The organism is Pseudomonas sp. B21-032, assembly GCF_024748965.1.
In the GTDB taxonomy this organism is placed as follows: Bacteria; Pseudomonadota; Gammaproteobacteria; order Pseudomonadales; family Pseudomonadaceae; genus Aquipseudomonas.
In genome coordinates this window covers 1-461373 of sequence record NZ_CP087180.1, presented here as the reverse complement: position 1 = coordinate 461373, position 461373 = coordinate 1, and the positions used below count along the sequence as shown (strand labels likewise).

Annotated in this window: 400 protein-coding genes, 3 tRNA genes, 4 rRNA genes and 3 pseudogenes; 208 read left to right on the top strand and 202 right to left on the bottom strand. The window is 62.8% G+C overall.

Annotation, left to right across the window (positions count from 1 at the left end; all coding sequences use genetic code 11):
- Positions 1 to 7 precede the first annotated feature (7 nt).
- The 5 genes from ahcY (at position 8) to LOY54_RS02020 (ending at position 6504) form a co-directional block, all read left to right on the top strand.
- Positions 8 to 1417 carry an adenosylhomocysteinase gene (ahcY, locus tag LOY54_RS02040; RefSeq protein WP_045193826.1) on the top strand — a complete coding sequence of 470 codons (1410 nt, stop codon included), beginning with the start codon at positions 8 to 10 and terminating at the stop codon, positions 1415 to 1417.
- Positions 1418 to 1510: 93 nt separating this feature from the next.
- Positions 1511 to 2356 carry a methylenetetrahydrofolate reductase [NAD(P)H] gene (metF, locus tag LOY54_RS02035; RefSeq protein WP_045193827.1) on the top strand — a complete coding sequence of 282 codons (846 nt, stop codon included), beginning with the start codon at positions 1511 to 1513 and terminating at the stop codon, positions 2354 to 2356.
- Between the two features lie 109 nt (positions 2357 to 2465).
- Positions 2466 to 3548 carry a hypothetical protein gene (locus LOY54_RS02030; RefSeq protein ID WP_258609025.1) on the top strand — a complete coding sequence of 361 codons (1083 nt, stop codon included), beginning with the start codon at positions 2466 to 2468 and terminating at the stop codon, positions 3546 to 3548.
- Between the two features lie 65 nt (positions 3549 to 3613).
- On the top strand, positions 3614 to 4399 hold the full coding sequence (locus tag LOY54_RS02025; protein ID WP_093376907.1) for an ABC transporter substrate-binding protein: 786 nt from the start codon (positions 3614 to 3616) through the stop codon (positions 4397 to 4399).
- Positions 4400 to 4620: 221 nt separating this feature from the next.
- Positions 4621 to 6504, top strand: coding sequence for a DEAD/DEAH box helicase (locus LOY54_RS02020; protein WP_045193831.1), 1884 nt, complete (start codon positions 4621 to 4623; stop codon positions 6502 to 6504).
- A gap of 64 nt (positions 6505 to 6568) precedes the next feature.
- Here LOY54_RS02020 and LOY54_RS02015 read toward each other — a convergent pair whose 3' ends face one another.
- From LOY54_RS02015 to LOY54_RS02005, 3 genes are all read right to left on the bottom strand, one after another.
- Complete coding sequence (locus LOY54_RS02015) at positions 6569 to 7147, bottom strand: YceI family protein (protein ID WP_093376912.1); 579 nt, start codon at positions 7145 to 7147, stop codon at positions 6569 to 6571.
- A 34-nt stretch (positions 7148 to 7181) separates the two neighbouring features.
- On the bottom strand, positions 7182 to 7733 hold the full coding sequence (locus tag LOY54_RS02010) for a cytochrome b (RefSeq protein ID WP_258609018.1): 552 nt from the start codon (positions 7731 to 7733) through the stop codon (positions 7182 to 7184).
- Between the two features lie 262 nt (positions 7734 to 7995).
- Positions 7996 to 9852, bottom strand: coding sequence for a flavin monoamine oxidase family protein (locus tag LOY54_RS02005; protein WP_258609015.1), 1857 nt, complete (start codon positions 9850 to 9852; stop codon positions 7996 to 7998).
- Positions 9853 to 10042: 190 nt separating this feature from the next.
- Between LOY54_RS02005 and LOY54_RS02000 the strand changes: the two genes are divergently transcribed.
- Both LOY54_RS02000 and LOY54_RS01995 read left to right on the top strand, forming a co-directional pair.
- Entirely contained in the window at positions 10043 to 11449 is a 1407-nt protein-coding gene (locus LOY54_RS02000; protein WP_258609014.1) for an adenosylmethionine--8-amino-7-oxononanoate transaminase, read from the top strand.
- Between the two features lie 99 nt (positions 11450 to 11548).
- Positions 11549 to 12268, top strand: a complete 720-nt coding sequence (locus tag LOY54_RS01995; RefSeq protein WP_045193840.1) for a 16S rRNA (uracil(1498)-N(3))-methyltransferase — start codon at positions 11549 to 11551, stop codon at positions 12266 to 12268.
- On the opposite strand, the gene LOY54_RS01990 is transcribed toward LOY54_RS01995, so the two are convergent.
- Genes LOY54_RS01990 through LOY54_RS01955 form a run of 8 tightly spaced genes read right to left on the bottom strand, consistent with a single transcriptional unit; the run spans position 12265 to position 22480 of the window.
- Positions 12265 to 12882, bottom strand: a complete 618-nt coding sequence (locus LOY54_RS01990; RefSeq protein WP_045193841.1) for a PAQR family membrane homeostasis protein TrhA — start codon at positions 12880 to 12882, stop codon at positions 12265 to 12267. The genes LOY54_RS01995 and LOY54_RS01990 overlap by 4 nt on opposite strands.
- Before the next feature lie 55 nt (positions 12883 to 12937).
- Entirely contained in the window at positions 12938 to 13405 is a 468-nt protein-coding gene (locus LOY54_RS01985; protein WP_093376918.1) for a chemotaxis protein CheW, read from the bottom strand.
- Positions 13398 to 18707, bottom strand: coding sequence for an Hpt domain-containing protein (locus LOY54_RS01980; RefSeq protein WP_258609013.1), 5310 nt, complete (start codon positions 18705 to 18707; stop codon positions 13398 to 13400). The genes LOY54_RS01985 and LOY54_RS01980 overlap by 8 nt, the downstream gene beginning before the upstream one ends.
- Before the next feature lie 25 nt (positions 18708 to 18732).
- Entirely contained in the window at positions 18733 to 20778 is a 2046-nt protein-coding gene (locus LOY54_RS01975) for a methyl-accepting chemotaxis protein (RefSeq protein WP_045193845.1), read from the bottom strand.
- A gap of 15 nt (positions 20779 to 20793) precedes the next feature.
- Positions 20794 to 21348 carry a chemotaxis protein CheW gene (locus tag LOY54_RS01970; RefSeq protein ID WP_082075373.1) on the bottom strand — a complete coding sequence of 185 codons (555 nt, stop codon included), beginning with the start codon at positions 21346 to 21348 and terminating at the stop codon, positions 20794 to 20796.
- Entirely contained in the window at positions 21345 to 21710 is a 366-nt protein-coding gene (gene pilH / locus LOY54_RS01965) for a twitching motility response regulator PilH (protein ID WP_045193983.1), read from the bottom strand. The genes LOY54_RS01970 and pilH overlap by 4 nt, the downstream gene beginning before the upstream one ends.
- A gap of 43 nt (positions 21711 to 21753) precedes the next feature.
- Positions 21754 to 22164 carry a twitching motility response regulator PilG gene (pilG, locus tag LOY54_RS01960; RefSeq protein ID WP_258609012.1) on the bottom strand — a complete coding sequence of 137 codons (411 nt, stop codon included), beginning with the start codon at positions 22162 to 22164 and terminating at the stop codon, positions 21754 to 21756.
- Between the two features lie 37 nt (positions 22165 to 22201).
- Positions 22202 to 22480: a hypothetical protein gene (locus tag LOY54_RS01955; RefSeq protein WP_258609010.1), complete on the bottom strand. Its 279-nt coding sequence runs from the start codon at positions 22478 to 22480 to the stop codon at positions 22202 to 22204.
- On the opposite strand from LOY54_RS01955, the gene gshB reads away from it, so the two are divergent.
- From gshB to LOY54_RS01880, 15 genes are all read left to right on the top strand, one after another.
- Positions 22479 to 23432, top strand: a complete 954-nt coding sequence (gene gshB, locus LOY54_RS01950; protein ID WP_258609009.1) for a glutathione synthase — start codon at positions 22479 to 22481, stop codon at positions 23430 to 23432. The genes LOY54_RS01955 and gshB overlap by 2 nt on opposite strands.
- 109 nt (positions 23433 to 23541) lie before the next feature.
- Entirely contained in the window at positions 23542 to 24447 is a 906-nt protein-coding gene (locus tag LOY54_RS01945) for an energy transducer TonB (RefSeq protein WP_038997538.1), read from the top strand.
- Between the two features lie 84 nt (positions 24448 to 24531).
- The gene (locus LOY54_RS01940; protein WP_093376935.1) at positions 24532 to 25515 is read left to right on the top strand and encodes an ankyrin repeat domain-containing protein; all 984 of its coding nucleotides are present in this window, start codon (positions 24532 to 24534) and stop codon (positions 25513 to 25515) included.
- Positions 25516 to 25586: 71 nt separating this feature from the next.
- Positions 25587 to 26156 carry a YqgE/AlgH family protein gene (locus tag LOY54_RS01935; protein ID WP_258610680.1) on the top strand — a complete coding sequence of 190 codons (570 nt, stop codon included), beginning with the start codon at positions 25587 to 25589 and terminating at the stop codon, positions 26154 to 26156.
- A complete protein-coding gene (ruvX, locus tag LOY54_RS01930) occupies positions 26156 to 26587 on the top strand; it encodes a Holliday junction resolvase RuvX (RefSeq protein WP_093376944.1) in 432 nt (143 codons plus the stop codon). The genes LOY54_RS01935 and ruvX overlap by 1 nt, the downstream gene beginning before the upstream one ends.
- 62 nt (positions 26588 to 26649) lie before the next feature.
- Positions 26650 to 27168, top strand: coding sequence for a bifunctional pyr operon transcriptional regulator/uracil phosphoribosyltransferase PyrR (pyrR, locus tag LOY54_RS01925; protein ID WP_010221492.1), 519 nt, complete (start codon positions 26650 to 26652; stop codon positions 27166 to 27168).
- Positions 27169 to 27180: 12 nt separating this feature from the next.
- Positions 27181 to 28185 (top strand): aspartate carbamoyltransferase catalytic subunit, encoded by a 1005-nt coding sequence (locus LOY54_RS01920; RefSeq protein WP_010221491.1) that lies wholly within the window; start codon positions 27181 to 27183, stop codon positions 28183 to 28185.
- Positions 28182 to 29453, top strand: a complete 1272-nt coding sequence (locus LOY54_RS01915) for a dihydroorotase (protein WP_093376951.1) — start codon at positions 28182 to 28184, stop codon at positions 29451 to 29453. The genes LOY54_RS01920 and LOY54_RS01915 overlap by 4 nt, the downstream gene beginning before the upstream one ends.
- 184 nt (positions 29454 to 29637) lie before the next feature.
- Positions 29638 to 30168 carry an ATP-dependent protease subunit HslV gene (gene hslV, locus LOY54_RS01910; RefSeq protein WP_028945572.1) on the top strand — a complete coding sequence of 177 codons (531 nt, stop codon included), beginning with the start codon at positions 29638 to 29640 and terminating at the stop codon, positions 30166 to 30168.
- A gap of 77 nt (positions 30169 to 30245) precedes the next feature.
- Positions 30246 to 31583 (top strand): ATP-dependent protease ATPase subunit HslU, encoded by a 1338-nt coding sequence (gene hslU, locus LOY54_RS01905; protein ID WP_045193855.1) that lies wholly within the window; start codon positions 30246 to 30248, stop codon positions 31581 to 31583.
- 97 nt (positions 31584 to 31680) lie between these two features.
- Complete coding sequence (locus tag LOY54_RS01900; protein ID WP_258609007.1) at positions 31681 to 32058, top strand: DUF971 domain-containing protein; 378 nt, start codon at positions 31681 to 31683, stop codon at positions 32056 to 32058.
- Between the two features lie 350 nt (positions 32059 to 32408).
- Positions 32409 to 34088, top strand: coding sequence for a class II poly(R)-hydroxyalkanoic acid synthase (phaC, locus tag LOY54_RS01895; RefSeq protein ID WP_195885504.1), 1680 nt, complete (start codon positions 32409 to 32411; stop codon positions 34086 to 34088).
- A 60-nt stretch (positions 34089 to 34148) separates the two neighbouring features.
- Positions 34149 to 35000, top strand: coding sequence for a poly(3-hydroxyalkanoate) depolymerase (phaZ, locus tag LOY54_RS01890; protein WP_045193860.1), 852 nt, complete (start codon positions 34149 to 34151; stop codon positions 34998 to 35000).
- A gap of 119 nt (positions 35001 to 35119) precedes the next feature.
- The gene (phaC, locus tag LOY54_RS01885) at positions 35120 to 36802 is read left to right on the top strand and encodes a class II poly(R)-hydroxyalkanoic acid synthase (protein WP_093376960.1); all 1683 of its coding nucleotides are present in this window, start codon (positions 35120 to 35122) and stop codon (positions 36800 to 36802) included.
- 13 nt (positions 36803 to 36815) lie between these two features.
- Entirely contained in the window at positions 36816 to 37430 is a 615-nt protein-coding gene (locus tag LOY54_RS01880) for a TetR/AcrR family transcriptional regulator (protein ID WP_045193863.1), read from the top strand.
- Between the two features lie 117 nt (positions 37431 to 37547).
- Here the strand turns inward: LOY54_RS01880 and LOY54_RS01875 are convergent, their stop codons facing one another.
- The 3 genes from LOY54_RS01875 to LOY54_RS01865 form a co-directional block, all read right to left on the bottom strand.
- The gene (locus tag LOY54_RS01875; protein ID WP_258609003.1) at positions 37548 to 38348 is read right to left on the bottom strand and encodes a phasin family protein; all 801 of its coding nucleotides are present in this window, start codon (positions 38346 to 38348) and stop codon (positions 37548 to 37550) included.
- 10 nt (positions 38349 to 38358) lie between these two features.
- On the bottom strand, positions 38359 to 38778 hold the full coding sequence (locus LOY54_RS01870; protein WP_045193865.1) for a phasin family protein: 420 nt from the start codon (positions 38776 to 38778) through the stop codon (positions 38359 to 38361).
- 227 nt (positions 38779 to 39005) lie between these two features.
- Entirely contained in the window at positions 39006 to 39281 is a 276-nt protein-coding gene (locus LOY54_RS01865) for a polyhydroxyalkanoic acid system family protein (RefSeq protein ID WP_045193867.1), read from the bottom strand.
- Positions 39282 to 39405: 124 nt separating this feature from the next.
- Between LOY54_RS01865 and ubiE the strand changes: the two genes are divergently transcribed.
- The 11 genes and pseudogenes from ubiE to LOY54_RS27495 all read left to right on the top strand — a co-directional run bounded on the left by ubiE (position 39406) and on the right by LOY54_RS27495 (position 47374).
- Complete coding sequence (gene ubiE, locus LOY54_RS01860; RefSeq protein ID WP_045193869.1) at positions 39406 to 40176, top strand: bifunctional demethylmenaquinone methyltransferase/2-methoxy-6-polyprenyl-1,4-benzoquinol methylase UbiE; 771 nt, start codon at positions 39406 to 39408, stop codon at positions 40174 to 40176.
- Positions 40176 to 40799: an SCP2 domain-containing protein gene (locus tag LOY54_RS01855; protein WP_123564872.1), complete on the top strand. Its 624-nt coding sequence runs from the start codon at positions 40176 to 40178 to the stop codon at positions 40797 to 40799. The genes ubiE and LOY54_RS01855 overlap by 1 nt, the downstream gene beginning before the upstream one ends.
- Positions 40796 to 42403, top strand: coding sequence for a ubiquinone biosynthesis regulatory protein kinase UbiB (ubiB, locus tag LOY54_RS01850; protein WP_045193871.1), 1608 nt, complete (start codon positions 40796 to 40798; stop codon positions 42401 to 42403). Before LOY54_RS01855 ends, ubiB begins: the two co-directional genes overlap by 4 nt.
- Positions 42404 to 42475: 72 nt before the next feature.
- Complete coding sequence (hisI, locus tag LOY54_RS01845) at positions 42476 to 42868, top strand: phosphoribosyl-AMP cyclohydrolase (protein WP_258609001.1); 393 nt, start codon at positions 42476 to 42478, stop codon at positions 42866 to 42868.
- 1 nt (position 42869) lies between these two features.
- Positions 42870 to 43205, top strand: a complete 336-nt coding sequence (locus tag LOY54_RS01840) for a phosphoribosyl-ATP diphosphatase (protein WP_010222337.1) — start codon at positions 42870 to 42872, stop codon at positions 43203 to 43205.
- 25 nt (positions 43206 to 43230) lie between these two features.
- Positions 43231 to 43500 carry a twin-arginine translocase TatA/TatE family subunit gene (locus tag LOY54_RS01835; RefSeq protein ID WP_045193875.1) on the top strand — a complete coding sequence of 90 codons (270 nt, stop codon included), beginning with the start codon at positions 43231 to 43233 and terminating at the stop codon, positions 43498 to 43500.
- 3 nt (positions 43501 to 43503) lie between these two features.
- On the top strand, positions 43504 to 43887 hold the full coding sequence (gene tatB, locus LOY54_RS01830) for a Sec-independent protein translocase protein TatB (RefSeq protein ID WP_258608999.1): 384 nt from the start codon (positions 43504 to 43506) through the stop codon (positions 43885 to 43887).
- Complete coding sequence (gene tatC / locus LOY54_RS01825) at positions 43884 to 44675, top strand: twin-arginine translocase subunit TatC (RefSeq protein WP_045193879.1); 792 nt, start codon at positions 43884 to 43886, stop codon at positions 44673 to 44675. The genes tatB and tatC overlap by 4 nt, the downstream gene beginning before the upstream one ends.
- Entirely contained in the window at positions 44672 to 45379 is a 708-nt protein-coding gene (locus tag LOY54_RS01820) for a 16S rRNA (uracil(1498)-N(3))-methyltransferase (RefSeq protein WP_258608997.1), read from the top strand. Before tatC ends, LOY54_RS01820 begins: the two co-directional genes overlap by 4 nt.
- A gap of 24 nt (positions 45380 to 45403) precedes the next feature.
- Positions 45404 to 46519, top strand: a pseudogene (locus tag LOY54_RS27500) (methyl-accepting chemotaxis protein); the annotation flags it as partial.
- The gene (locus tag LOY54_RS27495) at positions 46502 to 47374 is read left to right on the top strand and encodes a methyl-accepting chemotaxis protein (RefSeq protein WP_374045263.1); all 873 of its coding nucleotides are present in this window, start codon (positions 46502 to 46504) and stop codon (positions 47372 to 47374) included. The pseudogene LOY54_RS27500 and the gene LOY54_RS27495, both read left to right, overlap by 18 nt.
- A gap of 78 nt (positions 47375 to 47452) precedes the next feature.
- On the opposite strand, the gene LOY54_RS01810 is transcribed toward LOY54_RS27495, so the two are convergent.
- The 14 genes from LOY54_RS01810 to hutC all read right to left on the bottom strand — a co-directional run bounded on the left by LOY54_RS01810 (position 47453) and on the right by hutC (position 64785).
- Positions 47453 to 48187, bottom strand: coding sequence for an amino acid ABC transporter ATP-binding protein (locus LOY54_RS01810; RefSeq protein WP_258610679.1), 735 nt, complete (start codon positions 48185 to 48187; stop codon positions 47453 to 47455).
- Positions 48180 to 49142, bottom strand: coding sequence for an amino acid ABC transporter permease (locus tag LOY54_RS01805; RefSeq protein WP_045193883.1), 963 nt, complete (start codon positions 49140 to 49142; stop codon positions 48180 to 48182). Before LOY54_RS01805 ends, LOY54_RS01810 begins: the two co-directional genes overlap by 8 nt.
- 76 nt (positions 49143 to 49218) lie before the next feature.
- Positions 49219 to 50019, bottom strand: a complete 801-nt coding sequence (locus LOY54_RS01800; protein ID WP_176794300.1) for a transporter substrate-binding domain-containing protein — start codon at positions 50017 to 50019, stop codon at positions 49219 to 49221.
- Between the two features lie 251 nt (positions 50020 to 50270).
- A complete protein-coding gene (gene mdoH, locus LOY54_RS01795) occupies positions 50271 to 52844 on the bottom strand; it encodes a glucans biosynthesis glucosyltransferase MdoH (protein WP_045193885.1) in 2574 nt (857 codons plus the stop codon).
- Positions 52837 to 54552, bottom strand: a complete 1716-nt coding sequence (locus tag LOY54_RS01790; RefSeq protein ID WP_258608995.1) for a glucan biosynthesis protein G — start codon at positions 54550 to 54552, stop codon at positions 52837 to 52839. Before LOY54_RS01790 ends, mdoH begins: the two co-directional genes overlap by 8 nt.
- 261 nt (positions 54553 to 54813) lie before the next feature.
- Positions 54814 to 55251: a D-aminoacyl-tRNA deacylase gene (gene dtd, locus LOY54_RS01785; protein ID WP_045193886.1), complete on the bottom strand. Its 438-nt coding sequence runs from the start codon at positions 55249 to 55251 to the stop codon at positions 54814 to 54816.
- On the bottom strand, positions 55248 to 56219 hold the full coding sequence (gene pip / locus LOY54_RS01780) for a prolyl aminopeptidase (protein WP_045193887.1): 972 nt from the start codon (positions 56217 to 56219) through the stop codon (positions 55248 to 55250). The genes dtd and pip overlap by 4 nt, the downstream gene beginning before the upstream one ends.
- A gap of 160 nt (positions 56220 to 56379) precedes the next feature.
- Positions 56380 to 57183 (bottom strand): N-formylglutamate deformylase, encoded by an 804-nt coding sequence (gene hutG / locus LOY54_RS01775; RefSeq protein ID WP_258608993.1) that lies wholly within the window; start codon positions 57181 to 57183, stop codon positions 56380 to 56382.
- A 10-nt stretch (positions 57184 to 57193) separates the two neighbouring features.
- A complete protein-coding gene (gene hutI, locus LOY54_RS01770) occupies positions 57194 to 58399 on the bottom strand; it encodes an imidazolonepropionase (protein WP_258608991.1) in 1206 nt (401 codons plus the stop codon).
- Positions 58400 to 58414: 15 nt separating this feature from the next.
- Complete coding sequence (locus LOY54_RS01765) at positions 58415 to 59818, bottom strand: amino acid permease (protein ID WP_093377005.1); 1404 nt, start codon at positions 59816 to 59818, stop codon at positions 58415 to 58417.
- Between the two features lie 112 nt (positions 59819 to 59930).
- The gene (gene hutH / locus LOY54_RS01760; RefSeq protein ID WP_123564860.1) at positions 59931 to 61463 is read right to left on the bottom strand and encodes a histidine ammonia-lyase; all 1533 of its coding nucleotides are present in this window, start codon (positions 61461 to 61463) and stop codon (positions 59931 to 59933) included.
- 67 nt (positions 61464 to 61530) lie between these two features.
- Positions 61531 to 63210, bottom strand: a complete 1680-nt coding sequence (gene hutU / locus LOY54_RS01755; RefSeq protein ID WP_045193892.1) for a urocanate hydratase — start codon at positions 63208 to 63210, stop codon at positions 61531 to 61533.
- A gap of 298 nt (positions 63211 to 63508) precedes the next feature.
- Positions 63509 to 64078, bottom strand: a complete 570-nt coding sequence (locus LOY54_RS01750) for a HutD family protein (protein ID WP_258608980.1) — start codon at positions 64076 to 64078, stop codon at positions 63509 to 63511.
- Positions 64075 to 64785: a histidine utilization repressor gene (gene hutC / locus LOY54_RS01745; protein ID WP_176794301.1), complete on the bottom strand. Its 711-nt coding sequence runs from the start codon at positions 64783 to 64785 to the stop codon at positions 64075 to 64077. Before hutC ends, LOY54_RS01750 begins: the two co-directional genes overlap by 4 nt.
- A 143-nt stretch (positions 64786 to 64928) precedes the next feature.
- Between hutC and LOY54_RS01740 the strand changes: the two genes are divergently transcribed.
- On the top strand, positions 64929 to 66293 hold the full coding sequence (locus LOY54_RS01740; protein WP_258608979.1) for a formimidoylglutamate deiminase: 1365 nt from the start codon (positions 64929 to 64931) through the stop codon (positions 66291 to 66293).
- Between the two features lie 64 nt (positions 66294 to 66357).
- Here LOY54_RS01740 and LOY54_RS01735 read toward each other — a convergent pair whose 3' ends face one another.
- Positions 66358 to 66933 (bottom strand): lipocalin family protein, encoded by a 576-nt coding sequence (locus LOY54_RS01735; protein ID WP_258608977.1) that lies wholly within the window; start codon positions 66931 to 66933, stop codon positions 66358 to 66360.
- Complete coding sequence (locus LOY54_RS01730; RefSeq protein ID WP_010222308.1) at positions 66930 to 67184, bottom strand: outer membrane protein assembly factor BamE; 255 nt, start codon at positions 67182 to 67184, stop codon at positions 66930 to 66932. The genes LOY54_RS01735 and LOY54_RS01730 overlap by 4 nt, the downstream gene beginning before the upstream one ends.
- A gap of 234 nt (positions 67185 to 67418) precedes the next feature.
- On the opposite strand from LOY54_RS01730, the pseudogene LOY54_RS27490 reads away from it, so the two are divergent.
- Positions 67419 to 68456, top strand: a pseudogene (locus LOY54_RS27490) (cache domain-containing protein); the annotation flags it as partial.
- Positions 68457 to 68480: 24 nt separating this feature from the next.
- Positions 68481 to 69311, top strand: coding sequence for a methyl-accepting chemotaxis protein (locus LOY54_RS27485; RefSeq protein WP_404944412.1), 831 nt, complete (start codon positions 68481 to 68483; stop codon positions 69309 to 69311).
- Between the two features lie 53 nt (positions 69312 to 69364).
- On the opposite strand, the gene LOY54_RS01720 is transcribed toward LOY54_RS27485, so the two are convergent.
- From LOY54_RS01720 to LOY54_RS01710, 3 genes are all read right to left on the bottom strand, one after another.
- The gene (locus tag LOY54_RS01720) at positions 69365 to 69961 is read right to left on the bottom strand and encodes a DUF924 family protein (RefSeq protein ID WP_045193897.1); all 597 of its coding nucleotides are present in this window, start codon (positions 69959 to 69961) and stop codon (positions 69365 to 69367) included.
- A 3-nt stretch (positions 69962 to 69964) separates the two neighbouring features.
- Positions 69965 to 70975, bottom strand: a complete 1011-nt coding sequence (locus LOY54_RS01715) for a class 1 fructose-bisphosphatase (RefSeq protein ID WP_045193898.1) — start codon at positions 70973 to 70975, stop codon at positions 69965 to 69967.
- Positions 70976 to 71117: 142 nt separating this feature from the next.
- Positions 71118 to 73568, bottom strand: a complete 2451-nt coding sequence (locus tag LOY54_RS01710) for a glycogen/starch/alpha-glucan phosphorylase (protein ID WP_045193899.1) — start codon at positions 73566 to 73568, stop codon at positions 71118 to 71120.
- 199 nt (positions 73569 to 73767) lie between these two features.
- Between LOY54_RS01710 and LOY54_RS01705 the strand changes: the two genes are divergently transcribed.
- The 3 genes from LOY54_RS01705 (at position 73768) to LOY54_RS01695 (ending at position 75742) form a co-directional block, all read left to right on the top strand.
- Positions 73768 to 74178 (top strand): YkgJ family cysteine cluster protein, encoded by a 411-nt coding sequence (locus LOY54_RS01705; protein ID WP_230090916.1) that lies wholly within the window; start codon positions 73768 to 73770, stop codon positions 74176 to 74178.
- A gap of 107 nt (positions 74179 to 74285) precedes the next feature.
- Positions 74286 to 74537 carry a helix-turn-helix transcriptional regulator gene (locus tag LOY54_RS01700; protein ID WP_123564854.1) on the top strand — a complete coding sequence of 84 codons (252 nt, stop codon included), beginning with the start codon at positions 74286 to 74288 and terminating at the stop codon, positions 74535 to 74537.
- Positions 74534 to 75742 (top strand): type II toxin-antitoxin system HipA family toxin, encoded by a 1209-nt coding sequence (locus LOY54_RS01695; RefSeq protein WP_258608974.1) that lies wholly within the window; start codon positions 74534 to 74536, stop codon positions 75740 to 75742. Before LOY54_RS01700 ends, LOY54_RS01695 begins: the two co-directional genes overlap by 4 nt.
- Positions 75743 to 75817: 75 nt before the next feature.
- On the opposite strand, the gene typA is transcribed toward LOY54_RS01695, so the two are convergent.
- Together typA and thiI are read right to left on the bottom strand one after the other, a co-directional pair.
- Positions 75818 to 77638, bottom strand: coding sequence for a translational GTPase TypA (gene typA / locus LOY54_RS01690; protein ID WP_045193901.1), 1821 nt, complete (start codon positions 77636 to 77638; stop codon positions 75818 to 75820).
- Between the two features lie 128 nt (positions 77639 to 77766).
- Positions 77767 to 79221 carry a tRNA uracil 4-sulfurtransferase ThiI gene (thiI, locus tag LOY54_RS01685; protein ID WP_093377039.1) on the bottom strand — a complete coding sequence of 485 codons (1455 nt, stop codon included), beginning with the start codon at positions 79219 to 79221 and terminating at the stop codon, positions 77767 to 77769.
- Positions 79222 to 79551: 330 nt separating this feature from the next.
- Between thiI and glnA the strand changes: the two genes are divergently transcribed.
- The 4 genes from glnA to ntrC all read left to right on the top strand — a co-directional run bounded on the left by glnA (position 79552) and on the right by ntrC (position 84765).
- Positions 79552 to 80958, top strand: a complete 1407-nt coding sequence (gene glnA / locus LOY54_RS01680; RefSeq protein WP_038997584.1) for a glutamate--ammonia ligase — start codon at positions 79552 to 79554, stop codon at positions 80956 to 80958.
- A gap of 144 nt (positions 80959 to 81102) precedes the next feature.
- Positions 81103 to 81990, top strand: a complete 888-nt coding sequence (locus tag LOY54_RS01675; RefSeq protein ID WP_258608972.1) for a chorismate mutase — start codon at positions 81103 to 81105, stop codon at positions 81988 to 81990.
- A 256-nt stretch (positions 81991 to 82246) separates the two neighbouring features.
- Complete coding sequence (gene glnL / locus LOY54_RS01670) at positions 82247 to 83332, top strand: nitrogen regulation protein NR(II) (protein ID WP_045193903.1); 1086 nt, start codon at positions 82247 to 82249, stop codon at positions 83330 to 83332.
- A complete protein-coding gene (gene ntrC, locus LOY54_RS01665; RefSeq protein ID WP_093377053.1) occupies positions 83329 to 84765 on the top strand; it encodes a nitrogen regulation protein NR(I) in 1437 nt (478 codons plus the stop codon). The genes glnL and ntrC overlap by 4 nt, the downstream gene beginning before the upstream one ends.
- Before the next feature lie 265 nt (positions 84766 to 85030).
- Here ntrC and LOY54_RS01660 read toward each other — a convergent pair whose 3' ends face one another.
- The gene (locus LOY54_RS01660; RefSeq protein WP_045193905.1) at positions 85031 to 85468 is read right to left on the bottom strand and encodes a hypothetical protein; all 438 of its coding nucleotides are present in this window, start codon (positions 85466 to 85468) and stop codon (positions 85031 to 85033) included.
- Between LOY54_RS01660 and LOY54_RS01655 the strand changes: the two genes are divergently transcribed.
- The gene (locus LOY54_RS01655; protein WP_195885493.1) at positions 85467 to 85922 is read left to right on the top strand and encodes a tRNA (cytidine(34)-2'-O)-methyltransferase; all 456 of its coding nucleotides are present in this window, start codon (positions 85467 to 85469) and stop codon (positions 85920 to 85922) included. The two genes, LOY54_RS01660 and LOY54_RS01655, sit on opposite strands and share 2 nt — an antisense overlap.
- Positions 85923 to 86124: 202 nt before the next feature.
- Here the strand turns inward: LOY54_RS01655 and secB are convergent, their stop codons facing one another.
- From secB to LOY54_RS01640, 3 genes are read right to left on the bottom strand one after another with little or no spacing between them, the layout of a single operon-like run.
- Positions 86125 to 86616 carry a protein-export chaperone SecB gene (gene secB, locus LOY54_RS01650; RefSeq protein ID WP_045193907.1) on the bottom strand — a complete coding sequence of 164 codons (492 nt, stop codon included), beginning with the start codon at positions 86614 to 86616 and terminating at the stop codon, positions 86125 to 86127.
- Positions 86617 to 86656: 40 nt separating this feature from the next.
- On the bottom strand, positions 86657 to 86911 hold the full coding sequence (grxC, locus tag LOY54_RS01645; RefSeq protein ID WP_258608970.1) for a glutaredoxin 3: 255 nt from the start codon (positions 86909 to 86911) through the stop codon (positions 86657 to 86659).
- A 1-nt stretch (position 86912) separates the two neighbouring features.
- Entirely contained in the window at positions 86913 to 87329 is a 417-nt protein-coding gene (locus LOY54_RS01640; protein ID WP_010222286.1) for a rhodanese-like domain-containing protein, read from the bottom strand.
- Between the two features lie 217 nt (positions 87330 to 87546).
- Between LOY54_RS01640 and gpmI the strand changes: the two genes are divergently transcribed.
- From gpmI to LOY54_RS01620, 4 genes are all read left to right on the top strand, one after another.
- Complete coding sequence (gene gpmI, locus LOY54_RS01635) at positions 87547 to 89082, top strand: 2,3-bisphosphoglycerate-independent phosphoglycerate mutase (protein ID WP_093377059.1); 1536 nt, start codon at positions 87547 to 87549, stop codon at positions 89080 to 89082.
- Between the two features lie 152 nt (positions 89083 to 89234).
- The gene (locus LOY54_RS01630) at positions 89235 to 90521 is read left to right on the top strand and encodes a murein hydrolase activator EnvC (RefSeq protein ID WP_258608968.1); all 1287 of its coding nucleotides are present in this window, start codon (positions 89235 to 89237) and stop codon (positions 90519 to 90521) included.
- Between the two features lie 87 nt (positions 90522 to 90608).
- A complete protein-coding gene (locus LOY54_RS01625; protein ID WP_045193911.1) occupies positions 90609 to 91937 on the top strand; it encodes a S41 family peptidase in 1329 nt (442 codons plus the stop codon).
- Positions 91938 to 91946: 9 nt separating this feature from the next.
- Positions 91947 to 92732 carry a divergent polysaccharide deacetylase family protein gene (locus tag LOY54_RS01620; RefSeq protein WP_258608966.1) on the top strand — a complete coding sequence of 262 codons (786 nt, stop codon included), beginning with the start codon at positions 91947 to 91949 and terminating at the stop codon, positions 92730 to 92732.
- A 7-nt stretch (positions 92733 to 92739) separates the two neighbouring features.
- Here the strand turns inward: LOY54_RS01620 and LOY54_RS01615 are convergent, their stop codons facing one another.
- From LOY54_RS01615 to betT, 3 genes are all read right to left on the bottom strand, one after another.
- Positions 92740 to 97479 (bottom strand): dermonecrotic toxin domain-containing protein, encoded by a 4740-nt coding sequence (locus tag LOY54_RS01615; protein WP_258608963.1) that lies wholly within the window; start codon positions 97477 to 97479, stop codon positions 92740 to 92742.
- 79 nt (positions 97480 to 97558) lie between these two features.
- Positions 97559 to 98299, bottom strand: a complete 741-nt coding sequence (locus tag LOY54_RS01610) for an ABC transporter substrate-binding protein (RefSeq protein WP_258608961.1) — start codon at positions 98297 to 98299, stop codon at positions 97559 to 97561.
- 128 nt (positions 98300 to 98427) lie between these two features.
- Positions 98428 to 100431 (bottom strand): choline BCCT transporter BetT, encoded by a 2004-nt coding sequence (betT, locus tag LOY54_RS01605; RefSeq protein WP_045193915.1) that lies wholly within the window; start codon positions 100429 to 100431, stop codon positions 98428 to 98430.
- A 422-nt stretch (positions 100432 to 100853) separates the two neighbouring features.
- On the opposite strand from betT, the gene betI reads away from it, so the two are divergent.
- The 6 genes from betI to selO all read left to right on the top strand — a co-directional run bounded on the left by betI (position 100854) and on the right by selO (position 111769).
- On the top strand, positions 100854 to 101519 hold the full coding sequence (gene betI / locus LOY54_RS01600) for a transcriptional regulator BetI (RefSeq protein WP_093377074.1): 666 nt from the start codon (positions 100854 to 100856) through the stop codon (positions 101517 to 101519).
- 31 nt (positions 101520 to 101550) lie between these two features.
- Positions 101551 to 103023, top strand: a complete 1473-nt coding sequence (betB, locus tag LOY54_RS01595) for a betaine-aldehyde dehydrogenase (RefSeq protein ID WP_045193917.1) — start codon at positions 101551 to 101553, stop codon at positions 103021 to 103023.
- Between the two features lie 176 nt (positions 103024 to 103199).
- Positions 103200 to 104891 carry a choline dehydrogenase gene (gene betA / locus LOY54_RS01590; RefSeq protein WP_258608960.1) on the top strand — a complete coding sequence of 564 codons (1692 nt, stop codon included), beginning with the start codon at positions 103200 to 103202 and terminating at the stop codon, positions 104889 to 104891.
- A gap of 226 nt (positions 104892 to 105117) precedes the next feature.
- The gene (locus tag LOY54_RS01585; protein WP_258608958.1) at positions 105118 to 106860 is read left to right on the top strand and encodes a potassium/proton antiporter; all 1743 of its coding nucleotides are present in this window, start codon (positions 105118 to 105120) and stop codon (positions 106858 to 106860) included.
- 39 nt (positions 106861 to 106899) lie between these two features.
- The gene (gene mscK / locus LOY54_RS01580; RefSeq protein WP_258608956.1) at positions 106900 to 110250 is read left to right on the top strand and encodes a mechanosensitive channel MscK; all 3351 of its coding nucleotides are present in this window, start codon (positions 106900 to 106902) and stop codon (positions 110248 to 110250) included.
- Positions 110251 to 110308: 58 nt separating this feature from the next.
- Complete coding sequence (gene selO, locus LOY54_RS01575; RefSeq protein ID WP_093377083.1) at positions 110309 to 111769, top strand: protein adenylyltransferase SelO; 1461 nt, start codon at positions 110309 to 110311, stop codon at positions 111767 to 111769.
- Positions 111770 to 111779: 10 nt separating this feature from the next.
- Here selO and LOY54_RS01570 read toward each other — a convergent pair whose 3' ends face one another.
- Positions 111780 to 112265 carry a DUF4265 domain-containing protein gene (locus tag LOY54_RS01570; protein ID WP_258608952.1) on the bottom strand — a complete coding sequence of 162 codons (486 nt, stop codon included), beginning with the start codon at positions 112263 to 112265 and terminating at the stop codon, positions 111780 to 111782.
- A 109-nt stretch (positions 112266 to 112374) separates the two neighbouring features.
- Between LOY54_RS01570 and trxC the strand changes: the two genes are divergently transcribed.
- The gene (gene trxC, locus LOY54_RS01565; RefSeq protein WP_258608951.1) at positions 112375 to 112809 is read left to right on the top strand and encodes a thioredoxin TrxC; all 435 of its coding nucleotides are present in this window, start codon (positions 112375 to 112377) and stop codon (positions 112807 to 112809) included.
- Here trxC and LOY54_RS01560 read toward each other — a convergent pair.
- The gene (locus LOY54_RS01560; RefSeq protein WP_258608949.1) at positions 112806 to 113579 is read right to left on the bottom strand and encodes a ParA family protein; all 774 of its coding nucleotides are present in this window, start codon (positions 113577 to 113579) and stop codon (positions 112806 to 112808) included. The genes trxC and LOY54_RS01560 overlap by 4 nt on opposite strands.
- 317 nt (positions 113580 to 113896) lie before the next feature.
- Here LOY54_RS01560 and LOY54_RS01555 point away from each other — a divergent pair, with 317 nt between their 5' ends.
- The 22 genes from LOY54_RS01555 to LOY54_RS01450 are packed head-to-tail and all read left to right on the top strand — an operon-like array spanning position 113897 to position 132787.
- Entirely contained in the window at positions 113897 to 114613 is a 717-nt protein-coding gene (locus LOY54_RS01555) for a beta-ketoacyl synthase chain length factor (RefSeq protein ID WP_045193924.1), read from the top strand.
- Complete coding sequence (locus LOY54_RS01550) at positions 114589 to 115401, top strand: 1-acyl-sn-glycerol-3-phosphate acyltransferase (protein ID WP_045193925.1); 813 nt, start codon at positions 114589 to 114591, stop codon at positions 115399 to 115401. Before LOY54_RS01555 ends, LOY54_RS01550 begins: the two co-directional genes overlap by 25 nt.
- Entirely contained in the window at positions 115376 to 115648 is a 273-nt protein-coding gene (locus LOY54_RS01545; RefSeq protein WP_258608947.1) for a phosphopantetheine-binding protein, read from the top strand. The genes LOY54_RS01550 and LOY54_RS01545 overlap by 26 nt, the downstream gene beginning before the upstream one ends.
- A gap of 9 nt (positions 115649 to 115657) precedes the next feature.
- Complete coding sequence (locus LOY54_RS01540) at positions 115658 to 115912, top strand: acyl carrier protein (RefSeq protein ID WP_258608945.1); 255 nt, start codon at positions 115658 to 115660, stop codon at positions 115910 to 115912.
- Complete coding sequence (locus LOY54_RS01535) at positions 115909 to 116454, top strand: hypothetical protein (protein ID WP_195885482.1); 546 nt, start codon at positions 115909 to 115911, stop codon at positions 116452 to 116454. Before LOY54_RS01540 ends, LOY54_RS01535 begins: the two co-directional genes overlap by 4 nt.
- Positions 116451 to 118130: an acyl-CoA synthetase family protein gene (locus tag LOY54_RS01530; RefSeq protein WP_258608943.1), complete on the top strand. Its 1680-nt coding sequence runs from the start codon at positions 116451 to 116453 to the stop codon at positions 118128 to 118130. The genes LOY54_RS01535 and LOY54_RS01530 overlap by 4 nt, the downstream gene beginning before the upstream one ends.
- Positions 118123 to 118857 carry a glycosyltransferase family 2 protein gene (locus tag LOY54_RS01525; RefSeq protein WP_045193929.1) on the top strand — a complete coding sequence of 245 codons (735 nt, stop codon included), beginning with the start codon at positions 118123 to 118125 and terminating at the stop codon, positions 118855 to 118857. The genes LOY54_RS01530 and LOY54_RS01525 overlap by 8 nt, the downstream gene beginning before the upstream one ends.
- Positions 118854 to 119792: a glycosyl transferase gene (locus tag LOY54_RS01520; protein ID WP_195885480.1), complete on the top strand. Its 939-nt coding sequence runs from the start codon at positions 118854 to 118856 to the stop codon at positions 119790 to 119792. The genes LOY54_RS01525 and LOY54_RS01520 overlap by 4 nt, the downstream gene beginning before the upstream one ends.
- Positions 119773 to 121317, top strand: a complete 1545-nt coding sequence (gene hutH, locus LOY54_RS01515; RefSeq protein ID WP_258608934.1) for a histidine ammonia-lyase — start codon at positions 119773 to 119775, stop codon at positions 121315 to 121317. Before LOY54_RS01520 ends, hutH (LOY54_RS01515) begins: the two co-directional genes overlap by 20 nt.
- Positions 121310 to 121735 (top strand): thioesterase family protein, encoded by a 426-nt coding sequence (locus LOY54_RS01510; RefSeq protein WP_045193932.1) that lies wholly within the window; start codon positions 121310 to 121312, stop codon positions 121733 to 121735. The genes hutH (LOY54_RS01515) and LOY54_RS01510 overlap by 8 nt, the downstream gene beginning before the upstream one ends.
- Positions 121732 to 122331 carry an outer membrane lipoprotein carrier protein LolA gene (locus tag LOY54_RS01505; protein ID WP_258608932.1) on the top strand — a complete coding sequence of 200 codons (600 nt, stop codon included), beginning with the start codon at positions 121732 to 121734 and terminating at the stop codon, positions 122329 to 122331. The genes LOY54_RS01510 and LOY54_RS01505 overlap by 4 nt, the downstream gene beginning before the upstream one ends.
- Positions 122321 to 124633, top strand: a complete 2313-nt coding sequence (locus LOY54_RS01500; protein ID WP_258608930.1) for an MMPL family transporter — start codon at positions 122321 to 122323, stop codon at positions 124631 to 124633. Before LOY54_RS01505 ends, LOY54_RS01500 begins: the two co-directional genes overlap by 11 nt.
- A complete protein-coding gene (locus LOY54_RS01495; protein WP_258608928.1) occupies positions 124630 to 125790 on the top strand; it encodes a sodium:proton antiporter in 1161 nt (386 codons plus the stop codon). The genes LOY54_RS01500 and LOY54_RS01495 overlap by 4 nt, the downstream gene beginning before the upstream one ends.
- Positions 125777 to 127024: an NAD(P)/FAD-dependent oxidoreductase gene (locus LOY54_RS01490; RefSeq protein WP_045193936.1), complete on the top strand. Its 1248-nt coding sequence runs from the start codon at positions 125777 to 125779 to the stop codon at positions 127022 to 127024. Before LOY54_RS01495 ends, LOY54_RS01490 begins: the two co-directional genes overlap by 14 nt.
- Positions 127021 to 127764 carry a class I SAM-dependent methyltransferase gene (locus LOY54_RS01485; RefSeq protein ID WP_258608927.1) on the top strand — a complete coding sequence of 248 codons (744 nt, stop codon included), beginning with the start codon at positions 127021 to 127023 and terminating at the stop codon, positions 127762 to 127764. Before LOY54_RS01490 ends, LOY54_RS01485 begins: the two co-directional genes overlap by 4 nt.
- Entirely contained in the window at positions 127761 to 128246 is a 486-nt protein-coding gene (locus tag LOY54_RS01480; protein ID WP_258608926.1) for a hypothetical protein, read from the top strand. The genes LOY54_RS01485 and LOY54_RS01480 overlap by 4 nt, the downstream gene beginning before the upstream one ends.
- A complete protein-coding gene (locus tag LOY54_RS01475; protein WP_258608924.1) occupies positions 128243 to 129442 on the top strand; it encodes a beta-ketoacyl-[acyl-carrier-protein] synthase family protein in 1200 nt (399 codons plus the stop codon). The genes LOY54_RS01480 and LOY54_RS01475 overlap by 4 nt, the downstream gene beginning before the upstream one ends.
- The gene (locus tag LOY54_RS01470) at positions 129439 to 129909 is read left to right on the top strand and encodes a hotdog family protein (RefSeq protein WP_093377133.1); all 471 of its coding nucleotides are present in this window, start codon (positions 129439 to 129441) and stop codon (positions 129907 to 129909) included. The genes LOY54_RS01475 and LOY54_RS01470 overlap by 4 nt, the downstream gene beginning before the upstream one ends.
- Positions 129902 to 130630, top strand: coding sequence for a 3-oxoacyl-ACP reductase FabG (fabG, locus tag LOY54_RS01465; RefSeq protein WP_045193941.1), 729 nt, complete (start codon positions 129902 to 129904; stop codon positions 130628 to 130630). The genes LOY54_RS01470 and fabG overlap by 8 nt, the downstream gene beginning before the upstream one ends.
- The gene (locus LOY54_RS01460; RefSeq protein ID WP_093377139.1) at positions 130630 to 131856 is read left to right on the top strand and encodes a beta-ketoacyl-ACP synthase; all 1227 of its coding nucleotides are present in this window, start codon (positions 130630 to 130632) and stop codon (positions 131854 to 131856) included. Before fabG ends, LOY54_RS01460 begins: the two co-directional genes overlap by 1 nt.
- A gap of 25 nt (positions 131857 to 131881) precedes the next feature.
- Complete coding sequence (locus LOY54_RS01455; protein WP_045193943.1) at positions 131882 to 132325, top strand: hypothetical protein; 444 nt, start codon at positions 131882 to 131884, stop codon at positions 132323 to 132325.
- A 15-nt stretch (positions 132326 to 132340) separates the two neighbouring features.
- On the top strand, positions 132341 to 132787 hold the full coding sequence (locus tag LOY54_RS01450; RefSeq protein WP_045193944.1) for a hypothetical protein: 447 nt from the start codon (positions 132341 to 132343) through the stop codon (positions 132785 to 132787).
- Between the two features lie 10 nt (positions 132788 to 132797).
- Here LOY54_RS01450 and LOY54_RS01445 read toward each other — a convergent pair whose 3' ends face one another.
- A complete protein-coding gene (locus LOY54_RS01445; RefSeq protein WP_045193945.1) occupies positions 132798 to 133688 on the bottom strand; it encodes a LysR family transcriptional regulator in 891 nt (296 codons plus the stop codon).
- A 152-nt stretch (positions 133689 to 133840) separates the two neighbouring features.
- On the opposite strand from LOY54_RS01445, the gene LOY54_RS01440 reads away from it, so the two are divergent.
- Positions 133841 to 135070, top strand: coding sequence for an MFS transporter (locus LOY54_RS01440; RefSeq protein ID WP_371128663.1), 1230 nt, complete (start codon positions 133841 to 133843; stop codon positions 135068 to 135070).
- Positions 135071 to 135133: 63 nt separating this feature from the next.
- Here the strand turns inward: LOY54_RS01440 and LOY54_RS01435 are convergent, their stop codons facing one another.
- From LOY54_RS01435 to pilM, 10 genes are all read right to left on the bottom strand, one after another.
- The gene (locus tag LOY54_RS01435; protein WP_258608922.1) at positions 135134 to 135481 is read right to left on the bottom strand and encodes a YgiW/YdeI family stress tolerance OB fold protein; all 348 of its coding nucleotides are present in this window, start codon (positions 135479 to 135481) and stop codon (positions 135134 to 135136) included.
- 112 nt (positions 135482 to 135593) lie between these two features.
- Positions 135594 to 136658 (bottom strand): uroporphyrinogen decarboxylase, encoded by a 1065-nt coding sequence (hemE, locus tag LOY54_RS01430; protein ID WP_093377152.1) that lies wholly within the window; start codon positions 136656 to 136658, stop codon positions 135594 to 135596.
- 179 nt (positions 136659 to 136837) lie between these two features.
- Positions 136838 to 138256 (bottom strand): FAD-dependent oxidoreductase, encoded by a 1419-nt coding sequence (locus LOY54_RS01425; RefSeq protein WP_045193948.1) that lies wholly within the window; start codon positions 138254 to 138256, stop codon positions 136838 to 136840.
- A gap of 116 nt (positions 138257 to 138372) precedes the next feature.
- Positions 138373 to 142818, bottom strand: coding sequence for a glutamate synthase large subunit (gene gltB / locus LOY54_RS01420; RefSeq protein WP_258608920.1), 4446 nt, complete (start codon positions 142816 to 142818; stop codon positions 138373 to 138375).
- 363 nt (positions 142819 to 143181) lie between these two features.
- On the bottom strand, positions 143182 to 144777 hold the full coding sequence (locus tag LOY54_RS01415) for an SPOR domain-containing protein (RefSeq protein ID WP_123564817.1): 1596 nt from the start codon (positions 144775 to 144777) through the stop codon (positions 143182 to 143184).
- A gap of 16 nt (positions 144778 to 144793) precedes the next feature.
- A complete protein-coding gene (gene aroB / locus LOY54_RS01410; RefSeq protein ID WP_010222232.1) occupies positions 144794 to 145891 on the bottom strand; it encodes a 3-dehydroquinate synthase in 1098 nt (365 codons plus the stop codon).
- Positions 145892 to 145990: 99 nt separating this feature from the next.
- Positions 145991 to 146509, bottom strand: a complete 519-nt coding sequence (gene aroK, locus LOY54_RS01405; RefSeq protein WP_010222231.1) for a shikimate kinase AroK — start codon at positions 146507 to 146509, stop codon at positions 145991 to 145993.
- A gap of 4 nt (positions 146510 to 146513) precedes the next feature.
- Positions 146514 to 147755: a type IV pilus secretin PilQ gene (locus tag LOY54_RS01400; protein ID WP_258608917.1), complete on the bottom strand. Its 1242-nt coding sequence runs from the start codon at positions 147753 to 147755 to the stop codon at positions 146514 to 146516.
- A 24-nt stretch (positions 147756 to 147779) separates the two neighbouring features.
- Positions 147780 to 148634: a pilus assembly protein PilP gene (locus LOY54_RS01395; protein WP_258608915.1), complete on the bottom strand. Its 855-nt coding sequence runs from the start codon at positions 148632 to 148634 to the stop codon at positions 147780 to 147782.
- The gene (gene pilM / locus LOY54_RS01390; RefSeq protein ID WP_258608913.1) at positions 148631 to 149716 is read right to left on the bottom strand and encodes a pilus assembly protein PilM; all 1086 of its coding nucleotides are present in this window, start codon (positions 149714 to 149716) and stop codon (positions 148631 to 148633) included. The genes LOY54_RS01395 and pilM overlap by 4 nt, the downstream gene beginning before the upstream one ends.
- 136 nt (positions 149717 to 149852) lie before the next feature.
- Here pilM and LOY54_RS01385 point away from each other — a divergent pair, with 136 nt between their 5' ends.
- The gene (locus LOY54_RS01385; protein WP_258610678.1) at positions 149853 to 152306 is read left to right on the top strand and encodes a penicillin-binding protein 1A; all 2454 of its coding nucleotides are present in this window, start codon (positions 149853 to 149855) and stop codon (positions 152304 to 152306) included.
- Between the two features lie 151 nt (positions 152307 to 152457).
- Here the strand turns inward: LOY54_RS01385 and LOY54_RS01380 are convergent, their stop codons facing one another.
- The 3 genes from LOY54_RS01380 to rpmE form a co-directional block, all read right to left on the bottom strand.
- The gene (locus LOY54_RS01380; protein WP_045193954.1) at positions 152458 to 153726 is read right to left on the bottom strand and encodes a malic enzyme-like NAD(P)-binding protein; all 1269 of its coding nucleotides are present in this window, start codon (positions 153724 to 153726) and stop codon (positions 152458 to 152460) included.
- A 178-nt stretch (positions 153727 to 153904) separates the two neighbouring features.
- Positions 153905 to 154726: a thermonuclease family protein gene (locus tag LOY54_RS01375; protein ID WP_258608911.1), complete on the bottom strand. Its 822-nt coding sequence runs from the start codon at positions 154724 to 154726 to the stop codon at positions 153905 to 153907.
- A 2-nt stretch (positions 154727 to 154728) separates the two neighbouring features.
- Positions 154729 to 154944, bottom strand: a complete 216-nt coding sequence (rpmE, locus tag LOY54_RS01370; RefSeq protein WP_010222223.1) for a 50S ribosomal protein L31 — start codon at positions 154942 to 154944, stop codon at positions 154729 to 154731.
- 172 nt (positions 154945 to 155116) lie between these two features.
- Between rpmE and LOY54_RS01365 the strand changes: the two genes are divergently transcribed.
- The 3 genes from LOY54_RS01365 to LOY54_RS01355 all read left to right on the top strand — a co-directional run bounded on the left by LOY54_RS01365 (position 155117) and on the right by LOY54_RS01355 (position 159912).
- Positions 155117 to 157336 carry a primosomal protein N' gene (locus LOY54_RS01365; RefSeq protein ID WP_045193956.1) on the top strand — a complete coding sequence of 740 codons (2220 nt, stop codon included), beginning with the start codon at positions 155117 to 155119 and terminating at the stop codon, positions 157334 to 157336.
- A gap of 148 nt (positions 157337 to 157484) precedes the next feature.
- On the top strand, positions 157485 to 159221 hold the full coding sequence (gene argS, locus LOY54_RS01360; RefSeq protein ID WP_258608909.1) for an arginine--tRNA ligase: 1737 nt from the start codon (positions 157485 to 157487) through the stop codon (positions 159219 to 159221).
- 1 nt (position 159222) lies between these two features.
- On the top strand, positions 159223 to 159912 hold the full coding sequence (locus LOY54_RS01355) for an SPOR domain-containing protein (protein ID WP_038997644.1): 690 nt from the start codon (positions 159223 to 159225) through the stop codon (positions 159910 to 159912).
- Positions 159913 to 159960: 48 nt separating this feature from the next.
- Here LOY54_RS01355 and LOY54_RS01350 read toward each other — a convergent pair whose 3' ends face one another.
- Positions 159961 to 160380 (bottom strand): TM2 domain-containing protein, encoded by a 420-nt coding sequence (locus LOY54_RS01350; protein ID WP_045193957.1) that lies wholly within the window; start codon positions 160378 to 160380, stop codon positions 159961 to 159963.
- A gap of 246 nt (positions 160381 to 160626) precedes the next feature.
- Between LOY54_RS01350 and LOY54_RS01345 the strand changes: the two genes are divergently transcribed.
- Positions 160627 to 161262, top strand: a complete 636-nt coding sequence (locus tag LOY54_RS01345) for a C40 family peptidase (protein ID WP_045193958.1) — start codon at positions 160627 to 160629, stop codon at positions 161260 to 161262.
- Here the strand turns inward: LOY54_RS01345 and LOY54_RS01340 are convergent.
- Positions 161259 to 162287, bottom strand: a complete 1029-nt coding sequence (locus LOY54_RS01340) for a type IV pilus twitching motility protein PilT (RefSeq protein WP_258608908.1) — start codon at positions 162285 to 162287, stop codon at positions 161259 to 161261. The genes LOY54_RS01345 and LOY54_RS01340 overlap by 4 nt on opposite strands.
- A 66-nt stretch (positions 162288 to 162353) precedes the next feature.
- Here LOY54_RS01340 and LOY54_RS01335 point away from each other — a divergent pair, with 66 nt between their 5' ends.
- The 11 genes from LOY54_RS01335 (at position 162354) to LOY54_RS01285 (ending at position 171046) form a co-directional block, all read left to right on the top strand.
- Positions 162354 to 163040 carry a YggS family pyridoxal phosphate-dependent enzyme gene (locus LOY54_RS01335; RefSeq protein ID WP_093377203.1) on the top strand — a complete coding sequence of 229 codons (687 nt, stop codon included), beginning with the start codon at positions 162354 to 162356 and terminating at the stop codon, positions 163038 to 163040.
- A 38-nt stretch (positions 163041 to 163078) separates the two neighbouring features.
- Entirely contained in the window at positions 163079 to 163897 is an 819-nt protein-coding gene (gene proC, locus LOY54_RS01330) for a pyrroline-5-carboxylate reductase (protein WP_195885462.1), read from the top strand.
- A gap of 10 nt (positions 163898 to 163907) precedes the next feature.
- Positions 163908 to 164498, top strand: a complete 591-nt coding sequence (locus tag LOY54_RS01325) for a YggT family protein (RefSeq protein WP_045193962.1) — start codon at positions 163908 to 163910, stop codon at positions 164496 to 164498.
- A 125-nt stretch (positions 164499 to 164623) separates the two neighbouring features.
- Positions 164624 to 165763, top strand: a complete 1140-nt coding sequence (locus LOY54_RS01320; protein WP_045193963.1) for a homoserine O-acetyltransferase — start codon at positions 164624 to 164626, stop codon at positions 165761 to 165763.
- Between the two features lie 7 nt (positions 165764 to 165770).
- Entirely contained in the window at positions 165771 to 166391 is a 621-nt protein-coding gene (gene metW, locus LOY54_RS01315; RefSeq protein ID WP_038997652.1) for a methionine biosynthesis protein MetW, read from the top strand.
- 24 nt (positions 166392 to 166415) lie between these two features.
- Positions 166416 to 166850: a DUF4426 domain-containing protein gene (locus LOY54_RS01310; RefSeq protein WP_195885461.1), complete on the top strand. Its 435-nt coding sequence runs from the start codon at positions 166416 to 166418 to the stop codon at positions 166848 to 166850.
- Positions 166847 to 167443, top strand: a complete 597-nt coding sequence (gene rdgB, locus LOY54_RS01305) for an RdgB/HAM1 family non-canonical purine NTP pyrophosphatase (RefSeq protein WP_045193965.1) — start codon at positions 166847 to 166849, stop codon at positions 167441 to 167443. Before LOY54_RS01310 ends, rdgB begins: the two co-directional genes overlap by 4 nt.
- The gene (gene hemW, locus LOY54_RS01300) at positions 167440 to 168654 is read left to right on the top strand and encodes a radical SAM family heme chaperone HemW (protein ID WP_258608903.1); all 1215 of its coding nucleotides are present in this window, start codon (positions 167440 to 167442) and stop codon (positions 168652 to 168654) included. The genes rdgB and hemW overlap by 4 nt, the downstream gene beginning before the upstream one ends.
- 9 nt (positions 168655 to 168663) lie before the next feature.
- Positions 168664 to 168987 (top strand): DUF3392 domain-containing protein, encoded by a 324-nt coding sequence (locus LOY54_RS01295; RefSeq protein WP_010222202.1) that lies wholly within the window; start codon positions 168664 to 168666, stop codon positions 168985 to 168987.
- Between the two features lie 176 nt (positions 168988 to 169163).
- On the top strand, positions 169164 to 170114 hold the full coding sequence (locus tag LOY54_RS01290) for a hypothetical protein (RefSeq protein ID WP_258608902.1): 951 nt from the start codon (positions 169164 to 169166) through the stop codon (positions 170112 to 170114).
- 35 nt (positions 170115 to 170149) lie between these two features.
- Positions 170150 to 171046 (top strand): hypothetical protein, encoded by an 897-nt coding sequence (locus tag LOY54_RS01285; protein WP_258608899.1) that lies wholly within the window; start codon positions 170150 to 170152, stop codon positions 171044 to 171046.
- Between the two features lie 33 nt (positions 171047 to 171079).
- Here LOY54_RS01285 and trmB read toward each other — a convergent pair whose 3' ends face one another.
- From trmB to LOY54_RS01265, 4 genes are all read right to left on the bottom strand, one after another.
- Positions 171080 to 171802 (bottom strand): tRNA (guanosine(46)-N7)-methyltransferase TrmB, encoded by a 723-nt coding sequence (gene trmB, locus LOY54_RS01280; protein ID WP_195885458.1) that lies wholly within the window; start codon positions 171800 to 171802, stop codon positions 171080 to 171082.
- Positions 171803 to 171811: 9 nt separating this feature from the next.
- Complete coding sequence (locus LOY54_RS01275; protein WP_258608897.1) at positions 171812 to 172606, bottom strand: thiazole synthase; 795 nt, start codon at positions 172604 to 172606, stop codon at positions 171812 to 171814.
- A 48-nt stretch (positions 172607 to 172654) separates the two neighbouring features.
- Positions 172655 to 172855, bottom strand: a complete 201-nt coding sequence (thiS, locus tag LOY54_RS01270) for a sulfur carrier protein ThiS (protein ID WP_038999655.1) — start codon at positions 172853 to 172855, stop codon at positions 172655 to 172657.
- A gap of 101 nt (positions 172856 to 172956) precedes the next feature.
- Positions 172957 to 173328, bottom strand: coding sequence for a DUF423 domain-containing protein (locus tag LOY54_RS01265; RefSeq protein ID WP_045193969.1), 372 nt, complete (start codon positions 173326 to 173328; stop codon positions 172957 to 172959).
- Between the two features lie 34 nt (positions 173329 to 173362).
- Between LOY54_RS01265 and mtgA the strand changes: the two genes are divergently transcribed.
- Positions 173363 to 174121: a monofunctional biosynthetic peptidoglycan transglycosylase gene (gene mtgA, locus LOY54_RS01260; protein WP_408980546.1), complete on the top strand. Its 759-nt coding sequence runs from the start codon at positions 173363 to 173365 to the stop codon at positions 174119 to 174121.
- A 61-nt stretch (positions 174122 to 174182) separates the two neighbouring features.
- Here the strand turns inward: mtgA and LOY54_RS01255 are convergent, their stop codons facing one another.
- From LOY54_RS01255 to ftsY, 5 genes are all read right to left on the bottom strand, one after another.
- Entirely contained in the window at positions 174183 to 174692 is a 510-nt protein-coding gene (locus tag LOY54_RS01255) for a DUF1993 family protein (RefSeq protein ID WP_028943901.1), read from the bottom strand.
- 80 nt (positions 174693 to 174772) lie between these two features.
- Positions 174773 to 175627: an RNA polymerase sigma factor RpoH gene (rpoH, locus tag LOY54_RS01250; protein ID WP_010222193.1), complete on the bottom strand. Its 855-nt coding sequence runs from the start codon at positions 175625 to 175627 to the stop codon at positions 174773 to 174775.
- Between the two features lie 112 nt (positions 175628 to 175739).
- On the bottom strand, positions 175740 to 176771 hold the full coding sequence (gene ftsX, locus LOY54_RS01245) for a permease-like cell division protein FtsX (RefSeq protein ID WP_093377228.1): 1032 nt from the start codon (positions 176769 to 176771) through the stop codon (positions 175740 to 175742).
- Positions 176768 to 177439, bottom strand: coding sequence for a cell division ATP-binding protein FtsE (ftsE, locus tag LOY54_RS01240; RefSeq protein WP_010222191.1), 672 nt, complete (start codon positions 177437 to 177439; stop codon positions 176768 to 176770). The genes ftsX and ftsE overlap by 4 nt, the downstream gene beginning before the upstream one ends.
- Complete coding sequence (ftsY, locus tag LOY54_RS01235) at positions 177436 to 178950, bottom strand: signal recognition particle-docking protein FtsY (protein WP_258608894.1); 1515 nt, start codon at positions 178948 to 178950, stop codon at positions 177436 to 177438. Before ftsY ends, ftsE begins: the two co-directional genes overlap by 4 nt.
- Before the next feature lie 230 nt (positions 178951 to 179180).
- Here ftsY and LOY54_RS01230 point away from each other — a divergent pair, with 230 nt between their 5' ends.
- The 6 genes from LOY54_RS01230 to LOY54_RS01205 all read left to right on the top strand — a co-directional run bounded on the left by LOY54_RS01230 (position 179181) and on the right by LOY54_RS01205 (position 186538).
- On the top strand, positions 179181 to 180536 hold the full coding sequence (locus tag LOY54_RS01230) for a pitrilysin family protein (protein WP_045193974.1): 1356 nt from the start codon (positions 179181 to 179183) through the stop codon (positions 180534 to 180536).
- Positions 180529 to 182028 (top strand): pitrilysin family protein, encoded by a 1500-nt coding sequence (locus LOY54_RS01225; protein WP_258608884.1) that lies wholly within the window; start codon positions 180529 to 180531, stop codon positions 182026 to 182028. The genes LOY54_RS01230 and LOY54_RS01225 overlap by 8 nt, the downstream gene beginning before the upstream one ends.
- Complete coding sequence (rsmD, locus tag LOY54_RS01220) at positions 182028 to 182621, top strand: 16S rRNA (guanine(966)-N(2))-methyltransferase RsmD (protein ID WP_045193976.1); 594 nt, start codon at positions 182028 to 182030, stop codon at positions 182619 to 182621. Before LOY54_RS01225 ends, rsmD begins: the two co-directional genes overlap by 1 nt.
- Before the next feature lie 112 nt (positions 182622 to 182733).
- Entirely contained in the window at positions 182734 to 184083 is a 1350-nt protein-coding gene (locus LOY54_RS01215) for a pitrilysin family protein (protein WP_258608882.1), read from the top strand.
- A 121-nt stretch (positions 184084 to 184204) separates the two neighbouring features.
- Positions 184205 to 185479 carry a pitrilysin family protein gene (locus LOY54_RS01210; RefSeq protein ID WP_258608880.1) on the top strand — a complete coding sequence of 425 codons (1275 nt, stop codon included), beginning with the start codon at positions 184205 to 184207 and terminating at the stop codon, positions 185477 to 185479.
- 66 nt (positions 185480 to 185545) lie between these two features.
- Entirely contained in the window at positions 185546 to 186538 is a 993-nt protein-coding gene (locus tag LOY54_RS01205) for a hydrolase (RefSeq protein WP_093377251.1), read from the top strand.
- A gap of 13 nt (positions 186539 to 186551) precedes the next feature.
- On the opposite strand, the gene LOY54_RS01200 is transcribed toward LOY54_RS01205, so the two are convergent.
- Together LOY54_RS01200 and LOY54_RS01195 are read right to left on the bottom strand one after the other, a co-directional pair.
- Complete coding sequence (locus tag LOY54_RS01200) at positions 186552 to 187406, bottom strand: sulfurtransferase (RefSeq protein WP_258608878.1); 855 nt, start codon at positions 187404 to 187406, stop codon at positions 186552 to 186554.
- 39 nt (positions 187407 to 187445) lie between these two features.
- Complete coding sequence (locus LOY54_RS01195; protein ID WP_258608877.1) at positions 187446 to 188111, bottom strand: TetR/AcrR family transcriptional regulator; 666 nt, start codon at positions 188109 to 188111, stop codon at positions 187446 to 187448.
- A 150-nt stretch (positions 188112 to 188261) separates the two neighbouring features.
- On the opposite strand from LOY54_RS01195, the gene LOY54_RS01190 reads away from it, so the two are divergent.
- The 6 genes from LOY54_RS01190 (at position 188262) to ggt (ending at position 194520) form a co-directional block, all read left to right on the top strand.
- The gene (locus tag LOY54_RS01190; RefSeq protein ID WP_258608875.1) at positions 188262 to 189695 is read left to right on the top strand and encodes a coniferyl aldehyde dehydrogenase; all 1434 of its coding nucleotides are present in this window, start codon (positions 188262 to 188264) and stop codon (positions 189693 to 189695) included.
- A gap of 25 nt (positions 189696 to 189720) precedes the next feature.
- Positions 189721 to 190254, top strand: a complete 534-nt coding sequence (locus LOY54_RS01185) for a twin-arginine translocation pathway signal protein (protein ID WP_258608873.1) — start codon at positions 189721 to 189723, stop codon at positions 190252 to 190254.
- Between the two features lie 27 nt (positions 190255 to 190281).
- On the top strand, positions 190282 to 191880 hold the full coding sequence (locus tag LOY54_RS01180; RefSeq protein ID WP_258608871.1) for a GMC family oxidoreductase: 1599 nt from the start codon (positions 190282 to 190284) through the stop codon (positions 191878 to 191880).
- Between the two features lie 112 nt (positions 191881 to 191992).
- A complete protein-coding gene (gene coaD / locus LOY54_RS01175) occupies positions 191993 to 192472 on the top strand; it encodes a pantetheine-phosphate adenylyltransferase (RefSeq protein WP_038997673.1) in 480 nt (159 codons plus the stop codon).
- 108 nt (positions 192473 to 192580) lie between these two features.
- Positions 192581 to 192832 (top strand): YfhL family 4Fe-4S dicluster ferredoxin, encoded by a 252-nt coding sequence (locus tag LOY54_RS01170; RefSeq protein ID WP_045201878.1) that lies wholly within the window; start codon positions 192581 to 192583, stop codon positions 192830 to 192832.
- Positions 192832 to 194520 (top strand): gamma-glutamyltransferase, encoded by a 1689-nt coding sequence (gene ggt / locus LOY54_RS01165; protein WP_258608869.1) that lies wholly within the window; start codon positions 192832 to 192834, stop codon positions 194518 to 194520. Before LOY54_RS01170 ends, ggt begins: the two co-directional genes overlap by 1 nt.
- A 6-nt stretch (positions 194521 to 194526) precedes the next feature.
- Here the strand turns inward: ggt and mutM are convergent, their stop codons facing one another.
- Positions 194527 to 195339, bottom strand: a complete 813-nt coding sequence (gene mutM, locus LOY54_RS01160; RefSeq protein ID WP_045201873.1) for a bifunctional DNA-formamidopyrimidine glycosylase/DNA-(apurinic or apyrimidinic site) lyase — start codon at positions 195337 to 195339, stop codon at positions 194527 to 194529.
- Positions 195340 to 195342: 3 nt separating this feature from the next.
- Positions 195343 to 196209: an HDOD domain-containing protein gene (locus LOY54_RS01155; RefSeq protein ID WP_045201871.1), complete on the bottom strand. Its 867-nt coding sequence runs from the start codon at positions 196207 to 196209 to the stop codon at positions 195343 to 195345.
- Positions 196210 to 196363: 154 nt separating this feature from the next.
- On the opposite strand from LOY54_RS01155, the gene LOY54_RS01150 reads away from it, so the two are divergent.
- Entirely contained in the window at positions 196364 to 197560 is a 1197-nt protein-coding gene (locus LOY54_RS01150; RefSeq protein WP_010222172.1) for a class I SAM-dependent rRNA methyltransferase, read from the top strand.
- Positions 197561 to 197617: 57 nt separating this feature from the next.
- Here LOY54_RS01150 and LOY54_RS01145 read toward each other — a convergent pair whose 3' ends face one another.
- Positions 197618 to 199291 carry a DUF4153 domain-containing protein gene (locus LOY54_RS01145; protein WP_045201869.1) on the bottom strand — a complete coding sequence of 558 codons (1674 nt, stop codon included), beginning with the start codon at positions 199289 to 199291 and terminating at the stop codon, positions 197618 to 197620.
- Between the two features lie 315 nt (positions 199292 to 199606).
- On the opposite strand from LOY54_RS01145, the gene ilvD reads away from it, so the two are divergent.
- The gene (ilvD, locus tag LOY54_RS01140; protein ID WP_093377274.1) at positions 199607 to 201448 is read left to right on the top strand and encodes a dihydroxy-acid dehydratase; all 1842 of its coding nucleotides are present in this window, start codon (positions 199607 to 199609) and stop codon (positions 201446 to 201448) included.
- Positions 201449 to 201519: 71 nt separating this feature from the next.
- Here the strand turns inward: ilvD and LOY54_RS01135 are convergent, their stop codons facing one another.
- From LOY54_RS01135 to LOY54_RS01120, 4 genes are all read right to left on the bottom strand, one after another.
- On the bottom strand, positions 201520 to 203925 hold the full coding sequence (locus LOY54_RS01135) for a TonB-dependent receptor (RefSeq protein WP_195885447.1): 2406 nt from the start codon (positions 203923 to 203925) through the stop codon (positions 201520 to 201522).
- Between the two features lie 130 nt (positions 203926 to 204055).
- Positions 204056 to 205000 (bottom strand): FecR family protein, encoded by a 945-nt coding sequence (locus LOY54_RS01130; protein ID WP_258608866.1) that lies wholly within the window; start codon positions 204998 to 205000, stop codon positions 204056 to 204058.
- Positions 205001 to 205029: 29 nt separating this feature from the next.
- Positions 205030 to 205563, bottom strand: a complete 534-nt coding sequence (locus LOY54_RS01125) for an RNA polymerase sigma factor (protein ID WP_093377285.1) — start codon at positions 205561 to 205563, stop codon at positions 205030 to 205032.
- Between the two features lie 80 nt (positions 205564 to 205643).
- Positions 205644 to 206699, bottom strand: coding sequence for a phosphorylcholine phosphatase (locus tag LOY54_RS01120; protein ID WP_093377290.1), 1056 nt, complete (start codon positions 206697 to 206699; stop codon positions 205644 to 205646).
- A 240-nt stretch (positions 206700 to 206939) separates the two neighbouring features.
- On the opposite strand from LOY54_RS01120, the gene LOY54_RS01115 reads away from it, so the two are divergent.
- The gene (locus LOY54_RS01115) at positions 206940 to 208331 is read left to right on the top strand and encodes an L-cystine transporter (protein ID WP_258608864.1); all 1392 of its coding nucleotides are present in this window, start codon (positions 206940 to 206942) and stop codon (positions 208329 to 208331) included.
- A gap of 40 nt (positions 208332 to 208371) precedes the next feature.
- Here the strand turns inward: LOY54_RS01115 and LOY54_RS01110 are convergent, their stop codons facing one another.
- Positions 208372 to 208890 (bottom strand): dihydrofolate reductase, encoded by a 519-nt coding sequence (locus tag LOY54_RS01110; protein WP_093377294.1) that lies wholly within the window; start codon positions 208888 to 208890, stop codon positions 208372 to 208374.
- Between the two features lie 63 nt (positions 208891 to 208953).
- Here LOY54_RS01110 and LOY54_RS01105 point away from each other — a divergent pair, with 63 nt between their 5' ends.
- Entirely contained in the window at positions 208954 to 210345 is a 1392-nt protein-coding gene (locus LOY54_RS01105; RefSeq protein ID WP_258608862.1) for a DUF2868 domain-containing protein, read from the top strand.
- Positions 210338 to 211702, top strand: coding sequence for a GTPase/DUF3482 domain-containing protein (locus tag LOY54_RS01100; protein ID WP_258608861.1), 1365 nt, complete (start codon positions 210338 to 210340; stop codon positions 211700 to 211702). Before LOY54_RS01105 ends, LOY54_RS01100 begins: the two co-directional genes overlap by 8 nt.
- Here LOY54_RS01100 and LOY54_RS01095 read toward each other — a convergent pair.
- The 7 genes from LOY54_RS01095 to LOY54_RS01065 all read right to left on the bottom strand — a co-directional run bounded on the left by LOY54_RS01095 (position 211685) and on the right by LOY54_RS01065 (position 220561).
- Positions 211685 to 212239: a phosphonate degradation HD-domain oxygenase gene (locus LOY54_RS01095; RefSeq protein ID WP_258608859.1), complete on the bottom strand. Its 555-nt coding sequence runs from the start codon at positions 212237 to 212239 to the stop codon at positions 211685 to 211687. The genes LOY54_RS01100 and LOY54_RS01095 overlap by 18 nt on opposite strands.
- A gap of 2 nt (positions 212240 to 212241) precedes the next feature.
- On the bottom strand, positions 212242 to 213369 hold the full coding sequence (locus LOY54_RS01090; RefSeq protein WP_258608858.1) for a TIGR03364 family FAD-dependent oxidoreductase: 1128 nt from the start codon (positions 213367 to 213369) through the stop codon (positions 212242 to 212244).
- A gap of 75 nt (positions 213370 to 213444) precedes the next feature.
- On the bottom strand, positions 213445 to 214470 hold the full coding sequence (locus tag LOY54_RS01085; protein ID WP_258608856.1) for a putative 2-aminoethylphosphonate ABC transporter substrate-binding protein: 1026 nt from the start codon (positions 214468 to 214470) through the stop codon (positions 213445 to 213447).
- Positions 214471 to 214509: 39 nt separating this feature from the next.
- The gene (locus LOY54_RS01080; protein ID WP_258608854.1) at positions 214510 to 216234 is read right to left on the bottom strand and encodes a putative 2-aminoethylphosphonate ABC transporter permease subunit; all 1725 of its coding nucleotides are present in this window, start codon (positions 216232 to 216234) and stop codon (positions 214510 to 214512) included.
- Between the two features lies 1 nt (position 216235).
- Positions 216236 to 217300: a putative 2-aminoethylphosphonate ABC transporter ATP-binding protein gene (locus LOY54_RS01075; protein WP_258608852.1), complete on the bottom strand. Its 1065-nt coding sequence runs from the start codon at positions 217298 to 217300 to the stop codon at positions 216236 to 216238.
- A gap of 122 nt (positions 217301 to 217422) precedes the next feature.
- A complete protein-coding gene (locus LOY54_RS01070) occupies positions 217423 to 218292 on the bottom strand; it encodes a LysR family transcriptional regulator (RefSeq protein WP_093377326.1) in 870 nt (289 codons plus the stop codon).
- A gap of 7 nt (positions 218293 to 218299) precedes the next feature.
- Entirely contained in the window at positions 218300 to 220561 is a 2262-nt protein-coding gene (locus tag LOY54_RS01065) for a heavy metal translocating P-type ATPase (RefSeq protein ID WP_258608850.1), read from the bottom strand.
- Between the two features lie 82 nt (positions 220562 to 220643).
- Here LOY54_RS01065 and cadR point away from each other — a divergent pair, with 82 nt between their 5' ends.
- On the top strand, positions 220644 to 221087 hold the full coding sequence (cadR, locus tag LOY54_RS01060) for a Cd(II)/Pb(II)-responsive transcriptional regulator (RefSeq protein ID WP_045201835.1): 444 nt from the start codon (positions 220644 to 220646) through the stop codon (positions 221085 to 221087).
- A 99-nt stretch (positions 221088 to 221186) separates the two neighbouring features.
- Here cadR and LOY54_RS01055 read toward each other — a convergent pair whose 3' ends face one another.
- Genes LOY54_RS01055 through LOY54_RS01045 form a run of 3 tightly spaced genes read right to left on the bottom strand, consistent with a single transcriptional unit; the run spans position 221187 to position 223812 of the window.
- Positions 221187 to 222158: a thymidylate synthase gene (locus LOY54_RS01055; RefSeq protein WP_045201834.1), complete on the bottom strand. Its 972-nt coding sequence runs from the start codon at positions 222156 to 222158 to the stop codon at positions 221187 to 221189.
- A gap of 47 nt (positions 222159 to 222205) precedes the next feature.
- On the bottom strand, positions 222206 to 223015 hold the full coding sequence (gene lgt, locus LOY54_RS01050; RefSeq protein ID WP_045201832.1) for a prolipoprotein diacylglyceryl transferase: 810 nt from the start codon (positions 223013 to 223015) through the stop codon (positions 222206 to 222208).
- A gap of 14 nt (positions 223016 to 223029) precedes the next feature.
- The gene (locus LOY54_RS01045; protein WP_045201826.1) at positions 223030 to 223812 is read right to left on the bottom strand and encodes a sulfite exporter TauE/SafE family protein; all 783 of its coding nucleotides are present in this window, start codon (positions 223810 to 223812) and stop codon (positions 223030 to 223032) included.
- 129 nt (positions 223813 to 223941) lie between these two features.
- Here LOY54_RS01045 and LOY54_RS01040 point away from each other — a divergent pair, with 129 nt between their 5' ends.
- Complete coding sequence (locus LOY54_RS01040; RefSeq protein ID WP_258608848.1) at positions 223942 to 224688, top strand: NRDE family protein; 747 nt, start codon at positions 223942 to 223944, stop codon at positions 224686 to 224688.
- A 48-nt stretch (positions 224689 to 224736) separates the two neighbouring features.
- Here the strand turns inward: LOY54_RS01040 and ptsP are convergent, their stop codons facing one another.
- Positions 224737 to 227016 carry a phosphoenolpyruvate--protein phosphotransferase gene (gene ptsP, locus LOY54_RS01035; protein WP_045201822.1) on the bottom strand — a complete coding sequence of 760 codons (2280 nt, stop codon included), beginning with the start codon at positions 227014 to 227016 and terminating at the stop codon, positions 224737 to 224739.
- 22 nt (positions 227017 to 227038) lie between these two features.
- Positions 227039 to 227518 carry an RNA pyrophosphohydrolase gene (locus LOY54_RS01030; protein WP_010222140.1) on the bottom strand — a complete coding sequence of 160 codons (480 nt, stop codon included), beginning with the start codon at positions 227516 to 227518 and terminating at the stop codon, positions 227039 to 227041.
- 140 nt (positions 227519 to 227658) lie between these two features.
- Here LOY54_RS01030 and LOY54_RS01025 point away from each other — a divergent pair, with 140 nt between their 5' ends.
- Complete coding sequence (locus tag LOY54_RS01025; RefSeq protein WP_258608847.1) at positions 227659 to 228315, top strand: HAD family phosphatase; 657 nt, start codon at positions 227659 to 227661, stop codon at positions 228313 to 228315.
- A 66-nt stretch (positions 228316 to 228381) separates the two neighbouring features.
- On the opposite strand, the gene LOY54_RS01020 is transcribed toward LOY54_RS01025, so the two are convergent.
- The gene (locus LOY54_RS01020) at positions 228382 to 228810 is read right to left on the bottom strand and encodes a DUF2269 domain-containing protein (protein WP_258608845.1); all 429 of its coding nucleotides are present in this window, start codon (positions 228808 to 228810) and stop codon (positions 228382 to 228384) included.
- Between the two features lie 41 nt (positions 228811 to 228851).
- Positions 228852 to 230366: a threonine ammonia-lyase, biosynthetic gene (gene ilvA / locus LOY54_RS01015; protein WP_258608843.1), complete on the bottom strand. Its 1515-nt coding sequence runs from the start codon at positions 230364 to 230366 to the stop codon at positions 228852 to 228854.
- Positions 230367 to 230502: 136 nt separating this feature from the next.
- Here ilvA and rpiA point away from each other — a divergent pair, with 136 nt between their 5' ends.
- The gene (rpiA, locus tag LOY54_RS01010; RefSeq protein WP_010222132.1) at positions 230503 to 231174 is read left to right on the top strand and encodes a ribose-5-phosphate isomerase RpiA; all 672 of its coding nucleotides are present in this window, start codon (positions 230503 to 230505) and stop codon (positions 231172 to 231174) included.
- A gap of 60 nt (positions 231175 to 231234) precedes the next feature.
- On the opposite strand, the gene LOY54_RS01005 is transcribed toward rpiA, so the two are convergent.
- The 4 genes from LOY54_RS01005 to LOY54_RS00990 form a co-directional block, all read right to left on the bottom strand.
- The gene (locus tag LOY54_RS01005) at positions 231235 to 232146 is read right to left on the bottom strand and encodes an SdiA-regulated domain-containing protein (protein ID WP_258608841.1); all 912 of its coding nucleotides are present in this window, start codon (positions 232144 to 232146) and stop codon (positions 231235 to 231237) included.
- Positions 232147 to 232232: 86 nt separating this feature from the next.
- Entirely contained in the window at positions 232233 to 233165 is a 933-nt protein-coding gene (locus LOY54_RS01000; RefSeq protein WP_258608839.1) for an SdiA-regulated domain-containing protein, read from the bottom strand.
- Between the two features lie 151 nt (positions 233166 to 233316).
- On the bottom strand, positions 233317 to 233982 hold the full coding sequence (locus LOY54_RS00995; RefSeq protein WP_045201812.1) for a fumarylacetoacetate hydrolase family protein: 666 nt from the start codon (positions 233980 to 233982) through the stop codon (positions 233317 to 233319).
- Between the two features lie 41 nt (positions 233983 to 234023).
- Positions 234024 to 235421: an FAD-binding oxidoreductase gene (locus LOY54_RS00990; protein ID WP_045201810.1), complete on the bottom strand. Its 1398-nt coding sequence runs from the start codon at positions 235419 to 235421 to the stop codon at positions 234024 to 234026.
- Between the two features lie 171 nt (positions 235422 to 235592).
- On the opposite strand from LOY54_RS00990, the gene serA reads away from it, so the two are divergent.
- The gene (gene serA / locus LOY54_RS00985) at positions 235593 to 236822 is read left to right on the top strand and encodes a phosphoglycerate dehydrogenase (RefSeq protein WP_045201808.1); all 1230 of its coding nucleotides are present in this window, start codon (positions 235593 to 235595) and stop codon (positions 236820 to 236822) included.
- Between the two features lie 85 nt (positions 236823 to 236907).
- Here the strand turns inward: serA and LOY54_RS00980 are convergent, their stop codons facing one another.
- Positions 236908 to 237384 carry a DUF4399 domain-containing protein gene (locus LOY54_RS00980; protein ID WP_258608837.1) on the bottom strand — a complete coding sequence of 159 codons (477 nt, stop codon included), beginning with the start codon at positions 237382 to 237384 and terminating at the stop codon, positions 236908 to 236910.
- A 225-nt stretch (positions 237385 to 237609) separates the two neighbouring features.
- Between LOY54_RS00980 and LOY54_RS00975 the strand changes: the two genes are divergently transcribed.
- The gene (locus LOY54_RS00975; protein WP_258608835.1) at positions 237610 to 238377 is read left to right on the top strand and encodes a transporter substrate-binding domain-containing protein; all 768 of its coding nucleotides are present in this window, start codon (positions 237610 to 237612) and stop codon (positions 238375 to 238377) included.
- A 55-nt stretch (positions 238378 to 238432) separates the two neighbouring features.
- On the opposite strand, the gene LOY54_RS00970 is transcribed toward LOY54_RS00975, so the two are convergent.
- Both LOY54_RS00970 and LOY54_RS00965 read right to left on the bottom strand, forming a co-directional pair.
- Positions 238433 to 238915: a DUF523 domain-containing protein gene (locus tag LOY54_RS00970; protein ID WP_195885429.1), complete on the bottom strand. Its 483-nt coding sequence runs from the start codon at positions 238913 to 238915 to the stop codon at positions 238433 to 238435.
- A gap of 1 nt (position 238916) precedes the next feature.
- On the bottom strand, positions 238917 to 239549 hold the full coding sequence (locus LOY54_RS00965; protein ID WP_258608833.1) for a 2OG-Fe(II) oxygenase: 633 nt from the start codon (positions 239547 to 239549) through the stop codon (positions 238917 to 238919).
- Positions 239550 to 239663: 114 nt separating this feature from the next.
- Between LOY54_RS00965 and LOY54_RS00960 the strand changes: the two genes are divergently transcribed.
- Positions 239664 to 240413: a DUF2059 domain-containing protein gene (locus LOY54_RS00960; RefSeq protein ID WP_045201792.1), complete on the top strand. Its 750-nt coding sequence runs from the start codon at positions 239664 to 239666 to the stop codon at positions 240411 to 240413.
- On the opposite strand, the gene LOY54_RS00955 is transcribed toward LOY54_RS00960, so the two are convergent.
- A complete protein-coding gene (locus LOY54_RS00955) occupies positions 240414 to 241355 on the bottom strand; it encodes an alpha/beta hydrolase (RefSeq protein ID WP_195885428.1) in 942 nt (313 codons plus the stop codon).
- Positions 241356 to 241453: 98 nt separating this feature from the next.
- On the opposite strand from LOY54_RS00955, the gene LOY54_RS00950 reads away from it, so the two are divergent.
- Positions 241454 to 242023, top strand: coding sequence for a DUF6436 domain-containing protein (locus tag LOY54_RS00950; RefSeq protein ID WP_258608831.1), 570 nt, complete (start codon positions 241454 to 241456; stop codon positions 242021 to 242023).
- Here the strand turns inward: LOY54_RS00950 and LOY54_RS00945 are convergent.
- On the bottom strand, positions 242020 to 242568 hold the full coding sequence (locus LOY54_RS00945; RefSeq protein ID WP_045201787.1) for a sugar O-acetyltransferase: 549 nt from the start codon (positions 242566 to 242568) through the stop codon (positions 242020 to 242022). The genes LOY54_RS00950 and LOY54_RS00945 overlap by 4 nt on opposite strands.
- An 84-nt stretch (positions 242569 to 242652) precedes the next feature.
- Between LOY54_RS00945 and LOY54_RS00940 the strand changes: the two genes are divergently transcribed.
- Positions 242653 to 245016 (top strand): penicillin acylase family protein, encoded by a 2364-nt coding sequence (locus tag LOY54_RS00940; RefSeq protein WP_258608828.1) that lies wholly within the window; start codon positions 242653 to 242655, stop codon positions 245014 to 245016.
- 93 nt (positions 245017 to 245109) lie between these two features.
- Here the strand turns inward: LOY54_RS00940 and LOY54_RS00935 are convergent, their stop codons facing one another.
- From LOY54_RS00935 to LOY54_RS00885, 11 genes are all read right to left on the bottom strand, one after another.
- Positions 245110 to 245988 (bottom strand): transporter substrate-binding domain-containing protein, encoded by an 879-nt coding sequence (locus tag LOY54_RS00935; RefSeq protein WP_045201781.1) that lies wholly within the window; start codon positions 245986 to 245988, stop codon positions 245110 to 245112.
- Complete coding sequence (locus LOY54_RS00930) at positions 245985 to 246758, bottom strand: amino acid ABC transporter ATP-binding protein (RefSeq protein WP_045201779.1); 774 nt, start codon at positions 246756 to 246758, stop codon at positions 245985 to 245987. The genes LOY54_RS00935 and LOY54_RS00930 overlap by 4 nt, the downstream gene beginning before the upstream one ends.
- Complete coding sequence (locus tag LOY54_RS00925; protein ID WP_258608815.1) at positions 246755 to 247414, bottom strand: amino acid ABC transporter permease; 660 nt, start codon at positions 247412 to 247414, stop codon at positions 246755 to 246757. The genes LOY54_RS00930 and LOY54_RS00925 overlap by 4 nt, the downstream gene beginning before the upstream one ends.
- Positions 247395 to 248060 (bottom strand): amino acid ABC transporter permease, encoded by a 666-nt coding sequence (locus LOY54_RS00920; RefSeq protein WP_038997719.1) that lies wholly within the window; start codon positions 248058 to 248060, stop codon positions 247395 to 247397. The genes LOY54_RS00925 and LOY54_RS00920 overlap by 20 nt, the downstream gene beginning before the upstream one ends.
- 459 nt (positions 248061 to 248519) lie before the next feature.
- A complete protein-coding gene (locus LOY54_RS00915) occupies positions 248520 to 249305 on the bottom strand; it encodes a MetQ/NlpA family ABC transporter substrate-binding protein (RefSeq protein ID WP_045201774.1) in 786 nt (261 codons plus the stop codon).
- Positions 249306 to 249481: 176 nt separating this feature from the next.
- A complete protein-coding gene (locus tag LOY54_RS00910; protein WP_213602761.1) occupies positions 249482 to 250423 on the bottom strand; it encodes a sigma 54-interacting transcriptional regulator in 942 nt (313 codons plus the stop codon).
- Between the two features lie 69 nt (positions 250424 to 250492).
- On the bottom strand, positions 250493 to 251074 hold the full coding sequence (locus tag LOY54_RS00905) for an alpha/beta hydrolase (RefSeq protein ID WP_045201770.1): 582 nt from the start codon (positions 251072 to 251074) through the stop codon (positions 250493 to 250495).
- 171 nt (positions 251075 to 251245) lie between these two features.
- Positions 251246 to 251647, bottom strand: coding sequence for a biopolymer transporter ExbD (locus LOY54_RS00900; protein ID WP_045201768.1), 402 nt, complete (start codon positions 251645 to 251647; stop codon positions 251246 to 251248).
- Between the two features lies 1 nt (position 251648).
- On the bottom strand, positions 251649 to 252377 hold the full coding sequence (locus LOY54_RS00895; RefSeq protein WP_038997727.1) for a MotA/TolQ/ExbB proton channel family protein: 729 nt from the start codon (positions 252375 to 252377) through the stop codon (positions 251649 to 251651).
- A 28-nt stretch (positions 252378 to 252405) separates the two neighbouring features.
- Positions 252406 to 253206 (bottom strand): energy transducer TonB, encoded by an 801-nt coding sequence (locus tag LOY54_RS00890; protein WP_258608812.1) that lies wholly within the window; start codon positions 253204 to 253206, stop codon positions 252406 to 252408.
- A 247-nt stretch (positions 253207 to 253453) separates the two neighbouring features.
- A complete protein-coding gene (locus LOY54_RS00885; protein WP_258608810.1) occupies positions 253454 to 255796 on the bottom strand; it encodes a TonB-dependent receptor in 2343 nt (780 codons plus the stop codon).
- 144 nt (positions 255797 to 255940) lie between these two features.
- Here LOY54_RS00885 and LOY54_RS00880 point away from each other — a divergent pair, with 144 nt between their 5' ends.
- Positions 255941 to 256891 carry a LysR family transcriptional regulator gene (locus LOY54_RS00880; RefSeq protein WP_258608808.1) on the top strand — a complete coding sequence of 317 codons (951 nt, stop codon included), beginning with the start codon at positions 255941 to 255943 and terminating at the stop codon, positions 256889 to 256891.
- Between the two features lie 100 nt (positions 256892 to 256991).
- Entirely contained in the window at positions 256992 to 258593 is a 1602-nt protein-coding gene (locus LOY54_RS00875) for an alkaline phosphatase family protein (RefSeq protein WP_258608806.1), read from the top strand.
- Between the two features lie 94 nt (positions 258594 to 258687).
- Here LOY54_RS00875 and LOY54_RS00870 read toward each other — a convergent pair whose 3' ends face one another.
- From LOY54_RS00870 to dibA, 6 genes are all read right to left on the bottom strand, one after another.
- Complete coding sequence (locus LOY54_RS00870) at positions 258688 to 259677, bottom strand: sulfate/molybdate ABC transporter ATP-binding protein (RefSeq protein WP_045201760.1); 990 nt, start codon at positions 259675 to 259677, stop codon at positions 258688 to 258690.
- A 3-nt stretch (positions 259678 to 259680) separates the two neighbouring features.
- Positions 259681 to 260553 (bottom strand): sulfate ABC transporter permease subunit CysW, encoded by an 873-nt coding sequence (gene cysW / locus LOY54_RS00865; protein ID WP_045201758.1) that lies wholly within the window; start codon positions 260551 to 260553, stop codon positions 259681 to 259683.
- 14 nt (positions 260554 to 260567) lie between these two features.
- Positions 260568 to 261386, bottom strand: coding sequence for a sulfate ABC transporter permease subunit CysT (gene cysT, locus LOY54_RS00860; RefSeq protein ID WP_010222098.1), 819 nt, complete (start codon positions 261384 to 261386; stop codon positions 260568 to 260570).
- 83 nt (positions 261387 to 261469) lie between these two features.
- Positions 261470 to 262477 (bottom strand): sulfate ABC transporter substrate-binding protein, encoded by a 1008-nt coding sequence (locus tag LOY54_RS00855; protein WP_258608805.1) that lies wholly within the window; start codon positions 262475 to 262477, stop codon positions 261470 to 261472.
- A gap of 47 nt (positions 262478 to 262524) precedes the next feature.
- Positions 262525 to 262707, bottom strand: coding sequence for a sulfur starvation response protein OscA (oscA, locus tag LOY54_RS00850; protein WP_007941032.1), 183 nt, complete (start codon positions 262705 to 262707; stop codon positions 262525 to 262527).
- Positions 262708 to 262916: 209 nt separating this feature from the next.
- Positions 262917 to 264812, bottom strand: a complete 1896-nt coding sequence (gene dibA, locus LOY54_RS00845) for a phosphodiesterase DibA (RefSeq protein ID WP_258608804.1) — start codon at positions 264810 to 264812, stop codon at positions 262917 to 262919.
- A gap of 150 nt (positions 264813 to 264962) precedes the next feature.
- Here dibA and desA point away from each other — a divergent pair, with 150 nt between their 5' ends.
- Together desA and LOY54_RS00835 are read left to right on the top strand one after the other, a co-directional pair.
- A complete protein-coding gene (desA, locus tag LOY54_RS00840; RefSeq protein WP_195885418.1) occupies positions 264963 to 266147 on the top strand; it encodes a delta-9 fatty acid desaturase DesA in 1185 nt (394 codons plus the stop codon).
- Positions 266148 to 266282: 135 nt separating this feature from the next.
- Positions 266283 to 267272, top strand: a complete 990-nt coding sequence (locus tag LOY54_RS00835; RefSeq protein WP_123564741.1) for a sensor domain-containing diguanylate cyclase — start codon at positions 266283 to 266285, stop codon at positions 267270 to 267272.
- 51 nt (positions 267273 to 267323) lie between these two features.
- On the opposite strand, the gene LOY54_RS00830 is transcribed toward LOY54_RS00835, so the two are convergent.
- The 3 genes from LOY54_RS00830 to gabD all read right to left on the bottom strand — a co-directional run bounded on the left by LOY54_RS00830 (position 267324) and on the right by gabD (position 271581).
- A complete protein-coding gene (locus LOY54_RS00830) occupies positions 267324 to 268532 on the bottom strand; it encodes a response regulator (protein ID WP_258608803.1) in 1209 nt (402 codons plus the stop codon).
- A 141-nt stretch (positions 268533 to 268673) separates the two neighbouring features.
- Entirely contained in the window at positions 268674 to 269954 is a 1281-nt protein-coding gene (gene gabT, locus LOY54_RS00825; protein ID WP_038997739.1) for a 4-aminobutyrate--2-oxoglutarate transaminase, read from the bottom strand.
- Between the two features lie 184 nt (positions 269955 to 270138).
- On the bottom strand, positions 270139 to 271581 hold the full coding sequence (gene gabD, locus LOY54_RS00820) for an NADP-dependent succinate-semialdehyde dehydrogenase (RefSeq protein WP_045201748.1): 1443 nt from the start codon (positions 271579 to 271581) through the stop codon (positions 270139 to 270141).
- Positions 271582 to 271842: 261 nt separating this feature from the next.
- On the opposite strand from gabD, the gene LOY54_RS00815 reads away from it, so the two are divergent.
- Positions 271843 to 271919: transfer RNA gene (locus LOY54_RS00815), tRNA-Arg, on the top strand.
- Positions 271920 to 272386: 467 nt separating this feature from the next.
- Positions 272387 to 272689 carry a DUF3077 domain-containing protein gene (locus LOY54_RS00810; protein WP_258608802.1) on the top strand — a complete coding sequence of 101 codons (303 nt, stop codon included), beginning with the start codon at positions 272387 to 272389 and terminating at the stop codon, positions 272687 to 272689.
- Positions 272690 to 272863: 174 nt separating this feature from the next.
- Here LOY54_RS00810 and LOY54_RS00805 read toward each other — a convergent pair whose 3' ends face one another.
- Positions 272864 to 274837, bottom strand: coding sequence for a TonB-dependent receptor (locus tag LOY54_RS00805; protein ID WP_258608801.1), 1974 nt, complete (start codon positions 274835 to 274837; stop codon positions 272864 to 272866).
- A gap of 179 nt (positions 274838 to 275016) precedes the next feature.
- On the opposite strand from LOY54_RS00805, the gene LOY54_RS00800 reads away from it, so the two are divergent.
- The 4 genes from LOY54_RS00800 (at position 275017) to LOY54_RS00785 (ending at position 278426) form a co-directional block, all read left to right on the top strand.
- A complete protein-coding gene (locus LOY54_RS00800) occupies positions 275017 to 276873 on the top strand; it encodes a DUF3857 and transglutaminase domain-containing protein (protein ID WP_258608800.1) in 1857 nt (618 codons plus the stop codon).
- Between the two features lie 163 nt (positions 276874 to 277036).
- Positions 277037 to 277357: a DUF4190 domain-containing protein gene (locus LOY54_RS00795; RefSeq protein WP_258595779.1), complete on the top strand. Its 321-nt coding sequence runs from the start codon at positions 277037 to 277039 to the stop codon at positions 277355 to 277357.
- A 10-nt stretch (positions 277358 to 277367) separates the two neighbouring features.
- Positions 277368 to 277811, top strand: a complete 444-nt coding sequence (locus tag LOY54_RS00790; protein WP_258608799.1) for a DUF805 domain-containing protein — start codon at positions 277368 to 277370, stop codon at positions 277809 to 277811.
- A gap of 174 nt (positions 277812 to 277985) precedes the next feature.
- Positions 277986 to 278426 carry a CBS domain-containing protein gene (locus LOY54_RS00785; RefSeq protein ID WP_010222085.1) on the top strand — a complete coding sequence of 147 codons (441 nt, stop codon included), beginning with the start codon at positions 277986 to 277988 and terminating at the stop codon, positions 278424 to 278426.
- A 12-nt stretch (positions 278427 to 278438) separates the two neighbouring features.
- On the opposite strand, the gene LOY54_RS00780 is transcribed toward LOY54_RS00785, so the two are convergent.
- From LOY54_RS00780 to LOY54_RS00770, 3 genes are all read right to left on the bottom strand, one after another.
- Positions 278439 to 279077, bottom strand: coding sequence for a hypothetical protein (locus LOY54_RS00780; protein ID WP_045201740.1), 639 nt, complete (start codon positions 279075 to 279077; stop codon positions 278439 to 278441).
- 70 nt (positions 279078 to 279147) lie between these two features.
- A complete protein-coding gene (locus tag LOY54_RS00775) occupies positions 279148 to 279390 on the bottom strand; it encodes a DUF2789 domain-containing protein (RefSeq protein WP_093377442.1) in 243 nt (80 codons plus the stop codon).
- A gap of 60 nt (positions 279391 to 279450) precedes the next feature.
- Entirely contained in the window at positions 279451 to 279909 is a 459-nt protein-coding gene (locus tag LOY54_RS00770) for an aminoacyl-tRNA deacylase (protein WP_195885412.1), read from the bottom strand.
- A gap of 102 nt (positions 279910 to 280011) precedes the next feature.
- On the opposite strand from LOY54_RS00770, the gene LOY54_RS00765 reads away from it, so the two are divergent.
- Positions 280012 to 281385: a nodulation protein NfeD gene (locus tag LOY54_RS00765; protein WP_258608794.1), complete on the top strand. Its 1374-nt coding sequence runs from the start codon at positions 280012 to 280014 to the stop codon at positions 281383 to 281385.
- 1 nt (position 281386) lies between these two features.
- A complete protein-coding gene (locus tag LOY54_RS00760; RefSeq protein WP_038997749.1) occupies positions 281387 to 282133 on the top strand; it encodes a slipin family protein in 747 nt (248 codons plus the stop codon).
- A 13-nt stretch (positions 282134 to 282146) separates the two neighbouring features.
- On the opposite strand, the gene LOY54_RS00755 is transcribed toward LOY54_RS00760, so the two are convergent.
- From LOY54_RS00755 to LOY54_RS00730, 6 genes are all read right to left on the bottom strand, one after another.
- Positions 282147 to 283547: an efflux transporter outer membrane subunit gene (locus tag LOY54_RS00755; RefSeq protein ID WP_258608792.1), complete on the bottom strand. Its 1401-nt coding sequence runs from the start codon at positions 283545 to 283547 to the stop codon at positions 282147 to 282149.
- Complete coding sequence (locus LOY54_RS00750; RefSeq protein ID WP_093377456.1) at positions 283544 to 284419, bottom strand: HlyD family secretion protein; 876 nt, start codon at positions 284417 to 284419, stop codon at positions 283544 to 283546. Before LOY54_RS00750 ends, LOY54_RS00755 begins: the two co-directional genes overlap by 4 nt.
- Positions 284416 to 284628 carry a DUF1656 domain-containing protein gene (locus LOY54_RS00745; protein WP_045201729.1) on the bottom strand — a complete coding sequence of 71 codons (213 nt, stop codon included), beginning with the start codon at positions 284626 to 284628 and terminating at the stop codon, positions 284416 to 284418. The genes LOY54_RS00750 and LOY54_RS00745 overlap by 4 nt, the downstream gene beginning before the upstream one ends.
- A complete protein-coding gene (locus LOY54_RS00740) occupies positions 284625 to 286715 on the bottom strand; it encodes an FUSC family protein (RefSeq protein WP_258608791.1) in 2091 nt (696 codons plus the stop codon). The genes LOY54_RS00745 and LOY54_RS00740 overlap by 4 nt, the downstream gene beginning before the upstream one ends.
- The gene (locus LOY54_RS00735; protein ID WP_045201724.1) at positions 286712 to 287164 is read right to left on the bottom strand and encodes a MarR family winged helix-turn-helix transcriptional regulator; all 453 of its coding nucleotides are present in this window, start codon (positions 287162 to 287164) and stop codon (positions 286712 to 286714) included. The genes LOY54_RS00740 and LOY54_RS00735 overlap by 4 nt, the downstream gene beginning before the upstream one ends.
- A 94-nt stretch (positions 287165 to 287258) precedes the next feature.
- On the bottom strand, positions 287259 to 288077 hold the full coding sequence (locus tag LOY54_RS00730) for a tetratricopeptide repeat protein (protein ID WP_045201722.1): 819 nt from the start codon (positions 288075 to 288077) through the stop codon (positions 287259 to 287261).
- Positions 288078 to 288283: 206 nt separating this feature from the next.
- On the opposite strand from LOY54_RS00730, the gene LOY54_RS00725 reads away from it, so the two are divergent.
- Positions 288284 to 289294, top strand: coding sequence for a YafY family protein (locus LOY54_RS00725; RefSeq protein WP_258608789.1), 1011 nt, complete (start codon positions 288284 to 288286; stop codon positions 289292 to 289294).
- Between the two features lie 5 nt (positions 289295 to 289299).
- On the opposite strand, the gene LOY54_RS00720 is transcribed toward LOY54_RS00725, so the two are convergent.
- The 7 genes and pseudogenes from LOY54_RS00720 to LOY54_RS00690 all read right to left on the bottom strand — a co-directional run bounded on the left by LOY54_RS00720 (position 289300) and on the right by LOY54_RS00690 (position 298132).
- Positions 289300 to 290166 (bottom strand): ABC transporter permease, encoded by an 867-nt coding sequence (locus tag LOY54_RS00720; RefSeq protein WP_258608788.1) that lies wholly within the window; start codon positions 290164 to 290166, stop codon positions 289300 to 289302.
- Positions 290167 to 290180: 14 nt separating this feature from the next.
- Positions 290181 to 291044, bottom strand: a complete 864-nt coding sequence (locus LOY54_RS00715) for an ABC transporter ATP-binding protein (RefSeq protein WP_258595770.1) — start codon at positions 291042 to 291044, stop codon at positions 290181 to 290183.
- A 4-nt stretch (positions 291045 to 291048) separates the two neighbouring features.
- Positions 291049 to 292068 (bottom strand): ABC transporter substrate-binding protein, encoded by a 1020-nt coding sequence (locus LOY54_RS00710; protein WP_093377476.1) that lies wholly within the window; start codon positions 292066 to 292068, stop codon positions 291049 to 291051.
- Between the two features lie 18 nt (positions 292069 to 292086).
- Entirely contained in the window at positions 292087 to 292986 is a 900-nt protein-coding gene (locus tag LOY54_RS00705; RefSeq protein ID WP_258608786.1) for a TauD/TfdA family dioxygenase, read from the bottom strand.
- A gap of 247 nt (positions 292987 to 293233) precedes the next feature.
- Positions 293234 to 294594: pseudogene (locus tag LOY54_RS00700) on the bottom strand (HlyD family type I secretion periplasmic adaptor subunit).
- A 1-nt stretch (position 294595) separates the two neighbouring features.
- Positions 294596 to 296752, bottom strand: a complete 2157-nt coding sequence (locus tag LOY54_RS00695) for a type I secretion system permease/ATPase (protein WP_258608784.1) — start codon at positions 296750 to 296752, stop codon at positions 294596 to 294598.
- 42 nt (positions 296753 to 296794) lie between these two features.
- Positions 296795 to 298132 (bottom strand): TolC family outer membrane protein, encoded by a 1338-nt coding sequence (locus LOY54_RS00690; protein WP_258608782.1) that lies wholly within the window; start codon positions 298130 to 298132, stop codon positions 296795 to 296797.
- A gap of 347 nt (positions 298133 to 298479) precedes the next feature.
- Here LOY54_RS00690 and LOY54_RS00685 point away from each other — a divergent pair, with 347 nt between their 5' ends.
- On the top strand, positions 298480 to 315642 hold the full coding sequence (locus LOY54_RS00685; RefSeq protein WP_258608780.1) for an immunoglobulin-like domain-containing protein: 17163 nt from the start codon (positions 298480 to 298482) through the stop codon (positions 315640 to 315642).
- A gap of 158 nt (positions 315643 to 315800) precedes the next feature.
- Complete coding sequence (locus LOY54_RS00680; protein ID WP_045197926.1) at positions 315801 to 316145, top strand: hypothetical protein; 345 nt, start codon at positions 315801 to 315803, stop codon at positions 316143 to 316145.
- 36 nt (positions 316146 to 316181) lie between these two features.
- Here the strand turns inward: LOY54_RS00680 and lapD are convergent, their stop codons facing one another.
- Both lapD and lapG read right to left on the bottom strand, forming a co-directional pair.
- Positions 316182 to 318128: a cyclic di-GMP receptor LapD gene (gene lapD / locus LOY54_RS00675; protein WP_258608778.1), complete on the bottom strand. Its 1947-nt coding sequence runs from the start codon at positions 318126 to 318128 to the stop codon at positions 316182 to 316184.
- Between the two features lie 10 nt (positions 318129 to 318138).
- Positions 318139 to 318831: a cysteine protease LapG gene (gene lapG, locus LOY54_RS00670; RefSeq protein ID WP_045197930.1), complete on the bottom strand. Its 693-nt coding sequence runs from the start codon at positions 318829 to 318831 to the stop codon at positions 318139 to 318141.
- A gap of 311 nt (positions 318832 to 319142) precedes the next feature.
- On the opposite strand from lapG, the gene LOY54_RS00665 reads away from it, so the two are divergent.
- From LOY54_RS00665 to LOY54_RS00620, 10 genes are all read left to right on the top strand, one after another.
- Positions 319143 to 319835: a GntR family transcriptional regulator gene (locus tag LOY54_RS00665; RefSeq protein ID WP_213602778.1), complete on the top strand. Its 693-nt coding sequence runs from the start codon at positions 319143 to 319145 to the stop codon at positions 319833 to 319835.
- A gap of 77 nt (positions 319836 to 319912) precedes the next feature.
- The gene (locus LOY54_RS00660) at positions 319913 to 320500 is read left to right on the top strand and encodes a thioesterase domain-containing protein (protein WP_258608775.1); all 588 of its coding nucleotides are present in this window, start codon (positions 319913 to 319915) and stop codon (positions 320498 to 320500) included.
- A gap of 627 nt (positions 320501 to 321127) precedes the next feature.
- The gene (locus tag LOY54_RS00655; RefSeq protein WP_258608773.1) at positions 321128 to 321904 is read left to right on the top strand and encodes a DUF3050 domain-containing protein; all 777 of its coding nucleotides are present in this window, start codon (positions 321128 to 321130) and stop codon (positions 321902 to 321904) included.
- Entirely contained in the window at positions 321901 to 322848 is a 948-nt protein-coding gene (locus LOY54_RS00650; RefSeq protein WP_258608772.1) for a diiron oxygenase, read from the top strand. Before LOY54_RS00655 ends, LOY54_RS00650 begins: the two co-directional genes overlap by 4 nt.
- Complete coding sequence (locus tag LOY54_RS00645) at positions 322845 to 326291, top strand: non-ribosomal peptide synthetase (protein WP_258608771.1); 3447 nt, start codon at positions 322845 to 322847, stop codon at positions 326289 to 326291. Before LOY54_RS00650 ends, LOY54_RS00645 begins: the two co-directional genes overlap by 4 nt.
- Positions 326292 to 326320: 29 nt before the next feature.
- Positions 326321 to 326788, top strand: coding sequence for an SRPBCC family protein (locus tag LOY54_RS00640; protein WP_258608770.1), 468 nt, complete (start codon positions 326321 to 326323; stop codon positions 326786 to 326788).
- A 126-nt stretch (positions 326789 to 326914) separates the two neighbouring features.
- Positions 326915 to 327418 carry a sigma-70 family RNA polymerase sigma factor gene (locus LOY54_RS00635; RefSeq protein WP_258595755.1) on the top strand — a complete coding sequence of 168 codons (504 nt, stop codon included), beginning with the start codon at positions 326915 to 326917 and terminating at the stop codon, positions 327416 to 327418.
- A 6-nt stretch (positions 327419 to 327424) separates the two neighbouring features.
- Positions 327425 to 328390 (top strand): FecR domain-containing protein, encoded by a 966-nt coding sequence (locus LOY54_RS00630; protein WP_258608769.1) that lies wholly within the window; start codon positions 327425 to 327427, stop codon positions 328388 to 328390.
- Positions 328391 to 328479: 89 nt separating this feature from the next.
- Positions 328480 to 330996 (top strand): TonB-dependent siderophore receptor, encoded by a 2517-nt coding sequence (locus tag LOY54_RS00625; RefSeq protein WP_258608768.1) that lies wholly within the window; start codon positions 328480 to 328482, stop codon positions 330994 to 330996.
- Between the two features lie 85 nt (positions 330997 to 331081).
- Positions 331082 to 332260 (top strand): PepSY domain-containing protein, encoded by a 1179-nt coding sequence (locus LOY54_RS00620; protein WP_093377521.1) that lies wholly within the window; start codon positions 331082 to 331084, stop codon positions 332258 to 332260.
- Between the two features lie 123 nt (positions 332261 to 332383).
- On the opposite strand, the gene rrf (LOY54_RS00615) is transcribed toward LOY54_RS00620, so the two are convergent.
- From rrf (LOY54_RS00615) to LOY54_RS00580, 8 genes are all read right to left on the bottom strand, one after another.
- Positions 332384 to 332499, bottom strand: a 5S ribosomal RNA gene (gene rrf / locus LOY54_RS00615).
- Between the two features lie 110 nt (positions 332500 to 332609).
- Positions 332610 to 332725 (bottom strand): 5S ribosomal RNA (rrf, locus tag LOY54_RS00610).
- A gap of 136 nt (positions 332726 to 332861) precedes the next feature.
- Positions 332862 to 335752, bottom strand: a 23S ribosomal RNA gene (locus LOY54_RS00605).
- Positions 335753 to 335966: 214 nt separating this feature from the next.
- A tRNA-Ala gene (locus LOY54_RS00600) sits at positions 335967 to 336042 on the bottom strand.
- Positions 336043 to 336052: 10 nt separating this feature from the next.
- Positions 336053 to 336129, bottom strand: a tRNA-Ile gene (locus tag LOY54_RS00595).
- Positions 336130 to 336214: 85 nt separating this feature from the next.
- Positions 336215 to 337751 (bottom strand): 16S ribosomal RNA (locus LOY54_RS00590).
- Together the 16S, 23S and 5S rRNA genes with 2 tRNA genes alongside form the textbook arrangement of a ribosomal RNA operon.
- A 610-nt stretch (positions 337752 to 338361) precedes the next feature.
- Positions 338362 to 339582, bottom strand: a complete 1221-nt coding sequence (locus LOY54_RS00585) for a CaiB/BaiF CoA-transferase family protein (RefSeq protein ID WP_045200590.1) — start codon at positions 339580 to 339582, stop codon at positions 338362 to 338364.
- A 13-nt stretch (positions 339583 to 339595) separates the two neighbouring features.
- Positions 339596 to 340777, bottom strand: a complete 1182-nt coding sequence (locus LOY54_RS00580) for an acyl-CoA dehydrogenase (protein ID WP_045200593.1) — start codon at positions 340775 to 340777, stop codon at positions 339596 to 339598.
- Between the two features lie 160 nt (positions 340778 to 340937).
- Here LOY54_RS00580 and LOY54_RS00575 point away from each other — a divergent pair, with 160 nt between their 5' ends.
- The 15 genes from LOY54_RS00575 to LOY54_RS00505 all read left to right on the top strand — a co-directional run bounded on the left by LOY54_RS00575 (position 340938) and on the right by LOY54_RS00505 (position 359077).
- Positions 340938 to 341864, top strand: a complete 927-nt coding sequence (locus LOY54_RS00575) for a LysR family transcriptional regulator (protein WP_045200768.1) — start codon at positions 340938 to 340940, stop codon at positions 341862 to 341864.
- 406 nt (positions 341865 to 342270) lie between these two features.
- The gene (locus tag LOY54_RS00570) at positions 342271 to 343392 is read left to right on the top strand and encodes a Re/Si-specific NAD(P)(+) transhydrogenase subunit alpha (protein ID WP_010222584.1); all 1122 of its coding nucleotides are present in this window, start codon (positions 342271 to 342273) and stop codon (positions 343390 to 343392) included.
- An 11-nt stretch (positions 343393 to 343403) separates the two neighbouring features.
- Positions 343404 to 343736 carry an NAD(P) transhydrogenase subunit alpha gene (locus LOY54_RS00565; protein ID WP_038997786.1) on the top strand — a complete coding sequence of 111 codons (333 nt, stop codon included), beginning with the start codon at positions 343404 to 343406 and terminating at the stop codon, positions 343734 to 343736.
- A gap of 2 nt (positions 343737 to 343738) precedes the next feature.
- Positions 343739 to 345175, top strand: a complete 1437-nt coding sequence (locus tag LOY54_RS00560) for an NAD(P)(+) transhydrogenase (Re/Si-specific) subunit beta (RefSeq protein ID WP_258608767.1) — start codon at positions 343739 to 343741, stop codon at positions 345173 to 345175.
- A gap of 178 nt (positions 345176 to 345353) precedes the next feature.
- Complete coding sequence (locus LOY54_RS00555; RefSeq protein WP_045200596.1) at positions 345354 to 346847, top strand: acetyl-CoA hydrolase/transferase family protein; 1494 nt, start codon at positions 345354 to 345356, stop codon at positions 346845 to 346847.
- 318 nt (positions 346848 to 347165) lie between these two features.
- Positions 347166 to 347381: a DUF1127 domain-containing protein gene (locus LOY54_RS00550; protein ID WP_010222590.1), complete on the top strand. Its 216-nt coding sequence runs from the start codon at positions 347166 to 347168 to the stop codon at positions 347379 to 347381.
- Between the two features lie 297 nt (positions 347382 to 347678).
- Complete coding sequence (locus LOY54_RS00545) at positions 347679 to 347996, top strand: DUF2388 domain-containing protein (protein WP_045200598.1); 318 nt, start codon at positions 347679 to 347681, stop codon at positions 347994 to 347996.
- A 119-nt stretch (positions 347997 to 348115) separates the two neighbouring features.
- Positions 348116 to 348409 carry a DUF2388 domain-containing protein gene (locus LOY54_RS00540; RefSeq protein ID WP_195885395.1) on the top strand — a complete coding sequence of 98 codons (294 nt, stop codon included), beginning with the start codon at positions 348116 to 348118 and terminating at the stop codon, positions 348407 to 348409.
- Positions 348410 to 348436: 27 nt separating this feature from the next.
- Positions 348437 to 348757, top strand: coding sequence for a DUF2388 domain-containing protein (locus tag LOY54_RS00535; protein WP_010222593.1), 321 nt, complete (start codon positions 348437 to 348439; stop codon positions 348755 to 348757).
- On the top strand, positions 348754 to 350712 hold the full coding sequence (locus LOY54_RS00530) for a DUF4105 domain-containing protein (RefSeq protein ID WP_258608765.1): 1959 nt from the start codon (positions 348754 to 348756) through the stop codon (positions 350710 to 350712). The genes LOY54_RS00535 and LOY54_RS00530 overlap by 4 nt, the downstream gene beginning before the upstream one ends.
- Positions 350713 to 350898: 186 nt before the next feature.
- Entirely contained in the window at positions 350899 to 352350 is a 1452-nt protein-coding gene (locus tag LOY54_RS00525) for a hypothetical protein (protein ID WP_258608763.1), read from the top strand.
- Positions 352338 to 353813, top strand: a complete 1476-nt coding sequence (locus LOY54_RS00520) for a hypothetical protein (protein WP_258608761.1) — start codon at positions 352338 to 352340, stop codon at positions 353811 to 353813. Before LOY54_RS00525 ends, LOY54_RS00520 begins: the two co-directional genes overlap by 13 nt.
- A 15-nt stretch (positions 353814 to 353828) precedes the next feature.
- Positions 353829 to 354233 (top strand): hypothetical protein, encoded by a 405-nt coding sequence (locus tag LOY54_RS00515; RefSeq protein WP_045200613.1) that lies wholly within the window; start codon positions 353829 to 353831, stop codon positions 354231 to 354233.
- Between the two features lie 109 nt (positions 354234 to 354342).
- The gene (locus LOY54_RS00510) at positions 354343 to 358026 is read left to right on the top strand and encodes a tubulin-like doman-containing protein (protein WP_258608759.1); all 3684 of its coding nucleotides are present in this window, start codon (positions 354343 to 354345) and stop codon (positions 358024 to 358026) included.
- A 16-nt stretch (positions 358027 to 358042) separates the two neighbouring features.
- Positions 358043 to 359077, top strand: coding sequence for a hypothetical protein (locus tag LOY54_RS00505; protein ID WP_045200615.1), 1035 nt, complete (start codon positions 358043 to 358045; stop codon positions 359075 to 359077).
- Between the two features lie 12 nt (positions 359078 to 359089).
- Here LOY54_RS00505 and LOY54_RS00500 read toward each other — a convergent pair whose 3' ends face one another.
- The gene (locus tag LOY54_RS00500) at positions 359090 to 359491 is read right to left on the bottom strand and encodes a GFA family protein (protein ID WP_093377550.1); all 402 of its coding nucleotides are present in this window, start codon (positions 359489 to 359491) and stop codon (positions 359090 to 359092) included.
- A 304-nt stretch (positions 359492 to 359795) separates the two neighbouring features.
- On the opposite strand from LOY54_RS00500, the gene LOY54_RS00495 reads away from it, so the two are divergent.
- From LOY54_RS00495 to LOY54_RS00455, 9 genes are all read left to right on the top strand, one after another.
- Positions 359796 to 361103 (top strand): CitMHS family transporter, encoded by a 1308-nt coding sequence (locus LOY54_RS00495; protein WP_045200619.1) that lies wholly within the window; start codon positions 359796 to 359798, stop codon positions 361101 to 361103.
- A gap of 75 nt (positions 361104 to 361178) precedes the next feature.
- Positions 361179 to 361946 (top strand): TerC family protein, encoded by a 768-nt coding sequence (locus LOY54_RS00490; protein WP_045200621.1) that lies wholly within the window; start codon positions 361179 to 361181, stop codon positions 361944 to 361946.
- A 216-nt stretch (positions 361947 to 362162) separates the two neighbouring features.
- Positions 362163 to 363821 carry a Na/Pi cotransporter family protein gene (locus LOY54_RS00485; protein WP_195885389.1) on the top strand — a complete coding sequence of 553 codons (1659 nt, stop codon included), beginning with the start codon at positions 362163 to 362165 and terminating at the stop codon, positions 363819 to 363821.
- Positions 363822 to 363858: 37 nt separating this feature from the next.
- Positions 363859 to 365235, top strand: coding sequence for a pitrilysin family protein (locus tag LOY54_RS00480; protein WP_258608758.1), 1377 nt, complete (start codon positions 363859 to 363861; stop codon positions 365233 to 365235).
- 72 nt (positions 365236 to 365307) lie between these two features.
- A complete protein-coding gene (locus LOY54_RS00475; RefSeq protein ID WP_045200627.1) occupies positions 365308 to 366327 on the top strand; it encodes a DUF5924 family protein in 1020 nt (339 codons plus the stop codon).
- A gap of 38 nt (positions 366328 to 366365) precedes the next feature.
- Entirely contained in the window at positions 366366 to 367511 is a 1146-nt protein-coding gene (locus LOY54_RS00470; RefSeq protein WP_045200628.1) for an ABC transporter permease, read from the top strand.
- Positions 367512 to 367516: 5 nt separating this feature from the next.
- Complete coding sequence (locus LOY54_RS00465; protein ID WP_258610753.1) at positions 367517 to 368311, top strand: ABC transporter ATP-binding protein; 795 nt, start codon at positions 367517 to 367519, stop codon at positions 368309 to 368311.
- 1 nt (position 368312) lies between these two features.
- Positions 368313 to 369251, top strand: a complete 939-nt coding sequence (locus LOY54_RS00460) for an MlaD family protein (RefSeq protein ID WP_258608756.1) — start codon at positions 368313 to 368315, stop codon at positions 369249 to 369251.
- Positions 369248 to 369871 (top strand): ABC-type transport auxiliary lipoprotein family protein, encoded by a 624-nt coding sequence (locus tag LOY54_RS00455; RefSeq protein ID WP_093377568.1) that lies wholly within the window; start codon positions 369248 to 369250, stop codon positions 369869 to 369871. Before LOY54_RS00460 ends, LOY54_RS00455 begins: the two co-directional genes overlap by 4 nt.
- On the opposite strand, the gene LOY54_RS00450 is transcribed toward LOY54_RS00455, so the two are convergent.
- The 6 genes from LOY54_RS00450 to LOY54_RS00425 all read right to left on the bottom strand — a co-directional run bounded on the left by LOY54_RS00450 (position 369853) and on the right by LOY54_RS00425 (position 375275).
- Positions 369853 to 371082, bottom strand: a complete 1230-nt coding sequence (locus LOY54_RS00450) for a nucleoside recognition domain-containing protein (RefSeq protein WP_093377573.1) — start codon at positions 371080 to 371082, stop codon at positions 369853 to 369855. The two genes, LOY54_RS00455 and LOY54_RS00450, sit on opposite strands and share 19 nt — an antisense overlap.
- 135 nt (positions 371083 to 371217) lie before the next feature.
- The gene (gene gltP / locus LOY54_RS00445; RefSeq protein ID WP_195885386.1) at positions 371218 to 372549 is read right to left on the bottom strand and encodes a glutamate/aspartate:proton symporter GltP; all 1332 of its coding nucleotides are present in this window, start codon (positions 372547 to 372549) and stop codon (positions 371218 to 371220) included.
- Between the two features lie 748 nt (positions 372550 to 373297).
- A complete protein-coding gene (locus tag LOY54_RS00440) occupies positions 373298 to 373768 on the bottom strand; it encodes an inhibitor of vertebrate lysozyme family protein (RefSeq protein WP_258608754.1) in 471 nt (156 codons plus the stop codon).
- Between the two features lie 2 nt (positions 373769 to 373770).
- Positions 373771 to 373935 (bottom strand): DUF1328 domain-containing protein, encoded by a 165-nt coding sequence (locus LOY54_RS00435; RefSeq protein WP_010222609.1) that lies wholly within the window; start codon positions 373933 to 373935, stop codon positions 373771 to 373773.
- Positions 373936 to 373980: 45 nt separating this feature from the next.
- Positions 373981 to 374265 (bottom strand): hypothetical protein, encoded by a 285-nt coding sequence (locus tag LOY54_RS00430; protein ID WP_258608752.1) that lies wholly within the window; start codon positions 374263 to 374265, stop codon positions 373981 to 373983.
- A gap of 173 nt (positions 374266 to 374438) precedes the next feature.
- Positions 374439 to 375275, bottom strand: coding sequence for a BON domain-containing protein (locus LOY54_RS00425; RefSeq protein WP_045200645.1), 837 nt, complete (start codon positions 375273 to 375275; stop codon positions 374439 to 374441).
- 207 nt (positions 375276 to 375482) lie between these two features.
- Between LOY54_RS00425 and algB the strand changes: the two genes are divergently transcribed.
- Positions 375483 to 376829, top strand: coding sequence for a sigma-54-dependent response regulator transcription factor AlgB (gene algB / locus LOY54_RS00420; protein WP_038997810.1), 1347 nt, complete (start codon positions 375483 to 375485; stop codon positions 376827 to 376829).
- On the top strand, positions 376826 to 378613 hold the full coding sequence (locus LOY54_RS00415) for a KinB sensor domain-containing domain (RefSeq protein ID WP_230090913.1): 1788 nt from the start codon (positions 376826 to 376828) through the stop codon (positions 378611 to 378613). The genes algB and LOY54_RS00415 overlap by 4 nt, the downstream gene beginning before the upstream one ends.
- 12 nt (positions 378614 to 378625) lie before the next feature.
- On the opposite strand, the gene LOY54_RS00410 is transcribed toward LOY54_RS00415, so the two are convergent.
- From LOY54_RS00410 to LOY54_RS00380, 7 genes are all read right to left on the bottom strand, one after another.
- Positions 378626 to 380245 (bottom strand): EAL domain-containing protein, encoded by a 1620-nt coding sequence (locus tag LOY54_RS00410; RefSeq protein WP_045200651.1) that lies wholly within the window; start codon positions 380243 to 380245, stop codon positions 378626 to 378628.
- A 76-nt stretch (positions 380246 to 380321) separates the two neighbouring features.
- Complete coding sequence (locus LOY54_RS00405; RefSeq protein ID WP_045200653.1) at positions 380322 to 381098, bottom strand: N-acetylmuramoyl-L-alanine amidase; 777 nt, start codon at positions 381096 to 381098, stop codon at positions 380322 to 380324.
- 62 nt (positions 381099 to 381160) lie between these two features.
- Positions 381161 to 383158, bottom strand: coding sequence for a diguanylate cyclase (locus LOY54_RS00400; protein WP_258608749.1), 1998 nt, complete (start codon positions 383156 to 383158; stop codon positions 381161 to 381163).
- Between the two features lie 27 nt (positions 383159 to 383185).
- A complete protein-coding gene (locus tag LOY54_RS00395; protein ID WP_045200657.1) occupies positions 383186 to 384040 on the bottom strand; it encodes an endonuclease/exonuclease/phosphatase family protein in 855 nt (284 codons plus the stop codon).
- A gap of 12 nt (positions 384041 to 384052) precedes the next feature.
- Positions 384053 to 384682, bottom strand: a complete 630-nt coding sequence (gene dsbA, locus LOY54_RS00390; RefSeq protein ID WP_258608747.1) for a thiol:disulfide interchange protein DsbA — start codon at positions 384680 to 384682, stop codon at positions 384053 to 384055.
- 167 nt (positions 384683 to 384849) lie between these two features.
- Complete coding sequence (locus tag LOY54_RS00385; protein WP_045200661.1) at positions 384850 to 385467, bottom strand: cytochrome c; 618 nt, start codon at positions 385465 to 385467, stop codon at positions 384850 to 384852.
- A gap of 33 nt (positions 385468 to 385500) precedes the next feature.
- Positions 385501 to 385803: a cytochrome c5 family protein gene (locus tag LOY54_RS00380; protein WP_045200664.1), complete on the bottom strand. Its 303-nt coding sequence runs from the start codon at positions 385801 to 385803 to the stop codon at positions 385501 to 385503.
- 193 nt (positions 385804 to 385996) lie between these two features.
- On the opposite strand from LOY54_RS00380, the gene yihA reads away from it, so the two are divergent.
- The gene (yihA, locus tag LOY54_RS00375; RefSeq protein WP_045200667.1) at positions 385997 to 386629 is read left to right on the top strand and encodes a ribosome biogenesis GTP-binding protein YihA/YsxC; all 633 of its coding nucleotides are present in this window, start codon (positions 385997 to 385999) and stop codon (positions 386627 to 386629) included.
- 302 nt (positions 386630 to 386931) lie between these two features.
- Here the strand turns inward: yihA and polA are convergent, their stop codons facing one another.
- Positions 386932 to 389694 carry a DNA polymerase I gene (polA, locus tag LOY54_RS00370; RefSeq protein ID WP_258608745.1) on the bottom strand — a complete coding sequence of 921 codons (2763 nt, stop codon included), beginning with the start codon at positions 389692 to 389694 and terminating at the stop codon, positions 386932 to 386934.
- 74 nt (positions 389695 to 389768) lie between these two features.
- Between polA and LOY54_RS00365 the strand changes: the two genes are divergently transcribed.
- A complete protein-coding gene (locus LOY54_RS00365) occupies positions 389769 to 390059 on the top strand; it encodes a DUF2782 domain-containing protein (RefSeq protein WP_045200671.1) in 291 nt (96 codons plus the stop codon).
- A 64-nt stretch (positions 390060 to 390123) separates the two neighbouring features.
- Positions 390124 to 391074, top strand: coding sequence for a homoserine kinase (locus LOY54_RS00360; RefSeq protein WP_045200673.1), 951 nt, complete (start codon positions 390124 to 390126; stop codon positions 391072 to 391074).
- Positions 391075 to 391138: 64 nt separating this feature from the next.
- On the opposite strand, the gene LOY54_RS00355 is transcribed toward LOY54_RS00360, so the two are convergent.
- Positions 391139 to 392056 (bottom strand): zinc ABC transporter substrate-binding protein, encoded by a 918-nt coding sequence (locus LOY54_RS00355; protein WP_045200771.1) that lies wholly within the window; start codon positions 392054 to 392056, stop codon positions 391139 to 391141.
- Between the two features lie 66 nt (positions 392057 to 392122).
- Here LOY54_RS00355 and zur point away from each other — a divergent pair, with 66 nt between their 5' ends.
- The 4 genes from zur (at position 392123) to LOY54_RS00335 (ending at position 395005) form a co-directional block, all read left to right on the top strand.
- The gene (gene zur / locus LOY54_RS00350; RefSeq protein WP_045200675.1) at positions 392123 to 392605 is read left to right on the top strand and encodes a zinc uptake transcriptional repressor Zur; all 483 of its coding nucleotides are present in this window, start codon (positions 392123 to 392125) and stop codon (positions 392603 to 392605) included.
- Positions 392605 to 393384, top strand: a complete 780-nt coding sequence (gene znuC, locus LOY54_RS00345) for a zinc ABC transporter ATP-binding protein ZnuC (RefSeq protein ID WP_045200677.1) — start codon at positions 392605 to 392607, stop codon at positions 393382 to 393384. Before zur ends, znuC begins: the two co-directional genes overlap by 1 nt.
- Positions 393377 to 394159 carry a zinc ABC transporter permease subunit ZnuB gene (znuB, locus tag LOY54_RS00340; protein WP_038997827.1) on the top strand — a complete coding sequence of 261 codons (783 nt, stop codon included), beginning with the start codon at positions 393377 to 393379 and terminating at the stop codon, positions 394157 to 394159. Before znuC ends, znuB begins: the two co-directional genes overlap by 8 nt.
- 132 nt (positions 394160 to 394291) lie before the next feature.
- A complete protein-coding gene (locus LOY54_RS00335) occupies positions 394292 to 395005 on the top strand; it encodes a PA5502 family lipoprotein (protein WP_045200680.1) in 714 nt (237 codons plus the stop codon).
- 37 nt (positions 395006 to 395042) lie between these two features.
- Here LOY54_RS00335 and katE read toward each other — a convergent pair whose 3' ends face one another.
- Complete coding sequence (katE, locus tag LOY54_RS00330) at positions 395043 to 397181, bottom strand: catalase HPII (RefSeq protein WP_258608742.1); 2139 nt, start codon at positions 397179 to 397181, stop codon at positions 395043 to 395045.
- A 231-nt stretch (positions 397182 to 397412) separates the two neighbouring features.
- Here katE and LOY54_RS00325 point away from each other — a divergent pair, with 231 nt between their 5' ends.
- The 3 genes from LOY54_RS00325 to LOY54_RS00315 all read left to right on the top strand — a co-directional run bounded on the left by LOY54_RS00325 (position 397413) and on the right by LOY54_RS00315 (position 399924).
- Complete coding sequence (locus LOY54_RS00325) at positions 397413 to 398420, top strand: methionine ABC transporter ATP-binding protein (RefSeq protein WP_045200684.1); 1008 nt, start codon at positions 397413 to 397415, stop codon at positions 398418 to 398420.
- On the top strand, positions 398420 to 399091 hold the full coding sequence (locus LOY54_RS00320) for a methionine ABC transporter permease (RefSeq protein WP_258608740.1): 672 nt from the start codon (positions 398420 to 398422) through the stop codon (positions 399089 to 399091). Before LOY54_RS00325 ends, LOY54_RS00320 begins: the two co-directional genes overlap by 1 nt.
- A 62-nt stretch (positions 399092 to 399153) precedes the next feature.
- Positions 399154 to 399924, top strand: a complete 771-nt coding sequence (locus LOY54_RS00315; protein WP_045200689.1) for a MetQ/NlpA family ABC transporter substrate-binding protein — start codon at positions 399154 to 399156, stop codon at positions 399922 to 399924.
- A gap of 60 nt (positions 399925 to 399984) precedes the next feature.
- On the opposite strand, the gene LOY54_RS00310 is transcribed toward LOY54_RS00315, so the two are convergent.
- Genes LOY54_RS00310 through LOY54_RS00290 form a run of 5 tightly spaced genes read right to left on the bottom strand, consistent with a single transcriptional unit; the run spans position 399985 to position 403889 of the window.
- On the bottom strand, positions 399985 to 400617 hold the full coding sequence (locus LOY54_RS00310) for an SCO family protein (protein WP_258608737.1): 633 nt from the start codon (positions 400615 to 400617) through the stop codon (positions 399985 to 399987).
- On the bottom strand, positions 400614 to 401513 hold the full coding sequence (cyoE, locus tag LOY54_RS00305) for a heme o synthase (protein WP_195885379.1): 900 nt from the start codon (positions 401511 to 401513) through the stop codon (positions 400614 to 400616). The genes LOY54_RS00310 and cyoE overlap by 4 nt, the downstream gene beginning before the upstream one ends.
- The gene (locus LOY54_RS00300; protein WP_045200695.1) at positions 401498 to 402580 is read right to left on the bottom strand and encodes a heme A synthase; all 1083 of its coding nucleotides are present in this window, start codon (positions 402578 to 402580) and stop codon (positions 401498 to 401500) included. The genes cyoE and LOY54_RS00300 overlap by 16 nt, the downstream gene beginning before the upstream one ends.
- 9 nt (positions 402581 to 402589) lie before the next feature.
- A complete protein-coding gene (locus tag LOY54_RS00295; protein WP_093377627.1) occupies positions 402590 to 403183 on the bottom strand; it encodes a hypothetical protein in 594 nt (197 codons plus the stop codon).
- Positions 403149 to 403889, bottom strand: coding sequence for an SURF1 family protein (locus LOY54_RS00290; protein WP_195885378.1), 741 nt, complete (start codon positions 403887 to 403889; stop codon positions 403149 to 403151). The genes LOY54_RS00295 and LOY54_RS00290 overlap by 35 nt, the downstream gene beginning before the upstream one ends.
- 63 nt (positions 403890 to 403952) lie before the next feature.
- Between LOY54_RS00290 and LOY54_RS00285 the strand changes: the two genes are divergently transcribed.
- Positions 403953 to 404156 carry a twin transmembrane helix small protein gene (locus tag LOY54_RS00285; protein WP_045200700.1) on the top strand — a complete coding sequence of 68 codons (204 nt, stop codon included), beginning with the start codon at positions 403953 to 403955 and terminating at the stop codon, positions 404154 to 404156.
- A 6-nt stretch (positions 404157 to 404162) separates the two neighbouring features.
- On the opposite strand, the gene LOY54_RS00280 is transcribed toward LOY54_RS00285, so the two are convergent.
- The 4 genes from LOY54_RS00280 to coxB are packed head-to-tail and all read right to left on the bottom strand — an operon-like array spanning position 404163 to position 408428.
- On the bottom strand, positions 404163 to 405050 hold the full coding sequence (locus LOY54_RS00280; RefSeq protein WP_195885376.1) for a cytochrome c oxidase subunit 3: 888 nt from the start codon (positions 405048 to 405050) through the stop codon (positions 404163 to 404165).
- 13 nt (positions 405051 to 405063) lie between these two features.
- On the bottom strand, positions 405064 to 405633 hold the full coding sequence (locus LOY54_RS00275; protein ID WP_038997842.1) for a cytochrome c oxidase assembly protein: 570 nt from the start codon (positions 405631 to 405633) through the stop codon (positions 405064 to 405066).
- Positions 405634 to 405658: 25 nt separating this feature from the next.
- Complete coding sequence (gene ctaD, locus LOY54_RS00270; protein ID WP_045200704.1) at positions 405659 to 407248, bottom strand: cytochrome c oxidase subunit I; 1590 nt, start codon at positions 407246 to 407248, stop codon at positions 405659 to 405661.
- Between the two features lie 52 nt (positions 407249 to 407300).
- Positions 407301 to 408428, bottom strand: a complete 1128-nt coding sequence (coxB, locus tag LOY54_RS00265) for a cytochrome c oxidase subunit II (RefSeq protein ID WP_045200706.1) — start codon at positions 408426 to 408428, stop codon at positions 407301 to 407303.
- 368 nt (positions 408429 to 408796) lie between these two features.
- Between coxB and LOY54_RS00260 the strand changes: the two genes are divergently transcribed.
- On the top strand, positions 408797 to 409444 hold the full coding sequence (locus tag LOY54_RS00260; RefSeq protein ID WP_258608734.1) for a hypothetical protein: 648 nt from the start codon (positions 408797 to 408799) through the stop codon (positions 409442 to 409444).
- 12 nt (positions 409445 to 409456) lie between these two features.
- Here LOY54_RS00260 and LOY54_RS00255 read toward each other — a convergent pair whose 3' ends face one another.
- The 5 genes from LOY54_RS00255 to prlC all read right to left on the bottom strand — a co-directional run bounded on the left by LOY54_RS00255 (position 409457) and on the right by prlC (position 415629).
- Positions 409457 to 411016, bottom strand: a complete 1560-nt coding sequence (locus tag LOY54_RS00255; protein ID WP_258608732.1) for a SulP family inorganic anion transporter — start codon at positions 411014 to 411016, stop codon at positions 409457 to 409459.
- Between the two features lie 162 nt (positions 411017 to 411178).
- Entirely contained in the window at positions 411179 to 411898 is a 720-nt protein-coding gene (locus LOY54_RS00250; protein ID WP_045200712.1) for a carbonic anhydrase, read from the bottom strand.
- 245 nt (positions 411899 to 412143) lie between these two features.
- Entirely contained in the window at positions 412144 to 413205 is a 1062-nt protein-coding gene (locus LOY54_RS00245) for a PA0069 family radical SAM protein (protein WP_258608730.1), read from the bottom strand.
- 97 nt (positions 413206 to 413302) lie between these two features.
- Positions 413303 to 413581, bottom strand: a complete 279-nt coding sequence (locus LOY54_RS00240; RefSeq protein WP_045200716.1) for a YheV family putative zinc ribbon protein — start codon at positions 413579 to 413581, stop codon at positions 413303 to 413305.
- Positions 413578 to 415629 carry an oligopeptidase A gene (prlC, locus tag LOY54_RS00235; protein WP_045200718.1) on the bottom strand — a complete coding sequence of 684 codons (2052 nt, stop codon included), beginning with the start codon at positions 415627 to 415629 and terminating at the stop codon, positions 413578 to 413580. Before prlC ends, LOY54_RS00240 begins: the two co-directional genes overlap by 4 nt.
- A 91-nt stretch (positions 415630 to 415720) precedes the next feature.
- On the opposite strand from prlC, the gene LOY54_RS00230 reads away from it, so the two are divergent.
- Together LOY54_RS00230 and LOY54_RS00225 are read left to right on the top strand one after the other, a co-directional pair.
- Entirely contained in the window at positions 415721 to 416269 is a 549-nt protein-coding gene (locus tag LOY54_RS00230; RefSeq protein WP_045200720.1) for a gamma carbonic anhydrase family protein, read from the top strand.
- A gap of 29 nt (positions 416270 to 416298) precedes the next feature.
- Positions 416299 to 416949 carry an HAD family hydrolase gene (locus tag LOY54_RS00225; RefSeq protein WP_093387231.1) on the top strand — a complete coding sequence of 217 codons (651 nt, stop codon included), beginning with the start codon at positions 416299 to 416301 and terminating at the stop codon, positions 416947 to 416949.
- A gap of 4 nt (positions 416950 to 416953) precedes the next feature.
- Here LOY54_RS00225 and LOY54_RS00220 read toward each other — a convergent pair whose 3' ends face one another.
- Positions 416954 to 418108, bottom strand: a complete 1155-nt coding sequence (locus LOY54_RS00220; protein WP_195885373.1) for an aminopeptidase — start codon at positions 418106 to 418108, stop codon at positions 416954 to 416956.
- A 66-nt stretch (positions 418109 to 418174) separates the two neighbouring features.
- On the opposite strand from LOY54_RS00220, the gene LOY54_RS00215 reads away from it, so the two are divergent.
- Entirely contained in the window at positions 418175 to 418588 is a 414-nt protein-coding gene (locus LOY54_RS00215; protein ID WP_258608728.1) for a hypothetical protein, read from the top strand.
- Between the two features lie 53 nt (positions 418589 to 418641).
- Positions 418642 to 419055, top strand: a complete 414-nt coding sequence (locus LOY54_RS00210; RefSeq protein WP_258608726.1) for a hypothetical protein — start codon at positions 418642 to 418644, stop codon at positions 419053 to 419055.
- A gap of 3 nt (positions 419056 to 419058) precedes the next feature.
- On the opposite strand, the gene LOY54_RS00205 is transcribed toward LOY54_RS00210, so the two are convergent.
- Both LOY54_RS00205 and LOY54_RS00200 read right to left on the bottom strand, forming a co-directional pair.
- Entirely contained in the window at positions 419059 to 419292 is a 234-nt protein-coding gene (locus tag LOY54_RS00205; protein WP_045200726.1) for a DUF1161 domain-containing protein, read from the bottom strand.
- Between the two features lie 73 nt (positions 419293 to 419365).
- A complete protein-coding gene (locus LOY54_RS00200; RefSeq protein WP_093377662.1) occupies positions 419366 to 419791 on the bottom strand; it encodes an OsmC family protein in 426 nt (141 codons plus the stop codon).
- A 186-nt stretch (positions 419792 to 419977) separates the two neighbouring features.
- Here LOY54_RS00200 and LOY54_RS00195 point away from each other — a divergent pair, with 186 nt between their 5' ends.
- On the top strand, positions 419978 to 420982 hold the full coding sequence (locus tag LOY54_RS00195; protein ID WP_093377667.1) for an LLM class flavin-dependent oxidoreductase: 1005 nt from the start codon (positions 419978 to 419980) through the stop codon (positions 420980 to 420982).
- A gap of 101 nt (positions 420983 to 421083) precedes the next feature.
- Here the strand turns inward: LOY54_RS00195 and LOY54_RS00190 are convergent, their stop codons facing one another.
- Together LOY54_RS00190 and LOY54_RS00185 are read right to left on the bottom strand one after the other, a co-directional pair.
- Positions 421084 to 421308 (bottom strand): DUF1161 domain-containing protein, encoded by a 225-nt coding sequence (locus tag LOY54_RS00190; RefSeq protein ID WP_093377672.1) that lies wholly within the window; start codon positions 421306 to 421308, stop codon positions 421084 to 421086.
- 104 nt (positions 421309 to 421412) lie between these two features.
- On the bottom strand, positions 421413 to 421628 hold the full coding sequence (locus LOY54_RS00185) for a dodecin (protein ID WP_010222667.1): 216 nt from the start codon (positions 421626 to 421628) through the stop codon (positions 421413 to 421415).
- 153 nt (positions 421629 to 421781) lie between these two features.
- Here LOY54_RS00185 and LOY54_RS00180 point away from each other — a divergent pair, with 153 nt between their 5' ends.
- Positions 421782 to 422108, top strand: a complete 327-nt coding sequence (locus tag LOY54_RS00180; RefSeq protein WP_045200734.1) for a YqjD family protein — start codon at positions 421782 to 421784, stop codon at positions 422106 to 422108.
- Here LOY54_RS00180 and LOY54_RS00175 read toward each other — a convergent pair.
- A complete protein-coding gene (locus tag LOY54_RS00175) occupies positions 422105 to 423001 on the bottom strand; it encodes a LysR family transcriptional regulator (protein ID WP_176794201.1) in 897 nt (298 codons plus the stop codon). The genes LOY54_RS00180 and LOY54_RS00175 overlap by 4 nt on opposite strands.
- A 109-nt stretch (positions 423002 to 423110) precedes the next feature.
- On the opposite strand from LOY54_RS00175, the gene trpB reads away from it, so the two are divergent.
- Positions 423111 to 424328 carry a tryptophan synthase subunit beta gene (trpB, locus tag LOY54_RS00170; protein ID WP_038997863.1) on the top strand — a complete coding sequence of 406 codons (1218 nt, stop codon included), beginning with the start codon at positions 423111 to 423113 and terminating at the stop codon, positions 424326 to 424328.
- Positions 424325 to 425137 (top strand): tryptophan synthase subunit alpha, encoded by an 813-nt coding sequence (gene trpA, locus LOY54_RS00165; protein ID WP_258608724.1) that lies wholly within the window; start codon positions 424325 to 424327, stop codon positions 425135 to 425137. The genes trpB and trpA overlap by 4 nt, the downstream gene beginning before the upstream one ends.
- A gap of 106 nt (positions 425138 to 425243) precedes the next feature.
- Here the strand turns inward: trpA and LOY54_RS00160 are convergent, their stop codons facing one another.
- The gene (locus LOY54_RS00160; RefSeq protein ID WP_258608722.1) at positions 425244 to 425573 is read right to left on the bottom strand and encodes a DOPA 4,5-dioxygenase family protein; all 330 of its coding nucleotides are present in this window, start codon (positions 425571 to 425573) and stop codon (positions 425244 to 425246) included.
- 77 nt (positions 425574 to 425650) lie between these two features.
- Here LOY54_RS00160 and LOY54_RS00155 point away from each other — a divergent pair, with 77 nt between their 5' ends.
- Both LOY54_RS00155 and LOY54_RS00150 read left to right on the top strand, forming a co-directional pair.
- Positions 425651 to 426268 carry an NAD(P)H-binding protein gene (locus LOY54_RS00155; protein ID WP_258608721.1) on the top strand — a complete coding sequence of 206 codons (618 nt, stop codon included), beginning with the start codon at positions 425651 to 425653 and terminating at the stop codon, positions 426266 to 426268.
- A 66-nt stretch (positions 426269 to 426334) separates the two neighbouring features.
- Positions 426335 to 427906, top strand: a complete 1572-nt coding sequence (locus tag LOY54_RS00150) for a SulP family inorganic anion transporter (RefSeq protein ID WP_258608719.1) — start codon at positions 426335 to 426337, stop codon at positions 427904 to 427906.
- Here LOY54_RS00150 and aroE read toward each other — a convergent pair.
- Together aroE and hemF are read right to left on the bottom strand one after the other, a co-directional pair.
- Positions 427903 to 428727: a shikimate dehydrogenase gene (gene aroE, locus LOY54_RS00145; RefSeq protein ID WP_258608717.1), complete on the bottom strand. Its 825-nt coding sequence runs from the start codon at positions 428725 to 428727 to the stop codon at positions 427903 to 427905. The two genes, LOY54_RS00150 and aroE, sit on opposite strands and share 4 nt — an antisense overlap.
- Before the next feature lie 54 nt (positions 428728 to 428781).
- Positions 428782 to 429708: an oxygen-dependent coproporphyrinogen oxidase gene (hemF, locus tag LOY54_RS00140; protein ID WP_045200751.1), complete on the bottom strand. Its 927-nt coding sequence runs from the start codon at positions 429706 to 429708 to the stop codon at positions 428782 to 428784.
- Positions 429709 to 429839: 131 nt separating this feature from the next.
- Between hemF and LOY54_RS00135 the strand changes: the two genes are divergently transcribed.
- Positions 429840 to 430817 (top strand): NADPH:quinone reductase, encoded by a 978-nt coding sequence (locus LOY54_RS00135; RefSeq protein WP_045200753.1) that lies wholly within the window; start codon positions 429840 to 429842, stop codon positions 430815 to 430817.
- 90 nt (positions 430818 to 430907) lie between these two features.
- On the opposite strand, the gene LOY54_RS00130 is transcribed toward LOY54_RS00135, so the two are convergent.
- Both LOY54_RS00130 and dprA read right to left on the bottom strand, forming a co-directional pair.
- Positions 430908 to 431465, bottom strand: a complete 558-nt coding sequence (locus LOY54_RS00130) for an L-threonylcarbamoyladenylate synthase (RefSeq protein WP_258608714.1) — start codon at positions 431463 to 431465, stop codon at positions 430908 to 430910.
- Between the two features lie 37 nt (positions 431466 to 431502).
- On the bottom strand, positions 431503 to 432603 hold the full coding sequence (gene dprA, locus LOY54_RS00125; protein WP_258608712.1) for a DNA-processing protein DprA: 1101 nt from the start codon (positions 432601 to 432603) through the stop codon (positions 431503 to 431505).
- Between the two features lie 241 nt (positions 432604 to 432844).
- On the opposite strand from dprA, the gene def reads away from it, so the two are divergent.
- The 5 genes from def to LOY54_RS00100 are packed head-to-tail and all read left to right on the top strand — an operon-like array spanning position 432845 to position 437366.
- Positions 432845 to 433351 (top strand): peptide deformylase, encoded by a 507-nt coding sequence (gene def / locus LOY54_RS00120; RefSeq protein ID WP_038605133.1) that lies wholly within the window; start codon positions 432845 to 432847, stop codon positions 433349 to 433351.
- 57 nt (positions 433352 to 433408) lie between these two features.
- A complete protein-coding gene (gene fmt / locus LOY54_RS00115) occupies positions 433409 to 434341 on the top strand; it encodes a methionyl-tRNA formyltransferase (RefSeq protein WP_258608710.1) in 933 nt (310 codons plus the stop codon).
- Positions 434338 to 435648: a 16S rRNA (cytosine(967)-C(5))-methyltransferase RsmB gene (rsmB, locus tag LOY54_RS00110; protein ID WP_093377709.1), complete on the top strand. Its 1311-nt coding sequence runs from the start codon at positions 434338 to 434340 to the stop codon at positions 435646 to 435648. The genes fmt and rsmB overlap by 4 nt, the downstream gene beginning before the upstream one ends.
- A gap of 19 nt (positions 435649 to 435667) precedes the next feature.
- Positions 435668 to 437041: a Trk system potassium transporter TrkA gene (gene trkA, locus LOY54_RS00105; protein ID WP_010222685.1), complete on the top strand. Its 1374-nt coding sequence runs from the start codon at positions 435668 to 435670 to the stop codon at positions 437039 to 437041.
- 13 nt (positions 437042 to 437054) lie between these two features.
- Positions 437055 to 437366 (top strand): tetratricopeptide repeat protein, encoded by a 312-nt coding sequence (locus LOY54_RS00100; protein ID WP_258608708.1) that lies wholly within the window; start codon positions 437055 to 437057, stop codon positions 437364 to 437366.
- A 75-nt stretch (positions 437367 to 437441) separates the two neighbouring features.
- Here the strand turns inward: LOY54_RS00100 and LOY54_RS00095 are convergent, their stop codons facing one another.
- Positions 437442 to 438329, bottom strand: a complete 888-nt coding sequence (locus tag LOY54_RS00095; RefSeq protein WP_093377718.1) for a lysophospholipid acyltransferase — start codon at positions 438327 to 438329, stop codon at positions 437442 to 437444.
- A gap of 39 nt (positions 438330 to 438368) precedes the next feature.
- Complete coding sequence (locus LOY54_RS00090) at positions 438369 to 438920, bottom strand: DNA-3-methyladenine glycosylase I (RefSeq protein ID WP_258608706.1); 552 nt, start codon at positions 438918 to 438920, stop codon at positions 438369 to 438371.
- A gap of 82 nt (positions 438921 to 439002) precedes the next feature.
- Between LOY54_RS00090 and glyQ the strand changes: the two genes are divergently transcribed.
- From glyQ to LOY54_RS00070, 4 genes are all read left to right on the top strand, one after another.
- Positions 439003 to 439950, top strand: coding sequence for a glycine--tRNA ligase subunit alpha (glyQ, locus tag LOY54_RS00085; protein WP_045199646.1), 948 nt, complete (start codon positions 439003 to 439005; stop codon positions 439948 to 439950).
- Positions 439947 to 442001, top strand: coding sequence for a glycine--tRNA ligase subunit beta (gene glyS, locus LOY54_RS00080; protein ID WP_045199365.1), 2055 nt, complete (start codon positions 439947 to 439949; stop codon positions 441999 to 442001). The genes glyQ and glyS overlap by 4 nt, the downstream gene beginning before the upstream one ends.
- 3 nt (positions 442002 to 442004) lie before the next feature.
- The gene (gene gmhB, locus LOY54_RS00075; protein WP_213602830.1) at positions 442005 to 442538 is read left to right on the top strand and encodes a D-glycero-beta-D-manno-heptose 1,7-bisphosphate 7-phosphatase; all 534 of its coding nucleotides are present in this window, start codon (positions 442005 to 442007) and stop codon (positions 442536 to 442538) included.
- Between the two features lie 61 nt (positions 442539 to 442599).
- Positions 442600 to 443370 (top strand): 1-acyl-sn-glycerol-3-phosphate acyltransferase, encoded by a 771-nt coding sequence (locus LOY54_RS00070; RefSeq protein WP_045199369.1) that lies wholly within the window; start codon positions 442600 to 442602, stop codon positions 443368 to 443370.
- Positions 443371 to 443544: 174 nt separating this feature from the next.
- Here LOY54_RS00070 and LOY54_RS00065 read toward each other — a convergent pair whose 3' ends face one another.
- Complete coding sequence (locus LOY54_RS00065) at positions 443545 to 445167, bottom strand: MFS transporter (protein WP_258608702.1); 1623 nt, start codon at positions 445165 to 445167, stop codon at positions 443545 to 443547.
- Positions 445168 to 445267: 100 nt separating this feature from the next.
- On the bottom strand, positions 445268 to 446917 hold the full coding sequence (locus LOY54_RS00060; RefSeq protein ID WP_258608701.1) for a GMC family oxidoreductase: 1650 nt from the start codon (positions 446915 to 446917) through the stop codon (positions 445268 to 445270).
- A gap of 137 nt (positions 446918 to 447054) precedes the next feature.
- Between LOY54_RS00060 and LOY54_RS00055 the strand changes: the two genes are divergently transcribed.
- Positions 447055 to 447942: a LysR family transcriptional regulator gene (locus tag LOY54_RS00055; protein WP_045199374.1), complete on the top strand. Its 888-nt coding sequence runs from the start codon at positions 447055 to 447057 to the stop codon at positions 447940 to 447942.
- A gap of 4 nt (positions 447943 to 447946) precedes the next feature.
- Here the strand turns inward: LOY54_RS00055 and LOY54_RS00050 are convergent, their stop codons facing one another.
- Genes LOY54_RS00050 through LOY54_RS00040 form a run of 3 tightly spaced genes read right to left on the bottom strand, consistent with a single transcriptional unit; the run spans position 447947 to position 450960 of the window.
- On the bottom strand, positions 447947 to 448765 hold the full coding sequence (locus LOY54_RS00050) for a sulfite exporter TauE/SafE family protein (protein WP_093377741.1): 819 nt from the start codon (positions 448763 to 448765) through the stop codon (positions 447947 to 447949).
- Positions 448762 to 450039 carry an FAD/NAD(P)-binding oxidoreductase gene (locus LOY54_RS00045; protein ID WP_195885357.1) on the bottom strand — a complete coding sequence of 426 codons (1278 nt, stop codon included), beginning with the start codon at positions 450037 to 450039 and terminating at the stop codon, positions 448762 to 448764. Before LOY54_RS00045 ends, LOY54_RS00050 begins: the two co-directional genes overlap by 4 nt.
- Positions 450040 to 450075: 36 nt before the next feature.
- Positions 450076 to 450960, bottom strand: coding sequence for an MBL fold metallo-hydrolase (locus LOY54_RS00040; protein ID WP_045199380.1), 885 nt, complete (start codon positions 450958 to 450960; stop codon positions 450076 to 450078).
- A gap of 239 nt (positions 450961 to 451199) precedes the next feature.
- On the opposite strand from LOY54_RS00040, the gene LOY54_RS00035 reads away from it, so the two are divergent.
- The 3 genes from LOY54_RS00035 to LOY54_RS00025 all read left to right on the top strand — a co-directional run bounded on the left by LOY54_RS00035 (position 451200) and on the right by LOY54_RS00025 (position 455076).
- Positions 451200 to 452513, top strand: a complete 1314-nt coding sequence (locus LOY54_RS00035; protein ID WP_258608699.1) for a sigma-54-dependent Fis family transcriptional regulator — start codon at positions 451200 to 451202, stop codon at positions 452511 to 452513.
- Positions 452514 to 452665: 152 nt separating this feature from the next.
- Positions 452666 to 454171, top strand: a complete 1506-nt coding sequence (locus tag LOY54_RS00030) for a DUF3300 domain-containing protein (RefSeq protein ID WP_258595636.1) — start codon at positions 452666 to 452668, stop codon at positions 454169 to 454171.
- A 14-nt stretch (positions 454172 to 454185) separates the two neighbouring features.
- On the top strand, positions 454186 to 455076 hold the full coding sequence (locus LOY54_RS00025) for a DUF2950 domain-containing protein (RefSeq protein WP_258608698.1): 891 nt from the start codon (positions 454186 to 454188) through the stop codon (positions 455074 to 455076).
- Positions 455077 to 455166: 90 nt separating this feature from the next.
- Here the strand turns inward: LOY54_RS00025 and gyrB are convergent, their stop codons facing one another.
- The 4 genes from gyrB to dnaA are packed head-to-tail and all read right to left on the bottom strand — an operon-like array spanning position 455167 to position 461373.
- On the bottom strand, positions 455167 to 457584 hold the full coding sequence (gyrB, locus tag LOY54_RS00020; RefSeq protein ID WP_045199388.1) for a DNA topoisomerase (ATP-hydrolyzing) subunit B: 2418 nt from the start codon (positions 457582 to 457584) through the stop codon (positions 455167 to 455169).
- Between the two features lie 4 nt (positions 457585 to 457588).
- Positions 457589 to 458692 (bottom strand): DNA replication/repair protein RecF, encoded by a 1104-nt coding sequence (recF, locus tag LOY54_RS00015; RefSeq protein ID WP_010222707.1) that lies wholly within the window; start codon positions 458690 to 458692, stop codon positions 457589 to 457591.
- A gap of 19 nt (positions 458693 to 458711) precedes the next feature.
- Positions 458712 to 459815 carry a DNA polymerase III subunit beta gene (dnaN, locus tag LOY54_RS00010; RefSeq protein WP_038997897.1) on the bottom strand — a complete coding sequence of 368 codons (1104 nt, stop codon included), beginning with the start codon at positions 459813 to 459815 and terminating at the stop codon, positions 458712 to 458714.
- 40 nt (positions 459816 to 459855) lie between these two features.
- Positions 459856 to 461373, bottom strand: a complete 1518-nt coding sequence (gene dnaA, locus LOY54_RS00005) for a chromosomal replication initiator protein DnaA (RefSeq protein ID WP_093377769.1) — start codon at positions 461371 to 461373, stop codon at positions 459856 to 459858.

The window sequence follows — 461373 nt, the reverse complement described above, 5'->3', positions numbered from 1 at the left end:
GCTCTCAATGAGCGCTGTAAACACGCCTGCTGGTTTTACCGATTACAAAGTCGCCGACATCTCCCTGGCTGCCTGGGGCCGTCGCGAGACCATCATTGCCGAATCGGAAATGCCAGCGCTGATGGGCCTGCGCCGCAAGTACCTTGAAGAGCAACCGCTCAAGGGTGCGAAAATCCTCGGCTGCATCCACATGACCATTCAGACCGCCGTGCTGATCGAAACCCTGGTCGCCCTGGGTGCCGAAGTGCGCTGGTCGTCCTGCAACATCTTCTCGACCCAGGACCAGGCCGCTGCCTCCATTGCCGCTGCCGGCATCCCTGTGTTCGCCTGGAAAGGCGAGACCGAGCAAGAGTACGAGTGGTGCCTGGAGCAGACCATCCTCAAGGATGGCCAGCCATGGGACGCCAACATGATCCTCGACGATGGCGGCGACCTCACCGAGCTGCTGCACAAGAAATACCCGGCGGTACTGGAGCGCGTCCACGGCGTCACCGAAGAGACCACCACCGGTGTGCACCGCCTGCTCGACATGCTGGCCAAGGGCGAGCTGAAAGTCCCGGCGATCAACGTCAACGACTCGGTCACCAAGAGCAAGAACGACAACAAGTACGGCTGCCGTCACAGCCTCAACGATGCCATCAAGCGCGGCACCGACCACCTGCTGTCGGGCAAGCAGGCGCTGGTCATCGGTTACGGTGACGTGGGCAAGGGCTCGGCCCAGTCGCTGCGTCAGGAAGGCATGATCGTCAAGGTTTCCGAAGTTGACCCGATCTGCGCCATGCAGGCCTGCATGGACGGCTTCGAGCTGGTCTCGCCGTTCATCGACGGTATCAACAACGGCACCGAAGCGAGCATCGACAAGGCCCTGCTGGGCAAGATCGACCTGATCGTGACCACCACCGGTAACGTCAACGTTTGCGATGCCAACATGCTCAAGGCCCTGAAAAAGCGCGCCGTGGTCTGCAACATCGGCCACTTCGACAATGAAATCGACACCGCTTTCATGCGCAAGAACTGGGCCTGGGAAGAAGTCAAACCACAGGTACACAAGATCCACCGTACCGGCCACGGCGACTTCGACCCACAGAACGACGACTACCTGATCTTGCTGGCCGAAGGCCGCCTGGTGAACCTGGGTAACGCTACCGGCCACCCAAGCCGGATCATGGACGGCTCGTTCGCCAACCAGGTCCTGGCACAGATCTTCCTGTTCGAACAGAAGTACGCCGACCTGCCAGCCGCTCAGAAAGCCGAGCGCCTGACCGTTGAAGTCCTGCCGAAGAAACTCGACGAAGAAGTGGCCCTGGAAATGGTCCGCGGCTTCGGTGGTGTAGTGACCCAACTGACCCCGCAACAGGCCGAATACATCGGCGTGACTGTTGAAGGGCCATTCAAGCCACACGCCTACCGTTACTGAAAGTTGGTAGCTGCAAGCTGCAAGCTGCAAGCGGTTCGCGCCGCTTCTGCTTGTCGCTTGCGGCTTGTAGCTTGCCGCTGAAGAGAACCTTCTATGTCTCAGGAACGTCGTTACAGCTTCGAGTTCTTCCCGACCAAGACCGATGCTGGACATGAAAAACTGCTCGCCACTGCCCGCCAGCTGGCCAGCTACAACCCGGATTTCTTCTCCTGCACCTACGGTGCCGGTGGCTCGACCCGCGACCGCACGCTGAACACCGTGCTGCAGCTGGAAAGCGAAGTGAAAGTCCCTGCCGCCCCGCACCTGTCGTGCGTCGGCGACAGCAAGGACGACCTGCGCTCGCTGCTGACCCAGTACAAGGCAGCCGGCATCCAGCGCATCGTCGCCTTGCGCGGCGACCTGCCGTCGGGCATGGGCATGGCCAGCGGTGAGCTGCGCTACGCCAACGAACTGGTGGAGTTCATCCGCCAGGAAAGCGGCGATCACTTCCATATCGAAATCGCCGCCTACCCGGAGATGCATCCCCAGGCGCGCAACTTCGAGGACGACCTGAAGAACTTCGTGCGCAAGGCCAACGCCGGCGCCGACAGCGCCATCACCCAGTACTTCTTCAACGCCGACAGCTACTTCTATTTCGTCGAGCGCGTGCAGCAGCTGGGTGTGGATATTCCGGTAGTACCGGGGATCATGCCGATCACCAACTACAGCAAGCTGGCGCGTTTCTCCGACGCTTGCGGCGCCGAGATCCCACGCTGGATCCGCAAGCAGCTGGAAGCCTACGGCGACGATGTGAAGAGCATCCAGGCCTTCGGTGAAGACGTCATCACCCGCATGTGCGAGCAACTGCTGCAAGGCGGCGCTCCAGGGTTGCACTTCTACACCTTGAACCAGGCCGACCCGAGCCTGGCGATCTGGAACAACCTCAAGTTGCCCCGCTGATCGAACCGCTACACCGCAGGTAACAATTGCGTCAGAATACTGAAAAGGCCTTTAGCTTACGCTAAGGGCCTTTCTGCATTCCTGCCCCCAGACGGATTTTCGTGCCTTCATGCGCCAAGGACTTACCCCTGCTCGACCGCAACTCGTTTACCTGGTCTTCGGGCCGCCCACCTACCACCAGGAAGCCCAGTTCAGCATCGTCAGCGCCCTGGCCAACCTGCGCAAGACACCCGGGGAAGCACTTGATATCCAGGTCTACAGCGACAATCCCGAACCCTACCGGCACCTGCCGGTAACTGTTCATCCACTCGACGCCGCCACCCGTGAAGCCTGGAACCAGCCCTACGGCTACCACTTTCGCAGCAAGCACGTGGTGCTGCGTCAGGTGCTTGCCAGCGCGCCCATGGCCGTGCTGATCGATACCGACACGTTCTTCCATCAGTCGCCCATCGAGCTGTTCCGCCGGGTCAAGCCAGGCACCCTGCTGTGCAATGCCATCGGCAGTACCTATGGCAATGATCTGCAGTGCCCGCTGTTCCAGAGCCTGGCAGCAATGCTCGAAGAACGCGGGCTGGCCGACCGGCACATGGCGCTGCTGAACTCCGGGGTGATTGGCCTGATGCAGGAAGATGCGCCATTGCTGGAGCGCTCCATCGCCTTGATGGACGAGTACTACCCCCACGCCAACGGCGCCTACACCCTGGAGGAGTTCTGCCTGGGCGTGGCCGCCTACCGGCAGATGCAGGTCAACCAGTGCACCGACCTGATCCATCACTACTGGAGCCGCAAGCAGTTGTTCCGGGCCAAGGTCCAGGCCTGGCTGGCCAAGCACCAGCACGCGCCCCTGAGCGAAGAGGCGTTGGCGGATGTCACCCGCGTCAACGCCCAGTTGCCCAAACCGCCGACCTTGCAACGCCTGGGCTACAAGGCGCTGAGCCTGGCCCTGCCGAGCGAACAGCGCCAGTTCATGCGCGAGTTGCTCAATGGCTGCTATGACTACCCCAACGAGTTCGACCGCGCCTGCGCTACGGCCTGGTGGGACAAGGCCCTGGACAACGCCAGGGCTCGCCATCCGCGACCGATCTGCGCCGATACCCTGCACCGCTGGTTCGAGCACCCAGGCATGCGCCTGTCGCTGGGCCGCAAGCACCGCACGGTGCGTGATTCACTGTTAAAGCGATCACAGCGCTGACACCCAGGCTGGCTCGACACGCACGGCTACTAGCCATAGCCGTGCACACGTCGTAATCTCCAGCCATGCCCGATTTCACCCGCCTGTTGACCGCGCTGATCCTCACTTGCCTGAGTGCCTTTGCCCACGGCGAGAAGCTGCGTATCGTCACCGAACCCTGGGCCCCCTACGTCTATCTCGAAGACGGCCAGGCCAAAGGCATCGACTATGAAGTCACCGCCGAGGTATTCAAGCGCCTGGGGGTCGAGGTGGAATGGCAGTTCCTGCCCTGGAAGCGCTGCCTGGCGATGATCGAGCAGGGCCTGGCCGATGGCGTGCTGGACATCTTCCAGACCGAACAGCGCGACAGCCAGTTGTTCTACCCCAGCGAGCCGCTGTCCGACGTCGAATTTACCCTGTTCTATGCCAACGCTCGCCCGCACAAGGTCAAGCGCCTGGAAGACCTGCGCGGCCTTACCGTCGGCACTTCGCCCGGTTACAGCTATGGTGGCGCGTTTATCGACTCACCGCTGTTCACCCGCGAGCCGGCCCCCACTCACGAGGCCAACTTCGGCAAGCTCCAGCGCGGACGTATCGACCTGTTGATTACCGACCGCCGTGTGGGCCGCTATATGATCAAGACATTGGGCCTGGAACAGCAGATCAGCGAACTGCCTCTGGTGATCAGCCGCCACAGCCAGTATCTGGCGGTGCGCCGCAATGTCGGCATGGACCTGCTGGCCCAGCGCTTTGCCGCCGAGCTGCGGCGCTTCAAGCGCGAGCCGGCCTATGCCGCGCTGCATGCACGCTACGCCGGCACTGCGGAAAACTTTCCAACCGCCGTTGAGCAGCAGGAAAGCAGCATGCGCTGAATGCTCTGTTATACTCGGGCCTTCCCGCCAGGCTTACGCCCGGACGCTCGGCCTTGCAAAAGGCATCCCGACCGGCAGGACAGCGCGGCCCAGAGCCCGCCCGCCGCCCCGGATGCGCATTGAAGACCCTGCTGGACCGGACGCGATAGCATCAGCTGATGCCCGTCGCGCCAGGCAAGATTATCCCATCGGGCTCAGCCCCCATTAAAACAGGATTACTCATGTCCTTTGCTTCCCTCGGTCTCTCCGAGGCTCTAGTTCGCGCCATCGAGGCTGCGGGCTACACCCAGCCCACTCCGGTGCAACAGCGGGCCATTCCCGCCGTGTTGCAAGGCCGCGACCTGATGGTTGCCGCCCAGACAGGTACTGGTAAAACCGGCGGTTTCGCCCTGCCGATCCTTGAACGCCTGTTCCCCGGTGGTCACCCGGACAAATCCCAGCGCCATGGCCCACGCCAGCCGCGGGTACTGGTGCTGACCCCGACGCGCGAACTGGCCGCCCAGGTTCACGACAGCTTCAAGGTTTACGCCCGCGACCTCAAATTCGTCAGCGCCTGCATCTTTGGTGGCGTCGGCATGAACCCACAGGTTCAGGCCATGGCCAAGGGTGTCGACGTGCTGGTGGCCTGCCCCGGCCGTCTGCTGGATCTCGCCGGCCAGGGCAGCGTTGACCTGTCCCACGTCGAGACCCTGGTGCTCGACGAAGCCGACCGCATGCTCGACATGGGCTTCATCCATGATGTGAAGAAGGTCCTTGCCCGCCTGCCGGCCAAGCGTCAGAACCTGCTGTTCTCGGCGACCTTCTCCAAAGACATTACTGACCTTGCCGACAAGCTGCTGCACAACCCCGAGCGCATCGAGGTCACGCCGCCGAACACCACGGTCGAGCGTATCGAGCAGCGCGTCTACCGCCTGCCGGCCAGCCACAAGCGCGCCTTGCTGGCACACCTGATCACCACCGGTGCGTGGGAACAGGTGCTGGTGTTCACCCGTACCAAGCATGGCGCCAACCGCCTGGCCGAGTACCTGGAAAAACACGGCCTGACCGCCGCCGCGATCCACGGCAACAAGAGCCAGAACGCGCGCACCAAGGCCCTGGCCGACTTCAAGGCCGGCAGCGTGCGCATCATGGTTGCCACCGATATCGCCGCCCGTGGCCTGGACATCGACCAGTTGCCGCACGTGGTCAACTTCGAACTGCCCAACGTTGAAGAAGACTACGTTCACCGTATCGGCCGTACCGGTCGTGCCGGTCGTTCGGGCGAGGCCATCTCGCTGGTCGCTCCGGATGAAGAAAAACTGCTCAAGAGCATCGAGCGCGTTACCCGCCAGAAGATCCCGGATGGCGACCTGATGGGCTTTGATGCCTCCAAGGTCGAAGCCGAGAAACCCGAGACCCGTGAGCGTCCGCAAAACAATCCGCGTGGTGGCCGTGGCCAGCGCGCCGATGGCAGCAATGCCGGTAGCGGCGGTCGCAAGGACAAGGGTAAGGACCAGGGCAAAGACAAAGGCCGCGACAAGGACAAGGAAAAAACCGCGGAGAAATCCGCCGGTGGTCGCCAGGAGCGCAAGCCCCGCGACAACAAACCGCGTCAGGCCCAGTCGGGCCAGCCAGGTGTTCCGCAAGTTCCGGCCAATCGTGATCCGGAAGAGTTCCTGGATGACGAAGTCGACAACTTCGGCAACCGCGCCGACTACGTCAGCCCTTACCAGAACAAGGGCAACCAGGGCCGTAACCGTCGTCCGGGCGCACCTGCCCAGACCGGCACCGGCGCCAGCACCGGTGGCCAGCCACGTGGCGGCCAGCCGCGCAGCAACAACGGTCCGCGCAGCGGTGGTGGTGCTTCGGCCAATGGCGAGAAGCGCGGCGGCGGTGCCCGTAATGGTGGCGGCAGCCGCGACGGTGGCGGTCGCAATCGCCGCCCGGCGCGCGACGATCAAGCGAGCAAAGAGCCGGCCGTGCGCAATCCGCGTGAGGGCCAGCCGCAGCCGAAGATCGTCCACAAGGAGTCGAAGGTCGACCGCTTCCCGACTGCCGAACAGCTCGAGCAGCTGCCAAGCCGTCCACGTGGCGAGAAGCCTGCGCTGCTGACGCGAAACCGCTGATTCAGCGACCGCGCCAACAAAAACGCCGCCCCTAGGGGCGGCGTTTTCGTTTATGCAGCAAGCATTACTTCTGCTTGATACCTTCGATCGAGATGTCCAGATCCAGGGTCTGCGAAGACGGGCCTGGGCCTTTGATGCCGAAGTCGTTCAGGTTCAGCGTGGTCTTGGCGTTGAAACCGGCGCGCTCGCCACCCCATGGATCCTTGCCTTCACCGTTGAAGGTGGCCTTGAAGATGACTGGCTTGGTGACGCCGTGCAGGGTCAGGTCGCCAGTCACGTCAGCAGTTTTCTCGCCGGTCGATTTGACAGCGGTGGAGACGAACTTAGCCTCTGGGAACTTGCTCACATCGAGGAAATCTTTGCTGGCGATGTGCTTGTCACGCTCGGCGTGGTTGGACCACAGGCTGGCGGTTTTCAGGTCGACGGCGATCTTGCTGGCTTCAGGCTTGGCGGCGTCCCAGCTGAAGGAGCCATCGAAGTCCTTGAAGGTGCCGTGGATGAAGCTGTAGCCCAGGTGGCTGATCTTCCAGTCAACGAAGGCGTGCTGGCCTTCCTTGTCGATCTTGTAGTCTGCTGCCATTGCCTGACCGGCCGAGAACAGTGCGGTACCGAGCGCCAGAGCGGCAAAAGTCTTTTTCAACATGCGTCTATATCCCTTTTGGAGTTGAGGTTGAACATCAAGCTTTGCGGCCCAGCATGCGGATCAGGGTCGCGTCACGGTCGATAAAGTGGTGTTTCAGGGCTGCCAGGCCGTGCAGCCCGGCAAAGATCACCAGGCCCCAGGCCAGGTAGAAATGGATCTCGCCGGCGACATCGGCCTGATCGGGCAGGTTGCTGACCAGCGCCGGCACTTCAAACAGGCCGAACACCGGGATGCCAACGCCGTCGGCGGTAGAAATCATGTAGCCAGCAACCATCACCGCGAACAGCCCCAGGTACAGCAGGCCATGGCCGGCCTTGGAGGCGAGGCGGGTGAGTTTGCCGTGGTTGGGCAGCGCTGGCGGCGGTGGGCTGAGAAAGCGCCAGAGCACGCGCAGGAGCATCACACCAAGCAGCACCAGGCCGATACTTTTGTGCAGGTCGGGGGCGTCTTTGCGCCATGGGCTGTAGTAGTCCAGGCCCATCATCCACAGGCCCAGGCCGAACAGGCCGAATACAGCCAGTGCAACACCCCAGTGCAGGACGATGCTGACAAAGCCATAACGAGAAGGTGAGTTGCGCAGTTGCATTGCCGTGTTTCCCTGTAAGAACTGTGCTCAGACTAACGATTTATTAATCGAATAAAAGCAGAAAAACTTGCTCTGAAATATCGAGAAATATGATCTTTAGTATGAAACGAAGCTATTAAGGAAACATTAACTACGTGGGAAGGGAAGACCCTGCGGGCCTTGGGGCCGCTGCACGGCCCATCGCCGGCAAGGCTGGCTCCCACAGGTTCGGTGTGTACTTGCCCCTGTAGGAGCCGGCGTTGCCGGCGATGAAGTCAGCGCATTACTGCGCCTTGGCCTGGGTATTGGCTACCGGCTTTTTCACTGGTTCCGCCTTGGCGGCGGCTTTTTTCGCAGGCGCAGCCTTGGCTGCGGTTTTCTTCGGCTGTTGCGCCTTGGCTGCCGGCTTTTTCGCCGGTGCCTGCTTGGCCGCTGGTTTGGCCGCAGCGGCTTTCACTGGCGCCTTGGCTGGCTCTTCCTTGGCAACCGGGGCGACCGCAGGTGCTGGCGCAGCCGCCGGCGCAGGGGCCGGAGCCACCTCGGCCTGCTTGGCCGCTGGCTGCTCGGCAGGCTTGTCATCGCTACCGAACATGCGCTTGAAGAAGCCTGGCTTGCCCTCTTCCTTCTTCACCGGCTCTTCGGCCTTGGCCGGTTTGTCGGGCGAGCCGCCAAACAGGTTGCTGAAGAAATTACCTTTGCTCGCCGCGGCAGCCGCGGTGCCGGCAGCGGCCGTGGCGGCAACCGCCTTGACCGGCTCGAACGACTTGCCGGCGGCCAGGTCCTGGACCTGGCTGGCAGCGCGCTGGCCGCTGCGCAGGGCGCCTTCGAGGGTGCCTGGGTACATCGCATCGGTGTGCTCGCCAGCAAAGGCAACCCGCTGAACCGGACGCTCCCACAGGCGCCAGTACTTGCTGATCTGCCCAGGGCCATAGGCCAGGTAGGCGCCACCGGTACCGACGTCGGTGCTGTAACGGCGCACTTCGTAGCCGGTGAAGGCGCCACGGGCCTGTGGGTAGAAGGCGTGCAGGCGGATCAACACCTGGTCGACCATCTGCTTGTCGCCAAAGGCCTGCAGCAGGCGCGCGTTGTCACCGGAGAGGTTGATAACCACATTAGCGCCGCCCTTGAGCGCAGGCTCGATCCAGAGCATGCCCAGGCCGGTGTTGCTGTAGATCTCGCCAGACATCCGCGCGCGGCTTTCCCACACCGGGGTCTTGAACTTGAGCATCAGCTGGTCGCGCCAGCCGTAGTTGGTGCCCTTGAGGGCGGCCAGGTGCTTGGTGTCCAGGCCCGGAGTCATCTGGATCTTCGACAGCGCGCGCAGCGGTACGGCCAGCACGACGTAGTCGGCCTGGTAACCGACGCTGCCAACCTTGACGGTGACGCCGTCCTTGTCCTGGATGATGGCACTGACCGGCGACTGGGTCTTGATGGTTTTCAATTGCTTGACGAAGGCCTGGGCCAGCACCGGGCTACCGCCTGGCAGGCGTGCGGCGCGCAGGTCACGGTCGCTGACGCCGCGGTAGACGCGGGTCTGCTGGGCGAAATAGAGCAGCGACAGGCGCGACGGCTCGTCATAGCGGGTACGGATCTGCTGGTTGACCAGCTGGCGCGCGGTGGCCGGCAGTTGCAGCTTGTCGAGCCAGCCGGAAACGTTGAGCTGGTCGAGGGCGAACAGGGTGCTGTTGGCCGCCGGGTTCAGCGGATCGTCGATCGAGCGTGCGAGGTCGTCGAGGGTCTTCTCGTAACGCTTGAGCGCTTCGGCGGTGGCCGGTTGCTTGGTGCTGAGGTCGGCGGCGCTGAAATACTCGCCATCGATCAGGTAACCCGGGGTACGCACGAACTCAGGTGCCGGCAAGGTGCTGAGCTTGAAGGCATCCAGATACTGGTTGAGCACCGGCTGGGCCTTGCTGTTGCCGATCCATTCACTGGTGGCCAGGCCCGAGCGCCCGCCCATGCCGGTCTTGGCTTCCAGCAGGGTCACCTGCCAGCCCTTGTTCTGCAACTCATAGGCGGCTGTCAGGCCGGCCAGACCGCCACCGACGACGATTGCCGTCGGGGCCTTGTCCTTGGCCAGCGCAGTGCCGCTGAACAGTCCTATCATTACCAGCGCACAGGCGCGCAGCCAACCAGCAGACATTCGGCGAACTCCGGATCAAAGCAGAAGTGTTTGGGGGGATCCCCCAGAAAGAGTAGCCGAAGGATACGCCACGCCAAGCGCCCCCGCCAGCAACGCCAGCACCCTGATTGCAGCGCACGGGTTGTTCTCGACCGGCGCATTGCATAGGCTTGCGCGGCATGTCCGAGCCGCCGTCGCCAGGAGAATCGAAATGGGCCTCAACCAACAGTGGATGCAACGTGACCTCAAGGTCTTGTGGCACCCCTGCACCCAGATGAAAGATCACGAACAACTGCCGCTGATTCCGATCAAGCGCGGCGAAGGCGTGTGGCTGGAAGACTTCGAAGGCAAGCGCTACCTCGACGCCGTCAGCTCCTGGTGGGTCAACGCCTTCGGCCATGCCAACCCGCGCATCAACCAGCGCATCAAGGACCAGGTCGACCAGCTTGAGCACGTGATTCTCGCAGGCTTCAGCCACCAGCCGGTGATCGAGCTGTCCGAGCGCCTGGTGCAGATCACCCCCGAAGGCCTGGACCGGGTGTTCTACGCCGATAATGGTTCGTCCTGCATCGAAGTGGCGCTGAAAATGAGCTTTCACTACTGGCTGAACAAAGGCCAGCCAGAGAAGAAGCGCTTCGTCACCCTGAGCAACAGCTATCACGGCGAGACCATCGCGGCGATGTCGGTCGGCGACGTGCCGTTGTTCACCGAGACCTACAAGGCGCTGCTGCTCGACACCATCAAGGTGCCAAGCCCCGATTGCTACCTGCGCCCCGAGGGCATGGGCTGGGAAGAGCACTCGCGCAACATGTTTGCGGCCATGGAGCAGACCCTGGCTGAACACCACACCACGGTCGCCGCGGTGATCGTCGAACCGCTGATCCAGGGCGCCGGTGGCATGCGCATGTACCACCCGGTATACCTCAAGCTGCTGCGCGAGGCCTGTGACCGCTATGGCGTGCACCTGATCCACGACGAGATCGCCGTGGGCTTTGGCCGCACCGGGACGATGTTCGCCTGCGAACAGGCCGGCATCCGCCCGGATTTCCTGTGCCTGTCCAAGGCCCTGACCGGCGGCTACCTGCCGCTGGCCGCGTGCCTGACCACCAACGAGGTGTACAGCGCCTTCTACGACGATTACCCGACCCTGCGCGCCTTCCTCCACTCGCACAGCTACACCGGCAACCCACTGGCCTGTGCCGCGGCGCTGGCGACCCTGGATATCTTCGCGCAGGACAACGTCATCGAGGCCAACAAGGCCCTGGCCCAGCGCATGGCCAGCGCCACCGAGCACCTGGTCGACCACCCGCATGTTGGCGAAGTGCGCCAGACCGGCATGGCCCTGGCCATCGAGATGGTCCAGGACAAGGCCAGCAAGACCGCCTACCCGTGGCAGGAACGCCGTGGCCTGAAGGTCTTCGAACATGCCCTGAGCCGTGGCGCCCTGCTGCGCCCGCTGGGCAGCGTGGTGTACTTCCTGCCGCCATACGTGATCACCCCGGAGCAGATCGACTTCCTCGCCGAGGTGGCCACCGAGGGTATCGACATCGCCACCAGCAGCCGCGTCAGCGTGGCAGTGCCGGCTGATTTTCACCCTGATTTCCGCGATCCGGGCTAACAGCATCGCGGGGCAAGCCCGCTCCTGCAAAGATCCCTGTAGGAGCGGGCTTGCCCCGCGATGAAGCCCGCACTGCCAACACATTTTTAGAGTTAGTACATGAGACTGTCCCGCTTTTTCATCGACGCCCCCCTGAGCCTCGGCGCCCACGACCTGCCCGAAGCCCAGGCCCACTACATCGGCCGCGTGCTGCGCATGGCGGTTGGCGATGCCGTGCAACTGTTCGACGGCAGCGGCCAGGAGTTTCGCGGCCAATTGCTGGAAGTCGGCAAGAAAACCGTCCGCGTGCAGCTCGACGAAGCCTTCGCCGGGCAAGCCGACTCCAGCCTGCAGGTTCACCTCGGCCAGGGCCTGTCGCGCGGCGAGCGCATGGACTGGGCAATCCAGAAGGCCACCGAACTGGGCGTCAGCGCTATCACCCCGATCGTCAGCGAGCGCTGCGAAGTACGCCTCAAGGATGAACGCGCCGACAAGCGCATGGCTCATTGGCGCCAGGTGGCGATCAGCGCCTGCGAGCAATGCGGGCGCTCCAGCGTACCGGTCATCCACCCACCACAGCCGCTGGCAGACTGGCTCAAGGCCTGCGACCAGGACCTCAAGCTGGTCCTGCACCCGGTCGCCGAACCCATGGTCAGCCATCAGCAGCCCGCCAGCCTGGCGTTTTTGATCGGCCCAGAAGGCGGCCTCAGCGAGGCCGAAGTCGAGCAGGCCAAGGCCACCGGCTTCCATGCCGCACGCCTGGGCCCGCGCGTATTGCGCACCGAAACCGCGCCAGTCGTGGCCCTGGCCGTCGCCCAGCAGCTGTGGGGCGACTTCTAGAGCACGTAGAAGAACACCGCGATGAAGTGCAGCAGGCTGCCGGCGATCACGAACAGGTGCCAGATACCATGCCAATGGCGAAAGCGGCTGTCGTAGGCAAAGAAGATGATGCCGATGGTGTAGAACGCGCCACCGGCCGCTAGCCAGGCAAAACCTGCGGCGCCGAGGCTGGCGAGCAGCGGCTTGACCGCCACCAGCACGATCCAGCCCATCAGCGCATAGATGATGATCGACATGACCCGCGCTTCGGAGCGCGGCTTGATCTCTTGCAGCATACCAATCACCGCCAGCCCCCAGACCACCCCGAACAGGCTCCAGCCCCAGGGCCCGCGCAGGCTGACCAGGCAGAACGGCGTATAGCTGCCGGCGATCAACAGGTAGATCGACAGGTGATCGAGCTTGCGCATGATCACTTTGGCTTTGCCGCGCACGCTGTGATAAAGGGTCGAGATGCTGTAGAGCAACAGCAGGGTAAAGCCATAGATCGCCAGGCTGACGATCTTCCAGGGGTCGCCTTGCAGGCTCGCCACCACCAGCAGCCAGATGGCGCCGATGCAGGCCAGAACGGCGCCGACCAGATGGGTCCAGGCGTTGAAACGTTCACCGTGATACATGCAACAGGATCCTCCTGACTTAAAACAGGTCTCCCATCCTACACAGGCAAATGCTTCAAACCACCCCTGCGTCTACCAACAGTTGCTCCAGCGCGGGCAGGTCCGGCACCCGTGCCACCTGTTCGCCCACCTGTACCGCCGCCAGCTCCAGGCCGGCCAGCGGCACATCGACGTAGTTGAGCTGGCTGTCGAGCTTGCACGAGCGCGGAATACCCTGCACCAGCAAGGCGACAAAGCGCAGCGGGCTGTCGCCCAGGGCATTGAGCACAACGATCCGCGCCCGCTCGCCAACCTGCAACTGGCCATCGCAGGCCGACTCGAAACTCAGCAGCGGCAGGCGCTGGCCGCGCCAGTCAATCCAGCCAAGCATCCACTCGGGCGCGTCCAGCGCCGGGCTGCCGGCCTGAAAACCGATCAGTTCGGCCACAGCCACGTTGGGCAGTACCAGGCAGCGATCGCTCAAAGGCAGCAGCAGGCCAGTGAGGCTGCTGCGCCGGTTTTGCCGGGCCGGTTGTTCAAGCATCGCGGCGACTCCATTGGGCGATGCTCTGCAGCAGCACCGATTCCTGATAGGGCTTGCCCAGGTAGTCATTGACGCCGATGGCCATGGCCCGGTCGCGGTGTTTCTGGCCGGTACGCGAAGTGATCATGATGATCGGCAGGTCCTTGAGCTTGGGGTCGTGGCGGATCTGCGTGGCGACTTCAAAGCCGTCCATGCGCGGCATCTCGATATCCAGCAGGAGAATGTCCGGGCGATGCTCCTGCAGCAGGGCCATGGCATCGACCCCGTCCTTGGCGGTCAGTACGTTCATGCCGTGGCGTTCGAGCAGGCGGCCGGTAACCTTGCGCACCGTCACCGAGTCATCCACCACCATTACCAGCAGCGGCCGTTGCGGCAAGCTGCCATGGCTGTCCCGGCGCAGGCCTTCGCTGCTGTGCTGGTGCAGCGCCAACTGCTGCTGCAAACCGCGCAACTGGCCAAGCAGATCGAGAATCAGCACCACCCGGCCATCGCCCAGCAAGGTCGCCCCGGACAAGCCCTGGACCGCGGCAAACTGCGGCCCCAGGCTTTTGACCACGATCTCGCGGCTGGCCGCCAGGCCATCGACCTGCACAGCGTATTGCTGGTCGTGGGAGTGCACCAGCAGCACCGGCAGCGGCAGGCTCTGGCCCAACAGTTTCGGCTGCGCCGCCCCCTGCAGCAGCTCGCCCACGTAGCGCAGCTCGTAGCGATGCCCGGCGTACTGGTAATGCGGCGGATCAAGCTGATAGCACGCCTCGAGTTCGGCCGGCGGCACGCGGACGATGCCTTCGATGGTATTGAGCGGAATCGCGTACTGCTCTTCGCCGTAGTGCACCATCAAGCCGCGGTTGATCGACACCGTGAATGGCAGGCGAATCAAAAAGCGCGCGCCCTTGCCCGGCTTCGACTCGATCACCATCGAACCTCCGAGCTGTTTGACCTCTTCATGGACCACGTCCATGCCCAGGCCGCGGCCGGAAATCTGGGTGATCTTCTCGGCGGTGGAAAACCCTGGCTGGAGGATGAACTGCATGATCTCGTGGTCACTGAGCACCGCTGCAGGGTCGAGCAAACCGCGCTTGATCGCCTTGCGCCGCACGGCTTCCAGCGGCACCCCGGCACCGTCGTCGGTCATTTCAATGACGATGTCGGCGCCTTCATGCAGCAGGTTCAGCGAGATCAGCCCGTGCGCAGGCTTGCCCGCTGCCAGGCGCGCCTCGCGCGACTCCAGGCCATGGTCGACGGCGTTGCGCAGCATGTGCTCCAGCGGCGCCATCATGCGCTCCAGAACGCTGCGGTCCATCTCGCCCTCGGCATTGCCGACCACCAGTTCGACCTGCTTGCCCAGCTCACTGGAGACCTGCCGCACCACCCGCTGCAAGCGCGGCACCAGGCGCTCGAACGGCACCATGCGGGTGCGCATCAGGCCTTCCTGCAGGTCGCTGTTGACCCGCGCCTGTTGCTGCAACAGGCTGTGCGCGTCATGGGCGCGCACGCTCAGGGTTTCCTTGAGGTCGAGCAGGTCGGAGGCCGATTCGAACAACGCCCGCGACAGTTGCTGCAGCTGCGAATGGCGGTCCATTTCCAGCGGGTCGAAATCGTCGTAGGCCTGGCCGTCGCCATCGGCCTGGCGGCTGAGGATGCGCCCCTGGGTTTCGGTATCCAGGCGGCGCAACTGGTCGCGCATGCGCTCCAGGGTGGTTTCCATCTCGTTCAGGGCCACTTGGGCGTCGTTGACCTGCTGCTCAATGCGGCCACGGATGATCGAATTCTCTCCGGCCAGGTTGCCCAGGTCATCAAGCAGCTCCGAGGCCACCTTGACCATATCCCCGGCGCCACGCTCAGGGGCGGTCACCGGCAGCTCTGGCGGCGCCATATCCGCGTGCGCCTGACCGGCAGCGGTATCGGCCAATGCGGCGCTGCTGAAGTTGCGGATGTAGTCGATCAGCGCCGTGGCCGCGTGCAACGGTTGCTGCAGGCGCACCGCATCGAGCATGTGCGCCAGGCGGTCGTGGCAATTCTGCAGCAGGCTGAACAGCGCCGGGCTCGGTTGCAACTGGCCGGCGGCGAGCAGTTCGTAGAGAAACTCCAGTTCATGGGCCAGGTCGCCGATCGGCCCGATCTCGACCATCCGCGCACCGCCCTTGAGGGTGTGCAGGTCGCGCAGCAGGTTCTCCACCTCAACGCCATTACGCGGCTCGGCCTGCCAGCGCAGCAAGGCCGCGCTGGAGCTTTCGACCAGGTCCAGGCTTTCTTCGAGGAAGATCTCCAGCAGCTCTTTGTCGCCGGCATCCTGCTGCGCTTCGACGGGTTTATCCACAGGCACCGGCGGCGGCGCCTCATGACGAAACTCGCGCAGCGCCGCCAGCAGCTCTACCTGGGCAGCCGGCACCTGGCCTTGCTGCAGTTGTTCGAGCATCTGCGCCAGTTGCTGGTGGCTGCGCTTGAGCAGGGCAAACAGCTCGGCGCCAGGGCTGAAGCGCCGGTCCACCAAACCTTCGTAAAGCAGCTCAAGCTCTTGTGCCAGCACCTCGAACGCGCCCATGGCGGCCATCTGCGCGCCACCCTTGAGGGTTTGCAGGTCGCGGGCCAGCGACGACAGCGCCGAGGCGTTGTCGGTATCCAGCAGCCAGCGCGCCAGGGCCTGGTCGGCGCTGTCGAGAATGTCGCTGGCTTCATCGAGAAACAGTTCGAGCATGGCCGGGTCCGGCGCTTGGGCCGCAAGTTCGGCGGTGGCACTGGCAAGCTCGGTGATTGTCCCGCCCTGGCTATTGACCAGGCCCATGGCCGATGGGTCGAGGCCTTCGTCAAGCAGCTCGCGCAAGGCCTGCAGGCGTTCCGGACGCGGGTCGACTTCCTGGCCGGCGGCGATCTGGTCGAGCATGTCAATCAGCGCTTCATGGGCGCTTTGCGCCTCGCTGAAGAACCGCGGGCTGACCGCCAGGCTGCTCTCCTCCACGGCGCCATAGAGGTCGAGCAAGGCTTCACACAGCTCATCCACCTGCCACAGGTCGGCCAGGTGTGCGCTTTGGCCGAGGGTGGTCAGTTCATCAAGCAGGGCATTGAGTTCCTGGCGCTCGCCCGGGTGCTCCTGCCAGCGCAAAAGCAACGATTCGGCGTCGAGCAGGATGTCCATGCCCTGGGCCAGGAAGCTGGCAATCAGTTGCGGGTCGCGCTTGACCCGCAGGCCCTGGCTTGGCGCCTCGAGCAAAGCTTGCAGGCGCGCATCGACCACCTGGTGAATATCGGCGATCAGCGTCGCGGCCCCGGCAATCGGCGCCAGAGGCGCGCTGGAGAGCTGCTGCACGCCACGGCGCAGCAGCGGCTCGGCAGTTTCCAGCAGGTAGATTTCTTCCAGGTCGAAGGCCAGCTGATGGGCCTTGAACTCCCGCGCCAGCAAGTCCAGGGCGCCGGCCAGCTCGGCAATCGGTACTACCCCGGCCATCGCCGCACTGCCCTTGAGGGTGTGCAGGGCGCGCTGCAGGTTATCGCTGACCGCCAGCGGCAACTGCTTGTCGGCCTCGTGCAGGAAGGCTTCGAGACTGTCCAGGTGACCCAGGGCTTCGTTGCGAAAGATCTCCAGCAATTGCGGGTCGATGGCTTCGCTGGCCTCGCTTTCGCTGCGCGGGTCGTTCATGGCCAGGGCGTGCAAGTGTGCGGCCAGCTGTTCAACCTGCGGATGCGCTGGCGCCAGTGCCTGGGCAAACTCGCCGAGCAGCGCAGGCAATGTGTCCAGCGCCTGCTGCAAGGCAGCCAGCGGCGCCGCACCGATTTCCACCCGCCCTTCGAGCACCCGGTTGAGCAGGTGCTCCGCCGCCCAGGCCAGTTCCGCCAGCACCTGGACGCGGACCATGCGTCCGCTGCCCTTGAGGGTGTGCAGGCCACGGCGCAGTTCGATCAAGGCGTCGCGATCGCTGCCGTCGGCTTGCCAGCGCGTCCACATCTGATTGAGCAAGGGCAGCAGTTCATGCGCCTCTTCGAGGAATATCTCTCGCAGTTCATCGTCGATCGGCGCTTCTTCGGCGGCAGTTACCACTGGCGCCTCTGCCACGGGCTCCGGCTCAAGGCGGTAACCCAAGGCTGCCAGGCTGTGCTGAGCCGCCTCGAGGAACCGCGAAGGATTGGCCTGAGGGTCGGCAATCAGCCATTGCAGATAACATTCACAGGCACTCAAGGCTTCGGCCAGGTGGCTCAGGGCTGCAGCATCCGCCAGGGTTTCACTGCCCAGCAGTTGTTCATGCACGTAGTCGCCGCACTGCCCGATCAGCGCCGCTGCGCGCGGCAGCATCAGCATCGCCAGCGCGCCACGTACCTGTTGCAGCAGGCCCGGCACTGGCTGCAGACGCTGCGGCTGCCAGCCGGCGTCGAGGCAATCGCCGATCAGGTCCTTGACCTGCTGCTGCACGGCGAAGGCTTCTTCCAGCACCAACTGGCGAATCTCGGCCAGGTCGGTGCCCGGCAGCGGGCTCTGGCTGTTCTGTTCCAGCGGCCCGATCATGCCGGCCAGGGTGGCCTCGACATACAGCAGCGCGCCGGCGATATCCATCAGCAGCGCATCGGCAGGCTCGCGCTGGCCCTGGGCCAGGCTTTGCAGCACCAGCACCTGGTCGATGATCACCCGCCGCGGCTGGCCAAAGCCGAGGACCGCCAGGGTGTCGGCGATCTGGCGCAGCGGCGCCAGCAACGGCTCCAGTTCCTCAAGATGCTGGCGGTCGCCGCGCACGAACTGGTCGAGGCGCTCCTTGACCCGCTTGAGGTCTTCGCACAGGGCGGCGACCACCGAACGCAAGGCATCGCGATCCGGCCCGGCCTGCAGGCGATCGCGCCAGGTGCCCAGGTACAGATCGAGGTTGGCCAGCTCTTCGGCGTCGGCCGGGCTGCTGCTCAGCAGGCTGTCCTGGGCCAGGGCCTGGGCGCCGCGCTCGGCACGCAATTGGTTGAGCACTGGCAGCACCACCAGCGGCAGGTCGCGGCGGGCGCTGCGCAGGCGCTCCAGGTACAGCGGCAATTGCTCAAGGCCGCGAAACAACGCACCCAGCGCTTCACCGCGCTGGCTGGCGCGGCCCTGGCGCAAGGCCAGGCCCAGTTGTTCCATTTCTTCGGCGAGCAGCGCCGCGCCGTGCAGTTCGAGCATCAGCAGGCAGCCGCGCACCTGGTGCAGCTGTTCGACGAATCCGTCGAGCACCGCTTCATCGCCGGGCTCGGCGGCAAAGTGTTCAAGGGTCAGGCGCGCCTGGCCCAGGCAGTCGGCGATCGCCCCTCTGACCCAGGCCAGCGCCACCGTATCGTGCCGATCCGCCATAACTGCTCCCATCACCATGATGCCCTCAACGCGGTGGCGTCGGCGGCAGGGTAAAACCGGACACCGAGCGGCGCATTTCACTGGCCATGCGCGCCAGGTTACCGATGCTCTCGGCGGTGGCGGTGGAGCCGGCCGAAGTTTGCGAGGTGATCTGCTGGATCACCGACATGGTATGCGAGATCTGCCCGGCCGAAGAGGTCTGCAGCTGGGCGGCGTCGGAGATGCTGTGAATCAGGTCGGCGAGGGTCTGCGACACGCCTTCGATTTCGGCCAGGGCGACCCCGGCATCCTGGGCCAGGCGCGCACCGCGCACCACTTCGGCGGTGGTCTGCTCCATGGAGATCACCGCTTCGTTGGTGTCGGCCTGAATGGTACGCACCAGCGCTTCGATCTGCCGCGTGGCCGACGATGAGCGTTCGGCCAGGCGCTGTACTTCGTCGGCAACCACGGCAAAACCGCGCCCGGCTTCACCGGCCAGCGAAGCCTGGATTGCCGCGTTGAGGGCGAGGATGTTGGTCTGGTCGGCAATGTCGTCGATCAGGCTGACGATATCGCCGATCTCCTGGGACGACTCGCCCAGGCGCTTGATCCGCTTGGCGGTGTCCTGGATCTGCTCGCGGATGTTGTCCATGCCGTTGATGGTGTTGTGCACCACCTCGTTGCCCTTGTTGGCGATAGCCACCGAACGCTCGGCCACCTTGGCCGATTCGTAGGCGTGGGTGGAAACGCGGTCGATGGATTCAGCCATGTCGCCCACCGCCACCGAGGCATCGCTGATCTGCTGGGCCTGGTGCTCGGAGGCCTTGGCCAGTTGGCGCGCGGTGTTCTGGGTGTCTTGCACGGCGGCGGCAACTTCCTCAGCGCTGAGGTTGATGGTCGCCACCAGGTCGCGCAGCTGGTCGATGGAGTAATTGATCGAATCGGCAATGGCGCCGGTGAAGTCTTCGGTCACCGACACGGTTACGGTCAGGTCGCCGTCAGCAAGGTCTTCAATTTCGTCGAGCAGGCGCATGATCGCCTGCTGGTTGCGCTCGTTCTTCTCGGCAGTTTCGTGCAACTGGCGGTGGGTGGTGCGAACCATCACCAGGCCGATGAGAATGATCGACGCCAGCGCCAGCAAACCCAGTACATAGCCGCCGACGGTATCCAGGGTTCGGCCGCCTGCCAGGTTTTCAAACCCGGTGGCCAGGCGCGAGGCTTCATCGAGCAGGGTTTGCGACAGGCCGAAGATGCTCCCGGCGGCTTCGCGCACACGGAACAGCTCGGGCGAGGTTTCGAGAATTTCGTCGACGGAGCCTGCGACAAACTGGAACAGCTCGGCGATCTCGCCCAGGCGCGCGCGGGCGTCCGGATCCTGCACGCGGGTAACCTGGATCGCTTCGTTACCGCCGAGCATGGCCTCGAGCACCTGGCCGAAACGGCTGGCGTCGCGGCCGAAGGCATCGGCGGCCTGCACAGCGGTGTCGTCGCCGGCCAGTACGGTATTCACCGAGCCAAGAATACGCTCGGCCAGCAACGACTGGCGCTGGGCCACGGCCACCTGGCTGGCCGGCGCACCGCTTTGCAGGAGGATCTCGACGACCTTCTCGTACTCCACCTGCAACTGCGGCACGGTTTCGGCCAGGGTCGCGGCGACCTGGTGCAACGACAGCACGGTCTGCTCGCTGGCCAGGATGGTGTCGGTGTTCTTGCGCAGGTTTTCCCAGTCACGCAGCACTGCGTCCATTTCCTTGCGCACCGCCGGCGGCGCAGCGGGCAGGCCGGTGCTGGCATCGCCCTTTTTCAGGTAGCCCCAGCGCTGTTCGAAGTCGTTGCGCGCCTCGCTCAACAGGCGGAAGGCCACGGCCTTGCCGGCCGCCGCTTCAGTGGCGTTCTTGGCGATGCGCTGGGACAGCACCCGCAGTTCGCCGGCATGGCCGATGTACTGCTTGTCGTAGTTGGCCTGGGTGTTGAGGTAGGCGAAGTTGGCGAACAGCAGGATGATCGACAGGATCAGCACCACGAACAGCGCCGCGATCTGCGCGCTGCTGCGGGAACCCTGGGGCGATGGAGCCGTCTTGGTCGTGGTCACGGAGGTGGCGTTCCTTTACAGCGCGACATCAAGGAAACCCGGCGCCTGGGCCAGGGCGAAGGGGCTGAAGATCGCCCAGCTGCGCTCACGCTGGAAATGCCCCTGGACGAAGGGTGCGGCCGCACTGAGCAACGGCGTTGGCGGCGACAGGTCGAGGCTGTGCAGCGGGAAATGCTGCAAACCCAGCACTTCATCGACCAGCAAGCCGGCAAACAACTCGTCATGGTCGAGCACCAGCACTCGTCGCTGCTTGCGCGGTGCCGACAGGCCCAGGGCGAAGAAACCGCAGAGGTCCATCACCGGCAGCAGCCGGCCACGCAGGTTGGCGACGCCGCTGACCCAGGGCTTGACCCCGGGGATGCGGCTCAGGCGCGGCTCGTGCAGCACTTCGGCGACTTCGCCCATGGGCGCGACGAACCACTGTTCGGCAATGCGAAAGCCGATGCCGCTCCAGCTCTGCAGGCGGGTTTCCTGCAACGGCAGGTCGGCGGCCAGCAGCCGGCAGCGCCGGTCGATGTCCAGCAGCAGCTCGAAGGCCGTCAGCGACTCGCCCATGGGCTGGGTGGTCAACCTTTGAGCACGTCGTTGAGCTTTTTGATCAGGGTGTCTTCGTCCACCGGCTTGGTCAGGTAGTCCTTGGCGCCCTGGCGCTGGCCCCAGACCTTGTCGGTCTCCTGGTCCTTGGTGGTGACGATGATCACCGGGATATGCGCGGTTTCCGGGTCTTTGCTCAACTGGCGGGTGGCCTGGAAGCCGTTGACCCCGGGCATGACGATGTCCATCAGTACCGCATCGGGCTTTTCGTGGCGGGCCAGGGCTACGCCATCGGCGCCGTTTTCGGCCTTGAGCACTTCATGCCCGTGCTTTTCGAGCATACCGGTCAGTTTGTACATTTCGGTCGGCGAATCGTCGACGATCAGAACTCGGGCCATGCTGTTCCCCATAAGGAATAGACGCCTGCGCGGCGGCGCAACGTCAGGGTGCGTGTTGTTCTTCTGCGGCGAATCCGGGCACATGGGCCTTGATTGCGTCCAGCAGCTCTTCCTTGCTGAAAGGTTTGGTCAAAAATTGATCAGAGCCGACGACACGGCCACGGGCCTTGTCGAACAGGCCATCGCGGGACGACAGGAGAATCACCGGCGTGTCCTTGAAAATGCTGTTCTGCTTGATCAGGGCGCAGGTCTGGTAGCCGTCCAGACGCGGCATCAGCACGTCGACGAAAATGATCTGCGGCTGGTGGTCGATGATCTTGGTCAGGGCATCGAAACCGTCGATGGCCGTGATGACCTCACATCCTGCTTCACCGAGCAATATCTGGGCGGTGCGGCGAATCGTCTTGGAATCGTCGATCACCATCACCTTCAATGCCGCGCCGGGCTGTTCCATAATTGCTCTACCATCGCTGCTCGCTATGAGCGGCAAGCTACAAGTTTCTGGCGGCAAGAAAAAGCAGGGTGAACGCGGCGTGCTTTTTCTTGTGGCTTATGGCTTGTGGCTTGCAGCTGGAGACGGCCGTGCAGGCCACGTGCCAGGCCTTTTTAGCACACTCTGTGGGGTGCATTCCATCGGCCCGCGCCGACGCCCGGCGCAGCGCCGCCCAGGATGCGTTTTTCCCTTGACCGCCAGCGCTGCGAGCGCCACCCTGACGCCACTTTTCATTCGAGCCAATGCGGCCCATAGCCGCTGAGAGGATTTTGCCCATGAGCGTTCGCCTCGGGATTGTCATGGACCCCATTGCGCGCATTTCCTATAAAAAGGACAGCTCGCTGGCCATGTTGCTGGCCGCCCAGGAGCGCGGCTGGTCGCTGTTCTACATGGAGCAGCAGGACCTCTACCAGGGCGCCGGCCAGGCCCGCGCACGCATGCGTCCGCTGAAAGTGTTCGCCGACCCGGAGCACTGGTTCGAGCTGGACGCCGAGCAAGACAGCGCCCTGAGCGAGCTGGACGTGATCCTGATGCGCAAGGATCCACCGTTCGACATGGAGTTCGTCTACAGCACCTACCTGCTGGAACAGGCCGAAGCCGCCGGCGTGCTGGTGGTCAACCGCCCGCAGAGCCTGCGCGACTGCAACGAAAAGCTGTTCGCCACGCTGTTCCCGCAGTGCACGCCACCGACCCTGGTCAGCCGCCGCGCCGATATCCTGCGCGAGTTCGTCAACCAGCAGGGCGACACCATCCTCAAGCCGCTGGACGGCATGGGCGGCACCTCGATCTTCCGCCATCGCCCGGGCGACCCGAACCTCTCGGTAATCCTCGAGACCCTGACCGGCAACGGCACCCAGCAAATCATGGCGCAAGGCTACCTGCCGGCCATCAAGGACGGCGACAAGCGCATCCTGATGATCGACGGCGAGCCGGTGCCCTATTGCCTGGCGCGCATTCCGGCCTCGGGCGAAACCCGTGGCAACCTCGCTGCAGGTGGTCGTGGCGAAGCCCGCCCGCTGACCGACCGCGACCGCTGGATCGCTGAACAGGTCGGCCCGACCCTGCGCGAGAAGGGCCTGCTGTTCGTCGGCCTGGACGTGATCGGCGAGCACCTGACCGAAATCAACGTCACCAGCCCGACCTGCATCCGTGAGATCGACAACGCCTTCGGCACCCAGATCGGCGTGCAGTTGATGGATGCCATTGATCGCAAGCTCAAGGCGCGCTGACAGCCGACGCGGAGCAACCGCGCAGAGTGGGGTATCATGCCGGTCGTTTTTATGACCTGGGCACCTGCTCTGCCGGTTTCCCCCGGTCTTTGCAGCTGCTGGATACCTGATGACGCTTCCTGCTGACATCCCTGCCGACTTCTCTCCACCCCGCGTACGCCCGGTGGATCGCCTGGGTTTTACCCTGTTCCTGGCGGCGCTGCTGCACCTGGCGCTGATTCTCGGTGTCGGCTTCACCTTCGCCAAGCCCGAAGAAATCCGCCGGACCATGGAAATCACCCTGGCCACCTTCAAAAGCGAGAAAGCGCCGCAGAAGGCCGATTACCTGGCCCAGGACAATCAGCAAGGCAGCGGCACCCTGGACAAGAAGGCGGTGCCGAAAACCACCGAAGTAGCGCCCTTCCAGGACAGCAAGATCAACAAGGTCACCCCGCCGCCGGCCGCCAAGCCCGAAGTACAACCGCAACCGACGCCGCCCAAGGCAGTAGTGGCGACCAAGGCGCCGAAGCCGGAAAAGGTCGAAACCCGACCCAAGGAAGCCAAGCCGCAGCCCAAACCCAAGGCCGCGACCCCGGACTTCGACAGCTCGCAGCTGTCCAGCCAGATCGCCAGCCTCGAAGCCGAACTGTCCAACGAGCAGCAGCTGTACGCCAAGCGCCCGCGCATCCACAGGCTTAATGCCGCCTCGACCATGCGCGACAAGGGTGCCTGGTACAAGGACGAGTGGCGCAAGAAGGTCGAGCGTATCGGCAACCTCAACTACCCCGACGAAGCCCGGCGCCAGCAGATCTACGGCAGCCTGCGGCTGATGGTGTCGATCAACCGCGACGGTTCGCTGTATGAAGTGCTGGTGCTGGAGTCCTCCGGCCAGCCGCTGCTCGACCAGGCCGCCCAGCGCATCGTGCGCCTGGCCGCACCGTTCGCGCCGTTCACCGGCGACCTGGCCGATATCGACCGGCTGGAGATCATCCGTACCTGGCGTTTCGCCCGCGGCGACCGGCTGCAGAGTAATTGATCTAAGGCTCCGCCTGATGGCAAAACAATAGCCATTTTGCGATGATGCGCGCCCGTATATCCCCCTCAAGAAAGGATTCTGTTGATGTCGCGCATCAATTTCGCCCGCAAAACAGCCGCCCTCGGCCTGGCCCTGGCGGCCTGCGTCCTGCCTGCTACTGCCTTCGCCGACGCCGCCGAGCTGTCGCAGAAGCTGTACAACGAAGTTGGCGAGTACAAGTACGACGAAACCCCGGCGCGCCTGGCCAAGATCCAGGCCCTGCTCGACCAGGGTGCCGATCCGAAAGGCCAGCCGATGTTCCTGGCCGCCTCCTACAAGATCGTCGCGCCGTTCGAGCTGTTCCTGCCAAAGATCGGTGACGTCAACACACCTATCCAGGAAAACGGCGAAACCCTGCTGCTGTTCGTCCTCAACCAGGCCGAGCAATCGAAGGCCTCCGAGGCCGACCTGCGCATGGTCAAGGGCCTGATCAAGGCCGGCGCCGACGTCAACGTGCTGGCCCAGGGCGACTCCGCTACGCCGCTGAACACCGCAGCAGGCAAGGGCTCAGCCGAACTGATCAAGCTGCTGCTGGCTTCTGGCGCCGATGCCAAGGCCGTCCGGCCGAACGGCTTTACCCCATTGACCGGACCGGGTGCCTCGAACCTGGAGGTGATCAAGCTGCTGGTCGCTGCCGGCGCCAATCCCTACCAGGTAACCCTGACCGGCACGACGCCGCTGCACCATGTTTGCGAACGCGCCTTTGAGATGAACGGCCAGCCTGACCCACAAGCGGCCGAGCGCATTGCCCTGCTGCTGAAAAAAGGCAGCTCGATCGATGCCTACCACGAGCAGCACGGCACCTTCCCGGTCGGTACGCCGCTGGAAGAAGCCGCTCGCACGGACAACCCGGACTGCGTCGCCGCGCTGATCAAGGCCGGCTCCAGCCTCAAGGCCCCGGCGTTCCCGGAGAGCTACCTGGCCAAGTACCCGCAGGCCAAGCAGCAAACCGTCCAGGAGTACGTGCTGTCGGCCGCTGAAGAGTCGCCAACCCTGTACACCGAAGAAGTGGTCAAGCTGTTCAAGTAACCCCGCAGTAAAGCTGACAAGGTGACGCCAGCACCTTGTCAGCGTGGCCACTCACCGCCACACTATCAGGCATGAAGAACCTCAGCCCGGATTACCTCAAGCATCAGTTCCTGATTGCCATGCCACACATGGCCGACCCGAACTTCGCGCAGACCTTGACCTACATCGTCGAGCACAACGCCAATGGGGCGATGGGGCTGGTGGTCAATCGGCCGCAGGACCTCAACCTGGCCGATATCCTCGAACAGCTGTGCCCGGACGTCGAACCGCCGGCCAGTTGCATTCATGTACCAATCTATATGGGCGGCCCGGTGCAAACCGACCGCGGCTTCGTCCTGCACACCAGCGAGCGCAGCTTCCAGGCCACCGTCGAACTCGACGGCCTGTCGCTGACCACCTCCCAGGACGTGCTGTTCGCCATCGCCGACGGCCTGGGCCCGAAACAGAGCCTGATTACCCTCGGCTATGCCGGCTGGGAAGCCGGGCAGCTGGAAGCGGAGCTGGCCGACAACGCCTGGCTGAACTGCCCGTTCGACCCCGAGATCATCTTCGGCATGGCCTGTGAACAGCGCCTTGCCGCCGCGGCGGCAAGCCTGGGGATCAACCTCAGCCTGCTGACCAGCCAGGCGGGGCACGCCTGATGGCCGAAGTACGTCTACTGCTGGGCTTTGACTACGGCAGCCGCCAGATCGGCGTCGCCGTCGGCCAGGTGATCACCGGCCAGGCCCGCGAGCTGTGCACCCTCAAGGCGCAGAACGGCACGCCGGACTGGGCCCAGGTGGAAAAACTGATCAAAGAGTGGAAACCCGACGCCCTGGTGGTCGGCCTGCCCTTGAACATGGATGGCAGCCCCAGCGAGATGAGCGAGCGCGCAGAAAAATTCGCCCGCCGCCTTAATGGTCGATACAACCTGCCGGTCCACACCCACGACGAACGCCTGACCACTTTCGAAGCCAAGGGCGAGCGCATGGCCCGTGGCGGCCAGCGCGGCAGTTACCGCGACAATCCGGTGGATGCCATTGCCGCCGCCTTGCTGCTGCAGGGCTGGCTGGAGGCCAATACCGGGGCCTGAGACCCGATCATCGCATTCAAGCCGGGCCAGCGCACCGCTCCCCGGCCTCTTGAGGAGCAAGCATGAGCCTACCCAATCCCGCCGAACTGATCCGGCAGATGGCCGTCGACCTTCGCGCCCATCTGGCCCGCCGCGCCATTGCCGAGCCGCGTTTCATCGGCATCCGCACCGGGGGTGTCTGGGTCGCCCAGGCCCTGCTCGAAGAGCTGGGCAGCGACGCCGCCCTGGGCACGCTCGACGTTTCCTTCTACCGCGACGACTTCAGCCAGAACGGCCTGCACCCGCAGGTGCGCCCGTCCGACCTGCCGTTCGAGATCGAAGGCCAGCACCTGGTGCTGATCGACGACGTACTGATGAGCGGGCGTACCATCCGCGCCGCCCTCAACGAGCTGTTCGACTATGGCCGCCCGGCCAGCGTGACCCTGGTCTGCCTGCTCGACCTGGATGCCGGCGAATTGCCGATCCGGCCGAATGTGGTCGGCGCCACCCTGTCGCTGGCTGCCCATGAACGGGTAAAATTGACCGGCCCCGCACCGCTCGCCCTCGAGCGCCAGGACCTCGCCTCCGCTTCCGCCCTTTAAGAGTCCCCCGCGATGACGCCAATCGACGCCAAGCGCCCGCTGCAGCTCAATGATCAGGGCCAGCTGCGCCACTTTCTCTCGCTCGACGGTTTGCCCCGCGAACTGCTGACCGAAATCCTCGACACCGCCGACTCGTTCCTCGAAGTCGGCGCCCGGGCCGTGAAGAAGGTCCCGTTGCTGCGCGGCAAGACCGTCTGCAACGTGTTCTTCGAGAACTCCACGCGCACCCGCACCACCTTCGAACTGGCCGCCCAGCGGCTGTCGGCCGACGTCATCACCCTGAACGTGTCGACCTCTTCGACCAGCAAGGGTGAAACCCTGTTCGACACCCTGCGCAACCTCGAAGCCATGGCCGCCGACATGTTCGTCGTGCGTCATGCCGACTCGGGCGCCGCGCACTTCATCGCCGAGCACGTGTGCCCGGAGGTGGCGATCATCAACGGCGGCGACGGCCGCCACGCCCACCCGACCCAGGGCATGCTCGACATGCTCACCATTCGTCGGCACAAGGGCGGCTTCGAGAACCTCTCGGTGGCCATCGTCGGCGACATCCTGCACTCGCGGGTGGCGCGCTCGAACATGCTCGCGCTGAAAACCCTGGGCTGCCCGGACATCCGCGTGATCGGCCCGAAAACCCTGCTGCCGATCGGTATCGAGCAGTATGGGGTGAAGGTCTACACCGACCTCGAGCAAGGCCTCAAGGACGTCGACGTGGTGATCATGCTGCGCCTGCAGCGTGAGCGCATGGCCGGCGGCCTGCTGCCCAGCGAAGGCGAGTTCTACCGCCTGTTCGGCCTGACCACCGCGCGCCTGGCCGGGGCCAAGCCGGATGCCATCGTCATGCACCCGGGCCCGATCAACCGCGGCGTCGAGATTGAATCAGCGGTGGCCGACGGAGCCCACTCGGTGATCCTCAACCAGGTCACCTACGGCATCGCCGTGCGCATGGCGGTGCTGTCCATGGCCATGAGCGGGCAGACCGCGCAACGTCAATTCGAGCAGGAGAACGCCCAGTGACCCTCAGTATTCTCGGCGCCCGGGTCATCGACCCGCTGAGCGGCCTGGACCAGACCACTGACCTGCACATCGATGCCGGCAAGATCATCGCCATCGGCGCCGCCCCGGCAGGCTTCAAGCCGGCGCGCAGCATCGACGCCCAAGGCCTGGTAGCCGCCCCCGGCCTGGTCGACCTCAACGTCGCTCTGCGCGAACCCGGCTACAGCCGCAAGGGTAGCATCGCCAGCGAAACCCGCGCTGCCGCTGCCGGTGGCGTCACCAGCCTGTGCTGCCCGCCGCAGACCAAGCCGGTACTGGACACCTCGGCAGTGGCCGAGCTGATTCTCGACCGCGCCCGCGAAGCCGGGCACAGCAAGGTCTACCCGATCGGCGCCCTGAGCAAAGGCCTTGAAGGCGAGCAGCTTGCCGAGCTGATTGCCCTGCGCGACGCCGGCTGCGTGGCCTTTGGCAACGGCCTCAATGCCTTTGCCAACAACCGCACCCTGGCCCGCGCCCTGGAATACGCCGCGACCTTCGACCTGACGGTGATCTTCCACTCCCAGGACCGCGACCTGGCCCAGGGTGGCCTGGCCCACGAAGGCGCCATGGCCAGCTTCCTCGGCCTTCCGGGCATCCCGGAAACCGCCGAGACCGTAGCCCTGGCGCGCAACCTGCTGCTGGTCGAACAGACCGGCGTGCGTGCGCACTTCAGCCAGCTGACCAGCGCCCGCGGCGCGCGGCTGATCGCCCAGGCCCAGGAACTGGGCCTGCCGGTGACCGCCGACGTGGCCCTGTACCAGCTGATCCTCACCGATGAAGCGCTGCGCGACTTCTCCAGCCTCTACCACGTGCAACCGCCGCTGCGCACCCGCGCCGACCGCGACGGCCTGCGCGAGGCGGTGAAGTCCGGGGTGATCCAGGCGATTTCCAGCCATCACCAGCCCCACGAGCGGGATGCCAAACTGGCACCGTTCGGCGCCACCGAGCCGGGCATCAGCAGTGTCGAACTGTTGCTGCCGCTGGCCATGACCCTGGTGGAAGACGGCCTGCTCGATTTGCCGACTTTGTTGCAACGTTTGTCTGCAGGCCCTGCAGCAGCGCTGCGCCTGCCAGCGGGCGAGCTGAAGGTAGGCAGTGCCGCAGACCTGGTGCTGTTCGACGCCAAGGCCTCGACCCTGGCCGGCGAGCAATGGCGCTCGAAGGGCGACAACTGCCCGTTCATCGGCCACTGCCTGCCGAGTGCGGTGCGTTATACCTTGGTCGATGGGCATATCAGTCACGAGACCTGAAGGTCAGCCACAAGCTACAAGCCTTGAGCTACAAGCGGGCCAGGCCGGTCGCCGGTCCGCTTTTTCTTGCCGCTTCAAGCTTGCAGCTTATCGCTCACACACATGTGTGTAGTTGAAATCCTTCCCACCACCCCCATATGAGTCTGCATCAGGCATTTTCGCCCCGCTGCGTGGAGACTCTCCCTTGACCACCATCGTTTCAGTTCGCCGCCACGGCAAAGTCGTCATGGGCGGCGACGGCCAGGTTTCTCTCGGCAACACCGTGATGAAAGGCAACGCCAAGAAAGTCCGCCGCCTGTACCACGGCCAGGTCATCGCCGGTTTCGCCGGTGCCACCGCCGACGCCTTCACCCTGTTCGAACGCTTCGAAGGGCAACTGGAAAAACACCAGGGCCATCTGATCCGCGCCGCCGTGGAGCTGGCCAAGGAGTGGCGTACCGACCGTTCCCTGAGCCGCCTGGAAGCCATGCTGGCGGTAGCCAACAAGGACGCATCGCTGATCATCACCGGCAACGGTGACGTGGTCGAGCCCGAAGACGGCCTGATCGCCATGGGCTCCGGTGGCGCCTACGCCCAGGCCGCCGCCCGCGCGCTGCTGCAAAAGACCGACCTCTCGGCCCGCGAAATCGCCGAGACCGCGCTGAACATCGCCGGTGACATCTGTGTGTTCACCAACCACAACCTGACCATCGAGGAGCAGGACCTGGCCGAGTAATTCAGCTGTTCTGGCGCCCGGCCCCGGTGGCCGGGCTTTTCCACGCTGACTTATCGAGCCCAAGGACCATCACTATCATGTCCATGACCCCCCGCGAGATCGTCCACGAACTCAACCGCCATATCATCGGCCAGGACGACGCCAAGCGCGCCGTCGCCATCGCCCTGCGCAACCGCTGGCGGCGCATGCAACTGCCGGCCGAGCTGCGCGTTGAAGTGACGCCGAAGAACATCCTGATGATCGGCCCGACCGGCGTCGGCAAGACCGAAATCGCCCGGCGCCTGGCAAAGCTTGCCAACGCCCCGTTCATCAAGGTCGAAGCGACCAAGTTCACCGAGGTCGGCTATGTCGGCCGTGACGTCGAGTCGATCATCCGCGACCTCGCCGATGCGGCGATCAAGATGCTCCGCGAGCAGGAAATCATCCGCGTCGGCCACCGCGCCGAAGATGCTGCCGAAGAGCGCATCCTCGACGCCCTGCTGCCACCGGCGCGCACCGGCTTCAACGAAGACCAGGTCGCCAGCCAGGACTCCAACACCCGCCAGCTGTTCCGCAAGCGTCTGCGCGAAGGCCAGCTGGACGACAAGGAAATCGAGATCGAAGTGGCCGAGGCCGTGGGTGTCGATATTTCCGCGCCGCCGGGCATGGAGGAGATGACCAACCAGTTGCAGAACCTGTTCGCCAATATGGGCAAGGGCAAGCGCAAGAGCCGCAAGCTCAAGGTCAAGGAAGCGCTCAAGCTGGTGCGCGACGAAGAAGCCGGGCGCCTGGTCAACGAAGACGAGCTCAAGGCCAAGGCCCTGGAAGCGGTCGAGCAGCACGGCATCGTGTTCATCGACGAAATCGACAAGGTTGCCAAGCGCGGTAACGTTGGCGGCGCCGATGTTTCTCGTGAAGGCGTGCAGCGCGACCTGCTGCCACTGATCGAAGGCTGCACGGTGAACACCAAGCTGGGCATGGTCAAGACCGACCACATCCTGTTCATCGCCTCCGGTGCCTTCCACCTGAGCAAGCCGAGCGACCTGGTGCCCGAGCTGCAAGGTCGCCTGCCGATTCGCGTCGAACTCAAGGCCCTGAGCCCCGAAGACTTCGAGCGCATCCTCAGCGAACCGCACGCCTCGCTCACCGAGCAATACCGTGAGCTGCTGAAAACCGAAGGCCTGAACATCGAGTTCGCCGCCGACGGCATCAAGCGCCTGGCCGAGATCGCCTGGCAGGTCAACGAGAAAACCGAAAACATCGGTGCCCGTCGCCTGCACACCTTGCTCGAGCGCCTGCTCGAAGAGGTGTCGTTCAGCGCCGGCGACCTGGCCAGCGCCCACAGCGAAGCGCCGATCCGCATCGACGCCGACTACGTCAACAGCCACCTGGGCGAATTGGCGCAGAACGAAGACCTGTCTCGCTACATTCTCTAAAGCGGCAAGCTTCAAGCGGCAAGCTGCAAGTCAAGTGCGCTGGACGCCTTCTCTTGTAGCTTGTAGCTTGCAGCTTGTAGCCCAAGAGCCCTTATCCATGACCAGAATCCCCACCGGCATCAACCTGCACAAAGCCTCCAAGACCCTTACCCTGACCTACGGGCCAGGCGAGGTGTACAACCTGCCCGCCGAATTCCTGCGCGTGCACTCCCCCTCCGCCGAGGTCCAGGGCCACGGCAATCCGATCCTTCAGTACGGCAAGCTTGGCGTTGGCTTGAGCGGGCTGGAACCTGCCGGCCAGTACGCCCTGAAACTGACCTTCGACGACGGCCACGACAGCGGCCTGTTCACCTGGGAATACCTTGAGCAGTTGTGCCTGCGCCAGCAGGAACTCTGGGATGACTACCTTGGCGAGCTGGAAAAAGCCGGAAAATCCCGCGACCCCAACGAGTCGATCGTCAAGCTGATGCTCTAGCCCGGGCCCCTCAGGGTTTAGAGCGCATTTTCTAATTCTATTTGCTTGAATGCCTGCACCACGGCCAATGAGTGGCCGTCTTGCGCTATACCAAAAAGTCGGGTAACCAATGGATCTGGCAAGTTCCCTGCATCGGATTTAATGCAGGGTCGGGCTGGTATGTAGAGGTCGCGAGCGAAAGCAGGCAGTCTTCTCACGCAGAAAAAACCCGCATGGCTCATCGTCGTTTGCATCCGGCCGCAGGACCGCAGTTCGTTATCACTGGTCACCCGAGCAGCAGTACCGGGCGTTCGTCTGTGTAACGCGCACAGTCAAACCGGTACTCGTCTCAGGACAACGGAGCGTCGTAGATGAGTAACAAGAATAACGATGACCTGCAGCGCCAAGCCTCGGAAAACACCCTGGGTCTGAACCCGGTGATCGGCTTGCGCCGCAAGGATTTGCTGACATCTGCTCGAATGGTCCTGCGTCAGGCCATTCGTCAACCGCTGCACAGTGCCAAGCATGTCGCCCATTTCGGCATGGAGCTGAAAGATGTGATCTTCGGCAAGTCGAGCTTGCAGCCCGAGGGCGACGACCGCCGTTTTCACGACCCGGCCTGGAGCCAGAACCCGCTGTATCGCCGCTACCTGCAGACCTACCTGGCCTGGCGCAAGGAACTGCACGACTGGATCGATACCAGCAACCTGTCTGACCAGGACATCAGCCGCGGCCACTTCGTCATCAACCTGATGACCGAGGCCATGGCGCCGACCAACACCGCAGCCAACCCGGCGGCGGTCAAGCGCTTCTTCGAAACCGGTGGCAAGAGCCTGCTCGACGGCCTGTCGAACCTGGCCAAGGACATGGTCAACAATGGCGGCATGCCCAGCCAGGTGAACATGGACGCCTTCGAAGTCGGCAAGAACCTCGGCACCAGCGAAGGCGCGGTGGTGTTTCGCAATGACGTGCTGGAACTGATCCAGTACCGGCCGATCACCGAGCAGGTGCTGGAAAAGCCGCTGCTGGTGGTGCCGCCGCAGATCAACAAGTTCTACGTCTTCGACCTCAGCCCGGAAAAGAGCCTGGCGCGTTTCTGCCTGCGCTCCAACGTGCAGACCTTCATCGTCAGCTGGCGCAACCCGACCAAGTCCCAGCGCGAATGGGGCCTGTCGACCTACATCGACGCGCTCAAGGAAGCGGTCGACGTGATCCTGGCGATCACCGGCAGCAAGGACCTGAACATGCTCGGCGCCTGCTCCGGCGGCATCACCTGCACTGCGCTGGTGGGCCATTACGCGGCGCTGGGCGAAAAGAAGGTCAACGCCCTGACCCTGCTGGTCAGCGTGCTTGATACCACCCTTGATACCCAGGTGGCGCTGTTCGTCGACGAGCAGACCCTCGAGGCCGCCAAGCGTCATTCCTATCAGGCCGGTGTGCTCGAAGGCCGCGACATGGCCAAGGTATTCGCCTGGATGCGCCCCAACGACCTGATCTGGAACTACTGGGTCAACAACTACCTGCTGGGCAACGAGCCGCCGGTGTTCGACATCCTGTTCTGGAACAACGACACCACGCGCCTGCCGGCCGCCTTCCACGGCGACCTGATCGAAATGTTCAAAAACAATCCACTGCTGCGCCCCGATGCACTGGAAGTGTGCGGTACGCCGATCGACCTCAAGCAGGTGACCACCGACATCTTCAGCGTCGCCGGTACCGCCGATCACATCACGCCGTGGCAGTCATGCTACAAGTCGGCGCAGCTGTTCGGTGGCAAGGTCGAGTTCCTGCTGTCCAACAGCGGCCATATCCAGAGCATCCTCAACCCGCCGGGCAACCCCAAGGCGCGCTACATGACCAACAGTGAAATGCCCGCCAGCGCCCTCGACTGGCAAGAGAACTCGACCAAGCACACCGATTCCTGGTGGCTGTACTGGCACACCTGGCTGGCCGAGCGTTCCGGCAAGCTGAAAAAAGCCCCGGTCAACCTTGGCAACAAGGCCCATGTGGCCGGTGCCGCAGCGCCAGGGACCTACGTTCACGAGCGTTGATAGCGAACACCGCCGCAGCTCGCGAGGGCTGCGGCGTTTATCCAACACAGGGCTTCGCGCATGCCGCAACCGTATATTTTCAGGACCGTCGACCTGGATGGCCAGACCATCCGCACCGCCGTCCGACCCGGCAAGCCGCACTTGACGCCCTTGCTGATCTTCAATGGCATCGGCGCCAACCTGGAGCTGGTGTTCCCGTTCATCCAGGCCCTGGACCCGGACCTTGAGGTAATTGCTTTCGACGTGCCGGGGGTCGGCGGTTCATCGACCCCGCGCCACCCCTACCGTTTTCCGGGCCTGGCCAAGCTTACCGCGCGCATGCTCGACTACCTCGACTATGGCCAGGTCAATGTCATTGGCGTGTCCTGGGGCGGGGCGCTGGCCCAGCAGTTCGCCCATGACTACCCCGAGCGCTGCAAGAAACTGGTGCTGGCTGCCACCGCCGCTGGCGCGGTGATGGTGCCGGGCAAGCCCAAGGTGTTGTGGTTGATGGCCAGCCCCCGACGCTACGTGCAACCGTCCCATGTGATCCGCATCGCCCCGCAGATCTACGGCGGCGCCTTTCGCCGGGACCCGGACCTGGCCCTGTCGCACGCGGCCAAGGTGCGCTCAGGCGGCAAGCTCGGTTACTACTGGCAACTGTTCGCCGGGCTTGGCTGGACCAGCATTCACTGGCTGCACAAGATCCAGCAGCCGACCCTGGTGCTGGCCGGTGACGATGACCCGTTGATTCCCTTGATCAACATGCGCCTGCTGGCCTGGCGAATTCCCAATGCCCAGCTACACATAATCGACGACGGCCACTTGTTCCTGATCACCCGAGCCGAGGCCGTCGCCCCGATCATCATGAAGTTTCTCCAGCAAGAGCGCCAACGCGCCGTCATGCACCCTCGGCCCGCCCCCAGCAGCTGAGACGCCTGCCACACCCGAGCCCATGGCAGGATGCCAGGCACCCCGGGTGCGCGGCGTGAGGTTGGTGTCGCTCTTGCATTGATGTGTTTGTTGATGGCCTGACGACGGAGTGTTGCCTGATGAAAGACAAACCCGCTAAGGGATCGCTACCGGTCCCCGCCACCTATATGAACGTGCAGAGTGCAATCAGCGGTCTGCGCGGCCGCGACCTGCTCTCGACCTTGCGCAGCGTCAGCCGTCATGGCTTGCGCCATCCGCTGCATACCGCCAAGCACATGCTCGCCCTGGGCGGTCAGCTGGGCAAGGTGCTGCTGGGTGAAACGCCCTACCAGCCCGGCCCTCGCGACAACCGCTTCAAAGACCCCGCCTGGAGCCAGAACCCGCTCTACAGTCGCGGCCTGCAGGCCTACCTGGCGTGGCAGAAGCAGACCCGCCTGTGGATCGATGAAAGCCAGCTGGCACCCGATGATCGCGCCCGCGCACACTTTCTGTTCACCCTGCTCAACGATGCCGTGGCGCCGAGCAACTCGCTGCTCAACCCGCTGGCGGTCAAGGAGCTGTTCAACTCCGGCGGCCTGAGCCTGGTGCGCGGCATCAACCACCTGCTCGATGATTTGCGCCACAACGACGGCCTGCCGCGCCAGGTCAATCCGCAGGCCTTCGAAGTCGGCCGTAACCTGGCCACCACGCCGGGCTCGGTGGTGTTTCGCAATGAGCTGCTGGAACTGATCCAGTACAAGCCGATGAGCGAAAAACAGTACGCCAGGCCGTTGCTGATCGTGCCGCCGCAGATCAACAAGTTCTACATCTTCGACCTCAGCCCGGCCAACAGCTTCGTCCAGTACATGCTCAAGAACGGCCTGCAGACCTTTATGATCAGCTGGCGCAATCCCGACCCGCGCCACCGTGAGTGGGGCCTGTCGAGTTATGTCGAGGCGCTGGAGGAAGCACTCAACGTGTGCCGGGCGATCACCGGCAGCCGCGAGGTCAATCTCATGGGCGCCTGTGCCGGTGGCCTGACCATGGCGGCGTTGCAAGGCCATTTGCAAGCCAAGCGCCAACTGCGCCGGGTCAGCAGCGCCACCTACCTGGTCAGCCTGCTCGACAGCCAGATCGACAGCCCGGCAAGCCTGTTCGCCGACGAGCAGACCCTCGAAGCGGCCAAGCGCCGTTCCTACCAGCAAGGCGTGCTCGATGGCCGCGAGATCGCCCGGGTGTTCGCCTGGATGCGCCCCAACGACCTGATCTGGAACTACTGGGTCAACAACTACCTGCTGGGCAAGGCGCCACCGGCGTTCGACATCCTTTACTGGAACAACGACAACACCCGCCTGCCGGCGGCGCTGCACGGCGACCTGCTGGACTTCTTCAAGCACAACCCGCTGGCCCGCGCCGCAGGCCTTGAGGTATGCGGCACGCCGATCGACCTGCAGAAGGTCAACGTCGACAGCTTCAGCGTCGCCGGCAGCAACGACCACATCACCCCCTGGGATGCGGTGTACCGCTCGGCGGCACTGCTCGGCGGCGACAAGCGCTTCATCCTTGCCAACAGCGGCCATGTGCAAAGCATCATCAACCCGCCGGGCAACCCCAAGGCGCACTACGTCGACAACCCGCGCCTGAGCAGCGACCCGCGGGCCTGGCTCTACGATGGCAAGCAGGTCGACGGCAGCTGGTGGCCGCAGTGGCTGGAGTGGATTCAGGCACGCTCCGGCGTGCAGCGCGAAACCCTGATGGCCCTCGGCAACCAGAACTACCCTCCCATGGACCCCGCGCCCGGCAGCTACGTGCAGGCGCGCTGAACAAGAAGAACGGATGAAAACCCGCGACCGTATCCTCGAATGTGCCCTGCAACTGTTCAACCGCCAGGGCGAGCCGAATGTCTCGACCCTGGAGATTGCCAACGAAATGGGCATCAGCCCGGGCAACCTCTACTACCACTTCCACGGCAAGGAGCCGCTGGTGCTGGGGTTGTTCGAACGCTTCGAGGACGAGCTCACGCCGCTGCTCGACCCGCCGCTGGAAGTGCGCCTGGATGCCGAGGACTACTGGTTGTTCCTGCACTTGATCGTCGAGCGCATGGCCCAGTACCGGTTTCTGTTCCAGGACCTGTCGAACCTGACCGGGCGCCTGCCCAAGCTGGCCCGCGGCATGCGCAACCTGCTCAACGCGCTCAAGCGCACCCTGGCGGCGCTGCTGGCCAGCCTCAAGGCCCAGGGCCAGGTGCTCAGCGATACGCGGGCGCTGGGGCAACTGGTGGAACAGATCACCCTGACCCTGCTGTTCTCGCTCGATTACCAACGGGTGCTGGCTCGCGAAGGTGAGGTCGGAGTGGTGGTCTACCAGGTGATGATGCTGGTGGCGCCGCACCTGGAGGCGGGGTCGCGGTATGCGGCAGAGCAGCTGGCCTTGAGGTATCTGGATGGCTGACCCTAGGACTGCTTCGCAGCCCTTTCGCCGGCAAGGCCGGCTCCCACAAACCCGGTACAACACCCATAATGAAAACGCCCGGCACAAGGCCGGGCGTAGACTGACAGCCGCCTGAAATCAGGCCTGGCTGGTCGGGCTTGCCGATGGCGACGACGCCGGTGCGACCGGTGCAGCACTGGCTGCTGGCGCCGGGCTTGGCGACGGTGCAGCGCTGGCCGCAGGGGCCGCCGGCTTCGCCGCTGCAGGTTTCGCTGCTGGCTTGGCCGCTGGCTTTTTCACTGCCGGCTTCTTCGCCGCAGCCGGTTTGGCTGCAGGCTTGGCTGCTACCGGCTTGGCTGCTGGCTTGGCCGCAGGTTTAGCCGCTGCGGTTTTCGCCGCTGGCTTGGCTGCAGGTTTTGCCGCTGCAGTTTTCGCCGCTGGCTTGGCTGCAGGCTTGGCCGCAGGTTTCGCTGCAGCCTTGGCCAATGGCTTGGCTGCGGTCTTGCTCGCTGCCGGTTTCTTCGAGATAGGCGTAACCGATGCACCGGTCAGCTTCTCGATCTGCTTGGTCAGCGTATCGACCTTCGAATGCAGCGCCTTGACCTCACTGCGGCTCGGCACGCCAAGGCGCGAAATCGCACTGTTAAGGCGCTTGTCGAAAGCACCTTCGAGCTCGTCCCACTTGCCCAGTGCGCGGTCCTTGACGTCGCTGATGCGCGAGGTCGCCGACTTGGCGGTTGCCTTGGCGGAGTCGACAGAGCCCTTGGCGAGTTTTTCAGCTTTCTCACCCTCCTTGACCAGGTTGTCAAACACCTTGCTGCCATCCTGATCGATCTTGGAGTAGATACCCAAACCAGCCAGCCAGATCTTGCGGGAATACTTCTCGATCCCCCCGACCCAGGAGCTGCCTTCTTTTTCAGTATTCTTCTTGCCAGCCATCCCGCTCTCCTTATTGTTTACGTGCGACACGTTCAAGCAATGCCGTGAGCTCATCGAGCTTGACAGAGAGTGTCTCCACGTCATGTTTAGACGGAATGCCGATGCGATTCAAGGCGCTCGCGACCCGTGTGTCGAAAGCCTTTTCGATTTTGTCGAGTTGAACCTCGACCTTGCCCTTCACGCTGCTCAGTTCGCCCTTCACCGAATCGATCTCGGAGTTGGCGGCATCGACCTTGGCATCGAGCTTTTTCTTGCCGCGTTTTTCTACCGATTCACCGGCCTTGACCAGCTCTTTCAGGTAGTCGGCACCTTCCTGGCCGACCCGGGTGTAAGCCCCGAGGCCTGCCAGCCAGATCTTGCGCGCGTAGCTGCGCACTTCACCCAACGTGCGCTGGGCGTCGTCTTTTTTCTTCAGGATAACTTTGGCCATGCTCTGCACCTCACGCTCTGAACGGAAATGGAGGAACTGCCCAGGGAAGTTGGGCTTGAGCACAAGGTAGGGGGAAAAATTAGAATTGGCACACTAATAAAAGGGGCAGCGACAAGCTTCAAGCTTCAAGCGGCAAGAAAGGCAGCGGTGATCTTGAAACTGTCGTGCCCCTCCCACTCACCGCGAACCACTTGCAGCTTAACGCTTGCAGCTCCCCCCTTGAGCCGCTAGGCGAGCGCCTTATCCAGCGCCCGCTCGATCTCGCTTTTGATGGTCCCGCTCATCATCGACAGCATCATGCCCAGCTTCAGCTCGACCTTGATGCTGTCCTCGCCAATCTGCACGCTGCCGTTGGCGCCACTGCGCTTGACCTCGACGCGGTCGCCATTCCAGCTGGCCTTGAGGTCGTATTCGCGGGCCAGCTTGTCGACCAGGGCCTCGGCCTTTTGCCGGGCCGCGTCGCGGCCCAGGCTGTGTTTGCGTTCAACGCTGATCTGGGTCATTCATTCAATCCTGGGTTCGAAGGCATACTTATATTATGCCCGCGCCCCACCTGCGACACACCCCGCCAAGACAAATCCGACCGTACGCCCTAGAATGGCCAGTAATTTTTTCCGGTGAAGCGATATGAACGATCAGCGCAAAGGCGACCACGCCGAACCCACCACCCACTTCGGCTACAAAGACGTGCCGGAAAGCCAGAAGGCCGAGAAAGTCGCCGAGGTGTTCCACTCGGTGGCGGCCAAGTACGACCTGATGAACGATGTGCTCTCCGGCGGCATGCACCGCCTGTGGAAGCGCTTCACCATCGAGCTGTCGGGCGTGCGTCCGGGTAACCGGGTGCTCGACATCGCGGGCGGCACCGGCGACCTGGCGGCCAAGTTCTCGCAACTGGTCGGCCCCACCGGCCAGGTGGTCCTGGCCGACATCAACGAGTCGATGCTCAAGGTTGGCCGCGACCGCCTGCTCGACCGCGGCGTGGCCGGCAACATCGAGTTCGTCCAGGCCGACGCTGAAAAGCTGCCGTTCCCGGACAACCATTTCGACTGCGTGACCATCGCCTTCGGCCTGCGCAACGTCACCCACAAGGAAGACGCCATCCGCTCCATGCTGCGGGTGCTCAAGCCCGGCGGCCGCCTGCTGGTGCTGGAATTTTCCAAGCCGACCAACAAGCTGATGTCCAAGGTCTACGATGCCTATTCGTTCGCCTTCATGCCGCTGGCCGGCAAGCTGATCACCAACGACTCGGAAAGCTATCGCTACCTGGCCGAATCGATCCGCATGCACCCTGACCAGGAAACCCTCAAAGCGATGATGGTCGAGGCCGGTTTCGACCGCGTCACCTACCACAACATGACCAGCGGCATCGTCGCCCTGCACCGCGGAATCAAGCCCTGATGCTCCTGGCCGGCCTGCTCGCCAGCGTCGAACACGGCCTCAACCGTGTTTTGCGCCTGGACAGCACAGCGCTGCCGCGCCTGCGCCCGCTCGACGGCAAGGTGATTGCCATCGACTGCCGCCAGCCGGCCCTGCAGCTGTTCATCCTGCCCAGTGACGAAGGCCTGATGCTTGCCACGCACTGGGCCAATGAGGCCGACTGCACCCTGCGCGCGCCGGCCAGCAGCCTGCTGCGCCTGGCCCTCAGCCAGGACAAGAGCGCCGTGTTGCACAGCCCGCAGGTCGAGCTTGAAGGCGACAGTGCGGTGCTGCTCGACCTGGTGGCGGTACTGCAGGACCTGGAGCTCGACTGGGAGTACGAAGTCTCGCGCTGGCTCGGCCCGGTCGCCACGCAACTGCTCAGCGGCCACTTGCGCAGCCGCGCCAACTGGACCCGCCAGGGCCTGGCGGCGCTCAACCAGAACCTTTCCGAGTACCTCGCCGAAGAGGCCCGGACCCTGGTCGGCCAGCGCGAAGCCGAAGCCCGTTTCAGCGAACTCGACACGCTCAAAGTCGATATTGAACGCCTTGAGGCGCGCATCGAGCGCCTTGCCCGATCCCTTGATACCAGCGATAACGCATGAAGCTGCTTGCCGTCCGCCGTCTGTTGCGCATCCAGCGCGTCGTGATCCGTTACCGTCTCGATGACCTGCTGTTCGCCCTGCCCCTGCCCTGGTGGCTGATGGGCCTGCGCTATGCCATGCCCTGGCGCTGGCTACCGCGCAAGGAGCTGCAGCTTAGCCGTGGCGCGCGCCTGCGCCTGGCGCTGCAGGACCTGGGGCCGATCTTCATCAAGTTCGGCCAGTTGCTGTCGACCCGCCGCGACCTGCTGCCCGAAGACATCGCCGACGAGCTGATGCTGCTGCAAGACCGGGTTCCGCCATTCGATCCGCAAAAAGCCATCGCCCTGATCGAAGAACAGCTCGGCGCGAAAATCAGCGAAGTGTTCAGCCGCTTCGACGTCGAGCCGCTGGCTTCGGCGTCGGTAGCCCAGGTCCACGCGGCCAAGCTCAAGAGCGGTGAAGAGGTGGTGGTCAAGGTCGTGCGCCCGGGGCTCAAGCCGATCATTGCCCAGGACCTCGCCTGGCTGTTCCTGATCGCCCGCGGGGCCGAACGGGTTTCGGCCGATGCGCGCCTGCTGCACCCGGTGGAAGTGGTCAACGACTACGAAAAGACCATCTACGACGAACTCGACCTGTTGCGCGAGGCGGCCAACGCCAGCCAGCTCAAGCGCAACTTCGAAGGCTCGGAGATGATGTACGTGCCCCAGGTCTACTGGGACTGGTGCCGGCCGAAAGTGCTGGTGATGGAGCGCATCTACGGTATTCAGGTCACTGACCTTGCGACCCTGGCCGACCAGCGCACCGACATGAAGATGCTCGCCGAGCGCGGCGTGGAGATCTTCTTCACCCAGGTGTTTCGTGACAGCTTCTTCCACGCCGACATGCACCCTGGCAACATCTTCGTCAGCACGGTCAAGCCGTGGAGCCCGCAGTACATTGCCATCGACTGCGGCATCGTCGGCAGCCTGACCCCCGAGGACCAGGACTACCTGGCGCGCAACCTGTTTGCCTTCTTCAAGCGCGACTACCGCCGTGTAGCGCAGTTGCACATCGATTCGGGCTGGGTACCGGCGCAGACCAAGCTCAACGAATTCGAAGCGGCGATCCGCACCGTGTGCGAGCCGATCTTCGAAAAACCGTTAAAGGATATTTCCTTCGGCCAGGTGCTGATGCGTCTGTTCCAGACCGCGCGACGCTTCAACATGGAAGTCCAGCCGCAGCTGGTGCTGCTGCAGAAAACCCTGCTCAACATCGAAGGCCTGGGCCGCCAGCTGTACCCGGACCTCGACCTGTGGAGCACCGCCCAGCCGTTTCTAGAGCGCTGGATGCGCGAGCGGGTCAGCCCCAAGACCCTGCTGCAGAACCTGCATGGCCAGGTCGAGCAGATCCCGCACCTGGCCGGCATGACCCGCGACCTGCTCGAACGCATGTCGCAGCCGCACCTGGCCGACCCGCCAGCACCCTGGCAGCACAAGAGCGATCACTGGGCCCTGCGCCTGCTCGGTGCCGGCCTGCTTGGCGGCGGCGCCACTCTGGCAGCCGGCGCGGTGAGCCTCAGCGCCCCTGCTGCCTGGCCGGCCTGGCTGATGCTGGCTGCCGGCCTCTACCTGATCGTGCGTCGATAGCCAGCCGGGCCGCTGGCTGGCACACTAGCGCAAGGGTTCGGCGAAGGATCGAACCCGGTTTTGGAGTCGAAGATGAAAGACTGGCTGGACGAGATCAACTGGAACAGCAATGGCCTGGTACCGGCTATCGCCCAGGACCACAAGACCGGGCGCGTGCTGATGATGGCCTGGATGAACCGCGAATCGCTGGCGCTGACCGCCGCTGAGCAGCGGGCCATCTACTGGTCACGTTCGCGTGGCAAACTGTGGCGCAAGGGCGAAGAGTCCGGCCACGTGCAAAAACTGCACGAAATGCGCCTGGACTGCGACGCCGACGTGATCATCCTGATGGTGGAACAACTGGGTCATATCGCCTGCCATACCGGCCGCGAAAGCTGCTTCTACCGGGTCTTCGAGCACGGTGAGTGGAAGACCGTCGACCCCGTCCTCAAGGACCCGAATGCCATCTACAGCGCAGGACACTGACATGAGCGACACCCTGACCCGCCTGGCCGAAGTACTGGAAGCGCGCAAAGGCGCCGAGCCCGACAGCTCGTACGTGGCCAGCCTGTATCACAAGGGCCTGAACAAGATTCTGGAAAAGCTCGGCGAAGAGTCGGTCGAGACCATCATCGCCGCCAAGGACGCCGCCCACAGTGGCGACTGCAGCGATGTCATCTACGAGACCGCCGATCTGTGGTTCCATAGCCTGGTCATGCTCGCCCAACTGGGCCAGCACCCGCAGGCGGTGCTGGACGAGCTGGACCGCCGCTTCGGCCTGTCCGGGCACGCCGAGAAAGCAGCGCGTCAGCCGTCGGCCTAACTGAATTATTTCGAGGGATTGCACCATGGGTATTTTTGACTGGAAACACTGGATCGTCCTGCTGGTGGTGGTGGTACTGGTGTTCGGTACCAAGAAGCTGAAGAACTTCGGCAGCGACCTGGGCGAGTCGATCAAGGGCTTCAAGAAAGCCATGAACGAAGAAGAGTCCAAGCCGGCCGAGCAGACGCCACCGCCAGTGCAACCGGTCCAGCCCCAGGCCGCTTCGCCGCTGAACCAGCCGCAGACCATCGACGGCCAGGCCCACAAGGTCGAAGAGCCGATCAGGAAAGATTGATCAATGTTCGGGATCAGCTTCAGCGAACTGTTGCTCGTGGGCCTGGTGGCCCTGCTGGTGCTCGGCCCCGAGCGCCTGCCGGGTGCCGCGCGCACCGCCGGGCTGTGGATCGGCCGGCTCAAGCGCAGCTTCAATGCGATCAAGCAGGAGGTCGAGCGCGAAATCGGCGCCGATGACATCCGTCGTCAGTTGCACAACGAGCACATCCTCTCCATGGAGCAGGAAGCGCGCAAGATCCTCAACCCCAACAGCGTCACGCACGAGCCGCCGGCAACCCCGGCAGCCACCAGCGAAAGCGCCCCGGCGCCCGCCCCGGTCAGCAGCGAACCCACGCCGCCAGCCACCAGCGCGCCCACCGAACCGACACAGCCACCGCGAGCCCCATGAGCGATATTCCGGAAAACGACCAGCCGATGCCGCTGGTTTCGCACCTCACCGAGTTGCGTACACGCCTGCTGCGCTGCGTCGCGGCCATCTTCCTGATCTTCGCCGGGCTGTTTTCCTTCGCGCAGCAGATCTACACCCTGGTCTCGGCGCCATTGCGCGCGCACTTGCCGGCCAACGCGACGATGATCGCCACCGACGTCGCCTCGCCGTTCCTGACGCCGTTCAAGCTGACCATGATCGTTTCGCTGTTCCTGGCCATTCCGCTGATCCTGCAGCAGATCTGGGGCTTCATCGCGCCGGGCCTGTACCGCCATGAAAAGCGCATCGCCATTCCGTTGCTGGTGTCGAGCATCATCCTGTTCTACGCCGGCATGGCCTTCGCCTATTTCCTGGTGTTCCCGCTGATCTTCGGCTTCTTCGCCAGCGCCACCCCGGAAGGGGTGTCGATGATGACGGACATTTCCAGCTACCTGGATTTCGTCATGACCCTGTTCTTCGCCTTCGGCGTGGCCTTCGAGATCCCGGTGGCCGTAGTGCTGCTGGTGTGGATCGGCGTGGTCGACGTGAAGTACCTGAGAAAGATCCGCCCGTACGTGATCATCGGCTGCTTCGTGGTCGGCATGATCCTCACCCCGCCGGACATCTTCTCGCAGACCCTGCTGGCGGTGCCGATGTGGCTGCTGTTCGAGATCGGCGTGCTGTTTGGCGGGCTGATCCGCAAGCGCAGCGAGCACCCGCAAGACGCTGCCGACGACCATAACGACCAACCGCCAGCGACCCAGCCGTGAACCTGCTGTTACTCGAAGAAGCCGATTTTATTGCGGCCGACCGTGTGGTGCTGGCTGACCGGCGCTTCACCCACATGCAGGAAATCCACCGTGTGGCAGTGGGCGACAGCCTGCGGGTCGGGCGTATCGGCGGGCTGATGGGCCAGGCCGAAGTCCTGCGCCTGGAAGGCCATGAAGCAGAACTCAAGGTCAGTTTCGACCAGCCGCCTCCGGCCAAACTGCCGCTGACCCTGGTGCTGGCGCTGCCACGGCCGAAGATGCTCCGCCGGGTGTTCCAGACCGTTGCCACCATGGGCGTGCCGAAGGTCATCCTGGTCAACAGCTACCGGGTCGAAAAGAGCTTCTGGCAAACACCGTTCCTCGAACCCGAGGCGATCCGCGAACAACTGATCCTCGGCCTTGAGCAGACCCGCGACACGGTGCTGCCCGAAGTCATCATCGAAAAGCGTTTCAAGCCGTTTGTCGAAGACCGCCTGCCAGCCATCAGCGACGGCACCCTCGGCCTGGTTGGCCATCCTGGCCAGTACCCGCCGTGCCCACGCGGGTTGAACGAGCCCGTTACCCTGGCCATCGGCCCGGAAGGCGGCTGGATTCCCTACGAGATCGACCTGCTGGGCAAGGCCGGCCTTGCCCCGGTACAGCTTGGCGAACGCATCCTGCGCGTCGAGACCGCGGTCACCGCGCTATTGGCACGCTTGTTCTGACTTCAGTTTTGCCGCTCCAGGCCGATGCATTGGCACCAGAACAATAATCGCCTCTGCCGATCGCAATGGAGTCCCACCATGTACCGTTGGTTAGCCCAGCACCTGGGTAACGTGAGCGTCAATCTCAAACTCGGCATCGGCTTCGGCCTGGTCCTGTTGCTGACCCTGGCCATTACCCTGACCGGCTGGCAGGGCCTGAACGGCATTACCGAGCGTGGCGACACCCTGGGCGGCATCTCCCAGGTGCACCAGGCCACCCTGGAGCTGCGCATTGCCCGCCAGGGCTTCCAGCTCAAGGGCGACGAGGCTGCAGCGCAGGGTCTGAGCAACGCCCTGGCGGCGCTTGAACGCCAGCTGCAAGCGGTCGACCAACGTATTGTCCTGCCCGAGAACCGCCGCCGTATCGAGCAGCAGCACGATGCCGTGCGCCAGTACCACCAGGCCCTGACCAGTGCCGACAAAGCCGCCCAGCAGCGCGAAGCCGCTCGGGCCGTGCTCGGCAGCAGCGCCGACGAGGCCGCAGCGCTGATCGCCCAGGTCGAGCAACAACTGCTCGGCGGCAGCGACCTGAACCTGTTCAACAGCGTGGTCGGCGCCAGCAAACTGCTGCAACAGGCGCGCTTCCAGGTGCGTGGCTATACCTACAGCGGCAAGCCCGAGTTCCAGCAAACGGCGCTTGAAGCCATCGACCAGGCCACCTCGCAGCTCAAGACCCTGGCCGAAGTGCTGCCGGCCAGTTACACCAGCAACTTCAACCAGGCCGCCCGTGCCCTGGGCAACTACCGTGGCGCGGTGGTCGAGTTCGGCAATGCGCAAAGCGCCTCCGAGCAGGCCGCGCAGCACATGATTGTGCTCGGCCAGAGCCTGATCGAGCAAAGCCAGCAACTGACCACCACCCTCACCGGCCTGCGCGATGCCGAGTCGCAGCATGCCAAGTCGATGCTAGCCCTGGCCACCGTGCTGGCCCTGTTGTTCGGCCTGCTGGCCGCCTGGGCGATTACCCGGCAGATCGTCATCCCCCTGCGCCAGACCCTCAACGCCGCCGACCGCGTCGCCAGTGGCGACCTGCGCCACGACCTCAAGGTCGATCGCCGTGACGAGCTGGGCCAATTACAGCGCAGCATGCAGCGCATGACTGTGAGCCTGCGCGAACTGATCGGTGGCATCGGTGACGGCGTCACCCAGATTGCCAGCGCCGCCGAAGAGCTGTCGGCAGTCACCGAGCAGACCAGCGCCGGGGTCAACAATCAAAAGGTCGAGACCGACCAGGTCGCCACCGCCATGAACGAAATGGCCGCCACTGTGCAGGAAGTCGCGCGCAACGCCGAGGAAGCCTCCGAGGCGGCGGTGATGGCCGACCAGCAGGCCCGCGAAGGCGATCGGGTGGTCGGCGAAGCCATCGCCCAGATCGAGCGCCTGGCCAGCGAGGTCAACCACTCCAGCGAAGCCATGGGCCAGCTCAAGGCCGAAAGCGACAAGATCGGCAGTGTGCTCGATGTGATCAAGTCGGTGGCCCAGCAGACCAACCTGCTGGCCCTCAACGCCGCCATCGAAGCTGCCCGCGCCGGTGAAGCCGGGCGTGGCTTTGCCGTGGTCGCCGATGAAGTGCGCAGCCTGGCCCAGCGCACCCAGCAGTCCACCGAAGAGATCGAACAGCTGATCGCCGGCCTGCAGAACGGCACCCAGCAGGTTGCCACGGTCATGGACGCCAGCCGCGGCCTGACCGACAGCAGCGTCGAGCTGACCCGCCGCGCCGGCACCTCGCTGGAAACCATCACCCGCACCGTGTCGTCGATCCAGGCGATGAACCAGCAGATCGCCGCTGCTGCCGAGCAGCAGAGCGCGGTGGCCGAAGAGATCAACCGGAGCGTGATGAATGTGCGCGACGTGTCGGACCAGACCTCGGCCGCCAGTGAAGAGACCGCGGCGTCGAGCGTCGAGCTGGCGCGGTTGGGGACGCATCTGCAGACGCTGGTCGGCAAGTTCCAGCTGTAGAAAGCATCGCGGGGCAAGCCCGCTCCCACATAAGTGGGAGCGGCGGTGCGACGACTCGACTTGCCCCGCGATGAGGCCCTAGAGCACCTGACGCAAAAACGCCTGGGCGCGCAGGTCCTTGGGTGAAGTGAAGAACGCCTCCGGCGGTGAATCTTCCAGCAGCTTGCCGTGATCGAAGAACAGTACCCGATCCGCCACTTCCCGGGCGAAGCCCATTTCGTGGGTGACGCAGACCATGGTCATGCCTTCCAGGGCCAGGGTCTTCATCACATCGAGCACTTCGCCGACCATTTCCGGGTCGAGCGCCGAGGTCGGCTCATCGAACAGCATCACCTTGGGGTCCATGGCCAGGGCGCGGGCGATCGCCACCCGCTGTTGCTGGCCACCGGACAAGCGTGATGGGTACTCGTTGGCCTTCTGGGCGATACCGACCTTCTCCAGCAAGGCCTGGGCCTTGGCTTCGCGCTCGGCCTTGCCGCGCTTGCGCACGACTTTTTGCGCCAGGCACAGGTTCTCCAGCACGGTCATGTGCGGGAACAGGTTGAAATGCTGGAACACCATACCGACTTCGCGGCGGTAGGCGTTGACGTCGGTCTTCGGGTCGGCCAACTGCAGGCCGTCAATGGCCACGGTGCCTTCATCGAACGACTCCAGGCCGTTCAGGCAGCGCAGGAAGGTCGACTTGCCCGAACCCGAAGGGCCGAGCACTACCAGCACTTCGCCCTTGGCGACGTCGGTGCTGACGTGATCGACCGCGCGCACCACCTGCCCACGGGTATCGAAGACTTTTACCAGGTCACGGACTTCAATCACTTTGCGCAAGCCTCCGCTCAAGCCGGCTGGCCATGTGCGACAGCGGCAGGTTGATCAACAGGTACAGGCCGGCGACGCAGAACCAGATCTCGAAGGTCGAGAACGAAGTGGTGATCGCCTCGCGACCGCTTTTGGTCAGTTCGGTGATGGCGATCACCGAGACCAGCGAGGTGTCCTTGACCAGGCTGATGAACTGCCCGGCCAGCGGCGGCAGCACGCGCTTGAAGGCTTGCGGCAGCACCACGTGGCGCATCGACTGGCCAGCGCTCAGGCCCAGCGAACGGGCCGCTTCACCCTGGCCCCTGGCAATCGACTGCACCCCGGCACGGACGATCTCGGCGACGTAGGCGCCGGTAAACAGCGCCAGCGCCGCCACCCCGGCAAACTCCCGGGACAGGTTGAGCACGGTGCCGATGAAGAAGTAGAAGATAAAGATCTGCACCAGCAGCGGCGTGCCGCGCACCAGCTCGACATAGACCGTCGACAGGTCGCGCAATGTCGGGTTGTTCGACAGCCGGCAGAGCCCGGCAAACAGTCCGATCAACAGCCCCAGCACACCGGAGGCGACCGAGATCCATACCGTGGTCCACAGGCCCCAGGCCAGCGGGCCCGCGGCCCAGTGGTGGGTAACGCCGATCAGGTCGCCTTCGGCCACATCGTCGCCGCGCGACAGCTGTACGCTGGCCTGCTCGACTTCGAAGACCTGCTCGCCACCGCTCTCGTCACGTACGGTGACGCTGGCCATGTCGCCCTTGCTGACGATGGCTTCGATGGTGCCGTTTTCACTCACGCGCTGGGCGACTTCGGCCTGGTAGGCGAAATACTGCGGCACCCGGTTCCAGCGCCACTCGTAGGACATCAGCGAGGTCGCGTAATACAGGCTGATCGCCAGGCCGATCAGGACCAGCGCGGTCAGCCCGTGCCAGGGCCACTGGGCTTTGTTGTGTTTGATCACGAGGGTACTTCCGTAAAAGCGAACGCGCAGGACCAGCCTGCGCGTCGGGTTTCAAGCCAGGCGTGGGGCCTTGGCCTTATTCCATGTCCTTGAGCCAGGCGGTGTCCTTGAACCACTTGTCGTGGATTCGATCGTAGGTACCGTCGTGCTTGATCTGGTGCAGGAAGTTGTTGATGAAGTTGAGGCTGTCGTAGTCGCCCTTCTTCAGGCCGAAGGCCAGCGGTTCGAAGGTGAACGGCTTGTCGAGGAACAGCAGCTTGCCAGCGCCGGCCTTGTTCACCGCCACGACGTTGTACGGCGCGTCATAGACGAAGGCGTCGGCCTTGCCGTTGACCACGTCCATCACCGCTTCCTGCTCGTTGTCATAGCCGTGGTACTTGGCTTTGCCGATCAGCTTCTTGGCGACCATTTCGCCGGTGGTGCCGAGCTTGGAGGTCAGGCGGTACTTGTCGTTGTTCAGGTCTTTGTAGGACTTGATCTCGTCTGCCAGTTCCTTGCGGATCAGCAGGGTCTGGCCGACCACGATGAAGGGTTCGCTGAAGTTCAGCTTGAGGTTGCGTTCCTGGGTCAGGGTCATGCCGCTGCCGATCATGTCGAACTTGTCGGTCATCAGCGCCGGGATGATGCCGTCATAGGCGGTGGAGACCATCTCCAGCTTGACGCCCATGGACTTGGCCATGGCCTTGAGGATATCGACCTCGAAGCCGATGATCTCGCCGCGCTTGTTGGTCATCTGGAACGGCATGTAGGTAGGGTCCATGCCGACACGCAGGGTGCCGCGCTTGACCGCGTCATCGATGGCACCAGCCGCCTGCGCGGCACTTACCGCAACCAGCGCCGTGACGCCGACCAGCAGCATCGACAGATACTTCTTAATCATCACCAGATCCCCTAGCAGGAAAGCTCGAATTTTATTTTTGGCGCGAACCGTCCTACAGCGACGGGTGCGAGATATTCGGGGTGGGATGCTAACGCATGAACGGCACGGTACATATAGCCGAAGATGACTTTGTTACGCATTGATACCAGAAAAAGCATCGCCGGCAACACCGGCTCCCCCAAGGTCAGTTGTGCATACAACCCTGTGAGAGCCGGCGTTGCCGGCGATTGCTTGAGCCTGTCAGACGATCAGGCGCTGGCCATCGAAGGCTGCGCCGCAGGCTCTGGATGCAGCGGCAGCAGCGGCGAGTGCGGATCATTGGCGATCGACTGGCGCCAGACGCCCAGCCAGGCCTCGTTCTGCCCATCCCAGACTGCTGTGTGCAGGCGCGCCAGGGCGACCGGGTCGCTGAGCAGGGCCAGGCGGGTGTTGCCGTCCAGGCCGTTCGGGCCGACCTCCAGGGCCTTGGCGATACGCTCGGCACGCAGTGCCTCGATCGGCGCCGCGACACCGTGGCGAGCGGTCGCCAGGGCACAAGCCAAGGCGTTCTGCTGCGGATCGACCACGGCACGCACGAAACCGTCGTGCATGGCATGCCAGCGGTTCTCGTGGGTGTACTGGTCGGTGGCCAGCAGCTCCTGCGGCGTGGCGTATTCCTCAGGGATCAGGAACAGGCTTTCGTCCTTGGCACGCAGGCCCAGGTGCACGCGGCTGGAGATCACCGAGACCGGGATCGACAGCATCAGCGAACCGACGATCGGCACCAGCCACCACAAAAAGCTCGGGTTGAGCCAGGCTACCAGCAGTGCCCAGGCCACGCCCAGCAGGGTTTGCGGACCATGACGGCGTACCGCTTCGCTCCAAGGAGTGGAGTCGTCGTCACGCTGCGGCGAGTTCCAGGTCGCGGCCCAACCGAGGAACGCGGCGAGCACGAAGCGGGTGTGGAAAATCATCCGCACCGGCGCCAGGAGCATGGAGAAGAGCATCTCCAGCAGCATCGACACGGTGACCTTGAAGCGCCCGCCGAACTCTTTCGCGCCCTTGGCCCAGATCAGGATGACGCTGAGCAGCTTGGGCAGGAACAGCAGCACGATGGTGGTGGAGAACAGCGCGATGGCTTTCTCCGGGTGCCACTGCGGCCACAACGGGTAGAGCTGGCGCGGCTCGAGGAAGTACTGTGGCTCCATCAGGGTGTTGGTCGCCAGCAACGCGGTCGACAACACCAGGAAGAAGAACCACAACGGCGCCGACAGGTACGACATCACCCCGGTGAGGAACACCGCACGGTGTACAGGGTGCATGCCCTTGACCAGGAACAGGCGGAAGTTCATCAGGTTGCCGTGACACCAGCGCCGGTCGCGCTTGAGCTCATCGAGCAGGTTCGGCGGCAGTTCTTCATAGCTGCCCGGCAGGTCGTAGGCAATCCACACGCCCCAACCGGCACGACGCATCAGCGCCGCTTCAACGAAGTCGTGGGAGAGGATCGCACCGGCAAAGGCACCCTTGCCCGGCAATGGCGCCAGGGCGCAGTGCTCGATGAAGGGCTTCATGCGGATGATCGCGTTGTGGCCCCAATAGTGCGACTCGCCGAGCTGCCAGAAGTGCAGGCCGGCGGTGAACAGCGGGCCGTAGACGCGGGTGGCGAACTGCTGCATGCGCGCATACAGGGTGTCCATGCCCGAGGCTTTCGGCGCGGTCTGGATGATCCCGGCGTCCGGATTGGCCTCCATCAGGCGCACCAGGCTGGTCAGGCATTCGCCGCTCATCACGCTGTCGGCATCGAGCACGACCATGTAGCGGTAGTCGCCGCCCCAGCGCCGGCAGAAGTCGTCGAGGTTGCCGCTCTTGCGTTTGACCCGGCGACGCCGGCGACGGTAGAAGATCCGCCCGAAACCCTTGGACTCGCGGCAGACTTCCAGCCAGGCCTGTTGCTCGGCCACGGCGATGTCGGTGTCGTTGGTGTCGCTGAGCACGAAGAAGTCGAAACGGTCGAGGTCACCGGTGGCGGCCACCGACTCGAAGGTCGCCCGCAGGCCGGCGAACACCCGTGGCACGTCTTCGTTGCAGATCGGCATGACGATCGCGGTGCGGGCACCGGCCTCGATCGGCTCATTGCCGGCACTGCTGCCGGAGATGCGGTATTTGTCCCGCCCGGTGAGCAGCTCGAGGAAGCCCATCAGCGCGGTCCAGAAGCCCGCCGAGACCCAGCAAAAGAGGATCCCGAAGAGAATCAGAATGCTGGTCTGCAGGGCATACGGCCAGACTTGCGTGGCGGTTTGCAGCAGCGGCTGGTGCATGACCTCGTCGAGGTCGACGAACGACCAGCCCTGGTACGGCAGGATGCCCTTCATGTACCAACCGGCGACGATGGTCTGGCCGAGCATCAGCGCCAGCAGGATGTAGCGGCGCATCGAACCGACCCAGCGCCAGCGTGCCTTGGGCAGCTCGCGTTTTTCCGGGGCCGGGGCGTTGGTGCGGCCGGTCAGGCGGCGCCAGGCGCGGATCAGGATATTGGTCCGCCACGGCTCGGGGATGACCCGGGTGCGCCGGATCGGCGGCGTGGCCTTCAGGCACACCCGGCCGCTGCCGTCCACCGCGAGCATCTCGGCGTCTTGCAGCTCTTCGGCGCAGGTCACGTGCAGGCGCTCGCCCACCGAGGCCTGGACGGCCTCGGCAGCGTCGGCGCCCGGCTGGGCAGACAGGCGTTGATGCAGCTCGCTGAACGAGGAGCAACGGGCGAGTTCCGCGCGCTGCTCGTCGCTCAGGGGCAGGTGGGCCAGGTATTCGCTGAGCGATTCTGGCCGGGTATGGGCATTACTCATCGGCAGGCAACTGATAGCTCCAGGTCTCGGTCAGCACCTGTTCGGTGGTGGCCGGTGCCCCGGTGGTGGACGCCGCGTCGGCGGCAGGTTGCTCGGCAGGCTTGTCGGCCTTGGCGTGTTTGGCCGCGGCTTTGTCCTGCTTGCTTGGTTTGGCAGGCTTGGCCGGCTCGACCGGAACGTCACGCAGCAGGGCGGCGCGCATCTCCACGGACTTGCCCGGATCCTTGATCTTCAACCGCAGGGTCAGGCGCCAGCCCTTGATGTCCGGGTTGTAGCGCAGATTGTTCTCGACCACTTCGGCATTGTCGCCAACGCTGACCTGGCTGCGCACGGCGGTGTCTTCCGGCAGTTTAGCCAATACCGGGCCTTCGAAGTCGACCAGGAAGGCCACGCTGCCATCGGGCTGACGGATCAGGTTGGACTGCTTGACGTCACCGGTCGAGCGCAGGGTCTGCTTGACCCAGCCCAGGTTCGGCGAATGCAGGTTGGACTCGTCGATGGTCCAATGCAGGCGGTAGGCGTATTCGAACGGGGTACCTGGCTCCGGCAGTTTCTCCGGGCTCCAGAAGGCCACGATGTTGTCGTTGGTTTCGTCGGCAGTCGGGATCTCGACCAGATCGACGGTACCCTTGCCCCAGTCACCGACCGGCTCGATCCAGGCGCTTGGACGCTTCTGGTAGTTGTCGTCGAGGTCTTCGAACTGGCTGAACTCGCGCTGGCGTTGCAGCAGGCCGAAACCACGCGGGTTCTCGACGCTGAAGTTGCTCACGGCCAGGTGTTTCGGGTTGTTCAGCGGGCGCCACAGCCACTCGCCGTTGCCGGCATGGATCGACAGGCCTTCGGAGTCGTGCAGGGCCGGACGGTAGTTGAGTACCTTGGACGGCTGGTTGCCGCCGAACAGGAACATGCTGGTCAGCGGGGCGATGCCCAGGCGGCTGACGTGGTCACGCAGGAACACCTTGGACTGCACGTCGACAATGGTGTCGCTGCCCGGACGCAGGGTCAGGCGGTAGGCGCCGGTGGAACGCGGCGAATCGAGCAGCGCGTAGATCACCAGTTGCTTGTCGGTCGGTTTCGGACGCTCGACCCAGAACTCGGTGAAGCGCGGGAATTCTTCGCCCGATGGCAGCGCGGTATCGATCGCCAGGCCACGAGCCGACAGGCCATACACATGGCCCTTGCCGACCACGCGGAAATAGCTGGCGCCCAGCAGGGTCATGATTTCATCCTGCTTGTCGGCCTTATTGATCGGGTAAAGCACGCGGAAACCGGCGTACCCCAGCTTCTCGGTGGCCTTGGCGTCGAACTGCAGGTCGCCGAAATCGAAACGACTCGGGTCGTACTTGATCTCTTTCACCGCCTTGGTGGTGATTTCGTTGATCTTGACCGGCGTGTCGAAATGCATGCCCTGGTGGTAGAAGGACAGCTTGAACGGCGTCTTGTCCTTGGCCCACTCGGCTTTTTCGTTGAGGAAGCGGATTTTCTGGTAGTCCGCGTACTTCATGTCACGGAACACCGCCGGCAGATTGCTTTTCGGCGCTTCGTACTTTTGTCCGGCAAGATCCTTCGCCTTGGCCGCGACATCGTCAAGGTTGAACGCCCAGAGCTGGCCTGCGCCGAGCAGGCTTACCAGCGTTGCGCCTGCCAACAGCGCCGTGCGCAGCCGATTGCCAGGAGTTCTTGGTGCATTACAGGGACTTACAATCACGAGCAACCCTCGCCGAAAACAGATCATAAAACCAACGGCCAGCGACATATGCCAGGTTGGCGAGCACTGTTCGGACTCCGAAAGGGCGCAATGATTCCCCAAACGGTTCCGGACAGTCTCAAGTCAGAGTGAAACGAACCCACGAACGCAGGCCCACATGGCGCGCGATTATCCAGCAGGCTGCGTTACAACGCATCAGGCTGATCAAACTATTTATGCTACAAAACCCCTTGTTTTCCCGCAAACAGGGGTTTTTTGCCATCAGATTTGTAACATAAATGTTACGGGGCCATCATTGACCAGGTGCACTTGCATGTCAGCACCGAACTGACCACTGGCAACCGTTGCATGTTGCGCCTGCGCCTGGGCCAGCAAATAGTCGAAAAGCTCGGCCCCTAGCGCTGGCGGCGCAGCCGTCGAAAAGCTCGGGCGCAGGCCGCTCTGGGTATCGGCGGCCAGGGTGAACTGCGACACCAGCAGCAGGCCGCCGCCGATATCCTTGAGCGACAGGTTCATCTTGCCCTGTGGGTCGCTGAACACCCGGTAGTTGAGCAGCTTGTGCAGCAGCTTGTCGGCATGGCCGCGGGTATCGCCCGGCTCGACCGCGACCAGCACCAGCAGGCCCTGGTCGATCGCGCCAACGGTTTTGCCCTCGACATCCACCCGCGCGCCACGCACGCGTTGCAGCAAGCCCTTCATGCTTCTTCCAGGGGCAGGTCGAGCAGGCGCCGGGCCATCTGGTCGGCGGCGCGCACCAGGGCGTCGGTGATGCCGGGCTCCGAGGCCGCGTGGCCAGCGTCGCGAATCACCTTAAGCTCACTGTTCGGCCAGGCCTGGTGCAGCTCCCAAGCGTTGTCCAGCGGGCAGATCACGTCGTAGCGGCCATGCACGATCACCGCCGGCAGGTGGGCGATCTTCGGCATGTCGCGGATCAACTGGTCCGGTTCAAGGAAGGCATTGTTGGTGAAGTAGTGGCACTCGATGCGGGCGATCGACAGCGCGCGCTGTGGCTCGGAGAAGCGATCGACCACCAGCGGGTTGGGCCGCAGGGTCGCGGTGCGCCCTTCCCAGGTCGACCAGGCCTTGGCTGCGTGCATCTGGGCGATCTGGTCGTTGCCGGTGAGGCGCTTGTGGAAAGCCTTGACCAGGTCGCCGCGCTCTTCGGCCGGGATCGGCGCGATGTAGTCCTGCCAGTAATCGGGAAACAGGCGGCTGGCGCCGGCCTGGTAGAACCACTCGATCTCTTGCGGGCGGCACAGGAAGATGCCACGCAAAATCAGCCCATGCACGCGCTCGGGGTGGGTCTGGGCGTAGGCCAGGGCCAGGGTCGAGCCCCACGAGCCGCCGAACAGCACCCACTTGTCGATCCCCAGGTGCTTGCGGATGCGCTCCAGGTCTTCGACCAGGTGCCAGGTGGTGTTGTTTTCCAGGCTGGCATGCGGGGTCGAACGGCCGCAGCCGCGCTGGTCGAAGGTGATGATGCGGTACAGATTGGGGTCGAAGTAGCAGCGGCTCTGGGCATCGCAGCCGGCACCCGGGCCACCATGGATGAACACCACCGGCAGACCTTCCGGCGAACCGCTTTCATCGACATACAGCACATGCGGTGCTTCCACGGCCAGATCGTGCCGGGCGTAGGGTTTGATCTGCGGGTACAAGGTCTGCATTACGCACTCCGTGTGGGAATTATTCTGCCGTTGGGCATCATAAACCTGAATTGCGCTTTGAGCATGTACCTGTGATGGCTTTGGGGCCTCATCGCGGGGCAAGCCCGCTCCAACGAGAACTGTGGGAGCAGGCTTGCCCCGCGATGCAGGCGCCGCGCAATCAGCGCGAATAGCGCTCCTTGCCCCACGCCAGCAAGGTCTGGAGCAACTGCTTCAACACCACCTGGGTCGGCGCTGCCAGGTCCTCGCGGTACTTGAACGGCTCGACCTCTTCCATGTAGGTGCTCTGCGCCAGCTCCAGCTGCACTGCATGAATGTTGTTGGCCGGGTCGCCATAGTGGCGGGTGATATGCCCACCCTTGAAGCGACCATTGAGCACATGACTGTACTGCTCAAATTTTGCACAAACACCTTGCAGCCGTTCGGCCAGTTGCGGATCACAACTGGCGCCATTGAAGGTGCCGAGGTTGAAGTCCGGCAGCTTGCCGTCGAACAGGTGCGGGATGTGTGAACGAATCGAGTGGGCATCCCACAGCAAGGCGTAGCCGAACTGCTCGCGCAAGCGCGCCAGCTCGCTGCGGATGGTGTCGTGGTAGGGCCGCCAGATGGCTTCCAGGTACCCCGCCCGCTCCTGTGCCGAGGGCGCCTGGCCGTCCTTGAACAACGGCTCGCCCTCAAACAGCGTGGCCGGGTACAGGCCGGTGGTGGCGCCAACGTACAGCGGCTTGTCGTCGTCCGGGCGGTTCAGGTCGATGACGAAACGCGAGTACTCGGCGGCGACCACGCTCACGCCCAGGCCTTGGGCAAACTCATAAAGCTGCGGAATGTGCCAGTCGGTGTCCGGCAAGCTTTGCGCCTGCCCGACCAGGCCGTTCTGCACCGCCGGGGTCAGCTTCAAACCGGCGTGGGGCATGCTGATCAGCAGCGGCAGCGTGCCCTGGTGAAAGTTCAGTACCTTGTCCATACGCCCTCTCTCAATTGGAAATTTCATGGCCCAGGCGCACCACCCGCTTGGGCAGGTCGCCGCCGAGCCAGTAGGCCAGGTCGGCCGGTCGCTCGATCTGCCAGGCGACAAAGTCGGCAACCTTGCCCACTTCCAGCGAACCATGGCTGTCGCCCAGGCCCAAAGCGGTTGCCGCATGCAGGGTGACACCGGCCAGGGCTTCTTCCGGGGTCATGCGGAACAGGGTACAGGCCATGTTCAGCATTAGCCGCAGCGACAGCGCCGGCGAAGTGCCGGGGTTGAGGTCGCTGGCAATGGCAATTTTCACCCCATGCTTGCGCAGCGCGTCCATCGGTGGCAACTGGGTTTCGCGCAGAAAGTAGAACGCACCGGGCAGCAGTACCGCTACGGTCCCGGCCGCCGCCATGGCGATGGCGTCGTCTTCGGTCATGAATTCCAGGTGATCGGCCGACAGCGCCTGGTAGCGTGCCGCCAGGCTGGAGCCTGCAAGCGACGACAGTTGCTCGGCATGCAGCTTGACCGGCAGGCCCAGTTCGCGAGCCTTGATGAACACCCGCTCGACCTGGGCCGGCGAGAACGCCAGGTACTCGCAGAAGGCATCCACTGCATCCACCAAACCCTCGGCCGCCAGGGCCGGGAGCATTTCGTCACAGATATGGCTGATGTAGTCGTCAGCCCGATCCTTGTATTCCGGTGGCAAGGCGTGGGCTGCCAGGCAGGTGCTGCGCACGGTGAGCGGCAGCTCCTCGCCAAGGCGGCGGATAACCTTGAGCAGCTTGCGCTCGCTGGCCAGGTCAAGGCCGTAGCCGGACTTGATCTCCAGGGTGGTGACGCCATCATGCATCAGCGCCTGCACGCGCTGGCGGGCACTGGCGAACAGCTCGTCTTCGCTGGCCGCGCGGGTCGCCCGCACGGTACTGGCGATGCCGCCGCCCTGGGCGGCGATCTCGGCATAGCTGACGCCTTGCAGGCGCTGCTCGAACTCGCCGCTGCGGTTGCCGCCAAACACCGCGTGGGTGTGGCAGTCGATCAACCCCGGAGTGACCCAGGCGCCGCCCAGGTCCACGGTTCTGTCAGCGACCAGGGCCGGCAGCTGCTGGCGCGGCCCGATCCATTCGATATGGCCGGCGCTGGTGACGATCGCCGCATCCTCGATGATCGAGTAAGTACCTTGCGCCATGCTTGCCACATGGCAATGCTGCCAGAGGGTTTTCATCCAGAGTCTCCTTGATCAGAGTTGAGAAGGTTCCTGCACCAGCGGCTGCTCGGCGGCAACCACCTGCGGCTTGCACCAGAGCTTGTAGGCCACCACCAGGAACAATACCCAGACCACGCCGACCAGCAGCGCGGCTTGAGTATCAGGGAAGTACCCGAGTACGCCAAAGACGAACAGCATGAAGGCAATCGCTGCCGCCGGGCCATAAGGCCAGAACGGTACCGGGAATTTCAGTTGGGCAACTTCTTCACGGCTCATGCTGCGGCGCATGGCAACCTGGGTTACCAGGATCATCAGCCACACCCAGACGGTCGCAAAGGTGGCGATCGAGGCAATCAGCAGGAACACGTTTTCCGGGATCAAGTAGTTGAGCACCACACCGCCGAGCAACGCTGCGCCCATGACCAGCACGGTCATCCATGGCACGCCATGCCGGGAGATCTTGGCAAAGCCTTTGGGCGCCTGACCTTGCTGGGCCAGGCCGTACATCATGCGCCCGGCGCCGAAGATGTCGCTGTTGATCGCCGAGACCGCGGCGGAAATCACCACGATGTTCAGCACGGTCGCCGCCGAGCCAATCCCCAGGTTACTGAAGATCTGCACGAACGGGCTGCCCTGGCTGCCGATCTGCGGCCATGGGTACAGGCACATCAACACGAACAACGTCAGCACATAGAACAGCAGGATGCGCATCGGCACGGCGTTGATTGCCTTGGGGATAACGCGCTGCGGGTCCTTGGCTTCACCGGCAGTGATACCGATGATTTCGATACCGCCAAAGGCAAACATCACCACGGCAAACGAGGCGATCAGGCCACCAATGCCGTTGGGCATGAAGCCGCCATGCTCGAACAGGTTGCTGATGCCCACGGCGTTATCGGCAGCGGCATTACTCAGGCCGAAGGCCATGATGCCGAAACCGGCGAGGATCATCGCGACGATGGCGCCGACCTTGAGCAGCGACAGCCAGAATTCCATCTCGCCGAACACCTTGACGTTGCACAGGTTCAGGCCGCCGATCAGGAAGACGATGCCCAGCACCCAGATCCAGCGCGCCACTTCCGGAAACCAGAAGCCCATATAGATGCCGAAGGCGGTGACGTCGGCGAGGCAGACGATGATCATTTCAAAGGCATAGGTCCAGCCGAGGATAAACCCCGACATCGGCCCCAGGTAGGTGCTGGCGTAGTGGCCGAAGGAACCGGACACCGGGTTGTGCACAGCCATTTCGCCCAGCGCGCGCATGACCATGAATACCGCTGCACCGCCGATCAGGTAGGCCAGCAGTACTGCAGGGCCGGCCATCTGGATGGCCGAGGCGGAGCCGTAGAACAGCCCGGTACCGATCGCCGAGCCCAGCGCCATGAAACGAATGTGTCGCGCGGTCAGCCCGCGCTTGAGTCCTTGAGCTTCTTGCATGTCACGTCCTTATTCTTGTTCTGGTCGTGAGAATGAACGGGCGCGCCAATCCCGGCGCAAGCCCGCCCCCAATGAGGGAGCGGGCTTGCCCCGCGAAGGGCCCCGGGAGCAATTACAGGCTAGGCAGGACCTTGGCCGGCAGCAGGCCGGTCAGGCGCCCTTCGGCCAGCAGGGCGATGGCCGCCTCGATGTCCGGGGCGAAGAAGCGGTCTTTGTCGTAGTAGGCAACCTTACTGCGCAGGGTTTGACGCGCCTGTTCCAGCTTCGGCGAGGTCTTCAGGCCTTCGCGCAGGTCCAGGCCCTGGCAGGCAGCCAGCCATTCGATGGCAAGGATACCGCGCACGTTGTCGCTCATTTCCCACAGGCGCTTGCCGGCAGCCGGGGCCATCGACACGTGGTCTTCCTGGTTGGCAGACGTTGGCAGGCTGTCGACACTGTGCGGGTGCGCCAGGGCCTTGTTCTCGCTGGCCAGGGCCGCGGCGGTAACCTGGGCGATCATGAAGCCGGAGTTGACCCCGCCATTGGCAACCAGGAACGGCGGCAGCTGGGACATGTGCTTGTCCATCATCAGCGAGATGCGGCGCTCGCTCAGCGAACCGATTTCGGCGATGGCCAGGGCCATGTTGTCGGCAGCCATGGCCACCGGCTCCGCGTGGAAGTTACCACCGGAGATCACGTCACCTTCGGCAGCGAACACCAGCGGGTTGTCGGACACGGCGTTGGCTTCGATCACCAGCACTTCGGCGGCCTGGCGGAACTGGGTCAGGCAGGCGCCCATGACCTGTGGCTGGCAACGCAGCGAGTACGGGTCTTGGACTTTGCCGCAGTTCTCGTGGGAGGCGGAAACTTCGCTGCCATCACCCAGCAGGTCGCGGTAGCACGCGGCTGCATCGATCTGGCCGCGCTGGCCACGGGCTTGGTGGATGCGCGCATCGAACGGCGAACGCGAACCGAGCACGGCTTCGACGGTCAGGCCACCGACCGACATGGCCGCGGCGAACAGGTCTTCACCTTCGAACAGGCCGCGCAGGGCAAAGGCGGTGGAGGCCTGAGTGCCATTGAGCAGTGCCAGGCCTTCTTTGGCCGCCAGGGTCAGCGGCTCAAGGCCAGCAACCGCCAGGGCTTCGGTGGCCGACAGCCATTGGCCGTTGTGGCGCGCCTTGCCTTCACCCAGCAGTACCAGCGACATGTGCGCCAGCGGGGCGAGGTCGCCGGACGCGCCGACCGAACCCTTGAGCGGGATGTGCGGATAGACCTCGGCGTTGATCAGCGCGATCAGGGCGTTGATCACCTTGCGGCGAATGCCGGAGAAACCACGGCTCAGGCTGTTGACCTTGAGCACCATGATCAGGCGCACCAGGGCGTCGTCGATCGGTTGGCCGACGCCAGCGGCGTGGGACAGCACCAGCGAACGCTGGAGGTTTTCCAGGTCGTGGCTGGCGATACGGGTCGAGGCCAGCAGGCCGAAACCGGTGTTGATGCCGTAGGCGGTGCGGTTTTCCGCGAGAATCTGCTCGACGCAGGCGACGCTGGCGTCGATCTGCTGGTCAGCGCTGGAATCCAGCTTGAGTTTTACCGGCTGCTGGTAGATCGCACGCAGCTGAGCCAGGGTCAGGGTGCCAGGCTTCAGGGTCAATTCAGTCACGTTAATGCTCCGTACTCGTGAGGCGTAGGCGCCTGCATAGATATCAGTATCAACCATTTAGCGCAGATCAGCGCGTGATCATCGGCAGGTTCAAGCCTTGTTCCTTGGCGCAGTCGATGGCGATCTGATAACCGGCATCGGCGTGACGCATGACACCGGTAGCCGGGTCGTTGGTCAGTACCCGGGCGATCCGCTCGGCAGCTTCGTCGGTACCGTCGCAGACGATGACCATGCCCGAGTGCTGGGAGAAGCCCATGCCTACGCCACCACCGTGGTGCAGGGATACCCAGGTCGCACCGCTGGCGGTGTTGAGCAGGGCGTTGAGCAGCGGCCAGTCGGAGACGGCGTCGGAACCATCCTGCATCGATTCGGTTTCACGGTTGGGGCTGGATACCGAGCCGGAGTCCAGGTGGTCGCGGCCGATAACGATCGGCGCCGACAACTCGCCGCGGCGGACCATTTCGTTGAACGCCAGGCCCAGCTTGGCGCGCTGGCCCAGACCAACCCAGCAGATACGCGCCGGCAGGCCCTGGAAGCTGATGCGCTCGCGGGCCATGTCCAGCCAGTTGTGCAGGTGGTCGTCGTCCGGGATCAGTTCCTTGACCTTGGCGTCGGTCTTGTAGATGTCTTCGGCATTACCCGACAGCGCCGCCCAGCGGAATGGACCGATACCACGGCAGAACAGCGGACGAATGTAGGCCGGTACGAAGCCCGGGAAGTCGAAGGCATTGGCAACGCCCTCTTCCTTGGCCATCTGACGGATGTTGTTGCCGTAGTCGAAGGTCGGCACGCCCTGCTTCTGGAACTCGAGCATGGCTTGAACGTGGACAGCCATCGATTGCTTGGCGGCCTTGACCACCGCAGCCGGTTCGGTCTGCGCACGATCGCGGTATTGCTCCCAGGTCCAGCCGGCTGGCAGGTAGCCGTTGAGCGGGTCGTGGGCGCTGGTCTGGTCGGTGACCATGTCCGGGCGCACGCCACGCTTGATCAGCTCAGGCAGGATTTCGGCGGCGTTGCCCAGCAGGGCAATGGAGATGGCCTTGCCTTCGGCGGTGTATTTGGCGATGCGCGCCAGGGCGTCGTCCAGGTCCTTGGCTTGCTCGTCGACATAGCGGCTGCTCAGGCGGAAGTCGATGCGGCTCTGCTGGCATTCGATGTTCAGCGAGCAGGCGCCGGCCAGGGTCGCCGCCAGTGGCTGGGCGCCGCCCATGCCGCCCAGGCCCGCGGTCAGTACCCACTTGCCTTTGAGGCTGCCGTTGTAGTGCTGGCGGCCGGCTTCGACGAAGGTTTCGTAGGTGCCCTGGACGATGCCCTGGCTGCCGATGTAGATCCAGCTGCCGGCGGTCATCTGGCCGTACATGGCCAGGCCCTTGGCATCCAGTTCGTTGAAGTGTTCCCAGTTGGCCCAGTGCGGTACCAGGTTGGAGTTGGCGATCAGTACGCGCGGGGCGTTGCTGTGGGTCTTGAACACGCCGACCGGCTTGCCCGACTGCACCAGCAGGGTTTCGTCGTCGTTCAGGTTGGTCAGGCTCTCGACGATCTTGTCGTAGCACTCCCAGTTACGCGCGGCACGGCCAATACCGCCGTACACCACCAGCTCTTTCGGGTTCTCGGCGACTTCCGGGTCGAGGTTGTTCATCAGCATGCGCAACGGTGCTTCAGTCAGCCAGCTTTTGGCGGTCAGCTTGTTGCCGCGCGCTGCGCGGATTTCGACGTCACGGAATTTCTTGAAGTTGTTGTCAGTCACGGAAATGGCTCCTAAGCGATCGGTCCAGAGCAACCCAGGCATTGGGTGGGTCATGGCACTTATACAAACACATCTTTACTTGTATGTACAAGCATAGGCAATTGAAGTGCCAACTCCTGACCAGAGCGCTTTCCCCGGCGCCAACGCAGGTGCTAGAGCCCCGCGATGCGCGGGCTGTGGCGAATTAAAATTTTTTCCAGGAGATGAGCGGTCGAACCAAGGGGATCAGTGGCGTTGCACCACTTTGGGTCAATCGGTAACAGCCTCGGCCGCGCTGAACGGCCGAGGCGTAACACACTCAGCGCGGGCTGAGCTCGATCAGGCAGCAGCGCCCCTGAATGTTCAAGGTCTGCAGGCCCTGACTCGCCTCCAGGTGCAAGCAGTCATAGCGCCCAAGCAGCTGCACACCGCTGTCCAGCGTCACCTCGACCTGGGAAGCCACGGCAAACAGCAGCACGGTCGTGGCCGAACTGAACAGCCGCTGGCTGCCATCGAGCCACTGCAGGCGCGCGTTGTAGCGCTCGGGAGAATAGATCAGGTTGAAATCGCGAATTGCACCACCGAGCAGCGTGCAACTGACCTGGCTCTGGCCGCTGAAGGCAAAGGCGTCGAACGGCAGCAACGGCCGCGTCGCTTGGCCATCGACCTGCAGGCGCATGCCCTCGCCCTCGAGCACGGTGATGATCCGCTGATACCCGGCAAAGCTGGAAAAACCACCGGACTCGCTGATATCGGCAATCGACAGGCGCCAGCCGAAGCCGTCCAGGCCTACGCCGGCATCGCGGGCAATCTCTTCGGTGCTGCCGCCGCCGTTCTTCCATGGCATGCGGGGGTAGTCTTTGGCGCGTAATACCTGCAACTGGCTCATTTGCTGAAGCGTCCTTCCAAGCGATGACGGGATCCGGGATGAATCAGACGAGCGGCAGTCACTGGCTGGCGCCCCGACCAGGTGCGGCGGCGGATCAGCAGGCACGGCTCGCCCGGTTCGATTTGCAGCAGGCGGCATTCATCCGGGTCGGCAAGAATCGCCTCGACCACGTGTTCGCCCTCGGTCAAGGGTGCGACCTGGGACAGGTAGGCGTAGGGCGTTTGCCGGGTGAAGTCCTGCTGGAGGTATTCGGGCGCTACCGCAGCATTAACGAAGCGGTCTTCGATCTGCACGGCGACGCCGTTCTCGTAATGCACGATCAGCGAGTGGAACACCCGCTGGCCTTCACGCATGTCCAGGGCCAGGGCGCGCTCGGAACCGGCGGCCTCTTCAGCGAGGATGATCACCTTGCAGCTGTGCTCGTGGCCACGGGCGGCGATCTCGTCGGCAATGTTGTTGACCTCGAACAGCGCCGAACGGCTCTTGGGCTCGGCAACAAAGGTGCCGACGCCCTGCATGCGCACCAGCAAGCCTTCGGCAGTGAGCTCGCGCAAGGCGCGGTTGATGGTCATGCGGCTGAAGCCCAACTGGTTGACCAGTTCGCTCTCGGACGGCACCCGGTGATGCGGCGGCCAGCTGCCATTCTGGATCTGCTGGGCGATCATCTGTTTGACCCGGGCGTACAGCGGCGCCGGACCCTCGCCCATCTGGGCAACCAGCGCGGAGACAGGAGGTGTCGGCACGGAAGATATCCTTGTTCGGTTGAATGAACGGTAGCTTGCCGGAGTTTACCCAGCAGGCAAACGTCTGTATATGTATATACAAATAATCACAATGAGGTGCCGTGCCGATGTCCGTCTTCTTTGCCGAACGTGCTTTGCTGCCTACAGGCTGGGCCGAAAACGTCCGAATCGAGGTCGGCGCCGACGGCCTGCTGACCCGCATCGAGGCCAACGCCTCGGCCGAAGGCGCCGAGCACCTGGCCGGCCCGCTGCTGCCGGGCATGCCCAACCTGCACTCGCACGCCTTCCAGCGCGCCATGGCCGGGCTTGCGGAAGTGGCCGGCAACCCCAATGACAGTTTCTGGACCTGGCGCGAGCTGATGTATCGCCTGGTCGGCAAGATCAGCCCTGAGCAGCTGCAGGTCATTGCCCGCCAGCTGTACATCGAGATGCTCAAGGCCGGCTATACCTCGGTCGCCGAATTCCACTACGTTCACCACGACACCCAGGGCCAGGCCTACGCCGACCCGGCGCAGCTGTCGCTGCGCATCAGCGCTGCGGCGCGCGCCAGCGGCATCGGCCTGACCCTGTTGCCGGTGCTGTACAGCCACTCCGGCTTTGGCGGGCAAGCACCGAACGAAGGCCAGCGGCGCTTTATCAACAGCACCGAACAGTACCTGAACCTGCAGGCACGCCTGGCGCCGCTGCTCGCCGAGCAGCCGGCGCAGGCCCTGGGCCTGTGTTTCCATTCGTTGCGCGCGGTGACTCCGGAGCAGATCGCCGAGGTCATGGCTGCCAGCGACAAGGCCTGTCCGGTGCACATCCATATCGCCGAGCAACAGAAAGAAGTCGACGACTGCCTGGCCTGGAGCGGGCGCCGGCCGTTGCAGTGGCTCTACGAGAACACCGAAGTAAATCAGCGCTGGTGCCTGGTGCACGCCACCCATGCCGAGCCCGACGAAGTCGAGTTGATGGCCCGCAGCGGCGCGGTCGCCGGCTTGTGCCTGACCACCGAGGCGAACCTGGGCGACGGCATCTTCCCGGCCGTGGATTACCTGGCCCGCGGCGGGCGCCTGGGGATTGGTTCGGACAGCCATGTGTCATTGAGCGTGGTAGAGGAATTGCGCTGGCTGGAATATGGCCAGCGTTTGCGTGACCAGCGCCGTAACCGCCTGTACCGCGGCGATCAGCCGATGGTCGGGCGCACCCTGTACGACGCCGCCCTGAGTGGCGGCGCCCAGGCCATGGGCCAGCCGATTGGCGAACTGGCGGTGGGCAAGCGCGCGGACTGGCTGGTGCTCGATGGCAACGACCCGTACCTGGCGACAGCCAGTGAAGACGGCATTCTCAACCGCTGGCTGTTTGCCGGCGGTGACCGTCAGGTGCGCGATGTGATGGTCAACGGCCAGTGGGTCGTGCGCCAGGGTCGCCATGCCCTGGAAGAAGACAGCGCACGGGAATTTGCCGGGGTGCTGCGCAGCCTGTTGGGCTGATTACGCCATCGCGGGGCAAGCCCGCTCCTACACTGTCGGAGTTGGCTTGCCAGCGATTTGGGTATCAAGGCTGGTGCGCCGCCATGTCCTTGTCCGTCACCCGCCAGATCAGCCGCTGGGTGTCGTAGCCCTGCTGGCGCGCCTTGGCCAGCAGGCTTTCGCGCTGCAACGCCGGAATGGTCGGGGTGCGCGACAGTATCCACAGGTACTTGCGATCCGGATTGCCGACCAGCGCAGTCTGGTACTTGTCGTCGACGTAAAGGATCCAGTAGTTGCCCTTGGCGACCCCAGGCAGCAAGGTCGAGAACCAGTTGTCGAACTCCACCCAGAGTTTGTCGGTCTTGCCCGGCACCTGCGCAGTGGCCGTGCCGCTGGCCTCCTGCCATTCACCTTGCAGGGTCTGGCAGCGGTTGAGCACCCCGACATTACCGTCCGGCTTGAGGTTGTAATGAGCCTCGGACTGGGCGCAGTCGCGCTGGAAGAACATCGGCAGCCGCGCCAGTTCATACCACTTGCCCTGGTAGCGCTTGAGGTCGACGCTGCCGGCAGTCTTGGGCTCCAGCGAGCCTGCGCCGGTGCTGGCACAGCCGCCGAGGATCAACCCGGCGCACAGCGCCAGCAGCAGATGCAACCGCTTCATTTGAGGCCCTGCCCGGAATACATCAGCACTTTGTCACCGGCGTACTGGACACTGATAAAGGTCTTCTCGTCGCCCCAGGTGCAGCTGGACATGCCCAGGGCGCCCGAGCAATCGGTCGGCGCGCCGAGCAGTTTTTCGACCTCGGCCTTGGCCATCCCGGACTTGAGCTGTGAATAGTTTTCCTGGTTGATCTTGTTGCACGCAGTGAGGAACACGCACAAGGACAGCAGGGCGAGGGAACGCAACGACATGAAGGGTCACTCCTGGACATGAGGGTGCAGGCGCGGTGGCCTACCGACAGCTTAGAAGGGAAAAAGCTCATCCGGTTCCCGAGCGCCCAGGTTTTGTTGGCGTCAAAGCCCCGCCATTGGTCGACTGGTGAGTTCTGCGATTAATCTTTTGCCCATAACGGACGACACAGGAAGGCGCTGCGACCGATTGCCGCGCCCCACCCGTTGACCCGCCTTGTGCAGACAGACCTCGCAATGACAAAAAACCTGAAGTTCAGCCACAAGATTCTGCTCGCCGCCGCCCTGGTGGTCGCTGTCGCCTTCACCTGTTTCATCCTGTTCAACGATTACCGCCAGCGCCAGACCCTGCGCAGCAACACCGAAGCCTCGATGCAGGAGCTCGGCAGCCTGACCAGCAGCAATATCCAGACCTGGTTGCAAAGCCGCATGCAGCTGCTGCAGTCGCTGTCCCAGCAAGTCGCCATCGATGGCGCCAGCAAGGACAGCCTGACCCGCAGCCTGAGCTTGCCGGTGTACGGCAGCAATTTTTTGCTGACCTACTTCGGTGGCCAGGACGGCTACATGCAGTCGGTACCGCTGGGCAATCGCGCCGCCGACTACGACCCGCGGGTGCGCGGCTGGTACAAGGCCGCCACCAGCGCCGGCCAGACCATCATTACCGAGCCGTACATTTCCGCTTCGGCCAACAAGCTGGTGATCACCCTGGCCACCCCGGTGCAGCACCAGGGCCGGCTGATCGGCGTCAACGGCGTCGACACCGATCTGGATAGCATCAGCGCGATCATCAACGCGCTGAACTTCGACGGCCACGGCCAGGCCTTCATCGTCAACGGCGCGGGCAAGATCCTCGTCCACCCGAAAGCCGACCTGGTGCTGAAGAACCTCAGCGACGCTTACCCGCAAGACACCCCGCAGGTCGGTAGCGGCCTGAAAGAAGCCGAGCTCAACGGCCACAAGCAGTTCATCACCTTCACCAAGGTCAACGGCGTGGCGTCGGCGGACTGGTACGTGGCGCTGGAGCTCGACCAGGATTTCGCCTTTGCCATGCTCAGCGAACTGCGCACCTCTGCAGTGGTGGCCACGGTGATCGCCGTGCTGATCATCATCGCCCTGCTCGGCGTGCTGATTCGCGTGCTGATGGAGCCGCTGCACGTGATGGGCCGGGCCATGCACGACATCGCCGAAGGCGAAGGCGACCTGACCCGGCGCCTGCGCATTCATGGCCAGGACGAATTCGGCAGCCTCGGCCAATCGTTCAACCGCTTTGTCGAACGTATTCACGAGTCGATCCGCGAAGTGGCCTCGGCCACCGGCCAGGTCAACGAAGTGGCGCTGCGCGTGGTCAGTGCCTCGAACGCCTCGATCCACAATGCCGACCAGCAGTCGAGCCGCACCAGCAGCGTCGCTGCGGCGATCAACCAGCTTGGCGCCGCTGCCCAGGAAATCGCCCAGAACGCCGCCCTCGCCTCGCAGCACTCCAGCGACGCGCGCAACCTGGCGGCGCAGGGCCAGCAGGTGGTCGAGCAGACCATCGAAGTGATGAACCAACTGTCGGCGAAAATCAGCGACTCGTGCGGCAACATCGAGACGCTCAATGCCAACACGGTGAACATCGGCCAGATTCTCGAGGTGATCAGCGGCATTTCCCAGCAGACCAACCTGCTGGCGCTCAACGCCGCCATCGAAGCGGCCCGTGCCGGCGAGGCCGGACGCGGCTTTGCCGTGGTGGCCGACGAGGTCCGCAACCTCGCCCACCGCACCCAGGATTCGGCGCAGCAGGTTCAGCGCATCATCGAAGAGCTGCAGGCTGGTGCTCAGGTGGCGGTCAGCACCATGACCGAAAGCCAGAGCCACAGCCAGCACAGCGTCGGCATCGCCAACCAGGCCGGCGAGCGGCTGGGCAGCGTAACCCTGCGTATCGGCGAGATCGACGGCATGAACCAGTCGGTGGCCACCGCCACCGAAGAGCAGACGGCCGTGGTCGAGTCGATCAATGTCGACATCACCGAAATCAATACGCTGAATCAGGAAGGGGTAGAGAACCTGCAGGCAACCTTGCGCGCCTGCAATGACCTGGAGAATCAGGCCAATCGTTTGAAGCAATTGGTGGGGAGTTTCAGGATCTGATGTGAAGCTGATCGCGGGGCGACGACTCGACTTGCCCCGCGATTGAGCTCAACTCAAAACCTTGAGCCCGGCTCCAGCAGAAAATCCATCTCTTCATCGGTACTCGGCCGATTCAGCAACAGATTGCGATGCGGGAAGCGGCCAAAGCGGGCAATCACCCGCTGGTGCTGCTCGGCGTAGTCAAGGAACCCTTCGAACAAGCGCCGATCGGCATCCGGCTGGGCATCGAGCAGCAACTGGTAACGCTCGACGCTGATGTTCTGCCAGTCCAGTACCTCGGCATGCTCCAGCACCAACAGGATGAACACCCGCTGGATCGGCAGCAACTGGTAATCCCAGGCCTTGTCCAGCCCCTGCATCACCAGCACCTGGGCACGTCGGTCGCCATCGAAGGCGCGCGGCGTGTCGCGGTGGATCATGCGCGGCAACTGGTCGAGCAGCAACACCAGGCCAAGCCAGCCCTGCGGGCTTTGCAGCCACTCATCGAGGCCGCCGGCCAGCGCTTGCTCGACCAGCTCGCCGAAGCGCTCACGCGCTTCGTCGTCGTGGTGCTTGCCGAACCACAAGGTGCTCTTCTCGTCAGCCACATCCTGGGGGCTGGTGCCCCAGCCAAACCACCACTCCAGCAAAGGCTGCCAAGGTGCGAGCATGATTTACTCCTTGTGATAACCGGTAACGCGCTCGACTTCCTGCTTGGAGCCGAGGAACACTGCCACGCGCTGGTGCAGGCTCTCTGGCTGGATGTCGAGGATGCGCTGGCGACCGTCGGTGGAAGCACCGCCGGCCTGCTCGATGATGAAGGACATCGGGTTGGCTTCGTACATCAGACGCAGCTTGCCCGGCTTGGACGGTTCGCGGGCATCGCGCGGGTACATGAACAGGCCGCCACGGGTCAGGATGCGGTGCACATCGGCAACCATCGAGGCGATCCAGCGCATGTTGTAGTTCTTTTTCAGCGGACCGGTTTCACCGGCCAGCAGCTCGCCCACGTAGCGGGTCACCGGCTCTTCCCAGTGGCGCTGGTTGGACATGTTGATGGCGAACTCGGCGGTGGTTTCCGGCACCTGGATGTTCTCGTGGGTCAGTACGAAACTGCCCAGTTCGCGGTCCAGGGTGAAGCCCTTGACGCCGTTGCCCAGGGTCAGGATCAGCATGGTTTGCGGGCCGTAGATCGCGTAACCGGCGGCAACCTGCTTGGTGCCTGGCTGCAGGAAGGCCTGCTCGTTGAGGCTCTCGTTCTGGCTCAGGTATTCGTTCGGGCAGCGCAGTACCGAGAAGATGGTACCGACCGAGACGTTGACGTCGATGTTCGACGAACCGTCCAGCGGGTCGAAGACCAGCAGGTAGGCGCCTTTCGGGTATTTGCCCGGGATCTGGTAGGCGTTGTCCATCTCTTCGGAAGCCATGCCGGCCAGGTGACCGCCCCACTCGTTGGCTTCGAGGAGGATGTCGTTGGAGATCACGTCGAGTTTCTTCTGGACTTCGCCCTGCACGTTCTCGGTGCCCATGCTGCCCAGGACACCGCCCAGCGCGCCTTTGGAGACGTTGTGGCTGATTTCCTTGCACGCACGCGCCACCACTTCGATCAGGAAGCGCAGATCGGCAGGGGTACTGTTGCTGCGGGTCTGCTCAATCAAATAGCGACTCAGGGTAACGCGGGACATGTAAGGCTCCGAAGGAAGGGGGTAATAAAAACCCACGCAGTTTACAGGGAGAGTGAAGCGCTAGCGAGCAATCAGACACGCTTGGCCGATCAGACGGCACATCGGCCCGAGAGTTCAGCGCTCCCGGGCCGGCCTTTGCAGCTTAGTCGAGGGCTTTCCAGATATCCGTGGCGTACTCGCGGATGGTCCGGTCCGAAGAGAACCAGCCCATCCGCGCGCTGTTGAGCACTGCCATGCGCCACCACTGCCTGGGCTCGCGCCAGAGCGCTTCGACGCGCAATTGCGCTTCCCAGTAGGCATCGAAATCGGCGCACACCAGGAAGCGGTCATAAGCCACCAGCGAGTCGACCAAACCGACATAGCGGGCCGGGTCATCCGGTGAAAACACCCCGCCACGAATGGCCTGGAGCACGTCGTTGAGCCGATGGGAGGCACCGATCGCGGCACTGGCGCCAAAGTCGCCGCTGCGCTTGCGCGCCTCCACCTGCTGGGAGGTCAGGCCGAAGATGAACATGTTCTCGGCCCCGACCTGCTCGCACATTTCGACATTGGCGCCGTCCAGGGTGCCGATGGTCAGCGCGCCATTGAGGCCGAATTTCATGTTGCTGGTGCCCGACGCCTCGTAGCCGGCGGTAGAAATCTGCTCAGACAGATCGGCCGCCGGAATGATGCTCTCGGCCAGGCTGACGTTGTAGTTGGGCAAGAACACCACCTTGAGCAAGCCGCGCACGGTCGGGTCGTTGTTGACCACCTTGGCGATGTCGTTGCTCAGTTTGATGATCAGCTTGGCCTGGTGATAGCTGGCGGCGGCCTTGCCGGCGAAGATCTTCACCCGCGGCGCCCAGCCACTGCCAGGTTCGGCGCGGATGGCCTGGTACAGGGCCACGGTGTGCAGCAGGTTGAGCAACTGGCGTTTGTACTCATGGATGCGCTTGACCTGCACATCGAACATCGCCTCGGGGTTGAGGGTAATGCCCAGGCGCTCCTGGACCAGGCTGGCCAGGGCCTTTTTGCTGTGCAGGCGCTGGGCGGCGAACTGCTTGCAGAACGACGCCTTGTCGGCAAACGGCTCAAGGTCGCGCAGGCGTCCCTGCGGGTCATCGAGCAGGTCGGCGCCGAGGGCCTCGACCAGCATGCCGGTCAGTTGCGGGTTGGCCTGGAACAGCCAGCGCCGGAAGGTGATGCCGTTGGTCTTGTTGTTGATTCGCTCGGGGTAGAGCTTGTGCAGTTCGGCGAACACCGTGCTGCGCATCAGCTTTGTGTGCAGCGCCGACACACCGTTGACGCTGTGCGAACCGAGGAACGCCAGGTTGCCCATGCGCACCCGGCGGCCGTTGTCTTCCTCGATCAGCGACACCGCGCGCAGCACGTCGAAGTCGTGGATGCCCTTGGCGCGCAAGGCGTCGATATGAAAGGCATTGATCAGGTAGATGATCTGCATGTGCCGCGGCAGCATGCGCTCCATCAAACCCACCGGCCAGGTTTCCAGGGCTTCGGGCAGCAAAGTATGGTTGGTGTAGGCCAGGGTCTCGACGGTCAGCTGCCAGGCGGTGTCCCAGGGCACTTCGTGCTGGTCGACCAGCAGGCGCATCAGCTCGGCGACCGCGATCGAGGGGTGGGTGTCGTTGAGCTGGATCGCCGCCTGCTGCGGCAGGTTGAGCAGGCTGTCATGCATGTTCAGGTGCCGGCGCAGCAGGTCCTGCAGCGAGGCGGAAACAAAGAAGTACTCCTGCCGCAGGCGCAGCTCCTGGCCGGCCTCGGTACTGTCGGCCGGGTACAGCACCCGCGAGATACTCTCGGCGCGCGCCACTTCGGCGACAGCGCCAAGGTGGTCGCCGGCATTGAAGCGCTCCAGGTGTAGCTCTTCCAATGCCCGCGCCCGCCACAGGCGCAAGGTGTTGACGCTGGCACCGCGCCAGCCGACCACCGGCGTGTCATAGGCCACCGCACGCACCGTCTCGGCCGGCCACCACACCTGGCGCTGCTGGCCACTGGCATCGTGCACGGTCTCGACACTGCCACCAAAGCTGATCGGGTAGATTACCTCGGCCCGCTCGAACTCCCAGGGGTTGCCGAAATCCAGCCAGTTCTCGGTCTGCTCCTGCTGCCAGCCATCGACTACCGCCTGGCGGAACAGGCCGTGCTCGTAACGAATGCCGTAACCGTGGGCGGCGATGCCAAGGGTCGACATGCTCTCCATGAAACACGCCGCCAGACGCCCCAGGCCGCCGTTACCCAGCGCCGCATCGGGCTCCAGCAGGCGAATGCGCTCAAGGTCGACGTTAAGCCCGTCCAGCGCTTCACGGGCAACATCGAGCAGGCCGAGATTGCTCAGGCTGTCGTACAGCAGACGGCCGATCAGGAACTCCAGCGACAGGTAATACACCCGCTTCTGGCTCTTGCGGTAGATCTGCCGGGTATGGTCCATCCAGTGGTCGACCATGTGATCGCGGGCAGCCAGGGCAATGGCTTCGAACCAGTCGTGATCGAAGGCATGCTCCGGGTCCTTGCCGACCGCGTAGGTCAATTTATCCAGCACAGCGGTGCGAAAAGCGGCCACCTCTGCGTCACGAGCGAGCGGTTCCTGAGACATGCGACGTCCTCGGGCAAGTTGACGAATGCGGATGGAGATTTCTCAGCCTAGACCGTTCGACACAGAGGGGAAGCTCTGGTTCGCGACTTTCTTGCGGCCAGCGGCAAACAAACCCGGAATAAAGCGGCAAATGGTTGTTCACAATTTGATCAACTCCGGTATCATCGCGCGCCCACAAGACTCTTCTAGCCTGAGCCCGATGAAACCGACCCTGATTGCCGCCGCCGAAGTCGACCGACTGGAAACCTGGCAGAAGTACCAAAGCCATATGTGCGGAGGCTGCAACTCGACCTGCTGCACCTTGCCAACGGAAGTGAAAATCAAAGACCTGATCCGCATGGGCGTGGTGGATGAGTTCGAGGTGGGCGAGCCGCCGAAGAACATTGCCAAGCGCTTGCAGAAGGACGGGATCATCCAGCGCTTCAACCAGAAGTCGGGGATTTTCACCCTGGCGCAGATGAGCAACGACGATTGCCTGTACCTGGACCGTAAAAGTCGCATGTGCACCATTTACGACAAGCGCCCGGACACCTGCCGCAACCATCCACGGATCGGCCCGCGGCCGGGGTATTGCGCATATATCCCCAAGCCTGCGGTGCGCTCGCGCTAAGCGACGACCACTGATCGGAACGCCCGACCGAAGCGAGCTGGGCGTTTGACGATGACGCTATGTTATGTTTACCTGACATTAACCAGCTAATGTTATGGATACGTAACATGCAGACCACGCTAATTTCCCAGCGCATCGGCCACAGCATCGAGCAGATGAGAAAACGCCGCGGCCTGACCAAAGTGCAACTGGCGGAACGTATCGGCATCACTCGGCAGAAGCTCAGTGAGATCGAGCAGGGCTCAAGCACCGTCGCTATCTCGTTTTACAGCAGAGCATTGAATGCCCTCGGCTGCGACGTCGAGGTCGTGGCAAAGTCCCTGCCGACCCTGGATGAGCTTGAGGACGTGTTCCGGTGAGCGCGGCAGACGAGCTGCTGGTGTCAACGCCTCAAGGCGTCAGCGGCAAGATTTACCAGCAGCCAAACGGCGACTACGTCTTTCGCTATAGCGACTCATCCTCGGCCTCGATTGCGGTGAGCATGACCATGCCCCCTCGCCGCGACGACTTCGTATCCAGGGACCTTCATCCGATTTTCCAGATGAACCTGCCCGAAGGCTATGTACTGGAGCAACTGCGCAATCGCCTGGCCAAGGTAGCAACCGTCAACCCGATGCTGCTGCTGGCGATCTCCGGCAGCAACTCGCCTATCGGCCGCGTATTCGTCACCGCACCAGAAGTGCAGCGCCTGATCGAGCAGCAAGACAACCCGGGCAAAGGCGAACGCCTAAGCGAGATTCTTGCCTGGGACGGTACCGAGGATATTTTCAATGAACTGGTCCAACGCTACATCTTGCGCTCCGGTATTTCTGGCGTGCAGCCCAAAGTGCTGGTGCCGGAACTGGCCGAAGCCCCTTACAAGGCGACCGCCACCACCGCTGACCTGATTGTAAAAAGCGGCAAGGGTGAATTCCCCCACCTGGCGATCAACGAGTACCTGTGCATGTCGATTGCCAGCGCAGCCGGAATAACCACACCAGAGTTCTACTTGTCCAAGGACAAGCGCATGTTCGTCATGCGCCGCTTCGACCGTGATGCACAGCTGAATCCGCTTGGCTTCGAAGACATGGCGGTGTTGATGGGCCTGGGTACTGCTGGCAAATACAGTAAAAGCTACGAGCACATCGCCAAAGCCATAGAGGTGTTTACCGCACCGATGGAACAGCTGGAGAACCTTCAGGCGCTGTTCGACATGGTCGCCTTGAGTTGCATCGTCGGCAACGGCGATGCGCACCTGAAGAACTTCGGCCTGCTGTACAGCACGCCTTACGCCAATGATGCCGTGCTCGCGCCAGCCTATGACATCGTCAATACCACCGCCTACCTTCCGCGAGACACACTGGCGCTGGACCTCAATGGGCAGAAGTCGCTTTTTGCCTCACGCCTGGCCATTCTCGACTTCGCCAAACGCTGCCGTGTCAGTGACCCCAAAAGCCGCATCCAGGCAATCCTGCAAGCCGTCGAAGGCACACTGCTGCATCATCAGGAGCTGACGGAACAAGCACCGGACATAGCTGCTGCCATCCGCGCCAGCGCCGCGCCGTTCGAACAGTCCTTCGGCTGATTCACACTTTCCGCGCACAAAAAAACGCCCCCGGCCTTGCGACCGGGGGCGTTTTCATTCAGCCGGAACTAAGACTCAGTTCTTGGCTTTCTTGGCAGCGCGGGTACGCTCGCCTTCGTCGAGGATCTTCTTGCGCAGACGGATCGACTTAGGGGTCACTTCGCACAGCTCGTCGTCCTGGATGAATTCCAGAGCCTGTTCCAGGGTGAAGCGAACAGGTGGAACCAGGGCGATGGTTTCGTCTTTACCCGAAGCACGCATGTTGTCGAGCTTCTTGCCCTTGGTAGGGTTGACGCCCAGGTCGTTGTCACGGCTGTTCAGACCAACGATCTGACCGTTGTAGATCTCCTGGCCGTGCTCGACGAACAGCTTGCCGCGCGCCTGCAGGGTTTCCAGGGAGTAGGTCAGGGCCTTGCCGGTTTCAACCGAAACCAGTACGCCGTTCTGACGGCCGGACATGTGGCCGGACTTCATCGGAGCGTAACGGTCGAAGATCGAGGTCAGGATGCCTGCACCGTTGGTCAGGGTCAGGAACTGGTTACGGAAACCGATCAGACCACGGGCTGGAATGTTGTATTCCAGGCGTACACGGCCCTTGCCATCCGGAACCATGTTGGTCAGGTCGCCTTTACGCAGACCCATTTCTTCCATGACCTTGCCCTGGGAGTCTTCAGGGATGTCGATGGTGACGTTTTCGAACGGCTCGTGCTTGGCACCGTCGACTTCACGGATGATCACTTCCGGACGACCAACACCCATTTCGAAGCCTTCGCGACGCATGGTTTCGATCAGAACCGAGAGGTGCAGCTCACCACGGCCAGAGACCTTGAACTTGTCAGCCGAGTCGCCTTCTTCAACGCGCAGTGCAACGTTGTACAGCAGCTCTTTGTCCAGACGTTCCTTGATGTTGCGGGAAGTCACGAACTTGCCTTCTTTACCGCAGAACGGCGAGTCGTTGACCTGGAAGGTCATCGAAACGGTTGGCTCGTCAACGGTCAGCGGCTTCATCGCTTCAACTGCGTCCGGGGAGCACAGGGTGTCGGAGATGAACAGCTCGTCGAAACCGCTGATGCAGACGATGTCGCCAGCCTGGGCTTCTTCGACGTCAACGCGGTGCAGGCCGTGGTGACCCATCAGCTTGAGGATACGACCGTTGCGCTTCTTGCCATCGACGTCGATAGCCACCACCGGGGTGTTCGGCTTGACGCGACCGCGGGCGATACGGCCAACACCGATAACACCGAGGAAGCTGTTGTAGTCCAGTGCCGAGATCTGCATCTGGAACGGACCGTCACGGTCAACAGCAGGGGCCGGTACGTTGTCGACGATCGACTGGTACAGCGGGGTCATGTCTTCGGCCATTTCGGTGTGGTCCAGACCGGCAATGCCGTTCAGGGCCGAGGCGTAGACGACTTTGAAGTCCAGCTGTTCGTCGGTGGCACCGAGGTTGTCGAACAGATCGAAGATCTGGTCCAGAACCCAGTCAGGACGCGCGCCCGGACGGTCGACCTTGTTGATCACCACGATCGGACGCAGGCCGGCTTCGAAAGCCTTCTTGGTCACGAAACGGGTTTGCGGCATAGGGCCGTCTTGAGCGTCGACCAGCAGCAGTACGGAGTCGACCATCGACATTACACGTTCAACCTCGCCACCGAAGTCGGCGTGGCCGGGGGTGTCGACGATGTTGATGTGGTAGCCGTTCCAGTTGATGGCGGTGTTTTTCGCCAGAATGGTAATACCGCGCTCTTTTTCCTGGTCGTTGGAGTCCATGACGCGCTCGTCGTTGAGCTCGTTACGCTCCAGAGTGCCGGACTGACGCAGGAGTTTGTCGACCAGGGTGGTTTTACCATGGTCAACGTGGGCGATGATGGCGATGTTACGCAGATTTTCGATCACGTGTGTATCTCGATCAGAGGATTCGGGTTGCCGCCCAGTCTAGGCGGCGAATATGAATGAATGGCGCTCAAACGGCCCGGTGGTCGGGAGGGCGATGGCGGATGCTCCCGCCATATAGCCCCGGCGTCTTATGTCGGACGATAAACGCGCACATTGGCATGTCCCTCACTGAGCAGATGATGGGCATGCAGGCGACTCATTACTCCCTTGTCGCAATACAGCAGGTACTGGCGCGTGGCATCCAGCTCCTTGAAGCGACTGTTCAGGGCGTAGAACGGCAAGGCCTGGACCTCGATGCCGTCCAGTTCCAGGGGCTGGTCTTCCTGGGCATCAGGGTGGCGAATGTCGATCACCACCTGCCCGGCCAGCGCCTGGCTGACTTCTTCGATCTGGATATCCTGGCTGAGTTCATCGATCACGTGGTCGATGGAGATCAGCCGAGCGCGCTCCAGGGCACGCTCGAGCACCGCCATGTCGAACTGCTTTTCTTCATGCTCGAGGCGATGACGCTTGGCGCAAGTGGTCGGGTTCACCGAAATCACGCCGCAGTATTCAGGCATGTGCTTGGCGAACTCGGCGGTGCCGATCTGCTGGGCCTGGTCGATGATGTCCTGCTTGTGGCTGGCCAGCAGCGGGCGCAGCACCAGCTTCTCGGTGGCCGAGTCGATCACCGCAAGGTTCGGCAGGGTCTGGCTCGAGACCTGGGAGATGGCTTCACCGGTCACCAGGGCGTCGATCTGCAGGCGGTCGGCGATGTTGGTCGCCGCGCGCAGCATCATGCGCTTGAGGGTCACGCCCATGTAGCTGTTGTCGACCTTGCCGAGGATCTCGCCGACCACTTCTTCGAACGGCACGCTGACGAACAGCACGCGCTGGCTGCTGCCGTACTTTTTCCACAGGAAGTGGGCGACTTCCATCACCCCCAGCTCGTGGGCGCGGCCGCCAAGGTTGAAGAAGCAGAAGTGGGTCATCAGGCCGCGACGCATCATCTGGTAGGCGGCGACGGTGGAGTCGAAACCACCGGACATCAGCACCAGGGTCTGCTCCAGCGCGCCCAGCGGGTAACCGCCGATGCCTTTGTGCTGGTTGTGGATGACGTACAGGCGCTTGTCGCGCACCTCGATGCGCACCTCGACTTCAGGCGTGCGCAGGTCGATACCGGCGGCGCCGCACTGCTGGCGCAACTGGCTGCCGACGTAGCGGTCGACGTCCATCGAGGTGAAATCGTGGTGACCGCCGCGCTTGCAGCGTACGGCGAAGCGCTTGCCCGCCAGCAGGTGACCGAAGTGCTGCTTGCACTTGGCGACGATGTCGTCGAAATCACCCAGCGGGTATTCGTCGACCTGCAGGAAATGGGCAATGCCCGGCGTGCAGCTCAGACGCTCGGTCATCTCGCGCAGGACCTTCTCGTCCTCGATGTGAGTGATCACTTCGAGGTTATCCCAGACACCGTTAACCGCGAGCGCAGGATCGAGGTCCTTGAGCACGTTGCGGATGTTGCGGGCCAGTTGACGGATGAAGCGCTTGCGAACCGGCCGGCTCTTGATGGTGATCTCTGGGAAGACTTTTACGATTAGTTTCATGAAAAACAGCGCGCGAGGTGCCGACTAAAAAAGTGGGGCGCGGATTATAGCGGAAATTGCTCAAGCTTTGAGCAACTTTTGTACAGAAGGTTTTTCTCGCACCGTTATGGTGCATCATGACTGTTTAGCGCATCGTAAGGGTGCAGAAAAAACCGCTGATTTCAGCGAATCGGGCGAAAACGCTTGGGTTTGGGGCAAAAATCCCAACTCGGGGCACTGGCATGCAATTTGCTCCCTTGTGAGGCAGGTTGCCTTGGCCGACTATTCGCGCCCGGCATCACCCAAATTAAAGGGCTGCACAGGCAAGCTCTACCCCACCCGGAGGACACTATGTCGAAGTCGGTTCAACTCATCAAAGATCATGACGTTAAATGGATTGATCTGCGCTTCACTGACACCAAAGGCACTCAGCACCACGTGACCATGCCAGCTCGTGATGCGCTGGATGAAGATTTCTTCGAAGCCGGCAAGATGTTCGACGGTTCCTCCATCGCTGGCTGGAAAGGCATCGAAGCCTCCGACATGATCCTGATGCCGGACGACTCCTCCGCCGTGCTCGACCCGTTCACCGAAGAGCCGACCCTGATCCTGGTCTGCGACATCATCGAACCTTCGACCATGCAAGGCTACGACCGCGACCCACGCGCCATCGCCCGCCGCGCCGAAGAGTACCTGAAGACCACCGGTATCGGTGACACCGTGTTCGTCGGCCCAGAGCCTGAGTTCTTCATCTTCGACGAAGTGAAGTTCAAGTCCGACATCTCCGGCTCGATGTTCAAGATCTACTCCGAGCAAGGCTCGTGGATGTCCGACCAGGACGTCGAAGGCGGCAACAAAGGCCACCGTCCAGGCGTCAAAGGCGGCTACTTCCCGGTACCACCGTTCGACCACGACCACGAAATCCGTACTGCCATGTGCAACGCCATGGAAGAAATGGGCCTGGTCATCGAAGTCCACCACCACGAAGTGGCAACTGCCGGCCAGAACGAAATCGGCGTGCAGTTCAACACCCTGGTGAAGAAGGCTGACGAAGTTCAGACCCTCAAATACTGCGTGCACAACGTTGCCGACGCCTACGGCCGCACCGCTACCTTCATGCCTAAGCCACTGTACGGTGACAACGGCTCGGGTATGCACGTGCACATGTCCATCTCCAAAGATGGCAAGAACACCTTCTCCGGCGAAGGCTATGCCGGCCTGTCCGACACCGCCCTGTACTTCATCGGCGGTATCATCAAGCACGGTAAGGCCCTGAACGGCTTCACCAACCCGGCTACCAACTCCTACAAGCGTCTGGTACCAGGCTTCGAAGCACCGGTCATGCTGGCCTACTCGGCGCGCAACCGTTCCGCCTCGATCCGCATCCCGTACGTTTCCAGCCCGAAAGCCCGCCGCATCGAAGCGCGCTTCCCGGACCCGGCTGCCAACCCGTACCTGTGCTTCGCAGCACTGATGATGGCCGGCCTGGACGGTATCCAGAACAAGATCCACCCAGGCGATGCCGCCGACAAGAACCTGTACGACCTGCCGCCTGAAGAGGCGAAAGAGATACCACAGGTTTGCGGCAGCCTGAAAGAAGCCCTGGAAGAGCTGGACAAAGGCCGTGCGTTCCTGACCAAGGGCGGCGTGTTCTCCGACGACTTCATCGATGCCTACATCGCGCTGAAAAGCGAAGAAGAAATCAAGGTCCGCACCTTCGTACACCCACTGGAATACGAGCTGTACTACAGCTGCTAAGCCAGTGACGCTCGCGCAAGCGGCGTAGCTTGAAAAAAGGCCTCCTTCGGGAGGCCTTTTTCATACATATTCTTCAGATGTTCCCGATAGGTCAGCCTCCTGACCTCGACCATGCTGGCTCAGCAATCCACGCCCGAGCCCATCATGACCCGCACCCCGATCACACTCACCCTGCTTGCCTTGCTGACAGGCTGCAGTACCCCGCCAGCACCGCTCGAATCACAGGTGCTGCTACGCACCAACACCGCCTGGGACGGCAGCCCCTACCCGCGCTACCCCGACGGCCCAGCGGAGCTGACCCTGGTTAAAATCCACATTCCGCCTGAAACAACCCTCGACTGGCACAGCCATCCGCTGCCCAACGCCGGCTACCTGCTTGCAGGTGAACTGCTGGTGGAAACCCGTGACAGCAACAAACAGGTAAGCATCAAGGCCGGAGACGCCCTCGCCGAGATCGTCGATGGTGTGCATCGCGGGCGTACAGGCGCGCAAGCGGCCGAACTGATTGTTTTTTATGCCGGCAGCCAGGGTGTGCCGCTTTCCCAGCCCGCGCCAGCTACCACACCACTCACCGCCTTGCTCGACAGCATCGACCAGCGCCTGCACATCGCCCACGCGGTTGCCCTGAGCAAATGGGACTCGGGCCAGCCAGTAGAAGCGCCTGAACGCGAGCAGCAGGTGATTGCCAATGCCCAGTCCCAGGCCCTGCGCTTTGGTGTCGACGGGCAACGGGCAGCGCTGTTCTTCGCCGATCAGATCGAAGCCAACAAGCTGCTGCAGTACAGCGCGCTGTCGCGCTGGCATGCCGTCGGCAGCGCACCGCAAACCCCGCGGGTCGATCTGGGCAGCCAGCTGCGCCCGCAGCTGGATCGCCTGCAGCGCACCCTGCTCAGCCAGTTGGCCGAGTTTGATCGCAACCGCCCGGCCCACTGCCCGGCAACCCTTGCCCAGGCCATCGCGCAACGAGCCCGAGACCCGCAGCAATCCGTGGCGCTGATCCGCGCCACCACGCATTTGTGCTCGCCGCAGTAATCCTTCCTCTATGCTCTATATTGGTGCACGCATCTGCCTGCACCTGAGCAACTCAGCCCATTTTGGTTCACAAAAAGCGTGATCTCAGGACTTTGTAGGCATTTTTCGCGCAAATACAGGTCTTAATCCGGAAATTCCGCTTCTTTTCGGAGCCTTGGTTTGCTTTTTGCATTTTCTTTGTACCAGCGGATTACCAGCGACCGCGACTTGGGCCCAGGCCGAGGTTGTATGAGCCAAAAGAGGTCACCGACGCCCCATGACCATCAGCGATGCACTGCACCGACTGCTACTGGACAACCTGACCACCGCCACCATCCTGCTCGACGCCGAGTTGCGCCTTGAGTACATGAACCCGGCAGCGGAGATGCTCCTGGCCATCAGCGGCCAGCGCAGCCATGGTCAGTTCATCAGCGAGCTGTTCACCGAATCGCCCGAGGCGCTGAACTCCCTGCGCCAGGCAGTGGAACAGGCGCACCCCTTCACCAAGCGCGAAGCGCAACTGACCTCGCTGACCGGCCAGACCCAGACCGTCGACTACGCGGTAACGCCGATCCTCAGCAAGGGCGCGACCCTGCTGCTGCTTGAAGTGCACCCGCGTGACCGCCTGCTGCGCATCACCAAGGAAGAGGCCCAGCTGTCCAAGCAGGAAACCACCAAGATGCTGGTGCGCGGCCTGGCCCACGAGATCAAGAACCCGCTCGGTGGCATTCGCGGCGCCGCCCAGTTGTTGGCCCGCGAACTGCCCGAGGAAGGCCTGAAGGACTACACCAATGTAATCATTGAAGAGGCCGACCGCCTGCGCAACCTGGTCGACCGCATGCTCGGCTCGAACAAGCTGCCGTCGCTGGCCCTGACCAATATTCATGAGGTGCTGGAGCGGGTCTGCAGCCTGGTCGAGGCCGAAAGCCAGGGTGGCATCACCCTGGTGCGCGATTACGACCCGAGCCTGCCGGACGTGCTGATCGACCGCGAACAGATGATCCAGGCGGTACTCAACATCGTGCGCAACGCCATGCAGGCCATCAGCGGCCAGAACGAGCTGCGCCTGGGCCGCATCAGCCTGCGCACCCGGGCCATGCGCCAGTTCACCATCGGCCACACCCGTCACCGCCTGGTGGCCCGCATCGAGATCATCGACAACGGCCCGGGCATCCCTGCCGAACTGCAGGAAACCATCTTCTACCCCATGGTCAGCGGCCGCCCGGACGGTACCGGGCTGGGCCTGGCCATTACCCAGAACATCATCAGCCAGCACCAGGGCCTGATCGAATGTGACAGCCACCCTGGCCACACCACCTTCTCGATCTTCCTGCCGCTGGAACAAGGAGCCACCGCCTCATGAGCCGAAGTGAAACTGTCTGGATCGTCGACGATGATCGTTCCATCCGCTGGGTGCTGGAAAAGGCCCTGCAACAGGAAGGCATGACCACCCAGAGCTTCGACAGCGCCGACGGGGTCATGAGCCGACTGGCCCGGCAACAGCCGGACGTGATCATTTCCGACATCCGCATGCCCGGCGCCAGCGGCCTGGACTTGCTCGCGCAGATCCGCGAGCAGCACCCGCGCCTGCCGGTGATCATCATGACCGCCCATTCCGACCTAGACAGCGCGGTGGCGTCCTATCAGGGCGGTGCCTTCGAATACCTGCCCAAGCCATTCGATGTCGACGAGGCGGTATCGCTGGTCAAGCGCGCCAACCAGCACGCCCAGGAGCAACAGGGCCTGGACGTCGCCCCGAGCCTGACCCGCACCCCGGAGATCATCGGCGAAGCGCCGGCAATGCAGGAGGTGTTCCGCGCCATCGGCCGCCTGAGCCATTCCAACATCACCGTGCTGATCAACGGCGAGTCCGGTACCGGTAAAGAACTGGTCGCCCACGCCCTGCACCGTCACAGCCCACGTGCGGCGTCGCCGTTCATCGCCTTGAACATGGCGGCGATCCCCAAGGACCTGATGGAATCGGAACTGTTCGGCCACGAGAAAGGCGCCTTCACCGGCGCTGCCAACCTGCGCCGCGGACGCTTCGAGCAGGCCGATGGCGGCACGCTGTTCCTCGACGAGATCGGCGACATGCCGGCCGATACCCAGACCCGCCTGCTGCGGGTGCTGGCCGATGGTGAGTTCTACCGGGTAGGCGGCCATGTGCCGGTCAAGGTTGATGTGCGAATCATCGCCGCCACCCACCAGAACCTGGAAACCCTGGTGCAGGCCGGCAAATTCCGCGAAGACCTGTTCCACCGCCTGAACGTGATCCGCATCCACATCCCGCGCCTGGCCGATCGTCGCGAAGACATCCCAACCCTGGCCCGCCACTTCCTCGGCCGCGCCGCCCAGGAACTGGCGGTGGAGCCGAAATTGCTCAAGGCCGAAACCGAGGAATTCATCCGCAACTTGCCGTGGCCGGGCAACGTGCGCCAGCTGGAGAACACCTGCCGCTGGATCACGGTGATGGCCTCCGGACGCGAAGTGCATATCGGCGACCTGCCGCCCGAGCTGCTTAACCTGCCGCAAGATTCAGCGCCGGTGACCAACTGGGAACAGGCCCTGCGCCAATGGGCCGACCAGGCCCTGGCCCGCGGCCAGTCGAGCCTGCTCGACAGCGCCGTGCCGAGTTTTGAGCGGATCATGATCGAGACCGCCCTCAAGCACACCGCCGGCCGCCGCCGCGATGCCGCAGTGCTGCTGGGCTGGGGCCGCAACACCCTGACGCGCAAGATCAAGGAGTTGGGGATGAAGGTCGATGGCGGCGACGAGGACGGTGACGACGAGGCCTGAGCGTTAACCTGATCGCGGGGCAAGCCCGCTCCTACCAATTGGTGTGGGAGCGGCGGTGCGGCGATCCGACTTGCCCCGCGATGCTTTTGCACCGAACCTGTGCCCTGCGCACCGCAGCAAAGCACAAATTCCCCGCCTAACCCCGCCTAACCCCTTAAAACCCGCCATTTCCCGCACTGCAACAAAACTGGCACACACCCTGCATTAGTATCAGTACTTCCAGTTTTGGGGACCTTGGTACAGGCAGGCCGGGGAATCCCCTCTTTTATTCGCGCAGTTTCACCTGCACCCGCCAGCGTCCGCCCTCCTCTGCACCGGCCCATTCGCCATGCAGAGGGCGGGCCGCGACCAGGGTCACAAGCAAGCCGCCGTCACTGTGCTGCACCCGCCAGCTCACCGGTTTACCCTGCAACTGCAACTGACCCCGCGCAACCTTGCCCTCGGCCTCGAACAGCAGCGCCAGAGTGCCTTCGACCTCTTCGCCGTGCAGTTTGGGCTCTTCGTTGAACCACAGGTTCAACCCCGCCTCGACCACCTCGACCTGCTCCAGCACCCGTGGCTCTGGCGCAGTCAGGCGACCGATCATCAGCCCCACCAGCATGCCGAACAGCGCCAGGGAAAACAGCACGCGCGGCCATAGCTGCGAACGCGGGTCCGGTTCAGGAGTAGAATGCTCGACATCTTTATGTTCGGAGCCGTGCATGTTTCACGTCATCCTCTTTCAACCAGAGATTCCGCCGAATACCGGCAACATCATCAGACTGTGCGCCAACAGCGGCTGCCACCTGCACCTGATCGAGCCGATCGGCTTCGAGCTGGACGACAAGCGCTTGCGCCGGGCCGGTCTGGACTACCACGAGTATGCCACGCTCAAGCGCCACCCAGACCTGCCCAGTTGCCTGGAAAGCCTTGGCCAGCCGCGGCTGTTCGCCTTCACCACGAAGGCCTCGCACCCTTACCACGAAACCGCCTTCCAGCCGGGCGACGCTTTCCTGTTCGGCCCGGAAAGCCGTGGCCTGCCGGCCGAGGTGCTGGACAGCCTGCCCGCCGAGCAGCGCCTGCGCCTGCCGATGCGCCCGGGCTGCCGCAGCCTGAACCTGTCCAACACGGTGGCGGTGACGGTGTACGAAGCCTGGCGCCAGCAAGGTTTTGCCTGAGGAATCAAACCGCAGAACAGCGCCGAACCGGTGGGAGCGGGCCTTGCCCCGCGATCGCTCGCGAAGCGGCCGTATTCCAGCCCCCCCCTGATGTGCCAGCTGTACTGTGCTCATCGCGGGGCAAGCCCGCTCCCACAGTGTTCGCGACAATCCCCAAGAAAAAAGCGCCCCGAGGGGCGCTTTTTGCTTCATCGCAACAGGCTTATTGCAGCGAAGGGGCTTCGCCAGCTTCCTGCATGCGTTGCATTTCCTGAGCGTACAGGGCGTCGAAGTTGACCGGCGAGAGCATCAGCGCCGGGAACGAACCACGGGTCACCAGGCTGTCCAGCGCTTCACGGGCGTACGGGAACAGGATGTTCGGGCAGAACGCGCCCAGGGTGTGGCTCATCGACGCCGGGTCGAGGTTCTTGATCAGGAAGATACCGGCTTGTTGCACTTCAGCGATGAAGGCCACTTCGTCGCCGTTCTTCACGGTCACCGACAGGGTCAGCACGACTTCGTGGAAGTCGCCTTCCAGGCCTTTCTGCTTGGTGTTCAGGTCCAGGGCAACGCTTGGCTCCCACTGCTGACGGAAGATCGCCGGGCTTTTTGGCGCTTCGAACGACAGGTCGCGCACGTAGATGCGCTGCAGGGAGAATTGCGGAGCGTTGTCGTCGGCTGCGGCTGCGGCGTCGTTGTTCTGTTGATCAGTCATGACAGATCCTTCTTTCCAGAGTCTTTAATGGGTTTCTGATTCAGGCCTTGAGCAGCGCATCGAGCTTGCCGGCGCGCTCCAGGGCATACAGGTCGTCGCAACCGCCGACGTGGGTGGCGCCGATCCAGATCTGCGGCACCGAGGTACGACCGGCCTTCTGGCTCATTTCGGCGCGCACCTGAGGCTTGCCATCGACCTTGATCTCTTCGAAGGCCACGCCTTTGCTTTCAAGCAGGTATTTTGCCCGCGAGCAGTAAGGGCAGTAATCGCTGGAGTAGACGATGACGTTGCTCATGTCACTTCACCAACGGCAGGTTATCGGCCTTCCAGCTCGACACGCCGCCCGACAGCTTGGCCGCGGTGAAGCCGGCCTTGAGCAGTTCGCGCGCGGTGGTGCCGGCGTGCTGGCCCATGGCGTCGACGATGATCAGGGTCTTGTTGGCCTTGTGCTTTTCCAGCTCGCCGATGCGCGCGGCGACCTTGTCCTGGGGAATGTTCACGGCGCCCACGATGTGACCGGCGGCGTAGTCCTTGCTCGAACGGATGTCGATCACCAAGCCCTTGTCGGCGTTGACCAGCGCGGTCAGTTCGCCAGTGCTGAGGCTGCGGCCGCCCTTGCGTGCTTCGGTGACGATCAGCAAAACCAGCAGAACGACGAAGATACCGACCAGCAGATAGTGATTTGTTGCGAATTCAATCAGGTGAGCAACCATCGGAGGGTGTTCCAGGCCATTAAAAATGTTGGCCAGTATACACAGCCCCCAAGGTCGGCCAAAGCCCGCCGGGCAGGGTTATCGCCAGTAATTCTCATTACCGGGCTACAGCCCGTCGGCCCGCGCCGTCGTGCCTGCAAGGTTAATTCGTCATTCGTGGCCAATTTGCCCTAAAATGCGTGTCTTTATCATCTGAACAACCGTGAGTGTGGGATTGATGACGAGCACGCCAAAACCCTTGGTCCTGATCATCCTCGATGGTTTCGGTCACAGCGAAAGCCACGAATACAACGCCATCTATTCGGCCAACACGCCAGTCTACGATCGCCTGCGCGCCACCCAGCCGCACGGCTTGATCTCCGGCTCCGGCATGGATGTCGGCCTGCCGGACGGGCAGATGGGCAACTCCGAGGTCGGTCACATGAACCTCGGCGCTGGCCGCGTGGTTTACCAGGACTTCACCCGGGTGACCAAGGCGATCAAGGACGGCGAGTTCTTCACAAACCCCGTGCTGTGCGGCGCGGTCGACAAGGCCGTCGGCGCCGGCAAGGCGGTGCACATCCTTGGCCTGCTGTCCGATGGCGGCGTGCACAGCCACCAGGACCATCTGGTGGCCATGGCCGAGCTTGCCGCCAAACGCGGTGCCGAGAAAATCTACCTGCACGCCTTCCTCGACGGCCGCGACACCCCGCCGAAAAGCGCGCAATCCTCGATCGAACTGCTCGACGCCGCCTTCGCCAAACTGGGCAAGGGCCGCATCGCCAGCCTGATCGGCCGCTACTACGCCATGGACCGCGACAACCGCTGGGACCGCGTATCGGCTGCCTACAACCTGATCGTCGACAGCAGCGCCGAATTCACCGCCGACACCGCCCTGGCCGGCCTTGAAGCCGCCTACGCCCGCGACGAGAGCGACGAATTCGTCAAGGCCACGCGCATTGGCGAAGCGGTAAAGGTCGAAGACGGCGACGCGGTAATCTTCATGAATTTCCGTGCCGACCGCGCCCGCGAGCTGTCGCGGGTGTTCGTCGAGCCGGACTTCAACGAATTCCCACGGGCACGCCTGCCAAAACTGGCCGCCTACATCGGCCTGACCCAGTATTCGGCAAAAATCCCCGCCCCGGCCGCCTTTGCCCCTGGCAGCCTGAACAATGTGCTCGGCGAATACCTGGCGAAAAACGGCAAGACCCAGCTGCGCATCGCCGAAACAGAGAAGTACGCCCACGTCACCTTCTTCTTCTCCGGTGGCCGTGAAGAGCCGTTTGAAGGCGAAGAGCGCATCCTCATCCCGTCGCCGAAGGTCGCCACCTATGACCTGCAGCCGGAAATGAGCGCACCGGAAGTCACCGACCGCATTGTCGAAGCCATCGAGCAGCAGCGTTACGACGTGATCGTGGTCAACTACGCCAACGGCGACATGGTCGGCCACAGCGGCGTGTTCGAGGCCGCAGTCAAGGCCGTCGAGGCCCTGGACCTGTGCGTCGGGCGCATCGTCGAGGCGCTGGACAAGGTCGGCGGCGAAGCGCTGATCACCGCCGACCACGGCAACGTCGAGCAGATGGAAGACGAATGCACCGGCCAGGCGCACACTGCGCACACCACCGAGCCGGTACCGTTCATCTATGTCGGCAAGCGCAAGGTGCAGGTCCGCGAAGGCGGCGTGCTGGCCGACGTGGCGCCGACCATGCTCAAGCTGCTGGGCCTGGAAAAACCGGCAGAAATGACTGGCACCTCGATTCTGATCGACGGCTAAAGCCGTTAGCGACAAGCTGCAAGCCGCAAGAAAGAGCCCATTGACCCGCTTTTCTTGCCGCTTGTGGCTTGCCGCTTGTAGTTAAAGCCGTTTTTTTTGCCGCCTATGGCGGGCATACTAGGCCAGTCTCTATGCCTGGTGCCGCCCACCCCATGTTTCGCGCCCTGATCGTACTCGCCCTGTCTTGCCTGCTCAGTCCGGCTTTTGCCGATGAGCGCGCGCAAACCCAGCAGCAACTGGACGCTACGCGCCAGGACATTGCCGAGCTGAAAAAGATGCTTGGCAAGCTGCAGGAAGAAAAATCCGGCGTGCAGAAAGACCTGCGCTCAACCGAAACCGACATCGGCAAGCTGGAAAAGCAGGTGGAGGCCCTGCAACTCGAACTAAAAAAGACCGAAGGCGAACTGGAGCGCCTTGATACCGAGAAAAAAAAACTCCAGAGCGCCCGCATTGAACAGCAACGACTGATCGCCATCCAGGCCCGTTCGGCCTACCAGAATGGCCGCGAGGAGTACCTGAAGCTGCTGCTCAACCAGCAGAATCCGGAAAAATTCGCCCGCACCCTGACTTATTACGATTACCTGAGCCAGGCGCGCCTGACCCAGCTGCGTAATTTCAACGAGACCTTGCGCCAATTGGCCAACGTCGAAAAAGACATCAACCTGCAGCAGGCCCAGTTGCTGGCCCAGCAAGGCACCCTCGACAGCCAGCGCCAGGCGCTGGAAAAAGTCCGCACCGAGCGTAAAGAGGTGCTGGCCAAGCTCAACAACGACGTCAAGGCCCGCGACCAGAAGCTGCAGGCCCGTGAGCAGGACCAGGCCGACCTGAGCAAGGTGCTCAAGACCATCGAGGAAACCCTCGCCCGTCAAGCCCGCGAGGCCGAGGAAGCACGGCAAAAAGCCCTGCTCGCCGCCCAGGAAGCGGAAAAACAACGCCAGCGCGAAGCCCTCGCCGCCAACAGCAGCGACGCGCCGAAAAAGCCCAAGGCGCTTCCCGGCCCGCTGGTGTCCAGCAGCGGCGAAACCTTCGGCGGGGCTTTTTCTGCTGCACGGGGAAAACTTCCATGGCCCGTCAATGGTCGATTGCTGGCACGCTTTGGCGAAACCCGCGGCGATGACTCACGGGCCAAGTGGGACGGGGTAATGATCAGCGCCTCCCAAGGCAGCCAGGTGCGCGCCGTGCATGGCGGCCGGGTAGTGTTTGCCGACTGGTTGCGCGGCGCTGGACTTCTGGTCATTCTCGACCATGGTAATGGTTACCTGAGCCTGTACGGCCATAACCAGAGCCTGCTCAAGAGCGCCGGCGATGTGGTCAAGGCCGGTGAGGCCATCTCCACCGTCGGCAACAGCGGTGGCCAGGACAGCTCGGGGCTGTATTTCGCCATCCGCCAGCAGGGCCGCCCCAGTGACCCCGCACAATGGTGCCGTGCCCAGGGATAGGCAACACCCCTTATTTGACGGCGTAGCGCAACTTCGGGCTGCGCCGATGCTCTACGGAGCGCTACCAGGATCAGGAGTTCGTTCGACATGCTGCAATCGCCTCGCCTCACCTCGCTGGCCCTGACCATCGCCATGGTCCTCGGCGCGCCCCTGGCCCGCGCGGCCGAGCCGGCCAAGCCCGCCGCGATTCCAGCGACGACGGTCTCGGCACCCTCGGCCAAGGCACCGCTGCCGCTGGAAGAGCTGCGCACCTTCGCCGAGGTCATGGACCGCATCAAGGCTGCCTATGTCGAACCGGTAGACGACAAGACCCTGCTGGAAAACGCCATCAAGGGCATGCTTAGCAACCTTGATCCGCACTCGGCCTACCTCGGCCCGGAAGACTTCCTCGAACTGCAGGAGAGCACCAGCGGCGAGTTCGGCGGCCTGGGCATCGAAGTGGGCATGGAAGACGGCTTCATCAAGGTGGTCTCGCCGATCGACGAGACCCCGGCCTCGCGCGCCGGAATCGAAGCTGGCGACCTGATCGTCAAGATCAACGGCCAGCCGACCCGTGGCCAGACCATGACCGAAGCGGTCGACAAGATGCGCGGCAAGGTCGGCGAGAAAATTACCCTGACTTTGGTGCGCGACGGCGGCAACCCGTTCGATGTCACCCTTGCCCGCGCGGTCATCCAGGTCAAGAGCGTCAAGAGCCAGATGCTCGAAGACGGCTACGGCTACATCCGCATCACCCAGTTCCAGGTCAAGACCGGCGAAGAAGTCGGCAAGGCCCTGGCCAAGCTGCGCAAGGACAACGGCAAGAAGCTGCGCGGCCTGGTCCTGGACCTGCGCAACAACCCGGGCGGCGTGCTGCAATCGGCCGTGGAAGTGGCCGACCACTTCCTCACCAAGGGCCTGATCGTCTACACCAAGGGCCGCATCGCCAACTCCGAGCTACGCTTCTCCGCCGACCCGGCCGATGCCAGCGAAGGCGTGCCATTGGTGGTGCTGATCAACGGCGGCAGCGCCTCGGCCTCGGAAATTGTCGCCGGCGCCCTGCAAGACCAGAAACGCGGCGTGCTGATGGGCACCGACAGTTTCGGCAAGGGCTCGGTGCAAACCGTACTGCCGCTGAACAACGACCGCGCACTGAAGATCACTACCGCGCTGTACTTCACCCCCAACGGCCGCTCGATCCAGGCCCAGGGCATCGTCCCGGACATCGAGGTGCGCCGCGCCAAGATCACTGCCGAGCAGGACAGCGAGAACTTCAAGGAAGCCGACCTGCAAGGTCACCTGGGCAACGGCAACGGCGGCGCTGACCGTCCGTCGGGCAAGGCTGGCAGTGCCAAGCCGCGCCCACAGGACGATGATTACCAGCTGAGCCAGGCCCTGAGCTTGCTCAAGGGCCTGAGCATCACCCAGGGTAAATAAGGCCAGTTGATGCGGTACCTGCTGCTGGCCCTGTTGTACCTGATGAGCGGCGTCGCCCTGGCGGCGCCGGCTCAAACGGGCAAGGCCTACCTGACACTGATCATCGACGACCTGGGGCAGAACCCTGCGCGCGACTCACGCACCCTGGCCCTGCCCGGGCCGGTGACCCTGGCGATCATGCCCGATACCCCGCATGCCACCGACTTCGCCCGCCAGGCCCATCACGCCGGCAAGACGGTGATCCTGCACATGCCCATGGACCCGGCCACCGGCCCCTACGCCTGGCACCCCGGCACGCCGCTGCCAGAGCTGGAACGACGGCTGAACGCGGCGCTCGACAAAGTCCCCTATGCCGTCGGCATCAACAACCACATGGGCAGCCGCATGACCGCCGAGCCTGCGGCCATGGCCTGGTTGATGGGAGAATTGCAGCGCCGCGGCCTGTTCTTCGTCGACAGCCGCACCAGCGCCGCCACGGTAGCCGCCAAATCCGCGCAGGACATCAGCCTGGCCAGCGTCTCGCGGGATGTCTTTCTCGATGACGTGCGCACCACCGACGCCATTGCCGACCAGCTGCAACAAGGCATCGCCCTGGCGCGCAAGCAGGGCACGGCAGTGCTGATCGGCCATCCTTATCCACAGACCCTGGAAGTACTCGAGCGCGAACTGCCCAAGCTCAAGGCCCAGGGCATCGAATGGATCGAAATTGCGCAGATGATCGCCGAGCGCGGCAATCGGGCGATGCCGGCTCACGGCAAGCAGGGCCTTTACAGCCCTGCTCGTGCGGCCCAGTGAGCCTTCGTCAATCCCAGGGAAGGATTCGTTCGAGCTGACTGGCCTTCAGGTCTGCCCGATAGATCTCCAGGAACTGCTGGTTAGTCTTCGCCGCCTGCAACTGCGTCTCGCGTCCCCACGTGCGCTCGGCCCAGAGTTTCAGATGGCCTTTGCTGAACTGACGCCGGTTGGCGGCCTGGGAGCTGTAGTGCAGATGCACTTCCCATAAACCGCTGTCCCGCACAGGCCCTTGCGCCTTGCGCACCTCATAGACATCCAGGTAATCGTCAGCTGCCAGCCTCTTGCGCTCAACGGTCCTTGCGATGGTGATCTGCCCTTCAGCGTGAAGGTAGGCAAGACTTTCACCCGTCGGTCGACTGCTGGCCAGATGCAGCGTCACCAGCAGAGTGCGCTTGCGCTCATTCAAGTGGCTGCTGCTCTGCTCCACAGTTGTTCGCAATGCACTGTCATTGGCTGCGGCGTCTGTGCCTTCAAGCATTTTGGCTACGCGCTGCAGTTTCTCGACATGACGTTCGATGACAAAAGACAAGCTATGTGGTTCGTTCGAGGCGATGTAGCGCTTTGCCAGGGCGATTACACCGGCAACCTCGTTGTTCAGGCGCGAAGCCTGGGTACGCGCCTGCGCCCGCTCACTGGCGGTCACGGGCGCGGACTCAACCGGGAGCGTGGCCGGCATCACTTCGACCCAGACGTCACCCTGCTGGTGGTAGGTGCCAAGCACCTTTTTGCTCACGGGGTCACGCTGCTCGACCACTGGCTCGCCGAGCAGTTGCGTCTCTTCGCCGACCAGTGTTTTGCCTCCTCGCAAATGAACCACTCGACGCATGCCGGTCCGTGGCTTGTACGGCAAGCGCTTGAACGGTAGCGGGGTCTTCCATTGCTGCTCCCGAACGGCCGCCTCCAGCTCAAGCTCCGCCGTCGCTTTAACCAGCCGCACCTGCTCCTTGTAATAATTGAGTGCCTGCTTGTTTACCGCCACACCACCGAAGCGTTCAAGATAGTCGACCATGGTCAAGGCATTGGCATACTCACTCTGCACGCTTTGCAGACCGCTGATGGTTTCTTCGGGGGTAAAGTTGCCGCTGATCAATTCATCCAGGGTACTGCCAGCACCGCTGACGGACTTGCCAATCAGGTAATCACTGGTGGAAACAAGGGTCTGCTCATCGGCGCCCGACAGTCGCTCAAGCGAGAGTTCGGCAAGATCTGCGATCTGGCCGATTCTCAGTTGCAGGGTTGTCACTGAGCGCTGGCCAACAATACTGTGGACCTGCTCCTGCTTGCCGTCATAGGCAATCGTGCCGTCGGTCAATGTATCAATCAGCAGCACGTCGAGTTTTTCCATGACCTCGAGTAGACGCAACTGCAATCGCACCACCGCCGTATGCCGGACTCTGTAGGCGTTGTAAGTCGCTATCTGCTCCGGGGTTGCCGGCAAGGTTACAACCTGGTTGCGAAGTGCAGTTACCTCATCGAACCTGGCCAGCAGTAGCAACTCATCATGGAGCAATACATAGTTCCTGAGGATCTGCCTACGCACCGTGCCCCGTCGCTGTTTCATCGGCCTTGCCGTGGCTTCGGGCATGAATTTGGCGAACTTCGGCGTGAGCAGCTCTTTCATGCTGACCTCCACCTCCAGGTCAATATTGATTGACTGTTCCAACGTGTCGATCAGCGCCCTGCGTGTCGTGTCCAGCAGGCTCTTCTTATCAGCAATCTTCATACTTGTACTGTCGACCAATGCGCCCAGGCCTACAGCGCCATCGCCTTGATCAATACGCGCCTGCAAGCTATCGCGCAGGTTCAGCAACTTCTGCAACGCACCCGAATGCTCCGCCATCGATGCCCACTGCGGTGTCAGTTGGGCAGCCAGCGCATTGTTTTTCAGGTCCAGTTCACCGATCTCGGACTGCAGCTTGCGGAGCGCTTCCTGGTTGACGTCCTGTTGCCCCGCCACTCGCCGCTTGGGGCCCCCTCCTCTGAGCCGCAGCCTCAGGTCAAACTGCCATGAATTATTGTCCAGGGTCAGCCAGGGGCCAGGCTGGCTTTGCTCGTCGACTACCTGCACCCCCTGGGCGTCCGCCCTGACGGCATAAACATGACCTTCGATCAACGCGTAGTATCGTTCCCCAAGCAGGTAAAGCCCCCGGTACGGCCCTTGGCTCAACGGCGAATGATTCTCCAGTGAAGTCGCTGAGCGGTAACTGGAGAGCGGTCGAGGATAATCCATCGAGCTCGACTTGAGCCCCCGTGGCCCATACCAGGAAAAGTCCAGCTCCATGTCCGCTTTCACCCTCAGGGCAGTGCGCGGAAAGGTTTTGCCCTGGACAGCAGTTACCCGGGGCACGGACGGCATGACCCGGCGCCCCGGACCAAAGACCGCGATCTCACGTTTGTCTGTGGCAACTGGCGGTTCGACCTTCGGCAGGCTGGCGTGAAACAGCACCATGACCAGGTTGAGCAGCAGATCGACCACTGCCGTTGATTTTTCGAACTCATTGCCATTTTTCAATGCACCTGCATCAGCATGCACCGTCAGCGCGCCCTGAACGAGCCAGGCAACCACAGCCACTGGACCCCGTAAAAACGGCGTCGCCACGCTGAACAGCAGGTTGAACAACAAGCCTGCCCCCTGGAGCAGCATCGCCCAACGGTCTTCGGCATTGGAGATCGTCTCGCGCTCGGCCAGCTCCACCAGCATCTGCGTATTGGCCATGTACAAGTTGGTGTCCGCCCCCGGTTGCCAGCCCTGCAAGTCCAGCTGTGCCGGCTGAACGGGCTCCAGCTCCAGTTGAGTATCGAGAACAGGCCGACGCAGATGCGGCTCCTGGAAACCGCCATTGGCATACACCCGCTGAGCGTCGCTGCTCATCCAGGTCAAAATGCTTTGCTGCAGATCCTCGTCTGCGAGGATCTGTTCAAGCAGCGCCTGCTGGCTGGCAAACTCCTGGAAAGGTTTTTCAGCGCTCATTGGCCGGTAGAGCACGACTTTTCCCGCAGCGTGCGCCGAGATAAACACAAAGGTGTTGGTCACTCGATCGGCTTCGCTGGCAGCCTCCTCACGCTTGAACGCCAAAGGCGCCAACAGGCTTTGACCCTCACCGCTGTCCGCTCGAAAGAACGCGACAACACGCTGGTAACCGGTTTCAGACAGCGCTCCATCGATTTTGGCCTTGAGCGCAAGGAGCGGCAACTGGCTTGCCTGCTCCATGGCAAACAGGCTAATCCGCTCAACGTTCTGCTCCGTATCCTGAAGCCTTTTGCTCAGGTACTGGGGATAGGTGCGACCGATATCTGCACGCTGCACCAGCGCTTTCAGGTAATCGGTAGTCAACCAGGACCACAGCTGCTGGTCGGTTTTGTGCGTGATTTTTTCCAACCTGGCGCCCTTGGCCGAGCCCAGGTTGCCAATGGCAAATTCAGTCAGGGACAACCGCTTGATCTCAACGCTCCCTGACGATGTACCCGCAACCCCACGCGCCAACCAGAACTCCAGCACCAGGTCGTCGGCATCATAATTGGCCTCAGTCAGATGGTCAGCGCGCATCAGTTCAAGCAGGGACTTGCGCGTAAAGGCGCGTAGATCAAGGATGCCGTCAAGGGAGGATTTGCCGTTGGAGCTGGCTTGCGCGACCAGCAGATCCAGCACCCGCGCACGGTACTCCAGTCGATCAGCCAGGGAAGCTTGACGCAACCATTGCGGCAGTTCGGATTCGCCCTGCCGTAACTGCAAGAGCCGGTAAGGATGTGCGCTGAAGAAAGACGCTGGATCGGTCAAGGCAGCGTACCCCTGCTCCAGCTCGACTACGGTGCTGAAATGCTGCCCGTTCACAGGCTCCAGACCTTCAAGAAGCAAGTTCAGGAGCACTGCCCCCTGCATCGCGAACATGTCGGTTGTGATGGGGTATCGATCCCAACCGAATGAATCAAGCTGATACTCAAGGGCCAGCCCATCACTCAGGTTCTGGGCCATGCTGTCCAGCGAGTCAAAGGCATCGATACGCCCACTGGGCTTGCACAACAGAACGATGTTGCGATTGCCCAATGTCCGCGTCACCAACAGGTCCGGCAGCAACTGCTGGTAACGGGCCTCGGCGCTAGCCACCGTGACATCCAGCAAAAAAACTTCAGGCACCCCGCTGGGATTGTGCCACTTGGTGCTGTTACTCGCTGCCAACAGCGCATAGATGCAGTTGCGCTGCTCATCATCCAGGCCTTGTGCTTCAACCCCGCTGGCCAGAGCGGCCTTGAGCATGTGCCCCACCTCCTGCAGAGGCGTGCTACCCGAACGGCTTCGCGCCTGCCAGAAGTCGACCTGGGCGCGTTGAAGAAACGGCTCGACATTGGCCAGCAGCTCATTGAGCGCGTCAGTGACCAGGGTCAGATCAGGAAGTCTGTCCAGACCACCGGCCGGGTCGCGGTCATAAATGGGTCGGGGCGTAGGGGTAAAACTCAGGAAACAATTGGTCAGCTCAACCCCGGTGAAATTGAAGGTTGATTGCGAGATGAGCTTTTCGAGAAAGACTTCGGCCAGTGACATTATCGTCAATGTGTCGAGATCTTCAGGCTCTCGCGTACAGAGATAAACCTCTCTTGACTCGCGCAGTTGCGGGTAGTTTTTGTCGATTTCGGGGTATTGCTTGGCCAGCCGCTGCACCAATTGCTGATGCACTACAGCGCGCAGCGTTGGCCGGGAAGCAAACGCCAGGCCGACGGCTTGCTCAAAGGAGTCCAAGGCGATGTTCATTGTCGTTGTCTCTGGGTAAGGGACCCGTGACGATAACGACACCTATCGCATTGCCTGCGTTAACTATTGCTCAGGACTTTTACAGGTAACGAGCGAACACCTGCTCGACAAAGCCGTCGCGGCCCATCTGCTCAAGGGCCTGCTGCAGTTTGTTCACCACCTCGTCCGGCACTTCGCGGTTGAGCGCCAGGTACAGCTCGGCACCGTGAAAACGCAGCACCGTCTTGAGCTTGCTCACACCTACCTGACGCGCCAGGTAGCGACCAGCCGGATCGCCACTGGCCCACAGGTCGATTTCGCCGTTCAGCAGTTTTTTCGCGTTGTCGCGGTCGCGCAGCACCAGTACCGGGTTAAGGCCTTGCGCGGCCAGGTACTCGGCGATCGCATCGCCCTTGTAGGCCCCGATGCGGTAGCGCTTGGCCTCCTGGAGGGTGCTGACGGCAATCGGGCTGCCTTCGGGGGCCAGCAAAATCCAGTCATCCGGCCCCAACGGCCCGACCCACTTGAACAGCTTTTCCCGCTCCGGCTGGCGGGCCATGACGAACACGCCGTAGCCGGGGGTTTGCAGGGCCTGCTCGTAGATGCGCTGCCAGGGGAAGCGCAGGGTCATGCTGTAGGGCACCCCGGCGCGCTTGAACATCTCGCGCACCAGGTCCGCGGCAATGCCGTTGATGCCATCGTCACGGGCGAAGCTCTTGCCGTTGATGGCCATGTTGTAGGGCGGGAAGTTTTCGGTGAGCAGCACCACAGGATCACTGGCGCGGGCGAGAGGGCTGAACGACAGGCAACTGCACAACAACAGGACAAGACGCTTGAACATGATGGCACCGGGCTCCTTGGCAACGCCAAGAGTGCCGGGGCCTGCTGCGCCTGTCCAGTCTGCACCGGTATCACAACAAAAAGGGCCCTGTTCCTGCGAACAGAGCCCTTGCGGTGCATCAGCCGTTGTCAGCTATAGACACGCCCCAGCAACTGGCGGTGGCTTTCGAACTGATCGAGCACATCACGGGTGATCTGCTCCGGGGTGAAGCCCATCAGGTCGTACTCCTGGCTGCCATTGTGCAGGTACACCTCGGCGCGGTAGAAGCGCTGACGCACTTCCGTCTCGCCTTCCACCGGTGCCTCGCTCGGCGCGGCCAGGTAGCCGTCCAGGCTCACTTCATAAACGAACGGATTGCCTTCTTCCATGTCGATGCGCAGGCCCATGGCCGAGCGCGACTGGCCGACCCGGGTCTGCACCTGGAAGCCCAGGGTCTGCAACTGCGCAGCCGCTTCCTTGAGCGCCGGGCTGACGCGCTTGTCCATGAAGCGCTGAACGATGGCCTGGGTTGGCTGCAGGTCCAGCTGGCTCAGGCGCTCGCTGAAACCGCGACGACCACGGGCAGCCAGTTCGGCCTGCTCCTGCTCGACCTGGCTGTCCTGCTTCATGGCCTTGTACAGGCCGAACATGAACAGCACCAGCACCACCGAGAACGGCAGCCCCGCCAGTACCACCATGGTCTGCATGGCCTGGAAGTTACCGGCCAGAAGCAAACCGATGGTGACCACGGTAATGATCGCCGACCAGAGGATACGCAGCCAGTTCGGTGCATCTTCGTCGACATGGCCGCCTTTGCAGGAAAGGTTGGCCATCATCACCGCGCCGGAGTCGGCCGGGGTCAGGAACAGTACGAAGCCAACGAAAATCGCGACACCGACCACGATCTTGGCGAACGGATAGTGCTCGAGCAACTGGTAGATCGACATCGCCGGCTGTTCCAGCGCTGTTCGCCCAAGCTCCACCGCGCCCTGGTTCATGACCAGGTCCAGCGCCGAGTTGCCGAAGATCGACAGCCAGGCCAGGGTGAAGCCCAGCGGGATCAGCAGTACGCCGGCGACCAGCTCGCGCACGGTACGACCGCGCGAAATGCGGGCAATGAACATACCGACGAACGGGCCCCAGGAAATCCACCAGGCCCAATAGAACACGGTCCACAGGCCCAGCCAGCGCTCGGACTTGTCACTGTCGCCTTCATAGACGTACAGGTCGAAGGTTTTCAGCACCACGCCGTTGAGGTAGTCGCCGATGTTCTGCACGAAGCTGTTGAGCAAGTGCAGGGTCGGACCGTTGAGCAGGACGAACAGCAGCAGGCCGCTGAACAGGATGATGTTGAGGTTGGACAGGCGGCGGATGCCGTTCTCCACACCCGACACGGCGGCGATGGTCGCCACGGTGCTCATCACCAGGATCACGATCAGCAGGTTGGTGTCGCTGTGCTGCATGCCGAACAGGTACTCAAGACCCGAGGACACCTGCATCGAACCGATACCCAGGTTGGTCACCAGGCCCAGCAGGGTCACGAACATGCCGAAGATATCGACAGTGTGGCCTGCGGCGCCCTTGACCCAACGCTCGCCGACCAGCGGGTACAGCGCCGAGCGCAGGGCCAGCGGCTGGTTGTGGCGGTAAGCGAAGTAGGCAACGGACAGGCCGACCAGGGCATAGATCGCCCAGCCATGCAGGCCCCAGTGCAGGAAGGTCAGCTGCAGGCCTTCACGGGCCGATTGCAGGCTGGCCGGTGCGCCTTCAGGCGGGTTGAAGTAGTGATCCAGCGGCTCGGACGCGCCGAAGTACAGCAGCGAGATACCGATACCGGAGGAGAACAGCATCCCGGCCCAGGCACCGTAGCTAAAGTCCGGCTTGTCATCCTTGCCGCCAAGCTTGAGCTTGCCGAAGTTGGAGAAGGCCAGAACGATGACGAACAGCAGGTAGCCGCCAATCACCAGCATGTAGTACCAGCCGAAGCTGCGCGACAACCAGGCCTGAGCCTCGTTCAGCACGCGGCCGGCGGTTTCGGGAACTGCGATCAGCAAGGCAGTCAACAACAGGATCAGCAACGTCGAGGTGAAGAACACCACGCTGTTGACCCGGACCCTCTCGGCAGGGGTCTTGATTAGGGAGGCAGAACTCATTGCACATATGCTCCGGGCAGTGCGAGAGAAACACGAAACAATCGTTACCCGAGCAAATGGTGCAATAGCCCCACAGCTGCAGGTGTTATAAAAGCACCTTGAAAAAACCGTGATCCCGAATCGATTGCGTTGAAAAAAACAGGCCGAAAACCCCGTCCCGAGGGTTGGCCGCGCGGTGCTATACCGCTCGGCAGATCTGTTCAACGCGCCGTTTACACCCGTCAACACCTTGTATTCCGGGGGTTCCACGTCTTTTTGGGGTGCCAATTTGTGCAAACCGCAGGTAGGAAAAACCTGTCAATTGCACAGATTGTCGCAGAGCTTATTCTTTGTTGATTGAACGTTCAATCAAAACAAAATAGACTGGCCTTCGCCGAGGCAGCCGCTCGTCGACTGCTCGCAGGCCTGAGGAGATTTGCAAGATGCCCAAGGTCGGTATGCAACCCATCCGCCGTCAGCAGTTGATCGAAGCCACGTTGCTGGCCATCGACCAGGTCGGCATGGGTGACGCCAGCATTGCGCTGATCGCCCGTTTGGCCGGTGTGTCGAATGGCATCATCAGTCACTACTTTCAGGACAAGAACGGCCTGATCGCAGCGACCATGCGGTACTTGATGAGCGTGCTGAACGAGAACGTCGTCGCCAACCGGCAGGCGCTCAAGGACAACAGCCCGCGCGCCCACCTGCAGGTGATCATCGAAGGCAACTTCGACGCCAGCCAGGTCAACGGCCCGGCAATGAAAACCTGGTTGGCCTTCTGGGCTTCCAGCATGCACCAGCCGTCTTTGCACAGGTTGCAGCGGATCAACGATCACCGCTTGTATTCCAACCTGTGCTGCCAGTTCCGCCGCGCCCTGCCGTTGCCAGAAGCACGCAGCGCGGCCCGCGGGCTGGCAGCCTTGATCGACGGTCTGTGGCTGCGCGGTGCGCTGTCCGGAGACGCTTTCGACACCGACCAGGCGAAACAAATCGCTTACGAATACATGGATTTACAACTGGCGAAACAGACGAGCCCGGACACGCAAAACCAGGCCTCTGAACCACCGCGCGTCGCGATTGCCAAACAAGCAGGAGCGCTGCACGGATAGCCAAACACACATATGCACTTGCGAGGACACTATGGCCCGTTTCGAACTGCAAAAACTCTACATTGATGGTGGTTATGTCGACGCTTCCAGCGACGCTACCTTCGACGCCATCAACCCGGCCAACGGCGAAGTCCTCGCCCAGGTGCAACGCGCTACCGAAGCCGATGTCGAGCGCGCGGTAGAAAGCGCCGAACGTGGCCAGAAAGTCTGGGCAGCGATGACCGCCATGCAGCGTTCGCGCATCCTGCGCCGCGCCGTCGACATCCTGCGCGAGCGCAACGATGAACTGGCCGCCCTGGAAACCCTGGACACCGGCAAGTCGTACTCCGAAACCCGCTACGTCGACATCGTCACCGGCGCCGACGTGCTGGAATACTACGCAGGCCTGGTACCGGCCATCGAAGGCGAGCAGATCCCGCTGCGCGACAGCTCGTTCGTCTACACCCGCCGCGAGCCGCTGGGCGTGACCGTCGGTATCGGCGCCTGGAACTACCCGATCCAGATCGCCCTGTGGAAATCCGCACCAGCCCTGGCGGCCGGTAACGCGATGATCTTCAAGCCGAGCGAAGTCACCTCGCTGACCACCCTGAAACTGGCCGAGATCTACACCGAAGCCGGCCTGCCGGACGGCGTGTTCAACGTCCTGACCGGCAGCGGCCGCGAAGTCGGCACCTGGCTGACCGAGCACCCGCGCATCGAGAAAATCTCCTTCACCGGCGGCACCACCACCGGCAAGAAAGTCATGGCCAGCGCTTCGAGCTCGACGCTCAAGGAAGTCACCATGGAACTGGGCGGCAAGTCGCCGCTGATCATCTGCGACGACGCCGATCTGGATCGCGCCGCCGACATCGCCATGATGGCCAACTTCTACAGCTCGGGCCAGGTCTGCACCAACGGCACCCGCGTGTTCGTTCCTGCCTCGATGAAAGCGGCTTTCGAAGCCAAGATCGCCGAGCGCGTTGCGCGCATCCGCGTTGGCAACCCTGAAGACGAAAACACCAACTTCGGCCCGCTGGTCAGCTTCGCCCACATGGAAAGCGTGCTGGGCTACATCGCCAAGGGCAAGGAAGAAGGCGCACGCGTTCTGTGCGGCGGCCAGCGTCTGACCGAAGGCGAATTCGCCAAGGGCGCATTCGTGGCACCGACCGTGTTCACCGACTGCCGCGATGACATGACCATCGTCAAGGAAGAAATCTTCGGCCCAGTAATGAGCATCCTCTCCTACGAGACCGAAGAAGAAGTCATCCGCCGTGCCAACGACACCGAATACGGCCTGGCCGCGGGCGTCTGCACCAACGACATCAGCCGCGCCCACCGCATCATCCACCAGCTGGAAGCCGGTATCTGCTGGATCAACGCCTGGGGCGAGTCGCCAGCCGAAATGCCGGTTGGCGGTTACAAGCAATCCGGTGTTGGCCGCGAAAACGGCGTGAGCTCGCTGGCTCAGTACACTCGTATTAAATCGGTGCAGGTGGAACTGGGTGCGTACAACTCGGTTTTCTGAGGTGACACGTAGCCAGATGCTCTGAAGCCTCAAGCTTCGAGCTGCAAGCTGCAAGTAAAAGCCGGTGCGCGTTATGCCAACCGGCACTTGCAGCGCCCACTAAATCGCGAGCCTTGCACGACCGCTGTTTCTTGCGGCTTGTAGCTTGAGGCTTGCAGCTGCTTTCGGAGAAAGCCATGGAATATGACTACATCATCGTCGGTGCCGGCTCTGCCGGTAACACCCTGGCGACCCGCCTGACCGAAGACGAAGGCGTTACCGTCCTGCTGCTCGAGGCCGGTGGCCCAGACTACCGCATGGACTTTCGCACCCAGATGCCAGCCGCGCTGGCGTTCCCGCTGCAGGGCCGTCGCTACAACTGGGCCTACGAGACCGACCCGGAGCCGCACATGGACGGCCGCCGGATGGAATGCGGTCGCGGCAAGGGCCTGGGTGGCTCGTCGCTGATCAACGGCATGTGCTACATCCGCGGCAACGCCATGGACTTCGACGGTTGGGCAAAACTGCCAGGCCTGGAAGACTGGAGCTACCTGGACTGCCTGCCGTATTTCCGCAAGGCAGAAACCCGCGACATCGGCGCCAACGATTATCACGGTGGCGAAGGCCCGGTCAGCGTCACCACGCCTAAAGCCGGCAACAACCCGCTGTTCCACGCCATGGTCGAAGCCGGCGTACAAGCCGGTTACCCGCGCACCGAAGACCTCAACGGCTACCAGCAGGAAGGTTTCGGCCCAATGGACCGTACCGTCACGCCTAAAGGCCGTCGCTCCAGCACCGCCCGCGGCTACCTGGACACTGCCAAAAAGCGTTCGACCCTGACCATCGTCACCCACGCCCTGAGCGATCGCGTGCTGTTCGACGGCAAGCGCGCTGTTGGCGTGAGCTACCTGGTCGGCGCCAGCGAAGAGCGCGTCGAAGCCCGTGCGCGCAAGGAAGTGATCGTCTGCTCCGGCGCCATCGCTTCGCCGCAACTGCTGCAGCGCTCCGGCGTTGGCCCGCGTGCTCTGCTCGAAAGCCTCAACGTGCCTGTGGTTCACGACCTGCCGGGCGTGGGCGAAAACCTGCAGGACCACCTTGAGCTGTACCTGCAGTACGCCTGCACTCAGCCGGTATCGCTGTACCCGTCGCTGCTCTGGTACAACCAGCCGGCCATCGGTGCCGAGTGGCTGTTCAAGGGCACCGGTATCGGCGCCAGCAACCAGTTCGAAGCGGGCGGTTTCATCCGTACGCGCGAAGAGTTCGAATGGCCGAACATCCAGTACCACTTCCTGCCGGTAGCGATCAACTACAACGGCAGCAACGGCGTACAGGAACACGGCTTCCAGGCCCACATGGGGTCGATGCGCTCGCCTAGCCGCGGCCGTATCCAGCTGAAGTCGAAAGACCCGCGCCAGCACCCGAGCATCCTCTTCAACTACATGGCCACCGAGCAGGACTGGCAGGAATTCCGTGACGGCATCCGCCTGACTCGCGAAATCATGGCCCAGCCTGCACTGGACGCCTACCGTGGCCGCGAAATCAGCCCGGGCGCCGACGTGCAGACTGACGAAGAACTGGACAAGTTCATCCGCGAGCACGCCGAAACCGCGTTCCACCCGTCCTGCTCGTGCAAGATGGGCGACGACGACATGGCCGTGGTCGACGGCCAGGGCCGCGTGCATGGCATGCAGGGCCTGCGTGTGGTCGATGCCTCGATCATGCCGATCATTATCACTGGCAACCTCAATGCCACCACGATCATGATCGCCGAGAAAATCGCCGACAAGATCCGCAACCGCCAGCCGCTGCCACGCAGCACCGCCAAGTACTACGTCGCCAACTGCGCGCCGGTCAAAGGCAAGGCGATGCGTGAGGTCAAGCAGGCCTAAGCTTTTTTCGCCGGGCAAGCCCGCTCCTACCTGTGGGAGCGGGCTTGCCCCGCGATGAGGCCCGCAAGAAGCAACACAATAAGGCACTCCAAGGAGTGCTTTTTTTGTCCCCGCGATTAACCCTTTACACCCCGCCAACCCCTCAGGTTAGAATCCTTGGCACGCGACCTGCTTGATATTCAAAGCAAACCGCCCCTCCTTCCTGCTTTTCCCCGGAGTACTGCCTTTGGATGCGTCCACCATCAATAGCCTGTTCTTGATCGGCGCATTGCTGGTAGGTGCAAGTATTCTGGTCAGCTCACTGTCATCGCGCCTGGGCATCCCGATCCTGGTCATCATCCTTGCGGTCGGCATGATTGCCGGGGTCGACGGTGGCGGCATCATCTTCAACAATTACCCGACCGCCTACCTGGTGGGCAACCTGGCGCTGGCGGTGATCCTCCTCGACGGCGGCCTGCGCACGCGGGTGGCGAGTTTCCGCGTGGCCCTGTGGCCGGCGCTGTCACTGGCCACAGTCGGCGTGCTGATCACCACCGGCCTGACCGGCATGGTCGCCGCCTGGCTGTTCGACCTGAGCCTGATCCAGGGCCTGCTGATCGGCGCCATCGTCGGCTCCACCGACGCCGCAGCGGTATTCTCGCTGCTCGGCGGCAAAGGCCTGAACGAGCGGGTGACGGCAACCCTGGAGATTGAATCGGGCAGCAACGACCCGATGGCGGTGTTCCTCACCGTGACCCTGATCGAGATGATCGCCAGTGGCCAGACCGGCCTGCACTGGAGCCTGCTCACCCACCTGCTGCGCGAGTTCGGCATCGGCGGCCTGCTGGGCCTGGGTGGCGGCTGGCTGCTGCTGCAACTGGTCAACCGCATCAACCTCGCCGGCGGCCTCTATCCGATCCTGGTAGTGGCTGGCGGTCTGGTGGTGTTCTCGCTGACCAACGCCCTGCACGGCAGCGGCTTTCTCGCCGTGTACCTGTGCGGCCTGGTGCTCGGCAACCGGCCGATCCGTAGCCGCCATGGCATCTTGCACATGCTCGACGGCATGGCCTGGCTCGCGCAGATCGGCATGTTCCTGGTCCTCGGCCTGCTGGTCACACCGCACGACCTGCTGCCCATCGCCCTGCCGGCACTGGGCCTGGCGCTGTGGATGATCATCTTCGCCCGGCCACTGTCGGTAATCGCCGCCCTGCTGCCGTTCAAGGCTTTCCATGGCCGCGAAAAAGCTTTTATTTCCTGGGTCGGCCTGCGCGGCGCGGTACCGATCATTCTCGCGGTGTTCCCGCTGATGGCCGGGCTGCCCGATGCGCAGCTGTTCTTCAACCTGGCGTTCTTCATCGTGTTGGTCTCGCTGCTGGTGCAAGGCACCAGCCTGCCGTGGGTGGCCAAGCTGCTGAAAGTGACAGTACCGCCAGACCCGGCGCCGATCTCCCGCTCGGCCCTGGAAGTGCACATCACCAGCGAGTGGGAGCTGTTCGTCTATCGCCTGGGCGCCGAAAAATGGTGCATCGGCGCCGCCCTGCGCGAGCTGAAAATGCCCGAAGGCACCCGCATCGCCGCACTGTTTCGCGGCCAGCAACTGCTCCATCCGTCGGGAAGTACCACCCTGGAAGTCGACGACCTGCTCTGCGTGATCGGCCACGAACACAACCTGCCGGCCCTCGGCAAGCTGTTCAGCCAGGCACCGCAGCGAGGCCTGGACCTGCGCTTCTTTGGTGACTTCGTGCTCGAAGGGGACGCAGAACTGGGGGCTGTAGCGGCGTTGTACGGTTTGCAGCTCGACGGTCAGGACCCGCACATGCCACTCAGCCGCTTCATCGCGCAGAAGGTTGGCGGCGCGCCGGTGGTCGGCGACCAGATCGAATGGAACAGCACCTTGTGGACGGTTGCAGTGATGGAAGGGAACAAGATCCTCAAAGTGGGCGTCAAATTCCCCGAAGGTACTCGACCCGGCCCAGGGTTGTTCCTTTAAACTCCGTTCTTCGCCTCTGCCTGTACGAATTTTCTGCCTATGTCCCTGCGCACGTTTTTAAGCGCAGCCCTGATCGGGCTGTGCCTGTCCTTCTCCCCGGTGTGGGCGGCGGAACCGCCGACCACGGCAGCGATCCAGAAAAGCCTGGACAAGATCGCCGAACGCAAGCTGCCCGAGGCTGAACAGAAAGCCCTGCAGCAGGTGCTCGAAAAGACCCTGGCCTTCCTCGGCAACAAAGAGGACAGCGAGAAGAGGCTCACTGCGCTCAAGCACCAGCTCAACGACGCGCCGCGCCAAACCAGCGAAAACCAGCGCGAGCTGGCCAAGCTCAAGGACAGCAAGGTGATCCCGGTCACCCAGCGCTACGCTGCCTCCAGCGTGCCGCAGCTGGAGCAATTGCTGGCCGAGCGCACCACCGAGCAGGGCGAACTGCAAAAAGCGCTGTCCGAGGCCAACAGCCTGACCATCACCGCGCAGACCCGCCCCGAACGGGCCCAGGCAGAAATCAGCGCCAACCAGACCCGCACCCAGCAGATCAACACCAGCCTGAAGATCGGCAAGGACGGCGGCAAGCCGCTCAGCGCCGACCAGCGCAACCAGCTCAACGCCGAACTCGCCGCGCTCAACGCCCTGACCCTGCTGCGCCGCCAGGAACTGGCCGGCAACAGCCTGCTGCAAGACTTGGGCAACAGTCAGCATGACCTGCTGATCGAGCGCGCCGCGCGCCTGGAACAGGAGATCCAGGACCTGCAGACGCTGATCAACCAGAAGCGCCTGGCCCAGTCCCAGCAAACCGTCACCGAACAGTCGATCGAAGCGCAGAAGGCCGGCGGCAGCACCCTGCTGGCCACCGAAAGCGCCGCCAACCTCAAGCTCTCCGACTACCTGCTGCGCAGCACCGACAGCCTCAACGACCTGACCCAGCAGAACCTCAAGACCAAGCAGCAACTGGACAGCCTGACCCAGAGCGACCAGGCCCTCGACGAGCAGATCAGCGTGCTCAAGGGCAGCCTGCTGCTGTCGAAGATCCTCTACAAGCAGAAGCAGGCGCTGCCGCACCTGAAGCTCGACCGCGACCTGGCCGACCAGATCGCCGACATCCGCCTGTATCAGTTCGAGATCAACCAGCAGCGCGAGCAGATCAGCAGCCCGAGCAGCTATGTCGACAAGCTGCTCACCGCGCAACCGCCCGAGACCGTCACCCCGCAACTGCGCAAGGCCTTGCTGGAAGTGGCGATCACTCGCAGCGACCTGCTCGAACGCCTGAACCGTGAACTGAGCGCGCTGCTCAACGAATCGATCACCTTGCAGTTGAACCAAAAGCAACTGTTCAGCACCGCACAAAACCTGCGTGCAACCCTTGATGAGCAGATGTTCTGGATTCCCAGCAACAAGCCACTGGACCTGGAATGGCTGCGCAGCGTGCCCGAGCGCCTGCAAAAACAGGTTGTCAGCCTGCCTTGGGGTTCAGGCCTGCGCGAGCTGACCGACGGCCTGGCCCAGCGCCCGTTGCTGTTCCTGCCCTTGCTGTTGCTGATCGGCACCCTGCTGTGGCGGCGCAAATACCTGTATGCGCGCCTGACCAAGGTTCACCAGGATGTCGGCCACTTCAAGCGTGACAGCCAGTGGCACACGCCCCAGGCGATCCTGATCAACATCCTCCTGGCCATGCCCCTGAGCCTGGGCCTGGCCCTGTGCGGCTATGCCCTGCAGGTCGACGCCCGCGGGCAGAACGCCAACCTCGCCTCGGCGCTGTTCCAGGTGGCCCAGGCCTGGCTGGTGTTCTACACCGCCTACCGGATACTCGCCCCGGGCGGCGTGGCCGAACTGCACTTTCGCTGGGAAAAGCCCCAGGTCGAATTCCTCCGTGGCTGGATCCGCCGCCTCGGCACCGTGGTCCTGGCCCTGGTCGGGGTGGTGGCGGTGGCCGAACATCAACCCTCGGCGCTGGCTGAAGACGTGCTCGGCATCGGCGTGGTGCTGACCTGCTATGCGCTGATGGCCTGGTTGCTTAGCCGCCTGCTGCTGAGCAGCCCCACCCACCGCAACACCTCGCTGTTTCGCAAGGCCGTGGGCGTGGCCTTTACCGCGTTGCCGGTGGCGCTGTTCATCGCCGTGTGCTTTGGCTATTACTACACCGCGCTCAAGCTCACAGACCGCCTGATCGATACCCTGTACCTACTGATGTTCTGGCTGGTGATCGAAGCCGCCTTCGTCCGCGGCCTGGCCGTGGCTGCCCGGCGCCTGGCCTACCAGCGGGCGCTGAGCAAGCGCCAGGCGGCCAAGGAAGGCCTGGATGGCGAAGTGCTGGTCGAAGAGCCGACCCTGGACATCGAACAGGTCAACCAGCAGTCGCTGCGCCTGATTCGCCTGGCCCTGCTCGGCGGCTTCATCGCCGCCCTCTACTGGGTCTGGTCGGACCTGATCAGCGTGTTTGCCTACCTCGACAACATCACCCTGTACGAGTACACCAGCGGCACCGGCGCATCCATGAGCATGGTGCCGATCAGCCTGCGTGACCTGCTGGGTGCACTGGTGATCATCGGCATCACCATTGCCCTGGCCGGCAACCTGCCGGGCCTGCTCGAAGTACTGGTGCTGTCACGCCTGAACCTGGCCCAGGGCAGTGCCTACGCCACCACCACGTTGCTGTCCTACGTGATTGCCGGGGTCGGCTTTGTTTCCACCCTGTCAGCCCTGGGCGTCAGCTGGGACAAACTGCAATGGCTGGTGGCGGCACTGTCGGTGGGCCTGGGCTTCGGCATGCAGGAGATCTTCGCCAACTTCATCTCCGGGATCATGATCCTGTTCGAGCGCCCGGTGCGCATCGGCGACACCATCACCATCGGCAACCTCTCGGGCACGGTGAGCAAGATCCGCATCCGCGCCACCACCATCACCGACTTCGACCGCAAGGACATCATTGTCCCGAACAAGACCTTCATCACCGGGCAACTGATCAACTGGTCGCTGACCGACACCATCACCCGGGTAACCCTCAAGCTCGGCGTCGACTACGGCTCGGATCTGGACCTGGTGCGCACCCTGCTGCTCAAGGCCGCCAACGACAACCCGCGGGTACTCAAGGAACCGGCGCCGATCGTCTACTTCCTGAACTTCGGCGAAAGCACCCTGGACCACGAGCTGCGCATGCACGTGCGCGACCTGGGCGACCGCAATCCGGTGCTCGACGAGATCAACCGCTACATCAACAAAGAGTTCAAGAAGCAACACATCAACATCTCCTTCCGGCAGATGGAGATCTACCTGAAGAACATGCAGGGCCAGGAATACAAGATGGTCCCGGTGGAGAACCTCGACAAGACCGTGCTACCAAACGCCAGCGATGGCGAGAAGCCCGGCGACGAGGCCAGCGGCAAACCGGCCTGACTGGACGCCAGCGGCCATACCCTTGCAGAATACTCAGGTTTTCTCCAGGAGATGGCCGTTGAAAGCCCTCGACGAACTGACTTTCGATAACCGTTTCGCCCGCCTGGGCGATGCCTTCTCTACTTCGGTGCTGCCCGAGCCGATTGCCGAACCGCGCCTGGTGGTCGCCAGCGAGGCAGCCATGGCGCTGCTCGACCTTGAGCCCACCGAGGCCCATTCGCCGGTATTTGCCGAACTGTTCAGCGGCCACAAGCTGTGGGCCGAGGCCGAACCGCGGGCGATGGTCTATTCCGGGCATCAGTTCGGCTCCTACAACCCGCGCCTTGGCGATGGCCGCGGGCTGTTGCTGGGCGAGGTGCGCAACGACGCCGGCCAGTCCTGGGACCTGCACCTCAAGGGCGCCGGGCAGACGCCTTACTCGCGCATGGGCGATGGCCGCGCCGTGCTGCGCTCGTCGATCCGCGAGTTCCTTGCCAGCGAGGCCCTGCCGGCCCTGGGCATCGCCAGCAGCCGCGCGCTGTGCGTGATCGGCTCGAGCACGCCGGTATGGCGCGAAACCCAGGAGCGCGCCGCCATGCTGCTGCGCCTGGCGCCGAGCCATATCCGCTTCGGGCATTTCGAGTACTTCTACTACACCCGCCAGCCCGAGCAGCAGCGCATCCTCGCCGAGCACGTGCTCAACAGCCACTTTGCCGAGTGCAAGGACGAACCCGAGCCGTACCTGGCGATGTTCCGCACCATCGTCGAGCGCAATGCCGAGCTGATTGCCCGCTGGCAGGCCTATGGTTTTTGCCACGGGGTGATGAACACCGACAACATGTCGATTCTGGGCATCACCTTCGACTTCGGCCCCTACGCCTTCCTCGACGACTTCGACGCCAATTTCATCTGCAACCACTCCGATGACCAGGGCCGCTACAGCTACAGCAACCAGGTACCCATCGCCCACTGGAACCTCAGCGCCCTGGCCCAGGCCCTGACGCCGTTTATCAGCGTCGAAGCGCTTAAGGAAACCCTCGGGCTGTTCCTGCCGTTGTACGAGGCCCATTACCTGGACCTGATGCGCCGGCGCCTGGGCCTAACCCAGGCAGAAGACGACGACAAGCTGCTGATCGAGCGCCTGCTGCAACTGATGCAGCCCGGCGCGGTGGACTACACCCTGTTCTTCCGCCATCTCGGCGACCAGCCTGCCGAGCAGGCCCTGCAGGTGGTGCGCGACGACTTCATCGATCTGGCCGGTTTTGACCTGTGGTCAGCCGATTACCTGGCACGCCTGCAGCGCGAACCCGGCAACGCCGAGGGCCGGCGCGAGCGCATGCATGCGGTCAACCCGCTGTATATCCTGCGCAACTACCTGGCCCAGCGCGCCATCGAGGCGGCCGAGGGGGGGGACTACGAGGAAGTACGCCGCCTGCACCAGGTGCTGAGCAAACCGTTCGACGAGCAGCCGGGCATGCAGGCCTACGCCCAGCGGCCGCCGGAATGGGGCAAGCACCTGGAGATCAGTTGCTCGTCGTGAGGCTTACGCCTCAGCTGTCGAGCCACCAGTTGAGCAGGGTTTCATCCTCATCATCGTCCAGGTTGCGATAGATATTGGCGTAGTACCACTCGACACCGGTGCATTGGCGAAAGCGGTCGAACACTTCACGGATGGCTGCAAAACCGTTACGCGAGGGGATGGCAAGAGTCAGGTTGCCCTTGTAGCGACCATCCAGAGTACCACCGAGCAGCGTCTGCACTTCGTCTTGCAGCGTGTCGACAGCCTCCTGGGGCAGGTCGTCGGCATAAATATGAATGCAGAAGTTGCCACCGCGCTGCAGCACTTCGGCACGCTGGTTCGGGTGGTTGATGCGGATGGTATCGCCACGAGCCAGGTCGAGTGCCAACCCTGGTGACGACAGCAGCTCAAAGGTATTGGCATCGATCTGACGGACCGGCACGCTCTCGAAAGCTGGTTCGCCATTGGATCGGAAATCGACAAAAATGCGGATATGCGCTGAATGCTGGCAATCCATCGGGCACTCCATGGCCGGTGTACAAGGCGCACATGCTAAACCATTGAACATAAAGGCGCGGGCTTGAACCGCGGACGACCGTAAACCGGTCGCAATTCCCGGAGCTGTCATGACTGACCCATTACTCATCCCCTGCCCCCACTGCAACGGCCTCAACCGCATCCCCGGCGAGCGTCTTGGCGACAGCCCTAAATGCGGCCGCTGCAAGAACCCGGTGCTGCTGAGCACGCCGTTCGATCTGCAACAGGGCGATTACGCCAGCCAGATCAAGGGCGACCTGCCGTTGCTGATCGATGTCTGGGCCGACTGGTGCGGGCCGTGCAAGTCGTTTGCGCCGATCTTTGCCCAGGCCGCCGCTCAGCTGAGCGGGCGCTGCCGCCTGGCCAAACTGGACAGCGAGGCCAACCAGCAACTGGCCGGGCAATTGGCGATTCGCTCGATCCCCAGCCTGATCCTGTTCAAAAACGGCCGGGAAGTGGCGCGCCAGAGCGGTGCATTCCCACTCCAGCAACTGCTGGAGTGGCTGCGCAGCCAGGGCGTCTAGGCGTTTTCTTCGAGCAAAGCGTGCAGCTCGACAAACTGCTGGGTCAGCTTGTGCCGAGGCTCCAGGTGAATCAGCGGCAGGCTGGCCTGGTGTGATTCGCGCATCTTCACCGAGCTGTTGAGGTACACCGGCAGCACCGGCAGGCCCTCGGCGATCAACTCGTCGAGCATCTGCTGGGGCAGGCTGGCGCGGGCCTGGAACTGGTTGACGACGATGCCTTCGACCTGCAGCTCTTCGTTGTGATCGTCCTTGAGTTCTTCGATCTCGGCCAGCAGGCCATACAGGGCCTGGCGAGAGAAGCTGTCGCAATCGAAGGGGATCAGCAGACGATCGGCAGCGATCAGCGCCGAAACCGCATAAAAATTCAGCGCTGGCGGAGTGTCCAGGTAGATCCGGTCATAGTCCTCGTCCAGCTCATCGAGCAGTTTGCGCAGCTTGTTGATCTTGTGCTTGGCCTCAAGCTTGGGCTGCAGGTCGGCAAGCTCGGCGGTGGCGGTCACCACATGCAGGTTGTCGAAGGGCGTTTCGTAGATATCGACCTTGTTCTTCTTGGCAAACGGCCCGGACGACAGGGTCTGCTTGAAGAAGTCGGCAATGCCCATGGGAATGTCCTCGCCGGTCAGCCCGGTGAGGTACTGGGTCGAATTGGCCTGGGCATCCAGGTCGATCAGCAGGGTCCGATAGCCTTCATTGGCACTCACCGCTGCCAGGTTGCAGGCAATGCTCGACTTGCCAACGCCACCTTTCTGATTGAATACCACGCGCCGCATGGAAAGACCTCCGTGTGTCTGGGGATGAGCGAGTATGTGCGGCCAATGACGGCTTGACCAGCCGCCAATGGCTCAAGTTTTCGGCGATCCGACCGAATAAACAACACCGCCATTGGTCGGGAAACCTCGGATCGGTCCGACGAATCATAAGGACCGCTGTCTGTTGCAGACGACAATCCGTACAACCAATATTTGCTACACACCAACTCCACCGGGATAATGCGCGCCACTCGGCGATTGCGCCACACCCCTGTCAGGTCGTTGTTCCGAGTCACTCCCTCGGCAAGGAAGTCCCTCAGGGCGGGAAGTACAGCTAAGTGATCACATTCAATATCAGCCAGTGGCGCGCGTGGGCGCCAGGCCTGCAGACGGCTGCCGATTGGCAGGCCTGGAGCCAGGCACAGCACTGCCCGGCAGTGGCTGAACAGGCACCGGATGTGTCGTTTTTGCCGGCCATGCAGCGCCGGCGCCTGAGCCGACTGGCGCGCATGGCCTTTGCCGTGGGCTGGCCATTGGCCGAAGGAATGCAGGATTTGCCGCTGGTGTTCGTCTCCCGGCATGGCGAAACCCCACGCACCTTCGAGATACTCAGCGACCTGGCCAACGAGCAGCCGCTGTCGCCAACCCAGTTCAGCCTGTCGGTACACAACGCGGTGATCGGCCTGTGGTCGATCATGCGTGGCGAAACCAGCGAAATGACCGCCCTGGCCGCTGCCGGTGACGGTTTCGAACACGGCGTGATGGAAGCCGCCTGCCTGCTGCGCGAAGGCGCCCCGGCAGTGCTGCTGATAATCACTGAAGAACAGCCGCCCGCGGCCTACGGCCCGTGGATCGATGACGTGCCGTTTGCCTACGCCCTGGGCCTGCTGCTGACGCCTGGCGACGACTGGCAACTGACCCTTGGCGATAACAGCGCGGGCGCGGCTGCGAGCGAACCCCATGCCCTGAGCTGGTTGCGTTGCCTGCTCAAGGGCGAAAGCACCTATACCCACACCTGGAAGAGTCGCACATGGAACTGGCAACGCAAGCCATAAGCAGACCGCGCGACGCCTATTACTGGCGCCTGCTCGCCACCGCCGTCAGCTTCCTGCTGTTCGGTGTCGGCGGCCTGTGCCTGCGCCTGCTGGTGTTCCCGCTGCTGGCCTGCCTGCCCGGCGACGGCGTACGCCATCGCCAGCGCGCGCGGCACACCATCAGCTGGCTGTTCTGGCGTTTCATTCGTTTCATGGCCGCCAGCGGCGTGCTCACCTATGAGGTCAAGGGCGCGGAAAAACTCGGCCGCCCGGGGCAGATGATCATTGCCAACCACCCGTCGCTGATCGACGTGGTGTTCCTCATCGGCCTGGTGCGCCAGGCCAACTGCGTGGTCAAGCAGAGCCTCTGGCACAACCCCTGCACCCGCGGCCCGGTGCGTTCGGCCGAATACATCAGCAACGACGGCAGCATGGACATGCTCGACAGCGCCGTCGGCGCCCTACAAGGCGGCCAGACCCTGATCATCTTCCCCGAAGGCACGCGCACCCAGCCGGGCCAACCGCCGGCCTTCCATCGCGGCGCAGCGGCCATCGCCCTGCGCGGTGCGCAGATCATTACCCCGGTAACCATCAAGGTCACCCCCAGCACCCTGACCAAGGCCGAACCCTGGTACCGCATACCCCAGCGCCGGGTGCATTTCAGCCTGCAGGTCGGTGCCGACATCGACCCGCAGGCCTTCGCCGCACAAGGCCCCGCCCCGCAGGCCTCGCGCAAACTCAACGACTATTTGCATCAGCACTTCACCAAGGAGCTCGCCGAAGATGAGCGATCCACAGAACACCCTTAACCACGACATCAAGCTGTTGATCATCGACGCCCTGGGCCTTGAAGACATCAGCGCCCAGGACATCGGTGACCAGCAGACCCTGTTCGGCGAAGGCCTGGGCCTGGATTCGGTGGACGCCCTCGAACTCGGCCTGGCGATCCAGAAGAAGTACGGCATCAAAATCGACGCCGACGCCAAGGACACCCGTAACCATTTCACCAGCGTGGCCAGCCTTGCGGCTTTCGTCACCGCCAAACAGGCAGCCTGAGACAGCACCATGCAAACCCGCGAAGACATCTTCAACACCCTGCGCGATGCCCTGGTCGAACTGTTCGAACTGGACCCGGCCGGCATCAGCCTGGAATCGAACCTGTATCAGGACCTGGAAATCGACAGCATCGACGCGGTCGACCTGATCGATCACATCAAGCGCCAGACCGGCAAAAAAATCGCCGCCGACGAGTTCAAGGCCGTGCGTACGGTCAATGACGTGGTCGAGGCGGTCTACCGCCTGGTCAACAACGCGGCATGAAACGCCTGATCGGCCTCGGCCTGCTGCTGGCCGGTCTGCTGTACCCCTTTGCGGTGCATTTTGGCATGGCCCACTTTGCCCCCTGGCAGTTCGGCCTGTTGCTCGGCGGCCTGTGGCTGGCGCGCGCCTTGAGCGAACCGCGGCGCCCCGGCGGGCACTGGATGGCCGTGGCGGCGATTGCCTTCTGCGCGTTGCTGGCGCTGTTCAACAGCCCGCAGCTGCTGCGTTGGTACCCGGTGTTGATCAGCGCGTTCATGCTTGGCCTGTTCGGCCTGAGCCTGAAATTCGGCCCGCCGGTGGCCGAGCGCCTGGCGCGCCTGCGCGAGCCGCAACTGCCCGAGGTGGCGATCCACTACACACGCCAGGTGACCAAGGTCTGGAGCCTGTTCTTCCTGGCCAACGGCCTGGTCGCCGCCGCCCTGACCCTGTGGGCGCCGCTGAGCTGGTGGACCCTGTACAACGGGCTGATCGCCTACGGGCTGATGGGCCTGCTGTTTGCCATTGAATGGCTGATAAGACAACGCGTGCGAGGACGCTCATGAAATGGATTGCTCTTGAGCAACTGCTGCACCCGAGCGACGCGCCGCGCCCGGTAACCTTCGCCCCGGCGCTGGACCACGCGGGCCTGCGCCAGCAAGCCCTGCAACTGGCCGCTGGCCTTGAGCGCCGTGGTGTGAAGCGCATTGCCGTGCACCTGGAAGACGCCGCCGAGCTGGCCGTGGCCCTGCTCGGCGCCTGGCGCGCCGGCGTACAGGTGCTGCTGCCGGCCGACCTGCAAGTCCAGACCCGCCAGCGCTGGCAAGGCGAAGTCGAGCTGTGGCTGAGCGACCAGGCGCAAGACACTGCGCTGGATGCACTGCTGGAAACGCCCCTGGCCGCTGCCCAACTGGACCTGGACGCTTGCCTGCTGAGCCTGTGCACCTCCGGCTCCAGCGGCGAACCCAAGCGCATCGACAAGAGCCTGCGCCAGCTGGCCAACGAAGTGCAGGCCCTGGAACAGCTATGGGGCACAGAGCTGGGCGCTGCGTGCATCATCGGCAGCGTCGCCGCCCAGCACATCTACGGCCTGCTGTTTCGCGTGCTCTGGCCGCTGTGTGCCGGGCGCCCGTTCGTGCGTCGCCAGTTGCCCTTCCCCGAAGACCTGCAGCGCGCCAGCCGCGAGCACCCGGCCTTTGCCTGGGTGGCCAGCCCGGCGCTGCTCAAGCGCATGGGCGACAACCTCGACTGGCCCGCGTTAAGCGCGGTACGCCGGGTGTTTTCCTCCGGCGGCGAGCTGCCGGCCAGCGCCGCCCAGGCCTTGCACCAGCGCCTGCAGCAATGGCCGAGCGAAATTCTCGGCAGCTCGGAAACCGGCGGCATTGCCTGGCGCCAGGGCGACAGCCTGTGGCAACCCTTTGCCGAGGTGCGCCTGAGCCAAAATGAACAGGGTGCGCTGCGTATCGAATCGACCTATTTGCCACCCGGCCATATCGAGCAAAGCGCCGATGCCGTCGAGTTCACCGCTGACGGGCGCTTCCGCCTGCTGGGGCGCCTGGACCGGATCGTCAAACTGGAAGAAAAACGCATCTCCCTACCAATGCTCGAACAGGCCCTGGTCGCCCACGATTGGGTCGAGGAAGCGCGCCTGGCGGTGATCCAGGAAAACCGCGCCAGCCTCGGCGCCCTGCTGGTGCTCAGCGCCGCAGGCCTGCACGCCCTGCGCAATCAGGGCCGACGCGCACTCACCGAAGGCCTGCGCCAGCACCTCAGCCAGCACTGCGAAGCCCTGGCCCTGCCCCGACGCTGGCGGCTGCTGCGGCAACTGCCCTTCAACGCCCAGGGCAAACTGCCCCAGGCCGAGCTCGAAGCCCTGCTGCTGGCTCCACGGCCCAAAGGCCCGGAAGTGCTGAGCCAGGCCGAGGTCAATGGCGAACTGCAGGTGCAACTGGCGGTGTCGGCAGACCTTGCCTATTTCAACGGCCACTTCCCGCAGACGCCGGTACTGCCGGGGGTAGTCCAGGTCGACTGGGCGCTGGCGCTCGGGCAACAACTGCTCGACCGGCCACGCCAGTTCGCCGGCATGGAAGTGCTGAAGTTCCAGCAACTGGTGCGCCCCGGCGACCCGCTGCAACTGACCCTGCGCTTCGATGCCGAGCGCGGCAAGCTCTACTTTGCCTACAGCAATGCCGGGGCAGCCTGCTCCAGCGGCCGCATCGTGCTGGAGGCCATCGGTGAATAAACCCTGCGCGGTGATCCCGGTGTACAACCACGAACTGGCGGTGCCAGCGGTAGTTGCCGACCTGCTCGCAGCCGGCCTGCCTTGCGTACTGGTCGACGACGCCAGCAGCCCGGCCTGCGCCGCCGTGCTGCGCCAGCTGGCCGAACAGCAGCAGGTTTATCTGGTGACATTGCAGGTCAACCAGGGCAAGGGCGGCGCGGTCATGGCCGGCCTGCGCGAAGCGGCACGCCTGGGCTTCAGCCATGCCCTGCAAGTGGATGCCGACGGCCAGCACGACCTGGCCGATGTCAGCCGCTTTCTGCAGCAGTCGCAGGCTTATCCACAGGCACTGATTTGCGGTTATCCACAGTACGACGCCAGTGTGCCCAAGGGCCGTCTGTACGCGCGCTACCTGACTCACGTGTGGGTGTGGATCAACAGCCTGTCGCTGCAGATTCCCGATTCGATGTGCGGCTTTCGCGTCTACCCGCTGCCGCCAACCCTGGCGCTGATCGACGCGGTCAAGCTCGGCAAACGCATGGACTTCGACCCGGAGATCCTCGTGCGCCTGGCCTGGCGCAACCAGCCGATGCGCTGGCTGCCGACCAAGGTGCATTACCCGGCCGATGGCCTCTCGCACTTTCGTCTGTTCCACGACAACGCACTGATCTCGAAGATGCACACCAAGCTGTTCTTCGGCATGTTGCTGCGTGCCCCGGCGATCCTCTGGCGGCGGTGGCAGGCATGAGCAACGGCGAACAACACTGGGCCGACCACCAGGAGCGCGGCAGCTTCTGGCTGATGAAGCTGACCGCCTTCGGTATCAAACTGCTCGGCCGACGCCTGCTCAGCCCGGTGCTGTATGGCATCGTCCTGTACTTCTTCGTGTTTGGCCGCCGCGCCCGGCAGAGCATCTGGCAATACCAGCAGCGCCTGGCCGACTGGAGCGGGCAAGCCGGCCTGCGCCCCAGCCAGCGGCGGGTGTTCGGCCAGTTCATGGCCTTTGCCGAGGCCCTGCTGGACAAGCTCGACGTGTGGAACGGCAAGCTGCGCCTGGAGCAGATCGAAATCGTCGACCCGGCACAATTGCGCACTCAACTGCGCGCCGAGCGCGGGCAGATGCTGGTCGGCGCGCACCTGGGCAACCTTGAAGTCTGCCGCGCCCTGGCCGAGCTCGGCGAGCAAGTGACCATGAACGTGCTGGTGCACACCAAGCACGCCGAACGCTTCAATCGCCTGCTCGGTGAATCGGGGGCGAGCAACCTGCGCCTGATCCAGGTCAGCGAGCTGGACCCGGCGATCATGCTGCAACTGAGCCAGCGCCTGGACCGCGGTGAATGGCTGGCGATTGCCGGTGACCGCGTGCCACTGCATGGCGCGCGCACGGTCGAGACGGATTTTCTCGGCCACCGCGCCGCCTTCCCGCAAGGCCCGTGGTTACTGGCCGGGCTGCTCAAGTGCCGACTCAACCTGTTCTTCTGCCTCAAGCAGCAAGGCCGCTACCAGGTGATTCTCGAACCCTTCGCCGAGGCCATCGAATGGCGCCGCAACCAGCGCGATCAGGTGATCGCCGACTGGGCCGGGCGCTATGCCGAGCGCCTGGGCCACTATTGCCTGCAAGCGCCGCAGCAATGGTTCAATTTCTACCCTTTCTGGAAGACCGATGACGATGCATCCGCATAAGCCCGTGACCTTCGGCGCGTTGCCGCTGGCAATCGAAGACGTCCTCGCCCTGGCCAATCGCCAGACCGAAACCCGCCTGCAGGACGACGCCGAGTACCGCGCGCGGATTGCCCGTGGCGCGCAGTTCCTCGACTCGCTGCTGGACAAGGAAGGGGTGATCTACGGCGTGACCACCGGCTACGGCGATTCGTGCGTGGTGGCGGTGCCGCTGGAGCATGTTGAAGCGCTGCCCAAGCACCTGTACACCTTCCACGGCTGTGGCCTCGGCCAATTGCTCGATGCACCGGCCACCCGCGCGGTGCTGGCCGCCCGCTTGCAGTCGCTGTGCCATGGCGTGTCCGGGGTGCGCGTCGACCTGCTGGAGCGCCTGCAGGCGTTTCTTGCCCACGACATCCTGCCGCTGATTCCCCAGGAAGGCTCGGTGGGCGCCAGCGGCGACCTGACGCCGCTGTCCTACGTGGCCGCCACCCTGTCGGGCGAGCGCGAAGTCCTGTACCGGGGCGAGCGCCGCAGCGCCGCCGACGTCCATCGTGAACTGGGCTGGCAGCCGCTGGTGCTGCGGCCCAAGGAAGCCCTGGCGCTGATGAACGGCACCGCGGTGATGACCGGCCTGGCCTGCCTGGCCTTCGCCCGCGCCGATTACCTGCTCAAGCTGGCCACGCGCATCACCGCGCTGAACGTGGTCGCCCTGCAAGGCAACCCGGAGCACTTCGACGAGCGCCTGTTCGCCGCCAAGCCCCACCCGGGGCAAATGCAGGTGGCCGCCTGGTTGCGCCAGGATCTGGCCATCGACGCACCGACCGCGCCGCTGCACCGCCTGCAGGACCGCTACTCGCTGCGCTGCGCACCGCATGTGCTCGGTGTGCTAGCCGACAGCCTGGGCTGGCTGCGCGGTTTTATCGAGACCGAACTGAACAGCGCCAACGACAACCCGATCATCGACGCCGAAGCCGAACGCGTGCTGCACGGCGGGCATTTTTACGGCGGCCATATCGCCTTCGCCATGGACAGCCTGAAGAACCTGGTGGCCAATGTCGCCGACCTGCTCGACCGCCAGCTCGCGCTGCTGGTCGACAGCCGCTACAACCATGGCCTGCCGAGCAACCTGTCGGGCGCCAGCGCCGAGCGGGCGATGCTCAACCACGGCTTCAAGGCCGTGCAGATCGGCGCCAGCGCCTGGACCGCCGAAGCCCTGAAAAACACCATGCCGGCCAGCGTATTCTCGCGCTCCACCGAGTGCCACAACCAGGACAAAGTGAGCATGGGCACCATCGCCGCCCGCGATGCCCTGCGCACGCTCGAACTGACCGAACAGGTTGCCGCCGCGACCTTGCTGGCGGCCAACCAGGGTGTCTGGCTGCGCGGCCGCGAAGCCGACGCCCGCGACCTGCCGCCAGCACTGGCCCAGATGCACGCCGCGCTGCTCGAAGACTTCGCCCCGGTCATCGAAGACCGTGCCCTGGAAGGCGACCTGCGCCTGTGCCTGAGCCGAATTGCCGAACAACACTGGAGGCTGCATGCGTAGTCAGGGAGTGTTGCACGTCGATAGCGAAGTGCTGGTGCCGTTCTTCGATGTCGACAGCATGCTGGTGGTCTGGCACGGCCACTACGTCAAATACCTCGAGGTGGCGCGCTGCGCGCTGCTCGACAGGCTCGAACACAACTACCTGCAGATGCAGGCCTCCGGCTTCGCCTGGCCGGTGATCGACCTGCAGTTGCGCTATGTCCGCGGCGCCACCTTCGGCCAGCGCCTGAACGTACGCGCCAGCCTGGTGGAGTGGGAGAACCGCCTGAAGATCAACTACCTGATCAGCGATGCCGTCACTGGCGCACGCATGACCCGCGCCAGCTCGGTGCAGGTCGCGGTCGAGATCGCCAGCGGCGAGATGCAACTGGCCTCGCCGCAGGTGATGATCGACGCTGTGAACAAGGTGCTGCCATGAAGACGCTGTTGCGTGGCCTGCTGTGCCTCGGCCTGCTGGCCAGCTGCACCCTGGCCCACGCCTTTGGCCTCGATGACCTGAGCAAGCAACTGGGCGAACCTGCGGTCATCAAGGGCCCGTTCATCCAGGAAAAGCACCTGCGCGCCCTGCCACAGCCATTGGTCAGCAAAGGCCAGTTCGTGCTCGCCCGTGACCATGGCCTGCTGTGGCTGCTGCAAACGCCGCTCAAGCAGGACTACCGCCTCAACGCCCAGGGTATCGCCCGCCGCGACCCGTCCGGTTGGCAGATGCTGCCGGGCAAGAGCGCCGGCGCCGAGCAGAACCGCCTGTTCTTCGCCGTGCTGCAAGGCGACAGCAGCGGCCTGCAGCGTGACTTCGAGCTGAGCCTGCAAGGCGATGCCCAGCACTGGCAACTGCGCCTGACCCCGCGCTCGCTGCTGCTCAAGCAGGTGTTCAGCCAGATCGATATCGAGGGCGGGCGCTACGTCGCACGCATCCGGTTGCTGGAAACCCAGGGCGACAGCACGGTGCTGCGCATGCCATCGAGCAGCAGCGCCAGCCTGACCGACACGGAGCGCCGCGATTTTGCCGAGTGAGCGCCTGTTGCCACGGCTGTTTTTGCTGTTGCTGATCGTTGTGCTGGCCCTCGCCGGCTGGCAATGGCACCGCGCCGCGCCGTTGTCTGCCGACCTGATGACGCTGGTGCCCGGCGCCACCCAGGACCCGCTGGTGCAACGCGCCGAACAGCGCATGCAGGAGCCGCTGAACCGCGAGATGCTGGTGCTGGTCGGCCATCCCCAGCGTGACCAGGCCATCGCCCTGGCCCAGCGCCTGGCCGGGCAATGGCAGGCCAGCGGCCTGTTCGAGAAGGTCCAGTGGAGCCTGCAAACTGACCTGCAGGCATTGCGCGAGCAGTTGCTGCAAGGGCGCCTGGCCATGCTCTCGCGCGCCGACCGCAGCAGCCTGGTCGATAACCCGCAAGGCTTTATCGAGCAGCGCGTGCAGAGCCTCTACGATCCCTTTGCCGGCTTCAGCCTGGTGCCCAGCCAGGACGACTGGCTGGGCCTGACCGGGCGCATCCAGAACAGCCAGCCACGCCCTGCTGCGGTACAACTGGACACCGCCAGCGGCGCGCTGCTGGCCGAGGCCGACGGCCAGCACTGGGTGCTGCTGCGCGCGCGCACCCTGGGCAATGCGTTCGACCTGCAACTGCCGCTGCAGGTCGCCGACCTGCTCGCCGTCAGCCGGGTTGAAGCCGGGCAGCGCGGCGCCCGCCTGCTGGCCGCCAGCGGCTTGCTGTATGCCGCCAACGGCCAGCGCCAGGCCAGCCAGGAAATCACCTGGGTTGGCGGCGGCGCCACGGTCGGCATCCTCTTGCTGTTGCTGCTGGCGTTCCGGCGCCTGCGGGTGTTGCTGGCGTTCATGCCGGTGCTGGTCGGCATGCTGTTCGGTGCGGTGGCCTGCGTGGCGCTGTTCGGCCAGATGCACGTGATGACCCTGGTGCTCGGCTCAAGCCTGATCGGTGTCGCCGTCGACTACCCGCTGCACTACCTGTCCAAGAGCTGGAGCCTGCGCCCCTGGCATGCCTGGCCGGCCTTGCGGCTGACCTTGCCGGGCCTGAGCCTGAGCCTGGCCACCAGTTGCATCGGCTACCTGGCCCTGGCCTTCACGCCGTTCCCGGCCCTGACCCAGATCGCCGTGTTTTCCGCCGCCGGCCTGGTCGGCGCCTACCTCAGCGCCGTGTGCCTGCTGCCGGCATTGCTCAAGGGTATCGAGCTGCAGCCGGCGCAATGGCCGCTGCGCATTGCCCAATGGTTGGTGGACCTGCGTCTGAAGCTACTGAACAAGGTGCCAAGCCCGGTGTTGCTCGGCCTGCTGATCCTGTTTTGCGCGGCGGGCCTGTGGCAGCTGGACAGCCGCAACGACATCCGCCAGTGGGTCGGCAGCCCGCCGCAACTGCTCGAAGAAGCCCAGGCCGTGGCACGCATCACCGGTTACCAGCCCACCAGCCAGTTCTACCTGGTTCGCGGCGCCGACCAGACGCAGTTGCTGGGTCGCCTGCAAGCGCTGAGCACGCGGCTCGATGAACTGGTCGAAACCGACAAGCTCAAGGGCTACATGGCCCTCAGCCAACTGGTCGCCAGCCCTGCCGAGCAGCAACAGGTACGCGATGCACTGGGCAGCCTGCCACTGCAGCCGCTGCTGGCCCTGGGCGTACCGCAAAGCGCGTTACAGGCGGAACTGGCAAAAGTGCAGGCCTTGCCTACCCTCGACATCGATCACGCCCTCAGCGGCCCGCTGGGCGAGCCCTGGCGCACCCTGTGGCTGGGCGCCGATGGCCAGGGCGTGGCCGCCATCGTCAGCCTCCAGGGCTTGAACGATCCGGCATTGCTGCGCCTGCAAGCCGACGACCTCGACGGCGTGCAACTGGTCGACCGCCTCGGTGACCTCAATCGGGTGTTTGCCGCCACCCAGGTCAGCGCCGCCGAGCTCAAGCTGTTGTCGTGCGCGCTGATCGTGGTGTTGCTGATCCTGCCGTTCGGCCTCGGCGGTGCCCTGCGCATCGTCGCCCTGCCGCTACTCGCCGCGTTGTGCAGCCTGGCCTGCCTGGGCTGGCTGGGCCAGCCGCTGACCCTGTTCAGCCTGTTCGGCCTGCTGCTGGTGACCGCCATCAGCGTCGACTACGCGATCCTCATGCATGAGCAGATCGGCGGCGCCGCCGTCAGCCTGCTCGGCACCCTGCTGGCGGCGACCACCACCTGGCTGTCGTTCGGCCTGCTGGCGGTGTCGAGCACCCCGGCGGTGAGCAACTTTGGCCTGGCGGTGAGCCTCGGCCTGGCCTTCAGTTTTGTCCTGGCGCCCTGGGCTGCCACCGGCCAAAAGGAACAGGCGGCATGAGTATCGTGTTGTTCTGGGTCCTGGCCCTGGCACTGTTCTGGCTCGCCAGTAAGCTGGGCCGGCGCCTGGGGCTGATCCCGATTGTCAGCCAGTTGTTGCTGGCGACCCTCGGCCTGCCGCTGCTGATGCTGTTCTGGGTCGAGCCGCACTGGCAGCTCAGTGGCGCCGCACTGGTGGCGCCGTCCTGGCTGAAAACCCTGTATGGCCTGAGTTTCGCCCTGCTGCTGGGGCATATTCTGGCTGACGTGGTGGAGCTGAAGTTCGACCGCCAGAGCCTGAAGATCGCCCTGCCGAGCTTCTTCGTGCCCTTTGCCTGTGGCCTGGCCTGCGGCGCCTTGCTGCTGCCGACGCAGCCCTGGCTGACCACCCTGGCGCTTGGGCTGGTGTTCGCCATCACCGCCATTCCGGTGCTCTACCTGTACCTGCGCAACATCGACTATCCGCCCGCGGCAACCCAGCGCCTGATGCAGTCGGCGATCCTCATCGACCTGACCTGCTGGCTGTTGTTTGGCCTGGGCAAGGGTAGCCTCGACCCCGTGAGCCTGCTGCTGCCCGTGCTGGGCGCCTGCCTGCCGCTGCCACTCTACGCCCTTGGCCTGCGCCGGCCGTGGGTCTACAGCCTGGGCTTTTTCGCCCTGCTGTTCGTTGCCGAGCACTACCGCCTCAATGCGTTGATCTTCGGTATCGGCTACCTGTGCTGCCTGGCCTGGCTCAAGCTGCCACTGCACATGCCGCTGTCGGCGCTGTGGATAAAACGCCTGCAGAACGGCATTGCGATCCCGCTGATCATGACCTTCGGCATCATCCAGATCGATATCCACAAAGTGCTGCAGGGCTTCGATACCATCCAGTTGAGTGCCTTGCTGCTGTTACCGATCGTCAGCAAGCTGCTCGGCAACTGGCTGGGCCTGTGCTGGGCGACGCCGTCGTTCGCCGGCGCGAGCAAATGGCGGGAAAGCCTGCTGCTCAATATTCGCGGCTTGAGCGAGATCGTCTTTCTCAACCTGCTGCTGCAACAACAGCTGATCAGCCCGGCGCTGTACTTCGCGCTGATGCTGATGAGCCTGGTCGCCACGCTGATGCCCGCGCTGGCCGGCCTGCACCGGATTCCATTGAAGACTGCCCAACCGGCAAGGAGGCCTTATGCCGAACACTGAACTGCAACAACGGCAGGTATTGATCATCGGCGCCGGCCCGTCCGGCGCCATCGCCGGGGCCTTGCTCAAGCGCAACGGCCACGACGTGCTGATCATCGAGCGCCAGCGCTTCCCGCGCTTTTCCATCGGCGAGAGCCTGCTGTCGCACTGCATCGACTTCGTCGAGGAAGCCGGCATGCTCCCGGCCCTCGAAGCGGCAGGCTTCCAGCGCAAGAACGGCGCGGCCTTCGCCTGGGGCGAGGAATACAGCGCGTTTGATTTTGGCGACACCTTCAGCAACGGCAAGCCAAGCACCTTCCAGGTCCAGCGCGCCCAGTTCGACCAGTTGCTGGCCGACCAGGCCGCTGCCCAGGGCGTGGAAATCCGCTACGAAGAAGAGATCATCGCCGCCGACTTCGAGCGTGCCCGCCCGCAGCTGCGCGTGCGCCGCCTGGATGGCAGCGAGTACCGCGTCGAAGCTGAGTTTGTCCTCGATGCCAGCGGTTATGGCCGCGTCCTGCCGCGCCTGCTGGACCTCGAAGCGCCGTCGAGCTTTCCGGTGCGCCAGGCGGTGTTCACCCACATCGAAGACCGCATCGACCACCCGGCGTTCGACCGCGAAAAGATCCTCATCACCACCCACCCGCAGCACCGCGATATCTGGTTCTGGACCATTCCCTTCAGCAACGGCCGCTGCTCCCTGGGCGTGGTCGCCGCCGCCGAGCACTTTGCCGCCGCGCCGGCTGACCTGGATGCCTGCCTGAAAGACTTCGTCGCCCAGACCCCAAGCCTGGCCAAGGTGCTGGCCAACGCCGTGTGGGACACTCCGGCGCGGACCATCGGCGGCTACTCGGCCAACGTCAAGACCCTGCACGGCCCGGGCTTTGCCCTGCTCGGCAACGCCGCCGAATTCCTTGACCCAGTGTTCTCCTCCGGGGTAACCATCGCCATGCGCTCGGCGAGCATGGCCGCAGGCGTGCTGCACCGCCAGCTGCAAGGTGAAAACGTCGACTGGCAGAGCGAGTTCGCCGAGCCGCTCAAGCGCGGCGTCGATACCTTCCGCGCCTATGTCGAAGGCTGGTACAACGGCAGCTTCCAGGACGTCATCTACCACCCGGCCAGCTCGCCGGAAATCCGCGCGATGATCAGCTCGATCCTCGCCGGTTATGCCTGGGACCCGCGCAACCCGTTCGTGGCCGAGCCCAAGCGGCGCCTGCGCATGCTCGCCGAAGTCTGTGCAAGGACGGCAGCATGAGCCAACAACCCTTCCTCAGCGACAGCTACGTCGAGGAAACCCGCTTCGGCTTCTGGTTCCTGCGTAGCCATACCTGGCAGCACCACGTGCTGCGGGTGGCGATCAACGACCTGCGCCGGCTGTTCGACGCGCCGCTGCCGCAAGCACCGGTGCTGCTCGATACCGGCTGCGGCCAGGGCAAGTCGTTCCAGTACCTGCAGCAGGTGTTCAGCCCCGGCCAGTTGCTGGGCACCGACGCCGACCCGCACAGTCTCGAACTGAGCCAGGCCGAGGCCCGGCGCCTGGGCCTGGAGGTCGAGCTGCGCGGCAGTGACTGCGCGGCCTTGCAGTTTGCCGACAACAGCGTCGACATGCTCTTTTGCCACCAGACCTTCCACCACCTGGTCGAGCAGGAAAAGGCCCTGGCCGAGTTCTACCGGGTGCTCAAGCCCGGCGGCTACCTGCTGTTCGCCGAGTCCACCGAAGCCTATATCGACACCTGGGTGATCCGCTGGCTGTTCCGTCACCCCATGCATGTACAGAAAAGCGCCGAACAGTACCTGCAGATGCTGCGCGACCAGGGCTTCGAATTCGGCGCGCAGAATGTCTCTTACCCGTACCTGTGGTGGAGCCGTTCCAGCGACTTCGGCCTGCTCGAACGCTTCGGCCTGCGCAAGCCGCCGCCCGTCGGCCAGCGCGAAGAAACCCTGGTCAACGTGGTGGCGCGCAAACCCTTGAACCCCACCGAGCCGAGTGCATGAAACGCCTGTTGCTGATCCTCGCCTTTGCCCTGCTGAGCGCCTGCGCCAGCCGGGTGCCGCTGCCCACGCAAATGCCGGCGCTGACGCTGCCGATGCAGCTGCATATTCAGCGCCAACAGGCGGGGCAAAGCCAGGACTGGCTGCTGGTGATCCAGCGCGAAGACGCCAGCCTGCGCTGGTCGTTGCTGGACTTGCTGGGCATTCCGCAAGCACGGCAGTTGCTCAACGACGGCCAGTGGCACGCCGATGGCCTGCTGCCACCCAACCCGGGTGCCCGTGAACTGTTCGCCGCCCTGCTGTTCGCCATGACCCCGGCCGAGCAGGTGCAAACGCTCTACCCCGGCGCCCGCCAGCAAGGCCAGCAACGCTGGCTGGGTGAGCGCTGGCATGTCGACTACCGACAAGCCGACGACTTCACCTTGAACCTGGGCCAGGGCCTGCGTTATCTAGTCAGCCCACTGCCCAGCGAGAACACGCCATGACCGCTTACCTCAATGCCCTGGGCCTGGTCTGCGCCCTGGGGCGCGGCCAGGCCGAAGTTGCCCGCAAACTGTTTGCCGGCGACTGCTCGGGCATGCGCGTGGAGGAGGGCTGGGTAGCGCAGCGCAGCCTGCCGGTAGCAGCCGTGCACGGCGAACTGCCCGAGCTGCCTGCCGGCCTGCAGGCCCACCACAGCCGCAACAACCAGTTGCTGCTGGAGGCCTGCCTGCAGATCAGCTCAGCGATCGAAGCGGCCATCGCCCGCTTTGGCCGCCCGCGCATCGGTATCGTCCTGGGCACCAGCACCTCGGGCATCAAGGAGGCCAGCGAGGGCATCGCCCACTACCTGCGCGAGCAACAATTTTCGCCCAGCTACGACTATGCCCAGCAGGAGCTCAGCGCCCCGGCCAATTTCCTTGCCGACTGGCTGCAACTGAGCGGCCCGGCCTATGTGATTTCCACCGCCTGCACTTCCAGCGCCCGGGCCTTGATGAGCGCCCGGCGCCTGCTCGACCTGGGGCTGTGCGATGCGGTGATCTGCGGCGGTGTCGACAGCCTGTGCAAGCTGACCCTCAACGGCTTCAGCGCCCTCGAGGCGGTGAGCGCCGAGCGCTGCAACCCGTTCTCGGTCAACCGCAATGGCATCAACATCGGCGAAGCGGCGGTACTGTTCCTGATGACTCGCGATGCCAACCACGAAGGCCCCGGCATTGCCCTGCTCGGTGCCGGTGCCAGCTCCGATGCGCACCATATCTCGGCGCCAGAGCCCGGCGGCAAGGGCGCCTTGCAGGCCATGCGCAAGGCGCTGGACAATGCCTGCCTGCAACCACAAGACATCGACTACCTGAACCTGCACGGCACCGCCACCCGGCACAACGACGCCATGGAAAGCCTGGCCGTGCATGAACTGTTTGGCAGCCAGCTGGCCTGCTCGTCGAGCAAGCCGATGACCGGCCACACCCTGGGCGCCGCCGGTGCACTGGAAGCGGCGTTCTGCTGGCTGAGCCTGGCCGCCGGCAATACCGAAGGGCGCCTGCCGCCGCATGTCTGGGATGGCGTCGATGACCCGCAGTTGCCAGCCCTGAACCTGGCCGATGCCAGCCAGCGCCTGCCGGCCAGCGGCCCGCGACGCCTGATGAGCAACTCGTTCGCCTTCGGTGGCAACAATGTCAGCCTGATTCTCGGAGACACCCCATGATCACCTGGCCACTGGCCGAACTGCTGCCGCACGCCGGCGACATGATCCTTATCGATCAGGTCGAGTCGTTCGATGAAGAGCAGATCCATACCCACCTGACCGTGCGCCCCGGCGGCCTGTTCAACCGCGCCGACGGCAGCCTGCCGGCCTGGGTCGGCATCGAGCTGATGGCCCAGAGCGTGGCCGCCTATGCCGGTTGCCGCGCGCGCCAGCAAGGCCAGCCGGTGGAGCTGGGCTTTTTGCTCGGCACGCGTAAATTCGAATGCAATGTCGAACATTTCCCTGCCGGTGCCCACTTGCGCATCCATGCCCTGCGCTCGCTCGAAGACGACAACGGCATGGGCGTGTTCGAGTGTCACCTGCGCGGCCCGGGCATCCATGCCATGGCCCGTTTGAACGTTTTTCGCCCGCCGCAGGTGGCCAGCTACCTGGCCGAAGCGGGCCCTGAGGAGTCCCCCCATGACTGACACCATCCTGGTCACCGGTTCCAGCCGTGGCATTGGCCGGGCCATTGCCCTGCGCCTGGCGCACGCCGGTTTCGACCTGGTCCTGCATTGCCGAAACGGGCGCAGTGAAGCCGACGCCGTTGCCGCAGAAGTCCGGGGCCTGGGCCAGCAAGCCCGCGTGCTGCAGTTCGACGTCGCCGACCGCGCCGCCTGCGCGGCCATCCTCACTGATGACGTAGAAACCCACGGCGCCTACTACGGTGTGGTCTGCAACGCCGGCCTGACCCGCGACGGCGCCTTCCCGGCGCTGACCGAAGACGACTGGGACCAGGTGCTGCGCACCAACCTCGACGGTTTCTACAACGTCCTGCACCCGCTGATGATGCCGATGATCCGCCGGCGCAAAGCCGGGCGTATCGTCTGCATCACCTCGGTGTCGGGCATGATCGGCAACCGTGGCCAGGTCAACTACAGCGCCTCCAAGGCCGGCGTCATCGGCGCCGCCAAGGCCCTGGCAATCGAGCTGGGCAAGCGCAAGATCACCGTCAACTGCGTTGCCCCGGGGTTGATCGATACCGCCATGCTCGACGAGCACGTACCGGTTGAAGAGCTGCTGAAGATGATCCCGGCACAACGCATGGGCACCCCGGAAGAAGTCGCCGGCGCGGTGAACTTCCTGATGTCGGCCGAAGCCGCCTACATCACCCGTCAGGTGCTGGCGGTCAACGGAGGCCTGTGCTGATGAAACGTGTGGTCGTCACCGGCATGGCCGGTATCACCTCGCTGGGCAGCGACTGGCAGACCATTGCCGGCAACTTCGCCAGCAACCGCAGCGGCATTCGCCGCATGGATGAATGGGACCGTTTCGAGGAGCTCAATACGCGCCTGGCCGGCCCCATCGACGATTTCAAGGTACCGAGCGGCTGGACCCGCAAGCAGCTGCGCAGCATGGGTCGGGTCTCGCGCCTGGCCGTGGCGGCAGCGCAGAACGCCCTGCGCGACGCCGGCCTGCTCGACGACCCGTCGATCCGCGACGGGCGCATGGGTGTGGCCTGCGGCTCGTCCACCGGCAGTACCGACGAGATCAAGGCGTTCGGCAACATGCTGCTCAACTCGGTGGCCGAAGGCCTCAACGCCAACTCCTACGTGCGCATGATGCCGCACACCACCGCAGCCAATATCAGTATCTTCTTCGGCCTCACCGGGCGCCTGATCCCGACCTCCAGCGCCTGCACCAGCGGTAGCCAGGGCATCGGCTATGCCTACGAAGCGATCAAGTTCGGCCGCCTGCCGCTGATGCTCGCCGGCGGCGCCGAAGAGCTGTGCCCGACCGAGGCGATGGTCTTCGACGCGCTGTACGCCACCAGCCTCAAGAACGACACCCCGCACAAGAGCCCGAGCCCCTACGACAGCGGTCGCGATGGCCTGGTGATCGGCGAAGGCGGCGGCATGCTGGTGCTCGAAGAGCTCGAGCACGCCCTGGCCCGGGGCGCGCACATTTATGCCGAGATCGTCGGCTTTGGCAGCAACGCCGACGGCCAGCACACCACCCGCCCGGAGCAGGCGACCATGCGCCGGGCCATGGAGCTTGCGCTGGAAGACGCAAACCTCACGCCGGCTGCCATTGGCTACGTCAACGGCCACGGCACCGCCACCGAGCAGGGCGACATCGCCGAAACCCTGGCCACCAGCAGCCTGTTCGGCCCGCGCATGCCGATCAGCTCGCAAAAAAGCTTCCTCGGCCACACCCTCGGTGCTTGCGGCGCGCTGGAGTCCTGGTTCAGCATCGAGATGATGAACAGCGACCGCTATGTGCACACCCTCAACCTTGAGCACATCGACCCGCGCTGCGGCGAGCTGGACTACCTGTGCGGCGAGTTTCGCAGCATGAGTCACGACTACGTGATGAACAACAACTTCGCCTTTGGCGGGGTCAACACCTCGCTGATTTTCCGCCGCTGGACCTGACCTCAAACCTGCTGGAGAGAAAGGAATGTCTTCATTGATTCGCGCCGCTGTCCTCGGCCTGGCCCTGGCGGGCCTGGCTGGCTGTACCTCAAAGCCGGTACTGACCCCGCAAGAGCAACTTGTGGTCGGCCACAACTACAGCCACGAGCAAGTGCAGCAGGCCATCCTCAAGGCCGTCGCCGAGCGCGGCTGGACCGCACGCACGGTCAGCCCGAACCTGATCCAGGCCGACATCCTGGTGCGCAATACCTTCTATGCCGCCATCGACATCCGCTACAGCGTCAGCAACTTTCGCATCAACTACCGCGACAGCCGCGAGCTGGGTTACAAGAACGGCAAGATTCACCGTAATTACAACCGTTGGGTGAACAACCTCGACAAAAGCATCCTGCAAGAGCTGAACAGGATGGAAGCGCAAAACATGGTGCAACGCGCCATCAACGAACAGCACTCGAACACTGTCAAATAATCAAGGAACGACACAATGCGTCTGAAAACCTGGACCGCCACCGCCACTCTGCTGCTCTGCGCCCTGCCCGGCCTGAGCCAGGCTCGCGACACCACTCACTACCTGCCGTTCGAGAAAGTCGTGGCGCAGATGACCGCCGAGAACAAGCTCGACGGTTCGGTGAAGTTCTACCTGGCCGGCGTGCAGCCAAAAGGCAAGGTCACCGTGGTCAGCCCGGCGGCGATCACCAACAAGAAGACCAACGCTTTCAACAAGTCTGATGAAGCGGCCTGCGAATGGGCCCTGCAATCGGCGCTGCTGACCATGCAGGACGCCGCGCGCAAGGTCGGCGCCAACGCCGTGACCAACATCAGCAGCTACTACAAGCGCAACGAGCGCAAGGACGCCACCACCTACGAATGCCACGCCGGCGCGGTCATGGCGGGCGTTGCGCTGAAGGGCGACCTGGCCAAGGTCCAGTAACTCAGCTGCGTTACAGGGCTTGCCGGGTCAACAGCTCGGCAAACGCCCTGGCCATCGCCGACGGCGCAGCGCGGCGCTGCACCAGCCACACCGCCGTCACCGCGTCGTCGTCAAGCAAGGTCCGGTACACCACGCCATCGATACGCATGCGCTGGAACGAAGCCGGCAGCACCGACACCCCCAACCCCGCGGCCACCAGGCCAATAATGGTCATCGCCTCTCCCGCCTCCTGGGCAAAATGCGGACTGAACCCGGCCTGACGTGCCAGGCTCAGCAGTTGCGCATGCAAGCCACTGCCGTAGCTACGCGGAAAAAACACAAAGGGTTCGTGGGCCAGCTCGGCCATGTGCACCCCGGCTTCGCTGCCCTCGGCCAACGGGTGAGCGGCATTGATCACCGCCACCAGCGGCTCGCGAAACAGCTCGACGGCATTCAGGCTCTCGGGCAACGCCAACGGCCGCATCAGGCCGACTTCGATCGACTCGTCGAGCAAGGCATCGGCCACGTCGCGGCTGCTCATTTCCTTGAGGTTCAGGTGCACGGCCGGGAAGCGCTGGCGAAAGGCGTGAATGGCCTTGGGGATGCTCGAATTGAACGGCGCCGACGAAGTGAAGCCGATCTTCATCTCGCCCAGCTCGCCCAATTGCGCGCGCCGGGCGACATCGGCGGCCTTGTCGACCTGCGCCAGCACCAGCCGCGCCTCTTCAAGGAATAGCCGCCCGGCCTCGCTGAGCTCGACCCGACGATTGGTACGCTCGAACAGGCGCGCCCCCAGCTCCTGCTCCAGGGCCTGGATTTGCTGGCTCAACGGTGGTTGGGAGATCCCCAGGTTCTGCGCCGCCCGGCCAAAATGCAGCTCTTCGGCGACGGCAATGAAGTAGCGCAGGTGACGCAATTCCATGGCGGCTCCAATAGGTCGTAAAACCTCTTAAACAGGTCGAACAATATATTGGAAATGATCATTAGCCAGCTATATGCTTTTTTCACTGCCTGACAGGCCGTAGTGCCCCGAGGTCCCCCGTGAAAACTGCTGTTGCGCCACACGCCCACGAACTGCCCCCTGCTCCGCTGGACGAAATCGTCGCCACCCTTAACGAAAGCTGGATCGAAAAAGGCACCCCGGCCTTTTTGCGCACCGTACTGGCGCTGTTCTGCGGCGGCTTTGCCACCTTTGCCCTGCTGTACTGCGTACAGCCAATGATGCCGCTGCTGTCGCAGGAATTTTCCATCAGCGCCGCGCAGAGCAGCCTGATCCTCTCGGTGTCCACCGGCATGCTGGCCTTCGGGCTGCTGATCACCGGGCCGATTTCCGACCGCATCGGGCGCAAGCCAGTGATGGTCTTCGCCCTGTTCTGCGCCGCGCTGTGCACCATCGTCAGCGCCCTGATGCCCAGCTGGCACGGCGTGCTGCTGACCCGCGCGCTGCTCGGGTTGTCGCTCAGCGGCCTGGCGGCGGTAGCCATGACGTACCTGAGCGAAGAGATCCACCCCCAGCACATTGGCCTGGCCATGGGCCTGTACATCGGTGGCAATGCCATCGGCGGCATGAGCGGGCGGCTGATCACCGGGGTGCTGATCGACTTCGTCAGCTGGCACACGGCGATGTTGGTGATCGGTGGCCTGGCGCTGATTGCAGCGGCGGTGTTCTGGAAGATCCTCCCCGAATCGCGCAACTTCCGCCCGCGCTCGCTGCACCCACGCAGCCTGCTCGACGGCTTTACCCTGCACTTTCGCGATGCAGGCCTGCCGTGGCTGTTCCTCGAAGCCTTCCTGCTGATGGGCGCGTTCGTCACCCTGTTCAACTACATCGGCTATCGCCTGCTGGCCGAGCCCTATCACATGAGCCAGGCGCTGGTCGGGCTGCTGTCGGTGGTGTACCTGTCGGGCATCTACAGCTCGGCGCAGATCGGCGCCCTGGCCGACAAGCTGGGCCGGCGCAAGGTGTTCTGGGCAACCATTTTGCTGATGTTCAGCGGCTTGTTGATGACCCTGCTCAGCCCCTTGGCGCTGATTATCGTCGGCATGCTGGTGTTCACCTTCGGCTTTTTCGGCGCGCATTCAGTGGCCAGCAGCTGGATCGGCCGCCGGGCGACCAAGGCCAAGGGCCAGGCGTCGTCGTTGTACCTGTTCAGTTACTACGCGGGGTCGAGTGTGGCGGGTACAGCGGGCGGGGTGTTCTGGCATCAGGCGGGGTGGAACGGCATCGGCCTGTTCATTGGCAGCTTGCTGGTGGTGGCGTTGCTGGTGGCGGTGCACCTGAGCCGGTTGCCGGCCAAGGCCTGAAATTCAAATCGCGGGGCAAGCCCGCTCCCATTGTAGGAGCGGGCTTGCCCCGCGATGCATTCTTTAGTTGATCACTTCAACCAGATCAACATCCACTTCACGGCTCATCAGGTGCTTCTCGACTTCACCGGTCAGCTTGACCTTGGTCTTGTCGTTGAAGGCCACCGGCGGCAGGTCTTCGTCATCGATCTCGACGGTGATGGTGCCGGTGGTGTCCTTGAACTCGTACTTGTCATCGTTGTTCACTTTCTTGATGACGTAGCCTTGCAGCACAACCGGGGTGTCGTCAGCGGCGTCGTTAGCGGCAGCCACCGTGGTCACCGACTGGGCGCCAGGGCCGGTGTAGCCGGCGGCCAGGGCAGTGGTGCTGAACAACGGGGCAAGCAGCAGAGCGAGGTAACGGGTTTTCATGGTGAAGATCCTGTCTGGGTTTCGATGGAGCCAGATTACCCAGGCAGGCTGAATTGAACCTTAATAGCAAAACGCCCGGCATAGGCCGGGCGTTTTCGTGTTGCAGCGCTGCTTACTGGTGGTATTGCGCCGACAGCTCGTGCACGGCGTTGATGAACGCGCCGGCGTGCTCCGGATCAACCTCGGGGGTGATGCCGTGGCCAAGGTTGAACACATGACCGCTGCCCTTGCCGTAGCTGGCGAGGATGCGCCCGACTTCGGCACGAATGGCCTCTGGCTTGGCGTACAGCACGGTCGGGTCCATGTTGCCCTGCAGGGCAACCTTGCTGCCGACGCGCTGGCGCGCTTCGCCAATGTCGCAGGTCCAGTCCAGGCCCAGGGCATCAGCGCCGGCATCGGCGATGCTTTCCAGCCACAGGCCGCCGTTCTTGGTGAAGAGAATGACCGGCACCTTGCGCCCTTCGTGCTCGCGGATCAGGCCGCTGACGATCTTGCGCATGTAGGCCAGGGAGAACTCCTGGTAGGCCGCCGCCGACAGGTTGCCGCCCCAGGTGTCGAAGATCTGCACCGCTTGTGCGCCGGCGAGGATCTGCCCGTTGAGGTAGCTGATGACCGACTGCGCGAGTTTGTCGAGCAGCAGGTGCATGGCTTGCGGGTTGTCGTAGAGCATGGCCTTGGTCTTGCGGAAGTCTTTCGACGAGCCGCCTTCGACCATGTAGGTGGCCAGCGTCCAGGGGCTGCCGGAGAAGCCGATCAGCGGCACCCGGCCGTTGAGCTCGCGGCGGATGGTGCTGACCGCGTCCATGACGTAGCCCAGGTCCTTTTGCGGATCAGGGATCGGCAGCGCCTCGATATCGGCCAGGGTGCTGACGACCTTCTTGAAGCGCGGGCCTTCGCCGGTTTCGAAATACAGGCCCTGGCCCATGGCGTCGGGGATGGTGAGGATGTCCGAGAACAGGATCGCGGCGTCCAGCGGGTAGCGGTCCAGCGGCTGCAGGGTGACCTCGCAGGCAAACTGCGGGTTCATGCACAGGCTCATGAAGTCGCCGGCCTTGGCGCGGCTGGCGCGGTATTCCGGCAGGTAGCGGCCGGCCTGGCGCATCATCCACACCGGGGTGACGTCTACGGGTTGCTTGAGCAGGGCGCGCAGAAAACGATCGTTCTTCAAGGCAGTCATGTCGGCATCCGGAAAAAAAGTGGGGGCATTTTCTCAGAGCCCAACGTAAAAGGCACGGTATCAACCGTGCCTTTTGTCTATCGACTTGTGATAGGTCAATAGATTTTGTTGAATTCATCGCGGGTCAAGCCCGCTCCTACACAGGTTCTGTAGGAGCGGGCTTGTCCCGCGAAGCTTTTTCAGACGCCCAGGTAATCCAAGATCCCCTCGGCAGCATTGCGCCCCTCGAAGATCGCCGTCACCACCAGGTCGGAACCGCGGACCATGTCACCACCGGCGAAGATCTTCGGGTTGCTGGTCTGGTGCTTGTAGGTGTTCTTCTCCGGCGCCACCACGCGGCCCTGGCTGTCGGTCTGGATGCTGAACTGCTCGAACCACGGCGCCGGGCTCGGACGGAAACCGAAGGCGATGACCACGGCATCGGCCGGGATGATCTCTTCGGAACCCGGGATCGGCTCGGGGCTGCGGCGGCCACGGGCGTCCGGCTCGCCGAGACGGGTCTCGACCACCTTCACACCTTCGACCTTGTCTTCCCCGACGATCGCGATCGGCTGGCGGTTGTAGAGGAACTTCACCCCCTCTTCCTTGGCGTTCTTCACCTCTTTGCGCGAGCCAGGCATGTTCGCCTCGTCACGACGGTAGGCACAGGTCACGGCCTTGGCGCCCTGGCGGATAGAGGTGCGGTTGCAGTCCATCGCCGTGTCGCCACCACCGAGGACCACGACCTTCTTGCCCTTCATGTCGACGAAATCTTCCGGCGACTTTTCAAAGCCCAGGTTGCGGTTGACGTTGGCCACCAGGAAGTCCAGGGCATCGTGCACGCCCGGCAGGTCTTCACCGGGAAAGCCGCCCTTCATGTAGGTGTAGGTGCCCATGCCCATGAACACCGCATCGTATTCCTCGAGCAGTTGCTCCATGCTGACATCCTTGCCCACCTCGGTATTGAGACGGAACTCGATGCCCATGCCGGTGAAGACTTCGCGGCGATTGCTCAGCACGGTCTTTTCCAGCTTGAACTCGGGGATGCCGAAGGTCAGCAAGCCGCCGATTTCCGGGTTGCGGTCGAACACCACCGGGGTTACCCCGCCGCGCACCAATACGTCGGCGCAGCCCAGGCCGGCCGGGCCGGCGCCGATGATGGCGACGCGCTTGCCGGTCGGCTTGACCTTGGACATGTCCGGGCGCCAGCCCATGGCGAAGGCGGTGTCGGTGATGTACTTCTCCACCGAACCGATGGTCACCGCGCCGAAGCCGTCGTTAAGGGTGCAGGCACCCTCGCACAGGCGATCCTGCGGGCACACCCGGCCGCAGACTTCCGGCAGGGTGTTGGTCTGGTGCGACAGCTCCGCGGCGGCGAGGATGTTGCCTTCGGAAACCAGCTTCAACCAGTTGGGGATGAAGTTGTGCACCGGGCACTTCCACTCGCAGTACGGGTTGCCACAACCCAGGCAGCGGTGGGCCTGCTCGGCCGATTGCTGGGGTTTGAAGGGTTCGTAGATTTCCACGAACTCTTTCTTGCGTTGACGCAACAGTTTCTTCTTCGGATCCTTGCGCCCGACCTCGATGAACTGGAAGTCATTGCTGAGACGTTCAGCCATTTTCAATACCTCTTTACCGCAGTTGCTAGCTTCAAGCTGCAAGCTGCAAGACGATCACGTGGGCCGGCAAACCTCGTACTGCTTTGAACTTGCAGCTTGAGGCTTGCCGCTTGCCGCTACTGCGGGTTGGCACGGGTGCTGGACAGCAGGTTCTTCAGGTTGGCCGCCTTCGGCTTGACCAGCCAGAAGCGCCGCACGTAATCGTCCAGGTTTTCCCAGAGCTCACGACCCCATTCGCTGTTGGTTTCTTCGACGTATTCAGCCAGCACGCGCTGCAGGTGGCTGCGATAAGCCTCCATGGCCTCGCCGCTGATGCGCTGGATCTCGACCAGTTCGTGGTTGAGCTTGTCGACGAAGCTGTTGTCCATGTCCAGCACGTAGGCAAAACCACCGGTCATGCCCGAGCCGAAGTTGTAACCGGTCTTGCCCAGAACGCAGACAAAGCCGCCGGTCATGTACTCACAGCAGTGATCGCCCGTGCCCTCGACAATCGCGTGGGCACCGGAGTTGCGCACGGCAAAGCGCTCGCCCGCGGTACCGGCGGCGAACAGCTTGCCGCCCGTGGCGCCATACAGGCAGGTGTTGCCGATGATGGCGCTGTGCTGGGTCGCGAACGGGCTGCCCGCAGGCGGCACGATCACCAGCTTGCCACCGGTCATGCCTTTGCCGACGTAGTCGTTGGCATCGCCTTCGAGGTACATGTTCAGGCCACCGGCGTTCCACACCCCGAAGCTCTGCCCGGCAGTGCCCTTGAAGCGGAAAGTGATCGGTGCCTTGGCCATGCCCTGGTTGCCGTGCAGACGGGCGATTTCGCCGGAGATCCGCGCGCCGATGGAGCGGTCGCAGTTGCAGATGTCCAGCTCGAACTCGGCGCCCGACAGGTCGCGAATGGCCGGCAGGGCCATGTCGACCATTTTCTCGGCCAGCACGCCCTTGTCGAACGGGGGGTTGCGGTCGACTTCGCAGAACTGCGGCTTGTCAGCCGGCACGTGTGGGCTGCCCAGCAACGGGCTGAGGTCCAGGTGTTTCTGCTTCTCGGTTTCGCCGGGGAGCATTTCCAGCAGGTCGGTACGCCCGATCAGCTCGCCGAGGCTGCGCACGCCCAGCTTGGCCAGCCACTCGCGGGTTTCTTCGGCGACGTAGGTGAAGAAGTTCACCACCATGTCGACGGTGCCGATGTAGTGGTCCTTGCGCAGCTTGTCGTTCTGGGTGGCGACGCCGGTGGCGCAGTTGTTCAGGTGACAGATACGCAGGTATTTGCAGCCCAGGGCGATCATCGGCGCGGTACCGAAACCGAAGCTTTCGGCGCCGAGGATGGCCGCCTTGATCACGTCCAGGCCGGTTTTCAGGCCGCCGTCGGTCTGCACCCGGACCTTGCCGCGCAAGTCGTTGCCGCGCAGGGTCTGGTGGGTTTCGGCCAGGCCCAGTTCCCACGGCGCGCCGGCGTACTTGATCGAGGTCAGCGGCGAAGCGCCGGTGCCACCGTCATAGCCGGAGATGGTGATCAGATCGGCATAGGCCTTGGCCACGCCGGCGGCGATGGTGCCAACACCGGCTTCTGCCACCAGCTTGACCGAGACCAGCGCCTGCGGGTTGACCTGCTTGAGGTCGAAGATCAGCTGCGAGAGGTCTTCGATCGAGTAGATGTCGTGGTGCGGCGGTGGCGAAATCAGGGTCACGCCAGGCACGGCGTAACGCAGCCGGGCGATCAGGCCGTTGACCTTGCCGCCTGGCAGCTGGCCGCCTTCGCCCGGCTTGGCACCCTGGGCGACCTTGATCTGCAGCACTTCGGCGTTGACCAGGTACTCGGGGGTGACGCCAAAGCGGCCGGTAGCCACTTGCTTGATCTTCGAGCTCTTGATGGTGCCGTAGCGGGCCGGGTCTTCGCCGCCCTCACCGGAGTTGGAGCGCGCACCCAGGCGGTTCATCGCCTCGGCCAGGGCTTCGTGGGCTTCCGGCGACAGCGCGCCGAGGGAGATACCGGCCGAGTCGAAGCGCTTGAGGATCGCTTCCAGCGGTTCGATCTCGCTCAGCTCCAGCGGCTGCTCCAGGGTTTTCACCTTGAGCAGGTCGCGGATCATCGACACCGGACGCTTGTCGACCAGTGCGGTGTATTCCTTGAACTTGGCGTAGTCGCCCTGCTGCACGGCGGCCTGCAGGGTGTTGACCACGTCCGGGTTGTAGGCGTGGTACTCGCCACCATGGACGAACTTCAGCAGGCCACCCTGCTGGATCGGCTTGCGCGCGCTCCAGGCTTCGGCGGCGAGCAGCTTCTGCTCATTCTCGATGTCGACGAAGCGTGCGCCCTTGAGACGGCTGGCAACGCCACGGAAGCTCAGGTTGACCACTTCTTCCGAAAGGCCGACGGCTTCGAACAGCTGTGCACCCCGGTAGGAACCGACGGTCGAGATGCCCATCTTCGAGAGGATCTTCAACAGGCCCTTGGAGATGCCCTTGCGGTAGTACTTGAAGACTTCTTCAAGATCACCGAGCACTTCGCCGGTACGGATCAGGTCGGCCAGCACTTCGTAAGCCAGGTACGGATACACGGCCGAAGCGCCGAAACCGATCAGCACGGCAAAGTGATGCGGGTCGCGGGCGGTGGCGGTTTCCACCAGGATGTTGCTGTCGCAGCGCAAGCCCAGTTCAGTCAGGCGGTGATGCACCGCACCAACGGCCAGCGAGGCATGCACCGGCAGTTTGCCCGGGGCGATATGGCGGTCGCTCAGCACCAGCTGGGTCTTGCCGCTGCGCACGGCTTCTTCGGCCTGATCGGCGATGTTGCGCACCGCCGCTTCCAGGCCCAGGCTCTCGACGTAGTTGAGGTCGATCAACTGACGCTCGAAGCCGGGGCGGTCGAGGTTCATCAGCGAGCGCCACTTGGCGGGCGAGATCACCGGCGAGCTGAGGATCACCCGCGAGGCGTGCTCTGGGGATTCCTGGAAGATGTTGCGCTCGGCGCCCAGGCAGATCTCCAGCGACATGACGATCGCTTCACGCAGCGGGTCGATCGGCGGGTTGGTGACCTGGGCGAATTGCTGGCGAAAGTAGTCGTAGGTCGAGCGCACGCGCTGCGAAAGAATCGCCATCGGCGTGTCGTCGCCCATCGAGCCGACCGCTTCCTGGCCTTGTTCGCCGAGCGGACGCAGCACCTGGTCACGCTCTTCGAAGGTGACCTGGAACATCTTCATATACTGCTTGAGCTGGTCAGCATCGTAGCTGGCCACGCCCTGGTCATCGCTGAGGTCGGCCTGGATGCGCAGGGCATTCTGGCGCAGCCAGCGCTTGTACGGATGGCGCGACTTGAGGCGGTTGTCGATGGCGTCGGTGTCGAGGATCTGCCCGGTTTCGGTGTCCACGGCAAAGATCTGCCCCGGGCCGACCCGGCCCTTGGCGATCACGTCTTCAGGCTTGTAGTCCCACACGCCGATTTCCGACGCCAGGGTGATGTAGCCGTTCTTGGTGGTGACCCAGCGCGCCGGGCGCAGGCCGTTGCGGTCGAGCAGGCACACCGCATGGCGGCCTTCGGTCAGTACCACGCCGGCCGGGCCGTCCCATGCTTCCATGTGCATGGAGTTGTATTCGTAGAACGCGCGCAGGTCGGCGTCCATGGTCTCGACGTTCTGCCACGCCGGCGGAATGATCATGCGCACGCCGCGGAACAGGTCGATGCCGCCGGTGACCATCAGTTCGAGCATGTTGTCCATGCTCGAGGAGTCGGAACCGACGCGGTTGACCAGCGGGCCGAGTTCTTCGAGGTCCGGAATCAGGTCGTTGGCGAACTTGGTGCGCCGCGCCTGGGCCCAGTTACGGTTACCGGTGATGGTGTTGATCTCGCCGTTGTGGGCGAGGAAGCGGAACGGCTGCGCAAGCGGCCATTTCGGCAGGGTGTTGGTGGAGAAGCGCTGGTGGAACACGCAGATCGCGGTTTGCAGGCGCTCGTCGCTGAGGTCCGGATAGAAGGCGGCGAGGTCCGCCGGCATCATCAGGCCTTTGTAGATGATGGTTTTGTGCGAAAAGCTGCAGATGTAGTGGTCGGTGTCGGCGGCGTTGGCCACCGAAGAGCAACGACGCGAACTGAACAGCTTGATGGCGAATTCCTGATCGCTCAGGCCTTCACCGCCGATGAACACCTGCTCGATCTGCGGCAGGCGCTCCAGGGCCAGGCGGCCGAGGACGCTGGTGTCGATCGGCACTTTGCGCCAGCCCACCAGTTGCAGGCCGGCCGCGAGGATCTCGCGGTTCATGTTGGCGCGCGCGGCTTCAGCCTTGGCGTTGTCCTGATTGAAGAACACCATGCCGACCGCATATTGCTTGGGCAGCTCAGTGGCGAACTGTTCGCGGGCCACGGCACGCAGGAACTGATCGGGCTTTTGCATGAGCAGACCGCAACCGTCGCCGGTCTTGCCGTCGGCGTTGATCCCACCGCGGTGGGTCATGCAGGTCAGGGCCTGGATGGCCGTTTGCAAAAGGTGGTGGCTGGGTTCGCCCGTCATATGGGCGATCAGGCCGAAACCACAGTTATCCTTGAATTCTTCGGGATGGTACAGACCTGTTTTCATAGACACTTTCTCACCAGGTTCGCCTCTCACCAAGGCAAATCTTTTTTTAGTACAACCACTTACCATCCACGCCGAACGAATGCCAGCTTTGCGGGGGCAATAGGGGAGCCATTGTTGCACAGCGACAGGGAAGCCCACAAATTTACGACGAATTGCCGTAAGTCCATGTCGCATTTTTGAATGTTTTTAAGCGTGCGCCGTGGTAACGGCATGGCTTGAGTCTGAAGCGTTTCAGCCTGGACTGCAAGAACGGCTTGTGGCCGGCAGTCTGGGACAGAAAAGCCTGCCGCGCAGTACGCAGCAGGCTTGACCGATGTTCAGGAGTCGCTCAGCAGGTGGCGGGGGTAGTGCCACCAGGCTATATCAGCGGGTCGAGGCCAGTTCTTGTTGGACGCTGGCGACGGTACGAGGCCAAGGTTTACCAGCCTGGACCTTGGCTGGCAAGGCCTTGATTGCAGCCAGGGCGGCATCACGGCTGGCGAAGTTGCCGTAGGTGATGACGTACAGCGGCTTGCCCTGCAGGGTTTTCTTGAAGTAGCGATAGTCGCCACCCTGAGCCTTGACGTAGGCCTGGGCCGACGCTTCGGAGCTGGTGCCGAGGATTTGCACGACATAATTGCCCGGCTTCTGCCCGGCGTACCAGCTACCACCGGCTGCGGGCTTGGCGGCCGGCTTCTCGGCAGGTTTGGGCGCAGGCTTGGCGGTTGCAACCTGGGTTGGCGCAGGCTTGGCTGCAGGAGCAACCGGCTTGCTGGCAACAGGCGCTACCGGCTGCTGCACAGGTGCAACCGGTTGCGCCGGGGTTGGTGCGGGGCCAGCAGTGACACCTGCCGGTGGCGCGATAGTGGTGACGGTCGGCGGAGTAGACGGCTGCAGCGCGGTTTCGCCGGCTGGCGTCGACTCTTCGCCTTCACCCATGCCGGTAGACTCGGCCAGCGGGCCACGCATGACCGGTTGCGACTGACCTACCAGCGGCAGTGGCATCGGCTGCGAATTGCCGGCGAATTCGATCGCCGGGCCGCCGTTGTTCGATTGGGCATTGCCTGGCTGACCTTCGCCCAGCGGCAGTTGCGCCTGTTCGGCAGGGGCAGTTGGCGCCTGATCACCCTTCTTCGGCATCAGCACGGCGGCCGCGACGGCGACCACGACAACTGCAGACAGCGCCAGCACATGTTTCTTCGGCATATTGAACCCCATTGATGGTCGCTTCGCCGTGGTCCGGCTGGCGATCATGGCTTCGATCAAGGTATCGCGGGCAACCTGGTTGATAGTCCCGGGCCAGCCGTCAGAGTTTTGGTGAATATCAACGATCTGCTCACTGCTGAACACTTCGATGCCCCGCCCGGCACCTTCCAGGCGCTGCTCGAGGTATTCACGGGTTTCTTCTTCGCTGTAGGGCTCAAGCTCGATGACATGAAAGCGCTCCTGCTCGGCATTGAGCTCTTCCAGCCCGGCGATCAGTGACGGCTCGCCAAACAGGAAGACATGCGGACGCCCTTCCGGGGTACCCGCCGCCAACTCCAGCAAGGCTTGGAGTGCCGACTCGCCAAGTTGTTCCGCATCGTCCACCAGCAGATAGACTTCCTGCCCGGTCAGCGCCAGTTGTACCACCTGGGCAAGGATGTCCGGGACTTCAGCCTGGGCCACGCCCAATGACTGGGCCACCTGGCCGAGCAGGCTGGCGGCATCGCTGGCGCCGCGGGCGGAAACCACCACGCTCTGCACCGATTGCTTGTTGGTGCTGGCCACCAGGGCTTGGCGCAGCAGGGTCTTGCCACTGCCTTGAGGGCCAGTGACCACCAGCAGCAACTGGCTGTAACGGGCCAGGTGGTGCAATTGGCCGAGTACCGGCTTGCGCTGGGCTGGGAAGAATTTGAAACCCGGCACCCGTGCAGCGAAGGGGTCGTGGTTCAACTGGTAATGGCCGAGAAAGGCCTCGTCGGCATGCAAACTAGTCATCGGACGCTCATCAACCTCAAAGCTGGGCCACGATCGCGCGGTAATCCGCGGCCAGCGTGGCCTGAAGAATCTCTTTCGGATAGTCGTCGGTGACCACCGCTTCGCCCATGCGGCGCAGCAGGACCAGACGCAGACGACCGTCGAGTACCTTTTTATCTACTGCCATGTGTTCCATGAACTGCGCCGGGGTCATCTCGGCGGGCGGCACCACCGGCAAGCCTGCGTTCTGGAACAGACGGATACCACGGTCACGCTCCTGCTGGCTGATCCAGCCCAGGCGCATGGACATTTCCAGGGCCATTACAGTGCCCGCCGCGACGGCCTCACCGTGAAGCCACACACCATAGCCCATGTGGGTCTCGATGGCGTGACCGAAGGTGTGGCCCAGGTTCAGCGTGGCACGCACGCCCGACTCGCGCTCATCGGCGCCCACCACCGCAGCCTTGGCCGCGCAGGAACGACGAATGGCCTCGGTCAGCGCCACCTGGTCAAGGCCGCGCAAGGCCTGCATATGCTCTTCGAGCCAGCCCAGGAAGGGTTCGTCACAAATCAGGCCGTATTTGATCACTTCGGCCAGGCCTGCCGACAGCTCGCGCGGCGGCAGGCTATTGAGGCTGCGGGTGTCGATCAGCACCGCGTTGGGCTGATAGAAGGCACCGACCATGTTCTTGCCCAGCGGGTGGTTGATGCCGGTCTTGCCGCCTACCGACGAATCGACCTGAGACAACAAGGTAGTCGGCACCTGGATGAAATCCACGCCGCGCTGGTAGCAGGCGGCGGCAAAGCCGGCCATGTCGCCGATCACCCCGCCGCCAAGCGCTACCACGGTAGTGCGGCGGTCGTGGCGGGCGGTCAGCAGCGCATCGAAGATCAGCTGCAGGGTTTCCCAGTTCTTGTAGGCCTCGCCGTCGGGCAATACCACCGGCAGTACCGAATAGGCACCCAGGGTCTTGCTCAGGCGCTCGAGATAGAGGGGTGCGACAGTCTCGTTGGACACGATGGCGACCTGCCGGCCAGCGATATGCGGCGCCAGCAGTTCAGGTTGATCCAGCAGGCCTTCGCCAATGTAGATCGGGTAGCTACGTTCGCCCAATTCGACCTTTAGTGTCTGCATGTGTCCCCACAATGAACTAGGCGCGGCATCGATGGCTCGAACCGCGCGATAACGGTGTGCCCTGTCACGGCATGACTGGTCGCCGAGGATAGTCCTGGCTTAACGGGGCGGCAACTTCTGCAAGCGCTCGAGAATATCCTGCACCACCATTCGCGGTGGCCGTTCGTCGGTTTCCACCACCAGATCGGCGATCTCGCGATAAAGCGGGTCACGAACTTCCAGCAGCGCGCGCAAGGTCGCCTCCGGGTTGGCGGTGCGCAGCAACGGCCGGTTGCGATCACGCGAGGTGCGCCCGACCTGCTGCTCGACCGAGGCGTGCAGGTACACCACTCGCCCGCCGGCATGCAGGGCCTGACGGTTGGCATCGCGCATTACCGCGCCGCCACCGGTAGCCAGCACCACGCCATCGAACGCGCAGAGCTCGGCGATCATCGCCTGCTCGCGGTCACGAAAGCCCGGCTCGCCTTCCTTATCGAAGATCCACGGGATATTGGCGCCGGTGCGCAATTCAATTTCCTTGTCGGAATCCTTGAACGGCAGGCGCAGCTCTTTGGCCAGCAGGCGGCCGATGGTGCTTTTGCCAGCACCCATCGGCCCCACAAGTATCAAATTTCGCACAGAATCAACGACTCACAGCAATCGCCTGGTCACTCATGATACGCGGAGTCAGGAAGACCAGCAGCTCGGATTTTTTCTCTTGTAGAACATCGCGACGAAACAGCCGCCCAACATACGGCACATCGCCGAAAAATGGCACCTTGTCGACAACTTTACTTTGCACCGTCGAGTACACGCCGCCGATGACGATGGTCTCGCCATCATTGATACGCACCTTGGCGTTGACCTCGTTTTTACGGATCGCCGGCACGTGATCCAGGGCGTTGAGGTAGTCGGGCTCGTCCTTGGTCACCTTGACCACCATGATTACCCGGTTGTCCGGGGTGATCTGCGGGGTGACCTCAAGGGACAGCGAGGCCTCGCGGAAGGTCACCGAGGTAGCGCCGCTGCCGCTGGTTTCCTGATACGGCACCTCGGTGCCCTTGAGGATCCGCGCAGTTTCCTTGTCAGCGGTGACGACCTTGGGCTGGGAAATGATTTCGCCGTTGCCGGTGCGCTCCATGGCGCTCAGTTCCAGGTCGAGCAGCGCACTGTTGCGCACCAGGCCAAAGCCGATACTCGACGATGCCCGGTCCGCGCCAAGGTCGACGAAGGTATCGCCACCACCCAGGCTCAAGCCCTTGCCCAACTGCACCTGGCCACCCCAGCGCACACCCAGGCTCTTTTCAAAATCGACGTTGGCCTCGACGATCCGCGCCTCGATCATGACCTGGCGTACCGGCACATCGAGTTCGCCGATCAACCTGCGCAGCTCTTCCAGACGTTCCGGCGACTGGCTGGCGACCAGGGTGTTGGTGCGCTCATCGACACTCAGCGAACCATGGCTGGCGCCGCCGGCCTCATGGGCCATCAGGCTGTGGAAAAGCTCGGCGATATCGGTGGCCCTGGCGTGGTGGATCGGTATCAGCTCGCGCCGCGACGGCGCGGACCCGGCCAGTTCGGCAAGCGGTGCGACCAGCAATACATTGCCATCCTTGCGCTGCTCCAGGCCCTTGCTGCGCAGCACCAGCTCCAGCGCCTGGTCCCAGGGCACATCCTGCAAGCGCAAGGTCACCTTGCCCTGCACCGCATCACTGGCCACCAGGTTGACCCCGGAAAAATCAGCCAGCACCTGCAGCACCGTACGCACCTCGACATCCTGAAAATTCAATGACAACGGCTCACCGCCGTACTGTTGCTTGCCCGCAAACGCGCCGGCAGACAGGCAACAGCCTATCAGCGCCGCAACCACAGCCCCCTTGCCCATCGATGACCTCCCTGGTCGGCACCTTCAGCGCAGGGCGAGAGTTCGCCGCCGCGCTTGCCAGCCTTGGCCGGCAACAAAAACCTGCTGGATGACCTCGACATGGCGCTCGCCAATCTCGGCCACCTGCCCCTGGTCACGACCCAAGCGGTCACCGACCTGCAGCCGATGCACGCGGCCATCAGCCTGGATCAGCGCGTAGCGCACGCCGCGACTGGCGAGGCTGCCGACCATTTCCAGCTGCTCCAGCGCCAGGCGCTGCAAGACATCGGCCTGCACCGCCAGCGCAGATGGAGCGAATGGATTGCGCAGCATCGCAACCGGCCGTCGCTGCGCCGCCTGTGGCTGCGCGCCAGGGGCCAACTGCGGCTGCGAGCGAGGCTGGTATGAGCGAACCTGCAATTGCATGTGCAGCAACTGCGCATCGGCCGGCTTCAGCGAAAGCCCTTGCACGGTAATCAGCCGCGGCTGCGCGGCCAGGTCCGCGAAAAATTCGGCAAGCGCCGAAAAGGCGCCACGCAAGCGCAGTTGCACGGGCAGTTCCAAGTAATGCTCAGCGGTCGACGCTTGGACTACCTGCAACTGTTCAATGGCCACTTCATGGGCCTCGGCCAGGCGGGAGAGCAACTCGAACACGGCAGGCTCGGCGCTCCCTGCCGACAATTGCCAGCGCGCTTGCTGCAAGCCGCTGTGCAATTCGGCCGTCGGCTCAACGCTGTCTGCGTTGGCGTGCGCCAAGGCATCGACCATCAGCGCCGCCTGCGTCATCAGCGGCCGTAAATGCACGGCGTAAGCCAGGCCTGCCAGAAGCGCCAGCAAGCCCGTCAGTATCAACGCCTGTACTGGCCAGGCTCGACTTGCCAGCACACCGCAGAAGCTCAAGGTGCAACCTCAAGGGCTGCTACCAGCTCAAACGCATGCCCCTCCTCGACCGCACTTAGCTGCTGCAATTCGGCAGTACTGATCAAGGATGAAGACTTCAGGCGGTCTGCCAGTTCCGCAACCAGGGCAGCCGAACCGGCCATGCCGGCAAGCCTCAGCCCAGCCGGGTCCTGGCTCAGGGCGGTCAGGTACACGCCATCGGGCATGGCCCGCTCAACCTGCTCGAAGACATCCACGGCGAAATGCCGGCCAGCCTGCAAGCGTTGCAACTGCCTCAGTTCCTGCCGCAAAGCCTCGGGCTCCAGTTGCCCGCCGGGCGGGCTGAGCGACTGCTGCTGCATGACGCCACGAAAATGCTGGTCGATGAGACCACTGGCAACGGCAACCAGCAGCACAACACTTGCACAGCCTGCCTGAAACCCTCGAGTACGCAGACGCTGGCGGCGCTCGCGCCATGGCAACAAATTAAGTCGCACGCCGCCCATGGCCAGGGCGCAGGCCACGTCCAGGCTCGAGCCCGCGTGGTCCAGTTCGGCGTCGAGCGCTACTGCCGGAGCACGCTGCAGCGCCTGGCTATCGATCTCCAGCACCCGTGCATTGAGCCCGGCGACTTCAAAGGTGGCCTCAAGTGTTTCCAGCAAACCGCGATGACAGGCCGCGACCTGAACGCTCACCGCATCAGCGCCAGCCGGCGCCTGCAGCCGGTAATCCAGCGCGGTGTCTTCAAGGTCGAAGGGAATGAACTGCTCAGCGGCATCGTGCACCTGCGCAGCCACTTCAGCATCGGCCAGACCCGCCGGCAGGCTTATCGATTTGCTGATAGCCCGCGCCGCCGGCAAGGCCACGGCGGCTTGCCGACAGCGGCTGCCACTGCGCTGCAGCGCGCGTTTCAGGGCCAGGCCAACCACCTCAGGGTCGGCAATCCAGCCGTCGAGCATGGCCCCGACAGGCAGCGGTTCAAGCGCCCAGGCCCGCACGCGCCACGCGCCTTTGCGCCGGTGCAATTGCACCAGTCGGATAGACGGCGGGGCAATTTCTACCCCCAGGAGTGAACCGGCATCCATGCCGAAGCGTCCAAGCATTGGTTTTTTCCTTGCTGGCGACAGCCGCGTGCGTAACGCGGCGAGTTGAAAAATGCTTATAATGCCCAGCGTTTATCCTTTGTCCGCTGGCCCCGCGCGCAACCCATTCTTCTATTCTGGACGCCCAAAAGCCTTGATACGCCTGCTGAAGTTCTTCTGGTGGTCTTTCGTCGCAGTCATCTGCGCGCTCGTGCTCGGTCTGAGCGGCGCATTTCTGTATCTTAGCCCCAGCTTGCCCTCGGTAGAGGCCCTCAGAAGCATCCAGTTGCAGATCCCTTTGCGGGTCTACAGCAGCGACGGCAAGCTGATCGCCGAGTTTGGCGAAATGCGCCGCTCGCCCATCCGTTTTGCCGATATTCCGCCGCATTTCATCCAGGCTTTGCTGTCGGCTGAAGACGACAATTTCGCCAATCACTACGGCGTTGACCCCAGCAGCCTGATGCGTGCTGCAACACAATTGCTCAAGTCCGGGCACATCCAGACCGGCGGCAGCACCATCACCATGCAGGTAGCGAAGAACTTCTTCCTCAGCAGCGAACGCAGCTTCTCGCGCAAGACCAACGAAATTCTCCTGGCCCTGCAGATCGAACGCGAACTGACCAAGGACGAGATCCTCGAGCTGTACGTCAACAAGATCTACCTGGGCAACCGCGCCTACGGCATCGAAGCCGCCGCGCAGGTGTACTACGGCAAGTCGATCCGCGATGTCAGCCTGGCGCAGATGGCGATGATCGCCGGCCTGCCGAAAGCGCCGTCGCGCTTCAACCCGCTGGCCAACCCGGTGCGCGCCAAAGAGCGCCGCGACTGGATCCTGGGGCGCATGTACAAGCTCGGCAAAATTGATGAAGCCAGCTACCAGACAGCATTGGCCGAACCGATCAACGCCAGCTACCACGTGCCGACCCCAGAAGTTAACGCACCCTACATCGCCGAGATGGCCCGCGCCGAAATGGTCGGCCGCTACGGCAGCGATGCCTACACCGAAGGCTTCCGCGTCACCACCACGGTGCCGAGCGACCTGCAGGAAATCGCCAACAAAGCCGTACTCAACGGCCTCACTGCCTACGACGAGCGTCATGGTTACCGCGGCCCCGAGTCGCGCTTCCCGGGCAAGACCCGTGACGCCTGGCTGCAGGAACTGAGCAAGCAACGCCCGTTGGGCGGCCTGGAGCCGGTGATCGTCACCGAAGTCAGCAAGACCGGCCTGCAGGTGCTGACCCGCGCCGGCAACCAGGAGTCGGTGGCCTGGGAGACCATGAAGTGGGCCCGCCCGTTCCTCAACACCAACAGCCAGGGCCCTGCACCACAGCAGCCTGCCGACGTTGCCCAGGTCGGCGACCTGATTCGCGTGCAGCGCCTGGACGACGGCAGCCTCAAATTCAGCCAGGTGCCGGGGGCGCAGAGCGCGCTGGTATCGCTGGACCCGAACAGTGGTGCGATCCGCGCCCTGGTCGGCGGTTTCTCGTTCGAGCAGAGCAACTACAACCGCGCTATGCAGGCCAAGCGTCAGCCGGGCTCGAGCTTCAAGCCGTTCGTGTACAGCGCTGCGCTGGACAACGGCTACACCGCCGCCAGCCTGGTCAACGACGCGCCGATCGTATTTGTCGACGAATACCTGGACAAGGTCTGGCGGCCGAAGAACGACACCAACACCTTCCTCGGCCCGATCCGCATGCGCGAGGCGCTGTACAAGTCGCGCAACCTGGTATCGATCCGCCTGCTGCAGGCCATGGGTGTAGGCCCGACCATCGACTACATCAGCAAGTTCGGCTTCAACAAGCAGGACCTGCCGCCCAACCTGTCGCTGGCCCTGGGCACCGCAACCCTGACGCCGATGGAAATCGCCACCGGCTGGAGCACCTTTGCCAACGGCGGCTACAAGATCAGCCCATACCTGATCGAACGCATCGAGAGCCGCAACGGCGAGACCCTGTTCACTGCCAACCCGCCACGGGTCCCGCAAAGCGAACAGGTCGAAGCCGGCATCGCCGCCCCCGAGCAGCCGATCAGCCCCCAGCTGCCGGGCGAAGGCCTGAGCACCGTGGCCAGCGATCCGGCCGCAGCCGTCGCCCAGCCGCCGGCCGTGGCCGAGCGCATCATTGACGGGCGCACCAGCTATATCCTCACCAGCATGCTCCAGGACGTGATCAAGCGCGGTACCGGGCGCCGCGCCCTGGCCCTGGGCCGTACCGACCTGGCCGGCAAGACCGGTACCACCAACGAATCCAAGGACGCCTGGTTCTCCGGCTACAACGCCGACTACGTAACCACCGTCTGGACCGGCTTCGACCAACCGGAAACCCTCGGCCGCCGCGAGTACGGCGGCACCGTGGCGCTGCCGATCTGGATGAGCTACATGGGCGCTGCACTCAAAGACAAGCCCAACCATGCCCCGGCCGAGCCGGAAGGCATCCTCAGCCTGCGCGTCGACCCGGTCAGCGGCCGGGCGGCGACGCCAAGCACGCCGAACGCCTACTTCGAGCTGTTCAAGGCCGAAGACACACCGCCTTCGGTCAACGAGCTGGGTAACGGCAGCGCACCGGGCAGCCCGCTGCCAGCGGACGAGGCAGCGCCGATCGATCTGTTCTGATGGCAACCCATCGCAGGTGTAGGAGCGGGCTTGCCCCGCGATAGAGGTGACAACCCACCCACAAAAAAGCCCCGACTCTCACGAGCCGGGGCTTTTTACTACGCGTTGCAGCTAATCGCGGGTCAAGTCGGGTCGCCGCACCGCCCACACATTAGCCGTTGAACACGTCATCCACGCTTTTCAGCGGGTAGTTCTTCGGATACGGCAGGGTCGCCACACCAGTCTCGATCGCGGCCTTGGCCACGGCATCGGAAACCACGGTGATCAGACGAGCGTCCATTGGCTTCGGAATGATGTACTCACGGCCGAATTCCAGGGCGTCGACGCCGTAGGCTGCGCAGACTTCCTTAGGCACTGGCAGCTTGGCCAGGTCTTTCAGGGCGTTGGCGGCGGCGATTTTCATTTCTTCGTTGATGCGCTTGGCGCGAACGTCCAGGGCACCGCGGAAGATGAACGGGAAGCCCAGTACGTTGTTGACCTGGTTCGGGTAGTCGGAACGACCGGTAGCCATGATCACGTCGTTACGGGTGGCGTGGGCCAACTCCGGGGAGATCTCTGGATCAGGGTTCGAGCAAGCGAACACGATCGGGTTCGGCGCCATCGACTTCAGGCCTTCAGGGCTCAGCAGGTTCGGGCCGGACAGGCCGACGAACACGTCTGCGCCTTGCAGGGCGTCAGCCAGGGTGCGCTTGTCGGTAGCGTGGGCGAACACCGCCTTGTACTGGTTCAGGTCGTCACGGCCAGCGTGGATCACGCCAGTACGGTCAACCATGAAGATGTTCTCGATCTGTGCGCCCATGCTCACCAGCAGTTTCATGCAGGAGATGGCAGCTGCACCGGCGCCCAGGCAGACGATCTTGGCGTCGGCCAGGGTTTTGCCAGCGATTTCCAGGGCGTTGATCATGCCGGCGGCGGTAACGATCGCGGTGCCGTGCTGGTCATCGTGGAATACCGGGATGTCGCACTGTTCGATCAGCGCGCGCTCGATTTCAAAGCACTCTGGCGCCTTGATGTCTTCCAGGTTGATGCCACCGAAGGTGATCGAGATGCGCTTGACGGTGTCGATGAAGGCTTGCGGGCTCTCGGAGTCGACTTCGATGTCGAACACGTCGATACCGGCGAAACGCTTGAACAGAACGCCCTTGCCTTCCATGACCGGTTTGGAGGCCAGTGGGCCGAGGTTACCCAGGCCGAGGATGGCGGTGCCGTCGGAAATGACTGCTACCAGATTGCCCTTGCCGGTGTACTTGTAGGCCAGCTCCGGATCGCGACCGATTTCGCGAACCGGCTCAGCCACGCCAGGGCTGTAGGCCAGCGCCAGGTCGCGAGCAGTCGCGGTAGGTTTGGTGAGCTCGACGCTCAGTTTCCCCGGACGAGGTTGAGCGTGGTATTCGAGAGCGGCAGTTTTCAAATCTGACATGGTGGGCATTCCGCTATTTACTGTTCTGACGGACCGCCGAGGATACGCAAAGAGCAAAGGGCCGACAAGACTGCCCGGTCACTTGTGTCAAGGGCTTTAACCTACGACTTTCCGCCAAGAGCCGCAGCCTGCAAGGGTTTCGATGTGTACAATCGAAATTAAAAATGTAGACAATTTTTTATCTTTCGACCCTTTCCAGCATCGACGGATCGGTCAGCGGCAGCAACCAGCGTTGCTGGCCCGGCTTCAGACCACCCTTGCGGGAACGATCCAGCACCCAACCGCGGGCTTCGATCGATCGACCTTTCAGATCAGTGAAGAACGAAGAGGGGAAATTGCGCTGCAGGCGTGCCGGCACCTGAAGCACCAGAGAATCGTCGATTTCGATCCAGATACCCCCGCGATTGCGCTGGATATCCATCACCTTGCCACTTATCAGGGCAAAACCGGACTGACGCACGGCGCTTGCCGGGGTCAATGGCGATTGCCGCCACAGGCCTTTGCCGGCCTGACGAGCGGCGCGCTCGGCCTGCGCCTGGCAGCCGGCCAACGTGACGTTGGGGGCCACCGCAACCCGGTAGCCAAGGCCTTCACTGAGCAGTTGTGCTTCGAAATTGTCGCCAGAGCGGCCATAGACATGCGCCAGAGTACGGCCATATTTGTCCCGCGCCTCGACGCCAGGAACCAGCCCCACCTGCCCGCCGCTGGCCTTGACCAGGGCCTGCAAGCGCTGCCGTGCAGCCTCGGCGAAGGCTTCACTGCTGCGACCTTTGCGACCAATTTCCGGTGCATTGATACCAATCAGGCGAACACTGCGGCCATCATTCAGACGCAAGGTATCGCCATCGACCACCTGGCGCACGCTGACCACCTGCGCATCGACCGGTGCCGCGCAGAATGCCAGGGCCGGCAACTGCCAGATTGCGCCCATAAAAAAGGCGCCCACGAGGGACGCCTTTTTCAGCAGCAATGCCAAACCCATCGGGCCAGCGTCGCGCAATCTTACTTCTTGGCACCGAACATGCCGAAGCGATCGGCGAACTTCTGTACGCGGCCGCCGGTGTCCAGGACCTTCTGCTTACCGGTGTAGAACGGGTGGCAGAGGTTGCAAACGTCGATCGGCAGGGCCTTGGCCAGAGTCGAACGAGTTTCGAATTTGTTACCGCAGCTGCAGGTAACTTCTACAGCTTCGTATACCGGATGGATATCGGCTTTCATGGTGTTTCCTCAGTGCTGACGTGCCGCCACTCAACACCATTGTTGAATACCGCACGCAAAATAGGGTCGGAATAATACCAGAGCAAACAGCCAACGCAAGTTGTCGCTTAGACCGGCGGTCGTCTGCTAGGCTCGCCGGACCCTGGAATTCCCCCTGCAGAGAACCTTTCGCGTGTCCGACGTCATTCTACGCCTTGCCCTGCCCTCGCCCCTGCGGCGGCTGTTCGACTACAGGGCACCGGCAAGCATGGCGCGCCAGGCACTGACCCCGGGCATGCGTATCCGCGTGCCGTTTGGTCGACGCGAGATGATCGGTATCCTGATCGAGATCAGCGACACCAGCGAGGTGCCGGCCGACAAGCTCAAGCCCGCAATCGCCCTGCTCGATCCGGTGTCGCCGCTGCCGCCGGCACTGTTCAAGCTGTGCCTGTGGACTGCGCAGTATTATCAGCACAGCCTCGGCGATACCCTGAGCTGGGCCCTGCCGGTGCTGCTGCGCCAGGGCGAACCGGCGCAAGCGCGCCAGGAGCGCTTCTGGCAAGTGGCCCCGGGCGCGCGCCTGGACGACCCGCGCATCGCCCGCGCGCCGCGCCAGCGCGAAGCCCTGGCAACCCTGGCGCAGCACCCCCACGGCGTGGCCCATACCCTGCTGAGCAAACTGATGCTGAGCAAGGACAGCCTCGACCTGCTGCTGGCCAAGGAGCTGGTGCAGGTCGAGGTGCGCCGCCACTTGCCCCAGGAACGCCACGAACACTGGCTGGCGCAGCCGGAGCTGCCGCTCAACGACGAGCAGCGCACCGCCTTCAATGCGGTACGCTCAGGCTTCGACAGCTTTCATGCCTTCTTGTTGGCCGGGGTCACCGGCAGCGGCAAGACAGAGGTTTACCTGCAGCTGATCCGCGAAACCCTGGAGGCCGGCAAGCAGGCGCTGATTCTGATCCCGGAAATCAACCTGGGGCCGCAAACCCTGGCGCGCTTCGAGCAGCGTTTTAACGCGCGCATCGCCCTGCTGCACTCGGCGGTCAATGACCGCGAGCGCCTGGATGCCTGGCTGGCCGCACGTGACGGCGAGGCCGACATCATCATCGGCACCCGCTCGGCATTGTTCACACCGATGAAAAACCCCGGCTTGATCATCATCGACGAAGAACACGACGGCTCGTATAAACAGCAGGAAGGCCTGCGCTACCACGCTCGCGACCTGGCGCTGGTGCGCGCGCGCCAGGAGAACATCCCGATCCTGCTGGGCTCGGCCACGCCGTCGCTGGAGAGCCTGCATAACGCCCACAGCGGCCGCTATGGCCTGCTGCGCCTCAACCAGCGCGCCGGCGGCGCCCAGCAGCCGCGCTTCCTGCGCCTGGATGTGAAGAGCCGGCCGTTGGACAGCGGCATCAGCGGGCCGATGCAGCAAGCCATCGGCCAGACCCTGGCGGCCGGCCAGCAGGTACTGGTGTTCCTCAACCGCCGCGGCTTTGCGCCGACGCTGCTGTGCCATGACTGCGGCTGGATGTCCGAATGCCCACGCTGCGATGCGCGCATGACCGTGCACCAGCGCTCCAACGAGCTGCGCTGCCATCACTGCGGCTACGATGAGCGCGTGCCGCGCCAGTGCCCGCAGTGCAACAAAGTCGACCTGCGCCCGGTGGGTGCCGGCACCGAGCGCGCCGAGGAGCGCCTGAGCATTCTTTTTCCGGATTACCCGGTGCTGCGCGTCGACCGCGACAGCACTTCGCGCAAGGATGCGATGAACCAGTTGTTCGCCACCATCCAGCGCGGCCAGCCGTGCATCCTGGTTGGCACCCAGATGCTCGCCAAGGGCCACCATTTTCCGCGGGTGACCCTGGTGTCGATCCTCGATGCCGACGGCGGCCTGTTCTCCGGCGATTTTCGCGCCAGCGAGCGCATGGCGCAGATGATCGTCCAGGTCGCCGGCCGCGCCGGGCGCGCCGAGGAGCCGGGCAAGGTGATCATCCAGACCCACCTGGCCGACCATCCTTTATTGGTGCAACTGACCGAGCAGGGCTACTTCGCCTTTGCCGAGCAGGCCCTGAGCGAGCGCCGCGCTGCTGGCCTGCCGCCATTCGCGCACCTGGCGCTGCTACGCGCCGAAGCGCACAAGCCGGGGCAGGCCGAGGGGTTTCTCGATGAAGCCTGCAGCGCCGCCGAGCAGTTGCTGGCCGAACAGAACCTGCACGGCATCGAGCTGCTGGGTCCGGTACCGGCGCCGATGGAACGCCGTGCCGGGCGGTTTCGTGCGCAATTGTTGCTCCAGGCCAATGCCAGGGCACCTTTGCATCGACTGATCAGCGCCTGGTTGCTAGTGTTGGAACAGATGCCGTCCGGGCGCCAGGTGCGTTGGTCGCTGGATGTCGATCCGGTGGATTTGTACTGACAGCATTGGCCCCATCGCTGGCAAGCCAGCGATGAGGGCCGAACAGAACACCCCAAAGGTTGGCAACCTCGCCCCGGCAACGGATAATGTCCAGTTTTTCCACCTGCGCATCGAAGCGCCGCCGCGCTTGCGGTCGAAAGAGAAGCCCATGAAAGACACCATTCGCCAGCTGATCCAGCAAGCCCTCACCCAACTCGTCACCGACGGTGTGCTGCCTGAAGGGCTGACGCCGGCGATCCAGGTGGAGAACGCCCGGGACAAGACCCACGGCGACTTCGCCAGCAACATCGCGATGATGCTGGCCAAGCCTGCCGGCATGAAACCGCGCGACCTGGCCGAGAAGATCATCGCCGCCCTGCCTGCCGACGAGCAGGTGAGCAAGGTCGAGATCGCCGGCCCAGGCTTTCTCAACTTCTTCCAGAACACCCAGGCCCTGGCCTCGCGCCTGGACGCGGCCCTGGCCGACGCCAAGCTTGGCGTGAAGAAAGCCGGCCCGCAGCAGAAGGTGGTGGTCGACCTGTCGGCCCCGAACCTGGCCAAGGAGATGCACGTCGGCCACCTGCGTTCGACCATCATCGGTGATGCCGTATCCCGCGTGCTGGAGTTCCTCGGCGATGACGTAATCCGCCAGAACCACGTCGGCGACTGGGGCACCCAGTTCGGCATGCTGATGGCCTACCTGCAGGAAAACCCGATCACCAGCGACGAACTGTCGGACCTGGAGAACTTCTACCGTGCGGCGAAAAAACGCTTCGACGAGTCCGAAGAGTTCGCCGACCGCGCCCGTGGCCTGGTGGTCAAGCTGCAAGCCGGCGACCCGGAATGCCTGAAGCTGTGGACCCGCTTCAAGGACATCTCGCTGTCGCACTGCCAGAAGACCTACGAACTGCTCAACGTCAAACTGACCATGGCCGACGTCATGGGCGAAAGCGCCTACAACGACGACCTGGCCAATGTCGTCAGCGACCTCAAGGCCAAGGGTCTGCTGGTCGAGAGCAAGGGCGCCCAGTGCGTATTCCTTGAAGAATTCAAAACCGCCGAAGGCGAGCCACTGCCGGTGATCGTGCAAAAAGCCGACGGCGGCTACCTGTACGCCACCACCGACCTCGCTGCCGTGCGCTACCGCAGCAACGTACTCAAGGCCGACCGCGCCCTGTACTTCGTCGACCAGCGTCAGGCCCTGCACTTCAACCAGGTGTTCGAAGTGGCTCGCCGCGCCGGTTTCGTCGGCCACCCGATGCAAATGGAGCACATGGGCTTCGGCACCATGAACGGCGCCGACGGCCGTCCGTTCAAGACCCGCGACGGCGGCACGGTGAAGCTGATCGACCTGCTCACCGAAGCCAAGGAGCGTGCCTACGCCCTGGTCAAGGAGAAGAACCCGGAGCTGGCCGAGGCCGACCTGCGCGCCATCGGCGAAGTGGTCGGCATTGGCGCGGTGAAATACGCCGACCTGTCCAAGCACCGCACCAGCGACTACAGCTTCAACTTCGAACTGATGCTCAACTTCGAAGGCAACACCGCGCCTTACCTGCTGTACGCCTACACCCGCGTCGCCGGTGTGTTCCGCAAGCTGGGCAAGAGCTTTGAAGAAGTCGACGGCCAGATCATCCTGCAAGCACCGCAGGAGCAGGACCTGGCTGCACGCCTGGCGCAGTTCGGCGAGATCCTCAACAACGTCGCCGAGAAGGGCACGCCGCACGTGCTGTGCGCTTACCTGTACGACGTTGCCGGCCTGTTCTCGAGCTTCTACGAGAACTGCCCGATCCTCGCCGCCGACACCCCTGAACAGCAGCAGAGCCGCCTGCGTCTGGCCGCCCTGACCGGTCGTACCCTCAAGCAAGGTCTGGAACTGCTCGGCCTGGAAACCCTGGAGCGCATGTAAGTTGGCTGCCAAGAAAAAACCCGCACCCAAGCGCGGCGCGAGTCGCTATCAGGCACCTGCCAAGCAGCCGATCCCGGGCTGGCTGTGGCTGGCAATCGGCTTGTCGGTGGGCGCCTTTGTCGTGTTCCTGATGAAGCTCGAGCCTGGCAACGGCGAGGTCAAGCGCACCAAGCCCGAGCAGCAGAAGGCCGAGAAGGTCGCCGAAGCCAACAAGACCGCACCAAGCCCGCAGCAGCCGGTGAAGCCCAAGTACGACTTCTATACCTTGCTGCCGGAATCGGAAGTGATCGTGCCGCCTGAAGCGGTGCCGGAAAAAACCCCGCCGGTGCCGGCGCAACCTCCGGTCACCCCGGCGGAAGCGGCGAAGATCGACACCGCTCGTGCCCAGGCCGCGTTAATGGGCCAGACACCTCCGCCAGCACCACCGGTGATCAAGCCGGCGGCGACCACCCAGTTCTTCCTGCAGGCCGGCTCGTTCCGCAAGCAGGCCGACGCCGACAAGGTCCGCGCGCAGATCATCCTGCTCGGCCAGGCGGTCAAAGTGGAGTCCGGCACGGTGAAGGAAGAAACCTGGTACCGCGTGCTGGTTGGCCCGTTCAGCAACCGTGAACAGCTGACCGTGGCGCAAAAGCAACTGGCCGGCAGCGGCTTCAGCAACCTGCTGTTGCAGCAGCGCCAGACCCGCCAGTAAACCCGCCGCAAAAGCCTTGTCGCATTCGCTGCGACAAGGCTTCAGGCCTTAACGCCGCTGGGCGTTGGCCAGTGACACCTGGGTATTGAGCGTCCAGAAGTCATACAGCACCCCCACCAGGAATAACCCGCCGGTGCACAGGTAGATCAGGCCGGTGATCCACTTGCCCTGGTACATGCGGTGCACGCCAAACACCCCGAGGAAGGTCAGCAGGATCCACGCCAGGCTGTAGTCCAGTGGGCCCGGCTGAAAGCGCAGGTCGGCTTCGCGGTCCATCGCCGGAATCAGAAACAGGTCGATCAACCAGCCGATGCCGAGCAGGCCCAGGGTAAAGAACCAGATCGTGCCGGTGACCGGCTTGCCATAGTAGAAGCGGTGCGAACCGGTGAAGCCGAAAATCCACAGCAGATAACCGATCACCTTGCTGTGGGTGTCGTGTAGCTGACCGCCCTGTTGATAACTGTTCATTCATAGCCCCTGTGGGTTATCGATAAATTTTCTAAAGAAAAATGTGACTTTTCTGTGGCAAGCCGACGTGTGGTCATTTGCTACCCTACCCGCCGCAAACCCCTATCCTGTCTGGCCCGCGCCTTTCGAATGCAGGCCAATCGCCGCTTCTGCCGGATTTTGCCGCCCGCTGGAATCGACCAACGGATCAGAATTTGATCAAAAAGCTGTTATAAAGTTGCGCGCTAACCAACCAGAGCCCTGCCTATGCGTCCTTTTTTCAAGACATGGCTGACCATCTGCCTATTATTGCCACTGGCTGCCCACGCCACCAATCGTGAGCAACGGTTACCCAACGGTTTCTCCGGGTACACCTCCAATTCCACTGCTGCGCGTCCACACAAGAACGTCAGCAGCAACAAAGTCCAGCACAGCCCCAAGCGCAGCGCTCGCCCGGGCAAGCCGCTGCCGGTTGCCGCGGCCATGTCGCCGCAGCAGAGCAGCGATGTGCTCAGCCGCGCGGTCAACGTGCTCGGCACCCCGTATCGCTGGGGCGGCAGCAGCCCGAGCAAGGGCTTTGACTGCAGCGGCCTGGTCAAGTACGCCTTCAACGACATCGATGAAGTCGACCTGCCCCGCACCTCCAACGCCATGGCCAGCGGCCACGGCATAAAAGTCGATCGCAACGACCTCAAGCCCGGCGACCTGATCTTCTTCAATATCAAGAGCCGTCGGGTCAACCACGTCGCCATCTACCTGGGCAACGACCGCTTCATCCACGCGCCGCGCACTGGCAAACGGGTAAGCATCGACACCCTGAACAAGCCGTACTGGAACAGCCGTTACGTGGTTGCCAAACGTGTCTTGCCAAAAAGCCAGCAACTGGCCCTGGCCAAACGCTAGAAGCGCCCCAGCGCCCGCTCCCGGGCGCTTTCAGGGCTGACCAGCCCTTGACGCACCAGGCCCTGCAGACACGCGTCGAGGGTCTGCATCCCCTGTGCCCCGCCTGTCTGTATCGCCGAATAAATCTGCGCCACTTTGCCCTCGCGCACCAGGTTGCGCACCGCAGGCGTTGCCAGGAGTATCTCGTGGGCTGCCAGCCGGCCGCCGCCAACCTTCTCCACCAGAACCTGCGAGACCACTGCCTGCAGCGACTCGGCGAGCATGGCGCGTACCAGTTGCTTCTCTTCGGCGGCGAACACATCCACCAGGCGGTCAATGGTTTTCGCCGCCGAGCCGGTATGCACCGTGGCCAGCACCAGGTGCCCGGTTTCCGCTGCAGTCAGGGCCAGGCGAATGCTCTGCGGATCGCGCAGTTCACCGAGCATGATCACATCCGGATCCTGGCGTAATGCTGCGCGCAAGGCCTGGGCAAAACCCCGGGTGTGCCGGCCGATCTCGCGCTGGCTGATGCGGCTGCGCTGCGAGCTGTGGATAAATTCGATGGGGTCCTCGAGGGTGACGATGTGCAGCGCCCGCTCACGGTTCAGGTGATCGACCAGAGCCGCCAGGGTGGTCGATTTGCCCGACCCTGTGGGCCCGGTAACCAGCACCAGCCCGCCCGACAGCTCGGCAATTTGCCGAAACACATCCCCCAGGTCGAGTTCTGCCAGGCTGCTGACCTGCGCCGGAATCACCCGCAGCACTGCAGCGGCGCCATGCAGTTGCTGGAAAGCATTGACCCGAAAGCGCGCCAATGCTGGCACGGCAAAGGCAAAGTCGATATCCAGATGTGTTTCAAAATCCTTTTGCTGCGCCGCGGACATCACCTGTCCGAGCATTTCGTCCATGTCTTGCGGCGTCAGCGCCGGCAACTCCAGCGGCCGCAAACACCCCCCAAAACGCAGCGCCGGCACCTCGCCCGCCGCCAGGTGCAGGTCACTGGCACCGGCTTGCACAGCCAGCGCCAGCAGTTCAGTCACATCCATGAGACTCCCCAAAGGCCGCCAAGCAGGTAGAATGCCGCAGACCCAAAGAGCCGCTGGCATCGATCAATGTCCACCATAGCAGACAACCTTTCCACGCTCGCCGCACGCATCCGTGCCGCCGCGCTGGCCGCCGGGCGCGAGCCTGCGGCCGTGCAGCTGCTGGCCGTGAGCAAGACCAAACCCGCCGCTGCCGTGCGCGAAGCCTTCGCCGCCGGGGTGCGCGATGTCGGTGAGAACTACCTGCAGGAAGCCCTGAACAAACAGGGCGAATTGACCGACCTGCCCTTGACCTGGCACTTCATCGGCCCCATTCAGTCGAACAAGACTCGTGCAATTGCCGAGCACTTTGACTGGGTACATTCCGTGGACCGCCTGAAAATCGCCCAACGCCTGTCCGAGCAACGCCCTGACAACCTTGCAGCGCTGAACATCTGCCTGCAGGTCAACGTCAGTGGCGAAGCCAGCAAGTCTGGCTGCACGCCCGAAGAGCTGCCGGCCCTGGCCAGCGCCATCGCCGCGCTGCCACGCCTGCGCCTGCGCGGGTTGATGGCGATTCCCGAGCCGACCGACGACGAGGCCGCCCAACAAGCGGCCTTCGCCCGGGTTCGCGAGTTGCAGGCGAGCCTTCAGTTACCCCTCGACACCCTGTCCATGGGCATGAGTCATGACCTGGAAGCCGCGATTGCCCAGGGCGCGACCTGGGTGCGCATCGGCACCGCGCTGTTCGGTGCCCGCGACTACGGCCAGCCCTGACCCATGCTTTTTCCCTCTTTCCCTATCAAGGACCTGACATGAGCAAGACTCGTATTGCCTTTATCGGCGCCGGCAACATGGCTGCCAGCCTGATCGGCGGCCTGCGCGCCCAGGGCCTGGAAGCTTCGCAGATCCGCGCCAGCGATCCGGGCGCCGAGCAGCGGGCGAAAATCCATGCCGAGCACGGCATCGAGATGTTCGCCGACAACGCCCAGGCCATCGAAGGCGCCGATGTGGTGGTATTGGCGGTCAAGCCACAGGCGATGAAAGCCGTGTGCGAAGCGCTCAAGCCCAAGCTCAAGCCCGAGCAACTGGTCGTCTCGATCGCCGCCGGGATCACCTGCGCGAGCATGAACAACTGGCTCGGCGCCCAGCCGATCGTGCGCTGCATGCCCAACACCCCGGCGCTGCTGCGCCAGGGCGTCAGCGGCCTGTTCGCCACCGCCGAGGTTTCGCCGGCCCAGCGCCAGCAGGCTGAGCAACTGCTGTCGGCCGTGGGCATCGCCCTGTGGCTGGACAGCGAACAACAGCTGGATGCCGTGACTGCGGTGTCCGGCAGTGGCCCGGCGTATTTTTTCCTGCTGATCGAGGCCATGACCGCCGCCGGCGAGAAACTCGGCCTGCCACGGGAAACCGCCGCCAAGCTGACCCTGCAAACCGCCCTGGGCGCTGCGCACATGGCGGTCAGCAGCGATGTTGACGCCGCCGAACTGCGCCGTCGGGTCACCTCACCGGCCGGCACCACGGAAGCGGCGATCAAGTCGTTCCAGGCCAATGGATTCGAAGCGCTGGTGGAACAGGCGCTGGGTGCCGCTGCGCACCGCTCGGCCGAAATGGCTGAACAACTGGGCAACTAAGGAGCCGAAGATGATCGGATTGAACACCGCTGCAATCTATGTGCTGCAGACCCTCGGCAGCCTGTACCTGCTGATCGTGGTGCTGCGCTTTGTCCTGCAACTGGTGCGCGCGGACTTCTACAACCCGCTCAGCCAGTTCGCCGTACGCGCCACCCAACCGCTGCTCAAACCAATGCGCCGGGTGATCCCGAGCCTGTTCGGCCTGGACATGTCATCGCTGCTGCTGGCGATCATCATCCAGCTGCTGGTGATGGGCCTGACCCTGCTGCTGGCCTACGGCACCACCGGCAACCCGCTGCAATTGCTGGTCTGGTCGATCATTGGCGTGACCGCGCTGTTTCTGAAGATTTTCTTCTTCGCCCTGATCATCAGCGTGATCCTTTCGTGGGTCGCGCCGGGCAGCCACAACCCGGGCGCCGAGCTGATCAACCAGATCTGCGACCCGTTCCTGGCACCGTTTCGCCGCATCCTGCCGAACCTCGGCGGCCTGGATATCTCGCCGATCCTGGCGTTCATGGCGCTGAAGCTGATCGACATGCTGGTGATCAACAACCTGGCGGCGATGAGCGGGATGCCGGAGATTCTGCGCCTGCTGGTCTGATCTCTCGCGGGGCAAGCCCGCTCCCACAGCACTTCTGTAGGAGCGGGCTTGACCCGCGATGCTTTCCTTGCCGCACTTCGCAGTGGTCTTTAGACTTACGCCTCATTCAAGCGTGAGCAGGGTCGATGTCCACTGTCTTTCCCGAAGATTCGGTCGGTCTGGTAACACCGCAACTGGCACAGTTCAGCGAGCCGCTGGCGCTGGCCTGCGGTCGCTCGCTGGCCGCCTATGAACTGATCTACGAAACCTACGGCACGCTCAACAGCAGCGCCAGCAACGCCGTGCTGATCTGTCATGCGTTGTCCGGCCATCACCATGCCGCCGGCTACCACAGCCCCGACGATCGCAAGCCGGGCTGGTGGGACAGTTGCATCGGCCCCGGCAAGCCGATCGATACCAATCGTTTCTTCGTGGTCAGCCTCAACAACCTTGGCGGTTGCAACGGCAGCACCGGCCCCAGCAGCATCAACCCGCTCACCGGCAAGCCCTACGGCGCCGATTTCCCGGTGCTGACCGTGGAAGACTGGGTGCACAGCCAGGCGCGCCTGGCCGATCGCCTGGGTATCCAGCAATGGGCCGCCGTCGTCGGTGGCAGCCTGGGCGGCATGCAGGCGCTGCAGTGGACCATCACCTACCCCGATCGCGTGCGTCATTGCCTGGACATCGCCTCGGCACCCAAGCTCTCGGCACAGAACATCGCCTTCAACGAGGTGGCACGCCAGGCCATCCTCACCGACCCGGAATTCCACGGCGGCTCGTTCCAGGATCAGGGCGTGATCCCCAAGCGCGGCCTGATGCTGGCGCGCATGGTCGGGCACATCACCTACCTGTCCGATGACTCCATGGGCGAGAAATTCGGCCGCGAGCTGAAAAGCGACAAGCTCAACTACGACTTCCACAGCGTCGAGTTCCAGGTTGAAAGCTACCTGCGCTATCAGGGCGAGGAGTTCTCCGGGCGTTTCGACGCCAACACCTACCTGCTGATGACCAAGGCACTGGATTACTTCGACCCGGCCGCCAGCCACGGCGGCGACCTGGCAGCGACTCTGGCGCATGTCACCGCGGATTACTGCGTGATGTCGTTCACCACCGACTGGCGCTTCTCGCCAGCACGCTCGCGGGAGATCGTCGATGCGCTGATCGCCGCGCGCAAGAACGTCTGCTACCTGGATATCGACTCGCCCTATGGCCACGATGCCTTCCTGATCCCGACCCCGCGCTACATCACGGGATTCACGAACTACATGAACCGCATCGTCTGCTGAGGAGCCTATGAGAGCCGACCTGGAAATCATCCAAGACTGGATCCCCGCCGGCAGCCGGGTACTCGACCTCGGTTGCGGTACCGGTGAACTGCTGGCGTCGCTGCGCGACCACAAGCAGGTGGCCGGCTACGGCCTGGAAATCGACCCCGACAACATCGCCCAGTGCGTGGCCAAGGGCGTCAACGTCATCGAGCAGGACCTCGACAAGGGCCTGGGCAACTTTGCCAGCAACAGTTTCGATGTGGTGGTCATGACCCAGGCCCTGCAGGCCGTGGAATACCCCGACCGCATTCTCGACGAAATGCTGCGCGTCGGCCGCCAGTGCATCATCACTTTTCCCAACTTCGGCCACTGGCGCTGCCGCTGGTACCTGGCGACCAAAGGTCGCATGCCGGTTTCCGACTTCATGCCGTATACCTGGTACAACACGCCGAACATCCACTTCTGTACCTTTGAAGACTTCGAGGCCTTGTGCAGCGAACGCCGCGCCCAGGTCCTCGACCGCCTGGCGGTCGACCATTTGCACCGCCACGGGTGGGCGAGCAAGCTATGGCCTAATCTTCTAGGTGAGATCGGCATTTACCGTGTCAGCAGCCCCGGCCTTACCGAACACAAGGTCGCGGTTTAACCCGCACACCGGAGGAGAACGATCATGGGCCGCTTGTTGAGTTTTTTACTGACTGCCTGCCTGAGTGTGACGGCGGTCGCCGCCGACGCCATCAAGGGCGAGCGCCAGGAAGTGTTCGGTGATACCACCGTGCACTACAGCACCTTCATCTCGACCTTCCTGCAGCCGGACATTGCCAAGGCTGCGCAACTGGTGCGCAGCAAGAACCAGGGCGTGATCAACGTCTCGGTGATCAAGGCCGGCAAGCCGCTGGTCACCCAGGTCAGCGGCACCGTCAAGGACCTGACCAGCAACTCGGTGCCGTTGAAGTTCAAGCAGATTACCGAACAGGGCGCCATCTACTACATCGCCCAGTTCCCTGTTGAACAACAGGAAACCCGGACCTTCACCATCGACGTTGGCATTGGTGGCAAGACCGAAACCATCAGCTTCAACCAAGAGCTTTTTCCAGGCGAATGATGACTTTTCAGCAAATCGTATTGGCCAGCCATAACGCCGGCAAACTCAAGGAACTGCAGGCCATGCTCGGTGACACCGTGCAACTGCGTTCCATTGGCGAATTCAGCAGCGTCGAGCCGGAAGAAACCGGCCTGTCGTTCGTCGAAAACGCCATCCTCAAGGCGCGCAATGCCGCGCGCATTTCCGGCATGCCGGCGCTGGCCGATGATTCGGGCCTGGCGGTGGACTTTCTCGGCGGCGCGCCGGGCATCTACTCCGCTCGTTATGCCGATGGCAAAGGCGATGCGGCCAACAACGCCAAGTTGCTCGATGTGCTCAAGGACGTCCCGCAGGAGCAGCGCGGCGCCCAGTTCGTCTGCGTCCTGGCCCTGGTGCGGCATGCCGACGACCCGCTGCCGATCCTCTGCGAAGGCCTGTGGCACGGGCGCATCCTGACCCAGGCCAGCGGCGAGCACGGCTTTGGCTATGACCCACTGTTCTGGGTGCCGGAGCGCGATTGCTCGAGCGCCGAGCTGAGCCCTGCCGACAAGAACCAGATCAGCCACCGTGCCCGCGCCATGAGCCTGTTGCGTCAACGTCTGGGCCTGGCATGACCGAGCGTTCGCCGGCACAGCCACTGCACCTGGGCGAGGCTGGCTTTACTTCCCAAGCACCGCGGGCGGCCCTGCCACAGCTGCCGCCCCTGGCGCTGTACATCCATATCCCCTGGTGCGTGCGTAAATGCCCGTACTGCGACTTCAACTCCCACGCCGCCACCCCCGAACTGCCGGAAGAAGCCTACGTCGACGCCCTGCTCGCCGACCTCGACCAGGAGCTGGGCAACGTCCATGGCCGCCCGATCAGCTCGATCTTCTTTGGCGGCGGCACCCCGAGCCTGTTCAGCGCCCGCGCGCTGGGGCGCTTGCTGGTCGGTGTGGAGCAACGCATCCCGTTTGCCAGCGACATCGAAATAACCCTGGAGGCCAACCCCGGGACCTTCGAGCAAGAGAAGTTCAAGGCCTACCGGCAACTGGGCATCAATCGCCTGTCGATCGGCATCCAGAGCTTCCAGCAGGCCAAGCTCGAAGCCCTGGGCCGCATCCACAACGGTGACGAAGCGATTCGCGCCGCCGACATGGCGCGCAATGCCGGCTTCGACAACTTCAACCTCGACCTGATGCATGGCCTGCCTGACCAGTCGCTGGACGACGCCCTGGGCGACCTGCGCCAGGCGATTGCGCTGAACCCCACGCACCTGTCCTGGTACCAGTTGACCCTGGAACCGAACACGGTGTTCTGGAACCAGCCGCCACTGCTGCCCGAAGACGACATCCTCTGGGACATCCAGGAAGCCGGCCAGGCCCTGCTGGCCAGCCACGGCTACGCCCAGTACGAAGTCTCGGCCTACGCCCAGCCGGGTCGTGCCGCGCGGCACAACCTCAACTACTGGAGCTTTGGCGACTTCATCGGTATCGGCGCCGGCGCCCATGGCAAGCTCAGCCACCCGGACGGGCGCATCCTGCGCACCTGGAAGACGCGCCTGCCCAAGGACTACCTGAACCCGGGCAAGCCCTTCAAGGCCGGCGAGAAGCTGCTGCCGGTGGACGAGCTGCCCTTCGAGTTCCTGATGAACGCCCTGCGCCTGACCCAGGGCGTAGACATCGAGCTGTTCAGCCAGCGCACCGGCCTGCCCCTGGAGCAACTGGCGGCGGCGCGGCGGGAAGCCGAACAAAAAGGGCTTTTGCAGGTCGAACCGACGCGACTGGTCGCTACCGCGCGTGGCCAGTTGTTCCTCAACGACCTGCTGCAGTATTTCTTGACCTAAGGATTGCGAATGGACCTGGTACTCGACCTGCTCTCGACCGTTTCCCGCTGGAGTCGCAGCAACCTGTCGGAGATTTCCCTGGCCTTGGTGGGCTGTTTGCTGGTGCTGTTTGGCACCGACATCAAAGGCTGGGTCGAACAACGCCTGGGCGGCCTTGCAGGCGCCTTGCGCGTACCGTTCATGGCCTTGCTGGTGATGATCGGCAGCGGTGCGGCATTGATCTATGCCACCCCGTGGGTGGTGAAGGGGCTGGCACAGTTCAACAACTATGCGTTGGCGCCGGTGTTGCTGATTGTGCTGGTGTTGATTGGCGTGGTTGCTGATCGGCGCTGACCACCCGTCGGCACCTGATATTTTTGTCAGTATCGCCATGCTCTCAAGCAGTGCTTAGATGATCTCGAGTTTCGTAGCGGCAACTGTGCCGCTGCGAACGTCCCCCTGCGCCATGCCATTAAGCCGTTGCGTCGCGCCGGATCGACTTTCAGGCAAGCCTCTTGAGGGACCAGGGTATGTCACTACTACCTTATCTGGACTTTTCTCCATTCGCAGACGAAGACTGGCAGGGCTGGGAAAAAGGCCCTAATGGCGCGCAACTCAAAATGCTCAATGAATCAGGTAATTACTACCTGCGTTTTGAGAATCCGCACGGCCACATCACCGGTCGGATTCTGAGCAAAACGGTTTCCGGTTTCATTCCCGGCAACCTGTACCGCTTCAGCGTCGACTTTCGCAGAAACATGGAGCAGGACTATTGGCAACCGGTTGTTGAATTGACCGTTTCGGGGATTGGCCGCGCGCCCGACCAAGCCATCGTCGAACCACATTGGGTCACCTTCTCGTTTGACTTCGTGGCCACCGACAGCACCCACACGCTGGATATAGCCACGTTCGACCGCGCACCTGACGCGAATGCCTGCTCCCCCGAGACAGCAACGTCCAATGTGCCGCCAAACACGGTCTCCGCTGACTACAGCCTCGATCAAATTCGCGTTTTCGAACCCGGCCCTGTGACGGAGAATTTCGACAGCTATCCAGACACACACGTCTGGCCCGGCGAAGGCTTCTCAACGGAACACATGAGTATCAGCCTCGCCCCCGACCAGCCCGGCAGCATTGCCCTGCACCAGGCCAGGGAAGAGGATCCCGGTTATGCGCAGCGTCAGGTACTTTGCCTGGGCCACAACACCGGCAACATCTACCCCCCGCAAACCACCCGGTTCGACCTGCCCAGGGTCTGCCAAACACTGACGTTCGATTGGGCAGATATCCGCCAGCCTGCCCAGGCCAATGCCTATGATGCCGATGGCAACCTGCTCGCCTCCGAGGACTTTGACCCAGGCAGTAATACCTTGAATGCCAAGGTTCAGCTGAATGCCCCGCGTGATGCGCTTATCAGCCGATTCGAGCTCACTACGCGCAACCGTACATCGGTCGATCATTTTGACTTTGCTGCGGATTGATCAATAGCCAGGCAGGTCGCTCTGAGGAGATAACCATGGACATCAAGGCACTGGAATCCACACCTTTTAATACCGACAACTGGAACAACTGGGAAAAAACCGCGGCAGGTATCGACTTGGAGATACTTGAAGACGCCTTCCCCGAAGCGCAATACATCGTGGGCCCGAGGCAGGGGGTACATCAACATCCAAGCGGAACCCTGCTGCACAAAACGGTCAGCGGCTTCCAGGTAGGCTCGACCTATCGCTTCACAGTAGCGGCAAGGCGCCATGAACAAGCTACTGGCAGTACCAGCATCCAATTGGGTATCGACGGGGTACTGGCAGAAGCGCCAACACCTATCAGTAGCTCGACGTTTGAACATGTACATCGCTATTTTGTTGCTAAACAAGCAAAACATGTACTCAGCATCGGTACGCCATCATCTGTTGGTGCGAGGACTAACGCGTTCTATGTGGATAACACCGAAGTTGTTTTATCCAACACCATTATCGAAACGTTCAACTTGCTGCCGGAAAGCGCGGAAATTTCAGCTGGCGGCTCAATCAACACACCCTACATGCGCATTGAGCTACCCTCTGGGCAACCAGGTCAAGTGCAAATGCATGCTGTCGGTTTTGTGGAAGGCATGTGTGACGGAAATAGCATCTGCCTCTGCCACGGCAACTACAACAGTGGGCAAGCCCAGACAGTGAGATTTGTGTTGAAGCAGAACTGCCAGAGTCTCAAGTTCGCCTTGACCAGCATGCCCGCATACTCTAGGGCCCGGGTCTATGATCAGAACTATCAGTTGATCAATGATCGCGTAGTACCCTACCCGGGTCATCATTGGCTGACATTCAACGGTTTGTCAGGACGACCGATTCGCTACCTGGAGGTGACCAGCACCCGGCGCTGCGACCTGGACAACGTCACCATGATCAATTCCTGAAAGCACAGGGAGGCCGGCGAGCGGCCTCCCTTCTCAGGCCAGCTTTTCGAACTTCAAGTCCCACACCCCATGCCCAAGCCGCTCGCCGCGGCGTTCGAACTTGGTGATCGGGCGTTCTGCCGGACGCTCTACGCACTTGCCGTCTTCGGCCAGGTTGCGATAACCCGGGGCGACGTTCATCACTTCCAGCATGTATTCGGCATAGGGCTCCCAGTCGGTGGCCATATGGAACACGCCGCCTACCTTGAGCTTGCTGCGCACCAGCTGCGCGAATTCCGGCTGGACGATGCGGCGCTTGTGATGACGGCTCTTGTGCCAAGGGTCGGGGAAGAACAGCATCAGCCGGTCGAGGCTATTGTCAGCCACGCACTTGTTCAGCACTTCGATAGCATCGCAGTCATACACCCGCAGGTTCTTCAGGCCCTGAGTCAGCACGCCATTGAGCAGCGCACCGACACCCGGACGGTGCACTTCGACACCGATGAAGTCCTGCTCCGGCGCGGCAGCAGCCATTTCCAGCAGGGAGTGGCCCATGCCGAAGCCGATCTCCAGGGTACGCGGCGCCGAGCGGCCGAAAACCTGGTCGTAGTCCACCGGGCTTTCGGCCAGGGGCAGGATGAACAGCGGTCCACCCTGGTCCAGGCCGCGCTGCTGGCCTTCGGTCATGCGCCCGGCGCGCATCACGAAACTCTTGATGCGGCGGTGTTGGCGCTCTTCGCCTTCGGTGGTGATCGGCGTTTCTTGCGATTCAGTCATCAGGGGCTCTTACTTGATCAGACCATCCAGCGGCGACGAGGCGCTGGCATAGAGTTTTTTCGGCATACGCCCGGCAAGGTAAGCCAGGCGGCCAGCGACAATGGCGTGTTTCATGGCTTCGGCCATCATGATCGGCTGCTGTGCGTGCGCGATCGCCGAGTTCATCAGCACCGCCTCACAGCCCATTTCCATGGCGATGGTGGCGTCGGACGCAGTACCGACACCGGCATCGACCAGCACCGGGACTTTCGATTCTTCGAGGATGATCTGCAGGTTGTACGGGTTGCAGATCCCCAGGCCCGTACCGATCAGGCCGGCCAGTGGCATCACCGCGATGCAGCCGGCTTCGGCCAGCTGGCGGGCGATGATCGGGTCGTCGCTGGTGTAGACCATCACGTCGAAACCGTCCTTGACCAGCACTTCGGCGGCCTTGAGGGTCTCGATCACGTTGGGGAACAGGGTCTTCTGGTCGGCCAGTACTTCGAGCTTGACCAGGTTGTGGCCATCGAGCAGTTCTCGGGCCAGGCGGCAGGTGCGCACAGCTTCGACCGCGTCATAGCAGCCGGCAGTGTTCGGCAGGATGGTATAGCGATCAGGCGGCAGCACGTCGAGCAGGTTCGGTTCGCCCGGGTTCTGGCCGATGTTGGTGCGGCGCACGGCAACCGTGACGATCTCGGCGCCGGAGGCCTCGATGGCCAGGCGGGTTTCTTCCAGGCCACGGTACTTGCCGGTGCCGACCAGCAGGCGCGACTGGAAGGTACGACCGGCCAGGGTGAAGGGCTTGTCGCTACGAACGTTGCTCATCGGTAATCCTCTTGAAGGTTGAGGGACTTGCAGGTGAAGCGCGAAGGCCTAGCCGCCGCCAATGGCGTGCACCACTTCAACCTGGTCGCCTTCGCTCAATGCGGTGGCTTCGTGCTGGCTGCGCGGCACGATGTCCAGGTTGAGTTCGACCGCCACCCGGCGACCCGCCAGGTCAAGCCGGTTGAGCAGGGCCGCGACGCTTTCGCCATCGGGCAATTCGAAAGGTTCACCGTTCAGTTGAATGCGCATGCGCACGGCCGCCATTATTTTTAGGGGCCCGCATTCTAGCCCTGATCAGGGCGCAAACCCAAGGCCGGGCCGCGCCATTCGTCTCGATCCGGACTCGCGGGTCAGCTCAGGCGCCAGGCTGCAAGGCCCAGGCACAGCCATCCGCCGAGAAACGCCAGGCCGCCAAAGGGAGTGATGATACCGAGCTTGCCGATGCCGCTCAGGGTCAGCACATACAGGCTACCGGAAAACAGCAGGATCCCCAGGGTGAACAGACCACCGGCCCACCCGACCAGACGCCCGGGCAGGTGCACCGACAGCACTGCTACCGCGAGCAGGGCCAGGGCGTGTACCAGCTGGTAGGTGACGCCGGTATGAAAGATCGCCAGGTATTCGCTGCTCAGCCGGCCCTTGAGGCCATGGGCAGCAAAGGCGCCCAGGGCCACGCCGGTAAAGCCGAAAAACGCCGAAAGCAGCAGAAAACTACGCAGCATTGGGAAGACTCCTAGTCAGCACAGGGTCTGTATAATGGCCCGCTCCATCGCTTCGGCCAAGCCATCGCCTATGCTGTCCTCCATTTTCCGTCGCCTCACCCGTGCCCTGCTGTGGTTTGCCGCAGGCAGCGCCCTGCTGGTGCTGGTGTTTCGCTGGGTGCCGCCGCCAGGTACCGCGCTGATGGTCGAGCGCAAGGTCGAGTCCTGGTTCAACGGCCAGCCGATCGACCTACAACGGGACTGGGAGCCGTGGGAGCAGATCTCCGATGAGCTCAAGCTGGCGGTGATCGCCGGCGAAGACCAGAAGTTCGCCTACCACTGGGGCTTTGACTTCAATGCCATCCAGGCGGCGCTGGCCCATAACGAACGCGGTGGCAGTATCCGCGGCGCCAGCACCCTCAGCCAGCAAGTGGCCAAGAACCAGTTCCTCTGGGCTGGCCGTAGCTGGCTGCGCAAGGGCCTGGAAGCCTGGTTCACCGCGTTGATCGAGCTGCTGTGGTCGAAAGAGCGGATTCTTGAGGTCTATCTCAACAGCGCTGAATGGGGTGAAGGCGTGTTTGGCGCGCAGGCCGCAGCGCGGCACCACTTTGGCGTCGATGCCCGTCAACTATCGCGCCAACAGGCCAGCCTGCTGGCCGCAGTGCTGCCCAGCCCGCTGAACTGGAGCGCCAGCCGGCCCAGCACTTATGTGGCGCGACGCGCAGGCTGGATTCGCCAGCAGATGCGCCAGCTCGGTGGCAACAGCTACCTGGCCCAGCTGGACAGCCCGCGCCGGGCGCCCTGGAGCCAATAAAAAACCCGGCAAAGCGCACACTTTGCCGGGTTTTTTATTGGCTGATTACTGGGTAACCGCCTTAGAACGCGCCCATATAGTCACGTTTGCCCACTTCGACACCGTTGTGACGCAGGATTGCGTAAGTGGTGGTGACGTGGAAGAAGAACTGTGGCAGGCCGTAGGTCAGCAAATAAGCCTGGCCACTGAAGCGCTTCTCTTTCGGCGTGCCGGGACGGGTCACGATTTCGATGCCTTCCTTGCCGTCGATCTGCGCCGGCGCAACGCCGTCCAGGAAAGCCAGGACCTTGCTGATCAGCGCTTGCAGTTCAGCAAAGGTGGTTTCGCTGTCATCGTATTTCGGCAACTCGACCTCAGCCAGGCGCGCCGAAACGCCCTTGGCGAAATCAACAGCGATCTGCACCTGGCGAACCAGTGGAAACATATCCGGATACAGGCGAGCCTGGAGGAAGACGCTCGGATCAATGTTTTTCGCCGTGGCGTGAGCTTCGGCCTTGTTCAGTACATCACTCAGGGCGTTGAGCATCTGCTTGAAGACAGGAACAGAAGCGGCATACAAGGAAATGGTCATAACAGCCTCGACAGGGGTGGCGGAGAATCATGAAAAAGCCCCGACACGTCGGGGCTTTTTGGTTATTGCCGTTTTGCGAATCAGACCGCGATCAAGGCTTTGACCTTGTTCATCGCGTTCTTTTCCAGCTGGCGTATCCGCTCGGCGGATACGCTGTATTTCTCGGCCAGGTCATGCAGGGTGGCCTTTTCCTCGGCCAGCCAGCGCTGATAGAGAATATCGCGGCTGCGGTCATCCAGGCCTTGCAGGGCTTCGTGCAGGTTGCTGGTGGAGTTGTCACTCCAGTCGGCATCCTCCAGTTGACGCGCAGGGTCGTAACGGTGGTCTTCCAGGTAGTTGGCCGGCGACTGGAATGCACTGTCGTCGTCGGCTTCACTGGCCGGGTCGAAGGCCATGTCCTGACCGGTCAGGCGGCTCTCCATTTCACGCACTTCACGCGGTTCGACACCCAGGCTTTCGGCGACACGATGAACTTCATCGTTGTTCAGCCAGGCCAGGCGTTTTTTCTGGCTGCGCAGGTTGAAGAACAGCTTGCGCTGGGCCTTGGTGGTCGCCACTTTGACGATCCGCCAGTTGCGCAGGATGAACTCGTGAATCTCGGCCTTGATCCAGTGCACCGCAAAGGACACCAGGCGCACGCCCATTTCCGGGTTGAAGCGCTTGACCGCTTTCATCAGGCCAACGTTGCCTTCCTGAATCAGGTCGGCCTGGGCCAGCCCGTAGCCCGAATAGCTGCGAGCGATGTGTACAACAAAACGCAGGTGGGCGAGCACCATCTGCCGAGCCGCCCCAAGATCCTGCTCATAGTAGAGACTCTCGGCCAGTTCACGCTCCTGCTCGGGCGTCAGCAATGGAATGCTGTTGACCGTGTGCACATAGGCTTCCAGGTTTGCGCCGGGAACCAGGGCATAGGCAGGTTGCAACGAAGTGGTCATACGAAAAAACCTCCGACTCACTAAACTCGTGCCAAAGGCACTGCCAACATTGACCGGGAACCGCGAAACAAGTTCCCTAAAAATGAAAAGAGTCAATACCAGCAAAAAGACACTATCGCGGTGCAAGCTCGCTCAAGTGGCGGGCGACCGCAATCCAAGCACCGATATACCCTAACAACACCGCCCCAAGCAAGAGGGACAGACCATCGGCTGACGGAACCCCGGCCAAGGCAAAATCACTGCCGTACAGCCCGGAGAGCCCGATAACCGCGTCGTTCAGCCAGTTCAGGCCAAACGCCAGCACGCCCCAGGCCAATACCCCGGCACCCAGGCCATACAAGGCGCCCATGTACAGGAAAGGCCGGCGCACATAGCTGTCGGTGCCGCCGACCAGCTTGATCACCTCGATCTCGGTGCGGCGGTTCTCGATGTGCAGGCGAATTGTGTTACCAATTACCAAAAGCAGCGCCGAGACCAGCAAGACGGTCAGGCCGAAGACAAAGCGGTCGCCCAGTTTAAGGATCGCCGCCAGACGCTCGACCCACACCAGGTCCAGCTGCGCGGCTTCGACCTTGGGCAGCTCGGCCAGGCGCTGACGCAGGGCTTCCAGCGCCGGCTTGTCGACCTCTGCGGGAGTCACCACCACGACCCCAGGCAACGGGTTCTCCGGCAGTTCGCGCAGGGCTTCGCCCAGGCCGGACTGCTGCTGGAACTCGTTGAGGGCTTGTTCGCGGCTGACGTATTCGGCCTCGGCAACCCCTGGCAAACCTTTGATCTGCTCGCGCAAGGCTTCGCCGTCGTGGCTGCTGGCATCGAGCTTCAAGTACAGCGAGATCTGCGCCGCGCGCTGCCACGATCCACCCAGGCGCTCGACGTTGCTCAGCAGCAACGACAGGCCCATGGGCAGGCTCAGGGCCACGGCCATCACCAGGCAGGTAAAGAAGCTGCCGATCGGCTGCTTGCCCAGGCGCCGCAGGCTGTCGAGCAGGCTTGAGCGGTGGCTTTCCAGCCAGGCGTGCAGCAGGGTACGGAAATCCGGGCCGTCATCGTCGTGGCCGCCGCCGGTTTTTTTCTTTTCCGGCGCAGGGTCAGCGGCTTTTGGCGCTACCCGCTCGGAAACCTTGGGACTGCGTGTTGCACTCATTGCCCGGCCTCCCCATCGCCGATCAAGCGGCCACGCTGCAGGGTCAGCATGCGATGGCGCATGCGCGCGATCAGCGCCAGGTCGTGACTGGCGATCAGTACGCTGGTGCCCAGGCGGTTGATATCTTCGAAAACACCCATGATCTCCGCGGCCAGGCGCGGGTCGAGGTTACCGGTGGGTTCGTCCGCCAGCAGCAAGGCCGGGCGGTGAACGATGGCGCGGGCAATGCCAACGCGCTGCTGCTGGCCGGTAGACAGGTCACCCGGGTACAGCTCGGCCTTGTCCGACAAGGCCACGCGCTCGAGCGCCGAGTCGACCCGCTTGGCCACTTCGGCCTTGGACAGGCCGAGGATCTGCAGCGGCAGGGCGACGTTGTTGAATACGGTACGGTCGAACAACAACTGGTGGTTCTGGAACACCACACCGATCTGCCGGCGCAGGAACGGGATTTGCGCGTTGCTGATCTGCCCCAGGTCCTGCCCGGCCAGCAGCAGCTTGCCGCTGGTAGGGCGTTCCATGGCCAGCAGCAGGCGCAGCAGAGTGCTTTTGCCGGCACCGGAATGGCCGGTCACGAACAGGAATTCGCCCCGACGCACCCGAAAACTCAACTCATGCAGGCCAACGTGACCATTGGGGTAGCGCTTGGCGACCTGTTCGAATCGAATCATGGATGCTCCCGCTCGGCAAACAGTGCTTTCACGAAGGGTTCGGCTTCGAAGGTGCGCAGATCGTCAATCCCTTCGCCCACGCCAATATAGCGGATCGGCAGGCCGAACTGCTTGGCCAGGGCAAAGATCACCCCACCCTTGGCGGTACCGTCGAGCTTGGTCAGGGCCAGGCCGGTCAGTTCAACGCTCTGGTTGAAGTGCTTGGCCTGGTTGATGGCGTTCTGGCCGGTACCGGCGTCGAGCACCAGCAGCACCTCGTGCGGCGCGTCGGCATCGAGCTTGCCAATGACCCGGCGAACCTTCTTCAGCTCTTCCATCAGGTTGTCTTTGGTGTGCAGGCGGCCGGCGGTGTCGGCGATCAGCACATCGATGTTACGGGCCTTGGCGGCTTGCACGGCATCGAAGATAACCGAAGCCGAATCGGCACCGGTGTGCTGGGCGATGACCGGGATCTGGTTACGCTCGCCCCAGACCTGCAACTGCTCGACCGCTGCGGCGCGGAAGGTGTCACCTGCGGCGAGCATGACCTTCTTGCCTTCAAGCTGCAGCTTCTTCGCCAGCTTGCCGATGGTGGTGGTCTTGCCGGCGCCATTGACGCCGACCACGAGGATCACGAACGGCTTGCTCTGGGCTTGAATGTGCAGCGGTTGCTCGACCGGCTTGAGCAGGTCGGCCAGCTCGTCTTGCAGCGACTTGTACAGCGCGTCGCTGTCGGCCAACTGCTTGCGCGCGACCTTCTGGGTCAGGCTCTGGACGATCACCGAGGTGGCTTCGACGCCAACATCGGCGGTCAGCAGGCGGGTTTCGATTTCATCAAGCAGGTCGTCATCGATGGCCTTCTTGCCGAGGAACAGGCTGGCCATGCCTTCGCCAATGCTGGCGCTGGTCTTCGACAGGCCCTGCTTGAGGCGGGCGAAGAAGCCGCCCTTGCTCTCTTCGCTGCGCACAGGTGCGGCTGGCTCGGCCGGGGCTGGCTCGGCAACCGGAACTGGCGCTGCAACAGCAGCGGCTACAGGCTCGGGTTCGGGCTCGGGCACTACCACTGGTTCCGGCGCTACAACCGGTTCAGGTGCAACCACCACCGGCTCAGGCGCGATGAACACTGGCTCAACCACTGGCGCGGGAGCAGGCTCCTGACGCGGCGGAATCGGCGGCGGTGTGTGTGGCTCAAGGTCGGCGACCAGGGCAACCGGCTCTTCCGGCACGGGCAGCACCAGGCCGACGGGCGCTGCGGGCTGGACCTCGACCGGCGCCGCAACGGGCGCAACGGCAGCGGGCTCTGGAACAGCAACCGGTGCAGGCGCAGCAACAGGTGCTGCAGCCACCTCGACCGGGGCAACGGCAGCCGGCGTTTCGACCGGCAACGCAGCCGGTTGCTCCGCTTCAGCCGGAATGGGGTTTTGCGGCTGTTCGGCTACGGGTTGCTGCGGTTTTTTGCGCAACCAGCCGAACAGGCCTTTCTTTTCACCAGCCGCGGCCGGCGTCTTTTTGTCGTCGTTGGAACCAAACATGGAAGACGGCTATCTCAGGGTAGCGATGCGCCACTGCGGCGCTTCTTAAATTCTTTTAACGCAGAACAGTCTACTTTTAATCCGGCTCGTTCTTGCGCAGCATTTTGTCATCAAGCCTTCGGGCTGGTTCCATGACAGGCATGGTCCTCAGGCAACCGGATCAGTATCCTAGCACCTCCAAGCCCGCCGACGCTAAGACCACGCGGGCAGTCCTACAGGTTAAACAACGTATGAACGCTCTAGCCCGCCGCGCCGCTGGCCTGTTGCTCAGCACAGTTTGTCTGCCGTTCGCGGCCTTCGCCGCCGATACGCAACCCACCCACGAATTCATTCTCGACAACGGCCTGAAAGTGGTCGTGCGCGAGGACCACCGGGCGCCGGTGGTGGTCTCGCAGATCTGGTACAAGGTCGGTTCGACCTACGAATCACCGGGCCAGACCGGCCTTTCCCATGCCCTGGAACACATGATGTTCAAAGGCAGCGAGAAGCTCGGCCCTGGCGAAGCCTCGCGCATCCTGCGCGACCTGGGCGCCGAAGAGAACGCCTTCACCAGCGACGACTACACCGCTTATTACCAGGTACTGGCCCGCGACCGCCTGCCGGTGGCCCTGGAGCTTGAAGCCGACCGCATGGCCAGCCTGCGCCTGCCGGCCGACGAGTTCAGCCGCGAGATCGAGGTCATCAAGGAAGAGCGCCGCCTGCGCACTGACGACCAGCCCAACGCCAAGGCCTTCGAGCTATTCAGCGCCATGGCTTTTCCCGCCAGCAGCTACCGCACCCCGACCATCGGCTGGATGGCAGACCTTGACCGCATGAAGGTCGAGGAACTGCGCCACTGGTACGAGTCCTGGTACGTGCCGAACAACGCCACCCTGGTGGTGGTTGGCGATGTCACCGTCGACGAGGTCAAGGGCCTGGCCCAGCGCTTCTTCGGCGCCATCCCGAAACGCGCGGTGCCACCGGCCAAGCTGCCACTCGAACTGGCCGAGCCAGGCCTGCGGGAAACCACCCTGCATGTGCAAACCCAGCTGCCGAGCCTGATCTACGGTTTCAACACCCCGGGCCTGGCCACCGCCAAGGACCCGCGCAGCGTGCACGCCCTGCGGCTGATCTCGGCATTGCTCGACGGCGGCTACAGCGCGCGCCTGCCAAGTCGCCTGGAGCGCGGCCAGGAGCTGGTCACCGGGGCTTCGTCGAGCTACAACCCGTTCACCCGCGGCGACAGCCTGTTCGTGATCTCGGCCATGCCGAACCTGCAAAAGCACAAGACCCTGGCCGACGTCGAAGCCGGTATCTGGAAGCTGCTCGACGAGCTGAAAACCACCCCGCCGTCGGCTGAAGAGCTTGAGCGCGTACGTGCCCAGGTCATCGCCGGGCTGGTCTACGACCGTGACTCGATCAGCAGCCAGGCCACCGCCATCGGCCAACTGGAAACCGTCGGCCTGTCGTGGAAACTGATCGACAGCGAGCTGGACGAGCTCAAAAGCGTGACCCCGGCCGACATCCAGAACGCCGCCCGTACTTATTTCACCCGTGAACGCCTGAGCGTTGCCCATGTACTGCCCGAGGAGAACGCTCATGAGTGAACGCAGCGCACCCCGCTACACCCTGATCGGCCTGGGCCTGTTGTTGCTGATTGGCCTGCTGGCGTTCTTCCTGGCCAAACCTGCGCAATCGGATAACGCCGCGCAGCCGGCTGCGGTCACCGAAGCCAAGGCGGCCAACACCCTGCAATCGCTGGCCGAGCTGAATGGCAAGGCGCCAAGCCGCCGGCAACTGAACATCCAGAGCTGGAACACCGCCGAAGGCGCCCGCGTGCTGTTCGTCGAAGCCCGCGAGCTGCCGATGTTCGACCTGCGCCTGACTTTCGCCGCCGGCAGCAGCCAGGACGGCGATGCCCCGGGCCTCGCGACCCTGACCAACGCCATGCTCAACGAAGGCGTGGCCGGCAAGGACGTTACCGCCATCGCCGAAGGCTTCGAGGGCCTGGGCGCCGACTTTGGCAACGGCGCCTACCGCGACATGGCCGTGGCCTCGCTGCGTAGCCTGAGCGCGGCCGACAAGCGTGAACCTGCGCTCAAGCTGTTCGCCGAAGTGGTCGGCAAGCCGACCTTCCCGCAGGACGCCCTGGCGCGCATCAAGAACCAGATGCAGGCCGGCTTCGAATACCAGAAGCAGAACCCCGGCAAGCTGGCCAGCATCGAGCTGTTCGAGCGCCTGTATGGCACCCACCCCTATGCCCACCCGAGTGACGGCACCGCCAAGAGCATTGCGCCGATCACCCTGGAGCAACTGCGTGCCTTCCACGCCAAGGCCTATGCCGCTGGCAATACGGTGATCGCCCTGGTCGGCGACCTGAGCCGCAGCGAAGCCGAAGCCATTGCCGCACAGGTGTCCTCGGCCCTGCCCAAAGGCCCGGCCCTGGCCAAAGTGGCCCAGCCAAGCGAACCCAAGGCCGGCGCAACCCACATTGACTTCCCGTCCAAGCAGACCCACCTGATGCTCGCGCAACTGGGCATTGATCGTAACGATCCGGACTACCCTGCGCTGTCGCTGGGCAACCAGATCCTCGGGGGTGGCACCTTCGGCACCCGCCTGATGAGCGAAGTGCGCGAGAAACGCGGCCTGACCTACGGCGTATACTCGGTGTTCAGCCCGATGCAGGTGCGTGGCCCGTTCATGATCAACCTGCAGACCCGTGCCGAGCTCAGCGAAGGCACCCTCAAGCTGGTCCAGGACATCCTCGCCGACTACCTCAAGAGCGGCCCGAGCCAGGCTGAGCTGGACGACGCCAAGCGGGAACTGGCCGGCAGCTTCCCGCTGTCCAATGCCAGCAACGCCAGCATCGTTGGCCAACTGGGCGCCATCGGCTTCTACAACCTGCCACTGACCTGGCTGGAAGACTACATGCAGCAGTCCCAGCAACTGACCACCGAACAGGTCAAGGCAGCGCTGAACAAACACCTGGCCGCTGACAAGATGGTTATCGTCACCGCCGGGCCAAGCGTGCCGCAAAAACCCTTGCCGCCGCCCACTGACAAACCCGCCGAGCAACCGCTTGGCGTACCGGAGCATTAATGGCCAGTCCATCCGCAAAACCGGCCAAGCCGCACCACGGCCAGGGCCAGCTGCGCATCATTGCCGGCGAATGGCGCAGCCGGCGCCTGGGCTTCCCTGACGCGCCGGGCCTGCGCCCAACCCCGGACCGGGTTCGCGAGACCCTGTTCAACTGGCTTGCCCCGCACATCGAAGGGGCCAAGGTGCTCGACGCCTACACCGGCAGCGGCGCCCTGTACCTCGAAGCGCTGTCCCGTGGCGCGGGCGATTCCGTGGCCCTGGACAGCAACCCGGCGGCCATTGCCAGCCTGCGGCAGAACCTCGAAACCCTGCGCTGCCCTCGCGGCCAGGTGATCCAGACCGACGCCCAGCGCTACCTGCAAGGCGAGCCGAAGCTGGCCTTCGACCTGGTGTTCCTCGATCCGCCGTTCAACCAGGGCCTGCTGCCGACCACCTGCGCCCTGCTTGAGGAGCGTCAGTGGCTGGCTGAAAACGCCTGGATCTACACCGAGAGCGAAACTCCGCCATCGACCTTGCAGTTGCCCGGCAACTGGCGCCTGCACCGCGAGAAAAAGGCCGGCCAGGTCTACTACGCACTCTGGCAGCGCGGCTGAGCAATCAGCACGACCCGGCCGCCGCCGGGTCGTGCCCGCTAAATATCTAACGCCTTTCACCTTTACGCTTGCCTGATCGTGCGCCTTGTTTTCAACCACAAGGATCACTGTCATGGATCGACGCACCTCCCTCAGGAGCAGCCTGCTCGGCCTGTTTCTGCTATCAGGCCAGGCCCTGGCCGAACCCTCCATTCGCCATGAGTTCACCCTCGACAACGGCCTGCACGTAGTCATCAGCGAAGACCGCCGGGCGCCCGTGGTCACCACACATATGCTGGTCAAGGTGGGTTCGAGCCATGAGTACCCCGGGCAGTCCGGCTTATCCCACGCCCTCGAACACCTGCTCTACCGAGGCAGCACCAAGACCGCCCCGGGTCAGCTCTCACAGATCATCGAACGCCTGGGCGGCGAGGACAACGCCTACACCCTCCGTGACTTCACCGTGCATCATCAGACGCTCCCCAGTGATCGGCTGGCTGTAGCGCTGGAGCTCAATGCCGATCTGCTCAAAGGCGCAGTGCTGAGCGAACACGAGTTCGTTCGCGAGATCGAAGCGGTCAAGGCTGAGCGGCGAGAGAATGTCGATAACGATCCATTGCTAAGGCTCTTTGAGCAACTGCAGGCCATTGCCTACCCGCAAAGCAGCTATCACACCCCGGTGATCGGCTGGATGAGCGATCTGCAGCGCATGCACAACGAAGAACTGCGCGCCTGGTATCGCACCTGGTACGCGCCCAACAATGCCACGCTGATCATCGTTGGCGATGTACAGCGTGATGCGGTGAAACGCGAGGTTGAAACGTATTTTGCCGGTTTCCCCCGCCAAGACCTGCCGTTCATTAAGAAGCCCCTTCAGACCGCTGCCCCCGGCCCCCGTCAGGTTACGGTCTACGAAGAGGTCAGTACGCCAATCCTGGTCATGGCCTTCAACGTGCCGACCTATGCCAGCGCAGCGTCGGCAACCGACGTACATGCCTTGCGCCTGCTTTCGGCCCTGCTGGGCAAAGGCTTGAGCGCCCGCCTCAGCACCCGGCTGGAGCGCCAGCAAACTCTGCTGACACGCCCTGAAGTCAGCTACGACCCGGTGGCCAGGGGCGATAACCTGTTCGAGATCCAGGCGTCAATCAATACCGTTCAGCCCAGGCCACTGGACGAACTGCAAGCGGCGATCTGGGCACAACTGCAGGCACTGAAAAAAACCCCTCCCGAACCTGACGAACTTGCCCGGGCGCGAACACTGCTGCTGGCAGAAAACACCTTCGCCCGCGACACCCTCGACTATCAGGCCGGCGACTTGGCTGCCCTGCTCGGCAGTGGCTTGCCTGCCGCTCAACTGGACAATGATGCCGACGACCTGGCGCGAATAACGCCTGAACAACTACAGCAGGCTGCCAACACCTACTTCACCCGCGAACGGCTTACGGTCGCCTACCTGCAGGCCAAGGAGGCCGATGATGAATAAGTTCAGGAGAAACCTTTTACCGATCGTCCTGTTGATAACATCTGTCACTGCATACGCCCAGAGCGCTGCGGCTGAGCTGCAATCCCTGAAATCCACCGCCCCCCTGACAAGCATCCCTCAATTGCCGATCGAATCGTGGCACACGCCTCAGGGCAGCCAGGTGTTGTTTGTGCAGAACAACCATTTGCCGATGTTTGACCTGCAGGTTGTATTCGCTGCCGGTAGCGCCCGCGATGATGGCGCAGCAGGCCTGGCACAACTCACCCTGGGCATGCTCGATGAGGGCGCAGGCCAGTACGATGCCCTGCAGATTGCCGAAGGCTTCGATGCGGTCGGCGCAAAGTTTCACAAGCAGGCCGGGCGAGACAGCCTGGCCGTAACCCTGCGCAGCCTCAGCAGCCAGGAGCACAGCAACAAAGCCGTCGACTTGCTGACAGATGTGCTCGGCAAACCGCAACTTGCCGATGACAAGCTGCAGGCGATCAAGGATCAGCTCGCCAGCCTGCTCATACAACGCCAGGAGTTGCAGAACTACAGGGCCACCGACCTGCTTTACCAGCATGCTTACGCCAATCACCCCTATGCAACGAACAGCATCGGCACCAGGCAGGCAATTGAATCGCTGACCATTGCCGATATCCGCGCATTTCACCAGCAAGCGTTCGCTGCGGGCAATGCACTGATCACCCTGGTCGGTGACCTTTCGCTTGAGCAGGCTCAAGCCATTGCGCTTCAAGTATCGTCAGCACTGCCCGACGGGCCGGCACTCTCACCTTTACCCGTGCCCGCTGCTTTCGAGCCGGAGATCTATCACCTTGAGCATTCGGGCAGCCAGGCGCTGTTGTTGTTTGCCATACCCGGCATCAGCGTGCACCATGCCGATGCACCGGCGCTGACCCTGGCCAATCTGATTCTGGGCGGCCCCGGCGCGACTTCGCGCCTGTTCGATGAACTGCGCAGCCAACGTGGTTTGACCTATGACGCCAGATCAAAGTTGATCCAGCACCCTGCCAGCGGCCTCTGGACCTTCACCACTTCGGTCGAGGCCAGGTACCGCGATGCCAGCATGGCGTTGCTCGAGCAATTACTTGCAGACTACGCCGCACAGGGGCCGACCGCGCAGGAGGTCGAAGACGCGAAGCACAAGCTGCGCGGCAGCTACCTGTTGGGTTCAGTGAGCAACCAGCAGATCAGCGATATCCTGACCCACACCGGGGTCAACCAGTTGCCGCTGGACAACCGCCAGGCGTTTCTCGACAAGCTCCAGGCGCTGACCCTGGATCAGCTGAAAGTCGCGTTGAAAAAACACCTGAAGCTCGACAAGCTGGTGCAAATCAGTGTCGGCCCGACGGTCGAACAAGACGCCTTGCCGAACATCGAGCCTGCAACCGGCTGATCGGTGCGGGCAACTGCCAGTAACCGGACATACACTTGTCTGAAACAGATCTGCGAGTACGCCACGATGTTTGCCTCAACCCCCAGCCCCTTCAAACCCGCCCTGGGGCTGGGCAATCCACATATGCAGACGCTCTGGGGGCCGCTGTGGCGCAAGTCAGCGGCCCTGAGCCGCCAGCGCGAACGTCTGTGGCTGGCTGATGGCGATTTCCTCGACCTCGACTGGCACGGCCCCCATGAAGCGACAACCCCGGTGGTGCTGGTGCTGCACGGGCTCACCGGCTCGTCCAGCTCGCCGTACGTCATCGGCATGCAGCAGGCCCTGGCCGACCGTGGCTGGGCCAGCGTGGCGCTGAACTGGCGCGGCTGCTCGGGCGAACCCAACCTGCTGCCACGCAGCTACCATTCCGGTGCCAGCGAAGACCTGGCCGAAGCCATTGATCACCTGCGCGCCCAGCGCCCGCAGGCACCGCTATACGCCGTAGGTTACTCGCTGGGCGGCAATGTGCTGCTCAAGCACCTGGGCGAAGCCGGCTCGGCCAGCCAGTTGCAGGCGGCGGTGGCGGTGTCGGTGCCGTTTCGCCTGGACCAGTGCGCCGACCGCATCGGCCTGGGTTTTTCCCGGGTGTACCAGGCGCATTTCATGCGCGCCATGCTCGCTTATGTGAAGGATAAGCAGCGCCACTTCCAGCATCACGGCCACCACGAAGGGCTGGCCGCGCTGGAGCGCCTGGGGCCGCTGGAAAACCTGCGCACCTTCTGGGATTTCGACGGCCGGGTGACCGCGCCGCTCAATGGCTTTAGCGATGCCAAGGACTACTACCGACGTGCTTCCAGCCGGTATTTTCTGGGCGAGAACCGCACGCCGACGCTGATCATCCATTCCAGCGATGATCCCTTCGTGTTCGCCCATAGCTTGCCAGCAGCCAATGAACTGGCGGCGCAGACCACCTTTGAGCTGCATGCGCGGGGCGGACATGTAGGGTTTGTCGATGGCAGCGTGCGCAATCCGGGGTATTACCTGGAGCGGCGGATTCCGCAGTGGCTGGCTGGAAACTGACCCGCGATGCTTTTCAGTCGCCAGTGGCCACCGCCCGCTTGGAGTCGGTAATCCACTCACTCCACGAGCCCGCATACAGCTTGCCCAGCGGATACCCCGCCAGCGCCAGGGCAAACAGGTTGTGGCAAGCCGTCACCCCCGATCCGCAGTAAGCGACCAGTTGCTCTGGCGAACGCTTGTCCAGCTTCTGGGCAAAGCGCTGCTTGAGCTGCTCGGCCGGCAGAAACCGCCCGTCGGCGCCGAGGTTGTCGGTAAAGGCTGCGCATTGTGCACCGGGAATATGCCCGGCCACCGGATCGATCGGCTCGACCTCGCCGCGAAAACGCGGCAGGCCACGGGCATCGATCAACGTAAGCTCCGGCTTGCCCAGGCGCTCGCCCAACTGCGCAGCATCCAGCACCAGGCTGGCGTCCGGCTCACCACTGAAGTTGCCTTCGCGCTTGACCGGCGGATCAAGGCTCAGCGGCAGCCCGGCCGCGTGCCAGGCCTTGAGGCCGCCATCGAGGATGAATACACCACTGCGCTTGCCCAGCCAGGCCAGCAGCCACCAGGCCCGCGCGGCGAAGGCACCTGGGCCGTCGTCGTAGAGGACGATTTCGCTGTCGTTGTCGATGCCCCAGTCCCGCAGGCGCTCGACCAGACGCTCCGGGTCCGGCAACGGGTGGCGGCCGGTCACGCCCTTGATGATCGGCCCGCTGAGGTCGCGCTCAAGGTCGGCAAAGTGCGCCCCGGCAATATGCCCCTCGGCATAGCTGCGCTGACCATAATCGATGTCTTCCAGGGCAAAACGGCAATCGAGAATCACCAGCGCCGGCGCCTCCAGGCGTTCGGCCAATTGCTGGGCGGTGATCAGTTGCGCGAGGGGCATGACAGTCTCCTGAACGATTGAACGGATAAGGCCCGGGCGTTATTGCTCCAGCGCCTGGTTAAGCGAAACGTAGAATTCCTGGCACAAGGCGTCGACGGCGGGGCGCGCCTTGGCGGTGACAAAGCCAAGCTCCAGCACCAATACCTGATAGACACCGCGCTTGAAGGCTTCTTCACTCAAGTGCGCGGAATTTTCGCGAGTGGTACAGAGAAAACGCACCCAGGACGTAAGGATGATCCAGGCATTGAGGGTCAGCGACTCGATCTGCACGCTGTCCATCTCGACGATGCCGGCCTCGACAAAGCCGCGGTAGATCGCCTGGCCCTGCAGCAGGCAGCGCTGGGAGAAGCGCCGGTAACGGGCGGCCAGTTCCTTGTCGCTGTCGAGCAGGTGTTCCAGGTCGCGGTGCAGAAAGCGGTAGTTCCACATCGCCGCCAGCAACGCCTTGAGGTAGAAGCGCTTGTCTTCGACTGTTGCAACACGCCCCTGGGGCGGGCGCAAAAAGCTTTCCACCAGCTCTTCATACTGGGTGAAGAGCACGGCGATGATTTCCTGCTTGTTGGCGAAGTGGTAGTACAGGTTGCCGGGCGAAATCTCCATGTGCGCGGCAATGTGGTTAGTGCTGACACTGCGCTCGCCCTGCTGGTTGAACAGCTCCAGGCTGTTCTGCACGATGCGCTCGCGGGTCTTGATACGCGGGGCCATGATCAATTCCAGGCGTTGAGCTTGAATGAATAGGTCCATCTTACGGTGTATCCACACCGGTATGTACCCGCAGGCGCTGTGAAAAACAGTCGCACCGGGCACATATTAGAGTATATGCTCTAGAAAACCTGCCTTGCCGTGGAGTTTCGCATGCTCGCCGACGCTACCCGCTCCCTGCCGCCCACCGAATTCGCCGCCCTTGACGCGGTGTTCGCCACCCAGCGCCAGGCCTTTGCCGGCAACCCCCTGCCCTCTGCGCCACAGCGCCGGCAATGGCTGAAAAGCCTGCGCGAAGCCCTGCTGGAGCAACAGGACGCGTTGATCGCAGCGATCAACGAGGACTTCTCTGGGCGTAGCGCCAACGAAACCCTGCTGGCCGAATTGATGCCGAGCATTCAGGGCCTGCGCCATGGCGAAAAGCACCTCAAGCAGTGGATGAAAGCCTCCAGGCGCAAGGTCGGCCTGGCCTTCCAGCCGGCCAGCGCAGAGGTCCAGTACCAACCGCTGGGAGTGGTCGGCATCATTGTGCCGTGGAACTACCCGCTGTTTCTTGCCATCGGCCCGCTGACCTGCGCCCTGGCCGCCGGCAACCGGGTAATGCTCAAGCTCAGCGAAGCAACCCCGGCGACCGGCCTGTTGCTCCAGCAACTGCTCGACAAGATCTTCCCCGAAGACCTGGTCAGCGTGGTGCTGGGTGAGGCCGATGTTGCCCAGGCCTTCTCGCGCCTGCCGTTCGATCACCTGCTGTTTACCGGGGCCACCAGTGTCGGCCGCCAGGTGATGCTCGCCGCCGCGCACAACCTAACGCCAGTGACCCTGGAACTGGGCGGCAAATCGCCGGCCATTGTCTCGGCCAGCGTGCCGCTGGCCGACGCCGCCGAACGCATCGCCTTCGGCAAGACCCTCAACGCCGGCCAGACCTGCGTGGCTCCCGACTACGTGCTGGTGCCACGTGATCGCCTGAGGGACTTCGCCACGGCCTACCGCGACGTCGTGCGGCGCTTTTACCCGACCCTGGCCGACAACCCGGACTACAGCGCGATCATCAACCCGCGCCACCTGGCCCGCCTGGAGAGTTATCTCGAGGATGCCCGCAGCAAGGGCGCCGAGATCATCGACCTGTACCCCCAAGAGCCACGCCATGGACGGCGCCTGCCGCCGCACCTGCTACTCGGAGTCAGCGACGACATGCGCGTGATGCAGGACGAAATCTTCGGCCCGCTGCTACCGTTGGTGCCCTACGACAGCCTCGACCAGGCGCTGGCCTACATCAATCAACGCCCGCGCCCACTGGCGCTGTATTACTTCGGCTACGAGCGCAGCGAGCAGCAACGGGTATTGGAACAGACCCACTCTGGCGGCGTATGCCTCAACGACACCCTGTTGCACGTCGCCCAGGACGACCTGCCGTTCGGCGGCATTGGCCCCTCGGGCATGGGCCATTACCACGGCCATGAAGGTTTCCTGACCTTCAGCAAGGCCAAGGCGGTGTTCGCCAAGCAGCGTTTCAACGCCGCGCGGCTGATCTACCCGCCTTACGGCAAGGGGCTGCTCAAGCTGGTGTACACACTGTTCATTCGCTGAAAAACCACCCTCGGGCCTGATAACAATGACCACAAGCCTGCCTGTAAACCCCGCGCTGAGCCGGCGTGGGCTGCTCAAGTTCAGCCTCGGCGCCAGCGCCTTGCTCGCCACCGCCGGGTTGGGCGCCAGCCTTAGCGGCTGCTCGGCGCAAACACCGGCCAGCGGCTTCATTACCCTGCGCGAAAACGACTTGCCGATCCTCCACGCGCTGATTCCGGTAGTCCTGGCTGGCACCCAGGCGGCGGACAACCGCGAAGCCTTGCTGCGCGGGCTGGACAACAAGCTCGCCGCGCTGTCGCCGGCCATGCTCAAGTTGACCCGGCAACTGTTCGACGTGCTCGCCATGGCGCTCATCCGCGGGCCGTTGACCGGCATCTGGGGCAGTTGGGACAACGCCAGCAGCGTGCAGATCGAAGCCTTTTTGCAGCGCTGGCAGGACAGCTCGCTGAACCTGTTGCGCATGGGCCATGCCTCGCTGCTGCAACTGCTGCACATGGCCTGGTACGAACTGCCGCAATCCTGGGCCCATTGCGGCTACCCAGGGCCACCCAAGGTCTGATCCACCGATAACCACAAGAGGCTGAACATGCCCGTACCCGACCTGTTTCGCGACGGCCTTGGCCGTGGCTGGAAAACCCGTGATGCCTCGCGCCTGGACCAGGACCTGAGCCTTGAAACCGACATCGCCATTATCGGCAGCGGCGCCGGCGGCGCCACCAGTGCCGAGCTGCTCAGTGCTGCAGGCTTCAAGGTACTGCTGATCGAAGAAGGCCCGCTGAAAACCAGCAGCGACTTTCACATGCTCGAAGACCAGGCCTACGCCAGCCTCTACCAGGAAGGCATCGGGCGCATGAGCAAGGACGGCGCCATCACCATCCTGCAAGGCCGCGCAGTCGGCGGCACCACCCTGATCAACTGGACCTCGAGCTTTCGCACCCCCGCGCCAACCCTGGAGCACTGGGCCCGCGAACACGGGGTAAAAGGCCTGAGCAGCGCCGAATTGGCGCCCTGGTTCGCACGCATGGAACAGCGCCTGGGTATCGAGCCATGGATCATGCCGCCCAACGCCAACAACGAAGCACTGCGCCGCGGCTGCGAAGCGCTGGGCTACAACTGGAAAGTGATCCCGCGCAACGTGCGCGGCTGCTGGAACCTGGGCTATTGCGGCATGGGTTGCCCGGTCAACGCCAAGCAGTCGATGCTGGTCACCAGCATCCCGGCGACCCTTGAGCACGGCGGCGAGCTGCTGTACCTGGCCCGCGCCGAGCGCCTGGAGCACAACGGCGAACAGATCAGCGGCCTGCAGTGCGTGGCCATGGACGCGCGCTGCGTCGAGCCCACTGGCCGGCAGATCCGGGTCAAGGCCCGGCATTACATCCTTGCCGGTGGCGGCATCAACAGCCCCGGCCTGCTGCTGCGCTCGGACGCTCCGGACCCCCATGAGCGCCTGGGCAAGCGCACCTTCCTGCACCTGGTCAACTTCAGCGCCGGGCTGTTCAAGGACAAGGTCAATCCGTTCTACGGCGCGCCGCAGTCGATCTACTCCGACCATTTCCAGTGGCGCGACGGCGTCAGCGGGCCGATGGGCTACAAGCTCGAGGTGCCGCCCCTGCACCCAGCGCTGGCCAGCACCTTGCTGGGCAGCTTCGGCAAGGACAACGCCCTGCGCATGGAGCAACTGCCGCATACCCACGTGATGCTCGCCCTGCTGCGCGACGGCTTTCACCCGGACAGCGTCGGCGGCGAGGTGCAGTTGCGTGGCGATGGCTCGCCGGTGCTCGACTACCCGCTGTCGGCCTATGCCTGGGACGGCGTGCGCCGGGCCTTCCAGAGCATGGCCGAGATCCAGTTCGCCGCCGGCGCCGACAGCGTGTTGCCGGTGCACAGCGATGCCCGCCATGCAAAAAACCTGGCCGAGGCGCGGCAGATGATCGACGGCCTGAACCTTGAACTGTTTCGTACCCGCCTGGGCAGCGCCCATGTCATGGGCGGCTGCGCCATGGGCGAAGACCCGCGCCAGGCGGTGTGCGACAGCCTGGGCCGGCACCATCAGCTGGAAAACCTGTCGATTCACGACGGCTCGCTGTTCCCCACCAGCATCGGCGCCAACCCGCAATTGTCGGTGTACGGCCTCAGTGCCCGGCTCAGCGACGCCCTGGCCGCGCGCCTGGTGGCTGGCAGATGACAACAAATGGCCGCACTGTCTATAGTGCCTTCAGCGTGCTCGGGCGACTTGGCCGACCGCCACTGCTGCGATACCATCCGACTCCCCAACGCACTCCTGCCAGGACGACGCGATGAACCGAGTGTTGTACCCAGGTACTTTCGACCCTATTACCAAGGGCCATGGCGATCTGGTCGAGCGTGCCTCGCGGCTGTTCGACCAGGTGATCATTGCGGTCGCCGCCAGCCCCAAGAAAAACCCACTGTTCCCGCTGGAGCAACGGGTGGAACTGGCTCGTGAGGTCACCAAGCACCTGCCCAATGTCGAAGTCATCGGCTTCTCCACTTTGCTGGCGCATTTCGCCAAGGAACAGCAGGCCAATGTGTTCCTGCGCGGCCTGCGGGCTGTTTCGGACTTCGAGTACGAGTTCCAGCTGGCGAACATGAACCGCCAACTGGCGCCCGACGTCGAGAGCCTGTTCCTCACCCCTTCAGAGCGCTATTCGTTCATTTCCTCGACCCTGGTCCGGGAAATCGCGGCGCTGGGCGGTGACATCACTAAATTCGTCCACCCGGTGGTGGCCGAGGCCCTGACCGAACGCTTCAAGAAGTGACATCGGCGATTTGACCACGGCGCCCGCGTGCACTGCGGGCGCTAATGCGGCACAATTGTGCCCATTGGTTTTCAAATGCCCGGGTTCTGAGCCCTGGCCGGAGTCCCCATGTCCCTGATCATCACCGACGATTGCATCAACTGCGACGTCTGCGAACCCGAGTGCCCGAACGCTGCGATCTCTCAAGGCGAAGAGATCTACGTGATCGACCCCAACCTGTGCACCCAGTGCGTCGGCCACTACGACGAGCCGCAATGCCAGCAAGTCTGCCCGGTTGACTGCATCCCGCTGGATGAAGCGCATCCGGAGAGCGAAGCGCAGCTGATGGAAAAATACCGCCGAATTACCGGCAAGGCCTGATGCCGTTCGTCGCCCGGGTTACCCCGCTGGTCCTTGGCGCCGTACTGGCGCTGGGGATGGCCAGTGCCCAGGCACAAGGTCCGGGCCGCGCGGCGATTGCCACGCCGCATAGCGACGCGACTGCCGCCGCACGCGAAATTTTCGAGCAGGGCGGTAACGCCTTTGACGCCGCCATTGCCGTCAGCGCCGCGCTGGCGGTGGTCGAGCCTTATGGTTCAGGCCTGGGCGGCGGCGGCTTCTTCCTGCTGCGCGAGGGCGACACACCCGCCCGCTATGCCTTTATCGATGCCCGCGAGCGCGCACCTGGCAAGGCCAGCGAAGCCATGTACCTCAAGGACGGCAAGGTCCAGCCGGGCTTGTCGATCAATGGCCCGCTGGCGGCGGCGATTCCCGGCTTGCCGGCCGCCCTCGCCGACCTTGCTGCCCATCACGGCAAGCTGCCACTGAAAAGCACCCTGGCCCCGGCTATTCGCCTGGCCAATCAGGGCTTTGCCGTCGACCGTATCTATCGCGACCGCGCGCAGATGCGCTTGAGCGCACTGCGCGACGATCCAGAAAGCGCCCGTCTGTTCCTGATCAACGGTGAAGTGCCGGCCCTGGGCGCTAAAATCCGCCAACCGCAACTGGCCATAACCCTTGAACGTATCGCCAGCCAGGGCCGCGACGGTTTCTATGCCGGCCCGACCGCCCAGGCCATGGTGCAGGGGGTACAGGCCGCGGGCGGGATCTGGAGCCTGGATGACCTGGCCAACTACCGCACCGCCAAACGCGAGCCGCTGCGCTACCAGCTGGCCAATCAACGCGAACTGATCAGCGCCCCACCGCCCTCGGCCGGTGGCGTGGCCCTGGCCCAGAGCCTGGCGATGCTGCAGCGCCTGCCCTGGCAGAGCGCCGAGCCTGTACAGCGCAGCCATTACGTACTGGAAGTATTACGCCGGGCCTACCGTGACCGCGGCCTGCTCGGCGATCCGGACTACGTCAGCAATCCGATACCACAGCTGCTCGCGCGTAATTACCTGACGTCGCTGGCCGACAGCATCGACGTCCACCAGGCAACGCCCAGCAGCAGCCTGCCGCCCGCCCCGGCCTGGCGCGAGGGCGATCACACCACCCACTTTGCAGTGATCGACGCTGACGGCAATGCCGTGGCCGCGACGCTGTCGGTCAACCTGCCGTTCGGCGCCGCGTTTACTGCCCCGGGCACCGGCGTGGTGCTGAACAACGAAATGGACGACTTTGCCGCCGACCCGCATGGCAGCAACAGTTACGGCCTGGCCGGCAGCCAGGCCAATGCCGTGGCCGCCGGCAAACGGCCGCTGTCGAGCATGAGCCCGAGCTTTATCGAGAGCCCGACCCAGTTCGCCGCCTTCGGCACGCCGGGCGGCAGCCGTATTCCGAGCATGGTGCTGCTGTCGATGATGGGCTTTCTTGAGGGCCGGCCGGTGGCCGAATGGCCGGCGGTGCCGCGCTATCACCACCAGTACCTGCCCGATGTGGTCGAGCACGAACCGGGGGCTTTCAGCACCGGGCAGCAGCGCGAGCTGCAAGCACGCGGCTACCCGCTCAAGGACCTGGGCCGCAGCTATGGCAATCAGCAAGTGCTGTACTGGGACAAGGCCGGGCAAACCCTCGAAGCCGCCAGCGACCCCCGCGGCGTGGGCGCCGCGCAAGTGCTCAGCCCGCGCTGAGCACCTTCACTTCTGGCAGCGCGGGCAGTAGACGCTGGCGCGCTGGCCAAGCTTGACCTCACGCAGGATGCTGCCGCAGACCTTGCACGGCTCTTCCCCGCGCCCGTAGACGAACAGTTCCTGCTGGAAGTAGCCCGGCTGGCCGTCGCCGCCGATAAAGTCGCGCAAGGTGGTGCCGCCGCGCTCGATGGCGCAGGCGAGGATGCGTTTGATCTCGATCGCAAGCTTCAGGTACCGCGCCCGGGAAATGCCCCCGGCTTCGCGGCGCGGGTCGATACCGGCAGCGAACAGCGCCTCGGTTGCATAGATATTGCCAACCCCGACCACCACCGCGTTGTCCATGATGAACGGCTTGACCGCCATCGACTTGCCCCGCGACAGCTGGAACAACCGCTCGCCGTCGAACAGATCGGTTAACGGCTCCGGGCCGAGCTTGATCAGCAGCTCATGGTTGAGCGGATCGAGGCTCCAGAGCATCGCGCCGAAGCGCCGCGGATCGGTGTAGCGCAAGGCCAGGCCCGACTCCAGTTCGATATCCACATGCTCGTGCTTGGCCGCCGGCAATCCAATCTCGACCAGGCGCAAATTACCGGACATGCCCAGGTGGCTGATCAGGGTGCCCACTTCGGCATTGAGCAGCAGGTACTTGGCGCGCCGCTCGACCTTGACGAAGCGCTGCCCGGAAAGGCGAATGTCGAGGTCCTCGGGGATCGGCCAGCGCAGGCGCCGGTCGCGCACGATTACCCGGCTGACCCGCTGGCCCTCCAGGTAAGGCGCAATACCGCGCCGGGTGGTTTCGACTTCTGGCAATTCCGGCATGGATCAGTGACCGCCCAGTTCGCGAATGGTCTGCTTGAGGTTCTCGAAGTCATACTCGGACAGGCCGACATAATCGAGCACCAGGTGCCCGACGGTATTCCATTCGTGGTCGATGCTCTGGTTGCCCAGCACCCGGTACGAAGCGCAGATGTGCTCGGCCATTTTCAGGATCGCCAGCAGGTTTTTCAGCTGGCTGTTGCGCGCCGAGTCATCGCTGAATACCGCCAGGGCGTTGTGATGGTTGGCGATGGCGTTGCTCAGGTGCTCGGGCAGGCGCCACGACTTGGCGGTGTAGTAACCGACCACCGCGTGGTTGGTGTTGAACACCTGGTTCTCGGTGTCGACCACCCGCTGCTCGGCACCGGCACTGGCGTAGGCATCCTCGAGCACGCTCATGTACTCGGGGAAGCGTTTGAGCATCAACGGCACGCCGCAATCGTGGAACAGGCCCAGGGCATAGGCTTCGTCCACCGCCTGCGAGCCGATGCGCTTGGCCAGGGTCAGGCAGGTCATGGCTACGTCCTGGGCGGTGTCCCAGAAACGGTTGAGGGTGACGATGGTGTCGTCGCTCATCTCGCCCTTGATCGACTGGGCGTTGATCAGGTTGATGATCGAGCGGCTGCCGAGCAGGTTCACCGCGCGCTGGATCGAGGCGATCTTGTTGGTCAGGCCGTAGTACGGCGAGTTGACCAGCTTGAGCAGCGCGCCGGACAGGCCCGGGTCCTGGGAGATCAGCTTGGCGATCACCTCCAGGTCAGGGTCGGGCATGTATTGCTCGAACTGCAGGTCAACCATGATCTGCGGCTGCGGCGGTACGCTGATGCCTTGCAGGGCATGCTGGATCTGTTCGGCGGAGAGTTCCTGGGACATAAGTACACACTCGGGGCTGAGCGGCGATTCTAACCTGATCGTACTGGCCAGCGGTGAAGCTAAAGGCCATCGCTCTGTTGCAATTTGTCGCTATTCCCCATCGAGGCGTCAGGCATCGGGTTATAATCCCGCTCTTTTTTCCCGGAGCGACGTCATGTCCCTGCCCAGCCTTCGTCTCAAAGCCAATGCCGACCGCCGCCTGCGCGCCGGCCACCTGTGGGTCTACAGCAACGAAATCGACGTCGCCGCGACCCCGCTGCATGGCTTCAAGGCCGGTGACCAGGCGATCCTCGAGACCGCCGGCGGCAAGGCCCTGGGCGTCGTCGCCATGAGCCCGAACAACCTGATCTGCGCCCGCCTGCTGTCGCGTGACGCCAAGCTGGCCCTGGACAAGTCGCTGCTGGTGCACCGCATCAACGTCGCCCTGTCGCTGCGCGAGCGTCTGTTCGACAAGCCATTCTACCGCCTGGTGTACGGCGATTCCGACCTGCTGCCGGGCCTGGTGGTCGATCGTTTCGGCGATATCCTGGTGGTCCAGCTCGCCTCGGCGACCATGGAACAGCACAAGGATGACGTGGTTGCCGCGCTGGTCCAGGTGCTCAAGCCCACCGGCATCCTGTTCAAGAACGACTCGGCCGCGCGCGACGCCGAAGGCCTGGGCCGTTACGTTGAAACCGTGTTCGGCCTGGTGCCGGAATGGGTGGCCCTGGAAGAGAACGGCGTGAAGTTCGAGGCGCCGGTCATGGAAGGCCAGAAGACCGGCTGGTTCTACGACCACCGCATGAACCGTGCGCGCCTGGCGCCGTACGTCAAGGGCAAGCGCGTGCTCGACCTGTTCAGCTACATCGGCGGCTGGGGCGTGCAGGCCGGTGCCTTTGGTGCCAGCGAAGTGTTCTGCGTCGATGCCTCGGGCTTTGCTCTGGACGGCGTCGAGCGTAACGCCGGGCTCAACGGCATTGCCGAGAAGCTGACCTGCATCGAAGGCGATGTGTTCGAAGCGCTGAAAGAGCTCAAGGCCTCCGAAGAGCGTTTCGACGTAATCGTGGCCGACCCGCCCGCCTTCATCAAGCGCAAGAAAGACCTGAAAAACGGCGAAGGCGCCTACCGCCGCCTGAACGAGCAAGCCATGCGCCTGCTGACCAAGGACGGCATTCTGGTCAGCGCATCGTGCTCGATGCACCTGCCGGAAGACGACCTGCAGAACATCCTGCTGACCAGCGCCCGTCACCTGGACCGCAACATCCAGCTGCTCGAGCGCGGCGGCCAGGGCCCGGATCACCCGGTGCACCCGGCGATCCCGGAAACCCGCTACATCAAGAGCATCACCTGCCGCCTGCTGCCTAACAGCTAAGGCGTGGTGCAATAAAAAATCCCGGCCTGGTGCCGGGATTTTTTTGCCTGCAAGACGCTAGCGGTTGGGCTGCCAGGTCAGGTCGACACCATCAATGGTCAACGTCTTGTAGCGCGGCATCACCGGTTTCATCTGCCCATGGCGGATCAGCTGAACCAGGCGCTCGGTGTTATCGCGAATACTGTGCAGGCTACCGACTTCGCGCCACTCACCCTTGCCCTCGCGGGCAAACAGAAAAACGCTGGATGCGTAGGTGTGCCGCGGGATCATCAACACTTCGTTGCGCCCGTCGCCATCCATGTCCACGCCCCACAAAAAGCAGCCCCTGCCGGTGCATTGAGTCTCGGCCATGACCATCTTGGCGAACGCCTCGCTGCCAGGCTGCTCGGGGCCCAACCATTCCAGTTTCGGCCCGCGAGTGTCTTCGCCGTACCGCGCGTGGGATTCTTCCATGATCCACTGCAGCCTCTTGCGCCCTTCAGCGTCGAACAGCTCGTCAGTCTTGAGCCGCTCTTGCAGCGCCGTGAACGCCTCACGTCCCGGCTTGCCCAGGCCGTGATACAAGGTTCTGGCATCAAATTCCTGGATCGCGGTGCGCCCGCTAAGCAGACGCTCGACCTGGTTGTTGGCACTGAGCTGCAAAGGGTTCAGCAGCGGCGTATAGAACAGCACCACCAACACCGCGCTGAGCAGGGCAATCCACGGGTTACTGACCCGCAGGCTATTGAGCCAGCCCTTGCCCGAGGCGAACACCGCCCACAGCGCAGCAAGGCTGTGCACCTGCATCACACCAATCAGCAACAGGGCGAGAATACGCTCAGGCGTCAGGCCGTACTGATTCACCCGCAACCAGCTTGAATAGCCCGCCAACGCCACCAGCACCGGCAAGCACAGCAAGCAGGCCTCGACCAGGCGCTTGAGCACACCCGGATAGGGATTGGCCTGATGGCCATCCTGGAACACACCGTTGACCAAAAACAGGTTGATGGCCACCAGCAACAGCAGGATGGTGGTCGAGTAGCCGGTGTTCCAGATCGGCTGCAACCCGGTAAACGGCAGCATCAGGCTGAACAGCAAGGCGATCAGTGCGCTCAGTGGCAGCAACACACGGCACAGGGTCAGCAGCACACCGCGCAACAGGCCGATGACCTTTTCGTTCTCCAGGCCCATGCGCATCCCCAGGGAGAACACCACAGCCAGACCGATACGCACCACTGGCGCCGAGGTCAGCACATCTTCGACCTGGGGGATGCCGAGCATCAGGAACAAGCGCCCGCACAGCCACAGCAGCAGCCAGAACAACAGAGTGAACAGCAGCGCCAGGAGGACGATGAAGATGTTGTTCCAGGCATGCCGGAACAGGTCTTCATAACGCGGCCGCAGCCCTTCGCGGGTCGGCCAGCTGAGGATGAAGGCGGTGCCGATGTAGGTCACCACAACCGCGGCCAGCCATGAGCTCTGCCAGACCCAGCCCAGCGTGTCCTGGCTGAAGGTCCAACTGCTGATAAAGCCGATCAGCAGCGTCAGGCCCAGGACCAGCCAGGCGGTACCGCGTTGCAACACCGCACTGCCGAGCAGTTGCAGGTTGACCCCGGCCACCAGCACGGCGGCGCACAGGCCGAAGGGCAGCCCGGCGATATCAATCTGGATGTGCCTGGCGAAGAGGAACACCAGGCCTTGCAGCAGGCCAATGGCCAGGTAGAACAGTAAAGATCGACTTATCGCAGGCATTGCAAATCCTTTTGGCCAGTGGGGTGCGAAGCGCGCAAGTCTACCCAAAGCCTGGCAGCCGACGCCAAGGCCTTTACCTTGCGGGCTGCGCCAACGGCCAATTATCACAACGCCATTCCCTCAAGGCCGCAGCGGTGTAGAATCGGGCTATTCATCGCCAGTCATCCCCGGCGGGTTTATGAGCTCTGGCCGAGCGCACGGCGATCCCGCGGCGATCTCGGCTTCATCCGTACCAGCGGCCACCTGCCTTCGGTGCAAAGGACAAGAGAAGCTCACTCCCCTTTTTGTTACCTGATTAGCCGCCAGGAGTGCTTCATGCCTGATTACCGCTCGAAAACGTCCACCCACGGCCGCAATATGGCCGGCGCCCGCGCCCTCTGGCGTGCCACCGGGATGAAGGACGAAGACTTCAAGAAACCGATCATCGCCATCGCCAACTCGTTCACCCAGTTCGTCCCGGGCCACGTGCACCTGAAGGACCTCGGCCAGCTGGTGGCTCGCGAGATCGAACGCGCCGGTGGCGTGGCCAAGGAATTCAACACCATCGCGGTCGACGACGGCATCGCCATGGGCCATGACGGCATGCTCTATTCGCTGCCAAGCCGCGAGATCATCGCCGACTCGGTCGAGTACATGGTCAACGCCCACTGCGCCGACGCCATCGTCTGCATCTCCAACTGCGACAAGATCACCCCCGGCATGCTGATGGCCGCCCTGCGCCTGAACATCCCGGTGATCTTCGTTTCCGGCGGGCCGATGGAAGCCGGCAAGACCAAACTGGCCAGCCACGGCCTGGATCTGGTCGATGCCATGGTCATTGCCGCCGACTCCACTGCCAGCGATGAAAAAGTCGCCGAGTACGAGCGCAGCGCCTGCCCGACCTGCGGTTCGTGCTCCGGCATGTTCACCGCCAACTCGATGAACTGCCTGACCGAAGCCCTGGGCTTGGCTCTGCCGGGCAACGGTTCAACCCTGGCCACCCACAGCGACCGCGAGCAGCTGTTCCTGCAGGCCGGGCGCACCATCGTCGAGCTGTGCAAGCGCTACTACGGCGACAACGACCAGAGCGTCCTGCCGCGCAACATCGCCAACTTCAAGGCGTTCGAGAACGCCATGATGCTCGACATCGCCATGGGCGGTTCGACCAACACCATCCTGCACCTGCTGGCCGCCGCCCAGGAAGCCGAGATCGCTTTCGACCTGCGCGACATCGATCGCCTGTCGCGCAAAGTGCCGCAGCTGTGCAAAGTGGCGCCGAACATCCAGAAGTACCACATGGAAGACGTCCACCGCGCCGGCGGCATCTTCAGCATCCTCGGCTCGCTGGCCCGTGGCGGCCTGCTGCACACCGACCTGCCGACCGTGCACAGCCCGAGCATGGAAGAAGCCATCGCCAAGTGGGACATCACCCAGACCAGCGACGAAGCGGTGCACCACTTCTTCAAGGCGGGCCCGGCCGGTATTCCGACCCAGACCGCGTTCAGCCAGTCGACCCGCTGGCCGAGCCTGGACGACGACCGTGAAAACGGCTGCATCCGCAGCGTCGAGCACGCCTACTCGCAAGAAGGCGGCCTGGCCGTGCTGTACGGCAACATCGCCCTGGACGGCTGCGTGGTGAAAACCGCCGGCGTCGACGAGTCGATCCACGTCTTCGAAGGCAACGCCAAGATCTTCGAAAGCCAGGACAGCGCCGTGCGCGGCATCCTTGCCGATGAAGTGAAGGCAGGCGACATCGTCATCATCCGCTACGAAGGCCCGAAAGGCGGCCCGGGCATGCAAGAGATGCTCTACCCGACCTCGTACCTCAAGTCCAAGGGCCTGGGCAAAGCCTGCGCCCTGCTCACCGACGGCCGTTTCTCTGGCGGCACCTCGGGCCTGTCGATCGGCCACGCGTCGCCAGAAGCCGCAGCCGGTGGCGCCATTGGCCTGGTGCAGGACGGCGACAAGGTGCTGATCGACATCCCCAACCGCTCGATCAACCTGCTGGTCAGCGATGAAGAGCTGGCGGCGCGCCGTGTCGAGCAGGACAAGAAAGGCTGGAAGCCGGTCGAAGCGCGGCCACGCAAAGTGACCACGGCGCTCAAGGCCTACGCCCTGCTGGCGACCAGCGCCGACAAGGGCGCGGTACGCAACAAGGCACTGCTGGACGGGCTGTAAGCAGAAAAGCATCGCGGGGCAAGCCCGCTCCTACAGGTGTGGGAGCGGGCTTGCCCCGCGATGGCCTCACCTCAGTATTTGGCCCGTACAGTGAACGTCAGGTTGCGCGGTTCGCCATAGAAGTTCGACCCCCACGAACTGTCCACCCGCTCATAGTAGGTACGATCGAACAGGTTGTTGGCCGTCAGCGTTGCCGACAGGTTCTGGTTGATTTTGTACCCTACCTGGGCCGTGGCAATGCTGTAGCCGCCCTGGACGAAGTCGACGTCACGCTTGTAGTAGGTGGCGCTCACCGCCCGTAGCCCGCCACCGACACTGAAGTCCTTCAACGGGCCATCGGCGAATTCGTAGCGCGTCCACAGGTTGAAGTTGTGCTTGGGGGTGATGGTGGTGCCCTGGTTGGTGTCTTCGCCGCTCAGCGACTTGAGCATGGTGAAGGCATAACCGGTGCTGATGCTCCAGTTGTCGGTGAGGTTGCCGCTCAGCTCGGTTTCCCAACCCTGGCTACGGATCTTGCCTTGCGGCTCGTAGTACTGGTTGTTGGCGACCAGCTCGGCGCGGTTTTCGTCGTAGATGCGAAACAGCGCCACGCTGCCATTCAAGCGCCCCTCATAAAACTCGCGCTTGAGGCCGATTTCGTACTGCTTGCCTTTGCGCGGGGCGATGGTCTCGCCTCCGGCATTCACATCGGTCTGCGGCTTGAACACGCTGGTGTAGCTGGCATAGGCCGACAGTTCCGGGGTCAGTTTGGCCACCAGCGCGCCATAGGGGATGACCTTGCGGTTGATGCTCGACTCGGTGCTGTTGAAGTTGTTGAAGAAGGCGTTGGCGTTGTGCGCTTCGCTTTCGAACCAGGTCACCCGGCTGCCGAGGATCACGTCCAGCCAGTCGGTGGCGCTGATCTTGGTGCGGGCGTAGAGGCCGTACTGGTGCGATTTCGACCAGTTGCCGTTGTCCATTTGGTACTTCTGCTTAGGGATATTGATGCTGCCCGGGTCGAACACATTGGTGTCGAAGTATTCACCGCCGCCGTAGGTGAAGTCCTTGTCCAGGTGCTGGTATTCGGCGCCCACCGTCAGCTCGTGGGTACGGCCAAAGGCTTCCACCGGCAAGGTCACGAAGCTGTCCAGGCCCAGGGTCTTGATGTGGGTGTAGTAGGAATAGGCCACGGCCGAGCTGGCGCCGGTGGCCGGGTCGACCGCACCGTCGCTCCAGGTGAAGTTGCGGGTCGGGGTCTCGGCGTCGCGGTAAGTCAGCGAGGTCTTGAACTGCCCGCCGTTGTCCAGGGCATGATCGACTTCGAAGAAGCTTTCCCAGACGTGCTCGTCCAGTTCGTTCCATTTGGCATCGACAAAGGTCGAGCGCTTGACGTCCAGCAGCTTGCCATTGGCGTACGCCGGCAGGCCGAACGCCGGGGTGGAGTGGTTTTTCTGATAGGCGCCACCCAGCGACAGGGTGGTGTCCGGGGTCACGTCGTATTCCAGCCGGCCATAAACCATTGGCCGCTCGTTCTGGGCGTAATCGACGAAGGACTTGTTGTCTTCATAGGCGGTGACAAAGCGCCCGCGCAGGCTGCCGTCGCTGTTGAGCGGGCCGGTGATGTCGACGGTCGAGTGGTAATGATCGTAGGAGCCTGCCGACAGCTCGCCGCTCAGGGCGAACTGGCCGAGGGCGCGCTTGCGCACCAGGTTGATGGTGCCGCCAGGCTCTCCGGCGCCCTGGTACAGGCCGGAAGGCCCGCGCAGCACTTCGACGCGGTCGAACATCGCCAGGTCGAAGCTGGTCATCAGGTCGCCCTGGCCAGTCATTTGCGAAACACCATCGACCTGCACCTGATCGACCAGGAAGCCGCGCATGTACACGTCATTGAGGCTGGAGCCGGAGTTGTAGCTTTTGATCGTCGCCCCGGTCACCTGACGCATGGCGTCCTGCAGGCTGTTCATGTTCTGGTCGTCCAGGCGCTGGCGGGTGACCACCGACACCGACTGCGGAATGTCCTTGAGCTTCTGTTCGCCCTTGCCGATGGTCAACGCACCGGTGGTGTAGGACTGGCTGCCTTCGGTAGTAGCCCCAAGCACCTTGCCGCCGACCATGGTCGCGCCCAACTGCAGCGCCGCCTCTTCACCCTGGCGTTTTTCCAGGGTCACGCTGTCGCGATCGATGTAGCTGGCGCTCAGGCCAGTGCCAGCCAGCAGGCGGGCCAGTGCCTGGTCCTGTGGATAACTGCCGCTGATGCCCGGGGAGCGCAAGCCCTGAGTGACCTCGGCGCCGACCAGCACCTGCACCCGGGTAACCGCACTGAAAGCCGCCAGCGCTGCATCCAGCGATTGCGCCGGAATCTCGAAGCGATACTCCTGCGCTTGCGCGGCAGGCGCGGCCAGTATCGGCGTTGCCAGTGTGCCGCAGCCCAGGGCAATGGCCAGGCTCAGCAGGGTGGGCACGCCGGGCAGGCGCCGGGTGGCGGTGGTATGTTCCATCAGTGAAGCTCCCCAGAATCGTCGAAGTCGTTGAATAGCGCCGCACTGTCTGAGAGTGCTTATTATTTGCGCCTACGAGATCAAGGACGTCAGCTACTGGGGAAACCCTGAAACTTTCGTAAGAAATTTTTCAGCCCTCACGCAACACCCGCAGATACGGGGTGTAATGCTCGGCGCGCAGGCCCAGGGTGTGGGTCAGGGCCTTGAGCACCGCCTCGGGCTTGTCGATCTCGAACACCCCCGAGACCTTGCGCTGGCGCAGGCCCTCGCCCAGCACCAGGGTCTGCCCCGGCCAGTAGCGGTTGAGGGCTTCGACCACTTCGACCAGCGGCTGCTCGCGGAATACCAGCTGGCGTTGGCGCCAGGCGAACTCGGCGGCCACATCGAAAGCATGTGCTGAACCCAGTTGTGTGCCGCGATACTCGACGGCGCGACCAGGCTCCAGCAGCACCGACTGATGGCTGTCGGCACCGACCTGGACCTTGCCCTGGGCAACCCGCACTCGGGTCTGGTCACCTTCCCGGGCGACGCTGAAACGCGTGCCCACCACCTTCACCCAGCCATCGCCGGAGCGAATCACGAATGGCCGCGCCGGATCATGGCTGACCTCGAACCACGCCTCGCCACGCAGCAGCCGCACCCGCCGCTCGCCACCTGCCAGTTCGACCTGCACGGCCGTGTCGGTGTTGAGCTGCAGTTGCGAACCGTCCGCCAAGGCAATGCTGAGCGACTCGCCAGTGGCGGTGGCGTAGTCGGCACGCCAGCGGTCCGGCCAGGGGCTATTCACCAGTAAAGCGACCATCAGCAATACCGCCGCGGCACTCGCCCAGAGCTGCAGCCGCGGTTGGCGCCAACGCGCGCGCTGGGCCTGACGCAGTTGCCGTGCCGGCTCACGCAGGGCCCCGAGCAGGCCAAGCACCTCGTCCCAGGCCTGGGCCTGTTCCGGGCCCTGGCCCAGCCAGGCGCTGAAGGCCTCACGCTCTGCGGGCGTGACGTCGTCGGCCTGCAGGCGGTAGTACCAGCCACTGGCTTCGGCGAACAGGTCGTCGGCATCCGTGGCGTGAGGGTCGGTCATCGGGGTATCCGTCACTGCAAATGGCCGGTTCATGGACGCGGCCCCGGCGTGCCACTGAGCAAGCGCGCCTTGATAAAGGCCCGGCAGTCGATCAGCGCACGGCGCAATTGGTATTCGACACTACGCGGGGAAATCTGCAGCCGCTCGCCAATTTCCCGGTAGGAACATTCGTCGACATGATAAAGCAGGAAGATATGCCGGGTCGCCTCGGGCAGGGCCTGAATGGCCTCGTGCATCAGCGCTTGTTCCTGCAGCGCCGAGAGTTGCTCGTCGGCCCCGGGCGTTTCGCAGGCCAGCTCGTCGCTGGGCTCACCGCCGTCCAGGCGCTCGCGGCGGATGGCCTGGCGCTGGTGGTCACGGATCAGGTTGCTGGCAATGGTGAAAAGAAAGGCCGGCAGGTTGTCGATCTTCTTGTCGGCAGGCAGCCGTGCCAGGCGCAGGAAAGACTCCTGGGTCAGGTCGGCTGCCACCTGCGAATTGCCCGTGCGGCGCGCAACAAAGGCTTCCAGCGCTTTCTTGTGCTCGGCAAACAGGCGGGCAATCTGCGTATTCCACGAAGACACGGTACTTCCTGGCGATGGACCTCAAGGTGCGCGCACGCTAGCAGAAGATGAGATGAATTCGCAATTGATATCTATTTTGCTTACTGAATCTGCTCCGGTGTAACGATCACCCAGTTCTTGTCCGCCGTCACCGGCAAGCCTTCCTTGGCCTGCGCCGCGGCATGCTTGGCGATCATGCCGTTGAGCTGGTCCATGTACTTGGCCTTACGGTTTATCCACAGGTGGATGCCGCCCTTGGCCACGTCGACGCTATGAAACTGCATGTAGCCGTCACTGGTCGGAGTATCGCCACCGACCAGCACCGGCTTCTTCCATTCGTCGATATAGGTGAGGATGGCCGCCTGCTTGCCGGCCATCCAGGTGGCCGGGGTCCACAGATACGGGGTCAGCTCAAGGCCCATGTTGGCCTGCGGGTCATAGCTGCCGGCGCTGATCTGCTTGCGCGCGGTGGTCAGGGCGCCGCTGTTGCGGTCCTTGAGCAGCAAACTGACGCCGATCACGTTCTGCGGTTTGACGTTGTAGCCGTACTTGGGGTCGGCAGCGACCATGCGCACCAGCTCTTCGGAGGCGGCGCTGATCACGTAGACTTCAATGCCGTTCTCCATCAGCTTGTTGAACAGCTCGGCCTGGCCGGCGAACACTTTCGGCGGTTGCACCTCAATGGGCTTGACCTGATCACCCTCGTAATAGGTGCTCGGCACCGGCTTGCCCGAGGCCATCAGCTCGTCGACATAGCCCTTGAGCTCCTTGAGGGTGAAACCGGAAAACACCTGTGCGACCCAGGGGTAGCAGACCATGTCGTCGATTTCGCAGAGCCGATAGTAGTAGCTGAACAGGCTCTCCTTGTGCTCGGCGGTGTCTTTGAAGGGGATGAGCTTGAGCGACGGGTCGAGTTTGTCGCGGCTGAGCAGGCCCTTGTTCTCCATGAACGGCAGCAGCGATTCTTCGAGGTCGAAGCGGTAGCTGGTGTTGTCCATGTCGAAGACCGCATAGTTGCCCTTGTTGGCATTGGCCGCGATCATGCTGTCCAGTTGCTTGGCAGCCTCGGCCGGCCAGTGCTTGAGCTCGGTGGCCCAGCTGTGCCCGGTAAGCAACAGGGCGAGGCCGGCGGCGAGGATTTTCGGAGCAGACGTCATGTGCTTTTCTCCAGAAAAGTGGCCCGCCCACGCTAGCAAAGCCTGCAATGCGCACCGACCCGACAGCGACACCGACACGCCCCTGAGCGGCCGCGAGCATTCTGTTTGCGACCTGGCGTTATTCCAAAAACGACTATCGAAATTCCATTTCGATATAAATTCGTTGGTTTTCATGCTGTTAGCATTTCTGTTCGCAATCGCACACAGAGGCGATGCCCCGCCTTTTTTCCTGGAGCTTCAATGAATCTGCCGTTGTCTCTCAATCTGCTGGCGTTCCTGGCCTTGCTGCTAGGCCTGGCGCAAACCCGTCATGGCAACTGGAGCCTGGCCAAGAAAGTGCTGGTCGGCCTGGTCCTCGGCGTGCTGTTTGGCGCTGCCCTGCATGCCATTTACGGTGCCGGCAACCCGGTCCTCAAGGCCACCATCAGTTGGCTCGACCTGGTCGGCAACGGCTACGTGCAGTTGCTGCAGATGATCGTCATGCCGCTGATCTTCGCCTCGATCCTCAGTGCCGTGGCGCGCCTGCACAATGCTTCGTCGCTGGGCAAGATCAGCTTCCTGACCATCGGCACGCTGCTGTTCACCACGGCCATCGCCGCGCTGATCGGTATCGTGCTGACCAACCTGTTTGGCCTGACCGCCGAAGGCCTGGTGGCCGGTACCGCCGAAACCGCGCGCATGGCGGCGATCCAGAGCGACTACGTGGGCAAGGTCACCGACCTGAACATCCCGCAATTGCTGCTCTCGTTCATCCCCAGCAACCCGGTAGGCGACCTGGCCCGGGCCAAGCCGACCTCGATCATCAGCGTGGTGATCTTTGCCGTGTTCCTCGGCATGGCCGCCCTGCAGTTGCTCAAGGATGACGCCGAGAAGGGCAACCGCGCCCTGGCCGCCATCGATACCCTGCAAGCCTGGGTGATGCGCCTGGTGCGCCTGGTGATGAAGCTCACCCCCTACGGCGTGCTGGCGTTGATGACCAAGGTAGTGGCCAGCTCGAACCTCGACGACATCCTCAAGCTCGGCAGCTTCGTGGTGGTCTCGTACATCGGCCTGGGCCTGATGTTCGTGGTACACGGCGTGCTGCTGGCGATGAGCGGCGTCAACCCGCTGCGCTTCTTGCGCAAGGTCTGGCCGGTACTGACCTTCGCCTTCACCAGCCGCTCCAGCGCCGCCAGCATCCCGCTGAGCATCGAGGCGCAAACCCTGCGCCTGGGTATTCCGCAGTCGATCGCAAGCTTTGCCGCGTCATTTGGCGCAACCATTGGCCAGAACGGCTGTGCCGGCCTGTACCCGGCAATGTTGGCGGTGATGGTGGCGCCAGCGGTGGGCATCGATCCGTTTGACCCGCTGTGGATTGCCACCCTGGTGGCGATCGTCACCCTGAGCTCGGCAGGTGTTGCCGGTGTCGGCGGCGGTGCGACGTTCGCGGCGCTGATCGTATTGCCGGCCATGGGCTTGCCGGTGGAGCTGGTGGCCTTGCTGATCTCGGTCGAGCCGCTGATCGACATGGGCCGCACGGCGCTGAACGTCAACGGCTCAATGACGGCCGGGGCGATTACCAGCCAGATGCTCAAACAGACCGACAAGTCGGTGCTGGATGCGCAGGAACATGCGCAGCTGACGCACTCCTGACGACCTCATCGCGGGGCCACAACTTGCCCCGCGATGCATTTCAGGCCTTTTCCCAGACCTCGAAGTGATACGCCGGCTTGTCACCCTCAGCCGGATTGGCCTGAGTCGACGCCAGCTTCCACTGCGCCGCATCAAACTCAGGAAACCACGCATCCCCTTGCGGGCTGAGCTCAACCCGGGTCAGGTACAGGCGATCCGCCAGGCCGCGCTCGATGGCCTGGGTATACAGCTGCGCGCCGCCGATCAGCATCAGCTCGTCGACGCCCTGCGCCAGTGCCCACTGCTCGGCACGCTCAATGGCAGCCTCCAGCGAGGCGAACACTTCGGCACCTTCGAGCTGCAAGCCCGGCTGGCGGCTGACCACCAGGTTCAAGCGCCCCGGCAGTGGGCGACCCAGCGAATCCCAGGTCTTGCGCCCCATGATGATCGGCTTGCCCAGGGTGGTGGCCTTGAAATACTTGAAATCCCCCGGCAAGTGCCAGGGCATGCTGTTGTCGATGCCGATCACGCGGTTCTCGGCGAGGGCCGCGATCAGGCTGAGGGGGAGTGATGTTTTCATGCCGGCGAGGATAGCAAAGCCCGATCTTCGATGCCTGAGTTATGCTTTGGGCTGACTTGATCAATGGAAGACCGTGTGACTGCACTGACTGACCTGGACAAACGCTGGCTCACCGAAGCCGTGCGCCTGCGCGAAGAACATGCAGGCCCCTTGGAAGACCAGGAAGCCAACCGCCGCGCCCGCCAGGCAGGCGGCGACCTGCCGGCGCGCATCGAAAGCCGCGCCCTGTGGCTGGCCGAACGCGACGGCATGCGCAGCGCCCTGCAACACTGGAAACAAGGCGCTCGCCTGGCGCTGGCAGCCCTGGTGGTACTGGCTGTGCTCAGCGGCGCCGGCCTGGCCCTGGCCGCCCTCGGCGACAGCCTGCGCCCGGTCAACGTGTTCTGGGCCCTGGGCAGCCTGCTCGGGTTGAACCTGCTGCTGTTGCTGGGCTGGCTGCTGGGCTTTTTTCTGGCCGGTGAACAGGGCGCCAGCCTTGGTCGCCTGTGGCTGTGGATGAGCGAAAAATTCGCCCGCGATGCCCAGGCCGCACACCTGGCCCCCGCCCTGCTGGTGATGCTGCAGCGACAAAAACTCAATCGCTGGCTGCTCGGCCTGTTGGTGCACAGCCTGTGGCTGCTGGCCTTGAGCACTGCGCTGTTGATGCTGCTGATGCTGCTGGCCACCCGACGTTACGGCTTCGTCTGGGAAACTACCATTCTCGGCGCCAACACCTTCGTCGCCCTGACCCAGGCCCTTGGCGCCCTGCCCGCATTACTCGGCTTCAGCGTGCCGGACGTGGCCATGATCCGCGCCAGCGGCGACACGCAACCGGCACTTGAGCTGGCCCGCCAGGCCTGGGCCGGCTGGCTGCTCGGCGTGCTGCTGGTATACGGCATCGTTCCGCGCCTGCTGCTTGCCGCCCTGTGCCTGTGGCGCTGGCGCAGTGGCCGGGCACGCCTGCAACTGGACCTCAAGCTGCCCGGCTACAGCCAGCTGCGCGATGTGCTGATGCCCAGCAGCGAACGCCTGGGCGTCAACGACGCCGCGCCTGATGCCTTGCCGCAGATCGTGCGTGGCGTTGGTGAAGAACACAGCGAAGGCGCCCTGCTGGTCGGCCTGGAGCTGGACGACAAACGCCCGTGGCCACCTACCCTGCCGGCAACGGTGAGCAACGCCGGTATCCTCGATAGCCGCGAGTCGCGCAACAAACTGCTGGAACAGCTCAGCCGTTTTCCGCCAGCGCGCCTGGCGATTGCCTGCGACCCGCGCCGCTCGCCCGACCGTGGCAGCCTGGCGCTACTCGCCGAGCTTGCGCGCAATGCCGGGGCCACGCGCATCTGGCTGCTGCAGGCAATGCCCGGTCAGGCACTGGACGCTGAACGCCTGGGTGACTGGCATCAGGCCCTGGAACAGCTGGGTTTGAGCTACGCCGACAGCGCCCCGCTGAACTGGCTGGAGCATGGCCATGACTAAGCCGCTGAAACTGGCCGTGGTCGGCCACACCAACGTTGGCAAGACCTCGCTGCTGCGCACCCTGACCCGCGATGTCGGCTTCGGCGAGGTGTCGCATCGGCCGAGCACCACCCGTCATGTCGAGGGCGCACGCCTGTCGGTGGACGGCGAGCCGTTACTGGAGCTCTACGACACCCCGGGGCTGGAAGACGCCATCGCCCTGCTCGACTACCTTGAGCGCCTGGAACGGCCGGGCGAACGCCTCGATGGCCCGACACGGCTGGAGCGCTTTCTGCAGGGTAGCGAGGCGCGCCAGCGTTTCGAGCAGGAGGCCAAGGTGCTGCGCCAGCTGCTGGCCAGCGATGCCGGCCTGTATGTGATCGATGCCCGCGAGCCGGTGCTGGCCAAGTACCGCGACGAACTGCAAGTGCTGGCCGGCTGCGGCAGGCCGTTGCTACCGGTGCTCAACTTCGTCGCCAGTAGCGACCATCGCGAAGCTGACTGGCGCGAAGCCCTGGCGCGCCTGGGGCTGCATGCGCTGGTGCGCTTCGACAGCGTCGCCCCGCCAGAAGACGGCGAGCGCCGCCTGTACGAAAGCCTGGCGTTGATGCTGGAGCACTCACGACCAGCGCTGCAACGCCTGATCGACGATCAGCAGGCCCAGCGCCAGGCCCGGCGTGAAAGCGCCAAGCGCCTGGTCGCCGACCTGCTGCTCGACTGCGCCGCTTGCCGGCGCAGCGTGGTCGCCGAGCCTGGCGCCGAAGCCGTGGCCATCGAAGCCCTGCGCCGCGATGTGCGCCAGCGCGAGCAACGCTGCGTCGAAGCGCTGCTCAAGCTCTATGCGTTTCGCAAGGAAGACGCCGCCAGCAGCGCCCTGCCTTTGCTCGACGGGCGCTGGGGCGATGACCTGTTCAACCCGGAAACCCTCAAGCTGCTCGGTGTACGCCTGGGCAGTGGTGTGGCAGCCGGTGCGGCGGCCGGAGCCGGGGTCGATTTGCTGGTCGGCGGCCTGACCCTCGGTGCCGCGGCGCTGGCCGGGGCAATTGCCGGCGGCGCGCTACAGACCGCTCGCAGCTATGGCTCGCGCCTGCTCGGCAAGCTCAAGGGCCAGCGCGAGTTGACGGTGGACGACAGTGTGTTGCGCCTGCTGGCGTTGCGTCAGCATCAGCTGATTCACGCCCTGGATGCCCGTGGCCATGCGGCGCTGGAGCGAATCAAACTGGCGGCGCCACAAGAGCAGACCTGGCGCGAAGGCAAGCTGCCGGACGCGCTGGGCAAGGCCCGGGCGCATCCGCAGTGGTCGTCGCTCAATCCCGGGGCGAAAGTGAATCAGGCCGAGCGCCAGGAGCAGATTGATGCGCTAGTGCAGGAGCTTTAGCGCCTTGCCCTTGAGCAGTTGCAAGTCAATCACCGGCACATCCATCTCCTTGGCCAGCTCGTCCCACTGGCGCATGCGCAGGCTCACCGCACACAGTGGGTCTTGCTCGAAGGCATCGGCCTCGGCCTCGCTCATCACCCCGCCCTGGTACTCCAGGGTGCGCCGGCTGGCCTCACTCAGGCGCTGGTAATAACCCGCCTGGCGCAAGGTCAGGTAGCGCTTGGCCTCGACGTGGTACTCCACCAGCCTGGCCAAACGCTCGCTGAAGCCGCAGCGGCGCAGGTAGTTGGCGCCAACACGCTCATGGCTGACCGCGCCATAGCCGCCCATGTCGCCTTCGGCGCTGCCACAGATATGGCCGATGTCATGGAAGAACGCCGCCAGTACCACCTCGTCGTCATAGCCCTCGGCCAACGCCAGCTGCGCCGCCTGGGACATATGCTCGAGCTGCGAAACCGGCTCGCCGATGTAGTCCTCATTGCCATGCTGCTGATACAAGGCGAAGACCTCGCTGACAATCTGTTCGGCACTAACCATGATCAGTCACTCTCCTCCAGCAAACGGGCGATATGTTGCTCGGCCAGGGCCGGGCCGACGCTCATGCCGACGCCGCTGTGCATCAGCGCAGCACTGATACCCGGCGCCACCTGCAGCAAGGAAAACGGCCCCGGCCCGCCAGAACCATAGACGCCCTGCCAGCGTTCGACCACCTCGATGCGCCCGCCCAGGGTCTGCTCGGCCAGCTCGATCATCCAATTGTCGACCTGCTCGGCGTTGAACGGTGAAGCATCGCTGCCATAGGCATGGGAGTCGCCAATGATCAGCTCGCCATGGGGCGTTGGGCTGATCAGCAAGTGGATGCCATGCTCCAGCAGGTGCGGGCTGTTGGCCAGCAGTTGCGCTTTCAGCGCCTGAGCCTGCGGCAGGTCGGCGAAGGCGCCGTAGTGCACACAGCTCAGGCCAGTCAGCAAGGCGTGCTGCAGGTCGAGCTTGAAGCGCGGCCGGGCGCGCAGCATCTGCAGACGGCAAACCTGCGGTTGCAGGGCGGCGATGGGTTCGGCGAGCAGGGTCTGGTAGTCGTGGCCGGAGCAGACCACGATCTGTCTGGCGCTGAAGTCCCCCGCCGTGGTCGATACGCGACCAGGTTCGATAGCACGTACCAAGGTTGAAAAGTGAAACGCTACATCCAGTTCCTGCTGCAGGAAGCGGATCAGGCTCGGCAGCGCTTCGCGGGAATACAACTGCTGGTCTTGCAAGCCACGCAAGGCGGCGCGATGGTGGCGAAACTGGCCGCCGTACAGGTCGTTCAAGGCGGCGCCGCTGAGCAGTTCCACCTGGTAATCATGTTGTGGCGCGCGCTCGGCACAGAAGGCTTCGAGCAGTTCCAGCTCCAGCGCGGTGCGGGCAAACAGCAGCGAGCCTTTGGCCTTGAGCTCGAAGCCGGCCTGCTGCGCCCAGTGCTTCCAGATGCCACTGCTGGCCTTGGCCAGTTCGAGCATCTGGCCGGGTGGCTGGCCGGTTACCAGGGCCTGGCCGAAGTTGCGCACCGAGGCGCCCAGGGGAGTGGCGCTGCGTTCGAAGACCCGCACCTTGAGCCCGCGCCGGGCAGCGGCGTAGGCATGGGACAGGCCGAGGATGCCGGCGCCGACGATGAGTAGATCGGTCATCTGAGGTTCCTTGAAGAATGCTATCGCGGGGCAAGCACGCTCCTACAGTAGGAGCGGGCTTGCCCCGCGATGCGGTTACTGCTGCGCGACCTTCTCCGACTTGCCGTCATAGCGCTTGCGCCATTCGGCGAGGATGTTGTCGCGGTTCTTCGAAGCCCAGGCGAAGTCGTTCTTGATCAGGCGCTGTTCGTAGTCGGCCGGCAGTTCGGTCTGCGGCTTGGCGATGCCCGGCTGGGCCAGGACGGCGAAGTTTTCCTTGTACAGCTCCATGGCCGCCGGGCTCGCCGAGAAATCGGCCAGGCGCTTGGCCGCGTCTTCATGCTGGCTGCCCTTGATCACCGCGGTGGCTTCGATCTCCCAGCCCAGGCCTTCCTTTGGCAGGACGATGTCCAGCGGCGCACCCTGGCGCTTGAGCTGCACGGCCGGGTATTCGAACGAGATGCCGATCGGGAATTCGCCAGCAGCAGCCAGCTTGCACGGCTTGGAGCCAGAGTGAACATACTGGCCGATGTTCTGGTGCAGCCCGTCCATGTACGCCCAGCCCTGCTTCTCGCCGAAGGTCTGCAACCAGGCGCTGACATCGAGGAAACCGGTGCCGGAAGACGCCGGGTTAGGCATGACGATCTTGCCCTTGTACTCAGGCTTGGTCAGGTCCTGCCAGCTCAGCGGCTTGCTCAGGCCCTGCTTCTCGGCCTCGACGGTGTTGAAGCAGATGGTCGCGGCCCAGACGTCCATGCCCACCCAGGCCGGCGGATTGGCGGCATCGCGGTAGTTGGCGCCGATCTTGTCCAGGTCTTTCGGTGCATAGCTTTGCAGCATGCCCTGCTGGTCGAGGATTGCCAGGCTCGATGCCGCCAGGCCCCACACGGCATCGGCTTGCGGGCGGTCTTTTTCGGCCAGCAGCTTGGCAGTGATGATGCCGGTGGAATCACGCACCCACTTGATTTCGATGTCCGGGTTGGCCTTTTCGAAGGCCTGCTTGTAACTCTTGAGCTGTTCGGCTTCGAGCGCGGTGTACACCGTCAGCTGGGTTCCGGCGGCAAAGGCCTGCACGCTGAATGCAGTGAGGACGGCAGCGGCAAGAGCAAGTGGCTTGAACATGATGCGGTTCCTTTGAACAGTACAGGTTGGGAGAGGCAATCAGTGACCCGGCGCGCGCTGGCGCCAGGCTTGGGAGCGTTGCAACAGGCCGCGCGAGGCCCAGGCCAGGAGCAGCGAAACGGTCGCGCTGGTAATCAGGATCAGGGTCGACATCGCTGCGGCGCCGCCGACGTTGCCGGCATCATCCATGTTCAGCACGGCGACCGCGGCAAGGATGGTGTCGGGGCTGTAGAGGAAGATCGCCGCCGACACCGTGGTCATCGCCGAGACGAACAGGTAGCGAATGATGTCGAGCAATGCCGGCAGGCAGATCGGCACGGTGACCCGCATGAAGTGCCGGTACAGCGGTGCCTTGAGCGACAGCGCGGCAGCCTCGAACTCGCCATCGAGCTGGCGCAGTGCAGTGGTCGCGGTCATGTTGGCGGTGGTCAGGTAGTGAGCAATGGTGCACACCACCAGCAGCGCCATGCTGCCGTAGAACACATGCAGCGGGTTGCTGCTGAGGTTGAAGAAGAACACGTAGCCAAGGCCCAGCACCAGGCCCGGCACCGCCATCGGCACGAAGCTGAGCAGGCGCAGCAGCAGGTTCAAGCTGCGCTGGCCCTTGGTTTTTTCCATCAGGTAGGCGCCGGTGAAAATCACCGCGCTACCGATCAGCGCCGTGCCCAGGGCCATGGTCAGGCTGTTGCGGTAGGCCAGCCAGCCGCCACCGGCGGTTTCGTCGAACTGGTAGTGCTTGAGCGACAGCGACAGGTTGTAAGGCCAGAACTTGACCAGCGATGAGTACACCGCCATGCCCACCACCAGCAACAGCACCGCGCAAATCAGGATGACCACGGCCATGAAGCAGGCATCGCGACGCCGCGACGGCTGTGGCTGGAACACCTGCGCCCGGCCGCTCATCGAATCGCCCTGACGGCGGCGCAGCCAGGCATCGACGGCAAAGCTGAGCAGCGCCGGCACCAGCAGGACCATACCGATCAAGGCGCCACGGCCGAACTGCTGCTGGCCGACCACGGCCTTGTAGGCTTCCAGCGCCAGCACCTGGTAGTCGCCACCGACTACCACCGGCACACCGAAGTCGGTGATGGTCAGGGTGAACACCAGGCAGAAGGCGGCGAACACCGCCTGCCGGGTGGCTGGCCAGGTGATGCTGTGAAACGCCCGCCAAGGCCCGGCGCCCATGCTCGAGGCGGCGTCGAACAAGCGCGCATCGGCCAGCGACAGCGCCGACAGCAGGATCATCAGCGCATGCGGGAAGGTGTAGATCGCCTCGCCGAGGACAATGCCCCAGAAGCCGTAGATATTGTCGCTGAGCAGCCCGCGCAGCAGCCCCTGGTTGCCGAACAGATAGACCAGGGCAATGGCCGGGAGCATCGACGGCGCCAGCAATGGCAGCAGCGAAATGCCGCGCCACAGGCCCTTGGCCGGAATCAGTGTACGCTGCAGAGCGTAGGCGAACAGGTAGGCCAGCGGCACCACAATGGCTGCAACGCTGAGCGAGACTTTCAGGCTGTTGCCCAGCAACCAGTGAAAGTTGGCGCTGGCAAACAGTTCGCGAGCTGCGACCAGGCCGCCGCCCTGGCCGGCATCGCTGCTGAAACCGCGCCAGAAGATCGCCAGCAGCGGCATCAATACCGCGACGGTGAGCAAGAGCAGCAGCAACCACTTGCCGCCGACCACGAACAGTCGATCACCCAGCGAAACGCCAGCGCGCTGGCTTGCCTTCGCGTGCGCGATCGGCATGGCGATTGGCGCGGCCATCTCAGGCAAACACCTGCAGGCTGCGCGGCGGCAAGGCGACCCAGATGTCCTGCGAGCCCAGGCGCGGCATCGACTCGGGGGCGACTTCGGCAAGCAGGGCATGGCCTGGCAATTCATTGAATTCGAAACTCATGCGGCAGCGATTGCCGAGGAAGGTGATCTCGCGCACCCGCGCCGGGAACAGGTTCTCTTCATGCACCGGCGGGTTGACGCTGATCGCTTCCGGGCGGCAGAACAGCCGACCGCTGCGGGCCTGGCTGGCGCCATCGGCCAGGCGCATGTTCAGCGCACCGACCCGGGCATGGCTGTCGCTGTGGCGCTGGAACGGCAGCCAGTTACCCTGGCCAACGAACTCGGCAACGAACGGCGTGGCCGGCTTGTCGTAGATTTCCTGCGGGGTGGCGTACTGCTCGACCTGGCCGTTGTTCATCACCGCGATACGGTCGGCCATCAACATGGCTTCGTCCTGGTTGTGGGTGACCATCAGGGTGGTGATGCCGAGCTGGCGTTGCAGCTGGCGCAATTCGCTGCACAGGTGTTCGCGCACCCGGGCATCGAGGGCCGACATCGGCTCGTCGAGCAGCAGCAACGACGGTGCCGGGGCCAGGGCGCGGGCCAGGGCCACGCGCTGTTGCTGGCCGCCGGAAAGCTGGCCGGGGTACTTCTTCTCGCTGCCGCTCAGGCCCACCAGCTCAAGCATCTGCGCCACCCGCTGACGCACTTCGTCACGACCGCTGCCGGCCAGGCCATAAGCGATGTTGGCTTCGACGGTCAGGTTGGGGAACAGCGCATAGGACTGGAACAGAATGCCGTAGTCGCGGGCCTGGGGCGGTAGCTCGGAGATATCACGGTCGCCGATGTACAGGGTGCCGCGATCCTGGCGCTCGAGGCCGGCGATGCAGCGCAGCAGGGTGGTCTTGCCACAGCCGGAGGGGCCCAGCAGGCACACCAGCTCACCGGCGGCGACGTCGAGGGAAACATCGTGCAGGGCGGTAAAGGCGCCGAAGCGCTTGTGGATACCGCGCACTTTCATCTGTGCGCCAGGGTTTGCGACCGGAGTGTTCATGGCAGGACCTCATCGAACGAATGAGGGCCATGCTAGGCGGGCAATGCGAAGGTTCTGTGGCGCAGAGGCAAAAGTTGCCGATAGTGGTATAGGCAGATTTTGGTGTGATGCAAATCCCGCTCCTACACCTCTACCGCCGCCACTTCCTGAGCCAACCCCAGAAACGCCGCCGGCAACCGCGCCTGGCGCCGCTCCTTCAAACAATACAGATACTCATGCATCAGCGGCGCGCCCTCCAGGCTCAGCACCCGCAGCTCGGGGTTATGCGGCACTTCATGGCGGGCAATGATGCTGATGCCGATATTGCGCAGCACCGCCTCGCGAATCGATTCGCGGCTGCCGATCTCCAGCAGCGAGCCGACCTTCACCCCCGCCGCTTCAAGCATCTGCTCGGTCAGCTTGCGCGTGGTCGAGCCCTGCTCACGTACCAGCAGGCAATGCCCGGCCAGCGCCGACAGCGGCAGCGATTCGCGGCTGGCCAGCACATGGTTGCGATGCACCGCCACCACCAGCGGATCGGTACCGAGCACCCGCCGCACCAGCCGTGCATCCTCGACCAGTTGCGATGAGGCGGCCAGATCGACCCGGTAGTCCTCAAGCAATTCCAGCACCTGCTGGGAGTTGCCGATCTCCACCGACACCTCCACCTGCGGCAAGCGCTCGCGGAAGATCTTCACCAGGTCGAGGATGTAGTACGGCGCCGTGGCAGCGATACGCAAACTGCCCTGACCCTGGCCACTGTTGCGCAGGAAGAACTCGATATCGGCTTCCTGCTGCAGCAGCGCCTTGACCATCGGCAGCAGCCGCGTGCCGTCGTCACTGAGGGTCAGGCGGCGACCGCCACGGTAGAACAGCTCCACCGCGTACTGGCTTTCGAGGTTGCGGATCTGCGTGGTTACCGTCGGTTGGCTGAGCCCGAGTTTCTTCGCCGCCAGGGTAATGCTGCCCAGGCGGGCAACCATGTAGAAGGCTTTCAACTCGGAACTCAACATAGATCCTCTATTTACGCAGCAGGCGCAGGCCGTTGAAGACCACCAGCAAACTCACGCCCATGTCGGCAAACACCGCCATCCACATGGTTGCCATGCCGGCGAAGGTGACTGCCAGGAAGATCGCCTTGATCCCCAGCGCCAGAACAATGTTCTGAGTCAGGATCGCCGCACTCTGGCGCGAGAGCCTGACGAAGGCCGGGATTTTGCGCAAGTCATCATCCATCAATGCCACGTCGGCGGTCTCGATGGCGGTGTCGGTACCGGCCGCGGCCATGGCAAAGCCGATCTCGGCGCGGGCCAGTGCCGGCGCATCGTTGATACCGTCGCCGACCATGCCGACCCGATGGCCCTGGGCGTACAGGTCCTCGATGGTCTTGAGCTTGTCGGCCGGCAGCAGGTTGCCATGGGCCTGGTCGATCCCGACCTGGGCGGCAATCGCCTGGGCCGTGTGCGGATTGTCGCCGGTCAGCATGACAGTCTTGATACCCAGCTCATGCAGCTCGGCAATTGCCTCGCGGCTGCTGTCCTTGACCGTGTCGGCGACGGCGAACAGCGCCAGCGGGCCGGACTTGTCGAGCAGCAGTACAACGGTCTTGCCCTGCCGCTCCAGGGTATCGAGCCGGGCTTCGAGCTGTGCCGAGCACAGGCCCAGCTCCTCGACCAGGCGATGGTTACCGAGGTGATACAGCTCACCGTCGATCTCGCCACGCACACCGCGACCTGCCAGCGCTTCAAAGGCCGTTACTTCACTCAGGGGCAACCGCTGCTCATTGGCAAACACGGCAATGGCGCGCGATACCGGGTGGTCGGAACGATCGGCAAGGCTTGCCGCCAGCGCCTGGGCGCGGCCTTCGAACAACGGTTCGAGCACTTCATGGTCGGTTTGCACCGGCTTGCCGTGGGTGATGGTGCCGGTCTTGTCCAGGGCCAGGAAGTCGAGTTTGCGCCCGCCCTCCAGGTACACCCCGCCCTTGACCAGGATGCCTTTGCGCGCCGCCGCGGCCAGGCCGCTGACGATGGTCACCGGGGTGGAAATCACCAAGGCACAGGGGCAGGCCACCACCAGCAACACCAGCGCGCGGTAGATCCAGTCGAACCAGGCGCCAGCCATGAACAGCGGCGGAATCACCGCCACCGCCAGGGCGAAGGCAAACACCGCCGGGGTGTAGATGCGCGAGAACTGGTCGACGAAGCGCTGGGTCGGCGCCCGCGCGCCCTGGGCTTCTTCCACGGCCTTGATGATCCGCGCCAGGGTCGATTGCCCGGCCGCCGCCGTCACCCGGTACTCCAACGCCCCGGCCTGGTTGATGGTGCCGGCGAACACCTTGTCACCGGGGCCCTTCTCTACTGGCAGGCTCTCGCCGGTGATCGGTGCCTGGTCGACACTCGACTGGCCGCTGACCACCTCGCCGTCCAGACCGATACGTTCGCCGGGACGCACGCGCACCCGATCACCGAGGGCGACCTGCTTGACGTCCAGCTCACGCCACTGGCCATCGGCTTGCTGCACGGTGGCAAGGTCCGGGCTCAACTGCATCAGCCCGCCGATGGCGTTGCGCGCGCGGTCCAGCGAGCGCGCTTCGATAAGCTCGGCGACGGTGAAGAGGAACATGACCATGGCCGCTTCCGGCCACTGGCCGATCAGCACCGCGCCGGTCACGGCGATGCTCATCAGTGCGTTGATATTGAGGTTGCCGTTCTTCAGGGCGATCCAGCCCTTTTTGTAGGTGCCCAGACCGCAACTGAGGATCGACACCAGGGCGACCAGGGCCACCACCCAGGACGGCGCCAGCTCGGCAAAGTGGATTGCTTCGGCGCCCAGCGCCGCAACACCGGCCAACGCCAGCGGCCACCAGTGTTTTTTCGCCGGCGCAGGCGCAGCGCCAGCTTCTTCGCTGGCCTCGCTCAACGGGTCGGCCTGCATACCCAGCGAGGCGACCGCCTGCTCGATGGCGACAGTGTCGGCATGGGTGTGGCGCACGCCGAGGATGCGGTTGATCAGGTTGAATTCCAGCTGCTCGACCCCGGCCAGCTTGCCCAGTTTGTTCTGGATCAGGGTCTGTTCGGTCGGGCAATCCATGGCCTCGATGCGAAAGCGGCTCAGGCGCGCACCGGCGCTGCTCGCCTCGCTCAGTTGCACCAGCGCCGGTGCGGCGTCGTGGGAACAGCAGCTGTGGGCGTGCTCGGCATGTTCATGCCTGGCGTGATCATGGCTGTGGTCATGATCGTGAGGAGCTTTACCGGGGGTGTGGCTGACAGGCTGATTCATGGGTTCATCCTTAAATGTCCTGTTGCCAAGTGAACACCCTGTAGCCACTATAGGGTCAAGCCACTTGTCGAGGTATTTGCAGATGAAGATCGGAGAACTGGCCAAGGCCACCGATTGCGCGGTGGAAACCATCCGTTACTACGAGCGGGAAAACCTGCTGCCGGAGCCGGCGCGCAGCGAAGGCAACTACCGGATGTACACCCAGGCCCACGTCGAGCGCCTGACCTTCATCCGCAACTGCCGCACCCTCGACATGACCCTGGAAGAAATCCGCAGCCTGCTGCACCTGCGCGACAGCCCGGATGACCAGTGCGAAAGCGTCAATGCATTGATCGATGAGCACATCCAGCACGTCAAGGCGCGCATCGATGGGCTGCAGGCACTGCAGGCGCAACTGCTGGAACTGCGTCAGCACTGCCATCCCAAGGAGGTCCAGTGCTCGATCCTGCAGCATCTTGAGGTCAATGGCGCAGTAACGGCGCCAGAGGCGGAGCATTCACATGTGGGCAGAAGCCACGGGCACTGATTAAGGTACCTGTAGGAGCGGCGGTGCGGCGACCCGACTTGCCCCGCGATGCGATGTGACTGACAGACCGCATCGCGGGTCAAGCCCGCTCCTACAGGATCAGACCGCCATCGGCGCCGTCATCGGTGCGTGGTGCTCGTAGCCTTCGAGGCTGAAGTCGCTCGGTTCGATCTTCTCCAGCCACTCTGGCTCGTACACGCCGGTCTTGGCGAATTCCGGCACGCGATCACTGATCACCAGCTTCGGCGCAGCCAGCGGCTCGCGCTTGAGCTGTTCGCCCAGCATGTCCAGGTGGTTTTCGTAGACATGCGCATCACCGATGAAATAGGTGAACCAGCGCGGCGTGTAGCCGGTCAGGCGGCCCATCAGCGACAGCAGTGCGGCGCCTTCGGTGAGGTTGAACGGCGTGCCCAGGCCCAGGTCGTTGGAGCGGATGTAGAGGGTCAGGGAAATTTCCCTGGTCTCGACATTCGGGTGGAACTGGTACAGCAGGTGGCACGGCGGCAGGGCCATTTCGTCGAGCTGGGCGCAGTTCCAGCCGTGGAACAGGATGCGCCGGCTGCCCGGGTCGTTGTGGATGGTGTCGATGCACTGGCGGATCTGGTCGATGGCCTTGTACAGCACCACGAAGGCTTCGCCGTCTTCCTCGGCCTGGGCGATCTGCTGGAAGCCCTGGCTCTTGGCCAGTTCGATGGCCGCCGGATTGCTCAGCGGGATGCGCTTGTAGGCCGGCCACTGGCGCCATTGCACGCCGTAGATCTCGCCAAGGTCGTCATGGCCCTGGCGAAACGGGTTGGCCAGCCACTGGGCGTTTTCGTTGGCGTTCTGGTCCCAGACCTTGCAGCCCAGCTCACGGAACTCGCCGGCGTTCTTCACGCCACGCAGGAAGCCGACCATCTCGCCGATGGCCGACTTGAACGCCAGCTTGCGGGTGGTGATGGCCGGGAAGCCCTTCTGCAGGTCGAAGCGCAGCATGGCGCCAGGCAGGCTGATGGTGCGGATACCGGTACGGTTACCTTGGAGGGTGCCGTTTTCGATGACGTCGCGGACCAGATCTAGATACTGTTTCATGGCTTACCTGTAGCAAAGACGGCAGGGGATCGCCCTGCCGTGGAAATTCAAACGGCGGCCTTGACCGTGGGTTTGCGGTTGTAGGCCCACCAGATCAGGAAGATGCCACCGACAATCATCGGCACGCAGAGCAACTGACCCATGGTCAACCAGCCGAAGGCGATGTAGCCAAGCTGGGCATCGGGTACCCGCACGAACTCTACGATGAAACGGAAAATACCGTAGAACAGCGCGAACATGCCGGAAACCGCCATGGTCGGGCGCGGTTTGCGCGAGTACAGCCAAAGGATCAGGAATAATGCCACACCTTCCAGGGCGAACTGGTACAGCTGCGACGGGTGACGCGGTAGCTGCGCCGGATCGCTGAACGGCGGGAAGACCATCGCCCACGGCACATCAGTGGCCTTGCCCCACAACTCGGCGTTGATGAAGTTGCCGATACGCCCCGCACCGAGGCCGATCGGTACCAGTGGCGCAACGAAGTCCATCAGCTCGAAGAACGACTTGTTGTTGCGCTTGCCGAACCACAAGGCGGCGAGCATCACGCCGATAAAGCCGCCGTGGAACGACATGCCGCCCTTCCACACTTCGAGGATCAAGGTCGGGTTGGCCAGGTAGGCGTGCAGGTCATAAAACAGCACATAGCCCAACCGCCCGCCGACAATTACGCCCATGGACAGCCAGAACACCAGGTCCGAGAGCTTTTCGCGGCTCCAGGTCGGGTCGAAGCGGTTCAGGCGACGCGAGGCCAGCAGCCAGGCGCCGCCGATGCCGACCAGGTACATCAGACCGTACCAATGGATTTTGATCCATTTCAGGTCAAGGGCTACTGGATCTATCTGCGGATAAGGCAGCATGGTGACTCCTCTCGTTAAAGCAAAAAGCTAAGGCCGACGCAAAACAGCAGCGCAGCGAACAGCCGCTTGAGCAGGCGTGGCGACAGTTTATGTGCCAGGCGCGCGCCGAAGCGGGCGAAAAACATGCTGGTCAGGGCAATCCCCAGCAGCGCCGGCAGGTACACAAAACCCAGGCTATGGGCGGGCAGGTGCGGGTCGTGCCAGCCGAGCCAGATGAAACTCAGGGCGCTGGCCACCGCAATCGGAAAGCCGCAGGCCGACGAGGTTGCCACCGCCTGCTGCATCGGCAGGCTGCGCCAGGTCAGGAACGGCACGGTCAACGAACCGCCGCCAATGCCGAAGATCGCCGAGGCCCAGCCGATCACGCTGCCGGCGAGGGTCAGCCCAGGCTTGCCAGGGATGCCGCGGCTGGCCTTGGGCTTGAGGTCGAGGGCCATCTGCGCGGCGATCACCAGAGCGAACACGCCGATGATCTTTTGCAGCATCGGCCCCTGAATGGCCGAGGCGGTCTTGGCACCGATACCCGCACCGACCAGGATCCCCAGGGTCATCCAGACAAAGATCGGCCACTGCACCGCGCCCTTGCGGTGGTGCTCGCGGATGGCATTGACCGAGGTGAAGACAATGGTCGCCAGCGAGGTGCCCACCGCCAGGTGGGTCAGCACCGACGCGTCGAAGCCTTGCAGGGTGAAACTGAACACCAGCACCGGCACGATGATAATGCCGCCACCAACCCCAAACAGCCCGGCCAGCACGCCTGCGCAGGCGCCCAGCGCCAGATAGAGCACGAATTCCATTGTCGCCCCCGTAAATTCAGTCCGGCATGGTAACGGAAGGTAGGCCTGCGGCTCTAGTGAAGACACATTAAGTCGATGGATCGCGTCGGACGCTATCGGTAGAGTGGGCAAAAACACAGAGGTCCACCTATGTGTCTGATCGTCTTTGCCTGGCGGTCTGGGCATGCCCAGCCGCTGATCGTCGCGGCCAACCGTGATGAGTTCTACGCCCGCCCCAGTCGCGTACTGGGGGCCTGGGAAGATGCCCCCGGGGTTTACGCCGGGCGCGACCTGGAAGCCGGCGGCACCTGGCTGGGGGTCGGCCCCAACGGCCGCTTTGCCGCGCTGACCAATATCCGCGACCCGCAGCAACCCCAGGGCACGCGCTCGCGCGGCGAGCTGGTGGCGGCGTTTTTGCGCGGGGAGCTTGGGGTTGAGGCTTACCTGGATCAGGTGGCCAGCCGCAGCCAGCAATATTCGGGGTTCAACCTGCTGGTCGCCGACAGCACGCAACTGGGTTACCTGAATGCCCGGCAAGCCACGCCGCAGTTGCTGGGCGCCGGGGTTTACGGGTTGTCCAACGCCGGCCTGGATACGCCCTGGCCGAAGCTGGTCAAGGCGCGTGCGGGCTTGCAATTGCAACTGGCCGATCCACAGCCGCAGCGCTTGCTGGAGTTACTTGGGGATAACCTGCCGGCGGCAGACAGCGAGCTGCCAGAGACCGGCGTCGGCCTGGGTACCGAGCGGTTATTGTCGAGCGTGTTCATTGCCAGCCAGAACTACGGGACCCGAGCCAGTACCGTGCTGATTGTTGAGGCCGATGGCCGGCGACATTTAGTGGAGCGCAGTTTTGGGCCGCTTGGCGGGCATCTGGGGGAGGTGTGTTTGCAGGTCTGACGCTATCGCTGGCAAGCCAGCGATGGGCTGCAAAGCAGCCCCCAAACCTCACAAAGGCTTGCCCACTCCTGGCCCGATCATCCGCGCCAGCCCCAGGTTCTTCAGGGCCAGCTGCAGCGAGCTGTGGATAACTTGCGGGTTGTCGATGCCCATGGCCTGGGCCAGCAGTTCCTTGGACTTGCTCATGCTGACCTGACGCAACATCCACTTCACCTTGGGCAGGTTGGTAGCGTTCATCGACAGGCTGTCGAAACCCATGGCCATCAGCAGCACCGCCGCCGCCGGGTCACCGGCCATCTCGCCGCAGATGCTCACCGGCTTACCTTCGGCGTGGGCATCGCGCACCACGTTCTGCAGGGCCTGGAGCACCGCCGGGTGCAGGTAGTCATAGAGGTCGGCGACGCGCGGGTTGTTGCGGTCGACCGCCAGCAAATACTGGGTCAGGTCGTTTGAGCCGACCGAGAGGAAGTCCACCTGGCGCGCCAGCTCGCGGGTCTGGTACACCGCCGCAGGGATTTCGATCATCACCCCCACCGGCGGCATCGGCACGTCGGTGCCTTCGTCGCGCACTTCGCCCCAGGCCCGGTGGATCAGGTGCAGGGCTTCTTCGAGTTCGTGAATACCGGAAATCATCGGCAGCAGAATGCGCAGGTTGTTCAGGCCTTCACTGGCCTTGAGCATGGCGCGGGTCTGCACCAGGAAGATTTCCGGGTGGTCGAGGGTGACGCGAATACCGCGCCAGCCGAGGAACGGGTTGTCTTCCTTGATCGGGAAGTACGACAGCGCCTTGTCGCCGCCGATATCCAGGCTGCGCATGGTCACCGGCAGCGGGTGGAAGGCCGCCAGTTGCTCGCGATAGATCGCCAGCTGCTCCTTCTCACTGGGGAAGCGCTGGTTGATCATGAACGGCACTTCGGTGCGGTACAGGCCGACGCCTTCGGCGCCACGCTGCTGGGCGCGAGCGACATCGGCAAGCAGCCCGGTGTTGACCCACAGCGGCATGCGGTGGCCATCGAGGGTCACGCAAGGCAGTTCGCGCAGGGCGTCAAGGCCCTGGGCCAGCTGGCGTTCTTCTTCGACGACTTCGGCGTACTGCTTGCGCAGCACTTCGCTGGGGTTGGTGTAGACCTCGCCCTTGTAGCCATCGACGATCATGTCGATGCCGTCGACCTTGGAATACGGCAGGTCGACCAGGCCCATGACGGTCGGAATGCCCATGGCCCGGGCCAGGATGGCAACGTGAGAGTTGCCCGAGCCTAGTACCGAGACCAGGCCGACGAGCTTGCCTTCCGGCACTTCGCCGAGCATCGCCGGGGTGAGTTCTTCGCTGATGAGAATGGTGTTGTCGGGATAGACCAACGACAGCTGACGGGCCTCCTGCAGGTAGGCCAGCAGTCGCCGGCCCAGATCCTTCACGTCCGAGGCCCTCTCGCGCAGGTAGGCGTCGTCCATCAGTTCGAAGCGATTGACGTGCTCGCCGACCACCTGGCGCAGCGCGCCCTGGGCCCATTGGCCGGTCTTGATCACCTGCACCACTTCACCGCCCAGGGCCGCGTCTTCGAGCATCATCAGGTAGACGTCGAACAGCGCGCGCTCTTCCGGGCGCAACTGGGTGGCGAGTTTGGCGGAGAGGTTGCGCATGTCTTCGCGCACCCCTTCCAGGGCGTTGTTGAACAGTTTCAGTTCGGCGTCGATGTCATCAACGGTCTTGTCCGGCACCACATCGAGGTCGGCCGGTGGCAACATGACCACCGCCTTGCCCACCGCAGCGCCGGGTGAACCGGGCACACCGACGAACTTGGCCTCCTGGATACCCTTGCCCTGACGGCCCAGGCCACGGATCGAACCGGTGGCCTCGGCATGGGCGATAACCCCGGCCAGCTGCGCGCTCATGGTCACCAGGAAGGCTTCTTCGCCCTCGTCGAACTGGCGCCGCTCCTTTTGCTGGATGACCAACACCCCGACCACGCGACGGTGGTGGATGATCGGCGCACCGAGAAAGGAAGCAAAGCGCTCCTCGCCGGTTTCGGCGAAGTAGCGATAACGCGGGTGGTCGGCGGCGTTTTCCAGGTTCAGCGGCTCTTCGCGGGTGCCGACCAGGCCCACCAGGCCCTCGTTGGGGGCCATGCTGACCTTGCCGATCGAGCGCTTGTTCAGGCCCTCGGTGGCCATCAGCACGAAGCGGTTGGTCTCGGGGTCGAGCAGGTAGACGGAGCAGACCTGACTGCCCATGGCCTCTTTTACGCGCAACACAATGATCCCCAACGCCGTCTTGAGATCCTTGGCGGAGTTAACTTCCTGGACGATCTTGCGCAGCGTATTGAGCATGGCTCGGGGTCGAACTCCGTCGTCAGTCGCGCGCCAGCAGGCGCGGGGCAAGCTCTTTGAGAGCGCGGCGGTAAACCTCGCGCTTGAATGTCACCACCTGGCCCAGCGGATACCAATAGCTGACCCAGCGCCAGCCGTCGAACTCCGGTTTACCGGTCAAGTCCATTCGCACCCGTTGCTCGTTGGAGACCAGGCGCAGCAGGAACCATTTCTGTTTCTGGCCGATGCACAGCGGTTGGCTGTGGGTACGGACCAGGCGTTGGGGTAAACGATAACGCAACCAGCCGCGGGTGCAGGCAAGAATTTCAACATCATCTCGCTCCAGCCCCACTTCTTCGTTCAGCTCGCGGTACAGGGCATCTTCCGGCGTTTCCTCGGGGTTGATACCTCCCTGGGGAAACTGCCAGGCATCCTGGTTGATCCGTCGAGCCCATAGCACCTGCCCAAGATCATTCGTCAGAATGATCCCGACATTGGGGCGAAAACCATCGGGGTCGATCACGGCAGCAACCTCGCAAACGCATGTCACGGCATTGTTCCACAAAGGTCACAAGGCCAGCAACGCGCCTGTTTACCTTATGTGCACCGATGTGAAAAGTCCGTATTCTGTGGGACTTTTCAGATGTTATGCGAGTGACTTAAATGCGCCTGGCTTTATTCGATCTGGACAACACGCTCCTTGGTGGCGACAGCGACCACGCTTGGGGTGACTACCTGTGCGAACGCGGCATTCTCGACCCGGTCGAGTACCAGAACCGCAACGACGCCTTCTATCAGGACTATCTGGCCGGCAAGCTGGACCTGAACGCCTACCTGAACTTCAGCCTGGAAATCCTCGCGACCACGGAAATGGCGCAACTCGACGAATGGCATCGCGACTTCATGCGCGACTGCGTCGAGCCGATCATCCTGCCCAAGGCCCTGGCCCTGCTGAAAAAGCACCAGGATGCCGGCGACAAACTGGTGATCATCACCGCCACCAACCGTTTCATCACCGGCCCGATCGCCAAGCGCCTGGGCGTACAGACCCTGCTGGCGACCGAATGCGAAATGGTCGACGGCCGTTTCAGCGGGCGCAGTACCGATATACCCTGCTTCCGTGAAGGCAAAGTGACGCGTCTGAACCGCTGGTTGCTGGAAAACGGCTACAGCCTGGACGACAGCTACTTCTACAGCGACTCGATGAACGACCTGCCGCTGCTGGAGAAGGTGGCCAACCCGGTCGCCGTCGATCCGGACCCGAACCTGCGCGCCGAAGCTGAAAAGCGCGGTTGGCCGGTGATCAGCCTGCGCGATTGATCGTCGCTATGGGAGCGACTGCTCGGTGGAAGCGGGCTTGCCCCGCTCCCACCGAAGCCCGCATGATCAGACCGGCTTGGCACCCATCAGCCCGGCGATGGCGATAAAACAGACACCGCTGAACACCGCCAGCGCCAGGATGAACTTCGGGTTGCCCACAGTTGGCGCCGTGCGCAGGCGGTTGACCCGCGCCAGCAGCCAGAACCAGCTGAACGCTGCGAAGGTGTAGATCACGCTGGAGCCCAGCACCCAGGTCTGGCCCAGCGGCCAGCCAATCAGGTGCACCAGCCACCAGCCGGTGAACGGCATGCTTACCAGGCAGATGCCCATCAACAGCCAGACAAACACCAGCGGCCGGGCCATCAGCCGGGTGTGGGCACTGGCATCGCCCTTGCGGCGCGCGATAAAGGTCCAGATCGCCAGCCCCAGGGCGCTGCCCAGCAGCAACACGGTGGCCAGGATGTGGGCGGTTTTCAGGGTAGTCAGCAGTTCCATTTCTTATTTCTTCCTCAGGCGTTGCCCAACAGCGTAGACGCTCAACCCAGGAACAGCCGGTACGCCGGGTTATCGGTTTCGTCCCAGTACGGGTAGCCAATCTTGGCCAGCGCCGCCGGCACCAGGTGGCGCTCATCATCCGGTACCTGCAGGCCGGCGACCACGCGACCATCGGCCGCGCCATGGTTGCGATAGTGGAACATCGAGATGTTCCAGCGCCCGCCCAGCTTGTTGAGGAAGTTGAACAGCGCCCCCGGACGCTCCGGGAACTCGAAACGCAGCACCAGCTCGTCGCTGACCCGCGCCGCATGGCCGCCGACCATGTGGCGAATATGCAGCTTGGCCAGCTCGTTGTCGGTCAGGTCGAGTACCGGGAAGCCCTGCTCGGTCAGGCTCTGGATCAGCGCGCTGCGCGGGTCGGTATCCGGATGGGTCTGCACGCCAACGAAGATGTGCGCTTCGCCGTCGGCATGGTAGCGGTAGTTGAATTCGGTGATCTGGCGCTTGCCCACCGCCTCGCAGAAGGCCTTGAAGCTGCCCGGCTGCTCGGGGATGGTCACGGCGATGATGGCTTCGCGGCCCTCGCCCAGCTCGGCGCGCTCGGCAACATGGCGCAGGCGGTCGAAGTTGACGTTGGCGCCGGAGTCGATGGCCACCAGGGTCTGGCCGCTGACGCCATTGAGCTCGACGTACTTCTTGATCCCGGCAACGCCCAAGGCGCCGGCAGGTTCGGTGATCGAGCGGGTATCGTCGTAGATATCCTTGATGGCTGCGCAGATCTCGTCGGTACTGACGGTAATCACCGCATCGACGTAGTCCTTGCAGATGTCGAAGGTGTGCTGGCCGATCTGCGCCACCGCCACGCCATCGGCAAACAGCCCGACCTGCGGCAATATCACGCGCTCACCCGCGGCCATGGCGGCCTGCAGGCAGTTGGAGTCGTCCGGCTCGACGCCGATCACTTTGATTTCCGGGCGCAGGTACTTCACGTAGGCGGCGATGCCGGCAATCAGGCCGCCACCACCAACCGGGACAAAGATCGCGTCCAGTTGCCCCGGGTGCTGACGAAGGATTTCCATGGCCACGGTGCCCTGCCCGGCAATGGTGTGCGGATCGTCATAGGGGTGGATGTAGACATAGCCCTTCTCGTCCACCAGCTTCAGCGAATAGGCCAGCGCTTCCGGGAACGAGTCACCGTGCAGCACCACCTTGCCGCCGCGCGAACGCACGCCTTCGATCTTGATCTCGGGGGTGGTCTTGGGCATCACGATGGTAGCCTTGATTCCCAACTCACGGGCCGCCAGGGCCACGCCCTGGGCATGGTTGCCAGCCGATGCGGTGACTACCCCACGGGCCAGTTCCTCAGCACTGAGCTGGGCCAGCTTGTTATAGGCACCGCGAATCTTGAACGAGAACACCGGCTGCAAGTCTTCACGCTTGAGCAGGATGTTGTTGCCCAGACGCTTGCTCAGCTGGCCGGCGGTCTGCAACGGAGTTTCGACGGCGACGTCGTAAACGCGCGAGGTGAGGATCTTCTTGACGTACTGTTCGAGCATCGGGAAAGCATCACTGAGCGGTTGGGCGGGGTTTGCGAGTCTACCCCAGCGCCCTGTCGGGCGACCACAGCAAGGCAGGGGTTTTAGCCGCTATACTACGCGCCTTCACGATACTCCTCCCCGCTTCGGAGCCCGCATGACCCAGGACCAACTCAAACAGGCTGTCGCCCAGGCCGCTGTCGATTTCATTCTGCCCAAGCTCGACGACAAGAGCATCGTCGGCGTCGGCACCGGCTCGACCGCCAACTGCTTCATTGACGCCCTGGCCAAGCACAAGACCGCCTTCGACGGCGCGGTCGCCAGCTCCGAAGCGACCGCGGCACGCCTGAAGGGTCATGGCATTCCAGTGTATGAGCTGAACACTGTCAGCGACCTGGAGTTCTACGTCGACGGCGCCGACGAAAGCGACGAGCACCTGAACCTGATCAAAGGTGGTGGCGCCGCCCTGACCCGCGAGAAGATCGTTGCCGCCGTGGCCAAGACCTTCATCTGCATCGCCGACGCCAGCAAGCTGGTACCGGTGCTGGGCGCCTTCCCGCTGCCGGTCGAAGTCATCCCCATGGCCCGCAGCCATGTGGCCCGCCAGCTGGTCAAGCTTGGCGGCGACCCGGTGTACCGCGAGGGTGTGCTGACCGATAACGGCAACATCATTCTCGATGTGCACAACCTGCAGATCACCAACCCGGTCGAGCTGGAAAGCCAGATCAACGCGATTGTCGGCGTGGTCACCAACGGCCTGTTCGCGGCGCGGCCGGCGGATCTGCTGTTGCTGGGGACTTCGGAAGGGGTCAAGAGCCTCAAGGCCTGATAGCATCGCGGGGCAAGCCCGCTCCTACAATGTAGGAGCGGGCTTGCCCCGCGATAATGCCTACCCGGTCGGCTTCTTGAACACGTAAAACAGGTTCGGCTCGCTGACCAGGTAAATGGTCCCGGCATCGTCCATGGCGATGCCTTCGGCCTGCGGCACACTCTTGTTCAAGCCCTGAAAACCCTTGCGCAGCGACAAGGTGCTCAACGGCTTGCCCTGCACATCCAGCTCCAGCACCAGTTGCGACTCATCCGACAGCGCCAGCAAGTGGCCGCTGCGCTCATCGAACTGCAAGCTCGACAGATCCCGCACAAACAACCGCGAATCACGCTTCTGGTCCTGTACCACATGCACCGCATACGGCTGCTCGGGGTTGTCGTGGGGGAAGCCATGCACTTCGTAGATCAGCATCGGGTCGCGCTCCTTGGCGACGAACAGGCGCTTGCCGGCCGAGTCGTAGGCCAGGCCTTCAAAACCCTTGTTGCCATTGAGGCCGATGCCCAGGGTCAGCTGTTCGGCATCCTTGGCGTCGAGAAACGGCGTGTTGTCGGTCAGGCGCACGCGAATCAGGCGCTGCTCGCGCTCATCGGTGATCACGTAGCTGTTGGCGCCGACGTACTCCACCGCCTCCGGATCACCAAAGCCGGTCAACGGCACGCGCCGCAGGATGCGCCCGTCCAGCGACAGCTCGATCAGCTCGGAGCGCTTGTTGGTCACGGTGAACAGGCTGTTGCGGTCAGGGTCGAAGGTCAGCGCCGAGATATCGTCGTCCAGGCCTTCGATGGGTTGCGCCTCAAGCACCACCTGGTATTGATCCAGGCCGATGCTCTGCTCGAACGGCTGCCACCAGGTCTTGAGGTTGAACCAGCCGCGCTCGAACAAACGGTATTGCTGCCCGGCAACGGCGATCAGGAGCAAGGCGAGCAGGCTCGCAACCAGGAAAATCAGCGGCAGGCGGATGTAGCGACGCATTCAGGTGGACTCTTTGGGTGACAGCCTGAATCTTCCCACACTCAACTGAAGCGAAACTTAAATCCTGACGTAGGAAAAGTCTGAAATCACGGCTTTTTGAAACGATAGAACAAGTCCGGCTCACTGACGATGTACAGCGTGCCGTGTTCGTCCATCGCCACGCCTTCGGCGCGCGGAATTTGCTTCTTCAGGCCATTGAAGCCGCCCAGCAGGGTCATGAAGCTGACCTGCTCGCCCTTCTCGTCCAGCTCCAGGAGCATGTTGGAGTCGGCCGACAGCACCAGCAGATGCCCGGTGCGCGGGTCGACACCCAGCGCCGAGAGGTTGCGCAGGTCCAGTTCGTCGCTTGGCAGCGGCTGCTTGTCGCCGGTCAGCGGGCTGTGGCCGTCGCTTTTCCAGGTGAACAATGCCGGCGGCCGCTCTTCGCCGAGGATGATGCGCTGCTGCAGAGGGTCCCAGGCCACGGCTTCGAAGGCCTTGTTCTGGTTTGCCGAGGGGCCGAGGTCGTATTGGGGGAAATCGGCGATGTTCAGCGACTTGGTGTCGGCAGCAAGGGTGACGATGGTCATCTTGTGATCGCGCTCGTCGACGATCGCCAGGCGCCCGCCTTCAAGCACGGCCACGCCCTCGGGGTTGCTCCAGCCCACCAGGGGCATCTTGCGCAGCACATCGCCTTCAAGGGTCAGTTCGACCAGAAAGGGATTCTTGCCCATGACCGCGAACAGAGTTTTGCTCACCGGGTTGTAGGACAGGTCTGAAGCTTCATCGTCCTCCATGCCCGGCAATACCTTGGCATCGATATCGACCTGGTAGTCCGGCAACCAGATGCTCGCCTGTTGCTCGCTCTGACTTTCGAAACGCTCCTGCAACCAGAGCAGGCCACGGTCATCCCAATGCATGGCGATCGCCACGCCATAGCCGATGATCGCCGCGGCCACCAGCCAGGTGGACCAGCGCAGGGCCAGGCCACGCTTGCGCGCAGGCGGCAGGGAATTGCTCGAAGGAAGAGGAGTGGCCATGGATTTGTGCTCTTTTTGCCAGTTGATAACACCGTACCGGCACATTTCGCAGAGCCAGGTCCGCAAGCATTATCCGGATCGATTGTGAAAAAAATGGCAAAAGCCGACGGGCAGTATGGCAGCCAGTATTTCTGGCTGCCACGTCGGTGGTTCAGAGCACCTGGCTTTCGAAACGGCTGACGCCTGGCAGTTCGAGCACCAGTTGGTCGCCGGGGTTGAGCGGGCCGACGCCAACCGGGGTACCGGTGAGGATCACGTCGCCGGCCAGCAGCGAGAATTGCGTGGCCATGTGCTGGATCATCGGCACGATCGGGTTGAGCATCAGCGCGCTGTTGCCGTCCTGGCGCACCTCACCGTTGAGGGTCAGGCGGATGCCGATGTCGGTCAGGTCCTCAAAGGCACCGACCGGCACGAACGGCGGCAGCACGCAGGCGCCATCGAAGCACTTGGAGCGCTCCCACGGCAGGCCCTTCTCTTTGAGTTGCGCCTGCAGGTCGCGCAGGGTCAGGTCCAGGGCCGGGGCAAAGCCGGAGATGGCGTCGAGCACTTCTTCTTCGGTGGGGCTGGTGGACAGCGACTTGCCGAGCAACACGGCAATTTCCGTCTCGTAGTGCACCGAGCCACGCTCGGTCGGGATCTTGAAGCCGCTGTCCAGCGGCACCACGCAACTACCCGGCTTGATGAACAGCAGCGGCTCACTCGGGATCGGGTTATCCAGCTCTTTGGCGTGCTCTGCATAGTTGCGCCCGATGCACACCACCTTGCCCAGCGGAAAGTGAATACGCGTGCCGTCTACATACTGGTGCTGATAGCTCATTACCGACTCCTGGCGCTATTGGATGCTCTTGTGCCTGTGGCTTACTCGACCGCGAAGATCTTGCCCGGGTTCATGATCCCGTTTGGATCGAACGCCGCCTTCACTGCTTTCATGTATTCGATTTCGACCGGCGAACGGCTGTAGGTCAAGTAATCGCGCTTGGTCATGCCGACGCCATGCTCGGCAGAGATCGAGCCGTTGTACTTCTCGACGGTCTCGAACACCCACTTGTTGACCGTCGCGCACTTGGCAAAGAACTCGTCCTTGCTCAGGTTGTCGGGCTTGAGGATGTTCAGGTGCAGGTTGCCGTCGCCGATGTGGCCATACCAGACCACTTCGAAGTCCGGGTAGTTATCGGCGACGATCGCGTCGATATCTTTGAGGAACGCTGGCACTTTCGACACGGTCACGGAAATGTCGTTCTTATACGGGGTCCAGTGCGAGATGGTCTCGGAGATGTACTCGCGCAACTTCCACAGGTTCTGCAGTTGCTGCTCGCTCTGGCTCATGACGCCGTCGAGCACCCAGCCCTGCTCGACGCAGTGCTCGAAAGTGGCCAGGGCATCATTGGCCACCTCTTCGTTGCTGGCTTCGAACTCCAGCAAGACATAGAACGGGCAGTCGGTTTCGAACGGTGCCGGCACGTCGCCACGGCCCATGATCTTGGCCAGGGCCTTGTCGGAAAAGAACTCGAAGGCTGTCAGGTCGAGCTTGGCGCGAAACGCGTGCAGCACCGGCATGATCGAGTCGAAATCCGGGGTACCGAGGACCATCGCCGTGAGGTTGTTCGGCGCCCGATCCAGGCGCATGGTCGCCTCGACCACAAAGCCCAGGGTGCCCTCGGCGCCGATGAACAGCTGGCGCAGGTCGTAGCCGGTGGCGTTCTTGATCAGGTCCTTGTTCAGCTCGAGCAGGTCGCCCTTGCCGGTGACGACCTTGAGGCCGGCCACCCAGTTGCGGGTCATGCCGTAGCGAATAACCTTGATCCCGCCGGCATTGGTGCCGATATTGCCGCCAATCTGGCTGGAACCTGCCGAGGCAAAGTCCACTGGGTAGTAGAGGCCCTTGTCTTCGGCAAAATCCTGTAGCTGCTGGGTAACCACCCCCGGCTGACAAACCACCGAGCGGTCGAACTCGTTGAAATCGAGAATCTGGTTCATGTAGTCGAACGCCACGACCACCTCGCCATTGGCCGCCACCGCTGCAGCTGATAGCCCGGTGCGACCGCCCGACGGCACCAGGGCGACCTTGTGCCGGTTGGCCCAGCGCACGATGGCCTGGACCTGGTCGATGCTCTTGGGGAAGACGATGGCCGAGGGCGCGGGGGCGAAGTGCTTGGTCCAGTCCTTGCCGTAAGCCTCAAGGGAGGCGGCATCGGTCAGCACCTTGCCGGGCTCTACCAGGGTCATCAGCTCATCAATCAGCGCAGAATCGGTCATCGATAGAACTCTCGAACTATTCATAGTCACCCTGAGCACTCTTCACGTCCCAGGGATGGGCGTATCGGGGGTACTCATGCTAGCATACGCCCCCCGCTGATCGTGCTTCAGGCCGATGCTGCGAGAGCTTCACTTCCCTGCCATTTTTCTCCGGGACACAGGTTTACGCAGATGAGCAAGACTTCTCTCGATAAGAGCAAGATCAAGTTCCTTCTTCTCGAAGGCGTCCACCAATCCGCCGTGGACGTCCTCAAGGCCGCCGGGTATACCAGCATCGAGTACCTCACCGGTTCTCTGCCCGACGCTGAGTTGAAAGAAAAGATCGCTGATGCCCACTTCATCGGCATCCGCTCGCGCACTCAACTGACCGAAGAGGTTTTCGACTGCGCCAAGAAACTGGTCGCTGTCGGCTGTTTCTGCATCGGTACCAACCAGGTTGACCTGAACGCCGCTCGTGAGCGCGGTATCGCCGTGTTCAACGCGCCGTACTCCAACACCCGTTCGGTGGCCGAGCTGGTGCTGGCCGAAGCGATCCTGCTGCTGCGCGGCATCCCCGAGAAAAACGCTTCCTGCCACCGTGGCGGCTGGATCAAAAGCGCGGCCAACTCCTTCGAGATCCGCGGCAAGAAGCTGGGCATCGTCGGCTACGGCTCGATCGGCACGCAACTGTCGGTCCTGGCCGAGAGCCTGGGCATGCAGGTGTTCTTCTTTGACCCGCTGACCAAGCTGCCACTGGGCAACGCGACCCAGGTCACCAGCCTCAACGAACTGCTGGGCCTGGCCGACATCGTCTCGCTGCACGTGCCTGAGCTGCCATCCACCCAGTGGATGATCGGCGAGAAAGAAATCCGCGCGATGAAGAAGGGCTCGATCCTGATCAACGCCGCCCGCGGTACCGTGGTCGAGCTGGATCACCTGGCCGCGGCGATCAAGGACAAGCACCTGATCGGCGCCGCCATCGACGTGTTCCCGGTCGAGCCGCGCTCCAACGACGAGCAGTTCGAAAGCCCGCTGCGTGGCCTGGACAACGTGATCCTGACCCCGCACATCGGCGGTTCCACCGCTGAAGCCCAGGCCAACATTGGTCTGGAAGTGGCCGAAAAGCTGGTCAAGTACAGCGACAACGGTACTTCCGTGTCGTCGGTCAACTTCCCTGAAGTGGCCCTGCCGGCGCACCCGGGCAAACACCGTCTGCTGCACATCCACGAAAACATCCCGGGTGTACTCAGCGAAATCAACAAAGTGTTCGCCGAAAACGGGATCAACATCTCCGGTCAGTTCCTGCAGACCAACGAGAAAGTCGGTTACGTGGTTATCGACGTTGACGCCGAGTACTCGGACCTGGCGCAAGAAAAACTGCAACAGATCAAGGGCACCATCCGTTCCCGCGTTCTGTTCTAAGTTAATTCAGGCAGCAAATCGCGGGGCAAGCCCGCTCCCACAGAATCCCTGTAGGAGCGGGCTTGCCCCGCGATGTTTTTAGCCGTTATTTAACGGTAACGGTGATCTTCTTCGACTCGACGCTTGGCTTGAACGGCACGTGGAACTTGTCGCCCAGCACCAGTTGCAGGGTGTGCTTGCCCGGGGTCAGGGTCAGTTGTACTTCAGTCTGTGCCTTGCCGAAGTGCAGCACTTGCGGGCCAGCCGCCAGCGGCGCGTTGTTTTCCGGCAGCAGGCTGGTTGGCAGAACCTGGTCGGCTGCAGGTTCTTGATCGACGTCCACCAGCAAGTGGTGGTGGCCGCTATGCGGGGTCTGATCACCCGCCGGCTTGAGCTCCATGCCCTCGATGCCGAATTTGACGGTGAAGGTCTGGTCGACCGTGGCGCCATCGGCCGGGGAAACGATGAAGACCTTGGCGGCTTTTGGCGGCTCCTGGCTTTTCAGGCCATCGGCGGCAGCGGCAAAGGCCGAGACCCCCATCAGCAATCCGGCGACGGCTGCACGCGAAAATAGGCTTTTCATTCACTTCTCCTGTGTTTTACTTCAATAACCCTTGCCACTGAACGAACGGCAACGGTGGATTACCATAGTCCAAATGCGTCAAAACATGTTTAACAACGGTGACAGAAAAATTTCACCGCCCGTTAAACATCCTCCACCTGACGTGGTCTTAAGTTGTGTTCGACCGTGACAACACCAGAAAGTCGCGGCGACTCGATTTCACTGCCAAGCATTCAAGGGGCTTAAATGCGTTTTGCCATTGGGGTACTACTTGCCACCCTGCTCAGCCCATGGGCACAGGCCGAGCTGATCGACGACGTCAACGACCGCGGTGAACTGCGCATTGCCGTAGAAGCCAACATGGCGCCGTTCAATTTCAAGGAAAACGACAAGCTGAGCGGCTTCGAAGTCGAACTTGGACAGTTGCTGGCCAACGAACTGGATGTGCGCGCCGAATTTGTCGTGGTTGAAGCCAAAGACCTGCTGCAAGGCGTTGAAAGCGGCAGCTACGACATCGCCATCAACCACATCGCCGCTACCCCTGAGCTCAAGGAGCGTCTGGATTTCAGCGAGCCCTACGCGTATTCCAGTGCCCAACTGATCGTGCGCAAGGAAGAAAAGCGCCCGCTGAGTTCCCTCCAGGCCCTCAAGGGCCATAGCCTGGGCGTGGTCCAGGGCAGCCAGTTCGCCGAGCAGGCACGGGTGGTCGAAGGCGTGGACCTGCGCAGCTACGCGGATGCCATGCAGCCGATCAAAGACGTGGCCAGCGACCAGATCGATGCCGCCATCAGCGACCGTTTGCTGGTGCCCTATGCCATCCGCGACAGCCAGCAAGCGGTGAGCAAGGGGGCCACCGTTGGCCCGATCCTGACCCTGGCGATTCCGTTTCAGAAGGGAAACCCGGCGTTCCAGAACTCCCTGGACGGCGCGCTGCAGCGGATCAAGGCCGATGGCCGGCTGAGCGAGCTGTCGCAGAAGTGGTTCGGGATGGATGCGAGCAAGCCGCCTAAGTAACAAAAGCTTCGCGGGGCAAGCCCGCTCCCACCGGGCCCGGTGCCCCGCGATGGTGTTAAAGCTGTTTCAAGGCTTGCTCTGCCGCCTCAAGCTCCAGCTCACTGAACACCTGCACCCCTTCCCGGCGCAGTAACGCCACAGTCACCCCTTCGCCGGTGACTTTGGTGCCACTGAAGGTACCGTCATAAGTCAGCAGATTGCCACACGAAGGACTGCCTGACTTGAGCACCGCGATACGGATGCCATGCCGCCGCACCAGCTCCAGCGCCCGCTGCGCACCGGCCAGAAATTGCACACTGACATCCTCGCCCGTGACGGTCAGTACCTGCGTGTCACCTTCGAGCACCGCTGCGCCCTGGCCACCGGGGATCTCCGCCGGTGGCCGTGGCGTTGGCAAGCCGCCGGCCACTTCAGGGCACAAAGGCACGATGCGCCCCTGGTTTTGCCACTGCTGGAGCAATTCCGGATGGCCGCTGGCGCGTCCGTCATAGCGCACCGGCTGGCCGAGCAGGCAGGCACTGACCAGAACCTTGTGCATCTCAGAACGGCTCGTTGCCACGGCGGCGGAACCAGCCGGTCAAGGACAGGCGGTCGCGGTGGGCCGGCAGCACCTCATGGGGGACTTCGCCGGAAAGGAATATCACCAGGCAACCGCCGATCGGTGGCACGTCGTGCTCGACCTCACCCTTGAGGGTCATGCGTAGCTGGCCGCCATGTTCGGGCTGCCAGCCTTCATTGAGATAGATCACCGCCGAAACCATGCGCCGGTCGTCGTCGCGAAAGCGGTCAAGATGTTTGCGATAAAAGGCGCCCGGCGGATACAGGGCGAAGTGGCACTCGAAGTCCTCAAGACCGAGGAACAGCCCGCGATTGAGGGCCAGGCGCAGGCTGTCCATCAGCGCCAGGTAGTGGTCGCAAGGCTCGGCCTGGCCGGGCTCCAGCCACTGGATGCGGTCGCCGCGGATGCCCTCGCGGACCTCCTGGGCAACGCCCCGACCCACGGCTGCCGGTTCCAGCTCGCCCTCGGCGGCGCGCTTGCGGCACTCGGCCGCCAGCGCCAGGGTCAGAGGCTCTGGAAGAAAGGTATCTTGCTGCGACCAGCCACGGGTGGCCAGGTCGTCGACGATGCGCAACAGCAGGGGGTCATCAGGGGATATGTGCATGTCGCGCATAGTATCGATCTGCTGCGAAATCCGACAGCGCCACTTGGCCGAGAGTATGCAATGGCTTCTCGACAAAGCCCCGCCATGGCAAGGACAATAGCGCCCTGCCGACAGGAGTCCTGAATGCGCCGTTTGTTTTTACTGCTGATGATGATCTGCACCACGCCTGTCTGGGCAGACAGCCTCGACCAACTCTACAAGGTCGCCGGCTGGCCCGAGCAGCGCGCCCACTTTACCGATGCCCTCGATGCCGCCCAGCAGCGCTATCGCAACAGCCTGCCGCCTGCGGTTTACCAGGCGCTGGTCAATAACAGCAATCAGCGCTTCCAGGCCCAGGCCGTGGATAAACGCGCCGAGGCCCAATTGCGCGCCAATCTCAGCGATCCAGCGCCGGCCCTGGCGTTCTTCCAGTCGCCGCTGGGGCGCAAGATCGTCGCCGCCGAACTGCTCGCCACCCGTCGCGACCAGTTGGCCAAGAATGCCAAGGGCCTGCCCAAGGTCCAGGCCAGCGACAACCGCCTGCTGATCATCGGCCACCTGGCCCAGGCCCTGCCGGCCCGTGAAGCCGGTGCCGAAGTGAGCCTGGCGATTGCCGGGGTCGCCGCCGACAGCCTCAGCCAGATGATCCCCGGCCTGCTCGGTGGTGGCCAGGCCCAGGGCCTGCTCGACGGCCAGCGCCAGCGTTTGATGGAGCAGATCGGCAGCGAGCTGAACAACACCTTGCTGTACGTCTATCGCGACCTGTCCGACGCCGAGCTTGAAGAGTTCGCCACCTTTGCCGAATCCGCTGAAGGCAAGGCTTACTACAAGGCGGCCCTGGCGGCGATCCGCGCCGGCCTTGCGGTGGGTCAGGAAACCTCGCAGCTGAAGTGATCAGCCCAGGCGCTGGTCGATGAACTCGAAATAGCGCGCGCGAATCGCCGGCAGCTCGTTGGCCAGGTGATGCCGCGCTTCGGGGATCATCAGGATCCGCGGCGCAGCGAACTTCTCCCCCAGCACCTTGAGGTTGTACGGCCAGTCGACGGTCATGTCGCATTCGCCCTGGATGATCAGCGGCTGGCGCGGGCTGAGCGGCGCCGCCTCGATACGCTTGACCCAATCGAGCAGCGCTCCCACCCAGGCCGTCGGCAGGCGCCTTGGCTGCAGCGGGTCGGCCAGCAGGAACGGCAAAAAAGTCGGGTCGTTGCTGTTCTCGCTAAAGCGCCGTTCGATGCCGTTGACGAACGGCTTGAGCACCCGGTAGCTGAACTTCGACCAGCGCCACGCCCGTGGCCGTACCAGCGGCGCCAGCAGGATCACCTCGCCCTGGGCCGGGCTCTGGGCGCCGTGATGCAGCAGATGGTCGACGACGATGGCGCCACCGGTGCTCTGCCCGAACAGGTGCCAGGGCTGCGGCAATTCCAGGCTGCGGGCCTGCTCGAACAACGCATGCAGCACCTGCTGGTAGGCGCTGAAATCATCGATGCTGGCCCGCTCGCCGCTGGACAGCCCGTGCCCAGGCAAGTCGCAGGAAATCACCGCATAGTGCTGGTCCAGCGCCCAGTCGATGACATGCCGGTACAGGCCCATGTGATCGTAAAAGCCATGCAGCAGAATCAGCGTTGCCACTGGCGCTGCCGGCAGCCACACCTGGCCGACCACCTCGAAACCTGCGGCGTCGAAGCGCCCGAGCCAGCTCTGCGGGGCCTCTTCGCGGGCGGGCAGATCCAGCCCGTAGAAGCGCTGATAGGCCTGGCCCTGCGTCGACAGCGGCTGCCGCGCCGCCAGGGAGGTCAGGCTGGCACGTAGGGAGTCGGGCTGAAATGACGCGGGCATAAAAGAATTCCAGACGCAAAAGCGGGTTATTGACCTGTGATATTCATCTGTCGCCGCCGGCATGGCAAGCTAGGCGACTTTTTTCGGACACTGCCGACATGCCCCGCTCGCCCCTGCGTACCCTGCTTGGCCTGTTGCTCACCGCCCTCTGCGGCGCCGGCCTGTGGTGGGCCTACGACAGTTTTCAGAGCCGCTACCTGCGCACCTTCGACAACCAGACCGCGCTGTTCTCCGGCGACCGCCTGCAACTGCCGGCGGGCATTGCCGGCCCCGGCCCGATCCGCCTGGTGCACTTCTGGGACCCGGCCTGCCCGTGCAACGTCGGCAACCAGCAGCACCTGGGCGAGCTGATCGAGCACTTCGCCCCCCAAGGCGTGGAGTTCTACGTGGTGCAAAAACCCGGCACCCGCGGCCAGCTGCCTGCCACACTCAGTGCGCTCAAACCGCTGGGCGAGCTGCCCGGCGCCGAACACCTGCCGGCCACCCCCGGCGTGGCGATCTGGGACCGCAACGGCCAACTGGCCTACTTCGGCCCCTACAGCGAAGGCGCCACCTGCAACTCCAGCAACAGCTTCATCGAGCCGATCCTGCTCGCCCTGAGCCAGGGCCGCGCCGTCAGCGCCACGCACACCATGGCGGTGGGCTGCTACTGCCCCTGGCAGCCCTAGCGCACCCGCGCAGGGTTGCCCACCACGGTGGCACCCGCCGGCACATCGCGGGTGACCACGCTGCCGGCGCCGATCACCGCGTTGTCGCCCACCGTCACCCCCGGCAGGATGATCGCGCCGCCGCCGATCCACACGTTGTTGCCGATCTTCACCGGCCGCCCGCTTTCCAGGCCGCTGCGGCGTAGCGCCGGGTCCAGCGGGTGGTCGGCGGTGTAGATCTGCACCGCCGGGCCGATCTGGCAGTCATCGCCGATGCTTACCGGGGTGACGTCGAGGATCACGCAATTGAAGTTCATGAACACATTGGCGCCGACACTGATGTTGTAGCCGTAGTCGCAATAGAACGGTGGGCGAATCACCGCGCCGTCACCGACCTTGCCGAAATGCTCGACCAGCAAACCATGGCGCTGCTCATTGAGCAGCTCGGCGCTGTTGTTGTAGCGCTGCATCCAGTGCTTGTTGGCGATCTGTTCGGCCTGCAGCTGCGGGCAGCTGGCGTGATAGAGCTGGCCGCTGAGCATCTTCTGCTTTTCACTGAGACTCATCTTCCCTCCTTTGGGGCTATCCTCTGTCCGACTTTACCTCGATGATCAGACCACACGATCCGCTAAAAAGCACAAGGAGTCACGATGAAGCGCAGCCTGACCTTCCTCGCCGTGGTCATCGCCGCAGCCGCCGGCGGCGGTTACTGGTACGTGCACGGCAAGCTGCCGCAACGCCAGGGCGAGGTTACCCTGAGCAGCCTGCAGGCACCGGTCAATGTGCGCTACGACGCCCGCGGCGTGCCACATATCCAGGCGCAGAACGAGGCCGACCTGTACCGTGCCCTGGGCTATGTGCATGCCCAGGATCGCCTGTTCCAGATGGAGATCATCCGCCGCCTGGCCCGTGGTGAGCTGGCCGAGATCCTTGGCAGCAAACTGGTCGCTACCGACACCCTGTTCCGCAGCCTGCGCATTCGCGAGCAGGCCGAGCTTTACGTCGAACGCCAGGACAAAACCTCGCCCGCCTGGCTGGCCCTGCAGGCCTACCTTGAGGGCGTCAACGCCTGGCAGGACAGCCATCCCAAGCCGATGGAGTTCGACGTGCTGGGCATCTCGCCACGGCCCTTTACCGCCCAGGACACCATCAGCATCGCCGGCTACATGGCCTACAGCTTTGCCGCAGCGTTCCGCACCGAGCCTGCGCTGACCTATATCCGTGACCAGCTGGGCGCCGACTACCTGAAGATCTTCGACCTCGACTGGAACCCGCAAGGCGCCCTGGCCAGCACGCCAGCCCTGGCCGCCAGCGACTGGCAAAGCCTGCAGCAGCTTGCGCAGCTCAGCCAGCAAGCCCTGGGCGATGCCGGCATTCCCCAATACGAAGGCAGCAATGCCTGGGCCATTGCCGGCAGCCGCACGCGCAGCGGCAAGCCGCTGCTGGCCGGCGACCCGCATATCAGTTTCGCCGTGCCATCGGTGTGGTACGAGGCGGAACTGAGCGCGCCCGGCTTCAACCTCTATGGCTATCACCAGGCGCTCAATCCCTTCGCATCGCTCGGGCACAATCGCGACTTCGGCTGGAGCCTGACCATGTTCCAGAACGATGACGTCGACCTGATCGCCGAACAGGTCAACCCCGACAACCCCGAACAGGTCAAGGTCAACGGCCAGTGGCAAACCCTGAGCCAGACCCACGAACAGATCGCGGTGAAGAATGAGGCGCCGGTGGACATCACCCTGCGCCGCTCGCCCCATGGGCCGATCGTCAACACGGTACTGGGCGACATGGCGGGCCCGACGCCGATTGCCGTGTGGTGGGCGTTCCTGGAGACCGAGAACCCGATCCTCGATGGCTTCTACCAGGTCAACCGTGCCAACACCCTCGACAAGATGCGCGCCGCGGCGGCGAAGATCCAGGCACCCGGGCTCAACCTGATCTGGGCCAACGCCCGTGGCGATATCGGCTGGTGGGCGGCGGCGCAGTTGCCGATTCGCCCTGCCGGAGTCAACCCGGGCTTCATTCTCGATGGCAGTACGGCGCAGGCCGACAAGCTCGGTTTTTATCCTTTCAGCGCCAACCCGCAGGCGCAGAACCCGGCCAGCGGCTACATCGTCTCGGCCAACTTCCAGCCGCCAGCGAACATACCGGTGCCGGGCTATTACAACCTGGCCGACCGTGGCCAGCGCCTGAACCAGCACCTGGCCGACCCGCAGATCAAGTGGGACCAGCAAAACAGCCAGGCGCTGCAACTGGACACCGCCACCGATTACGGCCCGCGCACCCTGGCGCCGCTACTGGCAGTGCTGCGCGAAGTGGCCGAGGGCGATCAGGAGAAGGAACTGGTCGAGCAACTGGCGGCGTGGAATGGTGACTATCCGGTGGACTCGGTCAGTGCCACGCTGTTCAACCAGTTCCTCTACGAACTGGCCTACGCGGCGCTGCACGACGAGCTGGGCGACACCTGGTTCCAGACCCTGATCAGCACCCGCGCCATCGACGCCGCATTGCCGCGCCTGGCGGCCGACGTCGGTTCACCCTGGTGGGGCAAACAGGGCAGCAGCGAGCAAGGCGATCGCACCGCAGCGGTGAAGCAGGCCTGGGGCAACACCCTGGCGCACCTGCGCGAGACCTTCGGCAACGACCCGGCCGGCTGGCAATGGGGCAAGGCACACACCCTGACCCACAACCACCCATTGGGGCTGCAGAAGCCGCTCAACCTGTTGTTCAACGTCGGCCCGTTCGCCGCGCCGGGCAGCCATGAAGTGCCCAACAACCTGTCGGCGAAAATCGGCCCGGCGCCATGGCCGGTGACCTATGGGCCGTCGACCCGGCGCCTGATCGACTTTGCCGATGCCGGCCAGGCACTGACCATCAACCCGGTCGGGCAAAGCGGGGTGTTGTTTGACCGCCACTATGGCGACCAGGCCAAGGACTATATCGAGGGCCGCTACCACAAGGCGCAGATGGGGGTGATTCCGGCGCAAAGCACCTTGAAGCTGGTGCCTTGAAAGCTTCGCGGGGCAAGTCGGGTCGCCGCACCGCCGCTCCTACCGACACTGATGGGAGCGGCGGTGCGGCGACCCGACTTGCCCCGCGATTGATCAGCCCTGCCAGTTACCGCCTTCGACAATTACGCTCTCAGGCTTGGTGTCATCGCTCAGTTCCTTGCGCACATACTGGTCATACAGCTTGAGCAGGTACTTCTGCTCGCCCAGGCGCGCCAGTTCGGCGTTGACCCAGTCGCGCAGCTCGATGTTGCCCTTCTTCACCGCCGGTGCAATCGGCGCTTCCTCACCGAGTTTTTCTTCCAGCACGCGGTAGCCCGGGTTCTGTTTCGACCAGCTGAACAGGATCAGGTTGTCCTGGGCATAGGCATCACCACGACCACTGGCCAGGGCCTGCAGCGACTCGGTGTTCTTCTCGAACTTGAGCAGCTTCCAGTCCGGATGGTTCTTGGTCAGCCAGATATCAGCGGTTGTGCCGGTGGTGACGATGGTGGTCTTGTCGGCCAGGTCATCGAGTTTTTTCACGCTGCTGCCTTCCGGCACCAGGGCCTGCACGGCCACCCGCAGGTTGGGGTTGGTGAACTCCACCGCTTCCTTGCGCTCCGGGGTCACGGTCATGTTGGCCAGGATCAGGTCGACCTTGTCGCTTTGCAGGAACGGAATACGGCTGGCAGGCTCGACCGCCACGAACTCGACCTTGTTCTCGTCGCCGAGCAGGTCCTTGGCAAACTGGCGGCCGATGTCGGTATCAAAACCGACATAGCGCCCGGCCTCATCGACAAAGCCGAATGGCGGCTTGTCGGTGAAGACGCCGACGATCAGCTTGTCGCGGGCCTTGATGGTTTCCAGGTAGCTGGTGGCTGGGGCGGCGCCAGCGGCGGCCGGCTTGCCCGGTTCTTCAGCCTTGTTGCAGCCGGCCAGCAAGGCCAGGCCGAGTAGGGACAACAGCAGTTTCGACGTCTTGGCAGTTTTCATGACAATTCCTTTGCGGGTGTTTTGGGCAGGCTTTCAACAAAGGAGAATTTCTCCAGGAACTGCTGCGCGCGTGCGCTCTGCGGGTTCGTAAAGAAGCTCTCGGGGTCGCGCTGTTCAAGGATCCTGCCGGCCTCCATGAACACGATGCGGTCGGCCACCGCGCGGGCGAAGGCCATTTCATGGGTGACGATGAGCAGGGTCATGCCGTCGCGCGCCAGGCCCTGGATTACCTGCAGCACTTCCTTGACCATTTCCGGGTCGAGCGCCGCGGTGACTTCATCGAACAGCATCACTTGCGGGTTCATGCACAGCGAGCGGACGATGGCGATGCGTTGCTGCTGGCCCCCGGAAAGCTGGCGCGGGAAGGCGTCGCGCTTGTCCAGCAGGCCAACCCGGGCCAGCAGGGCTTCGGCCTGGGCCTGGGCCTCGCGGCGCTCGCGCTTTTGCACCTTGAGCGGGCCGAGCAGCAGGTTGTCGATCACGCTCATGTGGCCGAACAGGTGATAACTCTGGAACACCATGCCGACCTGCTGGCGCACCTGGCGCCAGTCGGTGCCAGGCGTCAGCAGCTCTTCACCGGCCAGGCGCAGGCTGCCGCTGTGGGCGCTTTCCAGGCCATTGAGGCAACGCAGCAAAGTGCTCTTGCCGCAGCCGCTGGGGCCGAGGATCACCACCACTTCACCGCTGCGCACCTGCAGGTCGACGTGGTCGAGCACCTGCTGCTCGCCGAAGAATTTATTGAAGCCCTTGAACTCGATCAGTGCGCTCATGCGTGTGTCCAGCGACGCTCCAGCGCGCGCGAGGCGGCTGACAGCGGGTAGCAAATGAAGAAGAAGAACAGGAACAGCGCGCCGTAGATCAGCACCGACTCGTAGGTGCGCTCGATGATCTGCTGGCCGACCTTGATCACATCGACTACGCCGATCAGCACCGCCAGCGAGCTGGTCTTGATGATCCGTGTGTAGATGTTGATGGTCGGCGGGGTCATGCGCTTGAGCGCCTGGGGCAGCAGCACGTAGCCATACAGCTGCGCGCCGGACAGGCCGATCGACAGCCCCGCTTCACGCTGCCCGCGCGGCAACGACTGCAGCGCACCGCGCACTACTTCGCCCACTTCGCTGGCGCCCCACAACGACAGCACCAGCACCGCACACCAGAAGCTTGGGATGTTCACGGCAAAGAAAATCGGCAGGCCGAAGAACAGCAGGTACAACCAGACAAGCACCGGAATCGCCCGGAACAGCTCCAGGTAGATGCGCAGCAGCAGGTTCACACTGCGTTTGCCCAAGGTCGCCAGCACGCCGTAGAGCACGCCGCCGAGGGTGGCAAAGAGGATGCTCAGCGCCGAAATCGCCAGTGTTTGCGCAGCGCCCTTGCCCAGTTGCGGCAAAGACACCAGCAACAACTCAAGACCCGAACTGGCCATGTTGCAGCCTCCGTTCCAGGCGGCTGAGCAGCAGCGACAAAGGCAGGAACAGCAGCACGCAAATCAGCGTCAGCACCGCGAGCATCTCGTAGGTCTTGTAATACAGGGCGATGTAGCTCTTGGTGGTGTAGAGGATCTCTGGCACCGCCACCGCCGACACCACGGTGGTTTCCTTGAGCAAAAAGATGAAGTTGGCGAACAGCGCCGGCAGGCTGAGGATCCCCGCCTGCGGCAGGATCACATGGCGCAGCAACTGGCCTTCCGACAGGCCGATCGAGCGGCCGGACTCCAGCTGCGCCACCGGCACCGCCTCGACGCCGGCGCGCAGCACCTCGGTGAGGTAGGCGCCGCCGAGGAAGGTCATGGTGATGATCGCCGCGGCGAAGCCGGAAATCTTCAGGCCCAGTTCCGGCAAGGCGAAGTAAACGAAGAACAGCTGGATCAGCAGCGGCGTGTTGCGCGCCAGCTCCACGTAGAGTTTGACCAGGCGCTGCAGGTACGGCGTGCGGTAAACCAGAATCGCGGCGTTGACCAGCGCCACCAGCAGCGAAGTACCGATGGCGATCAGGCCGACTTGCAGTGTGACGCCCACCGCCTTGAGAAAGGCTGGCAATGTGCTAAGGATAAAGGCGAAGTCGAAGCTCATGGAGTGAGCCTCGGCAGACGATGACGATGCGACATGGACAGGATCTCGGACCGGCCCGAGGGTAAACGGGCGGCTCTACACAGGGGTTGTCAGTGCGGGTGAGCACAATAGGTAGACTCTAAAGGTATAAAAATATTTCTTTAAATACCTTTATTGCATATTGATATCACCCAAACAGCTAACCTGCGAAATCCTTGGCGGTGACGGGATCTTTCTGCTGAAAATGCCATCCAAGCGCTGTCGACCCATCACACCAACAAGGAAGACAAAGGATGAATAGCGCCCCCACTCTCGATGCAAAAGAACTGATCAAGTGGCTGACGGCATTGCGCCGGGCGGTCAATGCGGGGAATTGAAAGCACTGTGGGAGCAAGGTTGACCCGCGATGCGATTTGACTAGTAGATCGCATCGCGGGGCAAGCCCGCTCCCACAGGATATGTGTGTGTGTGTGTAGCCTCTTAGAACGCCGGCAGTACCGCGCCGCTGTATTTCTTCTCGATGAAGGTCTTCACTTCAGGGCTGGTCAGGGCCTTGGCCAGCTTCTGGATGGCGTCGCTGTTCTTGTTGTCCGGGCGGGCCACCAGGAAGTTCACGTACGGCGAGTCGGCGCCTTCGATCACCAGGGCGTCCTTGGCCGGGTTCAGGCCGGCTTCCAGGGCGTAGTTGGTGTTGATCATGTCCAGGTCGACCTGATCGAGCACACGCGGCAGCATGGCCGATTCAAGCTCGCGGAACTTCAGCTTCTTCGGGTTCTCGGCGATGTCTTTCGGGGTCGCCAGGGCGTTCTTCGGATCCTTCAGGGTGATCAGGCCAGCCTTCTGCAACAGCAGCAGGGCACGACCGCTGTTGCTGCCTTCGTTAGGAATGGCAACGGTAGCGCCTTCCTTCAGTTCGCTCAGGCTCTTGACCTTCTTCGAGTAGCCGCCGAAGGGTTCGACGTGCACGCCGATCACGGTTTCCAGGTGGGTGCCTTTGCCTTCGTTGAAGTTCTTCAGGTACGGCAGGGTCTGGAAGTAGTTGGCGTCCAGGCGCTTCTGGTCGACCTGCACGTTAGGCTGCACGTAGTCGGTGAATACCTTGATCTCCAGGTCCACACCTTCCTTGGCCAGGGTCGGCTTGATCAGCTCGAGGATTTCCGCGTGCGGTACCGGGGTAGCGGCAACTACCAGCTTCTCGCCCGCCTGGGCAAAACCTGCAACCGACAGAGCGGCCGCCAGAGCAGTCAACAACAGAGCCTTTTTCATGCGCAGTCCTTATTCGAATACACAGCCATCGGGCGACGGCGAAGGTGGGGGTTGCCAGCACTTTGCTAGCTGGCTTGAAGCGGACAATACCTAGATTTTTTATACCAGAACAATATCTTTTATTTTGCTGCTTATGCCATTTTCAACGGACGCCGCCATGCACCCCATACATGGCATCAGGCAGCGGGTTGCGTCAGACGCAACAGAGTCTTCTCCAGCAATTGTTGCAGAGCACTGCGCTCACCCGGCTCACCAAGGCTCAGAAGCTGCTCCAGCTGGCTGGCCAGAGCGCTCAAGGGTGTCGGCAGGTTCAAATGCTCGGGGAGGATTTCTTCACCGCTGCTGACCAGCAGGGCAAAGTGAATGACGTTCTCAAGCTCACGGGTATTGCCCGGCCAGCTGTGCAGCTCCAATACCCGCTGCGCCGCTTCGCTGATCAACGGCACCGGCAGGTTCAGGCGCGGGCTATAGATACCAACGAAATACTCGGCCAACGGCAGGATATCGCCGACCCGTTCACGCAAGGCCGGCAGCTCCAGCTGGCCTTCGCGCAGGTAGTGGTACAGGCGGTCGTGGAACTTGCCGGCGCTCACCGCCTCGGCCAGGTCGATGCTCGAGGCGGCGACCAGGCGCACGTCCACCGGGTTTGGTTGCTGGGCACCGACGCGGGTGACTTCGCGGTTTTCCAGCGCCGAGAGCAGCTTGATCTGGATCGGCAGCGGCAGGTCGGCGATTTCGTCCAGGTACAGGGTGCCGCCGTTGGCCGAGCCGAACCATCCGGCCCGGCTGCTGGCCGCGCCGCTGTGAGCACCGGCGCTGTAGCCAAACAACTCGGCGTCGGCATAGGTCGGGCTGATCGCCCCGCAGTTGACCGAAACAAACAAGCCGCCGCGATCACTGGCGCGATGAATCTGGCGGGCCAGCAATTCCTTGCCAGTCCCGGTTTCGCCGCGGATCAGCACTGGCAGGGCCAGGGGCGCTAGCAGCTCGAGCTCTTCGCGCAATTGCCGCGACCGCGGATCGACGAATACCAGCGCCTTGGCGCGGATGCTCAGCGGGCTCTTGTCCAGCTCGGGAAACGTCAACAAAGGCTGGCCGAAGGTGTCGTGATTACTCATGGCAAACTCCCGCCCTTGGCGCTTTCCGGCCGGGCGTTCGAATCAAGGCAAATGGTCAGCGCCTGAAGATCAGGCGCGGCGTAGAGCGTGCTGTTCCAGACGGTTCTGCAGGCGGTACAGGTAAGCGAAGCCCTGCTCCCAGCGACGGTGCCCGGACTTGACGTTGATATGCCCGGCACCTGCGAGGAAGCCCGTTTCGGCGCCCCAGGCACGGGCCAGCTGCATGGCCCGCGGGGCACTGACAGCCGGGTCGTTGTCGGAGCTGACCACCTGGCTTGGGAACGGCAGCAGCAGCTGCGGAATCGGTGCAAAGTTGCGCAGTGCCGGCGCACAGGTCGGCCGCTCGACGTCAGCCGGCGCCACCAGCAAGGCACCGCGTACCCGGCGCAACAGGGTAGCGCTGGCTTGCGCGGCCCAATGGGCAACGGTGATGCAACCCAGGCTGTGGGCGATCAGGATCACCGGCGACTCATCGGCGGCCACCGCCTGCTCGAGAGTTGCGACCCAGTCCTGGCGCTGCGGGTTCAACCAGTCGGCCTGCTCGACCCGGGCGCTGTTGGGCAGCACCTGCTGCCAGTGGGTTTGCCAATGCTCGTCTGGCGAACCTTGCCAGCCCGGCACAATCAGGTAACGGATCGACTCGTTGCGCATGGGACGCCTCCTGCTGCGTTTGCGTGCATGAGGCCAAGTATAGGGGGGTGGTTATATTCGTAAAGGAATAAGAAGCTATTTATTAATAACCAAAATATAAATTTTCCATAAAAAAAGGGACCACCCCCTGCCGAAGGACCGGTCCCTGAAGCATTGCCTGAGAGATGTTGCTCAGCGGGCGGTGATCACCGACAACTTGGTGATACCGGCACGTTCGATCGAGGCCATGGCGCGCGCCACCTCCCCATAATTAACGCCATCGTCGGCCTGCAGCTGTACGCGCAGTTCCGGGTCTTTGGCCTTGGCCGCCTGCAGGTTGGTTTCCAGCAGATCCGGCTGGATCTCGTCCTTGTTGATAAACAGCTTGCCGCCGCCGTCGATGCTCACCACCAGCGGATCCTTCTGTTCCACCGGAGCCACGGCCTCGGTCTTGGGCAAGTTGATCGGGATGGCGTTGGTCAGCAGTGGCGCGGTGACGATGAACACCACCAGCAGCACCAGCATCACGTCCACCAGCGGCGTCACGTTGATCTCGCTGAGTACTTCGTCACTGTCCTGTGTCGAGAAGGCCATATCAGGATGCCTCCTTCACTTTCTGGGTGTGCTGGCCAGCGGCGGCCTTGTAGGCAGTCGGGTGCACCAGTACCCGGAACGCGCTCTTCTGCGCCAGGCTGTAGAAGTCGTGGGCAAAGTCATCGAGGTCGGCGGCGGTCAGCTTCAGGCGGCGCAGGAAGTAGTTGTAGACCAGCACCGCCGGCACCGCGACGGCGATACCGACACCGGTGGCGACCAGCGCCGCACCGATCGGCCCGGCCACGGTTTCCAGGCTCGCCGAACCTGCGGCGCTGATGCCCTTGAGCGCTTCCATGATGCCCCAGACGGTGCCGAACAGGCCGATGAAGGGCGAGGTGCTGCCGATACTGGCGACTACCGCCAGGCCGGTTTCCAGCGAGCGGCGCTCACGCACGATCTGCTGGCGCAGGGCGCGTTCGAGGCGGTCCTGATGGTTGATCGCCTGGCTCAGGTCGCTGGCTTGCTGGCCTGGCTCGCCGACCGCGATAGCAGCGTAACCGGCCTGGGCGACCCGGGCTGCGGCGCCGGGTTGTGCATGGCTGAGCTCGGCAGCGGAATCCAGGCTTGAAGCCGCCCAGAATTGTTTGTGAAAGCGTTTGTCCTGGTTCTTCAGGCGCACGAACTGCACGCCCTTGACCAGGGCCAGGCCCCAGGTGACGACGGAGAAGCCCACCAGCAGCCAGATCACCGCGCTTTCGATGGATTCGAGGGGGGATGCCAATACAGTCATGATCAATACTCTCTTCTGTTAGCGCGAATTAGCGGATCTTGAAGTCGATGGGTACGCTGACCCAGCCGTCCTGGGCCACGTCGCCCTGCTTGGCCGGGACGAAGCTCCAACGCTTGACCGCAGCCAGGGCGGCGTCGTCGAGCTGCTGGCGGCCACTGCTTTTCTGAATCTGGATGTCACCCGGCTTGCCGCTGGCCAGTACCCGCACCCGCAACAACACCGTGCCTTCCCAGCCGCGACGCTGGGCCAGCGACGGGTACTCCGGCGCCGGGTTCTTCAGGTACGCGGCGTTGGCCGAAGCCGGGGTCACCGGCGCTGGTGCCGGCGGAGCCGGGGGCACTGGTGGTGCTGCTGGTTGTGGCGGTGCGGGCGGTTGCTCGACCGCCTTGGGCGCAGGCTTGGGTACCGGTTTGGGCACAGGTTTCGGCTTGGGCTTGGGTACCGGCTTGGGCGCAGGCTTGGCGGCCAGCTCATCAACCACCGGTGGCGGCGGCTCGACCACTGCCGGTGGCGGAGGCGGAGGCGGCTCGACGGCCGGTGGCGCTGGCTGGGAAAACTCGATGGTCATCGGCGGAATTTCCGGCGGCACCACCGGCAACACCGGGGTCGGCGCCTGGCTCACCCAGTACGCCAGCACACCGTGCAAGGCCAGGGCAAACACCCCGAGCAGAATCTTCTCCCGACGGCTCAGCGCGCTTTTCGGCGTGCTTTGCAGACGCAACTGCGCCAGCGGCAATCGCAGCGGGCGACCGAGGTCGACCAGCTCGCCGCTCGGCGACTGGCGCCAAAGCACATCGTGAGCACTGGCGGCGGTCTGGACATTACCCATTGATCAACTCCTGGGACGTGAGTGCGTTTCGTCGAAGGCAGGTCAATTGCCTTCGCTGGGGTGGATCATCAACTTCTGTTACTTATGTCTTAAAGTAATTTTTAAAGTTATGGATAGAACAAAAATACATATACAAATGGGTCGAACCGCTCTAAGCCACGCCCTTCAAGGGCTGGCGCCAACGCCCTGAAACGCCATGCCTGCAGGGCATGAAAAATATTCGCCAAAGGCATCGAAAAACACCGTTTCAGAAGTCGTAGCGGCCGGTCACACCCAAGGTCCGCGGGGTGCCGAGCAGGCCTTCATAACCGCCGTTGGCCGCGCTCCAGAGGGTGGTGTAGTAGGTTTTGTCGAAAGCGTTCTTCAGCCACAGCGAGACATCCCACTGGCCCAGGCCAAGGTCGCCACGCAAGCCGGTGGAGAGGTTGACCACGGCGTAGCTGGGGATCTGCGCGAAGTCCGAGTCCTCGACCGTGCCTACGGCCTTGGAGCGGAAGGCGTAACTGGCGGAGAGGTAAGGTTGCAGGCCGTTGTCCAGATCCCACTGGTACTGGCCGTTGGCGTTGGCGATCCATTTCGACGCACCGACTACCTGGTGGCCACTGAGGTCGCAGGCCGCCGGTGCCCCCGGTTGCAGGGCGACTTCCGGGGCGCACGGGGCGTCCTTGTAAGACAGATACCGCACGTCGTTGTAGGAGCCGTTGATGTTCAGGGTCAGGCCACGTACCGGGATCAGCGTGCTTTCCAGCTCCACCCCGCGTGAGCGCACGGAGCCGGCATTGGTCAGATACTGCACGCGGTTGGCGTCGTCGTAGGCGTTGGTCTGGTAGCCGTGCACCTCGGTCCAGAACAGGTTGGCGTTGAGCTGCAGGCGACGGTCCCAGAGGGTGCTCTTCAAGCCCAGCTCGGCGTTGTTGGCGCGCTCGGTGCCGATCAGCAGCGAGTCGGCGCCGGCAACCGGGGCGGTACCGACCGCCAGGTTGACGCCACCGGACTTCTCGCCGTGGGACAAGGTGGCGTAGCCGAGCAGGTCATCGGTAAAGCGATAACTCAGGTTGAGCAAGCCCGACGGACTGGTGCTGTACTGGTTGAGGTCGCCCGAGTCATAAGCACCCACCCGACCCTGGCGCGCAGTTGCCGCAGCGCCTGCAACCGCCGCACCACCGACGGGCGCGGCGCGATCGACCCAGGCGCTTTTCTCCTCATAGGTGCCGCGTACCCCGGCGGTGAAATCCAGGCGCTCGGTCAGGTGCCAGGTGCCCTGGGCGAACAGGGCAAAGCTGTCGGTCTTGATATGGCCCTTGCCGACGCTGCTGACATTGGCCAGCGCTCCAGCCGGCGTACCGTTCCAGATATCCGCCTGGGGCCCGTAATGGACGAAGGATTTGTTGTCCAGGTCGGAGCCAAAGTAATAGGCACCCAGTACATAGTCGAAGAAGCCGCCGGTTGGCGAGGCCAGGCGAAATTCCTGCGAGTACTGTTTATCACGCACCGACACCCCGGCGTTGTAGGCCGCCGGCACGTTCAGGCCATCATCGTTGCGCGGGGTGAAGTCCCACCAGCGGTAGGCGCTTACCGAGGTCAGGGTGAAGTCGTTGTCCAGGGTCCAGTTGGCTTCCAGGGAAGTCCCGCCCTGGAACACCGTGACCTGCTGATCGGCATCGAGGTTGACCTTGCGCTTGCTGCCATCGACCAGCGTCGCCCCGGCCGCCTGGGCCCGCGCTTCATAGCGGTTGACGCCATTGATGGTCGGCCCGGTGCTGTACAGCAGGCGAGTGCCGGCGCTGGAGTCCTCTTCGTTGTAGTCACCGATCCAGCGCAGGTTGAACTGCTCGTTGGGCTTGTACAGCAGCTGGCCGCGAAAGCCCTGGCGCGAACCGCCGTTGAGGGTATGGCCGTCGAATTCGTTCTTGATGTCGCCATCGTTGCGCGTGCGGTAGGCCGAAATGCGCCCGGCCAGGGTCTCGCTCAAGGGCCCGGACAGGGTGCCCTTGGTCTGCAAGTAGCCATCCTCGCCCACCGAGGTTTCGATGCTGCGCTCGGGGGTGAAGCTCGGCGCACGGGTGCTGATGTTGATCACCCCGGCGGTGGTGTTCTTGCCAAACAGCGTGCCCTGCGGGCCGCGCAGCACTTCCAGTTGCTCGATGTCCATGAGGTCGAACACGGCCATGCCCGGGCGGCCGAGGTAGACGTTGTCCAGGTACAGGCCGACGCTGCCTTCCAGGCCGTCGCTGGCCGGGTTGTTGCCCAGGCCGCGGATCGACACGCTGGACTGGCGCGCGTGCATGTAGGCGACGTTGACGCTGGGCACCAGCTGCTGCAGGTCCTGAATGCGATACACCCGCTGGCTTTCCAGGGCCTGGCCGTCAAGCACGCTGATCGGCGTCGGCACGTCCTGGGCGCTCTCTTCGCGGCGCCGGGCGGTGACGGTGACGGTCTTGAGCTGGCTGTCGCTTGCCTTGACCTCAGGCTTTGCCGAGTCGGCGGCCTGAGCCGGCAACCAGTGCGCGCTGCCGGCCAGCAGCAAGGCCAGGGGCAGGCGCTGGAGCCGCCGTGAAGACAAGGGTGCAGCGCGAAGGGTCGGGCTCATGGGCGGCTCCTGGCAAAGGAATTTATATTCCTTTAAGTTATTTATTTATGATTCGACATACATTTACTGCATAAGAGATTGCCTTTATAAGGAGTGCACCAGAGGCAGAGCAAATGCATTTGCCCGATACTTTTTATGTGAAAAATGCATATAGACCTGCGCCAACTCCGCCACCTGATCGCCCTTGCCGAGCACCGCAGCTTCGTCGCCGCGGCGACCGCGGTGAACCTCTCGCAATCGGCCTTCAGCCGCAGCATCCAGGCCCTGGAGCACAGCGCCGGCTGCCAGCTGGTGGACCGCTCGCACAAGGAGCTGCCACCGACCAAGCAGGGCCTGGTGGTGCTCGAACACGCGCGCCGGCTGGTCAGCGGCGCGCGCCAGTTGAGCAACGAGATCAGCCAGTTCAATGGCCTGGAAGCCGGCGAACTGCGCTTCGGCTGCGGCCCGGCGCCCGCTGCGGGCCTGGTACCACAGGCGATTGGCGGCTTCATCGGCCGCTATCCCAAGGCGCGGGTGCAGTTTCAGGTCGATGACTGGCAGAGCCTGAACAAGCGCCTGCTGGCCGAGGAGTTCGAATTCTTCGTCGCCGACACCCGCAGCTTCGAGGCCGACCCGCAATACCAGACCCTGCGCCTGCGGCCTCGACGCTGGCATTTTTGCTGCCGCGCCGGGCACCCGCTGGCGGCGCTTTCGAGCGTCAGCGCCGAGCAACTGTTGCACTACCCCTTGGCCGTCACCTTGCGCCCGCCCAACCTGCGCAAGGTGATCGCCGACCTCAGCGGCCGCCCGGATTTCGTCGCCAACGTCGAGTGCGAGAACAGCTACAGCCTGCTTGGGGTGGTGCTCAATTCCGATGCCATCGGCATCTGCGGCGCCTACAGCGACGCCCTGCACAACGCCAACGGCAAACTGGTGCGGCTGAGCATCGATGGCCTGGCGGACGACTGCGAAGAGCTCTACACCCGCTATGGCATCGTCAGCCAGGCGCGCCTGCGCCTGTCGCCGCTGGCCGAAGCGATGATCGAACAGATCATCCTCACCGATCAGGCCGACCGCGCTCTCGACGCCTGCAACCTGGAGCAACTGGCGATCTGAGCCATTGCGCAAAACGCATCGACTGCATTCGGCAAATGCGCTTGTGATACGCGCCCCGGGCGGCGAAAACAGTCAACTGAAATCTGCCCAGGTGACTGCCATGCCCCACCCCACTGCCGTGCGCAACGTGCTGTACATCATGTGCGACCAACTGCGTCGCGATTACCTCTCGTGCTATGGCCACCGCCATCTGCACACGCCGAACATCGACCGCCTGGCCGCCGCCGGGGTGCGCTTCAGCCGCGCCTACACCCAGGGCACCATCTGCGGCCCGTCGCGGATGTCGGCCTACACCGGACGTTATGTCAGCAGCCACCAGGTGGCCTGGAACAGCGTGCCGCTGCCGCTGGATGAACTGACCCTCGGTGACTACCTGCGGCCCGCCGGCATCCGCACCGCGCTGGTGGGCAAGACCCACGCCACGCCGAACCAGGACGCCTTGCAACAGCTGGCCATCGACCCGCTGATGGCCGAGCAGCTCAACGAGGTGGGGTTCGAAGCGGTTGCCCGCCACGACGGTATCTTCCCCGACGACCCGCTGTTCGCCGACAAGCGCGAAAGCGCACCCTACACCCGCTACCTGCGCGACCACGGCTTTACCGGCGACAACCCCTGGCACAGCTGGGCCAATGCCGCCGCAGGCGAAAACGGTGAAATTCTCAGCGGCTGGCACATGCGCAACGCCGACCTGCCCACGCGCCTGCCCGAGCAGCACTCGGAGACGGTCTACAGCACCGACCGCGCCATCGACTTCATCCAGGCCCAGGGCGAGCAGCCCTGGTGCCTGCACCTGTCGTACATCAAGCCGCACTGGCCCTACATCGCCCCGGCGCCTTACCACGCGCTGTACAACGCCAGCCAGGTGCAGGCGCCGATACCAGTTCAACCAGGCAACGATAATCCGGTATATGCCGCGTTTCGCCAGCACCAGGAGAGCCAGAACTTCTCTCGCGAAGAGGTACGCCTGAAAGTGATCCCCACCTACATGGGCCTGATCAAACAGATCGACGACCAGCTCGGGCGCCTGTTCGATGTGCTGCAAAGCAATGGCCGCTGGGATGACACCCTGATCGTGTTCACCAGTGATCACGGTGATTTTCTCGGCGACCATGGCCTGGGTGAAAAGGAGTTTTTGCTAGAGCCGGCGGTGGGCGTACCGCTGATTGTGCGTGATCCACGGGCGGCGGCGGATGTCAGCCGCGGCACGGTGGATGAGCGATTGGTTGAGACCATCGATGCGCTGCCGACCTTCCTCGACGCGCTGGGGTTGCCGAGTGCCGAGCATCGGCTGGAGGGGCGTTCGCTGATTCCGCTGTTGCATGGCACCGCCAGCGCCTGGCGCAGCTATGCAATCGCCGAATACGACTACGCCTTCCAGGCCCCGGCCCGCGAGCGCCTGGGCCAGCCGATCGACCGTTGCCGGATGACCATGGTGCGCAGCGAGCGCTGGAAGTACCTGGCCTATGACGGCTTTCGCGCACAGCTATTCGACCTGCTCAACGACCCGCAAGAGCTGCACGACCTGGGTGCGGACCCGGCCTATGCCAGCGTGCGCGAAGCCCACCAGGGTTATCTGTTCGAATGGCTCAGGAGCTTGAAGCGGCGGACCACCATCAGCCATGCCGAGATCGAGCGGCGTGGGCAATGGTTTCGCTATGGCGAACCGCGCGAGGACAGCGTGGTGAAGATCGGGGTGTGGTAGGGGCTGCTTTGCAGCCCATCGCTGGCAAGCCAGCTCCCACAGGGTTCAGTGTATGCAGTACCTGTGGGAGCGGGCTTGACCCGCGATGAGGCCCTTAGATATTGGCCACTTTCTGCCAGACCTTGGGCTTGAAGAACAAGGTCTCGCCACGCGCCAGACCACTCAGGCTGTCATGGTCCTTGACCACCTCGGCCTCGATCAGCTCGCTCTGCCCTTCGACCTTCAAGGTCACCCGGGTCGTCGCCCCCAGCGGACGGATGTCGCGCACCTGCGCCGCGTGATGGCCCTCGATCTCGTGACGCGACAGCGACACTTCATGCGGGCGGAACATCACGTGCTGGCCTTCGCTCAGGTGCAGGCGGTTGGAATCGCCAAGGAAGTGATAAACGAAGTCGCTGGCCGGGTTCTCGTAGACCTCGCCCGGCGAGCCGATCTGCTCGATCACGCCCTTGTTCATCACCACGATACGGTCGGCGACTTCCATGGCCTCTTCCTGGTCGTGGGTAACGAACACCGAGGTCAGGTTGATGTCTTCGTGCAGGCGCGCCAGCCAGCGGCGCAGCTCTTTGCGTACCTTGGCATCCAGGGCACCGAACGGCTCGTCGAGCAGCAGTACCTTGGGCTCCACCGCCAGGGCGCGGGCCAGGGCGATACGCTGGCGCTGGCCGCCCGACAGTTGCTCCGGGTAACGGTCGCTGAGCCAGTCGAGCTGGACCATGTTCAGCAGCTCGTGGACCTTCTCGGCAATCTTGCTTTCGTTCGGGCGCTCGCCCTTGGGCTTCATGCGCAGGCCGAAGGCGACGTTGTCGAACACGCTCATGTGGCGAAACAGCGCGTAGTGCTGGAACACGAAACCGACGTTGCGATCACGCACATCGTGGCCCGAGACATCTTCGCCGTGGAAGACGATGCTGCCCTGATCGGGGGTTTCCAGCCCGGCGATGATCCGCAGCAGGGTGGTCTTGCCGCAGCCGGACGGGCCGAGCAAAGCCACCAGCTCGCCGCTGTGGATATCCAGGTTGATGCTGTCCAGAGCCTGGAAAGCGTTGAAGCGCTTGCTGACGTTACGAACTTCGATCGACATGAATTATTCCTCCGCCGCGTTATGGCGCAGACGGTTAATACGGGACTCGCTCCACTGCTTGAGCAGCAGGATGAAGAGCGCCAGGATCAGCAACAGGCTGGCGACGCTGAAGGCCGCAACGTGGTTGTATTCGTTGTAGAGAATCTCGACGTGCAGCGGCAAGGTGTTGGTGACCCCGCGAATATGCCCGGACACCACCGACACCGCACCGAACTCGCCCATCGCCCGCGCGGTACACAGCACCACGCCGTAGATCAGGCCCCATTTGATGTTGGGCAGGGTCACGTGCCAGAACATCTGCCAGCCGTTGGCGCCGAGCAGGCGCGCGGCCTCCTCTTCCTGGGTGCCCTGCTCCTGCATCAGCGGGATCAGTTCACGGGCCACGAACGGCACGGTGACGAAGATGGTCGCCAGAACGATACCCGGCAAGGCGAAGACGATCTGGATGTCGTGATCCTGCAACCACGGCCCGAACAGGCCCTGGGCGCCGAACATCAATACATAGACCAGGCCCGCGATCACCGGCGACACCGAGAACGGCAGGTCGATCAGCGTGACCAGGATGCTCTTGCCACGGAAGTTGTATTTGCTCACACACCAGGCAGCGCTGACCCCGAACACCAGGTTCAGCGGCACCGAGATGGCCACGGCGATCAGGGTCAGCTTCAACGCCGACAGGGCGTCGGGCTCGAAGATCGCCTCGAAGAACGTGCCCAGGCCCATTTTCAGGCCCTGGGACACCACGATCACCAGCGGCAGCAGCAGGAACAGGGCGAAGATCAACCAGCCAAGGCTGATCAGGATACGCCGTGAAGTGGCGCTGCCACGGCGGGCGGCATTGGCCGAAGCGGCCGCGCCAATAGAAGTCGCAGACATGGACGTGGCCTCCTTCAAGGGGTTTCGATGCGCCGCTGCAGCAAGTTGATCAGCAGCAACAGGATGAAGGAAACCACCAGCATCAACACGCCGATGGCGGTGGCGCCGGTGTAGTCGTACTGGTCGAGCTTGACCATGATCAGCAGCGGCAGGATTTCGGTCTTCATCGGCATGTTGCCGGCAATGAAGATCACCGAACCGTACTCGCCAACGCCACGGGCAAAGGCCAGGGCAAAACCGGTCAGCCAGGCCGGCAACAACGCCGGCGCCAGCACGTAGCGGAACACCTGCAGCGGCTTGGCGCCCAGGCAGGCGGCGGCCTCTTCGACTTCACGGGGAATGTCAGCCAGCACCGGCTGCACCGTGCGCACCACGAACGGCAGGGTCACGAAAGTCAGCGCCAGGGTGATGCCCAAGGGGGTGTAGGCGATCTTGAAACCGAGGTCGGTGGCGAACTGGCCGACCAGGCCGGCTGGTGCGTACAGCGCGGTCAGGGCAATGCCGGCAACCGCAGTAGGCAGGGCGAACGGCAGGTCGATCATCGCATCGATGATCTTTCGCCCAGGAAAGGTGTAGCGCACCAGCACCCAGGCCAGCAGGGTACCGATGATGCCGTTGATGATGGCAGCGTAGAGGGCAGTGCCGAAGCTCAGCTTCAGCGCCGCGAGCACCCGCGGGGCACTGACGATGGCCCAGAACTGCTCCCAGGTGAGCTGGGCGGCATGTATGAACATGGCGGCCAGCGGTATCAGCACAATCAGGCTGAGGTACACCAAGGTGTAGCCCAGCGTCAGCCCGAAGCCGGGTATGACGGGGGAAATACGACGTGACATAAAGGTCCCTGGTTGAACGCACGAAGCCCGGGACGAATCCCGGGCCCATGCTGGCTACTGAACGGCGATTATCCTGCCGGGCATCACTGCGCCGTGTAGATCTGGTCGAACACGCCACCATCGTTGAAGAACTTGGGTTGGGCAGTTTTCCAGCCACCGAAGTCTTTGTCGATAGTCACCAGGTCCAGTTTAGGGAACTGCTTGGCGTATTCGGCGGCGACTTTCGCGTCACGCGGACGGTAGAAGTTCTCGGCGGCAATCTTCTGCCCGGCCGGGCTGTACAGGTGCTTGAGGTACGCCTCGGCGATCTGCTCGTTGCCCTTTTTCTGCGCGTTCTTGTCGACCACCGCCACTGGCGGTTCGGCAAGGATCGACAGCGACGGCACGACGATGTCGAACTTGTCGGCGCCACCGTCTTCCTTGAGGGCCAGGAAGGCTTCGTTTTCCCAGGCCAGCAACACGTCACCCTGACCGTTGTTGACGAAGGTGATGGTCGAGCCACGGGCGCCGGTGTCCAGTACCGGTACGTGCTTGAACAGCTCTTTCACGTACTCCTGGGCCTTGGCTTCGCTGCCACCGGCTTTCAGGCCGTAGGCCCAGGCGGCGAGGAAGTTCCAGCGGGCGCCGCCGGAGGTTTTCGGGTTCGGGGTAATGACCGAGACGTCCTTTTTGATCAGGTCGCCCCAGTCCTTGATGCCTTTCGGGTTGCCCTTGCGCACCAGGAAGACGATGGTCGAGGTGTACGGGGTGCTGGCGTCCGGCAGGCGGGTCTGCCAGTTGTCCGGCAGGGTCTTGCCGAGCTTGGCCACTTCGTCGATGTCGCCGGCCAGGGCCAGGGTCACCACGTCGGCACGCAGGCCGTCGATCACCGCGCGGGCCTGCTTGCCCGAACCCCCATGGGACTGCTGGATCTTCACCTTGTCGTCCGGGTGAGCCTGCTGCCAGTGCTTGATGAACTCGGCGTTGTACTGCTGATACAACTCGCGGGTCGGATCATAGGACACGTTCAGCAGTTCGTAGTCCTTGGCGATTGCGGAACCGGCAAAAACGGCGCTGGCGAGTGCAGCCAGGGCATAACGGCGGATGGACATGGTGAAGCTCCCGATTGGCGTATTTTTCTAATTAGGTGGCGCGATAATCAGCTGGGCTTGTTGCCGGGGTTCTGCAGGCGGAACTTTTCCTTGCGTTCGATCTGGACGACCTGGGCGTTGTGCACGGTGATTTCCACCGCGCCAAACCGCAGGTCGCGCAGGGCGCTCTGGATTTCGCGCAGAATGGTGGCTTCGTCCTGACCGTCAACGCTACGCAGAGATGCGCTCATGCTCGTGCTCCTGTGATATGGGTGCCGTGCAGTGCGTGAAGGGGAGCGACTGCGCCTGGCTTGAGGGCAATCTTAGGGGGGCGCGAATATTCTTAAAAATACTATTTAAGAATTTTTATATAACTGAAATAGAGTTTCGCGGGGCAAGTCGGATCGCCGCCCCGCCGCACCTGCACTTGTAGGAGCGGGCTTGCCCCGCGATAGGGCCCTCAAGCCCAGCGCAATTGCTGCGCCGGCACCGGCCGGCCAAACCAGTAGCCCTGGCCCAGCTGGCATTGCTGCTCCAGCAGAAAGCGCGCCTGCTCGGCCTGCTCGATACCCTCGGCATGCACCAGCATGCCCATGCTCCGGGCCAGGGCGATGATCACCCGGACGATCGCCACATCGTCTTCATCACAAGGCAAGCCGGCGACAAAGCCCTGGTCGATCTTGAGCTTCTGCACCGGCAGGCGCTTGAGCCGCAGCAGCGACGAGTAACCGGTGCCAAAGTCATCGATGGCCAGGCGCAAGCCCAGTTCACGCAAGCGGTGCAGTTGCTCGAGCGCCACCTCGGGGTCTTCCATCACCGCGCTTTCGGTCACTTCCAGCTCCAGCAGGGCGGGGTCCAGCGCAGTGTCGTGCAGCACCTGCGCGACCTGCTGATAGAGGTCGCGATGGCCAAACAGACGGCTGGATATATTCACCGCGACAAACTCCAGCGCCCGCCCCTCGGCCTGCCACTTAACCATCTGCAGGCAGGCCTGGCGCAGCACCCAGGTGTCGATATCGGCAATCAGCCCGGTGCGTTCGGCAATCGGGATGAACTCCCCGGGCGGCACCAGCCCGCGCTGCGGATGTTGCCAGCGCACCAGTGCCTCGACGCCAATCATCTTGCTGCTGAACAGGTCGTGCACCGGCTGGTAATAGACCCGCAGCTCTTCCTGCTCCAGGGCGCGGCGCAGCTCGCCAGCGGTTTCGACCCGCTGCTGGGCATGGGCGGTCAGCTCCTCGGTGTATAGCGCATAACCGGCGCGCCCGCAGGTCTTGGCCTTGAACAGCGCCGAGTCGGCATTGCGCAGCAATTGCTCGGCGCTCAGGGCGTCGCTGGGGAACAGGCTGATGCCGATGCTGACGCTGATGAACAGCCGCTGGTGGTCGACTTCGAACGGCGCCTTCATGCCGTCGATGATGCTCTGGGCCAAGGCCGCGGCCTGGCCGACCTGCGGGCAGTTCTCGGCGAGCACGGCGAACTCGTCACCGCCCAGGCGCGCCAGGGTCACGCCGTTGCCCAGCAGCGCCTTCAAGCGCTCGCCGACCACCTTGAGCAACTGGTCGCCGATGTTGTGACCGAGGCTGTCGTTGATGCTCTGGAAATGATCGAGGTCGAGCAGCAGCAAGGCGCAACCGCGCTTGTTGCTCTGCGCTGCGGCCAGGGCCTGCTGGGTGCGGTCGTTGAACAGCAGGCGGTTGGGCAGGTCGGTGAGCGGGTCGTGATGAGCAAGGTAGGCCAGCTCGCGCTCGGAATGCTTGATCGCGCTGATGTCGCTGAATACCGCAACGTAATGGCTCAACTCGCCGCTGTCATCGCTGATGGCGCAGATGGTCTGCCATTGCGGATACACCTCGCCGCTTTTGCGCCGGTTCCAGATCTCGCCGCTCCACTCACCCTTTTCGGCCAGGGTGGCGTAGATCTGCTGGTAGAACGCTGCACCGTGGCGGCCGGACTTAAACTTGCTCGGGCGCTGGCCGAGCACTTCGTCCTTGTCGTAGCCGGTGATCTGCATGAACGCCCGGTTGACGTGCACGATCAGGCCATCGCGGTCAGTGACCAATACCCCTTCAAGGGTGCTGTCGAACACCGCCGCCGCCATGCGCAGGCGCTCGCGGTCCTCGCGGCGCAAGCGCACGCCGACGCCAATGAAGTTGAGCAAACGGGCGCGCGAGACAAAAATCAGCAAGGCGCTGCACAGCACCCAGAAGTGCGCGCTGATCAGTTGCCAGCGGGCGATTTGCTCGGGAGCATCGAAAAGACTGTTCAATAATTGATCAGACAGAGCCAGCCACAGTACCGACAGCACGAGGTAGAGCGCCGCCATGCGCATGGCGTCTCGAATGGAAGCAGACATAAGGTCCCGGGCAAACCCACAAAAATTTGTGGGGGATTATAGGGTAGAAACATCCGGTGACCTCCTATCTAAAAGGCCGACTGGTTTTATTTGCTGGCGCAGGGATAATGTTTCTCGCTGTTCCCTATGTTTTTGAGGGCCATTTAGCCTATGTGGTACGAAGGTTTGCTCAACTTGTCAGTGTGGCAATTGCTGGCAGTTACCCTGGTAATGACGCATGTGACCATCGTCAGTGTCACCGTTTACCTGCACCGTTACTCTGCCCACCGCTCGCTGGAACTCAATGCCGGGCTCAAGCACTTTTTCCGTTTCTGGCTGTGGCTGACCACGGCGCAGAACACCCGCGAGTGGACTGCCATCCACCGCAAGCACCACGCCAAATGCGAAACCGTCGATGACCCGCACAGCCCGGTGATCAAGGGCCTGTCCACGGTGCTGCGCAAGGGCGCCGAGCTGTACCGCGAAGAGGCACAGAACCCGGAAACCTTGCGTATCTACGGCAAGAACTGCCCGGAAGACTGGATCGAACGCAACCTCTACAGCCGCTACAAGCTCGGTGGCATCGCCCTCATGGCGGTGATCGACCTGCTGCTGTTCGGCACCGCCGGCATCACCATCTGGGCGGTGCAGATGATGTGGATTCCGTTCTGGGCTGCCGGCGTGGTCAACGGCCTGGGCCATGCGGTCGGCTATCGCAACTTCGAATGCCGCGACGCCGCCACCAACCTGGTGCCCTGGGGCATCATCATTGGTGGTGAAGAACTGCACAACAACCACCACACCTACCCCAACTCGGCCAAGCTCTCGGTCAAGCGTTGGGAGTTCGACATGGGCTGGGCCTGGATCAAGCTGTTCTGCTGGCTGCGCCTGGCCAAGGTGCAACGCGTCGCGCCCATCGCCCACCGGGTCGAAGGCAAGGGCCAGCTGGACATGGACACCGCCATGGCGATCCTCAACAACCGCTTCCAGATCATGGCCCAGTACCGCAAGTTGGTGATCGCGCCGCTGGTCAAGCAGGAGCTGGCCCGCGTCGACGACTCGGTGCGCCACCAGTTCCGCCGCGCCAAGCGCTTGCTGTCGCGGGAGACCAGCCTGCTGGAAGACCGTCACCACCTGCGCATCCAGACCATGCTCGAGCACAGCCAGGCACTCAAGACCATCTACGAAAAACGCCTGGCCCTGCAGCAAATCTGGGTACGTACCAGCGCCAACGGCCACGACATGCTCGCGGCCATGAAAGACTGGGTGCACGAAGCCGAAGCCAGCGGTATCCAGTCGCTGCGCGACTTCGCCGCCCAGCTCAAGACCTACTCGCTGCGCCCTGCCCTGGCCTGATGCCGTTGATCGGCGCGCCCGTCCCGCGGCGCGCCGACCGGAACTTAGCCGCCTAATCTCACTCTGACAGGCATATCGCCCGCGTGGCGGGCCGGGTCGTGGCCGCACGCCCCCGTCGTGAGAATTTCCGCGCAAATGGTCAAGAACAAACCAACAACCCTGGCCTGCAATCCGCCACCTGAAGCCGCCCAGACCCTGCTGGCCCTGATGCACGCCCAAGGCGAAGTCGCGCGCCTGAGCGAGCGTGAACAGCTGTTCAGCTCGTTGCTCGACAGCGTTAACGCCGTGCTCTGGGCCTTCGACTGGGAAAGCCGCCAGGTGCTTTACGTCAGCCCCGCCTACGAGCGCATTTTTGGCCGCCCGGCCGGCCTGCTGCTGGCTGACTTCAATGAGTGGCGCGACAGCATCTACCCCGACGACCTCGACTACGCCGAACGCAGCCTGGCCGAAGTGCTGGTCAAAGGCGCAGTGGAAGACCGCGAATACCGCATCATCGCCGCCGACGGCCAGGTGCGCTGGATCAGCGACAAATGCTTCATCAACCAGCAAGCCGACCCCAGCCAGCGGGTGATCATCGTTGGCATGGCCGAGGACATCACCGAAAAGAAGCAGCTCGAAGGCGAGCTGCAGCGCCTGGCCACCACCGACGTCCTGACCCAGAGCAGCAACCGCCGGCACTTTTTCGAGTGTGCCCAGCACGCTTTCGAAACCGCGCGACTGGAGCACACGCCGTTGGCGTTCCTGCTGCTCGACATCGATGACTTCAAGCAGATCAACGACACCTACGGCCATCAGGAAGGCGACTATGTGCTGCAGCGCATCGCCGACACCGGCAAGGCGGTGTTGCGCCGTGGTGATCAGTTCGGGCGCATTGGCGGTGAAGAGTTCGCCGCGGTGTTTCCGGGCTGCACCCCAGAGATCGCCCAGCAGATTGCCGAACGCCTGCAACGCGAGATCCAGCGCTTGAGCTTCAGCCATGACGACAAGGTATTTGGAGTGACGGTGAGCCAGGGGCTGACCGGGATTACTGAAGAAGATGAGTCGCTGGACAGCCTGTTCGCCCGGGCGGATGCGGCCATGTACCAGGCCAAGCGCCAGGGCAAGAATCAGATTGTAAGAGGCTGAAAAGCATCGCTGGCCTTGCCAGCGATTGGGCCGCACAGCGGCCCCAGAATCTCAAACCTTGCGCAACCTGCCCAGCTCCGCCATCCCCACCTTGAGCAAGCGCGCCGTCTTGCTTTCAGCCAGGCCTTCGAGCCCCTGATCCGCCGGTAGGCGCGCCAGTTGCCCGGCCAGGTTCATCACCAGCGCATCGCGTGAATACACGCCGCCGCCCAACTGGTAGATCGCTGCAATCAGCTCACGCAGCTCCAGCGGCAAGCGCCAGCGGGTGCGCAGCGCCGAGCCGAACGCCGCGCCAAACTCGTTGAGCGACAGCTCCACCGAGTCTTCATCCAGCTCACCGCCGGCCTGCTGCCATTCCTGCAAACAACGCAACAGCGCCAGATCGCCCAGGCAATGCAGCAAGCCGGCGCAATAGCAGCGCTCCTGATCAAGCTCGAGCATGCGGGCCAGGGTTCGCGCGTATTCGGCAGTGTGCAGTGACAACTCCCAGAAATGCTCGGCATGACGCGACAGGATCGGATCACTGAGTTTGGCGCTGCGCTTGAGCGCAAGCCCCAGTATCAAGTTCATGCTCTGGGTGGTGCCCAGCTTGTTCAGCGCCTGCATCAGGCTCTGCACCGCGCCATCGCGATGCAATGCGGCGCTGTTGGCGGCGGCAATGAGTACGGCGGTAACCTGCGGGTCATTGCGGATCTCGGCCTCCAGCACCTTGAGGTCCAGGCCCTGGGGTTGCAGGCTGCGCTTGATCGCCAGTTTCACGTCGGCAAACAGCGGTCCGCCATCGGAATTGGCGCGACGCCCTTCGAGAAAACGCGGCAAGGTCGAGCCCGGCTGCAACGGCGGCACCGGACAGGCAACCTCCTCGCCGGCGCTGAGCAGCAGGTCTTCCAGGCGCTGACGCAGCGAATCCATGTTCAACGGCTTGCTCAGGTAAGCGGTGGGTGCGAACGGCAGCACCTCGCGGACACTGGCGGCATCACTGCGGTTGCTCATGAGAATGAACGGCAGTGCCGGCTGGCGACCTTTGGCCCGTACGTTGCGCAGCAAGTCGAGGCCGTCGCCGCCGGGTAGCTCGCGCGCGGCGATGATCAGGTCCGGCTTGCTGGCCAGCGCTGCCAGCGCCTGCGAGCCATCGGCACACACCTGCAAACGCGCATCGCAGCGCACGCTCAGCAGCATCTGGCTCAGCATGTCCCGGACCCAGGGGTCGCCTTCGGCAATCAGCACGCAAGGTGCCTGGGCGGGCTCTATAACGCTCATACACAACTCTCCCGATATTCCGCTACACGCAATCCTGTGCACCTTCCAAGGTGTCTCCTTACAGGCAACCTTAGCCGCCTGGCCTTCCTTTGGGCGAAAAAAAACCCGCCGAAGCGGGTTTTTCTTCTAATGCGTCACAGTTTACGCAAGTTCTGCGAAGCACTCTTCGATGATTGCCAGACCTTGGTCCAGTTGCTCATCAGGCGAGGTCAGCGGAACCAGGATACGCAGGACGTTGCCGTAAGTGCCGCACGACAGCAGGATCAGACCCTTGTCACGCGCCTTGGCCACAACCGAGGCTACAGCGGCAGCGTTAGGGGTGTGGGAACCGGCTTTGTCGAACACTTCAATAGCGATCATCGAACCCAGGGCACGCACGTCACCGATGATCGGGTGCTTGTCCTGGATCTTGCGCAGGCCGGCGACCAGGCGCTCGCCAACGGCCTTGCTGCGGTCCAGCAGTTTTTCTTCTTCGAACACTTCCATCACGGCCAGGGCCGCGGCGCAAGCGATCGGGCTACCAGCGTAGGTGCCGCCCAGGCCGCCTGGAGCGATGGCGTCCATGTACTCGGCCTTGCCGCACACACCGGCCAGCGGGAAGCCGCCAGCGATGGACTTGGCGAAGGTGGTCAGGTCTGGAGCAACGCCCATCTGTTCCATGGCGAAGAAGGTACCGGTACGGCCAGCGCCGGTCTGAACTTCGTCGGCGATCAGGAGGATGCCGTGCTGGTCGCACAGGGCACGCAGGCGCTTCATGAATTCTTTCGGGGCAACGTAGAAACCACCTTCGCCCTGAACTGGCTCGAGGATGATTGCGGCGATGTCACGGGCTTCGGCGTCGTTCTTGAAGATGCGTTCGATGGATGCGATCGAGTCGTCGATGCTCACGCCGTGCAGTTCGTTCGGGTAGATGGCGCGGAAGATGCCGCCTGGCATCAGGCCCATGCCGGCCGAGTAAGGCACGACTTTACCGGTCAGGCCCAGGGTCATCATGGTGCGACCGTGGTAGGCGCCGGTGAAGGCGATTACGCCGGCACGGCCAGTGGCGGCACGGGCGATCTTGATGGCGTTCTCAACGGCTTCGGAACCGGTGGTAACCAGCAGGGTTTTCTTGGCGAAGTCGCCTGGCACCTTGGCGTTGATCTTTTCGCACAGCTCGACGTAAGGCTCGTAGGCCAGTACCTGGAAGCAGGTGTGGGTCAGCTTGTGCAGTTGGGCTTCAACGGCCGCGATGATCTTCGGGTGCACGTGACCGGTGTTCAGTACCGCGATACCGCCGGCGAAGTCGATGAACTCGCGGCCTTCGACGTCAGTGACGGTGGCGTTTTTTGCCGACTCGGCGAAGATCGGGTGGATCTGGCCAACACCGCGTGGAACAGCGGCGACACGACGTTGCATCAAAGATTCGTTGGTCTTGCTCATAATGTCCTCAATTCGCCACACACAAGGTGGCGCGATTCAAGTCGGAGTGGCCGGTATTCAACTGCAGGCAGCATGCGTTGATCGACTGCTGCAGGGGCCCAGGCCACTGGGTGTACGGTGTAAAAAAGGCCAGCGAGACGTCGCTCTCGCGCCCCGCTGGCAGAGGTAAAGCTTTACGCTGCGATCAGACGCTGATGCACAGGTATTTGATTTCCAGGTAGTCCTCGATGCCGTACTTGGAGCCTTCGCGGCCCAGGCCCGAAGCCTTGATACCACCAAACGGCGCGACTTCGTTGGAGATCAAACCGGTGTTGATACCGACCATGCCGTATTCCAGGGCTTCGGCGACACGGAACACGCGGCTCATGTCACGGGCATAGAAGTACGAGGCCAGGCCGAACTCGGTGTCATTGGACATGGCGATGACTTCGGCCTCGTCCTTGAAACGGAACAGCGGCGCCAGCGGGCCGAAGGTTTCTTCCTTGGCCACGGCGGCGTTCTTCGGTACGTCGACCAGAATGGTCGGCTCGAAGAAGTTGCCTTCGATCAGCTTGCCGCCGCTGAGCACCTTGGCGCCCTTGGCGACTGCGTCTTCGATGTGTTCCTGGACCTTGGCCACGGCCTTGCCGTCGATCAGCGGGCCGGTCGTGGTGCCGTCTTCCAGGCCGTTGCCGATTTTCAGCTTGGCCACTGCGGCCTTGAGCTTCTCGGCGAAGGCATCGTAGACGCCGTCCTGAACGTAGATACGGTTGGCGCAGACGCAGGTCTGGCCGTTGTTGCGGTACTTGGAGATGATCGCGCCGTCGACGGCCTTGTCCAGGTCAGCGTCGTCGAACACGATGAACGGCGCGTTGCCGCCCAGCTCCAGGGAAACCTTCTTGATGTCCTTGGCGCATTCGGCCATCAGCTGGCGACCGATCTCGGTGGAGCCGGTGAACGACAGCTTGCGCACGATCGGGTTGCCGGTCAGTTCGCTGCCGATGTCGCCGGCGCTGCCGGTGACTACGCTGAGCACGCCAGCCGGGATACCGGCACGGGTGGCCAGCTCAACCAGGGCCAGGGCCGAGTACGGGGTTTGCGAAGCAGGCTTGAGCACCATGGTGCAGCCAGCGGCCAGGGCCGGGCCGGCTTTACGGGTGATCATCGCCGCCGGGAAGTTCCACGGGGTGATGGCTGCGGTCACGCCGATCGGCTGCTTGATCACGATCAGGCGCTTGTCTGGCTGGTGACCCGGGATGGTGTCGCCGTACACGCGCTTGGCTTCTTCGGCGAACCACTCGATAAAGGAAGCGGCATAGGCGATTTCGCCCTTGGCTTCGGCCAGTGGCTTGCCCTGCTCGGTGGTCATCAGGCGAGCCAGGTCATCCTGGTGCTCGATCATCAGCTCGAACCAGCGACGCAGCTTGCCAGCACGTTCTTTGGCGGTCAGCGCACGCCAGGCCGGCAGCGCCTTGTCGGCGGCCTCGATGGCACGGCGGGTTTCAGCGGCGCCCATCTTCGGCACAGTGCCGATGATCTCGCCCGTTGCCGGGTTGTTGACCTTGATCGTCTGGCCGTTGTCCGCGTCCAGCCACTCTCCATTAATGAAGGCTTGCTGGCGGAACAACTGGGCGTCTTTAAGCTGCATGTCGGGCTTCCTTAACTGCACCGTGCAGGCACGGAGCGAATTATTGATTGTAGAAAAAGGAGAGCGTTTGAAATCTCAAACGAATCCTAGGATCAACGACGAGAAAGGACAATAGGGTGTTCGAAAAAAAGAACAAAAAGCGCTGTGCGGCGGATTTTTTCGGATCAACGTCACTTATAGCCCCTGGAGTGTGCGAAATCGACCACAGCCATTTCGACGATGGACGCCGCCAGCCTAGATGGGTATCATGGCGCCCGCGTTGCACTCGTAGCTCAGCTGGATAGAGTACTGCCCTCCGAAGGCAGGGGTCGTGGGTTCGAATCCCGCCGAGTGCGCCATATCGATCAAGGCTCAGGTGAATACCTGGGCCTTTTTTGTTTTCCGGCCCAGTTACTCCCTGTGTGGGAGCGGGCTTGCCCCGCGATCCGATACGGCAGGCAGACCACAATCGCGGGGCAAGTCGGGTCGCCGCACCGCCGCACCTACCAGCGCGCGTCTATGTCAGATTATGTTTCGAAGTCTCGAAATGTGTCGTCCTAAGAAATACCCTATGCGGTCTGTCGATGCCCGTCTGCTTGTCCCTGGGAACTCGTGCCTCTAGGCTCTTGCCCGTCACCGAAAACTCGGTGATCGGGCGTGGTAACCCGGAGTGCGCATCATCCTATACAGTCAATGGCGGCTGTATGCGGGAGGCTTTCGAGCCTGCCGGGATTGATGCTCTCCCCGGTTTACCACCCCGTGTACAGCTGCCACCCTTTCGTGTGGTAACGGATTGTGGTGTCAGCTCCGACTTGCGAGCATCGACATGAAAAAAATCGTTCCAGATCCACCACTGGATAAATCCACCACCACCGCACACACTGTCTTCGGCAACTGCCAGGCCGGGCACTCTGCGCTGTTCGCTGTCTGCTCCGGTGTCGCCGCCCATGATGCGCTGGTGCATGCCTCTCTCTACTTAGGCTGCGCTTACGACACTGGCTACAAGGCTTTCGACGATATTGATCCGGCCCACAAGGGCTTCTTGTGGTCGACCCTGCATTCGGTAGAAATGGCCAAAGGGTTGGTGGATGCCTTGCTGGATGGGATTGAGGAGCGGGTGGGTGAATAGCCGCTGACCACTGGTATTGTGGGAGCGGTACGACTTGCCCCGCAATGCGATGCGGCCGGTCGATCGCGATCGCGGGGCAAGCCCGCTCCTACCAGAAACGCTGGAGGCTCTGTGGGAGCGGGCTTGCCCCGCGCGGCGATGTGGCAGAATCGTCGCACCGCCGCCCCTACCGGGTTAGAAACTCAGGCGCGCACCGGCATACAGCGTGCGCCCAGGCCCCGGTTCGTAGTAACGCCCGGCGCCATCGTTGATGCGCAGGTTGTCGTAGTACTGGCGGTCACTGAGGTTATCCACACCCAGGTACGGCTCCAGGGTCTGGCCGCCAAGATCAAACTGCTTGCCAAGGCGCAAGTTGAGCAAAGCGACCCCGGCCACCCGCGCGCTGTTGGCGTTGTCGGCGTACTGCGGGCCGTAGGCATTCATGTTCACGCGCGCATAAAAGCCATCACGCTCGTAAGCCACTTCGCTAAACAACGTCTGACGCGGGATGCCCGGCAGGCGGTTGTCGTCAAAGCCGTTGAAGTCGGTGTAGCGGTAGTTGTTGAAGCTGTAGGCCATGGACAGACGCCAGTGCTCCAGCACCTGGTAGTCGGCGCTCAGCTCAACGCCGTCGCGGCGCGACTTGCCGGCGTTGCGGTAGAAGGTCTGGCCGCCGTCGACGTAAGGCACCAGCTCATCCTCAAGCGCGATGCTGTAAAGCACCGCCTCGGCGCGCACGTCGCTCCATTCGCCTTTGATTCCCAGCTCACGGTTGAGCGCCTTGGCCGGTTGCAGGCCCGGGTTGAAGCCGCCACCTGCCGGGTTGGCCAGTTCGTTGACCGTGGGCGTTTCGAACGAGGTGGCGACGCGGGCGTAGACCAGGTAATGCTCGCTCAGGCGATAGCTGAGGCCGGCGCTGTAGTTCCAGTCATCCAGCGTGCGCGAGCCGGAGTCGTCGCCGTCCCCCTCGAAACGGTCGTCCACCGCCAGGCGCATGCTGTCGTAGCGCCCGCCCAGGGTCAGTTGCCAGCGCTCGCTGAGGTCGATGCTGTCTTGCAGGTACAGGCCAACGCTGCCGGCCTTCTCTTGCTGACGCAGGGTCAGTGCCCCGGTGCCACCGCCGATCTGGTTGTTGTGGCGTTCACGCTCATCGCGCTGCTGTTCAAGATCGACACCGGCGGTGACGTGTTGATCCAGGCCGAACCAGCTGGCCTTATGGGTGTACTGCCCGCCTACCCCGGCGAACAGCCGGGTGTAGGAGGTCTGCCCGCCATTGGCGTAAGGCAGGCGATTGCCAAACTCGCGGCGCCCCAGCCAGCTGCGCACTTGATAACTGTCGGCCTCGCCAAGATCGCCGGTCCAGTTCAGCGCCAGACGCTGCTGGGTGATGTCTTCGTCGGAGTTGTACAACAGGCTCTGGGCGCGGGCCTGGTCACGTTTGGCGTGCACTTCGGCGAGGGTCAGGGCGCCAGGGTCTTCGGAACGGTTGTCGAGCGCCTGGAACGTTACCCCCAGTTGCCCGGCATCGCCCTGCCAGCGCAGCTTGCCGGTAAGGTTGCGCGCCTCGGAGCTGGAGTGCTGGCGATAGCCGTCGAGGTTGGTGACATTGAGCGCCAGCAGGCCGCCAAGGTTGCCGGAGGTGCCGCTGGTTTCCGCACGCAGGCGTTGGTAGCCATACTCGCCACCACTGACATCGATGGACGATTGCGGTGTCAGCGACGGCTCGCGGGTCTGGATTGCCAATACCCCGCCTGCACCGTTGCCATAAAGCGTCGAGGCCGAGCCGCGGATCACTTCGACGCGCTCCACCAGGCCCAGGTCAACGCCGTCCATTTCGGTCTGGCCATCGGGCATGGTCAGCGGTACGCCGTCGACCATCACGCGAATGCCGCGCATGCCGAAGCTCGAACGCGCACCAAAGCCACGAATCGACAGGCGCATGCCCTGGGCCATGTTGTAGCGGCTCTGCGACACGGTGCCGGGCACGGCCGAAAGCAGGCCATCGAGGGTCAGCAGTTGCTCGCCGGGCTTCTCGGCGATGTCCACGGCGCTTACCGAAGCCGGGGTCTGCAACCAGGCGGAATTGACCCGGGTCGAGGTCACTTCCAGCGGCGCCAGTTCGACGCTGTCGGCACAGGCGCTACCGGCGCCGAGCAACAGGAGGGTCATGACGGAGTGCCGCCTGGTAAACATGTTGAATCCTTGAATCGATAGGGACAGAAAACGCAGGAAAACCTGCGCTGAAAAAATTGGCGCAGCAGCAACAGCCAGTTATAAGGCAAAATGCTACTAACTGATTCGCATTTAACGAGTCAGACCCCTGGAACACACCAGCAAGAAGGATCTTTATGAAGCGGTTCGCTGTGACCCCGGCCCGGTGGGTCGGGATGCTGTGCTGCCTGTTCGCCTTGAACATCGCACAGGCCAAGGACGACGGTACCGACCCCTCCGTCACCATCGAAAAGGACATTCTACGCACCGTGGTGGCCGAAGACGGCAGCTACGCCGCCACCCAGGACCTGGTCCTGCTGATCAATGAAGAACGCGCGATCCAGGCCAAGGCCCAGCAGTCGTTGTACTACAACCGCACCCTGGAAACCCTCGAGGTGACCCAGGCCTACACCCAGAAGCCCGATGGCCGCAAAGTGCAGGTCAGCCCCGAGCAGATCAAGGAGCAACAGGAGCAGCAATCGTCCCAGGCGCCAATGTTCCATGACAGCCTGGTCAAGGTAGTGATCTTCCCCGAAGTCGCCGTCGGCGATCGCCTGGTGCTGAGCTTCAAGAAACAGCGCAAGACCCCGCTGTTCCCTGGCCAGTTCGAAGACCTGGCGATGCCGCAGTTCCACCCGACCCAGCAGTTCACCCTGATCTACGACCTGCCGAAGAACCTCAAGCTCAATGCCGAGGCCAAGGGCTTCAAGGCTTCCAGCCCGAAGGCCGAGCCTGGTCGCAAGGTCTACCAGTGGGATTATGTGCAGGGTGACAACGCCCGTACAGAACTGGGCGCAGTAGCCTACTCGGACTACGGCAAGTACCTGGCGGTTTCCACCTTCGCTGACTACAGCGAGTTCGCCAAAGCCTACGCGGCGCGCGCCAACAGCGAAGTGACGCCCGCCATCCGCGAACTGGCGGAAAAGCTCACGGCCAAGATCGACGACCCGCGCGACAAGGCCCTGGCCCTGGGTGACTGGGTGCGCCGCAACATTCGCTACGTGGCGGTTTACATCGGTGCTGGCGGCGTGGTGCCGCATGCCGCCGATACCGTGCTGAGCAACCGTTATGGCGACTGCAAGGACCACGTGGCCCTGCTCGAAGCGCTGCTGGCCGCAGTCAATATCGACAGCACCCCGGCGCTGATCAACCTCGGCAATGCCTACGCCCTGCCCAAGGTGCCGACCCTGGGCGTGATCAACCATGTGGTCACCTACATCCCGAGCCTGGACCTGTACCTGGACTCCACCGCCGAAGCCATTGCCAGCGGCTACCTGCCCGCTCCGGTGCTGGACAAACCCACCGTGCTGACCCGCTCCGGCAAGCTCGGCCACACTCCGGCCACCCAAACAGGCCTGGTGCACAACAGCACCACCTACACCGTGGCCAGCAGCGGCGCCGCCGACTTCAGCCACGCTTCGAAAATCGACGGCTGGGCCGCCGAAATGAACCGCTGGATGATGCGCAACATGCAGCCGGCCGAGCGCGACCTGCTGACCCAGCGCATCCTCGCCGCCTACGGCCAGCGCGGCAGCGGCAAGATCAGCAGCGACGACCTGGAAACCAGCGGCGCCTTCGAGATGCACATCAACGGCCGCAGCGAAAACCTGGTCAACCTGCCCGGCCCGATCGGCGTGCCGACCCTGACCAGCCTGGCGGGCGGCATCGCCCAGAATATCTTCGGCTTTATCGCTGAAAAGCAGCGCACCCAGAACTTCACCTGCATCTCCGGCATCACCGAAGAACAAGCGCGTTTCGAGTTCCCGGCCGACGTCAAGATCATCGCCGCGCCCAAGCCTGTGAGCCTCAAGGACAAACACTTCGACTACAGCGCCGACTATGCCCTGCAGGGCAACAGCCTGGTGATCAAACGCCGCCTGGACTTCCACAACCCGAAAGCGGTGTGCAGCGTGAAAGACTTCGAAAAGATGAAGCCAACCCTGGACGCCATGCTCAACGACCTGAACAGTCAGGTGATCGTGCAGAAGAGCTGAGGTACTGCGCCCTGCCGAATCCCTCGGGAGGTCAGCAGGGCGCCGTCGCTGTTACGCCAACGTCGAAGTCTTTGATAAACTCCGCCGCGCCCTGCGCTGCGCCACGCAAGCGGAACTATCAAAAGGAATTGTCATGGCAATGGTTTTTTGCCGCGGTTGTGCCATGGAAATCCATGAAACGGCGCCCAGCTGCCCACAGTGCGGCGCCCCTCAGACTCCCTCTGCCACCACGCAACCTGCCGGCAAGCGCTTGTCCTGGATGGCAGCCAGCTCGCTGATCCTGTGCATCGCCTGTGTGTTGACGCTGTTCGAACCAGCCAGCTGGGATCGTAACACCCTGTGGGGGATGGGCTTGTTTGCACTCACCGGGCTGGTCCTGAGCTCGCTCAGCCTGGTCAAAAAAGAACCGCGAACCTACATGGCAATTACTGGCGCGGTGTTGTCAGGCATTTTGCTCATTTTGCTGATCTGGCTAGTCATGTAAGGGACAACACATGAATATGGTTTTTTGCCGTGGCTGCGCCAAGGAAATCCACAACAGCGCCGTGGCTTGCCCAGCCTGCGGTGCAGCGCAACCCGCTGCAACCTTCACTGCAGCACCTGCGCCAGCCGGCATCTGGTATGTTGAACTACTGAAGAAATACGCCATGTTCTCCGGTCGGTCACGCCGCCAGGAATACTGGCTGTTCATCCTGGTAACCTTCCTGATGTACATGCTGGTGCCCTATCTCGACCGCGAGCTCCGTACCGGCACGCTCTTCGCTTACCTGTACAGCGTGGCATTGCTGGTCCCGGGCATTGCCGTAGCCGTTCGGCGCATGCACGACACCGACCGTAGCGGTTGGTGGCTGCTGTTCCCGCTCGTCAACCTGATCTTCCTGTGCCAGGACAGCCAGCGTGGCCCGAACCGTTTCGGCCCAAACCCGAAAAACACCTGATCACAGCTTGATCGAGAGTCAAAGCAAAGCGGCCATCATTGGCCGCTTTTGCATTTTTGCGCCCATGACGTTTTTCAATCACATCGATGCCGCTTTCGCCCTTGCCCTGCAGCGATCTGTACACGATTCTTTAGCTATCTGCCGTCACCCACTCCCAGCATCGCAGAGGCCTCTATGAAAACCGTGGCACAGCTTCTAAAAACAAAAGCCCAGCAGCACCACCAGGTTCACACCATCGGCCCCGACCACATGGTGCTCGATGCGCTGCGGCTGATGGCCGAGAAGAACGTCGGTGCCCTGCCGGTGGTGCAGGACGGGCGTGTGGTGGGGATCGTCAGTGAGCGCGACTACGCGCGCAAGATGGTGCTCAAGGGCCGCAGTTCGGTGGGCACGCCGGTCAGCGCGATCATGAGTGCGCCGGTGATTACCGTCGACCCACACCAGAACGTTGAATACTGCATGAACATGATGACCAACAGCCACCTGCGCCACCTGCCGGTGGTCGAGAACGGCGAGCTGCTGGGCCTGCTGTCGATTGGCGACCTGGTCAAGGAAGCCATCGCCGAACAGGCCAACATGATTCTGCAACTGGAACAGTACATTCGCGGCGACTGATTCGCGGCGGGCTCAGCGGTATTCGCCCTCCAGCTCGTCGAGCTGGTGGTCGAAGCTGCGCAGGCGCGCTGACCAGGTGTACACCAGCACTTCCAGGTCGCGGTTGAGCACCGCGGCGCCGCGCCCGCTGCTCTGCTGCGAGTCGCACAAGTCCAGTTGATAACGCTCCCGGGCCATTGCAGTGGCAACCGTAGACAGCTCGCGGGCGTTGTCCAGCCAGTGGCGGCGGTGGTCATGGGTTTCGCGGTCGAGCTCGCGGCATTGGCGTTTCAGCGCTTCCAGGCTCTGCTCCAGCGGCGTGCCTTCAAGCTCGCCCATTACCTCCTGGAAGGTACGCCCGGGCTGCCAGTAACTGCCCCAGAAATAACGGTCGAAGACGGTTTCGACCCGGCGCAAGGCAACCTTGGTGTTCCAGATAGCCACCAAGGTTCGCCCTTGGGCCAACTGGCGTTTGCTCACCCGCAGTTGCTGCCAGGCAATCCACGCCAGCGCGGTCAGGGCCAGCGCCCCGATCACGCCCCCGGCGGCGTAAAGAAATACCAGAGCCTGACCCAACTGGTGGGTCTGTTTGATTCCATAGAAATAACCGACGGTCAGCAGCCCCAGGGCGGTCACGGCACACCAGAAACCGGCGGCATAGGGATCTTTCATTGGCGCTGTCCCCTTGTTGTTTTTCCTGAGCATAGCAACGCCATTCGCCGGTCGATGTGCCGCTCGGCGTTTATTTTTTCGGACGCCGCAGCGCCTCGTTCAGCTGGTCGAACGGCACGGCCCAGTCGGAGTCTTCGATAATGCTTTCCTTGAGAAATGCCCGCTGGCTCTCGGTCCAGAACGGTGCATCAACTAGCTTTATTTCATTCTTGAGCGGCGAGTGGCTGGTGATGAACTGGTCAATGCCCTGGGGATCATCAGCCAGGCCCAGCTGTTTGAAGAGCTCCGAAAACGGATGAATATTTGATTCCATGCGTGACTCCTTGGGGCCAGGCCGGGCATCCACAACGCCAGCCTGGCAGTGGGTTGATCATCAGCAAACCTCACGCACTTCGGCGTTCGGCACCAGTTTCAGGTATTGCGTCATGTTCATGTGGATCAGGTGATCGTGATCACCGGCCTCGACATAGATATCGCCCTGACGGGTCAGGGTCGGGTCGAGCAGCATCTTGATCGAGTAAGCATCGCCCAGTGCCGGAATGGCGCCACGCTCGCAGTCGCCGAACAGATGGGGCAACCCGCTTTCATGGGTCATTTGCCAGGCGCCGGTGGCGCGTACCTTGCTCATGTCCAGGTGACGGTTGGCCGGTAGCACGGCCATCAGATAGTTGCCATGGCGGTCGTCGAGCATGACCGACTTGGCCACCCGCTCGGCGGGCACTCCAGCGGTACGGGCCGACTCAAGGCTGGTGGATGAGTGCGGGTGAGAAACGATGTCGTAATCGCAGCCGGCCTTGTCCAGGCACTGCTGCAGGGTTTTTGCCATACGCATGATGCACCTCCGGATACAGCGCCCCCACTTCTGAAGTTTAGGCCGTGCTGCCGCAAGCAGCCGACTAAACTTATTGGACACGCACAGCCCGGGTGAATTCAGGTGATCGCTCGCTGGTGTCGGCACCTGCTGGTTTTATTGATGCTCGGCGCCCTGACGAGCGGCGTGGCTGCGCCCGGCAATCCGGTGCTGGTACTGAGTATCGACGACGCCATCGGCCCGGCCAGTGCCGACTACCTGATACGCGGCCTGGAGCAGGCCAAGACGCAGCAGGCGCAATTGGTGGTCATCCGCTTCGACACCCCGGGCGGGCTCGACAGCTCGATGCGCGCGATCATCAAGGCGATCCTCGCCAGCCCCGTGCCAGTCGCTACCTTCGTCGCCCCCGGTGGCGCCCGGGCGGCCAGCGCCGGCACCTATATTCTCTACGCCAGCCATGTCGCGGCCATGGCCCCGGGCACCAACCTCGGCGCCGCCACGCCGGTGCAGATCGGCGGGATGCCAGGCCCGCCGAAAGACCCGGCTGCGCCCACCGGCGACAAGCCAGCACCGAGCAGCGAACAAGACACCCTGACCCGCAAGCAGATCAACGACGCTGCCGCCTATATTCGCGGTTTGGCGCAACTGCGCGGGCGCAATGCCGACTGGGCTGAACAGGCGGTACGCGAATCGGTCAGCCTGCCGGCCAACGAAGCCTTGCGCCTGAAAGTCATCGACCGCATCGCCAACGACCTGCCCGACCTGCTGCGCCAGCTCGATAGCAAAAGCCTCGAAGCCGCTGGCCAAGCCGTGCAGTTGCACACCGCCAACGTCAGCATCATCGAACGCGAGCCGGACTGGCGCACGCGCCTGCTGGCGGTGATCACCAACCCCAGCGTGGCGCTGATCCTGATCATGATCGGCATTTACGGGCTGATGTTCGAGTTCATGAGCCCCGGTTCCGGGGTCGGCGGGGTGATCGGTGGCATCTGTCTGCTGGTGGCCCTGTATGCCTTGCAGTTGTTGCCGGTCAGCTATGCCGGGGCGGCGCTGATCCTGCTCGGCATCGCCTTCATGATTGCCGAGGCGTTCCTGCCCAGTTTTGGCGTGGTCGGCTTTGGCGGCATCGTTGCCTTCGTGGTCGGCGCGGTGATCTTGATGGACACCGACGTGCCCGGCTTCGGCATCCCCCTGGCGCTGATCCTGACCCTCGCCCTGCTCTCGGCGCTGCTGCTCGGCGGCGTGCTGGGCATGGCCATGAAGGCGCGCCAGCGTGCGCTGGTCAGTGGCGATGCCGGGCTGGTGGGTAGCCTGGCGACGGTGATGGCGGTCAATGACAGCGACCCGTTCATCGGTTCGGTGCAGGCGCAGGGTGAACAGTGGCAGGCCCAGTGCCAGACGCCACTGCAGGTGGGGCAACGCGTCCGGGTGATGACACGCAAGGGCGTACTACTGGACGTCAGCGCCGAGGCACAACCACCGGCGCAAGGAGACTGAGATGTTTTTCGAACTGGGCTTTGGCGCCTTGCTGGCGCTGCTGGCGGTGTTGCTGCTGTCGGCCTTTCGCATCCTGCGTGAATACGAGCGCGGGGTAGTGTTCCAGCTCGGGCGCTTCTGGCGGGTCAAAGGGCCGGGGCTGGTGCTGTTGATTCCGGGGATCCAGCAGATGGTCCGGGTCGACCTGCGCACCGTGGTGCTGGATGTGCCGCCACAGGATGTCATCACCCGCGACAACGTCTCGGTCAAGGTCAACGCGGTGCTGTACTTTCGCGTGCTCGACCCGCAGAAGGCGATCATCCAGGTCGAGGACTTTCTCATGGCCACCAGCCAACTGGCGCAGACTACCTTGCGCGCGGTGCTGGGCAAGCATGAGCTGGACGAACTGCTGGCCGAGCGCGAACGGCTGAACCTGGACATCCGCCAGGTGCTGGATGCGCAAACCGATGCCTGGGGCATCAAGGTGGCCAACGTCGAGATCAAGCATGTCGATCTCAACGAGTCGATGATCCGCGCCATTGCCCGCCAGGCCGAGGCTGAACGTGAGCGGCGGGCCAAGGTGATCCATGCCGAAGGTGAACTGCAAGCCTCGGAGAAACTGATGCAAGCGGCAGAAATGCTCGGCCGCCAATCGGGGGCGATGCAGCTGCGCTACATGCAGACCCTGGGCAGCATTGCTGGCGACAAGTCGTCGACGATTGTCTTTCCGTTGCCGATAGAGATGCTTAAAGGGCTTGTGGATAAGTGAGACTCATCGCGAGCTACCAGCCACCACCCAACGCCAGGAACAAGCCGATCTGCCCCATCGCCACCTGGGTATTGGCCGCCGCCAGTTGCGCGCGCATCTCGGTGTAAGTACGGGTCGCCTGCAGGTCCGCCAGGAACGACTCACGCCCGGCCTGGTAAAACCTATGGGTCTGGTCTGCCGCCAGTTGCGCCGAACGCTCGGCATCGGCCAAGGCATCGCGGCGCTCCAGCAAGGCGCTGTATTGCGCCAGGCTGGTCTGGGTTTCGCGAATGGCGTTGAGCACCACCCCGTCAAAATGCGCCAGCGCCGCCTGGGTCGAAGCTTGCGCCTCACGGATGCGCGCCCGCGAACCGTTGGTCGGTACATTCCAGGTCAGCAGCGGGCCGAAGCCCCAGCGGTTGGTCGCAGGTTTGCCGAGGTTGTCCAGGATACCGATGGTGCCCACCTGGGCACCGATGCTGATGTCCGGATACAACTGCCCGGTGGCTACGCCGATAGTCGCCGTGGCCGCGGCCAGGCTGCGTTCGGCCTGGCGGACATCCGGACGGCGCTTGAGCAGCGCGGCGCCATCGCCCACTGGCAGCACCTGGGAGATATGCGGCAGCTCGGCGCAATCGCCGGTTCCGGCCGGCAACTGGTTGAGCGGCTTGGCCAGCAGCATCGACAAGGTGTACAGGCCCGCTTCACGCGCAGCCTGGTAACGCGGCAGCTCGGCGCGCAAGGATTTGAACTGGGTTTGCGAGCGGGTCACCTGGGTTTCGTCACCACGCCCGGCATCGCGCAGGCGTTGGGTCAGGGTCACGCTCTGCTGCTGCAGGTCCAGGGACTCATGGGCGATATGGTATTCCTCGTTGGCCGCGCAGACCTGGGTGTAGGCACGTACCACGTCGGCCACCAGGGTGATGCGTGCGGTATCAGCGGCGGCCTGGGTCGCGTCGGCATTGGCCTGGGCGGCCTCGACGCCACGCTTGAGGGTGCCCCACAGGTCGAACTGGTAAGACGCGCTGATGATCGCCTCGCCGATGTTGGCCACCGGCACTTTCTCTGGTTGCAAAAAGGCTTCGCCGGACTCCTGCAAACGCTGGGCACCCAGCTTCACACCGCCGTTCAAGCCACCCTGGGCTTCGGCCTCTTCGACCTGGGCGCGGGCCTTGGCGATGTTCGCCGCCGCCACACGCAGTTCGCTGTTGGCGGCCAGGGCCTGGCGCACCAGCTCATTGAGGCGTTCGTCCTGATACAGGTGCCACCAGTCTTTCGGCACGGGCGCCGAGACCACGCTGCTGGCGTCCTGGCGCAGTTGGCCCTGCAAGTCGGCGCGCTGGATCGCGGCATCCTTGGGCACGTTGTAGTCCGGCCCGACCATCTGGCAGGCCGACAGCAGCAGGCTCAAGCCGAGCAGTGACAGCCGTTTCATTGGCCCTTGTCCTCAAGGATCGACACCGTCGCCGTACGCCCGGCGATCATGCGAAAGTCTGCCGGCACCTCATCGAAGGCAATCCGAACCGGGATCCGCTGGGCCAGGCGCACCCAGCTGAACGCCGGGTTGACGTTGGGCAGCAGGTTGGCGCCGCTGCTGCGGTCGCGGTCCTCGATACCGGCGGCAATGCTCTGCACCCGCCCGCTCAGGCGGGTGTTGTCGCCGAGTACGCGGATATCCACAGCCTGGCCGATGTGAATGCCGGCCAGCTTGGTTTCTTCGAAGTAGCCATCGACGTGGTAGGAGTCGCTGTCGACCACCGACAGCACCGGCCGCCCGGCGCTGACGAATTCGTGGGCACGCGGCGCGCGGTCGTTGAGGTAGCCATCAACCGGGCTGCGCACCACTGAACGGTCGAGGTTCAACTGCGCAGCATCCACCGCCACCTGGGCTTCGGCCAGGGCCGATTCGGCGCGGGCCTGGCGCGACTGGCTCTCTTCCAGTTGCTCGGCGGCCACCAGGTTACCCAGGCCACGATTACGCCGGGCTTCGCGCTGGGCCTGGGCCAGGGTTTCCTTGCGCTCGGCCAGGGTCGCCTGGGCCTGGCGCAGGGCCAGGTGGAAGCGGTCCTGGTCGATGGTGAACAGCACGTCGCCACGCTTGACCACCTGGTTGTCGCGTACCTCGACCTGCTGGATCAAACCGGAAACATCCGGGGCGATCTGGATCACGTCGGCGCGGATGTGCCCGTCCCGGGTCCAGGGGGCGAACATGTAGTACATGACCATCTGCCAGACCAACACGGTCGCCAGCGTCACTACCAGCAGGGTCAGGACCACGCGGCCCAGGGTCAACAAGGGTTTTTTCATGGCAGCATCAGGTTTCGGCAAAAGTGATCGACCGTGCCGAGCAGCACGGCGTAAAGCGCAACGTTGAACAGCGCCCGGTGCCAGACCAGGCGGTAGAAATGCACGCGGTTGAGCAGCGCGTGCACACCGAGAAACAGCAAATAGGTGACGACCATCATCACCAGCAGCGTGGGCAGGAACACCCCGCTGATATCCAGATCTCCGATCACAGCGGCGCTCCATCGATGCCATAGGGCAGTTGTTGCTGATCGTCGGATGGCTCAAGCACCACCTCGACCCCCGGCAACAGCGCCAGGCGCAGGCCGCTCAAGGCGTGCAACAGGTGCACCCGGGCCTCGGCGCTGTCGGCCAGGTCGTTGAGGTTGAGGGCGCGACGGGCGCGCTCCATGCTCTGCAACAGCACCTCGGGCGCGTGCAGCCGACGGCGCGCGTCCAGGCAGGCCTGAAAGTGTTCGCCCACCTCTTCCACCACCCGCTCCAGCAACTGGCGCGGCTGCGCGCCGACCCGTGGCATATAGGCCAGCAGGTCGAGCAGGTTCAGGCCCACGCGCAGGTCTCGCAGGGCGGTGCCGGTGTCCTGGCCGGTCTGGGTCAGGCGCGGCAGTTGCTGCATCAGCCGGTCGAGCATCTGCACGCCCAGGTGCCGGTGCTCGGCCAGGGTCGCCGGCTGGGTCATGCCGACGATGTCGTGCCAGCTGAAACGGGTCAGGCGCTTGGCCGCAAGCTCAACGCCGAACGGGCGCACCACCAGGGTCCAGACGAAGGCGAACAGCAAGCCCACCGGCCCGGCCAGGTTGGCGTTGATGAAGGTCAGGAAGTTGGCGTCGTAGGCGCCCTGGATGCTGATGAACGAGGCGGTGTTGACGATAGTCAGCAAGGTGCCCAGGTAGAAGCGCGGCTGCACGGTCAGGGTGCCGACGCAGATGCACGGTATGGCGAAGGCCAGCACCAGCATAGGAAAGTCATGCAGGTTGGGCAGCACCAGAAACAGGTAAAGGCTGGCAAACAGCACCGACAGCGAAGTCCAGAAGAAGAACCGGTAGATCTGCGGCGCCGGGTCGTCCATGGCGGCAAAGAAGCTGCAGGCCACGGCGGCGAGAATCACCGCGCTGCCGCCGTCGCCCCAGCCGAGCAAAATCCACAGGGTGGTGGCAACGATGATCGCGCTGACGGTGGAGAACACCGAGTAGAGCATCAGCCCCCGGTCGAAGAACGGCGTCAGCCGGCCCAGGCGCCAGTGCCGATACACCGCGCGCCAGGGCGAGAGGTCTTCGTTGCGGATGGCGTGCTGCAGGCTGCAACAGTCTTGCCACAGGTCGGCCCATTCAGCCAGGCGATAGAGCGCGTTGGACAGCAGCAGCGAGGCGCGCTCATCAAGGGCGGCGGCGCTCGGTTGCATATCTTCGATGTGCGCACGCAACGCCGACCAGCGTGCCGGCGATGGATCCTGCGCGGTGCCCTGCAGCCAGGCGCGGGCTTCGCTCAGCAATGGCTGCAGCTGTTCGCTCTGGGCCGGGGCACGGCCTTCGAGGGCGAGCAAGGCGTCGTCGAGGGCATCGATCACCGGCAGCAGGTGGATCATCCGCCCACGTAGCTCGCGGGCATTCTTCACCGTTTGCGGCCGTGCGCCTTCATGGGACAACTGGCCGATCATCAGCTCCAGCGAGTTGAAGGTGGTGACCATCGAGGCACGCAAGCCGCCGACTTTATCGGCAGTCGCCTCGCGGGCCAGGAAGGTATCGCTGTAGCGGATCGCCTCGTTGAACCAGTTGCCAGTGGCGCCAACCAGCACCGGGGTCAGGCGCCGTGGCCAGAAGATCGCTCCGACCACTGCCGCACAGACGATGCCCAGGCAGATTTCCTGGGCCCGCGACGAGGCAATGTCGAACACTGCCAGCGGGTCGTCGACCACCGGCAGGGCGATCATCGGCAGGGTGTAGCCGGCCAGCATCAGCGCATAGCTGTTGGCGGTGCGCAGGTGCAGCGAGAGGAACAGCAAGGTGCCGGTCCACAGCGCCACGGCGACGGTCAAAAGCACTGGCGTCTGCACCAGCAGCGGCACCAGGAACACCGCCCCGGCAGCGCCGAGCAAGGTGCCCATGGCGCGATACAGGGCCTTGGAACTGGTGGGCCCGACGAACGGGCTGGAGACGATATACACCGTAGCCATGGCCCAGTAAGGCCGGGGCAGTTGCATGAGCAAGGCGATGTACAGGGCGATCATCGACGCGGCGAAGGTGCGCACCCCGTAGAACCAGTCGCGCGCCGGCGGCATCGAGCTGAAAAAACCGTTCACGTCGGCACGCCCGGGGTGCGCTGGGCAGCGTCTTCGAAGGCGCGCAGCACGCGCAGGGTGGCCAGCAGGTCGGCTTCGTCGATGCCCTGCAGCACTTCGCGGCGCAGGCGCACCAGCTCGCCTTCGATGGCTTCGGCCAATACCCGACCGCTGGCGGTCAGGCTCAGGGCCTTGGCCCGGCGATCGACCGGATCTTCCGTACGGCAGACAAAGCCTGCATTGCACAGCTGGTCGAGCAGGCGCACCAGCGACGGGCTTTCGAGCCCCGCCGCCTGGGCTACGGCGACCTGGTGCACGCCATCACCCAGGCGCACGATCATCAGCAAAGGGACCGCGCAGGCTTCGGAAATGCCGTAGCCAGCCAGGGTCGCCTGGCAGATGCGCCGCCAGTGCCGGCCGGCCACCACCATGCCGCTGCTGATGTTGAGTTGCAGTGCGTCGAGGGTCATGAAGGGAGGTTCGTGGCTATATTCATAGTTTGCTAACTATCAATATTCTTCGATCACCGCCCCTGCCGTCAATAGTGGCTGACAAACGTCATGTTCAAGGTTGCAGTTGATCGTCCAGCTTCATGTTCAGCGCCAGCTTGCTGCCCAGGCTGATCGCCTGCTCGCGCCAGAACAGGTAACGCAGGGCGTTGTTGACCTCGCTGAAATGCACCGCCAGCTCTTCGGCAGCCTGCATCACTCCGGCCACGGCGGCCAGTTCCAGCCAGTACACGGCGGCCTTGCTGTCGACGTTGACCGTCAGCCCATGCAGCAGGCGATAGCCGACCTCGAAGCGGCAGCGTGCGTCACCGCGCTGGGCGCCGCGCAGGAACCAGCGGTAGGCCTGCTGCAGGTCGACCTGCCAGTCCTGGCTGTCGCTGTCACAGATTTCTTCTTCGTAGAGATCACCCAGCGCCGCGGCGGCGTGTTCCAGGCCACGCTCGAACGCCTGCTGGTAGTACTCTGCCGCACTGGCATAGGCGACCTCCACTCCCTTGCCGAAGTAATGCTGCTGGCCGAGGTTGAACCAGGCTGCGGCACTGCCCTGCAGGGCCGCCATACGCAGCAGGTGCCCGGCCAGGGTCGGGTCGGCGCGCCAGTACTTGCCATTGAGCCAGATCCAGCCCAGGTCGTTGAGCGCGCCGACGTTGCCTTCCAGGGCCTGGGCGCGCAGGTCGTCGTACACCGCCTGCAGGTCGCTGGCTTCGTCCAGGCGGCTGATCAGGGCGAAACTCTCGCCCAGCACTGCCCGCTGGCTGGGCATGCCGACCCCGGCGTACAACCGCTGCAGGCGGCCAGGGCGGCCGGGCGCAGGGATGATCCGCTCGGGCAACAGGCGCTCAAGCAGTGGGTAGATGTTGCTTGCAGCTGACATGTTCGTCCTCATTGAACTACCCACAGATCCAACAGCGGGAGTGATGAGGCGTGATTCTGCGCACGGCCACGACAAAACCTGTCGCGAACGATTCAGTTAGGGCACTCAACTGCTTCATCCTTGATCTGGATACATAAATGGCTAATTGCCATATCACTACGCTGGCGCCATGCTACAACCGCAAGCCTAGACAAGGACGCCACCTTTTGCCCTCCGCCACGACACGCGCCACCCTCAGCCGCCAATGGGAGTTGCTGCGCCAGTTGCCCAGCCGCTCACCGGGCATTACCAGTGCCGAGCTGGTTGGCCGCCTGCAGGACGCAGGATTCACCATCAGCAAGCGCAGCATCGAACGCGATCTCAACGAGCTGTCGCTGATTTTTCCGCTGGAGCGCAACGACAAGAGCATCCCGTACGGCTGGCACTGGGCAGCCAACGCCTGCATTGAATTGCGCGGTACCAGTGTCAGTGAGGCGCTGAGCCTGGCGCTGGTGGAAGAGGCGGTACGCCCGCTGTTGCCGGGGAGCATGCTCAAGGTGTTGGACCCGCGCTTCAGCCATGCCCGGCAGAAGCTCGAACACCTGTCGGGAGCGAACAAGGTGGCGCGCTGGCTGGACAAAGTCGCCAGCGTACGCCCGGACATGAACATGCAGGCCCCGGAAGTGCCCGACAGTATCCTCGAGACCGTGCAGCATGCGCTGCTTGAGGAATACCAGCTGCACTGCCAGTACTACTCGGCGCACAACGACAAGCTCAGCGAACTGACCCTCAACCCGCTGGCGTTGATTCAGCGCGGCCAGGTCAGCTACCTGATTGCCACCGCTGCGCCCTATACCGACATACGCCAGTTCGCCGTGCATCGCTTTCGCAAACTGCGCATTCTCGACAGCCCCACCGAAGGCCTGCGCGCCTTCGACCTGCAAGCGTACCTGCGCAGCGACGCCCTGCAGTTCGGCGATACCGACAAGATCGAACTGCAGGCCTGGATCAGCGACAACCTCGCCCGCCTGGTGCGCGAGACGCCGCTGTCGGCCGATATGCACCTGACCCCGCTGGACGCCGGGCACCGCCTCAAAGCTACCGTCAGCAACAGCTGGCAGCTGCGCTGGTGGCTACTGAGCCAGGGTGACGGGCTGATCGTCGAGCAGCCCCTGAGCCTGCGCCAGCAAATTGCCGAAACCCTCAACAATGCCGCGGCGCAGTACCAAAGCGCCTGAGCCGCTCAGCGCTGCATGCCCCAGCGACGCAGGGTGATGCGCTCCAGGGTGTTGAACACCAGGCTCTCGACCAGCAAGCCGATCAAGATCACCACCGCAAGGCCAGCGAACACCTTGTCGGTGTACAGCTCGTTGCGGTTCTGGAAGATGTACCAGCCCAGCCCGCCCTTGCCGCTGGTGGCGCCGAACACCAGCTCGGCGGCGATCAGCGTGCGCCAGGCAAAGGCCCAGCCAATCTTCAGCCCCGAGAGGATCGACGGCAGCGCCGCCGGAATCAGGATATGCACGACCAGGCGCAAGCCGCGCAGGCCATAGTTGCGCCCGGCCATGCGCAGGGTTTCACTGACGCCAAGAAAGCCGGCGTAGGTATTCAGCGCCAGGGCCCAGAGCACCGAGTGCACCAGCACAAAGATCAGGCTGTTGTCGCCCAGGCCGAACCACAGCAGCGCCAAGGGCAGCAAGGCAATCGCCGGCAAGGGGTTGAACATCGAGGTCAGGGTGCTGAGCAGGTCGCGGCCGAACTGGGTCGACACCGCCAGGCTGGTCAGGCCAAAAGCCAGAACGATGCCCAGCAGGTAACCCTTGAGCAGCACCACCAGCGACACCCCAACCTTGGCCAGCAACTCGCCGCTGAGCAGGCCGTCGTACAGGGCCGCGGCGGTTTGTAAAAAGCTCGGCAGCAGCAGGTCGTTGCCCTGATAGCGGGCGATGGCTTCCCAGGCCAGAGCCAGCAGAATCAGGATCAGGCCCTTGCGCAACCAGCCCTGTCGCCAGAGGCGCTGGCCGAGCGGCAGTTCACGTTCTACGGGGACACTGAGCAGCGGTTCGAGGACGACTTCATATTCCTGACGCGGCGTAACAGTCGTGGTCATGGCAAAACTCCCGGTCAGTAGGCAATGCGAATGTCGGCGAAACCCAACGCCGGGTCGTGTTCGACCTGGGCATCATCGTCGAACAGCAAGCGGTGGATACGCCGCGCCGAGGCCTGGAAATCACTGGCGCCAAGGCTTTGCAGGTTGTACTGGTGGCTGTGGATTTCAGCGCGTACCCGGCCCGGATGGGGCGACAGCAAGAGGATGCGGTTGCCGACCACCAGCGCCTCTTCGATCGAATGGGTAACGAACAACAGGGTGAAGCGCACCTCTTCCCAGAGCAGCAGCAACTCTTCCTGCATCTTGCGCCGGGTCAGGGCGTCGAGGGCGGCGAAGGGTTCGTCCATCAGCAGGATCTTCGGCTGCATGGCCAGCGCCCGGGCAATCGCCACGCGGGCTTTCATGCCGCCCGACAGGGTATGCGGATAGGCATCAGCGAAACCCGCCAGACCGACCTTTTCCAGGTAGTGCAAGGCGCGCTGCTCAGCCTCCTTGCGCTTGAGCGTGCCCGAGGCGAGCAACGGGAACATCACGTTGTGCTTGACGGTTTTCCACGGCGGCAGCTGATCGAATTCCTGGAACACCACGATGCGGTCCGGGCCCGGGCCCTGCACGGCCTGGCCCTGCAGGCGGATCTGCCCTTCCCGGGGCTCGATGAAGCCGGCCACCGCCTTGAGCAGGGTCGACTTGCCGCAGCCCGAAGGCCCGAGCAGGACAAAGCGGTCGGCTTTGTCCACTTCGAAACTGACCTGGTGGGTAGCCCGCACCACGCGCTGCGCGGTGCGGTATTCGAGGCTTAGGTTATCCACCTGCAGCAGCGGCGGCGTGGCGACGCTGCTCAGCTTGCTGACCGTGTGGCCTGGCAATGGGGTGTTCATCCGGTCAGCTCCCTTGCAGCGGTTTCTCGTCCTGGAAGAAGTAGTCTTTCCAGGATTCGGGTTTGTGCTTGATCGCGCCCACGCGGTAGAGGAATTCGGCCAGCGGGTAGGTGTTTTTCGGCGTCACGCTGAACTCGTACTGCGGGTTGTCGATGATCTTCAGCAATGCCTCGCGGTCGATCTTGGCCTTGGTCACGCGAATGTAGGTGTCGGCAGCGGCGGCCTTGTCGTTCTGGGCAAACTCGGCGGCTTCAGCCAGGGCATCAACAAAGGCTTTGTAGGTCTTGGGGTTGTCGTTGCGGAATTTTTCGGTGGCGAACAGCACGGTCGGCGAGTTCGGGCCGAGCAGGTCGTAGGTGTTGAGCACCACGTGCACGTCCTTGTTGGCCAGCACCTGGTCCTGGAACGGCGGGTTGGAGAAGTGCGCGTTGAGCTCGGTGCCGCCGGCCAGCAAGGCCGCAGTGGCATCCGGATGGGGGACGGCCAGGGTGTATTTGTCGAGGCGGTTGTATTCCTTGTCGCCCCACTGCTTGGCGGCGGCGTACTGCAAAAAGCGCGACTGCACCGAGACACCCACCGCCGGCAGGGCGATGCGGTCTTTCTCGCTGAAGTCGGCGATGGTCTTGACCTTCGGGTTGCTGCTCACCAGGTAATAAGGGAAGTTGCCCAGCGAAGCCACGGCCTTGACGTTCTGGCGGCCCTGGGTGCGGTCCCAGATGGTCAGCAGCGGGCCGACGCCGGCACCGGCGATGTCCACCGAGCCTGAGAGCAAGGCGTCGTTGATCGCAGCGCCGCCCGACAATTGCGTCCAGTCGACCTTGATGTCGATGCCCTGCGCCTTGCCGTGTTTTTCGATCAGGTTCTGATCGCGCACCACGTTGAGCAGCAAGTAAACGATGCCGAACTGCTCGGCAATGCGGATTTCACCTTCGGCCTGGGCCGTGGCCGGCGCCACCAGGCTGCCGGCGAGCAGGCTGGCACCCAGGCCGATACTGGCCGCCAGGCGGCTGATTGATTTGCGCATGCTGTACTCCTCGAAAGATCAAAACGGGGCATCGCCCTGGATGGTGGTGCGGTACAGCTTGCGGCGCAGGTGTGCAGGGCAGCCGCTGGCCAGGTGGATCAACGAGCGGTTGTCCCAGAACACCAGGTCATGGGGCTGCCATTGGTGGCGGTAGATGTTCTGCTCGAGCACGCTGTGGGCGTAGAGCTCGGTCAGGATCTGCCGGCTTTCATCGTCGGGCAGGTCAACGATGCGGGTGGTGAAGCCTTCGCTGACAAACAGCGCCTTGCGGCCGTTTTCCGGGTGGGTGCGCACCACCGGGTGAATCACTTCCTGCACCTGCGCCAGTTGCTCGGCAGTCAGGGTCGGGCGCCAGTTGCCTTCGAACTTGGTCTCGCTGTAGCGAGCGGTATAGGAATGCGCGGCGCTGCGGCCTTCAACGGCTTTGCGCAGGGCCTCGGGCAGGCCGTCCCAGGCTTTGTGCATGTCGGCGAACAGGGTGTCGCCGCCTTCGCTGGGCAGCTCCTGGGCGTGCAGCATCGAGCCCAGGCTTGGCAGTTCCTTGTATGACAGGTCCGAGTGCCAGAACTTGCCGGCGTCGCCCAGGCCAATGTTCTGCCCGTTCTCGACGATGTTGGAGACGATGAGGATTTGCGGGTGGCCGCTGAGCAGGAACTGCTTGAGCACGTGGATCTGCAGCTCACCAAAACGGCGGCTGAAGGCGATCTGTTGTTCGGGGCTGATGCGCTGGTCGCGAAACACCAGCACGTGGTGGTCGAGATGAGCCCGGTGGATCCGGGTGAAATCTTCGCCGCTGACGGGCTTGCTCAGGTCCAGGCCGATGATCTCGGCGCCGACGGCACCGCTAAACGGCAGGATTTCGAAGGCTTGCTGCTGTGCGCTGTCGATGGACGACAAGGCGTTAGAGGCCGCTGACATGATTCACTCCCACGCAGAGCGCGCCCAAAGGTGCGCGCATCGATCAGAAACTCACGGTGTTCCGTGTTGGTTCGGTCGTGCGGCGCGCCGATTGGTCGGCAGGTACGCAGGGGAGTGACTATAAAGTCATAAGAGGAAGAATTTAAATATCTTTAGTGCATAAGCATATGGTGAGGTTGCGGGCCTCTTCGCGGGGCAAGCCCGCTCCTACACAACCCTGTAGGAGCGGGCTTGCCCCGCGATGCTGTCAACGCTCGCGCAGCGCTTCGGCCCGGGCGCGGATGATCGGCTTGAGCAGGTAGCTCAGCACGCTCTTCTTGCCGGTGATGATGTCCACCGAAGCGACCATCCCCGGGATGATCAACAGCGGCTTCTCGTCGGTGCCCAGGTGGCTGCGCTCGGTGCGCAGCTTGATCACGTAGAAGGTGTTCTTGTCTTCGTCGGTGATGGTATCGGCGCCGATCTGTTCGAGCTTGGCCTTGAGGCCGCCGTAGATGGTGAAGTCATAGGCGGTGAACTTGACCATCGCCTCCTGCCCCGGGTGCAGGAAGGCGATGTCTTGCGGGCGGATGCGCGCTTCGACCAGCAGGGTATCGTCCAGCGGGACGATTTCGACCAGGTCGCTGCCCGGCTGGATTACACCGCCAACGGTGTTGACCAGCAGCTGCTTGACGATACCGCGCACCGGCGAGGTCACCAGGGTCCGGTTGACCCGGTCGTCCAGGGCCTTGCCGGTGGCCTGGGCCTTGCTCAGGTCGGTGCGCGCCTCGTTAAGCTGGGTCAGGGCTTCGCTGCGGAACTTGCCGCGGGTCTCGTCGATCTTGCGCTCGACTTCCTTGATCGCCGATTCGGCCCGCGGGATCGCCAGCGAGGTGGCATCCAGCTGGCCGCGGTTTTCAACCTCGGCACGCTTGAGGCGCAGCACTTCAACCTGGGAGATTGCGCCCTGGGCCACCAGCGGCTCGGACATGCTGATCTCCTGGCGCAGCAGCTGCAGGCTGTTGCGGTACTGGCCCTGCTTGGAACTGAACTCGCGCAGCTCTTGCTGGCGCTGTACCAGTTGCTCCTGCAGGCCGCCGATTTCGTCTTGCAGTTGCTGGCGACGGCTCTGGTACAGGGATTCTTCGTTGGCGGCCTGGCTTGGCGCAGCCTTGCGGATTTCTTCGTCGATCTTCAGCGGCCGGTCTTCAACCTCGGCGCTCAGGCGCTCGACGCGCAGGGCCATGGCCAGGCGATCAGCCTCAGTCTCGCCGACGTTGGAGACAAAACGGGTGTCGTCCAGCCGCAGCAAGGGGTCGCCGACTTCGACGATCTCGCCTTCTTTGGCGTAGATCTGCGCGACGATGCCGCCTTCCAGGTTCTGGATCTTCTGCAGTTTCGACGACGGAATCGCCTTGCCTTCGCCACGGGTAACTTCGTCGATAATGGCGAAGTTGGCCCAGAGCCCGAGGAACAGGAAGAATCCGATTACCCCCAGATGGTCAGGCGCACGATGCGCGGCGCATCTTCGATCAGCGCCTTGTTGACCTCGGGCAGCGGCTGGCCGCTGAGCGATTCGGAACCTTTGAAATACCTGCGCAGGCTGTCCTTGATCTGGCCCATATCCATCTTAAGCAACACTGATCTGCCCCTTCTTCAGCGCATCCATGACGGCGGCTTTCGGGCCATCCGCGACTATCTGCCCGCGATCGACAACGATCAGGCGGTCGACCAGTGACAACAGCGAAGCCCGGTGCGTCACCAGGACCACGGTCTTGTTCTCGATGACAGCTTGCAGGCGTTGCTTGAGGCGTTCTTCACCGGTGTTGTCCATGGCGCTGGTCGGTTCGTCGAGCAGCAGGATCTGCGGGTTGAGCAACAAGGCGCGGCCGAGGGCGACGTTCTGCCGCTGGCCACCGGAAAGATTCTGGCCACGCTCGCCGACCTGCAGCTCGTAACCTTGCGGGTGCAGCCGGGCGAATTCGTGAACCCCGGACAGCTCGGCCGCCTGCAGGACCATTTCGTCCTCGACATAGCGCGCACCGCTGACCAGGTTGTCGCGCAGGGTACCGGCCAGCAGCTGGATGTCCTGGGGCACGTAGCCGATGTTGTGGCGCAGCTCGCTGACGTCGATCTGGCGGATGTCGACGCCATCGACCAGCAACGAGCCGGCATCGGCTTCATAGAGGCCGACGATGAGTTTGGCCAGCGAGCTCTTGCCCGAGCCGCTGCGACCGATGATGCCGATTTTCTCGCCGGGGCGGATCGACACATTGACGCCCTTGAGCGCCAGGTTCTGCTGGTTGGGATAAGTGAAATCGACGCCGCGAAACTCGATGGCGCCCTGCAGTACCTGGCGGCTCAGCGGGCGCTCTTCGAAGTTGCGCTCTTGCGGCAGCTCCATCATCTGGTCGGTGGAGACCATGGTCACCTTGGCTTGCTGGTAACGGGTCAGCAAACCGGAAAGCTGGCCCAGTGGGCCGAGGGCCCGGCCACTGAGCATGTAGCAAGCGATCAGGCCGCCCATGCTCAGATTGCCGGCCATGATCTGGTAGACGCCAGCACAAATCAGCGCCACGCCGGCCAGTTGCTGGATCAGCAGGGTAATGTTCATCGCCAGGCCCGAGAGCACCTTGACCCGCAGCTCGAGGCGGCTGAGGGTGCCGATGGTCTGCTCCCACATGTACTGGCGTTCGCTTTCGGCGTTGTTGACCTTGACCGCATCGAGCCCGGCGAGGGTTTCGATCAGGCTCGACTGGCGCTCGGAGGCCAGGGCCATGGTCCGCTCCAGAGTCGCCACCAGCGGCTTTTGCAGGGCGTAGCCGATACCCAGGGCCAGCGGGAAGGCGATGATCGGAATCCACACCAGGTGCCCGCCGATGATGGCGATCACCATCAGGATCAACAGGGTGAACGGCAGGTCGATGAGGCTGGTCAGGGTCAGCGAGGCAAGAAAATCGCGCAGGCCCTGGAATTCATGAATGTTCTGGGCAAAGCTGCCGACCCGTGCCGGCCGGTACTTCATGGCCATGCCGACGATGCGTTCGAACAGCGTCGCCGAGATGATCAGGTCGGTCTTCTTCCCGGCCAGGTCCAGGCACAAACTGCGCAGGCCCTTGAGAATCAGGTCGAAGATGTAGGCACCGGAAATCCCCAGGGCCAGGACCCACAGGGTCGAGGTGGCCTGGTTGGGCACCACGCGGTCGTAGACGTTCATCACGAACAGCGGCGCGGCCAGGGCGATCAGGTTGATCACCAGGCTTGCGGCGATGGCGTCGATGTACAGCCAGCGGCTGCGCTTGAGGGTGTCCCGGAACCACGAACGCGCACGCGGAATCAGGTTGCCGTGGTTGACGTCGAACTTGTGCTGCGGCTGGGCGAAGAACACCCGGCCACTGTAGTCGCTCAGCAACGCTTCGCGGCTGACGTGCACCTCGCCGCCGTCGCTCTCGCTGAGCAACAGGCGCGCGGTGTCGTCATTCTCCCAACCCAGCAACACCGTGCTGCGACCGTCCTTGAGCAAGAGCATCGCCGGCATGGCGATGCTTGGGATCTGCTCCAGCTTGCGTTGCAGCAAGCGCCCCTGCAGGCCGGCACGGGCCGCCGCACGCGGCAGCAGCTCCGGGCTCAGGCGCTGGGCCGGCAACGGCAGGCCGGTGGTCAGCATGGCCCGGCTGGCGGGCTTCTGGTGCAGCACGCAGAGAGACAGCAGGCTGTCCAGCAACGGATCGTCGTGCTGACTGCGTGGATCATGGCTGAGCTGGACTCGACTGACTTCTGATTCCACGCGGGCTCTCTTAACGGTTGCGGTTGGCTATAACAGTGGACCTCAGTTCATGCCTGGCAGGTTCACTTTCGGTTTAAGGTCGTTCTGCACCACGGAGGCCATCGGTGCGACAACACCCTGGCTCTTGAGCAGTTGACCAATGGTCGCTTTGATTCGGTACTGAGTAAACACTTGGCTGTTCTTCACTTCAGCCAGACGGCGCTGGGCAGTGAAGAGTTCATTCTCGCTGTCGAGCAAGTCTAGCAAGGTACGTTCGCCGAGGCTGAACTGCTTCTGGTAGGCGCTGCGCACACTGTTGCTGTGATCGACGTATTGCTGGGCGATCGGCAATTGCGCATTGGCGTTGTCCATAGCATTCCATGCCAGGCCGAGCTCCTCGTTGAGCTGGCGCAAGGCATTGTTGCGAATGTCCAGCGCCTGGTTGGTCAGGTACGACTTGGATTCCAGGTCGGCCTTGTTGCTGCCCCCGGCATACAAGTTGAAACTCATACGCAGCATAGCCTGCCATTCGTTGTTGTGGCCGTTCATGCCATCCAGGTCGTTATCGGCCGTCCGTCCGAGTTCTGCATCGAAACGCGGATAGAAAGTAGACTTTGCAGCCTCGTATTGCTTCTCCGCCGCGGCGATATCGGACTCTGCCGAGCGCAGGATCGGGCTGCTCTCGACCATCTGCTGACGGGCTTCGTCGAGGTTGGCCGGCAACAGGTCGACAAACGGCGCAGGGCTGCTTAACTCGTCCGGCAGCTGACCGACCACGCTCAGGTAGTTGGTCTTGGCATCGGCCAGGTTGGTCTGCTCGGTGATCAGATTATTGCGGGCCTGGGCCAGACGCGCTTCAGCCTGGTCAAGGTCGGCCAGGCGACCGACACCGCGGGCGGTACGCAGCTTGATCTGGTCATAGATGCGTTCGTGGCTGCGCAGGTTGTCTTCTGCCAGGCGGACCATCTCGCGACGGGTCAGGACGTCCTGGTAAACCTGGGCAACGGTCAGCCCGGTGCGCTCGGAGGCGCCCAGCAGCGAGTAGGCGCGGGAGTTGACGGTGGCTTGCTGACGGCCAACTTCACTCGAGGTGGCAAAACCGTCGAAGACCATCTGCCGCAGGCGCACGCTCGACTCACCACGGTTGAGGGTTTCCCAGCGGTTGCCGGTGCTCGGGCTGTCGGTACCTTCACGGCCATAACCGGCGAGCACATCAACACGTGGCAGGTAACCACCCTTGGCGGCGCGCAGTTGGTAATCGGCAGCGATTCGGCTGTTAACCCCGGCCTGGATTTCCGGGTGTACCTCGAGGGCTTTCTGCATGGCCTCTGGCAGGCTCTGTGCTTGAACGAAACTGGTGGCGAGGACGAAAGGAAGAGCAGTGAACAGTGACGCGCGCATTTAACTTTTTTCCCAGGGACGTCTTGTCCCAAATCACAGCAGAAATCGTTGCTGCATTAGAAAATGGCAACCGGAATGACCTTATGTCGGAAACTTCCGAAGGGGTACTTGGTGCGTACGGAGGAAGAGTGGAAGCCGCTCAAATATCAATGTGACATTACGGTGCTGATTGTTTAGGATGGCAGCACGAAGGTCAATACTTTGGCATAAACTTAATAGCCAACAGTTATCGACAATATATTGACGTCAAAAGTGCCAAACTTACTATTGAAACATTCCATCACAAAGCGGCAATTCAGCGCCGGCTGGCATGGAAGCCAAATTGAACGGGTAGCCCGGAGAGTCCAATGAGCAGTGTTGTTGCCATCGTCAAAAGCATTGTTGGCCAAGTAATCGCCGTATCCCCAGAAGGGATTCAACGTGTACTCATCGAAGGTGACCGCCTGTTCGCTGGCGAGCAGGTGCTCACTGGCCTGGCCGGCGCCGTCACCCTGGAGCTGGCCGACGGCCGCACCCTGGACCTGGGCCGTGACACCCAATGGAGTGCCGAGGCCCCGGACAGCAGCACTGACCTGGCGGCAGCAACCGCCCAGGCCGCGCCTTCGGTCGAAGAGCTGCAACAGGCCATCGCCGCCGGCGCTGACCCGACCACCGAACTCGAAGCCACCGCAGCAGGCCCGTCGGCCGCCGGTAGCGGCGGCGCGGCCGGTGGTGGCCATAGCTTCGTCATGCTCGACGCCACGGCAGGCTCGGTCGACCCGACCATTGGCTTCCCGACCGGCCCGATCGGCTTTGCTACCGGCGCTGCGACCCAGGAACTGGGCGGCCTGGACGATGCCAACAACCCCAACACCACCACGCCTACGCGCGAATCCGGCCTGAGCCTGAGTGCCACGCCGTCGATCACCGAGGCCGGTGGCGTAATCATCTACACCGCCACCCTGGGCCAGCCGCCGCTGACCGACCTGACCGTGACCCTGTCCAATGGCCAGGTCATCGTCATCAGCGCCGGGCAGACCACCGGCAGCGTCAGCGTGACCATCCCGCCGAACGACACCGTGTACCTGGACGGCAGTGAAATCTCCGCGACCATCACCGGCACCACCGGCGGCGCGGGCCTGATCATCACCCCGGACACCACCCCGGCAGTGACCCAGATCACCGACACCATCGACACCACCACGGTCAGCCTGACGGCCAACCCGAGTGTCACCGAAGGCGGCGTGATCACCTACACCGCCACCCTGACCAACCCGGCGCAGACGCCGGTGACCGTCACCCTGTCCAACGGCAGCACCATCACCATCGGCGCCGGCCAGACCACCGGCACCGTTGATGTGCAGACGCCGCCGAACGACGTCTACAACAACGGCAGCAGCGTCAGCACCACCATCACTGGCGCCACTGGTGGCAACTTCGAGAACCTGGTACCGAACCCGAACCCGGCGGTCACCACCATCACCGACTCGATCGATGACACCGGCCTGAGCCTGAACGCCACCGGCAGCGTCGCCGAAGGCGGCTCGATCATCTACACCGCGACGCTGACCAACCCGGCCGGCACCCCGGTGACCGTGACCCTGAGCAACGGCGCGGTGATCACCATCGCCGCCGGCCAGACCGAAGGCAGCGTCACCGTGCCGGCGCCGAGCGATGACGTGTATGTCGATGCCGGCAACGTCAGCGTCAGCATCGACAAGGTCGATGGCGGCAACTTCGAAAACCTGGTGGTCAGCAACCAGCCGGCGGTCACCGAAGTTACCGACACCATCGATACTTCGACTGTCACCCTGACCGCGAACAGCAGTGTTGCTGAAGGCGGCGTGGTCACTTACACCGCTTCGGTTACTGCGCCGGTGACTGGCTCTGCGCTGGTTATTACTCTGGCCAATGGTCAGCAGATCACTATTCCTGTTGGTCAGAGCACTGGCTCGGTTGAGTTTGTTGCGCCGAACAACGTGCATACCACCAACCCGGACCTGACCAACAGCATCACTGGCACCACCGGCGGCAACTACGAGAAGCTGGACACTGCCGGTAATCCGGTGACTACCGTTACTGATGGTCCAGGTACTGACGACACTACCGGTCTTAAACTGACCGCTACTGGCTCGGTTGCTGAAGGTGGTTCGATTGTTTATACCGCCACGCTGACCAACCCGGCTGGCACCGAAATGAAGGTGACCCTGAGCAATGGTGAAGTGATCACCATTGCTGCGGGGCAGACTGAAGGCAGCATTACCGTTGCTGCGCCTGCCGATGATGTCTACATCGACGCCGGTGAAGTCAGCGTCACTGTTACCGGCACCACTGGCGGCGACTTCGAAAAAGTTGCTGTAGATGGCACTCCGGCTGTAACGCAAGTTACTGACACCATTGATACTTCGACTGTCACTTTGACAGCGAACAGCAGTGTTGCTGAAGGCGGCGTAGTTACTTACACCGCTTCGGTGACTGCGCCGGTTACCGGTTCTGCGCTGGTTATTACTTTGGCCAATGGTCAGCAGATCACTATTCCAGTTGGTCAAAGTACTGGCTCGGTTGAGTTTGTTGCACCGAACAATGTGCACACCACCAACCCGGACCTGACCAACAGCATCACCGGCACCACCGGCGGTAACTACGAGAAGCTGGATACCGCTGGTAATCCGGTAACTACCGTTACTGATGGCCCAGGTACTGACGACACTACCGGCCTGAAGCTGACCGCGACCGGTTCGGTTGAAGAAGGCGGTTCGATTGTTTACACCGCCACCCTGACCAACCCAGCCGGCACCGAGATGAAGGTGACCCTGAGCAATGGTGAAGTGATCACCATCGCGGCAGGTCAGACCGAAGGCAGCATCACTGTTCCAGCGCCGGAAGACGATGTGTACGTTGATGCGGGCGAAGTCAGCGTGACCGTGACCGGTACCACCGGTGGCGACTTCGAGAAGCTGGCTGTGGATAACACTCCAGCCGTCACCGAAGTGACTGACACCATCGATACTTCGACTGTCACTTTGACCGCTACCCCAAGCGTCACCGAAGGCGGCGTTGTCACCTATACCGCTTCGGTCACTGCGCCAGTGACCGGCTCCGCGCTGGTGATCAACCTGGCCAACGGCCAACAGATCACCATCCCTGTGGGTTCCAGCTCGGGCACTGTGGACTTCGTTGCGCCGAACAACGTGCATACCACCAACCCGGACCTGACCAACAGCATCACTGGCACCACCGGCGGCAACTACGAGAAGCTGGATACCGCTGGTAATCCGGTAACTACCGTTACTGATGGCCCAGGTACTGACGACACTACCGGCCTGAAGCTGACCGCGACCGGTTCGGTTGAAGAAGGCGGTTCGATTGTTTACACCGCCACCCTGACCAACCCAGCCGGCACCGAGATGAAGGTGACCCTGAGCAATGGTGAAGTGATCACCATCGCGGCAGGTCAGACCGAAGGCAGCATCACTGTTCCAGCGCCGGAAGACGATGTGTACGTTGATGCGGGCGAAGTCAGCGTGACCGTGACCGGTACCACCGGTGGCGACTTCGAGAAGCTGGCTGTGGATAACACTCCAGCCGTCACCGAAGTGACTGACACCATCGATACTTCGACTGTCACTTTGACCGCTACCCCAAGCGTCACCGAAGGCGGCGTTGTCACCTATACCGCTTCGGTCACTGCGCCAGTGACCGGCTCCGCGCTGGTGATCAACCTGGCCAACGGCCAACAGATCACCATCCCTGTGGGTTCCAGCTCGGGCACTGTGGACTTCGTTGCGCCGAACAACGTGCATACCACCAACCCGGACCTGACCAACAGCATCACTGGCACCACCGGCGGCAACTACGAGAAGCTGGACACTGCCGGTAATCCGGTGACTACCGTTACTGATGGTCCAGGTACTGACGACACTACCGGTCTTAAACTGACCGCTACTGGCTCGGTTGCTGAAGGTGGTTCGATTGTTTATACCGCCACGCTGACCAACCCGGCTGGCACCGAGATGAAAGTCACCCTGAGCAACGGTGAAGTCATCACCATCGCCAAAGGCCAGACCGAAGGCAGCATCACCCTGCCGGCGCCGGCGGATGACGTGTACGTCGATGCTGGCGAAGTCAGCGTGACCGTGACCGGTACTACTGGCGGCGACTTCGAGAAGCTGGCTGTGGATAGCACCCCGGCCGTGACCGAAGTGACTGACACTATCGACACTTCGACCGTCACGCTGACCGCTACCCCAAGCGTCACCGAAGGCGGCGTTGTCACCTACACCGCCTCGGTTACTGCGCCAGTGACTGGCTCCGCGCTGGTGATCAATTTGACTAACGGCCAACAGATCACCATTCCTGTGGGTTCCAGCTCGGGTACCGTGGACTTCGTTGCACCGAACAACGTCCACACCACCAATCCGGACCTGACCAACAGCATCACCAGCACCACCGGTGGTAATTACGAGAAACTGGACACTGCCGGTAACCCGGTGACCACCGTTACTGATGGTCCAGGTACTGATGACACTACCGGTCTCAAGCTGACCGCGACGGGTTCGGTTGAAGAAGGTGGTTCGATTGTTTACACCGCCACCCTGACCAACCCAGCCGGCACCGAGATGAAGGTGACCCTGAGCAATGGTGAAGTCATCACCATCGCCAAGGGTCAAACCGAAGGCAGCATCACTGTTCCAGCGCCAGAAGACGACGTGTACGTCGATGCGGGCGAAGTCAGCGTGACCGTGACCGGTACCACCGGTGGCGAATTCGAGAAGCTGGCTGTGGATAACACTCCAGCCGTCACCGAAGTCACCGACACCATCGACACCAGCACCGTCACTCTGACCGCAACTCCAAGCGTCACCGAAGGCGGCGTGGTTACCTATACCGCCTCGGTTACTGCTCCAGTGACCGGTTCTGCGTTGGTCATCAACCTGGCCAACGGCCAACAGATCACCATCCCTGTGGGTTCCAGCTCGGGCACCGTGGACTTCGTTGCACCGAACAACGTGCACACCACCAACCCAGACCTGACCAACAGCATCACCAGCACCACCGGTGGTAACTACGAGAAGCTGGATACTGCCGGCAATCCAGTGACCACCGTTACTGATGGTCCAGGTACCGATGACACCACCGGTCTGAAGCTGACCGCGACTGGCTCCGTCGCCGAAGGCGGCGACATCATCTACACCGCTACGCTGACCAATCCAGCCGGCACCGAAATGAAGGTGACCCTGAGCAATGGTGAAGTGATCACCATCGCAGCAGGTCAGACCGAAGGCAGCATTACTGTTCCAGCGCCGGAAGACGACGTGTACGTCGATGCTGGCGAAGTCAGCGTCACGGTGACTGGCACCACCGGTGGCGATTTCGAAAAACTGGCTGTAGATAACACCCCAGCCGTGACCGAAGTGACTGACACCATCGACACCAGCACCGTCACCCTGACCGCGACGCCAAGCGTCACTGAAGGCGGCGTCGTTACCTACACCGCTTCGGTCACCGCTCCGGTTACCGGCTCTGCGCTGGTGATCAATTTGGCTAACGGCCAACAGATCACCATTCCAGTCGGCCAGAGCAGCGGCACCGTGGACTTCGTTGCACCAAACAACGTGCACACCACTAATCCGGACCTGACTAACAGCATCACCAGCACCACCGGTGGCAACTACGAGAAGCTGGACACTGCCGGTAACCCAGTGACCACCGTCACCGACGGACCTGGCACTGACGACACTACCGGTCTGAAACTCACTGCCACCGGCTCCGTCGCTGAAGGCGGCGACATCATCTACACCGCGACGCTGACCAATCCAGCCGGCACCGAAATGAAGGTGACCCTGAGCAATGGTGAAGTGATCACCATCGCAGCAGGTCAGACCGAAGGCAGCATTACTGTTCCAGCGCCGGAAGACGACGTCTACGTCGATGCCGGCGAAGTCAGCGTCACTGTCACTGGCACCACCGGTGGTGACTTCGAGAAAGTCGAAGTCGACCCGGCTGCCGCTGTGACTGAAGTTACCGATACCATCGACACTTCGACCGTCACGCTGACCGCGACGCCAAGCGTCACCGAAGGCGGCGTGGTCACCTACACCGCTTCCGTCACCGCTCCGGTGACCGGCTCCGCGTTGGTGATCAACCTGGCCAACGGTCAGCAGATCACTATCCCTGTGGGTTCCAGCTCGGGCACCGTGGACTTCGTTGCGCCAAACAACGTGCACACCACCAATCCGGATCTGACCAACAGCATCACCGGCACCACCGGTGGTAACTACGAGAAGCTGGATACCGCAGGCAACCCGGTGACCACCGTTACTGATGGTCCAGGTACTGACGACACTACCGGTCTGAAACTGACCGCCACCGGCTCCGTCGCTGAAGGCGGCGACATCATCTACACCGCCACGCTGACCAATCCAGCCGGCACCGAAATGAAGGTGACCCTGAGCAATGGTGAAGTGATCACCATCGCAGCAGGTCAGACCGAAGGCAGCATTACTGTTCCAGCGCCGGAAGACGACGTCTACGTCGATGCCGGCGAAGTCAGCGTCACTGTCACTGGCACCACCGGTGGTGACTTCGAGAAAGTCGAAGTCGACCCGGCTGCCGCTGTGACTGAAGTTACCGATACCATCGACACTTCGACCGTCACGCTGACCGCGACGCCAAGCGTCACCGAAGGCGGCGTGGTCACCTACACCGCTTCCGTCACCGCTCCGGTGACCGGCTCCGCGTTGGTGATCAACCTGGCCAACGGTCAGCAGATCACTATCCCTGTGGGTTCCAGCTCGGGCACCGTGGACTTCGTTGCGCCAAACAACGTGCACACCACCAATCCGGATCTGACCAACAGCATCACCGGCACCACCGGTGGTAACTACGAGAAGCTGGATACCGCAGGCAACCCGGTGACCACCGTTACTGATGGTCCAGGTACTGACGACACTACCGGTCTGAAACTGACCGCCACCGGCTCCGTCGCTGAAGGCGGCGACATCATCTACACCGCGACGCTGACCAATCCAGCCGGCACCGAAATGAAGGTGACCCTGAGCAATGGTGAAGTGATCACCATCGCAGCAGGTCAGACCGAAGGCAGCATTACTGTTCCAGCGCCGGAAGACGACGTCTACGTCGATGCCGGCGAAGTCAGCGTCACTGTCACTGGCACCACCGGTGGTGACTTCGAGAAACTGGCTGTGGATAACACTCCGGCCGTCACCGAAGTGACTGACACCATCGATACTTCGACTGTCACGCTGACCGCGACTCCAAGCGTCACCGAAGGCGGCGTGGTTACCTACACCGCGTCGGTTACTGCGCCAGTGACTGGCTCCGTGCTGGTGATCAATTTGGCTAACGGCCAACAGATCACCATTCCTGTGGGTTCCAGCTCGGGTACCGTGGACTTCGTTGCACCAAACAACGTGCACACCACCAATCCGGACCTGACCAACAGCATCACCAGCACCACCGGCGGTAACTACGAGAAACTGGATACCGCTGGTAATCCGGTTACTACCGTTACTGATGGTCCAGGTACTGACGACACTACTGGTCTCAAGCTGACCGCCACCGGCTCGGTCGCCGAAGGCGGCGACATCATCTACACCGCTACGCTGACCAATCCAGCCGGCACCGAGATGAAAGTCACCCTGAGCAACGGTGAAGTGATCACCATCGCGGCAGGTCAGACCGAAGGCAGCATCACTGTTCCGGCACCGGAAGACGACGTGTACGTTGATGCTGGAGAAGTCAGCGTGACCATCACTGGCACCACCGGTGGTGACTTCGAGAAAGTCGAAGTCGACCCGGCTGCTGCCGTGACCGAAGTCACCGATACCATCGATACTTCGACTGTCACTCTGACCGCTACCCCAAGCGTCACCGAAGGTGGCGTAGTTACCTACACCGCTTCCGTCACCGCTCCGGTGACCGGCTCTGCGCTGGTGATCAACCTGGCCAACGGTCAGCAAATCACCATTCCTGTAGGTTCCAGCTCGGGTACCGTGGACTTCGTTGCACCGAACAACGTCCACACCACCAACCCGGACCTGACCAACAGCATCACCAGCACCACCGGAGGTAACTACGAGAAGCTGGACACTGCTGGTAATCCGGTCACTACCGTTACTGATGGCCCAGGTACTGATGACACTACTGGTCTCAAGCTGACCGCCACCGGCTCCGTCGCTGAAGGCGGCGAGATCGTCTATACCGCCACGCTGACCAACCCAGCCGGCACCGAGATGAAAGTCACCCTGAGCAATGGTGAAGTCATCACCATCGCGGCAGGTCAGACCGAAGGCAGCATCACTGTCCCGGCTCCAGAAGACGACGTGTACGTCGATGCGGGCGAAGTCAGCGTGACCGTGACTGGCACCACTGGTGGTGACTTCGAGAAACTGGCTGTGGATAACACTCCGGCCGTCACCGAAGTGACTGACACCATCGATACTTCGACTGTCACGCTGACCGCGACTCCAAGCGTCACCGAAGGCGGCGTGGTTACCTACACCGCGTCGGTTACTGCGCCAGTGACTGGCTCCGCGCTGGTGATCAATTTGGCTAACGGCCAACAGATCACCATTCCTGTGGGTTCCAGCTCGGGTACCGTGGACTTCGTTGCACCAAACAACGTGCACACCACCAATCCGGACCTGACCAACAGCATCACCAGCACCACCGGCGGTAACTACGAGAAACTGGATACCGCTGGTAATCCGGTTACTACCGTTACTGATGGTCCAGGTACTGACGACACTACTGGTCTCAAGCTGACCGCCACCGGCTCGGTCGCCGAAGGCGGCGACATCATCTACACCGCTACGCTGACCAATCCAGCCGGCACCGAGATGAAAGTCACCCTGAGCAACGGTGAAGTGATCACCATCGCGGCAGGTCAGACCGAAGGCAGCATCACTGTTCCGGCACCGGAAGACGACGTGTACGTTGATGCTGGAGAAGTCAGCGTGACCATCACTGGCACCACCGGTGGTGACTTCGAGAAAGTCGAAGTCGACCCGACTGCCGCTGTGACTGAAGTCACCGATACCATCGATACTTCGACTGTCACTCTGACTGCGACTCCGAGCGTGACTGAAGGTGGCGTTGTTACCTACACCGCTTCCGTCACCGCTCCGGTGACCGGCTCTGCGCTGGTGATCAACCTGGCCAACGGTCAGCAGATCACTATCCCTGTGGGTTCCAGCTCGGGTACCGTGGACTTCGTTGCACCGAACAACGTCCACACCACCAACCCGGATCTGGCCAACAGCATCACCAGCACCACCGGCGGTAACTACGAGAAGCTGGACACTGCTGGTAATCCGGTCACTACCGTTACTGATGGCCCAGGTACTGATGACACTACTGGTCTCAAGCTGACCGCCACCGGCTCCGTCGCTGAAGGCGGCGAGATCGTCTATACCGCCACGCTGACCAACCCGGCTGGCACCGAAATGAAGGTCACTCTGAGCAACGGTGAAGTGATCACCATCGCCAAGGGTCAGACCGAAGGCAGCATCACTGTTCCGGCTCCTGAAGACGATGTGTACGTCGATGCCGGTGAAGTCAGTGTCACCGTGACCGGTACTACTGGCGGCGACTTCGAGAAGCTGGCTGTGGATAACACCCCTGCTGTCACCGAAGTCACCGACACCATCGATACGTCGACCGTCACCCTGACTGCGACTCCGAGCGTCACTGAAGGCGGCGTTGTCACCTACACCGCTTCGGTTACTGCACCGGTTACCGGCTCCGCGCTGGTGATTAATTTGGCCAACGGTCAGCAAATCACCATCCCGGTCGGCCAAAGCTCGGGCACCGTGGACTTCGTTGCGCCGAACAATGTGCACACCACCAACCCGGATCTGACCAACAGCATCACCGGCACTTCGGGCGGTAACTACGAGAAGCTGGATACTGCCGGCAACCCGGTCACCACCGTCACCGACGGTCCAGGTACTGATGACACTACCGGTCTGAAGCTCACCGCCACCGGCTCCGTCGCTGAAGGCGGCGACATCATCTACACCGCCACGCTGACCAACCCAGCTGGCACCGAGATGAAAGTCACCCTGAGCAACGGTGAAGTCATCACCATCGCCAAGGGTCAAACCGAAGGCAGCATCACTGTTCCAGCTCCAGAAGACGACGTGTACGTCGACGCGGGCGAAGTCAGCGTGACTGTCACCGGTACTACCGGCGGTGACTTCGAGAAGCTGGCTGTGGATAACACTCCAGCCGTCACCGAAGTGACTGACACTATCGATACGTCGACTGTCACTTTGACCGCGACTCCAAGCGTTACCGAAGGCGGCGTGGTTACCTATACCGCCTCGGTTACTGCTCCGGTGACCGGCTCTGCGCTGGTCATCAACCTGGCCAACGGCCAACAGATCACCATCCCAGTCGGCCAAAGCTCCGGCACCGTGGACTTTGTTGCACCAAACAATGTGCACACCACCAACCCGGATCTGACCAACAGCATCACCGGCACTTCGGGCGGTAACTACGAGAAGCTGGATACTGCCGGCAACCCGGTCACCACCGTCACCGACGGCCCAGGCACTGACGACACTACCGGTCTCAAGCTGACTGCCACCGGCTCCGTCGCTGAAGGCGGCGACATCATCTACACCGCCACGCTGACCAACCCGGCGGGCACCGAAATGAAGGTCACCCTGAGCAATGGTGAAGTGATCACCATCGCCCAAGGCCAGACCGAAGGCAGCATCACTGTTCCGGCTCCTGAAGACGATGTGTACGTCGATGCCGGTGAAGTCAGTGTCACCGTAACCGGTACTACTGGCGGCGACTTCGAGAAGCTGGCTGTGGATAACACTCCAGCCGTCACCGAAGTGACTGACACCATCGATACTTCGACTGTCACGCTGACCGCTACCCCAAGCGTCACCGAAGGCGGCGTTGTCACCTACACCGCTTCGGTTACTGCACCAGTCACTGGTTCGAACCTGGTGATCACTCTGGCCAACGGTCAGCAAATCACCATTCCGGTCGGCCAAAGCTCGGGCACCGTGGACTTCGTTGCACCGAACAACGTCCACACCACCAACCCGGATCTGACCAACAGCATCACCAGCACCACCGGTGGTAACTACGAGAAGCTGGACACTGCGGGCAACCCAGTGACCACCGTCACCGACGGTCCAGGTACTGATGACACTACCGGTCTCAAGCTGACTGCCACCGGCTCCGTCGCTGAAGGCGGCGACATCATCTACACCGCCACGCTGACCAACCCAGCTGGCACCGAAATGAAGGTCACTCTGAGCAACGGTGAAGTCATCACCATCGCCCAAGGCCAGACCGAAGGCAGCATCACTGTTCCGGCTCCTGAAGACGATGTGTACGTCGATGCGGGCGAAGTCAGCGTCACTGTCACTGGTACTACCGGCGGCGACTTCGAGAAACTGGCTGTGGATAACACCCCGGCCGTCACCGAAGTGACTGACACCATCGATACTTCGACTGTCACCCTGACTGCGACTCCGAGCGTGACTGAAGGCGGCGTTGTCACCTACACCGCTTCGGTTACTGCGCCAGTGACTGGCTCCGCGCTGGTGATCAATTTGGCTAACGGCCAACAGATCACCATCCCTGTGGGTTCCAGCTCGGGCACCGTGGACTTCGTTGCACCAAACAACGTGCACACCACCAACCCGGACCTGACCAACAGCATCACCAGCACCACCGGTGGTAACTACGAGAAACTGGATACCGCTGGTAATCCGGTAACTACCGTTACTGATGGCCCAGGCACCGATGACACTACCGGTCTGAAACTCACCGCGACTGGCTCGGTTGAAGAAGGCGGTTCGATTGTTTACACCGCCACGCTGACCAACCCGGCGGGCACCGAGATGAAAGTCACTCTGAGCAACGGTGAAGTCATCACCATCGCCAAGGGTCAGACTGAAGGCAGCATCACTGTTCCAGCTCCAGAAGACGACGTGTACGTCGATGCTGGCGAAGTCAGCGTGACCGTGACCGGTACCACTGGCGGTGACTTCGAGAAACTGGCTGTGGATAACACTCCGGCCGTGACTGAAGTCACCGACACCATCGACACCAGCACCGTTACTCTGACCGCAACCCCTAGCGTGACTGAAGGCGGCGTCGTTACTTACACCGCTTCCGTCACCGCTCCGGTGACCGGCTCTGCGCTGGTGATCAACCTGGCCAACGGTCAGCAAATCACCATTCCTGTAGGTTCCAGCACCGGCACCGTGGACTTCGTTGCACCAAACAACGTGCACACCACAAACCCGGACCTGACCAACAGCATCACCGGCACCACCGGCGGTAACTACGAGAAGCTGGACACTGCGGGCAACCCGGTGACCACCGTCACCGACGGTCCAGGCACCGACGACACCACCAGCCTCAAGCTGACCGCGACTCCAACGGTCAATGAAGGCGGGTCGATCACTTACACCGCGACGCTGACCAATCCGGCCGGCACCGAGATGAAGGTCACCCTGAGCAACGGTGAAGTCATCACCATCGCCAAGGGGCAAACAGAAGGCAAGATCACCATCGATGCCCCAAGCGACGACGTGTACATCGACGCCGATAAGCTGAGCGTGACGGTCACTGGCACCACCGGTGGCGACTTCGAGAAACTGGCTGTGGATAACACCCCGGCAGTCACCGACGTCAAAGACACCATCGACACCAGCACCGTGACCCTGACCGCCAGCACCAACAGCGTGGTCGAAGGCGGCGTGGTCACCTACACCGCCAAAGTCAGCGCGCCTGTAACCGGCTCCGACCTGGTCATCAGCCTGGCCAACGGCCAGAAGATCACCATCCCTGTAGGTTCCAGCACCGGCACCGTGGACTACGTTGCGCCAAACAACGTACACACCACCAACCCTGCCCTGACCAACAGCATCACCGGTACCACCGGCGGTAACTACGAGAAGCTCGATAGCGCCGGCAACACCACCGTCACCGTCACCGATGGCCCGGGTACCAAGGACAACACCGGCCTGTCGCTGACGGCTACCGACACCGTGGCAGAAGGCGGCAAGATCACCTACGTGGCCAAGCTGACCAACCCGGCCGGCACCGAAATGAAGGTCACTTTGAGCAACGGTGAAGTCATCACCATCGCCAAGGGCCAGACCGAAGGCAAGATCACCATCGATGCCCCGAGCGACGATGTGTACATCGACGCCGGCAAGCTGAGCGTGACCGTCACCAGCACCACCGGTGGCGATTTCGAACAGCTGACCGTGAGCAACGTACCGGCAGTGACCAACGTCACTGACACCATCGACACCAGCACCGTGACCCTGACCGCCAGCACCAACAGCGTGGTCGAAGGCGGCGTAGTGACCTACACCGCCAAAGTCAGCGCGCCTGTAACCGGCTCCGACCTGGTCATCAGCCTGGCCAACGGCCAGAAGATCACCATCCCTGTAGGTTCCAGCACCGGCACCGTGGACTACGTTGCGCCAAACAACGTGCACACCACCAATCCGACCCTGACCAACAGCATCACCGGCACCACCGGTGGCAACTACGAGAAACTGGTCAGCACTGGCAACACCAGCACCACCGTCACCGACGGCCCGGGCACCAAGGACTCCACCAGCCTGATCCTGACCGCGACGCCGACCGTGGCTGAAGGTGGCTCGATCACTTACGTGGCCAAGCTGAGCAACCCGGCGGGCACCGAGATGAAAGTGACCCTGAGCAACGGTGAGACCATCACCATTGCCAAGGGCCAGACCGAGGGCAAGGTAACCATCGCCGCCCCTGGCGATGATGTGTACATCGATGCCGGTAGCGTCAGTGCGAAAATCACTGGCAGCACCGGTGGTGACTTCGAAGAACTGAAGATCGACGGCTCGTCCGCCGTGACCAGCGTCACCGACACCATCGACACCACCAACCTGACCCTGAGCGCCACGCCATCGGTTGCCGAAGGTGGCAACATCATCTACACCGCGACCTTGAGCAACAAGGCGCAGACCGCGGTCACCGTAACCCTGAGCAACGGTGCGACGATCACCATCGAGGCCGGCAAGACCACCGGCACTGCCAGCGTGCCTGCGCCAGCGGATGACGTGTACATCGATGCCGGCAGTGTCAACGCGACCATTACCGGCGCCAGCGGTGGCAACTTCGAAGACCTAGCAATCAGCAAGCAGCCAGCCGTCACCCAGGTGACCGATACCATCGACACCACCACCGTCAGCATCACCGGCACCACCTCGGTGGCAGAAGGTGACTCGGCCAACTACACCCTGACCCTGACCAACAAGGCGCAAACCGATGTGGTCATCAAGCTGACCTATACCGGTACCGCCACCAATGGTGCGGACTACACCGGCGTGGCCACCGTGGTGATCAAGGCCGGTAGCAACACCGGTACCTTCAGCGTGCCGATCATCCGTGACGGCATTGCCGAGAGCGCCGAGAACTTCACCGTGAAGATCGACTCGGCCACTGGCGGCAACTTCGAGAACCTGGCGATCAGCGGCAGCGCTGGCAGTGTCACCACCACCATTGTCAGCAACGAGGCACCGGTTGCCGCGGGCGGCGCCGTGACCGGTACCGAAGACACCGACCTGGTGCTGAGCTGGGCCAACTTCGGCATCACCGATGCCGACACCCCGGCAGCCAACCTGGGCCTGACCATCACCAAACTGCCTGCCGACGGCGTGCTGCAGTACAAAGATGGCAACGTCTGGAAAACCCTGACTGAAGCCGACGCTGGCAAGGTCTTCAGCAAGGCTGACATCGACGCTGGCAAGCTGAAGTTCGTGCCGGATCGCAACGAGTCGGGCATCGATGCCAACGGCGGCACCGGCGTCGGCAACAAAGAAGCCGACTACGCACAGATCAAGTACAAGCCAACCGACGGCCAGGGCCTGGGCAACGAAGCCACCATCAAGGTCGATATCACCCCGGTGGCCGACAAGCCTGACCTGAACATCGGCAGCAACAACGTCAACTCGATTGGCCTGGTCAAAGAGACCTGGAACAGCCTCAACGGCCTGGGCACCAACGGCAACGGCATCACCGGCGATGCGCTGAAAACTGTGTTCGACAACTCGGGCAAGGCCAACAGCAGCTCGCAGGTCACCAACGCCCAGTCGGACGCCAGCGTCGTCGGCGGTTCGGGCTCGAAGACCTCCGGCCTGATCTACCTCGAAGCGGGCAAGACCTACAGCTTCAGCGGTGTCGGCGATGACAGCCTGCTGATCACCATCGGCGGCAAGAATGTGGCCCAGGCGACCTGGGGTGCAGGCGGTGCGATCAGTGGTTCGTTCAAGCCGACCATCAGCGGCTACTACACCCTGGACATCTACCACGCCAACCAGACCGGCCCGGGCAGCTATGACGTCAACCTGTCGGTCAACGGCAGCACCCCGGTCGACCTGAGCAACGCCAACATCCCGATGTACCCGGGCGTGAACGAGCTGACCAACGCCGGCGTTACCGTTGGCGAGCTGCACGGTGCCAACGGTGAAGGTTACTACCAGGGCTACAAGCTCAATGAAGGCGCCGAGAACGGCACCGTCAAGCTGGTCGGTATCGCCACCAACCTCACCGACACCGATGGCTCGGAAACCCTCAACGTCAAGCTCGGCGGTATTCCGGCAGGCTCGGTGCTCAGCGATGGCGCCGGCCACACTGTCACCGTCGGCAAGGGCGAAGTCGATGTCACCGGCTGGAACCTCAACGGCCTGAGCATCAAGCCGCCAGCCTACTACCAGGGCCAGTTCGATGTGACCGTCACTTCGCGGGCAACCGAGAAGGCCAACGGCAGCACCGACTTCACCCAGGGCACCATCAAGGTCACCGTTTACCCGGATACCTACACCACCAGCAACCTGACGGCCGAGAACGACAGCCGCGAGCTTGGCACCGGCAACGACATCGTCGTCGCCGACGTCAACGGCCTGCACGTGGTACCGGGGCAGGACTACAACCTGGCGTTCATCGTCGATACCTCCGGCAGTATGAAAGCCGCCGGTGTCGACGCTGCGCAAAAGTCCCTGCAGTCGGTGTTCGACACCCTGGCCAACAGCGTCAAGGGTGCGCAGTCGGGTACCGTGAACATCCTGCTGGTGGACTTCTCCAGCCAGGTGAACAAGTCAGTCTCGGTCAACCTGTCCGATGCCGGCTCGCTGCAAGCGCTCAAGGATGCGCTCAAGGCCATGTACTCCGACGGCGGCACCAACTATGAGGACGCCTTCAAGACCACGGCCAACTGGTTCCAGACCCTGAAGAATGCCGGCAACACCGGTAGCAACCAGACGTTCTTCATTACCGACGGCCAACCGACCTTCCACCAGGCCAACGAGCAAGGCAACCCGCAGCTGGCCAACTCCGGCTGGACCCTGGACAGCTTCCTCCAGGCGATCAACTACAAGCCTGGCGATACGCTGAACCGCTACCAGCTGGACAGCAACAACCGGGTCAGTATCGACGCCGACGGTAACCTCAATGCCCAGTACAAGTACTACGGCAGCTGGTACACCTCGACCTCGGGCACCATTCGTGCCCAGGGCGACGGCACCTTCGAGCTGTCCAGCCGTTCCGGTTGGGGCAATGGCACCAGCAACGACACCTGGAATAACTCGCTGGACGGCTTCAAGATCCTCAGCGGGCTGTCCAGCGTTGAAGCCATCGGCCTCAACAGTGGCGTCAACGTCAACGACCTCAAGCCGTTCGACAGTGACGGCAAGCCGCAGACCAACATCGACCCGAGCAAGCTGGCCGAGGCGATCCTCGGACACACCGAGGCCACCAAGCCGGGCAACGATACGGTCAGCGGCGGCGACGGCCACGACATCCTGTTCGGCGACCTGGTCAGCTTCGACTCGATCGCCGGCAACGGTGTCGAGGCCATGCAGGCCTACGTGGCCGGCAAGCTGGGCGTAGCCCTGGGTGACGTCGATGGCCGTGTGCTGCACCAGTACATCAGCGAGCACGTCAGCGAGTTCGATGTGTCGCGCAGCAACGATGGCGCCGACATCCTCATCGGTGGCGACGGCAACGACATTCTCTTCGGCCAGGGTGGCAACGACTACCTCGATGGCGGCAAGGGCAATGACATCCTGCTCGGTGGTACCGGCAACGACACACTGCTGGGCGGTGAAGGCAACGACATCCTCATCGGCGGCAAGGGCGATGACATCCTGATCGGTGGCAGCGGTGCCGACACCTTCGTGTGGAAGGCCGGCGACACCGGCAAGGACGTGATCAAGGACTTCAAGGCTGCCGAAGGCGACCGTCTGGACCTGAGCGACCTGCTCCAGGGCGAGAAGGCCAGCACCATCGACAACTACCTGAAGATCACCACGGTCAACGGTGAGTCGACGCTGCAGGTCAGCTCCGAAGGCAAGCTCAATGCCACAGGTGGCCTGGCCAATGCCGATGTGACGATCAAGCTGGAAGGCGTCAACTGGGCCAATACCACGATCAACTCGCTGGTAACCGGTGCCGACCCGACCATCAAGATCGACCACTCCAACAGCTGATCCACGGCCTGCGCCAGCCCTCCCGGGGCTGGCGCGGTGCTGCGGACTTTGCCTGCACCGTATTCACAGCGCATACTCGCTCGCCGGGGCTAGACGCCCGGCCAGCTTGGCCTATGCTGCTGACTGCGGATACGGACTGACATTCAGAGGGATACCCCATGTTCTACGTGCAACGCGATGCACAGGGCCAACTGGTCCGGGTAGAGGCCGCACCCTACGCCGAATACACGGAGATGCTCCCGGCCGACCATGCCGAGGTCCAGGAGTGGTTTGCCGACGACGTGGTCGAGAACAGCCTCAAGCAGCTCAAACAGAGCGACCTGGACATGATCCGGGTGCTTGAGGACTTGATCGAAGTGCTGACCACCAAAGGCGTGATCAGCATCACCGACCTGCCGCCCGGCGCCCAGGCCAAACTGCTCAGCCGCTCCAATGCCCGCCAGGTGCTGGGCGGGCTGACCAATCTGATCGACGACAGTGAAGAAAACGGCGGCCTGATCTGACCGCTGCAGGCCCGTTGCGGGCCTGCACGTCCTGCTTCAACGCCAGGGTGCCGGCTCGCCGACCAGGCGCCCTTGAACCCCCTGAATACCCATCTCGCGCAATACCTTGAGCTCACCTTCAGTCTCGACCCGCTCGGCGATCAGCGGCAAGTCGATGCTGTGCGCTGCGCGCTGGATCGCTTCAATGAACAGGCGCTTGTGCCGTTCGTGGTCGATGGCGCGAATGTAACTGCCATCGATCTTGAGGTAGGCCAGGCCCAGGTGCGCCAGGTTGCCGATCATGCTGAAGCGCCCACCAAAGCGCTGCAGGCTGAGGCTGAAGCCCAGGGCCCGCAGGCGCCGGGTGAGTTGCTCGAGCACGGCCTGTTCCGGCAGTTGCTCTTCGCCGATCTCCAGGGTCAGGCGCGGGCCGAGCACCGCGTTCTGGCCGAGCAAGTCATAGACCCGCTGCAATGCCTTGGGGTCAGCCAGGGTTGCGGCCGACAGGTTCAGCGCCAGGGCTTCCTTGTGGCTGTGCATGTGCTTGAGCACTTGCTCAAGCATCAGCACATCGAGCCGCGCCGACCAGCCAAAACGCTCCAGCCACGGCAGGAAGCGCCCGGCGGCAATGGCCTGGCCCTGGGTATCGAGCACCCGCGAAATGACCTTGTAATGCAACACGCGCTCCGGCGCTCCACAGGCCACTACCGGCTGGAAAAACAACTGGAAACGCCCTTGCTGCAGTGCTTCATCCAGCAAGGAATGCCAGGCGTGGTGGGTATCGGCGGCTTGCGGCGCGGTGCCTTGCTCCAGGCACACCCAGCCCGGCTCCAGCTGGCTCTCGGCGCGGGCCAGGGCCTCGTCGGCGAGCTTGAGCAAGGCCTGCGGATCGTCGCCCGGGCTGTAGGGCGCCATGCCGATGCAGGCAACCGGGGTGACATCGCTGGCGCCGGTGTCGGCCAGGCTCTGCAGGGTCACTTCCAGGGCCTGGGCCAGCTGGATCGCCTCTTCGTGCACCAGCCCCGGCGCCAGCACGGCAAATTCGCCGCCGCGGCTGCGGGTGATCAGGTTGTTGGTTTCCGGGTAGTTGGCGCAAGTGCGTTGCAGTTGCTGGCCGACCGCCTGTAGCAACTGGTCGGTTCGCTGGCCGCCCAGGCGCTGGTTGAGCCCGGCCAGGTCCTTGACCCGCAGCAACAGCAGGTAGCCCGGGCGCGCCTCTTCGAGGTTGCTGACCAAGGCGTTGAGCTGCATCTCGAAATAGCGGCGGTTGGCAAGGCCGGTGAGGCTGTCCTGATACGACTCGACCCGCAGCTTTTCACTGCGCTCGGCCTGCTCCTGGAAAAGCGCCTTGAGCTTTTCGACCATCTGGTTCATGGCCTGCACAACCCGGCGCAGCTCAGGGGTACGCGGCAAATCCGGCAGGCTGAGGAACTCACGCCGGGCAATGGCGTGGGACTGCGCCACCATGTAGTCCAGCGGCTTGAGCTGGCGACGCAGCAGCAAGGCGCCAAGCACCGCACTCAGGGCGCCACACAGCAACAGCCAGCCGAGGCTGCCCAACGCGCTCTGCCAGAGCTTGGCCAGGGCGAACATCGGATGGCTGACCACCTCGACCCGCGCCGCCTGCTGCCAGCCGCGGCTGACGATGGCATCGCCACCGGCCGCCTCCAGGCCGATCAGGCGGATGAACCAGGCCGGCACACCGTTGGGGTCGGGTTCGGCGTGGCGCTCGACCAGCAGGGCGTTGGACGCCGTGTCGATGACCTTGATGCTCGAATAGTAACCACTGTCGAAGATCGAGCTGACCATCAGCTCGACCATCGCCGGGTCGTCGATGTTCGGCGTCAGCGACAGCGCCAGCGCCGTGGCGGCGTCCTGGGCATGGGAGCGCAACTGGTTGACGTACTGGCTGCGTGAGCTCTCCAGGCTGACCATGAAGCTGCCGCTGAAGGCGACTACCAGGAACAGGCAGATGGCAAGCAGCAATTGTTTGAACAGTGACATCTGTGCTCCTTCAGTAAGCCGGCTCGGCGGGGAAGCCTTCGGCCTGCATCTTCTTCAATAGATCCTGCCAGCGCGACAAGCGCTTGGTGTCGCCGACCTTCTTGTTACCACCCGCACCGGTCAGCCACAGGCCTTCACCGTTGAAGGAATACACCGGCAGCAGGTCAGGACGCTGGCTGGCGGGCTTGATCGCATCGATCAGGCTGTCGAGTACCAACGGCATGGCCTCCGGGCTTGAATAATAGGTCAGGACCATGTGCGCGCGGTTCTGGCGCAGGGCCTTGACGTAGGTAATGCGCAGTTTTTCTGCCGGAACCCCGAGGCGCCGCAGGCTGAAGTACTTGGCGATAGCATAGTCTTCGCAGTCACCGGCGCCCTTGATCAGTGACTGTACCGGGGTTGCCCAGTAGTCCACTTCGCGCCACAGGTCGATGTCTTCGACATACCGCAGCTGCTGGTTGAAGAACTGGTTGACCACTTTCAGGCGTTCGGCCTCGCTGCCCTGCTTCTGGGTCGCCAGCAGGTTCTGCCAGGCATCAATGCGGCCCTGGCCAGGCCCCAGCGGGCCATACAACGACTGGGCACGGCGGCTGATCTGGGAGAAGTCCCAATCCGCGTGCAGGCCGCCCAGTAACAGGCAGCCGAGCACCACGGCCAGGCCGAGCCGGCGCAGGGTCAATTGAACAGCCCAACGTATCGCCAATGCGAATAATCCGCGCAGACCTGTGGAAAAACGCCGATGGTGCGGCCTCGACCCGGAAAAAACAATGGCACCTTACAATCATTGCGCCAGCAATCCGTTGACCACGGGCAACCCCCTGTCTGGCGAGGGCTGCAACCCGGCTTCCCTTGAACAAAAACTTCCTTCACGATAGCAAGCGCGCGGCCGTTGATTGCTGTTTACTTAATAAATAAGGGTTGGCGAACGCCGCTATTTGACAAGTATCCCTCCCCTAACTAGTGTTGCTGGATATTGGATCCAATTATTTCACTTCGACTTCAGGCAAAAACAGCGTGGCCGGAAAAACCAGACCCCTGAGCGAAATCCTGGGTGGCGAACAAGTGCCGCCACACCTGGCGCGTAGCGTGATTGAAGAGCGGCTGCGCAGTGCCATCCTCGATGGCCGCCTGCCCCCTGGGCTGGCCTTGCGCCAACAGGAGCTGGCAACCTTGTTCGGTGTCAGCCGCATGCCGGTCCGCGAGGCCTTGCGCCAGCTCGAAGCGCAATCGCTGTTGCAGGTGGTGGCGCACAAGGGCGCGGTGGTTGCACCATTGATCGGCGAAGACGCCGTCGATACCTATGCCTTGCGGGTCATTCTGGAGTCCGAAGCACTACGCCAGTCGATCCCGCTGCTCGATGCCGACGACATTGCCCGGGCGCGCAGCTACATCACCCAGCTTGAAACCGAAACCCGGCATGCCGAGATCGGGCGCCTCAACCGCCTGTTCCACATGAGCCTGTACAGCAAGGCACCGAACCAGAAGCTGCTGCGCCTGATTGAAAACGAGCTCAACGAAGAAGAGCGCTTCCTGCGCTTCCACCTGTCATCGATGGGCCTGGGCAAGCTGACCCAGGACGATCACATCGGGCTGGTGGACGCCGCAAACGACAAGTCGGTTGAAGATGCCATCAGGATTCTCGAGCGCCACCTGAACAACGGGGCAAAAGCGATCAAGGCCTACCTGAACAGACCACCGGCAGAGTGAACCCACCGCCATCGCCGGCAATCCCGGCCATTGGCAGCTATTGCGCTCGGGGCACCCCTTGAGCGAAAGGAAAGGCAGTGCACGCTCCTACACTTCAGCGCAGAACCGTATCGGGCTCTGCCCAGCCGCCGCAGATCCGCCTGATCTGCCTTGCCTGCAGCCAGGATCATCTGAGCCAGTACCGTGCCTGGTCGGTGGCGCTCAACGACCATATCGAACTGGTGACCGTCAACGTGCTGGCCTACGGCGACCCGGTCCGTTCACTGCCCTTGCACGGCAACCCCACCCTGATCGACTCGCTGATCGAACGCTTGCAGGTGTACCTGCGTAAACCCCACGCCCTGTTCGGCCAGGGTGCCGGGGCGCAATTGGCCCTGGCTCTGGCCCGGCACACCGAGCAACTGCACCCGGGGCAAACCCGCCACCTGTTTGTCGCCACCAGCGACAGCCCGCAGGCAGACCCAGCCGAAGCGGCCGCCGGGCTCAGCGTGCCGGTCACTGCGCTGTATCCGTCAGGATCGCTGCCGCGCATGCTCGGCTGGCACGACCACAGCGGCCGGGAGATCGAGCTGATCGAACTGCCCGACGCCGCGGGCGATGCGCCGCAACTCAACCAGCGGCTGATTCAAATCATCAACACCCACCTGGGCCTGCTCAGCCTCTGAGCCCTGCAAATGCAGGGATACCCTGCCCTCCAAGGGCGCGCCCGCGCCGCTGATTTGTCTCTTGCTGTTTCAGCCAGCCATGGCGGCTCTTGCATTTTCGGCACACTCTTACCCGCGCAGCGACCGCTGATCGCCCTCAGGCGGGCCAGGTCGTCTGCTTATCGCACACCTGTAGAAGGAGCCGCGCGCCGGGCAAGGACCGATATCGATCAGCTGCCCTCAAGAGTCAACCAGGTCCGAGTTTTATTGTTTCAGTGCTCCGAGTGAGGCATTCACTCATGCAGTTTCAATTCTGACACTTGGTTGCCGGAAGGAGCACTTACATGCCAATAAAACTAACTATAAAAGTTTTATCCCGCCCACTCACACTTTAAAAATAAACACTGCAAATATAATTAACAAAGTTGTTGCCGAGCACTTAAAAGTTGTTCTAACTTTTTAATGGCACGGGCCACCTCAACCGCCAGGCGCCCGTTCACCGAAGAAAACGATGCCAACTGCATCGATACGTCTGCCATTGCGCTGCTATCGAATAATTCAGTCGAGGCCCCTGCTCGACCACTGAAAACTTCGCCGCCACCAATGAAAAGACATTAACCGGATGTTAGCCAGTGATCAGGAAACCCCATGAATACATTGACTTCGCTTCTTATCGCCCGCAAAGCCGAACTTGCCGCACACCCGATCTTTACTGAAATCGATTGTTTGCCGGTATTGCAACGGTTCATGGAAACCCATGTCTTCGCCGTCTGGGATTTCATGTCGCTGACCAAGCGCCTGCAGCAGGAGCTGACCTGCATCCAGCTGCCCTGGTTGCCACCGCTTGACCCGCACGCCGCCCGCCTGATCAACGAGATCGTTCTTGGCGAGGAGTCCGACGATCGCCCCGGCCAGGGCCACTACAGTCATTTCGAACTGTATCTGGACGCCATGCGCGAGGTCGGCGCCAGCACAGCGGCGATCGAGCGCTTCGTCAGCCTGCAGCGTGAAGGCGTGGGTTACGCCAGTGCCCTGCAGCGTGCAGGCGCCAGCGAGGCAGCCCGACAGTTCGTCTGCCACACGCTGGAAACCGCCCTGGACGCACCGGCCCATGGTGTCGCTGCAGCCTTTCTGCATGGCCGCGAAAGCGTCATCCCGACCATGTTCCAGCGCATCCTCGATGACTGGGGTATCAGCGGCGAACAGGCGCCCACCTTCCGTTACTACCTGCAGCGGCACATCGAGGTCGATTCTGAAGACCACGGCCCGGCTGCCGAGGCCTTGCTGGCAAGGCTGGTCAAAGGCGACCCGGTGCAACAACGCCAGGTGCTCGAAGCCGCCATTGCCGCCGTCGACAGCCGCATTGCCCTGTGGGACCGCTTGCGCCTGTCGATGCGCGAAAACGTCGTGGAGACCAGCGCATGAACGCCCTCGACTACACCTCCTGTGCCGAGGCCTGGGAGAGCCGGGCGACCATCCGCACCCGGCCACGACGCCTGGTCGAGGATGATCAGCGCCTGATCTACCCGCTCAGCCGCCAGCCGCTGGTGCTCAGCGAAACCTTTGTCCGCGAGTGCCCGCAGCAGCGCGATTTCGCCCTGGCCCAGAGCCTCTACAAGTTCATCAACGACGTGGTGATTTTCGAGACCGAGATCGTCGACCACACCGCCCGGCGGATCGCCAAGGACCGCTTCGCCATTCGCTTTCCGTTCGCCTGCCGCTATGACGCCATGACCGTGGTGGTCGATGAGGACTATCACGCCCTGGTGGCCATGGACTTCATGTACCAGACCAGCGCCCTGACCGGCATCGAGCCGATTGCCCTGCCTCGGGAGATCGAGTTGAGCCGGGCGATACCCGCAGCCCTGGCGCTGGCACCGGAACATCTGCGCGACGCCCTTGAGCTGATTTGCGTGGGTATTGCCGAGAACACCCTGACGGACGACGTCGCCGCCTTTGCCCGCGATGACACGGTCAAGCCCTCGGTCAAGGGGTTGATGGCCGACCACCTGCTCGACGAGGGGCGCCACTCGACCTTCTGGGCGCGGTTGGTACGCATCTACTGGCACAGCGCGCCGGAGGCGGATCGCCGGTGCATTGCCGACATCCTCCCGGTGTTTCTCGCCCAGTACCTGACCAACGACATCCAGAAAGCCTTCGATTTCAGCCTGATCGAGCACCTGTCGATCGGCGAGACCGCGCGCCAAGCATTGCGCCAGGAGGTAACGGCGATGGCCTACCCAATCGATCACCGGCATCCGCTGCTGGGCAACATCCTGCGCCTGTTCCGCGCCAGCTCGATGCTCGATTCGCCTTGCGTACAACAGGCCCTGGCGCATTACCTGCCCGAACCAAGGAGAGCGCCATGAGACGCCTGCAAATCTGTCTGATCGGCACAAGCCCGGCATTGGCCCTACTGCACCAGGAACTGCTCGACCATGGGCACGCGCTGTACCTGGCCGATAGCGCCGCAGCCTTGCAGCATCGCCCGTGGCCCCAGCCACAGCTGCTCATCGATGATGGCAGCCTGGCGCTGAATGCCAGCGATTGGCAGGGGCTTGGCGACTGCGCGTTGTTGAGCCTGCGCCTGGGACTGTACCTGCACAGCGCTGGCGAACTGCCGACGCTTGAGCTGTTGTGCTGGACCGGCACAGCCACCGCGCAGCGGTTGATCGAGCGCCAGCCGCTGGCAGCGGAGGTGTCCGGCAATGGCCAGCAACTGCGCCGGAAGACCATCGACAACCTGCAGCAAACCCTCGCGCTGCACGTCAGCCGTTTCTCGCGAAACCCCGACTACCTGCAGCAGGCAGCCGCCATTAGCCCCGGGCAGGAGGACCAGCAACAAGGTCTTGGCTGGCTGGAGCAACTGGCCTGGCTGCATCGCTACAACCAGCACGACAGCCTGCCATTGCTGGCAACTGGCGAAGTAGCGCTGATCGAGCGCCTGCAGCAGAGCCTGCAACTTCATGCCGAACGCCCGGCGCTGAACCTCAACGGCCAGCGCATCAGCTATGCCCAACTGCACGCCCAGGCGGTCGCCATCCAGCAACTGATGGCCGTCTTGGCTATTGACGCCGACCCGCCAGTGATCGGCATTTGCATGGGCAAGTCCGCAGCGCTCTACGCCAGCCTGCTCGCGGTATTCGGCTATGGGGCGGTGTACTTGCCGCTGGATCCTGCGCACCCGGCCGAGCGTCTGCATTACATCCTCAAGAACGCCGGCGCCAGCCTGTTGCTGCATGACGGTCAAGTCCCAGTGGATGACTTGGCTGTGAAAAGCCTCGACCTGCGCCAGTTGCCCGCAGCGTTGGCGCAGCCGTTGCCGTCATTACTGCGCCAGCGACCGGCGCCAGACGCCCCGTGCGTGGCGATCTACACCTCGGGCACCACCGGCCAGCCCAAGGGCGTGCTGCTCAGCCAGCGTAACCTCAGCCACTTCCAGGCCTGGTACAGCGCTCACGTGCAACTCGATGAGCACAGCCGGGCATTGCAGTTTTCGACCATCGGCTTCGATGCCTCGCTGCTGGACATCCTGCCCACCTGGGTCGCCGGCGGGGAACTGGTGGTGCCCACGCAAGACCAGCGCCGCGACCCGGCTCAATTGCTGGCGCTGATGCGCGAACAGCACGTCACCCACGCCTTCCTGCCGCCGGCACTGCTGAGCATCCTGCCGCGCGATCAAACCCTGGAGTTGAAGCACCTGGTCTCCGGTGGCGACGTCTGTGAACCGGAGGTGATTGCACGCCTGGCCGGGCAGTGCCAACTGCACAACATCTATGGCCCGACCGAGACCACGGTACTGGCCACCACCCGGGTGTTCAACACTGGCGACAACAACCGCAACCTGGGCTGCCCGATCGCCAACACGCGGGTGCTGATCCTCGACGAAAACCTGCAACCGGTGATCGAAAACTGCCCCGGTGAGTTGTATATCGCAGGGCCGGGCGTGGGCTTGGGCTATCTGAACAATCCTGCCCTGAGCAACGAGCGCTTCCTCAACCTCAGCCCAGGCGACAGCAGCCTGTTGCGCGTGTATCGCACCGGCGATATCGGCAAATGGACGGCCGAGGGTATCGAGCTTTGTGGCCGGCGCGACAACCAGGTGAAGATTCGCGGCTTTCGCGTCGAGCCCGAAGAGATCGAGCACTGCCTGCGCAGCAGCGGCCTGTTCCGCCAGGTGGCGGTGATCATCGATGCCCAGCGGCGGATCCTGGCGTTCTGCGCGCAAGCCACCGGTGATGACAGCGAAGCGGCCCTGCGCCAGCACGCCGAGCAAAGGCTGCCCGACTACATGCGCCCGGGTTTCTATCAGCAACTGGCGCAGATGCCCTACACCGCCAACGGCAAAGTTGACCGCCAGGCGCTGGCGGCACTGCCGCTGGGTTTGGCGCCGAGCCGGCATCACTTCGGTCCGCTAACCCCGGTCGAAGCGCAGCTGGTTGGCCTGTGGAGCACGCTGCTGGAACTGCCCGAGCAGGACATTTCCACCGACGCCAGCTTCTTCAGCCTCGGTGGCCATTCGATCCTGCTGTCGCGCCTGTTGCTGGCCATTCGCGAACAGTTCGGCCGCGGCATTGCGATCAACCGCTTTATCGAGATGCCGACAGTGCAACGCCTGGCCACCCTGGTCAGCGGTGAGCAGGCACAGCTGCCTGGCCTCGACCCGCAAGCTGAACGCGACGCCTGCCGCGAACTGGGCTTGCAGGTGCTGCCAGTGGCGCAACTGGGCGATGTGCACAAGGTGATCGTCACCGGCGCCAACAGCTTTCTTGGCGTGCACCTGGTCGAAGCGCTGCTGCAATGGGGCGCCAGCGAAGTGGCCTGCCTGGTGCGCGCCAACGCCAGTCAGTCAGCCGAGCAACGCTTTAGCGCGGCGCTGGTAGAGAACGGCTTGCATGGGCTGGACATGAGCCGGGTGAAAGTCTTCGCCGCCGACCTGCGCCAGCCGCGCCTGGGCCTGGCCGAAGTCGACTACAACTACCTCGACAGCGAGTACGGCGCGCTGTTGCACAACGCCGCGCAGGTCAACCATGTACTGGATTACCAGAGCCTCGCCGCCGACAACGTCGAACCGCTGTTCGAGTGCCTGCGCCTGTGCGAAGGCCGGCGCAAGAAGGTCTTCAATTTCATCTCGACCCTGTCGGCGTGCAGCGCCATCGACGCCGACGGCCAGGTGCTCGAACAAGACCCGGCCACCACCCCGCCGATCTATCTCCGCAACGGCTACAACCTGAGCAAATGGGTGGGCGAGCGCATTCTTCAGCGCGCCCGCGCCCAGGGCGTGTGGGTCAACCTGTACCGCCCCGGCAACATCACCTTCGACAGCCGCAATGGCATCTGCCAGCCCCAGCGCAACCGGTTGATGCTGATGCTCAAAGGCTCGCTGCAACTCGGCCAGGTGCCGGCGCTGGAGCTCAACTTCGACCTGATGCCGGTGGACTTTCTGGCCCGCTTCATCGCCTTCCACAGCAGCCGCTACCAGCCCGAACGGGCGGTGTTCAACCTGCACAACCCCGAGCCTTTGAGCTGGCGCGATTACGTCTCGGTGTTCCGCGACAGCGGCAGGCCATTCGAGCTGGTCAGCGTTGAGCAGTGGCAGCGGCAGTTGCAGCGGGTCGACCGCGACAACGCCCTGTTCGATGTGCTGGGTTTCTACCTGGACGGCTTTGAGGAAGACATCGGCGACATCTCGCGAATCCAGCACGACAACGCCCGCGCCGGCGTCCAGCGCATGGGCGCCCGTTACCCGCGCAAAACCCCGCAGCTGCTGCAACGCGGCTGCCAGTACCTGCACGACATCGCCTTCATCTGAGCAGCTTCAACCCAACCAGGAGAGACACCATGCAAGCACTCCAACCCGACACACTTATCCACAACCCCGAAGGCTGCCACGTAGTGGCCAGCGTCGAGATCGCCAGCGCTGCCGCCAGCGTCTGGAACATCGTCGGCAACTTTGCCGGCTTCCCGGTGTTCATCCCGGCCCTGGCGCACATCGAGATGATCGGTAGCGGCGTACGCTCGGTGCGCAAGAAGCTGTTCAAGGACGGCAACGTGGTCATCGAGCAGCTCAACAGCCGCGACGACCAGGCCATGTACATGACCTGGAGCCTGATCTACACCAGCCTGAACATCGGCAACCTGTGGGCGGCGATGCAGGTCGAGGCGCTGGGCGAGCGTCAGGCGCGGGCGACCTGGACCATCCAGGCCGAGCCATGGCAAGGCGGCAGCGAGGCAATGCCTGGCTTTCAGGCGTTTTTGCAGGGGTTTGCCGATGAGGCAATGAACAATGTGAAGAATTTGCTGAGTTAAACCCGATCGCGGGACAAGCCCGCTCCGGCAAGAGCGAGCTTGCCCTGATCAACAGTTGCAAAATATTCCAAGGATGCCAACAATGAGACTAATTATCATTTATGACCCCTTCAGCAGCGCACCTTCATGCCCTCTCCAGAGTCCGTGCACACGCTTTACAGCCATCACCACGGCTGGCTGAACACCTGGCTGCGCAGCAAGCTGGGCAACGCCGCCGATGCCGCGGACCTGGCCCAGGACACTTTCGTGCGCCTGTTGCAGCGGCGTGAACTGTTGGAGCTGAACGCCCCCCGGGCATTCCTGCGTACCATCGCTCGCGGCCTGGTGATCGACCACTGGCGCCGTGAGGAGCTGCAGCGCGCCTACCTCGAAGCCCTGGCGCATCTGCCAGAGGCCGAAGTGCCTTCGCTTGAAACCCGCGAACTGCTGCTGGAGCTGCTTGAGCGCATCGCGCAGATGCTCGACGGCCTCAAGCCGAAAGTGCGTCGCGCGTTTCTCCTGGCCCAGTGCGAAGGCTTGAGCCACAAGGACATTGCCGAACAGATGGGCGTGTCGCTGCGCTCGGTTGAGCGCTACGTGGCCGATGCGCTCTATCATTGCTACCTGCTGCGCTACGAGTCAGAGGCGTAAGCCGTCATGACCACCCTCAACCCCGGCCCGCGCGTGGTCAAGCAAGCCATCCACTGGATGCTCAAGCTGCGCGAAAGCGGCCACAACGCGCGGCTGCAGCAGCAATGCGAACAGTGGCGTGCAACCCATCAGGAGCACGAGCTGGCCTGGCAACGAGTGCAGTCGCTGCAGCAGGAACTCAACCTGCGCGCCGTGCCAGGGGCCAGTGTGGCCTTGCAGACCCTTGAGAACAGCAGCCAGCGCCTGCAACGACGCCAGGCCCTGAAGCTGCTCAGCGGCGTGCTGGTGCTCGGCTCGGCGACCTGGCTGGGTAAGGACCTGCAGCTAATCAGCCCCTGGACTGCGGATTTCGCCAGCGCCACCGGCCAGCGTCGCAGCGTGCGCCTGCCCGATGGCTCGCTGCTGCAACTGAACACCAACAGCGCCGCAGACCTTGCCTTTGAGGCCGATCAGCGCCTGATTCGTCTCAAGCACGGCGAGTTGATGCTGACCTGCGCCAAAGACACAAGCACCCCGGCTCGACCGTTGCTGGTCAGCACCCGCGAAGCCTTGCTGCAAGGCTTCGACGGCAGCTTCGTGGTGCGCCAGGACGACGACTGCACCCGCGTCAGCGTCAGCCAGGGCAGCGTCGCCATCCACTCGCCAGGCCCGATGCAATGGATTCACGCCGGCCAGAGCTATCGCCTCGATGCCCGCGGCGCGACCCTGCTGCAGAATCAGGACATGGATGCCGGCGCCTGGGCCGAAGGGCTGATCGTCACCCGCGACATGCGCTTGGGTGATTTTCTTGCTGAAGTCGGGCGCTATCGCCATGGCTATGTCAACTGCGCCGACGACATTGCCGACTTGCGCCTGTCAGGTGTGTTCCGCCTTGCAGACACCGACAAGCTGTTGCAACTGCTGCCGCAGACACTGCCGGTCAAGGTCAGCTATCGCACCCGCTGGTGGGTGCGCTTGGAACGGCTGGCCTGAGGTGTTTTTTTTTGGCGGGTTTTACCCACGAGTCCGGCTAGGACAGTAAGCGACTCTTTCTGCCCTTACCGACTCTACGGATGCTCTCCATGCGTAATGCTTCGCCCCTGTTGCGGCTCAACAAGAAGAATGATTTTCAACCTGTCTTAGATTCTGCCTGTTCCAGTGTCCTCGGCAAGGCCATCCGCGCCGCGCTGCTCGGCACCGCCCTGGGCATCACTGCGGTGCCGGCAATGGCACTTGCGTCACCAGCAGGCAGTGTCAGCCAGCAGTACAACATCCCTGCCGGCTCCCTGGATGAGGTGCTCAACCAGTTCGCCCGCCAGGCTCAGATCACCCTGTCGAGCACCCCGCAAATGACCCAGGGCCTGCAGTCGCCGGGACTGCAAGGCAGCTACGCCACCGACCAGGCGCTGCGCCAGTTGCTTAATGGTTCAGGCCTGGAGGCCCTCAGCCAGGATGGCGGCAGCTATGTGCTGCGGGCTCAGGCACAGGACGCAGCGCTGTCGTTGCCAAGCACCGAAGTGCGTGAGTTCGCCCTGGGTAACGCCCTGGGCAGCATGGAAGGCTACAACGCCACTCACAGCCAGGTTGCGACCAAGACCAGTGCGCCGATCCTGGAAACCTCGCAGTCTGTATCGGTGGTGACCCGTCAGCAAATGGACGACCAGGGCTCGCAGACCGTGGCCCAGGCCATGCGCTACACCCCGGGCGTGCTGACCAACCCTTATGGTGCGACACACCGCTACGACTACGTAGCCATGCGCGGCTTCAACGACGGCTCTGTGGATAACATCTACCTGGACGGCCTCAAGTCCATGGGTGACAGCGGCACCTACAGCACCATGCAGGTCGATCCGTACTTTCTTGAGCGCGTGGATATCCTCAAGGGGCCATCTTCGGTGCTCTATGGCCGCAGCTCACCCGGCGGCCTGGTCGCCCTGACCAGCAAGAAGCCACTGTACGAGGCCTACCATCAGGTACAGGCCACCGTTGGCACCCAGGGCCAGCGTGGTGTCGGTTTCGACTTCAGCGGCCCGCTGGATGACGACAAGCGCATCGCCTACCGTCTGGTGGGCCTGGCCGATCAGTCCGACACCCAGTTCGACCACAACGAGGAAAAACGCTTCGCCCTGGCCCCGACTGTCAGCATCAACTTCAGCGAAGACACCTCGCTGACCCTGCAGGCCTACCTGCAGCACGACCCCGACGGCGGCTATCACGGCGGCGTGCCGGCCGATGGCGCGCTGCACCAGCGCAATGGCCAGCGCATCTCCGATCACTTCTTCGAAGGCGAGCCGGGTGTCGACCGCTACGAGCGCGACCAGCAGTCGTTCGGCTATCAGTTCGAGCATCGCTTCAACGACGTCTTCACCGCGCGGCAGAACTTCCGCTACCTGGACTCGACGGTGAAAATGGACCAGGTGTATGCCTGGGGCTGGACCACACCGACCAGCAACGAGCTGAACCGCTACTACACCGGCGGCGATGAAAAACTGCACGCGTACATCATCGACAACATGCTCCAGGCCGAATACTTCACCGGCAGTGCCAAGCACACCACCCTGCTGGGCCTGGACTATCAGCGGCGCAAAACCGTGGTCGACTGGCGCAGTGGCTCGCTGGCGCCGATCAACGCCTTCGACCCGCAGTACGGCAACTCGCAAATCACCTACTACAACCCCACCAGCTACCTGCGTCGGCTGCAGCAGACCGGCGTGTACCTGCAGGACCTGATCGAGCTCGACCAGTGGCGCTTCTCCCTGGGCCTGCGTCAGGACTGGGTGAAGACCTCGGACGAGAACCGTATCGCCGAAGCCAGCCGCCCGCTGGGCACCAGGATCAGCGACCAGCGCACCAAACTGACCGGCCGCGCCGGCGTGCTGTACCTGTTCGAAAACGGCATTGCGCCGTACATCAGCTATTCCGAGTCGTTCAACCCCAACTCCTACGCCGACCAGGCCGGCAATCCGCTGGCGCCGACCGAGGGCACCCAGTGGGAAGCCGGCATCAAGTACCAGCCACCGGGCACTGACAACCTGTTCACCGCTTCGGTGTTCCGCATCGAGCAAGAGAACCTGGCCTCTAAGCTGCCGCAGGAAGAGTTCTATCGTCCTGTAGGCCAGGTCCGTTCCCAGGGCCTGGAGCTGGAAGCGCACATGCAGGTCACCGACAACCTGAAAGTGCTCGGCAGCTACACCTTCACCGACATCGAGTACGCCAAGTCGATGCCAAGCACGCTGTTCGGCAGCGACCTCGACAACAAGGGCAACTCGCCTACCCAGGCACCGCGACACATGGCCTCGCTGTGGGCTGACTACAACTTCCGCCAGGGCGCCCTCGACGGCCTGCGCCTGGGCGGCGGTGTGCGTTATGTCGGCTACAGCTGGGTGGATGCCGAGAACACCATGAAGGTGCCCTCCTACACCCTGTTCGACGCGTCGGTTGGCTATGACCTGGGCAAGGTCGGGCTCAAGGGCGTGGATGTGCGGCTCAATGCCAACAACCTCACCAATGAGAGCTACATCGCCTCCTGTGCCAGCCTGAGTTACTGCTACATGGGCGAAGAGCGCAATGTCAGCGCCACGGTCAGCTACCAGTTCTGACCTCACCTGTATGAACGCCAAAGCCAGCACCTGATTCCGGGGGCTGGCTTTGTTGTATCTGGCGACTTATTCCGGACCTTTACCCATGCGTCAGCTTTACGTACTGCTTCACCGCTACCTTGGCCTGATCACTGCGCTGTTTTTGGCCATGGCGGGCCTAACCGGCAGCGTCCTGGCCTTTCATCACGAACTGGATGAATGGCTCAACCCGTCCTTCTATGAAGCGCCCACCGTGGGTGAACGCCGGCAACCCGGGGTGCTTGTGGATAAGTTGCAGGCCGAGCATCCGCGCCTGCAAGTCTGGTACATGGAATACCCGAACGAGCCCGGGCATGCGGCGCTGCTGGCCATGGTGCCGCGCAATGACCCAGCCAGCGGCGAGCCCTATGCCGAGAAGAACACGGTGTTCTATCTCGACCCCGTCAGTGGGTTGACCCTGGGCCAGCGCTACTGGGGTGAATGCTGTTTCTCCCGCGAGAACTTCATGCCGTTCATGCTCGAGCTGCATTACAGCCTGACCCTGCCCGGCAACTGGGGGATTCTGCTGATGGGTGTGGTGGCGATCATGTGGGTAATCGACTGCTTTATCGCCGTGCTGCTGACCTTGCCGCGTGGGCGGCCGTTCTGGGGCAAGTGGGCGAAAGCCTGGAAGATCAAGGGTGGCCATGCCTATCGGCTGAACATGGATATCCACAGGGCGGGCGGTTTGTGGTTGTGGCTGTTGCTGCTGCCGATTGCGATCAGCAGCGTGGCAATGAACCTGCCGGCCCAGGTGTTCAAACCGGCGGTGTCACTGTTTTCACCGATTGAGCCAAGCGTCTATGAAGCCCGTGGCGGGTTACCCAAGGAACAACTGGGGGTGACCCAGCTGAACTATCAACAGGCCTACCAGCTGGCGCAGCAGGAAGGTCAGCGGCTGGGGCTAACGGCACCGATCGGTGAGCTGTACTACAGCTTCGAGTACAACTTCTATGGTGCGGGGTTTGGCCAGCACGATACCGATGCCCAGGGTAAGTCCTGGTTGTTCTTCCACGGCACTGACGGGCATTTGCTGGGCAAGGAGATTGCCGGGCAAGGCACCTTGGGGGAACGCTTTTACCGCTTGCAGTTACCCATACATGGCGGGCGCATCATCGGCATGACCGGCCAGGTGTTGATTGCAGTGTTGGGCGTGATGATTGCGGTGCTGTCGCTGACCGGGGTGTATATCTGGTGGCGCAAGTTGCAGGCGCGGCGCAGTGGCAAGGTGCGAAGAGCTGGGTAAGTCAGCGGCTGCTCTGGGGCTGCTATGCAGCCCATCGCTGGCAAGGCCAGCTCCCACAAAGGGTGACAGGTCCCTGAAAGACAAAACCCCTGTCTGCAGGGCAGACAGGGGTTTCGGAATGAATCTTGACGATGACCTACTCTCACATGGGGAAACCCCACACTACCATCGGCGATGCATCGTTTCACTGCTGAGTTCGGGATGGGATCAGGTGGTTCCAATGCTCTATGGTCGTCAAGAAATTCTGTGTGCCGATCCGTCTGTTGCGACGTGCCAGCGAATTCTTGATGCTTCTACCTTAAAGACAAAACCCCTACCTGCAGATGCAGATAGGGGTTTCGGAATTTAATCTTGACGATGACCTACTCTCACATGGGGAAACCCCACACTACCATCGGCGATGCATCGTTTCACTGCTGAGTTCGGGATGGGATCAGGTGGTTCCAATGCTCTATGGTCGTCAAGAAATTCTGTTGCCAGAAGGTCTTGTTCAGACACTCCAGCGAATCGGGTATGTGATGTTTTGTGAGTTACAAATCTTCGGCTGTGCAGTCTTCACAACACCGCAATCTGGCTTTCGCTCAAATTGCTTGGGTGTTATATGGTCAAGCCTCACGGGCAATTAGTATTGGTTAGCTCAACGCCTCACAGCGCTTACACACCCAACCTATCAACGTCGTAGTCTTCGACGGCCCTTCAGGGAGCTCAAGGCTCCAGTGAGATCTCATCTTGAGGCAAGTTTCCCGCTTAGATGCTTTCAGCGGTTATCTCTTCCGAACATAGCTACCCGGCAATGCCACTGGCGTGACAACCGGAACACCAGAGGTTCGTCCACTCCGGTCCTCTCGTACTAGGAGCAGCCCCTCTCAAATCTCAAACGTCCACGGCAGATAGGGACCGAACTGTCTCACGACGTTCTAAACCCAGCTCGCGTACCACTTTAAATGGCGAACAGCCATACCCTTGGGACCGGCTTCAGCCCCAGGATGTGATGAGCCGACATCGAGGTGCCAAACACCGCCGTCGATATGAACTCTTGGGCGGTATCAGCCTGTTATCCCCGGAGTACCTTTTATCCGTTGAGCGATGGCCCTTCCATACAGAACCACCGGATCACTAAGACCTACTTTCGTACCTGCTCGACGTGTCTGTCTCGCAGTCAAGCGCGCTTTTGCCTTTATACTCTACGACCGATTTCCGACCGGTCTGAGCGCACCTTCGTACTCCTCCGTTACTCTTTAGGAGGAGACCGCCCCAGTCAAACTACCCACCATACACTGTCCTCGATCCGGATAACGGACCTGAGTTAGAACCTCAAAGTTGCCAGGGTGGTATTTCAAGGATGGCTCCACGCGAACTGGCGTCCACGCTTCAAAGCCTCCCACCTATCCTACACAAGCAAATTCAAAGTCCAGTGCAAAGCTATAGTAAAGGTTCACGGGGTCTTTCCGTCTAGCCGCGGATACACTGCATCTTCACAGCGATTTCAATTTCACTGAGTCTCGGGTGGAGACAGCGCCGCCATCGTTACGCCATTCGTGCAGGTCGGAACTTACCCGACAAGGAATTTCGCTACCTTAGGACCGTTATAGTTACGGCCGCCGTTTACCGGGGCTTCGATCAAGAGCTTCGCGTTAGCTAACCCCATCAATTAACCTTCCGGCACCGGGCAGGCGTCACACCCTATACGTCCACTTTCGTGTTTGCAGAGTGCTGTGTTTTTAATAAACAGTCGCAGCGGCCTGGTATCTTCGACCGGCATGGGCTTACGGAGCAAGTCCTTCACCCTCACCGGCGCACCTTCTCCCGAAGTTACGGTGCCATTTTGCCTAGTTCCTTCACCCGAGTTCTCTCAAGCGCCTTGGTATTCTCTACCCAACCACCTGTGTCGGTTTGGGGTACGGTTCCTGGTTATCTGAAGCTTAGAAGCTTTTCTTGGAAGCATGGCATCAACCACTTCGTCGCCTAATGGCAACTCGTCATCAGCTCTCGGCCTTAAGATCCCGGATTTACCTAAGATCTCAGCCTACCACCTTAAACTTGGACAACCAACGCCAAGCTGGCCTAGCCTTCTCCGTCCCTCCATCGCAATAACCAGAAGTACAGGAATATTAACCTGTTTTCCATCGACTACGCTTTTCAGCCTCGCCTTAGGGACCGACTAACCCTGCGTCGATTAACGTTGCGCAGGAAACCTTGGTCTTTCGGCGTGGGAGTTTTTCACTCCCATTGTCGTTACTCATGTCAGCATTCGCACTTCTGATACCTCCAGCAAGCTTCTCAACTCACCTTCACAGGCTTACAGAACGCTCCTCTACCGCATCACCTAAGTGATACCCGTAGCTTCGGTGTATGGTTTGAGCCCCGTTACATCTTCCGCGCAGGCCGACTCGACTAGTGAGCTATTACGCTTTCTTTAAAGGGTGGCTGCTTCTAAGCCAACCTCCTAGCTGTCTAAGCCTTCCCACATCGTTTCCCACTTAACCATAACTTTGGGACCTTAGCTGACGGTCTGGGTTGTTTCCCTTTTCACGACGGACGTTAGCACCCGCCGTGTGTCTCCCATGCTCGGCACTTGTAGGTATTCGGAGTTTGCATCGGTTTGGTAAGTCGGGATGACCCCCTAGCCGAAACAGTGCTCTACCCCCTACAGTGATACATGAGGCGCTACCTAAATAGCTTTCGAGGAGAACCAGCTATCTCCGAGCTTGATTAGCCTTTCACTCCGATCCACAGGTCATCCGCTAACTTTTCAACGGTAGTCGGTTCGGTCCTCCAGTCAGTGTTACCTAACCTTCAACCTGCCCATGGATAGATCGCCCGGTTTCGGGTCTATACCCAGCGACTAAACGCCCTATTAAGACTCGCTTTCGCTACGCCTCCCCTATTCGGTTAAGCTCGCCACTGAATATAAGTCGCTGACCCATTATACAAAAGGTACGCAGTCACCTAACAAAGTAGGCTCCCACTGCTTGTACGCATACGGTTTCAGGATCTATTTCACTCCCCTCTCCGGGGTTCTTTTCGCCTTTCCCTCACGGTACTGGTTCACTATCGGTCAGTCAGTAGTATTTAGCCTTGGAGGATGGTCCCCCCATATTCAGACAAAGTTTCTCGTGCTCCGTCCTACTCGATTTCATGACTAAGAGATTTTCGCGTACAGGGCTATCACCCACTATGGCCGCACTTTCCAGAGCGTTCCGCTAATCTCAAAGCCACTTAAGGGCTAGTCCCCGTTCGCTCGCCACTACTAAGGGAATCTCGGTTGATTTCTTTTCCTCAGGGTACTTAGATGTTTCAGTTCCCCTGGTTCGCCTCTTGCACCTATGTATTCAGTACAAGATACTCAGCTTATGCTGAGTGGGTTCCCCCATTCAGAGATCTCCGGATCAAAGTCTGTTTGCCGACTCCCCGAAGCTTATCGCAGGCTACCACGTCTTTCATCGCCTCTGACTGCCAAGGCATCCACCGTATGCGCTTCTTCACTTGACCATATAACCCCAAGCAATCTGGTTATACTGTGAAGACAACATTCGCCGAAAACTTGTAATGACTCACAAATTTTACCTTAGCCTGAACACACACCAGTGAAAGTGCTGTCCAGTCTATCTTTCTATCACATACCCAAATTTTTAAAGAACGATTCTGAAAAAGTTCAGAAATCAATATTCGATACGAATATTCATTTCTAAGCTTTGACGTAAGGTGGTGGAGCCAAGCGGGATCGAACCGCTGACCTCCTGCGTGCAAGGCAGGCGCTCTCCCAGCTGAGCTATGGCCCCAACAAGAAACTGGTGGGTCTGGGCAGATTCGAACTGCCGACCTCACCCTTATCAGGGGTGCGCTCTAACCAACTGAGCTACAGACCCAGTTAAGAGCTGTTACCGATATCGTCTTCTTCAATGAATCAAGCAATTCGTGTGGGAGCTCATAAGACAGCTGATGTCTGTCGATTAAGGAGGTGATCCAGCCGCAGGTTCCCCTACGGCTACCTTGTTACGACTTCACCCCAGTCATGAATCACACCGTGGTAACCGTCCTCCCGAAGGTTAGACTAGCTACTTCTGGTGCAACCCACTCCCATGGTGTGACGGGCGGTGTGTACAAGGCCCGGGAACGTATTCACCGCGACATTCTGATTCGCGATTACTAGCGATTCCGACTTCACGCAGTCGAGTTGCAGACTGCGATCCGGACTACGATCGGTTTTGTGAGATTAGCTCCACCTCGCGGCTTGGCAACCCTCTGTACCGACCATTGTAGCACGTGTGTAGCCCAGGCCGTAAGGGCCATGATGACTTGACGTCATCCCCACCTTCCTCCGGTTTGTCACCGGCAGTCTCCTTAGAGTGCCCACCATAACGTGCTGGTAACTAAGGACAAGGGTTGCGCTCGTTACGGGACTTAACCCAACATCTCACGACACGAGCTGACGACAGCCATGCAGCACCTGTGTCAGAGTTCCCGAAGGCACCAATCCATCTCTGGAAAGTTCTCTGCATGTCAAGGCCTGGTAAGGTTCTTCGCGTTGCTTCGAATTAAACCACATGCTCCACCGCTTGTGCGGGCCCCCGTCAATTCATTTGAGTTTTAACCTTGCGGCCGTACTCCCCAGGCGGTCAACTTAATGCGTTAGCTGCGCCACTAAAATCTCAAGGATTCCAACGGCTAGTTGACATCGTTTACGGCGTGGACTACCAGGGTATCTAATCCTGTTTGCTCCCCACGCTTTCGCACCTCAGTGTCAGTATGAGCCCAGGTGGTCGCCTTCGCCACTGGTGTTCCTTCCTATATCTACGCATTTCACCGCTACACAGGAAATTCCACCACCCTCTGCCCTACTCTAGCTTGCCAGTTTTGGATGCAGTTCCCAGGTTGAGCCCGGGGATTTCACATCCAACTTAACAAACCACCTACGCGCGCTTTACGCCCAGTAATTCCGATTAACGCTTGCACCCTCTGTATTACCGCGGCTGCTGGCACAGAGTTAGCCGGTGCTTATTCTGTCGGTAACGTCAAAATACTCACGTATTAGGTAAGTACCCTTCCTCCCAACTTAAAGTGCTTTACAATCCGAAGACCTTCTTCACACACGCGGCATGGCTGGATCAGGCTTTCGCCCATTGTCCAATATTCCCCACTGCTGCCTCCCGTAGGAGTCTGGACCGTGTCTCAGTTCCAGTGTGACTGATCATCCTCTCAGACCAGTTACGGATCGTCGCCTTGGTGAGCCATTACCTCACCAACTAGCTAATCCGACCTAGGCTCATCTGATAGCGCAAGGCCCGAAGGTCCCCTGCTTTCTCCCGTAGGACGTATGCGGTATTAGCGTTCCTTTCGAAACGTTGTCCCCCACTACCAGGCAGATTCCTAGGTATTACTCACCCGTCCGCCGCTGAATCGAAGAGCAAGCTCTTCTCATCCGCTCGACTTGCATGTGTTAGGCCTGCCGCCAGCGTTCAATCTGAGCCATGATCAAACTCTTCAGTTCAATACTGCTTGGGTTTTGAGAAAACCCTAAACTTGGCTCAGCAATCTCAAATGACTTACTTTCAAATCTTTCGATTTTCGTGTAGCCACTTGTGATGCTGATAATCTTTTTGACTATCAGTCTGAGCTCACAAGCACCCACACGAATTGCTTGATTCAGTTGTTAAAGAGCGGTTGGTTAAGAGCTTTTCGTCTCAACCGAGGCGCGCATTCTACGCTTTCCTCAGAGCCTGTCAAGCGTTTATTTTGAAGTTTTTCAGAATTTCTCTTTCAACTTCAACCACTTGACTCGCTGCGATCTCTCGTCAGCGGGAGGCGAATTCTACAGCATTTCAAACCGCTGTCAACTGCCTTTTTCACCGCTGCCGATCTTTCGATCGAAGCACCTCCGGATGACCCTGGAACCGCTAACTCTTTGAAACTCAAGGAGTTTTCAGTTCCGACTGCGCCGGAAGTGGGGCGAATTATAGAGAGATCTGCAGGGGCGTCAAGGACTTATTTCAACTTTGTTTCAGAAGGGGCGTTTTGGCTATAAGCAGCAAGCTTCAAGCTGCAAGTAAAAGCAGCATCACCGCGCCCAACTTGTAGCTTGCAGCTTACAGCTTAAAGCTTCAGACCACCTTGGTTAGCCGCAGGCGCTCGATCTCCGATGCCGCCAGGCCCAGCACTTCGCCGAGGATCTGCTCGGTATGCTCGCCCAGCAGCGGCGGTGCATGGCGATACTCCACCGGCGTCTCGGACAAGCGAATAGGGCTGGCCACCTGCGGCACCTGCCCGGCAAGCGGGTGTGGCATCTCGATTGCCAGGCCCCGGGCTTTGACCTGAGGATCGGCAAACATCTGCGCCAGGTCGTTGATAGGCCCACACGGAACCCCGGCCTGCTCCAGCTGCGCGACCCACTCAGCGGTGGTCTTGAATACCGTGGCCTGGCGGATCAGTGGAATCAGCTCGGCGCGGTTGGCAACCCGCTGCTTATTAGTAGCAAAGCGCGGATCGTCCGCCCATTGCGGCTGGCCGGCAACCTCGGCGAACTTGCGGAACTGCCCGTCGTTGCCCACGGTGAGGATGAAGTCGCCGTCGGCTGTAGGGAAGTCCTGGTAAGGCACGATGTTCGGGTGCGCATTACCCAGGCGCCGCGGTGGCGTGCCGGTGGTGAGGTAGTTCATGGCCTGGTTGGCCAGGCAGGCAACCTGCACGTCGAGCAGCGCCATATCAATGTGCTGGCCTCCACCATCGCGGTCACGATGGGCGAGGGCAGCCAGGATCGCCACGGTCGAATACAGCCCGGTGAGGATGTCGGTCAGCGCGACACCGACTTTCACCGGCCCCGCACCGTCTTCACCCTCCGGGCGCCCGGTCAGGCTCATGAGCCCGCCCAGGCCCTGGATCATGAAGTCGTAGCCGGCGCGCTTGGCATAGGGCCCGGTCTGGCCGAAGCCGGTGACCGAGCAATACACCAGGCGCGGGTTGAGCGCCTTCAGGCTTTCGTAGTCCAGCCCATAGGCTGCCAGGCCGCCGACCTTGAAGTTCTCGATCAACACGTCCGACTTTGCCGCCAGCTCGCGCACCAGGCGCTGGCCCTCGGGCTGGGTGAAGTCGATGGTCAGCGAACGCTTGTTGCGGTTGGCCGCCAGGTAGTAGGCAGCCTCGCTGGTGTTCTCGCCGTAAGCGTCCTTAAGGAAGGGCGGGCCCCAGGCGCGCGTATCATCGCCGCTGCCCGGACGCTCGACCTTGATCACTTCGGCGCCCAGGTCCGCAAGTATCTGCCCGGACCAGGGCCCGGCCAGCACTCGCGACAGATCCAGCACCCGCAGATGAGATAGCGCGCCCATGGCTGGCTCCTTATTAATAGAAGGACTGAATGCCGGTCTGCGCGCGACCGAGGATCAGCGCGTGGACGTCATGGGTGCCTTCATAGGTGTTGACCACCTCAAGGTTGACCAGGTGACGGGCCACACCGAACTCGTCGGAGATCCCGTTGCCACCGAGCATGTCACGGGCCATACGGGCGATGTCCAGGGCCTTGCCGCAGGAATTGCGCTTCATGATCGAGGTGATTTCTACCGCAGCAGTGCCTTCGTCCTTCATCCGCCCCAGGCGCAGGCAGCCTTGCAGGGCCAGGGTGATTTCGGTCTGCATGTCGGCCAGTTTCTTCTGGATCAGCTGGTTGGCGGCCAGCGGGCGGCCAAACTGCTTGCGGTCCAGGGTGTATTGGCGCGCGGTGTGCCAGCAGGCTTCAGCGGCGCCCAGGGCACCCCAGGAGATGCCATAGCGTGCCGAGTTCAGGCAGGTGAACGGGCCTTTCAGGCCGCGCACATCGGGGAAGATGTTCTCTTCAGGCACGAACACGTTGTCCATGACGATTTCGCCGGTGATCGAGGCGCGCAGGCCGACCTTGCCGTGAATCGCCGGGGCGCTCAGGCCCTGCCAGCCTTTTTCCAGAACAAAACCTCGGATGTCGCCGGCATCATCCTTGGCCCAGACCACGAACACGTCAGCGATCGGGCTGTTGGTGATCCACATCTTGCTGCCGCTCAGGCGATAGCCACCGTCGACCTTCTTGGCGCGGGTGATCATCGAGCCCGGGTCGGAGCCATGGTCTGGCTCGGTCAGGCCGAAGCAGCCGATCCATTCACCGCTGGCGAGCTTGGGCAGGTACTTCTGCTTGGTCGCCTCGGTACCGAATTCGTTGATCGGCACCATGACCAGCGAGGACTGCACGCTCATCATCGAGCGGTAGCCGGAGTCGATACGCTCCACTTCCCGGGCAATCAGGCCGTAGCACACGTAGTTCAGGCCACTGCCGCCGTACTGCTCGGGAATGGTTGCGCCCAGCAGGCCGACTTCGCCCATCTCGCGGAAGATCGCAGGGTCGGTCTGCTCGTGACGGAAGGCCTCCAGCACGCGCGGGGCCAGCTTGTCCTGGGCGAACTGATAAGCGCTGTCACGCACCATGCGCTCTTCTTCAGTGAGCTGTTGGTCGAGCAACAGCGGGTCGATCCAGTTGAAGCTTGCTTTACCGGCCATGAGCGAATCCTCGAGAAATGGGACCAGAGTTGTTGTGCATTGATCCTAGGCCCGTTCAAGCGACGAGACAAACGAGGATTGCGCATGCTCTTGTGATAATTTCTCACTTCGTAATGGCCGCAAAGGCCATCTTTACGCCCTATTAGTGAGGTTGATGTACATGCGGCGCAAGATCCCCAGCACAGCGGCCCTGGTCTGCTTCGAGGCCGCAGCCCGCCACGAGAGCTTTACCAAGGCTTCCCAGGAGCTGTCCCTGACCCAGGGCGCCGTATGTCGGCAAATCGCCGGGCTGGAGGAGTTTCTCAATGTCGAACTGTTTCGCCGCTCGCGCCGCGGGGTGAAGCTGACCGAGGCCGGGCTTTCCTATAGCCGCCGGGTCGCCACCCAGCTCGATGCGGTGGAGCGCGACACCTTGTCGGTGATGGGCCAGCAGGGCGCCAACGTCATCGAACTGGCAGTGGTACCGACCTTCGGCACCCAGTGGCTGCTACCCCGGCTCAAGGACTTCCAGCAGCGCCACCCGGAAGTCACGGTCAACCTGACCAACCGCACCCGGCCATTCCTGTTTGCCGATACCAGCTTCGACGCGGCGATCTACTTTGGCGATGCCGACTGGTCGGGTACCGAGTCCCACCGGCTGATGGGCGAGAACCCGGTGCCGGTGTGCAGCCCGGCATTGCTGGCCGCGAACCGGCAACTGAGCCCCGCGCAGATCGCCCAGTTGCCGCTGCTGCAGCAGACCACCCGGCCCTACGCCTGGCGCCAGTGGTTCAACAGCCTGGAAATGAACGTCGCTCGTGACATGACCGGCCCACGCTATGAGCTATTCTCGATGTTGGCACAGGCGGCCATGCACGAGATGGGCGTGGCACTGATTCCGCCCTTCCTGATCCAGCGTGAACTGGCAGAAGGGCGCCTGGTGGTGGCCAGCCCACATGCGCTGTCGAGCATCAAGGCGTATTACCTGATGATCCCTGAGCGCAAGGTGGAGTCGGCTTCTCTGCGCGCTTTTCGCGATTGGCTGGTAGGGGAGGCGGGCCGCTACGCCGCAGCCCATAAGGATGACAGCTACAACCTGACCCCGTAGTCAATAAAACTGAAACCCTACAGATATAAGGAAATGTCGCATTTAGGCCAACTGTTTCAGGCACCCTCTTAAAAGCCCTTAACCCTGCTGTTTATGCGGCCTTCACAGCATAAATCGCGCTTTCAGCCAGGCATTCAGCAAATTCGGCGGAAAATTTTCGAATTTTGCCGTAATCTCCCTGAAGCCCGCGCTTGGCGGGCTCCAGGCCTGTTATTGCGACATTCGGTCACAGGGTGACTTGTAGTTTGATTGCCGTCACCCTTCAAAACTGGTTGAAGCGATTCAGGAATCACCTGCAAAATGCCGCGCCCCGCCTGGATTCGGCGGGATCGTGCTGATCGGCCGCCCCAGCGCACCATCCGCAGTGCGCTGGTTTACCAACAAAAGATCACGCAGGAGAAATGACGTGCACATTGGTGTTCCTCTCGAAACGCAGACGGGCGAAACACGGGTTGCTGCAACCCCGGAAACCATCAAGAAACTGATTGGCCAGGGGCATCAGGTCACCGTCCAGAGCGGCGCCGGCATCAATGCCAGCGTTCCGGACAGTGCCTATGAAGCAGCAGGCGCCACTATTGGCAGCGCTGCCGATGCGTTTGGAGCTCAGCTGGTTCTCAAGGTTGTAGCCCCTGACGATAGCGAACTGGCCCAGATCAAGAGCGGCACCGTGCTGGTGGGTATGCTCAATCCGTTCAACAACGAAACCATCGCCAAGATGGCCGAGCGCGGCATCACCGCCTTTGCCCTTGAAGCGGCGCCGCGTACCTCGCGGGCGCAAAGCCTCGATGTGTTGTCGTCGCAGGCCAACATTGCCGGTTACAAGGCCGTGTTGCTGGCGGCTCACCACTATCCGCGCTTCATGCCGATGCTGATGACCGCTGCCGGTACTGTTAAGGCTGCGCGTGTGCTGATCCTCGGCGCCGGTGTAGCCGGGCTGCAGGCTATCGCCACAGCCAAGCGCCTGGGTGCGGTGATCGAAGCCTCGGACGTGCGTCCGGCGGTGAAGGAGCAGATCGAGTCGCTGGGCGCCAAGTTCATCGATGTCCCTTACGAGACCGATGAAGAGCGCGAGTGCGCCGAAGGTGTCGGCGGCTACGCCCGACCCATGCCGGCCAGCTGGATGCAGCGTCAGGCCCTGGCGGTGCACGAGCGCGCCAAGCAGGCCGATATCGTCATTACCACCGCACTGATCCCTGGCCGCAAGGCTCCGACCTTGCTCAGCGCCGAGACCGTGGCGCAGATGAAACCCGGCTCGGTGGTCATCGACCTCGCCGCAGCCCAGGGTGGCAACTGCCCGCTGACCGTCGCCGACCAGGTGGTGGTGGAGCAGGGCGTGACCATCGTCGGCCCGACCAACCTGCCAGCGCAGGTCGGCGCGGATGCCTCGGCGCTGTATGCACGCAACCTGCTCGACTTTATGAAGCTGCTGTTCGACAAGGACGGCGCGCTGACGATCAACCTCGAAGACGACATCGTCGCCGCGTGCCTGATGTGCCGCGACGGCCAGGTCATCCGCAAGAACGGATAAGGAGCCAGACAATGGAAGACATGCTGATCTCTCACGGCGTCTATAACCTGATCATCTTCGTGCTGGCGATCTATGTCGGTTACCACGTGGTCTGGAACGTCACCCCGGCACTGCACACGCCGTTGATGGCGGTCACCAACGCCATCTCCGCCATCGTCATCGTCGGCGCCATGCTGGCTGCCGCGCTGACCGTCACGCCGCTGGGCAAAACCATGGGCACCCTCGCGGTGGCCCTGGCAGCGGTCAACGTATTCGGCGGTTTCCTCGTCACCCGGCGCATGCTGGAGATGTTCAAGAAGAAAGCCCCAGGCAAGGGCGCAGCGAAGCAAGAGGGGCAGAAGTAAACATGAGCATGAATCTGGTAACACTTCTCTACCTTGTCGCCTCGGTGTGCTTCATCCAGGCACTCAAGGGCCTGTCGCACCCGACCACCTCGCGGCGCGGCAACCTGTTCGGCATGCTCGGCATGGCCCTGGCGGTGATCACCACCGTCGGCCTCATCTATAAGCTGGGCGCAGAGCTGGCCACCGATGGCATCGGCTACGTGATTGTCGGCCTGCTGGTCGGTGGTACCGCCGGCTCGATCATGGCCAAGCGCGTTGAAATGACCAAGATGCCCGAACTGGTCGCCTTCATGCACAGCATGATCGGCCTGGCCGCGGTGTTCATCGCCATTGCCGCGGTGGTCGAGCCGCAATCGCTGGGCATCGTTGCCAGCATCAGCGACCCGATCCCTACCGGTAACCGCCTTGAGCTATTCCTCGGCGCCGCCATCGGTGCAATCACCTTCTCAGGTTCGGTCATTGCCTTCGGCAAGCTCTCGGGCAAGTACAAGTTCCGCCTGTTCCAGGGCGCACCGGTACAGTTCAGCGGCCAGCACAAGCTGAACCTGGTCCTGGGCCTTGCCACCATTGGCCTGGGCCTGGTGTTCACCTTCACCGGCAGCTACAGCGCTTTCGCCCTGATGCTGATCCTGGCGTTCGTCATGGGCGTGCTGATCATCATCCCGATTGGCGGCGCCGACATGCCGGTGGTGGTGTCGATGCTCAACAGCTACTCGGGCTGGGCGGCAGCCGGTATCGGCTTCTCGCTGAACAACTCAATGCTGATCATCGCTGGCTCCCTGGTCGGTTCGTCTGGTGCGATCCTCTCGTACATCATGTGCAAGGCGATGAACCGTTCGTTCTTCAACGTGATCCTCGGCGGTTTCGGCGGCGCGACAGAAGCGGCCGGCCCGGCCGGTGCCAAGGAAGCCCGTCCGGTGAAATCCGGCTCGGCCGACGACGCCACCTTCCTGCTCAGCAACGCTGACACCGTGATCATCGTCCCCGGCTACGGCCTGGCGGTGGCCCGTGCCCAGCACGCGCTGAAAGAGCTGACCGAGAAGCTGACCCACAACGGCGTGACCGTGAAGTACGCGATCCACCCGGTGGCGGGGCGTATGCCCGGGCACATGAACGTACTGCTGGCCGAAGCCGAAGTGCCATACGACCAGGTGTTCGAGATGGACGACATCAACTCCGAGTTCGGCCAGGCCGACGTGGTGCTGGTGCTGGGCGCCAACGACGTGGTCAACCCGGCGGCGAAGAACGATCCGAAGTCGCCAATTGCCGGCATGCCGATCCTCGAGGCGTTCAAGGCCAAGACCATCATCGTCAACAAACGCTCGATGGCCAGCGGCTACGCCGGCCTGGATAACGAGCTGTTCTACCTGGACAAGACCATGATGGTCTTCGGCGACGCCAAGAAGGTCATCGAAGACATGGTCAAAGCGGTCGAATAAGCCGTTCAAACGGCTGTGACAAATAGCCCCAGCGCGGTACCGGCTGGGGCTTTTTCATGCCCGGCCAGCCGACAGAAGGCTCTATTTCAGGGCTTCGCATTCGACCTTGGTCGCGGGACGAAGCCAGGCGAAAACACTAGACTGCGCATCTAGCTTTAGTAGCCCGAGATAACAATCCATGTACCGTGATCGTATCCGCTTGTCCTCCCTGCACAGCAAGGTAATGAGTGCGGCTGATGCCGCTGGCCTGATCGAGGACGGCATGACCGTCGGCATGAGCGGTTTTACCCGCGCCGGTGAAGCCAAGGCGGTGCCCCATGCACTGGCCGAACGCGCCAAGCAGTCGCCACTGAAAATCAGCCTGATGACCGGCGCAAGCCTGGGCAACGACCTCGACAAGCAACTGACTGAGGCCGGCGTGCTGGCCCGGCGCATGCCGTTCCAGGTCGACAGCACCCTGCGCAAGGCGATCAACGCCGGCGAGGTCATGTTCATTGACCAGCACCTGTCGGAAACCGTCGAGCAGCTACGCAACCAGCAGCTCAAGCTGCCGGACATCGCGGTGATTGAAGCGGTCGCCATCACCGAACAGGGCCACATCGTGCCGACTACCTCGGTGGGCAACTCGGCCAGCTTCGCGATTTTCGCCAAACAGGTGATCGTCGAGATCAACCTGGCGCACAACGCCAACCTGGAAGGCCTGCACGACATCTATATCCCGACCTATCGTCCGACCCGTACGCCGATCCCGCTGGTAAAAGTCGATGACCGCATCGGCAGCACCGCAATCCCGATCGACCCGGCCAAGATCGTCGGCATCGTCATCACCGAGCAGCCGGACTCGCCGTCCACCGTACTGCCGCCAGACGACGAAACCCAAGGCATCGCCAACCACCTGATCAACTTCCTCAAGCAGGAAGTCGACGCCGGGCGCATGACCAACAAGCTCGGCCCGCTGCAAGCCGGTATCGGCAGTATCGCCAACGCGGTGATGTGCGGCCTGATCGACTCGCCGTTTGAAGACCTGACCATGTACTCCGAAGTACTCCAGGACTCGACCTTCGACCTGATCGACGCCGGCAAGCTGAGCTTCGCCTCGGGCAGCTCGATCACCCTGTCGACCCGCCGCAACGCCGACGTCTTCGGTAACCTGGAGCGCTACAAGGACAAACTGGTCCTGCGCCCGCAGGAAATCTCCAACCACCCGGAAGTAGTCCGCCGCCTGGGCATCATCGGCATCAACACCGCGCTTGAATTCGACCTGTACGGCAACGTCAACTCCACCCACGTCTGCGGCACGCGGATGATGAACGGCATCGGTGGCTCGGGCGACTTCGCCCGCAACGCGCACCTGGCGATCTTCGTCACCAAGTCGATTGCCAAGGGCGGGGCGATTTCCAGCGTGGTGCCGATGGTCAGCCACGTCGACCATACCGAGCACGACGTCGATATCCTCGTCACCGAGCAGGGCCTGGCTGACCTGCGCGGCCTGGCGCCACGCGAGCGTGCGCGGGTGATCATCGACAACTGTGTGCACCCGGATTACCGCGAGGCGCTGAACGACTACTTCACCCGCGCCTGCGAACGCGGCGGCCACACCCCGCACATCCTGCGCGAAGCCCTGGCCTGGCACGAAAACCTGGAAGAAACCGGGCGCATGCTCGCCGGCTGACCTGCACAGTGACCGGCCGGTTGTGCGCAATGCCAACCGGTCGGGTAACTGATTTATTTATCCAGACAAAAACTGTTCTACTGTACCGGTGATTTCACCGCCATTTTTCATCCTCTTGTCCCCTCTCTGATCAAAAATGCACCATTTCAGTGCTGACCAGTACAGTTGCGCCTATTCCGAGTGCAACAGTCGTCTAAAACAGTTAACTGGCCCATCACAATGTAGGTGAACTGTATCTACTGTTATGGACGACAGAGGAGGATCATTGGCATCAGTTAAATCACTACCTAATGCCGCCACAAGCGGAAGGATGACATCATGGAACGTACCCTCAGTTCCGATCTGGTTTTCGAAAACACCGCCGAACAATCCAAGGCCTCGCTGCCACTGCGCCTGCTGGCCAACCTGATGCTGTGGCAACGCCGCATTGCCAGCCGCCACCAACTGGCTCGCCTGGACTCGCGTCTGCTGGCTGATGCCGGTATCAGCGAAGCACAACGCTACGAAGAGCTGAGCAAGCCTTTCTGGCGTTAATGCAGGGCTCGCCGGCCAAGGCCGGCACCACGAATTCCCCAAAACCCGTCGCAGGTGACTGCTGACGGGTTTTGTCGTTTAAAGGCCCGGAATAGAGCGGCTGAACAACATACCAGTACAATTTTTAATTTAATTAAATTGACAGGTACAGTTGATAAATCTTGCTACGATCCGGTCCAAGCCGCGGATTACACCCGCGTGATACCCTTAACGTACCCAGCTTGGTAAAAAGTAGCGCAACAAGCTGAGCGTGCGTCTGACATAAGAACCACCAAAAGCCTATCCAGGAGATCGACCATGTTCCATTCACGCTTGTTTGGCGCCGCGCTGCTGCTGGCCCTGGCTTCGACTGCCAACGCCACCAGCTTCGTCGTCACCACCGATACCGTCGTTCGTGGTGTTGCCGCCTCCACCGATGCCACCTCCGATGTGTCGTCCTCGTTCCGTGACGACAAGATCGTCCAGGCCGCCCGTGACGACGCTGCCAGCTTCGTTGCCAGCCACGGTGACATCCGCGGCGCGAAACTGGAGAGCGCTTTCGCCCACATTCGCCAGCAGACCCCAAGCCTGCAGGCCAGCGACGCGCAACTGGCACAGGCCATCCTGGCGCTCTGAAGCCGCTCGTTCCCGGCCGTGCATGTAATAACGTGCAACTAAGCCGGGCCCTCTGCGCTGGTCCTCACCGGCGCATTGGGATAGCCTTTGCCGCCTGATTCAGCTGCCGTTCGAGACCCATGCGTTATCTGTCATTGCTGTTGCTCGTGGTGTGCTGGAGCAGCGCCGCCCAGGCGCTGGACCTGACCACCAACAACCTTGTCGTCAGTGGTTACGTCACCAGCAAAGTGACGTCGGTGCCCTTCGATCGCAAACTGCTGCTGGCCGCCCATGACGATGCCGCCGCTTTTGTCGCCAGCGATGGCCGATGGCGGGGCGCGCGCCTTGAGGCAGCACTGCAGCAGTTGCGCCAGGCCAACCCGGAACTTCATGCCAGCGACCTTGAACTGGCACAGGCAATTCTCGTCCAATGATTACTTCTGTTCTCCCGGAGATGCTCCATGCGTAACCCGCTGATTGCCGCCACCCTTGGCCTTCTGCTGTTGGCCGATGTGGCCCAGGCACAAACCCTGGTGGCCACCAGCAACATCATCGTTCGCGCCTTTGGCCGCTCGATCGACTTCACCTCCGACACCACCACCTCGATTCGCGACTCGAAAGTCGTGCGCGAAGCCCGCGATGATGCCGCCAGCTACGTCGCCAGCCGTGGCGAGATCCGTGGTGCGCAACTCGAAGCCGCCTTCGATACCCTGCGCCAGCGTGTGCCAGAAGCGCGCCAGGCCAGCGACCAGGTGCTGGCTGAAGCCATTCTCGCCCTGTGAAGCCAATGCGTGCCTGGCTGCTGGGCTGCCTGCTGATACTGTGCGGCAGCCCGGCACTGGCCGACCTGCAGTTGGTGCTGCAGGCCGATGGCTTGAGCCCGCAGCAACAGCAGGCCAGCCAGGCATTGCTGGATGAAGCCCTGCAGGCCCTGCCACCAAGCTTCAAGACTCGCCTTGACCAACGTATCCAGGTCAGCTGGAGCAGCCGTATGCCGGCCGATGCCTATGGCCAGGCGTCGCTGGTTTCCACCCTGGAGCTCAACAGCCGCCTGCTGCCGGGCCTTGCCGATGGCAGCGCTGCCACCCAGAAGACCGGCCGCCCCCACGGCACCGTGCGCCAGGAGTTGCTGGCCACCGTCCTGCATGAGCTAACCCACATCTATGATCGCGCTCGCCTGTGGCAGGGCGCCGAGCGACAGCTGATCACCCGTTGCACCCGGCAGCAGAACAGCCAGGGCAAAATCGGCCTGCCTGAGCAGTGCCGCGGCCAGGCCGAACGCCGCTTTACCCTCAGCGATGATCCGCGACTGCTCGACCTGGCCGGCTGGCCGCAATATGTCGGCCGCCGTGGCGAGCGCGAGCAGCACAACCGCCAGGTGGCGCGCAGCCCCGACAGTTATGAGCTGAGCAGCCCCAAGGAATTCATTGCGGTCAACATGGAGTACTTCCTCCTTGACCCAAGCTTTGCCTGCCGCCGCCCGGCCTTGCAGGCCTACCTGAAAGCCCATTTCGACTGGGCACCCGACCATCCAGCGTGCCCGGGCGCCTTGCCGTTCCTCAATGCCGGCAACGACTTTGCCAAATCGCCGCTGGGCGAGATCGACCCCGAGCGCGTCTACGCGGTGGATTACCTGCTGGCCGAAGCCAATCAGAACTGGGTCAGCCGTTGGGGCCACAGCATGTTGCGCCTGGTCATCTGCGCCCCCGGGCGCCCACGCGGGCCGGACTGCCGCCTGGACCTGGACCAGCACCTGGTGCTGTCGTACCGGGCGTTCGTCAACGACGTGCAGCTGTCGAGCTGGGACGGTTTGACCGGTGCCTATCCGTCGCGGCTGTTCGTCTTGCCACTGGCGCAGGTGATCGACGAGTACACCAAGACCGAACTGCGCAGCCTGGCCTCGATTCCGCTCAAGCTCAACCGCGACGAGCTGGAAAGCCTGGTGCGCCAGGCTGCCGAGATGCACTGGAGCTACGACGGCAACTATTACTTCCTGTCGAACAACTGTGCGGTCGAAACCCTCAAGCTGTTGCGCAGCGGTACTGCCAACCCGCGCCTGAACGACCTGGACAGCATCGTCCCCAATGGCTTGCTCGAAGTGCTCGAAGGCCGCGGCCTGGCAGATGTCAGCGTGCTCGACGACCCACGCGAGGCACTGCGCCTGGGTTATCGCTTCGACTCCTACCGCGACCGCTACCAGGCCATGTTCCTGGTGCTGAAAAAGCAACTGCCGATCAAGCAGGACAGCGTCGAAGCCTGGCTCGAGCAATCGGCCGAGCAGCGCCAGCAGTGGTTTGCCCAGGCCGACCTGCGTACCAGCGCAGCCTTGCTGCTGCTTGAACAAGCCAGCCTGCGCCGCCAATTGCTGCTGGCCCAGGACGAGGTCAAGCAGCGCTACCTGAGCGGGCGCGAGCGCAACGACGCCAGCGTCGGCAAGGCCAACAACACCCTGCAGCAGATTCTCGCCAACAGCGGCTTTCTCAGCCGCCCGGCCGAACTGCTGGGCAGCAGCGGCTACGGTCTGCCCCAGGCCAGCGAGCGCGAGAAACTGCTGAGCGAAACCCGCCAGCGGCAAAAACAGCTGCAAACCCTCAGTGCTGACCTCGACAAAGAGGTGCGGGCCTTGCTCGGCCCGGACCGCGCCGCGCAAATCAAAGCGGTCGAGGCCAACATCAAGCAGGTCGGCGAGCACCTGCGCGCATTGCACAAAGCCGCAGGCGGGCTGCAATTGCCCTGAGCCGGTGGTTGACTTTGTAACTGTCTGTGCCACTATTTCGCCGCTATAAAAATGGCGTTTTGATGCCATTTTGCTAGATGAAGGCCTCGCTTCGGGGCCTCTCGCAAAATCTCTTTCTATCGACGTGACAGCCTGGCTGTGAAGGACAGGGCTGCGCACGAACGACCGTTGGCATGGTGGGATTATATGGACGTAGTCGGAGACGACCGCGAGTACGAGTGGTCGCTGGATGGGCAACGCTGGTTGCAGGATGCCCACGGCAGGTTCTCCCTGACCCACGTCGCTGGCAAGGCGCTGGAAGGCGATCAGCCTGACCTGGATTTCCTCGTCGGGGCGCAGCAGGCGCCTGACGGGCAGTCCTGGCTGCCGGCCAACTTCCGCCATTGCCCGCAGACCGGCGCGCCCCTTGAACCTGTTCGTTACGCTCCCCAGCAGCGCTGGTTGCCACCTTATGGCAACGGTAGCGGCCGGCGGGTGGTGGAGGGCAGTTGCAAGCTCGATGCTGCCGAGCAGACTGTCGCCGCCGTGTACCAGCGCCTTGATCGCGCCAGCCCGCGCAACCTCAATGCCGCGCGCAAGTTCGACCAGTTGCCGCGCAGCAACGGTTTGAATTTCCTCGTCGCTAACCTCGGCGGCCATCGCGAAGCGCTGTTTGCGCTGGCGCGCGATGGCAGCCTGTTCCGCTGGCAGCGCAAGGCCGAAGAATGGGTCGGAGTGCTGCCGCACAGCACCCCGATCGGTCGCTGCAGCCTGCAAAGCTGGGCCTGGGGCGTGAGCCTGCGCGAGCAGGGCAGCCAGCAATGCCTGCTGCTCGCCTGTGATGAAGGCGCCACCGAAGTGCGCGTCGATCCGCTCGCTGGCCGCTACCACCTGGAGCGCTGCCCTGGCCGCGCTATCGCCGCCCCGGGCGAGCTTGAAGAGCAGGTGCTGATTCCCCAGCAGATGCCCGATGGCAGCTTCTGCGTGGTCGCCCGCCAGAATGATCAGTGGCTCGCACACCCGATTGCCCTGGCCAATCCGCAACACCTGCACAACCTCTCGGCGCCGCTGCGCGACCCGGCCTCGCGGCGCCTGCTGTGGATCGGCGCCCACGGCTACTTGAGCGTCAAGCTCAGTGAAAGCCTCGAAGCCCAATGGCTGAGCTGGCCGCCCGGCGCCCAGGCGCGCCCCGAATATGGCCCGCCGTTCGTCAATGGCTACGGCATCTGGCAGCAACTGTTCGAAGGCAGCGAGCAGTACTGCCTGCGCCTGGATTCGGACGAGCGCAAGGAAGTCAAAGGCTCGCGCCTGAGCACCGGGCAGCTGAACTACATGTTCAACGTGCGCCTGGACGCGCCGTGGGGTGAACACGACGTCGACAACAACCCCGCCGACCGCGAAGTGGTGTACCCGTTCATCGAGTTCAGCGACAACCCGCACCTGCTGTCGTGCCGGGTGCGCTGGCCCTCGAGCCTGCAGCAGTTCTTCGGCAATGAGCAGCCCGTCGAGACCGAGTACTGCCTTGAGCGCATCGGCCAGCCGGCCTTGAGCCTGCTGCTGAAGGTGGCGCAACCGTGGAACGCGCAGTGGTTCTGCTACGACAACGCCCTGTGGCTGTACATCGATTCGACTGGAGCGCTTTACCGATGGAACGCCTGAACCGCCTGCTACGCCACAGCCTGCTGCTCGTCCTGAGTCTGGTCTGCATAAGCGCCCATGCGGCGCCGCTGCGCCAGGTGTTGCTGGTACAGAACTCCGGCTGGATGGAGCCGTTCTACCTCGACCCGGCCTCGGGCTTCAAACCGCTGGTCACGCAACTGGCGGCCAGCGCCGCCGGCAGCGGCGAAGTGGTGATTGGTGCCTTCAACCAGGCCGACAGCAGCCACCCCTCGCCGCAATGGACCTACCGCGGGCCAGGCACCCACGCCAAGCTCGCCGACAACGTCAATGCCCTGAGCCTGGCCCGCAAGGCCAGCGGCGCCTATGCCGATACCGATTTCAAGGAAGCCTTGCTGGCGGCAATCAACACCGGCCTGGAAGGGCGCGAAGGCATTATCTGGATCGTCACCAACAACAAGAACAGCCCCAACAACAGCAACGAAACCCAGCTCAAGAACCGCGAGTTCTACGACCTGCTGCACAAGGAAGCAGTGATCAGCCGCATCGCCGCCTTCCCGCAGAAGATGCCGGTCAAAAGCAGCAATTTCGAGGCTAACGGCCTGATGATCTACGCCCTGGCCTATGGCGCCAACGCCGGTGCCGCGCTCGAGCAGGTGCTGGCCCAGCCGGCCCTGGCAACACTGCTCAAAGACGCCGGAGTGCGCCTCAAGCCACTGACCCAGGCGGCCGTGCGCTTTATTCCGACCGGGGTAAAAGACACCCCGGACGTCAGCGCCGAGCTCGCACCCGACCAGCAAACCGTAGTGCTCAACATCGATGTCGACGGCTCGCCGAAAACCGCGGTGTTGCTGGGCCGCTTCGAGAACCAGTTCAACCCCTACCAGATTCACTCGGCCAAGGTCGCGATGAGCCTCGACATGCCGGGCGAAGCCCTGCAATCGTCGATCTCCCTGGACCGCATCGAAAACCTTGAGCCAGGCGCCCGTTCCGAAGAGCTGTCGATCAGCCTGCAACTGCCGCCGCTGCCTTCGCAGTGGTCCAGCGAAGTGCTGCTGTCCAGCGGCTACCAGCGGGCCGGCGCCATCGAAGTGCGCCTGAGCGAACAGCAGTTGCAGATTTCCCAGCAGTTCATCGAGCGCATGAACGAACTGTTCCCCAACGATGCCTTGCCGGACGTGTTCCTGCCCTCCAGCGAGGCCAGCGCCTCGGCTACCCGCCTGCCGATCGTGTTGCAGATCAGCTACCCGCTGGGCCCGGTGCTGCTGTTGCTGGCCCTGTTCGTGTTCGCCCTGTTCGGCCTGCTGCTGGCCAAGAGCCTGGTCGGCGGCAAGAAGCCGGTCACGGTCATGGTCGAAGGCGTGGCCCAGCAGTACCCGCTCAAGCCGTTCAGCAGCGCCAGCGTCTACGACGCCCGGCAGAACAAAGTCGCGACGGTAAAGCGCGGCCTGTTCGGCGCCACCCTTGAAAAGCTCGCCGCCGACGTCGCCGTGCGCCTCAAATAACCTTAGGACCCTGTCATGACCCAAACCAGCTCCCTGCCAGCCCCAGTAGAAAACGAAGCCGCTCCGGCCACCAGCACCTCCACCCTGAGCGTGCCGACGCCAGTGCTGGACCTGGGCCCGAAAAAAGTCGACAGCCGCGATGCCCTGGTCGGCGTGGCCGTGTTGGTGGTGCTGGCGTTGATCTTCTTCGTGATCAAGAACGCCTACGCCAACTGGCGCGTGCGTGAGCGCGTGGCGCCAAGCCGTGCCAACGCGTCTGGCTGGTTCCTGTTCCTCGGCCTGCTGCTGGTTTCGGCCATGGCGGTGCTGGCAGTAATCAACTCTGGGCAGTTCCTGACCCCGCTGTACCTGGCGCCACTGGCTGGCGTGGCCGGCATTTCGCTGGTGGCCTGGCTGATGACCTTCTCGGCCAAACGCTGAGCCAGGCTTGCTGCGCCCGCGTCAGGCCAGGCCTGACGCTTCAACCGATGATGGATTTAGTACGCCGAGCTGACTCGGCCAGCCCAGCCAGGGCTCATGGAGTTTGAAGATGAACGAGAATGCACAACCTTCCGGCCCGGCGGCGCTGAACGCGGTCAGCGAGAAGATCCACCCGACGCTGTTCATCGCCCTGGGCGGTACCGGCATGAAGGTGAACATCCGCCTGCGCCGGCGCATTCTCAATGCGATCTGGGGCGGCAACAACCAGGTTCAGCAGATTGCCGATTTCCCCCTGGTACAGTTCGTCAACTTCGACCTGGATGCCGGCGAAGTCACTCAGGACGGCAAGTCGATCAAGACCGACGTGCTCGCCGAGCAGGTCGCCTTCACCTCCGAAGAAAAGATCATCGAGCCGCTCAACCTGAGCAAGTACACCCACTCGATGGACGAGCTCAACCGGCACCGGGAAGTGGCCGAGTGGTTCCCGCTGACCCCGGACAAGATCCGCGCCCTGGGTATCGACCCGTCCAAGGGTGCCGGGCAGATCCGCGCGCTGTCGCGCCTGTACTTCTACGACAAGTACCCGGTGATCCGCGACAAGCTGCGCGACAAGGTCAACCGCCTGCTGGCCAACATCGGTGGCCATGCCGACAAGCTGAAAAAGCTCGGCCTGGAAATCGACCCGGGCAAGATCCGCATCGTCATCAGCGGTTCGGCCGCCGGCGGCACCGGTTCCGGCTCGTTCCTCGACATGGGTTACCTGGCCAAGGCGATCCTCAAGGAGAACAACATTGCCGGCAAGGTCGACCTGTTCTTCGTCCTCCCCGGCGGCTTCCATGCCTTCAACACCGAGCGCGTGCAGGCCAACGGCTACGCGGCACTGATGGAGCTGGAAACCAGCATGCGCGGCAACCGCCTGGTCAAGCACTGGGACGCAACCGACAACCTGTTCATCGACAGCCGTCCGTACGACGACGTCTACATCGTCGACAACAGCAACTTCGCCCAGGCCAAGACCAGCGACCAGGAAGACATCTACGAGATGCTGTCGGACGTGCTGTTCACCGACTTCACCTCCCAGGACTTCGCCAACAAGAAGCGCTCGATCGCGGTCAACCAGAACCAGCACAAGATCCGCTCCTACACCGTGCGCCTGCCGCAGGACTACGGCGACGATACCGAGCTGCGCTTCCCGTGCTCGTACTCCGCGCTGGGCCAGGCGGTGCTCGACACCCAGATCGATGCACGGCAGAACGTGCGCCTGAGCCGTCAGGTGCAGCAGATGCTCAAGGCCTTCTTCGGCATCGCCAACGCCGCGGCCAACGACAACCGGCCAACCGACCGCGAGCGCGATGACTTTTTGCGCGAGCAACTGAACGTCACTGCGCGCACCTTCACCGAGCTGCCGGACTTCCTTTCCAAGGTTGAGCTGACCCTGGCCACCGGTGAGTTCACCCACTATCAGGTGGCTGACGACCTGCTGCTGGTCGAGGGCGACAACAGCGTCACCGCGCAGATCGAGCAAAAGGTCGAGATGCTCTTCGAGCGCCTGCAAAATGGCGGCGCCGACAAGGACCAGTGGCTGACCCACGTGCGTGAAATCCAGCAGCAGCTGGAGCGCGACACCAAGGGCAGCAACATCGACAGCGCCGAGCGCAACCACGAAGTGCGCATCAAGGAAAACCGCCAGCGCCGCCTGGCCGAACTGGTACGCGAAGACGCCCTGCCGGAAAAACTCTTCCGGCGCCTGGACGACGATGAGCGTGGCGGCCTGGATTACACCCTGGCGCTGGTCGAGATGCTCAAGGACCGCCTCGAAAACGAAGGCAGCGGGATCATCCCGGCGCTGGAAAAGAACGCCGCGCGCTTCAAGGAACTGGCCGAGAAGCTGGAGTCCTCGGAGCTGGCCCGCGAGTTCGAACGCCTCAAGGAAACCACCGGCGGCGGCCTGATGGCCCGCCTGAGCGGCAAGGACAAACAGGCCGAGACCGTACTCACCCAGGTCAAGGACACCTTGCGCGACAGCCTGCTGTTCTACGTGCGCCATGTCGCTGCCCGTGAAGCGGCGCAACTGCTGCGCGAGCTGTCCGAGTGGCTGGGCCGCAAGGAGTCGGTCGACCACAGCGGCCGTGCAGTATGGAACGGCTTCGTTGGCCGCCTGCAGGACGGACGCAATGCGGTTGACCAGCTGTTGCGCCGGATCGAAACCGATATCAGCAAGATCGACGCCAGCATCAAGGAAAAACACGCCACCCTGATCCCGCTGGCACTGGTGCAAAGCAGCGAGGAACAGGTCGTCGATGGCGCCCAGGTGCGCGAGTGGGCCAAAGACGCCTTCAAGGACTTTGGCGGCTCCAAGGTGCTGTTCGGCAAACTGCAGGACGAAGAGGGCCAGGAAGAATTGCTGGGCAAACTGCGCAGCAAGGCCGTGCAGCAGTTGCCCAAGCAAAACCAGGGCATCGACCCGCTGCTCAGCGCCCTGGCCGCGCTGACCCCGGACGAACAGCGGGAAAAATTCCGTCAGCTACTGCAACGGGCCATGCCTTGGGCGCCGCTGAACCTCACCGGCGGCTTCGGCATCGTCAAGGACCGCTACACCTGCCTGGTGGGCGTGCAGGATGCCAACGAATTCAAGCGCACCTACGGCGCCATGCTCGCCCAGTGCCTGCCGCAGGGCACCGGCATGACTGCCGGGCAGATCCAGTTCGTCGAGTCCGGCACCCCGGGCAAGCTGATCTGCTTCACTGAGCTGAGCGGCTTCCCGCTGCCGGCCCTGACCCCGCTGCCGACCTACCTGGCCAGCTACCGCAAGGAAAGCACGACGATTCCGCTGCACAGCCACAAGCGTATCAGCCAGTTCGTACAGCCGATCCAGTTCACCCAGGAGCAGTACCGCCAGTTCGCCGAAGACTTCAAGCTGTACCTGCACGCGGTGGCCGTTGGGGTGTTGCGGCGCAACCCGTCGGAACGTTACGAGCTGATGATCGACCAGGACTACTTCAGCATCGGTGACGAGTTCGCGATCCGTCAGAACGGTCTGAACCAGGTGCAACGCAAAGACATCGAAGACCAGTTGCGCCAGCGTTACGAGCAACTGCGCAGCCCGCAGCAGCTGGCGGCCATGGTCGCGCTGTTCGAAGACCTGCGCCGCGGCGCCTACAAGCCGCAGATGCGCCAGAACGAGCTTGGGGTGTCGTCGCTGTACCAGACCTTCCCGTACAAGATCGCTGAGCTGCTGAAGAACGAGTACGACAACCGCCTAAAGCGCCAGGCCCCGGATACCGCAGAACGCCTGGTAGAGCAGGCGCGAGCGCTGCTGGAGCAATTCGCCGAACCGGTCAACGGCTCACGCGCCGATGTCTATCGCGACGAAGTGCATGACGAGCACAGCGAAAAACGCACCCTGCGCAAGGAGTGCTTCAGCAGCGGCTGGCTCGACGCGCTGTTCCAGCCGGCCGCCAGCGCCGCACCGGCACCGATGCCGGGCATGGCTGCGCCACCGCCAGGTGTTGCCGGTATCGCGCCGCCACCGGTGGCTACGCCGCAGTTCAGCTATCACCTGAGCGTGGCTGGCAGCAACTACGGCCCATACACCAGCAGCCAGCTGCAACAGTATGTGCAAACCGGCCAGATCACCCGCGACAGCCTGCTGTGGCGCGAAGGCATGGCCGCCTGGCTGAGCGCTGGGCAGATCCTCGAGCTTGCCCATCTGTTTGCCCCGGCCCCTGCTGCGGCGCCGCCGGTAGGCACGCCACCGCCCGTCGCGCCGATGGCGCCACCGCCTGTGAACTGAGGAAGGCCTGAGCCCTATGTCCGCATCTGCGAAAAAACCGGCCTTTCCCCTCAACTGCGCCAATGGCGAGTGTGGCAAGGCCCTGTGTGGCCCGGTGCTGTTCTGTCCATATTGCGGTGCCAGCAGCCAGGTGGTGACCAGCGCACCGGTTGCCGCTCCGGCAGCCGTGGCAGCGGCCGTTGTCGCGAGCGAAACGCCGACAGCCCCGGCACCGGTGGCCAAAGCGCCCGAGCCGCCACGGCAGGTGACCATCTCCAGCGCCGAGATCGAGCGCGCCGTGGCAGCCACCGCGCCGCCGCAAGCGCCGGTCGTGGCCCAGGTGAGCAAACCACGCAATGTCGCGCGCCAGGCCGCGCTGGCCATCGCCGTGCTGGTTGCGGTGGGTGGTTATGCGGCCTATCAGATGAACGCTCGCAAGGCCTTGCAGCAGTTCGAGGCAGAACTGGCCGCAGGGCAGGGCTGCCTGCGCCTGAACCAGTACAACTGCGCACTGGAAAAGGCCGAAAGCGCCCTGCGCATCGAAAGCAAGGACCCGCGCGCCATCAGCTTGCTGCAACGCGCACAGGCCGGGCTAGAGGGTCAGCAACGCGATCAGCAGGCCCAAGCCCAGGCCGCCGCCGCTGCCGCAAGCGCTGCAGCAACGCGCAAGGCAGCAGCCGAACAGGCGCAGCGCGAGCAGCAAGCCCGTGAGCTGGCGGCCAAGGAGCAACAGCTTCATGACGAACAGACCCAGCTTGCCAAACGCCAGCAACAACTGGAGCAGCAGGCGCGCTCGGCACCGCCAGTACAGCCGCGGGTGGCACCTGTTGCCCGGCCGGTGCAACGACCGGTGGCGCCGGCAGCCAACGCCGGGTTGGTGGGCCAGCAGCTGAGCCAGGCGCGTAGTGCCCTGGCCCGCCGCGACGGCGCCACCGCGCGCTCACTGGCCAACCGGGTGCTCAGCCAGGATCCGGGCAACCGTCAGGCGCAGATCATCCTGCGCCAGGCCGAACAGCTGCGCGGTCAGTCGTTCAACACTCCCAAGGGCCTGGGCGGGGTGATCATCGAGTAAGCCGCTGAAAGCCTAGAGCGTCTCCCCGGGCTCGCCGGGCAGATGCTCGTCCAGGTGCAACCAGGGTAGGCGGCTATCGATCCAGATATGTCGGTTCGGTGCCGCCAGCTGCGGCTGGTCGAGAGTGGTCACGGTAACATCGATGCTCTGCGGGCTCAGATCGGTGGTCAGCGCCACATGCGCCCCGCACCGGCTGCAGAAATAGCGCACGCAACTGGCAGACGAGTCGTAGCGCTGCGGCGTACCGCTCAACCATTGGAAATCCTCGCAACTCACCGTCAGCCAGGTGATTAGCAAACCACCACTGACCCGTCGGCACACCGAGCAATGGCAGTGGGCAACATCCGTCAACGGACCTTGAATCCGGTAGCGCAGGGCGCCGCAATGGCAGCCGCCTTCGTACGTATCACTCATCGCTCCCTCCTGTTGCTTACAGGCTGATAACCAACAATGCACCTCTCGTCGGCTTTGGGCCAGCGAAAGCTGGCTGAAAGCTTCCCACCTTAGGATTGCCACCACTACCGGCACAAGACCGGTCAGCCAGGGCCCCGTTCGTTGCATGCGGCGCCCGGCCCAATTAACAACAACAATGGTGATACTGATGCTTTCCTACGCCCGCCTCCCTGCAGCACTCCCTCCGTTATTCCACGCGCTGCGCCCTGTGCGCTGATCCGCCCGAATCGTTCTTCCTTCGCCGCGCTACGCCTGGAGTACTCCCATGCTGACCTTCCTCGGCTTTGCCATGGTCATCACCTTCATGTACCTGATCATGACCAAGCGCCTGTCGGCCTTGATCGCGCTGATCCTGGTACCGATCCTGTTCGCCCTGTTCGGTGGTTTTTCCGCCAAGATCGGCCCGATGATGCTCGAAGGCATCAGCAAACTGGCGCCGACCGGGGTCATGCTGATGTTCGCGATCCTGTATTTCGCCCTGATGATCGACTCCGGCCTGTTTGACCCGGCCGTGCGCAAGATCCTCAAGCTGGTCAAGGGCGACCCGCTGAAAGTCTCGGTCGGCACTGCCGTGCTGGCCCTGGTGGTGTCGCTGGATGGCGACGGCGCCACCACTTACATGATCTGCGTGGCCGCCATGCTGCCGCTGTACAGCCGCCTGGGCATGAGCCCACGGATCATGGCCGGCCTGATCATCCTTGCCGGCGGCATCATGAACATGACCCCCTGGGGTGGCCCGACCGCGCGCGCCGCCAGCGCCCTGCATGTCGACCCCTCGGACATCTTCGTACCGATGATTCCGGCGATGCTCGCTGGTGTCGTCGCCCTGTTGGCGATTGCCTACGCCTACGGCAAGCGGGAACGCGCGCGCCTGGGTGAACTGCACCTGCCCGGTGATGAGATCGATCACAGCGAAATCAGCGTTTCGCAGTTCCCCGACGCCCGTCGCCCGAAACTGCTGTGGTTCAACGGCGCGCTGACCGCCGTGCTGATGGTCTCGCTGATCATGGGTCTGCTGCCGCTGCCGGTGCTGTTCATGATCGCCTTCAGTATCGCCATGATCGTCAACTATCCGTGCCTGCAGCAGCAGAAAGACCGTATCGCCGCCCATTCGGGCAGCGTGCTGGCGGTGACCGGGCTGATTTTTGCCGCCGGTATCTTCACCGGCATCCTCTCCGGCACCGGCATGGTCGATGCCATGTCCAAGAGCCTGCTGGCGGTCATTCCTGATGCGCTGGGGCCTTACCTGGCGGTGATTACCGCAGTCGTAAGCATGCCGTTCACCTTCTTCATGTCCAACGACGCCTTCTACTACGGGGTGTTGCCGGTACTGTCGGAAGCGGCCAGCCACTATGGCATCTCGCCGGTGGAAATGGCCCGCGCGTCGATCGTCGGCCAACCCGTGCATCTGCTCAGCCCGCTGGTACCCTCTACCTACCTGTTGGTGGCCCTGGCCGGCATCGAGTTCGGCGATCATCAGCGCTTCACCCTGAAGTGGGCAGTGCTGATCTGCCTGTGCATAATGCTCGCCGCGCTGCTCATGGGAATTTTCCCCCTGTTCAGTAGCCTATAAGACAACAGAATCACCTAACCGCTGCCGCGCCCCATCGCCTGGGGCGTTGTGCTTACATCGTTCGAAGGAATACACATGGAATGGCTGACCAGCCCAGAGATCTGGGTTGCCTTTTTTACTCTGACGGCGCTTGAGATCGTTCTCGGTATCGACAACATCATCATGATCTCGATCCTGGTCAGCCGCATGCCCAAGCACATGCAGCAGCGCACCCGGATCTTCGGCCTGGCGCTGGCCATGGTCACCCGCATCCTCCTGCTGCTGTCGATCACCTGGGTCATGCGCCTGACCGCCGACCTGTTCGTGGTGTTCGGCCAGGGTATTTCCGGGCGCGACCTGATCCTGTTCTTCGGCGGCCTGTTCCTGTTGTGGAAAAGCTCCCAGGAGATCTACCACGGCCTGGAAGGTGAAGACGAAACCAGCGACGAGCCAAGCGGCGCCGGCGGCAAGTTCTTCTACACCATCATCCAGATCGCCATCATCGACATCGTCTTCTCCCTGGACTCGGTGATTACCGCGGTGGGCATGGTTTCCCACGTACCGGTGATGATCGCCGCGATCGTCGTCGCCGTGCTGGTGATGATGCTCTGCGCCGGCGCCATCAGTAACTTCATCGACAAGCACCCGTCACTGAAGATGCTCGCCCTGTCGTTCCTGATCGTGGTCGGGACCGTGCTGATTGCCGAATCCTTCGACGTTCACGTACCCAAAGGCTACGTCTACTTCGCCATGGCGTTCTCGCTGGCGGTCGAGGCGATCAACATCAAGATGCGCACGGCCATGGCCAAGAAGAAGCAACAGAGCGATCCGGTGAAACTTCGCAAGGACATCCCGGGTCAGTAATCCCGGTGCTGGTGAAAAGGGCCCTGCGGGGCCCTTTTTTTCATCTTGCGTCATGACAGTTTTGTTTCAAAGGCTGGCGTGGCTATGCGATGCTGGCGCCACGGCCATTGGCCGACTACAGCTTAAGTGAGCACTGGGAAAAACCGCCTGGCAGCAGGACAGGCTCACGGCATCATCCATTTGCCCCGCTGGGGCGCACAACAGGGGGCCTTTTCAATGCTGACCCTGCTCAATCTGCTTTCCGCCGTGGCGTTGCTGATCTGGGGCACGCACATCGTGCGTACCGGTATCCTGCGGGTGTACGGCTCGAACCTGCGCCGGGTACTGAGCCAGAACATGTCCAAGCGCCCGCTTGCGTTTATCGCCGGCATCCTGGTCACGGCGATGGTGCAAAGCAGCAACGCCACGGCAATGCTGGTGACCTCGTTCGTCGGCCAGAGCCTGATGGGCCTGACCCCGGCGCTGGCGATCATGCTCGGCGCCGATGTCGGTACCGCGCTGATGGCGCGGGTGCTGACCTTTGACCTGTCATGGCTGTCGCCGCTGCTGATCTTTCTCGGGGTAATCTTTTTTCTTTCCCGCAAGCAGACCCGCGCCGGGCAACTGGGCCGTGTCGGTATCGGCCTGGGCCTGATCATCCTCGCCCTGCAGCTGATCGTCGAAGCGGCGGCGCCGATCACCCATGCCCAGGGGGTGAAAGTGCTGTTCGCCTCGCTGACCGGCGATATCCTCCTCGATGCCCTGGTCGGCGCCCTGTTTGCCCTGATTTCCTACTCAAGCCTTGCCGCCGTGCTGCTCACCGCCACCCTGGCCGGCGCCGAGCTGATCAGCCTGCCGGTGGCCATCGGCCTGGTCATTGGCGCCAACATCGGCAGCGGCCTGCTGGCCTTTCTCAGCACCAGCATGCAAAACGCCGCCGGGCGCCAGGTGGCACTGGGCAGCTTGCTGTACAAGCTGATCGGCCTGGTGCTGATCATTCCCGTGCTGCATCCGCTGGTGGCGTGGATGGACAGCCTGAGTTTCAGCCCCCAGGAGCTGGTGATCGGCTTTCACCTGCTCTACAACACCCTGCGCTGCCTGATCCTGTTGCCGACGGTGACGCCCATGGGCCGCCTGTGCAGATGGTTGCTGCCCGAGCGCGAAGAAGCCAACGGCCGCGCCCGCCCGCGTCACCTCGACGCGACCGCACTGACCACGCCAAGCCTGGCCCTGGCCAACGCGGTGCGCGAAACCCTGCGCATGGGCGACCTGGTCGACAGCATGCTCGATGCCATGCTCAACGTGCTGCGCGGTACCCAGACCGCCATGACCCAGCAGATGCGCGGCCTGGGCGAGGACGTCGAGGCGCTGTACAACGCCATCAAGCTGTACCTGGCGCAAATGCCCCGCGAAGACCTCAGCGAGCAGGACAGCCGGCGCTGGGCCGAGATCATTGAGCTGGCGATCAACCTCAAGCTGGCTGCCGACCTCATCGAGCGCATGCTGCGCAAGGTTCAGCAGCAGAAGACTTCGCAGCGCCGCGAGTTTTCCGAGGTGGGCCTGGAAGAACTGACCGGCCTGCACAGCCAGTTGCTGTCCAATCTGCGCCTGGGCCTGTCGGTGTTTCTCAGCGCCGACCCGGAAAGCGCCCGCCAGCTGCTGCGGGAAAAACGCCGCTTCCGCGCCCAGGAGCGGCGCCTGGCCCATGCCCATGTCAGCCGGTTGCAACGTAAAGTGGTGCAAAGTATCGAGACCAGTTCGTTGCACCTGGAGCTGATCGCCGACATGAAACGATTGAACTCCTTGTTCTGCAGCAGTGCCTATGTGGTATTGGGCGGCGCCGATACTGGCGGCCTGCTGCTCGACAGCGTGCCGGACGACGCTCATTCACCGTGATCGCGACACCCCAAGAACTCCCGCAAGGAAGCTCGCCATGCGTTGCCTGATGTTCATTTGCCTGCTGCTGGGCTGCGCGCCCGGCTTTGCCCTCGACCGCTCCCAGGTCGAGGGCTACCTGCTGCCCAACGGTCTGCAGGTGGTGCTCAAGTCAGGTTACGAACGCAACCATGTGTCGATTCGCCTGGTGGTCGGCGTTGGCTTCGATGATTTTCCCTGCGAGCGCCAGGAGCTGCCACACCTGCTCGAACACCTGTTGTTCAGCGGTATCGACGAGGGCGGTGAGGGCGGCCTGGAAGAGCGCATGCAAGCCCTGGGCGGGGAGTGGAACGCCTATACCAGCAGCGCCGATACCACCTTCGTCATCGAGGCGCCGGCACGCAACCAGCGCAAAGTGCTCGACCTGCTGCTGGCGGTGATCAACGACACCCAGATCGATGAAAAAGCCCTGCAGCTGTCCAAGCGCATCGTCGAGCGCGAAGACGGCGGCCATTACTCGCACCTGCAGCGCTGGCTCGATCGCCAGGACCTTGGCCATCGCGCCAGCGACCAGCTGGCCGTGGAGTTGGGGCTCAAATGCGCCGAACGTTCGTCGATCGAGGACATGACCCTGGAGCAGGTCAACGACCTGCGCCAGCACTGGTACGCGGCCAACAACATGACCCTGATCGTGGTTGGCGGCCTCGACCGCCTGCTGCCGGCTTATCTGGAACGCACCTATGGCGAGCTGCCAGCGGTCGAACCAGGCGAGCGCCGGGTACTGGACGGCGTCACCCACAAAGCCGAGGCACGCCGGGAGTTGATTCGCGGCTGGCTGGGCGACAGCGCCCGCCTGCACTGGCTGTTTCTCGAACCGGTGCTGAACAACGACCACAGCCAGACCTGGGACCTGCTGCAGCGCTACCTGGATTGGGCGCTGTACGACGAATTGCGGCTCAAGCACGGGTTTTCCTACGGCCCGTTCAGCCAGCGCGAGAGCTTCGGCGATACCGGGCTAATGGTACTCAACGCCGACCTCGACCGCGCCGATGTCGATGCCGCCGAGCAAGCCCTGGCGGCCATGCTCGAGCGCCTGCGCAAAAACGGCCTGGACCCGGCGACCTTCCAGCGCATCAAGCAGGCTGCCATCGACCGCGAAGCCTGGTCGACCCAGGGCAACAGCGCCCTTGCCGATTACTACTGGGGCGCCTTGAACGACTTTGACGAAGGGCGCTTTGCCGATCCGACGCGGGCCTTGCGCCGGATCAGCCTGGAAGATGCCAACCAGGCCCTGCAGCAGTTGCTGACCGAGCCCGGCTATGTGCGGATCGAGAAGCCACTGCTCAGCTACGACGAGCTATATGGCTGGGTGGCGCTGGCGGTGGGGGTGTTGTTGGCCGGGGTGCTTATCTGGAGGCGGCGGCGTTCGCGCTGAAATCATCGCGGGGCAAGCCCGCTCCTACAGAGTATCCTGTGCAGGTTTTTACCTGACCTTGCGAACACCTTCATGCCTCTTTACCTCCAGCGCTTGATCGAGCTGATCAAGCGCTACCCCGGGGTCATCGCCCTCGGCGGTTTCATCTCCGGTGTCGGCAGCTTCATCCTGGTCGATCGCCAGGAAAGCCTGGCCAGCTGGATTGCCATCGTCATGCTCATCAGCTGGATCTGGCTGATGCTCGAGAACACCTTCACCAAGGTTTTCGCCAAGGTCTTCAAACGCGAAATCCCCCAGCCACTGCTGCGCTACGCGACGCAGATGATTCACCAGGAAAGCCTGTTCTTCGTCCTGCCGTTTTTCTTCGTCACCACCACCTGGAACAGCGGCCAACTGGTGTTCACCGGCATTCTCGCCGCCGCCGGGCTGATCTCGATCATCGACCCGCTGTATTACAAGTGGCTGGCGCCGCGGCGCTGGCTGTACCTGGCGCTGCATACCCTGACGCTGTTTGCCGCGTTGCTCACCGCGCTGCCGATCATCCTCCACCTGACCACCTCGCAGAGCTTCAAGCTGGCCCTGGGCATCGCCATGCTGCTGTCGTTCCCAAGCCTTGCCAGCAGCTTCCCGATCAGCCACTGGCGCCGGGGGATCATGCTGGTGGTGATGACCCTGGCCGTCGGCGCCGGCGGCTGGATGCTGCGTTCCTGGGTGCCGCCGGCAACCCTGTGGATGACCGAAGTGGCAGTCAGCACCCAGGTCGAGAACCGCACCCCGGGCAAGAGCCTGGAGCAGATCAAAGCCAGTGAAATACGCGCAGGCCTCTATGCCTTCACCGCGATCAACGCCCCACGCGGGCTGAACGAGCGGATTTACCACGTCTGGCAATTCGAGGGCAAAGAGGTTGACCGCATCGCCCTGGACATCCATGGCGGGCGCAAGGAAGGCTACCGCGCCTGGACCCACAAGCAGAACTTCCCCGGCAACCCGGTGGGGCGCTGGCAGGTGCGGGTGCTCACCGAAGACGGCCAGGTCATCGGCGTACTGCGCTTCAAGGTGGTTGACGATGGTCAAGCACCCGCGGCCGAGTAACGCTATGCTCTGAGGCTGCGAACCGTTGGTCGGACTGCATGGAGCCTATGACTACACACGCCAGCGCCACCCTGGACACTGCGAGCAGCCCGCCACGGCTGCGGATCGTCGGTGACTGGACCCTGGCCAACTACACCAGCCTCAAGCGCAGCAGCGACAGCCTGGCCGGCCAGTACGACGCCTCTACCGAGGTCGACCTCGACCAGCTCGGCAAGCTCGACACCGCCGGTGCGGCGTTGCTGGTCGAGCTGCTGGGCGCCGAACGCCTGGCGCGGCTGACCGAAACCGCCACGCACTTGCCCGCCGCCAGCCAGGCGCTGCTCAAGACCGTGTATTGCTCGGTGCAAGACTTCTGCATCCCGGAAAAACAACCCGAGCGCTCGGTACTGATCCAGCTGCTCACCCGCATCGGCCGCGCAGTTGACACCCTCTGGCAAGACACCCTGCAGATCCTCGGCTTCGTCGGCCTGATCCTGCAAACCCTGTTCCTGCGCCTGTTCCAGCCCAAGCGCTGGCGGGTCACCTCGGTGGTTGCGCATATCGAGCAGACTGGCCTGGACGCCGCGCCCATTGTTGCCTTGCTGACCTTTCTGGTGGGGGCGGTGGTGGCCTTTCTTGGCGCCACGGTGCTGGCCAGCTTTGGCGCGAGCATCTTTACCGTCGATCTGGTGGCATTCTCGTTCCTGCGGGAATTCGGCGTGCTGCTGACCGCCATCCTGATGGCCGGGCGCACCGCCAGTGCCTTCACCGCGCAAATTGGCTCGATGAAGGCCAACGAAGAGATCGACGCCATCCGCACCCTGGGCCTCGACCCGGTTGAATTGCTGGTGGTGCCGCGGGTGCTTGCACTGCTGATCGCACTGCCGTTGCTGACCTTTGTCGCCATGCTCTGCGGCATTATCGGCGGCGCGGTGGTCTGCGCGCTGTCACTGGGTATCTCGCCGGCGATGTTCCTGTCGCTGCTGCAAAGCGATATCGGCGTGCAGCACTTTCTGGTCGGCCTGGTCAAAGCCCCGTTCTTCGCCTTCCTGATCGCCGCCATCGGCTGCCTTGAGGGCTTCAAGGTCAGTGGCAGCGCCGAATCGGTCGGCGCCCACACCACCTCCAGCGTGGTCCAGTCGATCTTCGTGGTCATAGTCCTGGATGCCGTGGCGGCGCTGTTCTTCATGGAGATGGGCTGGTGAGCGAGATCCACACAAAGCCACCTGAAGCGGTGATCGAGGCCCGCGGCATCTGCAACCGCTTCGGTACCCAGAGCGTGCACGAGCAGCTCGACCTGGACCTGTACCGCGGCGAGATCCTCGCCGTGGTCGGTGGCTCGGGCAGCGGCAAGTCGGTGTTGCTGCGCAGCATCGTCGGCCTGCGCCGACCCAACGAAGGCCAGGTGCGAGTGTTCGGCCAGGACTTGAGCAGCGCCAGCGACGAGCAACGCTCGCTGGTAGAGCGGCGTTTCGGCGTGCTGTTCCAGAAGGGCGCGTTGTTCTCGTCGCTGACTGTCACCGAGAACGTCGCCTTGCCGCTGATCGAACACGCAGGCCTGAGCCGCGCCGATGCCGAGCACCTGGCCGGGGTCAAGCTGGCGCTGGCCGGCTTGCCGATTTCGGCGGCAGACAAATACCCCTCGTCGCTGTCCGGCGGCATGATCAAGCGCGCGGCCCTGGCCCGGGCGCTGGCGCTGGATCCGGACATCCTGTTCCTCGACGAACCCACCGCCGGCCTCGACCCGATTGGCGCAGCGGCCTTCGACCAGTTGATCCTGACCCTGCGCGACGCCCTGGGCTTGAGCGTGTTCCTGATCACCCACGACCTCGATACGCTCTACACCATCACCGACCGCGTCGCCGTACTGTCGCAGAAGAAGGTGCTGGTGGCCGGGCCTATCGCCGAGGTTGAAGACACCGACGACACCTGGATTCACGATTATTTTCATGGCCCGCGTGGCCGCGCGGCGTATCAGGCCGCTACAGCGCCCAAGGAGCTCTGAGATGGAAACCCGTGCACATCATGTCCTGATCGGCCTGGTCACCGTGCTGGTGGTGGCCGGCGCCATGCTGTTCGGCCTGTGGCTGACCAAGTCGAGTGTCGACAGCACCTTCAAGGACTACCAAGTAGTGTTCAACGAGGCCGTGTCCGGTTTGTCCCGGGGCAGCTCGGTGCAGTACAGCGGTATCAAGGTCGGCGACGTCACCAGCCTGCGCCTGGACCCCAACGACCCGCGCCGGGTCCTGGCCCAGGTGCGCCTGAGCGCCGATACGCCGGTCAAGGAAGACACCCTGGCCAAGCTGACCCTGACCGGCATCACCGGCACCTCGTTCATCCAGCTCAGTGGCGGCACGCCGCAAAGCCCGGAGCTCAAGGGCAAGGACGGCAAACTGCCGGTTATCGTCGCCTCGCCATCGCCGATTGCCCGACTGCTGGACGACAGCAGCGACCTGATGACCAACATCAACGCCCTGGTGCACAACGCCAACCAGCTGTTCTCCGAAGACAACGTCACCCGCCTGAGCAACACCCTGAGCAACCTTGAACAGACCACCGGCGCCTTCAACGACCAGCGTGGTGACATCCGCGAGGGTATCCAGCAACTGGCCCAGGTCGGCAAGCAGGCTGGCGCCATGCTCGAACAGACCAGCGAATTGATGCGCAACGCCAATGGCCTGCTCAGCAGCCAGGGCAAGCAGATGTTCGGCAGTGCCGAACAAGCCATGCAGTCGCTGGCGCAAAGCACCGCAACCATCAACAAGCTGCTCAATGACAACCGCGAAGCCATCGATGGCGGCGCCCAGGGCTTCAACCAGCTGGCGCCGGCCATCCGCGAGCTGCGCGACACTCTGACCTCGCTCAAGGGCATTTCCCAGCGCCTGGAAGCCAACCCCAGCGGCTACCTGCTGGGCCGTGACAAAAACAAGGAGTTCGAGCCATGAGCCGTACCTGTCGCTACCTGGCCTTGGCCACTGCACTGAGCCTGGGCAGCGCCTGCTCGATCCTGCCGCAGGCCGAGCCTGCCGATGTTTATCGCCTGCCTTCGGCGCAAAGCACCCGCTCGCTGACACAGAGCGCGCCGTGGTCCCTGCGGATCAATAAGCCAATCGCCAGTGATGCCCTGAACAGCCCGCGCATCGCCGTGGTGCCGCAGGGCAACCTGATCAGCAGCTACAAGGGCGCGCGCTGGAGCGACCCGGCGCCGACGTTGCTACGCAACCGCATGCTCGATGCCTTCCAGCGTGACGGCCGCGTGCAGCGCCTGAGCGCCGACGACAGCAACCTGCAAAGCGATTATGAAATTGCCGGCGAACTGCAGGCCTTCCAGAGCGAGTACAGCGCCGACGGCCTGGCTGTGGTGATCCGCTACGACGCCCGCCTGGTGCAGGGCCGTAGCCAGCGCATCCTTGCCAGCCAGCGCTTCGAAGTACGCCAGCCGTTGAGCGACAAGCAGGTAGCCGCGGTAGTCAGCGGCTTCGGCTCAGCCAGCGACCAGTTGATGAAGCAACTGGTCGACTGGACGGTAAACCAGGCCGATCAGCTTCAGGCGAAGAACCAGTAGCAGACGAAGATCGCCGCGATCACCCCGGACAGCTCGGCCAGCAGCGCACAACCCACCGCATGGCGGGCGCGCTGGATGCCGACGGCGCCAAAATACACCGCCAGCACATAGAAAGTGGTTTCGGTGCTGCCCTGGATGGTCGCTGCCACCAGGGCCGCGAAGCTGTCGACGCCGTGGGTCTGCATGGTTTCGATCAGCATTGCTCGCGCCGCACTGCCGGAGAACGGCTTGACCAGCGCGGTGGGCAGGCCCTCGACAAAGCGCGTGTCCCAGCCCAGCCACGCGACTGCATGACGGATACCATCAAGAGCCAGCTCCAGGGCCCCTGAGGCGCGCAGCACGCCGACGGCGCAGAGCATGGCAACCAGGTAGGGCAACAGGCTTTTGGCGACGTCAAAGCCCTCCTTGGCGCCTTCCACGAAGGTTTCATAAACCTTCACCCGCTTCAGCGCGCCGACCACCAAAAACAGGATGATCAGGCCGAACAGGGTCAGGTTGCCGAGAATCGACGACAGCCCCGCCAGCGCGGTAGCCGACAGGGTGCCGAGAAACGCCATGAAACCGCCCAGCAGCAACGCACCGGGAATCAGGTACGCCAGCACCACCGGGTCCCACAGGCGCAGGCGCTGCATTACCGCCACCGACAGCAGGCCGACCAGGGTCGAGGCGCTGGTGGCGAGCAGGATCGGCAGGAACACCAGGGTCGGGTCCATCGCCCCCTGCTGGGCGCGGTACATGAAGATGGTCACCGGCAGCAGGGTCAGCGACGAGGCGTTGAGCACCAGGAAGAGGATCTGCGCGTTGCTGGCGGTGGTCGAGCTGGGGTTGAGCTCCTGCAGCGCGCGCATGGCCTTGAGGCCGATGGGCGTGGCGGCGTTGTCCAGGCCCAGGCCGTTGGCGGCGAAGTTGAGGGTGATCAGGCCCAGGGCCGGGTGGCCGGGCGGGACTTCCGGCATCAACCGGGCAAACAGCGGGCCGAGGACCTTGGCCAGCCATTCGACGATGCCGGCTTTTTCGGCAATCTTCAAAAAGCCCAGCCACAGCGTCAGGGTGCCGAACAGCAGGACCATGACCTCGACCGAAAGCTTGGCCATGGCAAAGATGCTTTCGACCATTGCCGCGAAGATCCCGGCGTTACCGCCCACCAGCCATTGGGCCATGGCCGAAATGGCCGCGACAATGAAAAAACCAAGCCAAAGGCCGTTGAGCATCCGTTGTTCCCCCCAAAGATGGCGCAAATGATAGCGGGCCGGGTTGGCTTCGCGCCATAAACGTCGACTTACCCACGACAGACCCACAAAAAAGCCCCGACCAGGTCGGGGCTTTTCGTACAGCCAGGTTAGCGCTTACTTGCTGGCAGTTTTGCCAGCCGGTACGGCTTCCTTGCTGCGCCAGTGCGGCAGCGAGTTCCAGTAGCGCTGGCCCTTGGCATCGTCGTACATGCCTTCCCAACGAGCGATAACCAGAACCGCCAGGGCGTTGCCGATTACGTTCAGGGCGGTACGGGCCATGTCCATGATGCGGTCGACACCGGCGATGAAGGCCAGGCCTTCCAGCGGGATACCGACGCTGCCCAGGGTGGCCAGCAGGACCACGAAGGACACGCCCGGTACACCGGCGATGCCTTTGGAGGTGACCATCAGGGTCAGCACCAGCAGCAACTGCTGGCTCAGCGACAGGTCGATGCCGTACAGCTGGGCGATGAAGATCGCCGCGATGCTCTGGTACAGAGTCGAACCGTCAAGGTTGAACGAGTAGCCGGTCGGTACCACGAAGCTGCAGATGGCTTTCGGCGCACCGTAGGCTTCCATCTTCTCGATCACGCGCGGCAGCACGGTCTCGGAGCTGGCGGTGGAGTAGGCCAGGACCAGTTCGTCCTTGAAGATGCGCATCAGCTTGATCACCGAGAAGCCGAACAGGCGGGCGATCAGGCCAAGGACCATGAAGGCGAAGAAGGCGATGGCGAAGTACACCAGCAGCACCAGCTTGGCCAGCGGCAGCAGCGAGGCGAAGCCGAAGTTGGCGACGGTCACCGCGATCAGCGCGAACACACCGATTGGCGCGTAGTTCATGATCATGTGAGTGACCTTGAACATGGCTTCGGAGACGCCTTGGAAGGTTTTCACCAGCGGGTCGCGGATGTCTGCCTGCAGGCTCGACAGGCCCAGGCCGAACAGCACCGAGAAGAAGATGATCGGCAGCATCTCACCGCGCATCAGCGCTGCGAAGATGTTCGACGGGATCAGGTTGAGGATGGTTTCGATGAACGCATGCTCATGCTGAACCTCGGCCGCCGTGGCCTGGTACTTGGAGATATCGACGGTACCCAGGGTACTCATGTCGATGCCGGCGCCCGGGTGGAACAGGTTGGCCAGAACCAGGCCGACGACGATGGCGATGGTGGTCACCACCTCGAAGTAGATAATGGTCTTGAGGCCGATACTGCCGAGTTTTTTCGCATCGCCAACCCCGGCGATACCCACGATCAGCGACGAAATCACGATCGGGATGACGATCATCTTGATCAGGCGAATGAAGATGTCACCGGCAGGTTGCAGGACGTTACTGATCCACCATGCCTTTTCTGCACTGAAATGGTTCAGTAAAGCGCCGATTGCAATCCCCAGTACCAGACCGATGAGGATCTGCCAGGCGAGGCTTAGCTTTGCCTTCTTCATGTCGTTACCTTTTCTTCAAGTGGAAACGGCCACCAGGCTGATAACCGCGACCCAGAGCTGTTGCCAGCAATCCGTATCGTTTCTTGTTATCTACCGATGGCACCGTAAAAGGTCACCGCAAGCGAGCGTAGGAACGCTCAGGCCAGCGAAAAAAGGCGCAACTATTCCCACGTGGGGGGGCTCCGTCTAATGCCGTAAACGACTACCCCATACCGAATCGGCATGAGGTTTATCGGCCAAAACGTACGTCACAATGGGTTATTCGCCTACCGTTCGGAAATCCGACGATGGCCAAAGCGCCATAATCCGGCCGATATAGAGGTATGCGCCCGAGTGACAAAGGGCTTTGTTCGACAATCCGAATGGGTGAAATCGCAGCGACTTTGCCAGGACGGCGAGGCGAAAAAATATCGATGTACGGTCGGGCAAAAATATGCGTCGACAGCTTCGGTAGGAAAAACGAATTTGTTGCGGGGGAAAAAGCGATCGCCGTAAAGAGCGCTACGGAAGTCCGGTCGGACACCTCTGCCTGAAGGCAGTTGTCCGACCCGCAACTTCCGCTACCGCTTCACCTGACCCGGCCCTCATCGGAGGTACTCCCTGTACCCCTAGGCCCCTCCGATCCTGAAACAATCAGAGCAGCCCGGCCCCCTGGTCATGCGCCTGCCTTCCTCGGGCGGCGCAGCATAGAAGCCTGAAATGAAAAAAGGTTCAGCTTCTATATATGTACAGAAGTGTGAGCAACACCTCAGTACCAGTTCGGATCACGTTTGAGCTGCTCCTTGAGCAGGGCCTGCATGCCTTCGTCCGGCTTGCCCAGCCAACGGTAGTCGGCGTGGCGTGTGGGCGACTTGTCGGACGGCAGGCCTTCGGGCACTTCTACCAGCATTCCGTAGGCTTCGTCCTTGTCCCAACTGAAGGCGACAATCAGACGCTTGTTCAGGCACTTCTGCTCGGATTCGCACAACGGTCCGACCAGATACTTGTCGCCATCTTCCTCAACCGCCGACATCTGTTGCTCGGAAGTACCACTCAGGTTAAGGACCCAGTCGGGCAAGCGTTCTTCGTTTTTGACCACGTCCTGCCAGGTTTCCCGGTATTCGGGGTCCGAGCCAAGAATCTGGTTGGCCCGGACCTGGCCGTCATTGGCCGCCATTGCCGCTGCGCTGCCGCCCATGATCAGGGCGGCAACCAGGGCTCTGCCTAGCGTTGTGCTCATACTCAGCCCCTACCGCGGCGACCAAAGAAGAAGGACACCACGAACAGCACCAGGAAGATAATGAACAGAATCTTCGCGATACCGGTAGCGGCGCCGGCGATACCACCGAAGCCCAGCACGGCAGCGACAATGGCGATAATCAGGAAGGTGATGGCCCAACTCAACATGGTGATTCTCCTTACCGTTTTTGGAAGAGGTCCTTGGGTGCTCGGTTAAAACACCCAGCGATCACGTGGTGCAGCAGTGTCTACAACGGCAGGAGTGGTCACCGGCGTAGACAGGGCGACCCTGGCCTGCAGCGCAGCTACCGGGCGTTGTGCCTGAATCTGCGCCACCAGCGCGGCCTGGGCAGCCAGCTGCTCGGCACTGCGCGCGGTTTCCCAGCTGTTGTAGAGCTGGCCGGCAATCAGGGTCAGCAGCAGCGCCAGGCTGAAAAACAGACCCTGGCGCAGCTGAAGCGAAGAAACCTGCACTAGGGTGGCGGTTTGGCGGTTCATGCCGTGCTCCTCCTGCTGCTTTTATTGTTGACTTGATGTAGTCATTGCAGCCTGCATGCCAGCCTTTGAAACTATTTTTTATCCTTATAAATCAATAGCTTATGCACATACATCGGTTCAGCCTAAAACGTATCCTGCACGATCGGGCTCAAGCGTTCGTGCGTTTTGCATGATCAGCCCTGCACCTTGGTTGCTACCTTGAGCATGTCGGCATCCACCCCGCGCACGCCGCGAATCTGCCGGGCGACCTCGATGGCGATGGTCTTCTGTTCGCTGCTGACCACCTCGCCGGACAACCGCACCACGCCATCCTGGGTCGCCACTTTGATGTTCGGGCCATCGAGGTTGCGGCTGTACATGAAGCTGGTCTGCACCTTGGCATTGATCCAGGCGTCGCTGAGCTGCGGCTCGGTCACCTGTTGCTGGCGCTCTTCACGCTGCCTGGCCAGATCGGCCGCACTCAGGCTGATGAGGTTGTTGACCAGGTAAACGCCCTCGGTGGAGCTGGCCAGTACCCCCGCCAGCTCTTTGGCTTCGGCGCTACTGACCTGGCCGCGCAGGGTCACCACGCCCTCACGGCTGTCGACTTCTATAGGTGCTGCCTGGGTGTGGGTGCTCCACAGCAGACGCGCGCGAATGATCGAGGCGAGGGTCGCGTCTTCCAGGCGCTGGGCATAGGCGCGCCGCTCCAAAGGTTGCTCGACCAGTTCGGCATTGACCTTGAGGTCGTTCTGCACCGCTTCGATGCCGCGGGTGGCCAGAGCAACGGCTTCGGCCAGCTGGCGCTCGACCTGGTTTTCGACCTCGCCGCGCAAATGCGCCGTACTGCCCTCGACCCTGACCTCGATCTTGTATGGGTTGAGCAAGCGGTTGAGCGCCAGGGCGGTTTGCAAGGCGCCTTCCTGGCGCGCCTGCTGCACGCTGGAAGCCGGTGATTCGGCGGCGCTGCTGGCCATCGGCAGCAGCAGGAACAGGGCAGTGGCGACTGCCAACGGATAGGGCGCGAACATGAGAAAACCTCCGAGGGCTCAGAGTCTTTTGTCTTCGCAGTACTCGTGCCAGTTCCTTGCGGATAAACAACCGCTGATTTTTCAGTGAGTTAGATAAGTGTTGGGCGAACGGCTACCATGCAGGCAACGGAATGAATCAGAATGAACCATGCAACTTGCCCGATTTTTCCGACACTAACCTAGATCATTCTCAAAGGAGCGTAGGAAATGGAGTCAGCCCAGGAACATCAAGGCCGTATTCTGCTGGTCGACGATGAGTCCGCCATCCTGCGAACCTTTCGTTACTGTCTTGAAGATGAAGGCTACAGCGTTGCCACCGCCAACAGCGCGGCGCAGGCCGAAACCCTGCTGCAACGGCAAGTCTTCGACTTGTGTTTCCTCGACCTGCGCCTGGGCGAAGACAACGGCCTGGATGTTCTGGCGCAGATGCGTATCCAGGCGCCATGGATGCGCGTGGTGATCGTCACCGCGCATTCGGCGGTCGACACGGCGGTGGATGCGATCCAGGCCGGCGCCGCCGATTACCTGGTCAAGCCCTGCAGCCCGGACCAGTTGCGCCTGGCCACGGCCAAGCAACTGGAAGTCCGTCAGCTGTCGGCGCGCCTCGAAGCGCTGGAAGGCGAAGTGCGTAAGCCCAAGGACGGCCTCGACTCACACAGCCCGGCCATGATGGTGGTGCTGGAAACCGCTCGCCAGGTTGCCACCACCGACGCCAACATCCTCATTCTTGGGGAGTCCGGTACCGGTAAGGGCGAACTGGCCCGCGCCATTCACGGCTGGAGCAAACGCGCGCGCAAAGCCTGCGTGACCATCAACTGCCCGTCGCTGACTGCCGAGCTGATGGAAAGCGAGCTGTTCGGCCACAGCCGCGGGGCCTTTACCGGTGCCAGCGAAAGCACCCTGGGGCGGGTCAACCAGGCTGACGGCGGGACCTTGTTCCTCGATGAAATCGGCGATTTCCCGCTGACCCTGCAGCCCAAGCTGCTGCGTTTTATCCAGGACAAAGAATACGAGCGCGTCGGCGACCCGGTGACCCGCCGCGCCGATGTGCGGATTCTGGCCGCGACCAACCTCAACCTCGAGGACATGGTCCGCGAAGGGCGCTTTCGCGAAGACCTGCTGTACCGCCTGAACGTCATCACCCTGCACCTGCCGCCCCTGCGCGAGCGCAGTGAAGATATCCTCACCCTGGCCGATCGCTTCCTTGCCCGCTTCGTCAAGGAATACTCGCGCCCGGCCCGCGCCTTCAGCGACGAGGCCCGCGCCGCGCTGCTCAACTACCGCTGGCCGGGCAACATCCGCGAACTGCGCAACGTGGTCGAGCGGGCGAGCATCATCTGTGCCCAGGAGCGCGTCGAAATCAGCCACCTGGGCATGGCCGAACAACCGGCCAGCAATGCCCCGCGCATTGGCGCGGCACTGAGCCTGGATGAACTGGAACGCGCCCATATCGGTGCGGTACTGGCCACCAGCGAAACCCTCGACCAGGCCGCCAAGACTCTCGGTATCGACGCCTCGACCCTGTACCGCAAGCGCAAGCAGTACAACTTATGAAACTGGCGATGAAGCTGCGCACGCGGCTTTTCCTCAGCATTTCGGCACTGATCACCGTCGCCCTGTTCGGCTTGCTGCTGGGCCTGGTCAGCGTGCTGCAGATGGCCAGCGCGCAACAGGCGCTGGTGCGGGAAAACTCGGTAACCCTCGACCTGGGCCTGAAGCTGCGGCAGAACCTGGGCGAGCAGTTGACCCTGCTGCTGGATGACGCCCCAGACAAGCCGGCCCTCGAAACCTTGCAACGCCAGTTCCAGCAACTACTGGACGAAGGCATCAACCATGACGACGAAAGCCCGGGCGACCAGGGTTTTGCCAAGGCCAACCTCGACTACCAGGCCTTTTTGCAGGCTTACCGCAACAGCGCTGCCACCTCGAAAAGCCTGGGCGCCGACCAGCCCCTGGGCCATGCCTTCAACCTGTTGCGCAGCGACCTGGTCGAATCGCACAAGCGCGCTTTGCAGCACATTAATGAAAGCGAGCAGAAAGCCCATGACCGCGCCCTGCTGATTGGCGGTTTGCTCGGCCTGGTGGGCCTGACAGTATTGATTCTCGGTTTTGTCACCGCCCATGGTATCGCCCGCCGGGTCGGCCAGCCGATCGAAGCATTGGCCAAGGCGGCCGACCAGATCGGCCAAGGTAACTTCGAGGTCACCCTGCCGGTGTCCCACGCCCTGGAGCTGAACCAGCTGACCCGCCGCTTTGGCCTGATGGCCGAGGCTTTGCGCAAGCATCAGGCAACCAACATCGACGAAGTGCTGGCCGGCCAGCAGCGCTTGCAGGCGGTGCTCGACAGTATCGACGACGGCCTGCTGATCATCGATCGCCAGGGTCATCTGGAGCATCTCAACCCGGTCGCCCAGCGCCAACTGGGCTGGGAAGATGCGCGTCTGGGCACAGGCCTTGGCGATGCCCTGCAACGCCCGGAGCTGGACGAGCAACTGCGCCTGGTACTGCGCGGCGGCACCCTCGACCGCGTGCCTGACGACCTCAGCCTGGAAATAGATGAAGAAACCCGGCTGCTTTCCTACAGCCTGACGCCGGTATGCCACCCACAAGGGCAAATCCTCGGCGCGGTGATGGTGCTGCACGATGTCACCGAGCAACGTGCCTTCGAACGGGTACGCAGCGAGTTCGTCCTGCGCGCGTCTCATGAACTGCGCACGCCAGTGACCGGCATGCACATGGCCTTCGGCCTGCTGCGCGAACGTCTGAAGTTTGCCCCCGGCTCGCGGGAAGCCGACCTGTCCGACACCATCGGCGAAGAGATGCAGCGCCTGAACCAGCTGATCAACGACCTGCTGAACTTCTCTCGTTACCAGAGCGGCCTGCAAAAACTCGACCTGACCCCCTGCGCCATCGACGAACTGCTCGGCCGGGCCTGCGAACGCTTTGCCGCCGCGGCCAACGACAAACAGATCGAGCTGCAGGTCGAGCTGACTGCGCCGCTACCGCGTATCCAGGCCGATCCGGCGCAATTGGACCGGGTCATGGACAACCTGCTCGACAACGCCGTGCGCCATACGCCAACCGCCGGGCGCATCCGCTTGCATGCACGCCGCCACGCCGAGCGGGTGATTATCAGCATCGAAGACAACGGCGAGGGCATTGCCTACGGCCAGCAGGGCAGAATCTTCGAACCTTTCGTCCAGGTCGGACGCAAAAAGGGCGGTGCCGGCCTGGGCCTGGCGCTGTGCAAGGAGATTGTCCAGTTGCACGGCGGGCGCATGGGTGTGTACTCGCGGCCCGGGCAAGGCACTCAGTTCTATATGGCCTTGCCAGTCTGAATCGCCTGCGGCTCAGGCTTCGTCGTCGATGCGCCGGGGCCCGAGCCGCCGGCCGCGGGTGATCAGCTCGATGAACTGGCGTGCATTGAGCGGATGGGCGAACAACCAGCCCTGGCCATAATTGACCCCTTCGCTATTGAGCAGCAGGGCCTGGTCTTCGTACTCGATGCCTTCGGCAATCACCCGTAGCTGCAGGGCATGGGCCATGCGGATGATGTGCGGGGCCACGCCGCTGCTGGCTGCGTCATGGCCCAGAGCATCGATAAAGGCCTTGTCGATCTTCAGGCAGTCGACCGGCAAGGTTTGCAGGTAGGCCAGGCTGCAGTAGCCAGTACCAAAGTCATCGATCAACACCTGGTGCCCGACCGCGCGCAAGGCTTGCAGGTTGTCCCGGGCCACCACCACATCGATCAACCCACGCTCGGTAACTTCGAAGGCAATCTGGCTGGCCGCCACGTGGTGCATGGCCAGCAGGCGTGCCGCCACCCGGCCGATTCTCGGCACCATCACATCGCAAGCGGCAAGGTTGACCGAGATGTACAGCTGGCGGTTGGCGCGCAGCAACTGGCCGAGTTGCTCGAGCACCCGCTGCAGGACGAAATCGGTGATCTGGCGGATCTGCCCGGTGTTCTCCGCCAACGGGATGAACAGGTCCGGGCTGGTTAGCGTGCCATCCGAGCGACGCCAGCGCACCAGTGCTTCGGCTCCGACACAGCGGCGGCTGTTGAGCTCGAAAATAGGCTGGTAAAGCACCTGCAATTCGCCCCGGCGCAGCGCGCCCTGCAGCTCCGAACTCATCGAGCGACGTTGGCGAATCAGCTGTAACACCAGCCAGCCAATGCACCAGGCCAGTACCAGGCTACCGGGGAACAGCAGCCAGAGAATGCCGTTCATCTTCAGCGGCATGCTGGCCCTGGGCGCGATCAGCACCAGTTGATAGTCCGGTGACTTGGTCGGCATGCGGTAGATCAGCCGATCCGGGAGCTCCAGCAGCGAACCACTTGAGGCCGGCGGCCAATCGGCGGACGGCGGCCAGACCTGCGGCGGGCCCAGCACCGGTACCGCCCGTGTGCCGTTGTCGAGCACCACCAGCAGGCTGCCTTCGGGCGGCAGGTCAACCACGTCGGTGATGTGCCCGCGTGAGGTGGCGACCAGGAACTTGCCCCGGCCCAGCATCAGCGCCGCCAGGTTGTCATCCGGCTCGGTGGTAGTGTTAAGCCAGTAGCTATATGTGGGGCCCTGGATATCCGCGGGCCGCAGCGGGTTGATGGTGCGCTCGCCAACCCGGTTGGAACAGGCAACATTACCATCGACGTAAGCGGCTTCGTAAACGAAGCGATAATTGAAGGCGACCTGCTGCAAAGCCGTCAGCATGCTGGCATCGCACCCGCGCACGGGTTGCGACTGCAGTTGATCGACGCCTTCGCGCAGCTGACCGAAGATCTGCTCCAGGCGCACCAGAAAGCGCTCGCCCTTGGCGTTCATCTGCTCGATTTCGCTTTGCTGCATCTGGTGCATGGCCACGCCGACGCTGGCCATGAGCAGCAGGATCGCGCTGGCCGTAGCCGCGAGTGTGGCCAGTAACCAGGGACGATAGAGCAAATGGCGCAACACCGAGAGGGCAGCTGACATCAATAATTATCCAGTTGAATACCAAGAGGTATAGCAACTGCCAGTCAAGTCAGCCTGCCCGTTGGGCGGTGGGGGCTCAACGACGGCTGTTGAGCACCTGCAACATGGCCGCCGTCTGGGCATCCGGCACGCCATCGAAACGCTGCGGGCGAAAGCGCATCTGGAAGGCTGCCAGCACGTGCTTGGTGCTGACATCATTCTCGCCGGTTTGCTCAATGGCGTAGCCGAAGCGCTTCAACTGCTGCTGATACCAGCTGATGCTCGGTGGATTGACGCTGAAGTACGCCTGCTGCTGGGCCACGGCCTGGGCATTCGGCCAGACCCCAAGGCCTGCGTCCGCCAGGCGCTTCCAGGGGAACATCGGGCCCGGGTCGAGCTTGCGCAGCGGGGCGATGTCGCTGTGGCCGATGATGTAGCGCGGCTTGATGTTGTTGCGCTTGACGATGTCCTTGAGCAGGACGATCAGCGCCTGGACCTGCGCCTCGGTGTAGGGGTGCCATACCCGCCCGGTCGGTGTGTCGGTATAGCCGGGGTTGACGATCTCGATGCCGATAGAGGTGGAGTTGAGCCAGGTACGGCCATCCCACTGGCTGTCACCGGCGTGCCAGGCACGGCGGCTCTCGTCCACCAGCTGGTAGACGGTCGCCGGCGAGTCGCCGATCAGGTAATGGCTGCTGACTTCGCCGTGGGTGAGCAAGTTCAGCGAACGCTCCAGCGAAGCATTGGTGTAATGCAGGACGACGAACTGGATACGTTCGTCCTGGTTGACCGAAGTATGGCTGCGGTCGATCCGCAAACCGCTGGTGCAACCTGCCAGCGTCAGCAGCAGGAGGGCGGTGAAAAACGCTTTCATGAAGAGGGCACTGTGATGAGAGTCTGCAAAGCATAAGCTTAACTTATCCTCGCCCTTGCCACTCAGCCCTGTTCGACGCGATTTCGACCAAGATGTTTCGCCCGGTACAGCGCTTCGTCTGCCCGCTTGAGCACCACCTCGCTGCGCTCACCGCTGCGAAACGCGCTGATGCCTATGGACAGGGTAATGGTCACCCGCTCGCCCTTGAAGTGGAACGGGCAGGCTTCGATGGCTGCCCGCAGAGCTTGCGCCAACTGACAGCCAGCTGGCAGCGAGGTTTGCGGGATCAGCAAAACAAACTCCTCACCACCAAAGCGGGCGATGAAATCCTGGCTGCGCAGGCGCTTGCGCAGCACGCTGGCGACTATTTTCAAAACCTTGTCACCGGCCAGGTGGCCATAGCTGTCGTTGATACGCTTGAAATGGTCGAGGTCGAGGATCGCCATCAACAGATGGCCGCCGCTTTCCTGCCATTGCAGTACTTCCTGATCAACCCGCTCCGACCAGGCGGCGCGGTTGGGCAGCCCGGTGAGCGGATCGATCAGGGCTTTCTGGCGCTGCTCTTCAAGGTGCTCGCGGTAGCCCAGGGCTTCCTGCTCCATGCTCGCCACCCGCTCGGCCAGGCCTTGCAGACGGCTGGCCATGTCCTGCTCGCGCTGGTCACGCTGCTGCTGGTGCTCGTCCATGGTGCCGAGCAAACCTTCGAGGCGGTTTTCCAGGATGTGCTTGAGGCTGCCCAGGTCGGCCGCGCCCTGCACACTGCTTTGCAGGCCATCGACCTGCTCGCGCAGCTGGCTGTCGAGGTCGCGGGCTGCCGAGGTGTTGTCGGCGTGGCCTGCGCTGGCTTCGTGCAGGTGGCTCTGGAACGACTCCAGGCGCTCGTTGAGTTGCTGCAGGTAGGCTTCGAACTCGTGCTGGCCGCTGTCGTTGATTGCCAGCATCAGCACCGCCAGGTCATCCAGCACCGGCAGCAGCTCGTACCAGTTCAGGCCGTGCTCCAGGCGCTCGCGCATCGACTGCGCCTGGGCCTTGTGGCGTTCGGGCAGGGTCAGGTCGTCGAGCAGGCCGAGCAGGGTGTCTTCAATATGCGCCGCGACCGAGCTATAGGTGGGCTCGGTGCCGTCGGGCAGGGCGTACTGGGCCTCTTCGTCATCTACCGGCTCTGCTTCTGCCAGGTCAGCCTGCGGCTCGTCCGGGCTGTGCTCGAGCAAGGCCAGTACATCCTGCTCGGAGTCCAGTGTGACCGGCTCGGCTAGCGCTGGCAGTTCAACTTCAGCTGCTGGCTCGATTGGCAGCTCGGCAACCGGCTCAGGCTCGGATGTACCTTCAAACTGCGGCTGCGCGCTGGCTTGAGGCTCCACGGCTGCAGACGCATACGCCTCGGCAACGACCTCTGCAGCAACCGGCAAGGGCTGCAGCTCATCAACATCGACAGCGGCGGGTTCGGGCGCCACGGCCACGGGCTGTTCTCTGACCTCAGTTGCCGCCGGTACCGCAACGGCGAGAGCCGGTTGCAGGGCTTCTTCCGGCTCGCCGTCGCGATTACCGAACAGGCGCTGCAACAAACCCGGGCGTTGCGCTTCTTCAGGCCGCTCCAGCGCCGACAGCGCCTGGCCCTGCAAGCCGCTCAACTCTCCCAGCAGCAGGGGCATCTCGCGCGACTGGCTGGCGCGGGCCTCGACCTGCTTGGCGAACTTTTTCAGCGGCCGGCTGACGTCGCTGGGCAAGGGCAGGGTTTGCAGTTGGCTGACCAGTGAGGTGAGGGCGGTGGTGACCTGGGCGATTCGGGTTTCCCGGCGCTGCTCGGAATCGAGCACGGCCTTTTCCAGGCGCGGGATCAAGCCTGCGAGGGCGGCGTCCATGTTGTCGGTGCGGATCACCTCGCGCATTTCCTTCATGCACTGGTCCACCGCGCGGTCGCTGCCTTCGGCGGCCAGCGTGCTGCGCACCAGACCACGGCGCAACAGGTCGAGACGAGCCTCCCAACGGCGCTCCAGCTTCTCTTGCTGTTCGATACTCTTGAGGTATTTTTCTTTCCAGCGCTGGGCTTCGTCGGTCATGCCTGGGTCCGCAGAGGGTAATGGCAATTAGCTCAAAGCGGGCAGCGTATCCACAGCAAGGGCATCAGGCAAACGAATCTCAACCGCGACCGGTAGATGATCGGAAATAGGCTGGGCCAGAACCTCGACCCGCTCCAGGGTCAGGCTCGGGCTGAGCAGAATATGATCAAGGCAGCGTTGCGGCCGCCAACTGGGGAAGGTGGCTTGAACCTGGGGCGCGATCAGGCCCAGGTCGCGCAGCGGCGAGTGCTCTAGCAGGTCGGTGGCATGGGTGTTCATGTCGCCCATCAAAACCTGATGGCGGTAGCCGCCGATCAGTTCGCGAATGTAGGCAAGCTGCCGGGCGCGGGTCTTGGACCCCAGGGCCAGGTGCATCATTACCACCACCAGGGCGTCTTCACCCTCGCCGAAACGCACCAGGATCGCCCCGCGGCCAGCCGGGCCGGGTAGCGGGTGGTCTTCAAGCAGTTGCGGCTTCAGGCGGCTGAGCACACCGTTGCTGTGCTGGGCCAGGCGTCCGAGGTTGCGGTTGAGCTGCTGGTACCAGTAAGGGAAGGCGCCGAGCTGGGCCAGGTGCTCAACCTGGTTGACGTAGCCTGAGCGCAGGCTGCCGCCATCGGCCTCTTGCAGGGCAACCAGGTCGAAGTCGGCGAGCAGGTCGCCGATTTTCTGCAGGTTGCCGGCCCGCCCGGTGTGCGGCAGCAGATGCTGCCAGCCACGGGTCAGGTAATGGCGGTAACGCTCGGTGCTGATGCCGACCTGGATGTTGAAACTGAGCAGCCGCAGCCGGCCGTCCTCTGGCAGGCCGTTAGCCTGCAGGTGATGTTCATTGACCTGCGGATCACACAGGCCAACGCCTCGCTCGGTTCTCCAGCGGCGCATGGCTGGCGCCGCTTACTTAGCGGCGCGCTCCTTGGCGATCAGGTAGTCAGCAACGTTCAGCACGCCCTGCGGACCTTTGGCGGTGCCCAGATCAAAGCGGTACTTGCCGTTGACGACCATGCTCGGTACGCCGGTGATGCCGTACTTCTTCGCCAGCTCTTTGGCCTGCTTCACCTGGCCCTTGATGGCAAAAGAGTTGAAGGTGGCGAGGAACTTGGCGCGATCAACGCCTTGGGTTTCGAGGAAGTCAGCCATCTCTTCCGGCTTGGTCAGGCGCTTGCGTTGAACCTGGATCGCCTCGAACACGGCAGCATGAACCTTGTGTTCGACACCCATGGCTTCGAGAGTCAGGAACATCTGCCCGTGAGCATCCCAAGGGCCGCCGAACATGGCCGGAATGCGCTTGAAGTTGACGTCTTTCGGCAGTTTCTCGACCCACGGGTTGACCACTGGCTCGAAGCTGTAGCAGTGCGGGCAGCCATACCAGAACAGCTCGACCACCTCGATTTTGCCAGGGACCGACACCGGAACCGGGTTGCTCAGCTCGGTATACTGGTCGAAGGCTACCGGTTCGGCGGCCTGGGCAGTCATGCCGAAGAGGCTGGCGGTGACCAGCGCGGCGCCGAGAATCAGATTACGCATGCTTTACTCCTGAGCAGTCTATTGAGTCGCCTTGGCGCGACCGGTCGTAGGACAGGCCGAGGCTGGCCCGAGTTCGTTAGTGTAACGGCAGCGGGCACAAAAAAGGGCGGCCGAAGCCACCCTTTTCATCTTTGCGCCGCAGTATTAACCCAGCGTTAAAGCACGGATCAATGCAGACCCTGGATGTAGCTGGACAGTGCTTCGATGTCCTTGTTGCTCAGCTTGGCGGCGATGGTGCGCATGGTCGTGGCGTCGCCATCGTTGGTGCGGTTGCCTTCGCGGAAGTCGGTCAGCTGCTTGGCTACGTAGCTGGAGTGCTGGCCACCCAGGTGCGGGAAACCGGCCAGGGCGATGCCTGCGCCATTAGGCGAATGGCAGCCGGTGCAGGCCGGCAGGCCTTTTTCGACGTCGCCGCCATTGAACAGCGCGCGACCGCGCTCGACCAGCTTCGGATCAGCCGCGCCAACGCTGCCTTTCTGGCTGGAGAAGTAGGCGGCGATGTCGGCCAGGTCCTGGTCGCTGAAGGCGGCCAGCATGCCGGTCATTTCCAGCACGGTGCGCTTGCCCGACTTGATGTCGTGCAATTGTTTTTCCAGGTACTTCTCACCCTGGCCTGCAAGTTTCGGGAAGTTCGGCGCCAGGCTATTGCCGTCCGGATTGTGACAAGCGCCACATACAGCAGTTTTGGCCTGACCAGCAGCGGCATCCCCTTTGATAGGCTCTGCGGCATTGGCTGCACCGGTGATGCCCAAGGTCAACAGCAGACTCACGAGTAGTTTGTTCATCAGCTAATCCAACTACGGCTAAGGGTGAAAGAGTTATGTATCGGGACTCCGGCTCATCCACTGGATGATCGCCTGGTAGTCCTCGGCACTGCAGTCCATGCACAATCCACGCATTGGCATAGCCTTGAAACCCTGGGTGACATGCACCACCAGTATCTCCATACCCTTCGCCAGTCTTGGCTCCCAAGCCGCACGATCACCCGCTTTCGGTGCCTGTGGCAGCTGCCCGGCGTGACAAGCCGCACACGTGCGGTTGTACAACGCCTCGGGATCCTGTGTAGCCTGAGCGCTGAATAACGGTATCAAGACACCGACAACAAGCAGCCATTTCGTCATGCGAACGACCTTTCAGGGTTGGGGGCTGCACTGCGTTCTAATGCGCAAGCTTGAATCCGATGCCCCCGTGCACATCCTCCTACGCTGGGATAATGCGCACACAAAATCTGGGGCATTATATACTCCCGTTACTGAAACGGAAACGACACCGCTTGCCGAGCCCGCCTCTGGCAACGCCCACACCGGATATCCCATGCAAGTCAAAAACCCCATCCTCGGCCTCTGCCAACAGGCCAAATTCGCCATCAGTGCTGCCAAGGTCGACCAGTGTCCGCCCGACCAGGGCTATGAAGTGGCCTTTGCCGGCCGCTCCAACGCTGGCAAGTCCAGTGCCCTGAACACCCTGACCCACGCCAGCCTGGCGCGCACCTCGAAAACCCCGGGGCGCACCCAGCTGTTGAACTTCTTCAGTCTGGACGATGAACGGCGTTTGGTCGACTTGCCGGGCTACGGTTATGCCAAGGTGCCGATCCCGCTCAAGCAGCACTGGCAGCGCCACCTGGAGGCCTACCTGGGCAGCCGCGAGGCCTTGAAGGGCTTGATCTTGATGATGGACGTGCGCCATCCGATGACCGACTTCGACATGATGATGCTCGACTGGTCGCGCGCTTCGGGCATGCCGATGCACATCCTGCTGACCAAGGCCGACAAACTGACCTTCGGCGCGGCCAAGAACACCCTGCTCAAGGTGCAGGCGGAAATTCGCAAAGGCTGGGGCGACAGCGTCTCGATCCAGCTGTTCTCGGCGCCCAAGCGCCAAGGCCTGGAAGAGGCTTACGGCGTTTTGGCACGCTGGATGGAACTGGCGGACAAGCCCGCAGAATAAGGGCCGCCCGGCAAACGCCGGGCAAAAAAAACCCCGGACTTCGTATGGGGAGGGGGAAGTTCGGGGTCCAAGTTCCGGACCGCTAGGGCGGGGTCCAGATATCTGCCAACACTTAACACAACATAGGAGCATCGAAGGGCTTCACCAGCCATTCAGTTACTCTGAGTCGCGGTTCACCGGTTTAGTTCCTGACGTTTAAAAACTATTTGCGATAGATGGGAAATTTCCGGCGCTAATGGCATCAGGCCAGCTAAAAAGCCGCGACGATATGCCGCAGCTTTTCCCCGAATTTCAGCGCATTTTTAGTGCGCTTCGTCCCAATTTGACCCCACACCGACCTCAACCAGCAGCGGAACGTCCAACTGCGCGGCACCGCTCATGTGTGGACGAATTTGCTCGCGCACTTGCTCGATCAGGTCTTCGCGCACCTCCAGCACCAGCTCGTCGTGCACCTGGAGGATCACCCGGGCATCCAGCCCCGAATCGCTCAGCCAGTTATCCACAGCGACCATCGCGCGCTTGATGATGTCGGCTGCCGTGCCCTGCATCGGCGCGTTGATCGCCGTGCGCTCGGCACCTTTGCGCAGGGCCGGGTTCTTGGCGTTGATCTCCGGCAGGTACAGACGCCGGCCAAACAGGGTTTCGACATAGCCTTGCTCGGCAGCCTGGGCGCGGGTGCGTTCCATGTAGGCCAGCACGCCCGGGTAACGGGCGAAGTAACGATCGATGTAGGCTTGGGACTGTTTGCGGTCGACGCCGATCTGCTTGGCCAGGCCAAAGGCGCTCATGCCGTAGATCAGGCCAAAGTTGATGGCCTTGGCACTGCGGCGCTGATCAGTAGTGACCTGCTCCAGCTCGACGCCGAAAACCTCGGCAGCGGTGGCGCGGTGCACGTCCAGGTCGTTGCGAAACGCGTGCAGCAGGCCTTCGTCCTGGGCCAGGTGGGCCATGATCCGCAGTTCGATCTGCGAATAGTCCGCCGCCAGCAGTTTGTAGCCCGGCGCAGCGACGAAGGCCTGGCGAATACGCCGGCCTTCAGCGGTACGGATCGGGATGTTCTGCAGGTTCGGGTCGCTGGACGACAGGCGCCCGGTGGCCGCCACCGCCTGGTGGTAGGAGGTGTGGATACGCCCGGTGCGCGGGTTGATCTGCTCCGGCAGGCGGTCGGTGTAGGTGCTCTTGAGCTTGCTCAGGGAGCGGTACTGCATCAGCACCTTGGGCAGCGGGAAGTCCATGTCGGCCAGTTCCGCCAGCACCGCTTCGGCAGTGGAAGCCTGGCCCTTGGCGGTCTTGTTGAGCACCGGCATGCCGAGCTTGTCGTAGAGGATCACACCAAGCTGCTTGGGCGAACCGAGGTTGAATTCTTCGCCAGCGATTTCGAAGGCCTGGCGCTCCAGCTCGGCCATTTTCTCGCCCAGCTCGATGCTCTGCACGCCCAGCAGCTTGGCATCGACCAGCGCACCCTGGCGCTCGATCTTGGCCAGCACCGGCACCAGCGGCATTTCGATGTCGGTCAGTACCGACTGCAGGCTTGGAATGCTCGCCAGCTTCTGCTGCAGGGTCTGGTGCAGGCGCAGGGTGACATCAGCGTCTTCGGCGGCATAGGGGCCGGCCTGTTCCAGGCTGATCTGATCGAAGGTCAGTTGTTTGGCACCTTTGCCGGCGATGTCGGTAAAGCCGATGGTGGTGTGGTTCAGGTACTTGAGCGCCAGGCTGTCCATGTCGTGACGGGTGGCGGTGGAGTCAAGCACGTAGGACTCGAGCATGGTGTCGTAGGCCACGCCCTGCATCTGGATGCCATTGGCAATGTCGCCACCAATGGCGCAGTTGGCCAGGATGTTCATGTCGTACTTGGCGTTCTGCGCTACCTTGACCTTGGCCGGGTCTTCCAGCAGCGGCTTGAGCGCCAGCAGCACGCTGTCGCGGTCAAGCTGCTCGGGCACGCCCATGTAGGAGTGGGTCAGCGGCACATAAGCGCCTTCATGGGCCTGGACCGCGAACGACACACCGACCAGTTGCGCCTGCTGGGCATCGAGGCCGGTAGTTTCGGTGTCGAAGGCAAACAGCGGCGCCTGGCGCAGCTTCTCCAGCCAGGCATCGAAACGGGCCTGGTCGAGGATGGTTTCGTACTGGGCCTCGACCACTTCCTGCGGCGCTTCGACCACCACTTCCTGGCCGGCGCGCTTGGCGTCGCGCTGAACTTCGTCGACCCAGCTCTTGAACTCCATCTCGGTGTACAGCGCCAGCAGCGCGTCACGATCAGGCTCGCCGCACACCAGCGCATCGACTTCGACGTCCAGTGGCACGTCGATCTTGATGGTGGCCAGCTCGTAGGACAGGAACGCCGCGTCGCGGTGTTCTTCCAGCTTGGCCGGCAGGGTCTTGGCGCCGCGAATGGCCAGGGTCGGCACCTTGTCGAGGTTCTGGTACAGGTCGCTCAGGCCGCCACCGATACCGGTCAGCAGGCCCACCGCGGTCTTTTCACCCACGCCCGGCACGCCTGGGATGTTGTCGACCTTGTCGCCCATCAGGGCGAGGAAGTCGATGATGTGTTCAGGACCGACGCCGAATTTCTCGTGCACGCCAGCGACGTCGAGCACGGTACCGGTCATGGTGTTGACCAGCGTAATGTGGCCGTCGACCAGCTGGGCCATGTCCTTGTCGCCGGTGGAGATGATCACCGGGCGCCCGGCCGCGGCGCTGCTGCGCGCCAGGGTGCCGATCACGTCGTCGGCTTCTACGCCTTCGACGCACAGCAGCGGATAGCCCAGGGCACGTACGCTGGCGTGCAGCGGCTCGATCTGCACGCGCAGGTCGTCGGGCATGCTCGGCCGGTTGGCTTTGTATTCGGCGAACATTTCGTCGCGGAAAGTGCCGCCCTTGGCGTCGAAGACCACCGCGAACAGGCTGTCCGGATACTGCTTGCGCAGGCTCTTGAGCATGTTCAGCACGCCCTTGACCGCGCCGGTCGGCAGGCCCTTGGAGGTAGTCAGTGGTGGCAGCGCGTGAAAGGCGCGGTACAGGTACGAGGAACCGTCCACCAGGACGAGGGGAGCTTGGCTCATGTGCAGAATCAACCTTTTCGACGGGCCCGGCGCTAGAATGTCCGGAACATTGACGACAAAGGGACAAGGTTATCATGCGTACACTAAATCGCCTGTTGCTGCTCAGCCTGTTGGCAGTCACTCCGGTCGTCGCCGTGGCAGCGGATGACGCGCCATCGGCTGATCCAGAGGTAACCATTCGCACGGAAGGCGACAAAACCATCCAGGAATACCGGCAAAATGGCTTCCTGTATGCAATCAAGGTGACGCCCAAAGGCGGCAAACCTTATTTCCTGGTACGTGCCGATGGCTCGGACGGCAATTTCGTCCGCTCCGACCAGCCGGACATGCTGATCCCGTCGTGGAAAATCTTCGAGTGGAAGTAGGCCGTACCCTTTACATCAACCTGGCACTTCCCTGCTGAAGTGCCCGTATGGGCAATTTTTGATCATGTCAGTCTTCACCCCCCTGACCCGGCCTGAGCTGGAAACCTTTCTGGCGCCATACGGCCTGGGCCGCCTGCGGGACTTCCAGGGCATTGCCGCCGGTACCGAGAACAGCAACTTCTTTGTCAGTCTGGAACAGGGCGAGTACGTGCTGACGCTGGTCGAACGCGGGCCGATCCAGGACCTGCCGTTCTTCATCGAACTGCTCGACGTACTGCATGAGGCCGACCTGCCGGTGCCCTACGCCTTGCGTGGCAACGACGGCGTAGCCCTGCGCGAACTGGCCGGCAAACCTGCGCTGCTGCAACCACGGCTGCCGGGCAAGCACATCAAAAGCGCCAATAATCAGCACTGCGTACAGGTTGGCGAACTGCTCGGGCACCTGCACCTGGCCACCCGCGACAAGGTCCTGGAACGCAAGACCGACCGCGGCCTGGACTGGATGCTGGAAACCGGCGCCGAACTGATGCCGCGCCTGAACGCCGAACAACGCCAGTTGCTGCAGGCGTGCCTGGACGAAGTTGTCGAGCACAAGGCGCAGATCATGGCCCTGCCGCGGGCCAACCTGCATGCCGACCTGTTCCGCGACAACGTGCTGTTCGAAGGCACCCACCTGACCGGCCTGATCGACTTCTACAACGCCTGCTCGGGGCCGATGCTCTACGACCTGGCGATTACCCTGAACGACTGGTGCTGCGACGACGCCGGCATCATCGACGGCCCACGGGCGCGGGCGTTGCTCGGCGCTTATGCAGCGCTGCGACCGTTCACCTCGGCCGAGGCCAACCTGTGGCCGGTGATGCTGCGCATTGCCTGCGTGCGCTTCTGGCTGTCGCGCCTGATTGCCGCCGAATCGTTTGCCGGGATGGACGTGCTGATTCACGACCCGGCCGACTTCGAAGTACGCCTGGCGGCGCGCCAGCAGGTAGAGATAGCGTTGCCGTTCGCGCTGTGAAACATCGCGGGGCAAGCCCGCTCCTACAATAGGTTGGAGCGGGCTTGCCCCTGCGATCGGGGCGTCACAACTTCTCCAGGCACCCCGCCAGATCATTCCCCAGCGTCTCCAGCAACTGCTCGTAGCCCTGGGCGCTGGCCGGCGCCGTACCACCCAGCGCGTCCAGCTCCGCCAGGGTCACCGGCAGCCCCGCCGTCAGCGTCTCAGCCAAACGTGGGCGCAGTGGCGGCTCGCTGAACACACAGGTCTTGCCCACTTCCTGCAGGCGCTTGCGCATCGCCGCCACGTGTTGGGCACCCGGCTGCACTTCGGCGGCCACGCTGAACACCCCGGTGTGTTTCAGACCATAGGCCGACTCGAAGTAGTCAAATGCCTCGTGAAAAACGAAGAACGGTTTGCCGCTGACACCGCTCAAGCGCTTTTTCAGGCGCCCGTCCAGCGCATCCAGACGCTCGCCGAAGGCCTTGAGGTTGCTCTGGTAGCGCGCGGCATTGGCCGGATCGGCAGTGCTGAGGTCTGCGGCGATCCTGGCGGCGATCACCCGGGCGTTGACCGATGACAGCCAGAGGTGGGCATCGAGACTGCCGGGGCGGTGATCATGGTCATGATCGTCGCCATCTTCGTCATGGGAGTGGCTATCTTCGCCAAAATGGCGCAGGTGCAGGCCGGGCAGTTCCTGCACGGCAACGCTTGGCTTGCTGCGGCCTTTGAGCACACGCGGCAGAAAGCCCTCCATGTCCGGGCCGATCCAGTACAGCAGGTCGACGTCGGCCACCCGCCGTACGTCGGAAGGACGCAGGGCGTAATGGTGCGGCGAGGCGCCTGGCGGCAGCAGCACTTCAGGCGTACCGACGCCGTCCTGAACCGCCGCAGCGATCTGTTGCAGGGGCTTGATGCTGGTCAGCACACGCACTTCGGCCTGTGCCTGGGCCATCACCAGAGTGGCGATAAAAGCGACAAAAAGGGCAAAAATTCGGGACACGATGACCACTCACAGGGGCTGAAACAGGTAACATAATAACGTCTCCAATCAGAACCGTCGCCGCTCATGCCTAAAACCCCGCTGGCCAACCGCCCCCACGACCACTCCCATTGCGTACACAGCGCCCTGGCCGAGGCCGATGCGCTGTGCGCACGCCAGGGTGTGCGCCTGACCGCTTTGCGCCGCCGCGTGCTGGAGCTGGTGTGGCAGAGCCACAAGCCGCTGGGCGCCTACGACATCCTCGCCGTGCTGAGCGAGCAGGACGGTCGCCGGGCCGCGCCGCCGACCGTGTACCGGGCGCTGGATTTCCTCCTGGAAAACAGCCTGGTGCACCGCATTGCCTCGCTCAACGCCTTTATCGGCTGCAGCCACCCCGAGCACGCGCACCAGGGCCAGTTCCTGATTTGCCGCGAATGCCACGTGGCCATCGAGCTTGAGCAGCGCAGCATCAGCGACGCCATCGTCGCCAGCGCCAAAGACGTCGGCTTCAGCGTCGAAGCACAAACGGTCGAAGTGGTCGGCCTGTGCAGCAACTGCCGGAGCGCCTGATGAGCAATGCGCTGATTCGCCTCGAGCAGGTGGGCGTGAGCTTCGCCGGCCAAGCGGTGCTCGACAGCATCGACCTGGCCGTGGAACCGGGGCAGATCGTCACCCTGATCGGCCCCAACGGCGCCGGCAAGACCACCTTGGTACGCGCCGTGCTCGGCCTGCTCAAGCCGCATACCGGTACGGTCTGGCGCAAGCCGCGGCTGCGCATCGGCTACATGCCGCAAAAGCTTCAGGTCGATGCCACCTTGCCGCTTTCGGTACTGCGCTTCTTGCGCCTGGTGCCCGGCGTTGATCGCGCCGCAGCGTTGTCGGCACTCATGGAAGTCGGCGCCGAAAAGGTCATCGACAGCCCGATCCAGGGGATTTCCGGCGGCGAGATGCAGCGCGTGCTGCTGGCCCGTGCACTGCTGCGCGAGCCCGAGCTGCTGGTGCTCGATGAGCCGGTGCAGGGCGTCGACGTCGCCGGCCAGTCCGAGCTGTACAGCCTGATCACCCGTCTGCGCGACCGCCATGGCTGCGGCGTACTGATGGTTTCCCATGACCTGCATCTGGTCATGAGCACTACCGACCAGGTGGTCTGCCTCAACCGCCATGTCTGCTGCTCCGGCCACCCCGAGCAGGTCAGCGGCGACCCGGCGTTCGTCGAGCTGTTCGGCAGCAACGCGCCGAGCCTGGCGATCTATCACCACCATCACGACCACGCCCACGACCTGCACGGCTCGGTGGTTGCCCCGGCCAAAGGCGGCCACGTTCATGGAGATCACTGCAAGCATGGCTGATTTTCTGCTTTACGCCCTGCTCGCAGGTTTGGCCCTGGCACTGGTCGCCGGCCCTCTGGGATCCTTTGTGGTCTGGCGGCGCATGGCCTATTTTGGCGACACCCTGTCCCACGCTGCGTTGCTCGGCGTCGCCCTGGGTTTCGTGCTGGATGTCAGCCCGGCGCTGGCGGTGACTGTCGGCTGCCTGTTGCTGGCGATCTTGCTGGTGACCTTGCAACAACGCCAGCCGCTGGCCTCCGACACTCTGCTGGGGATTCTGGCACCGAGCACGCTTTCCCTTGGCCTGGTGGTGCTGAGCTTCATGCACGATGTGCGCATCGACCTGATGGCCTACCTGTTCGGCGACCTGCTGGCGATCAGCCCGGGGGATCTGGCCTGGATTCTCGGCGGCAGCGCTGCGGTGCTGCTGTTGCTGGTGGTGCTGTGGCGCCCGCTATTGGCAGTCACCGTGCACGAAGAGCTGGCCATGGTCGAAGGCTTGCCGGTTGCCGCGCTGCGCCTGGCGCTGATGCTGCTGATCGCGGTGGTGATTGCCGTGGCGATGAAGATCGTCGGCGTCCTGCTGATTACCTCGCTATTGATTATTCCCGCCGCTGCGGCGCAACGTCACGCCCGCTCGCCGGAACAAATGGCCCTGGGCGCCAGCCTGCTGGGGGTTACCGCGGTGTGCGGCGGCCTGGCGTTGTCGTGGTTCAAGGACACGCCGGCCGGGCCGTCCATCGTGGTCTGCGCCGCAGTGCTATTCTTGCTGAGCCTGGCACTGCCCCGGCGCTGAAGACGTGGGGTGCAGCCAAAGCGGTTGCACCCTGCGACATTTAAAAACGCGCGGGGTCCTGAAGAGTTATTTTCGAGTCTGCGGACTGGGTGTAGACTTGCTCGCTTTTTGCGCAAATAGAGAGTCGCAGGAATGAAGCCGTTCGCCTCCCGTTATCTGCTCCTTGCCGCGTTTTCACTGATCCTCGCCGCGTGCTCCAGCACCCCGGCCGACAACGCTGCCGTGCCTGCCCAGCCTGATGCCTGGCAGCAGTTGGAGCAAAGCATCGCCAGCAGCGAGCTGGCCACTGCCGAAGATCAACTCGCCACCCTGCAAAGCCAGGCGCCGAATGACAGCCGGATCGAGCAGTACCAGCGTCAATTGGCCGAAGCCTATCTGCAACGCAGCCAGATCGTCCTGCAAAAGGGCGATGTGAACGCGGCGGCCACCGCCCTGGCCCGCGCCCGTGCGCTGATGCCCAAGGCGCCGGCGCTGACGGGCGGCGTCAACGGTGCTATCGCCCAGGCGCGCAAGGCCGAGCTCGACAAAGCCGAGGCCGCCCTGAAAGCCGCCGAAGCCCGCCCTGCCGCCAAGCTGATCGACCCGACCGCGCCAAGCACCGTGGTTGCGTTGAAAACCACCAATATTCGCGAAATGCGCAAGCAACTCGATGACATCGCCAGTGATGTGATCAATTACCAGTGCGATGTGGTGTTCCAGGTGCCGCGCAAGCAGGACGCACCCTGGCTGCAAACCTTGCTGGGCAAACGCGTTAAAAAACTCGACGGTGATTTTGCCTTGCAGCAAAGCCACGAGATTCACCGCAACCAACCTGCCCAGGCGGTGCTGATCCCACGCCGCCCATGACGAAAAAGGGTGCCCTGATGGGCACCCTGTTTGTGCATCACGCCGGAATGGCTTTCGCCGCGGCCTCACGCTCCCACACCCGATGCTTGCTGATTGCCGTGATGAAGGCCTTGTAGGCTTTGTCATCATTGCCCAGCAGCAAGCCGCTGTCGGCCTTGAGCCCCAGTTTGTCGAGCACGGCTTGCGCCTCGCTGGCCAGGCCAATCGGCTTGAGGTGCTTGTAGGCTTCAAGCAGAAAGTGCAGCGCCACGCCGTCACCGGCCAGGGCCTGTAGCGAAGCCTTGCCGCCCGGCACCCAGGCCGCATCGAAGATCACCGATGGCATGCCTTCCATCGAGGCATCCACGGCCAGCGCCTTGCCCTGGGCGGTTTTTACCGGCGCCGAGCTCGGGCCAAGGATCTTGATCTGCGCGCTCTCGGCTTCCAGCGCCTTAACCAGGCTATCGACACTGTCGCCATCCACGCCATCAGCCACCAGCACTGCAACCTTGCGGCCCTTGATGCCTTCGCCGAGCAGGTTCATCTGGCTCAACGCCGGTGACTCCTTGAGGCTGGTTTGGGGCACATCCACCGTACCTTTCTTCGGCGCCGGCAGGCCAAGGTTGGCGGCCACCCGCGCCGCCAGCTTAAGGTCGATGTTGGCAAGAATTTCATTGACCTCACGGGCGCGGATGAACTCCCGCTCAACTTTGCCCAGTTCGAAGCTGTAGGCGCTGATGATGTGCTCCTGCTCGGTCGGGCTCATGCTCTGGAAGAACAATCGCGCCTGGGAGAAATGGTCGGCGAACGACGGGCTGCGCTGGCGCACTTTGTGCGCCTCGATGCGCTCCGGATACGACTCGAAACCACCATCGCTGGCTGCCGGCGCAGTCTCCTTGGGCCAGCCACCGTCGATCGAGTTGGGCTCGTAAGAGGCACGGCCCTTGTCCAGCGTGGTGCGGTGCTGCGCATCGCGCTGGCCGTTGTGGTTAGGGGCTAGCGGACGGTTAATCGGGATCTCGTGAAAGTTCGGCCCGCCTAGCCGGCTGATTTGGGTATCGGTGTAGGAAAACAACCGGCCCTGCAGCAGCGGGTCGTTGGAGAAGTCGATGCCGGGGACGATATGCCCAGGGCAGAAGGCAACCTGTTCGGTTTCAGCAAAGAAATTGTCCGGGTTGCGGTTAAGCACCATCTTGCCCAGCGGCGTCACCGGTACCAGCTCTTCGGGGATGATCTTGGTCGGGTCGAGCAAGTCGAAGTCGAACTTGTGCTCGTCTTCTTCGGCGACGATCTGCACGCCGAACTCCCATTCCGGGTAATTACCGGTTTCAATCGCTTCCCACAGATCGCGGCGGTGGTAATCGGTGTCTTTGCCCGCCAGCTTCTGCGCTTCGTCCCACAACAGCGAACACACGCCGGCCTTGGGCTTCCAGTGGAATTTGACGAAGCTGGATTTGCCCTCGGCATTGATCAGGCGAAAGGTATGCACGCCGAAGCCCTGCATGGTCCGCAGGCTTTTAGGAATGGCGCGGTCGGACATCGCCCAGATCACCATGTGCGCCGACTCCGGCACCAGCGAGACGAAGTCCCAGAAGGTGTCGTGGGCCGAGCCGCCGGTGGGCATTTCGTTGTGCGGTTCAGGTTTTACTGCATGGACGAAGTCGGGGAACTTGATCGCATCCTGGATGAAAAACACTGGCATGTTATTGCCGACCAGGTCGAAGTTGCCTTCGTCGGTGAAGAACTTCACGGCAAAACCGCGCACATCGCGCACGGTATCACCCGAGCCACGCGGGCCCTGAACGGTGGAAAAGCGCACGAACACCGGGGTGATTTTCTCCGGGTCCTGGAGAAAACCGGCCTTGGTCAGCGCGGCATGCGATTCATAGGCCTGGAAGTAGCCATGGGCCCCAGTACCGCGGGCATGGACGATGCGCTCGGGGATGCGCTCATGGTCAAAATGCGTGATCTTTTCACGCATGATGAAGTCTTCCAGCAGCGACGGGCCACGGTCACCGGCTTTCAGGGTGTTCTGGTTGTCGGCAACCTTGACCCCCTGGTTGGTGCGCAGCGCCTGGCCGGTGGCGTCACTGCGAAATGTTTCCAGGCTTTGCAGCTTGGCGTTGGTATTGGCGCGGTCCGGGGTCTGGGTACCGGCGAGTTGGCTTTCCTTGGGTGGGTTCTTCTTGCTGGGCATCAGTGTGCTCTCCTCACTCAATCAGTCCTACGGTTCGACCCCACGGCGGGCCCTATTCAGTAGTGACTGATGGCCCCTGCAGGCGTTCCTTCGGATTGACCACTGATCGCGTTATTCCAGTAGCATTGGTCAATTGCGAAATAAATGCTAAGAACCTCTATACGAACAGGCTAAAATGCGCGCCCGGCTAACCGCTGACCCCATTCCCATGCGCCCCACAAGGTTCGCTACGTGATCGAGTTTCAAAATGTTCATAAAACCTACCGCGTAGCCGGTAGGGATATCCCCGCACTGCACCCGACCAACCTGAGCGTCGAAGACGGCCAGGTGTTCGGGCTGATCGGCCATTCCGGCGCCGGTAAAAGTACCCTGCTGCGCCTGATCAACCGCCTTGAAGCGCCAAGCGGCGGCAAGATCATCGTCGACGGCGAAGACGTCACTGGGTTCAACGCCAACGATCTTCGTCGATTCCGCCAGCAAGTCGGGATGATCTTCCAGCACTTCAACCTGCTGGCCTCCAAGACCGTTGCCGATAACGTAGCCTTGCCGCTGACCCTGGCCGGCGAGCTGTCACGCAAGGAAATCGACACCCGCGTCAACGAGTTGCTGGCCCGCGTCGGCCTGGCCGATCACGCGAAAAAATACCCGGCACAGCTTTCCGGCGGCCAGAAGCAGCGCGTCGGCATCGCCCGCGCCCTGGCCACCAAGCCGAAGATCCTGCTGTGTGACGAAGCCACCAGCGCCCTCGACCCGCAGACCACCGCCTCGGTGTTGCAACTGCTGGCCGAGATCAACCGCGAACTGAAGCTGACCATCGTGCTGATCACCCACGAAATGGACGTGATCCGCCGGGTCTGCGACCGCGTGGCGGTGATGGATGCCGGGCAGATTGTCGAGCACGGCCCGGTGGCCGATGTATTCCTGCACCCGCAGCACCCGACCACCAAGCGCTTCGTCCAGGAAGACGAGCAGATCGACGAAAACGAACAGCGCGACGACTTCGCCCATGTGCCAGGACGCATCGTGCGCCTGACCTTCCAGGGCGATTCGACCTACGCGCCGCTGCTGGGCACCGTCGCCCGGGAAACCGGTGTGGACTACAGCATCCTCGCTGGCCGCATTGATCGCATCAAGGACACCCCGTATGGGCAGCTGACCCTGGCCGTCACTGGCGGCGACATGGAAGCGGCGTTCGCCCGCTTCACTGCGGCTGATGTTCATATGGAGGTACTGCGTTGATGGACGCCTTGAGTTTCTTTGCCAACGTCGACTGGGCCGAAATCTGGCTGGCTACCATCGACACCATGATCATGCTGTTCGGCTCGCTGTTCTTCACCGTACTGCTCGGCCTGCCGCTGGGCGTGTTGCTGTTTCTTTGCGGCCCGCGCCAGCTGTTCGAACAGAAGGGCGTGTACGCGCTGCTGTCGCTGGTGGTAAACGTCCTGCGCTCGCTGCCGTTCATCATCCTGCTGATCGTGATGATTCCGTTCACCGTGCTGATCACCGGCACCTCGCTGGGCGTCGCCGGGGCCATTCCGCCCCTGGTGGTCGGAGCCACGCCGTTCTTCGCGCGCCTGGTGGAAACCGCGCTGCGTGAAGTCGACCGCGGCATCATCGAAGCCACCCAGTCGATGGGCGCCACCACTCGCCAGATCATCACCAATGCCTTGCTGCCCGAGGCCCGTCCGGGCATCTTCGCGGCCATTACCGTCACCGCCATTACCCTGGTGTCGTACACCGCGATGGCCGGTGTGGTGGGCGCTGGCGGCCTCGGTGACCTGGCGATCCGCTTCGGTTACCAACGTTTCCAGACTGACGTGATGGTGGTCACCGTGGTCCTGCTGCTGGTACTGGTTCAAGCCCTGCAGAGCGTGGGCGACAAACTGGTTGTGCATTTTTCCCGTAAGTAACCCCATGGGTCGGCACTGCCGACGCACCGGGGGCCGGACTGGCCCTCACAAGGAGTGATTTGATGAAAAAGCTGCTTGCTGTTGTCGCCGCCGTCGCGGCCTTCTCGGCCCAGGCCGAGACCCTGACCGTCGCCGCCACCCCGGTGCCGCACGCCGAGATCCTCGAATTCGTCAAACCGGCCCTGGCCAAAGAAGGCGTGGACTTGAAGGTGAAGGTGTTCACCGACTACATCCAGCCGAACGTGCAAGTGGCCGAGAAGCGCCTGGACGCCAACTTCTTCCAGCACCAGCCGTACCTGGATGAGTTCAACAAGGCCAAGGGCACCCATCTGGTCAGCGTTGCCGGCGTGCACCTGGAGCCGCTGGGCGCCTACTCGAGCAAGTACAAGAAGCTCGACGAGCTGCCGTCGACCGCTACCGTGGTCATCCCCAACGACGCCACCAACGGCGGTCGCGCCTTGCTGCTGCTGGACAAGGCCGGTGTGATCAAGCTCAAAGACAACAGCAACATCCTCTCGACCGTCAAAGACATCGTTGAGAACCCTAAGAACCTGAAGTTCCGTGAACTGGAAGCGGCAACCATCCCGCGGGTGCTGACCCAGGTCGACCTGGCGCTGATCAACACCAACTACGCGCTGGAAGCCAAGCTCAATCCTGAGAAGGACGCACTGGTCATCGAAGGCAGCGATTCGCCTTACGTGAACATCCTTGTTGCCCGCCCGGACAACAAGGACTCGGAAGACATGAAGAAGCTGGCGGCTGCGCTGCACTCGCCTGAGGTGAAGAAGTTCATCGAAGAGAAGTACAAGGGCGCGGTCAAGCCGGCGTTCTGATTCAAAGACCTATCGCGGGTCAAGCCCGCTCCTACGGAGCGGGCTTGACCCGCGATGCTTTTAGTCGCGCTTAACCAGCCCAGGCAACTGCGCAACCAGCTTCTGGTTGTTGAACGGCGCGCGGATAAACCCGCGCTGCTTGCCGTCCGGCCCCAGCAACGCCAGGTTGCCGCTGTGATCGACCGTGTAGTTCGGCTTGCTGGTATCGGCAGGAATGAACGGAATGCTCACCGCATTGGCCAGCTTCTGGATGTTTTCCAGCGAGCCGGTCACCCCGCGAAAATCCTTGTCGAAATAACCCAGGTACTGCTTCAGCTGTGCCGGGGTGTCGCGGTTCGGGTCGACGCTAACCAACACCACCTGCAAACGCTCAACAGCCTCTTTGGGCAGCTCGCTTTTAACCTGGCGCAGCTGGGCGAGGGTGGTCGGGCAGATGTCCGGGCAGAAGGTGTAGCCGAAGAATAGCAGCGACCACTTGCCCTTGAGCTCGTCCATCACCACAGGCTGGCCCTGTTCGTCGGTCATTTGCACGGCAGGCACGACGCGGCTCTGCGGCAGCAGGATAATGCCGGCATCGATCAGCTCGGTCGGGTTGCCTTCGCTGCGGCCATTGAGCACCTTGTTGACGGTAAGCCCGAGGATCACGGCGACCAGGGCAACGAGAATAAAGACGGTTTTCTGGGTTCGAGTCATAGGTTCAACAGTAGGTAGTGGTCAACAAGCAGCGCGATGAACAGCAGCAACAGGTACCAGATAGAGTACTTGAAGGTCTTGATCGCCGCGTGCGGCCGACTGCCACGGTACAACACCCAGGCCCACTGCAGGAAGCGCCCGCCCAGGGCCAGGGCACAGGCCAGGTACAACGGCCCGCTCATGTGGATGGCGTAGGGCAACAGGCTGACCGCCAGCAACACCAGGGTGTACAGGAGGATATGCACCTTGGTGTAGTGCTCGCCGTGGGTCACCGGCAACATCGGAATATCAGCCTTGGCGTACTCTTGCTTGCGGTGAATGGCCAGGGCCCAGAAGTGCGGCGGGGTCCAGGCGAAGATGATCAGCACCAGCAGCAATGGCTCGGCGCTGATGTGCCCGCTGATCGCCACCCAGCCCAGCAAAGGCGGCGCGGCGCCGGCCAGGCCGCCGATAACGATGTTCTGCGGCGTGGCGCGCTTGAGAAAGCCGGTGTAGATCACCGCGTAGCCGAGCAGCGAGGCCAGGGTCAGCCAGGCGGTCAGGGCGTTGGTGAACACCAGCAGCAATGCCATGCCCAGGGTCGCCAGCAGCAGGGCAAAGGTCAGCGCCGCCGCCGGTGCCACGCGGCCCTCGGCAATCGGGCGTTTATGGGTACGCGCCATCAAGGCATCGATGCGCCGGTCGACCACATGGTTGACCACTGCCGCACCACCGGCGCAACAGGCAATGCCCAGGTTGCCGAACAGCAGGATGGTCCACGGCACCCCGGCACGGGTGGCGAGGAACATGCCGACCAGCGAGGTGATCAGCATCAGCACCACCACCTTGGGTTTGGTCAGTTCGAGGTAATCGCGCCAGCCTGCCTGCAGCCTGCGCTCGCTCAGAAGCGTCGCCATGAATTATCTCCCAGATAATGAACGACTCCGCCGCTCGCCAGCGGGGTCAGGCGCCAGCCCTGGCTGACCCGGCGGACCTTGGCCTGGGCAACCAGGCGAATGCGGTAATTGACCAGCACCATACTCAGCAACAGCAGCGCGCCACCGGCGTTATGGGCCACGGCCACGGCCAGCGGCAGATGGAACAGCACGTTGCTGATGCCCAGGCTCACCTGCAGCGCCAGCGCCGCCAATACCAACCCGGCCAGCCGGCTCAAACCATGCCGGTGCAGCTTCCAGCTCAAGACCAGCATCACCGCCGTCACCAGCAAAGCGCCCAGGCGGTGACTCATATGGATCGCCGTGCGCGCGTCACTGTCGAGCTGGCCACCGAGGTAATTGGGGCCGATATGCTGGGTCAGGTGGAAGCCGTTGGCGAAGTCTGCCTGCGGCCACCACTGGCCATGGCAGGTCGGCAGGTCGATGCAAGCCACTGCCGCGTAGTTGGCGCTGACCCAACCGCCCAGGGCGATCTGGCCGATCACCACCAGCAAGCCCAGCGCCGCCACCCGGCGCACGCTCAAAGGCAGCTTGGGCAACGGCGCAAAGGCCCGTGACAGGCGCAGGCTGAGCAAAAACAACAGGCTCAAGGTGGCAAAGCCGCCCAATAGATGTGCCGTGACCACCTGCGGCCACAGCTTGAGCGTCACCGTCCACATGCCGAAAGCCGCCTGGGCGAACACCACGCCAAGCAACAACAGCGGCAGGCGATAGGGCTGGCCGTCGCGGCCATGGCGGCGCCAGGCCTGCAGGGCGAGCAGGGTGATCACCAGGGCCAGGGTGCCGGCAAAGTAGCGATGGACCATTTCGTTGCGGCCTTTGTGCGCTTCCACCGGAGTGTCGGGAAAGTGCAACTCGGCGTGGGCCAGCTGTGCTTCAGTCTTGGGCACGCTGATAAAGCCATAGCAGCCGGGCCAGTCAGGGCAGCCCAGGCCGGCATGGGTCAGACGGGTGTAGGCACCGAGCAACACGACAACCAGTGCCAGCAGGGTGGCGAAGACAGCGAGGCGAAATCCAGGTCTGGCCATGGCAATGTCCTACCCGATATTGGACAGCTTCAGCAGGTGGCGCAGGTCATTGAGCAAGTCCTTGCCCTTGACCCTGGCGTCGTAGCGCAGCACCAGGTTGCCGTGCGGGTCGACGATCCACAGCTGGGCATCCTGTTTGCCCTGGCTGAGCGCGCCATAGCGCGACAGGTCCAGGGGGTAGCGTTGCAGTTGCGGGTACTCGCGCTCGAGCTTGGCCTGGTAGTCCGCCGTCAGTGGCTGGGCGGTGGCCAGGGCATGGCTGGCACGGCTGGCATCGCGGCCCAGGCCGATCTGGATCTGCCGGGCCAGGTACACCAACTGTTGGCAGTCCAGCCCGCACTCTTTGGGCGTGCTCACCAGCAGTTGCCAGCGACCTTCCTCAGCGCTGACGCCAAGGTCGGCGAGGGTCTGGCCGTTGCCAATCATTTCGCCGTGGTAGCTGCGGCTGTCGGGCACCCAGAATTTGAGTTTGTACATGCTGGTGGCGAGGATCATCGGGCCGAGGACCACCAGCAGGATCAGCAGCAGTTGCAGGCGCCCACGCGCACGATTGCGCGGTTGCCTGCCCTCAGACATGTTGAGTGGACTTGTGGCGGCTCCCATGCTGTTTCTCCTTGTTGTTATGCCAGCCGAAGTAGAGGTAGAGCAGCACCAGGGCCAACGCCAGGGCAAACCACTGCACGGCGTAACCCAGGTGTTTTTCCGGGCCCAAGGCGACCACCGGCCAGTCCAGCCGGTAGCTGGCCGGGCCTGGTTCCAGGCGTAACTCATGGGCAAAACCTTCGCGGCCCAGTTGCGGCCACAGTGCACCGGCGTCAATCGCCGTGATCAGCCGCGGCCAGCTGCCGCCTTGCGGGTCGGCATGCAGCTGGAAGGTGGTGCCCGGAGCGACATACACCGAGGCGTCCAGGCTCAAGGCTTGCTCCGGTGTGCTGAACTGCACCGGGATGCGCCGGTCCGGCCACGGCAGCCAGCCGCGATTGATCAACAGCCACAGGCCGCTGGCCTGGTCGAGAAAGGGTTGCAGCAGCTCGACGCCGACCTGGCCATCGCGCATGCGGTTATCCAGTAACAAGCTGTGCTGGCTATCGAACTGGCCGTACAGGTGCACCCGGCGATAGGCCGGATCGGCGATCTGCAGCAACTGCGTGCTGCCCACCGCGTCGCCGGCACTGCGTTCGGCATACACCTGCAGCAGCTGGCGCTTCTGCTCGGCGCGCGCCAGCTGCCAGCAGCCCAGCGCGATCAACCCCGGCAGCAGCAGGAGCACCACCAGGGTCGGCACGATGCCGGGGCGAAAGCGCTTCACCGGGTCCTCGAAAGGTCAGTCGCTATACTTGTACTCATCACTGCATCCCCCCGGAGTTTCGCCATGCTCAAAGCCGCGATTGTCCTGATGCTGTTGGCGACCATCGCCAGCCTGTTCAGCGGCCTGTTCTTTCTGGTCAAGGACGACGGACAGTCGACTCGCCTGCTCAAAGCCCTGACTATTCGTGTCACCCTGGCCGCCTTGACCCTGGCCCTGGTGACCTGGGGTTTCTACAGCGGCCAGTTGGTTTCTCACGCGCCGTTCTGAACCCGGCTACAGCACGTAAACGAAGATAAACAGCCCCACCCAGACCACATCGACGAAGTGCCAGTACCAGCTGGCCGCCTCGAAACCGAAGTGTTTGTCGGCGTTGAAGTGCCCGCGCAGGATGCGCACCAGCATCACGATCAGAATCAGGGTGCCCATGGTCACATGGGCGCCGTGGAACCCGGTGAGCATGAAGAAGGTTGCGCCATAGATACCCGAACCCAGGGTCAGCCCCAGTTCGGTATAGGCTTCGTGATACTCGTAGGCCTGCAGCACCAGGAAAGACAAGCCAAGAAGGATGGTCAGCGCCAGCCAGGCCTTGAGTGGCCCGCGATGGTTCTTGCGCAGGGCATGGTGGGCGATGGTGATGGTGACGCTGGAGCTGACCAGCAAAATGGTGTTGATCAGCGGCAAGTGCCAGGGGTCGATGATGTCTTTGGGCGGCGGAAACAGTTTCGGGTCTGGCGTGTGCAGTAGCGGCCAGGAGAACTCGAAGTTCGGCCACAGCATGTGCGCCACGCCCTTGGCGCCGTCACCACCAAGCCAGGGGCCGGCCAGGTTGCGCACGTAGAACAGCGCGCCAAAGAAGGCGATGAAGAACATCACCTCGGAAAAGATGAACCACGACATGCCCCAGCGGAACGAGCGGTCCAACTGCGGACTGTAGAGCCCGGCGCGGCTTTCCTTGACCACCGCGCCGAACCAGCCGAACAACATGTAGGCCAGGCACAGGGCGCCGAAGAAAAAGATCCACGGCCCGTGGGACTCCGGCCGCCCGGCCTTGAGGTCGTTGAACCAGGTGCCGAGGCCGAACACAGTGATGAACATGCCGACCGTGGCAATGATCGGCCACTTGCTTTGCGCCGGTACGTAATAGTGCTCATGGGAAGCCATCGTGGTGTTCTCCTTATCGGGCGCCCTGTGCAACCGGGTCCGCCAGGTGTGCGACCGGCGGGTGGCGAGCGGTGATATCGAACAGCGTGTAAGCCAGCGTCAGGTGTTTCACATCCTTGGGCAGGTCGCGGTCGACGATGAAACGCACCGGCATTTCGATGCGCTCCCCCGGCTGCAGCACCTGCTGGGTAAAGCAGAAGCATTCGGTCTTGTGGAAATACGCCGCCGCCTCGGCCGGGGTAATGCTGGGGATGGCCTGGGCGCTCATGGGTTTGTCGGTCGGGTTGCGAGCGATGAACACCATCTGGTTGACCGCCCCCGGGTTGACGTCGATCTGGTCGGCGGTGGAATAAAAATCCCAGACCATGTCGCTGGCGTTGGTCGACATGAACTGCACCTTCACCGTGCGGTTCAGGTCGCTGACCTGGGTGCCTTCGTACTGGCCGCCGGTCTTGCCGTTGATGCCGAACGCCTTGCACATCACGTCGTAGATCGGCACCAGGGCAAAACCGAAGGCGAACATCACCACGGTCAGCAGCATCAGCCGCCACACCAGGCGCTTGAGCGAGGTCCCTTCACTCATGGCTGCATCCTCAGGCCGAAGCGGTTCATTTCACTTCCGGTGGAGTCTGGAAGGTGTGGTAAGGCGCCGGTGACGGCACCGACCATTCCAGCCCTTCGGCGCCATCCCAGGGTTTGGCCGGCGCCGGAGCGCCGCCGCGAATGCACTTGATGACGATGAACAGGAAGAAGATCTGCGTGGCGCCGAAGGTGAAGGCGCCAATCGAGGAGATCATGTTGAAGTCGGCGAACTGCAGGTTGTAGTCGGGGATCCTGCGCGGCATGCCGGCCAGGCCGACGAAGTGCATGGGGAAGAAGGCCATGTTCATGCCGATGAACGACAACCAGAAGTGCAGCTTGCCCAGGGTTTCGTCGTACATGTGCCCGGTCCACTTCGGCAGCCAGTAGTAGGCCGAGGCGAAGATGCCGAAGATCGCCCCGGGCACCAGCACGTAGTGGAAGTGAGCCACCACGAAGTAGGTGTCGTGGTACTGGAAGTCCGCCGGAGCAATCGCCAGCATCAATCCGGAGAAGCCGCCGATGGTGAAGAGAATGACGAAGGCGATGGCGAACAGCATCGGGGTCTCGAAGGTCAGCGAGCCTTCCCACATGGTGCTCACCCAGTTGAACACCTTCACCCCGGTGGGCACCGCGATCAGCATGGTCGCGTACATGAAGAACAGCTCGCCGACCACCGGGATGCCGACCACGAACATGTGGTGGGCCCAGACGATAAACGACAGGAAGGCAATCGCGCCGGTGGCATAGACCATCGAGGTGTAGCCGAACAGCGGCTTGCGCGAGAACGCCGGGATGATCGAGCTGACCGCGCCGAAGGCCGGCAGGATCATGATGTACACCTCGGGGTGGCCGAAGAACCAGAACACATGCTGGAACAATACCGGGTCACCACCGCCGGCAGCGCTGAAGAAGCTGGTGCCAAAGTGGATGTCCATCAGCATCATGGTCACCACGCCCGCCAGTACCGGCATCACCGCGATCAGCAGGAAGGCGGTGATCAGCCAGGTCCAGACGAACAGCGGCATCTTCATCAGGGTCATGCCCGGGGCACGCAGGTTGAGGATGGTGGCGATGACGTTGATCGCGCCCATGATCGAGCTGATGCCCATCAGGTGGATGGCGAAGATGAAGAAGGTCACGCTTTCCGGCGCGTAGGTGGTTGAGAGCGGGGCGTAGAAGGTCCAGCCGAAGTTCGGTCCGCCACCGGGCATGAACAGGGTCGAGACCAGCAGCAGGAACGCGGCCGGCAACAGCCAGAAGCTGAAGTTGTTCATGCGTGGCAGGGCCATGTCCGGCGCGCCGATCATCAGCGGGATCATCCAGTTGGCGAGGCCAACGAAGGCCGGCATCACCGCGCCGAAGACCATCACCAGGCCGTGCATGGTGGTCATCTGGTTGAAGAACTCCGGCTGGACGATCTGCAGCCCGGGCTGGAACAGCTCGGCGCGGATGACCATGGCGAACGAGCCGCCGAGCAGGAACATCATGAAACTGAACCACAGGTACATGGTGCCGATGTCTTTGTGGTTGGTCGTCAGCACCCAGCGCATCAGGCCCTTGGCCGGCCCGTGGGCGTGCTCATGACCGTGGCTGTGGTCGTCGATCACTGCGCTCATGTCCTGTCTCCTGCAGTCCGGTGGCGGGGGCGCGGATAGGCATCAACCCGGCTCATTTGCTTTCTGCCTGTTTGATCGCCAGCACGTCTTTTGGCGTGACCATATCGCCCTTGTTGTTGCCCCAGGCGTTGCGTTCGTAGGTCACTACGGCGGCGATATCGACTTCCGAGAGCTGCTTGCCGAAGGCGGCCATGGCCGTGCCCGGCTTGCCGTGGAAGACCAGGCTCAGGTGATCTTCCTTGGGTCCGGTGGCAATTTTCGAGCCCTTGAGCGCCGGGAACATCGGCGGCAGGCCCTGACCTTCGGCCTGGTGACAGGCCACGCAGGTGGTGTGGTAAACCTTGTCGCCGCGCTCGACCAGCTCTTGCAGGGTCCATTCCTTGCTGGTCAGCTCCTTGAGCTTGGCCGCCTCGGCCTTGCGCTCGCCGAGCCAGGTGTCGTAGTCGGCCTTGGACTTGACTTCGACCACCACCGGCATGAAGCCGTGGTCCTTGCCGCACAGCTCGGTGCACTGGCCGCGGTAGATGCCAGGCTTCTCGACCCGGGTCCAGGCTTCGTTGACGAAACCTGGAATGGCATCGCGCTTGACCGCAAAGGCCGGCACCCACCAGGAATGGATAACGTCGGCGGCGGTGACCAGGAAGCGCACCTTGGCACCCACCGGCAGCACCAGCGGCTGGTCGACTTCGAGCAGGTAGTGCTCGTCCTTGGGCGCTTTGTTGTGGATTTGATCGGCGGGGGTGGCCAGGTTGCTGAAGAACTCGACATCCTGGCCCAGGTATTTGTAATGCCATTTCCACTGGTAGCCGGTGACCTGGATATCGACGTCCGACTCGCTGGCATCGTAGATATCGATCAGGGTCTTGGTCGCCGGAATGGCCATGGCCACCAGGATCAGGAACGGCACCACCGTCCACATGATCTCGACCCAGGTGTGCTCGTGAAAATGCGCGGGCTGCTGGCCGGTGGAACGACGGTGGATGATCATCGACCAGAACATTGCGCCAAAGACCACCAGGCCGATGATCACGCAAATCCAGAAAATGGTCATGTGCAGGTCGAACACTGCGTTGCTGACTTCAGTCGCCCCTGGCGCCATGTTCACGGTCCAGGCGGCGTGCGCCTGACCGAATACCGACCACAACAGGAGGCCCATCCAGACATGTGGATGTCGCATCATTGCGGGTTCCCCTTATCGTTCTTGTTATCCCGGAGGCGTGGACCTACGGCTAAGGGTACGGCGGCCAAGACTGCGAACTTCGACGACCGAGCCCCTGCGAACTGCAGTCGGGCCTCATCAGCGAATCACTTTCAAACCGGAGTATAGACAGCGACCCCGACGCCGCAATGCGCACAGGGAAAACATCGGCAGAAGTTGAACGTTTGCGCGCAAAGCCGCGAATTACCTGGCTTGAGGCACAATGATGGCATTTAGATATAATTGGCGAATATTAAGTTGTTAATGGTTATGCCAAATGCGTCTTAGGCATTTTCAGAACCGAGCTACCTTATGTCTTCCGTTTGTCACGCCTTTACCCTGGAGTTGTCATGAACATCGCCGCTTTGCGCGAGCAGATTACCCGTGCCCGTCAACATGAGACCGAAACCGGCCAACTGAAAACTCAACTGGAAAACCAGCTGCCCCACCTGCACCCTTCGATCCATCTGCCAGAGGCCGATGCCCAAGGCGCCCTGGTGCGCTTCGTCGACGCCTATATCGATCAGGTACCGGAACTGCTGGAGGCGGCCAACGAGGTTGCCCGCGAAGCCGGCATCGAGTCGCAGATCAAACCGGTGCTGAAAATCGCCGAGCAGTACTTCCTGCAACCGCCCGCCATCACCGATGCCCACCTCGGCCTGGGCTGCCTGCTGGATGAGGCCTACCTGGCCCATCGCCTGGTGGAAGAAGTTAACGACTTGTACATCAAGCACTTCAACCAGCCGCTGATCCCGCTCGACACCACTGTGGCCAACCTGATCGCCCACCAGCTGATCGGCGAGCAGTATGCCAACCAGCTGGATGAAGTGGTGCACCACTCGGTGGACGAGATGCTCAACGAAGAAAGCTTTGCCCTGGAGTCGGTCGAGCAGTACCGCGACAAGCTCAGCAGCCCGAACACCGGCGAAGCCTGGAAGCGCTGGCCGTGCCTGTCGCGTCAGCTGGGTGTGGGCCTGGAGCTGGATCAGTCGGCTTGAGGCTGATTCGGTTCAGGCCCCCAACCCGGCGGTTGTCCGCACCCGCCCTTCGACCCGGCGCTTGAGCCGCCGCTGCTCGATCAGCAGCCGCGAGCCCTTGCCGGAATTGGCCCGGCCCCAGTCCTCGAGCAGCTCCAGGCAGGAGTGGTCGATGTAGCTGAGGTTGGCCAACGGCACGTGCAGGGTGGTCCCGGGCGGAATGCCTTCCAGCACCTGGGCCAGTGCCGGCACCTTGAGAAAGGTCGCCGCACCGCTCAGGCGCAGTTGCATATGGCCCGGTTGCTCAAGGCTGGCCACGCTGATTTTCAGGCGTGCGGCCTTGAGCGCAAGCTTCAGCAGGGTCAGGGCAAAACCGAGCAGCACACCGGTCAGCAGGTTGGTGAAGATGATCGCCAACGCTGTCGCCGCATAGGTGAACATCGGCATTCGCCCATAACGCCCCAGCCCGCGAAAGGCCTTGAAGTCGACCAGCTTGATCCCGGTGTAGACCAGCACACCCGCCAGGCTCGCCACCGGAATCTGCTGCAGCACGCTGCTGAGCACCATCACGAAAGCCAATAACCAGACCCCATGCAGGATCGCCGACAGGCGCGTTTGCGCCCCGGCCTGGACGTTGGCCGAGCTGCGCACGATAACCCCGGTCATTGGCAGTGCCCCCAGTACGCCACAGAGCATATTGCCCAGGCCCTGGGCCGACAGTTCGCGGTCAAAGTCCGAGCGCTGGCCGTTGTGCATGCGATCGACAGCGGCGGCAGATAGCAGGGTTTCGGCGCTGGCGATAAAGGCCAGGGCAAAGGCGGCGACCAGCAGGTTGGGGTCGGCCAGGTGGAGCAGGTCGGCCGGGCTCAGCCAGTCGATGGCTTCGCTGAGGTTAGCCGGCACTTCGACGCGGTTCACCGGCAATGCCAGCCAGATGCTGATCGCGGTCATCAAGGCCACGCCTAGCAAAGCCCCAGGCACGAAGCGCAGCGACTGCGGGCGCAAGCGCTCCCACCCCCACATGATGGCGATGGTGCCGAGCCCGAGCGCACCGGCCTGCCAGCCGTTGCCCGGGCTTTCCAGCGGCAATGCCTGGGCCAGGGTCGCCGGAAAGCTCAGCAGGTTGGCCAGGCCCGAAGGTTGCGGGGCGCTGTCGAACATCACATGCACCTGGGACAAGACAATCAGCACGCCGATACCCGCGAGCATGCCGTACACCACCGCCGGCGCCGTGACCCGGAACCAGCAGCCCAGGCGCAAACGGCCGGCGAGCAGTTGCAGCAGGCCGGCCAACAGCAGGATCGGGCCGAGCATCGCCACGCCATGCTGGCGCACCAGTTCGAACACCAGCACCGCCAGGCCGGCGGCCGGACCGCTGACCTGCAACGGCGAGCCGGCCAGCCAACCAACGACGATACCGCCGATGATCCCGGTGATCAGGCCCTTGGCCGGTGGCATGCCCGAGGCGATGGCGATGCCCATGCACAAGGGCAGGGCGACCAGAAACACGACTACTGACGCCAGTAATTCACGCGGCAAGGCCGCTTTCACTTGTGTCTTGTTCACCCTGTTACTCCTTCTCTCACGTTTCATGGCCATTCCAATGGCCGCTGGCACAACCCCTGACTTACGCGCAGCCGCATACCGCCAGCGGGCGCCGGCACGGCAATCAGGGAGATTCAAGGCAGCCGATGACCAGGCCGCACCAGGCAGGTGCAGCCGTCAATCAGCGATTCGCGGGGGTGTCAGGGACGCTTAGTAGCGGCCTTTTGGGGTGGCGCAGGGGATCGGCTGGCCTTGGGCTAGCGGCAGGAAGCTGTCGCTGGCGGCGTCATAAGCCTCGATCTGGCTGGTTTCGATGTCGTAGATCCAGCCATGGATATACAGCTGGCCGGCTGCCAGGCGCGAAGCCACCGACGGGTGAGTGCGCAAGTGGTGCAGCTGGGCGATGACGTTTTCTTTGGTCAGCACCTGCATGCTTTCATGCTCGCTGCCACAGGAGCAGTTGTCTTCGACCACCGTGCGGGCAACCTCGGCATGGCGCAGCCAGGCTTTGACCGTCGGCATTTTCTCCAGGCTCTGCGGGTTGAGCACCGCGCGCATGGCGCCGCAATCGGAGTGACCGCAGACGATGATGTGGTGAACACCCAGGGCCAGCACCGCATATTCGATGGCGGTGGACACACCGCCGTTCATCTGCCCGTAAGGAGGCACGACGTTACCGACGTTGCGGGTCACGAACAGGTCGCCAGGGGAGCTCTGGGTAATCAGCTCGGGCACAATGCGTGAATCGGCACAGGTGATGAACATCGCACGGGGCTTTTGCGCGGTGGCGAGTTTCTTGAACAGCTCTTGCTGCTCGGGAAAAACGTCATGATGGAAGCGCAGGAAGCCGTCGACGATATGCTTCAGAGCGGCATCGGCGCTCTCGGCTGGGGCTTGCGGGACAACCTTGGATGGGTCCTTGACGGGCATGATTCATCCTCTTTGACGGTTTTGGGTTAAGTCCATTTTACCGGGTTGATGATTCAAACGGCGTATGACAGTTGGATGAAATACGCGCGCCAACCATCACATCAGTTGTTGACTGAATTCCTACGCTACTCGGCGAAACTTAACTCAAACTGAATTGCGAGGCTCTAGAACGGGCGTTCCAGAGATTCAAAGAGGTGTCTGGATAATAGCAAAAAAACATTAATGGCCAATACCCACTAATGAAATTAGAGCAGCGACATCTGCCCGCCTGGAGGACAAAACGCTGTGCAATCAAGCGCGTAGCCTTCGCGCCGATTCAGCCCCAGGCGGCGGATCGCCTTGCTGAAGCGTTGCGCCAGCAACTCGGCAAATACCCCCTCGCCGCGCATGCGCGCACCGAAGCGGCTGTCGTACAACTCACCACCGCGGCTCTGGCGAATCAGGCTAAGGACATGATTGGCCCGTTGGGGGTAATGGTCCAGCAGCCATTGCTCGAACAGCGGTGCCACCTCCAGCGGCAGGCGCAGCATCATGTAGGCCGCGTTCAGGGCGCCGCTGGCCTTGGCCGCCTCGAGCAAGTGCTCAAGCTCGCTGTCGTTGATCATCGGGATCATCGGCGAACACAGCACACCCACCGGCACACCGGCCTCGGTCAGTACCCGGATAGCCCTCAGCCGTGCCTTGGGCGCCGCTGCCCGAGGCTCCAGCGTACGCTTGAGCTCGTCGTCCAGGGTGGTCAGGCTGATCATCACCTGTACCAGATTCTGCCGGGCAAGCTCGGCGAGTAGGTCCAGGTCGCGCAGAATCAGTGAGCCCTTGGTGACGATGGTGACCGGGTGCCGGTAGCGCAGCAGCACTTCGAGCAGGCGCCGGGTCAGTTGTTGCTCGCGTTCGATGGGCTGGTAGGGGTCGGTGTTGGAGCCCAGATTGATCGGTGCGCACACATAGCCAGGCTTGCTCAGTTGCTGTTCGAGCACGGCGGCAGCGTTGGTCTTGGCAATCAGCTTGGTTTCGAAGTCGAGCCCCGGCGACAGATCCCAATAAGCGTGGCTGGGCCGGGCATAGCAGTAGATACAGCCGTGCTCGCAGCCGCGATAAGGATTGATCGAGCGATCGAAGGGCAGGTCGGGCGAGTTGTTGCGGGTGATGATGGTCTTGGCGGTTTCGATGCGTACTTCGGTACCCTGGGTCAGGGGCACTTCCTGGTACCAACCGTCATCCTCGGCCACCGAGCGATTCGGGGCGAAGCGGTTATGGGGATTGCTCGCGGTGCCACGACCCCGCACCGGCCCTTGAGGATTGAACATGAAAAACCCCGGATACTGTTTTTATATACAGTACACGGGGCTAACGTTCGATTCCAGTACCGCTGGGCGCCAGCCGAAAATGCTGGCGCTGGCGCGTTTACTCGGTTGTCTTCTTCAACTTCGGATTGGGGAAGAACTGCACCGTCTGCACCGTGGTCGCGGCAGGTTTCACCTCGACCTTGTTGACCCGCGTACCCAGTTCCTTGGGCACCGACAGCCCTTGCTCGTTAAGGGTGTCAGAAAAACCGCAGGCCACACATTCCCGGTGCGGAACGCTGTCTTCGCTCCACATCATCAGTTTGTCCGGCTCGCTGCACGCCGGGCAGACCGCCCCGGCGATAAAGCGCTTTTTCGTTACCACAGGCCCATCACTCATGCCGCCACTTCCTCACTCAGGCCACTGTGGCGCAAGAGTGCATCGATTGACGGCTCGCGGCCACGGAAGTCGACGAACAGCAGCATCGGCTCCTGGGAACCGCCACGGGCCAGGATCGCTTCGCGAAAGGCGCGGCCGGTGTCGGCATTGAGCACGCCTTCTTCTTCGAAGCGCGAGAAGGCGTCGGCCGACAGTACTTCCGCCCACTTGTAGCTGTAGTAACCGGCTGCGTAGCCACCGGCAAAGATATGCGCAAAGCTGTTAGGGAAGCGGTTGTACGCCGGTGGGCGCATGACCGAAACCTCGTCGCGCACGCCTTCGAGCACTTGCAGCACGCTGCGGCCGTCGCCGTGGCTGGCATGCAGTTCGAAGTCGAACAGCGAGAATTCCAGCTGGCGAACCATCATCAGCCCGGACTGGAAGTTCTTCGCCGCCAGCATCTTCTCCAGCAAATCCTGGGGCAGGGCTGCGCCAGTTTCGTAGTGGCCAGAAATCAGCGCCAGGCCTTCAGGCTCCCAGCACCAGTTTTCCATGAACTGGCTCGGCAGCTCGACCGCGTCCCAGGCCACGCCGTTGATACCGGAGACACCGGCATGCTCGATGCGGGTCAGCAGGTGATGCAGGCCATGGCCGAATTCATGGAACAGGGTGGTGACTTCGTCGTGGGTCAGCAACGCCGGCTTGCCGGGGGCGGCCGGGGTGAAGTTGCACACCAGGTTGGCCACCGGGCTCTGCAGTTGGCCGTCAGCGGTCAGGCGACGGTCGCGGGCGCCGTCCATCCAGGCACCGCCACGCTTGTTGGCGCGGGCATAGAGGTCGAAGAAGAAGCGCCCGACGTGCTGGCCGTGCTCCTTGATTTCGAACAGGCGCACGTCCGGGTGCCAGCTGTCGAAGCCCTTGAGTTCGGCAATCTCGATGCCGTACAGGCGCTGGACGATGGTAAACAGGCCGCTCAGCACCTTGTCGATCGGGAAGTAGGCGCGCAGGGTTTCCTGGGAAACGCTGTAGCGCTGTTCACGGAGTTTTTCCCCGTAGAAGCCGCTGTCCCAGCTCTGCAGGTCCGGACAACCCTGCTCGGCGGCATAGGCCTTGAGCTGGGCCAGGTCCTGGGTGGCAAACGGCTTGCTGCGCTTGGCCAGGTCACGCAGAAAGCTCAGCACCTGGTCGCTGGACTCGGCCATCTTGGTCGCCAGGCTCAGCTCGGCGAAGTTGGCGTAACCGAGCAGCTCGGCCAGCTCCTGACGCAGGTCGAGAATCTCGGCCATCACCGGGCCGTTGTCGAACTGGCCGGCATTCGGGCCCTGGTCGGAGGCGCGAGTGCAGTACGCGGCGTAGATTTCTTCGCGCAGGGCGCGGTCTTCGGCGTAGGTCATTACCGCGTAGTAGCTGGGGAACTCCAGGCTGATCAGCCAGCCGTCGAGGCCCTTGGCCTGCGCCGCGGCGGCCATTTGTGCTTTGGCCGAATCAGTCAGGCCGGCAAGCGCCGCTTCGTCGCTGACATGCTTGGTCCAGGCCTGGGTGGCGTCTAGCAGTTGGTTGGAGAAACGGCTGCCCAGCTCGCTGAGCTTGCTCTGCACTTGCGCGTAACGCTGCTGCTTTTCGGCCGGAAGGTCGATACCCGACAGGCGGAAGTCTCGCAGGGCGTGTTCAAGAATAGTTTTTTGTGCCACATCGAAGCCGGCAGCTTCGGGGCTGGCGATCAATGCCTCATAGGCCTGAAACAGTTCGCGGTTCTGGCCCATTTCGGTGGCATACGCGCTCAACGCCGGCAAGCAAGCCTCGTAGGCTTCGCGCAGTTCGGCGCTGTTGCACACGGCATTGAGGTGGCTGACCGGGCTCCAGGCGGCGCCCAGGCGGTCGTTGAGTTCGTCCATGGCCAGGATCAGGCCGGCCCAGCTCGGGCTCTTGCCCTGGGCCTTGAGGATGTCGGCAATGGCTGTACGGTTGTCGGCCAGGATCTGTTCAATCGCCGGCTGCACATGCTCGGCACGGATCGCCGAGAAGGGCGGCAAGTCATAAGACTGCAGAAGCGGGTTGTTCGCACTCACGGTTAAACACCTTGGCAGAAGAAACACTTCCCCATCTTAATTACAATCGACGCCGACCGCAGCCCTATCCATACCAAAGAGAATTCCTATCATGGCCATCCGTAGCTTCCAGCATCACACTCCCAGGCTTGGCGAACGCGCCTTTGTCGACCGCAGTGCCGTGGTACTGGGTGATGTCGAGATCGGTGCCGACAGCTCGGTGTGGCCATTGACGGTGATCCGCGGCGATATGCACCGCATCCGCATCGGTGCGCGCACCAGCGTGCAGGATGGCAGCGTGCTGCACATCACCCATGCCGGGCCGTTCAACCCGGACGGTTTCCCGCTGCTGATCGGCGATGAGGTAACCATTGGTCACAAAGTCATGCTCCACGGCTGCACCCTGGGCAACCGCATCCTGGTCGGCATGGGCAGTACCATCATGGATGGCGCCGTCGTCGAAGACGAAGTGATCATCGGCGCTGGCAGCCTGGTACCGCCGGGCAAGCGCCTGGAAAGCGGGTTTCTGTACGTCGGCAGCCCGGTCAAGCAGGCCCGCGCCCTGAGCGAGAAGGAGCGCGCGTTCTTCCCCTACAGCGCCGGCAACTACGTCAAACTCAAGGACCAGCACCTGGCCGAAGGCTATCACCTGCCCGAGTGAACCTGTCCACCGCCTTATTCGAGACCGCCATGCACCAGCAAAACATCCTCTTTGACCTCGACGGTACCCTGACCGACCCGCGCCTGGGTATCACCCGCTCGATCCAGTACGCACTGGCCAAGCTGGGCATCGACGAGCCGGACCTGACGCGCCTGGAACACTTCATCGGCCCGCCGCTGCTGCAGGCCTTCATGCAGTTCTATGATTTTGATGAGGCCAAGGCCTGGGACGCGGTGAATTTCTATCGCGAACGCTTCAAGGTCACCGGCCTATACGAAAACCAGGTGTTCGACGGCGTCAGCGAAATGCTCGAAACCCTGCAAGGGCAGGGCCGCACCCTGTATATCGCCACCTCCAAACCTTGGGAGTTTGCCCGCGAGATCGCCCGCCATTTCGACTTCGCCAAGCACTTCAAGGTGATCTACGGCAGCGAGCTGGATGGCACCCGCACCAACAAGGTCGAGCTGATCCGCCACCTGCTGGCCGAAGAAGCCCTGGACCCTGCGCACACCCTGATGATCGGCGACCGCAAGCACGACCTGATCGGCGCCCGCAGCAACGGCCTGGAAGCGGTAGCGGTGGGGTATGGCTTTGGTAGCCATGAAGAGTTGACGGCGGAGCAGCCGGCCTACCACTTTGCGACCTTGGCGCAACTGCACCAGGCGTTCCAGCGCGGCTGAGACCCTATCGCGGGGCAAGTCGGGTCGCCGCACCGCCGCTCCCACTGTAGGAGCGGCGGTGCGACGACTCGACTTGCCCCGCAATGCTTTTCAGCGCCTGCTGACGCTGCTCAAGGGGTAGCCGCCCGAATGCTTCTACTCGCTGATAAAACACCTGCCAATCGCCGCCCACCTCGGCAAACAGCTGGGCAAACGCCGGCACCCACTGGTCGTACAGACCAAACGGCAACAACTTGGCATTGTTCATCGGCGCATTGATCCAGGCGTCATAGCGTCCGACACCGCCCCACTGGTTATCGCGCAAGGCCCGGTATTCACGGCGCAAGCGTTCGAATTCGGCCTGCTTGCCCGCACGCTTGGCGGGTTCGGTGAGCGGCGCCGCATACAACGCCTTGAGCCGTTCGCGACTGGCCAGCACCAGGGCGACGAACTGCTCGCGCTGTTGGCTGCCATCTTCGACCAGCGTTGGCAGGCCCCGCGCCGCGCGCCATTGGCGAGTGCCTTCCTGCTCGACGAATGTGGCGAAGGACTCGTTGAACGCAGTGTCGTCCTGGACATAGACGCGTTGATGGGCCAACTCATGAAAGATCACCGTGGCCAGGCGCTCATCACCCCAGCCAAGCATGGAGCTGAGGATCGGATCGTCGAACCAGCCCAGGGTCGAATAGGCTTCGACACCGCCGACATAGACATCCAGCCCTTGTTGTTTCTGCAGCGCAGCCGCCCCGCGCGCGGCGCCCTGGTTGTAATAACCACGGTAGGCAACACAGCCGGCAATGGGGAAGCAATGAGTCTGCGGCTCCAGCGACAACTCGGGTGTGGCGAATACGTTCCAGACCACGAAGGGCCGGCCGATATCGGCATAAACCCGATAGCTGCGGTTGTCCGGCAGCTTCAGCTGCGCGCTGGCGAAGGCGCGAGCTTGCTCGGCGTGCAGCAACTGCTGGCGCAATTTACTGTCGGTCGCCGGGTCTGCTACCAGCTCGGCAACCGGCTGGCGCGCCCGCAACAGCTGCCACTGACCGCTGGCCAGTTGCCCGTAGTAACTGACACTGGCACAACCGCTCAGCAGTCCGATGGCCAACAAGGGAACCAAGTAGCGAAAAAGACGGTCGAGTGCCCCATGACTTGAGCGCAACAAAAGAAATAGTCGAAGCATTGGTGTCCTGTATCCGCTCAAGTACTCATCCGCTTCAAGACTATCCTGCCCGGCTGGAGTTTTGCCATGCGTACACTGCTCGTCGTCAGCACTGCTGTGCTTCTGTCCGGCTGCGCCGGCCTTCCTGCGCCTGACCCCAACCAGGCCTGGATCGACCTTGCCCCTGGTGAGGACGACACCTTGCACGCCGTCGAAGTAGACGAGCGCGCCTGGGCCGACAAACGTTATTTCGAAGTGCAGCCAGGCAGCCATGAGCTGACCGTGCGCTATTTGTTTCCGGTCACTCCGAGCAACATAGGCCCGGTCGATGAGCCGCTGTGGCGCGATTGCCAGCTCAATGTGAAGTTCAAGGATTTCAGTGCCGGCCAGCGCTACCAGCTTGAGGCCGGTAGCATCGGCTTCCGCCCCTGGGCCAAGCTCTATGACGAGCAGCGCAGAGTGGTCGGCAAAGGCCAGCCGGCGGGCTGCCAGCGTACCTGAGCGCGTGAATGGCGCTATGCTTATGCTTTGTAACCCGCACGCCGGAGTTCGCCATGCGCCAGCCTATGATGCTGCTCGCAATCAGTACCCTGGGAGCTTGCGTTAGCCCCCTGCCCCCTGTGGATAACAAGCAGGCCTGGGTCGACCTCTACACCATCACGCCGGGCAAGACACTGATGGCCGAACGGCTCGATGGCAAACGCCTGACCGATGGCCGGTTCTTTCAGGTGACGCCCGGTGCCCACGAGTTGGTGGTGCGGTTCGACTACGAGATCTACTCCGGTGGATTCAGTACCGACCCGACCGAGCGCACCTGCTACCTGACCATCAAGTTCGCGCATTTCAAGGCCGGCCAGCGCTATCGGCTGGAAGCCCGGGCCCCGGCCATGCAGCCCAGCGCCTACCTCTATGATGCCCAGCGCAAGATGGTCGCCGAAGAGTCCAACGACGTCTTCTGCACACCCTGAGGCCTAGCGATCGTTCTTTTGGTAGATGATCTTCTTGGTGCCGCCTTCACAGCTGCCGACCACCATGTTCTGGTCGTGGACCTCGTCATTCTTGACGATTTCCAAGGTGTAGGAACTCACGTTGTTGGCCTGGATCTTGGCTTCGATCTCGGCCTTGAGCTCTTCACAGGGTTTCGGCGCGGCCAGCGCAGCGGTTGCCAGCAGCGAAGCCAGCACAGCGATTGCAACACGGATCATGGGACAGCTCCTTGTGGCGGCAGTCGTTCTACCGACCCTCATTTGACCACAAGAAGCGCGTCCCGGTTCTGCCTTAACTCAGCAGCGTCGCATCCAGGCTGATTTTCGCGTTGAGCACTTTCGACACCGGGCAACCGGCCTTGGCCTTGTTGGCAATCTCAAGAAACTGCGCTTCGCTAGCCCCGGGGACCTTGGCCTTGAGGATCAGGTTCACGGCAGTAATGGCAAAGCCATCCGGCAGTTTGTCGAGGGTCACTTCGGCGATGGTATCGATGCGCTCGGCGGTCAGGCCCGCTTCACCGAGCATCATTGACAGGGCCATGGAGAAGCAGCCTGCATGCGCCGCGCCAATCAGTTCCTCCGGATTGGTACCCGGCTGGCCTTCGAAGCGGGTATTGAAGCCATAAGGGTTCTGCTTGAGAGCGCCGCTTTCAGTGGAAAGCAGGCCCTTGCCATCCTTCAAGCCACCTTGCCAGATAGCTGATGCTGTCTTTTTCATAAAGCCTCCTGAGCTCCCTGGGGCGCGGGATATCGCGCCTTGCCTTAATTTCAGAGAGCCCTGACGCAGGCAAGTTCAGAAGGATTACAAGCCCCGGCATTGATTCCTGCAGATGTGCCCATACAGAGCTAGAAAGGCCGTTGGATTGTTTGCGGCCACTCGACTGCCCAGGAGGCGCCAACGCCCATGAAGCAACTTGCCGATATCAAGATTTCCACCCTCGACCTGGTGCCAGTACGCGCCGACAGCGGCCCGGCGCAGTCCCTGCGCAACTCGCTGGACCTGGCGCAACACGTCGAGAAGTTTGGCTACAACCGCTTCTGGGTGGCCGAGCACCACAACATGGATGGCATCGCCAGTTCCGCAACCTCGGTGCTGCTCAGCTACCTGGCCGGTGGTACCTCAACCATTCGTGTTGGCGCCGGCGGGGTGATGCTGCCCAACCATGCGCCACTGGTGATCGCCGAACAGTTCGGCACACTCGCCAGCCTGTATCCCGGGCGAATCGACCTGGGCCTGGGCCGCGCGCCGGGCTCCGACCAGATGACCGCCCGCGCCCTGCGCCGCGAACGCTCGGGCAGTGCCGACGACTTTCCCGATGACGTCGAAGAACTGATGCGCTACCTGGGCCCGCGCACGCCGGAGCAGAAAGTCATTGCCGTGCCGGGTTACGGTACCGAAGTGCCGATCTGGCTACTGGGTTCGAGCCTGTTCAGTGCACAACTGGCCGGCATGCGCGGTTTGCCCTACGCCTTCGCCTCGCATTTCGCTCCACGTTACATGCACGAGGCGATTCGCGTGTACCGCAACCACTTCCAGCCCTCGGCGGTGCTCGACAAGCCTTATGTGATGCTTGGCGTACCACTGGTGGCGGCCGAGACCGATGAACAGGCCGACTACCTGGCCACCTCGGTGTATCAGCGCATCCTCGCCCTGATGCGCGGGCAAAGCCTGGTGCAACGCCCGCCAGTGGAGACCATGGACGGCCTGTGGCTGCCGCATGAGCGGGAAGCGGTGGGCAGCTTCCTGGGCCTGGCGATGGTCGGCAGCCCGCAGAAAATCCGCGCCAAACTGGAGGTGTTGCTGGAGCAGACCGAGGCGGATGAGCTGATCTTCACCTGCGACCTGTATGAGCATGCCGACCGCATACGCTCTTATGAGCTGCTGGCGCAGACGGTTTTGCGCAGCTGAGGGCCCCATCGCGGGTCAAGTCGAGTCGTCGCACCGCCGCTCCCACATGTAGGAGCGGCGGTGCGACGACTCGACTTGCCCCGCGATGGATTCAATATCGATCAGCCGCGCTTGTAGACGATTTCCTTGGTGCCGCCTTCGCAGCTACCCACGACCTTGCCGTCTGCGGCAGCGCCTTTATCGACGATCTCTAGCGAGTAGCCGCTGACACCCTTGGCGTCCAGCTTGGCTGCTATTTCGCCCTTGAGCTCTTCACATGGCTTGCCGGCTGCCAGCGCAGTACCGGCCAGCGTCATCAAACCTATCGCTACTACCAACTTCTTCATCGATCGCTTTCCTTGTTCAGATCAAAATAGAGAAGGGCGCCAGGAAGGCCGGGCGCCTCAGGACTGTGTAACGCAATTGACCCGCACAAGCCAGTGTCGCCGCATCAGCTGTTGACGATGCGAAAGCCCACTTTGAGCGTGACCTGAAAATGCGCGGCCTTGTTGTCCTTGATATGGCCTCGGGTGTCGACCACTTCGAACCACTCAAGGTGCTTGATGCTCTTGCCTGCTTCGGCCAGGGCATTGTTGATCGCCTCTTCGATAGAGGTGGGCGACGAGCCGACCAGTTCGATTTTCTTGTAGGTGTGATGATCAGACATAAGCAATCTCCTTTTTGAATGTGAGATAGAGCCTAGCAGCGCCGGGCTGTTTTACCTGCGAGGGGTAAATGCCGTTAAAAGTTCGACTGCACTTTCCCAGCAGCCTGTAGTCGGAACCTACACAGCTCAACTCAACCTCGAAGGAGAGTCACCATGGCCAACACCTCGCTGCGTAAAGCTTCGCTGCAAAGCATGGAAGCGGAAATCGAAAGCCTGCTCAAGTCACTGGAAAGCCTCAAGGACGATGCCTCGGATGAGTCGCGCAAAACCCTCAAGACGCTCAAGGGCAACGCCGAGAATGCCCTGCGCCATTCGCGCAGCCTGCTCAGCGATGCCTACGAAGAAGTAAAAACCAAGACCCGCGAGACTGGCCTGGCCACCCGCGATTACGCCCAGGAACACCCGTGGACCACCGCCGGTGTCGCCGTTGGCGCCCTCGGCCTGTTGGCCGCCTACCTGATGTGCAAACGCGGTAACTAAGCGGCCTGGCGCGCAAGCTCCGCGCGCAACCAGCCGGCCAATTGCTCGGCGCGCCCGTCTGCGGCGCGTCGCGGCACCCACAGGGCCAGCGCGGCCTGGGTTTCGCAAAAACCCCATGGCGCCGCCAGGCGCCCGGCGCGCAAGTCGTCGGCTACCAGCGGTTGCGGCGCAATCGCCACGCCCAGCCCTGCCACTGCAGCCTCCAGCAAGTAATACAAATGCTCGAAATCCTGCCCGTAACGCAGCGCCTGCGGGTCGATACCTTGCTGCGCCGCCCAGCTTGGCCAGGCTTGCGGGCGCGAAGTGGTCTGCAACAGGGTTTGCGTCAGCAACGCCTCGGCTGGCGCCTGCTGCAAGCGGCTGAACCCGGCAAAGTGCGGGCTGAGCACCGGGCCAATACACTCCTGCGCCAGCACATGCACTTGCATATCCGCAGGCCAGGGCGGCTCGGCAAACACCAGCAAGGCATCCAGCCCTGGGCGACGCGGGTCGAGATCACCTTCACCGGCCGACAGGTGCAGGCGCAGTTCCGGCAAATCCGCTTTTAATCGCCCCAGCCGTGGGATGAACCAGCGCGCCAGCAGGCTGCCGGAGCAACCGAGGACGAACGGCGCATCGGCGCCGCTCTGGCTGATGTCCGCACACGCGCCGCGCAAGCGCTCGAAGGCATCACTACTGGCATCGCGCAAACGCACCCCGGCATCTGTGAGTTTAAGGCCACGTCCTTCCTTAACGAACAAGGCCACCCCAAGGTGTTCTTCGAGCACCTTCAATTGCCGGCTGACCGCGCCGTGGGTAACGTGTAGCTGTTCGGCCGCCTGGCTGACGCTATTGAGCCGGGCAGTGGCTTCAAAGGCCCGCAGGGCATTGAGTGGGGGCAGGTCCTGGCGCATGACGTGTGAGTTTTCCTGACAGGTTGTCGCAATCTTATCGGTTTTCAGTTGCGCGTGTCGTGGTTAGAGTAAAGCCATTCCCGACTTCACTACCGCCCTGGAGCGACCCATGACCCAGACCAACTTCCGCGCCGGCCCCGATGCCAATGGCCTGTTTGGCGCATTCGGCGGCCGCTACGTGGCAGAAACCCTGATGCCGCTGGTGCTCGACCTTGCCCGCGAATATGAAGCAGCCAAAGCCGACCCGGAATTTCTCGAGCAACTGGCGTACTTTCAGCGCGACTACATCGGCCGCCCGAACCCGCTCTACTTCGCCGAACGCCTGACCGAACACTGCGGCGGCGCGAAGATCTTCTTCAAGCGTGAAGAGCTCAACCACACCGGCGCGCACAAGGTGAACAACTGCATCGGCCAGGTGCTGCTGGCCAAGCGCATGGGCAAAAAACGCCTGATCGCCGAAACCGGCGCCGGCATGCACGGCGTGGCCACTGCCACCGTCGCCGCGCGCTTCGGCCTGCCTTGCGTGATCTACATGGGCGCCACCGACATCGAGCGCCAGCAAGCCAACGTGTTCCGCATGAAGCTGCTGGGCGCAGAAATCGTACCGGTCACCGCCGGCACCGGCACCCTCAAGGACGCGATGAACGAAGCCCTGCGCGATTGGGTCACCAACGTCGACGACACCTTCTACCTGATCGGTACTGTAGCGGGCCCGCACCCGTACCCGGCAATGGTCCGCGACTTCCAGTCGATCATCGGCAAAGAAACCCGTGAACAGCTACAGGCCAAGGAAGGGCGCCTGCCCGACAGCCTGATCGCCTGCGTCGGCGGCGGCTCCAACGCCATGGGCCTGTTCCACGACTTCCTCGATGACGCCAGTGTGCAAATCATCGGCGTCGAAGCCGGTGGCCACGGGGTCGACACCGACAAGCATGCCGCCAGCCTCAACGGTGGCGTACCGGGCGTGCTGCACGGCAACCGCACCTACCTGCTGCAGGATGCCGACGGCCAGATCACCGACGCCCACTCGATTTCCGCCGGCCTCGACTACCCCGGCATCGGCCCGGAACACGCCTGGTTGCACGAAGTGAAACGCGTCGAGTACGTCAGCATCACCGACGACGAAGCCCTGGCCGCGTTCCACACTACCTGCCGCCTGGAAGGCATCATTCCGGCCCTGGAAACCTCCCACGCCCTGGCCGAAGCGATCAAACGCGCACCGACCCTGCCCAAGGATCACCTGATGGTGGTGTGCCTGTCCGGGCGCGGCGACAAAGACATGCAAACCGTGATGAGCCATATGGCCGCCCAGGAGAAACAGGCATGAGCCGTCTTGAACAACGCTTCGCCGAACTGAAGGCCGAAGGCCGCTCGGCACTGGTCACCTTCATCACCGCAGGCGACCCTGGCTATGACGCTTCGCTGCAGATCCTCAAAGGCCTGCCGGATGCTGGCGCCGACGTCATCGAACTGGGCATGCCGTTCACCGACCCGATGGCCGACGGCGTGGCAATCCAGCTCGCCACCCTGCGCGCCCTGGACGCCGGTCAGACCCTGGCGAAAACCCTGCAAATGGTTCGCGAGTTCCGCGCCGGCAACCAGACCACGCCGATCGTGCTGATGGGCTACTACAACCCGATTCACCGCTTTGGCGTCGAGGCCTTCGTGGCTGAAGCCAAGAAAGTGGGCGTGGATGGCCTGATCATCGTCGACCTGCCGCCGGAGCACGACGCCGAGCTGGCCACCCCGGCCCAGGCCGCGGGCATCGACTTCATTCGCCTGACCACCCCGACCACCGACGACGTGCGCCTGCCGCGCGTGCTGGAACGCAGTTCGGGCTTCGTCTACTACGTGTCGGTTGCCGGTGTTACCGGTGCCGGTTCTGCGACCACTGAACACGTCAGCAGCGCCATCAAGCGCCTGCGCCGGCACACCGACCTGCCGATCAGCGTCGGCTTCGGTATCCGCACGCCAGAGCAGGCTGCGGCGATTGCCAGGCTGTCGGATGGCGTCGTGGTCGGTTCGGCGCTGGTCGACAAGATAGCCAATGCGGCCACTGCCGAGCAGGCTGTGGGTGATGTGCTCGAGCTGTGCTCGGCGCTGGCCCAGGGTGTGCGGGGTGCACGCAAGGCCTGATCCCTGTGGGAGCGGCGGTGCGACGCCTCGACTTGCCCCGCGATTGCGGTCCATCAGACAGATCGCAAATCGCGGGGCAAGCCCGCTCCTACCCCGGAGCTGTAAACTACTTGAAAATCGTCAGATCCAGCGGCCGCACCGCCCCCATCCAGATCGCATAATCACGATGATCGGCCAGCTCGTCACCAGTCAACGGATGCAGAAACACCACCAGCCCTTGGCGATATAACGCCAGCCAGGGCAGCACCACCCCCACCACTTCAGGCCCGAAGGCCAACTGGCAGCTCCAGTCCGGGTGCGGCCCGACCGGCTTCTGATGCATGCGCCCCATGGTCACCGGAAACAGCCGAGCGGCTTCTTCGCACAACTGGCGAGCCTGCTCCAGGGTGCTGGCGTCATAGTAGATATGCGCGTGATAGCCCTTGATCCTTTGCACGAAAACTCCTTAATCGCAACGAACCTGCGCCTGGCTACGCGGGTCAAACGATCACCCGTTGCCAATGGAGTGATCTGGTGAAAAATGCCGAAACCCCAGTGTTCAAACTGGTCCTGCTTGGAGGTTTGAGCAGCCTGGGCAGCGCCCTGATGGCCGAATTGCTCAAGCGCCAGCATGAGGTGATCACCGTGGTCGATGATCTCAATACCCTGGCACCGCGCCCCGGCCTGCACTTCAAGACCGGCGGCCTCGATACTGCCGATCAGGCCGAACAAAGCGTGGCCGGCGGCTCGGCGGTGGTCTGCCTGTTGCCAGCACTGGCGCCCGATGACTTTGCCGCGCAACTGCGCATGAGCCAGGCGCTGATCGCCGGCATGTCCCGCACCACTATACGCCGGCTATTGCTGGTGGGCGATTTCACCGTACTGGAGCAAAGCGAGGGGCACAATCGGCAGCAACGGGCCTGCGCCGAGCGGATCGTCGACCTGTTGCAGCGCAGCCCGCTGCACTGGACCCTGATCAACACCCCGCAGCAAGTTGCCGGCCTGGGCATCGAGCACTTTCACCAGACCCATGGCACCCTCGAGCCAGGCCTGGCCGAACCACTGCAACGCCTGGCCCGAGTGGCAGCGGCCATGGTCGATGCCCTGGAGCTCAAGCTGCACCATGGCGAGCATGTGAACTTTGTTTTCTGACGCGGCTTGCACCCGAGCGCCCGACATCGCACCCTGAACAGCTTCCGCCTGCAATAGAGAGTGCTCATGGCCTGGCCTGACCGCCACCGACTGCTGCCGTTTCTCACCTGGTTGGCGCGCCAGACCGGGGCCAGTGTGCGTCGCGATCTGCTGGTGGGCCTGAGCGGGGCGATCCTGGCCCTGCCGCAATCAATCGCCTATGCCCTGATTGCCGGGCTGCCGGCCGAGTACGGGCTGTACGCAGCGATCGTACCGGTGATCATCGCCTGCCTGTGGGGCTCGTCCTGGCACCTGATCTGCGGGCCGACGGCGGCAATCTCGATTGTCCTCTATGCCAGCATCAGCCCCCTGGCAGTTGCGGGCAGCAGTGACTACATCACCCTGATCCTGCTGCTGACCTTCCTCGCCGGGGTGTTTCAGTGGTTGCTGGGGCTGCTGCGCTTCGGCGCGCTGGTCAATTTCGTCTCGCAGTCGGTAGTGCTGGGTTTCACCCTCGGTGCTGCGCTGGTCATTGCCCTCGGACAATTGCCCAACCTGATGGGTATCGACTTGCCCAGCCAGGCCACCGCCCTGAAGACCGTGCAAAACCTGCTGACGCATGCCCCGGAGGTGGATTGGCCCTCGTTGTTGCTGGGGCTGGGTACGCTGCTGCTGGGTATTGCGTTGAAGCTATTGCAGCCGCGTTGGCCGGGCCTGTTGATAACTCTGGCGGTGGCCAGCGTGCTGGTCTGGCTGCTCCCAGGCGTTTTCGGCCATGTGCAGTTGGTGCCCGGTTTCATCGGTCAGCTTCCACCGATAAGCCCCTTGCCGCTGCTGGACCTGGAGCTGATTTTGCGTCTGCTACCCAGCGCCGTGGCGGTCGGCATGCTTGGCCTGGTTACCAGCCTGTCGATTGCCCGCTCGCTGTCAGCGCGCTCGGAGCAACTGATCGATGCCAACCAGGAAATCCGCGCCCAGGGCCTTTCAAACATGGTCGGGGGATTTTTCTCCGGCTACCTGTCATCCGGTTCCTTCACCCGCTCCGGGCTCAGCTACGAGGCCGGCGCCCGCTCGCCCCTGGCCGGGGTGTTTTCCGCCCTGTGGGTAACGTTGTTTGCAGTAGCAGGGGCGGGGCTGATCGCGCATATTCCGATCCCGGCCATGGCCGGCAGCATCCTGCTGATCTGCTGGGGCCTGGTCGATCATCGGGCGATCCGCGCGCTGTTTCGCGTCAGCCGTTCGGAATTCCTGGTGATGGCCCTAACGGCAGCAGCAACACTGTTGCTCGAGCTGCAAACGGCGATCTACGCCGGGGTGCTGGCGTCGCTGTTCTTTTACCTCAAACGCACCTCACGGCCACGGGTGCAGCAGTCCCGCGAAGGGGATGCCGACGTGTTGCGGGTGGGTGGGTCAATCTTCTTCGGCGCCAGCCACTACCTGCAGGTGCGCTTGCAGCGTTGCCCAGGGCCGCAGGTAGTGATCGATGCCCGGCAGATCAACTTCATCGATTATTCCGGGGTCGACATGCTTCATCGCGAAGCGCGCCGCCTGGGTCGTACCGGCGGCAGCCTGACGCTGCGCCGGGCGCGGGCGCAAGTGATCGAGGAGTTGCACAAGCTGGAGGGGGCAGCGCACTGCCCGATCCGCTTCGAAGATTAGCCGCGCGCCAGTTGACGGCGCAGTTCGTCGAGCACCGGCGCGGTGTCGGGGCGCACGCCGCGCCAGATGTAGAACGCCTCGGCGGCCTGCTCGGCCAGCATACCCAAGCCATCGAGGACCTTGGCCGCCTTGTGCTCGCCGGCCCAACGGCAGAAAGGCGTAGGCTCCTTGCCATACATCATGTCGTAGCACACGGTCTTGCCGGGCTCGATCAGGCTGGCGGAAATCGGCGGCAGCTCGCCGGCAAGGCTCGCCGAGGTGGCGTTGATGATCAGGTCGACCGGCTCTTCAAGCCAGTCGAAGCCGCTGGCAGCCACCGGCCCCAGGTCGGCGAATTCACGGGCCAGTTGCTCGGCTTTTTCCACCGTGCGGTTGGCGATTACCAGCGAAGCCGGGTTGTGCGCCAGCAATGGCTCCAGCACCCCGCGCACGGCACCGCCGGCGCCGAGCAACAGGATGCGCTTGCCAGTCAGTGGCACCCCGGCATTGACGGTAAGGTCGCGGACCAGGCCGGCGCCATCGGTGTTGTCGCCCTGCAAGGTGCCATCGGCGAGCTTGCTCAGGGTATTTACCGCCCCCGCGCGCTGGGCCCGTGGGGTCAGGCTATCGACCAGGCGATAGGCTTCTTCCTTGAACGGCACGGTGACGTTGGCACCCAGGCCCTGCTTGAAAAAGCCCTGGGCGCACATGCTGAAGTCATCCAGCGGCGCCAGCAGGGTGCTGTACTCCAGTTGCTGGCCGGTCTGGTCGGCGAACAGGCGATGGATCAGCGGCGACTTGCTGTGGCCGATCGGGTTGCCGAATACAACGTACTGGTCCATTCAGGCGGTTCCTGGGTCAAGGTCGGGCAGGGCCGGAAAGTTATCCACAACGGCTCAGTGGCTGGCCTTGGCCTCACCAAGCCAGTCACGGTCCTGCAGGAAATACTCGGTCAGGCGCGCTTCTTCGCTGCCTGGCGCGGCCTTCCAATCGTACCCCCAACGCACCTGCGGTGGCAGCGACATGAGGATCGATTCGGTACGCCCGCCCGATTGCAGGCCGAACAGCGTGCCACGATCGTAAACCAGGTTGAACTCGACATAACGGCCGCGACGGTATTCCTGGAACTCACGCTGCTCGGCGCTATAGGGCTGGTCTTTACGGCGCTGGATGATCGGCAGGTAGGCCTCGACATAGGCATCGCCGATGGCGCGGATGAAAGCGAAGCAGGTGTCGAAGTCCCACTCGTTGAGGTCATCGAAGAACAGACCGCCGATGCCGCGAGGCTCGCCGCGGTGCTTGAGATGGAAATAGCGGTCGCACCAGGCCTTGTAGCGCGGATAAACATCGGCACCGAACGGCGCACAGGCGCGCTCGGCGACCTGGTGCCAGTGCACGCAGTCTTCTTCGTTGCCGTAGTAGGGGGTCAGGTCGAAGCCGCCGCCAAACCACCAGACCGCTTCTTCGCCTTCTTTCTCGGCGATGAAAAACCGCACGTTGGCGTGGGAAGTCGGCACATGCGGGTTGTGCGGGTGGATCACCAGCGACACCCCCAGGGCTTCGAAACCGCGCCCGGCCAGTTCTGGTCGATGAGCACTGGCCGACGGCGGCAAACCGCTGCCGAATACGTGGGAGAAGTTCACACCGCCTTTTTCTATGACCTTGCCATCGCCGATCACCCGGGTCCGCCCGCCACCCCCGGCCTCGCGCGTCCAGGCGTCCTCGACAAAACGGGCGCCGCCGTCTTCGTTTTCGAGGGCGGTGCAGATACGGTCTTGCAGGTCGAGCAGGTAGGCTTTCACGGCCTCGGTGCGGCTAGTCATCAGGTCACCTGGAAGCGGGCTAAGGCAAATTCGGCGCGTAGCATACCACCGGCGGCGGGCTGGCCGCAGTTGACGGCGATCAAGCAAAGGCGTCCGATAGGGGTTTTCCCGCTAGCTTCAGGAGAGTGCAGATGGCCAAGCGTATCCAGTTCAGCCAGCATGGCGGCCCCGAAGTCCTGACCCTGGTCGACTTCGAGCCGGCAGCGCCCGGCCCGCAGCAGGTTCGCGTGCGAAACCAGGCTATCGGCCTGAACTTCATCGACACCTACTTTCGCAGCGGCCTCTATGCTCCGCCGTCGCTGCCCTCCGGGCTGGGTACCGAAGGCGCCGGGGTGGTCGAGGCGGTAGGCGAGCAGGTCAGCCGGCTCAAGGTTGGCGATCGCGTCGCCTACGCCGGCGGCCCGCTCGGAGCCTACAGCGAAGTGCACGTGCTGCCCGAAGCCAATCTGGTCAAACTCCCCGACAGCATCAGCTTTGAGCAGGCGGCGGCGGTGATGCTCAAGGGCCTGACCGTGCAGTACCTGCTCAAGCAGACCTACGCAGTGCAGCCGGGCGAGACCATTTTGTTCCACGCTGCCGCCGGTGGCGTCGGTTCCCTGGCCTGCCAATGGGCCAAAGCCCTGGGCGCCAGGTTGATCGGTACTGTCAGTTCTGCCGAGAAAGCCGAGCGGGCCAAGGCCCTGGGCGCCTGGGCAACCATCGACTACAGCCGGGAAGACGTCGCCCAGCGAGTGCTGGAGCTGACCGACGGCAAGAAATGCCCGGTGGTGTACGACGGCGTTGGCCAGGACACCTGGCTGACCTCACTGGACTGCCTGGCGCCGCGCGGGCTGATGGTCAGCTTCGGCAATGCCTCAGGGGCGGTGAGCGGGGTCAATCTGGGAATACTGGCGCAGAAGGGCTCGCTGTATGTCACCCGGCCAACCCTGGCCAGCTACGCCAACAACGCCGAGAACACCCAGGCCATGGCCGACGACCTGTTTGCGATGATCGCCAGCGGCAAGCTGGCTGTGGATATCCACCAGCGTTATCCACTGAGCGAGGCGGCCAAGGCGCAGAGCGAGCTGTCGGCGCGCAGGACAGTGGGGTCGACGGTGTTGCTGCCTTGAAACAGTGGTGAATTGATCGCGGGACAATCCCGCTCCTACACAGTCGCTAGGAGCGGCGGTGCGGCGACCCGACTTGTCCCGCGATTGGCCTCAACCAGCCCGCACAACCTCACCGCTCACCAAATCGCGAATCACACTCGGGTTACGCCGCCCGCCCAAAGCGCCACCGAGCACCAGGTCCAGTTGCCCACGGAAGTACTGCTCGACGCGCAAGCGGGTCTTGGCTGCCGGGCGACCTTGCGGGTTGGCTGAAGTGGAAATCAGCGGGCCGACCAATGCACACAAATCGCGTACCACCGGGTGATCGCTAACGCGCAACGCCACGGTGTCGTGCACCCCGGTTATCCACTCGGGCAGCAGGTTCTGATGTGGCACCAGCCAGGTGTTCGGCCCCGGCCAGGTGGCAGACATGCGGTCGAGCCAGGTTTCAGGGAAATCCTCGAAAAGGAAGTCGAACTGGCGGATATTGTCGGCGATCAGGATAAGACCCTTATCGACCGAACGCGACTTGATCGCCAGCAGGCGATCCACCGCCTCTTCGTTCCATGGGTCACAGCCCAGGCCCCAGACCGCCTCGGTCGGATAGGCAATCACCGCACCGGCCCGAATTTCACGCGCGGCTTGTTGCACACGCCAACTGCTCACCATTGTTTTCACTCCGCATAAAGGCAGATGAGCAGTGTACTTAGCCGGGCCGGGCAAACCAACGTCCGGCTTCATTACAGACCCTTCCAGCCAGTTCCAGCTCGGTCAGCGCCGCCAGCACCCGGGGCAACGGCCAGCCGCTGCTGCTGGCCAGGCCCTCGGTAGTTTGCGGTGCGGCCAGCAACAGATCGACCAGTTCATGGCCGGCAATGGCGTCCACCTGCAACGGCGGCAAGCGTTGCCAACCCTGCAGGGTTTCGACGATCTGATCGACAGTCTCCACCAGCAAGGCGCCGTCGCGAATCAACTGGTGACACCCCTTGGAGCCCGGGTGATGAATCGAACCCGGAATGGCATATACCTCGCGGCCTTGCTCGGCCGCCAAACGCGCGGTGATCAGCGAGCCACTGGCAAGGCTCGCCTCGACCACCAATACACCCAGCGACAGGCCACTGATGATCCGGTTACGCCGGGGAAAGTTGCCCGCAACGGGCCCGGCATCCAGCGGAAACTCGGAGACCACCGCGCTACCTTGCTCGATCATCGCCGCCGCCAGCGCTCTGTGCCGCTGTGGATAAAGTTTTTGCAGCCCTGTGCCGAGCACGCCGATGGTCTGCCCGCCAGCGTCCAGGGCAGCCTGGTGTGCGGCGCCATCGACGCCCAGGGCCAGGCCGCTGGTAATGACAAAACCACCCCGAGCGAGGCTGCGCGAGAAGGCCGCAGCCGTATCGAGCGCCGGCCTCGATGCCCTGCGGCTGCCGACGATCGCCAGCTGGGGTTTTTCCAGAATCGCCGGGTTGCCGGCGATGAACAGCAGCGGCGGGGCGTCGCCCAGTTCCGCCAGCAAACCTGAATAGCCAGGGTCGTCCCACATCAGTAAATGCTGGTCGCGGGCCTCTAGCCAGCGCATTGCCGCGGCGGCGCCTTCGCGTACTTCAAGGCTGCGCCGGGCATCGCTGCTGTCTGCGGGTACGCCCAGCGTACGCCAGGCCGTGGCCGGCGCACTGAGCGCTGCCGAGGCATTGCCAAAGGCCTGGATCAATGTGTGAAAACGCCGCGGCCCTAGGGACGGCAGCAAGTGAAGGCGCAATCGCGCTTCGAGTTCGGCGGGAGAACACGCCGGCGATAAGGGTTGCGACATGACGATCATCCTTGATCGGGAAGCGTGGGCCAGCCGTGAACAAACTGTGGATAACTCTGTTGATAATACTTTGACAACCGGTTGACGGATTTCCCTCGGCGGCATTCTTTCAGGCTTGGCGCCATGGGTGGAAAAGCACCCTGAAACCTTAGCTGACCTTTGCCAGGTGCCGAATGCGCCGAATCCCTTTATTATGTGTACTCATGTTTGTAATTCATCGCACAGTGCAGCTCATACGCTTATGGCCATTCTGAACATCCTCGAATTCCCGGACCCGCGCCTTCGCACCATCGCCAAGCCGGTGACCGAAGTCGACGACGGCGTTCGCCAGTTGATCGATGACATGTTTGAAACCATGTACGAAGCCCCTGGCATCGGCCTTGCCGCTACCCAGATCAACGTGCACAAGCGCATCGTGGTCATGGACCTGAGCGAAGATCGCAGCGAGCCACGGGTGTTCATCAACCCCGAGCTCGAAATGCTGACCGACGAAATGGATCAGTATCAGGAAGGCTGCCTTTCGGTGCCTGGCTTCTACGAGAACGTCGACCGCCCGGTGCGGGTCAAGGTCAAGGCGCTGGACCGCGACGGCAAGCCGTACGAGCTGATCGCCGAAGGCCTGCTGGCGGTGTGCATCCAGCACGAATGCGATCACCTCAACGGCAAGCTGTTCGTTGATTACCTGTCGACGCTCAAACGCGACCGGATCAAGAAGAAGCTGGAAAAACAGCATCGCCAGCAAGCTTGATCTGCTCTTCCCAAAGGCTTGCTCCGGCAAGCCTTTTTCTTTTTAAGCGAGAACTCCATGCGCATTGTCTTCGCAGGCACCCCAGAGTTTGCCGCCGAACACCTCAAGGCCCTGATCGCCAGCCCCTATGAAGTGGTAGCGGTCTACACCCAACCGGACCGCCCGGCCGGTCGTGGGCAAAAACTGATGCCCAGCGCGGTCAAGCAATTGGCTGTGGATAACGCCATTGCGGTGCTGCAACCAGCGACCCTGCGCAATGCCGAGGCCCAAGCGGAGCTGGCGGCGCTCAAGCCGGACCTGATGGTAGTGGTCGCCTATGGCCTGATCCTGCCCCAGGCGGTGCTGGATATTCCGCGCCTGGGCTGCATCAACAGCCACGCCTCGCTGCTGCCGCGCTGGCGTGGCGCAGCGCCGATCCAGCGCGCGGTCGAAGCCGGTGACAGCGAAAGCGGCGTCACCGTGATGCGCATGGAAGCAGGCCTGGACACCGGGCCAATGCTGCTCAAGGTCAGCACCCCGATCAGCACCAGCGACACGGGTGGCAGCTTGCACGACCGCCTGGCCGAAATGGGCCCGCCGGCCGTGCTCGAGGCCGTTGCCGGTCTCGCCGCGGGCACCTTGCAGGGTGAAGTCCAGGACGACAGCCTGGCCACTTATGCACACAAGCTGAACAAGGACGAAGCGCGCCTGGACTGGAGCCGCCCGGCCGTTGAGCTGGAGCGCCTGATTCGCGCCTTCAACCCGTGGCCGATCTGCCACAGCACCCTCAACGGTGAAGCGCTGAAGGTGCTCGGCGCGAACTTATCCACAGGCTCCGGCAACCCGGGTGAAATCCTCTCTGCCAGCAAGGACGGCCTGATCGTCGCCTGCGGCGAGCAGGCGCTGTGCCTGACCCACCTGCAATTGCCGGGTGGCAAGGCGCTGAACTTCAGCGACCTGTTCAACAGCCGCCGCGAGAAATTCACCACCGGCACGGTGCTTGGCCAATGAATCCACGTCTGGCAGCCGCCCGCGCCCTGGCGGCAGTACTCAGTGGCAAGGCGTCGCTGAACAGCTCGCTGCCAAGCCAGCTGGACAAGGTCGAAGTGCGTGACCGTGGCCTGACCCAGGACCTGGCCTTCGGCACTGCGCGCTGGCAGCCACGGCTGTCGGCCCTGGCCGAACGCCTGCTGCAAAAACCGTTCAAGGCCGCCGATGCCGACGTCGAGGCGCTGCTGCTGGTCGGCCTGTACCAGTTGCTCTACACGCGCATCCCTGCCCACGCCGCCATCGGCGAGACCGTCGGCTGCGCCGACAAGCTGAAAAAGCCCTGGGCCAAGGGTTTGCTCAACGCCGTGCTGCGCCGTGCGCAACGCGAAAGCGGCGATATCTTCGCCGAGCTTGAGCGCGACCCGGTCGTGCGCACCGCGCACCCGCGCTGGCTGCAAAAGTCGCTCAAGGCGTTCTGGCCCGAGCAGTGGGAGGCCATCTGCGCCGCCAACAATGCCCACCCGCCGATGATCCTGCGGGTCAACCGACGCCATCACAGCCGTGATGCCTACCTCGAACTGCTGGGTGAAGCCGGCCTTGAAGCGGCGCCGTGCCAGTTCAGCGGCGACGGCATCTTGCTCGCTGAAGCCTGCGATGTACGTGGCCTGCCCGGTTTCGACCAGGGCTGGATCAGCGTCCAGGACGAAGCCGCACAACTGGCCGCCGACTTGCTCGACCTGGCCCCCGGCCAGCGCGTGCTCGACGCCTGCTGCGCCCCGGGCGGCAAGACCTGCCATCTGCTCGAAGCCCAGGCCGGGCTCGACGCCGTGGTCGCCATCGACCTGGAAGCCAAGCGCCTGACCCGCGTGCGCGAGAACCTCGATCGCCTCGGCCTCGACGCCCAGTTGATCGCCTGCGACGCCCGCGACACCGCCAGCTGGTGGGACGGCAAGGGCTTCCAGCGCATCCTGCTCGACGCGCCGTGCTCGGCCACCGGCGTAATCCGCCGCCATCCGGACATCAAGCTGACCCGCCAGGCCGATGACATTGCCGCCCTGGCCAGCCTGCAAGGCGAGCTGCTTGACGCCCTGTGGCCAACCCTTGAGGTCGGCGGCATCCTGCTCTACGCCACCTGCTCGACGCTGCCGACGGAAAACACCGAAGTGATCGAGGCCTTCCTCGCCCGCACTCCCGGCGCCCGTGAGCTGGACCTGGCGACCCAGGCCGGTATCCGCCAGCCCCATGGCCGCCAGTTGCTGGCCCAGGCAGGCGGACACGACGGCTTCTACTATGCCAAGCTGATCAAAATCGCCGCCGCGCGCGGATAACAAGAGAAAGGAACAGCGGATGAAGATCATCATCCTCGGCGCAGGGCAGGTCGGCGGCACGCTGGCTGAACACCTGGCCAGCGAAGCCAACGATATCACCGTGGTCGACACCGATGGCGACCGCCTGCGCGACCTCGGCGACCGCCTCGACATCCGTACCGTGCAGGGCCGCGCCTCCTTCCCGACCGTGCTGCGCCAGGCCGGCGCCGACGATGCCGACATGCTGGTGGCGGTCACCAACAGCGACGAGACCAACATGGTCGCCTGCCAGGTTGCCCATACCCTGTTCCACACCCCGACCAAGATCGCCCGGGTGCGCGAATCGGCCTACCTGACCCGCGCCGGGCTGTTCGACAACGACGCCATTCCGGTCGACGTGCTGATCAGCCCCGAGCAGGTGGTCACCCACTACATCAAGCGCCTGATCGAACACCCCGGCGCCCTGCAGGTGATCGACTTCGCCGAGGGCAAGGCCCAGCTGGTAGCCGTCAAGGCCTACTACGGCGGGCCGCTGGTGGGCCAGCAATTGCGCCAGATCCGCGCGCACATGCCCAATGTCGACACCCGCGTGGCGGCAATCTTCCGCCGCGACCGGCCGATCCTGCCGCAGGGCGACACGGTCATCGAAGCCGACGACGAAGTGTTCTTCATTGCCGCCAAGGCGCACATCCGCGCGGTGATGGGTGAGTTGCGGCGCATCGACGAAACCAACAAGCGCGTGGTCATCGCTGGCGGCGGGCAAATCGGCGAGCGCCTGGCCGAGGCGATCGAAAGCCGCTACCAGGTGAAGATCATCGAGATGAACCCGGCCCGTTGCCGGCACCTGTCCGACACCCTGGAAAGCACCGTGGTGTTGCAGGGCAGTGCCTCGGACCGCGACCTGATGCTTGAAGAGAACATCGCCGAAGCCGACATCTTCCTGGCCCTGACCAACGACGACGAAGCCAACATCATGTCCTCGCTGCTGGCCAAGCGCCTGGGCGCGCGCAAGGTGATGACCATCATCAACAACCCGGCCTACGTCGACCTGGTCCAGGGCGGCGAAATCGACATCGCCATCAGCCCGCAGCTGGCCACCATCGGCACCTTGCTGGCCCACGTGCGCCGCGGCGATATCGTCAGCGTGCACTCACTGCGCCGCGGTGCGGCCGAGGCCATCGAGGCGATCGCCCATGGCGACTCGAAGTCAAGCAAGGTAATCGGCAAGGCCATCGAAGACATCGCCCTGCCACCAGGCACCACCATCGGCGCAATCATCCGCGACGAAGAAGTGCTGATCGCCCATGACGACACGGTGATCGAAGCGGGCGACCACGTGATCCTCTTCGTTGTGGATAAAAAGTACATCCGTGACGTCGAGAAGCTCTTCCATGTAGGGTTGAGCTTCTTCTAAAGAGGGAGCTGGAATGCGCGAATCACTGGAAAAGATGCTGGCCAAGGGTGTGGATAACGCCCTGTTGCGCTTTGGCCTGGGCAAGGCCTGGCTCGATGAAGGCAACGGCGCCGAGGCGGCCGTGCATTTACAGCGCTGCGTCGAGCAGGACCCGAAGTATTCGGCGGCGTGGAAGCTGCTGGGCAAGGCGCATCAGCTCGAAGGTGACCTGGCAGTTGCGCGCAAGGCCTGGGAGCAGGGGCTGGAAGCGGCTCGCGCGCACGGCGACAAGCAGGCAGAGAAAGAGATGACAGTGTTTCTGAAGAAGCTCGATAAGGCTGGTTGAGCCATCGCGGGGCAAGCCCGCTCCTACAGGGATTGTGGATAACTGTGGGAGCGGGCTTGCCCCGCGATAGGGCTTTCAATACCAGCGCGGCTCGCCCGGCGGGCGCTTCTTGAAGCGCTTCATGCTCCACATGTACTGGCTCGGATACGCCCGCACATAGCGCTCGACCACCTGGCTCATGGCCGCCGCCGAGGTCTCGGTGTCTTCGCTGTACATCGCCTCGGGCGCGGCTTCCAGGATGACCTTGAAGCCCGAGCCATCCGGCAGGCGCAAGGCATGCAGGAACACCCCGACCGCCTTGCCGCCAGCGAGCATGTTCGGCACGAACTTGCTGGTCAGCGCCTTGGTGGCGAAGAACGGCACGAAGATACCCGCCGACTCGGCCGGCTCCGGGTCGGCCGGAATGCCCACCTGACCGCCTTTGCGCACTTCCTTGATGATGCTCAGGATGCCTTCCTTGGTCGACGCCGCAACGCGGTTGCCCAATTGCACGCGCTGTTCGCGCAGCAGGTCATCGACCGCCTTGAGCTTGGGCGGTCGGTAGAAAATGATCGGTTTGCACTGGCTGCAATAGAAGTGGTTGAGCACTTCCCAATTGCCCAGGTGGCTGGTGATGCCAACCACGCCCTTGCCCGATGCCAGGGCCGCCTCAAGCACTTCCAGGCCTTCGACCTCGCGCACCAGGTCGAGCGAACGCTGGGCCGGCCAGATCCAGGCGCAGGCGCTTTCGGTAAAGGACTTGCCGATGTCCATCAGGGTCCGGCCCACCAGTTGCTCACGGGCAACCGGGTCCATTTCCGGGAAGCATTTGGCCAGGTTGATGCGCACCACGTTGCGCGAACTGTTCGGCACCTTCCACATGATCCAGCCGATGGCCGCGCCGACCCGCTGTACCGCGCCCCAGGGGAGCTTGGCAAACAACCGCAACGCCCCGACCATCAAGGCGCCCTTGAATTTATCCACAGGCTGGTTCCTCTTTCTGCAAGCCGGCCATTGTAACCCTCAGCGCAGCAGAGCGGCGTAGCGATCACAATCGGTGGTGTGGTCCATGACCATGCCGGTGGCCTGCATGAAGGCATAGCAAATGGTCGGTCCGACAAAGGTGAAGCCAGCTTTCTGCAGCGCCTTGCTCATTGCCTTGGCCTCGTCGGTGACCGCCGGCACCTCGCTGCGCAGGACGAAATGATTGACCTTCGGCGCGCCGCCGACGAACGACCAGAGCCATTGCCCGGGGTTTTCCAGCGCCAGCCAGGCCCGCGCATTGCGCCGCGCGGCATTGAGCTTGAGGCGATTGCGGATGATGCCCGGGTCGAGCATGCGCTCTTCAATTTCGTCGTCGCTCATCTGCGCCAGACGCTCTGGGTCGAAGCCGAACAGCACCTGGCGGTAGCGTTCGCGCTTTTTCAGCACGGTAATCCACGACAACCCGGCCTGGAAGCCTTCGAGCAGGAGCATCTCGAACAGCTGGCGCGGATCGCGCTGCGGCGTGCCCCATTCCTGGTCGTGGTACGCCTGGTAAAGCGGATCGTCGGTACACCAAAAGCAACGTGGCATAAGGCTCCAAGGGTAGAGGCCTGCGCGAATCGGGTTATACTCCCGCTCTTTATATTCGCAGCCCTAGAAACAGGTGAATTTCGTGAGCCAGCCTACGCCAGCCGTGCGTACCTTCCAAGACTTGATCCTCGCCCTGCAGAACTACTGGGCCGAGCAAGGTTGTGTGGTGCTTCAGCCCTACGATATGGAAGTAGGCGCCGGCACTTTCCATACTGCCACGTTCCTGCGCGCCATCGGCCCGGAAACCTGGAACGCCGCCTATGTGCAGCCTAGCCGTCGTCCGGCGGATGGCCGTTATGGCGAAAACCCGAACCGCCTGCAGCACTACTATCAGTTCCAGGTGGTCCTCAAGCCGAACCCGGCGAACTTCCAGGAACTGTACCTGGGCTCGCTGAAAGCCATCGGCCTCGACCCGCTGGTGCACGACATCCGTTTCGTCGAAGACAACTGGGAATCGCCGACCCTCGGCGCCTGGGGTCTGGGTTGGGAAATCTGGCTCAACGGCATGGAAGTCACGCAGTTCACCTACTTCCAGCAAGTGGGCGGCATCGAATGCTTCCCGGTCACTGGTGAAATCACCTACGGCCTGGAGCGCCTGGCCATGTACCTGCAGGGCGTAGATTCGGTCTACGACCTGATCTGGACCGACGGCCCGTTCGGCACAGTGACCTACGGCGACGTGTTCCACCAGAACGAAGTGGAGCAGTCGACCTACAACTTCGAGCACGCCAACGTCGAGAAGCTGTTCGAACTGTTCGACTTCTACGAAAGCGAAGCCAACCGCCTGATCGAGCTGGAACTGCCGCTGCCGACCTATGAAATGGTCCTCAAGGCCTCGCACACCTTCAACCTGCTCGATGCCCGTCGCGCCATCTCGGTGACCGAGCGTCAGCGTTACATCCTGCGCGTACGGACCCTGGCCCGGGCCGTGGCCCAGAGCTACCTGCAAGCCCGCGCCAAGCTGGGCTTCCCGATGGCGTCCCCTGAATTGCGTGATGAAGTGTTGGCTAAGCTGGAGGCTGCACAATGAGTGCTCAAGATTTCCTGGTTGAACTGGGCACCGAAGAACTGCCACCCAAGGCCCTGAGCAGCCTCGGTGACGCCTTCCTCGCCGGTATCGAGAAAGGCCTGCAGGCCGCTGGCCTGAACTACACCGACAAGCAGGTGTTCGCCGCGCCGCGCCGCCTGGCCGTACTCATCCGCAACCTCGACACCCAGCAGCCGGACCGCAGCGTCAACCTCGACGGCCCGCCACGTCAGGCCGCCTTCGACGCTGACGGCAACCCGACCCAGGCCGCCCTGGGTTTTGCCAAGAAGTGCGGTGTAGAGCTGTCGGATATCGACCAGAGCGGCGCCAAGCTGCGCTTCTCCCAGCACATTCCGGGCAAGGCCACCGCCAGCCTGCTGCCAACCATCGTCGAAGACTCGCTCAACGACCTGCCGATCCCCAAGCGCATGCGCTGGGGTGCGCGCAAGGAAGAGTTCGTGCGTCCAACCCAGTGGCTGGTGATGCTGCTCGGTGACGAGGTGGTCGACTGCACCTTGCTGGCGCAGAAAGCCGGTCGCGAATCCCGTGGCCACCGCTTCCACCACCCGGAAAACGTGCGCATCAGCGCCCCGGCCAATTACCAGGAAGACCTGCGCAAGGCCTACGTGCTGGCCGATTTTGCCGAGCGCCGCGAGCTGATCAGCAAGCGTACCGCCGAACTCGCCCTGCAGCAGGAAGGCAGCGCCATTGTGCCGCCAGCCCTGCTCGATGAAGTGACCGCCCTGGTTGAATGGCCTGTGCCGCTGGTGTGCTCGTTCGAAGAGCGCTTCCTGGAAGTGCCGCAAGAAGCGCTGATCACTACCATGCAGGACAACCAGAAGTACTTCTGCCTGCTGGATGCCGACGGCAAGCTGCTGCCGCGCTTCATCACCGTGGCCAACGTCGAGAGTCGCGACCCGAAGCAGATCGTCGAAGGCAACGAGAAGGTCGTGCGCCCGCGCCTGACCGACGCCGAGTTCTTCTTCAAGCAAGACAAGAAGCAGCCGCTGGAAAGCTTCAACGAGCGCCTGCAGAACGTGGTGTTCCAGGCCCAGTTGGGCAGCGTCTTCGACAAGGCCGAGCGGGTTGCCAAACTGGCCGCCTTCATCGCCCAGCGCATCGGCGGCGACGCCCAGCGCGCGGCGCGTGCAGGTTTGCTGTCGAAGTGCGACCTGGCCACCGAGATGGTCGGTGAATTCCCTGAAATGCAGGGTGTTGCCGGTTACTACTACGCCCTCAACGACGGCGAGCCGCAAGACGTCGCCCTGGCCCTGAACGAGCAATACATGCCGCGCGGTGCCGGTGCCGAACTGCCGTCGACCCTGACCGGCGCGGCCGTGGCGATTGCCGACAAGCTCGACACCCTGGTCGGTATCTTCGGTATCGGCATGCTCCCGACCGGTAGCAAAGACCCCTATGCCCTGCGTCGCGCAGCGCTGGGCGTACTGCGCATCCTGATCGAGAAGCAGCTGGACCTGGACCTGAACGAAGCAGTGAACTTCGCCGTCAGCCAGTTCGGTGCCAAGGTCAAGGCTGCGGGCCTGGCCGAGCAGGTGCTGGAATTCGTCTTCGATCGTCTGCGTGCCCGTTACGAAGACGAAGGCATTGACGTTGCCACCTACCTGTCGGTGCGTGCCCTCAAGCCAGGCTCGGCCCTGGACTTCGACCAGCGCGTGCAGGCCGTACAGGCCTTCCGCCAACTGCCGGAAGCCGCTGCCCTGGCCGCGGTGAACAAGCGCGTGTCGAACCTGCTGAGCAAGGCCGAAGGCGCTGTCGCCACCACGGTCGAGCCGAAGTACTTCGACAACGCCAACGAGTTCTCCCTGTACTCGGCGATCCAGCAAGCCGACCAGGCCGTTCAGCCAATGGCTGCGGCGCGCCAGTACAGCGAATCGCTGGCACGCCTGGCCGCTCTGCGTGAACCGGTCGACGCCTTCTTCGAGGCGGTGATGGTCAATGCCGACGACGCCAATGTCCGCGCCAACCGTTATGCCCTGCTCAGCCGCCTGCGCGGTCTGTTCCTGGGCGTGGCCGACATTTCGCTGCTGGGGTAAGTCTTGAAGCTGCTGATTCTCGATCGGGACGGGGTGATCAACCAGGACTCCGACGCCTACATCAAGTCGCTGGACGAGTGGATTCCGATCCCGGGTTCGATCGAAGCGATTGCGCAGTTGAGCAAAGCCGGCTGGACGGTGGCGGTTGCCACCAACCAGTCCGGCATTGCCCGTGGCTACTACGACCTGCCGACCCTCGAGGCCATGCACGCGCAATTGCGCACGCTGGTGGCCGAGCAGGGCGGCGAGGTCGGGCTGATCGTCTATTGCCCGCACGGGCCCGATGAGGGCTGCGCCTGCCGCAAACCCAAGCCGGGCATGCTCACCACCATTGCCGCGCACTACGGCGTGAATCTGGCCGGCGTGTGGTTTGTCGGTGATAGTAAGGGTGACCTGGAAGCCGCTTTGGCCGTCGATGCTCAACCAGTTCTGGTAAAAACCGGAAAAGGCGAGAAGACCCTGAGCAAGGGAATTCCAGAAAACACGCTGATTTTCGATGATCTGGCAGCCATCGCCAGAGAACTTATCCACAAATAGCGCGTCTGCATAACAGGCGCACTTTTACTAGGCGGGCAAGCCCGCAACGGTACATGCCGCTATGTCGATCTTGCAGGCGATCAGAATTTTTCTTTTTTACCTGCTGCTGGGTACCAGCTCCTTGCTGTGGTGCACCCTGAGCTTTTTTATCGCGCCGTTTTTGCCTTTCAGCGCCCGCTACCGCTTCATCAACGTCTACTGGTGCCGCTTTGCGCTGGTGTTGGTACGGGTGTTTCTCAACATCAAGGTCAAGGTCACCGGGGCCGAAAACATCCCCAAGCAACCCTGTGTGATCCTCTCTAACCACCAGAGCACCTGGGAAACCTTTTTCCTTTCCGCCTATTTCTCGCCCTTGAGCCAAGTGCTCAAGCGTGAACTGCTGTACGTGCCGTTCTTCGGCTGGGCCATGGCCATGCTGCGGCCGATCGCCATTGACCGCGATAACCCCAAGGCAGCCTTGAAGCAAGTCGCCAGCAAGGGCGATAAATTGCTCAAGGAGAACGTCTGGGTGCTGATCTTCCCCGAAGGCACCCGTGTGCCGTTCGGCCAGATTGGCAAGTTCTCGCGCAGCGGGGCCGCGTTGGCGGTCAACGCTGGCCTACCGGTACTGCCGATCGCCCACAACGCCGGCAAGTTCTGGCCCAAGCAGGGCTGGGGCAAACGTGCCGGCACCATCGAGGTGGTAATTGGCGCCCCGATGTTTGCCGAAGGCAGCGGCCCACGGGCGATTGCCGAGTTAAACGATCGTGCTGCAGCCTGGAATGAACAGACCCAGCGCGAGCTCGGCTCACTGCCTGCAGCGGCGCCGAACGCGGCGCAGGGCGTGGCCTGACCGATCTGTGGATAACTTGTGTACAGTATTTGGATTTCTTAACGAAAAATGCGCTAAGTGATTAATTTAGCTACTTATTTCTCTGTATGACTGTTTTCTGAAAATCGTGCATAAGTTTTTTCGCGGCATAAAAAAACCGGCGCTTACGCCGGTTTTTTTTATGCCTGCAAATCCTCACACCTTGTCGATATCCACATCACGGGTTTCTTTCAAGCAGAACAGCCCCACCACCAGGCTGATACCGGTGATCAGTACCGGGTACCAGAGCCCGTAGAAGATGTCGCCGGTGTACACCACCAGGGCAAAGGACACGGTGGGCAGGAAGCCGCCGAACCAGCCGTTGCCAATGTGGTAGGGCAGCGACATCGAGGTGTAACGGATACGCGTTGGGAACAGCTCGACCATCACCGCCGCCAGCGGGCCGTAGGTCATGGTCGCGATCAGGATCATGGCGACGATAAGCAGCACCACCATCGGCTGGTTGACGCTGGCTGGATCGGCCTTGGCCGGGTAGCCGGCTTTTTCGATCGCTGCACGCAGGGCTGCTTCGTCAAACCCATTGATCTTCTGCTCGCCAATGCTCACCACCACTTCGGCACCAGCAGCCGCTTCAGCCGAGCTGTAGGGCAGGCCCTGTTTGACCAGGAAGGTTTTGACCTTGTCGCAGGGGCTGTCAAAACGCGCCTTGCCCACCGGATCGAACTGGAAGGTGCAGCCTTGCGGATCGGCCATCACCACAATCGGGGCCTGGCGGCTGGCGGCGTCGATCTGCGGGTTGGCGTAATGGCTCAGAGCCTTGAACAGTGGGAAGTACAGTACCGTGGCCAGCAGCAAGCCGAGCATCAGGATTGGCTTGCGCCCGACCCGGTCCGACAACCAACCGAAGAACACGAAGAACGGCGCGCCGATCACCACGCTGATAATCAGCAAAGTGTTGGCCTGGGCCGGGTCCATCTTGAGCATCTGGGTAAGAAAGAACAGCACATAGAACTGCGCGGTGTAGAAGGTCACCGCTTGCCCGGCGTTGATGCTGAACAGGGCAGTGAGTACTACCTTGAGGTTGGGCCAGGAGCCGAACGATTCACGGATCGGCGCTTTACTGGCCTTGCCCTGGGCCTTCATCTTCACGAAGGCTGGCGACTCGTGCATGCTCATGCGGATCCAGGTGGAAATCCCCAACAGCACGATCGACAGCAGGAACGGCAGGCGCCAGCCCCAGACTTCGAACTGGTCGCCACTGATGTAACGGCTGCCGAGCACCACCAGCAGCGACAACAGCAGGCCGAGGGTCGCGGTGGACTGGATAAAACCGGTGTGGAAGCCGCGTTTGCCAGGTGGTGCGTGTTCGGCAACATAAGTCGCCGCGCCGCCGTACTCACCACCCAGCGCCAGGCCCTGCAGCATGCGCAACACCACCAGAATGATCGGTGCAGCAATGCCGATGCTGGCGTAGGTCGGCAACAGGCCGACGGCAAAGGTCGACAAGCCCATCAGCACGATGGTCACCAGGAAGGTGTACTTGCGCCCGATCATGTCGCCCAGGCGGCCGAACACCAGCGCGCCGAAGGGCCGCACGAGAAAGCCGGCGGCAAAGGCCATCAAGGCAAAGATAAAGGCAGTGGTGTCGTTCACCCCGGCAAAGAACTGCTTGCTGATGACCGCGGCCAATGCCCCATAAAGAAAAAAGTCATACCACTCGAAAACTGTCCCGAGGGATGACGCGAAAATGATCTTGCGTTCTTCCCGGCGGCTGGTGCTCGCCGTTGCAGCGCCCTGCTCTTGAATGTAATCCGACATCGTTGCTGTCCTCGGCCTGCAGGCCCCAGTGATTATTCTTGTTGTTCCACTGTCGACGCCGGCAGACTGCGTCCGGCGTCGTTGTTGCTACGCACCCTGGTCAGGGCGTCGGTACTGCGTTTTTTTCATCGATGCGGCTTGTGGATAAGCTTTCCCGGCGAATCAATTGCGCCGCCTTTTCGGCAATCATCAGGGTAGGGGAGCAGGTATTGCCGGAGACGATTTGCGGCATGATCGAGGCGTCGGCAACCCGCAACCCCGGCACGCCGTGCACGCGCAACTGGTCGTCGACCACATCCAGCGGCCCGTTGCCCATGCGGCAGGTGCCTACCGGGTGGAAAATGGTAGTGCCGATCTGCCCGGCGGCTTCATGCAACTGCTGTTCGCTTTGCAGGTCGGGGCCTGGCAGATACTCACGCGGGCTGAACGCCGCCAGGGCAGGGGCCTGGACGATCTTGCGGGTCAGGCGAATGGCTTGGGCGGCGACGCGCAGGTCTTCAGGGTCGCTCAGGTAGTTGGGATCGATCAGTGGCGCGTCGTCCGGGTTGGCCGAGCGGATATCGATACGCCCGCGGCTGGCCGGGCGCAGGTTGCACACCGAGGCGGTAAACGCCGGGAAGCGGTGCAGCGGCTCGCCAAAGCGCTCCAGCGACAAGGGCTGCACGTGGTACTGCAGGTTGGCCGAAGCCTGCTCGGGCCCGGAACGTATGAACGCCCCCAACTGGCTCGGCGCCATCGCCAGCGGGCCGCTGCGATCGTAAAGGTAACGCAGGCCCATGCCGAGTTTGCCCCAGGGACTGTTGGCAACCTGGTTGAGGGTGCGCGCCTGGGTAACCTGGTAGATCAGGCGCAGTTGCAGATGGTCCTGCAGGTTGCCGCCAACCCCGGGCAATTCGTGGCGAACAGTTATCCCCAGGCTCTCGAGCAAGCCACGCGGGCCGATGCCCGAGCGCTGGAGAATACCGGGTGAACCCACGGAGCCGGCACACAGGATAATCTCCCGGCGTGCGCTGAAGTTCTGCCAATTGCCTTGCCAGCGAGCACGTACCTGCGAAGCGCGGCCTTCTACCAGCACCACCTGGTCAACCAGCACATCGGTCAGTACCGTCAGATTGGGGCGCTTAAGGATCGGGCGCAAAAACGCCTTGGCCGAGTTCCAGCGAATGCCGGAACGCTGGTTGACCTGAAAGTATCCACAGCCCTGGTTATCCCCAGTGTTGAAGTCAGCAACGTTAGGGATGCCACTCTGCGCCGCGGCTTCGCGGAAGGCATCGAGGATCGGCCAGGAGTAGCGCTGCTGCTCGACCCGCCACTCGCCTTCGTTGCCATGGGCTTCGCTGGCGCCACCGAAGTGGTTTTCGCTGGCCTTGAACAGTGGCAGCACATCCTTCCACGCCCAACCGGCATTGCCCTGCTCGGCCCAGCGATCGTAATCGCCCGCCTGACCACGCATGTAGATCATGCCGTTAATGGAAGAACAGCCACCGAGCACCTTGCCCCGTGGATAACCCAAGGCACGGCCATTGAGGCCGGGTTGCGCTTCGGTCTTGAAGCACCAGTCGGTGCGTGGGTTACCGATGCAGTAGAGGTAACCCACCGGAATGTGAATCCAGGGGTAGTTGTCGCGCCCACCCGCTTCGAGCAACAGCACCCGGCAGCCTGGGTCGGCGGATAAGCGATTGGCTAGCAGGCACCCGGCAGGACCGGCACCAACCACCACATAGTCGTAGACAGGATCGGCTGATGGCATGGGCAACCTCGCGCCTGATTATTATTCTTGTCCCAGCCCATGTTATTGATTAATTTCGGGATGAAAACGTTAGATTTCACTCAAGTGCTGTGCGTTTTAACACAACGTCCGTGAACACCTGATTCACAAGGAAAAGCATGTTCGACTGGAATGATCTGCGGTTTTTTCTCGAGTTGCAGCGTAGCGGCCGGCTGCTGACTGCGGCCAAACGTCTGAACACCACCCACAGCACCGTGGCCCGGCATATCGACAATATCGAACAGAGCCTGGGTACCGCCTTGTTCGTCCAGCACGCCCAGGGCTACGAACTGACGCCCTCCGGCCAGGCCCTGCTCAAGCACGCCGAAGCCATGGAAAACGTCGCCCTGCTGGCCCAGGAAGAAATCACCCAGGCCATCACCCCGCTGGGCAAGATTCGCCTGGGAGTCACCGAAGGCATCGGCATTATGTTCTTCACCCCGCGCATGGGCAGCCTGTTCGAACGCTACCCAGGCCTTGAGGTGGAGCTGGTGGCGGTACCGCGGTTTGTCAGCATCCTCAACCGCGAAGCGGAGATCAGCATTCACCTGGAGCGGCCCAACGCCGACCTGTTGATAACCCGCAAACTTACCGATTACCGCCTGGCGCTGTACGCCAGCCCCGAGTACCTGGCCCAGGCACCAGCGCTCAATCACCGCGAAGACCTGGCCAAGCACAGCTGGATCGGCTACGTCGACGACCTGCTGTTCAGCCAGGAGCTGCTGTTTTTGAACAGCTTCTGCCGGGCGCCCAATGTGGTGTTTCGCAGCACCAGCGTGATCGCCCAGCAACAAGCGGCTCGCGCCGGCCTGGGCATTGCCGTGTTGCCCAACTACATGGCCCGCCACGATCCGGCGCTGGTGCGGGTGCTGCCCAGCGAGACCATCCAGCGTAGCTACTGGATCTGTACCCGCCGTGAGCTGCACAAGTCGGTGCGCCTGCGCGTGGTCTGGGATTTTCTCCTGGCCCTGTGCGCGCAGGAGCAGGACGCCTTGCTGGCGGAGTAGGGCCTCAGCCGCCCAGGGTTTTCGCCGCCAACAGCACCGCCGCACAGATACCCACGGTCGCAAACATCTGCTGCAGTCGTGGCCCGGCCAGTTTGCTGGCGACCTGACGCGCCAGCAGCAGCCCGAGCACCGCACCGCCGGCAAACGGCGCGCCCACAGACCAATGCATGACGCCGCCAACCGTGGCGCTGACCACGCTGCCGGTCGACACCAGGGCGATCACCGCCAGCGAAGTGGCAACGATGCTCTTCATGTCCAGGTTGGTGTAACGGCTCAGCGCCGGAATGATCACAAAGCCGCCGCCAACCCCGAGCAACCCCGACAGCAATCCGGACATCGCGCCGGTAAACGCCAGGGCGCGGGCGCAGGGCAGAGTCCAGCGCAGGCGCCCCTGCAAGGGGTTGAGCACACAGGGCATGACCATGCGTTGGCCCAGTGGTGGCTGGCCACGGAGTTCGCGGTGCGCCTTGAGCAGCATGCGTGCACAGGCATAGACCAGCACCACGGCGAAAGTCAGAGCCAACGGCCCGTTCGGCAAGCGATGGGCAAGCATCAAGCCGAAGGGCGCAATCGCAATGCCGATCACCGCCACAAACAACGCCGCACGATAACGCACCAGACCTTGGCGCAGGCCCAACAGGGCACCCACCGCCGCCGCCATGCCGACGGCGAGCAAGCCGACTGGCGCCGCCTCGACCATCGACAAGCCCAGACCGAATACCAGCAAGGGTACGGCCAGAATGCCGCCACCGGCGCCGGTCAGCGCCAGCACCGCACCAATGATCGCGCCCAGCCCAGCCGCAAGAAATTGATGCTCGATCACCGCAGGCCCTCGGCGGCAACCCGCGGCTTGGCCAGCCACTCACGGCCCTTGAGCATGCAACGCCAGTACAGCGGTGGCAGGATCTGCGCCTTCAGAAGCCAAGCCAGGCGCGTTGGCCGGCGACCATCGAGCAGCCAGCGCGGGAAGCTCGGCGCTAGCTTGCCGCCATAGGTAAATTCGGCCAGCACGATCTTGCCGCGTTCGACAGTCAACGGGCAGGAGCCATAACCATCGTAGTGGGCGAGGTTGGGCAGGCGCCCCAGCGCCACCAGCACATTGTTGGCCACCACCGGCGCTTGCTTGCGCGCAGCCGCTGCAGTCTTGGCATTGCTGGTGTTGATGCCATCGCCCAAGGCGTGGATGTTGCCATAGCGTTTATGACGCAAGGTAGCCGGATCGACATCGATCCAGCCGGCCTGGTCAGCCAGCGGGCTGTTGCGAATAAAATCAGGGGCAACCTGCGGCGGCACCACATGCAGCATGTCGAAAGGTTGCACCCGGGTTTCGCTGCTGCCATCGGGCAAGGTGCGCACAAAGGTAGCGCGCTTGCCCGGGCCATCGACCGCCACCAGGCGATGCGCGTACTGCAGGTCTACCGCGTACTTGTCGATGTACTCCATCAAGGCCGGCACATAGTCAGGCACCCCGAACAGCACGCCACCGGCATTGAAGAACTGCGCCTGGATGTTGCCCAGCCGACCGTTGCGCAGCCAGTGGTCACACGACAGGTACAGGGCCTTTTGCGGTGCGCCGGCACATTTGATCGGCATCGGTGGCTGGGTGAACAACGCCCGGCCTTCACGCAGGTTCTGCACCAGTTGCCAGGTGTAGGGCGCCAGGTCATAGCGGTAGTTGGAAGTCACGCCGTTACGCCCAAGGGTTTCGCTCAAGCCCTCGATGGCATCCCAGTCGAGCTTCAGCCCAGGGCAGACCACCAGCTGTTCGTAACTGAGCAGTCGCCCGTCATTCAGCGTCACCGTTTGCGCCTGCGGATCAAAGCTCTCGACCCGCGCCTTGATCCACTGCACGCCGCCGGGAATGGTCGAGGCCATGGTGCGCGCCGTCGAAGGCGCCTGGAAGATACCGGCGCCGACCATGGTCCAGCCCGGTTGGTAATAGTGCACATCGGCCGGGTCGATGATCGCGACATCCAGCGAAGGGTCGCGGCAGATCAAGCTGGAGGCGGCAGCGACACCGGCAGCACCGGCACCGACGATCAGCACTTTATGGTGGTCGCCTTTCGGCACCTCGGCAGGGGAGGGTTGAGCAAGCATGGCAGGGTCCTTCTAATAATAATTCTGGGGTGAAACTCAGAGCACGTTGAGCGGGATCTTCAGGTAGCGCACTCCGTTGTCTTCAGGTTCAGGTAGTTGGCCGCTGCGCATGTTGATCTGCACCGAAGGCAGGATCAGCACCGGCATCTCCAGGGTGGCGTCGCGGGCTTCGCGCATGCTGACGAAGCTGTCTTCGCTGATGCCTTCACGGATGTGGATGTTGCTGGCGCGCTGTTCGGCCACCGTGGTCATGTAGCGCAATTCGCGGCCACCCGGCAGGTAGTCGTGGCACATGAACAGGCGCGTCTCGGCGGGCAGGGCAAGGATGCGCTGGATCGAGCGATACAAAGTGCGCGCACTCGCGCCAGGGAAGTCGCAACGGGCGGTGCCGTAATCGGGCATGAACAGCGTGTCGCCGACAAAGGCGATGCTTTGCCCGTCGACCTCCACCACGTAGGTCATGCACGCCGGCGTGTGGCCGGGCGTGTGCAGGGCACGTGCCTTGAGGTTGCCGATAGTGAAGGGCTGCTCGTCGTCGAACAGCACATCGAACTGGCTGCCATCGCGGGCGAAGCCGCCATCGGCATTGAACAGCGCACCGAAGACTTTCTGCACCTGGGTGATCTGGCTGCCAATGGCAATCTGGCCGCCCAGCGCCTGCTTGAGGTAAGCCGCCGCCGACAGGTGATCGGCGTGCACGTGGGTTTCGAGAATCCACTGGACCTTGCCGCCCAGTTCAGTCACCCGCTCGATCAGCTTGTCTGCCGAAGCACTGCTGGTGCGTCCGGACTTCGGATCGTAATCCAGCACACTGTCGATCAAGGCACAGTCACCACTGCTCCGGTCCATCAGCAAATAGCTGATGGTCGAGGTGACACTGTCGAACAGTGCCTCCACATACAAGTTGCCGCCGATGATCATTTACCACGCTCCGAATTCATCACAGGTGCCAGCTATCAAGCCTTGCTGGCAATGGACAGGCTGTCATCAAGATATGTGCCATCGAACCGGTAGGCTGTTTCCCAATGTTCGCGGGCTGCGTAGGGAAAAGCACTGCCAGACTGTCAGCATAGTTGGCAGTGACCTGGCAGCAGTTGGCAGTTTTTGGCAGTCCCTGGCAGCTTCAGTTAAGCTTCGCCCGAGCTTGCCCAGGTGTCGCCATGTCCTTCTCGTCCACTGTTGTTCCTCATCCTGCTGTGCAGGCTTTGGTGTCCTACCTCGAACACGACGCCCAGCCGACCATCGTGCTGGACACCGACTACAACATTCTTGCCGCCAACGCTGCATACCGACGCCAGTTCGGCATCGACGGCCAACCGCCCATCGGCGCCAAGTGCCACCGGGTGTCCCATCACTACGCCGTGCCTTGCGACCAGGCCGGCGAACACTGCCCGATGCGCAAGGCCTGGGACAGCCGTGTCCCCGAGCGTGTTCTGCATGTGCACCACACCCCGCGCGGGCCGGAACATGTGGATGTCGAGTTGCGCCCGATCCTCGATGAGCAAGGTGAGGTGGTGGCGTTCGTCGAGCGACTGACCCGCATCACCGTCGCCTCGGCGCAGCCCCAGCAACAAGGCTTGGTCGGCCGCTCAGCGGCGTTCCAGGAAGCACTGGCCAGCCTGCAGCGCGCGGCACCTGCGCAAATTCCGGTGTTGCTCCAGGGTGAATCCGGGACCGGCAAAGAGTTGTTTGCGCGCGCTCTGCACCTGGGCAGCCCTCGAGCCAGCGGCCCACTGGTGGTGGTCGACTGCACCGGCCTGACTGAGTCGTTATTCGAGAGCGAGCTATTCGGTTACGAGAAGGGCGCCTTTACCGGCGCCCATCAGCGCAAGATCGGCCTGGCGGAAGCGGCTCATGGCGGCACCTTGTTCCTCGATGAAATCGGCGAAGTACCGTTGGCGATGCAGGTCAAACTGCTGCGCCTGATCGAGTCTGGCAGCTTTCGCCCGGTCGGCAGCCTGCGTACGGTTCACTCCGACTTCAGGCTGGTTTCGGCGACCCACAAACCGCTCAAGGAAATGGCTGCAGCGGGCAGCTTCCGTGAAGACCTGTATTACCGCATCAGCGGTTTTCCGATCCGCTTGCCGGCATTGCGCGAACGGGTCGACGATCTGCCGTTGTTGATCGAGAGCCTGTTGCAACGGATGGCAGGGGCGGCGGCACCGAAGGTCAACCCAGATGCGATGAATCGACTGAGCTTGTACGCCTATCCTGGCAACATTCGCGAGCTGCGTAATATCCTCGAACGAGCGCGGCTGTTCGCCGACGACGGACTGATCCGTGGCGAGCACCTGCCTGCTGAGCTCGGTTCGAGACTTGAGCCGGCGCCAAGCATCAGCCGCCGCAGCAAAGACAACCTCGGGCAACTGGCCCAGGCCCTGGACAGCTTCAATGGATCACGCAGCGAGCTGGCGCGTCACCTGGGCATGAGTGAACGCACTTTGTACCGGCGCCTGCGCGAACTGGGTCTTTGAGACTGACGCAAGACAACCAACTGCGGCTTTTTCTTCTACGCTGAAACTGCTCACCCACCGCAGAGCGTTCCATGCGTCGATTGCCGAGTCGGTAACCAGGTGCCAGGACGCCTGACGTTCCGCTCTGTCTTTTCTGCCACAGGAGCATCGTCATGTCTTCCTGCCTTCACCGGGCGATCCTGCTCAGCATCGCCATGCTCGCGCTTTCTGGTTGTTTCGAAGAGGACGCGCAACCCAAGGCCACGGCTACGGCACCCGCAGCGGCTGCACCGGCTACACCAGCCGCGCCGGCGGCGCCGAGCGAGGCGGTGTTCAGCACCGAACAGCTTGATCAAATGCTCGCACCGTTGGCGTTGTATCCGGACGCTTTACTCGCACAAGTGCTGATGGCCACCACCTATCCAGGCAATGTCGCCGACGCGGTTGCCTGGTCCAAGGCGCATCCGAACGTCAGCGGTGATGCCGCGGTCAAGCAGGTCGCCGAGCAACCTTGGGACCCCAGCGTGCAATCCTTGGTGGCTTTCCCGCAGGTGCTGGCGACACTTGGTCAGGACCCGGTCTGGGTGCAGCGCGTCGGCGATGCCTTTCTCGCCCAGCCCGACGCGGTGATGAACTCGGTGCAGCGCCTGCGCGCCAAGGCCAAGGCTGCCGGGCACCTGGAGTCCAACGAACAGCAGACGGTTATCGTGCAACCATCAAGCGCCCCCGCAGGCGGCACGACCACGGTGGTACAAGGTGCCGCGCCGGCACAGACTATCGTTATCCAGCCGACCAACCCGCAGGTTGTATACGTACCAAGCTACAACCCCTCCGTGGTGTACGGCAGTTGGTCCTCGCCGTCCTACCCACCCGCGTATTATCCGCCGCCACCGGGGTATGCCATCGGCACGGCGTTAGCCTCCGGCCTGGCTTTTGGTGCAGGCGTCGCAATCGTCAATTCACTCTGGGGGGATTGCGACTGGGACGATCATGACGTCGATATCAACGTCAATCGCTACAACAATATCAACAACGTCAACCGCAGGCTCGATGCCAACCAGAACACCTGGCGCCATAATCCTGCGTATCGCGACGGCGTCCCGTACCGCGACCAGGCCAGTCGAGCCCAGTTCGACCGACGCTTACCCGGCAGTGCAGAGCGCACAGCCTACCGTGGTGACACCCCGGCCCGGGTCGAAGATCGCGCGCGAGCCCGTGAAACCCTGGCACAGCGCGGCATCGAAGCACCGGCAACCAGCAACCTTGAAGCCCGCCAACGGGTGCAGAGTGCCGACCGCGAGCGCGCCCAACAGCGCCTGGAAAAACAGGGCATCAACCCGTCCGGCAATGCACGCGAGCGTGCTCAGGTTGCCGACCGCCAACTGAAAAATGACGGTCAGGCCCGCCAGCGAGCACAGGCGCCGCAGAACAACCGCCAGCCTCAGCAGGCGGGGCGCAACCAACAAGTACGCCAGCAAGCCCGTCAGCAACATGTTAGCGCCCAGGCACCGCGCAACAATGCGTTGGCCGGTGTGCGCAACCCTTCGCAGTCACGCATCGCAAGCAATCGTGGCCAGCTCAGCCAACGCAGCGCCAGCCGACCATCTGCAGCCGCTGCGGGCCACCAGGTACAACGACCCGCGCGGATGCAATCCGGCGGTGGCGGCCGTCGCCGTTGAGAGGAGAATCAGTCATGAATGCTGCGAGCCGAATTGTGCTGGTTCTGCTGCTGTGCTGTACGTCCAGCAGCTACGCTCAGGAACATTTCCCACACCCCGAAGGCGCCGGCGAAGCACTGGTGCAGGCGCTTGGTAGCGAAAAGGCCGATAGCCAACTGTTGGCGAAATTGCTTGGCAACGACTGGGAGAGTTACATCCCGACCAAGAACATCGATCGCAAAGATGTCGATGCCTTTCTCGCCCTCTACAAGGAAAAACATCAGGTTCAGTCCGACAACCCGAAGCGTGCACATCTGGTCGTCGGCGACACGCCCTGGGTGTTCCCGATTCCCATCAGACGCAGTACTGACGGTTGGGCATTCGACACCAAAGCCGGCGCCGCGGAAATCCGCCTGCGCCGCATCGGACGCAACGAGCTCGCGACCATTCAATCAGTGCGCGCCTATCACGACGCGCAGATGGATTACGCCGAGGTTGATCGCAATGACGATGGGATACTCGAGTACGCGCAGAAACTCATCAGCAGCGACGGGCAGTTCGACGGTTTGTACTGGCCGCAAGAGGAGGGCGTCGAAGAAAGCCCGCTCGGACCGCTTTTTGGTGATACCGCAAAGGGCGATGATTGGCACGGCTACCACTATCGCATCCTCACTGGCCAAGGCCCTTCGGCGCCGGGCGGCGCCTATGACTACAAGATCGGTGATCACATGACCCGTGGCTTTGCCGTGATCGCCTGGCCGGCGGACTATGGCGACACGGGCGTGATGAGCTTCATGATCAGCCACGACGGCGAACTGTTCGAGAAGGACCTGGGCCGCGACAGCGCCAAGCGCGCTGCCGCGATTACCCGTTTCGACCCCGACAGCAGTTGGAGCGAAGTAAAGGACGAGGAAGAGGGGCGCTGAACCGAACAGCTCAACACAGGAAAAACAGCGCAACAAAAAGCCCGCGTGAGCGGGCTTGATGATGTTGCTTTACTTTGAACCTACAGCTGATCAGAAGTCCAGGTTGGACACCGCCAGGGCGTTGCTCTCGATGAACTCACGACGTGGCTCAACGGCGTCGCCCATCAGGGTGTTGAAGATCTGATCGGCAGCGATCGCGTCTTCGATGGTCACCTTGAGCATGCGGCGCACGGTTGGGTCCATGGTGGTTTCCCACAGCTGATCCGGGTTCATCTCACCAAGACCTTTGTATCGCTGGATGGTGTGGCGCTTGGTGCTTTCGGTCATCAGCCAGTCCAGTGCTTCCTTGAACTCGGTGATGGCTTTCTTGCGCTCGCCACGTTGCACGTAGGCGCCTTCACCCAGCAGGGTGCTCAGCTGTGCACCGAGGGCGGTGACGGTGCGGTAGTCGTTACTGCCGAAGAAGTCACGGTTGAAGGTGACGTAGCTGGCCAGGCCGTGAGAGGTGATTTCCACTTCCGGCAGCCAGACATTGCGCTCTTTGTCTTCGCGCAGGCTGGCCTTGTACAGCAGGCCGGACTTCTCGCTGGTGCGCAGACGCTCTTCGAATTTGCCCAGCCACTCCTGCATGGCAGCGTGGTCGCCCAACTGCTCCAGCGATACCGCCGGCAGGTAGACGAAGTGCTCGGTCAGCTCCTGCGGGTACAGGCGCGAGAGGCGCTTGAGGGTCTTCATCACGGTACGGAATTCGTTGACCAAACGCTCCAGCTCGACGCCGGAAACAGGTGGTGCGGATTCGTCCAGGTGCAGACTGGCATCTTCCAGAGCCGACTGGGTCATGTACTCTTCCATGGCGTCGTCGTCTTTGATGTACTGCTCTTGCTTGCCTTTCTTGACCTTGTACAGCGGTGGCTGGGCAATGTAGATGTAGCCACGCTCGACCAGTTCCGGCAGCTGACGGAAGAAGAAAGTCAGCAGCAGGGTACGAATGTGCGAACCGTCGACGTCAGCATCGGTCATGATGATGATGTTGTGATAGCGCAGCTTGTCGATGTTGTACTCTTCGCGGCCGATACCACAGCCCAGCGCGGTGATCAGCGTGCCCACTTCCTGGGACGAGATCATCTTGTCGAAGCGTGCTTTCTCGACGTTGAGGATCTTGCCCTTGAGCGGCAGGATCGCCTGGGTCTTGCGGTTACGACCCTGCTTGGCCGAACCACCCGCGGAGTCACCCTCCACCAGGTACAGTTCGGAAAGGGCAGGGTCCTTCTCCTGGCAGTCCGCCAGTTTGCCCGGCAGGCCGGCGATATCCAGCGCACCTTTGCGGCGAGTCATTTCCCGCGCTTTACGAGCAGCTTCACGAGCACGCGCGGCGTCGATCATCTTGCCGACAACGGCCTTGGCTTCGTTCGGGTTCTCCAGCAGGAAGTCGGAGAAGTACTTGCCCATCTCCTGTTCCACGGCTGTTTTCACTTCCGAGGACACCAGCTTGTCTTTGGTCTGCGAGCTGAACTTCGGATCAGGTACCTTCACCGAGATGATCGCGGTCAGACCTTCACGGGCGTCGTCGCCGGTGGTCGAAACCTTGTTCTTCTTGGCCAGGCCTTCCTGCTCGATGTAGTTGTTCAGGTTACGGGTCAACGCCGAACGGAAACCGACCAGGTGGGTACCACCGTCGCGCTGCGGAATGTTGTTGGTGAAGCACAACAGGTTCTCGTTGAAGCTGTCGTTCCACTGCAGGGCGATTTCCACGCCCACGCCGTCTTCGCGTTGAACACTGAAGTGGAAGACCTGGTTGACCGGGGTCTTGTTGGTATTCAGGTACTCGACGAACGCACGCAGACCGCCTTCGTATTTGAAATGTTCTTCTTTACCGGAGCGCTCGTCCTTCAGCAGGATGCCGACGCCGGAGTTGAGGAAGGACAGTTCGCGAATCCGCTTGGCCAGGATGTCCCAGCTGAAGTGGATGTTCTTGAAAGTTTCAGCCGACGGCTTGAAGTGGATATGGGTACCGGTGGTTTCACTGTCGCCAACGATTTTCATCGGCGCTTGTGGAACACCGTGGACGTAAGTCTGTTCCCAGATTTTGCCACTGCGGCGAACGGTGAGGATCAACTGCTCGGAAAGGGCGTTAACCACCGACACACCTACACCGTGCAGACCGCCGGATACTTTGTAGGAGTTGTCATCGAACTTACCGCCGGCGTGGAGGACGGTCATGATGACCTCGGCAGCAGATACGCCTTCCTCTTTGTGCACGTCGACCGGAATGCCGCGACCGTTGTCGCGAACACTGATGGATTCGTCTGGGTGAATAATTACGGTGATGTCATCGCAGTGGCCGGCGAGTGCCTCGTCGATCGAGTTATCGACCACCTCGAACACCATGTGGTGCAGGCCGCTACCATCATCGGTGTCGCCAATGTACATACCGGGACGCTTGCGCACGGCATCTAGCCCTTTCAGCACTTTAATGCTGGAGGAGTCGTACGTTTGATTTTCGCTCATGCCTTCACTCCCGATGGTCGTGGGTCTGGGTGATACGGCCCTGTTCCACGTGGAACAAAGCAACTGGCGTTTCCGTCTGCCAGCCTTCCCTCAATAATTCTTGATCTACACAGGTGATAAACACCTGGCAGCGTAAGTCTTCCAACAAGCGACAAAGTGCGCGGCGGTGCTGGTCGTCGAGTTCCGACGGCAAGTCATCCACCAGATAAATACATTGGCCGCGACGCGCTTGGCTAACCAGATGGCCTTGAGCAATACGCAATGCACAGACCACCAGCTTCTGCTGGCCGCGAGACAAAATGTCAGCCGCGTTATGGGCGCCGAGTCTCAGGCGCAGGTCTGCACGTTGTGGGCCGGCCTGGGTGTGGCCCATGTGCTGATCACGTTGCAGGGAGGAGGCGAGCACTTCACTGAGTTCGCGATCCTTGTCCCAGCCACGGTAATAGCTCAGGGTCAGCCCTTCGAGCTCGACCAAATCGCTCAGGGTTTGCTCAAAGACTGGCTTCAAGGCCTTGATGTAGTTGCGACGGTATTCATCTATTTCCGCGCTAGCCAGGCACAGTTCCCGGTCCCAGGCCGCTTGCGAAACAGCGTCAAGTGTACCATGCCGCAACCATGAGTTCCGCTGCCGCAAAGCCTTCTGCAGGCGTTGCCAAGTGGCCATGAAGCGGGGTTCCACGTGGAACACCCCCCAATCGAGGAACTGCCGGCGTATTTTCGGCGCGCCTTCGAGCAGGCGAAAGCTATCCGGATTGATCAGTTGCAGGGGCAGAATCTCTGCCAACTGGGCTGCACTGCGAGCATTCTGCCCATCGATGCGAATGGTGAACTCACCTTGCCGATCCCGCGAAATCCCCAGGTTGCTGGAACCGCCTTCACTTAACTCGACCTGGCCGAACACAGTACAAGCCAATTGCTCGTACTGAATCACCGGTGTCAGGCGGGTACTGCGAAACGAACGGGCCAGGCCCAACAGATGAACGGCTTCCAGCACGCTGGTTTTACCGCTGCCGTTGGCGCCGTACAGGATATTGATGCGGGGGGAGGGAGAGAAGGTCACCGGGTGCAGGTTACGCACCGCGGTGACAGAAACGCGACTGAGGGACATCTAGAGTCTGCTGGACAAATTACAGACGCATCGGCATGACAACATAAGCAGAGTCGTCATTGTCAGCTTCCTGCAGCAGGGCACTGCTGTTGGAGTCCGACAGGATCAGACGAACCTGCTCAGTGGTCATGACACCCAGGACGTCGAGCAAGTAGCTGACGTTAAAGCCGATTTCCAGCGAGCTACCGTTGTACTCGACGCTGATTTCTTCTTCCGCTTCTTCCTGCTCAGGGTTGTTGGCCTGGATCTTCAACTGGGCATTGGCCAGTTGCAGGCGGATGCCGCGGTACTTCTCGTTGGACAGAATCGCGGTACGGCTGAAGGCCTCGCGCAGTGCCTGGCGGTCACCGACCACCAGCTTGTCACCGCCCTTGGGCAGCACGCGCTCGTAGTCCGGGAACTTGCCATCGACCAGCTTCGAGGTGAAGGTGAACTCACCAGTAGTAGCACGAATGTGATGCTGACCCAGCACGATGCTGACCATGCCATCCGGCTCAGTAAGCAGGCGCGCCAGTTCGAGGATACCTTTGCGCGGCACGATGACCTGGTGGCGATCAGCCTGGCCGATATCGGCACGCATCGAACACATGGCCAGACGATGACCGTCGGTGGCGACAGCGCGCAGGGTGTCGGTGGACACTTCCAGCAGCATGCCGTTGAGGTAGTAGCGTACGTCCTGCTGGGCCATGGCGAAGCTGGTGCGCTCGATCAAGCGGCGCAGACGGCTTTGCTCCAGGTTGCAGGTCAGCGAGCCTGGGCCTTCTTCAACAGTCGGGAAGTCATTGGCCGGCAGGGTCGACAGGGTGAAGCGGCTGCGGCCAGCCTTGACCACGAGCTTCTGCTCATCGAGCTTGATGTCGATCAGCACGTCGTTGGGCAGGCTTTTGCAGATATCCATCAGCTTGCGCGCAGGCACGGTGATTTCGCCTGGCTCGGCCGGCTCTTCCAGTTGCACGCGGCCAACCAGCTCCACTTCCAGGTCAGTACCGGTCAGCGACAATTGCTGACCCTGTACCACCAGCAGTACGTTGGACAGTACCGGCAAGGTCTGGCGGCGCTCGACGACGCCTGCGACCAGTTGCAGGGGTTTCAACAGGGCTTCGCGTTGAATGGTGAAATGCATGGTCTAGTCCCTTGCCTTTAATAAGCTGCGCTGACGTTCATCAAGTCGTCAGAGTCCGCAGCAGGTTCTTGTAGTCCTCGCGGATATCCGCGTCGGATTCCTTGAGTTCGTTGATCTTGCGGCACGCATGCAACACGGTGGTGTGATCGCGGCCGCCGAATACGTCGCCGATCTCCGGCAGGCTGTGGTTGGTCAGCTCTTTGGACAAGGCCATGGCGACCTGCCGCGGACGGGCTACCGAACGGGAACGACGTTTGGACAACAGATCGGAGATCTTGATCTTGTAGTACTCGGCAACGGTGCGCTGGATGTTATCCACACTCACCAGTTTGTCCTGCAGTGCCAGAAGATCCTTGAGCGATTCGCGAATCAGCTCGATGGTGATGTCGCGGCCCATGAAGTGCGAGTGAGCAATCACCCGCTTCAGGGCGCCTTCGAGTTCACGCACGTTCGAGCGAATACGCTGGGCGATAAAGAAAGCCGCATCGTGGGGCAGGTCGACCTTGGCCTGGTCGGCCTTCTTCATCAGGATCGCTACCCGGGTTTCCAGCTCCGGAGGCTCTACCGCAACGGTCAGGCCCCAACCAAAGCGCGACTTCAGGCGCTCTTCCAGGCCTTCGATTTCCTTCGGATAACGGTCGCTGGTCAGAATGACCTGCTGGCCGCCTTCGAGCAGGGCGTTGAAGGTATGGAAAAACTCTTCCTGGGAACGCTCTTTACGGGCAAAGAACTGAATGTCATCGATCAGCAGCGCGTCGACCGAACGGTAGAAGCGCTTGAATTCGTTGATGGCATTGAGCTGCAGCGCCTTGACCATGTCGGCGACGAAACGCTCGGAGTGCAGGTACACCACCTTGGCATTCGGGTTCTTCTTGAGCAGGTGGTTACCCACAGCATGCATCAAGTGCGTTTTACCCAGGCCCACGCCGCCGTACAGGAACAGCGGGTTGTAGCCATGCTTGGGGTTGTCGGCAACCTGCCAGGCTGCGGCGCGGGCCAACTGGTTGGACTTACCTTCGACGAAGTTCTCGAAGGTAAAGGTGCGGTTCAGGTAGCTGGTGTGCTTGAGCGCACCTTCGACCTGCACGGTGCGTTGTTCGGTGCGGCCACTTGGAGCTGGCGCGGCGTTGGCCTCGCCCATGGAATCGAAGCTGTCACGCGAAGGCGCTTGCTCGACTTCTGCCACCGGTGCCGGCGCTGCAACAGGTGCGGCGACCGGTTCGCTGACCACCGCGGTTTGGGCAGCCTGGGCCTGCGAGGCGGCGACGGCTGCAGCCAGCGGCGCATTGGGTGCGGCACGTGGTGCCGAACTGCGTCTGCTACCTATTAATAAGGAAAGGGCAGGCGCAATACCGTTGCCGTGTTCACCCAGCAGTTCGAGCAGACGGCTCAGGTACTTTTCATTGACCCAGTCGAGAACGAAACGGTTAGGCGCATAGACGCGCAACTCGTCGCCTTCGGCTTCGACCTGTAGCGGACGGATCCAGGTGTTGAATTGCTGGGCAGGCAGTTCATCGCGCAGAAGCTCCACGCACTGCTGCCAAAGTTCCACTGACAC

Coding starts and splice junctions, on each gene's coding strand:
- ahcY (WP_045193826.1), top strand. CDS start 8: ATGAGCGCTGTAAACACGCCTGCTGGTTTTACCGATTACAAAGTCGCC.
- metF (WP_045193827.1), top strand. CDS start 1,511: ATGTCTCAGGAACGTCGTTACAGCTTCGAGTTCTTCCCGACCAAGACC.
- LOY54_RS02030 (WP_258609025.1), top strand. CDS start 2,466: ATGCGCCAAGGACTTACCCCTGCTCGACCGCAACTCGTTTACCTGGTC.
- LOY54_RS02025 (WP_093376907.1), top strand. CDS start 3,614: ATGCCCGATTTCACCCGCCTGTTGACCGCGCTGATCCTCACTTGCCTG.
- LOY54_RS02020 (WP_045193831.1), top strand. CDS start 4,621: ATGTCCTTTGCTTCCCTCGGTCTCTCCGAGGCTCTAGTTCGCGCCATC.
- LOY54_RS02015 (WP_093376912.1), bottom strand. CDS start 7,147: ATGTTGAAAAAGACTTTTGCCGCTCTGGCGCTCGGTACCGCACTGTTC.
- LOY54_RS02010 (WP_258609018.1), bottom strand. CDS start 7,733: ATGCAACTGCGCAACTCACCTTCTCGTTATGGCTTTGTCAGCATCGTC.
- LOY54_RS02005 (WP_258609015.1), bottom strand. CDS start 9,852: ATGTCTGCTGGTTGGCTGCGCGCCTGTGCGCTGGTAATGATAGGACTG.
- LOY54_RS02000 (WP_258609014.1), top strand. CDS start 10,043: ATGGGCCTCAACCAACAGTGGATGCAACGTGACCTCAAGGTCTTGTGG.
- LOY54_RS01995 (WP_045193840.1), top strand. CDS start 11,549: ATGAGACTGTCCCGCTTTTTCATCGACGCCCCCCTGAGCCTCGGCGCC.
- LOY54_RS01990 (WP_045193841.1), bottom strand. CDS start 12,882: ATGTATCACGGTGAACGTTTCAACGCCTGGACCCATCTGGTCGGCGCC.
- LOY54_RS01985 (WP_093376918.1), bottom strand. CDS start 13,405: ATGCTTGAACAACCGGCCCGGCAAAACCGGCGCAGCAGCCTCACTGGC.
- LOY54_RS01980 (WP_258609013.1), bottom strand. CDS start 18,707: ATGGCGGATCGGCACGATACGGTGGCGCTGGCCTGGGTCAGAGGGGCG.
- pilH (WP_045193983.1), bottom strand. CDS start 21,710: ATGGCCCGAGTTCTGATCGTCGACGATTCGCCGACCGAAATGTACAAA.
- pilG (WP_258609012.1), bottom strand. CDS start 22,164: ATGGAACAGCCCGGCGCGGCATTGAAGGTGATGGTGATCGACGATTCC.
- gshB (WP_258609009.1), top strand. CDS start 22,479: ATGAGCGTTCGCCTCGGGATTGTCATGGACCCCATTGCGCGCATTTCC.
- LOY54_RS01955 (WP_258609010.1), bottom strand. CDS start 22,480: ATGGGCAAAATCCTCTCAGCGGCTATGGGCCGCATTGGCTCGAATGAA.
- LOY54_RS01945 (WP_038997538.1), top strand. CDS start 23,542: ATGACGCTTCCTGCTGACATCCCTGCCGACTTCTCTCCACCCCGCGTA.
- LOY54_RS01940 (WP_093376935.1), top strand. CDS start 24,532: ATGTCGCGCATCAATTTCGCCCGCAAAACAGCCGCCCTCGGCCTGGCC.
- LOY54_RS01935 (WP_258610680.1), top strand. CDS start 25,587: ATGAAGAACCTCAGCCCGGATTACCTCAAGCATCAGTTCCTGATTGCC.
- ruvX (WP_093376944.1), top strand. CDS start 26,156: ATGGCCGAAGTACGTCTACTGCTGGGCTTTGACTACGGCAGCCGCCAG.
- pyrR (WP_010221492.1), top strand. CDS start 26,650: ATGAGCCTACCCAATCCCGCCGAACTGATCCGGCAGATGGCCGTCGAC.
- LOY54_RS01920 (WP_010221491.1), top strand. CDS start 27,181: ATGACGCCAATCGACGCCAAGCGCCCGCTGCAGCTCAATGATCAGGGC.
- hslU (WP_045193855.1), top strand. CDS start 30,246: ATGTCCATGACCCCCCGCGAGATCGTCCACGAACTCAACCGCCATATC.
- LOY54_RS01900 (WP_258609007.1), top strand. CDS start 31,681: ATGACCAGAATCCCCACCGGCATCAACCTGCACAAAGCCTCCAAGACC.
- phaC (WP_195885504.1), top strand. CDS start 32,409: ATGAGTAACAAGAATAACGATGACCTGCAGCGCCAAGCCTCGGAAAAC.
- phaZ (WP_045193860.1), top strand. CDS start 34,149: ATGCCGCAACCGTATATTTTCAGGACCGTCGACCTGGATGGCCAGACC.
- phaC (WP_093376960.1), top strand. CDS start 35,120: ATGAAAGACAAACCCGCTAAGGGATCGCTACCGGTCCCCGCCACCTAT.
- LOY54_RS01880 (WP_045193863.1), top strand. CDS start 36,816: ATGAAAACCCGCGACCGTATCCTCGAATGTGCCCTGCAACTGTTCAAC.
- LOY54_RS01875 (WP_258609003.1), bottom strand. CDS start 38,348: ATGGCTGGCAAGAAGAATACTGAAAAAGAAGGCAGCTCCTGGGTCGGG.
- LOY54_RS01870 (WP_045193865.1), bottom strand. CDS start 38,778: ATGGCCAAAGTTATCCTGAAGAAAAAAGACGACGCCCAGCGCACGTTG.
- LOY54_RS01865 (WP_045193867.1), bottom strand. CDS start 39,281: ATGACCCAGATCAGCGTTGAACGCAAACACAGCCTGGGCCGCGACGCG.
- ubiE (WP_045193869.1), top strand. CDS start 39,406: ATGAACGATCAGCGCAAAGGCGACCACGCCGAACCCACCACCCACTTC.
- LOY54_RS01855 (WP_123564872.1), top strand. CDS start 40,176: ATGCTCCTGGCCGGCCTGCTCGCCAGCGTCGAACACGGCCTCAACCGT.
- ubiB (WP_045193871.1), top strand. CDS start 40,796: ATGAAGCTGCTTGCCGTCCGCCGTCTGTTGCGCATCCAGCGCGTCGTG.
- hisI (WP_258609001.1), top strand. CDS start 42,476: ATGAAAGACTGGCTGGACGAGATCAACTGGAACAGCAATGGCCTGGTA.
- LOY54_RS01840 (WP_010222337.1), top strand. CDS start 42,870: ATGAGCGACACCCTGACCCGCCTGGCCGAAGTACTGGAAGCGCGCAAA.
- LOY54_RS01835 (WP_045193875.1), top strand. CDS start 43,231: ATGGGTATTTTTGACTGGAAACACTGGATCGTCCTGCTGGTGGTGGTG.
- tatB (WP_258608999.1), top strand. CDS start 43,504: ATGTTCGGGATCAGCTTCAGCGAACTGTTGCTCGTGGGCCTGGTGGCC.
- tatC (WP_045193879.1), top strand. CDS start 43,884: ATGAGCGATATTCCGGAAAACGACCAGCCGATGCCGCTGGTTTCGCAC.
- LOY54_RS27495 (WP_374045263.1), top strand. CDS start 46,502: ATGCAGCGCATGACTGTGAGCCTGCGCGAACTGATCGGTGGCATCGGT.
- mdoH (WP_045193885.1), bottom strand. CDS start 52,844: ATGAGTAATGCCCATACCCGGCCAGAATCGCTCAGCGAATACCTGGCC.
- dtd (WP_045193886.1), bottom strand. CDS start 55,251: ATGAAGGGCTTGCTGCAACGCGTGCGTGGCGCGCGGGTGGATGTCGAG.
- pip (WP_045193887.1), bottom strand. CDS start 56,219: ATGCAGACCTTGTACCCGCAGATCAAACCCTACGCCCGGCACGATCTG.
- hutG (WP_258608993.1), bottom strand. CDS start 57,183: ATGGACAAGGTACTGAACTTTCACCAGGGCACGCTGCCGCTGCTGATC.
- hutI (WP_258608991.1), bottom strand. CDS start 58,399: ATGAAAACCCTCTGGCAGCATTGCCATGTGGCAAGCATGGCGCAAGGT.
- LOY54_RS01765 (WP_093377005.1), bottom strand. CDS start 59,818: ATGCAAGAAGCTCAAGGACTCAAGCGCGGGCTGACCGCGCGACACATT.
- LOY54_RS01750 (WP_258608980.1), bottom strand. CDS start 64,078: ATGAGCCAGTTGCAGGTATTACGCGCCAAAGACTACCCCCGCATGCCA.
- hutC (WP_176794301.1), bottom strand. CDS start 64,785: ATGGGCGAGGGTCCGGCGCCGCTGTACGCCCGGGTCAAACAGATGATC.
- LOY54_RS01740 (WP_258608979.1), top strand. CDS start 64,929: ATGTCCGTCTTCTTTGCCGAACGTGCTTTGCTGCCTACAGGCTGGGCC.
- LOY54_RS01735 (WP_258608977.1), bottom strand. CDS start 66,933: ATGAAGCGGTTGCATCTGCTGCTGGCGCTGTGCGCCGGGTTGATCCTC.
- LOY54_RS01730 (WP_010222308.1), bottom strand. CDS start 67,184: ATGTCGTTGCGTTCCCTCGCCCTGCTGTCCTTGTGCGTGTTCCTCACT.
- LOY54_RS01720 (WP_045193897.1), bottom strand. CDS start 69,961: ATGCTCGCACCTTGGCAGCCTTTGCTGGAGTGGTGGTTTGGCTGGGGC.
- LOY54_RS01715 (WP_045193898.1), bottom strand. CDS start 70,975: ATGTCCCGCGTTACCCTGAGTCGCTATTTGATTGAGCAGACCCGCAGC.
- LOY54_RS01710 (WP_045193899.1), bottom strand. CDS start 73,568: ATGTCTCAGGAACCGCTCGCTCGTGACGCAGAGGTGGCCGCTTTTCGC.
- LOY54_RS01705 (WP_230090916.1), top strand. CDS start 73,768: ATGAAACCGACCCTGATTGCCGCCGCCGAAGTCGACCGACTGGAAACC.
- LOY54_RS01700 (WP_123564854.1), top strand. CDS start 74,286: ATGCAGACCACGCTAATTTCCCAGCGCATCGGCCACAGCATCGAGCAG.
- thiI (WP_093377039.1), bottom strand. CDS start 79,221: ATGAAACTAATCGTAAAAGTCTTCCCAGAGATCACCATCAAGAGCCGG.
- glnA (WP_038997584.1), top strand. CDS start 79,552: ATGTCGAAGTCGGTTCAACTCATCAAAGATCATGACGTTAAATGGATT.
- LOY54_RS01675 (WP_258608972.1), top strand. CDS start 81,103: ATGACCCGCACCCCGATCACACTCACCCTGCTTGCCTTGCTGACAGGC.
- glnL (WP_045193903.1), top strand. CDS start 82,247: ATGACCATCAGCGATGCACTGCACCGACTGCTACTGGACAACCTGACC.
- ntrC (WP_093377053.1), top strand. CDS start 83,329: ATGAGCCGAAGTGAAACTGTCTGGATCGTCGACGATGATCGTTCCATC.
- LOY54_RS01655 (WP_195885493.1), top strand. CDS start 85,467: ATGTTTCACGTCATCCTCTTTCAACCAGAGATTCCGCCGAATACCGGC.
- LOY54_RS01660 (WP_045193905.1), bottom strand. CDS start 85,468: ATGCACGGCTCCGAACATAAAGATGTCGAGCATTCTACTCCTGAACCG.
- secB (WP_045193907.1), bottom strand. CDS start 86,616: ATGACTGATCAACAGAACAACGACGCCGCAGCCGCAGCCGACGACAAC.
- grxC (WP_258608970.1), bottom strand. CDS start 86,911: ATGAGCAACGTCATCGTCTACTCCAGCGATTACTGCCCTTACTGCTCG.
- LOY54_RS01640 (WP_010222286.1), bottom strand. CDS start 87,329: ATGGTTGCTCACCTGATTGAATTCGCAACAAATCACTATCTGCTGGTC.
- gpmI (WP_093377059.1), top strand. CDS start 87,547: ATGACGAGCACGCCAAAACCCTTGGTCCTGATCATCCTCGATGGTTTC.
- LOY54_RS01630 (WP_258608968.1), top strand. CDS start 89,235: ATGTTTCGCGCCCTGATCGTACTCGCCCTGTCTTGCCTGCTCAGTCCG.
- LOY54_RS01625 (WP_045193911.1), top strand. CDS start 90,609: ATGCTGCAATCGCCTCGCCTCACCTCGCTGGCCCTGACCATCGCCATG.
- LOY54_RS01620 (WP_258608966.1), top strand. CDS start 91,947: ATGCGGTACCTGCTGCTGGCCCTGTTGTACCTGATGAGCGGCGTCGCC.
- LOY54_RS01615 (WP_258608963.1), bottom strand. CDS start 97,479: ATGAACATCGCCTTGGACTCCTTTGAGCAAGCCGTCGGCCTGGCGTTT.
- LOY54_RS01610 (WP_258608961.1), bottom strand. CDS start 98,299: ATGTTCAAGCGTCTTGTCCTGTTGTTGTGCAGTTGCCTGTCGTTCAGC.
- betT (WP_045193915.1), bottom strand. CDS start 100,431: ATGAGTTCTGCCTCCCTAATCAAGACCCCTGCCGAGAGGGTCCGGGTC.
- betI (WP_093377074.1), top strand. CDS start 100,854: ATGCCCAAGGTCGGTATGCAACCCATCCGCCGTCAGCAGTTGATCGAA.
- betB (WP_045193917.1), top strand. CDS start 101,551: ATGGCCCGTTTCGAACTGCAAAAACTCTACATTGATGGTGGTTATGTC.
- betA (WP_258608960.1), top strand. CDS start 103,200: ATGGAATATGACTACATCATCGTCGGTGCCGGCTCTGCCGGTAACACC.
- mscK (WP_258608956.1), top strand. CDS start 106,900: ATGTCCCTGCGCACGTTTTTAAGCGCAGCCCTGATCGGGCTGTGCCTG.
- LOY54_RS01570 (WP_258608952.1), bottom strand. CDS start 112,265: ATGGATTGCCAGCATTCAGCGCATATCCGCATTTTTGTCGATTTCCGA.
- trxC (WP_258608951.1), top strand. CDS start 112,375: ATGACTGACCCATTACTCATCCCCTGCCCCCACTGCAACGGCCTCAAC.
- LOY54_RS01560 (WP_258608949.1), bottom strand. CDS start 113,579: ATGCGGCGCGTGGTATTCAATCAGAAAGGTGGCGTTGGCAAGTCGAGC.
- LOY54_RS01550 (WP_045193925.1), top strand. CDS start 114,589: ATGGAACTGGCAACGCAAGCCATAAGCAGACCGCGCGACGCCTATTAC.
- LOY54_RS01545 (WP_258608947.1), top strand. CDS start 115,376: ATGAGCGATCCACAGAACACCCTTAACCACGACATCAAGCTGTTGATC.
- LOY54_RS01540 (WP_258608945.1), top strand. CDS start 115,658: ATGCAAACCCGCGAAGACATCTTCAACACCCTGCGCGATGCCCTGGTC.
- LOY54_RS01535 (WP_195885482.1), top strand. CDS start 115,909: ATGAAACGCCTGATCGGCCTCGGCCTGCTGCTGGCCGGTCTGCTGTAC.
- LOY54_RS01530 (WP_258608943.1), top strand. CDS start 116,451: ATGAAATGGATTGCTCTTGAGCAACTGCTGCACCCGAGCGACGCGCCG.
- LOY54_RS01520 (WP_195885480.1), top strand. CDS start 118,854: ATGAGCAACGGCGAACAACACTGGGCCGACCACCAGGAGCGCGGCAGC.
- hutH (WP_258608934.1), top strand. CDS start 119,773: ATGACGATGCATCCGCATAAGCCCGTGACCTTCGGCGCGTTGCCGCTG.
- LOY54_RS01510 (WP_045193932.1), top strand. CDS start 121,310: ATGCGTAGTCAGGGAGTGTTGCACGTCGATAGCGAAGTGCTGGTGCCG.
- LOY54_RS01505 (WP_258608932.1), top strand. CDS start 121,732: ATGAAGACGCTGTTGCGTGGCCTGCTGTGCCTCGGCCTGCTGGCCAGC.
- LOY54_RS01495 (WP_258608928.1), top strand. CDS start 124,630: ATGAGTATCGTGTTGTTCTGGGTCCTGGCCCTGGCACTGTTCTGGCTC.
- LOY54_RS01490 (WP_045193936.1), top strand. CDS start 125,777: ATGCCGAACACTGAACTGCAACAACGGCAGGTATTGATCATCGGCGCC.
- LOY54_RS01485 (WP_258608927.1), top strand. CDS start 127,021: ATGAGCCAACAACCCTTCCTCAGCGACAGCTACGTCGAGGAAACCCGC.
- LOY54_RS01480 (WP_258608926.1), top strand. CDS start 127,761: ATGAAACGCCTGTTGCTGATCCTCGCCTTTGCCCTGCTGAGCGCCTGC.
- LOY54_RS01475 (WP_258608924.1), top strand. CDS start 128,243: ATGACCGCTTACCTCAATGCCCTGGGCCTGGTCTGCGCCCTGGGGCGC.
- LOY54_RS01470 (WP_093377133.1), top strand. CDS start 129,439: ATGATCACCTGGCCACTGGCCGAACTGCTGCCGCACGCCGGCGACATG.
- fabG (WP_045193941.1), top strand. CDS start 129,902: ATGACTGACACCATCCTGGTCACCGGTTCCAGCCGTGGCATTGGCCGG.
- LOY54_RS01460 (WP_093377139.1), top strand. CDS start 130,630: ATGAAACGTGTGGTCGTCACCGGCATGGCCGGTATCACCTCGCTGGGC.
- LOY54_RS01455 (WP_045193943.1), top strand. CDS start 131,882: ATGTCTTCATTGATTCGCGCCGCTGTCCTCGGCCTGGCCCTGGCGGGC.
- LOY54_RS01450 (WP_045193944.1), top strand. CDS start 132,341: ATGCGTCTGAAAACCTGGACCGCCACCGCCACTCTGCTGCTCTGCGCC.
- LOY54_RS01445 (WP_045193945.1), bottom strand. CDS start 133,688: ATGGAATTGCGTCACCTGCGCTACTTCATTGCCGTCGCCGAAGAGCTG.
- LOY54_RS01435 (WP_258608922.1), bottom strand. CDS start 135,481: ATGAAAACCCGTTACCTCGCTCTGCTGCTTGCCCCGTTGTTCAGCACC.
- hemE (WP_093377152.1), bottom strand. CDS start 136,658: ATGACTGCCTTGAAGAACGATCGTTTTCTGCGCGCCCTGCTCAAGCAA.
- LOY54_RS01425 (WP_045193948.1), bottom strand. CDS start 138,256: ATGGCTGAACGTCTCAGCAATGACTTCCAGTTCATCGAGGTCGGGCGC.
- gltB (WP_258608920.1), bottom strand. CDS start 142,818: ATGAAAACAGGTCTGTACCATCCCGAAGAATTCAAGGATAACTGTGGT.
- LOY54_RS01415 (WP_123564817.1), bottom strand. CDS start 144,777: ATGACTAGTTTGCATGCCGACGAGGCCTTTCTCGGCCATTACCAGTTG.
- aroB (WP_010222232.1), bottom strand. CDS start 145,891: ATGCAGACACTAAAGGTCGAATTGGGCGAACGTAGCTACCCGATCTAC.
- LOY54_RS01400 (WP_258608917.1), bottom strand. CDS start 147,755: ATGGGCAAGGGGGCTGTGGTTGCGGCGCTGATAGGCTGTTGCCTGTCT.
- pilM (WP_258608913.1), bottom strand. CDS start 149,716: ATGCTTGGACGCTTCGGCATGGATGCCGGTTCACTCCTGGGGGTAGAA.
- LOY54_RS01380 (WP_045193954.1), bottom strand. CDS start 153,726: ATGTCAGATTTGAAAACTGCCGCTCTCGAATACCACGCTCAACCTCGT.
- rpmE (WP_010222223.1), bottom strand. CDS start 154,944: ATGAAAGCCGATATCCATCCGGTATACGAAGCTGTAGAAGTTACCTGC.
- argS (WP_258608909.1), top strand. CDS start 157,485: ATGAAAGACACCATTCGCCAGCTGATCCAGCAAGCCCTCACCCAACTC.
- LOY54_RS01350 (WP_045193957.1), bottom strand. CDS start 160,380: ATGAACAGTTATCAACAGGGCGGTCAGCTACACGACACCCACAGCAAG.
- LOY54_RS01345 (WP_045193958.1), top strand. CDS start 160,627: ATGCGTCCTTTTTTCAAGACATGGCTGACCATCTGCCTATTATTGCCA.
- LOY54_RS01340 (WP_258608908.1), bottom strand. CDS start 162,287: ATGGATGTGACTGAACTGCTGGCGCTGGCTGTGCAAGCCGGTGCCAGT.
- LOY54_RS01335 (WP_093377203.1), top strand. CDS start 162,354: ATGTCCACCATAGCAGACAACCTTTCCACGCTCGCCGCACGCATCCGT.
- proC (WP_195885462.1), top strand. CDS start 163,079: ATGAGCAAGACTCGTATTGCCTTTATCGGCGCCGGCAACATGGCTGCC.
- LOY54_RS01325 (WP_045193962.1), top strand. CDS start 163,908: ATGATCGGATTGAACACCGCTGCAATCTATGTGCTGCAGACCCTCGGC.
- LOY54_RS01320 (WP_045193963.1), top strand. CDS start 164,624: ATGTCCACTGTCTTTCCCGAAGATTCGGTCGGTCTGGTAACACCGCAA.
- metW (WP_038997652.1), top strand. CDS start 165,771: ATGAGAGCCGACCTGGAAATCATCCAAGACTGGATCCCCGCCGGCAGC.
- LOY54_RS01310 (WP_195885461.1), top strand. CDS start 166,416: ATGGGCCGCTTGTTGAGTTTTTTACTGACTGCCTGCCTGAGTGTGACG.
- rdgB (WP_045193965.1), top strand. CDS start 166,847: ATGATGACTTTTCAGCAAATCGTATTGGCCAGCCATAACGCCGGCAAA.
- hemW (WP_258608903.1), top strand. CDS start 167,440: ATGACCGAGCGTTCGCCGGCACAGCCACTGCACCTGGGCGAGGCTGGC.
- LOY54_RS01295 (WP_010222202.1), top strand. CDS start 168,664: ATGGACCTGGTACTCGACCTGCTCTCGACCGTTTCCCGCTGGAGTCGC.
- LOY54_RS01290 (WP_258608902.1), top strand. CDS start 169,164: ATGTCACTACTACCTTATCTGGACTTTTCTCCATTCGCAGACGAAGAC.
- LOY54_RS01285 (WP_258608899.1), top strand. CDS start 170,150: ATGGACATCAAGGCACTGGAATCCACACCTTTTAATACCGACAACTGG.
- trmB (WP_195885458.1), bottom strand. CDS start 171,802: ATGACTGAATCGCAAGAAACGCCGATCACCACCGAAGGCGAAGAGCGC.
- LOY54_RS01275 (WP_258608897.1), bottom strand. CDS start 172,606: ATGAGCAACGTTCGTAGCGACAAGCCCTTCACCCTGGCCGGTCGTACC.
- thiS (WP_038999655.1), bottom strand. CDS start 172,855: ATGCGCATTCAACTGAACGGTGAACCTTTCGAATTGCCCGATGGCGAA.
- LOY54_RS01265 (WP_045193969.1), bottom strand. CDS start 173,328: ATGCTGCGTAGTTTTCTGCTGCTTTCGGCGTTTTTCGGCTTTACCGGC.
- mtgA (WP_408980546.1), top strand. CDS start 173,363: ATGGCCCGCTCCATCGCTTCGGCCAAGCCATCGCCTATGCTGTCCTCC.
- LOY54_RS01255 (WP_028943901.1), bottom strand. CDS start 174,692: ATGACCATTTCCTTGTATGCCGCTTCTGTTCCTGTCTTCAAGCAGATG.
- rpoH (WP_010222193.1), bottom strand. CDS start 175,627: ATGACCACTTCGTTGCAACCTGCCTATGCCCTGGTTCCCGGCGCAAAC.
- ftsX (WP_093377228.1), bottom strand. CDS start 176,771: ATGAGTGCAACACGCAGTCCCAAGGTTTCCGAGCGGGTAGCGCCAAAA.
- ftsE (WP_010222191.1), bottom strand. CDS start 177,439: ATGATTCGATTCGAACAGGTCGCCAAGCGCTACCCCAATGGTCACGTT.
- ftsY (WP_258608894.1), bottom strand. CDS start 178,950: ATGTTTGGTTCCAACGACGACAAAAAGACGCCGGCCGCGGCTGGTGAA.
- LOY54_RS01230 (WP_045193974.1), top strand. CDS start 179,181: ATGAACGCTCTAGCCCGCCGCGCCGCTGGCCTGTTGCTCAGCACAGTT.
- LOY54_RS01225 (WP_258608884.1), top strand. CDS start 180,529: ATGAGTGAACGCAGCGCACCCCGCTACACCCTGATCGGCCTGGGCCTG.
- rsmD (WP_045193976.1), top strand. CDS start 182,028: ATGGCCAGTCCATCCGCAAAACCGGCCAAGCCGCACCACGGCCAGGGC.
- LOY54_RS01215 (WP_258608882.1), top strand. CDS start 182,734: ATGGATCGACGCACCTCCCTCAGGAGCAGCCTGCTCGGCCTGTTTCTG.
- LOY54_RS01205 (WP_093377251.1), top strand. CDS start 185,546: ATGTTTGCCTCAACCCCCAGCCCCTTCAAACCCGCCCTGGGGCTGGGC.
- LOY54_RS01200 (WP_258608878.1), bottom strand. CDS start 187,406: ATGCCCCTCGCGCAACTGATCACCGCCCAGCAATTGGCCGAACGCCTG.
- LOY54_RS01195 (WP_258608877.1), bottom strand. CDS start 188,111: ATGGCCCCGCGTATCAAGACCCGCGAGCGCATCGTGCAGAACAGCCTG.
- LOY54_RS01190 (WP_258608875.1), top strand. CDS start 188,262: ATGCTCGCCGACGCTACCCGCTCCCTGCCGCCCACCGAATTCGCCGCC.
- LOY54_RS01185 (WP_258608873.1), top strand. CDS start 189,721: ATGACCACAAGCCTGCCTGTAAACCCCGCGCTGAGCCGGCGTGGGCTG.
- LOY54_RS01180 (WP_258608871.1), top strand. CDS start 190,282: ATGCCCGTACCCGACCTGTTTCGCGACGGCCTTGGCCGTGGCTGGAAA.
- coaD (WP_038997673.1), top strand. CDS start 191,993: ATGAACCGAGTGTTGTACCCAGGTACTTTCGACCCTATTACCAAGGGC.
- LOY54_RS01170 (WP_045201878.1), top strand. CDS start 192,581: ATGTCCCTGATCATCACCGACGATTGCATCAACTGCGACGTCTGCGAA.
- ggt (WP_258608869.1), top strand. CDS start 192,832: ATGCCGTTCGTCGCCCGGGTTACCCCGCTGGTCCTTGGCGCCGTACTG.
- mutM (WP_045201873.1), bottom strand. CDS start 195,339: ATGCCGGAATTGCCAGAAGTCGAAACCACCCGGCGCGGTATTGCGCCT.
- LOY54_RS01155 (WP_045201871.1), bottom strand. CDS start 196,209: ATGTCCCAGGAACTCTCCGCCGAACAGATCCAGCATGCCCTGCAAGGC.
- LOY54_RS01150 (WP_010222172.1), top strand. CDS start 196,364: ATGTCCCTGCCCAGCCTTCGTCTCAAAGCCAATGCCGACCGCCGCCTG.
- LOY54_RS01145 (WP_045201869.1), bottom strand. CDS start 199,291: ATGCCTGCGATAAGTCGATCTTTACTGTTCTACCTGGCCATTGGCCTG.
- ilvD (WP_093377274.1), top strand. CDS start 199,607: ATGCCTGATTACCGCTCGAAAACGTCCACCCACGGCCGCAATATGGCC.
- LOY54_RS01135 (WP_195885447.1), bottom strand. CDS start 203,925: ATGGAACATACCACCGCCACCCGGCGCCTGCCCGGCGTGCCCACCCTG.
- LOY54_RS01130 (WP_258608866.1), bottom strand. CDS start 205,000: ATGACCGACCCTCACGCCACGGATGCCGACGACCTGTTCGCCGAAGCC.
- LOY54_RS01120 (WP_093377290.1), bottom strand. CDS start 206,699: ATGACGTCTGCTCCGAAAATCCTCGCCGCCGGCCTCGCCCTGTTGCTT.
- LOY54_RS01115 (WP_258608864.1), top strand. CDS start 206,940: ATGAATCTGCCGTTGTCTCTCAATCTGCTGGCGTTCCTGGCCTTGCTG.
- LOY54_RS01110 (WP_093377294.1), bottom strand. CDS start 208,890: ATGAAAACATCACTCCCCCTCAGCCTGATCGCGGCCCTCGCCGAGAAC.
- LOY54_RS01105 (WP_258608862.1), top strand. CDS start 208,954: ATGGAAGACCGTGTGACTGCACTGACTGACCTGGACAAACGCTGGCTC.
- LOY54_RS01100 (WP_258608861.1), top strand. CDS start 210,338: ATGACTAAGCCGCTGAAACTGGCCGTGGTCGGCCACACCAACGTTGGC.
- LOY54_RS01095 (WP_258608859.1), bottom strand. CDS start 212,239: ATGGTTAGTGCCGAACAGATTGTCAGCGAGGTCTTCGCCTTGTATCAG.
- LOY54_RS01090 (WP_258608858.1), bottom strand. CDS start 213,369: ATGACCGATCTACTCATCGTCGGCGCCGGCATCCTCGGCCTGTCCCAT.
- LOY54_RS01085 (WP_258608856.1), bottom strand. CDS start 214,470: ATGTTCAAGCCACTTGCTCTTGCCGCTGCCGTCCTCACTGCATTCAGC.
- LOY54_RS01080 (WP_258608854.1), bottom strand. CDS start 216,234: ATGGCCGCGCCAATCGCCATGCCGATCGCGCACGCGAAGGCAAGCCAG.
- LOY54_RS01075 (WP_258608852.1), bottom strand. CDS start 217,300: ATGAACACTCCGGTCGCAAACCCTGGCGCACAGATGAAAGTGCGCGGT.
- LOY54_RS01070 (WP_093377326.1), bottom strand. CDS start 218,292: ATGTTGAGTTCCGAGTTGAAAGCCTTCTACATGGTTGCCCGCCTGGGC.
- LOY54_RS01065 (WP_258608850.1), bottom strand. CDS start 220,561: ATGAATCAGCCTGTCAGCCACACCCCCGGTAAAGCTCCTCACGATCAT.
- cadR (WP_045201835.1), top strand. CDS start 220,644: ATGAAGATCGGAGAACTGGCCAAGGCCACCGATTGCGCGGTGGAAACC.
- LOY54_RS01055 (WP_045201834.1), bottom strand. CDS start 222,158: ATGAAACAGTATCTAGATCTGGTCCGCGACGTCATCGAAAACGGCACC.
- lgt (WP_045201832.1), bottom strand. CDS start 223,015: ATGCTGCCTTATCCGCAGATAGATCCAGTAGCCCTTGACCTGAAATGG.
- LOY54_RS01045 (WP_045201826.1), bottom strand. CDS start 223,812: ATGGAATTCGTGCTCTATCTGGCGCTGGGCGCCTGCGCAGGCGTGCTG.
- LOY54_RS01040 (WP_258608848.1), top strand. CDS start 223,942: ATGTGTCTGATCGTCTTTGCCTGGCGGTCTGGGCATGCCCAGCCGCTG.
- ptsP (WP_045201822.1), bottom strand. CDS start 227,016: ATGCTCAATACGCTGCGCAAGATCGTCCAGGAAGTTAACTCCGCCAAG.
- LOY54_RS01025 (WP_258608847.1), top strand. CDS start 227,659: ATGCGCCTGGCTTTATTCGATCTGGACAACACGCTCCTTGGTGGCGAC.
- LOY54_RS01020 (WP_258608845.1), bottom strand. CDS start 228,810: ATGGAACTGCTGACTACCCTGAAAACCGCCCACATCCTGGCCACCGTG.
- ilvA (WP_258608843.1), bottom strand. CDS start 230,366: ATGCTCGAACAGTACGTCAAGAAGATCCTCACCTCGCGCGTTTACGAC.
- rpiA (WP_010222132.1), top strand. CDS start 230,503: ATGACCCAGGACCAACTCAAACAGGCTGTCGCCCAGGCCGCTGTCGAT.
- LOY54_RS01005 (WP_258608841.1), bottom strand. CDS start 232,146: ATGCGTCGCTACATCCGCCTGCCGCTGATTTTCCTGGTTGCGAGCCTG.
- LOY54_RS01000 (WP_258608839.1), bottom strand. CDS start 233,165: ATGGCCACTCCTCTTCCTTCGAGCAATTCCCTGCCGCCTGCGCGCAAG.
- LOY54_RS00995 (WP_045201812.1), bottom strand. CDS start 233,982: ATGAGCTATCAGCACCAGTATGTAGACGGCACGCGTATTCACTTTCCG.
- LOY54_RS00990 (WP_045201810.1), bottom strand. CDS start 235,421: ATGACCGATTCTGCGCTGATTGATGAGCTGATGACCCTGGTAGAGCCC.
- serA (WP_045201808.1), top strand. CDS start 235,593: ATGAGCAAGACTTCTCTCGATAAGAGCAAGATCAAGTTCCTTCTTCTC.
- LOY54_RS00980 (WP_258608837.1), bottom strand. CDS start 237,384: ATGAAAAGCCTATTTTCGCGTGCAGCCGTCGCCGGATTGCTGATGGGG.
- LOY54_RS00975 (WP_258608835.1), top strand. CDS start 237,610: ATGCGTTTTGCCATTGGGGTACTACTTGCCACCCTGCTCAGCCCATGG.
- LOY54_RS00970 (WP_195885429.1), bottom strand. CDS start 238,915: ATGCACAAGGTTCTGGTCAGTGCCTGCCTGCTCGGCCAGCCGGTGCGC.
- LOY54_RS00965 (WP_258608833.1), bottom strand. CDS start 239,549: ATGCGCGACATGCACATATCCCCTGATGACCCCCTGCTGTTGCGCATC.
- LOY54_RS00960 (WP_045201792.1), top strand. CDS start 239,664: ATGCGCCGTTTGTTTTTACTGCTGATGATGATCTGCACCACGCCTGTC.
- LOY54_RS00955 (WP_195885428.1), bottom strand. CDS start 241,355: ATGCCCGCGTCATTTCAGCCCGACTCCCTACGTGCCAGCCTGACCTCC.
- LOY54_RS00950 (WP_258608831.1), top strand. CDS start 241,454: ATGCCCCGCTCGCCCCTGCGTACCCTGCTTGGCCTGTTGCTCACCGCC.
- LOY54_RS00945 (WP_045201787.1), bottom strand. CDS start 242,568: ATGAGTCTCAGTGAAAAGCAGAAGATGCTCAGCGGCCAGCTCTATCAC.
- LOY54_RS00940 (WP_258608828.1), top strand. CDS start 242,653: ATGAAGCGCAGCCTGACCTTCCTCGCCGTGGTCATCGCCGCAGCCGCC.
- LOY54_RS00935 (WP_045201781.1), bottom strand. CDS start 245,988: ATGAAAACTGCCAAGACGTCGAAACTGCTGTTGTCCCTACTCGGCCTG.
- LOY54_RS00930 (WP_045201779.1), bottom strand. CDS start 246,758: ATGAGCGCACTGATCGAGTTCAAGGGCTTCAATAAATTCTTCGGCGAG.
- LOY54_RS00925 (WP_258608815.1), bottom strand. CDS start 247,414: ATGGCCAGTTCGGGTCTTGAGTTGTTGCTGGTGTCTTTGCCGCAACTG.
- LOY54_RS00920 (WP_038997719.1), bottom strand. CDS start 248,060: ATGAGCTTCGACTTCGCCTTTATCCTTAGCACATTGCCAGCCTTTCTC.
- LOY54_RS00915 (WP_045201774.1), bottom strand. CDS start 249,305: ATGAAAAAGGCTCTGTTGTTGACTGCTCTGGCGGCCGCTCTGTCGGTT.
- LOY54_RS00910 (WP_213602761.1), bottom strand. CDS start 250,423: ATGAGTAATCACGACACCTTCGGCCAGCCTTTGTTGACGTTTCCCGAG.
- LOY54_RS00905 (WP_045201770.1), bottom strand. CDS start 251,074: ATGCGCAACGAGTCGATCCGTTACCTGATTGTGCCGGGCTGGCAAGGT.
- LOY54_RS00900 (WP_045201768.1), bottom strand. CDS start 251,647: ATGGCCTTCTCGACACAGGACAGTGACGAAGTACTCAGCGAGATCAAC.
- LOY54_RS00895 (WP_038997727.1), bottom strand. CDS start 252,377: ATGACTGTATTGGCATCCCCCCTCGAATCCATCGAAAGCGCGGTGATC.
- LOY54_RS00890 (WP_258608812.1), bottom strand. CDS start 253,206: ATGGGTAATGTCCAGACCGCCGCCAGTGCTCACGATGTGCTTTGGCGC.
- LOY54_RS00885 (WP_258608810.1), bottom strand. CDS start 255,796: ATGAGCCCGACCCTTCGCGCTGCACCCTTGTCTTCACGGCGGCTCCAG.
- LOY54_RS00880 (WP_258608808.1), top strand. CDS start 255,941: ATGCATATAGACCTGCGCCAACTCCGCCACCTGATCGCCCTTGCCGAG.
- LOY54_RS00875 (WP_258608806.1), top strand. CDS start 256,992: ATGCCCCACCCCACTGCCGTGCGCAACGTGCTGTACATCATGTGCGAC.
- LOY54_RS00870 (WP_045201760.1), bottom strand. CDS start 259,677: ATGTCGATCGAAGTTCGTAACGTCAGCAAGCGCTTCAACGCTTTCCAG.
- cysW (WP_045201758.1), bottom strand. CDS start 260,553: ATGTCTGCGACTTCTATTGGCGCGGCCGCTTCGGCCAATGCCGCCCGC.
- cysT (WP_010222098.1), bottom strand. CDS start 261,386: ATGTCACGTCGTATTTCCCCCGTCATACCCGGCTTCGGGCTGACGCTG.
- LOY54_RS00855 (WP_258608805.1), bottom strand. CDS start 262,477: ATGTCCATCCGCCGTTATGCCCTGGCTGCACTCGCCAGCGCCGTTTTT.
- oscA (WP_007941032.1), bottom strand. CDS start 262,707: ATGAGCGCATCTCTGCGTAGCGTTGACGGTCAGGACGAAGCCACCATT.
- dibA (WP_258608804.1), bottom strand. CDS start 264,812: ATGTCTGCTTCCATTCGAGACGCCATGCGCATGGCGGCGCTCTACCTC.
- desA (WP_195885418.1), top strand. CDS start 264,963: ATGTGGTACGAAGGTTTGCTCAACTTGTCAGTGTGGCAATTGCTGGCA.
- LOY54_RS00835 (WP_123564741.1), top strand. CDS start 266,283: ATGGTCAAGAACAAACCAACAACCCTGGCCTGCAATCCGCCACCTGAA.
- LOY54_RS00830 (WP_258608803.1), bottom strand. CDS start 268,532: ATGAGCGTTATAGAGCCCGCCCAGGCACCTTGCGTGCTGATTGCCGAA.
- gabT (WP_038997739.1), bottom strand. CDS start 269,954: ATGAGCAAGACCAACGAATCTTTGATGCAACGTCGTGTCGCCGCTGTT.
- gabD (WP_045201748.1), bottom strand. CDS start 271,581: ATGCAGCTTAAAGACGCCCAGTTGTTCCGCCAGCAAGCCTTCATTAAT.
- LOY54_RS00810 (WP_258608802.1), top strand. CDS start 272,387: ATGAAAAAAATCGTTCCAGATCCACCACTGGATAAATCCACCACCACC.
- LOY54_RS00805 (WP_258608801.1), bottom strand. CDS start 274,837: ATGACCCTCCTGTTGCTCGGCGCCGGTAGCGCCTGTGCCGACAGCGTC.
- LOY54_RS00800 (WP_258608800.1), top strand. CDS start 275,017: ATGAAGCGGTTCGCTGTGACCCCGGCCCGGTGGGTCGGGATGCTGTGC.
- LOY54_RS00795 (WP_258595779.1), top strand. CDS start 277,037: ATGGAAATCCATGAAACGGCGCCCAGCTGCCCACAGTGCGGCGCCCCT.
- LOY54_RS00790 (WP_258608799.1), top strand. CDS start 277,368: ATGAATATGGTTTTTTGCCGTGGCTGCGCCAAGGAAATCCACAACAGC.
- LOY54_RS00785 (WP_010222085.1), top strand. CDS start 277,986: ATGAAAACCGTGGCACAGCTTCTAAAAACAAAAGCCCAGCAGCACCAC.
- LOY54_RS00780 (WP_045201740.1), bottom strand. CDS start 279,077: ATGAAAGATCCCTATGCCGCCGGTTTCTGGTGTGCCGTGACCGCCCTG.
- LOY54_RS00775 (WP_093377442.1), bottom strand. CDS start 279,390: ATGGAATCAAATATTCATCCGTTTTCGGAGCTCTTCAAACAGCTGGGC.
- LOY54_RS00770 (WP_195885412.1), bottom strand. CDS start 279,909: ATGCGTATGGCAAAAACCCTGCAGCAGTGCCTGGACAAGGCCGGCTGC.
- LOY54_RS00760 (WP_038997749.1), top strand. CDS start 281,387: ATGTTTTTCGAACTGGGCTTTGGCGCCTTGCTGGCGCTGCTGGCGGTG.
- LOY54_RS00755 (WP_258608792.1), bottom strand. CDS start 283,547: ATGAAACGGCTGTCACTGCTCGGCTTGAGCCTGCTGCTGTCGGCCTGC.
- LOY54_RS00750 (WP_093377456.1), bottom strand. CDS start 284,419: ATGAAAAAACCCTTGTTGACCCTGGGCCGCGTGGTCCTGACCCTGCTG.
- LOY54_RS00735 (WP_045201724.1), bottom strand. CDS start 287,164: ATGACCCTCGACGCACTGCAACTCAACATCAGCAGCGGCATGGTGGTG.
- LOY54_RS00730 (WP_045201722.1), bottom strand. CDS start 288,077: ATGTCAGCTGCAAGCAACATCTACCCACTGCTTGAGCGCCTGTTGCCC.
- LOY54_RS00720 (WP_258608788.1), bottom strand. CDS start 290,166: ATGACCACGACTGTTACGCCGCGTCAGGAATATGAAGTCGTCCTCGAA.
- LOY54_RS00715 (WP_258595770.1), bottom strand. CDS start 291,044: ATGAACACCCCATTGCCAGGCCACACGGTCAGCAAGCTGAGCAGCGTC.
- LOY54_RS00710 (WP_093377476.1), bottom strand. CDS start 292,068: ATGCGCAAATCAATCAGCCGCCTGGCGGCCAGTATCGGCCTGGGTGCC.
- LOY54_RS00705 (WP_258608786.1), bottom strand. CDS start 292,986: ATGTCAGCGGCCTCTAACGCCTTGTCGTCCATCGACAGCGCACAGCAG.
- LOY54_RS00690 (WP_258608782.1), bottom strand. CDS start 298,132: ATGCGCGCGTCACTGTTCACTGCTCTTCCTTTCGTCCTCGCCACCAGT.
- LOY54_RS00685 (WP_258608780.1), top strand. CDS start 298,480: ATGAGCAGTGTTGTTGCCATCGTCAAAAGCATTGTTGGCCAAGTAATC.
- LOY54_RS00680 (WP_045197926.1), top strand. CDS start 315,801: ATGTTCTACGTGCAACGCGATGCACAGGGCCAACTGGTCCGGGTAGAG.
- lapD (WP_258608778.1), bottom strand. CDS start 318,128: ATGTCACTGTTCAAACAATTGCTGCTTGCCATCTGCCTGTTCCTGGTA.
- LOY54_RS00655 (WP_258608773.1), top strand. CDS start 321,128: ATGAATACATTGACTTCGCTTCTTATCGCCCGCAAAGCCGAACTTGCC.
- LOY54_RS00650 (WP_258608772.1), top strand. CDS start 321,901: ATGAACGCCCTCGACTACACCTCCTGTGCCGAGGCCTGGGAGAGCCGG.
- LOY54_RS00645 (WP_258608771.1), top strand. CDS start 322,845: ATGAGACGCCTGCAAATCTGTCTGATCGGCACAAGCCCGGCATTGGCC.
- LOY54_RS00640 (WP_258608770.1), top strand. CDS start 326,321: ATGCAAGCACTCCAACCCGACACACTTATCCACAACCCCGAAGGCTGC.
- LOY54_RS00635 (WP_258595755.1), top strand. CDS start 326,915: ATGCCCTCTCCAGAGTCCGTGCACACGCTTTACAGCCATCACCACGGC.
- LOY54_RS00630 (WP_258608769.1), top strand. CDS start 327,425: ATGACCACCCTCAACCCCGGCCCGCGCGTGGTCAAGCAAGCCATCCAC.
- LOY54_RS00625 (WP_258608768.1), top strand. CDS start 328,480: ATGCGTAATGCTTCGCCCCTGTTGCGGCTCAACAAGAAGAATGATTTT.
- LOY54_RS00620 (WP_093377521.1), top strand. CDS start 331,082: ATGCGTCAGCTTTACGTACTGCTTCACCGCTACCTTGGCCTGATCACT.
- LOY54_RS00585 (WP_045200590.1), bottom strand. CDS start 339,582: ATGGGCGCGCTATCTCATCTGCGGGTGCTGGATCTGTCGCGAGTGCTG.
- LOY54_RS00580 (WP_045200593.1), bottom strand. CDS start 340,777: ATGGCCGGTAAAGCAAGCTTCAACTGGATCGACCCGCTGTTGCTCGAC.
- LOY54_RS00575 (WP_045200768.1), top strand. CDS start 340,938: ATGCGGCGCAAGATCCCCAGCACAGCGGCCCTGGTCTGCTTCGAGGCC.
- LOY54_RS00565 (WP_038997786.1), top strand. CDS start 343,404: ATGGAAGACATGCTGATCTCTCACGGCGTCTATAACCTGATCATCTTC.
- LOY54_RS00560 (WP_258608767.1), top strand. CDS start 343,739: ATGAGCATGAATCTGGTAACACTTCTCTACCTTGTCGCCTCGGTGTGC.
- LOY54_RS00555 (WP_045200596.1), top strand. CDS start 345,354: ATGTACCGTGATCGTATCCGCTTGTCCTCCCTGCACAGCAAGGTAATG.
- LOY54_RS00550 (WP_010222590.1), top strand. CDS start 347,166: ATGGAACGTACCCTCAGTTCCGATCTGGTTTTCGAAAACACCGCCGAA.
- LOY54_RS00545 (WP_045200598.1), top strand. CDS start 347,679: ATGTTCCATTCACGCTTGTTTGGCGCCGCGCTGCTGCTGGCCCTGGCT.
- LOY54_RS00540 (WP_195885395.1), top strand. CDS start 348,116: ATGCGTTATCTGTCATTGCTGTTGCTCGTGGTGTGCTGGAGCAGCGCC.
- LOY54_RS00535 (WP_010222593.1), top strand. CDS start 348,437: ATGCGTAACCCGCTGATTGCCGCCACCCTTGGCCTTCTGCTGTTGGCC.
- LOY54_RS00525 (WP_258608763.1), top strand. CDS start 350,899: ATGGACGTAGTCGGAGACGACCGCGAGTACGAGTGGTCGCTGGATGGG.
- LOY54_RS00520 (WP_258608761.1), top strand. CDS start 352,338: ATGGAACGCCTGAACCGCCTGCTACGCCACAGCCTGCTGCTCGTCCTG.
- LOY54_RS00515 (WP_045200613.1), top strand. CDS start 353,829: ATGACCCAAACCAGCTCCCTGCCAGCCCCAGTAGAAAACGAAGCCGCT.
- LOY54_RS00510 (WP_258608759.1), top strand. CDS start 354,343: ATGAACGAGAATGCACAACCTTCCGGCCCGGCGGCGCTGAACGCGGTC.
- LOY54_RS00505 (WP_045200615.1), top strand. CDS start 358,043: ATGTCCGCATCTGCGAAAAAACCGGCCTTTCCCCTCAACTGCGCCAAT.
- LOY54_RS00500 (WP_093377550.1), bottom strand. CDS start 359,491: ATGAGTGATACGTACGAAGGCGGCTGCCATTGCGGCGCCCTGCGCTAC.
- LOY54_RS00495 (WP_045200619.1), top strand. CDS start 359,796: ATGCTGACCTTCCTCGGCTTTGCCATGGTCATCACCTTCATGTACCTG.
- LOY54_RS00490 (WP_045200621.1), top strand. CDS start 361,179: ATGGAATGGCTGACCAGCCCAGAGATCTGGGTTGCCTTTTTTACTCTG.
- LOY54_RS00485 (WP_195885389.1), top strand. CDS start 362,163: ATGCTGACCCTGCTCAATCTGCTTTCCGCCGTGGCGTTGCTGATCTGG.
- LOY54_RS00480 (WP_258608758.1), top strand. CDS start 363,859: ATGCGTTGCCTGATGTTCATTTGCCTGCTGCTGGGCTGCGCGCCCGGC.
- LOY54_RS00475 (WP_045200627.1), top strand. CDS start 365,308: ATGCCTCTTTACCTCCAGCGCTTGATCGAGCTGATCAAGCGCTACCCC.
- LOY54_RS00470 (WP_045200628.1), top strand. CDS start 366,366: ATGGAGCCTATGACTACACACGCCAGCGCCACCCTGGACACTGCGAGC.
- LOY54_RS00460 (WP_258608756.1), top strand. CDS start 368,313: ATGGAAACCCGTGCACATCATGTCCTGATCGGCCTGGTCACCGTGCTG.
- LOY54_RS00455 (WP_093377568.1), top strand. CDS start 369,248: ATGAGCCGTACCTGTCGCTACCTGGCCTTGGCCACTGCACTGAGCCTG.
- LOY54_RS00450 (WP_093377573.1), bottom strand. CDS start 371,082: ATGCTCAACGGCCTTTGGCTTGGTTTTTTCATTGTCGCGGCCATTTCG.
- gltP (WP_195885386.1), bottom strand. CDS start 372,549: ATGAAGAAGGCAAAGCTAAGCCTCGCCTGGCAGATCCTCATCGGTCTG.
- LOY54_RS00440 (WP_258608754.1), bottom strand. CDS start 373,768: ATGAGCACAACGCTAGGCAGAGCCCTGGTTGCCGCCCTGATCATGGGC.
- LOY54_RS00435 (WP_010222609.1), bottom strand. CDS start 373,935: ATGTTGAGTTGGGCCATCACCTTCCTGATTATCGCCATTGTCGCTGCC.
- LOY54_RS00430 (WP_258608752.1), bottom strand. CDS start 374,265: ATGAACCGCCAAACCGCCACCCTAGTGCAGGTTTCTTCGCTTCAGCTG.
- LOY54_RS00425 (WP_045200645.1), bottom strand. CDS start 375,275: ATGTTCGCGCCCTATCCGTTGGCAGTCGCCACTGCCCTGTTCCTGCTG.
- algB (WP_038997810.1), top strand. CDS start 375,483: ATGGAGTCAGCCCAGGAACATCAAGGCCGTATTCTGCTGGTCGACGAT.
- LOY54_RS00415 (WP_230090913.1), top strand. CDS start 376,826: ATGAAACTGGCGATGAAGCTGCGCACGCGGCTTTTCCTCAGCATTTCG.
- LOY54_RS00410 (WP_045200651.1), bottom strand. CDS start 380,245: ATGTCAGCTGCCCTCTCGGTGTTGCGCCATTTGCTCTATCGTCCCTGG.
- LOY54_RS00405 (WP_045200653.1), bottom strand. CDS start 381,098: ATGAAAGCGTTTTTCACCGCCCTCCTGCTGCTGACGCTGGCAGGTTGC.
- LOY54_RS00400 (WP_258608749.1), bottom strand. CDS start 383,158: ATGACCGACGAAGCCCAGCGCTGGAAAGAAAAATACCTCAAGAGTATC.
- LOY54_RS00395 (WP_045200657.1), bottom strand. CDS start 384,040: ATGCGCCGCTGGAGAACCGAGCGAGGCGTTGGCCTGTGTGATCCGCAG.
- dsbA (WP_258608747.1), bottom strand. CDS start 384,682: ATGCGTAATCTGATTCTCGGCGCCGCGCTGGTCACCGCCAGCCTCTTC.
- LOY54_RS00385 (WP_045200661.1), bottom strand. CDS start 385,467: ATGAACAAACTACTCGTGAGTCTGCTGTTGACCTTGGGCATCACCGGT.
- LOY54_RS00380 (WP_045200664.1), bottom strand. CDS start 385,803: ATGACGAAATGGCTGCTTGTTGTCGGTGTCTTGATACCGTTATTCAGC.
- yihA (WP_045200667.1), top strand. CDS start 385,997: ATGCAAGTCAAAAACCCCATCCTCGGCCTCTGCCAACAGGCCAAATTC.
- polA (WP_258608745.1), bottom strand. CDS start 389,694: ATGAGCCAAGCTCCCCTCGTCCTGGTGGACGGTTCCTCGTACCTGTAC.
- LOY54_RS00365 (WP_045200671.1), top strand. CDS start 389,769: ATGCGTACACTAAATCGCCTGTTGCTGCTCAGCCTGTTGGCAGTCACT.
- LOY54_RS00360 (WP_045200673.1), top strand. CDS start 390,124: ATGTCAGTCTTCACCCCCCTGACCCGGCCTGAGCTGGAAACCTTTCTG.
- zur (WP_045200675.1), top strand. CDS start 392,123: ATGCCTAAAACCCCGCTGGCCAACCGCCCCCACGACCACTCCCATTGC.
- znuC (WP_045200677.1), top strand. CDS start 392,605: ATGAGCAATGCGCTGATTCGCCTCGAGCAGGTGGGCGTGAGCTTCGCC.
- znuB (WP_038997827.1), top strand. CDS start 393,377: ATGGCTGATTTTCTGCTTTACGCCCTGCTCGCAGGTTTGGCCCTGGCA.
- LOY54_RS00335 (WP_045200680.1), top strand. CDS start 394,292: ATGAAGCCGTTCGCCTCCCGTTATCTGCTCCTTGCCGCGTTTTCACTG.
- katE (WP_258608742.1), bottom strand. CDS start 397,181: ATGCCCAGCAAGAAGAACCCACCCAAGGAAAGCCAACTCGCCGGTACC.
- LOY54_RS00320 (WP_258608740.1), top strand. CDS start 398,420: ATGGACGCCTTGAGTTTCTTTGCCAACGTCGACTGGGCCGAAATCTGG.
- LOY54_RS00315 (WP_045200689.1), top strand. CDS start 399,154: ATGAAAAAGCTGCTTGCTGTTGTCGCCGCCGTCGCGGCCTTCTCGGCC.
- LOY54_RS00310 (WP_258608737.1), bottom strand. CDS start 400,617: ATGACTCGAACCCAGAAAACCGTCTTTATTCTCGTTGCCCTGGTCGCC.
- cyoE (WP_195885379.1), bottom strand. CDS start 401,513: ATGGCGACGCTTCTGAGCGAGCGCAGGCTGCAGGCAGGCTGGCGCGAT.
- LOY54_RS00300 (WP_045200695.1), bottom strand. CDS start 402,580: ATGGCCAGACCTGGATTTCGCCTCGCTGTCTTCGCCACCCTGCTGGCA.
- LOY54_RS00295 (WP_093377627.1), bottom strand. CDS start 403,183: ATGGGAGCCGCCACAAGTCCACTCAACATGTCTGAGGGCAGGCAACCG.
- LOY54_RS00285 (WP_045200700.1), top strand. CDS start 403,953: ATGCTCAAAGCCGCGATTGTCCTGATGCTGTTGGCGACCATCGCCAGC.
- LOY54_RS00280 (WP_195885376.1), bottom strand. CDS start 405,050: ATGGCTTCCCATGAGCACTATTACGTACCGGCGCAAAGCAAGTGGCCG.
- LOY54_RS00275 (WP_038997842.1), bottom strand. CDS start 405,633: ATGAGTGAAGGGACCTCGCTCAAGCGCCTGGTGTGGCGGCTGATGCTG.
- ctaD (WP_045200704.1), bottom strand. CDS start 407,248: ATGAGCGCAGTGATCGACGACCACAGCCACGGTCATGAGCACGCCCAC.
- coxB (WP_045200706.1), bottom strand. CDS start 408,428: ATGATGCGACATCCACATGTCTGGATGGGCCTCCTGTTGTGGTCGGTA.
- LOY54_RS00260 (WP_258608734.1), top strand. CDS start 408,797: ATGAACATCGCCGCTTTGCGCGAGCAGATTACCCGTGCCCGTCAACAT.
- LOY54_RS00255 (WP_258608732.1), bottom strand. CDS start 411,016: ATGAAACGTGAGAGAAGGAGTAACAGGGTGAACAAGACACAAGTGAAA.
- LOY54_RS00250 (WP_045200712.1), bottom strand. CDS start 411,898: ATGCCCGTCAAGGACCCATCCAAGGTTGTCCCGCAAGCCCCAGCCGAG.
- LOY54_RS00245 (WP_258608730.1), bottom strand. CDS start 413,205: ATGTTCAATCCTCAAGGGCCGGTGCGGGGTCGTGGCACCGCGAGCAAT.
- LOY54_RS00240 (WP_045200716.1), bottom strand. CDS start 413,581: ATGAGTGATGGGCCTGTGGTAACGAAAAAGCGCTTTATCGCCGGGGCG.
- LOY54_RS00230 (WP_045200720.1), top strand. CDS start 415,721: ATGGCCATCCGTAGCTTCCAGCATCACACTCCCAGGCTTGGCGAACGC.
- LOY54_RS00225 (WP_093387231.1), top strand. CDS start 416,299: ATGCACCAGCAAAACATCCTCTTTGACCTCGACGGTACCCTGACCGAC.
- LOY54_RS00220 (WP_195885373.1), bottom strand. CDS start 418,108: ATGCTTCGACTATTTCTTTTGTTGCGCTCAAGTCATGGGGCACTCGAC.
- LOY54_RS00215 (WP_258608728.1), top strand. CDS start 418,175: ATGCGTACACTGCTCGTCGTCAGCACTGCTGTGCTTCTGTCCGGCTGC.
- LOY54_RS00210 (WP_258608726.1), top strand. CDS start 418,642: ATGCGCCAGCCTATGATGCTGCTCGCAATCAGTACCCTGGGAGCTTGC.
- LOY54_RS00205 (WP_045200726.1), bottom strand. CDS start 419,292: ATGATCCGTGTTGCAATCGCTGTGCTGGCTTCGCTGCTGGCAACCGCT.
- LOY54_RS00200 (WP_093377662.1), bottom strand. CDS start 419,791: ATGAAAAAGACAGCATCAGCTATCTGGCAAGGTGGCTTGAAGGATGGC.
- LOY54_RS00195 (WP_093377667.1), top strand. CDS start 419,978: ATGAAGCAACTTGCCGATATCAAGATTTCCACCCTCGACCTGGTGCCA.
- LOY54_RS00190 (WP_093377672.1), bottom strand. CDS start 421,308: ATGAAGAAGTTGGTAGTAGCGATAGGTTTGATGACGCTGGCCGGTACT.
- LOY54_RS00185 (WP_010222667.1), bottom strand. CDS start 421,628: ATGTCTGATCATCACACCTACAAGAAAATCGAACTGGTCGGCTCGTCG.
- LOY54_RS00180 (WP_045200734.1), top strand. CDS start 421,782: ATGGCCAACACCTCGCTGCGTAAAGCTTCGCTGCAAAGCATGGAAGCG.
- LOY54_RS00175 (WP_176794201.1), bottom strand. CDS start 423,001: ATGCGCCAGGACCTGCCCCCACTCAATGCCCTGCGGGCCTTTGAAGCC.
- trpB (WP_038997863.1), top strand. CDS start 423,111: ATGACCCAGACCAACTTCCGCGCCGGCCCCGATGCCAATGGCCTGTTT.
- trpA (WP_258608724.1), top strand. CDS start 424,325: ATGAGCCGTCTTGAACAACGCTTCGCCGAACTGAAGGCCGAAGGCCGC.
- LOY54_RS00150 (WP_258608719.1), top strand. CDS start 426,335: ATGGCCTGGCCTGACCGCCACCGACTGCTGCCGTTTCTCACCTGGTTG.
- aroE (WP_258608717.1), bottom strand. CDS start 428,727: ATGGACCAGTACGTTGTATTCGGCAACCCGATCGGCCACAGCAAGTCG.
- hemF (WP_045200751.1), bottom strand. CDS start 429,708: ATGACTAGCCGCACCGAGGCCGTGAAAGCCTACCTGCTCGACCTGCAA.
- LOY54_RS00135 (WP_045200753.1), top strand. CDS start 429,840: ATGGCCAAGCGTATCCAGTTCAGCCAGCATGGCGGCCCCGAAGTCCTG.
- LOY54_RS00130 (WP_258608714.1), bottom strand. CDS start 431,465: ATGGTGAGCAGTTGGCGTGTGCAACAAGCCGCGCGTGAAATTCGGGCC.
- dprA (WP_258608712.1), bottom strand. CDS start 432,603: ATGTCGCAACCCTTATCGCCGGCGTGTTCTCCCGCCGAACTCGAAGCG.
- def (WP_038605133.1), top strand. CDS start 432,845: ATGGCCATTCTGAACATCCTCGAATTCCCGGACCCGCGCCTTCGCACC.
- fmt (WP_258608710.1), top strand. CDS start 433,409: ATGCGCATTGTCTTCGCAGGCACCCCAGAGTTTGCCGCCGAACACCTC.
- rsmB (WP_093377709.1), top strand. CDS start 434,338: ATGAATCCACGTCTGGCAGCCGCCCGCGCCCTGGCGGCAGTACTCAGT.
- trkA (WP_010222685.1), top strand. CDS start 435,668: ATGAAGATCATCATCCTCGGCGCAGGGCAGGTCGGCGGCACGCTGGCT.
- LOY54_RS00100 (WP_258608708.1), top strand. CDS start 437,055: ATGCGCGAATCACTGGAAAAGATGCTGGCCAAGGGTGTGGATAACGCC.
- LOY54_RS00090 (WP_258608706.1), bottom strand. CDS start 438,920: ATGCCACGTTGCTTTTGGTGTACCGACGATCCGCTTTACCAGGCGTAC.
- glyS (WP_045199365.1), top strand. CDS start 439,947: ATGAGTGCTCAAGATTTCCTGGTTGAACTGGGCACCGAAGAACTGCCA.
- LOY54_RS00070 (WP_045199369.1), top strand. CDS start 442,600: ATGTCGATCTTGCAGGCGATCAGAATTTTTCTTTTTTACCTGCTGCTG.
- LOY54_RS00065 (WP_258608702.1), bottom strand. CDS start 445,167: ATGTCGGATTACATTCAAGAGCAGGGCGCTGCAACGGCGAGCACCAGC.
- LOY54_RS00060 (WP_258608701.1), bottom strand. CDS start 446,917: ATGCCATCAGCCGATCCTGTCTACGACTATGTGGTGGTTGGTGCCGGT.
- LOY54_RS00055 (WP_045199374.1), top strand. CDS start 447,055: ATGTTCGACTGGAATGATCTGCGGTTTTTTCTCGAGTTGCAGCGTAGC.
- LOY54_RS00045 (WP_195885357.1), bottom strand. CDS start 450,039: ATGCTTGCTCAACCCTCCCCTGCCGAGGTGCCGAAAGGCGACCACCAT.
- LOY54_RS00040 (WP_045199380.1), bottom strand. CDS start 450,960: ATGATCATCGGCGGCAACTTGTATGTGGAGGCACTGTTCGACAGTGTC.
- LOY54_RS00035 (WP_258608699.1), top strand. CDS start 451,200: ATGTCCTTCTCGTCCACTGTTGTTCCTCATCCTGCTGTGCAGGCTTTG.
- LOY54_RS00030 (WP_258595636.1), top strand. CDS start 452,666: ATGTCTTCCTGCCTTCACCGGGCGATCCTGCTCAGCATCGCCATGCTC.
- LOY54_RS00025 (WP_258608698.1), top strand. CDS start 454,186: ATGAATGCTGCGAGCCGAATTGTGCTGGTTCTGCTGCTGTGCTGTACG.
- gyrB (WP_045199388.1), bottom strand. CDS start 457,584: ATGAGCGAAAATCAAACGTACGACTCCTCCAGCATTAAAGTGCTGAAA.
- recF (WP_010222707.1), bottom strand. CDS start 458,692: ATGTCCCTCAGTCGCGTTTCTGTCACCGCGGTGCGTAACCTGCACCCG.
- dnaN (WP_038997897.1), bottom strand. CDS start 459,815: ATGCATTTCACCATTCAACGCGAAGCCCTGTTGAAACCCCTGCAACTG.